The organism is Prosthecobacter fluviatilis (assembly GCF_055388355.1).
In genome coordinates this window covers 2,639,486-3,100,858 of sequence record NZ_AP043782.1, presented here as the reverse complement: position 1 = coordinate 3,100,858, position 461,373 = coordinate 2,639,486, and the positions used below count along the sequence as shown (strand labels likewise).

367 protein-coding genes, 1 tRNA gene, 1 other RNA gene and 1 pseudogene (2 of these 370 only partly in view) are annotated in these 461,373 nt (G+C 60.9%); 228 read left to right on the top strand and 142 right to left on the bottom strand.

Annotated elements, in window-relative coordinates; genetic code table 11:
- A protein-coding gene (locus ACZ5WW_RS11895; RefSeq protein ID WP_377170912.1) for a sugar phosphate isomerase/epimerase family protein crosses the window boundary here: on the top strand, window positions 1-596 show its 3' portion. 256 nt of this gene lie to the left of the window's left edge; the window shows 596 of its 852 coding nt (coding positions 257-852); its start codon lies beyond the left edge, outside the window; the stop codon is at window positions 594-596.
- Window positions 597-650: 54 nt separating this feature from the next.
- On the opposite strand, the gene ACZ5WW_RS11890 is transcribed toward ACZ5WW_RS11895, so the two are convergent.
- On the bottom strand, window positions 651-1,643 hold the full coding sequence (locus ACZ5WW_RS11890) for a GDSL-type esterase/lipase family protein (protein WP_377170914.1): 993 nt from the start codon (window positions 1,641-1,643) through the stop codon (window positions 651-653).
- The gene (locus ACZ5WW_RS11885; protein WP_377170916.1) at window positions 1,640-2,014 is read right to left on the bottom strand and encodes a hypothetical protein; all 375 of its coding nucleotides are present in this window, start codon (window positions 2,012-2,014) and stop codon (window positions 1,640-1,642) included. Before ACZ5WW_RS11885 ends, ACZ5WW_RS11890 begins: the two co-directional genes overlap by 4 nt.
- Window positions 2,015-2,175: 161 nt before the next feature.
- Between ACZ5WW_RS11885 and ACZ5WW_RS11880 the strand changes: the two genes are divergently transcribed.
- From ACZ5WW_RS11880 to ACZ5WW_RS11760, 25 genes are all read left to right on the top strand, one after another.
- Entirely contained in the window at window positions 2,176-4,668 is a 2,493-nt protein-coding gene (locus ACZ5WW_RS11880) for a PSD1 and planctomycete cytochrome C domain-containing protein (protein WP_377170918.1), read from the top strand.
- Window positions 4,665-6,089, top strand: coding sequence for a DUF1501 domain-containing protein (locus tag ACZ5WW_RS11875; RefSeq protein ID WP_377170920.1), 1,425 nt, complete (start codon window positions 4,665-4,667; stop codon window positions 6,087-6,089). Before ACZ5WW_RS11880 ends, ACZ5WW_RS11875 begins: the two co-directional genes overlap by 4 nt.
- Before the next feature lie 63 nt (window positions 6,090-6,152).
- Window positions 6,153-7,181: an L-threonine 3-dehydrogenase gene (gene tdh, locus ACZ5WW_RS11870; protein ID WP_377170922.1), complete on the top strand. Its 1,029-nt coding sequence runs from the start codon at window positions 6,153-6,155 to the stop codon at window positions 7,179-7,181.
- A 50-nt stretch (window positions 7,182-7,231) separates the two neighbouring features.
- Window positions 7,232-8,215: a LysR family transcriptional regulator gene (locus tag ACZ5WW_RS11865; protein ID WP_377170924.1), complete on the top strand. Its 984-nt coding sequence runs from the start codon at window positions 7,232-7,234 to the stop codon at window positions 8,213-8,215.
- A gap of 209 nt (window positions 8,216-8,424) precedes the next feature.
- Entirely contained in the window at window positions 8,425-9,615 is a 1,191-nt protein-coding gene (gene kbl, locus ACZ5WW_RS11860; RefSeq protein WP_377170926.1) for a glycine C-acetyltransferase, read from the top strand.
- Between the two features lie 12 nt (window positions 9,616-9,627).
- Window positions 9,628-13,245, top strand: coding sequence for a proline dehydrogenase family protein (locus tag ACZ5WW_RS11855; RefSeq protein ID WP_377170929.1), 3,618 nt, complete (start codon window positions 9,628-9,630; stop codon window positions 13,243-13,245).
- 8 nt (window positions 13,246-13,253) lie between these two features.
- Window positions 13,254-13,838 carry a MarC family protein gene (locus tag ACZ5WW_RS11850; RefSeq protein ID WP_377170932.1) on the top strand — a complete coding sequence of 195 codons (585 nt, stop codon included), beginning with the start codon at window positions 13,254-13,256 and terminating at the stop codon, window positions 13,836-13,838.
- A gap of 13 nt (window positions 13,839-13,851) precedes the next feature.
- On the top strand, window positions 13,852-14,871 hold the full coding sequence (locus ACZ5WW_RS11845) for an alkaline phosphatase family protein (RefSeq protein WP_377170935.1): 1,020 nt from the start codon (window positions 13,852-13,854) through the stop codon (window positions 14,869-14,871).
- Window positions 14,871-15,491 carry a trimeric intracellular cation channel family protein gene (locus ACZ5WW_RS11840; protein ID WP_377170937.1) on the top strand — a complete coding sequence of 207 codons (621 nt, stop codon included), beginning with the start codon at window positions 14,871-14,873 and terminating at the stop codon, window positions 15,489-15,491. The genes ACZ5WW_RS11845 and ACZ5WW_RS11840 overlap by 1 nt, the downstream gene beginning before the upstream one ends.
- 49 nt (window positions 15,492-15,540) lie before the next feature.
- Window positions 15,541-16,590 (top strand): NHL repeat-containing protein, encoded by a 1,050-nt coding sequence (locus tag ACZ5WW_RS11835; RefSeq protein ID WP_377170939.1) that lies wholly within the window; start codon window positions 15,541-15,543, stop codon window positions 16,588-16,590.
- Between the two features lie 35 nt (window positions 16,591-16,625).
- Window positions 16,626-18,308, top strand: a complete 1,683-nt coding sequence (locus tag ACZ5WW_RS11830; protein WP_377170941.1) for an SGNH/GDSL hydrolase family protein — start codon at window positions 16,626-16,628, stop codon at window positions 18,306-18,308.
- A gap of 95 nt (window positions 18,309-18,403) precedes the next feature.
- Window positions 18,404-18,991, top strand: coding sequence for an RNA polymerase sigma factor (locus tag ACZ5WW_RS11825; protein WP_377170944.1), 588 nt, complete (start codon window positions 18,404-18,406; stop codon window positions 18,989-18,991).
- Complete coding sequence (locus ACZ5WW_RS11820; RefSeq protein ID WP_377170946.1) at window positions 18,988-19,266, top strand: hypothetical protein; 279 nt, start codon at window positions 18,988-18,990, stop codon at window positions 19,264-19,266. The genes ACZ5WW_RS11825 and ACZ5WW_RS11820 overlap by 4 nt, the downstream gene beginning before the upstream one ends.
- On the top strand, window positions 19,263-19,631 hold the full coding sequence (locus tag ACZ5WW_RS11815) for a hypothetical protein (protein WP_377170948.1): 369 nt from the start codon (window positions 19,263-19,265) through the stop codon (window positions 19,629-19,631). Before ACZ5WW_RS11820 ends, ACZ5WW_RS11815 begins: the two co-directional genes overlap by 4 nt.
- Window positions 19,628-22,444 carry a DUF1549 domain-containing protein gene (locus ACZ5WW_RS11810; protein ID WP_377170950.1) on the top strand — a complete coding sequence of 939 codons (2,817 nt, stop codon included), beginning with the start codon at window positions 19,628-19,630 and terminating at the stop codon, window positions 22,442-22,444. The genes ACZ5WW_RS11815 and ACZ5WW_RS11810 overlap by 4 nt, the downstream gene beginning before the upstream one ends.
- Window positions 22,445-22,448: 4 nt before the next feature.
- Window positions 22,449-23,795: a DUF1501 domain-containing protein gene (locus ACZ5WW_RS11805; protein ID WP_377170952.1), complete on the top strand. Its 1,347-nt coding sequence runs from the start codon at window positions 22,449-22,451 to the stop codon at window positions 23,793-23,795.
- Window positions 23,796-23,837: 42 nt separating this feature from the next.
- Entirely contained in the window at window positions 23,838-24,488 is a 651-nt protein-coding gene (locus ACZ5WW_RS11800; RefSeq protein ID WP_377170955.1) for a GntR family transcriptional regulator, read from the top strand.
- Window positions 24,485-26,923 carry a DUF1553 domain-containing protein gene (locus tag ACZ5WW_RS11795; protein ID WP_377170958.1) on the top strand — a complete coding sequence of 813 codons (2,439 nt, stop codon included), beginning with the start codon at window positions 24,485-24,487 and terminating at the stop codon, window positions 26,921-26,923. The genes ACZ5WW_RS11800 and ACZ5WW_RS11795 overlap by 4 nt, the downstream gene beginning before the upstream one ends.
- Window positions 26,920-28,320 carry a DUF1501 domain-containing protein gene (locus ACZ5WW_RS11790; RefSeq protein ID WP_377170960.1) on the top strand — a complete coding sequence of 467 codons (1,401 nt, stop codon included), beginning with the start codon at window positions 26,920-26,922 and terminating at the stop codon, window positions 28,318-28,320. Before ACZ5WW_RS11795 ends, ACZ5WW_RS11790 begins: the two co-directional genes overlap by 4 nt.
- 23 nt (window positions 28,321-28,343) lie before the next feature.
- Entirely contained in the window at window positions 28,344-32,300 is a 3,957-nt protein-coding gene (locus tag ACZ5WW_RS11785) for a DUF1592 domain-containing protein (RefSeq protein ID WP_377170962.1), read from the top strand.
- Window positions 32,301-32,310: 10 nt separating this feature from the next.
- Window positions 32,311-33,642, top strand: coding sequence for a DUF1552 domain-containing protein (locus tag ACZ5WW_RS11780; protein WP_377170964.1), 1,332 nt, complete (start codon window positions 32,311-32,313; stop codon window positions 33,640-33,642).
- A gap of 42 nt (window positions 33,643-33,684) precedes the next feature.
- A complete protein-coding gene (locus ACZ5WW_RS11775) occupies window positions 33,685-35,496 on the top strand; it encodes a GMC oxidoreductase (protein ID WP_377170966.1) in 1,812 nt (603 codons plus the stop codon).
- A complete protein-coding gene (locus tag ACZ5WW_RS11770; protein WP_377170968.1) occupies window positions 35,496-36,140 on the top strand; it encodes a gluconate 2-dehydrogenase subunit 3 family protein in 645 nt (214 codons plus the stop codon). The genes ACZ5WW_RS11775 and ACZ5WW_RS11770 overlap by 1 nt, the downstream gene beginning before the upstream one ends.
- A gap of 73 nt (window positions 36,141-36,213) precedes the next feature.
- Window positions 36,214-38,079: an alpha/beta hydrolase domain-containing protein gene (locus ACZ5WW_RS11765; protein WP_377170971.1), complete on the top strand. Its 1,866-nt coding sequence runs from the start codon at window positions 36,214-36,216 to the stop codon at window positions 38,077-38,079.
- Window positions 38,080-38,099: 20 nt separating this feature from the next.
- Window positions 38,100-38,771, top strand: coding sequence for an SGNH/GDSL hydrolase family protein (locus tag ACZ5WW_RS11760; RefSeq protein WP_377170973.1), 672 nt, complete (start codon window positions 38,100-38,102; stop codon window positions 38,769-38,771).
- A gap of 5 nt (window positions 38,772-38,776) precedes the next feature.
- Here the strand turns inward: ACZ5WW_RS11760 and ACZ5WW_RS11755 are convergent, their stop codons facing one another.
- A complete protein-coding gene (locus tag ACZ5WW_RS11755) occupies window positions 38,777-39,970 on the bottom strand; it encodes a hypothetical protein (RefSeq protein WP_377170975.1) in 1,194 nt (397 codons plus the stop codon).
- Window positions 39,971-40,073: 103 nt separating this feature from the next.
- Here ACZ5WW_RS11755 and ACZ5WW_RS11750 point away from each other — a divergent pair, with 103 nt between their 5' ends.
- The 16 genes from ACZ5WW_RS11750 to ACZ5WW_RS11675 all read left to right on the top strand — a co-directional run bounded on the left by ACZ5WW_RS11750 (window position 40,074) and on the right by ACZ5WW_RS11675 (window position 63,514).
- Entirely contained in the window at window positions 40,074-43,223 is a 3,150-nt protein-coding gene (locus tag ACZ5WW_RS11750) for a PSD1 and planctomycete cytochrome C domain-containing protein (protein ID WP_377170977.1), read from the top strand.
- A 4-nt stretch (window positions 43,224-43,227) separates the two neighbouring features.
- Window positions 43,228-44,637: a DUF1501 domain-containing protein gene (locus ACZ5WW_RS11745; RefSeq protein WP_377170979.1), complete on the top strand. Its 1,410-nt coding sequence runs from the start codon at window positions 43,228-43,230 to the stop codon at window positions 44,635-44,637.
- A gap of 81 nt (window positions 44,638-44,718) precedes the next feature.
- Window positions 44,719-45,903, top strand: coding sequence for a sialidase family protein (locus tag ACZ5WW_RS11740; protein WP_377170981.1), 1,185 nt, complete (start codon window positions 44,719-44,721; stop codon window positions 45,901-45,903).
- A 16-nt stretch (window positions 45,904-45,919) separates the two neighbouring features.
- On the top strand, window positions 45,920-47,164 hold the full coding sequence (locus tag ACZ5WW_RS11735; protein ID WP_377170984.1) for a hypothetical protein: 1,245 nt from the start codon (window positions 45,920-45,922) through the stop codon (window positions 47,162-47,164).
- A gap of 37 nt (window positions 47,165-47,201) precedes the next feature.
- Complete coding sequence (locus tag ACZ5WW_RS11730; RefSeq protein WP_377170986.1) at window positions 47,202-48,209, top strand: Gfo/Idh/MocA family protein; 1,008 nt, start codon at window positions 47,202-47,204, stop codon at window positions 48,207-48,209.
- On the top strand, window positions 48,206-49,243 hold the full coding sequence (locus ACZ5WW_RS11725; protein ID WP_377170988.1) for an alkaline phosphatase D family protein: 1,038 nt from the start codon (window positions 48,206-48,208) through the stop codon (window positions 49,241-49,243). The genes ACZ5WW_RS11730 and ACZ5WW_RS11725 overlap by 4 nt, the downstream gene beginning before the upstream one ends.
- 3 nt (window positions 49,244-49,246) lie before the next feature.
- Complete coding sequence (locus ACZ5WW_RS11720) at window positions 49,247-51,361, top strand: PSD1 and planctomycete cytochrome C domain-containing protein (RefSeq protein ID WP_377170989.1); 2,115 nt, start codon at window positions 49,247-49,249, stop codon at window positions 51,359-51,361.
- 57 nt (window positions 51,362-51,418) lie between these two features.
- Complete coding sequence (locus tag ACZ5WW_RS11715; RefSeq protein WP_377170991.1) at window positions 51,419-52,756, top strand: DUF1501 domain-containing protein; 1,338 nt, start codon at window positions 51,419-51,421, stop codon at window positions 52,754-52,756.
- A gap of 4 nt (window positions 52,757-52,760) precedes the next feature.
- A complete protein-coding gene (locus ACZ5WW_RS11710) occupies window positions 52,761-54,242 on the top strand; it encodes a DUF1501 domain-containing protein (protein WP_377170993.1) in 1,482 nt (493 codons plus the stop codon).
- 42 nt (window positions 54,243-54,284) lie between these two features.
- Entirely contained in the window at window positions 54,285-56,102 is a 1,818-nt protein-coding gene (locus ACZ5WW_RS11705) for a DUF1549 and DUF1553 domain-containing protein (RefSeq protein ID WP_377170995.1), read from the top strand.
- A 13-nt stretch (window positions 56,103-56,115) separates the two neighbouring features.
- Window positions 56,116-57,501: a DUF1501 domain-containing protein gene (locus tag ACZ5WW_RS11700; RefSeq protein ID WP_377170997.1), complete on the top strand. Its 1,386-nt coding sequence runs from the start codon at window positions 56,116-56,118 to the stop codon at window positions 57,499-57,501.
- Between the two features lie 25 nt (window positions 57,502-57,526).
- Window positions 57,527-58,645 carry a lactonase family protein gene (locus ACZ5WW_RS11695; protein ID WP_377170999.1) on the top strand — a complete coding sequence of 373 codons (1,119 nt, stop codon included), beginning with the start codon at window positions 57,527-57,529 and terminating at the stop codon, window positions 58,643-58,645.
- Between the two features lie 56 nt (window positions 58,646-58,701).
- Window positions 58,702-60,138, top strand: a complete 1,437-nt coding sequence (locus tag ACZ5WW_RS11690; protein WP_377171001.1) for a Gfo/Idh/MocA family protein — start codon at window positions 58,702-58,704, stop codon at window positions 60,136-60,138.
- A gap of 17 nt (window positions 60,139-60,155) precedes the next feature.
- Window positions 60,156-61,067 (top strand): aminotransferase class IV, encoded by a 912-nt coding sequence (locus tag ACZ5WW_RS11685; protein ID WP_377171003.1) that lies wholly within the window; start codon window positions 60,156-60,158, stop codon window positions 61,065-61,067.
- A gap of 3 nt (window positions 61,068-61,070) precedes the next feature.
- On the top strand, window positions 61,071-62,057 hold the full coding sequence (locus ACZ5WW_RS11680; RefSeq protein ID WP_377171005.1) for a Kelch repeat-containing protein: 987 nt from the start codon (window positions 61,071-61,073) through the stop codon (window positions 62,055-62,057).
- 32 nt (window positions 62,058-62,089) lie between these two features.
- Window positions 62,090-63,514, top strand: a complete 1,425-nt coding sequence (locus ACZ5WW_RS11675; RefSeq protein WP_377171007.1) for a hypothetical protein — start codon at window positions 62,090-62,092, stop codon at window positions 63,512-63,514.
- A 7-nt stretch (window positions 63,515-63,521) separates the two neighbouring features.
- On the opposite strand, the gene ACZ5WW_RS11670 is transcribed toward ACZ5WW_RS11675, so the two are convergent.
- Window positions 63,522-63,887 carry a hypothetical protein gene (locus ACZ5WW_RS11670; protein WP_377171009.1) on the bottom strand — a complete coding sequence of 122 codons (366 nt, stop codon included), beginning with the start codon at window positions 63,885-63,887 and terminating at the stop codon, window positions 63,522-63,524.
- 93 nt (window positions 63,888-63,980) lie between these two features.
- On the opposite strand from ACZ5WW_RS11670, the gene ACZ5WW_RS11665 reads away from it, so the two are divergent.
- The gene (locus tag ACZ5WW_RS11665) at window positions 63,981-64,919 is read left to right on the top strand and encodes a glycoside hydrolase family protein (RefSeq protein WP_377171011.1); all 939 of its coding nucleotides are present in this window, start codon (window positions 63,981-63,983) and stop codon (window positions 64,917-64,919) included.
- A complete protein-coding gene (locus ACZ5WW_RS11660) occupies window positions 64,916-66,256 on the top strand; it encodes a neutral/alkaline non-lysosomal ceramidase N-terminal domain-containing protein (protein ID WP_377171014.1) in 1,341 nt (446 codons plus the stop codon). Before ACZ5WW_RS11665 ends, ACZ5WW_RS11660 begins: the two co-directional genes overlap by 4 nt.
- A 1-nt stretch (window position 66,257) precedes the next feature.
- On the opposite strand, the gene ACZ5WW_RS11655 is transcribed toward ACZ5WW_RS11660, so the two are convergent.
- From ACZ5WW_RS11655 to ACZ5WW_RS11645, 3 genes are all read right to left on the bottom strand, one after another.
- On the bottom strand, window positions 66,258-66,962 hold the full coding sequence (locus ACZ5WW_RS11655; protein ID WP_377171017.1) for a 3-keto-disaccharide hydrolase: 705 nt from the start codon (window positions 66,960-66,962) through the stop codon (window positions 66,258-66,260).
- The gene (locus tag ACZ5WW_RS11650) at window positions 66,959-68,404 is read right to left on the bottom strand and encodes an amidohydrolase family protein (protein ID WP_377171019.1); all 1,446 of its coding nucleotides are present in this window, start codon (window positions 68,402-68,404) and stop codon (window positions 66,959-66,961) included. The genes ACZ5WW_RS11655 and ACZ5WW_RS11650 overlap by 4 nt, the downstream gene beginning before the upstream one ends.
- 225 nt (window positions 68,405-68,629) lie before the next feature.
- Window positions 68,630-70,006, bottom strand: a complete 1,377-nt coding sequence (locus tag ACZ5WW_RS11645; RefSeq protein ID WP_377171021.1) for a DUF1501 domain-containing protein — start codon at window positions 70,004-70,006, stop codon at window positions 68,630-68,632.
- A gap of 165 nt (window positions 70,007-70,171) precedes the next feature.
- Here ACZ5WW_RS11645 and purM point away from each other — a divergent pair, with 165 nt between their 5' ends.
- The 7 genes from purM to ACZ5WW_RS11610 all read left to right on the top strand — a co-directional run bounded on the left by purM (window position 70,172) and on the right by ACZ5WW_RS11610 (window position 79,059).
- Window positions 70,172-71,173 carry a phosphoribosylformylglycinamidine cyclo-ligase gene (gene purM / locus ACZ5WW_RS11640; protein ID WP_377171023.1) on the top strand — a complete coding sequence of 334 codons (1,002 nt, stop codon included), beginning with the start codon at window positions 70,172-70,174 and terminating at the stop codon, window positions 71,171-71,173.
- 32 nt (window positions 71,174-71,205) lie between these two features.
- On the top strand, window positions 71,206-71,886 hold the full coding sequence (locus ACZ5WW_RS11635; RefSeq protein WP_377171025.1) for an SGNH/GDSL hydrolase family protein: 681 nt from the start codon (window positions 71,206-71,208) through the stop codon (window positions 71,884-71,886).
- A gap of 146 nt (window positions 71,887-72,032) precedes the next feature.
- On the top strand, window positions 72,033-73,298 hold the full coding sequence (locus tag ACZ5WW_RS11630) for a hypothetical protein (protein WP_377171028.1): 1,266 nt from the start codon (window positions 72,033-72,035) through the stop codon (window positions 73,296-73,298).
- Window positions 73,299-73,353: 55 nt separating this feature from the next.
- Entirely contained in the window at window positions 73,354-74,646 is a 1,293-nt protein-coding gene (lysA, locus tag ACZ5WW_RS11625; protein ID WP_377171030.1) for a diaminopimelate decarboxylase, read from the top strand.
- Between the two features lie 20 nt (window positions 74,647-74,666).
- Window positions 74,667-75,590, top strand: a complete 924-nt coding sequence (gene metF, locus ACZ5WW_RS11620) for a methylenetetrahydrofolate reductase [NAD(P)H] (protein WP_377171033.1) — start codon at window positions 74,667-74,669, stop codon at window positions 75,588-75,590.
- On the top strand, window positions 75,587-76,534 hold the full coding sequence (locus tag ACZ5WW_RS11615; RefSeq protein ID WP_377171035.1) for an ROK family protein: 948 nt from the start codon (window positions 75,587-75,589) through the stop codon (window positions 76,532-76,534). Before metF ends, ACZ5WW_RS11615 begins: the two co-directional genes overlap by 4 nt.
- A 221-nt stretch (window positions 76,535-76,755) precedes the next feature.
- The gene (locus ACZ5WW_RS11610; protein WP_377171037.1) at window positions 76,756-79,059 is read left to right on the top strand and encodes an alpha/beta hydrolase family protein; all 2,304 of its coding nucleotides are present in this window, start codon (window positions 76,756-76,758) and stop codon (window positions 79,057-79,059) included.
- A 54-nt stretch (window positions 79,060-79,113) separates the two neighbouring features.
- Here the strand turns inward: ACZ5WW_RS11610 and ACZ5WW_RS11605 are convergent, their stop codons facing one another.
- The 3 genes from ACZ5WW_RS11605 to ACZ5WW_RS11595 are packed head-to-tail and all read right to left on the bottom strand — an operon-like array spanning window position 79,114 to window position 82,705.
- On the bottom strand, window positions 79,114-79,698 hold the full coding sequence (locus ACZ5WW_RS11605) for a GNAT family N-acetyltransferase (RefSeq protein ID WP_377171039.1): 585 nt from the start codon (window positions 79,696-79,698) through the stop codon (window positions 79,114-79,116).
- A 2-nt stretch (window positions 79,699-79,700) separates the two neighbouring features.
- Window positions 79,701-80,126 carry a SufE family protein gene (locus tag ACZ5WW_RS11600; RefSeq protein ID WP_377171041.1) on the bottom strand — a complete coding sequence of 142 codons (426 nt, stop codon included), beginning with the start codon at window positions 80,124-80,126 and terminating at the stop codon, window positions 79,701-79,703.
- Window positions 80,123-82,705 carry a protein kinase domain-containing protein gene (locus ACZ5WW_RS11595; RefSeq protein ID WP_377171043.1) on the bottom strand — a complete coding sequence of 861 codons (2,583 nt, stop codon included), beginning with the start codon at window positions 82,703-82,705 and terminating at the stop codon, window positions 80,123-80,125. The genes ACZ5WW_RS11600 and ACZ5WW_RS11595 overlap by 4 nt, the downstream gene beginning before the upstream one ends.
- Before the next feature lie 267 nt (window positions 82,706-82,972).
- Between ACZ5WW_RS11595 and ACZ5WW_RS11590 the strand changes: the two genes are divergently transcribed.
- Window positions 82,973-83,317 (top strand): YkgJ family cysteine cluster protein, encoded by a 345-nt coding sequence (locus tag ACZ5WW_RS11590; RefSeq protein ID WP_464694247.1) that lies wholly within the window; start codon window positions 82,973-82,975, stop codon window positions 83,315-83,317.
- 2 nt (window positions 83,318-83,319) lie between these two features.
- On the opposite strand, the gene ACZ5WW_RS11585 is transcribed toward ACZ5WW_RS11590, so the two are convergent.
- Window positions 83,320-83,892, bottom strand: a complete 573-nt coding sequence (locus ACZ5WW_RS11585; protein WP_377171047.1) for a c-type cytochrome domain-containing protein — start codon at window positions 83,890-83,892, stop codon at window positions 83,320-83,322.
- Between the two features lie 85 nt (window positions 83,893-83,977).
- Between ACZ5WW_RS11585 and ACZ5WW_RS11580 the strand changes: the two genes are divergently transcribed.
- From ACZ5WW_RS11580 to ACZ5WW_RS11520, 13 genes are all read left to right on the top strand, one after another.
- A complete protein-coding gene (locus ACZ5WW_RS11580; RefSeq protein WP_377171049.1) occupies window positions 83,978-84,844 on the top strand; it encodes an RluA family pseudouridine synthase in 867 nt (288 codons plus the stop codon).
- A gap of 198 nt (window positions 84,845-85,042) precedes the next feature.
- On the top strand, window positions 85,043-88,927 hold the full coding sequence (locus ACZ5WW_RS11575) for a beta strand repeat-containing protein (RefSeq protein WP_377171051.1): 3,885 nt from the start codon (window positions 85,043-85,045) through the stop codon (window positions 88,925-88,927).
- A 185-nt stretch (window positions 88,928-89,112) separates the two neighbouring features.
- Complete coding sequence (gene rpsB, locus ACZ5WW_RS11570) at window positions 89,113-89,805, top strand: 30S ribosomal protein S2 (RefSeq protein ID WP_377171053.1); 693 nt, start codon at window positions 89,113-89,115, stop codon at window positions 89,803-89,805.
- Window positions 89,806-89,827: 22 nt separating this feature from the next.
- Window positions 89,828-90,424, top strand: a complete 597-nt coding sequence (gene tsf / locus ACZ5WW_RS11565; protein ID WP_377171055.1) for a translation elongation factor Ts — start codon at window positions 89,828-89,830, stop codon at window positions 90,422-90,424.
- Between the two features lie 372 nt (window positions 90,425-90,796).
- The gene (locus ACZ5WW_RS11560) at window positions 90,797-91,861 is read left to right on the top strand and encodes a 3-deoxy-7-phosphoheptulonate synthase (RefSeq protein ID WP_377171057.1); all 1,065 of its coding nucleotides are present in this window, start codon (window positions 90,797-90,799) and stop codon (window positions 91,859-91,861) included.
- Window positions 91,858-92,853, top strand: coding sequence for a bifunctional heptose 7-phosphate kinase/heptose 1-phosphate adenyltransferase (locus ACZ5WW_RS11555; RefSeq protein ID WP_377171059.1), 996 nt, complete (start codon window positions 91,858-91,860; stop codon window positions 92,851-92,853). The genes ACZ5WW_RS11560 and ACZ5WW_RS11555 overlap by 4 nt, the downstream gene beginning before the upstream one ends.
- Window positions 92,850-93,431 carry a D-sedoheptulose 7-phosphate isomerase gene (locus tag ACZ5WW_RS11550; protein WP_377171061.1) on the top strand — a complete coding sequence of 194 codons (582 nt, stop codon included), beginning with the start codon at window positions 92,850-92,852 and terminating at the stop codon, window positions 93,429-93,431. Before ACZ5WW_RS11555 ends, ACZ5WW_RS11550 begins: the two co-directional genes overlap by 4 nt.
- Before the next feature lie 21 nt (window positions 93,432-93,452).
- Window positions 93,453-94,754, top strand: a complete 1,302-nt coding sequence (locus ACZ5WW_RS11545) for a flippase (protein WP_377171063.1) — start codon at window positions 93,453-93,455, stop codon at window positions 94,752-94,754.
- Between the two features lie 6 nt (window positions 94,755-94,760).
- Window positions 94,761-96,311, top strand: coding sequence for a DUF3844 domain-containing protein (locus ACZ5WW_RS11540; RefSeq protein ID WP_377171066.1), 1,551 nt, complete (start codon window positions 94,761-94,763; stop codon window positions 96,309-96,311).
- Window positions 96,304-97,410, top strand: a complete 1,107-nt coding sequence (locus ACZ5WW_RS11535; protein ID WP_377171068.1) for a glycosyltransferase — start codon at window positions 96,304-96,306, stop codon at window positions 97,408-97,410. Before ACZ5WW_RS11540 ends, ACZ5WW_RS11535 begins: the two co-directional genes overlap by 8 nt.
- A complete protein-coding gene (locus ACZ5WW_RS11530; protein ID WP_377171072.1) occupies window positions 97,407-98,558 on the top strand; it encodes a glycosyltransferase in 1,152 nt (383 codons plus the stop codon). The genes ACZ5WW_RS11535 and ACZ5WW_RS11530 overlap by 4 nt, the downstream gene beginning before the upstream one ends.
- Entirely contained in the window at window positions 98,555-99,289 is a 735-nt protein-coding gene (locus ACZ5WW_RS11525; RefSeq protein ID WP_377171074.1) for a class I SAM-dependent DNA methyltransferase, read from the top strand. The genes ACZ5WW_RS11530 and ACZ5WW_RS11525 overlap by 4 nt, the downstream gene beginning before the upstream one ends.
- A gap of 4 nt (window positions 99,290-99,293) precedes the next feature.
- Window positions 99,294-100,103, top strand: coding sequence for an FkbM family methyltransferase (locus ACZ5WW_RS11520; protein ID WP_377171076.1), 810 nt, complete (start codon window positions 99,294-99,296; stop codon window positions 100,101-100,103).
- Here the strand turns inward: ACZ5WW_RS11520 and ACZ5WW_RS11515 are convergent.
- Window positions 100,089-101,099, bottom strand: a complete 1,011-nt coding sequence (locus ACZ5WW_RS11515) for a glycosyltransferase family 9 protein (protein ID WP_377171078.1) — start codon at window positions 101,097-101,099, stop codon at window positions 100,089-100,091. The two genes, ACZ5WW_RS11520 and ACZ5WW_RS11515, sit on opposite strands and share 15 nt — an antisense overlap.
- A 290-nt stretch (window positions 101,100-101,389) precedes the next feature.
- On the opposite strand from ACZ5WW_RS11515, the gene ACZ5WW_RS11510 reads away from it, so the two are divergent.
- Genes ACZ5WW_RS11510 through ACZ5WW_RS11480 form a run of 7 tightly spaced genes read left to right on the top strand, consistent with a single transcriptional unit; the run spans window position 101,390 to window position 109,975 of the window.
- Entirely contained in the window at window positions 101,390-102,364 is a 975-nt protein-coding gene (locus ACZ5WW_RS11510; protein ID WP_377171080.1) for an exosortase/archaeosortase family protein, read from the top strand.
- A complete protein-coding gene (locus ACZ5WW_RS11505) occupies window positions 102,361-103,074 on the top strand; it encodes an exosortase-associated EpsI family protein (RefSeq protein ID WP_377171082.1) in 714 nt (237 codons plus the stop codon). Before ACZ5WW_RS11510 ends, ACZ5WW_RS11505 begins: the two co-directional genes overlap by 4 nt.
- Complete coding sequence (larE, locus tag ACZ5WW_RS11500) at window positions 103,071-103,871, top strand: ATP-dependent sacrificial sulfur transferase LarE (protein ID WP_377171084.1); 801 nt, start codon at window positions 103,071-103,073, stop codon at window positions 103,869-103,871. Before ACZ5WW_RS11505 ends, larE begins: the two co-directional genes overlap by 4 nt.
- Window positions 103,868-104,626 carry a nickel pincer cofactor biosynthesis protein LarB gene (gene larB / locus ACZ5WW_RS11495; protein ID WP_377171086.1) on the top strand — a complete coding sequence of 253 codons (759 nt, stop codon included), beginning with the start codon at window positions 103,868-103,870 and terminating at the stop codon, window positions 104,624-104,626. The genes larE and larB overlap by 4 nt, the downstream gene beginning before the upstream one ends.
- A gap of 7 nt (window positions 104,627-104,633) precedes the next feature.
- A complete protein-coding gene (locus tag ACZ5WW_RS11490; RefSeq protein ID WP_377171088.1) occupies window positions 104,634-105,998 on the top strand; it encodes a phenylacetate--CoA ligase family protein in 1,365 nt (454 codons plus the stop codon).
- Window positions 105,999-106,013: 15 nt separating this feature from the next.
- Window positions 106,014-108,143, top strand: a complete 2,130-nt coding sequence (locus ACZ5WW_RS11485; protein ID WP_377171091.1) for a bi-domain-containing oxidoreductase — start codon at window positions 106,014-106,016, stop codon at window positions 108,141-108,143.
- Window positions 108,143-109,975 carry a heparinase II/III domain-containing protein gene (locus ACZ5WW_RS11480; RefSeq protein ID WP_377171093.1) on the top strand — a complete coding sequence of 611 codons (1,833 nt, stop codon included), beginning with the start codon at window positions 108,143-108,145 and terminating at the stop codon, window positions 109,973-109,975. Before ACZ5WW_RS11485 ends, ACZ5WW_RS11480 begins: the two co-directional genes overlap by 1 nt.
- A 66-nt stretch (window positions 109,976-110,041) precedes the next feature.
- Here the strand turns inward: ACZ5WW_RS11480 and ACZ5WW_RS11475 are convergent, their stop codons facing one another.
- The 5 genes from ACZ5WW_RS11475 to ACZ5WW_RS11455 form a co-directional block, all read right to left on the bottom strand.
- Entirely contained in the window at window positions 110,042-111,670 is a 1,629-nt protein-coding gene (locus ACZ5WW_RS11475) for a peptide ABC transporter substrate-binding protein (RefSeq protein WP_377171095.1), read from the bottom strand.
- A 111-nt stretch (window positions 111,671-111,781) separates the two neighbouring features.
- Complete coding sequence (locus ACZ5WW_RS11470; RefSeq protein WP_377171098.1) at window positions 111,782-112,117, bottom strand: hypothetical protein; 336 nt, start codon at window positions 112,115-112,117, stop codon at window positions 111,782-111,784.
- A gap of 79 nt (window positions 112,118-112,196) precedes the next feature.
- Complete coding sequence (locus tag ACZ5WW_RS11465) at window positions 112,197-113,033, bottom strand: ABC transporter permease (RefSeq protein ID WP_464694246.1); 837 nt, start codon at window positions 113,031-113,033, stop codon at window positions 112,197-112,199.
- 29 nt (window positions 113,034-113,062) lie between these two features.
- Window positions 113,063-113,983 (bottom strand): ABC transporter permease, encoded by a 921-nt coding sequence (locus ACZ5WW_RS11460; RefSeq protein WP_377171102.1) that lies wholly within the window; start codon window positions 113,981-113,983, stop codon window positions 113,063-113,065.
- Window positions 113,980-114,756 (bottom strand): creatininase family protein, encoded by a 777-nt coding sequence (locus ACZ5WW_RS11455; protein WP_377171104.1) that lies wholly within the window; start codon window positions 114,754-114,756, stop codon window positions 113,980-113,982. Before ACZ5WW_RS11455 ends, ACZ5WW_RS11460 begins: the two co-directional genes overlap by 4 nt.
- A gap of 80 nt (window positions 114,757-114,836) precedes the next feature.
- Between ACZ5WW_RS11455 and ACZ5WW_RS11450 the strand changes: the two genes are divergently transcribed.
- From ACZ5WW_RS11450 to ACZ5WW_RS11430, 5 genes are read left to right on the top strand one after another with little or no spacing between them, the layout of a single operon-like run.
- Window positions 114,837-116,165 carry a c-type cytochrome domain-containing protein gene (locus tag ACZ5WW_RS11450; RefSeq protein ID WP_377171107.1) on the top strand — a complete coding sequence of 443 codons (1,329 nt, stop codon included), beginning with the start codon at window positions 114,837-114,839 and terminating at the stop codon, window positions 116,163-116,165.
- A gap of 6 nt (window positions 116,166-116,171) precedes the next feature.
- Window positions 116,172-116,525, top strand: coding sequence for a hypothetical protein (locus tag ACZ5WW_RS11445; RefSeq protein ID WP_377171109.1), 354 nt, complete (start codon window positions 116,172-116,174; stop codon window positions 116,523-116,525).
- The gene (locus tag ACZ5WW_RS11440) at window positions 116,522-116,890 is read left to right on the top strand and encodes a CoA-binding protein (protein WP_377171111.1); all 369 of its coding nucleotides are present in this window, start codon (window positions 116,522-116,524) and stop codon (window positions 116,888-116,890) included. The genes ACZ5WW_RS11445 and ACZ5WW_RS11440 overlap by 4 nt, the downstream gene beginning before the upstream one ends.
- Before the next feature lie 39 nt (window positions 116,891-116,929).
- Entirely contained in the window at window positions 116,930-117,124 is a 195-nt protein-coding gene (locus tag ACZ5WW_RS11435; RefSeq protein WP_464694245.1) for a hypothetical protein, read from the top strand.
- Between the two features lie 54 nt (window positions 117,125-117,178).
- Window positions 117,179-118,450, top strand: coding sequence for a deoxyguanosinetriphosphate triphosphohydrolase family protein (locus ACZ5WW_RS11430; RefSeq protein ID WP_377171113.1), 1,272 nt, complete (start codon window positions 117,179-117,181; stop codon window positions 118,448-118,450).
- A gap of 58 nt (window positions 118,451-118,508) precedes the next feature.
- Here the strand turns inward: ACZ5WW_RS11430 and ACZ5WW_RS11425 are convergent, their stop codons facing one another.
- Complete coding sequence (locus ACZ5WW_RS11425) at window positions 118,509-119,741, bottom strand: LL-diaminopimelate aminotransferase (protein ID WP_377171115.1); 1,233 nt, start codon at window positions 119,739-119,741, stop codon at window positions 118,509-118,511.
- Window positions 119,742-119,925: 184 nt separating this feature from the next.
- On the opposite strand from ACZ5WW_RS11425, the gene ACZ5WW_RS11420 reads away from it, so the two are divergent.
- The gene (locus ACZ5WW_RS11420) at window positions 119,926-123,816 is read left to right on the top strand and encodes a PVC-type heme-binding CxxCH protein (protein WP_377171117.1); all 3,891 of its coding nucleotides are present in this window, start codon (window positions 119,926-119,928) and stop codon (window positions 123,814-123,816) included.
- 22 nt (window positions 123,817-123,838) lie between these two features.
- Here the strand turns inward: ACZ5WW_RS11420 and ACZ5WW_RS11415 are convergent, their stop codons facing one another.
- The 4 genes from ACZ5WW_RS11415 to ACZ5WW_RS11400 all read right to left on the bottom strand — a co-directional run bounded on the left by ACZ5WW_RS11415 (window position 123,839) and on the right by ACZ5WW_RS11400 (window position 135,450).
- Window positions 123,839-124,675 (bottom strand): SF-assemblin family protein, encoded by an 837-nt coding sequence (locus tag ACZ5WW_RS11415; protein ID WP_377171119.1) that lies wholly within the window; start codon window positions 124,673-124,675, stop codon window positions 123,839-123,841.
- An 87-nt stretch (window positions 124,676-124,762) separates the two neighbouring features.
- Entirely contained in the window at window positions 124,763-126,130 is a 1,368-nt protein-coding gene (locus ACZ5WW_RS11410) for a DUF1501 domain-containing protein (protein ID WP_377171122.1), read from the bottom strand.
- 1 nt (window position 126,131) lies between these two features.
- A complete protein-coding gene (locus ACZ5WW_RS11405; protein ID WP_377171124.1) occupies window positions 126,132-128,741 on the bottom strand; it encodes a DUF1549 and DUF1553 domain-containing protein in 2,610 nt (869 codons plus the stop codon).
- A gap of 208 nt (window positions 128,742-128,949) precedes the next feature.
- Complete coding sequence (locus ACZ5WW_RS11400) at window positions 128,950-135,450, bottom strand: autotransporter-associated beta strand repeat-containing protein (RefSeq protein WP_377171126.1); 6,501 nt, start codon at window positions 135,448-135,450, stop codon at window positions 128,950-128,952.
- A gap of 179 nt (window positions 135,451-135,629) precedes the next feature.
- Between ACZ5WW_RS11400 and ACZ5WW_RS11395 the strand changes: the two genes are divergently transcribed.
- The 4 genes from ACZ5WW_RS11395 to ACZ5WW_RS11380 are packed head-to-tail and all read left to right on the top strand — an operon-like array spanning window position 135,630 to window position 140,552.
- Complete coding sequence (locus tag ACZ5WW_RS11395; protein WP_377171129.1) at window positions 135,630-136,229, top strand: riboflavin synthase; 600 nt, start codon at window positions 135,630-135,632, stop codon at window positions 136,227-136,229.
- Between the two features lie 36 nt (window positions 136,230-136,265).
- Window positions 136,266-136,931, top strand: a complete 666-nt coding sequence (locus ACZ5WW_RS11390) for an ABC transporter ATP-binding protein (RefSeq protein ID WP_377171131.1) — start codon at window positions 136,266-136,268, stop codon at window positions 136,929-136,931.
- On the top strand, window positions 136,928-139,468 hold the full coding sequence (locus ACZ5WW_RS11385; protein WP_377171133.1) for an ABC transporter permease: 2,541 nt from the start codon (window positions 136,928-136,930) through the stop codon (window positions 139,466-139,468). Before ACZ5WW_RS11390 ends, ACZ5WW_RS11385 begins: the two co-directional genes overlap by 4 nt.
- Before the next feature lies 1 nt (window position 139,469).
- Window positions 139,470-140,552: a lipocalin-like domain-containing protein gene (locus ACZ5WW_RS11380; protein ID WP_377171136.1), complete on the top strand. Its 1,083-nt coding sequence runs from the start codon at window positions 139,470-139,472 to the stop codon at window positions 140,550-140,552.
- Between the two features lie 41 nt (window positions 140,553-140,593).
- Here the strand turns inward: ACZ5WW_RS11380 and ACZ5WW_RS11375 are convergent, their stop codons facing one another.
- From ACZ5WW_RS11375 to ACZ5WW_RS11360, 4 genes are all read right to left on the bottom strand, one after another.
- Window positions 140,594-140,911, bottom strand: a complete 318-nt coding sequence (locus ACZ5WW_RS11375; protein WP_377171138.1) for a Dabb family protein — start codon at window positions 140,909-140,911, stop codon at window positions 140,594-140,596.
- A gap of 30 nt (window positions 140,912-140,941) precedes the next feature.
- Entirely contained in the window at window positions 140,942-141,322 is a 381-nt protein-coding gene (locus ACZ5WW_RS11370; protein ID WP_377171140.1) for an NADH-quinone oxidoreductase subunit A, read from the bottom strand.
- A gap of 111 nt (window positions 141,323-141,433) precedes the next feature.
- On the bottom strand, window positions 141,434-141,787 hold the full coding sequence (locus ACZ5WW_RS11365; protein WP_377171142.1) for a hypothetical protein: 354 nt from the start codon (window positions 141,785-141,787) through the stop codon (window positions 141,434-141,436).
- A gap of 184 nt (window positions 141,788-141,971) precedes the next feature.
- The gene (locus tag ACZ5WW_RS11360) at window positions 141,972-143,285 is read right to left on the bottom strand and encodes an outer membrane protein assembly factor BamB family protein (RefSeq protein ID WP_377171144.1); all 1,314 of its coding nucleotides are present in this window, start codon (window positions 143,283-143,285) and stop codon (window positions 141,972-141,974) included.
- A 92-nt stretch (window positions 143,286-143,377) separates the two neighbouring features.
- On the opposite strand from ACZ5WW_RS11360, the gene ACZ5WW_RS11355 reads away from it, so the two are divergent.
- The 5 genes from ACZ5WW_RS11355 to ACZ5WW_RS11335 all read left to right on the top strand — a co-directional run bounded on the left by ACZ5WW_RS11355 (window position 143,378) and on the right by ACZ5WW_RS11335 (window position 147,115).
- A complete protein-coding gene (locus tag ACZ5WW_RS11355; RefSeq protein WP_377171147.1) occupies window positions 143,378-143,836 on the top strand; it encodes a hypothetical protein in 459 nt (152 codons plus the stop codon).
- Window positions 143,837-143,925: 89 nt separating this feature from the next.
- Window positions 143,926-144,831, top strand: a complete 906-nt coding sequence (locus ACZ5WW_RS11350) for a universal stress protein (protein WP_377171149.1) — start codon at window positions 143,926-143,928, stop codon at window positions 144,829-144,831.
- A 10-nt stretch (window positions 144,832-144,841) separates the two neighbouring features.
- Complete coding sequence (locus tag ACZ5WW_RS11345) at window positions 144,842-145,909, top strand: sensor histidine kinase (protein ID WP_377171151.1); 1,068 nt, start codon at window positions 144,842-144,844, stop codon at window positions 145,907-145,909.
- On the top strand, window positions 145,876-146,553 hold the full coding sequence (locus ACZ5WW_RS11340) for a response regulator (RefSeq protein WP_377171153.1): 678 nt from the start codon (window positions 145,876-145,878) through the stop codon (window positions 146,551-146,553). The genes ACZ5WW_RS11345 and ACZ5WW_RS11340 overlap by 34 nt, the downstream gene beginning before the upstream one ends.
- 196 nt (window positions 146,554-146,749) lie before the next feature.
- Window positions 146,750-147,115 (top strand): SWIB/MDM2 domain-containing protein, encoded by a 366-nt coding sequence (locus tag ACZ5WW_RS11335; RefSeq protein ID WP_377171155.1) that lies wholly within the window; start codon window positions 146,750-146,752, stop codon window positions 147,113-147,115.
- A 98-nt stretch (window positions 147,116-147,213) separates the two neighbouring features.
- On the opposite strand, the gene ACZ5WW_RS11330 is transcribed toward ACZ5WW_RS11335, so the two are convergent.
- Both ACZ5WW_RS11330 and ACZ5WW_RS11325 read right to left on the bottom strand, forming a co-directional pair.
- Window positions 147,214-147,510 (bottom strand): Dabb family protein, encoded by a 297-nt coding sequence (locus ACZ5WW_RS11330; protein ID WP_377171158.1) that lies wholly within the window; start codon window positions 147,508-147,510, stop codon window positions 147,214-147,216.
- Between the two features lie 18 nt (window positions 147,511-147,528).
- Window positions 147,529-149,454 carry a sulfatase gene (locus ACZ5WW_RS11325; protein WP_377171161.1) on the bottom strand — a complete coding sequence of 642 codons (1,926 nt, stop codon included), beginning with the start codon at window positions 149,452-149,454 and terminating at the stop codon, window positions 147,529-147,531.
- Between the two features lie 111 nt (window positions 149,455-149,565).
- Between ACZ5WW_RS11325 and ACZ5WW_RS11320 the strand changes: the two genes are divergently transcribed.
- Window positions 149,566-150,936 carry an NCS2 family permease gene (locus ACZ5WW_RS11320; RefSeq protein WP_377171163.1) on the top strand — a complete coding sequence of 457 codons (1,371 nt, stop codon included), beginning with the start codon at window positions 149,566-149,568 and terminating at the stop codon, window positions 150,934-150,936.
- A gap of 101 nt (window positions 150,937-151,037) precedes the next feature.
- Here the strand turns inward: ACZ5WW_RS11320 and ACZ5WW_RS11315 are convergent, their stop codons facing one another.
- Window positions 151,038-152,849: an ATP-binding cassette domain-containing protein gene (locus ACZ5WW_RS11315; RefSeq protein WP_377171165.1), complete on the bottom strand. Its 1,812-nt coding sequence runs from the start codon at window positions 152,847-152,849 to the stop codon at window positions 151,038-151,040.
- Window positions 152,850-152,924: 75 nt separating this feature from the next.
- Between ACZ5WW_RS11315 and ACZ5WW_RS11310 the strand changes: the two genes are divergently transcribed.
- Together ACZ5WW_RS11310 and hisI are read left to right on the top strand one after the other, a co-directional pair.
- Window positions 152,925-154,457, top strand: coding sequence for a translocation/assembly module TamB domain-containing protein (locus ACZ5WW_RS11310; RefSeq protein WP_377171167.1), 1,533 nt, complete (start codon window positions 152,925-152,927; stop codon window positions 154,455-154,457).
- 44 nt (window positions 154,458-154,501) lie between these two features.
- Window positions 154,502-154,918, top strand: a complete 417-nt coding sequence (gene hisI / locus ACZ5WW_RS11305) for a phosphoribosyl-AMP cyclohydrolase (protein ID WP_377171170.1) — start codon at window positions 154,502-154,504, stop codon at window positions 154,916-154,918.
- 1,452 nt (window positions 154,919-156,370) lie between these two features.
- On the opposite strand, the gene ACZ5WW_RS11300 is transcribed toward hisI, so the two are convergent.
- Both ACZ5WW_RS11300 and ACZ5WW_RS11295 read right to left on the bottom strand, forming a co-directional pair.
- Complete coding sequence (locus ACZ5WW_RS11300; protein WP_377171172.1) at window positions 156,371-157,171, bottom strand: hypothetical protein; 801 nt, start codon at window positions 157,169-157,171, stop codon at window positions 156,371-156,373.
- Between the two features lie 48 nt (window positions 157,172-157,219).
- Window positions 157,220-158,317 carry a hypothetical protein gene (locus ACZ5WW_RS11295; protein WP_377171174.1) on the bottom strand — a complete coding sequence of 366 codons (1,098 nt, stop codon included), beginning with the start codon at window positions 158,315-158,317 and terminating at the stop codon, window positions 157,220-157,222.
- A 137-nt stretch (window positions 158,318-158,454) separates the two neighbouring features.
- Here ACZ5WW_RS11295 and ffs point away from each other — a divergent pair.
- Window positions 158,455-158,549, top strand: an RNA gene (gene ffs / locus ACZ5WW_RS11290) — signal recognition particle sRNA small type.
- A gap of 25 nt (window positions 158,550-158,574) precedes the next feature.
- Here the strand turns inward: ffs and ACZ5WW_RS11285 are convergent.
- Together ACZ5WW_RS11285 and ACZ5WW_RS11280 are read right to left on the bottom strand one after the other, a co-directional pair.
- The gene (locus ACZ5WW_RS11285) at window positions 158,575-159,864 is read right to left on the bottom strand and encodes a hypothetical protein (RefSeq protein ID WP_377171176.1); all 1,290 of its coding nucleotides are present in this window, start codon (window positions 159,862-159,864) and stop codon (window positions 158,575-158,577) included.
- The gene (locus ACZ5WW_RS11280) at window positions 159,864-160,124 is read right to left on the bottom strand and encodes an acyl carrier protein (protein WP_377171178.1); all 261 of its coding nucleotides are present in this window, start codon (window positions 160,122-160,124) and stop codon (window positions 159,864-159,866) included. The genes ACZ5WW_RS11285 and ACZ5WW_RS11280 overlap by 1 nt, the downstream gene beginning before the upstream one ends.
- A 113-nt stretch (window positions 160,125-160,237) precedes the next feature.
- Between ACZ5WW_RS11280 and trpC the strand changes: the two genes are divergently transcribed.
- Window positions 160,238-161,032: an indole-3-glycerol phosphate synthase TrpC gene (gene trpC, locus ACZ5WW_RS11275; protein ID WP_377171180.1), complete on the top strand. Its 795-nt coding sequence runs from the start codon at window positions 160,238-160,240 to the stop codon at window positions 161,030-161,032.
- 141 nt (window positions 161,033-161,173) lie between these two features.
- Here the strand turns inward: trpC and ACZ5WW_RS11270 are convergent, their stop codons facing one another.
- A complete protein-coding gene (locus ACZ5WW_RS11270) occupies window positions 161,174-162,076 on the bottom strand; it encodes a LysR family transcriptional regulator (protein ID WP_377171182.1) in 903 nt (300 codons plus the stop codon).
- Window positions 162,077-162,196: 120 nt separating this feature from the next.
- On the opposite strand from ACZ5WW_RS11270, the gene ACZ5WW_RS11265 reads away from it, so the two are divergent.
- From ACZ5WW_RS11265 to ACZ5WW_RS11250, 4 genes are all read left to right on the top strand, one after another.
- Window positions 162,197-163,603 (top strand): DUF1501 domain-containing protein, encoded by a 1,407-nt coding sequence (locus tag ACZ5WW_RS11265; protein WP_377171184.1) that lies wholly within the window; start codon window positions 162,197-162,199, stop codon window positions 163,601-163,603.
- Between the two features lie 384 nt (window positions 163,604-163,987).
- Complete coding sequence (locus ACZ5WW_RS11260; protein WP_377171186.1) at window positions 163,988-166,327, top strand: outer membrane protein assembly factor BamB family protein; 2,340 nt, start codon at window positions 163,988-163,990, stop codon at window positions 166,325-166,327.
- A gap of 140 nt (window positions 166,328-166,467) precedes the next feature.
- On the top strand, window positions 166,468-167,880 hold the full coding sequence (locus tag ACZ5WW_RS11255) for a glycosyltransferase (protein ID WP_464694244.1): 1,413 nt from the start codon (window positions 166,468-166,470) through the stop codon (window positions 167,878-167,880).
- Window positions 167,881-167,899: 19 nt separating this feature from the next.
- On the top strand, window positions 167,900-168,715 hold the full coding sequence (locus tag ACZ5WW_RS11250) for an FkbM family methyltransferase (RefSeq protein WP_377171191.1): 816 nt from the start codon (window positions 167,900-167,902) through the stop codon (window positions 168,713-168,715).
- Window positions 168,716-168,719: 4 nt separating this feature from the next.
- Here ACZ5WW_RS11250 and ACZ5WW_RS11245 read toward each other — a convergent pair whose 3' ends face one another.
- Window positions 168,720-169,466 (bottom strand): methyltransferase domain-containing protein, encoded by a 747-nt coding sequence (locus ACZ5WW_RS11245; protein ID WP_377171193.1) that lies wholly within the window; start codon window positions 169,464-169,466, stop codon window positions 168,720-168,722.
- Window positions 169,467-169,690: 224 nt separating this feature from the next.
- On the opposite strand from ACZ5WW_RS11245, the gene ACZ5WW_RS11240 reads away from it, so the two are divergent.
- From ACZ5WW_RS11240 to ACZ5WW_RS11180, 13 genes are all read left to right on the top strand, one after another.
- Window positions 169,691-171,742, top strand: a complete 2,052-nt coding sequence (locus ACZ5WW_RS11240) for a tetratricopeptide repeat protein (protein WP_377171195.1) — start codon at window positions 169,691-169,693, stop codon at window positions 171,740-171,742.
- Window positions 171,743-171,842: 100 nt separating this feature from the next.
- On the top strand, window positions 171,843-172,547 hold the full coding sequence (locus ACZ5WW_RS11235; protein ID WP_377171197.1) for a pirin family protein: 705 nt from the start codon (window positions 171,843-171,845) through the stop codon (window positions 172,545-172,547).
- Between the two features lie 60 nt (window positions 172,548-172,607).
- Complete coding sequence (locus tag ACZ5WW_RS11230) at window positions 172,608-172,988, top strand: DoxX family membrane protein (protein ID WP_377171199.1); 381 nt, start codon at window positions 172,608-172,610, stop codon at window positions 172,986-172,988.
- Between the two features lie 109 nt (window positions 172,989-173,097).
- On the top strand, window positions 173,098-173,592 hold the full coding sequence (locus tag ACZ5WW_RS11225) for a VOC family protein (RefSeq protein ID WP_377171202.1): 495 nt from the start codon (window positions 173,098-173,100) through the stop codon (window positions 173,590-173,592).
- Window positions 173,589-174,482, top strand: a complete 894-nt coding sequence (locus ACZ5WW_RS11220) for a YceI family protein (protein ID WP_377171204.1) — start codon at window positions 173,589-173,591, stop codon at window positions 174,480-174,482. The genes ACZ5WW_RS11225 and ACZ5WW_RS11220 overlap by 4 nt, the downstream gene beginning before the upstream one ends.
- Window positions 174,483-174,779: 297 nt before the next feature.
- Entirely contained in the window at window positions 174,780-175,382 is a 603-nt protein-coding gene (locus ACZ5WW_RS11215; RefSeq protein WP_377171206.1) for a nitroreductase family protein, read from the top strand.
- 180 nt (window positions 175,383-175,562) lie between these two features.
- Window positions 175,563-175,991, top strand: a complete 429-nt coding sequence (gene rpiB / locus ACZ5WW_RS11210) for a ribose 5-phosphate isomerase B (protein WP_377171208.1) — start codon at window positions 175,563-175,565, stop codon at window positions 175,989-175,991.
- A 105-nt stretch (window positions 175,992-176,096) separates the two neighbouring features.
- Window positions 176,097-176,714 carry a hypothetical protein gene (locus tag ACZ5WW_RS11205; protein ID WP_377171210.1) on the top strand — a complete coding sequence of 206 codons (618 nt, stop codon included), beginning with the start codon at window positions 176,097-176,099 and terminating at the stop codon, window positions 176,712-176,714.
- Between the two features lie 16 nt (window positions 176,715-176,730).
- Complete coding sequence (locus tag ACZ5WW_RS11200; protein WP_377171213.1) at window positions 176,731-177,606, top strand: DMT family transporter; 876 nt, start codon at window positions 176,731-176,733, stop codon at window positions 177,604-177,606.
- Between the two features lie 345 nt (window positions 177,607-177,951).
- Window positions 177,952-178,509: a hypothetical protein gene (locus ACZ5WW_RS11195; RefSeq protein WP_377171215.1), complete on the top strand. Its 558-nt coding sequence runs from the start codon at window positions 177,952-177,954 to the stop codon at window positions 178,507-178,509.
- Window positions 178,510-178,819: 310 nt separating this feature from the next.
- Entirely contained in the window at window positions 178,820-179,755 is a 936-nt protein-coding gene (locus ACZ5WW_RS11190; protein ID WP_377172271.1) for an IS110 family RNA-guided transposase, read from the top strand.
- 193 nt (window positions 179,756-179,948) lie between these two features.
- Window positions 179,949-180,542, top strand: coding sequence for a glutathione-regulated potassium-efflux system oxidoreductase KefF (gene kefF, locus ACZ5WW_RS11185; RefSeq protein ID WP_377164148.1), 594 nt, complete (start codon window positions 179,949-179,951; stop codon window positions 180,540-180,542).
- Window positions 180,543-180,545: 3 nt separating this feature from the next.
- On the top strand, window positions 180,546-182,408 hold the full coding sequence (locus ACZ5WW_RS11180; RefSeq protein ID WP_377164150.1) for a monovalent cation:proton antiporter-2 (CPA2) family protein: 1,863 nt from the start codon (window positions 180,546-180,548) through the stop codon (window positions 182,406-182,408).
- Between the two features lie 548 nt (window positions 182,409-182,956).
- Here ACZ5WW_RS11180 and ACZ5WW_RS11175 read toward each other — a convergent pair.
- Both ACZ5WW_RS11175 and ACZ5WW_RS11170 read right to left on the bottom strand, forming a co-directional pair.
- A complete protein-coding gene (locus ACZ5WW_RS11175) occupies window positions 182,957-183,592 on the bottom strand; it encodes a 3-keto-disaccharide hydrolase (protein ID WP_377164152.1) in 636 nt (211 codons plus the stop codon).
- A gap of 68 nt (window positions 183,593-183,660) precedes the next feature.
- Window positions 183,661-187,239, bottom strand: a complete 3,579-nt coding sequence (locus tag ACZ5WW_RS11170; protein WP_377164154.1) for a hypothetical protein — start codon at window positions 187,237-187,239, stop codon at window positions 183,661-183,663.
- Window positions 187,240-187,327: 88 nt separating this feature from the next.
- On the opposite strand from ACZ5WW_RS11170, the gene ACZ5WW_RS11165 reads away from it, so the two are divergent.
- The 9 genes from ACZ5WW_RS11165 (at window position 187,328) to ACZ5WW_RS11125 (ending at window position 198,589) form a co-directional block, all read left to right on the top strand.
- Window positions 187,328-188,044 carry an SGNH/GDSL hydrolase family protein gene (locus ACZ5WW_RS11165; RefSeq protein WP_377164156.1) on the top strand — a complete coding sequence of 239 codons (717 nt, stop codon included), beginning with the start codon at window positions 187,328-187,330 and terminating at the stop codon, window positions 188,042-188,044.
- Window positions 188,045-188,046: 2 nt separating this feature from the next.
- The gene (locus ACZ5WW_RS11160) at window positions 188,047-188,862 is read left to right on the top strand and encodes an SGNH/GDSL hydrolase family protein (RefSeq protein ID WP_377164158.1); all 816 of its coding nucleotides are present in this window, start codon (window positions 188,047-188,049) and stop codon (window positions 188,860-188,862) included.
- Between the two features lie 13 nt (window positions 188,863-188,875).
- Window positions 188,876-189,727: a BPL-N domain-containing protein gene (locus tag ACZ5WW_RS11155; protein WP_377164160.1), complete on the top strand. Its 852-nt coding sequence runs from the start codon at window positions 188,876-188,878 to the stop codon at window positions 189,725-189,727.
- 189 nt (window positions 189,728-189,916) lie between these two features.
- Window positions 189,917-191,743, top strand: a complete 1,827-nt coding sequence (locus tag ACZ5WW_RS11150; RefSeq protein ID WP_377164162.1) for a phosphoenolpyruvate carboxykinase (GTP) — start codon at window positions 189,917-189,919, stop codon at window positions 191,741-191,743.
- Between the two features lie 443 nt (window positions 191,744-192,186).
- Entirely contained in the window at window positions 192,187-193,326 is a 1,140-nt protein-coding gene (locus tag ACZ5WW_RS11145) for an AAA family ATPase (RefSeq protein ID WP_377164164.1), read from the top strand.
- A gap of 458 nt (window positions 193,327-193,784) precedes the next feature.
- Complete coding sequence (locus ACZ5WW_RS11140) at window positions 193,785-195,056, top strand: hypothetical protein (protein ID WP_377164166.1); 1,272 nt, start codon at window positions 193,785-193,787, stop codon at window positions 195,054-195,056.
- 281 nt (window positions 195,057-195,337) lie between these two features.
- Window positions 195,338-196,288, top strand: a complete 951-nt coding sequence (locus tag ACZ5WW_RS11135) for an IS110 family RNA-guided transposase (protein WP_377164168.1) — start codon at window positions 195,338-195,340, stop codon at window positions 196,286-196,288.
- 457 nt (window positions 196,289-196,745) lie between these two features.
- The gene (locus tag ACZ5WW_RS11130; protein WP_377164170.1) at window positions 196,746-197,114 is read left to right on the top strand and encodes an SMI1/KNR4 family protein; all 369 of its coding nucleotides are present in this window, start codon (window positions 196,746-196,748) and stop codon (window positions 197,112-197,114) included.
- A 659-nt stretch (window positions 197,115-197,773) separates the two neighbouring features.
- Window positions 197,774-198,589: a hypothetical protein gene (locus tag ACZ5WW_RS11125; protein ID WP_377164172.1), complete on the top strand. Its 816-nt coding sequence runs from the start codon at window positions 197,774-197,776 to the stop codon at window positions 198,587-198,589.
- A 246-nt stretch (window positions 198,590-198,835) separates the two neighbouring features.
- Here the strand turns inward: ACZ5WW_RS11125 and ACZ5WW_RS11120 are convergent, their stop codons facing one another.
- Entirely contained in the window at window positions 198,836-200,089 is a 1,254-nt protein-coding gene (locus ACZ5WW_RS11120; RefSeq protein ID WP_377164174.1) for a hypothetical protein, read from the bottom strand.
- Between the two features lie 239 nt (window positions 200,090-200,328).
- On the opposite strand from ACZ5WW_RS11120, the gene ACZ5WW_RS11115 reads away from it, so the two are divergent.
- Window positions 200,329-202,665, top strand: a complete 2,337-nt coding sequence (locus ACZ5WW_RS11115; RefSeq protein ID WP_377164176.1) for a neutral/alkaline non-lysosomal ceramidase N-terminal domain-containing protein — start codon at window positions 200,329-200,331, stop codon at window positions 202,663-202,665.
- Between the two features lie 149 nt (window positions 202,666-202,814).
- Here the strand turns inward: ACZ5WW_RS11115 and ACZ5WW_RS11110 are convergent, their stop codons facing one another.
- Window positions 202,815-204,158, bottom strand: coding sequence for an NPCBM/NEW2 domain-containing protein (locus ACZ5WW_RS11110; protein WP_464694243.1), 1,344 nt, complete (start codon window positions 204,156-204,158; stop codon window positions 202,815-202,817).
- Between ACZ5WW_RS11110 and ACZ5WW_RS11105 the strand changes: the two genes are divergently transcribed.
- The 11 genes from ACZ5WW_RS11105 to ACZ5WW_RS11055 all read left to right on the top strand — a co-directional run bounded on the left by ACZ5WW_RS11105 (window position 204,159) and on the right by ACZ5WW_RS11055 (window position 221,572).
- On the top strand, window positions 204,159-206,363 hold the full coding sequence (locus ACZ5WW_RS11105) for a DUF1553 domain-containing protein (RefSeq protein ID WP_377164180.1): 2,205 nt from the start codon (window positions 204,159-204,161) through the stop codon (window positions 206,361-206,363). It abuts the gene before it with no gap.
- A gap of 3 nt (window positions 206,364-206,366) precedes the next feature.
- The gene (locus ACZ5WW_RS11100) at window positions 206,367-208,577 is read left to right on the top strand and encodes a PPC domain-containing protein (RefSeq protein ID WP_377164182.1); all 2,211 of its coding nucleotides are present in this window, start codon (window positions 206,367-206,369) and stop codon (window positions 208,575-208,577) included.
- Window positions 208,577-210,865 (top strand): c-type cytochrome domain-containing protein, encoded by a 2,289-nt coding sequence (locus tag ACZ5WW_RS11095; protein ID WP_377164184.1) that lies wholly within the window; start codon window positions 208,577-208,579, stop codon window positions 210,863-210,865. The genes ACZ5WW_RS11100 and ACZ5WW_RS11095 overlap by 1 nt, the downstream gene beginning before the upstream one ends.
- 50 nt (window positions 210,866-210,915) lie before the next feature.
- Window positions 210,916-212,340: a DUF1501 domain-containing protein gene (locus tag ACZ5WW_RS11090; protein ID WP_377164186.1), complete on the top strand. Its 1,425-nt coding sequence runs from the start codon at window positions 210,916-210,918 to the stop codon at window positions 212,338-212,340.
- A gap of 123 nt (window positions 212,341-212,463) precedes the next feature.
- The gene (locus tag ACZ5WW_RS11085) at window positions 212,464-213,822 is read left to right on the top strand and encodes a DUF1501 domain-containing protein (RefSeq protein ID WP_377164188.1); all 1,359 of its coding nucleotides are present in this window, start codon (window positions 212,464-212,466) and stop codon (window positions 213,820-213,822) included.
- Window positions 213,823-213,855: 33 nt separating this feature from the next.
- Window positions 213,856-215,229 (top strand): hypothetical protein, encoded by a 1,374-nt coding sequence (locus tag ACZ5WW_RS11080; protein ID WP_377164190.1) that lies wholly within the window; start codon window positions 213,856-213,858, stop codon window positions 215,227-215,229.
- 13 nt (window positions 215,230-215,242) lie between these two features.
- On the top strand, window positions 215,243-215,635 hold the full coding sequence (locus ACZ5WW_RS11075) for a RidA family protein (protein WP_377164192.1): 393 nt from the start codon (window positions 215,243-215,245) through the stop codon (window positions 215,633-215,635).
- Between the two features lie 7 nt (window positions 215,636-215,642).
- A complete protein-coding gene (locus tag ACZ5WW_RS11070) occupies window positions 215,643-216,488 on the top strand; it encodes a M15 family metallopeptidase (RefSeq protein ID WP_377164194.1) in 846 nt (281 codons plus the stop codon).
- Between the two features lie 4 nt (window positions 216,489-216,492).
- The gene (locus ACZ5WW_RS11065) at window positions 216,493-218,955 is read left to right on the top strand and encodes a PVC-type heme-binding CxxCH protein (RefSeq protein WP_377164196.1); all 2,463 of its coding nucleotides are present in this window, start codon (window positions 216,493-216,495) and stop codon (window positions 218,953-218,955) included.
- A gap of 3 nt (window positions 218,956-218,958) precedes the next feature.
- On the top strand, window positions 218,959-220,143 hold the full coding sequence (locus ACZ5WW_RS11060; protein WP_377164198.1) for an FG-GAP repeat domain-containing protein: 1,185 nt from the start codon (window positions 218,959-218,961) through the stop codon (window positions 220,141-220,143).
- A 16-nt stretch (window positions 220,144-220,159) separates the two neighbouring features.
- Window positions 220,160-221,572, top strand: coding sequence for a neutral/alkaline non-lysosomal ceramidase N-terminal domain-containing protein (locus ACZ5WW_RS11055; protein ID WP_377164200.1), 1,413 nt, complete (start codon window positions 220,160-220,162; stop codon window positions 221,570-221,572).
- Window positions 221,573-221,579: 7 nt separating this feature from the next.
- Here the strand turns inward: ACZ5WW_RS11055 and ACZ5WW_RS11050 are convergent, their stop codons facing one another.
- Both ACZ5WW_RS11050 and ACZ5WW_RS11045 read right to left on the bottom strand, forming a co-directional pair.
- Window positions 221,580-223,022 (bottom strand): sensor histidine kinase, encoded by a 1,443-nt coding sequence (locus ACZ5WW_RS11050; protein ID WP_377164202.1) that lies wholly within the window; start codon window positions 223,020-223,022, stop codon window positions 221,580-221,582.
- Window positions 223,023-223,028: 6 nt separating this feature from the next.
- The gene (locus ACZ5WW_RS11045; protein WP_377164204.1) at window positions 223,029-223,739 is read right to left on the bottom strand and encodes a response regulator transcription factor; all 711 of its coding nucleotides are present in this window, start codon (window positions 223,737-223,739) and stop codon (window positions 223,029-223,031) included.
- Window positions 223,740-224,114: 375 nt separating this feature from the next.
- Here ACZ5WW_RS11045 and ACZ5WW_RS11040 point away from each other — a divergent pair, with 375 nt between their 5' ends.
- The 10 genes and pseudogenes from ACZ5WW_RS11040 to ACZ5WW_RS10995 all read left to right on the top strand — a co-directional run bounded on the left by ACZ5WW_RS11040 (window position 224,115) and on the right by ACZ5WW_RS10995 (window position 237,488).
- The gene (locus ACZ5WW_RS11040; protein ID WP_377164206.1) at window positions 224,115-224,939 is read left to right on the top strand and encodes a lipopolysaccharide kinase InaA family protein; all 825 of its coding nucleotides are present in this window, start codon (window positions 224,115-224,117) and stop codon (window positions 224,937-224,939) included.
- A 32-nt stretch (window positions 224,940-224,971) separates the two neighbouring features.
- Window positions 224,972-225,937, top strand: coding sequence for a VWA domain-containing protein (locus ACZ5WW_RS11035; RefSeq protein WP_377164208.1), 966 nt, complete (start codon window positions 224,972-224,974; stop codon window positions 225,935-225,937).
- A 9-nt stretch (window positions 225,938-225,946) separates the two neighbouring features.
- On the top strand, window positions 225,947-227,320 hold the full coding sequence (locus ACZ5WW_RS11030; protein ID WP_377164210.1) for an adenylosuccinate synthetase: 1,374 nt from the start codon (window positions 225,947-225,949) through the stop codon (window positions 227,318-227,320).
- Window positions 227,321-227,389: 69 nt separating this feature from the next.
- Window positions 227,390-229,300, top strand: a pseudogene (locus ACZ5WW_RS11025) (YHYH protein); the annotation flags it as partial.
- Window positions 229,301-229,906: 606 nt separating this feature from the next.
- Window positions 229,907-230,611: a hypothetical protein gene (locus ACZ5WW_RS11020; protein WP_377165564.1), complete on the top strand. Its 705-nt coding sequence runs from the start codon at window positions 229,907-229,909 to the stop codon at window positions 230,609-230,611.
- An 18-nt stretch (window positions 230,612-230,629) separates the two neighbouring features.
- Complete coding sequence (locus tag ACZ5WW_RS11015) at window positions 230,630-232,141, top strand: sulfatase-like hydrolase/transferase (RefSeq protein WP_377164212.1); 1,512 nt, start codon at window positions 230,630-230,632, stop codon at window positions 232,139-232,141.
- A gap of 24 nt (window positions 232,142-232,165) precedes the next feature.
- Complete coding sequence (locus ACZ5WW_RS11010) at window positions 232,166-233,536, top strand: sulfatase-like hydrolase/transferase (RefSeq protein ID WP_377164214.1); 1,371 nt, start codon at window positions 232,166-232,168, stop codon at window positions 233,534-233,536.
- 139 nt (window positions 233,537-233,675) lie between these two features.
- Window positions 233,676-234,824 carry an alpha-hydroxy acid oxidase gene (locus tag ACZ5WW_RS11005; protein WP_377164216.1) on the top strand — a complete coding sequence of 383 codons (1,149 nt, stop codon included), beginning with the start codon at window positions 233,676-233,678 and terminating at the stop codon, window positions 234,822-234,824.
- A 70-nt stretch (window positions 234,825-234,894) separates the two neighbouring features.
- The gene (gene truD, locus ACZ5WW_RS11000; RefSeq protein ID WP_377164218.1) at window positions 234,895-235,950 is read left to right on the top strand and encodes a tRNA pseudouridine(13) synthase TruD; all 1,056 of its coding nucleotides are present in this window, start codon (window positions 234,895-234,897) and stop codon (window positions 235,948-235,950) included.
- Between the two features lie 77 nt (window positions 235,951-236,027).
- Window positions 236,028-237,488, top strand: a complete 1,461-nt coding sequence (locus ACZ5WW_RS10995; RefSeq protein ID WP_377164220.1) for a metallophosphoesterase family protein — start codon at window positions 236,028-236,030, stop codon at window positions 237,486-237,488.
- A 34-nt stretch (window positions 237,489-237,522) separates the two neighbouring features.
- Here ACZ5WW_RS10995 and ACZ5WW_RS10990 read toward each other — a convergent pair whose 3' ends face one another.
- Window positions 237,523-238,131 carry a carbohydrate-binding family 9-like protein gene (locus ACZ5WW_RS10990; RefSeq protein WP_377164222.1) on the bottom strand — a complete coding sequence of 203 codons (609 nt, stop codon included), beginning with the start codon at window positions 238,129-238,131 and terminating at the stop codon, window positions 237,523-237,525.
- A gap of 77 nt (window positions 238,132-238,208) precedes the next feature.
- On the opposite strand from ACZ5WW_RS10990, the gene ACZ5WW_RS10985 reads away from it, so the two are divergent.
- Window positions 238,209-240,146: a CehA/McbA family metallohydrolase gene (locus ACZ5WW_RS10985; RefSeq protein ID WP_377164224.1), complete on the top strand. Its 1,938-nt coding sequence runs from the start codon at window positions 238,209-238,211 to the stop codon at window positions 240,144-240,146.
- Window positions 240,147-240,187: 41 nt separating this feature from the next.
- Window positions 240,188-241,618 (top strand): FAD-dependent oxidoreductase, encoded by a 1,431-nt coding sequence (locus ACZ5WW_RS10980; RefSeq protein ID WP_377164226.1) that lies wholly within the window; start codon window positions 240,188-240,190, stop codon window positions 241,616-241,618.
- Here ACZ5WW_RS10980 and ACZ5WW_RS10975 read toward each other — a convergent pair whose 3' ends face one another.
- The 4 genes from ACZ5WW_RS10975 to ACZ5WW_RS10960 all read right to left on the bottom strand — a co-directional run bounded on the left by ACZ5WW_RS10975 (window position 241,619) and on the right by ACZ5WW_RS10960 (window position 245,959).
- On the bottom strand, window positions 241,619-241,927 hold the full coding sequence (locus ACZ5WW_RS10975; protein ID WP_377164228.1) for a ribonuclease III domain-containing protein: 309 nt from the start codon (window positions 241,925-241,927) through the stop codon (window positions 241,619-241,621).
- Window positions 241,928-241,972: 45 nt separating this feature from the next.
- Window positions 241,973-244,561, bottom strand: coding sequence for a M56 family metallopeptidase (locus tag ACZ5WW_RS10970; RefSeq protein ID WP_377164230.1), 2,589 nt, complete (start codon window positions 244,559-244,561; stop codon window positions 241,973-241,975).
- A gap of 6 nt (window positions 244,562-244,567) precedes the next feature.
- The gene (locus ACZ5WW_RS10965) at window positions 244,568-244,948 is read right to left on the bottom strand and encodes a BlaI/MecI/CopY family transcriptional regulator (protein WP_377164232.1); all 381 of its coding nucleotides are present in this window, start codon (window positions 244,946-244,948) and stop codon (window positions 244,568-244,570) included.
- Between the two features lie 84 nt (window positions 244,949-245,032).
- Window positions 245,033-245,959 carry a hypothetical protein gene (locus ACZ5WW_RS10960; RefSeq protein WP_377164234.1) on the bottom strand — a complete coding sequence of 309 codons (927 nt, stop codon included), beginning with the start codon at window positions 245,957-245,959 and terminating at the stop codon, window positions 245,033-245,035.
- 249 nt (window positions 245,960-246,208) lie between these two features.
- Here ACZ5WW_RS10960 and gap point away from each other — a divergent pair, with 249 nt between their 5' ends.
- The 3 genes from gap (at window position 246,209) to rarD (ending at window position 249,423) form a co-directional block, all read left to right on the top strand.
- Window positions 246,209-247,258 (top strand): type I glyceraldehyde-3-phosphate dehydrogenase, encoded by a 1,050-nt coding sequence (gap, locus tag ACZ5WW_RS10955; RefSeq protein ID WP_377164236.1) that lies wholly within the window; start codon window positions 246,209-246,211, stop codon window positions 247,256-247,258.
- 112 nt (window positions 247,259-247,370) lie between these two features.
- Window positions 247,371-248,543 carry an MDR family MFS transporter gene (locus tag ACZ5WW_RS10950; RefSeq protein WP_377164238.1) on the top strand — a complete coding sequence of 391 codons (1,173 nt, stop codon included), beginning with the start codon at window positions 247,371-247,373 and terminating at the stop codon, window positions 248,541-248,543.
- Window positions 248,533-249,423, top strand: a complete 891-nt coding sequence (gene rarD, locus ACZ5WW_RS10945; protein ID WP_377164240.1) for an EamA family transporter RarD — start codon at window positions 248,533-248,535, stop codon at window positions 249,421-249,423. Before ACZ5WW_RS10950 ends, rarD begins: the two co-directional genes overlap by 11 nt.
- 6 nt (window positions 249,424-249,429) lie before the next feature.
- Here rarD and ACZ5WW_RS10940 read toward each other — a convergent pair whose 3' ends face one another.
- On the bottom strand, window positions 249,430-250,353 hold the full coding sequence (locus ACZ5WW_RS10940; RefSeq protein WP_377164242.1) for a D-alanine--D-alanine ligase: 924 nt from the start codon (window positions 250,351-250,353) through the stop codon (window positions 249,430-249,432).
- A 93-nt stretch (window positions 250,354-250,446) separates the two neighbouring features.
- Here ACZ5WW_RS10940 and ACZ5WW_RS10935 point away from each other — a divergent pair, with 93 nt between their 5' ends.
- Entirely contained in the window at window positions 250,447-252,006 is a 1,560-nt protein-coding gene (locus ACZ5WW_RS10935; RefSeq protein WP_377164244.1) for an N-acyl-D-amino-acid deacylase family protein, read from the top strand.
- A 1-nt stretch (window position 252,007) separates the two neighbouring features.
- On the opposite strand, the gene ACZ5WW_RS10930 is transcribed toward ACZ5WW_RS10935, so the two are convergent.
- Window positions 252,008-253,960 (bottom strand): LTA synthase family protein, encoded by a 1,953-nt coding sequence (locus tag ACZ5WW_RS10930; protein ID WP_377164246.1) that lies wholly within the window; start codon window positions 253,958-253,960, stop codon window positions 252,008-252,010.
- Window positions 253,961-254,201: 241 nt separating this feature from the next.
- Here ACZ5WW_RS10930 and ACZ5WW_RS10925 point away from each other — a divergent pair, with 241 nt between their 5' ends.
- A complete protein-coding gene (locus ACZ5WW_RS10925; protein WP_377164248.1) occupies window positions 254,202-254,462 on the top strand; it encodes a hypothetical protein in 261 nt (86 codons plus the stop codon).
- A gap of 6 nt (window positions 254,463-254,468) precedes the next feature.
- On the opposite strand, the gene ACZ5WW_RS10920 is transcribed toward ACZ5WW_RS10925, so the two are convergent.
- The 4 genes from ACZ5WW_RS10920 to ACZ5WW_RS10905 all read right to left on the bottom strand — a co-directional run bounded on the left by ACZ5WW_RS10920 (window position 254,469) and on the right by ACZ5WW_RS10905 (window position 258,361).
- Window positions 254,469-255,485, bottom strand: a complete 1,017-nt coding sequence (locus tag ACZ5WW_RS10920; protein ID WP_377164250.1) for a glycosyltransferase family 9 protein — start codon at window positions 255,483-255,485, stop codon at window positions 254,469-254,471.
- Window positions 255,482-256,204: a metallophosphoesterase family protein gene (locus tag ACZ5WW_RS10915; RefSeq protein ID WP_377164252.1), complete on the bottom strand. Its 723-nt coding sequence runs from the start codon at window positions 256,202-256,204 to the stop codon at window positions 255,482-255,484. The genes ACZ5WW_RS10920 and ACZ5WW_RS10915 overlap by 4 nt, the downstream gene beginning before the upstream one ends.
- Window positions 256,205-256,519: 315 nt before the next feature.
- On the bottom strand, window positions 256,520-256,981 hold the full coding sequence (locus ACZ5WW_RS10910; protein ID WP_377164254.1) for a dihydrofolate reductase: 462 nt from the start codon (window positions 256,979-256,981) through the stop codon (window positions 256,520-256,522).
- Between the two features lie 21 nt (window positions 256,982-257,002).
- Window positions 257,003-258,361, bottom strand: a complete 1,359-nt coding sequence (locus ACZ5WW_RS10905; protein ID WP_377164257.1) for an MBL fold metallo-hydrolase — start codon at window positions 258,359-258,361, stop codon at window positions 257,003-257,005.
- Window positions 258,362-258,491: 130 nt separating this feature from the next.
- On the opposite strand from ACZ5WW_RS10905, the gene ACZ5WW_RS10900 reads away from it, so the two are divergent.
- Window positions 258,492-259,364, top strand: a complete 873-nt coding sequence (locus ACZ5WW_RS10900) for an SHD1 domain-containing protein (protein WP_377164259.1) — start codon at window positions 258,492-258,494, stop codon at window positions 259,362-259,364.
- Here ACZ5WW_RS10900 and ACZ5WW_RS10895 read toward each other — a convergent pair.
- The 6 genes from ACZ5WW_RS10895 to ACZ5WW_RS10870 all read right to left on the bottom strand — a co-directional run bounded on the left by ACZ5WW_RS10895 (window position 259,361) and on the right by ACZ5WW_RS10870 (window position 266,476).
- Window positions 259,361-260,578 carry a hypothetical protein gene (locus ACZ5WW_RS10895; RefSeq protein WP_377164261.1) on the bottom strand — a complete coding sequence of 406 codons (1,218 nt, stop codon included), beginning with the start codon at window positions 260,576-260,578 and terminating at the stop codon, window positions 259,361-259,363. The genes ACZ5WW_RS10900 and ACZ5WW_RS10895 overlap by 4 nt on opposite strands.
- Before the next feature lie 30 nt (window positions 260,579-260,608).
- Entirely contained in the window at window positions 260,609-263,137 is a 2,529-nt protein-coding gene (locus ACZ5WW_RS10890; RefSeq protein ID WP_377165566.1) for an ATP-dependent Clp protease ATP-binding subunit, read from the bottom strand.
- Window positions 263,130-264,254, bottom strand: a complete 1,125-nt coding sequence (locus ACZ5WW_RS10885) for a protein arginine kinase (RefSeq protein ID WP_377164263.1) — start codon at window positions 264,252-264,254, stop codon at window positions 263,130-263,132. The genes ACZ5WW_RS10890 and ACZ5WW_RS10885 overlap by 8 nt, the downstream gene beginning before the upstream one ends.
- Window positions 264,255-264,330: 76 nt before the next feature.
- Complete coding sequence (locus ACZ5WW_RS10880; RefSeq protein ID WP_377164265.1) at window positions 264,331-264,888, bottom strand: UvrB/UvrC motif-containing protein; 558 nt, start codon at window positions 264,886-264,888, stop codon at window positions 264,331-264,333.
- An 82-nt stretch (window positions 264,889-264,970) separates the two neighbouring features.
- Window positions 264,971-265,585: an HAD-IA family hydrolase gene (locus tag ACZ5WW_RS10875; RefSeq protein ID WP_377164267.1), complete on the bottom strand. Its 615-nt coding sequence runs from the start codon at window positions 265,583-265,585 to the stop codon at window positions 264,971-264,973.
- 36 nt (window positions 265,586-265,621) lie between these two features.
- A complete protein-coding gene (locus tag ACZ5WW_RS10870; protein ID WP_377164269.1) occupies window positions 265,622-266,476 on the bottom strand; it encodes a platelet-activating factor acetylhydrolase IB subunit in 855 nt (284 codons plus the stop codon).
- Between the two features lie 220 nt (window positions 266,477-266,696).
- Between ACZ5WW_RS10870 and fdhA the strand changes: the two genes are divergently transcribed.
- The gene (gene fdhA / locus ACZ5WW_RS10865) at window positions 266,697-267,893 is read left to right on the top strand and encodes a formaldehyde dehydrogenase, glutathione-independent (protein ID WP_377164271.1); all 1,197 of its coding nucleotides are present in this window, start codon (window positions 266,697-266,699) and stop codon (window positions 267,891-267,893) included.
- A gap of 284 nt (window positions 267,894-268,177) precedes the next feature.
- Here fdhA and ACZ5WW_RS10860 read toward each other — a convergent pair whose 3' ends face one another.
- On the bottom strand, window positions 268,178-268,810 hold the full coding sequence (locus tag ACZ5WW_RS10860; RefSeq protein WP_377164273.1) for a DUF2959 domain-containing protein: 633 nt from the start codon (window positions 268,808-268,810) through the stop codon (window positions 268,178-268,180).
- A 6-nt stretch (window positions 268,811-268,816) separates the two neighbouring features.
- Complete coding sequence (locus ACZ5WW_RS10855; RefSeq protein WP_377164275.1) at window positions 268,817-269,173, bottom strand: glutaredoxin family protein; 357 nt, start codon at window positions 269,171-269,173, stop codon at window positions 268,817-268,819.
- Between the two features lie 151 nt (window positions 269,174-269,324).
- Between ACZ5WW_RS10855 and ACZ5WW_RS10850 the strand changes: the two genes are divergently transcribed.
- Entirely contained in the window at window positions 269,325-270,170 is an 846-nt protein-coding gene (locus tag ACZ5WW_RS10850; RefSeq protein ID WP_377164277.1) for an SPFH domain-containing protein, read from the top strand.
- A 12-nt stretch (window positions 270,171-270,182) separates the two neighbouring features.
- Here the strand turns inward: ACZ5WW_RS10850 and ACZ5WW_RS10845 are convergent, their stop codons facing one another.
- The 4 genes from ACZ5WW_RS10845 to ACZ5WW_RS10830 all read right to left on the bottom strand — a co-directional run bounded on the left by ACZ5WW_RS10845 (window position 270,183) and on the right by ACZ5WW_RS10830 (window position 276,293).
- Window positions 270,183-272,507, bottom strand: coding sequence for a hybrid sensor histidine kinase/response regulator (locus ACZ5WW_RS10845; RefSeq protein ID WP_377164279.1), 2,325 nt, complete (start codon window positions 272,505-272,507; stop codon window positions 270,183-270,185).
- 116 nt (window positions 272,508-272,623) lie between these two features.
- Window positions 272,624-274,810, bottom strand: coding sequence for an alpha/beta hydrolase family protein (locus ACZ5WW_RS10840; protein WP_377164281.1), 2,187 nt, complete (start codon window positions 274,808-274,810; stop codon window positions 272,624-272,626).
- A gap of 33 nt (window positions 274,811-274,843) precedes the next feature.
- Entirely contained in the window at window positions 274,844-275,554 is a 711-nt protein-coding gene (locus tag ACZ5WW_RS10835; protein ID WP_377164283.1) for a carboxylesterase family protein, read from the bottom strand.
- Between the two features lie 43 nt (window positions 275,555-275,597).
- Complete coding sequence (locus ACZ5WW_RS10830) at window positions 275,598-276,293, bottom strand: zinc metallopeptidase (RefSeq protein WP_377164285.1); 696 nt, start codon at window positions 276,291-276,293, stop codon at window positions 275,598-275,600.
- Window positions 276,294-276,391: 98 nt separating this feature from the next.
- Here ACZ5WW_RS10830 and ACZ5WW_RS10825 point away from each other — a divergent pair, with 98 nt between their 5' ends.
- Both ACZ5WW_RS10825 and ACZ5WW_RS10820 read left to right on the top strand, forming a co-directional pair.
- The gene (locus tag ACZ5WW_RS10825; protein WP_377164287.1) at window positions 276,392-277,414 is read left to right on the top strand and encodes an NHL repeat-containing protein; all 1,023 of its coding nucleotides are present in this window, start codon (window positions 276,392-276,394) and stop codon (window positions 277,412-277,414) included.
- Window positions 277,415-277,511: 97 nt separating this feature from the next.
- Complete coding sequence (locus ACZ5WW_RS10820) at window positions 277,512-278,264, top strand: hypothetical protein (protein WP_377164289.1); 753 nt, start codon at window positions 277,512-277,514, stop codon at window positions 278,262-278,264.
- A gap of 5 nt (window positions 278,265-278,269) precedes the next feature.
- Here ACZ5WW_RS10820 and ACZ5WW_RS10815 read toward each other — a convergent pair whose 3' ends face one another.
- From ACZ5WW_RS10815 to ACZ5WW_RS10795, 5 genes are all read right to left on the bottom strand, one after another.
- Window positions 278,270-279,058, bottom strand: a complete 789-nt coding sequence (locus tag ACZ5WW_RS10815; protein WP_377164291.1) for a succinate dehydrogenase/fumarate reductase iron-sulfur subunit — start codon at window positions 279,056-279,058, stop codon at window positions 278,270-278,272.
- 18 nt (window positions 279,059-279,076) lie between these two features.
- On the bottom strand, window positions 279,077-280,993 hold the full coding sequence (locus ACZ5WW_RS10810; protein ID WP_377164293.1) for a fumarate reductase/succinate dehydrogenase flavoprotein subunit: 1,917 nt from the start codon (window positions 280,991-280,993) through the stop codon (window positions 279,077-279,079).
- An 18-nt stretch (window positions 280,994-281,011) separates the two neighbouring features.
- Complete coding sequence (locus ACZ5WW_RS10805; RefSeq protein WP_377164295.1) at window positions 281,012-281,731, bottom strand: succinate dehydrogenase cytochrome b subunit; 720 nt, start codon at window positions 281,729-281,731, stop codon at window positions 281,012-281,014.
- A gap of 228 nt (window positions 281,732-281,959) precedes the next feature.
- Window positions 281,960-282,316, bottom strand: coding sequence for a hypothetical protein (locus ACZ5WW_RS10800; RefSeq protein ID WP_377164297.1), 357 nt, complete (start codon window positions 282,314-282,316; stop codon window positions 281,960-281,962).
- An 82-nt stretch (window positions 282,317-282,398) separates the two neighbouring features.
- Entirely contained in the window at window positions 282,399-283,721 is a 1,323-nt protein-coding gene (locus ACZ5WW_RS10795; protein ID WP_377164299.1) for a muramidase family protein, read from the bottom strand.
- Window positions 283,722-283,824: 103 nt separating this feature from the next.
- Between ACZ5WW_RS10795 and ACZ5WW_RS10790 the strand changes: the two genes are divergently transcribed.
- From ACZ5WW_RS10790 to ACZ5WW_RS10780, 3 genes are all read left to right on the top strand, one after another.
- The gene (locus tag ACZ5WW_RS10790; RefSeq protein ID WP_377164301.1) at window positions 283,825-284,559 is read left to right on the top strand and encodes an N-acetylmuramoyl-L-alanine amidase; all 735 of its coding nucleotides are present in this window, start codon (window positions 283,825-283,827) and stop codon (window positions 284,557-284,559) included.
- A gap of 78 nt (window positions 284,560-284,637) precedes the next feature.
- Window positions 284,638-285,372: an amino acid ABC transporter permease gene (locus ACZ5WW_RS10785; protein WP_377164303.1), complete on the top strand. Its 735-nt coding sequence runs from the start codon at window positions 284,638-284,640 to the stop codon at window positions 285,370-285,372.
- Window positions 285,362-286,099: an amino acid ABC transporter ATP-binding protein gene (locus tag ACZ5WW_RS10780; RefSeq protein ID WP_377164305.1), complete on the top strand. Its 738-nt coding sequence runs from the start codon at window positions 285,362-285,364 to the stop codon at window positions 286,097-286,099. Before ACZ5WW_RS10785 ends, ACZ5WW_RS10780 begins: the two co-directional genes overlap by 11 nt.
- A 173-nt stretch (window positions 286,100-286,272) precedes the next feature.
- Here the strand turns inward: ACZ5WW_RS10780 and ACZ5WW_RS10775 are convergent, their stop codons facing one another.
- Window positions 286,273-288,231: a hypothetical protein gene (locus ACZ5WW_RS10775; protein ID WP_377164307.1), complete on the bottom strand. Its 1,959-nt coding sequence runs from the start codon at window positions 288,229-288,231 to the stop codon at window positions 286,273-286,275.
- A 12-nt stretch (window positions 288,232-288,243) separates the two neighbouring features.
- Complete coding sequence (locus ACZ5WW_RS10770; protein ID WP_377164310.1) at window positions 288,244-288,651, bottom strand: hypothetical protein; 408 nt, start codon at window positions 288,649-288,651, stop codon at window positions 288,244-288,246.
- Between the two features lie 192 nt (window positions 288,652-288,843).
- Between ACZ5WW_RS10770 and ACZ5WW_RS10765 the strand changes: the two genes are divergently transcribed.
- On the top strand, window positions 288,844-288,978 hold the full coding sequence (locus ACZ5WW_RS10765; protein ID WP_377164312.1) for a hypothetical protein: 135 nt from the start codon (window positions 288,844-288,846) through the stop codon (window positions 288,976-288,978).
- 11 nt (window positions 288,979-288,989) lie between these two features.
- Here ACZ5WW_RS10765 and ACZ5WW_RS10760 read toward each other — a convergent pair whose 3' ends face one another.
- Entirely contained in the window at window positions 288,990-289,280 is a 291-nt protein-coding gene (locus tag ACZ5WW_RS10760) for a hypothetical protein (protein WP_377164314.1), read from the bottom strand.
- Window positions 289,281-289,584: 304 nt separating this feature from the next.
- Between ACZ5WW_RS10760 and ACZ5WW_RS10755 the strand changes: the two genes are divergently transcribed.
- Window positions 289,585-290,091 (top strand): DUF6702 family protein, encoded by a 507-nt coding sequence (locus ACZ5WW_RS10755; RefSeq protein ID WP_377164316.1) that lies wholly within the window; start codon window positions 289,585-289,587, stop codon window positions 290,089-290,091.
- Window positions 290,092-290,110: 19 nt separating this feature from the next.
- On the opposite strand, the gene ACZ5WW_RS10750 is transcribed toward ACZ5WW_RS10755, so the two are convergent.
- The 4 genes from ACZ5WW_RS10750 to ACZ5WW_RS10735 all read right to left on the bottom strand — a co-directional run bounded on the left by ACZ5WW_RS10750 (window position 290,111) and on the right by ACZ5WW_RS10735 (window position 294,648).
- A complete protein-coding gene (locus ACZ5WW_RS10750) occupies window positions 290,111-290,797 on the bottom strand; it encodes a lipoprotein (protein WP_377164318.1) in 687 nt (228 codons plus the stop codon).
- Window positions 290,798-291,017: 220 nt separating this feature from the next.
- The gene (locus ACZ5WW_RS10745) at window positions 291,018-291,674 is read right to left on the bottom strand and encodes an ATP-dependent Clp protease proteolytic subunit (RefSeq protein WP_377164320.1); all 657 of its coding nucleotides are present in this window, start codon (window positions 291,672-291,674) and stop codon (window positions 291,018-291,020) included.
- 107 nt (window positions 291,675-291,781) lie between these two features.
- A complete protein-coding gene (gene sugE, locus ACZ5WW_RS10740) occupies window positions 291,782-292,108 on the bottom strand; it encodes a quaternary ammonium compound efflux SMR transporter SugE (protein ID WP_377164322.1) in 327 nt (108 codons plus the stop codon).
- Window positions 292,109-292,155: 47 nt separating this feature from the next.
- Window positions 292,156-294,648 carry a protein kinase domain-containing protein gene (locus ACZ5WW_RS10735; protein ID WP_377164324.1) on the bottom strand — a complete coding sequence of 831 codons (2,493 nt, stop codon included), beginning with the start codon at window positions 294,646-294,648 and terminating at the stop codon, window positions 292,156-292,158.
- A gap of 142 nt (window positions 294,649-294,790) precedes the next feature.
- Between ACZ5WW_RS10735 and ACZ5WW_RS10730 the strand changes: the two genes are divergently transcribed.
- From ACZ5WW_RS10730 to rpsF, 4 genes are read left to right on the top strand one after another with little or no spacing between them, the layout of a single operon-like run.
- Window positions 294,791-295,729, top strand: a complete 939-nt coding sequence (locus ACZ5WW_RS10730) for a ribose-phosphate diphosphokinase (protein ID WP_377164326.1) — start codon at window positions 294,791-294,793, stop codon at window positions 295,727-295,729.
- A gap of 60 nt (window positions 295,730-295,789) precedes the next feature.
- Window positions 295,790-296,452 carry a 50S ribosomal protein L25 gene (locus ACZ5WW_RS10725; RefSeq protein WP_377164328.1) on the top strand — a complete coding sequence of 221 codons (663 nt, stop codon included), beginning with the start codon at window positions 295,790-295,792 and terminating at the stop codon, window positions 296,450-296,452.
- 54 nt (window positions 296,453-296,506) lie between these two features.
- A complete protein-coding gene (pth, locus tag ACZ5WW_RS10720; RefSeq protein ID WP_377164330.1) occupies window positions 296,507-297,088 on the top strand; it encodes an aminoacyl-tRNA hydrolase in 582 nt (193 codons plus the stop codon).
- An 18-nt stretch (window positions 297,089-297,106) separates the two neighbouring features.
- Entirely contained in the window at window positions 297,107-297,397 is a 291-nt protein-coding gene (gene rpsF / locus ACZ5WW_RS10715; protein WP_377164332.1) for a 30S ribosomal protein S6, read from the top strand.
- Window positions 297,398-297,993: 596 nt separating this feature from the next.
- Here rpsF and ACZ5WW_RS10710 read toward each other — a convergent pair.
- The 12 genes from ACZ5WW_RS10710 to ACZ5WW_RS10655 all read right to left on the bottom strand — a co-directional run bounded on the left by ACZ5WW_RS10710 (window position 297,994) and on the right by ACZ5WW_RS10655 (window position 309,967).
- On the bottom strand, window positions 297,994-299,217 hold the full coding sequence (locus ACZ5WW_RS10710; RefSeq protein WP_377164334.1) for an aspartate kinase: 1,224 nt from the start codon (window positions 299,215-299,217) through the stop codon (window positions 297,994-297,996).
- Window positions 299,218-299,374: 157 nt separating this feature from the next.
- Window positions 299,375-299,959, bottom strand: coding sequence for a pseudouridine synthase (locus tag ACZ5WW_RS10705; protein WP_377164336.1), 585 nt, complete (start codon window positions 299,957-299,959; stop codon window positions 299,375-299,377).
- On the bottom strand, window positions 299,959-300,480 hold the full coding sequence (locus tag ACZ5WW_RS10700; RefSeq protein ID WP_464694242.1) for a hypothetical protein: 522 nt from the start codon (window positions 300,478-300,480) through the stop codon (window positions 299,959-299,961). The genes ACZ5WW_RS10705 and ACZ5WW_RS10700 overlap by 1 nt, the downstream gene beginning before the upstream one ends.
- Before the next feature lie 9 nt (window positions 300,481-300,489).
- A complete protein-coding gene (locus tag ACZ5WW_RS10695; protein WP_377164340.1) occupies window positions 300,490-301,149 on the bottom strand; it encodes a lysophospholipid acyltransferase family protein in 660 nt (219 codons plus the stop codon).
- 126 nt (window positions 301,150-301,275) lie between these two features.
- Window positions 301,276-301,719 carry a DUF3592 domain-containing protein gene (locus ACZ5WW_RS10690; protein ID WP_377164342.1) on the bottom strand — a complete coding sequence of 148 codons (444 nt, stop codon included), beginning with the start codon at window positions 301,717-301,719 and terminating at the stop codon, window positions 301,276-301,278.
- A gap of 78 nt (window positions 301,720-301,797) precedes the next feature.
- Window positions 301,798-303,465 carry an ATP-binding SpoIIE family protein phosphatase gene (locus ACZ5WW_RS10685; protein ID WP_377164344.1) on the bottom strand — a complete coding sequence of 556 codons (1,668 nt, stop codon included), beginning with the start codon at window positions 303,463-303,465 and terminating at the stop codon, window positions 301,798-301,800.
- A complete protein-coding gene (locus tag ACZ5WW_RS10680) occupies window positions 303,458-304,669 on the bottom strand; it encodes an MlaD family protein (RefSeq protein WP_377164346.1) in 1,212 nt (403 codons plus the stop codon). The genes ACZ5WW_RS10685 and ACZ5WW_RS10680 overlap by 8 nt, the downstream gene beginning before the upstream one ends.
- On the bottom strand, window positions 304,666-305,550 hold the full coding sequence (locus tag ACZ5WW_RS10675) for an ABC transporter ATP-binding protein (RefSeq protein ID WP_377164348.1): 885 nt from the start codon (window positions 305,548-305,550) through the stop codon (window positions 304,666-304,668). Before ACZ5WW_RS10675 ends, ACZ5WW_RS10680 begins: the two co-directional genes overlap by 4 nt.
- Window positions 305,550-306,296, bottom strand: coding sequence for an MlaE family ABC transporter permease (locus ACZ5WW_RS10670; protein WP_377164350.1), 747 nt, complete (start codon window positions 306,294-306,296; stop codon window positions 305,550-305,552). Before ACZ5WW_RS10670 ends, ACZ5WW_RS10675 begins: the two co-directional genes overlap by 1 nt.
- A gap of 16 nt (window positions 306,297-306,312) precedes the next feature.
- Window positions 306,313-306,663: an STAS domain-containing protein gene (locus tag ACZ5WW_RS10665; RefSeq protein ID WP_377164352.1), complete on the bottom strand. Its 351-nt coding sequence runs from the start codon at window positions 306,661-306,663 to the stop codon at window positions 306,313-306,315.
- Between the two features lie 15 nt (window positions 306,664-306,678).
- On the bottom strand, window positions 306,679-308,181 hold the full coding sequence (gene xylB / locus ACZ5WW_RS10660; RefSeq protein WP_377164354.1) for a xylulokinase: 1,503 nt from the start codon (window positions 308,179-308,181) through the stop codon (window positions 306,679-306,681).
- 118 nt (window positions 308,182-308,299) lie between these two features.
- The gene (locus ACZ5WW_RS10655) at window positions 308,300-309,967 is read right to left on the bottom strand and encodes an ABC1 kinase family protein (protein ID WP_377164356.1); all 1,668 of its coding nucleotides are present in this window, start codon (window positions 309,965-309,967) and stop codon (window positions 308,300-308,302) included.
- 92 nt (window positions 309,968-310,059) lie between these two features.
- On the opposite strand from ACZ5WW_RS10655, the gene ACZ5WW_RS10650 reads away from it, so the two are divergent.
- Window positions 310,060-310,641, top strand: coding sequence for an NADPH-dependent FMN reductase (locus ACZ5WW_RS10650; RefSeq protein WP_377164358.1), 582 nt, complete (start codon window positions 310,060-310,062; stop codon window positions 310,639-310,641).
- A 52-nt stretch (window positions 310,642-310,693) separates the two neighbouring features.
- Here the strand turns inward: ACZ5WW_RS10650 and ACZ5WW_RS10645 are convergent, their stop codons facing one another.
- Both ACZ5WW_RS10645 and ACZ5WW_RS10640 read right to left on the bottom strand, forming a co-directional pair.
- Window positions 310,694-312,235, bottom strand: a complete 1,542-nt coding sequence (locus tag ACZ5WW_RS10645) for an FHA domain-containing protein (protein WP_377164360.1) — start codon at window positions 312,233-312,235, stop codon at window positions 310,694-310,696.
- Window positions 312,236-312,334: 99 nt separating this feature from the next.
- Window positions 312,335-313,258: an FHA domain-containing protein gene (locus ACZ5WW_RS10640; protein ID WP_377164362.1), complete on the bottom strand. Its 924-nt coding sequence runs from the start codon at window positions 313,256-313,258 to the stop codon at window positions 312,335-312,337.
- 101 nt (window positions 313,259-313,359) lie between these two features.
- Here ACZ5WW_RS10640 and ACZ5WW_RS10635 point away from each other — a divergent pair, with 101 nt between their 5' ends.
- Together ACZ5WW_RS10635 and ACZ5WW_RS10630 are read left to right on the top strand one after the other, a co-directional pair.
- Entirely contained in the window at window positions 313,360-313,974 is a 615-nt protein-coding gene (locus ACZ5WW_RS10635; protein WP_377164364.1) for a DNA-3-methyladenine glycosylase family protein, read from the top strand.
- 60 nt (window positions 313,975-314,034) lie between these two features.
- Window positions 314,035-315,522 (top strand): DEAD/DEAH box helicase, encoded by a 1,488-nt coding sequence (locus ACZ5WW_RS10630; protein WP_377164366.1) that lies wholly within the window; start codon window positions 314,035-314,037, stop codon window positions 315,520-315,522.
- A gap of 14 nt (window positions 315,523-315,536) precedes the next feature.
- On the opposite strand, the gene ACZ5WW_RS10625 is transcribed toward ACZ5WW_RS10630, so the two are convergent.
- The gene (locus tag ACZ5WW_RS10625) at window positions 315,537-316,793 is read right to left on the bottom strand and encodes a hypothetical protein (protein ID WP_377164368.1); all 1,257 of its coding nucleotides are present in this window, start codon (window positions 316,791-316,793) and stop codon (window positions 315,537-315,539) included.
- A 202-nt stretch (window positions 316,794-316,995) separates the two neighbouring features.
- On the opposite strand from ACZ5WW_RS10625, the gene ACZ5WW_RS10620 reads away from it, so the two are divergent.
- From ACZ5WW_RS10620 to treY, 5 genes are all read left to right on the top strand, one after another.
- Complete coding sequence (locus ACZ5WW_RS10620) at window positions 316,996-318,267, top strand: MFS transporter (protein ID WP_377164370.1); 1,272 nt, start codon at window positions 316,996-316,998, stop codon at window positions 318,265-318,267.
- A gap of 99 nt (window positions 318,268-318,366) precedes the next feature.
- On the top strand, window positions 318,367-319,677 hold the full coding sequence (gene xylA / locus ACZ5WW_RS10615; RefSeq protein ID WP_377164372.1) for a xylose isomerase: 1,311 nt from the start codon (window positions 318,367-318,369) through the stop codon (window positions 319,675-319,677).
- A gap of 199 nt (window positions 319,678-319,876) precedes the next feature.
- The gene (gene treS / locus ACZ5WW_RS10610) at window positions 319,877-323,161 is read left to right on the top strand and encodes a maltose alpha-D-glucosyltransferase (protein ID WP_377164374.1); all 3,285 of its coding nucleotides are present in this window, start codon (window positions 319,877-319,879) and stop codon (window positions 323,159-323,161) included.
- Complete coding sequence (gene treZ, locus ACZ5WW_RS10605; RefSeq protein WP_377164376.1) at window positions 323,158-324,981, top strand: malto-oligosyltrehalose trehalohydrolase; 1,824 nt, start codon at window positions 323,158-323,160, stop codon at window positions 324,979-324,981. The genes treS and treZ overlap by 4 nt, the downstream gene beginning before the upstream one ends.
- The gene (gene treY, locus ACZ5WW_RS10600; RefSeq protein WP_377164378.1) at window positions 324,978-327,815 is read left to right on the top strand and encodes a malto-oligosyltrehalose synthase; all 2,838 of its coding nucleotides are present in this window, start codon (window positions 324,978-324,980) and stop codon (window positions 327,813-327,815) included. Before treZ ends, treY begins: the two co-directional genes overlap by 4 nt.
- Before the next feature lie 3 nt (window positions 327,816-327,818).
- On the opposite strand, the gene ACZ5WW_RS10595 is transcribed toward treY, so the two are convergent.
- Window positions 327,819-330,143: a M1 family metallopeptidase gene (locus tag ACZ5WW_RS10595; protein ID WP_377164380.1), complete on the bottom strand. Its 2,325-nt coding sequence runs from the start codon at window positions 330,141-330,143 to the stop codon at window positions 327,819-327,821.
- A gap of 121 nt (window positions 330,144-330,264) precedes the next feature.
- Between ACZ5WW_RS10595 and ACZ5WW_RS10590 the strand changes: the two genes are divergently transcribed.
- The 6 genes from ACZ5WW_RS10590 to ACZ5WW_RS10565 all read left to right on the top strand — a co-directional run bounded on the left by ACZ5WW_RS10590 (window position 330,265) and on the right by ACZ5WW_RS10565 (window position 335,946).
- Window positions 330,265-331,275, top strand: a complete 1,011-nt coding sequence (locus ACZ5WW_RS10590; protein ID WP_377164382.1) for a sugar phosphate isomerase/epimerase family protein — start codon at window positions 330,265-330,267, stop codon at window positions 331,273-331,275.
- The gene (locus tag ACZ5WW_RS10585; RefSeq protein WP_377164384.1) at window positions 331,272-332,024 is read left to right on the top strand and encodes a TSUP family transporter; all 753 of its coding nucleotides are present in this window, start codon (window positions 331,272-331,274) and stop codon (window positions 332,022-332,024) included. The genes ACZ5WW_RS10590 and ACZ5WW_RS10585 overlap by 4 nt, the downstream gene beginning before the upstream one ends.
- An 84-nt stretch (window positions 332,025-332,108) precedes the next feature.
- Window positions 332,109-333,278, top strand: coding sequence for a M29 family metallopeptidase (locus ACZ5WW_RS10580; protein ID WP_377164386.1), 1,170 nt, complete (start codon window positions 332,109-332,111; stop codon window positions 333,276-333,278).
- A 9-nt stretch (window positions 333,279-333,287) separates the two neighbouring features.
- Complete coding sequence (locus ACZ5WW_RS10575; RefSeq protein WP_377164388.1) at window positions 333,288-334,031, top strand: putative 4-mercaptohistidine N1-methyltransferase; 744 nt, start codon at window positions 333,288-333,290, stop codon at window positions 334,029-334,031.
- Between the two features lie 48 nt (window positions 334,032-334,079).
- On the top strand, window positions 334,080-335,264 hold the full coding sequence (locus ACZ5WW_RS10570; RefSeq protein ID WP_377164390.1) for an FG-GAP repeat domain-containing protein: 1,185 nt from the start codon (window positions 334,080-334,082) through the stop codon (window positions 335,262-335,264).
- Window positions 335,265-335,457: 193 nt separating this feature from the next.
- Complete coding sequence (locus ACZ5WW_RS10565) at window positions 335,458-335,946, top strand: L,D-transpeptidase family protein (protein ID WP_377164392.1); 489 nt, start codon at window positions 335,458-335,460, stop codon at window positions 335,944-335,946.
- Between the two features lie 59 nt (window positions 335,947-336,005).
- Here ACZ5WW_RS10565 and ACZ5WW_RS10560 read toward each other — a convergent pair whose 3' ends face one another.
- Together ACZ5WW_RS10560 and asnB are read right to left on the bottom strand one after the other, a co-directional pair.
- Window positions 336,006-337,199 carry a glycosyltransferase family 4 protein gene (locus ACZ5WW_RS10560; protein WP_464694241.1) on the bottom strand — a complete coding sequence of 398 codons (1,194 nt, stop codon included), beginning with the start codon at window positions 337,197-337,199 and terminating at the stop codon, window positions 336,006-336,008.
- Window positions 337,196-339,100, bottom strand: a complete 1,905-nt coding sequence (gene asnB / locus ACZ5WW_RS10555) for an asparagine synthase (glutamine-hydrolyzing) (protein WP_377164396.1) — start codon at window positions 339,098-339,100, stop codon at window positions 337,196-337,198. The genes ACZ5WW_RS10560 and asnB overlap by 4 nt, the downstream gene beginning before the upstream one ends.
- 132 nt (window positions 339,101-339,232) lie before the next feature.
- Between asnB and ACZ5WW_RS10550 the strand changes: the two genes are divergently transcribed.
- The 4 genes from ACZ5WW_RS10550 (at window position 339,233) to ACZ5WW_RS10535 (ending at window position 347,212) form a co-directional block, all read left to right on the top strand.
- Entirely contained in the window at window positions 339,233-340,567 is a 1,335-nt protein-coding gene (locus ACZ5WW_RS10550; RefSeq protein WP_377164398.1) for a hypothetical protein, read from the top strand.
- Window positions 340,568-340,819: 252 nt separating this feature from the next.
- The gene (gene carB, locus ACZ5WW_RS10545) at window positions 340,820-344,098 is read left to right on the top strand and encodes a carbamoyl-phosphate synthase large subunit (protein WP_377164400.1); all 3,279 of its coding nucleotides are present in this window, start codon (window positions 340,820-340,822) and stop codon (window positions 344,096-344,098) included.
- 94 nt (window positions 344,099-344,192) lie between these two features.
- Window positions 344,193-344,570 carry a hypothetical protein gene (locus ACZ5WW_RS10540; protein ID WP_377164402.1) on the top strand — a complete coding sequence of 126 codons (378 nt, stop codon included), beginning with the start codon at window positions 344,193-344,195 and terminating at the stop codon, window positions 344,568-344,570.
- Window positions 344,571-344,695: 125 nt separating this feature from the next.
- On the top strand, window positions 344,696-347,212 hold the full coding sequence (locus tag ACZ5WW_RS10535) for a DUF7133 domain-containing protein (RefSeq protein ID WP_377164404.1): 2,517 nt from the start codon (window positions 344,696-344,698) through the stop codon (window positions 347,210-347,212).
- A 108-nt stretch (window positions 347,213-347,320) separates the two neighbouring features.
- On the opposite strand, the gene ACZ5WW_RS10530 is transcribed toward ACZ5WW_RS10535, so the two are convergent.
- Window positions 347,321-348,199 carry a sugar phosphate isomerase/epimerase family protein gene (locus ACZ5WW_RS10530; protein WP_377164406.1) on the bottom strand — a complete coding sequence of 293 codons (879 nt, stop codon included), beginning with the start codon at window positions 348,197-348,199 and terminating at the stop codon, window positions 347,321-347,323.
- Window positions 348,200-348,539: 340 nt separating this feature from the next.
- On the opposite strand from ACZ5WW_RS10530, the gene ACZ5WW_RS10525 reads away from it, so the two are divergent.
- From ACZ5WW_RS10525 to sorB, 4 genes are all read left to right on the top strand, one after another.
- Complete coding sequence (locus ACZ5WW_RS10525) at window positions 348,540-351,815, top strand: beta strand repeat-containing protein (protein WP_377164408.1); 3,276 nt, start codon at window positions 348,540-348,542, stop codon at window positions 351,813-351,815.
- A gap of 63 nt (window positions 351,816-351,878) precedes the next feature.
- Window positions 351,879-352,973 carry an amidohydrolase family protein gene (locus ACZ5WW_RS10520; RefSeq protein ID WP_377164410.1) on the top strand — a complete coding sequence of 365 codons (1,095 nt, stop codon included), beginning with the start codon at window positions 351,879-351,881 and terminating at the stop codon, window positions 352,971-352,973.
- Window positions 352,974-353,067: 94 nt separating this feature from the next.
- Complete coding sequence (sorA, locus tag ACZ5WW_RS10515) at window positions 353,068-354,276, top strand: SorA family sulfite dehydrogenase catalytic subunit (protein WP_377164412.1); 1,209 nt, start codon at window positions 353,068-353,070, stop codon at window positions 354,274-354,276.
- A 24-nt stretch (window positions 354,277-354,300) separates the two neighbouring features.
- Entirely contained in the window at window positions 354,301-354,630 is a 330-nt protein-coding gene (sorB, locus tag ACZ5WW_RS10510; RefSeq protein ID WP_377164414.1) for a SorB family sulfite dehydrogenase c-type cytochrome subunit, read from the top strand.
- Between the two features lie 12 nt (window positions 354,631-354,642).
- Here sorB and ACZ5WW_RS10505 read toward each other — a convergent pair whose 3' ends face one another.
- Complete coding sequence (locus ACZ5WW_RS10505; protein WP_377164416.1) at window positions 354,643-355,431, bottom strand: 3-keto-disaccharide hydrolase; 789 nt, start codon at window positions 355,429-355,431, stop codon at window positions 354,643-354,645.
- A gap of 78 nt (window positions 355,432-355,509) precedes the next feature.
- Entirely contained in the window at window positions 355,510-356,832 is a 1,323-nt protein-coding gene (locus ACZ5WW_RS10500; RefSeq protein ID WP_377164418.1) for a hypothetical protein, read from the bottom strand.
- A 94-nt stretch (window positions 356,833-356,926) separates the two neighbouring features.
- On the opposite strand from ACZ5WW_RS10500, the gene tsaA reads away from it, so the two are divergent.
- The 4 genes from tsaA (at window position 356,927) to ACZ5WW_RS10480 (ending at window position 367,655) form a co-directional block, all read left to right on the top strand.
- Entirely contained in the window at window positions 356,927-357,601 is a 675-nt protein-coding gene (tsaA, locus tag ACZ5WW_RS10495; RefSeq protein ID WP_377164420.1) for a tRNA (N6-threonylcarbamoyladenosine(37)-N6)-methyltransferase TrmO, read from the top strand.
- A gap of 22 nt (window positions 357,602-357,623) precedes the next feature.
- Window positions 357,624-358,496 (top strand): phosphotransferase, encoded by an 873-nt coding sequence (locus ACZ5WW_RS10490; RefSeq protein WP_377164422.1) that lies wholly within the window; start codon window positions 357,624-357,626, stop codon window positions 358,494-358,496.
- A gap of 66 nt (window positions 358,497-358,562) precedes the next feature.
- A complete protein-coding gene (locus tag ACZ5WW_RS10485) occupies window positions 358,563-360,197 on the top strand; it encodes an RNA polymerase sigma factor (RefSeq protein WP_377164424.1) in 1,635 nt (544 codons plus the stop codon).
- Window positions 360,198-360,611: 414 nt separating this feature from the next.
- Window positions 360,612-367,655 carry an autotransporter-associated beta strand repeat-containing protein gene (locus ACZ5WW_RS10480; RefSeq protein ID WP_377164426.1) on the top strand — a complete coding sequence of 2,348 codons (7,044 nt, stop codon included), beginning with the start codon at window positions 360,612-360,614 and terminating at the stop codon, window positions 367,653-367,655.
- 13 nt (window positions 367,656-367,668) lie between these two features.
- Here ACZ5WW_RS10480 and ACZ5WW_RS10475 read toward each other — a convergent pair whose 3' ends face one another.
- Window positions 367,669-368,250 carry a hypothetical protein gene (locus tag ACZ5WW_RS10475; RefSeq protein WP_377164428.1) on the bottom strand — a complete coding sequence of 194 codons (582 nt, stop codon included), beginning with the start codon at window positions 368,248-368,250 and terminating at the stop codon, window positions 367,669-367,671.
- Between the two features lie 107 nt (window positions 368,251-368,357).
- On the opposite strand from ACZ5WW_RS10475, the gene ACZ5WW_RS10470 reads away from it, so the two are divergent.
- Window positions 368,358-369,044: a 3-keto-alpha-glucoside-1,2-lyase-like domain-containing protein gene (locus tag ACZ5WW_RS10470; RefSeq protein ID WP_377164430.1), complete on the top strand. Its 687-nt coding sequence runs from the start codon at window positions 368,358-368,360 to the stop codon at window positions 369,042-369,044.
- Window positions 369,045-369,111: 67 nt separating this feature from the next.
- On the opposite strand, the gene ACZ5WW_RS10465 is transcribed toward ACZ5WW_RS10470, so the two are convergent.
- Both ACZ5WW_RS10465 and ACZ5WW_RS10460 read right to left on the bottom strand, forming a co-directional pair.
- Window positions 369,112-369,984, bottom strand: coding sequence for a sugar phosphate isomerase/epimerase family protein (locus tag ACZ5WW_RS10465; protein ID WP_377164432.1), 873 nt, complete (start codon window positions 369,982-369,984; stop codon window positions 369,112-369,114).
- A gap of 58 nt (window positions 369,985-370,042) precedes the next feature.
- Entirely contained in the window at window positions 370,043-370,486 is a 444-nt protein-coding gene (locus ACZ5WW_RS10460; RefSeq protein WP_377164434.1) for a YiiD C-terminal domain-containing protein, read from the bottom strand.
- A 90-nt stretch (window positions 370,487-370,576) separates the two neighbouring features.
- On the opposite strand from ACZ5WW_RS10460, the gene ACZ5WW_RS10455 reads away from it, so the two are divergent.
- Complete coding sequence (locus ACZ5WW_RS10455; protein ID WP_377164436.1) at window positions 370,577-372,313, top strand: sialate O-acetylesterase family protein; 1,737 nt, start codon at window positions 370,577-370,579, stop codon at window positions 372,311-372,313.
- 9 nt (window positions 372,314-372,322) lie between these two features.
- Here the strand turns inward: ACZ5WW_RS10455 and ACZ5WW_RS10450 are convergent, their stop codons facing one another.
- A complete protein-coding gene (locus tag ACZ5WW_RS10450; protein WP_377164438.1) occupies window positions 372,323-373,000 on the bottom strand; it encodes a histidine phosphatase family protein in 678 nt (225 codons plus the stop codon).
- Between the two features lie 62 nt (window positions 373,001-373,062).
- On the opposite strand from ACZ5WW_RS10450, the gene ACZ5WW_RS10445 reads away from it, so the two are divergent.
- Window positions 373,063-374,007, top strand: coding sequence for a glycosyltransferase family 2 protein (locus tag ACZ5WW_RS10445; protein WP_377164440.1), 945 nt, complete (start codon window positions 373,063-373,065; stop codon window positions 374,005-374,007).
- 6 nt (window positions 374,008-374,013) lie between these two features.
- Window positions 374,014-374,544 carry a hypothetical protein gene (locus tag ACZ5WW_RS10440; protein ID WP_377164442.1) on the top strand — a complete coding sequence of 177 codons (531 nt, stop codon included), beginning with the start codon at window positions 374,014-374,016 and terminating at the stop codon, window positions 374,542-374,544.
- A 9-nt stretch (window positions 374,545-374,553) separates the two neighbouring features.
- On the opposite strand, the gene ACZ5WW_RS10435 is transcribed toward ACZ5WW_RS10440, so the two are convergent.
- The 7 genes from ACZ5WW_RS10435 to ACZ5WW_RS10405 all read right to left on the bottom strand — a co-directional run bounded on the left by ACZ5WW_RS10435 (window position 374,554) and on the right by ACZ5WW_RS10405 (window position 383,361).
- Window positions 374,554-376,167 carry a right-handed parallel beta-helix repeat-containing protein gene (locus ACZ5WW_RS10435; protein WP_377164444.1) on the bottom strand — a complete coding sequence of 538 codons (1,614 nt, stop codon included), beginning with the start codon at window positions 376,165-376,167 and terminating at the stop codon, window positions 374,554-374,556.
- A 63-nt stretch (window positions 376,168-376,230) separates the two neighbouring features.
- Window positions 376,231-377,169 (bottom strand): prolyl oligopeptidase family serine peptidase, encoded by a 939-nt coding sequence (locus ACZ5WW_RS10430; RefSeq protein ID WP_377164446.1) that lies wholly within the window; start codon window positions 377,167-377,169, stop codon window positions 376,231-376,233.
- A 111-nt stretch (window positions 377,170-377,280) separates the two neighbouring features.
- On the bottom strand, window positions 377,281-378,837 hold the full coding sequence (locus ACZ5WW_RS10425; RefSeq protein WP_377164448.1) for a sulfatase family protein: 1,557 nt from the start codon (window positions 378,835-378,837) through the stop codon (window positions 377,281-377,283).
- Between the two features lie 51 nt (window positions 378,838-378,888).
- Window positions 378,889-380,127, bottom strand: coding sequence for a serine hydrolase domain-containing protein (locus ACZ5WW_RS10420; protein ID WP_377164450.1), 1,239 nt, complete (start codon window positions 380,125-380,127; stop codon window positions 378,889-378,891).
- Window positions 380,128-380,267: 140 nt separating this feature from the next.
- Window positions 380,268-381,155 carry a sugar phosphate isomerase/epimerase family protein gene (locus ACZ5WW_RS10415; protein WP_377164453.1) on the bottom strand — a complete coding sequence of 296 codons (888 nt, stop codon included), beginning with the start codon at window positions 381,153-381,155 and terminating at the stop codon, window positions 380,268-380,270.
- A gap of 9 nt (window positions 381,156-381,164) precedes the next feature.
- Window positions 381,165-381,965, bottom strand: a complete 801-nt coding sequence (locus ACZ5WW_RS10410; protein ID WP_377164455.1) for an SDR family NAD(P)-dependent oxidoreductase — start codon at window positions 381,963-381,965, stop codon at window positions 381,165-381,167.
- Between the two features lie 7 nt (window positions 381,966-381,972).
- Entirely contained in the window at window positions 381,973-383,361 is a 1,389-nt protein-coding gene (locus ACZ5WW_RS10405) for an FAD-dependent oxidoreductase (protein WP_377164457.1), read from the bottom strand.
- A 111-nt stretch (window positions 383,362-383,472) separates the two neighbouring features.
- Between ACZ5WW_RS10405 and ACZ5WW_RS10400 the strand changes: the two genes are divergently transcribed.
- Window positions 383,473-384,090 carry a type II secretion system protein gene (locus ACZ5WW_RS10400; RefSeq protein ID WP_377164460.1) on the top strand — a complete coding sequence of 206 codons (618 nt, stop codon included), beginning with the start codon at window positions 383,473-383,475 and terminating at the stop codon, window positions 384,088-384,090.
- 18 nt (window positions 384,091-384,108) lie between these two features.
- On the opposite strand, the gene ACZ5WW_RS10395 is transcribed toward ACZ5WW_RS10400, so the two are convergent.
- Genes ACZ5WW_RS10395 through ACZ5WW_RS10375 form a run of 5 tightly spaced genes read right to left on the bottom strand, consistent with a single transcriptional unit; the run spans window position 384,109 to window position 388,486 of the window.
- A complete protein-coding gene (locus tag ACZ5WW_RS10395) occupies window positions 384,109-384,786 on the bottom strand; it encodes a hypothetical protein (RefSeq protein WP_377164462.1) in 678 nt (225 codons plus the stop codon).
- Between the two features lie 54 nt (window positions 384,787-384,840).
- Window positions 384,841-385,797: a hypothetical protein gene (locus ACZ5WW_RS10390; RefSeq protein WP_377164465.1), complete on the bottom strand. Its 957-nt coding sequence runs from the start codon at window positions 385,795-385,797 to the stop codon at window positions 384,841-384,843.
- A 19-nt stretch (window positions 385,798-385,816) separates the two neighbouring features.
- Window positions 385,817-386,842, bottom strand: a complete 1,026-nt coding sequence (locus ACZ5WW_RS10385; RefSeq protein WP_377164467.1) for a zinc-binding dehydrogenase — start codon at window positions 386,840-386,842, stop codon at window positions 385,817-385,819.
- 20 nt (window positions 386,843-386,862) lie between these two features.
- Window positions 386,863-387,561: an orotidine 5'-phosphate decarboxylase / HUMPS family protein gene (locus ACZ5WW_RS10380; protein WP_184339340.1), complete on the bottom strand. Its 699-nt coding sequence runs from the start codon at window positions 387,559-387,561 to the stop codon at window positions 386,863-386,865.
- A 55-nt stretch (window positions 387,562-387,616) separates the two neighbouring features.
- Window positions 387,617-388,486 (bottom strand): helix-turn-helix transcriptional regulator, encoded by an 870-nt coding sequence (locus tag ACZ5WW_RS10375; protein WP_377164469.1) that lies wholly within the window; start codon window positions 388,484-388,486, stop codon window positions 387,617-387,619.
- Between the two features lie 109 nt (window positions 388,487-388,595).
- Here ACZ5WW_RS10375 and ACZ5WW_RS10370 point away from each other — a divergent pair, with 109 nt between their 5' ends.
- Together ACZ5WW_RS10370 and ACZ5WW_RS10365 are read left to right on the top strand one after the other, a co-directional pair.
- Window positions 388,596-390,032 (top strand): FAD-dependent oxidoreductase, encoded by a 1,437-nt coding sequence (locus ACZ5WW_RS10370; RefSeq protein ID WP_377164471.1) that lies wholly within the window; start codon window positions 388,596-388,598, stop codon window positions 390,030-390,032.
- Between the two features lie 78 nt (window positions 390,033-390,110).
- Window positions 390,111-390,893: an AraC family transcriptional regulator gene (locus ACZ5WW_RS10365; RefSeq protein WP_246437989.1), complete on the top strand. Its 783-nt coding sequence runs from the start codon at window positions 390,111-390,113 to the stop codon at window positions 390,891-390,893.
- A gap of 3 nt (window positions 390,894-390,896) precedes the next feature.
- Here ACZ5WW_RS10365 and ACZ5WW_RS10360 read toward each other — a convergent pair whose 3' ends face one another.
- From ACZ5WW_RS10360 to ACZ5WW_RS10340, 5 genes are read right to left on the bottom strand one after another with little or no spacing between them, the layout of a single operon-like run.
- Window positions 390,897-392,024: a prenyltransferase/squalene oxidase repeat-containing protein gene (locus ACZ5WW_RS10360; protein WP_377164474.1), complete on the bottom strand. Its 1,128-nt coding sequence runs from the start codon at window positions 392,022-392,024 to the stop codon at window positions 390,897-390,899.
- Window positions 392,021-392,680 (bottom strand): GNAT family N-acetyltransferase, encoded by a 660-nt coding sequence (locus tag ACZ5WW_RS10355; protein WP_377164476.1) that lies wholly within the window; start codon window positions 392,678-392,680, stop codon window positions 392,021-392,023. Before ACZ5WW_RS10355 ends, ACZ5WW_RS10360 begins: the two co-directional genes overlap by 4 nt.
- A gap of 1 nt (window position 392,681) precedes the next feature.
- Complete coding sequence (locus ACZ5WW_RS10350) at window positions 392,682-393,146, bottom strand: OsmC family protein (RefSeq protein WP_377164478.1); 465 nt, start codon at window positions 393,144-393,146, stop codon at window positions 392,682-392,684.
- Window positions 393,146-393,757, bottom strand: coding sequence for an FMN-binding negative transcriptional regulator (locus ACZ5WW_RS10345; protein ID WP_377164480.1), 612 nt, complete (start codon window positions 393,755-393,757; stop codon window positions 393,146-393,148). The genes ACZ5WW_RS10350 and ACZ5WW_RS10345 overlap by 1 nt, the downstream gene beginning before the upstream one ends.
- A gap of 5 nt (window positions 393,758-393,762) precedes the next feature.
- Window positions 393,763-394,734 carry an alpha/beta hydrolase fold domain-containing protein gene (locus tag ACZ5WW_RS10340; RefSeq protein ID WP_377164482.1) on the bottom strand — a complete coding sequence of 324 codons (972 nt, stop codon included), beginning with the start codon at window positions 394,732-394,734 and terminating at the stop codon, window positions 393,763-393,765.
- 154 nt (window positions 394,735-394,888) lie between these two features.
- Here ACZ5WW_RS10340 and ACZ5WW_RS10335 point away from each other — a divergent pair, with 154 nt between their 5' ends.
- From ACZ5WW_RS10335 to ACZ5WW_RS10325, 3 genes are all read left to right on the top strand, one after another.
- A complete protein-coding gene (locus tag ACZ5WW_RS10335) occupies window positions 394,889-395,380 on the top strand; it encodes a hypothetical protein (protein WP_377164484.1) in 492 nt (163 codons plus the stop codon).
- 235 nt (window positions 395,381-395,615) lie between these two features.
- A complete protein-coding gene (locus tag ACZ5WW_RS10330) occupies window positions 395,616-395,849 on the top strand; it encodes a hypothetical protein (RefSeq protein WP_377164486.1) in 234 nt (77 codons plus the stop codon).
- Window positions 395,850-395,906: 57 nt separating this feature from the next.
- Entirely contained in the window at window positions 395,907-396,392 is a 486-nt protein-coding gene (locus tag ACZ5WW_RS10325) for a hypothetical protein (RefSeq protein WP_377164488.1), read from the top strand.
- A gap of 205 nt (window positions 396,393-396,597) precedes the next feature.
- Here the strand turns inward: ACZ5WW_RS10325 and ACZ5WW_RS10320 are convergent, their stop codons facing one another.
- On the bottom strand, window positions 396,598-397,440 hold the full coding sequence (locus ACZ5WW_RS10320; RefSeq protein ID WP_377164490.1) for a LysR substrate-binding domain-containing protein: 843 nt from the start codon (window positions 397,438-397,440) through the stop codon (window positions 396,598-396,600).
- Between the two features lie 104 nt (window positions 397,441-397,544).
- On the opposite strand from ACZ5WW_RS10320, the gene ACZ5WW_RS10315 reads away from it, so the two are divergent.
- The 3 genes from ACZ5WW_RS10315 to ACZ5WW_RS10305 are packed head-to-tail and all read left to right on the top strand — an operon-like array spanning window position 397,545 to window position 401,957.
- Window positions 397,545-398,906, top strand: coding sequence for a proton-conducting transporter transmembrane domain-containing protein (locus tag ACZ5WW_RS10315; protein WP_377164492.1), 1,362 nt, complete (start codon window positions 397,545-397,547; stop codon window positions 398,904-398,906).
- A gap of 25 nt (window positions 398,907-398,931) precedes the next feature.
- A complete protein-coding gene (locus tag ACZ5WW_RS10310) occupies window positions 398,932-401,115 on the top strand; it encodes a DUF2309 domain-containing protein (protein WP_377164494.1) in 2,184 nt (727 codons plus the stop codon).
- On the top strand, window positions 401,097-401,957 hold the full coding sequence (locus ACZ5WW_RS10305) for a DUF6671 family protein (RefSeq protein WP_377164496.1): 861 nt from the start codon (window positions 401,097-401,099) through the stop codon (window positions 401,955-401,957). The genes ACZ5WW_RS10310 and ACZ5WW_RS10305 overlap by 19 nt, the downstream gene beginning before the upstream one ends.
- A 206-nt stretch (window positions 401,958-402,163) precedes the next feature.
- Here the strand turns inward: ACZ5WW_RS10305 and ACZ5WW_RS10300 are convergent, their stop codons facing one another.
- From ACZ5WW_RS10300 to ACZ5WW_RS10275, 6 genes are all read right to left on the bottom strand, one after another.
- Window positions 402,164-402,685 carry a GNAT family N-acetyltransferase gene (locus tag ACZ5WW_RS10300; protein WP_377164498.1) on the bottom strand — a complete coding sequence of 174 codons (522 nt, stop codon included), beginning with the start codon at window positions 402,683-402,685 and terminating at the stop codon, window positions 402,164-402,166.
- Window positions 402,682-402,960 carry a pentapeptide repeat-containing protein gene (locus ACZ5WW_RS10295; protein ID WP_377164500.1) on the bottom strand — a complete coding sequence of 93 codons (279 nt, stop codon included), beginning with the start codon at window positions 402,958-402,960 and terminating at the stop codon, window positions 402,682-402,684. The genes ACZ5WW_RS10300 and ACZ5WW_RS10295 overlap by 4 nt, the downstream gene beginning before the upstream one ends.
- A gap of 59 nt (window positions 402,961-403,019) precedes the next feature.
- The gene (locus ACZ5WW_RS10290) at window positions 403,020-403,442 is read right to left on the bottom strand and encodes a PaaI family thioesterase (protein WP_377164502.1); all 423 of its coding nucleotides are present in this window, start codon (window positions 403,440-403,442) and stop codon (window positions 403,020-403,022) included.
- Window positions 403,443-403,461: 19 nt separating this feature from the next.
- Window positions 403,462-403,890, bottom strand: coding sequence for a GNAT family N-acetyltransferase (locus ACZ5WW_RS10285; RefSeq protein WP_377164504.1), 429 nt, complete (start codon window positions 403,888-403,890; stop codon window positions 403,462-403,464).
- 22 nt (window positions 403,891-403,912) lie between these two features.
- Window positions 403,913-405,181 carry a hypothetical protein gene (locus tag ACZ5WW_RS10280; protein ID WP_377164506.1) on the bottom strand — a complete coding sequence of 423 codons (1,269 nt, stop codon included), beginning with the start codon at window positions 405,179-405,181 and terminating at the stop codon, window positions 403,913-403,915.
- 111 nt (window positions 405,182-405,292) lie between these two features.
- Window positions 405,293-406,918: an FAD-dependent oxidoreductase gene (locus tag ACZ5WW_RS10275; RefSeq protein ID WP_377164508.1), complete on the bottom strand. Its 1,626-nt coding sequence runs from the start codon at window positions 406,916-406,918 to the stop codon at window positions 405,293-405,295.
- Between the two features lie 542 nt (window positions 406,919-407,460).
- Here ACZ5WW_RS10275 and ACZ5WW_RS10270 point away from each other — a divergent pair.
- Entirely contained in the window at window positions 407,461-408,417 is a 957-nt protein-coding gene (locus ACZ5WW_RS10270; RefSeq protein ID WP_377164510.1) for a sugar nucleotide-binding protein, read from the top strand.
- A 66-nt stretch (window positions 408,418-408,483) separates the two neighbouring features.
- On the opposite strand, the gene ACZ5WW_RS10265 is transcribed toward ACZ5WW_RS10270, so the two are convergent.
- On the bottom strand, window positions 408,484-411,123 hold the full coding sequence (locus tag ACZ5WW_RS10265; RefSeq protein WP_377164512.1) for a right-handed parallel beta-helix repeat-containing protein: 2,640 nt from the start codon (window positions 411,121-411,123) through the stop codon (window positions 408,484-408,486).
- A gap of 192 nt (window positions 411,124-411,315) precedes the next feature.
- Window positions 411,316-412,431, bottom strand: a complete 1,116-nt coding sequence (locus ACZ5WW_RS10260) for a helix-turn-helix domain-containing protein (RefSeq protein WP_377164514.1) — start codon at window positions 412,429-412,431, stop codon at window positions 411,316-411,318.
- Window positions 412,432-412,740: 309 nt separating this feature from the next.
- Here ACZ5WW_RS10260 and ACZ5WW_RS10255 point away from each other — a divergent pair, with 309 nt between their 5' ends.
- Window positions 412,741-414,504: a serine/threonine-protein kinase gene (locus ACZ5WW_RS10255; protein ID WP_377164516.1), complete on the top strand. Its 1,764-nt coding sequence runs from the start codon at window positions 412,741-412,743 to the stop codon at window positions 414,502-414,504.
- Window positions 414,505-414,575: 71 nt separating this feature from the next.
- A complete protein-coding gene (locus tag ACZ5WW_RS10250) occupies window positions 414,576-416,090 on the top strand; it encodes a serine/threonine-protein kinase (protein ID WP_377164518.1) in 1,515 nt (504 codons plus the stop codon).
- 156 nt (window positions 416,091-416,246) lie between these two features.
- Here the strand turns inward: ACZ5WW_RS10250 and ACZ5WW_RS10245 are convergent, their stop codons facing one another.
- From ACZ5WW_RS10245 to ACZ5WW_RS10235, 3 genes are all read right to left on the bottom strand, one after another.
- Entirely contained in the window at window positions 416,247-416,411 is a 165-nt protein-coding gene (locus tag ACZ5WW_RS10245) for a hypothetical protein (protein WP_377164520.1), read from the bottom strand.
- A 228-nt stretch (window positions 416,412-416,639) separates the two neighbouring features.
- Complete coding sequence (locus ACZ5WW_RS10240; protein ID WP_377164522.1) at window positions 416,640-417,008, bottom strand: hypothetical protein; 369 nt, start codon at window positions 417,006-417,008, stop codon at window positions 416,640-416,642.
- A gap of 237 nt (window positions 417,009-417,245) precedes the next feature.
- Window positions 417,246-418,403, bottom strand: coding sequence for a Gfo/Idh/MocA family protein (locus tag ACZ5WW_RS10235; RefSeq protein ID WP_377164524.1), 1,158 nt, complete (start codon window positions 418,401-418,403; stop codon window positions 417,246-417,248).
- Between the two features lie 81 nt (window positions 418,404-418,484).
- Here ACZ5WW_RS10235 and ACZ5WW_RS10230 point away from each other — a divergent pair, with 81 nt between their 5' ends.
- The gene (locus ACZ5WW_RS10230) at window positions 418,485-419,573 is read left to right on the top strand and encodes a Gfo/Idh/MocA family protein (protein WP_377164526.1); all 1,089 of its coding nucleotides are present in this window, start codon (window positions 418,485-418,487) and stop codon (window positions 419,571-419,573) included.
- Between the two features lie 32 nt (window positions 419,574-419,605).
- On the opposite strand, the gene ACZ5WW_RS10225 is transcribed toward ACZ5WW_RS10230, so the two are convergent.
- Window positions 419,606-420,481, bottom strand: a complete 876-nt coding sequence (locus ACZ5WW_RS10225) for a YicC/YloC family endoribonuclease (protein ID WP_377164528.1) — start codon at window positions 420,479-420,481, stop codon at window positions 419,606-419,608.
- Window positions 420,482-420,595: 114 nt separating this feature from the next.
- On the opposite strand from ACZ5WW_RS10225, the gene ACZ5WW_RS10220 reads away from it, so the two are divergent.
- From ACZ5WW_RS10220 to ACZ5WW_RS10210, 3 genes are all read left to right on the top strand, one after another.
- Window positions 420,596-421,507 carry a ParB/RepB/Spo0J family partition protein gene (locus tag ACZ5WW_RS10220; protein ID WP_377164530.1) on the top strand — a complete coding sequence of 304 codons (912 nt, stop codon included), beginning with the start codon at window positions 420,596-420,598 and terminating at the stop codon, window positions 421,505-421,507.
- Between the two features lie 78 nt (window positions 421,508-421,585).
- Window positions 421,586-422,017, top strand: coding sequence for a nuclear transport factor 2 family protein (locus ACZ5WW_RS10215; protein ID WP_377164532.1), 432 nt, complete (start codon window positions 421,586-421,588; stop codon window positions 422,015-422,017).
- A 13-nt stretch (window positions 422,018-422,030) separates the two neighbouring features.
- The gene (locus tag ACZ5WW_RS10210; RefSeq protein WP_377164534.1) at window positions 422,031-423,593 is read left to right on the top strand and encodes a fused MFS/spermidine synthase; all 1,563 of its coding nucleotides are present in this window, start codon (window positions 422,031-422,033) and stop codon (window positions 423,591-423,593) included.
- 127 nt (window positions 423,594-423,720) lie between these two features.
- On the opposite strand, the gene ACZ5WW_RS10205 is transcribed toward ACZ5WW_RS10210, so the two are convergent.
- Entirely contained in the window at window positions 423,721-425,145 is a 1,425-nt protein-coding gene (locus tag ACZ5WW_RS10205; RefSeq protein WP_377164536.1) for a S41 family peptidase, read from the bottom strand.
- A 110-nt stretch (window positions 425,146-425,255) separates the two neighbouring features.
- Between ACZ5WW_RS10205 and ACZ5WW_RS10200 the strand changes: the two genes are divergently transcribed.
- A complete protein-coding gene (locus ACZ5WW_RS10200; RefSeq protein ID WP_377164538.1) occupies window positions 425,256-426,242 on the top strand; it encodes a hypothetical protein in 987 nt (328 codons plus the stop codon).
- A gap of 63 nt (window positions 426,243-426,305) precedes the next feature.
- Here ACZ5WW_RS10200 and ACZ5WW_RS10195 read toward each other — a convergent pair whose 3' ends face one another.
- A complete protein-coding gene (locus ACZ5WW_RS10195) occupies window positions 426,306-430,031 on the bottom strand; it encodes a PVC-type heme-binding CxxCH protein (protein ID WP_377164540.1) in 3,726 nt (1,241 codons plus the stop codon).
- A 342-nt stretch (window positions 430,032-430,373) separates the two neighbouring features.
- On the opposite strand from ACZ5WW_RS10195, the gene araD reads away from it, so the two are divergent.
- Window positions 430,374-432,116, top strand: a complete 1,743-nt coding sequence (gene araD / locus ACZ5WW_RS10190; RefSeq protein ID WP_377164542.1) for an L-arabinonate dehydratase — start codon at window positions 430,374-430,376, stop codon at window positions 432,114-432,116.
- A 228-nt stretch (window positions 432,117-432,344) separates the two neighbouring features.
- Here the strand turns inward: araD and ACZ5WW_RS10185 are convergent, their stop codons facing one another.
- Window positions 432,345-433,352, bottom strand: coding sequence for a hypothetical protein (locus ACZ5WW_RS10185; RefSeq protein WP_377164544.1), 1,008 nt, complete (start codon window positions 433,350-433,352; stop codon window positions 432,345-432,347).
- Window positions 433,353-433,698: 346 nt separating this feature from the next.
- Between ACZ5WW_RS10185 and ACZ5WW_RS10180 the strand changes: the two genes are divergently transcribed.
- Window positions 433,699-433,775 (top strand) — tRNA-Pro (locus ACZ5WW_RS10180).
- Between the two features lie 37 nt (window positions 433,776-433,812).
- A complete protein-coding gene (locus tag ACZ5WW_RS10175) occupies window positions 433,813-435,147 on the top strand; it encodes a response regulator (RefSeq protein ID WP_377164546.1) in 1,335 nt (444 codons plus the stop codon).
- Window positions 435,148-435,149: 2 nt separating this feature from the next.
- On the opposite strand, the gene ACZ5WW_RS10170 is transcribed toward ACZ5WW_RS10175, so the two are convergent.
- The gene (locus tag ACZ5WW_RS10170; RefSeq protein ID WP_377164548.1) at window positions 435,150-437,231 is read right to left on the bottom strand and encodes a PAS domain-containing hybrid sensor histidine kinase/response regulator; all 2,082 of its coding nucleotides are present in this window, start codon (window positions 437,229-437,231) and stop codon (window positions 435,150-435,152) included.
- Between the two features lie 187 nt (window positions 437,232-437,418).
- Between ACZ5WW_RS10170 and ACZ5WW_RS10165 the strand changes: the two genes are divergently transcribed.
- From ACZ5WW_RS10165 to ACZ5WW_RS10155, 3 genes are read left to right on the top strand one after another with little or no spacing between them, the layout of a single operon-like run.
- A complete protein-coding gene (locus ACZ5WW_RS10165) occupies window positions 437,419-438,597 on the top strand; it encodes a Gfo/Idh/MocA family protein (protein ID WP_377164550.1) in 1,179 nt (392 codons plus the stop codon).
- Window positions 438,594-439,802, top strand: a complete 1,209-nt coding sequence (locus tag ACZ5WW_RS10160) for an N-acetylglucosamine-6-phosphate deacetylase (RefSeq protein ID WP_377164552.1) — start codon at window positions 438,594-438,596, stop codon at window positions 439,800-439,802. Before ACZ5WW_RS10165 ends, ACZ5WW_RS10160 begins: the two co-directional genes overlap by 4 nt.
- Entirely contained in the window at window positions 439,795-440,388 is a 594-nt protein-coding gene (locus tag ACZ5WW_RS10155) for a DUF1287 domain-containing protein (protein ID WP_377164554.1), read from the top strand. Before ACZ5WW_RS10160 ends, ACZ5WW_RS10155 begins: the two co-directional genes overlap by 8 nt.
- Here the strand turns inward: ACZ5WW_RS10155 and recJ are convergent.
- On the bottom strand, window positions 440,376-442,106 hold the full coding sequence (gene recJ, locus ACZ5WW_RS10150) for a single-stranded-DNA-specific exonuclease RecJ (RefSeq protein WP_377164556.1): 1,731 nt from the start codon (window positions 442,104-442,106) through the stop codon (window positions 440,376-440,378). The genes ACZ5WW_RS10155 and recJ overlap by 13 nt on opposite strands.
- A gap of 76 nt (window positions 442,107-442,182) precedes the next feature.
- On the opposite strand from recJ, the gene ACZ5WW_RS10145 reads away from it, so the two are divergent.
- Together ACZ5WW_RS10145 and ACZ5WW_RS10140 are read left to right on the top strand one after the other, a co-directional pair.
- The gene (locus ACZ5WW_RS10145; RefSeq protein ID WP_377164558.1) at window positions 442,183-442,701 is read left to right on the top strand and encodes a DUF3592 domain-containing protein; all 519 of its coding nucleotides are present in this window, start codon (window positions 442,183-442,185) and stop codon (window positions 442,699-442,701) included.
- 29 nt (window positions 442,702-442,730) lie between these two features.
- Complete coding sequence (locus ACZ5WW_RS10140; protein WP_377164560.1) at window positions 442,731-443,276, top strand: thioredoxin-like domain-containing protein; 546 nt, start codon at window positions 442,731-442,733, stop codon at window positions 443,274-443,276.
- 6 nt (window positions 443,277-443,282) lie between these two features.
- On the opposite strand, the gene ACZ5WW_RS10135 is transcribed toward ACZ5WW_RS10140, so the two are convergent.
- Complete coding sequence (locus ACZ5WW_RS10135; protein WP_377164562.1) at window positions 443,283-444,722, bottom strand: arylsulfatase; 1,440 nt, start codon at window positions 444,720-444,722, stop codon at window positions 443,283-443,285.
- A 67-nt stretch (window positions 444,723-444,789) separates the two neighbouring features.
- On the opposite strand from ACZ5WW_RS10135, the gene ACZ5WW_RS10130 reads away from it, so the two are divergent.
- From ACZ5WW_RS10130 to ACZ5WW_RS10115, 4 genes are read left to right on the top strand one after another with little or no spacing between them, the layout of a single operon-like run.
- A complete protein-coding gene (locus ACZ5WW_RS10130; protein ID WP_377164564.1) occupies window positions 444,790-445,314 on the top strand; it encodes a hypothetical protein in 525 nt (174 codons plus the stop codon).
- Window positions 445,311-445,898, top strand: coding sequence for a flavodoxin family protein (locus ACZ5WW_RS10125; RefSeq protein ID WP_377164566.1), 588 nt, complete (start codon window positions 445,311-445,313; stop codon window positions 445,896-445,898). The genes ACZ5WW_RS10130 and ACZ5WW_RS10125 overlap by 4 nt, the downstream gene beginning before the upstream one ends.
- Window positions 445,895-446,623, top strand: coding sequence for an AAA family ATPase (locus ACZ5WW_RS10120; protein ID WP_377164568.1), 729 nt, complete (start codon window positions 445,895-445,897; stop codon window positions 446,621-446,623). The genes ACZ5WW_RS10125 and ACZ5WW_RS10120 overlap by 4 nt, the downstream gene beginning before the upstream one ends.
- 5 nt (window positions 446,624-446,628) lie before the next feature.
- Window positions 446,629-447,048, top strand: coding sequence for a ribosomal maturation YjgA family protein (locus tag ACZ5WW_RS10115; protein ID WP_377164570.1), 420 nt, complete (start codon window positions 446,629-446,631; stop codon window positions 447,046-447,048).
- On the opposite strand, the gene clpB is transcribed toward ACZ5WW_RS10115, so the two are convergent.
- Together clpB and ACZ5WW_RS10105 are read right to left on the bottom strand one after the other, a co-directional pair.
- Entirely contained in the window at window positions 447,002-449,587 is a 2,586-nt protein-coding gene (gene clpB / locus ACZ5WW_RS10110; RefSeq protein ID WP_377164572.1) for an ATP-dependent chaperone ClpB, read from the bottom strand. The two genes, ACZ5WW_RS10115 and clpB, sit on opposite strands and share 47 nt — an antisense overlap.
- Before the next feature lie 439 nt (window positions 449,588-450,026).
- On the bottom strand, window positions 450,027-451,205 hold the full coding sequence (locus ACZ5WW_RS10105; protein WP_464694253.1) for an AI-2E family transporter: 1,179 nt from the start codon (window positions 451,203-451,205) through the stop codon (window positions 450,027-450,029).
- 62 nt (window positions 451,206-451,267) lie between these two features.
- Here ACZ5WW_RS10105 and ACZ5WW_RS10100 point away from each other — a divergent pair, with 62 nt between their 5' ends.
- Window positions 451,268-452,128 carry a M48 family metalloprotease gene (locus ACZ5WW_RS10100; RefSeq protein ID WP_377164576.1) on the top strand — a complete coding sequence of 287 codons (861 nt, stop codon included), beginning with the start codon at window positions 451,268-451,270 and terminating at the stop codon, window positions 452,126-452,128.
- 21 nt (window positions 452,129-452,149) lie between these two features.
- On the opposite strand, the gene ACZ5WW_RS10095 is transcribed toward ACZ5WW_RS10100, so the two are convergent.
- Window positions 452,150-453,607: a sulfatase family protein gene (locus ACZ5WW_RS10095; protein WP_377164578.1), complete on the bottom strand. Its 1,458-nt coding sequence runs from the start codon at window positions 453,605-453,607 to the stop codon at window positions 452,150-452,152.
- A 100-nt stretch (window positions 453,608-453,707) separates the two neighbouring features.
- Between ACZ5WW_RS10095 and ACZ5WW_RS10090 the strand changes: the two genes are divergently transcribed.
- The 3 genes from ACZ5WW_RS10090 to ACZ5WW_RS10080 all read left to right on the top strand — a co-directional run bounded on the left by ACZ5WW_RS10090 (window position 453,708) and on the right by ACZ5WW_RS10080 (window position 455,880).
- Complete coding sequence (locus ACZ5WW_RS10090; protein WP_377164580.1) at window positions 453,708-454,508, top strand: hypothetical protein; 801 nt, start codon at window positions 453,708-453,710, stop codon at window positions 454,506-454,508.
- A 20-nt stretch (window positions 454,509-454,528) separates the two neighbouring features.
- A complete protein-coding gene (locus ACZ5WW_RS10085) occupies window positions 454,529-455,257 on the top strand; it encodes an ABC transporter ATP-binding protein (RefSeq protein WP_377164582.1) in 729 nt (242 codons plus the stop codon).
- A 98-nt stretch (window positions 455,258-455,355) separates the two neighbouring features.
- The gene (locus ACZ5WW_RS10080; protein ID WP_377164584.1) at window positions 455,356-455,880 is read left to right on the top strand and encodes a glutathione peroxidase; all 525 of its coding nucleotides are present in this window, start codon (window positions 455,356-455,358) and stop codon (window positions 455,878-455,880) included.
- Between the two features lie 4 nt (window positions 455,881-455,884).
- On the opposite strand, the gene recO is transcribed toward ACZ5WW_RS10080, so the two are convergent.
- Window positions 455,885-456,430, bottom strand: a complete 546-nt coding sequence (gene recO, locus ACZ5WW_RS10075) for a DNA repair protein RecO (RefSeq protein WP_377164586.1) — start codon at window positions 456,428-456,430, stop codon at window positions 455,885-455,887.
- Window positions 456,431-456,481: 51 nt separating this feature from the next.
- On the opposite strand from recO, the gene prfB reads away from it, so the two are divergent.
- The 4 genes from prfB (at window position 456,482) to ACZ5WW_RS10055 (ending at window position 460,573) form a co-directional block, all read left to right on the top strand.
- Window positions 456,482-457,631 (top strand): peptide chain release factor 2 gene (gene prfB / locus ACZ5WW_RS10070; protein WP_377164588.1). Its coding sequence is split into 2 segments (ribosomal slippage): window positions 456,482-456,568 and window positions 456,570-457,631, totalling 1,149 coding nucleotides; the frame shifts between segments, so codons are not numbered across the junction.
- A 90-nt stretch (window positions 457,632-457,721) separates the two neighbouring features.
- Entirely contained in the window at window positions 457,722-458,588 is an 867-nt protein-coding gene (locus tag ACZ5WW_RS10065) for a helix-turn-helix domain-containing protein (protein WP_377164590.1), read from the top strand.
- 47 nt (window positions 458,589-458,635) lie between these two features.
- Complete coding sequence (locus ACZ5WW_RS10060) at window positions 458,636-459,433, top strand: Hsp33 family molecular chaperone HslO (RefSeq protein WP_377164592.1); 798 nt, start codon at window positions 458,636-458,638, stop codon at window positions 459,431-459,433.
- Between the two features lie 54 nt (window positions 459,434-459,487).
- Window positions 459,488-460,573, top strand: a complete 1,086-nt coding sequence (locus tag ACZ5WW_RS10055) for a glycosyltransferase family 4 protein (protein WP_377164594.1) — start codon at window positions 459,488-459,490, stop codon at window positions 460,571-460,573.
- Here the strand turns inward: ACZ5WW_RS10055 and ACZ5WW_RS10050 are convergent.
- Window positions 460,533-461,373 carry the final stretch of a tetratricopeptide repeat protein gene (locus ACZ5WW_RS10050; RefSeq protein ID WP_377164596.1) on the bottom strand. 10,778 nt of this gene lie beyond the right edge of the window, so only the last 841 of its 11,619 coding nucleotides appear in the window; its start codon lies beyond the right edge, outside the window; the stop codon is at window positions 460,533-460,535. The two genes, ACZ5WW_RS10055 and ACZ5WW_RS10050, sit on opposite strands and share 41 nt — an antisense overlap.

Sequence of the window (461,373 nt, the reverse complement as noted above, 5' to 3'; positions counted from 1 at the left end):
TGATGAAGCACCTCGAAGCCAAGGGGCTCACGGCCGTGGGGTATGGTGTGGTCAAGCTTGGCCAGGACGACGCCTCCAACCGCAAGATTTTCGAATTCTGCAAAAAGCTCGGGATTGGCGTCATCGTCACCGAGCCGGATGTGACGGCTCTCGACAAAATCGAGGCGCTGGTGAAGGAATTCGACATCAAGATGGCCATCCACAACCATCCGAAGCGCCCGCTGGACCGAGCCTACATGTTCTGGGACCCGAACTACGTGCTCGATCTCGTCAAAAACCGCGACCCTCGCATGGGCTCCTGTGCTGACGTGGGCCACTGGGTGCGCAGCGGGCTGAACCCTGTGGACTGCATCAAGATTCTCAAAGGGCGCATCTTTGACAGCCACATGAAGGACCTTACGGCCTTCGGTGACGTCAAGGCCCATGACCTGCCTTTCGGCACCGGCAAGAGCGACATCCCCGCCATCCTCGCCGAGTATGCCGCGCAGGGGTATCCAGGCCCGCTGCATTGCGAGTACGAGCACAACTGGGAGACCAGCGTGCCGGAGATCACCCAGTGCCTCGATTTCGTGCGCAACTGGAAGCCTGCGAAGTAAGGCAGACGATCTTTCTGAGAAGCAGGGGATTTTCAATTCCCTGCTTTTTTGTGCCTATTGAGTCTCGCCCATCAGGTGCTTGACGGTGGGCTCGATGGCTTCCGCCCAGATGCGATAGCCTTTTTCGTTGGGGTGAAGGAAGTCGGGCATGATGTCTTTGGTGATCAGGCCTTCAGGCGTGAGGAATTTGGGGCCGATGTCGAGGAAGGCGACGTTGTGAGTGCCGTGGAGTTTGGCGATGATGCCGTTGATTTCAGTGATCTTCTCGCGCTGTGGGTTGGGCTTTTCGCCACGTGGGAAGATGCCCAGCAGGAGGATTTTCGACTGAGGCAGGCGTTTGGAGAGCTCCTGGACAATGGCTTCGATGCCGACGGCGATGTCTGGCGCGGAGCAAGTGCCCGTGTTGTTGGTGCCGATCATGATGACGATCAGCTCGGGGGAGATGCCGTCCACTGCACCGTGCTGCAGCCGCCAGAGGACGTTCTCGGTCTTGTCCCAGCCGAAGCCAAGGTTGCCGGCGTTGCGGGGTGCGTAAAACTCACCCCAGGTCTGCTGGCCGCGCAGTGAATAGCCGTCGAATTGTTCGCCGCCGAAGAAGTGTGTGATGGAGTCGCCGATGAAGAGGATCTGAGGTTTGGCTTTTTTCACGGCAGCGCTGGTGAGGGCGTGGCGCTTTGCCCAGTCATACTGTGGCCAGCTGCGGTCCTGGGTCACAGGAACCACGGTGCTCGGCAGCGGTTTGTGACCGGCCAGCGGTTCAAAAACAGCCTGGGCGGGTTCGCTCATGGTTTTGCGGTCCAGGGCAAAGGTTCTGGTTTTCAGCGTGCCGCCTGAGGGGAGGTCGATGGGGGCGAGGTAGGGGTTGGACTTGGCAATGGGGTCCGCGCCGTCGAGCGTGTAGAGGATCGTGGTGCCTGGAGCGGTGCTTTTCAAAGTCACGGTGCCTGCGGCGTCCCGGCTGATTTCCGGCGCTGTCAGCTGAAGTGCGCTCTGGGCGCAGAGCAGAGTGCTGGAGAGCAGAAAGGAAAGAAGCAGGGATTTGGTCATGGCAGGGCCACGCTAACGAGAAGGCCGCGTGCTGTCCATGCGAGCGTGCGGATCCAGTTGGTGCGGATGACATGACGGACGAGGGCGGCATCCAACCCGCGCATGAGTCTGGTGTGGGCGGGGGCCTGAAGGATGGCGGTGGAGAGCCAGATGACTCCGACCAGGCCCGCGCTGAAGAGAAACGGCACCGTCCTTTTTCCTTCGTAGATCAGCCATGCGGCGGAGCTGGCTTCAAGAAACAGCAAGGGGCCGACAATGAGGCTGATCCTGAAGCAGTGGGCCTGGTGGTAGTCTTTGAAGTCTGCAGCCGCAACCCGCAGGAACTGAGGATAAACGAGGATCTGCACCACCCAGATGAGTCCTACGAGCATCCAGGTGACGGCGAGGTGGGTCGTGGCGATCCAATGAATCGGCCATTCTGCAACGGGGCGGGCGGCTTCGCATCTGACTTTGTGGAGCAGGCGATGAGAAGATGCTTGTGGATCCTAAAGAGTCTCCCGGGATGCGGCGTAATGTCTGGGTCTCCCATTTCATGCAAAAAGCCGTGTTTCAGCCGTTGAGCCACCTCGTTCCGCCACGAGGCTGGATGGTGGGTGCGTGTGTGGCTTCACTGGCTCTGACGGTTTCGGCGGTGGATTATGAGAAAGAGATCAAGCCCCTGCTGAAGGAGCGCTGCTACGCCTGCCACGGAGCCCTGAAGCAGAAGGCCGAGCTCCGGGTGGACACGGCGGCCGCCATGCGCAAGGGCGGCGACGGGGGAAACATCCTGACCAAGGAGCACTCGATGCTGCTGGAGCGTGTGACCACCAGCGACAAAGACGACCGCATGCCGCCCGAGGGTGAGGGGGCCATGCTCACGAAGGAGCAGGTGGCCAAACTGAGGGAGTGGATTGCTGCGGGGGCTCCGGGGCCTGCGCAGGAAAAGCCGGAGGAAGACCCGCGTGCGCATTGGGCCTACCAGCCGCCCCGTTCATCCGGGCGCTCGATGGATGCTCTGCTGGCTGCCCGCCTGGCGGCGAAAGGCCTGAAGCCGCAGCCTGAGGCTGCGCCGGAGCTCTGGCTGCGCCGCGTGTATCTGGACCTCATCGGACTGCCGCCCACGCCGGCGCAAATCCAAGCCTTTTTGCAGGACACCTCTGTCCCGGCGCGGCAGCGGGTGGTGGATCAACTGCTGAGCACGCCACAGTACGGCGAACGGTGGGCGCGCCACTTCATGGACATCTGGCGCTACTGCGACTGGTATGGCCTTGGCGCTCAGCTGCGCCACAGCCAGAAGCACCTGTGGCACTGGCGGGACTGGATCGTGGAAGCGCTCAATGCCGACAAGGGCTACGACCAGATGATTGTGCAGATGCTGGCAGCCGACGAACTGGCGCCGGAGGATCGCAGCAATCTGCGCGCCACTGGTTTCCTGGCGCGCAGCTATTACCTCTTTAACCGCACCACCTGGCTGGATGAAACGATCGAGCACACCTGCCGTGCCTTCCTCGGGCTGACGATGCAGTGCGTGAAGTGCCATGACCACAAGTATGACCCAGTGGAGCAGGCTGACTACTACCGCATGCGCGCCATCTTTGAGCCTCTGCACGTGCGTCTCGATCCTTGGGAAGGGGAGTCTGATCTGGAGAAGAACGGGCTGCCGCGTGTCTATGACCTGCACCTCGACCAGAAGACCTACCGCCATGTGCGGGGAGACGAGAAAAATGAGGACAAGTCGCGGCCTATGACCGCAGGTATCCCGCGCGTGCTGGAGTTTGCCTCCTATGAGCCCAAGGCTGTGAAACTGCCGCCATTTTCGTCGCGTCCGGTGCTGCTGCCATTTGTGCTGAAGGATCATCTTGCAGCAGCGGATCAGCAGCTGGCCCAGGCACAGAAGGCCGGTGATGCCGGGGCGGTGAAGCTGGCGGGGCTCCGCCTCGCCATGATTCAGGCGGTGTATGCCGCCGACCTGGCGAAAGGGGACAAGGCGATTGCGCAGGCTGCAGCGCTGGCCGAGGCACGGTATGCCGAAGCCAAGGCGGAGGATGACCTGGCCAAAGCAGAGGCTGCGGCCAAGGCCAAGGATGCTGACAAGAAGATCAAGGCCGCCAAGGAGGTGCTGGAGCAAGCCCGTGCGAAGGCTGCTGCACCGGGGGACGTGTATGCTTCGCTGCCGGTGAGCTTCAAAGCTCAGGAAGGGCCCGAGGAGAATGGGAATGCCAAAGTGCAAACCTATCCTGAGACCAGCACGGGGCGCAGGCTGGCGCTGGCGCGATGGATCGCCGACAAGCGCAACCCGCTCACGGCACGCGTGTTGGTGAACCACGTGTGGACGCGCCATTTTGGTATGCCGTTGGTTGCCGATGTGGGCGACTTTGGCCGCCGCGCCAACGCTCCGCTGCATCAGGATGTGCTGGACAGTCTGACGACTGGCTTCATGGAGAGCGGCTGGAGCATGAAGTGGCTGCACCGCACGATGGTGCTGTCGGAGTTGTACCGGCGCAGTTCCTCCAATGCGGGAGCTGATCCGCACACGATTTCAGCAGACCCTGACAATCTTTTCCTCTGGCGCATGAACCCGCGCCGCATGGAGAGCCAGCTCGTGCGTGACAGCCTGCTGCATCTTTCGGGACGGCTGGACCTTGCCCTAGGAGGCCCGAGCATTGATCCTGCCATGGCGGAGACCAGCCCGCGGCGCTCGCTGTATTTTATCCAGAACGCCGATGTGGAGCACCGTTTCCTGGCGGTCTTTGACAACAGCAATGTGCTGGAGTGCTACCGCCGCAATGAAAGCGTGGTGCCGCAGCAGGCGCTGGCGCTGACCAACAGCCAGCTGAGCCGTGAGTGTGCGAATGCGCTGGCTGGCTCGCTGGCCAAGCTGGATGCGCCCGCTTTTATAGATCAGTCATTCCTGGCCATCCTGGGCCGTCTGCCGGCGCCTGCCGAGAGGCAGGCCAGCCTCGAAGGCTTTCGCGCTTTGAATGAGGACCGCAGCCTGTTTCTGCAGGCGCTCATCAACCACAACGACTTCGTCACTCTGAGATGACACCGCACCTGCCACCCACGCCTTTTCTCCGCCGGGACATTCTTGGCGGGCTGGGCAGCATTGCTGTCGCGTCCATGCTCAGGGCGGAGGATGCCTGGCAGCCGCCCGACGGTCTGCCGATGATCCCCCAGCGTGCCAAGCGTGTGATCTGGCTCTTCATGCGCGGCGGGGTGAGCCACATGGAGAGCTTTGACCCGAAGCCCATGCTCACGAAGTATGCGGGCAAGTCGATCGGTGAGACGCCCTACAAGGACGTGCAGGACCCCGAGAAGCTCAAGAAGGTGCGAGTGGTGGTGGTGAATGACGCGAACGGCAAGCAGCGCAATGTCATCTATCCGCTGCAGACCGGCTACAAGCGCTACGGGCAGTGTGGCATCGAGATCAGCGACTGGTTTCCAAACATCGGCTCCTGCGCGGACGAGATCGCCTTCATCCGCAGCATGTGGACCACGGATGACAATCATGGGGCGCAGGTGCAGTTTCACAGCGGACGGCACATGCTGGAGCCGCGGGTGCCGACGCTCGGCGCCTGGGTGACCTACGGCCTCGGCTCGATGACGGACAACCTGCCGTCCTTCATCAACATGGGGCCGCGCTTTTTTGATGTGCGGGACGGGCACTACCTGGGGCCGGCCTATGATGCGGTGAATCTGAAGGTGGACCCGAAGAATCCGCTCACCTATGCAGCACCGGAGTTTCAGATCGGCAAGCCACAGCAGGTGGCACAATTTGACCTCATTCACCGGCTCAACATGCTCAGTGCAGAGCAGTACCCTGGTGACAAGACGCTGGCCGCGCGCATGAAGAGCTACCAGCTGGCCTTCAACATGCAGACGGCCGTTCCGGAGACGATGAACCTGGACGCTGAGAGCGCGGAAACCAAGAAACTGTATGGCATGGATGACAAGGTGGCGGAGCCTTTTGCCCGGCAGCTGATCGTGGCGCGCCGTCTGGCGGAGCGCGGAGTGCGCTTTATCCAGCTGCAGCACGGAGACGGAGCCGCCGGCGCATGGGACTCGCACTCCGGGCTGAAGAAGAACCACTCCAGCCTGGCGCAGCAGGTGGACAAGCCCATCTCCGGCCTGCTGAAGGATCTCAAACAGCGCGGGATGCTGGAGGACACGCTCGTCGTTTTTGCCACCGAATTTGGCCGCACGCCCGGCAGTCAGGGCAGCGATGGCCGTGATCATCATCCGTATGGCTTCAGCGTGTGGATGGCCGGCGGCGGCATCAAGGGCGGCACGATCCACGGCAGGACGGATGAGCTGGGCTTTCACGCTGTGGAGCACCCCCACTATGTGACGGACGTGCATGCCACCATCCTGCATCTGCTGGGCCTGGACCCACACCGCCTGGAAGTGCCTGGCCGTAAGCGGCTGGAGCGCGATTTTGGCAGGGTGATTCCCCAGATCCTGGCCTGAGGTCAAAAATAACGTTTGCCAACTTAATGGACAAGTGTCCAATATATCGAATAACCAACCACTATGAAAGCACTCGTCAAGGCACGGTCGGAACGCGGTCTCTGGCTCCAGGATGTCCCGGAGCCGCAGGTGGGCATCAATGATGTCCTCATCAAAGTGCACAAGACCGGGATCTGCGGCACGGACCTGCACATTTACAAATGGGACGCCTGGGCGCAGAAGACGATACCCGTGCCGATGGTGGTGGGGCATGAGTTTGTGGGAGAGGTCGTCTCCGTGGGCTCCAACGTGAACGACTTCCATCCGGGCGAGATCGTCAGCGCGGAGGGGCATGTGGTGTGCGGGCGCTGCCGCAACTGCCTCGCGGGCCGGCGTCATCTTTGCAAAGACACCGTGGGCATCGGCGTGAACCGCACCGGGGCCTTTGCCGAATACATCAGCGTGCCGATGACGAATGTCTGGCACCACCGCGAGGGGGTGGATGAGGATGTGGCGAGCATCTTTGATCCCTTTGGCAATGCCGTGCACACGGCGCTGGCGTTTGAATGCCTGGGTGAGGATGTGCTGATCACAGGGGCGGGGCCCATCGGCATCATGGCCATTCCGGTGGTGAAGCATGCCGGGGCGCGCCATGTCGTCATCACGGATGTGAACGAATACCGGCTGGATCTGGCGCGCCAGATGGGGGCGACCCGGGCGGTGAACGTGAAGAACGAATCCATCGAAGACGTGCAAATGCAGCTCGGGATGAAGGAGGGCTTTGACGTCGGGCTGGAGATGAGCGGAAACGCCGCCGCCTTTCGCAGCATGATCGACAACATGTGCCACGGCGGCAAGATTGCCATGCTGGGCATCCCGAGCGAGCAGATCGCCATCGACTGGAACAAGGTCATCTTCAACATGCTGACCATCAAAGGCATCTACGGCCGCCAGATGTATGAGACGTGGTATTACATGAGCGTGCTGCTGGAGAGCGGCGTGAACATCAAGCCCGTGATCACGCACCGGTACCACTACACGGAATATGAAAAAGGCTTTGCCGCCATGGAGTCCGGCAACTGCGGGAAGGTCGTGCTGGACTGGTCCGCTTAAATTTACGGCTCTTGCTATCGTCTTAAAATTCTCTTAGGAGAAGACTGACGATGAAAGCAAAATCCAGCGCCCCCCAAAGAATCGGCAGAACAGCCGAGTCTCCGGCGCGTCGTTATTTCAAGGAGGTGCGTTTCCGGCAGATCCGCTCTCTGGTGGAGCTTTCGCGGCAGGGCAGCTTTGCGGCGACTGCGGCGGCCATGGGGCTGGCTGTACCCTCCGTCTGGCAGCAGATCCGTGCGCTGGAGGATGAATACGGGGTGCAGTTTGTCGTTGCGGAAGGATCCAAGGTTTCACTCACCGATGATGGGCGTGCGCTGGTGGACCTGGCTGCGCCGCTGGTCGAGTCCTTTGATGGTCTGCGGGCGTTGTTTGAGGATCAGCGCAGCACTGCTGCGCGCACACTGACGGTCGTGGCACCGGCTGCGATGCTCACCGGCGCGCTCAGGCGGCCCATCATCCTGTATCGTCAGAATCATCCCAATGTGAAGCTGGTGCTGCTGGACCGGCCCTCCTACCTTGCCCGGCAGGTGATCGAGAGGGATGAGGCGGATCTCGCCATCATGGGCAAGGCAGCCGGAGACCAGGTGATGCCGCAGTTTCAATACCAGCCGCTGGCGCGCTATGCCTTTTATCTCATGTGTCCCGCGGATCATGCGCTGGCGCGTGTGCGCCAGCTGACGCTGGAGGGCATCGTCAGCCAGCCCTTGGTGCTGGCTCCGGTGGAGAGCAGCTCCCACCGGCAGATCCGCCAGGTGTTTGCCCGGGCCGGGCTGGCAGACCGCATGAACGTCACAGTGACAGCCACGAACCGCGCCCTGCTGATGAACTATGTCGCCATCGGTTTTGGCATCGCGATCGGAACGAGTGCGGCGAGTGTGAAGCCGCCGAAGCGTGGAGCGGGTGAGGTCGAAGTCGTGGTGCGGGAAGCCGCCGCGCTGTTTGGCCACGAGGAGGTCTTTCTGGTGCAGCGCAAGGGGCGCTTCGAGCCTGCGCATGTCCGGGCTTTTCGTGAACTGGTGGTCAAAGCTTTTTGAGACGCTGGGATCCGGCGGTGCGCGCCGCTTCCGATTGCGTTATGGGTAGGGGTTGCGCCTGGTGCAAAGCTCAAGGTGACCCGACGTCATGAATTGTGAGGTGTGATACGCCTGGCGGGTGGCGTTCTTATGAAGGCAGCGCCTGTCCGAGCAGGCGAAAAATGCTTGTTGCTAATATATGGGAAGTTAATCCATTATACCGTTCAATCATGAGCCCAACCTTCACGACTCACCTTGGAACACAGCTCGATGCCATCCGCGCTGCGGGCACCTACAAACGCGAGCGGGTGCTGTCCACGCCCCAAGGGACGCTGGTGCGTGCCAACGGAGGCGGCGCGGTGCTCAACCTCTGTGCCAATAATTACCTCGGCCTGGCACAACACCCCAAGGTGCGGCAGGCTGCGCATGAGGCGCTGGAGCACTGGGGCTACGGGCTGGCCAGCGTGCGCTTCATCTGCGGGACGCAGGGGGTGCACAAGGAGCTGGAGGGTGCTCTGTCCGACTTTCTTGGCATGGAGGACACGATTCTCTACGGCTCCTGCTTTGATGCGAACGGCGGGCTGTTTGAAACGATTCTGGGCCCGGAAGATGCGATCATCAGCGACGAGCTCAACCACGCCTCCATCATCGACGGCGTGCGTTTGTGCAAAGCGCAGCGCTACCGCTACAAAAATTGCGACATGGCTGACCTGGAGGCACAGCTGATCGCGGCGGATGAAAAAGGCGCGCGCTTCAAGCTCATCGCGACGGATGGAGTCTTCTCCATGGATGGATTTATCGCGCCGCTGAAGGCCATCTGTGATCTGGCGGACAAATACCAGGCGCTGGTGATGGTGGATGACTCGCACGCGGTCGGCTTCATGGGCCGGACAGGCCGTGGGACTCACGAGCACTGCGAGGTCATGGGCCGCATTGACATTCTCACGGGCACTCTTGGCAAAGCGCTGGGAGGTGCCAGTGGCGGCTACACCAGCGGAAAAAAAGAAATCATCGATCTGCTGCGGCAGCGCTCGAGGCCGTATCTTTTTTCCAACACGCTTTGTCCCAGCATCGCAGGCGCGTCCATCGCGGCGCTGAACCTGCTGAAGCAGTCCACCAGCCTGAGGGATCATCTGGAGGTGAACACCCGTTTCTTCCGCGAACAGATGGCAGCGGCAGGTTTTAACATCGTGCCTGGGGAACACCCCATCGTGCCGGTGATGCTGGGTGACGCAGCACTGGCGGCACGGTTTGCGGATGCGATGCTGGAGCGCGGTGTCTATGTGATCGGCTTCAGCTATCCAGTCGTCCCGCAGGGCAGGGCGCGCATCCGCACACAGATCAGTGCCGCGCACACGCGTGCCGATCTCGAAAAAGCGGTGCAGGCGTTTATCGCTGTCAAAGAGCTGCTGGGAGTCTAACCTGGCAGCGCCATGAAAGAAGAACTGATTTCACAGGCAGTCGAGCTGGCGCGCCGGCTGCAGCTTCGTGCTGCCGAGCTGCAGACACCGGCGGAGAGGCGGCAGCAGGCGGAGCTGGACCGGATGCTGCAAAACCCTGCGGACAAAGCCACGCTGGTGCAGCTCACAGATCAGGCATTTCGTCCCAGGTCGGCGGCGCGGGTGGCAGATCAGTTCACCCACATTCTGGATGTGCAGGGCGTGCCCCGCTTCTTCAGCCCGCTGGACCGCGCGATGCTGCGCGGCTTTCAGACCTTTGGAGGCTGGCTGCCGGGTGTCTCCGTGCCGATGGTCAAGGAGCATATGAGGCATGAGACGGCCAATGTCATCCTGCCTGCGGAGCCCGAGGTGCTGGCCGAGCACCTGCGCCAACGCACTGCACAAGGGGTGCGAATGAATGTGAACTTCCTCGGGGAGGCCATTCTCAGCGAGGCGGAGGCGGAGCGCAGGCTCAGCTTGTACCTGGAAGCCTTGCAGCACGCGGAGACGGAGGTGTTTTCGGTCAAAATATCCACGCTTTACTCGCAGATGTCTCCGATCTCGCGGGAGCATACGATCTCGATTCTCAGCGAGCGGCTTGAGCGGCTGTATCGCAGCGCCGCACGCGCCACTTTCACGCGACGTGACGGAACGCAGGTGCCGAAATTCATCTACCTGGACATGGAGGAGTACCGGGACCTGAGCCTGACGTGCGAGGTTTTTATGCGCGCGCTGGAGCGGCATGGGCTGGAGAAGGTGAGTGCGGGCATCGTGCTGCAGGCCTACATTCCTGACTCATTCATCTGGCAGCAGCGCGTGCATGAGTGGGCGCGGGGGCGTGTGGCCGGAGGCGGGGCGGGCATCACGATGCGCATCGTGAAAGGGGCGAACATGGAGATGGAGCGCTTTGAGGCCGCCGTCAAAGGCTGGCCGCAGTCACCCTATGAAACCAAGGCTGACACGGATGCGAACTACAAGCGCATGCTGCATGAAGGATTCCGTGCTGACAATCTGGCTGCGGTGAAGCTGGGTGTGGCCTCGCACAATCTTTTTGATGTGGCCTATGCGCTCACGCTGGCCCGGCAGAACGACGCGATGGAGCGTGTACAGTTTGAAATGCTCGAAGGCATGGCCAACCATCAGCGGCGTGCGCTGTTTGAGGAGGCTCCGCAGCTGCTGCTGTACGCGCCTGTGTGCCGCAGGGAGCACTTTCTCAGCGCGATAGGCTACCTCATCCGCCGTCTGGATGAAAACACCGGGCCTGAAAATTTTCTGCGCCATGCCTTCAATCTCGTGCCGGGCAGTGAGCACTGGCACCAGCTGGAGCGGGGCTTTCGCGAGGCCTTTGCACGTATCAGCACACTCAGTGCCGAGCCACGCCGAACGCAGGACCGCAGAAAAGAGATCCGGGCGGATCAAGCCTCTCCCGCAGCGGGTGCAAAGTCTGATTTTCGGGCTTTCACCAACGAACCTGACACCGACTGGGCGCTGCCGCACCATGCGCAGTGGGCGCAGGGCATTGTGGCGTCATGGGAACGGCGTCTTGTGGAGGTGCCGCTGGTGATTGATGGCGTGGAAATTTCCGCCGGGCGTGAGGTGCGCGAGTGCCGTGACCCGTCGCGTCCGGGAGCGGTGGCAGGGCGCCATGTGCAGGCCGACAGCCAGGACATTGTGCGTGCGGTGGAATGCGCGGCCAGGGATGAAGATGGGTGGCGCGCCTTGTCCTGCCACGAAAGACAGGCGGTGATGGCGCAGGTGGCCAGGGAAGTGCGCCGGGCGCGTGCTGACCTGATGGGGGCTGCGCTGGCAAACTGCGGCAAGACGCTGGCTGAAGCGGACCCCGAGGTGAGCGAGGCGGTGGATTTCATCGAGTTCTACTCACGGGCGGCACACGCCTTCCACGAGCTGCCGGATGTCGCTGCTTCTGGCAAAGGAGTGGTGGTCGTAGTGTCGCCATGGAATTTCCCCATAGCCATTCCCTGCGGTGGCATTGCCGCTGCGCTGGCGGCGGGGAATACGGTCGTTCTGAAGCCTGCCTCTGATGCCGTGCTGCCTGCGTGGGAGCTGTGCCAGTGCTTCTGGCGCGGCGGTGTATCCAGAAAGACGCTGCAGTTTGCCCCCTGCTCAGGTGGCAGGGAAGGGGCGCAACTGGTGCAGCATGCCAAGGTGGATGCAGTCATTCTGACTGGAGGAACGGAGACGGCGCTGAGCATGCTGCGCGCCAAGCCGGACCTGCCGCTGAGCGCTGAGACGGGTGGCAAAAACGCCACCATCGTCACGGCAATGTCTGACCGTGACCAGGCCATCAAGAATGTGCTGCACTCGGCCTTCAGCCATGCGGGACAGAAGTGCTCCGCCACCTCCCTGCTGCTGCTGGAGGCGGAGGTGTATGATGATGAGGGGTTCAAACGTGCGCTTGTGGAGGCTGCGGAGAGCATCACCGTCGGTTCTGCGTGGCAGCTTCAGACCAAGATGGGCCCGCTGATCCGGCCACCGTCAGGAGATCTCGAAAACGCCCTGCTTACGCTTGAAGAAGGGGAATCCTGGGCGCTGATGCCGTGCAAGCTGGAGGGCAACGAATGCCTCTGGTCACCTGGCATCAAATGGGGGGTGCGGCCGGGCAGCTACACCCATATGACCGAGTTCTTCGGGCCGGTGCTGGGAGTGATGAGATTTGAAAAACTGCATGAGGCCATCGCGATCGTCAATCAAACCGGGTATGGCCTGACCAGCGGTCTGGAAAGCCTGGATGACCGTGAGCAGGCCGAGTGGAAGGCTGGCATCCGTGCCGGGAATCTCTACATCAACCGCGGAACCACAGGTGCTGTCGTGCTACGGCAGCCCTTTGGAGGCATGGGCAGGAGTGCTTTCGGTCCTGGGCTCAAAGCTGGCGGGCCAAACTATGTGGCGCAGTTCATGAAGTTTGAGGTGGCTCTGAAACGTCCGGGTGATGAACCTCTGAGCAATCCAGCTTTGGAGCAGCTGAATGCGAAAATCGTGAATGATTCGTGTGGCGTGCCGCCAGAGCAGCATTGGCGCACCCTGCAGGCATTGCAGAGCCTTGATCAATGGTGGCGCACTGAGTTCTGCTGTGAGCACGATCATTTCCGTCTTGCAGGCCAGGATAATGTCCGACGTTATCTGCCGCTGCGTGCTGTCCATGTGCGTGTAAGCCGCGAGGACGGCTTTTTTGAAATCTTCACGCGTGTGGCGGCAGTGAGGGCGACGGGTGCGAGAGCGATTGTCAGCAGGCCTTGTGGACTGGACACCTATGAATTGGATCTTCTGGAGAAGCTGACGCTGGACTGGGCAGGTCTGATCGAATTTGCAGAAGAAGACGACGAAGCATTCGCGGGGTCCATCCGTGACGGTCATGTGTGCCGTGTCCGCTACGCCGCCGCAGATCGTGTGCCTGAAGCAGTCCGGCGTGCCGCTGCGGAGTCCTGCATTTACATTGCCGATGCACCGGTGCTTGCTGAGGGGCGCGTGGAACTGCTGTGGTATGTGCAGGAGCAGAGCGTGAGCTTTGATTATCACCGCTACGGCAATCTGGGATCTCGAACGGGGGAAGAACGTGCAACCTTGGTTGCACCCGTCACAAACAAGGGCTGAATGCCGCCATGGACACGCTTTCCGCCACGCTGCTGCTGATCACGATCATGGACCCGCTGGGGAATGTGGCCACGTTTGTGTCAGGGCTGCGTCCGGTGCCGCCAGAGCGGCGCCTGCGGGTGATTGCGCGGGAACTCATCATAGCGCTGGTGATTCTGATCCTGTTTCTCTTCCTCGGCCCCTGGGTGCTGGGGCTTCTGCATTTGAAGCAGGAGGCCCTGTTCATCAGCGGTGGCATTGTGCTCTTTCTCATCGCCCTGAAGATGATTTTTCCGCCATCGCGCCGTGAGAAGGAGGAAGTGATGACAGAGCCGTTCATCGTGCCGCTTGCCGTTCCGATGATCGCGGGGCCTTCCGTGCTTGCCACGCTGCTGGTGCTGGTGAGCACGCATCCTGAGCAGCTCTGGAGGTGGTTTGCCGCGCTGATGATCGCGTGGTGCGTCACGGCTGCGGTGCTGCTGTGCGCACCTGCCATTGCCCGAGTGCTCAAGGAGAAAGGATCGATGGCCGTGGAGCGTCTCATGGGCATGCTGCTCGTCATGGTGGCAGTGCAGATGCTGCTCAACGGCATCGAGCAATACACCAAGCACTGAGCTGCTACATCCTATGAAATCTGCCATTACCCTTGTTTTGATCTGCCTTGGCTGCGCCGGCCAGCTGTCCGCCTACGGGCCGGGAAAAGACAGCGACTTTGCCGGCAAACGGGTGCTGTTTATTGGCATCGACGGCTGCCGGGCGGATGCGGTGGCTGCTGCCATGGAGCGTGGACTTGCGCCGCAACTGAAGATGCTCTGCGAGAGCGAGCGCGGGGTGTTTACACGAAAGTTTTATGCGGGTGGTGAAATGGGCGCGGCTACTCATCAGCCCACTGTCAGCGGGCCGGGCTGGACCAGCCTGCTCACCGGAGTGTGGATGGACCGGCACGGAGTCAAAGACAACCGGTTCATCGGCGGGCGCTTCCAGACTTATGCCCATTTCATGAGGCGGATCAAAGAGGTGCAGCCGCAGGCTTTTTGCGCGTCGTTTGCAGACTGGCCGCCGATCCATGACTTCATCGCGGACGGATCGCGCAAAGGGGATGCGGAGTTTCTGGATGTGAAATTTACCCGGGCGCCAGATGCTTCGCGACACTTTGTGGACAATCCTGAAAAGGACATCGAGGTGCGGGATGCCGCGCTCAAAACATTAAGCGGCAGAGATCCGGACGTGATGTTTGTCTATTTTGGACAGGTGGATGAATTTGGACATGGGGCGACAGATTCGCGAGCCAGCTTTTCGCCCGACAGCGCGCTGTATCTGAACGCCATCAGCCACGTGGACTCGCACATCGGAGAACTGCTGCGGGCCATGCGGGCGAGGCCCAGGTTTGCCGAAGAGGACTGGCTGGTGCTCGTCACGACGGATCATGGCGGGCTCGGCAACAAGCATGGCGGCGACAGCGATGAAGAGCGACAGATCTGGCTTGCTGCCCATGGTGCAAGTCTGCCCAAAGAGAAAATGCTCACAGAACCAACGCCACAAACCGCACTCGTGCCGATGATCTACCAGCATCTCGGCATCCGGCCCTCTCCGGAGTGGAACCCGGAACCGCCTCCTGTGCAAAAACCTGAACAACCCGTGAAGTGATGCCTGCCTGGATCGAATATTTTGCCGTCGCCGTCTGCGCCATTTCCGGTGTGCTGGCTGCTGAGGGGAAGCGAATGGATCTCTTTGGCGTGATGGTGCTGGCGCTGGTGACGGCGGTGGGCGGCGGCACGATCCGTGACCTCTGCCTCGGCGCCCAGCCGGTGTTCTGGATCAAGCAGCCGATGCATGTATGGACGGCGCTCATCGCTGCAGTGGCTATGTTTGTCTTTGTCCGCTTTACACACGTGCCCCCGAGGTTGCTGCTGCTGGCAGATGCCTTTGGGCTGGCGCTCTTTGGCATCGCCGGCACGGAGAAGGCGCTGGCCTTTGGCGTTCCCGGGGTCGTGGCGGTGCTGCTGGGGGTGGTGACTGGCGTGGCAGGCGGCATTTTGCGAGATGTGCTGCGTTGCGAGGTGCCGTGGGTTTTCCAGGCGGAGGTGTATCTGTATGCAACGGCTGCGTTTGCCGGGGCGCTGGTGTTTGTGCTGCTGCGCCAGTGGTTCCCAGCCTCGGAGAGCGACCGCTACATTGGCATGGCGGTCATCCTGTCGCTGAGGCTTGCGGCCATACGCTGGAAGCTGCGGCTGCCGACCTTCAGGAGCCGGATATCAGAGCTGTAGCGCTTTCTTTCTCGAAAGGAGCCGAGGGATTGGGGTGTTACGTTGGGTCATGAACCGCCGCCGTTTTATCTCCACGACCACTGCCTCCGCTCTCGCGGCCCCTTTTGTGAAGGCGCAGAGCAAGACCTCGCTTAACGGAGCCATCATCGGGCATGGCGAGCATCGCTACCGTGTGGATCTGGAATGGTGCAAGGCGAACCGGGAGAAACATCCCGTGAAAAACTGCCATGAGATGGTCATGGATGCGCAGAAGAGGCTGATCATGATCACTGACGAGGCGAAGAACAACATCCTCATCTTCGATAAAGAGGGCAAGGTGCTCGATGCCTGGACTCTGAAACTGCGCGGAGGCCATGGGCTGAGCCTGGATGTGCGAGATGGCAAAGAATCCCTGCTGCTTTGTGATCCGGGCGGTGGCCGCGTCGTCAAAACGAGCCTGTCGGGCGAGGTCGTGTTGGAACTGCCGCATGCGAAGGACTGTGGTGCTTACGATGCCGTGACCAAATACGCTCCCACCGAGGCAGTGGCGGGACCGAATGGCGACATCTACGTTGCAGACGGCTACGGCTCCCAGTTCATCCTGCAGTTTGACGCTGCTGGGAAATTCATCCGTAAATTCGGCGGTAACAGCACCCAGGCGATGAATGCGGGGAAGTTCATGCAGGCGCATGGTGTGACCATCGACACCCGTGGACCCACGCCGCTGGTGCTCTGCACGGAGCGTATACGTAATGAATTTCACTGGTATCAGCTCGATGGCACCTATTCGCATTCCGTGTATCTTCCCGGGGCCTTCATGAGCCGCCCGGTTATTGCGGGAGATCTGCTGCTCTCAGGCGTGTGCTTTGGCATGAAGCCCAATGACTACCGCATGTGGCGTGAGCGGGGCTTCATCATCATCCTGGACAAGAACAACCGCGTCATTTCCGCACCGGGCGGGCAGCAGCCCAAGTATGAGGGAGACCAGGTGAGTCTGCTGCTGCAGGACCAGCCTGTTTTCCGGAATGTGCATGACGTCTGCGTGGATGATGCAGGCGATCTTTATGGCTGCCAGTGGAATGCGGACCAAGTCTATCCTTACAAGCTGCACAAGGTGTGATAAAAGACTGCTGAAATCACCGACTTGATCATTCCATGCGTTCCATCCTGCTTTCCCTGCTCCTCACTGCCACCGCTGCTTTTGCGGCGGAGCTCCCCAAAGAACAGCGCATCGTCTTTTTGGGCGACAGCATCACCCAGGGAGGGGGCTACATCGAGTTCATTGATGCGGCCTTGATCGCCCAGCATCCGGAGGTGACGAAGGACATCATCCCGCTGGGGCTCAGTAGTGAGACGGTGAGCGGTCTGAGTGAGGAGGGGCATGCCGGTGGCAAGTTTCCGCGTCCGGACCTGCACGAGCGTCTGGACCGTGCGCTGGAAAAGACCAAGCCAGAGCTCGTCTTTGCCTGCTATGGCATGAATGACGGCATCTACCTGCCGCTGGGCGCGGTGCGCACGAAGGCGTTTCAGGATGGGATGAAGAAGCTGCATGACAAAGTCACCGCCGCAGGCGCACGCATCGTGCATCTCACACCGCCGGTGTTTGACCCCGTGCCGATCAAGGCGCGCGTGGTGCCTGGCGACCAGGTGAAGCCGGGCCAGTTTTACCAGGGTTACAACGAGGTGCTCGACTTCTACTCCGACTGGCTGCTGGAGATGCGCCAGAAAGGCTGGGAGGTGCTGGACATTCACGGGCCTATGAATGCCGCCATTGCAGAAAAGCGGAAGACGGAGCCTGAGTTTACCTTTTCCAAAGACGGTGTGCATCCTGGCCCGGAGGGGCATCTGATCATGGCCCGTGCCGTGCTCGATGCCTGGGGGCTCAAAGTAAAACCAGATGGCACACCTGACCATCCCAACGGGGCCGCCATCCTCGCGCTCGTCAAAAAGAAGCATGCGATCCTGCGTCCGGCCTGGCTGAGCTATGTGGGGCACAAGCGCCCCGGCAATCCTCCGGGGCTGCCCATTGAGGAAGCCAAGGCGAAGGCTGCCGAGCTCGATGCTGAGGCGCGCAAGCTCGCCAACTCCAAGGAAATCGTGTTTCCGAATCAGACTGGCGAATGGAACGGCTATGCAAAGCACGAGCTTACCATCGCTGGCAAGCCGGTGACCGTCGTCGCACCGAAGACCGCCGCTCCGGGCAGGCCATGGGTCTGGCATGGGGAATTCTTCGGGCACAAGCCCGCGCCGGACATCGCCCTGCTCGGCAAAGGCTTCCATATCGTGTATATGAAGATCAATGACATGCTCGGCTGTCCAGATGCCGTAAAGCTGTGGAACCAGTGCTACGCCGAGCTGACCAGCAACTACGCTCTCAGCACCAAGCCCTCACTTGTCGGGCTCAGCCGCGGCGGCTTGTACTGCTACAACTGGGCGATCGCCAATCCTGACAAGGTTTCCTGCATCTACGCCGATGCGCCGGTTTGCGACTTCAAGAGCTGGCCCGGCGGCAAGGGCAAAGGCAAAGGCGATGCGAAAAACTGGGCGCTGGTGCCCAAGCTGTGGGGCTTCAAGGACGAAGCCGAGGCGCTCGCTTACAAGGGCAACCCCGTGGACAATCTTGAGCCGCTGGCAAAGAATCATGTGCCGCTTCTGCATGTCTTTGGAGACGCCGACGACGTAGTGCCGTGGGATGAAAACACCGGTTTGATCGAGACGCGCTACAAGGCACTCGGGGGCAGCATCACCCTCATTCGCAAACCCGGCGTGGGCCACCATCCCCACGGTCTGGACGACTCGACGCCGATCATCGAGTTCATCGAAAAAAATGCGAAGTAAGCCCGTTGGGACATATCTTTTCCGGAAGCTGTAACCGCTGCTCATCCTGCCCGTAGAAGCCGGGAAAGGATGTGTCATCGTGATCTCCAGCTTCCATGATTCTGACCGACAGCGAATCCCGCGCCTGCATGGCAGCATGGCTGCGATGCAGCGACGAGCGGGCGGCACGCTCTCTGATGGAGGCGTTCTATCCCTTTGTCGCCTCCCTGATCCGTCGCCACGTCGCAGATTCCGGATGCGTGGAGGATCTGGCGCAGCAGACCTTTGTGCGGTGTTTTGCCAAGGCCTCGCAGTGGGATGTATCCAAGTCTCTGGAGCCCTGGCTGGCACGAATCGCCATCAATCAGTGCCGCGACTATTACCGCGCACGCCGTGCAAGGCCGGAGCTGCGCTGGAGCGATCTCACCCAGGGGGAGCAGGATGCCCTGCAGGCCACGCTGACGGCTGCGGAGCCGAAACCGGAGGCGCTGAACGACGAATCACGCTCACTCATGCTGCGCCTGCTGGACACGCTGACTGCGGACGACCGCATGGTGCTCAGCCTTTTGCATCTCGAAGGCAAATCGACCGAAGAAATCGCCGCAATCAGCGGCTGGAGCCGCACGCTGGTGAAGGTGCGTGCCTTCCGCGCCCGCCGCAGGCTGCGCGCGGCTTTTGAACAACTCGAAGCATCACACACATGAACGAAACTGATCAACGACTCGAACAACTCGCCTCTCGAGCACGAAGCGCGCCGACTGTTGTGCCGGAGGAACTGCCCTATGGCTTTGTGACACGTGTGCTGGCCGCCTCGACCGAAATGCCAGACAGCTCTACCCTGTGGGCCCGTTTTTCGCTCGGAGCCCTGCCCGTGGCTGCCGTAGCGACGGCCGCCTGCCTTTGGTGGTCTGCCGGTGCCATGAGCGCCGACGCGCACGATCTTGCGCAGGTCTTCATCCAAACGCCGCTTTTCCCATGAAAAAATTCTACATCGTCATCTCACTTGTCGGGCTCTTCATTCTAGGCACCCTGTTCGGTGTTGGTCTTGCGCTGCCTTTCGCGAAGAAGCTCATTAGCGAAGATCACTTCGTGCAGCAGCGCATGAAGGAGGAGATCAAGCGTCTGAAGCTCACTCCCGAGCAGATCGAAAAGTCGAAGCCGATCTATGACCAGCTTCTGCTGGATCTCGCAAATATCAAAAACGATACGCTCACCGCCATCGCCCAGGCTTCGATTCGTCAGTCCACCGAGCTGGCCGGGCTGCTCACACCCGAGCAAATTGAGGAGTTCAAGAAGCTCGGTGACGAGCGCCGCGTGAGATTTGAAAAATTCATGAAGCCATGAAGACGCATTCATTCCTCCTGCTGATCGCCTTTCTCGCCTCGGCTGCGGCCCAGGATGTCGCGCTAAATCAGAAGCTTGAACAGGGATTCACCGCTTTTGACCAGGACCATGATGCCGCCCTGAACGCTGCTGAGTTCAAGGCGCTCGGGGAGTATTCGCCGAAACTCAAGGGCAAGCCGCAAGTGGTGGACTACTTGTTTCACATACTTGATGTGAATCAGGATGGCAGGCTCTCGCATGATGAATACATGAACATCGCCGCCATCAGCGGCGGCACGAAGCCTTCTGCCGAAAAGCCGGTGGTCGCCGAGACTCCGGGCAGCGCTGACCAGGTGGCATTCTTTGAGAAGAAGATCCGGCCGGTACTCGCGGAAAAGTGCTACAAATGCCATGCCGAAAATGAAGAGAAAATCAAAGGAGGCCTAGTGCTGGATACCCGGGATGGCATCCGACGCGGTGGAGACAGCGGCCCGGCTATTGTTCCAGGTGATCTCGTGAAGAGCCTTCTCATCGAATCTCTGCGCTACACCAACAAGGATCTGCAGATGCCTCCGGAAAAGAGCGGCGGCAGGTTGCCGGATTCTGTCATCGCTGACTTTGAGCAGTGGGTGCGCATGGGGGCGCCCGATCCCCGCGAAGGCAAAGCTGCCGTGGTCAAATCCGAGTGGGACACGGAGAAGGCCAGAAGCCACTGGGCCTTTCAGCCAGTGAAGCAGCCAGCGGTGCCGTCTGTGAAACACACAGCATGGCCAAAAACAGACGTAGACCGCTTCATCCTTGCCGGGCTGGAAGCGCGGGGGCTGAAGCCGGTTGGTGATGCTGCGCCAGCCGTGCTGCTGCGCCGGGTGTGCTTTGATCTTACCGGACTGCCACCCACACCTGAGCAGGTAGATTTTTTTGTGGCGAATCCTGATGTGAAGTCTTTTGAAAAGATCGTCGATAGCCTTCTCAAGTCACCTCGTTTTGGCGAGCGCTGGGGGCGGCATTGGCTGGATGTGGCACGCTATGCCGAGTCCTCTGGAAAAGATGTAAACTGCCTCTATCCGCATGCCTGGCGCTATCGTGACTATGTCATTGAAGCATTCAACAGCGACAAGCCCTTCGATGACTTTGTCCGTGAGCAGATCGCTGGTGACCTGCTCCAGGCCAGAGACAACCGCGACCGTGCGATGAAGCAGGTCGCCACCGGCTTTCTTGCCATAGGCACACACAGTCTGAATGAGCGCAGCCCCAAGCAGCTGGCGCTCGACACGGCTGACGAGCAAATCGATGCCGTTTCCCAGGCCGTGCTCGGCCTCACGGCGGCCTGTGCGCGCTGTCATGATCACAAGTTTGATCCCATCTCTCAGCGCGACTACTACGCGCTCGCTGGCATCTTCCTCAGCACGGAGACGCTGTATGGAACCGCGCCAAATTTCCAAAATATTCATGCCACACCGCTGATCGAGCTGCCAACGGACTGCGGCCTTCCACGCATGCCCCTCGTGCTTACGCCAGAGCGCCGTGCCGAACTGGAAAAGGAACTCACCAAAACGGCGCGTTACGGCGCGCTGCAGTTTTACACCACAGCGGCAAAAGCCCTCTTCACGGGCAAGGGGTTCAATGTGAACAATGACCCGCAAAAGCTGGTCATGTTTGTGGGCATCAATGCCAAGATCGGCGAGTGCAAGACCGAGCTGGCTTCCTATGACAGTGAGGGTCGGCAGAAGCGGTTGGCCATGGGCGTGCGCGATTATCCCGCCACGCCCGCCGCCGGGCCGCCTACGAAACCGAAGTCCGTGGAGGAGACTTTTCAGATGATCGCTGGACGTCCAGCACAGTATTGCTCGATCAATGACAGCCCGCTGTTTGCTCGTGGCGATGTGGAGAAGCCCGGTGCCAAAGTGCCACGTGGCTTTGTCAGTGTGCTTTCAGCGGCAGCAGCCGAGATTCCTGCCAGGGAAAGTGGTCGCCGTGAGCTTGCCGAATGGCTGGTGTCATCTGCCAATCCTCTGACCGCACGTGTGTTTGCCAATCGCGTCTGGCACTGGCTTTTTGGCAGAGGAATTGTTTCTACAGTGGACAACTTTGGCACCACCGGCCAGCCTCCCGCCAATCAAGCGCTGCTAGACCATCTGGCGCTTCGTTTGCAGGCCGGAGGCTGGTCCATGAAGTCCCTCATCAAGGAAATCGTCATGAGTCGCGCCTACCAGATCTCCTCGGCACATGAGGCTGAATCCTTCGAGGCGGACCCTGAAAATGCGCTGGTCTGGCACATGTCTCCACGTCGCCTGGACGCAGAGTGCATCCGTGATGCCATGCTGGCCGTCAGTGGTGGGTTGAAGACGGATGCACCGGTTGGCTCTGCTGTCGCGCAGTGTGGAGATGCGGCGATCGGTGGCTTTCCCATTAAAAGCCTTCGTGCTCCTTTGAGCGAGGAGCCTTTCCTGACCGCAGGCGGTGACATGCGCAGCGTCTATCTTCCGGTGCCACGCAATGCCGTCCCTGATGCGCTCAACGTTTTTGACTTTGCCGAACCCAGTGCTGTGAATGGCAGCCGGGATGCGACCACGGTGCCCTCGCAGGCCTTGTTTCTTCTAAACAATGACTTCGTGGGTGCGCAGGCCAGACGTCTTGCGGACAGGCTCCGCCCTCTGCCTGAAGACCAGCGAACCGCCATGGCGTTCAAGCTCTCTTTCGCCAGGCTGCCCACCGCTGCCGAGACTCGTGCAGTTCAGCGCTTCTTTGCTGATTTCCCGCGTCTGGAAAATGACGTGCTCACCTCCTTCTGCCGCGCCCTGCTCGGCAGCGCTGAATTCCGCTCCATCGACTAAACTCATGAACTCCCGTCGTCATTTTCTTCAGACCAGCGGAGTCGGCTTTGGCTGGCTGGCATTTCAGGCACTGGCTCAGGCTGAGGCCGGCAACCCTCTGGCGGTTAAGCAGCCGCACTTCAGCGCCAGGGCCAAGCGCGTCATCTTCCTGTGCATGCGAGGTGCGCCCTCCCACGTGGACACCTTTGACTACAAGCCCAAGCTTGCCGAAGCTTCCGGAAAGGATGGACGTGCTCCTGGCACCAAGCTTCATGGCTCACAGTGGAAGTTTTCACCTCAGGGAAAATGCGGGCTGCCGATCAGTGAGCTCTTCCCTCATCTTTCCAAGCATGCGGATGAGCTGTGCCTCATCAATTCCATGCACACGGAGCTGCCAGCGCATGCTCAGTCTTTTCTGAAGCTGCATACGGGCAATTCACAGTTTGTGCGTCCCTCACTCGGGGCCTGGGCGCTTTACGGCCTCGGCACCCTGAATGAAAACCTGCCGGGTTTTGTCACCATCGCGCCTCCCTCCTTGTTTGGAGGAGCGCAAAATTATGGCAGTGCCTTTCTGCCCGAGATCTATCAGGGCACCCGCGTCGGATCGGACGCGCGGCCCATTGCCAATGCGCAGGTACGCAATATTACGCCACCCGTCAGCAGTGTCGCTCAGCGGAAGGAGATCGAACTGATCCAGACACTGAACCGGGAAAAAATGAAGCGCGATCAGTTCAATCCCGAAATCGAAGGGGCGATCGAGTCCTTTGAGCTGGCTTTTAAAATGCAGAGTGAGATGCCAAAGGTCATGGATCTTTCCAAGGAAAACCGACAGACGCTGGAGGCCTACGGTATTGGCGATGGCCGGGCGACGGATGATTTTGGCCGAAAATGCCTCCTCGCCCGACGCATGGTCGAGGCTGGAGTGCGATTTGTGGAAGTCACACACAGCGACTGGGACCATCATTTCAAAATCTCGCAGGACCTGCCAAAGACCGCCGCCGCCGTGGATCAATCCATCGCCGCGCTGCTCGCGGATCTGCAAAGCCGGGGCCTGCTCAAGGACACGCTCGTGGTCTGGTCAGGAGAGTTTGGCCGCACACCCCATGGACAGGGCGTGGATGGGCGCGATCACAACAGCAAAGGCTTCACCGCCTGGATGGCCGGCGGCGGTGTGAAGGGCGGGCTGCGCTACGGCAGCACGGACGATCTTGGCTACGAAGCGGTGGAGGACAAGATGCATACCCATGACTTTCACGCCACCATTCTGCATCTGCTGGGCCTGGACCACGAGCGGCTCACTTATCGCTACGCTGGCCGCGACTTCCGGCTCAGCGATGTGAAAGGCAGTGTGGCAAAAAAAATCCTCGCCTGAGATAGACAGTGGTATTCGGCCCGTATTAAAACGGTATACCGAATGAAAACAGCCGCTGCTTCTCCCTCGCGCTCAGATTCCACAGCCTTGCTGCTGCGGGCTGAAATTCTCAATGGCAGCTCTGCGCCTGGTGCGCTGCTGGCAGAGTCTGCCGTGGCCCGGAGGCTGGGGGTCAGCCGTGTGCCGGTGCGGGAGGCGCTCTTCGCGCTCGAGCGTGAGGGGCTCGTCGAGTTCAGCCCCACGGGGCGTGCTTTTGTCAAAGACCTGACTCCGCAGGATTTTGAAGAGCTGTATGTGCTGCGCCTTGCTCTGGAGCCGCTGGCTTCACGTCTCGCGGCGCAGTCATTCAGGGCAGATGTGACTCTGCTGGAAAAAAATCTGTCCGCCACCCGCAGGGCCCGCTCTGTGCAGGATGTGACGCTGCTGGATCTGGACTTTCACCAGATCATTCTCGAAGCCTCCGGAAATGCGCGTCTGGTCAAGCTCTGGAACTCCCTGCGTGGCGAACTGGAACTCTGGCTCGGACGTTTGCACCGCACGCATCAAATGCAGACCAAGGAGACCCTCCAGCAGACGGTCGATGCGCATCAGTCCATCGTCGAAAGTTTCAAGACTCAAACGCCCTCCACCTGCGAGCGCCTGATGCGCGAGCACATCCTCGGCTGGCGTGAATGGCTGCCTCTTGCCCCATGAACCGCGTCTTCCAAAGCCTGGGCATCGGCATGCTCGCGGTAGCCTCGATGAAGGCGGAGGATAACCTTGCCTTTTTTGAGGCCAAGGTGCTGCCATTGCTTCAGAGCCGCTGCTACGAGTGCCACTCGCATGAAAAGAAGATCAAAGGCGGGCTAGCTCTGGACTCAAAGACTGGCTGGCAGGCTGGTGGAGACAATGGCGCGGTCATCGTGCCAGGAAATCCGAAGCAGAGTCATCTCATTGAGGCGGTGCACTACACCAATCCTGAAATGGAAATGCCGCCCAAGGGGAGGCTCGCAGCAGATGAGATTGCCATTTTCGAGCAGTGGGTGTCCATGGGAGCGCCGGACTCTCGCGTCAAAAAAACTGCCAGCTCTGCTCGCGTGATCGATTGGGAGGCCGGGAAAAATTTCTGGGCCTTTCAGCCGGTGCACGCTGAAAAGCCGCCTGGAGTAAGACATAAGGAATGGCCGCTTGTTCCAGTGGACCGATACATACTGGCCGCACTTGAGGCCAAAGACATGATGCCTTCGCAAGATGCGGATGCCTATACCTGGCTGCGTCGTGTGACGCTTGACCTTACCGGCCTGCCACCGGCGCCGGAAGAGGCGGCTCGTTTTGATGGGGCGGCTTCTGAGCGTGCAGCGGTGGTCGAGCGTCTTTTGCAGTCACGCGCCTTTGGCGAGCGCTGGGCCCGCCATTGGCTGGACCTCGTCGGCTACGCAGATCAGATAGGCACTTCAAACAACGTCTTTGCCGAGCACGCGTGGCGTTACCGGGATTACGTCATCGACGCCTTCAATTCCGACAAACCGTTCGACCTGTTCATCCGTGAGCAGATCGCCGGAGATCTGCTGCCTGCTAAAACACCCCAAGAGCGCGCGGCAAACATCACCGCCACGGGATTTCTGGTGCTGGGGGATGTTGAAATCGTCGCCGTGGACAAGCTCAAGATGGAGCACGATCTCGTGGACCAGCAGGTCAGCAAGATCGGCACTGCCTTCCTTGGCATGACGCTGGGCTGCGTGCGCTGCCACGATCACAAGTTTGATCCCATCTCACAGGCCGATTATTACGCCATCGCCGGCATGTTCCGCAGCACGGATGCGACTTACAAGACTGACAATGGCGTCTGGAGCAGCGTCAACAAAACCGAGCTGCCGGAAACAGCGGCGCAGAAGGCCAGGCGTGAAGTGCTGCTCGCTGCAAACGACACTCAAATCCGTGAGTGGGAAGCCGAGCGCGATCTCGCAAACAAAGAAAAGGCCGAGGTGGAAGAGCAGATCGCGAAAGTGACCAAAGACGCGAAGCCAGAACTCGAAAAGAAACGCGATGAAACTGCCGCGCGCATCAAGACGCTCAATGCCCGGATCGAGCACGCGAGGTTCTTCGCCCCTGTAGCGCCGAAAGCCTTTGCCGTGCACGACCGCGAAAAGCCTGCCGATATGCGCATCACCATCCGCGGCAATCCTTACGCACTGGGAGACTCAGTGAAGCGCGGAGCCTTGCGTGTCGCATCGTGGTCTGATTTCCCTGCGATCCCAGCAGGGCAAAGCGGCAGGCTTCAGCTCGCGGACTGGGTGGCTGACGCACGCAACCCGCTCACCGCCCGGGTCACAGTGAACCGCATTTGGCAGAAGCTCTTTGGCGAAGGTCTTGTGCGCAGCGTTGACTACTTCGGTGTCCGTGGAGAGACCCCCACGCATCCAGAGCTGCTGGATTACCTCGCGGCACGTTTCATGAAAAACGGCTGGTCGCAGAAGCAGCTCATCCGCGAGCTCGTCCTCAGCCGTGCCTACCGCATGAGCAGCGCCAACAATGCCACCGCTGCAGCCAAAGATCCTGACAACCGCCTGCTCTGGCGCATGAACCGCCAGCGACTGGATGCCGAGGCGATCCGCGACTCCATGCTCGCAATCAGCGGCGGTCTTGCATCTTCAGTGGGTGGTCCTGCACTGCCGCTGGAGTTTCCAGAAAACGTCACCAGCCTTAGCCCCAAAGCGGTCAATCCTCCGGCGTTTTCATTCAAGAAGATGCGCCCGGTGCATGACTACGAGCGCACCATTTATCTGCCTGTCATCCGAACGGCTGCCCAGCCGGGCTCTGCCAAGCTCAGGGATGTGTTTGATTTTACCCAGCCTGCGCAGATTGCCGGCAGGCGTGCAGAGACAGCCGTGCCCACTCAGGCTTTGTTCCTGCTCAACAGCGAGCTCGTCCGCACCCGCGCCATTGAGACAGCCCGGCGGCTGACCGCTGAAGAGTCAAACGTGGGAGGAAGGCTTGAAGCACTGTGGCTGCGCATCCTCAGCCGCCCCATCAGCAGTGCCGAGCGCGAAGATGCCCTGAAATTTCTCGAATCCATGCCAGCTGACAAGTCGTGGGTCGAACTGTGCCACGCGCTGCTCTCCTCCAACGAATTTCTGCTCCGCCTATGAATGCACCTTCCATTTCCCGCCGCTCATGGCTGCAGCGTTCTGCCGCTGGTTTCGGTGCTCTCGCGCTGCATGATCTGGTGCAGGCGGCTCAAAGTCCCCTCGCCGCCCGGGCACCGCAGTTTCCGGCCAAAGCCAAACGCGTGATCTTTCTGTTCATGTCCGGCGGGCCTTCGCAGCCCGACTTGTTTGACCCCAAGGACTACATCCGCCGCATGCATGGCCAGACCATCACCGCGCCCATCAATACCAAGGAGCTGCGTGTCGGCACGGACAAGTTCCTGGCGCTGGCCACTCAGGGAGAGGTGCGTCCGCGTGGGCAGTCCGGCATGATGATCTCCGACCTGCTGCCACATACCGCAAGCATCGCCGATGAGATCTGCCTGCTGCGCGCCGTGCATGCGGACAACAACCAGCACCAGCCTGCTGCCTTGCAGTTTCATACCGGGGTGACAGCGGATGTGCGTCCGTCGATTGGGGCCTGGATCAGCTACGGCCTCGGCATGGAAAATCAAAATCTGCCGAGCTTCATCAGCATCCACCCTGACAGCGACACCCGGCTTTATGGTTCGTCCTTTCTGCCTGCGGCCCATCAGGGCACCAAGGTGGTCATCCCCACCAGCGACAAGCAGTCGCCCATCGACTACCTGGCGGATGTCTCCGGTGATGTGAAGGCTCAGCGTGCGCGCATCGATTTCACCCAGCGCATGAACCGCCGACTGATGGGACAGACGGGCTCCGATGCCCGCATGGAGGGCATGATTGAAAGCATGGAGACCGCCTTCCGCATGCAGACTACAGCTCCTGAGCTGGTGGACATTTCGAATGAGTCCGAGGCCACCCGGAAACTCTACGGAGTCGGAGGCAAGGACACGGATAAAAACGCCCGAGCCTGCCTTCTCGCCCGCAAGCTGAGCGAGGCTGGCGTGCGTTTTGTGCAGGTCACCATGGGTGGCTGGGACCATCACGGCGACATCCGCAATGCACTCCCCAAAAGCTGCGCCGCCAGCGATCAGCCCTGCGCTGCACTGATCAAAGACCTCAAGTCCCGTGGCTTGCTTGATGACACGCTGGTGGTCTGGAGCGGTGAGTTTGGCCGCACGCCATGGAGTCAGGATCTTAGCGGCACCTCGCCGATCGAAAAGCATGGGCGTGAGCATCAGCCTGAAAGCTTCTGCTCCTGGATGGCAGGTGGCGGCATCAGACCCGGATTCACTTTCGGTGAGACAGATGATTTCGGCTTCCGCCCCGTCTCAGGAAAGGTGCACCTGCATGACCTGCACGCCACCATCCTGCATCAGCTAGGGCTTGACCATGAAAAGCTGACATGGCGTCACCTCGGCCGCGACTTCCGGCTCACGGATGTGCATGGAAACGTCGTGAAGGAGATTTTGTCATGAGGCCTTTGTTTTCAGTCCTGTCTTTGTCTTCATTCCTGGCCCTGCATGGCGCAGCGTATGGTGCGGATGATTTTCAGGCATCGATCCTCCCTTTGCTCAAAGAGCGCTGCAACTCCTGCCACTCCACCGAGAAGCAGAAGGGCGATCTGGACCTGGAGCGCTTCACCTCCGTGGCGGACATCAAGCGCGAGCCCATGATCTGGGAGGGGGTGCTGGACCAGATTCACCTGGGTGAGATGCCGCCAAAAAAAGAGCCGCAGCTCACTGATGAGCAGAAAAAGCGGCTCGTGCAGTGGGTGCAGTCCAGGCTGGACGAAGTGGCCCTGGCCAATGCTGGAGATCCCGGCCCTGTGGTGCTGCGTCGTCTCTCCAACATGGAGTACACCTACACGCTGCGTGATCTCACCGGAGTGGAGTCGCTCGACCCCGCCAGAGAGTTTCCCGTGGATGGCGCTGCGGGTGAGGGGTTCACCAATGCCGGTGCGGCGCTCGTGATGTCCCCCGCATTGCTCAGCAAGTACCTTGATGCAGCCAAGGAGGTCGCTTCTCATGCGGTGCTCACTCCTCAGGGCATGCACTTCTCCCAGTCCAACTCACCGCGTGACTGGGCGGACGAGGCTCTGGCCAAGATCCGCCAGATCTACCGCCGCTACAGCGAATCTGCGGGACAGTCAGAAGTGAAAGTGGCGGGTGCCAAGATCATCGCCAAAGACGAGGGGCGTCTGCCGCTGGGTAAATACCTCGCTGCATTGCAGGGGCAGGGGAGTGCCGATGGGCTGAGTCCGAAATACCTGGCACTGCTCAGACAAGCTCTCAGCAGTTCGCAGCCATCCATGCTGCTGGATCCGCTGCGCGCCAGGTTTCGTGCAGGAAAGCTCACTGTGGCAGATGTGGCCGCCTGGCAGCAGGCCTTGTGGCGCTTTGCCAGTGTGGGGCACATCGGCAAGGAAAACGGTCCCAAAGCCTGGCAGGAGCCCGTGGCTCCTTTGGTGGCCCGGCATGAAATCCGCATGAAGCTCACGGCTCCCAAGGATGGAGGAGATCGCACCCTCTATCTCACCACGACAGACGCAGGAGATGGCAGTGAGAACGATTCGGCCGTGTGGGAAAATGCGCGGCTGGTGGCCCCTGGCCGTGCTGATCTTCCGCTGCGCGACTTGCCAAAGCTCATGGAGCGTCTGAAGCAGCGGCGTGCACAACTGATTGCCGGTGTGCAACCCTGCCTGGCTGCGGTGCATGAGGCACAGATGAACCCCGAGCGCACGGATGTGGTCGTGCTGGCGCAGAAACATGGCGTGGATCCCGCGCTGCTGCTGGGGTGGCTGGACTATGTCGGCGTCGGATCGGCCAGTCAGGTGAAGCTGGAGCCGCTGCTCACCAAGAAGGTCCAGAGTGTTCCGAATTACAATTTCATCAAGGGATGGTCCGGCGAGCAGGCGCTCAGCGTGCTGGCAAACTCTTCTGACAAGACTCCGCGTATTCCGGGTTTGATGCAGGCGCACAGCGTCGCCACGCATCCCTCTCCCACACGCGCTTCGGTCATCGCTTGGCGCAGCCCGGTCAGCGGCTCGCTGCATATCCAGGGGGATGTGGCGGACGCAGACGTAGCATGCGGCAATGGCATCACCTGGTCCCTGGAGGTGCGCCGGGGCCACATGCGGGATGTGCTCGCCTCCGGAGTCAGCAAAGGATCGGAACGCATTTCCACAGGAGCCTTCGACAAGGTTCAGGTTATGAAAGGAGACGTGGTAGCCCTGGTGATCGGCCCCAAGGATGGAAACCACAGCTGCGATCTTACCACGGTGAATCTGACTCTCACGGATGGCCAGACGACCTGGGATCTGGCAAAGGATGTGTCTCCCAACATCCTGGCGGGCAATCCCCACGGTCCCTGGCATTTCCTCACCCAACCTGCGTCTCAGCAAGTGGACTCGGCGATTCCTGATGGCTCTCCTCTGGCCCGCTGGCGCAAGACCAAGGATGCGGCCGAGCGTGAGATGATCGCTGGGGAGGTTCGGGCATTGCTGGAAAGAGATCCCGTCACACTTCCTGCCGCTTCGCCCGAGCAGGCTCTGCGCCGCCAGCTCCTTTCAGCAACGGGGCCTCTTCTCATGGCTGTCTTGAAGGAGCCTGCTCCGGGCACTCCTGCGGCATCCAGCTATGAGGTGAAAGCTCCCTCGGTGGTCGAGATCAAAGTTCCCGCCGAATTGATTGAAGACTCGGAACTGGTGGCTACAGCCCGGCTGCTGAACCCCGAAGGCAGCCTGCAGATGCAGGTGCATGAAGTCAGGCCCGAATCGCTCAAAGGCCTCGCCGTTGACGAAGCGCAAACCGCGCAGTCCAAGGGCCTGTGGTCTGACAACAATCTGCACACGCATCACAGCGCACCGGTGATCGTGAGCGAGCAAAGCGCCGCCCGCAGCCGCTTCCAGGCCGCCTTTGATGAGTTTCGCAGTCTTTTCCCCATCGCGCTATGCTACACCCAGATCGTGCCGATTGATGAAGTCGTCACGCTCACGCTCTTTCACCGTGAGGATGATCATCTGAAACGCCTCATGCTCTCCGAGGCCGAAGGCGCCGAACTCGACCGCCTCTGGGATGAGCTGCGCTTCGTCAGTGAATGGCCGCTGAAGCAGGTGGATGTCTTTGAGCAGCTTTTCCAGTTTGCCACGCAGGACGCCAAGCCCAGCGCCTTTGAGCCGATGCGTGCGCCTATCATGAATGCGGCCGCTGCCTTCAAGCGTCAGCTTGTTGAGACAGAGCCGGCGCAGGTTGCCGCCGTGGTTGAGTTCGCGGAAAAAGCCTGGCGTCGGGCACTGAGCCGTGGGGAGCGTGAAGGGCTGCAGGACCTCTACCAAAAAATGCGCAGCCAGGAGCTGCCGCATGCTGTTGCCACACGCATGATGCTGGCACGTGTGCTTGTCGCCCCTGCATTTCTCTATCGCGGGGAGAAGGCCATGCCCGGCTCCAAAGCCGCGCCGGTCAGTACGCATGAGCTTGCCACACGGCTCAGCTACTTTCTTTGGTCATCCTGCCCGGATGCTGAGCTGAGCCAGCTTGCTGCTTCTGGAAAGCTGAATGATCCCGCGGTGCTCTCGGTGCAGGTGCAGCGCATGATGAAAGACGCCAAAATACGCCGCCTCGCCACGGAGTTCGGCTGCCAGTGGCTGCATGTGCGCGATGTCGGCACGTTGGACGAGAAAAGCGAACGGCACTTTCCCACCTTCGTCTCACTGCGCGAGGACATGCAGGAGGAGGTGACCCGCTTCTTCATCGACATCCTTCAAAACAACGGCAACGTCCTCTCACTGCTGGATGCCGATCATACCTTTGTGAATGCCAGCCTCGCGAAGCACTATGCGCTGGAGGTGCAGGGGGATGCCTGGCAGCGCATTGATGGACTGCAGGCCAAAGGACGCGGTGGCATCCTCGGCTTTGCCGCCACGCTTGCCAAGCAGGCAGGCGCCTCCCGCACCAGCGCCATCTTGCGCGGCACATGGCTGAGCGAGGTCATCCTCGGAGACAAGCTGCCCATCCCGCCGAAAGGCGTGCCCGTGCTTCCTGAGGAAACGCCGGCCAATCTCAGCGAGCGGCAGCTTATCGAGCGCCACAGCCGCGATGAAAACTGCTCCGGCTGCCATCGCCGCATCGACCCCTTTGGCTTTGCTCTCGAAGGCTTCGACGCCATCGGACGCGCGCGCAAAGCAGATACAAAGACCATCTTGCCAGATGGCACGGCTGTCGATGGTCTGAATGATCTGCGTGCCTACCTGATCGACAAGCGAGGTGATGACTTCGTGCGTCAGTTCTGTCGCAAGCTGCTCGGTTATGCCCTGGGCCGCAGCGTGCAGCTTTCAGACAAGCCTTTGATCGAGTCCATGGTCAAAAGCGACCGCCGCATGGTTTCTCTGATCGACCTCATCATCCACAGCCCGCAGTTCCTGGAAGTGCGGGGAAAAAACACCATCGCCCAGCACTGATCTGACTCCTATGCACACACATCATTTTTCACGTCGAGCCTTCCTGCGTGGAGCAGGCGTCTCCATGGCACTGCCATGGATGGAGTCTTTCAATGTCTGGGGAGACGAACCCAAGCGTGACAAGCCCGCCAGCGAGGCTCCGGTGCGCCTGTGTGTCACCTTTTCAGGCAATGGCTTCCACTCCCAGGAATGGTGGGCCAAAGGCGAGGGGAAGGGGATGGAGCTGGGCAAAGTCCTGCAGCCCCTGCACGAATTCCGCGAAAAACTTCTCTTTGTGCGCGGTCTCTACCATGAGGAGGCCCGGAAGGGAAACATCCACTCTTCGCAGACCGGCAACATGCTCTCCGGCGCACCGATTGCCTCCGGTGGTGAGATTCGCTCAGGCACCAGCTTTGACCAGGTGCTCGCGCAGACCTATGGCCGCAGCACCAAGGTGCCCAGCCTCGTGCTCGCGTGTGAGAAGTCGAACCCCTCGGTGCATAAAAACTACTCCATGCTCTACAGCTCGCACATCTCGTGGAGCTCTCCCACCACACCGACTCCGCTGGAGCTCTACCCCGCGCTGGCCTTTGACCGCCTGTTTAAAGATGAGGCATCCCCTGCCGACAAAAGCGTACTGGATGCGGTGCTCGCTGAGGCACGGGACCTCAAACGTGACATCAGCCTCAATGATCAACGCAAACTTGATGAATATCTCGATTCCGTGCGCGATGTGGAAAAGCGCATCGAAAACGCCGGCAAGCGAGGCGAGCTGCAGGGGTGGCGGCCCACGCTCGAAAAGCCGAACATCAAGCGCCCTGCCGACGGCATCCCGCAGGACATCGGCGAGCACATGAAGCTCATGATTGATCTCCTCGTGCTGGGTTTCCAGACCGACACCACGCGCATCACCACGCTCAAGCTCAACAATGACCACAGTGCCCTGCGCTTCCCCAATCTCCCCAGTGTGCAGCAGGCGGGACATGGCATCGACTACATGATCCACCATCTGCTCTCCCACAGCGATGGCGAAGACTGGCTGAAAGTGAACCAGTTTTTCATGGAGCAGCTCGCCTATCTTGCCCGCAAGCTTGACTCCATCCAGGAAGGTCCGCGCACGCTGCTGGACAACACCATGATCATGCACTGCTCCAGCATGATGGCCGGGGCCAGGCACGACAACGACCAGCTCCCGGTCATCGTCCTCGGGGGGGCGGGCGGCAGAATCAAGGGCGGACGAGCACTCGATTACAAGGACAAGCCTGAGCGCCAGCTGTGCCGTCTATTTATTTCGATGATGGATAAAATGGACCATCATCCGAAGACTTTTGGCGATGCAAAAATGATGCTGGAAGAGGTTTGAAAAACGCGCGTTTTTCATTCTCTCCTTCCCCGACCGCACGCCATGCCCATCATCACCGCCGACAAGCTCCAGGATTCGTATGACGTCGTCATCGTCGGCTCCGGGGCAGGGGGCGGACAGACGGCCTACACGCTGACGATGGAGGGCCTGAAGGTCCTCATTCTGGAGGCGGGACGTTCCTTTGATGTGCAGTCCGAGGTGGCGATGCTGCAGCTGCCCAGCCACGCCCCGCTGCGCGGCGAGAAGACGCCGGACAAACAGTACGGTTTCCACGACTGCTCAATCAACAGCGGCTGGGACATTCCCGGCGAGCCCTACACCAATGCGAACAAGGAGCCGGAAAACCAGTTCCGCTGGTGGCGTCAGCGCATGATGGGCGGGCGCACCAACCACTGGGGGCGCATCACGCTGCGCAACGGTCCGTATGACTTCAAACCACGCACACGCTTTGGCCTGGGCTTCGACTGGCCGATCAGCTACGACGACATTGCGCCCTATTATGACAAGGTGGAGATGCTGATCGGCGTGTTTGGCACGAACGAGGGGCTGGAAAATTCGCCTGATTCATCACCCGGCGTTTTGCAGCCTGCGCCGAAGCTGAGAGTGGGCGAGCTTTACGCGCAGAAGCATGGCAAGAAAGTCGGTGCGCATGTGACCTCGATTCATCGGGCCGTGCTGACGCAGCCGCAGGATGCCAGTACGCTCCCCGCCAAGCTCCATCCGGGAAATGCGAAGGCGCAGAGCATTCTGGCAGACTCCATGCGCAGCCGGTCTCCCTGCTTCTGGGCCACCGACTGCCATCGCGGCTGCTCGATCCGGGCGAACTACGATTCGCAGACGGTGCACCTGCGGCCAGCACTGGCCACGGGGAACCTGGACATCCTACCCCATGCGATGGCGCGTGAGGTCACGCTGGACAAACAGGGCAGGGCCACAGGCATCACCTTCATCAACAAAAAAGACGGTAGCGAAGGCCATGCCAAAGGCCGAGCCGTGGTGCTGGCCGCCAGTTCGCAGGAGTCGGTGCGGCTGCTGCTGAATTCCAAATCGAACGCGTTTCCCCAAGGTCTCGCGAATTCCAGCGGCAAGGTGGGCAAATACATCACGGATTCGGTGTCGAGCAGTCTCAGTGCGCACATTCCCGCCTTTGAAGGCATGCCCATTCACAATGAAGACGGTGCGGGCGGGCCGCATGCCTACGTGCCATGGACGCGGCATGCGCAGAATGCCAAAGGTGAGCTCGGCTTCCCTGGCGGTTATCATCTGGAGTTCACCAGCGGTCGGCAGATGCCATCGCTTACAACATTGAACGGCATCGAGAGCAGGCTGGGGCACGAAGGTGTGCTGTTTGGCGCAAAGTTCAAGGAGGAGGCCCGACGCTACTACGGCTGCCACCTCGGCTTTGGGGCCCAGGGCACCATGCTGCCGAATGAGGGCTCCTTCTGCGAACTCGATCCCGAACTGAAGGATCAGTGGGGCATTCCCGTGCTGCGCTTTCACTGGAAGTGGACGGACTTCGAGCTCAATCAGGCGCGCCATCAGCAGCAGCACATCCGCGATCTTCTCGAAGCCATGGGCGGCAAAGTGTCTGCGAAGTCCACGCCAGATGTGGCCAAGCTGCTGAAAAAAGGCGGCGAAGTGATCCATGAGGTCGGCGGTGCCATCATGGGGGCGGACCGCGAGACCTCAGTGACAAATCAGTGGAGCCAGACTTGGGATGTGAAGAATCTTTTCATGGCCGATGGCGCACCCTTTGCCAGCACGGCGGACAAAAACCCCACCCTCACCATCATGGCGCTGGCCTGGCGCATGGCCGACCACCTGATGGATGAAATGAAGAAAGGAAACATCTGATGAGTGCTCCCGAAGACCTCACACGCATGGACCGCCGCAAGGCGCTGCAATGGATGCTCAGCGCCACGGCGACCATGGCCGTGCGCGATCCCAGCCTCTTCGCGGCGGATGCCGCCCCCGTCAAAGCGCAGGGTTACGGTCCAGATCCGGTCATGGTGAAGGTGTACAAACCTGGGGACGTGTGGCCACTCACGCTGACCGAGCCCCAGCGCCGCACCACGCGTGCCCTGTGTGATGTCATCATCCCTGCGGATGAGGCCTCTCCCAGTGCCTCATCTCTGGGTGTGCCGGACTTCATCGATGAATGGATCAGTTCACCTTATCCCGCGCAGGCAGGAGATCGTCGCCTCATACTCGAAGGGCTTCAATGGATCGACCAGGAGGCGACGACCCGCTTTGGCAAAGCCTTTGCCGATCTCGCACTCGCGCAGCAGACCGCCATCTGCACCGATCTTGCAGCCGCCAAGCCACAGGCGGCGCACAAAAAGGCCGCAGGGTTCTTCAAGCGCTTTCGCGATCTCACGGCCGGCGGCTACTACACCACGCCCGAAGGCATGAAGGCCCTCGGCTACGTGGGCAACATGCCCTCCGGCTCTTTTGAAGGTCCGCCCATCGAGGCTCTGAGGCATGTCGGGCTCGCATGAGCTCTGCACGGCCCCCCACGATCGTGAGGTGAGGCTGTTTCCAAAAAGCAAAAACCGCTGCTGTATTTAAACGATGTCCCTGCTTCCCCGTCTCCTCCTTTCACTCCTGATCGTCTGCCACACACGTGCCGCCGTCGTGCGCGTGGAGGTGCTGGAGCGTTCGGACATGGCGAAGACGGGCTATGAGCAGATTGTGGGACGTCTGCATTACGAGATCGATCCGGCGCTGCCGGGCAATGCTGTCATCGCCGATGTGGCGCTGGCTCCGGTGAATGAGGCTGGCCGTGTCACTTTCACCGCTGACCTGCGGCTCATGAAGCCCAAGGATATGGCGCGCAGCAATGGTGCGGCGTGGGTGGAGATACCAAACCGTGGCGGCAAGGCTGCGCTGAGAGATTGGATCGTGAAGCATGGCTTCACCGTGCTCAATGTCGGGTGGGAGTTTGATGTGCCTGCGCAGCCAGGAAAAATGCGTCTTCAGGTGCCCTCGGCAAGAAACAAGGACGGCAGCCCGGTGCGTGGTGTGGTCAGTGCCATACTCATCCCGGAAAAGGCTGCAGATGAACAAACCCTCACCGATCTGGCAGACTACCCGCCCGTAAATGTGGACGGTCCTGAGAGCCGCCTGATCGTGCGCACGCGCATGGCGGATGCCGGTGGCAGAGAGGTGCCGCGAAAATCATGGAGCCTGAAGGAGGGCAGCCTGCGCCTGAAGGGTGGCTTTGAGCCGGGAAAGACGTATGAGATTTTCTACCTGGCCGAAGCACCGCCGCTCGCTGGGCTCGGCTACGCCGCCATCCGCGATGCCGTGGCCTGGCTGAAGCATGATCCGGGCTCGCTTGCGCCGGTGCGGCATGCCTATGCTTTTGGCGCTTCGCAGTGCGGGCGCTTTTTGCGCGATTTTGTTTATCTGGGGTTCAATACCGATGAGCAGGATCGTCAGGCTCTGGACGGTGTGATGGCCCACATCGCCGGTGCGGGCCGTCTGGTGCTGAACCAGCGCTGGTCCACGCCGCGTGCTCTGTCAGGCTTCTACACGGCATCCTATCCCTTTGCCGACACGGCTCAGGCAGACCCCGTCAGCGGACACGCGGAGGGAGTTTTGGAAAACACGCGAGTGAAGCATCCGCCCAAAATATTCTACACCAACACCGCTGCTGAATATTGGGGCGCGGGCCGTGTGGCGGCGCTCACGCACACGAGTCCGGATGGGGCCAAAGACATCGCCTTCCCGGACAATGTGCGCTCTTACTTCTTCGCAGGCACCCAGCACGGCCCGGCAACATTTCCCCCGACGGCCCAGGCGAAAGACGCGCCGCTTGCAAACCCGGTCAATGCCAGCGCCGTCGTCACAGCAATGCGGCTGGCCATGCATCGCTGGGTGACGGAGGGTGCGGCTCCTCCTCCCAGTGTGCATCCGAAAATTTCAGATGGCACACTCGTTCCCGTGGCAGGTGTGCGCTTTCCCAAAGTGCCTGGCCTGGGCGATCCACGGCTTCTGACAGCAGGCTGCCGTGTGCGCAATCCCCAGTGGGCGGATGGTGCCGGTGCAGGTGCGGAACTGCCGCTGCTGGTCCCGCAGGTGGATGCGGATGGCAATGACATTGCCGGTATCCGCATGCCCGATGTGGCCGTGCCTCTTGGAACCGCCACGGGCTGGGTCTTTCGATCTGCGTCAATGGGCTCGCCCCATGAGCCCGTGCTGCTGCGCGGTGCCTGGGCTCCTCTCGCTGCCACACACGAACAGCGTGAAGCCACGCACGATCCACGCCCCGCACTGACGGAACGCTATGCCTCCCGCGAGGCCTATCTGTCCCAGGTGAAAGACGTGCTGCAAAAGCTCATCCGGCAGCAGCTTCTCAGCGAGGATGATCTCGAGCCTCAGCTCAAGCAGTCAGCCATCCGCTGGGATTGGGTGATGCGCCAGCCTGCCAGATAGCCGCTTTTTTACTTACCTATATGACATACCATCGCCTACTCTTCGCTCTCGTCTTTGTCTGTGCCACCGTTCATGCCTCGGCGCAGGCCAGTTACCGCAAGGTGCTCTTTCTCGGCAACAGCATCACCAAGCATGGTCCGAAGAAGGACATCGACTGGTCGGGCAACTGGGGCATGGCGGCCACCTCCGAGGCAAACGACTACGTCCACCTCGTCACCAAGGCGCTGACGGAAAAAACCGGTGCCGCACCCGAGATCATGGTGAAAAACATCGCCGACTTTGAGCGTGCCTATGCCGGCTACGACGTGCCCGCCAAGCTCAAGGAAGCCATCGATTTTCATGCCGATCTCATCATTCTGGCAATCGGCGAAAATGTACCCGCTTTGAAGACAGCCGAAGACAAGGCAAAGCTACAGGCCAGCGTGACCACGCTGCTGAAAGCTCTAAAAGCAGACGGAAAGCCCACCATTCTTGTGCGCAGTTGTTTCTGGGCCAATCCCGCCAAGGACGAAGCGCTCCAGCAGGCCTGCACGGAAGTCGGCGGCATCTACGTCAACATCAGCAGCCTCGGCAAGGACGAGACAAACTACGGACGCTCAGAGCGCCCCTACAAACACGCCGGCGTCGCCAATCACCCCGGGGACAAAGGCATGGCCGCCATCGCAGCAGCTTTGGTCAAGGCAGTTCCTTGAGCAGCTCAGCGCATTGCTCTGAAATACTCCGCAGTGGCTTTTTGGAACGCCTCGTTTTCCGGCACCTTCCCCGTCCGCGTCACACACTCTCCTACAAACGCTCTCGCCCACTCGTAGTATCGCCGGTGCGTTTCATAAATGGGCTGCTTCACGCCTTTGTCGTTGATCATCCAGTAGCCACGGTGCTGTTCGTTGGGTTCCAGTTCATTGTTATAAAGTTCCCAGTAGAGGATAAAGGGGCAGCCCCACTCCAGCGCCGACAGGATGGTGATGCGCGAGAGGCGGTCCTGCTCCTGAGGTGAGTGGTGCGCTTTGCCGTGGTGAAGCACCGAGTAGCCATATTCACCGATGAACACCCGCCTGCCCGGAATCCCCGGCTTGGGCTTGAGCTGAGACTCAATGTAGCTCAGCACCTCTTTGATCTCCTCTGCCTTGGGTTCGTTCGTCACGTCGTAGGCCGAGTAGGAGACAAAATCTACGGGCACCTTTGGCAGCACCTGGTTGACCAAAGTCGGCCGGCTTTCACGCATGGAGATCGTGGGATGGTTCAGCTCCGTGTAGTGCCACACCTGCACGTTCTGGTGCGGTGTGTCGCGCTTGGCGTCATCCACGGCTCGCTGGCGGGTCGTCAGCCAGTCGATCATGCCCTGCACTTTCTCAGGCGTCATCTTCGCATCAGCTTCTTTGCCAATGCTGCCCCGCAGCAGGTTGTCCCCCTCCCAGTGCCCGAGATAAAAAGTCTTGCCTGTGCCGCTATAGGTCTTCAGCAGATGCACCACCAGTGCATGCAGTTCCTGATATTCCTTGTCTGCATCCGCTTTGGAAAGGCCCTGCTTCCACGACGTGCTGGCAAAGGGCTCCGCCCAGAGCTGGAAATTTGCAAAAGGCATGTCCAGCACCCGGCGGTGGGAGCGCTCATCGCGAGCCAGTTCCACCAGCGAATGCACACCCGGGTATTCCTTGGGCTTGGCCCGCAGGTCAAACTTCATGCAGCTCGCTCCCATGGCTCGAATGACTTCGGCAGACTCCACCAGCGGGTCCTGCTGGGTAAAGTGATATCTGCCCCCGATGGCCTGGGTGCCGAGGATGTAGTTAAAACGGTCGACTTCAGGCAGTTCAGCAGCCTGGATCAGAGGTGCTGTGCTGGTCACGATCAGCAGCAGTAGAGTGGCCAGGCATTTGCGAGGGCAGGGGTGCATCTGGGCCAGGAAAGCACGCTTTGCCTGTCGGAGCACTCAAACTGGCGGGTTTTTGCCAATTTTTGTGTCCAAAAGCGTACTACTCCCGCCTTTTGCTACTGACATGACACGGTCACGCCTACCAGCCTTCCTTTTCCTGCTCTCCTGCCACACTGCGGGCGGGGTGTTTGCCGCTGACGCCGATGCGGAACGCGCGGCCATGAAGTTCTTCGAAAACGAAGTGCGTCCCATCCTGGTGAAACGCTGCTTTGACTGCCACAGCAACACCAAGCAGAAGGGCGGCCTGCGCGTGGACAACATCGGCTACCTCAAGACAGGCGGTGACACCGGTCCGGCCCTTGTCCCCGGCCATCCGGAAAAATCCGCCATGATCGAGGCCATCCACTACAAGGATGAAGACTTCCAGATGCCGCCGAAAAACAATGGCGGCAAGATGCCCGATGCCGAAATCGCCACCTTGGAAAAATGGATCAAACTCGGCGCGCCCTGGCCTGATAATCCTGCGCAAAAAGTGGTCGTGACCGAGGGCGGCTTCACCGAGGAGCAGCGCAACTACTGGTTCTTCAAGCCGGTGGCCAAGGTCTCTCCGCCCAAAGTCGCTGGGAGTTGGGTGCGCAATGACATCGACCGCTTTATCGCCGCCAAGCAGGCCGAGCTCAAGCTCACTCCCGCTGCCGAGGCGGACCGCAATGAGCTGGTGCGCCGCGTTTATTTCGACCTCCACGGCCTGCCGCCCACGCGCGAGCAGATCGACAGATTCGTCAACGACAAGGATCCGCGCGCCTATGAAAAGCTGGTGGATGAGCTTCTCGCCAGCCCAAGCTACGGCGAGCGCTGGGCCCAGCACTGGCTGGACCTCGTCCGCTACGCCGAAAGCGACGGCTACAATGCCGATGAGTACCGCCCCTCCGTGTGGCCTTACCGCGACTATGTCATCAAATCCTTCAACGACGACAAGCCCTACGACCAGTTTGTGCGCGAGCAGCTTGCGGGCGATGAGATCGCACCGGATGATCCCAATGTGCTCATAGCCACCTGCTTCCTGCGCAATCCCGTGTACGAATGGAACCAGCGCGATGTGAAGGGCCAGTGGGACATCATTCTCACCGACATGACGGACACCACGGGCGAGCTCTTCCTCGGTCTAAGCATGGGCTGCGCGCACTGCCACAATCATAAGTTTGACCCCATCCTGCAAAAGGATTACTACCGCCTTCGCGCCTTCCTCGCACCCGTGCAGTGGCGCGACGATCTGAAGCTGGCCACCCCCGCCGAAAAGAAGGCCTTTGCTGATCAGCAGGCCAAATGGGAGACCGCCACCGCAGATATCCGCGCTAAAATGGACGCGATCACCGGCCCGATCGTTGAGCCCAGGGTGGAGCGTGCCCTCACTCGCTTCACGGAAGATCTCCAGGAAATGGTGCGCAAGCCCGATGCTGAGCGCGGAGCTTTGGAACGACAGCTCGCCGGCCTGTGCCAGCGCCAGATGCAGCGCGAGCGCAAGACCTTCGACCCCATGAAGAGCCTCAAGAGCGAGGAGAAGAAGGCCGAATACAAGGCGCTCGAGGAGGAGCTCAAGAAGTTTGACCACCTGAAGCCCAAGCCGCTCATGGATGCCTTTGTCGCTACCGATGCCGGGCCCGTCCCTCCCTCGGTCGCGCTCAAGACCCGCAAAGGCGAGCAGGAAATCGCCCCTGGTTTCCTCACTCTGCTTGAGCCCAAGGAGCCCGAGATCAAACCCATCGGCAACTCCACCGGACGCCGCACCGTCCTAGCCGACTGGATCACGCGTCCGGACAACCGCCTCTCCACCCGCGTCATCGTCAACCGCATCTGGCAGTACCACTTCGGCCGTGGCATCGTCGCCACCGCCAGTGATTTCGGAAAGCTCGGCGAGAAGCCCACTCATCCTGAGCTGCTCGACTTCCTGACCACCAAGTTCGTGGCCAATGGCTGGCACCTCAAGCCGCTGCACCGTGAGATCATGCTCTCCGCCACCTACCGGCAGACGGCGCGTCGCGAGCCCGTCGGCGACATCGCCAAGATCGACCCCTCCAACCATTACCTCTGGCGCTTCAATCCCCGCCGTCTCGATGCTGAGCAGGTGCGAGATGCACTCCTCGCAGCAAGCGGAGAGCTGGATCCCAAATCCGGCGGTCCTGCTGAAGATGGCAACGGCTCGCGCCGCTCCATCTACATCATGAAAAAGCGCAACAATCAGAATGAACTGCTGCGCGCTCTGGATGCCCCGGCCGGATTTGCCAGCACGGCTGAACGCCAGAGCACCACCACACCCACGCAGGCCCTGCAGCTCCTGAATGGCGACTGGCTGCTGGCCCGTGCCCGCAAGCTGGCCGGACGTGTGGAAAACATTGACGATGCCTGGCTGGCCGTGCTGGGCCGTCTGCCCACCAAGATGGAACGCACCAAAGCGGAGGCCTTCCTCAAAAGGCGTGCCGGAACTTCTAGCCAGCCCGTGGCACCTGCCGCAGAGGTTGTTGAAAACAACAGCGGCTTCAAAGAAAACAGCCCGCACGAGCGCCTGCTAGTTCAGAGCGGCACGGAGGAAGGCGACGAGTTCACCGTGGAAGCCATTGCAAGTCTCAACAGCATCGATGCGAATGCCTCCGTGCGCACCATCGCCTCCCGTTGGAATGGAGGGAAGGACAGCCTTGAGTCCTTTGGCTGGAGCCTTGGAGTCACGGGTGTGAAATCACGCTTCAAGCCGCGCAATGTCATCATGCAGGTCGTGGGCGAAGATGAAAATTCGAACATCGGCTATCAAGTAGTGCCGTCAGACATTCATATCGAACTGGGCCGCCGCTATCACATCGTCGCCCGCGTTTCCTGCACCGGTCATACCGTTGCCTTTACCGTGCGCGATCTCGACACACCCGGTGCTGCGCCTGAGTCCGTCGTGGTCCCCATGGACATCCGCGCTAAGCTCAGCGCCGGCACGGCTCAGCTCGTGGTCGGTGGTTTGAACAAACGCGCACCCACCCACCAGTGGGATGGGCAGATCGAGGCCCTGCGCGTGGCAGCCAGTGTGCTGGAAGACAAAGCCCTCAGCAGCGATCCTGAGAAATGGTCCGCAGGCCTCGTCACCTGGCGCTCCGCAGACCCTCTCACCTCACAGTTTGCCTGGTCCGGCTCCGACACCAAGACGGTCGAGGCAGATGATCCTTTCCGTCAGGCCATGAATGACCTCTGCCAGGTCCTTCTGAACACGAACGAGTTTTTCTACCTTCACTAACACCATGAGCTGCAACCGATTCGACATCCCACATACGCGTCGTGACTTTCTGCAAAGCGCAGGCTGTGGCTTTGGTGCCGTGGCCCTGGCGGGCCTCATGAGCGAACAGAGCTCCGCCGCTGCTGCCCTGCAGCTCCCGCAGCGTGTGGCCAAGGCCAAGAGCGTCATCTTCCTCTTCATGGAGGGTGGTCCCAGCCATCTGGACACCTTTGATTACAAGCCCCTGCTCAACAAGCTCGCGGGGCAGTCGCTCCCCGCCAGCTTCAAGCCGCCGATCACTGCGATGGGCGAGGCCAAGTCTCCGCTGCTCGAGTGCAAGCGCACCTGGAAGCAGTACGGCCAGGGCGGCCTCTGGATCTCGGACTGGTTTCAAAACGTGGCGCAGCATGCGGATGACCTTGCTGTGATTCACTCCTGCGCCTCTAGCGGCATCAATCATGCCGGCGGTGTGTGCTCCATGAACACCGGCTCCGTCTTTGGCGGGCGTCCCTCTCTTGGAGCCTGGGCCTCCTATGGTCTCGGTACCGAAAACAAAAACCTTCCCGGCTTTGTCGTCATCAAGGACAGTGAGGCCACCGTGGTGAACGGCGTGCGCAATTGGGGCACGGGCTTCATGCCTGCGGTGTACCAGGGTGTCGAATTCAACTCCGACGGCGTGCCGATCAAATACCTCGACAACCCCAAGGGAGTGGATCGCAAGCGCCAGCGGGACAAGCTCGATCTCCTCGGTGACCTCAACCGCGACTACGGCGCCTCCCGTGCCAGCAATACCGAGCTGGATGCGCGCATCCGTGGCTATGAGCTTGCCTACAAAATGCAGGCTGAGGCCCCGCAGGCGGTGGATCTCAGCAAAGAGAGCGAAGCCACCAAAAAACTCTACGGCATGGACAATGAGGCCACCGCCGTCTATGGCCGCAACTGCCTCCTCGCCCGACGCCTCGTGGAAAGCGGCGTGCGCTTCGTCCAGCTCTACAGCGGTGCTGGTAGCAAGTGGGACAGCCACAAGGGCATCGAGGTCAACCACTCCAGGCTCTGCAATGCCGTGGACAAGCCCATCGCCGGCCTGCTCGCCGACCTCAAGGCGCGTGGCCTGCTCGATGAGACGCTTGTCATCTGGGGCGGTGAATTCGGCCGTACTCCCATGAGCGAGCAGGGCGACGGACGCGACCACAACCCCACCGGCTTCACCATGTGGATGGCAGGCGGCGGGGTCAAAGGCGGCCAAACCTACGGTGCCACCGACGACCTCGGCCTCTATGCCGTGGAGGACCGCCTGCACGTGCACGACATCCATTCGACCATCCTGTACCTGTTGGGAATCGATCACACCCAACTCGTGTACACGCACAAAGGCCGCCCCGAACGCATCGATCAGAACGAAGGCCATCCTTTGACCAAGCTGCTTGGGGCGTGAGCCGGCCGTGCTGCTGGTGATGTGGCTGGACCATCGAGATTCCTTTGCAAAGCCTGCATGGAGTTGCCCGTTTGCCTTCCTATGCATCTTCGCGCCATCGGTCTTCTTATCCCTCTGCTGCTCACGTCCGCTTTTGCCCAGACCGGGCTGCAAAAGAAGGACGTCGTTCTTGCACCGCCGAAAAACCTCAAGACCAAGCTCGCTCCGGGCTATGCCATCCCTGTCGTCGATATCAGCGGAGACAAGGAACGTCAGGTCATCGTGGACCGGGAGAAAGGCCAGTACCTAGGCCACCCCACCACGCTCCTGCTTGAGGACAACAAGACGATGCTCATCGTCTATCCCAAAGGCCACGGGCGTGGCCCCATCGTTTACAAGCGCAGCACCGACACCGGTCTTACTTGGAGCGACCGTCTGCCCACGCCAGAATCATGGAAGACCTCCATGGAAGTGCCCACGCTGCATCGTGTGGTCGATGCCAGCGGCAAAAAGCGCATCATCATGTTCAGCGGCCTTCACCCCATCCGCATGGCCGTCACCGAAGACGATGGCGCCAGCTGGAGCGAACTCGCTCCCATCGGCAACTTCGGCGGCATTGTCACCATGGGCACGGTGATCGATCTGAAAACTCCCGGTCACTACCTCGCCTTCTTCCATGACGATGGCCGCTTCATTCGTGGTGCTCCCGCCAAGGCCTGGCGCTTCTGGGTTTACACCACGCTTTCCAAAGACGGCGGCCTCACTTGGAGCGCGCCAACGCCCATTGCCATGCTGCCAGACGCCAACCTCTGCGAGCCTGGCGCGTTGCGCTCTCCCGATGGCAAACAGATCGCTGTCCTGCTCCGTGAAAACTCTCGCAAGTACAACTCCTTCGTCATCTTCTCCAACGATGAAGGCCAGACCTGGACGGAGCCCAAGGAACTGCCCGCCGCTCTGACGGGGGATCGCCACGTCGCCAAATACACGCCCGATGGCCGCCTCTTCATCAGCTTCCGTGACACCACCCACGTCAGCCCCACCAAAGGCGACTGGGTTGGCTGGGTGGGCAAATACGAGGACATCGTCAATGGTGCGGAGGGCCAGTATCGCGTCCGTATCATGGACAATACCAAAGGCGCCGACTGCACCTATCCCGGCATCGAAGTTCTTCCAGACGGCACCATCGTCACCACCACCTACGGTCATTGGACCGAAGGCGAGGCTCCATACATCGTCAGTGTCCGCTTCAAGCTAGCAGAGCTCGATGCCAAAGCCGCGAAAAAATAAACATCCTTTTTTAATCATGACTTCTCCCGCCACCCGCCGTCATTTCCTTTCCACACTTGCCTTGGGCTCCCTGGCCGCACGTGGGCAGGAGGCTCCAAAGTATCCGCCAACACGCGTCATCACCCAAGGCCCCGGCTTCCACTGGTTCGGCTATTACGACAAGCTCCAGTTCTCCCCGGACAACCGCTTTGTGCTCAGCAACAAAGTCAGCTTCGAACATCGCTCCCCTACCGCCGATGATGAGATCGAAGTCGGCATGGTCGATCTCCAGGACAACGACAAATGGATTCCCCTCGGCAAGAGCCGCGCCTGGTGCTGGCAGCAGGGCTGCATGCTGCAGTGGATTCCGGGCAACGAATTCAAGGTCATCTGGAACGACCGCGAGAAGGATCAATTTGTGAGCCACATTCTCGATGTCAAAACCGGCGAAAAGCACACGCTGCCCAGTCCTATCTACTCGCTGGCTCCCAATGGCAAAGAGGCTGTGAGCTGTGACTTTGCCCGTGTGGCAGACTGCCGCCCCGGCTACGGCTACGCAGGCATCAAAGATCGATTCTTTGACCAGATGGCCCCCGCAGGCAGCGGCGTCACGCATGTGAATCTCGAAACCGGCGCACCCAAGCTGATCGTCTCTCACGAGACTCTTGCCAAGACTGGCACAGTGATGGAAAACCACCCTGACTCCAAGCACCATGCCTACCACCTTCTTGTGGGGCCGGATGGCAAACGCTTCATTATGCTTCACCGCTGGACTCAGCCCAAGGGGGGGCATCTGACACGCTTGATCACGGCAAACATGGATGGCAGCGATCTCCGCATCGTCATTCCGAATGGCTACGCCTCCCACTTCATCTGGCGGGATGCCACCCACATTCTCTCCCAGGCCAAGGACTGGCTCGGCAACAAGGACTGGGGCGACTTCCTCTTTGAAGATAAAGATAGCGGCATCGTCTCGGAGATCGGCCATGGCGTGCTCGACAGCGGAGGCCACCTCACTTACCTCCACAACAACGAGTGGATCCTGAACGACACCTATCCTAAAGGCGTTCGCCGCATCCAGACCCCGCACCTCTACCACATCGCCACAAACAAGCGCATCGACCTCGGTGAATTTCACTCTCCTCGCGAATACACCGGTGAATGGCGCGTGGACAATCACCCCCGCTCCAGTCGCGATGAGCGCTGGGTCTGCATCGACGCTCCGCAGGAGGGCAAAGGCCGCCAGCTTCACCTCATCGACATTCAGGGGCTTCTCACCTGATCAACCCCGGGCCTCCACGACGTAAGATTCACTCCCGATGAAACACGCTCTCTTTATCGCCATCGCATTCCTTGTCTGCACCGCAGACTCCGCATTTTCGCAAGACACACTCAAGCCTCTTCGGGCTGGCATCATCGGCCTCGATACCTCGCACGTGCCGGCGTTCACCAAGCTCTTCAACAACCCCAAGGCCGATGGCGATCTCGCTGGCATCAAGGTGGTGGCAGGCTATCCCGGCGGCACCGACATGCCCGCCAGCAAGGACCGCGTGGCCAAATTCACCGAGCAGGTGCGCGGCATGGGGGTGGAGATCGTGGACTCCATTCCAAAGCTGCTCGAAAAGGTGGACGTCGTGCTCATTGAGAGCGTCGATGGCCGCATCCATCTGAAGGAGGCGCGGGAGGTCTTTAAATCCGGCAAGCTCGTCTATATCGACAAGCCCCTCGCAGGCACTCTCCCGGAGACTATCGCACTCTTTGAGCTTGCGAAGAAACACAAGGTGAAGACCTGGTCGAGCTCATCGTCACGCTTTGGTGCGGATCTTCTCGCTCTGAAAGGGAACGAGGAAATTGGCGACATCCTGGGCGTCACCACATGGGGGCCATGCTCCTACCAAAGCGGCACGCCGGATCTTTTCTTCTACGCCATCCATGGAATCGAGTCGCTCTTCACTCTCATGGGCACCGGCTGTGAAACGGTTTCCCGAAGCAAAGGACCTGTCACCGATCAAGTCACCGGCATGTGGAAAGACGGCCGCATCGGCACCTACCGTGGCATCGTGCGTGGAAAGTCTGAATTCGGTGCCATAGTCTATGGCAGCAAGGGCGTGCGTCAGGGAGCCAAAACGATCAGCTACGAGGCACTGTGCCGCCAGATCGGCAAATTCTTCCGCACCGGCGAGCCTCCAGTGAGCGAGGCCGAGACGATCGAAATCTTCACCTTCATGGAGGCTGCGGATGAGAGCCTGCGCCAGGGCGGCAAACCCGTGGCACTGGCGGAGGTGCTGGCAAAGGCGAAGGAGGAGGCTGCGAAACTGGTGCCATGAATTCTTCCCACACTCCGCTCTCCGGCATCAACAGCCGCCGCCGCTTTCTGGCGGGTCTTCCCGCCATCGGATTGATCGCCGCCCACGCGGCCGATGAAGCCCCCTTGCAGGACATCGTCTTTGGCTCCTGTCTGGACACGCACGATCACCCCATGCTCGATCGCACGCTGACCCTGCCGCGCGATCTTTTCATCTTCATGGGAGACAATGTCTATGCCGACAAAGGCGGCATCCCCATGATGCAGGAAAAGTACACGCTGCTCAAAAACAGCCGCTTTTTCAAAGGCCTCAAAAACAAGCCCATCCTCGCCACCTGGGACGATCACGACTTTGGCGAAAACGACGGCGGTGGCAGCTATCCGCATAAAAAGGAGGCCCAGGTGGAGTTCTGGAACTGGTTGGATGAGCCCGCATCTTCGCCACGTCGTCAGCAGGAGGGAGTTTATCAGGCCCAGACTTTTGGCCCTGCCGGGAAACGTGTGCAGGTGGTCCTCCTAGACACGCGTTATTTCCGCAGTCCCCTCAAAAAGGTGCCGAAGGACAAGGCCATGCTCGGCGGTTCCTACGTGCCCACGGACGACACCTCCACGACCATGCTCGGTGCCGCACAGTGGAGCTGGCTCGCGCAGATCCTCCAGCAGCCCGCCGATCTCCGTATCATCGTGTCCAGCATCCAGTTTGCCCCGGAGGCCCATGGAGGCGAATGCTGGGCCAACATGCCTCACGAGCAGCAGCGGCTGCTGAAGCTCCTGCAGGGGCAGACCTCAGTCATCCTGAGCGGCGACCGCCACTGGTGCGAGTTCTCACATAACGGCGTTTATGACTTCACCTCCAGTTCCATGACGCAGAAGCACCCGCGCGGCTCTCCCACACCGAACAAGTTCCGCTGCGTCTCCAAGACTTATCATCTTCCCAATGTCGGCCAGCTTCACATCGACTGGTCCGCCGCCACGCTCACGGCAAAAATATTCGGCACCGAAGGTGACGCCAAAATAGAGCAGACGCTGGCTTTCAAAGATCTCAAAGTGACCTAGCGAATGCGCCTCGTCATTCCATTCGTGCTTGCAGCCTCCAGCAGCGTTCTCGCCGCGGAGGCGCGCGTGGAATTCAACCGCGACATCCGCCCCATCCTGGCCTCCAAATGCTACGCGTGCCACGGCCCCGATGAAGACAAGCGCGAAGCCGACCTCCGCTTGGACGTGCGGGCCGAGGCCGTGAAATCTGCCATCCGGCCCGGCAAGCCTGAGGCGAGCGAACTGTGGAAGCGCATCACCCACACTGATCCTTCGGACGTGATGCCGCCCCCCTCGTCGCCCAAGCAGCTCACCCAGGTGGAACGTGATCTCATCCGTCGCTGGATTGCCGCGGGCGCCGAATACCAGAACCACTGGGCGTTCGAGCCCATCAAGCGCCCGCAGGTTCCAGCCTCCAGCGGCACCAATCCCATCGACGCTTTCATCGAAGCCCGGCTAAGCGCGCACGGCCTCCAGCCTGCGCCCGCTGCCTCGCCCATCACGCTGCTGCACCGCGTTTATCTCGATCTCACCGGCCTGCCGCCAGCTCCCTCAGACCTCTCGGTTCTCACTCATTGGTCTGACAAAACCTACGAGCAGGTCGTGGACCGCCTTCTCGCATCTCCCGCCTTCGGAGAGCGCTGGGCCCGCCACTGGCTCGACATGGCCCGCTACGCTGACTCCAATGGATTTCTTGGCGACGGCCTTCGCCCCAGTGCCTACCTCTATCGCGACTGGGTCATTCGTGCCTTCAATGCCGATCTGCCATTCGATCAATTCACCATTGAGCAGCTCGCTGGTGATCTTCTGCCCAGCCCCACTCTGGACCAGCTCAGAGCCACCGGCTTTCATCGCAATGCTGCGCTGAATACCGAGGCAGGTGTGGACAAGGAAGAGGCGCGCTACCAAAACCTCGTCGATCGCGTCAATACCACCGGCCGCGTCTGGATGGGCCTCACCGTGGGCTGCGCCCAGTGCCACACCCACAAATACGACCCCATCACCATCCGCGACTACTACAGCTTCTACGCCTTCTTTGACAACACCGAGGACCGCGATGAGGCCGGGACCAAGGCGCAGACTCTCGCGGAAGTCACCAAAGACCGCCGCCAGACCTACGTCCACATGGCCGGAGACTACACACGCCGTGGGCCGGATGTCATTCCCGCCAGCCTTTCAGCGCTCCCTTCCATGAAAAAGCCGCTGCAGCCCGAGCCCACGCGTCTCGATCTTGCACGCTGGCTTGTCTCGCCGCAGCATCCGCTCACCAGTCGCGTGGCGGTCAATCACATCTGGAGCAAGCTCTTCGGCTTCGGCCTCGTCCGCACGCCCGATGACTTCGGCACTGCTGGCGAATCTCCTTCGCATCCAGAGCTCCTAGACTGGCTCGCCTCCGAGTTCATGCGCAAGGGCTGGAGCCGTAAGCAGCTCATCAAGCTCATCGTCATGAGCCACACCTACCGTCAGTCCTCCGCTCACCGCGAGGACATCGTTGAAATCGATCCTCTCAACTGCCTCCTCGCCCGCCAGAACCGCATCCGCCTCGATGCCGAAATCCTGCGCGACTCCGCCCTCGCTGTCAGCGGTTTGCTCAAGCCCACCTTGGGTGGCCCCAGCTTTCGCCCTCCGCTGCCGGAGGACGTCTTCGATGTCGGCCGTTCTTCCAACTGGAAAGCCAGCCCGGGAGACGAAATCTACCGCCGCAGCCTCTACATCATCACTCTGCGCAGTGTGCTCTATCCCACGCTCACCACCTTCGATTCGCCCGATGCTGCAGACGCCTGCGTGCGCCGCGAGCGCAGCAATACCCCACTGCAGGCCCTCACGATGATGAATGACGGCGTCTTTGTCGAGGCCGCACGCGCTCTCGCCCTGCGTGCCTTGTCCGAATCTCCACCAGATACCGCAGCTCGTCTGCGGCACCTCTTTAAGCTCGCGCTCAACCGCGCTCCCCGGCCTGAGGAGTTCCAGCGCCTCACCGACTTTCACACCGAGCAAAAAGCTGCGGTAAAAAAAGACGGTGCATCATCCCTGCAGATTCTTGGCGGCACAGCGCCATCAGATCCGGTGGAGGCGGCGACTCTCGTCGCGGTCGCGCGTGTGCTCATGAACCTCGATGAGTTCATCAATCGCGAATAGTCCCGATTCCTCGCATCGTCGTAGCAAAACCTTTCGCCCTGCCGCCGTATAGACCCCATGCTCACTCTCTTTTCCCGTCAGTCTTCCAGCCGCTGCTGCGATGGTCTTTCCCGTCGCTCCTTTCTCCGAGTCGGCGGGCTTGGGCTGGGTGGCCTGAGCCTGCCAGGACTCCTGCGCGCAGAGTCAGAGCTTGGGCGTGGAAAATCACAGAAGGCGCTCATCCTGGTGTATCTACCCGGCGGTCCGCCGCATCAGGACATGTACGATCTGAAAATGGACGCTCCATCGGAGGTGCGCGGTCCCTTCAAGCCCATCGCCACCAATGTTGGCGGCATCCAGATCAGCGAGCACCTGCCGCGCATGGCAAAGATGGCCGACAAGCTCACCTTCATTCGCAGTGTGGTGGGGGCCAAGGACCGACATGAAAGCTTTCAGTGCGTCACCGGCCGCCTCAGCAACAACGCGCCACCCGGCGGCTGGCCGGAGATCGGCAGCGTGGTTTCAAAGCTCAAAGGCGGCGCGCCCACCGTGCCCGGCTATGTGAATCTTTCGCAGCAGATGAAGCACACGCCCTACAATCAGGGGCGCCCGAGTTTCCTTGGCGTGGCTCACGCGCCCTTCATGCCGCTGGAGCGCGGAAAAGAAGACATGTCCCTCAATGGCGTCACGCTCGAGCGCCTGGATGATCGTCGCGGACTGCTCTCCGCCTTCGACAACTTCCGCCGCGAGACCGATGCCTCGGGCACCATGGCTGGCATCGATGTCTTCCGGCAGCAGGCCTACGGCATCCTCACCTCCTCCCAGCTTGTGGATGCACTCGATCTTTCCAAGGAGTCCCCCAAGGTCCGCGAACGCTACGGCAAAGGCACCGCCAAAATCCAGGGCGATGCCGCGCCGCGTCTCAATGAACAGTTCCTGCTCGCCCGCCGTCTCGTCGAGGCTGGTGTGCGCGTGGTCACTCTCAGCTACAGCTTCTGGGACTGGCACGGGCAGAACTTCAAATACGCCCAGGAAAATCTTCCCGACTTCGACCAGGCAATCAGCGCTCTCGTGCAGGATCTGCATGAGCGTGGCATGGACAAGGATGTGACCGTGCTCGCCTGGGGCGAGTTTGGGCGCACGCCGCGCGTCAATGACAAAGGCGGCCGCGACCACTGGCCCGCTGTTTCCTGTGCTCTCCTCGCCGGAGGCGGCATGCAGAATGGGCAGGTCATTGGTGCCACGGACCGGCTCGGCGCGGAGGCCTCGGATCGTCCCGTGCATTTCCAGGAGATCTTCGCCACGCTCTACAACAATCTCGGCATCAATCCTCACACTAGCACAGTGTCGGATTTCTCCGGTCGCCCACACTACCTCGTCGATAACGAGTTTCAGTCGATCAAAGAGCTGGCCTGACCCCATGTCCCCGCAGGAGCTCATCACCCAGACTCGTCGCGATTTTCTCGCCACCAGCTCCTGCGGCCTCGGCACCCTCGCCCTCGCTTCGTTGTTGAAGCAGGATGGCCTCCTCGCGGCTGAGGCCAGCGTCCCGGCCAATCCGCTGGCCACGCGCATGTCCCACTTCGCACCCAAGGCGGAGCGCTGCATCTTCATCTTTCTTGAGGGCGGTCCCTCACAGATGGATCTCTTCGATCCCAAGCCTCTGCTCAACAGATACGATGGTCAGCCGCTGCCCGACTCCATCGTGGGAAATGCCAAGTTTGCCTTCCTGCAAAAGGACACGGCCACCGTCATGGGCACCAGCCGTGTTTTCAAAAAGCACGGCCAGTGCGGCATGGAAATCAGCGATCTGCTTCCTCACATCGCCACCTGCGCGGACGACATCGCCCTGGTGCGCTCCATGCACACCAACCAGTTCAATCATCTCCCTGGCCAGCTCATGCTGAACTGCGGCGAGTCCCGCCTCGGCCGCCCCAGTGTCGGCTCGTGGGTCACCTATGGCCTTGGCAATCTCTCGCAGGACCTGCCTTCCTACGTCGTCATGGTCAGCAAAGGCCGCGGCCTTCCTGGCGGCAGCTCCACCTGGTCCAGTGGTTTCCTACCTTCTTCGTATTCTGGTGTGATGTTCCGTAATGGGGCCTCACCTGTTTTAAATTTGGACAACCCAGACGGCATCACGCCGCAGATGCAGTCCGCCAGCATCCGTGCGCTGAACGATCTCAACCGCCTTCAGCACAAGCACATTGGCGACCCCGAGATCGCCGCGCGCATCAGCAGCTACGAACTCGCCTTCCGCATGCAGAGCGCCGCGCCGGAGCTGGTCGATCTCAAAGGCGAATCCCAGGCCACGCTCGATGCCTATGGCGTGAACCGCATCGAGCCTCCCATCAAGAGCAACCTCGGCGGCATCGGCAACTTCCAGACCTTTTCACGCCATTGCCTCAATGCCCGCCGCATGGTGGAACGCGGCGTCCGCTTCGTAAACATCATCCACGCCTCCTGGGACCATCACAGCTCGCTCGATCCCCAGCTCGCGCATAATTGCCAAATGGTCGATCAGCCCATCGCCGCCCTTCTCAAAGACCTCAAGCAGCGCGGCCTGCTCGACTCCACCCTCGTCGTCTGGGGCAGCGAATTCGGCCGCACCGCCCTCGGCGAAAACCGCAAGGGCTTCAAGAAGGTCACCGGCCGCGATCACCATCCCTACGCCTTCAGCCTATGGATGGCCGGCGGCGGCATCAAAGGCGGTCAGGTCTATGGCGAGACAGACGACTTCGCCTGGCATGTCGCGCGCGATCCCGTCTCCATTCACGACTTCCACGCCACCATCCTCAACCTCTTTGGGCTCGATCACAACAAGCTCAGCTACCGCTTCCAGGGCCTCGACTTCCGCCTCACCGGTGTGAATCCCGCCAAAGTCGTGAAAGGTCTTCTGGCCTGATTTGAGACCGAAAAAACACCCGGATACCTGCGTAATAGACGGGTGCCTAACGCGTCCTCTCACATCCTCACTCTCTCGCTCCTGCTCTGCGTCACAGCGCAGGCGGCGGCTCCGGCTGTGATTGATTGGAACGCGGCACGCCAGCACTGGTCATTCGTTCCGCCCAAAGTGCAGCCACTGCCAGCGGTGAAAGACGCGTCCTGGCCGCGCGAGCGTGTGGATCACTTCATTCTCGCGCAGATGGAAAAGCGTTCTCTCACGCCGGCCGCTCCGGCAGATGCACGCACGCTGATCCGCCGTGTCACTCTGGACCTCACCGGCCTGCCGCCGACTCCTGAGGAGGTGGCTGCGTTTGTGGCGGACACCCGGCCAGATGCTTACGCACGGCTGGTGGATGGTCTGCTCGGGCGTCGCGCCTTTGGCGAGCGCATGGCAAGCCTGTGGCTCAATCTCGCCCGTTATGCCGAGGACCAGGCGCATCAGGTGGGCAACAACTCCACGCTCAACTATCCGAATGCCTGGCGCTACCGCGACTGGGTCGTTTCCGCGTTCAACTCCGGGCTGCCCTATGATGAGTTCATCAAAAAGCAGCTCGCTGTGGATTTGATCGAACCGCAGAACAAGTCCGATCTGCCCGCTCTCGGCTTTCTAGGGCTGGGGCACAAGCTCTATGCTCGCTCGCGGCTGGATGTGCAGGCGGAGGAGTGGGCTGAAAAGGTGGACGCCGTGTCACAGACCTTTCTCGGCCTCACCGTGGGCTGCGCACGCTGCCATGACCACAAGTTCGACCCCATCACCATGCGCGACTACTATGCGCTCGCCGGTGTCTTCGCCAGCGTGCAGATGGTGAACCTGCGCCCCGATGGCAAGGACGAGGACGGCAAAACAAATGCGGAAAAAATGGATGCTGGAACGCTCCACATCGTGCGGGATGAGTCTTCGCGTGATCTGCCGGTTTATGACCGTGGAGACATGGAGTCTCCCGGCCCCGTCAAGGTGCCTCGTGGTTATCTGCAGGTGCTCAGCAAGAGCGGGCCGGTGAATTTCAAGCAGGGCAGCGGTCGCGGTGAACTGGCGCAGCAGATCGCAAATGCCGCCAATCCGCTCACCGCACGCGTGATAGTGAACCGCTTGTGGGACATGCTCTTTGGAAAGCCGCTCGCACGCACCACCAGCAACTTTGGCTCCACGGGAGACAGGCCTACCCATCCGGAGCTGCTGGATGACCTTGCCCTCCGCTTCGTGCAAAACGGCTGGTCGGTCAAAAAGCTCCTGCGGGAGATTGTGCTCTCCGCCACCTATCGCCAGAGCAGCCTCGGCAGTGAGGCCAATGCGCAGCTCGATCAGGCGAATGAAAACGTCTGGCGCATGGAGCGCCGCCGTTTGAGCATCGAGCAGTATCGCGATGCCGTGCTCGCGGTCTCCGGCGATCTCGACCCCGCAGGCGGAGCCTCGATCGACCTGAGCGCTGCGGACCATCACAAGCGCACGCTTTACACGAAAGTCAGCCGTCGTGAGCTGAACAAGACTCTCATGCTCTTCGATTACCCGGACGCCAACGTGCACGCCGCACGCCGCTCCAGCAGCACCACACCCACGCAGAAGCTGTTTCTCATGAACAGCGACTTCATGATCGGGCAGGCAAAGCGGCTGGCCGCCCGCATTCTGCAAGGTGCGGCGGACGACAGCTCACGCATCCGCCGCATCTATGCCCTCCTCTTTGCCCGAGAACCTCTGGCCGAGGAAGCCGCCCTCGCGCAGGCCTTTGTGCGGGAAACCCCGTCAGACAGCGCGCTGACCGGCTGGGAGCAGCTGGCCCAGGCCCTGCTGGCCTCCAACGAAATGCTTTATGTGGACTGACGCCAGATCTCCGATGAACCGCCGCGAAGCCCTGCAGCGCCTGTCCGCCGGCTTCGGCGCGATCGGTCTCGCCGGCATGCTGGGGGCGCAGGCCAAGGCCGCAGTTCCGCAGCAGGTCACGCCCAAGGCAAAACGGGTGATCTTTCTGTTCATGAACGGTGCGCCCTCGCACATCGACACCTTTGATCCCAAGCCCGCGCTGAAAAAATACGAAGGCCAGCAGCCTTCTGGCAAGCTCTACAAGGCTCCCGTCACCAGCGGCTTCATGTCATCGCCGCTCCAGTTTCACCGCTGCGGTCAGAGCGGCATCGAGGTGAGCGAGAGTCTCCCCCGGCTTGGCAGCATCATCGATGACTGCTGCGTCATCCGCTCCATGCACACCGATGTGCCGAATCATGAACCCGCGCTGCTCATGATGAACACCGGCAACATCCAGCCCATCCGTCCATCACTCGGTTCGTGGGTATTGTACGGCCTGGGCAGTGAAAATGAAAACCTGCCGGGCTTCGTCGTGCTGCGGCCCACGCCGAACATCGTGGTGGGGCCGGCCCTTTGGAGCAATTCATTCCTGCCTGCCGAGTTTCAGGCCACCGGCGTCATCACGTCAGACATGAATGTGGACAAGCTTATTGCCAACGTGCGCAACCCTCTGCTCAGCGCCAAGCAGCAGCGCCGGCAGATCGATCTCATCCAGCACTTTAACCGGCTCCATGCCTCACGCCGTGACAATGACTCGGCGCTTGATGCGCAGATCAAATCCATGGAAACTGCCTATCGGATGCAAAGCGCCGCCAGCGATGCCTTCGACATCAGCCGTGAGCCTGCCAAAATGCGCGAGCTGTATGGTGACACCCCGTTTGGCCGCTCCTGCCTGCTCGCACGGCGGCTGGCAGAGTCCGGCGTGCGCTACATCAGTGTCTATTACACCAGCAGCAACAACCAGCCCTGGGACACTCACAGCGACCATTACAAGCGCCACCCCGAACTCTGCGCCGACAGTGACCGCGCCTCCGCCGCTCTCATCAGCGACCTGAAGCAGCGCGGCCTCCTGGATGACACCCTCGTGGTCTGGACCGGCGAGTTTGGCCGCACTCCTTACGCGCAGGAAAACCAGGACAAGAACAAGAAGACAGATCCGATGAAGCGCGGTCGGGATCATCACCACACCGCTTTCAGCACATTGCTGGCCGGTGGAGGCATCAAAGGTGGCCTTGCCTACGGAGCTTCGGACGAACTCGGCATGAACGCCGTCGAAAAAAAGGTTCACGTTCACGATCTGCATGCCACCATTCTGCATCAGCTCGGCCTTGACCATGAGCAGCTCACCTACCGTTACGCCGGTCGTGATTTCCGCCTGACAGACGTGTATGGCGATGTGGTCACAGACATTCTTGCCTGAGATTTTTTATTTTATGCGTCATCTCATGTCATTTCTTACGGGGGTGCTGTGCATGTGCTCCGGCGGTCTTCCCGGTGCGGAGCCTCTCGTTTTCATCTCCGCCTTTGCTTCGGGAGAAAAGGCAGGCATTCACTCGTTTCGCTTTGACTCAGCGACGGGCACCCTGCAGCCACTGCATCGCACGGCTGACATTCAGAATCCGTTCTTCCTCGCGGTCTCGCCCGATCAACGGTTCCTCTATGCGATCAATGCCGAGAGTTTTGGCGGTGCGGACGATGAGTTTGTGGCAGCCTATGCACTGGATGGCCGAGATGGCCGGTTGAAGCGTCTGAATCAGCATTCTGCACGAGGGACTGCTTCGTGCTACCTCGATGTCGATGCCACAGGCAAGACGGTGGCGGTGGCAAACTATGCGTCCGGAAGTGTGGCCTCGCTGCCGGTAAAGGAGGATGGTTCGCTAGGCGAGGCGGTTTCGTTTGTGCAGCACAGCGGCTCGGGTGCCGATCCCGTGCGCCAAAAGGGGCCGAATGCACACTGCATCGTGATCAGTCCAGACAATCGCTTCGCCCTGGCTGCCGATCTGGGCATTGACAAAATATTGATTTATCAGCTCGATGCGGCCGCGGCCAGACTCACGCCGAACGATGCCCAGCCCTTCGTGAAGATGAGGCCTGCATCCGGCCCGCGCCACATCACGTTTCATCCCAACGGCAGGCATGTGTATGTGATCAACGAGCTGGCAAACACGGTGACGTGTTTCGATTACGCCGCCGACTCCGGCATGCTCACAGAGCGCCAGACCCTCTCCACGCTTCCTGCCGGATTCACTGGCAAAAGCCATACGGCGGACTTGAAAATCACCCCCGATGGCAAGTTCCTCTACGGTACCAACAGAGGGCACGACAGCATCGCATCCTACCGCATCGCAGAGAATGGCATGCTGACACTCCTTTCTATCGATCCCAGCCTCGGCAAAGGGCCGCAGAATCTGCTGATCACCCCGGATGGTCGCTGGCTCCTCTGCGCCAACATGCCTGGAAATTCCGTGGTCGTGTTTAGGATTGATGCAGCAAATGGCAATCTCGCCGCGACAGGCGCTCCTGTCGCGATGCCCATGCCGTCTTGCATTCGCTGGGCAAAGTGAAGTTTTGTGCGTGCAGGTGCTCAGAGCAGCTCTGCGGCTCCGTATAACATCGCACTATGAACCATCTCACGCGCCGCCGCTTTTTTGAAGACTCACTCATGGCCGCGGCGGCTGTGAGTCTCCCCGCACCTCTTTTTTCTGCAGAGAGCAAAGCCGTCAGCGCGAATGAGAAAATCACCGCTGCCATCATTGGCTGCGGCATCCGCGGCAAGGCCCATGCCAAAGAGCTGGTGCGCATACCCGACTGCGATGTGGCCTATGTCTGCGATCCTGATCTGGACCGGGCGGACGAGGTGGGTGAGATCCTGGTGCAGGCCAAGCGGTCGATGCCGAAGAAGGTTCAGGATTTGCGAAAGGTGCTGGAAGACAAGGCGGTGGATGTCGTCTTCATCGCTTCGCCGAATCACTGGCACTCGCTCTCCGCCATATGGGCCATGCAGGCCGGCAAAGATGTGTATGTGGAGAAGCCCGTCAGCCACAATGTCGTCGAAGGACGTCGCATGGTGCAGGCCGCGCGCAAGCTGGGCCGCATCTGCCAGGGCGGTACGCAGAACCGCGCCCGTGGTTCTCTGGCTGAAGCCGTGAAGTACATGAGTGAAGGAAAACTTGGCGAGGTGAAACTCGCCAAGAGCATCATCTACGGCGGTCGTGGTTCCATCGGCGGTCCTGTCGAGTGCGCGATGCCGCCGCGTTGTGACTACAATCTCTGGGCCGGACCAGCACCGCTGGAGAAGCTCACACGACCCAAGTTTCACTACGACTGGCATTGGTTCTGGAACACCGGCAGCGGCGAGATCGGCAACAACAACGTCCACTCGCTCGACATCTGCCGTTGGGGCCTCGGTGTCACCGGTCTTGGCCGCAACGTGCTCAGTTATGGTGGCCGCCTCGGCTACACCGATGTGGCCGAGACGCCAAACTCGCAGGTGGGCATCTTCGATTTCGGCGACAAAACCATCATTTCTGAAACCCGTGGTCTGAAAAGCGCGCCCTTTCACCCTGCCATCAAGTCCATGTGGTTCTTCTACGGCAGTGAAGGCATCATTGCCGACACCAGCCTCTACGACCCCAAGGGCAATCTCGTCCGCGCCTTCGAAGGAAAGTCCGAGAACCATTTTGCCAATTTCCTTAACGCCGTGCGCAGTCGTCGGCAAGAAGACCTCAAAGCCGAGATCGAGGAAGGCCATCAAAGCAGCGCCCTCTGCCATATCGCCAACATTTCCTACCGCCTCGGCGCGCAGACCTCGGTCAACGACATCGCCAAGCATCTCGGCGACATCAAAGTTCACGACGACGTCCAGGAGACGCTGGAGCGCACGCGCCACTATCTCGTCGATGCCGGTGTCGAACTCGACAAGACGAAGCTCACGCTCGGCCAGCACCTCCGCGTGGACGGTGGCAAGGAGTCCTTCCTCGATAATGCCGCTGCAAACGCACTGCTCGGCCGTGAGTACCGCGCCCCCTTCCTTCTGCCCAAGGAATCCGAAATCTGAGCTTCCCTCTCCAGGCCATGACCGAACCTCTAGTCTATCTAAATACCGGGTTCGTTCCCGCCTCGCAGGCAAAGCTGAACATCTATGATCTGGGCATCGTCCTCGGTGCCACGCTCACGGAGATGACGCGGACCTTTCATCACCGGCCCTTTCGGGCCGAGGACCACGTCGCCCGTTTGTGCCGCTCCCTGAAGTATTCAGGCATCACGGTGCCGCTTTCTCCGCAGGAAATGCTCACCCTCACCAACGAGCTCGCGGAGGCAAACTGCCGTCTCATCGCTCCGCACGAAGACATCGGCATCGTTCACTTTATCACCCCGGGTGAAAACACTCTGTATGCAGGCAGTGCCGGCGCCGCAGGGCCGCTCACCCCCACCATCTGCATTCATTCCTTTCCGCTGCGCTTCAGCATGTGGCGGCATCTGTTCACGGACGGAGCCCATGTCGTCACGCCATCCATCCGGCACATTCCGCCACAGTGTCTCGAGCCCAAGATGAAAAACCGCAGCCGCCTGCATTGGTGGCTTGCCGACAAGCAGTCCCAGGCGGTTGACCCACGTGCCATCACCCTGCTTCTCGACCTTGATGGCAACGTCACTGAATGCGCGGGTTCCAATTTCGTCATCGTGAAAGGGCGCACAATCATCTCCCCGACCACCCGCAACATCCTCTGGGGCATCAGCCTGCAGACGCTGAAGGAGCTCGCGCCTCAGATCGGCATGGAGTTCATCGAAAAGGATTTCCAGCCTTACGACGTGGTCACTGCGGACGAGGCTTGGCTCACCACCACTCCCTATTGCATGGCTCCTTGCACTCGGATCAACGGCACGCTCATCGCCGATGGCATGCCCGGCCCATGGTTTAAAAAAATGATCGCCGCATGGAGCCAACGTGTCGGGCTCGACATCGAAGCGCAGATCATGACCTGATTTATGAAGCACCTCCTTCCACTGCTGGCCGGAATCATCAGCCTCAATGCCAGTGCTGCCGAGCCTGACTGGGTGCTTGAATCCACCGCTCCATGGCAGGCACGCGATTCCCAGGCCGAGTGGGTCTTCAAAGATCAGCTCTGGATCGGTGGCGGCTGGTTCCAGTCCTTCCAGGACCCGCCGCGCGATGTATGGTCATCTGCTGATGGCAAAGCTTGGAAGCTCATCTCCGCCAACGCCCCCTGGCTGCATAGCGACCTCGCCATGAGCCTCACCTTTCAGGATCGCCTCTGGATAATGGGCGGCTGGTACAAAGGCCGCCTCCCAGGTCATTCAGCCAGCAATCAGGTCTGGTCCTCCGCAGATGGCGCTGCTTGGAATCAAGTCACATCAGGTGCCAGATGGTCCCCGCGCCTCGCCTCCGGCCTCGTCGAGCATCGCGGCAGGATGTGGCTCCTTGGCGGCATTGAGGACTACTACTTTGGCAATGACGCCAGTTTAAAAAATGACGTCTGGTCATCCGCCGATGGCAAAGAGTGGAAACTCGAAACATCGCACGCCACATGGTCCCCACGCGCCTACCATCAGGCCGTTGTTCTGAATGGCAAAATCTACGTCTTAGGCGGCGGCAACTACGTCCCCGGCTACCATGCAAAGAATGATGTCTGGTCATCCGCCGACGGCGTGAACTGGACCTGCGAAACCGCATCCGCTCCGTGGGCCCCGCGTTTGTGGTTCAGCGCAGCAGTCTATCGCGGCCGCATCTGGGTTCTCGGCGGCTGGTCCAAAGAGAAAGACAACCACGGTGACGTCTGGCACAGCGCCGACGGCAAAAACTGGCAGCGCCTAGAAACCAAGACCTGCTGGAAGTCCCGGCACGAGCACTCGGCGCTCGTTTTTCAGGACAAACTCTGGCTCCTCGGCGGCCACGCCCGCCCGCTTTCCAATGAGGTCTGGTTTCTGAATCTCCCAGCCGATTGGAAGCCGTGACAAAATCTTCGCAGAACCTCTGTATTGTTCCCATGCGCACTCTCCTGCTCGCACTCTTTGCCGCCGCATCCCTCCAAGCCGCTGACACTCCCAAGGCATCCCTGATGGCCGGTGCCGCCACCAGCAACATCACGCCACCGCTTGGCAGCGAGGTCGTCGGTGGGTTCCTCCCTTACCCTTGCACACACATTCACGACGAGCTCCATGCCCGCTGTCTCGTGCTTGATGATGGCCAAACCATGCTCGCCCTCGTCATCTGCGATCTCCTCGGCATGCACCGCAGTCTCTGTGTCGCGGCGCGTGAACTGGTCGAAAAAGAAACCGGCATCCCTGCTGCCAATGTCCTCATTTCAGGCACACACACCCATTCGGCAGCCAATGCCATCGGTGGCCCGGTGCGCTTTTACACCTCCGACCTGGAACTCACGGATTACCAGAAATTCGTCGCTCGTCGCATTGCGGATGGCGTGCGCCGTGCCATCACGCTGCTCCGTCCTGCGGAGATCGCCTTCAGCACCGTTAGCATTCCGGAGCATGTCCATATCCGCCGCTGGTTCCTCCAGCCAGACAAGATGCCGCCCAATCCCTTCGGCAAGATCGACAAGGTCAAGATGAACCCCGGCGCTGGCAATCCGGCGCTCATCGAGCCCGCTGGCGAGCCCGATCCCATCGTCTCCTTCATCGCCCTGCGCGAGCCCGGCGGCCGCATGATCTCCGTCTATTCCGCCTACTCCCTCCACTACGTCGGCGGAGTCAAAGACGCAGACATCTCCGCAGACTACTACGGCATGTACTGCGAGGCCCTCAAGCGTCTGCAAGCTGGCGGCACCGAAGACCCGCCCTTCGTTGCCCTCATGGCTAATGGCACCAGCGGCGACGCCAACAACATCAACTTCCGCAATCCTCAGCCGCGCAAAAAGCCCTACGAGCAGATGCGTTATGTCGCCGAAGACATCGCCGCCAAGGTGAACGCAGCCCTTTCCAAGGTCACCTGGCAGAGCAGCGCTCCTCTTGCCGCCCGCTATCGCGAGCTCCCCATCTCCTGGCGCAAGATCGGTCCCGAACTCATCGCCTGGGCCAAGGACACCGAGGCCAAAACCCCACGCATTCAGGGCAAGGCCGACCTCCCACTCGCCTACGCAGGTCGCGTGCAGCGCCTCGCCCAGGCCAGCCCAGAGACCAAGGCTCCCGTGCAGATCTTCCGCATCGGAGACATCTGCATCGGCACCACGCCCACGGAAACCTTTGCCGAAACCGGCGTCGAGTTTCGCAAGCGCAGTCCCTTTGCCAAATCCTTCATGGTGGAGCTCGCCAACGGCTACTACGGTTACATGCCTACGCCGCGCCATTTCGAGCTCGGTGGCTACGAGACCTGGCCCGGCACCAACAACCTCGAGCCTCAGGCCTCCGTGAAAATGATGGATGCCCTGATGGAGATGGCCGCGGAGGTGAAGTGAACGCCCGCTACTTGCGCAGATCTTTCACCAAGCCGGGGCCGTAGAACTTGCTCACACTTGCCACCCCTCCTCCCTGGTAGATCCAATAGCGTCCGGATTGCGCATGGAGATAGACATCATATCCAAAGTAATCAGCGATACCTTTCGGGTAGGGCACGCGATACACCTCATATTCAGGCATTTCCTTTTTTGAAGGGAAGTCCATGGTCTTGTCCAGCGGTAGCTTGCTGACATCCAGATCATTGGGGCCGGATTTGTGATGAATCAAAATCAGGATCATCTCCTCGCTTGGCTTCTGTGTTTTGGCAAAGGACTGGCCGCCCAGGAGCACCAAAATAGCCAGGGTTGTCAGGAAGGTGAATGCCCGGTTCATATACTCTTATGCTTATTTCAGATACAAGAAGGGACAAGTGCAAACTTGCCCGGACAAGTCGGCAGACCAAGGTCGTATGTGCTACCCACTTGCATGAAATGCCGCTTCCTCCTGCTGTTTTCCATCCTCCTCCTGATGGCCGCTCCGCTGTCGGCTGCAGAGATGCGGGGGATGTGGATTTACAAGACGGATGAAATCGCTGCTTCTCCTGAAGCCAGCGATGCCCTTTTCGACTTCTGTGCTCAGCGCCACATCACTGATCTCTTCTGGCAGGTCCATTTCACCAAACTTGAAAACGGTGGCCGTGAACTGAAAAATGCGGCCCCCACGCGCGCCTTCATCCAGCACGCTCACGCTCGCTCGCTCCGCATCCACGCCCTCTTTGGCGATCCCTCTCACACTCTGCGCGCCAAGCACGGCATCGTGCTCGCCAGCGTGGACGGCATCCTCGCCTTCAATCGCGAAGAACCCCGGGACGCACACTTTGACGGTGTGCATCTCGACATCGAGCCTCACGGCCTCCTTCAGTGGAAGAAAGCCGATCCCGCACAGAAGTGCGATCTTCTGACTCAGTTTGTTGAGGTCAATCACAAAGCCGTTTCCCGGGCTCACACGGCGGAGCCCGGCTTGATCTACGGCGTGGACATCGTCTTCTGGCTCGACAAAACCACCCCCGAGGGAAAGCCCGCCTACCCGGTCAACTATCAAGGTGTCGCCAAAGACGCCGCCCAGCACCTGCTCGATTGTGTCGATCACGTCGCCATCATGAGCTACCGCGACACCGCCGAAGGAAAAAACGGCATCGTCTCCCTCGTCGCCAAAACCATCGCCTACGCGGATACCACCAAGGCCAAAGTCTTCGTCGGTGCCAAGATGGCAAACATCGGCCCCAAGATGGAAGGTTTCTACGGCAAGACCGAAACACAGATGATGTCAGCTCTGCGAGCTGTTGATGACACCTACACCTCGCACCCCGGCTACGCCGGTCTCGCTTTCTTCATGTTCGAAGCCTTCAAAATCATGACGCCATGAGATACGCCTTCATTCTCCTTCTCATTCTCCACGCCACCCTGGCCTCCGCCGCATGGCAGGCTGGCGCAGCGAAAGCCGACATCACGCCCACAGAACCTGTCCCTCTCGCTGGCTATGGTGGCAAGACACGCATGTCCCAGCGCGTGGAGCATCCCATATGGCTGAAGGCCCTCGCGCTTAAAGATGAGTCCGGAGCGACATCCGTCCTCGTCACCGCCGACCTCGTCGGCCTGAGCGACAAAATGGTCGCCATCATCGCCAAGGCAGCGCTCGAAAAACACGGCATTCCGCGTGAGCGCCTGGTCCTCAACGCCTCTCATAATCACTCCTGCCCCATCACCGAGGATGTGCTCTGGCTCTATTACGAGCTCACGCCGGAAGAAGCGACGGTGAAGGACCGCTACACCGCCCTGGTTTATGCGAAGTATGCAGAGGTCATCGGCGCCGCCATCGCCAAACTCGCACCCGCAGAGCTCGCCTTTGATCAGGGCCTTGCCGGTGTCGCCGTGAACCGCCGCCGCTCACGCGGTCCTGAGAGCCGCGCCTTAGGTGGGCAGGTCGATCAGGACGTGCCCGTCATCACCGTGAAATCTGGCAACGATCTCAAAGCCATCCTCTTCGGCTACTCCTGCCACACCACCGCTCTCGGCGGCCTCAGCATCAATGGCGACTACGCAGGCTTCGCTCAGCTTGAGCTGGAAAAATCCTTTCCGGGCTCCGTCGCCCTGTTTGTGCAAAACTGCGGCGGCGATGCCAATCCGCTCCCTCGCATTCGCGGCAGGGACATGGAGGCCACCGAACTTGCCCGCATGTATGGCAGCATTCTCGCCGAGGCCGTGCGTCAGGTGCTCACTGGCACGATGACTCCTCTCAGCGGTCCCATTCACGCTGCCATGGGCCGGACAGAGCTTCAACTCCAGCCCGGCATTCCGCTCGATGAACTCAAACAGCGCCTCCCCAATCTCACCGGCATGCCCAGGCGCGAGTTCGAGCACTTCATCCGCCAGTATGAAACCCTCGGCTCGCCACCGGGCCGCGTGCCATATCCCATCCAGGTCTGGCGCTTCGGCTCCGGTTTCCAGTTCATCGCCCTGACTGGCGAGACCGTGGTGGACTACTCCCTCAAGTTCAAAGCCACCTACGGCTGGAACACCACCTGGGTCTGTGGCTACAACAACGACCTCACCAGCTATGTCCCAAGCCACCGCGTCCTCAAAGAGGGCGGCTACGAAGGTATCACCGGCATGTTCGAATATGGCCACCGCGCTCCCTACACTGAAAACGTGGAGGATTTGATCACCACCAAGGTCGGGGAACTTATGCAGCAGAAGAAGTAGCCTACTTCACCACCGGTGCCGTCTGCTCCGGCGTCACCCTGCCTCCCGGCAGTTCCAGAATTCGGATGTTCCGAAAATGAATCTCCGCCCCTTCCGACTCCAGGCACAGGTATCCTTTGCGCACCGTTGACTGGCTGATGCCGTTCACAAACTTCCCGTTGATTGAGAGCTTCACCGTGCCGTCCACGCACACCACGTCATACGTGTTCCATTCGCCCTTGCCTTTGCAGCGCATCTCCCACGACATGCTGCGCTTTCCACGCGGATTGTCCGGCACGCCCTCCAGCCCGTTCGCGCCAAAGAGCTCGCCAGACACATAGCCCGGGTGGTTAGGCAGGCCATCTTTGCCCGGGTGCAGCTTCGGCCACTCCAGCTCCAGCATCTGCACCTCCATGCCCTTGGGCAGATTTCGGCCTGCAGGCACCGCGCCCTCGCTCCATACAAACACGCCGGAATTTCCACCCGCCTCCATGTGCATCCACTCGATGTGCAGGATGAAGTTCTCATACTGTTTTTCGCTGCGCATCACCCCAATGGGCAGCCCCTTGCACACCAGCATCCCGTCTGTGACGCTCCACGTTTCGGGGCTCGTGTTCACATCCACCCAGCCGGTGAGGTCTTTGCCGTTGAAAAGATTGCGCCATTGCGGTGCGTCTTCTGCGAGCAATGCGGTGCCAAGGATGAGGCTTAGAAAGATGGATTTCATGGGTTGATCCTTACAGCGCGCCCTGGACGGGCTTCTTTCACGAGTTTTCCATCAAGCACGACCGGCACGCCGTTCACGATGACATGCGGAATGCCGGCAGAAGCTGTCGTTGGCGACTCAAAGGTGGCGCGGTCGATCACCGTTGCCGGATCAAAAACGGTGATGTCCGCATCCGCTCCGAGAGCGATCCGGCCTTTGCCTTTCATCATCGGAACGTATCCTTCCAGTCGCTGCGCGGGCAGGATCGTCATCTTGGCGAGTGCTTCCATCAGCGGGAGCAGCTTCTTTTCGCGTGAGTAGTGCCCCAGCACGCGTGCGAAGGTCCCTGCGCCGCGCGGATGCCCTTTGCCATCGATGAAGGGAACTCCGTCACTCGCGATCATCACACCCGGATGTGCGATGGCCATCTCCACATTTTCATCCTTCATCATGTAGATGATCACCCAGCCGCCCTCATTGCGGTAACGTTCGAAACTCTCCTGCGTGAGCCGTTCACCTGTCGCTGCCCAGGCGAGATCACCGTAGTCGATCTTGAGATTGGCCTGCCATCCTGGATTGAACATCGCGGACTCCAGCACGGTGGAGGCAGCAGTGTAGGGGTACACCTCCGTGCTGATGTCCATGCCTGCAGCCTTGCTGGCGTCGATGAGTTTTAAAACTTCCCTCATGTCGCCGATGGCGCTGCTGCCGACATGCACGATGTGCAGCGCCGCGCCGGTCGTTTTTGCGGCGTTGATCGCTTCCTCGATTGCGGCGATGCCAAAGGCGCGCGTATGCACATACGCGGGCACTTTGCGCTCTGCTGCGATGCGGAACATGGCCGCAATCTCGCCCGGTGCGGCGGCAGGCGTGTAGTTGATGCCAAACCCAATGCCCAGCGCGCCCTCATCAAGTCCGCGCTTGATCGCATCTCCCATGAGCTTGAGCTCCGCATCCCTCGCCACCTTGTTCGCACCATCAGGCTCAGCGCCGAGTCCGGCGATCTTGGCACGGTTGACCGCCCAGTGCCCGATCTCCATCCCCGGATGAAATGCGGCAAAGCGGGCGGCGATGTGACCGACCGTGGCTCCGTAGTTCAGCGGCGCCGTGTCTTCCATCGCACGATACCATGCCGCCACCGGATACACTCCTGCTTCCAGGTCTAGGACCGTGGTGACGCCATCACAGGCTTTGATCTGCATGTCACCCGTGGTCTGTCCATGCGCATGAAGGTCGATGAAGCCGGGCGCGACCACGTGTCCTTTCACCTCCAGAATTTTTTTGCCGGGCAGTGGCGTGTCGGAGATCGCGGCGATCTTGCCCTCACGAATTCCAATATGACGAACCGCGTCAAGATTGGTCGCCGGATCCATCACGCGGCCGTTGTTAAGCACAAGGTCGAACTCTTCTGCAAAACACAGGCTGATTTGAAAACACACCGCGAAGAGCAAAAACAATTTCATGAGGGGAAAACGGGATGGCGCGAGAATTCCTTCGCCTTGGCGCCTCTGAAAAGGATGCGGGCTGTCATTCTTATGGTGAATGCCGTTTTGGCGCCTTCACGAGACCTCAGGCAACTGAACACGCTTTTAACAGGTGTGTTTAACAGTCCCCCGGGGCTGTGCACAATGTGAACGTAAATATGCTCAAGCGGGGTTCCTTCGATCAGAGCCTCCGCTGTCAGAGCATTAAAGCAGTTCGGTTATCACTCTGCCGCCTTCGGCAACGATCGGTCGCGGGCGGCCTTGAGGATCAATCCAGTTCGTATTTTGCTCGATACCCAGATGGTGAAACACCGTTGCGGCCAGGTCTCCGGGGGCGACACGGCGGGTTTCGATTTCTCCACCATGCTTGTCCGTGCTGCCGATCACCTGCCCATGGCGCAGCCCGCCTCCTGCCATCACCATCGACATCACACGCGGCCAGTGGTCGCGTCCTGCATTCTTGTTGATCACCGGACTGCGTCCAAATTCGCCCATCATGAGGATCAAGGTGCTGTCCAGCAGCCCGCGGTCTTCGAGATCCGTGACCATGGCGTGCAGCGTGCGATCCATGCTGGGCAGCAGCGGAGTGAGGCCTTTTTTGATTCCTCCCCACTTCACTTCATCGCCATGATGATCAAAGTAGCCCCAGGCGCCGCTGACGGTGACAAACGTTGACCCCGCCTCAATGAGCCTGCGGGCGAGCAGCGCTTTTTCCCCGAGGCTGTCGCGTCCGTATCTGTCTCGCATCGCAGCAGATTCTTCCTCCAGGTTCAGCGCACGCTGGGCACTTCCTTCCATCAGCACCTCATAAGCCTGCTGCGTGAAGTGGTCTGCCGATGCTACGGACTCATTTGCACCGATGCCGCGTTTCCACTGGTCCATTTGCTCGGCCAGAGCACGGCGGCTGCCGAGCCGTTCGATGCTGAGACCTTCCACCAGTTTGAGCCTTCCCGACAAATCTTTGCCGCTCACCGGGTTGAAGGCATTGCCCATGTGGCCAGCCCCCCAGATGTCGGCAGGCAGCGAATCCGCCAGCGCCACATATCCCGGAATGCCCGGCGCATTGGCTCCGCGAAACTTTGCGGCGATCGACCCCATGGACGGATAGCCCCCGCCGTCACGGCCGTCATTGGTGCGTCGTGCCAGGGGATTGCACGCCTGCATGGTGATCGGCGTGTGATCGCTCGCACTGCAGTCCACTGAACGAACCAGCGTCAGCCGGTCCATGATTTTTGCTGTCAGCGGCAGATGTTCGCACACATGAATGCCCGGAACTTTGGTCGGAATATGCCCAAACGGTCCACGAATTTCGCTCGGTGCGTCCGGTTTCGGGTCCCACATGTCGATGTGGCTCGGCCCGCCGGAGAGCCAGAAGAGCACCACATTGGTCTTTCGCGTCGCCTGTCCCGTGGCCGCGGCCAGGGCCTTCTGCTGGAAGAGCGCTGGCAGTGAAATGCCCGCCAGCCCCGCGAGTCCCGTCTGCAAAAAGCCACGCCGGGTCGAGCCGATGCGCAGCAAATCCCCCCCTGCCGGACTGAAAGCCTGTGAAATGCTCGTGGGTGTGGGAAGGCTGGTTTTCATGCGCGTAAAGGCAGCTGCCTGAATAACCTACGGTGCCAGATGGCCGGCCTTGCTTCGGCCGCCCAAATCGATCCCGCGGGGCAGGGGAGGGGGCCCCCCCCATCCGCCAAGTTTCCGTTTGAGCCGCCCCGGCTTTCGGGCTAGGCAACCGGCCACCATTTTCCCATGAGCAGCTCCTCCGCACATACCTACAAACAAGCCGGCGTCGACATTCACGAAGCAGCATCGCTGGTCGATGACATCGGCGTGCTCGTGAAGCGCACCCAGCAGAAGCGGAAGCTCGCAAATCCCTTTGGCCTCTTCGCCGCCGCTTACGACCTCAGCGGCTACAAGCACCCCATCATCCTCACCGGCTGCGACGGCGTCGGCACCAAGATCGAGCTTCTGCTCAAGCACGACCAGCTCGAAGCCGCCGGCAAGGACCTCGTCGCCATGAATGTGAACGACGTGCTCACCACTGGTGCTGACCCCATCATGTTCCTCGACTACGTGGGCATTCCCAAGATCCAGAAGACCCAGATCACCCGCATCATCGCCGGCATGACCGAATACCTAGAGGCATGCAATTGCATCCTCGCTGGCGGTGAGACCGCCGAGATGCCCGGCATGGTTCCTGAGGGCATGGTTGAGCTCAGCGGCTTTGCTATCGGTGCCTGTGAAAAGGAAGACCTGCTCGATCCCGGTACCATCGCTGCTGGTGATGTGCTCATCGGCTGGCCCAGCGCTGGCTTCCACGCCAACGGCTTCAGTCTCGTCCGCCGCATCATTGAGAAGGAAAAGCTTCAGTTCAGCGAAGACGAAATGCGCACGCTGCTCCTGCCCACACTGCTTTATCATGAGCAGCCAGCCGCTCTCAAAGCCGCAGGCATCCGCCCCAGGGCCATGGCCCACATCACCGGTGGTGGTCTGCCAGAAAACCTCGGCCGCATGTTCCTCAAGCGCGGCCTCGGTGCCAACCTCCGCATCCCCTTCTGGCAGAACGACGTCGTCCAGAAGGTCCTCCGCCACGCCGACCCAAAAGACGCCATCGACACCTTCAACATGGGCCTCGGCTGGGTCGCCATCGTCTCCCCGGCAGACGCCGACAAGGCTCTCGCCTGTGGACAGAACGCCAAAATCATCGGCGAGATGGACACCAGCGCCGAAGTCCGCGTCGAGATCGTCTGAAAGATTGGCTGATTTGAGCAGTGAAAGGAGGCATGCACCGCCTCCTTCCTGCTCTTTCCTTTCTTTTCATCGGCCTCCTCAGCACTCACGCTCAGCAGCCTGCCAAGCCCAAACCGGCCCCCAATCCATCCCTGGCACCCATCCAGGATGTTGCCGGTCTTCCTCGCGTACTCCTCATCGGAGATTCCATCTCCATGGGCTACACCCTGCCCGTGCGCAAGCTCCTGGAGGGCAAGGCCAACGTGCACCGCATCCCCACCAATGGCGGCCCCACCAAAAACGGCGTCGCCAACATTGCCAAATGGCTCGGCACCGGCAAATGGGACGTCATCCACTTCAACTGGGGCATCCATGACCTCAAATACATGCCCGACGGCAAGCGCCAGGTCGAGCCCGTCGCTTACGAGGCCAATCTCCGCAGTCTCGTCGCCACGCTGAAAAAGACGGGCGCAAAGCTCATCTGGGCCACCACCACCCCCATCCCCGAGGGCGAACTCAATCCGCCCCGTAAATTCGGCCAGGTCAAAGAGTACAACGAAATCGCCGCCAAGGTGATGGCTGAAAACGGCATCGCCATCGACGACCTGAACGCCTGGATCACTCCCCAGCTCGCCACCATGCAGAAAGCCCGCGACGTGCACTACACCGCCGCCGGCAGCGACTACCTGGCCAAGCAGGTCGCCGCAGAAATCACCAAGGCGCTCGCTAAATAAAGTGGATGCCATGATTGGCAGATGCTTGCTGCCATGCTCTCGTTTCAGCCGGGCCAGAGAACCAGCGGTTACAAAGCCCGCCTCCAATTGTGCCTGCCTCAAAGGTATTCGCGTGCATGATACAGGGCACCCAGCCCGCCTTCGCCATGAGTACCTCGTTCAAGCGCCGCCTGCTCGTCACCCTGTCTGTGTTGTTGTTGGGCGGTTCCCTCCTCCATGCGGTCCCTCCGCCCGCAGACCCCACCCCTGCCGTCAAGCTCAAGGAATCCGTGCTTCCTCCTGGCGTCAGCCTCTCCCAGGGCATCTCTGAAATCACGGGCGTGGCTATCAGCCCGCTCACCGGTGTCAGCGTCGTCGGGGCTTGGACTTATTATAAAACAGAGCCGCAACTGCGTCATCGCCTGCCCTGGTACTGCCACCCTGGCGTGTGGGGCACAGGGCTGGCGCTGCTGGCCATCTGCTTCTTGAAGGACTTTCTCGGCGCCGCTGCACCACCGCTCGTCAAAAAGCCGCTCGATTTCGCCGAGCTCTTCGAAAACAAGCTCAGCGCCCTCGTCGCCAGCGCAGGATTTGTGCCGCTCGTTGCCCTCGCCATGGCCCATTTCAATCAGGCTCAGCCCCAGGCTGTGAATGATCTTGCGGGCTCAGGCCTGGCCGTCATCCCTCTCGCGAGCTGGGTCGATCTTACCGTGCACACCCCCTGGATCACCATTCCCGTCTCCCTCGTGGCGTTTGCGGTGGTCTGGCTCAGCGCACATGCCATCAATGTGCTCATTGCCCTCTCCCCCTTTGGCATCGTCGATGCCGGGCTCAAGCTCATCAAGCTCGGCCTCATGGCCCTCGTGGCCGGGGCCACCTTCATTCACCCCTACGCCGGGGCCGCTGTGTCCCTGCTGCTGATCTTCATCGGCTTCCTCGTCGCAGGCTGGTCGTTCCGTCTCACCCTCTTCGGCACCCTGATGGGCGCCGATTTTCTGCTCAACAGGCGCGCTGCGGCTGCCGATCTTACCATTGGCGTTCGTGGTTTCCTCGCCCGCCGCACCGAGGGCGTGCCGGTGCGCACCGCAGGCAGGCTGAAACATGACGCCTCCAGCGGCCTGGTGTTCAGCTACCATCCCTGGCTGGTGCTCCCCGAGCGCCAGATCCCTCTCTCGGTGGCAGATGCCCCCAAGGTCATCTGCAAGGGGCTGCTCCATCCTTCGCTGGCCCATCGGGAGGACTCCTCCTCGGCTTCCACCCGCAGTGCTCTCATCCTTCTGCCGCGTTATCGGGGGCTGGAGGACATGATTGCCCGCCATTTTGGCTGCCAGCAGGTCGTGGACGGTGCGCTCCTTCGCGGCTTCAAGGCCATGCGCCAGTGGTTGGTGGGCATGCTCTCCCCCGGCAGAAAACTGGTGGAAATGCACCCATGATGAACCGCAGCAGGGTTGCGCAGGGCTGAATCCCGCCTATCTACGCGGCCCGCTTATGCACAGTTTCCGCTATCACCAAGGCCAGCTTTTTGCCGAAAACGTCCCGCTTCAATCCCTTGCCGAGAAGCATGGCACGCCGCTGTATGTTTACTCCAAGGCCACCATCACCGGCCATTTCACCCGCTTGGACGCCTCCCTGGCCAGGCTGAACCACCTCATCTGCTATGCGGTGAAGGCCAATTCCAACATCGCCGTGCTCAGCACCATCGCCAAGCTTGGCGGCGGCTTTGACATTGTCTCCGCAGGCGAGCTCTACCGCGTCATCAAGGCCGGTGGCGATCCCGCCAAGTGCACCTTCGCAGGTGTGGGCAAAACCCGTGACGAGATCGAATACGCTCTCAAGCAGGGCATCTACTGCTTCAACGCCGAATCCGAGGCCGAACTGCATTACATCAACCAGGTCGCCGGAGAGCTCGGTATGAAGGCCCCCGTGGCCGTCCGTGTGAACCCCAACGTGGACGCCAAGACCCACGCCAAGATCACCACCGGCAAGAGCGAGAACAAATTCGGCATCGACTTCGACCAGATCCTCGACGTTTACGCCCGTGCGGCCGCCAATTGCCCCAATCTGGTCATCAAGGGCCTGCAGATGCACATCGGCTCCCAGCTCACCAATGTGGACCCCTTCCTTGAGGCCGTGCAGAAGGTCATCCCTCTCGTGACGGAGGTGAAGAAGAAACACGGCATCGAATTCTTCAGCATCGGTGGCGGCATCGGCATCAACTACAAGCAGAGCCTCGACTCCGGCGACGCAGCCTGGTGGCAGGAAAACGCTGAAGTCCACCCTCTCACCGTTCAGGCCTACGCCGAAGCGGTGGTGCCTCATCTGGAGCCCCTCGGCCTGCGCATCCTCTGCGAGCCCGGCCGCTTCATGGTCGGCAATGCCGGCGTCATGCTCACCCGGGTGCTTTATGAAAAGCGCGGTGCCGCCAAGGTCTTCAAAATCGTCGATGCCGGCATGAACGACCTCATCCGCCCCACCCTGTATGAGGGCTGGCACCAGATCGTCCCGCTCAAGCAGCCCGCAGACGCCACCGTGGAAAAGGTCGATGTCGTCGGCCCCATCTGTGAATCTGGCGACTTCCTGGCCCAGAACCGCGAAATCCCGCTCGTCAAAGAGGGGGAATACCTCGCCGTGCTCAGCGCCGGAGCCTATGGCTTCACCATGGCCTCCAACTACAACACCCGCCCCATGCCTGCCGAAATCCTCGTGGATGGAGACAAGGCCACCGTGGTGCGCGAGCGCCAGACCCTCGAAGACGTCCTCAAAGGCGAGCACCTCGCCTGATCAAACTGCGAACTCCCGACATGCACATCGCCGACATCCTCCAATCCCAGCGCCCCACGCTCTCGTTTGAGTTCTTCCCACCGAAGACCGCCGAGGCCTTTGAGGCGCTGTATCAGACCATCGGCGAGTTGGAGGCCTTCAAGCCCTCCTTTGTCAGCGTGACCTACGGCGCAGGCGGTTCCACCCGCGAGCTCACGCACGATCTGGTGGTGCGCATCAAAACCACCACCAGCCTCGATGCCGTGCCGCACCTCACCTGCGTCTGCCACAGCGAGGCGGACATCGCCGCCATCCTGGAGCGCTACGCCCAGGCGGGGGTGAGCAACATCCTCGCCCTCGGTGGCGACCCGCCGAAGAATCTCGCCGGCTACGACCGCTCCAAAGATGCCTTCCAGCACGCCGCCGACCTCGTGGCCTTCATCAAGAAGTTCAACGACACCGGCGCTCATCCTGACAGGCGCGGCTTCGGCATCGGCGTTGCCGGTTTCCCGGAAGGTCATCCCAGCACGCCCAACCGCGTCCTGGAAATGGATTACCTCAAGGCCAAGGTCGATGCCGGCGCGGACTACATCTGCACCCAGCTCTTTTTCGACAACCACGACTTCTACGACTTCCGCGAGCGCTGCCACCTGGCCGGGATCAACATCCCGATCATTGCCGGCATCATGCCCATCACAAGCGCCTCCGGCATGCGCCGCATGGCAGAGCTGGCTGCCGGTGCCCGCTACCCGGCGAAGCTCCTCCGCGCCATCCAGCGTTGTGGTGGAGATGAGGCCGCCGTGCAGAAAGTCGGCATCCACTACGCGACCGAGCAGTGCCACGATCTTCTCGATCACGGCGTGGACGGCATCCATTTCTACACCCTCAACAAATCCCACGCCACGCGCGAGATCTACTCCAGTCTCGGCATCCGTGACTCCGCCGCTGTGCGGCCGCATTCATGAGCGAAGAAGCCCCCCTCATCGCCGCCATCGAGGCAGGCGGCACCAAGTTCGTCTGTGCCGTCGGTACCGGGCCCCATGATGTTCGTGATGTCACACGCATTGATACCACCACGCCTGAGGATACTCTCGCCGGCGTGACACGCTTTCTATCGACGGCTAAGTCCAAGCACGGCTCCATTGCTGCCATTGGCATCGGTTCCTTTGGTCCTATCGACCTCGACAAAAAAAGCGAGACCTACGGCTACATCACTTCCACCCCCAAGCCTGGCTGGCAGTTCACAAACATCGTCCCCAAGCTCCAGGACCGCTACCATGTGCCCATCGCCTGGGACACAGATGTGAACGCCGCCGTTCTTGGCGAATATCTGTGGGGTGCCGGGCAGGATACAGATCCGCTCATCTACATTACCGTTGGCACAGGTGTTGGAGGAGGAGTGCTCATCAATGGCCAGCTCCTCCATGGCATGCTGCACCCTGAGATTGGCCACATGCTGGTGCCGCCGCCGCAGAATTCCTCGGCCATTCAGCACGCCTGCCACTGCCCATTTCACAGCAGCTGTGTTGAAGGCTACGTCAGCGGCACCTCCCTCGCTTCACGCTGGGGTGTCAAGGCCGATGCTCTCCCGCCCGACCACCCCGCATGGGAGGAGGTGGCGGATGTCATGGCCCACGCGCTCATGAATCTCGCTCTCAGCATTTCCCCAAAGCGGATCATTCTTGGTGGCGGTGTCATGAGCCAGGAGCACATCCTGCCCCTTATCCGTGGCAGGCTGCACAAGCTCAACAACGGCTACCTCCGTGTTCCTGAGCTTGGCCGTAACATCGACGATTTCATTGTCGCTCCTGGGCTGGGTGCACGCTCCGGGCTCCTCGGTGCTCTGGCACTGGGCAAGTATGAGCTCGACAGGCATCTGGGCCAAAGCTCAGAGGCAGCTTTCCGCTAAAAGCGCCTTCATCATTTTGCAGACACGGGGGCCTCTTGGCATCTGTGCCTGATCACATCCCGCTGCAATTCGTAGCAGGGGGGCAGCAGCGAAGCATTGGGAGGCTGGCCTGGGCAGGCGTTCTCCCAATCTCCTGCCGGTTAAAAGCCGCTTTTGCAGGTGGGGGCTGACAAATTCCCATGGGCTTGCAAGACTGGAATGATGACCGTTGATTCATCACCATGAAAATCCCGACCATCTTTGCTTTCCTCCTCTTGGTGGGACGTGTCCTCGCACAGCAGACTGAAACACTGCCTGGCACGCAGCCGCTCCTCAAGGATGGCGACATCTCACAGCAGATGCATGCGGCGGCGTTGGAAGACATGGATCAGCTGATCACCAGCTCGCTGAAAACACGCGAACGTTACTGGCATAGGGATGTGTCTTCTCCGCAGGCTTATGCAGAGTCGGTCCGCGAGAACCGCGAGCGCTTCAGACACATCATTGGTCTCAGGGACAAGCGAGTGCCTGTGGCCTTGGAGCGCTATGGGGACGAGACCAACCTCGCGCTCGTGGGCAAGACGAAAGCCTACCGCATCTACCAGGTGCGCTGGCCCGTCCTGGAGCAGGTTTCAGGTGAAGGTCTGCTGCTGGAGCCCAAGGGGAAGCCTCGTGGCTACATCATCGCTCTTCCAGATGCTGATCAGACGCCGGAGCAGATCGCCGGTTTGTCTCCTGGCGTGGCGCCGGAGGCACAGATCGCCCGCCGCTTCGTCGAAAACGGGTTTGCCGTCATCGTTCCCGTTTTGATCAGCCGCAGCACTGCCGGTTCCGGCAATCCTGAGATCCTCATGACGAATATGCCGCATCGTGAATGGATCCACCGGCAGGCCTACATGATGGGTCGGCATATCATTGGTTATGAAGTTCAGAAGGTGCTGGCGCTGGTGGACTGGATCAACATTCACCGCCACGACCAGATCGGCGTCGCAGGCTATGGCGAAGGCGGGCTCATCGCCATGTATGCCGCCGCCGTGGACACCCGCATCGACGCCGCTCTCGTCAGCGGGTATTTCAAATCCCGTCAGCGCACGTGGCATGAACCCCTCTACCGCAATGTCTGGGGCCTCCTGGCTGAGTTTGGCGATGCGGAGATTGCCTCTCTCATTGCGCCGCGCGGCCTTGTCATTCAGTACGCGGATGAACCGGACGTTGCAGGCCCGCCAGAGCCCAAAGGAAAAAAAGGCCAGGCAGCACCCGGCAGACTCACCACGCCTGAATTTGACGAGGTCCAGGAGGAGTACTCACGCATCGACTCTTTGGTGCCGACGAGCCTTCAGCATCGGTCCCTCGTGCGTGGAGATGCAGCCGCCGCCAGCGCACTTTCCAAGCTGCTCAAAACCGAGGTGAGCATGGCGCTTTCCAAGGAACTCCCACAGAATTTGCGCCAGACCTACTTGCCTGCAGTTCGTCAGCTGGCTCAGCTCAAAGAACTCGAGGCTCATGTGCAGCGCCTGATCCGTGGCTCGGACAAAGTCAGGAATGATTTCTTCCTCTACAAGGCCATGCCTGAGCTCAGCAACGATGCCTGGACCTATGCGCAGTTTGCCGACAAAAAGCCGGACAAATTCATCGCTGCGGCAAAAGACTACCGCAAAACTTTCTGGGATGAAGTGATCGGCCGCATTGACTCACCGCTCCCCACGCCCAAACCCCGGTCACGCAAAATTTACGACAAGCCCAAATGGACCGGCTATGAAGTCGTGCTGGATGTCGGAGGCGAAGGTTTCGCCTGGGGGGTGCTCCTGCTGCCCAAAGACCTGCAGCCCGGAGAGAAGCGTCCCGTCGTCGTCTGCCAGCATGGACGTCACGGTGTGCCTTCAGATGTCATCGAGGGGGACAAGCTCGCCTACCACGACTTCGCCGCGCACCTGGCTGAGCGTGGTTTTATCGTTCTCGCTCCGCACAATCTGTACAAAGAGGAGGAGCAGTACCGCACCCTCTCACGCAAGGGCAACACCGTGAAAGCCTCCATGTTCTCCGTCATGCTCCGCCATCACGAGCAGTGGCTCAAATGGCTAGCCTCGCTGCCGCAGGTGGATGAGAAGCGCGTCGGTTTTTACGGTCTGAGCTACGGTGGCGAATCCGCCGTCCGCATCCCCCCGCTGCTCGATGGCTACTGCCTCTCCATCTGCTCCGGCGATTTCAATGACTGGACCCGCAAGGTGGCCACCACTGAGGACAAGCACAGCTTCATGTTCACCGACGAGTGGGAGATGCCCTACTTCAACATGGGCAGCACCTTCAGCTACGCCGAGCTGACCTACCTCATGTTTCCCCGCGCCTTCATGGTCGAGCGCGGGCACCACGACGGCGTCTCCATCGACCCCTGGGTCGCCTACGAGTACGCCAAAACCCGCTGGCTCTACGCCCAGTTCGGCATGGAAGACCGCACCGAGATCGAGTTCTTCAACGGCGGCCACACCATCAACGGCCAGGGCACCTTCGAGTTCCTCCACAAGCAGCTCAGCTGGCCCAAGCGCTAGCAGCAGTCCCGTAACCCGAGCATCCATGTTCGGGTTCCTGCAGACTCCTGCTGGTCACAGCTCCTTCGTCCAATACGTCAGCGTCTTCGGAGACTCCTCATCTTCCCCGATCTCCTTCCACACAAAGGTGGCCTGCAGTTCCGGGCGCTTTACATACCCCTGGCTCCGCCAGAAATCATCCAGTGGCCGATATCCCTGCGGGCGCAGCGGATGCGTCTCCAAGCGGTCCACCGCACAGAAGGTGCTGAGCTTCAGCCCCAGCTTCCTGGCATGAGCCTCACGCCGCACAAAGAACTCTTTGCCGATGCCTCTGCCCCGATACTCCGGCAGCAGGATCGATTCGCCGAAGTAGCAGATTGTGGAAATATCATAGCCCCCTTGCACAAACGGGGCTTTGAATTCCGGTCCCTCATCCGGCATCGGCAGGCACGTGGTGGCACCCACCACCTTGTCCTCATCAAAGACCAGCACCACAAGGCTGCCTTCGGATCTCACATACGTGCCCAGGTAATCACGCTCATTTTCCAGATTGCCCACGTAGAGATAGGGGTATTCATGGAAAACCGAGATGCGCAGGGCCCCCAGGGCGTCAATGTGGGAGGCCAGTTCGGCACCGTGGAAGTTTTGCAGACGAAGCATGGTCAGTTAGAAGCGGTGGAGGTGGAAAACTGCTCCGCCATGGCGCGGATTTTGAGCCGCATGTTGGCCAGGCCGTTGAGGCGGGTAGGGGAGAGCATCTTGGTAAAACTGCAGGCCTCCCACACACGCGGCTCTTCAGCCGCCGCTTCCGCAGGGGTCGCTCCGCTGTACAGGTCACACAGCAGCGAGGCCAGCCCTTTCACCATGGGAGACTCCGCATCGCAGGTGAAGCGTGTTTTTCCCTCAAGACACTCTCCATGCAGCCAGACGCGCGAGACACAGCCCGGCACTAGATTGGCCTCCGTTTTGTGGGCCGCATCCAGTTTCATCGCCGTGCCACGGGACACCACGGCATTCAGGCGCTCATGCGGGTCAGGGATGAAATTCAGGTCGTCGATCAGCGCCTGCTGTTTTTCTGCGAGGCTCATTTCAGCTTTGCCAGTCGGCCCTTGCTCCAGTTCAGCCCCGTCTGAATGGCTTCGTCATTGGCGATGGCGGCCGCCAGTTTCTCCCAGATGGCCACCGCATTGGCAAAGGCGGCCTTGGCTTCAGGCTTTTTGCCCGCGCTCTCGCTGGTGTGCCCCAGTGAACCATAAAGCTGAGCCAGCTGGCTGGCCCACATACGGCGCTCAGGGGTGAGCTTGTCGCTGGCAGGCTGCGCCTGAATGAGGGCTTCCAGAGATTCCACTGCCTGTTTTGCGATCGGAATGGCGGCTGAAGTCTTGCCGCTGTCGGCCAGCAGTTCCGCATATTCGCCGCGCAGCTTGGCCAGCAGGAACCCGTAGCGCACGTTGTCCTTGTCGTCTGCGATGATTTCGTTCACCAGCTCGATGGCGTCCTGCTTCTTCTTGCTGGCCTCTGCCGGGTTGCCCGCATCCCTTGCCAGCGAGGCTATGGCGCCATAGTTGCGGGCCAGAAGGTACTTCACCTCAGCCCACTCGGGCAGCAGGCGGTTGAGCTCCAGCAGGATCGGGACGGCCTGATTGTGTGCCTCTCTGGCATCAGAGCCGCTGAAATGACGTCCGATCAGCTCTGCCAGCTCGGTGTAGGCCTCCGCCAGCAGCAGCGCCTGGTCCTGGTTGCGTGGGCTGCTGCCCAGCACCAGCTCGCCCATGTCTTTCACAGAGTCGATCAGAGTGTTCAGAGCCTCCTCGACCTTGCCCGCATCACGCTGGCTGATGCCCTTGGCAAACTTGGCGCGTGCGAGGATGAATTTCTCGTCGTTGATCAGGTCGTGGCCGATGATCTTGGCATCTAGGATCGTGGGCACACGCGCCAGCGCCTGCTCAGAGTCGGCCACGTCACCGTTGCGCAGCGTTCGCAGGCCATATTCCAGCCAGGCACGGGCGCATTCGTTGCGGGCGAGGCGGTTCTTTGGATCTGCGGCGAGTCCTTTGTCGAGATTGACCGTGGCTTCCTTGAGCAGGGAGAGCGACTCGACATGCCGCCCCTCTCTTCCGCGAATGTCTGAAAGCAGCAGGCTGTAGCGGCCCAGCCACTGCTGGTAGAGCGCGATCTGCGCCCCTGCTCCATTTCCTTTGCTGATGAGTTCGGCCGCCTGGTCACGGGCCTTGGTGAGGAACACGACCGCCTGCGCCGTGTTTCTCAGCTTGAGGTGCAGCTGGCCGATGTTGCCATACGCGCGCAGCCGCTCCACGCCAAGCGCCGGAGATTGCTCCAGCAAGGGCAGCCCGCGCATGCAGTACGCCAGCGCATCCTTGAGCTGCTCCTTCTGAAAGCCTGCCTCCATTTCATTACCCGTCGGTGTCTGCAGCAGCTGTGTCAGAAACTGGTCCACGGCATTCTGCGAGTTTTGGAGGTTCTGATCCGCCACCGCCTTGGCGTTGTGCTCGTTGTCACGCTCGCTTGTCAGCTGGGCGATGCGGCTGTGAAGCGCATCACTTTCCATCTTGTGCACATCATTGATGCTGGAGATCAGCTGCTCCGCCTTCTGCAGGCTGCGCCGGGTCTGGAAAGCATAGACAAAGCAAAGCGCAAAAATGGCCAGCAGCGAGATGGCGGCGGTCTGCCAGGTGAGCACCTTTTTCGCCTGTTTCTGCCGCTCGCGCACGGTCTGCTCCCGCGATTCCTCCAGCAGATAGTCGCTTTCCAGCACTTCAAATTCGCGCACGATCTCGCGCATGTCCGCCCAGCGTGCGGCCGGATTGAGATCCAGCGCGCGTTCGATGATGCTGCGGCGGCGCTCCTCCCACTTGGACTGTGCCGTTTGAGGCCAGTAGATTTTCGGCTGCGCTTTGACTGCGGCCAGCAGGGCATTGCTGTCCACCTGCACCGCCAGTCCCGCCGCCGCCTGCTGGCGGGCGCGCTCGACCTCGCTTTCCCACATCTCCGCACCGCGTGGCAGTGCGCCGTTGAGCAGGCGGTAGGCGAGCACTCCAAAGCTGTACACATCCCAGGACGGCCCGTAGCCCGCAAAAACACCATCAGGATTTTCCGCCTGTTCCGGGCAGAGATGCACAAAGTGATCCGTCAGCTCAAGGTGATGAATGCCCCCCACCCAGCCTTGCGCGATGTCCGTGAGGCGGACAGAGGACTCTGCATCGTCCTCCAGCAGGATGTTCGACGGACGCAGGTTGCCATGCGGGATGCCATGCTTGTGCAGCCAGGCAAGTGCATCGGCCACCTCATAGATGTGCCTCCAGGCCTGCTCCGGCGGCAGGCCACTGCAGGCGGACTCCAGCGTCGGCGTCTGCCACAGGCGCCGGCCATGGCTGTCTTTCGTCATCACTCCCACCAGGGGCATGACGCAAAAGTAGGGCGTCCTGTCGAAACTGTAGTTTTCCACCGGCAGCACGCCGCGATGGTGAGGCATCTGCTGCAAAGCGCGGAAGGCGGTGGCCAGCGCCTTGCGGTTGATCGCCATCGAGCTGAACACCTTCACCGCGCAGGCTTTGCCGTTGGTGGACACCGCCCGGTACACGGCTCCGCACCTCCCGCTTCCGACCAGGTCCTGCAATTCATGTCCGGCGATTTCGGGCAGACTCATGCGTGCTTCAGATGTCTCTAGGGGAGAATGGTTGACCCAGGATGACGCGAAAATTGGACTGAAGCGACACCATGGGCACGTACGATGGTGGCGGAATGGGAAATCTCAAATCTCAAAATGACCCGTTGCAAAAATCACGTGCTACAAGGGCTGTAACAGCCATGCTGGGGCGCGAGCCGCATGAGACCCACAAAGCCTGACCATCGCCACGAAATCGAGGCCATTTACGCCGAACTCGAGCGTCGGCCACTGCCCCGACAGTGTGAAATGCGTACTGGCTGCTGCCACTTTCGGCTGGCTGGCCACACTCCAGTGCTGACGCTGGGAGAGGCCCTCTATGCAGCCCAGGGCGTTCGTGCCAGCGGGCGCAAGGCCTTGAAACCTCACCCGGACGGGGCGTGCCCTTTGCTGGGCCGTGATGGCCGCTGCACCATTTACAAGCACCGCCCTTTTGGCTGCCGGACCCACTTCTGCGCCGAAGCCGGCGGCATGTACCCACGCAAACACGTGGCAGATCTCATCCAGCGTCTCGAAGCTCTGGACGAGCGCCTTGGCGGCAGCGGTTCCCGCCCGCTTGAGGCTGCCGTCAGCGATGCGCTGGCGAAAATGTGACCTCAGGGGGCCGCACAATCGCGGGCCAGCTTCTGGCTCGCTTCGGACAGCCTTGACATAGCCACGGCGGCCTCTTTGCCGTTTGCGGGCAGTCTCAGCACCACGGTGTCTCCCTCCAGGCGTACAAAACCCGCCTTGATCGTTTTGCCTTCAGTGCTGGTCCAGCTCATGATCGGCGGCAGCGATTTTTTGACAGCCACCGGGGCCATTTTGGGGGCGTCCTTTTCAAAGCTGGCTCCCTCAGTGATCCACTCCGTGATCTTTTTGATCTCCGAGCTGGAGAGGTTCTCATTCGGCGGCATGTGATTCTTGCCGTCATTGACCAGCACTTCGAGGAAATGGCTCTCTGAAGGTTTCCCGGGCCGGATCTGCGCCACATCGTTGTCCTTGATGTCCAGTTTGAAAGTTTCCAGGTCATCAAACACAAACCCCCCCTTCTTTTTCCCAGTCTTCACACTGTGGCATTCATAGCAGTTCCGCTCCAGAATCGGCTGGATGTCCTTCTGAAAATCCGCCGCAAAGATGGATGAGGCGGCTAGGAATGGAAAGATCAGGGCAGGGCGGGGCAGGGGCATGGGGCGCGCGTTTTTTTGACTCACCAGAAACGTGCCATTCCGCTTTTCCTTAGCCAGCATCTTTTTTCCGTGGCATGTGGGCCTCATGTCAGATCAACGCACCGTCACAGCCGCCGCCGAACTCCTGCCGTTCCTTTTTGAGAACTGGCCCGAGACGAAGCGCACGCGCATCAAACAATGGCTGAAATACGGCAGCGTCCGGGTCAACGACCATGCCGTGACCCGCCATGACCACAAACTCACGCCCGGCGACAAGATCACCATCAAGGTGGAGCGCGCCCCGCGCGCCGGTGTCAAGCCCATGCCCGCCGGCCTCAGCATTGTCTATGAGGACGCGGCCATCATCGTCCTGAACAAAGGGGCTGGCTGGCTGACCGTGGCCACCGACTCCGGCAACGGCCGCACCGCCTATGCCGCCCTCACCGACCATGTGCGTGCCACCGATGCCCGTAACCGCGTCTGGATCGTCCATCGCCTCGACCGCGACACTTCCGGCCTCATCGTCTTTGCCAAAACCGAGCCCTTCAAGCGCATCCTTCAGCAGAACTGGCATCGTTTCGACAAAACCTACCTCGCCGTTGCTGAAGGCGTCATCAAGCGCGACTCCGGCACCCTCCGCTGCTACCTCAATGAGGAGTTTTCTCTCCGCGTCCGCAGCGTCCCGCCGGGCGAAGACACTCGCGAGGCCATCACCCACTTCAAGGTGCTCAAGCGCGCCGCCAGCACGACACTCGTCGAGCTCAAGCTCGAGACTGGCCGCCGTCATCAGATCCGGGTCCATCTCTCCGACATGGGCCACCCGATCGTTGGAGACAAGCCCTACGGCGCCACCACCGACCCTGCCAGACGCCTCGCACTTCACTCCAGCGAGCTGCACTTCATCCATCCCGCCACGGAGGAAAAAATGGACTTCGTCCTGCCGCTGCCGGACGTGCTGGCAAAGCTGGTGTAGCGCCTGCCGCCAGCAGCTTCTACGGGATTCATCCCATGCGGTGGTTGCTCCTGATTTTGGAGCGGCATTTGCTGTCTGAAATTCTGGCGTTGTGGCGTATGCTACCCGTCTCCCCCCACCTGAGCCAGGACACTTGTCTGGCGAAAAAAACTCGTCGATTTGAAAGCTGTTTTTTCCTCTGCCCTCCCGCCATCATCTATGCCTTCGGCCAGCTCATTGCTGCTGTCAGCGCTGCCGCTGCGGGGCCGTCACAAGCCTCTGAAGACGCTCATCGCATGGAGCATGATGCTCTGTACACATCTGGGGCTCCAGGCTGCCAACGACCTCTACTGGGACACCAACGGCACCGCCGACGGCTCGGGTGCCGCCACGGGAACCTGGGGCAGCAGTTTGTTTTGGAACACCGATCCCGCTGGCGTCAGCAACACCTTCCAGAGCAGCACCGACGGCAGCAATGATCTCCACTTTTCCGCAGGCACCAACGGTACCCTCGGAACGATCACCGTGAGCGGTGCCCAGCTCGCTCACGGCCTCTATTTTGAAGAAGGTGCGGTCACTCTTAGCGGTGGCACTTCCATCACGCTAAGCGATGGCGCCATCATCGACAACGTCACCGGCGTGATTCCCACGATCTCCACCGCGCTGGTCGCGACCGGCTCTGTCACTCTCACGGGCACGCGCATCTGGCTGAACAACCCCTCCTTCAGCGGTGGGGGCACCCTCAACGTCAATACTTCCAACGCCACTCTGCTGGAAAACAGCGGCGCCTTGAACGGGCTGTCCAGCATCAACATCAACAGCGGGGGCCTCGACATCCGGCAAAACCTCGGCGGATCCACCAATTACAACTATGCCGCAGGCACGACGCTGAACTTCGTCAACTCCAGCGGCCTCAACACCAACATCACCACCGCGGTCACTCCGTCCGTCACCTGGCTGGGAAACATCACCGTCGCCAGCTCCAAGGTGGCCACGCTCAGTGCCTTTGGCACCGGCAGCATCTTTTCCATCAGCGGAAATATTTCTGGCGCCGGCGGCGTGACGATCGGCGGTTCGGGCATCATGGTGTTTGCAGGCACAAACACCTACACGGGCACCACGACGGTCAGTGCGTCCACCCTGCAGATCACCAGTGGTTCGGCCATTGCAGACACGGCGCTCGTCTCCATGGGCACCGGATCATCCACCAACACTTTGGATGTTCAAAGCAGCGAAACGATTGGTGCCTTGAGTGGTGGCACTGCGGCGTTCAGCGTGGTGAATCTCGCTGCAGGACGGACTCTGACCCTCAGCTCAGGCACGCAGACCTACAGCGGCACCTTTGCCGGCAGCGGCAGGCTGACGGTGGCGGGTGCCGCTCAGACACTCGCCAGTGCCGTCAGCCTTGCGGACGTCAGCGTGACCAGCGGCATCCTGACGCTGTCTGCAGCCAATACCATCACCAACGGTCTCAGCCTCAGTGGCGGCACCGTGGTGCTGCTCAATGCGGGAGCTGCGGGCAGCGGCACCATTCAGGCCAGCGGCGGCACGATCCAGGTGGGGGTGGCCCGGGGCAGCTCGCTCACCCTTGCGAATGCGATCACTGTCTCCGCAGGCACCCGCACCTACCTTTCACCCCAGGCCAATGGCGGCGCCTCAGGCACCGCAACCATCAATTTTGGAGGCACGCTCACCATCAGCTCAGGCGGCATCCTAACTCTGGGCACGCCTGGTGGCAACGCTGCCTACGGCACCACCAATGGGGCGCTTGTCTTTGGCGAGGCCGTCTCCTCCGGCACCAAATTCCAGCTCAATGGCAGCAGCTTTACCGTCAGCGGTTTGAGCACCGGCACTGTCGCGCCTGGCTCCGCCACTGTGGAAAATGGCGCCTCCACCGCAGCCACCCTGACAGTCGCACTTGGTGCTGCAACATCCAACACTTACGCCGGCACCCTGCGCAATGGCGGTACCGGCACACTGGCCCTGATCGTCAATGGCGCTGCTGACTCGGTGCTTACCCTCTCTGGCGCCAGCACTTTCACTGGCAGCACCAGCGTCACCTCAGGCAGTCTGGTCTTGGCCAGCAGCCTTGCTTTGCAGGGCAGCACCGTCACCACGGGAGGCACGGGGCTTGTGTTCGCTTCATCCGTGGCCGGCCACAGCTTCACCCTCGGCGGTCTCAGCGGCACGGCAGACCTTGCGCTCACAGACAACGCCTCGGGTGCCGTGACACTCATCATTGGCGCCAACGGCACCTCACAAACCTATTCGGGAGTCCTGAGCGGCGCTGGAGCCCTCACCAAGGTGGGGGCGGGCACCCAGACCTTCAGCGCGGCTCAGACTTACACAGGAGCTACCACGGTCAATGGCGGCACCTTGAAGATCCTCTTTGGCAGCGGTGCACCCACCAGCAATATCATTGATCCTGGTTCAGCGCTCATTCTTGGCGGCGGCACGTTTTTGCAGCAGCAGAGCACCGTGGGACCCAACACCCAGACCCTGAATGGTGTGACCATTCGCGCGGGATCCTCCGTGGTGAACCAGGTCCGCGTGGGGGGCGGCACCATGCTGCTGACTCTGGGCTCGATCACGCGTGAAGCCGGCGGCACCGTCGCCTTCAGCGCCAACGGCAGCGGCACCTCCGGCCTCGCCTCCAATGGAACAAACACCGCATCCGGCATCATCGGTGGCTATGCCACGTACTTTAATTTCAATGGCGGTGCCACCCTCACCAACGCCACCGACTGGGCCACCTACAGCGGTGGCAAGATAGTCTCCCTCTCAGCCGGCTCCTACAGCAACACCGCTGCCACCACAGCCGCCACCAATCTCGACCTCACGGCCAGCGTCACGCTCAACTCCAATGCGGCTGTCGGCAGCATCCGCTTCAACAACGCCATCACCACCCCGACGCTCACGCTCAGCGGTACGCACACGGTCGACAGCGGCGGCATCCTGGTCACCTCCAATGTCGCCGGCAATGCCACACGCATCACCGGCGGCTCGCTCACTTCAGGCAACGGGCAGGACATCATCATCATTCAGAACAACACCAGCGCTGCCCTCACGGTGGACGCCACCCTGACCGGTGCGGTCGGGCTGACCAAAAGCGGCGGAGGCCAGCTGATCCTCGGCGGCACCAATGACTACACAGGCACCACCTATCTCAATGGCGGTGTCACAAGCATCAGCAGCAATGCCGGCCTCGGCTCAGTCACCACCGGCTCGGCAGTCAGTCTCAATGGCGGCACCCTCTCTGTCACGGCATCGGTCGCACTCGAAAACAACGGCGGTGCCCGGCGCAATGTGGTGCTCGGCAGCAACGGCGGCACCCTGGACGTTGCTGCTGGCCAGACGCTGACAGTTAGTGGTGCGCTCAGCGGTGACGGCGCGCTGAGCAAGACCGGGGCGGGGACGCTGGTGCTCAGCGGCAACAGCGCTCAAACCGGAACCACGACCGTCTCAGCTGGAAATCTCCAGGTCGGCTCCGGCGGCAGCGGTCAGACGGGAGTCGGCCAGATCTTCCTCAGCGGAGCCGATGCCGTGTTGTCTGGCACAGGCCAGGTCCTAGGCAGCACCACCGTCACACAGGGCACCGTGAGGCCCGGGGACAGTGGCGGTGCCTCCATAGGCACCCTCAATACCGGCGAACTCGTTTTTACCCCCGCCACAGCCACAACGGTCATTCAGCTTCAGATCACCGGCTCTGCCACCGCTTCCACCCTTGCCTCCGACAAAATCATCATCGGCGGCGGGCTCACCTTGAACGGCAGCAGCAACATCGTCGTCGATGGCAGCGGCTACACGCCCACGTTCGGGGACACCTTTGTGCTTCTCGACTGGAACACCGTGCTCGATACCGGTTCCACCTCTCTTTTCAGCATCGGCACCAACGGACGCACAGGGGCCAACATCGGCAACGAGGGTAACCTAGATCTCCCTGATATCAGCTCCTACAGCCTTGCCTGGGAGATTCGCGACTTCGGCGGTAGCGGTTCCCTCACCCTCGTCGTCGTCCCTGAACCCGCCCGCTCCTTGCTCCTGCTGTTTGCCCTACTGCCGCTCTGTCTGCGCCGCAGGAGAGCAGCTTCCGGCGGCATGTGACAGTTCCGCAGCAGAAAAACCGCTTGCCGTCTCAGGGGATGCCGGTAACATCGCGCCCCCTTTTGCCGGGCCACGTTGGTCAGGCCAAAGGGCTCAACCCTAAGCCCGTTCGACCGGATCAGCCCTTGTGGCTGAGCGTTTTGCAGCTCAAAGCGTGCGGAAGACAGGCGCCTTCTATCAAATACATGTCAACACAGATCCTCGCCGAACTCGTCGAAGCCGGAGTCCATTTCGGACATCAAACCAAGCGCTGGAACCCCAAGATGAAGAGCTTCATCATGGGCACCAAGAACCAGATCCACATCCTCAACATCGAGGAGACCGTGAAGCAGATCGACAAGGCTGCTGATTTCCTCGCCGACCTCGCCCGCCGCGGCAAAAAAATCCTCTTCGTCGGCTGCAAGCGCCAGGCTCAGGAAGCTGTGAAGCAGGCCTCCGAAGCCTGTGGCCAGTTCTACGTCAACCATCGCTGGCTGGGCGGCACGCTCACCAACATGGAGACGATCAAGAAGAGCATCGCCCGCCTCAACTACCTCGAAGACATCGAGAACAAGCCCGAATTCAAGCTCATGTCCAAGAAGGAGCTGGCCGGCCTCAACCGCGAGCGCATCAAGCTTGAGCGCAACCTGCGCGGCATCCGTCACATGGGCAAGATCCCTGACGCTGTCGTCATCGTTGACTCCGCCCGCGAGCACATCGCCGTCCATGAGTCCCGCCGTCTTGGCATCCCGATCGTCGCCCTCGTGGACACGAACGCCGACCCGAACATCATCGACTACCCCATCGCCGCCAACGACGACGCCATCCGCTCCATCCGCATCATCCTGCAGAAGCTGATCGACCCCGTCATCGTCGCCACTGCCGAAGCCAAGAAGTAATCTTCACCCCCAAAAACCAACCATGGCTGAAATCTCCGCTAAACTCGTCATGACCCTGCGTGAAAAGACCAACGCAGGCATGATGGAATGCAAAAAAGCCCTCACGGAAGCCGGTGGCGACCTCGAGAAGGCAGAAACCATCCTCCGCAAAAGCGGCACCATCAAGGCCGAGAAGAAGGCCGACCGCCAGACCAAGGAAGGCATCATCGCCTCCTACATCCACATGGCAGGCCGCATCGGCGTGCTCATCGAAGTGAACTGCGAGACCGACTTCGTCGCCCGCAACGAAAACTTCCAGGCCCTTGTGAAGGACATCTCCCTTCACATTGCCGCTGCCAACCCACGCTACCTCCAGCGCGAAGACGTTCCTGCGGACCTCATCGCCAAGGAGCGTGAAATCGGTGCTGAGCTCGTCAAAGGCAAGCCTGCCAACATTGTGGACAAGATCGTTGACGGCAAAATGGAAAAGTTCTTCGCCGACAACTGCCTCATGGAACAGGCCTTCATCAAGGATCCCGAACTCACCATCGCGAATCTGGTCAAAGGCAAGATCCATGAGCTGGGAGAGAACCTCGTCGTGCGCCGTTTCGTGCGCTACGCCGTGGGTGAAGACATCTGATCTGCTCCTCCAGTAGTTTCTTTAAAAGGCGGTCGGCAACGACCGCCTTTTTTTGTCTGCGCCTCAGACCTTGGTGCTCTCAAAGGGTGATTTATAAACACCTGCTAAATATTTAGCTTTGCCAAAACATCCCAGAGGTGTAAAATTTCCGTAATTGGCATATTTGCTATGAGTGGAAGTCCACAATTGGCGCTGCTTGCCTGCGTTCTGTGCGCACCCCAATGCCATCCACCTGCGGTGGTGCCTGAGTAATGGGCACCACGGGCGGCAGCTTGCCGCAAGTCTGCAATTTCACATCTTATCAGAACTTTTGGTTTCCTCTCCCGCCAGATTCCTCCATTCTGCGCGCCCGCTTTTGTCCCCCCTTTTGCCGTGAGCCAAACCCATCCCACTGACGACCTCCGCGTCGCTGAAATCCTCCCTCTCATCCAGCCTGCTCTGCTCATGCACGAGTTCCGCCTTGGAGAGCAGGAGTCCGCTTTTGTTGAAGGCTCGCGCAAACGTGCCGAAGCCATTCTGACTCTGAAGGATGACCGCCTGCTTGTCGTCGTCGGCCCTTGCTCCATTCACGACACCAAGTCCGCCCTCGAGTACGCCCAGCACATCATCCAGGCGCGTCAGAAATACGCCGCCGATCTGGAGATCGTCATGCGCGTCTATTTTGAAAAGCCGCGCACCACCGTCGGCTGGAAAGGCTTCATCAATGACCCGCACCTTGACGGCACCTTCGACATCAATGCCGGCCTGCGTGGCGCTCGCGACCTCCTCATCAAGCTCACCAAGCGCGGCGTCCCCGCCGGCACCGAGTTTCTCGACGTCATCACCCCGCAGTACATTGCCGACGTCGTCGCTTGGGGAGCCATTGGCGCCCGCACCACGGAAAGCCAGGTGCACCGCCAGCTCGCCTCCGGTCTCTCCATGCCCGTCGGGTTCAAGAACGGCACCGACGGCGGCATCCAGGTCGCGCTTGATGCCATTGAGGCCGCCAAAGGCCAGCACTGCTTCCTCTCTGTCACCAAGGATGGCGTCGCCGCCATCGTGAACACCAAGGGCAACAACGCCTGCCATGTCATCCTGCGCGGCGGCAAAGGCGGCACCAATTTCGATGCCGCCTCCATCAAGATCGTCGCTGACCAGCTCACCGCACGCGGACTCCCCGCCAGCGTCATGGTGGACTGCAGCCACGGCAACAGCCTCAAGGATTACCGCAAACAGCCCCTCGTCTCCGCTTCTCTGGCACAGCAGATCGCCTCGGGCAGCACCGCCATCACCGGCGTGATGATCGAGAGCCACCTCGTCGAAGGACGCCAGGACACCAAGCCCGGCCAGCCGCTCACCTATGGCCAGAGCATCACCGATGCCTGCGTCTCGTGGGAGACCACGGAGGCCATGCTCGAAGAACTTGCCGCCGCAGTTCGCACTCGCCGCAGCAAATGACCTTCACCCGCGATCATCTCCGGCGTCTCGCGCAGGGCCGCATCCTCGTGGTGGGAGATGTCATGCTCGACCACTTCATCTGGGGGCATGTCCGCCGCATTTCGCCAGAGGCGCCCGTTCCCATCGTGGAGGTGACTCGTGAGGAGTTTTATCCGGGCGGAGCCGCCAATGTCGCCCGTAACATCTCCCCGTTCTCGCCAAACACCCATCTCATGGGCCGCGTCGGCAATGACATGGCGGCGGACAAGCTCCGCGCCCTCCTGACCGAGGACAAGGTCGATCCCGCACCGCTGCTGGTGCATCCAACACTCCCCACCATCTCCAAGGCACGCGTCTCCGCACGCCAGCAGCAGATCGTGCGTGTCGACCGTGAAAAACTGCTGCCCCTCACCGAGGCCGAGCTTGTCGAAGTTGAGCAGCGTCTCCGCGATCTCGCGCCCCGGCTCGATGCAATCATCCTGGAAGATTATGGCAAAGGCTTCATGACCGAGCAGCTCATGCAGCTGGTCGCAAAGATCGCAGCCGAGCATAACCTCATCGTCACCGTCGATCCTTCACCACGCAATCCCTTGCCCTGGGCTGGTGTCTCACTGGTGAAGCCCAATCGTCTCGAAGCGTTTGCCGCAGCAGGTCTCGAGGATCACCTCTTGCCCGAAGCTCCGCTCGAAAACAAGGAACTCCTCGAGGTGGGGCGCATACTGCTCGCCAAATGGAACGTCGCCAGCATTCTCGTCACCCTCGGGGAGCAGGGCATGATGTTGTTTGAGCGCGGCCAGCCCCCTCACCACATCCCGACGCGCGCGCGTGAAGTCTTTGATGTCTCCGGTGCCGGGGACACCGCCATTGCTCTGCTTACGCTTGCTCTCGCCACCGGCCACAGCCTGCGAGAAGCCGCCGAAATTTCGAATCACGCCAGCGGCATCGTCGTTGGCAAGCTCGGCACCGCCACATTGACGCCAGACGAGCTGCTGGCAGCCTTCTCATCCCAATGAGCACCGATTTCACCTCTCTCTTCAAAACGCACCTCAGCGAGCATCAGGACGCCATCGCCAAATTGAGTGCGATGAGCGATCAGATCGCTCCGCTTGCTGCAGCCTGGCTCACAGCGCTCAAGGACGGCAAAAAAATCATCTTCTTCGGCAACGGTGGCAGCGCTGCCGATGCGCAGCATCTCGCCGCCGAGTTGGTTGTGCGTTACCGAATCAACCGTCCCGCCCTCGCTGGCATCGCGCTGACCACCGACACCTCCATCCTCACCGCGCACAGCAACGATTTTGGTTACGACACCGTCTTCGCCCGTCAGGTCGAAGCCCTCGCCCAGCCCGGCGATGTCGTCCTCGGTATCTCCACCTCGGGCACCAGCAAAAACGTCCTCCTGGGACTTCAGGCCGCCAACAGGCGAGGCTGTGTCACCATCGCATTCACTGGCGAAAAAGGCGCGGACTGCGCCGCTGAAGCCGCGCATTGTTTCAAAGCCCCCTCCGCGATCACCGCGCGCGTTCAGGAATGCCATCTGCTGATAGGTCATCTCCTCTGCGATTTGGTGGAGCAAAGCTACGCGGCGGCTTGAAGACCGCACCTCGCGTCCTATATGGCCGCTGGAAGTCACATCCTCAAAACGTTTTCGCTCGCGACCACGCTCCGGGCGGTGCGCCTTGGCCTGAGCTTCTTGCTCACCTGCGCCCTTGCGCGGTATCTTGGCGGCGCCGGTTTCGGCCAGATCGCTGTCGCCATGGCCGTTGTCTCGGTGCTTCAGAGTGTTGGAGAGCTCGGCTTCGCCCGCTACACCGTGCGTGAGCTCATGCGGCAGGGCGCAGATCAGCCTGCCGTTCTTGGCCTCACCATCACATCCCGTTTCATCGTGTCCGCCACTCTGTTTGCGGGTTTGATCGTCTGGGTCGCATGGCGGAGGCCGGAAGGCGCGCTTTTGCTTCTTGTCTACGGCATACAGCTGCTCACCAATCCCGCCACCGAAATCCTCGCATGGCTTGAGTCTCACGGCCGCGTCTCGCAGTCCGTCATCGCCCAGTTTGCAGGTTTCATTGTCAGCGCCGCCTGCATTGCGGCAGGCATCGGCTGCCGTGCTCCTTTGTGGTTCTTTGCACTGACCTATGCGCTGGAAGGCTGGGTCTTCCTTTCCCTATGCGCATTCGCGTTCCGGCGTAGCGGCGGCAGCATCCGCTGGGGGGGCTTTGGATTTTCTCGCGCCATCGCACTTGTCAGCCGGTCCTGGCCGGAGCTGGCCTCCCAGGCGGCGCTGATCCTGCTGTTCCGGCTCGATACCATGATGATCGAATGGCTGTGTGGTGCCCAGGAGGCCGGCATCTATGGTGCCGCAGTGCGTGTGTCTGAGATGGCCTACTTCATGCCCTCCATTCTGGCCACACTGTTCCTGCCCCGGTTGATGCGGGACCGCCAGGACTCGGCCGCATGTTTTGAGAAAAGCGTCGTCGATTACTTCTCCACCTCCGTCATGCTCGCCTTGGCCGTTGGTGCCGGTTTGCTGCTGCTCTCTCCATGGATGTCGCTGGCATTTGGTGCTGCATTCGGCCGCAGTGCTGAGATGCTTCGCGTGCATGCCTGGGCCTTCATCCCGTATGCCATTGGAATCGCCCGCACGCAGATCTTGACCGTGGAGGACAGGCTGGCTGCCAACCTTCCCTCCGTCATCGTGGCAGTTGCAGTGAACGCCTGCTTGAACATGCTCTGGATACCCGTGCATGGCGGTGTGGGGGCGGCATGGGCCACCCTGGTGTCTTACACGCTGGCCTGGGTGGTGTGGACATATCTTTCGCCATGGCTGCGTCTGAATGTCTCCGGCCTCCTGACACGTGCCTTCATGGGGCTGCCGCGGTTCACCCTGCTGCGCATGCGCTCGCTTCTTCACCCCTGATTTTTTATGCAAAGCAGGGCCATCATCATCTTTCTCGGCGGAGTCGGCGCCATTTATGTCATGCTGTCCGTGCTGCTCGGTGGTGGCAACACCATCGGCGCGCTGGCCCAGTTTCTCTCTGTGGGTTCGTTCATACTGGCGGTCATCCAGCCCCGCATGGCGCTTTACCTCATGGTCCTCTATGCCGGTTACAGCGATCTTCTCAAGCGCATGATGGTCTTCGACGGTCATGTCACCATGAACGACATCATGTGGGTGCGTGCTCTCTGTCCGCTGACTCTCGCCGGCATCTGCATCGGCACCCTGGTGAGATCGCTTCATGACGGCAGCCTGCATCACAGGCGCAGGCTGCTTTCCTTGCTCGTCTGCTTCCTCGGCTTCTTTGTGTCCGGGGTTTCTGCCCTGCGCAGCGGCAGCGGTTTCAATGCTGCCGCCACTCAGCTGGCAGACGGTGCGGCCTACATGTTTCTGCTGTTTGTCGTTCCCTGCATCTTTCGCACCCCGCAGCAGATCGTCGCCTTCATCAAATACTGCCTCATCGTCTTCATTCCTGTCGCCCTGTATGGCATCAAGCAGCAGATCTTCGGCCTGAGCGAATTCGAAATCGAATACCTCCAGTCCGGCCTCACCGTTCTTTCCAAGCATCTTGATGACGTCCGTCCCCGTCCGTTTTCCACATTGGTGGACAGCTCCCCTTTTGGCACCACTTGCGCTGTTTGCGCCTGTCTCGCGCTCATGGTGCGTCGCCACCATCGCGATACGGGCACCCGTGCCTGGGGAGGCATGAGCTTCGTTCTTTTCATCCTCTTTGTGGTCGCCTGCCTCGCCAGCATGGCGCGCATAGCCAACATCAACTGGCTGCTGCCCATCCTGCTGCTGCCGGTGCTGCGCAGCGCACGCGGCACCGCGGTGCTCTATGCCACAGTCGTCAGCATGTTCGTCACGGCCTGCATTTTTGCCCAGGAGCTGATCAACGCCGTCACCAGGCTCACGCTTTGGGCGCTCGAAAATTTTGGCGGCACCGCCATCGGTGTGCAGTTTTCACGCTTCTGGACTATCTGCGACCGCCTTGATGGCATGCATGACATTGCACACAATCCTCTCATGTGGACCATGTTTGGCTACGGTGCCAAAGGTGCCTCTGACCTGCACGACGCACACCTTGTCGCCAGCCATGATCTTATTTCCAACATGCTCCTTGAGATAGGCTGGCTGCCGCTTGGCATACTGCTCATCATTGCAGCCGTCGCTCTGCAATCATTTCATCGCAGCGTGCTCAGGTTGCGTGGCACACCTGTTTTCAGCATCTGCCTTTGGATGGCGGGTATACTGTTCGGACTCCTGGTCCACAATGTGTTTGCCGGCAATGTGACATCCACATTCCCGGTGAATTTCTTCTGCTGGTTCATCGCCGGGGCGCTGAATGCCTGCATCATCCATCAGGAGGGCTTGCGGGCGCAAAAACGGCCGTCGGTGCACCCGGCCCCACAGCTGAGCCCACCCCCGCTTGCACATGCTGGCACGGTGCCGTTTCATCGAAACCTCCCCTATGGCTGATTCCTCACCATTGGTTGTCCTGGCGCCTCATTCCCTGCTCGACTACACCGGCAGGCCCCGGCGCTTTTTGGATGCTGCCCCCATGCCTGCGCATGGCAAAGCCCTCGTCGGTGCATGGTTTCAGAATGATGAGCGGCTGGAATGTGAGTACCACCGCCGGCAGTGCGGCGCTCTGCGCCGTCTCGGAGCCGCGTTTCTTCTCATCTGGCGGAACCGCAGCGCCCTCCGCCGGGCGCGCATGATCTACTGCCTCAACGGCATGCATTACACAGTGCTGCTGTTGCTTTCTCGCTGGGGTCTGTTTTGCACCGAAGGGAAGACCGTTCGTCGTGTCGCCTATCACGACGCTGCCTTGGAGCGGCTCGCCTCTGGCCTGAAGACCGCCTCTCCAGCTTTTCAGATCGAGTGCATTACCTCGCACCAGTTTGCCGCCATCACTTCGAGGCTCGGTCGTGACCGCGTGCTCCTGCGGCCGTGGAAAATCGACACAGAATGGTTTCAGCCGGCGGAGGATGTGCCTAAGACCCGCATTTTGCTGCCGGGCAACATCAGCCGTGATGAGTCGATCGTTGCGCCGCTGCTGCATCGCGGATTTTCCATCACGCGCATTGCCCGCATTCCATCCCTCCAGGCACGTTTTGCCGACGAAATTGCCAACCCGCGTTTTGAGCTTGTCACCAATGCCTCGCATCGTGACTACCTGGGGCACTTGCATGCCGCTCCCGTGGTGCTTCTTCCCATCGTGCCCTGTGACAATCCTGCTGGCCTCACGGCTGCCATGGAGGCCATCTCGGCAGGCGTACCCGTGCTCGCCAACCACAGCATGGGCCTCACCGAGCTGTTTGCAGAGTGCCGCTATCCCGTTCCGATGCTGCGCAGTCTGGATCCGGATGCCTGGGCTCGCGCTTGTCATGAGATCGAGGAGCAGCGGGACTCGCCGGAATTCCTTGCGGCTCTGGAGAACTCGCGTCAGCTCCTGCTAAAGCACCACAGCATCCTGCCTGCAGGCGAAGACTGGACGCACATTTTTGCTGAGGCCTGCGCCGCTGGTCCTGTGGCCGGCGGGGTGGTCTATGGCACAGCTGCATCTCTCGCATGAAGCCTGGCCTTTTGCTCATAGGCCACACCTACGCGGCGCTGGAAAATCGCAAGAAGGTGCAGGCGCTCGCTGCGCATTTTGACCTCGTCTGTGTCACCTCCACCATCGAGCAGCATCTGGTGCTCGGACGTCCCTCGTCTGACTTTGACAACGAGTCCGACGCCCCCTCCCGCAGCTATCAGCTCATCCGTCTGCCTCGTTCAGGCCAGACCAGCACCACCTTTCACTATGCTGGCCTCGCAGCCGTCATGCGCTCCCGGCCTTTTGATGTGGTGCTGGTGGAAAATGAACCCTGGGCCCGCGTCTGCTTACAGGCGCGCTTTTGGAAGTCACTGCTGCAGCCCCGCGCTCTCTTCGGCGAGTTCACCTGGGAAAATATCGAGCGTCCCGGCTGGAAGGGCCTCATGCTAGCCCCCATCTATCGGGCCATGGCGTGCACGACAGATTTCATCGTCGCCGGAAATCAGGCTGCCTCACAGCTCGTGCAGAAGCATGGTGCTCCCGCAGATAGAGTGCTCGTTTCCCCGCAGCTAGGTGTTGATCTTGAAAATCACCAGCCCGCCTCTCTGGCTGAGCGCGCTGTCTTGCGCCAGTCATGCGGACTGCCGGCGGATGCTTTTATCATTGGCTACTGCGGCAGGCTCACAGAAGAAAAGGGGCTTCATGAGCTGCTTCAGGCCTGTGATGCCTTGGACAACGTCCATCTGGCCATCCTCGGCTCCGGCAGGCTTGAGTCCTGGCTCAGGGAGCAGCAGCAGACTCGGCCATGGCTCCACCTGCTGCCGCCGCGTCCTCATTTCGAAATTCCCGCATTTCTGCGTTGCCTGAATGTCTTCGTTCTTGCCAGCAAACCCGTGCACACCATGCAGCTTTGCTGGGAGGAGCAGTTCGGCCACGTCCTTATCGAGGCCATGGCCTGCGGTGTCGCCACACTCGGTTCCAGCAGCGGCGCCATCCCCGAGGTCATTGGTCACGCAGAGGCCGTCTTCCCTCATGGGGATGCCCGCAGCCTGGCTGCCCGCATCCAGGATGTGATCAACGGTTCGCCCATGGCTGAGAGCCAGCTCCATCGCACCCGCAGCCTCTACACCCATGAGGCCGTTGCGGGGCAGTGGGCGGCTTTCATCCTGCACCAGCTTGCCGCATGAGCAGTTACCGTGACATTCTCTACCGCAACTACTCCGCCTCCTTCGAAGGCCAGAAGGCGCTCGATGTCGGCATGCAGCACGAGCAGTACGAGGCGACATACCCCGCACTCCCTGCGGACCCCGGCTCAAGTATCGTCGATCTCGGTTGCGGCAAAGGTGAGTGGATAGCGTGGGTTGCGTCCAAAGGGTTCACCAGCCTCACCGGCGTCGATCTTTCGCCCTCAGATCTCGCCATCGCCAGGAGCCACGGTTCCGGCCATGTATGGGTCGAGGAAAATGTCATCTCCTTTCTCGAGTCACACACGGAGGCTTTTGATCTCCTCCATGCGAAGGACATCATCGAACACTTCACCAAGGATGAGTTCATTCGCTTTCTGACCGCCGCCAGAAATGCCCTCAAGCCCGGCGGCAGGCTGTGGATGCTCACCTTCAATGCCCAGAGCCCCTTGTCCTCCGTCACACGCTACGGAGACTTCACCCATGAAACCGGGCACACGCCCAGCAGTCTGACCCAGTGCCTCCGCGCCTGCGGCTTTGCTGCAGTGCTCGTCTCCGGCTTGCACTACTGCTCGCCCAGTCTCGGCGGCCGTTTGCGCGCCATGCTTGGCATGTTGGTCTATGGCTGCTGTCGCGTGCTCATCCAGCTTCGCCATGGCAAAGGCCCCCTGACTCCGGGCATCGACCGCATGACAGCCATGCCGGATCTCTTGGTCGAAGCCGTGAAATCCTGACATCGTGCTTCAAAGTCTCTCCAACGCTCTTTCAGGCCTGCGTGCCATCAGCCAGTTTGATCGGGTGCTTTTCACGCTTTCCCAGCGGCTGCTTGGGCGGCGGCTTGGCTGGGCGATCTACACCAAAGGACGGTTGCAGTTTCTGGTCGATCATCTTGCCGGAGATCAAAGCGGCACCCGTGACTGCATTGCAGGCCCGATGTATCGGGAGCTCTTCACGGAGATGCAGCTCCCGCGTCAGCTGCGGCTGCTGGACCTCGGCGCCAATGGCGGCGGCTTTCCGTTGCTTTGCCTCGATCTCGGCTTCGAACTCACCAGCCTCGCCTGTGTCGAGGTCAATCCGTTCACTCATTCCCGGCTCGTTCTGAACATCAGGCAAAACGTCGGCCTTCAGCCCAAGATTCTGAACGTCGCCGTTGGTGGTCAGCCGCGCGGGCTGGTGCTTTCATTCCCGGCTGGAGGCACCGGGTTTTCCATCTATGGCACGGCGGCGGGCACCGCAAACGAGCAGGCGCTCGTTGAAGTGCTGACGCTGGATGAAATCATGCGTCGCGGCTTCGGTGGCGGAGCGGTTGATCTCTGCAAGATGGACGTCGAGGGGGCCGAGTACGAGGCATTTCTTGACGGTGAGTCTGAAAGTTTGCGGCGCGTTCACTTCCTGGTCATCGAAATTCATGCGGCGGAGCCGTCAGAGCGGGCCGCACTTGCCAGCAGGCTCTCAGACCTCGGATTTGACCTCATCAGGACCTCCGCATTCTGCACGGACGTGCATCTCTTCGTCAATCGCCTGTGGGTTGACTCAGATCCCGGCTAGACGCGTCTCAATTCTCCGATGCACCTCGTCCACGCTCCAGCGATCCATGCAGGCCATTGGTCGTTGCTTGTTCTGGCACGCATTCACCGGGTGCGAGAACAGGTCGCACGGCTGGCAGGCCAGCTGGGGATCGCGAAGGATGTCGAAACTCGCCGTATGCCACGGCGGGTCCCAGTTCGGCGTCGATGGGCCGTTGAAGATCGTCCCAGGCACGCCAAGCGCCGAGGCGATGTTCATGGGCCCGGAGTTGTTGCCAATGAAATGCTTCGCCCCTGCCATGATACGCACCAGTTCATCCAGCGTTCCGGGCTTCACTTTTCTTACCGCAGGCTTCAGCCGGGCCTCCCCCGCCTCGCCTTGTTCAAACCAAGTCACCGCATGCCGGGAAGACAGGCGGTTCGCCAGTTCGACCCCACGCTCCAGCGGCCAGCGTTTGTAGGCTCGGCTCGCACCCGCATGGATCACCACAGAGCCATGTTCATCGCGGCCAAAGTTCTTCAAGTCTGGCTGAGGCATGGTTGCCGGCAGCTCAGGCAGCTCCAGCCGGTGCATCAGCGCCTGGGCAATCCGCCAGTTGTGAATGGCCACATGTTCCTCGCCCTCAGACGGCAGGCGCAGGTTCAGCAGAGCATTCAGCTTCACCCGGTCATTTTCAGGCCCCACACTCAGACTGGCGCCACTCATACGGCCAAGCAGGTGCGCCACACTCCCTTGGTCGCTGCCCAGCAGGCACGCGTCTGCTTTGAGGGAGCGCACCTCACGCCAGTAGCGCCACAGCCGCGCGGGATGTCGCCACGCCTGATTGAAATCCGTTGTCTCGTAGCTCATCACTGCCACACCAGGGCAGCAGACTTCATACAGCCTCGCTGCCGTAGGGCTCGTCAGCACGACAATGCGCCAATCCAGACTCGCCTTCGCCAGTGATTGGACCACAGGCAGATACACGACGTTGTCGCCGAGTTGGTTCACTTTGGAAATGAGCAGCGTCTTGACCATTGAATGTTTTGTCAGGCGTGCGCTGGAATCAGTTTCGACTTGAACTCATCCCCATGATTCAGCATGGCCGTCTTGAATGTGACCCATGGTTCATCATGAAATCTACAACGTGCCCAGCATCGCACTCCTGACTTTTGCCTTCAATGGAATTCAAAAGCACAGAGCGCGGCTAAAGAAATCGCTGATCCACGGAGCCGTGGCTGGTCGGACGTTTCTAGTCCCGCGAACGAGTTCAAATTTTAGAGCAACAGGCGGTTGAATTTTTAACGGCTCTCCTCCAGGCAGTCATCATGCGTCACTGGCTCACATCATCCTCGCTTGCGCTGGCTTTGCTGGCGGCCAGCGGCATGCTGATGATTGCCGTCCAGCCATACGCCGCTGGGTATGGTCCGTTTCGCCAATCAATCCTCGCGGAGCTGTTCATGCAGTGGAAAGATCCCACCTGGCAGCACGGTGCCTTGCTGCCTTTCATCGCAGGCTTTCTTGCTTTGAGGCGTCAGAAGGAGGTCGTTGAGCTTCCTGCAGGCAGCACTTTCTGGGGGCTGCCGCTCATTGTACTCTCTCTGTTTCTCTATTTTGCCGGATTCCGTGCCAACAGCTTTTACTGCGGGTATCTCGCCATCATGCTTCTGCTGGCAGGCGGTTCATTATGGCTGGAGGGCGCGGCTCGCAGCCGGGTTCGGCTTTTTTCATGGGTCATGCTGGGCTTTATGTGGCCTCTGCCCTTTCTTGAGGAGAGCGTTGGTTACCAGATGCGGCTTCTCATGGTGAAGACCACGGGCTTTGTGCTCAATGCCGTCGGCGTGGATGCCCTTGTCTCAGGCACTGCGTTGCAGTCCATGCCAGACATCAGCCTCGGCCGCAAGGCGGGGGATTTGTTCAGCGTGGGCATCGCAGCACCCTGCTCGGGCATGCGCTCGCTGTTTGCGTTGCTCGTCGTAGGCGCGCTCTTCAGCTATTTCCGTCAGCGTGTCCTTTGGCGCAGGCTGCTTCTGTTTGTCATGATCCTGCCCGTTGCCATCGTCGCAAACATGACGCGCATCCTGGTCCTCATCTTCTCTGCCATGATCTTTGGCCAGCAGTGGGCGATTGGGGATGCCGAGAAAGAGGTTTCAGCGTTTCACGAGTTCACCGGCATCGTTGTTTTTCTCGTGGCTTTGCTGCTGCTTCAGTTCGTGTCAGGTGTCTTGGATCGTCTTTGCGGTGGGGCTGACTCCAAGCGCACGCGCACTGTTTCACGGCAGGTGGTTGCTCCCGTGCCATGATCATCCGCGCCTCTATTCTTCTCATCCTCTGCGGAGTGACTCTGCTGCTATGTCATTTTTCGCCACAGACACAAGGCGGGGAGGCCGCCGGCGTGATCGAGGGGTTGCCCATGGTGGCGGGTGGCTTTGTCGGCGAGAGCGAAGAGCCCAGCGCAAGGGAGCGCGATCTGCTGCCTGCGGACACGATCATCAAAAAGCGGCGGTATCACACCCCGGGCAGAGCGGTCGAGGCTCGTGATGTCGCTTATGCCTCTCTAGTCATTGCTGGAAATGACACCCGCAGCATTCATCGCCCTGAAGTCTGCCTCGATGGCCAGGGCTGGACCATCACGAGTTCAACGGTCCGCCAGGTGAAGATGGTCTCAGGCGCAGCTCTGCGAGTCCGCGACCTTGCCATTCAGCGCGAGGAGCTTGCCCCGGACAGGTCAAAGCGGCTGCTGCGCGCTCACTACGTTTACTGGTTCGTGGGCAGCGACATCACCACGCCAAGCAATCTCGAGCGTCAGCTGCTCAGTCTCAAAGACAGCGTTCTTCGCAACGTGAACCACCGCTGGGCTTATCCTTCCGTCATGGCTTACGTCACGGACAATCTCACACCCCGGCAGAGTGGTGAACGTCCTCGTGACGACGAGGAGACTGTGAAGATGCTTCTCACTCTCATCCGCAGTCTGGCGCCGAAGTTCCAAAAAGACCTGATGACATCCTCATGATTGAAAAACTCAAATCTCGCCTTGTGGAGCTGGGACGCGTCGCCGTCGCCTACTCCGGCGGTGTGGACAGCACGCTCGTTCTCAAAGCTTCGCTGGATGCCCTCGGCTCGGAAAATGTTGTCGCTCTCCTCGCTGTCTCGCCCAGCCTTCCGCAAAGCGAAAAAGACGAGGCCCTAGCACTGGCCCGCCAGCTTGGCGCACCTCTTGAAATGCTGCCGACAGAGGAGGTGGCAGATCCTGCTTATCAGGCAAATGCCCCGAACCGCTGCTACTTTTGCAAGGACCATGTGTATCGCGCCCTGAGGCAGTTTGCTGAAAAAGGGGGCATTGAGCACGTGCTGGATGGCATGAACGCCGAAGACACGCTCGATGTCCGGCCTGGTCGCGCCGCTGCCCGCGAGCTGCGGATCCTCAGCCCCTTGCACGACCTGGGGTTCAGTAAGGCAGATGTGCGTGAAGCCGCCAGAGCGCTGGGATTGCCCAATTGGGACAAGCCCGCCGCGGCCTGCCTGGCCTCCCGCGTGCCCTATGGCACGCGTGTGACTCCCGGGCTCCTGTCGCAGATTGAGCGTGCCGAGGCTGCGCTCTTTGATCTTGGCTTCCGTGAATTGCGCGTACGCCATCATGGCGATGTCGCCCGGCTCGAAGTGCCCGAGGCAGATTTGCCACGTGCGCTGCATCAGCGCGAGGCTGTCGTCGCGGCTTTGCGTGCCACCGGTTATACCTATGTCACCCTGGATCTCGCCGCACTTCGCTCTGGCAGTATGAACGAAGTGCTCAAAGCCCGCTCCGCATGAACGAATCGCAACTCCGTGGCCTTCTCAATCAGGTCAGTGCAGGTGAGCTGCCTCCTGATCAGGCTCTTGAACGCCTCCGCACCCTGCCTTTTGCCGAGGCTGGGCACGTGCTGGCCGACACGCATCGCATGATCCGCCAGGGATTTCCAGAAGCCGTGTACGCTGAAGGAAAAACTCCCGCTCAGACCTTCGATGCCCTGAGCGCTCTCGTTGCAGCGCATGGCTGTGCTCTTGCCACCCGTGTGCGCCCTGAGATGGCTGCCTCTCTGCAGCAGCGTTTTCCCACCGGTGTTTATGATGGCGGCTCACGACTCTACCGTGTCGGCAAAATGAGCAGTTCGTTTCCTTCGGCGTCTGTTGCTGTGGTTTGCGCCGGGACCTCGGATCTGCCCGTTGCTGAGGAAGCTTCGCAGACCCTTGAATTCGCAGGTGTGCCTGTGAAGCGCATCACCGATGTCGGCGTCGCAGGTCTGCATCGGCTGCTGTCTCGGCTGGAAGAATTGCGCGCTGCGAGCATTGTCATAGCTGTCGCAGGCATGGAGGGCGCTCTGCCCAGCGTCCTCGGTGGTCTGGTTGCCGCTCCGGTGATCGCCGTTCCGACCAGCGTGGGCTATGGTGCCAATCTGCACGGTCTCTCCGCTCTCCTAGGCATGCTCAACTCCTGCGCCAGCGGTCTTGCCGTCGTCAACATTGACAACGGTTTCGGTGCCGCCCTAGCAGCTTTGCGGATGCTGAACATGCAGCCGAAGGCTTGATCACCCCATGTCTCTCGAAGACACGCTCTATCCGCTGCTCAAGCTCTATGAGTTGGCCCCCCAGCCGGTGAAGTCCCTGGCCGGGCGTGCCTATCGGGCTCTCCCGTCATCCCTGCGCTACGGTCCGGCTTACGCACGCTTTCAAAGCGAAGCGCATCAGTCGGAGGCATGGGATGAGGAAACGATCCGGCGCTATCAGTTCTCAGCTCTGCGCGACTCCCTGCTGGCCGCTGCAAAGGCGCCATTTTACGCAGAGCGCTTCGCAGCCTGCGGCGTGCATCCGGCGAAGTTCGAGTCGCTGGAGCAGTTTAAAGACTATCCGCTGCTGACCAAGCAGGACCTGATCTTGCACCGCGAGCAGATGCTCAATCCTGAATTCGATGCCAAGCAGCGTCTCTATATCAGCACCGGCGGTTCCAGCGGCGTGCCCGTGGGCTTTTATCTGCACAAAGGCGTGAGCCGTCCCAAGGAACAGGCTTATCTGGAGGCGCAATGGTCTCGGCGCGGGTATCGTGTCGGAGACCGCGTGGCAGTGATCCGTGGCGGCGTCACCTCCAGCAGGAGCGATGGCGGCATCAGCTATTATGACGCCACCCGAAACTGGCTCATCCTTTCGTCCTACCATCTCACGATGGAGCGCCTGCCTGAGTATGTTGCCGCACTTAATCGCTTCCGCCCGCACCACCTGCATGCCTATCCCAGCGCAGCCTTGATGCTCGCTCGCGGGCTGGAGCAAATAGGCTTGAAGCTCGACTTGAGCCTGACATCACTCCTTTGCGGTTCAGAAAAGCTCACAGCAGAGTCTCAGCACTATTTGGAGCAGTTTTTCGGTGCCAGGGTGTTCCACTGGTATGGCCATAGTGAGCGCGTGCTGCTCGCCGCTCAGGGCCGCACCTCAGATCATCTGCATTTCTGGCCCGCCTACGGCTACGTCGAATACGGTGAGCCGGATGCTGAAGGAAACCGCGAGATCATCGGCAGCTCTTTTCACAATCATGTCATGCCGCTAATCCGGTATCGCACAGGTGACTATGCTAGAATCAAGGACGGTGTGGTTTCTGAAATCGTGGGCCGTGATTACGAGTTTCTCGTCAGCGCCACGGGCCGTCGTATCTCGCTGACCGCCATCAACATGCACGACCGCATTTTTGAGGCTCTGCTCGCCGTCCAGTTCTTCCAGCAGCAGCCCGGAGTGGTGGAATGCCGCTTTCAAGCCGGGCCGCAGTGGCAGACCAGTCGTGAGCAGGCGATGCAGTCAGGCTTGCTGAAAAAGCTGGGCGATGACTTTACGCTCATTTTGCGGCAGGTCCCTGAAGTGGAGAAAACCAGCGCTGGCAAGCACAAGTGGCTGGTCAGCAGGCTGAAACAGTAGTTCGACTATTCATTGATGAAACAACTCGCCCAATATCAGGACGGTCGCCTTGAGCTGCAGGACGTTCCTGCACCCGTGCCGCCGCCGGGAGGAATCCTCGTTCAAACCCTATGCTCGGTCATCTCGCCCGGCACAGAGCGTATGAAGGTCGAGCAGGCTCGGATGTCCCTTTTGCAAAAGGCTAAGGCTCGGCCGGATCAGGTCAAAAAAGTCATCGACACAGCAAAGAACCTGGGCTGGAAAGCCGCCTTGCAGAAGGTGCGCAACCGCCTGGAGTCGCCTGCCCCATTAGGCTATTCGGCAGCAGGCATTGTCGTGGCCGTGGACGAGCTCAACACCCGTTTCCAGGTCGGCGATCGCGTGGCTTGCGGCGGCGCAGAGTGCGCCTTCCATGCGGAGATGATCGCTGTGCCAGATCTGCTGGCATCACGCATTCCTCAGGGGGTGCAAGAATGGCAGGCTGCATACACCACCATGGCGTCCATTTCCATGGAGGCGGTGCGTCAGAGTGGGGCTGGGCTTGGCGAGCGCGTTCTGGTGTTGGGGCAGGGGCTCGTGGGCCTTTTGGCGACGAGTCTGCTGAAGGCCTCCGGTGCGCGCGTCATGGGCGTAGATTTTGTCTCCAGTCGTTTGCAGGCCTCGCTTGCCATGGGGGCGGAATGCGTCGTTAACCCATCACAGTCCAGCCTCGCGGACGAAGTTCGCACATGGACAGGCGGCTATGGAGTCGATGCAGTGCTGCTCTGCGTCGGTGGCAAGGGGCCCGGTCCTGCAGACACCGCCATTTCATGCCTGCGTGATCGCGGCGTGATGGTGATCGTGGGCATTTACGATGCAGAGCTCTCGTGGAAAACCGCGTACATGAAGGACATACAGGTTCGCTACTCTCGCAGCTACGGCCCGGGTCGCTACGATCCGCAGTATGAATGGGGAGGGCAGGACTACCCGCTCGGCCATGTCCGCTGGACGGAAAATCGCAACTTTGAGGCCTGCCTGGAGTTGATGCGCACAGGGCGCCTTGATCTGAATCCCGTGACTACACGCAGAGTCGCTTTCGAAGATGTGCTCGGAGTTTACGACGAGCTCGGAAGTGAACTCGGAGTGTTGATCGAGTATGGCAAAACCTGTTCCTCAGAGCCCGACAGAAGCAGTGGCGAAGCCAGGGAGTTCCCAGTTCGGATCCAGGCTGAGCAGCCTCGCAAAATCCAGTCGCTCGACGTGGTCGGTGCCGGCAATTTCGTGCGCACCATGCTGCTGCCACATGCCAAAGGAAAAATATCCTTCGGCACCATTGTGAACGCTACGGGTCTCTCGGCCCGGCATGTGAAAGAAAAGTTCGGTTTTGAAAGCGCAGAGACAGATGCGTCAAAAATAATGGCTCGCGGATCTTCGGCGCTCATGATCGGCACGCGTCATCACCTCCATGCCCCTCTGGTGCTCCAGGCTCTCCAGGCAGGAAGGCACGTTTTTGTTGAGAAGCCTCTCTGCCTGAACGCTGACGAGCTTGCCCAGATCGACACGGCCATGCTTGCCTCCGAGGGTAGTGTCATGGTGGGTTTTAACCGGCGCTTTGCTCCGGCCACAGCGGCGGTGCTGGAATTGCTGAAGACTGTTTCAGGCCCCAAGACTTTGTCATTTCATGTGAATGCAGGCGTGCTCGCACCGGATCATTGGTATGCGAATGTCGCGGAAAGTGGCGGGCGCGTGCTCGGGGAGGCCTGCCATTTCTTTGATTTTGCCTGTCACTTGCTTGGCAGGCCCGTCAAGGTCATGGCTCAGACAGTCGGCCGCCCCACGGTGCCAGACTCCGTCACAGCACAGATCGTGTTCGCAGACGGTTCCTCCGCGCAGGTGATTTATTCCTCCGAAGGCGACCCCGCTTTCCCCAAGGAGACATTCCGCGTCTTCGCCAGCGGCCTGGTATGCGAGTGCGAAAACTTCATGAAGCTGTCAGTCTTCCAGCAGCGGAGAAAACGGGTGAAATCATTCGCCTCCAAAGGCCACGCAGAGGAAATGGCGGCATGGCTGGCCTTCCTGCATGGTGCCGGGTCGCATCCGCTCCCCTATGAGCAGGCACGTCAGAGCATGCAGCTCACGTTTGCTGTGCTGGAGTCTCTCCGCGAAGGGCGTAGCATCGCACTGTGATGAAACTGGGCTGGTACATGCAGCGGTTGCGTGCGATGAGCATGGCGGAAATCTGCCGCCGTGTCGCAGAGCGCCTGGGCCGGGCCTTTGAAGTCGCACACCTCAGGCGCATCTCCCGTCAGCCATGGGACGGCGCTTTCAATGACGTTCCAAAGCTGCCCGGGCGCGAGCATGTGCCTCCTGAGCTGGGTAAGCAGCTGGCTTCGGACGCAGCAAAGCTCATGCGCGGGGAATGGGATCTCTTTGGCTGGAAAAGCATCGAGACCGGGGCGCCGCCCTGCTGGCATCGGGATGCAACCCTGGGCGTCGTGGTTGATCCGGCCATTCCGGCACGCAAGATCGATCACCGCCGTCTGGAGCACGACGCCGACGCACGGGCCATCTGGGAGGTCAATCGCTGGAGCGAAATGACGCGCATGGCCATGCACAGTGCCCTGAATGGAGATGTCCATGCCATCCATGTTTCCCAGCTCTGGCTGGAAGACTGGTGCGACCGCAATCCGGCAGGGTACGGCATCAACTGGACGAGTCCTCTGGAGGCTGCCATCAGGTTGATCAACTTCTGCTGGTTCGACGCCCTGGTGCGTGGCTGCAATGATCCTGAGCTTGCCCGCAGGCAGGATGCGCTCACCGCCCGCATCGTTCCCGTGCATTCATGGTGGGTCTGGCATCGCAGATCCTTCGGCTCTTCCGCAAACAATCATCTCATCGGTGAACTCGCCTCACTCGTGCTGGCGCTGGCACGCTGGCCCTCGCTGGCAAGCATGATCTGCCCGCTTCAGCAGGTCGTGAAGCTCCTCGGTCATGAAATTCTGCAGCAGTTTGCCAGCGATGGCGGCAACAGGGAGCAGGCCTTGCATTACCACCTTTTTGCCTGGGAGATGTGCTGGCTTGCAGGGGCGGCCGCAGGTGGTTTCGAAAAAGAGGTGCAGCACCGCCTGCACCTGGCGGCGCAGTATTTCGTCGATGTTGGCGAAGCGCCGGAGTGCTGGGATTTTGGTGACTCCGATGATGCGCAGGTGCTGCCGCTGCCTTTGAGTCGCTCAAAGGCTGCAGCGGAGTTTCGCGGCTGGTTTCTCGGCAGGGCGGAAGGCTCCGTCCTTCGCTTCTGGCTCGGGGAGCCCCCCAAAGGAGTGAAAGCTTCCATTCATGGCAAATGGCTCGCTCATCTGGAAAGTGGCCAGGCAGTCTGGCGTGATGCATGTTGGACGGTCAGAGCAGATGCCTCCCCCCTGGGGCTGGGCAGCATGGCGGCGCATGGCCACCTCGATGCATTGCATGTCTCGCTGTGGTTTGAGCAGTGCGCCCTCATCGTGGACCCTGGCACAGGTGCTTACTACAGCAACCCAGCGTTGAGAGCCAGGCTGGCTTCATGGGAGGCGCATAATGGCCCTGTGCCCGTTGCTGGTCGGACCTGCCCCCGCCGCAGCGGGGCTTTTTTGTGGGCGGATCACCATGACAGGCCTTATCTCGAAGTCAGCGGAGACATTTGCCTGATGAGCCTCGCCTGTGCTGCACACGTTACCCGCCGTGCCGTGCATGCCTCGCAGGATCAGGTTCAGATTTGTGACGATGTCGGCTCTGCCTCGGCCCATGTGGTGACGTGGTGTCTGGCCCCGGGCTGGCGTATTGAGCGGCAGCATGGCCTCGGCTTTGTCTGCCATCATGCCGGATCAGCTTCTGTCTTCGTCACAGTGAGCGGAGACGCCATCGAGCACTGTGAGATCATCGAGTGCCAGGTCTCGCCTCACTTTCGTGAATTGGCGACATCCCAGGCCTTGAAGATCACCTTTCGGGGTGCCCTTGCCACGATCTGGCGCAAGCCCGGGTGATCCGTCGGAAAATGGCAGGCAAATGCAGGGCGTGGGAGTGAATCCCGCGCCTTTTTCATTTTCAGTTCACGGCCTCAGTTCCACCGCCTTGTAGCAGCGATGTTGCAGCAGTGACGGCCGCAGGCCCCTGACCTCGGGCCGCATCAGGTAGGAGTGCGTGTACCAATACACAGGCAGGATGGGGGCTTCGTTCAGCAGGAGGGTTTCGGCCTCCTTCAGCATCTGCAGCCGCTTCTGCACATCACCTTCCTGAAAGCTTTGATGAATGAGTTCGTCGTATCGCCTGCTTCCCCAGCCGGTGTTGTTGTTGCCGTCTCCCGTTTGCCAGATGGCCAGAAACGTGGAGGGATCGAGGTAGTCGCCGACCCAGCCAAAACGGGCGATTTGATAATCCAGTTTGCGCTGAGACTCAATGTACACCCCCCAGTCCTGGTTCAGCACGCCCGCAGGAATGTGAAGGTGCTCCTTCCACATCGCCTGCACGGCCTCGGCGAGTGAGCGATGAGACTCGCTGGTGTTGATCAGGATGTTGAAGGGTGGGAAACCCTTGCCGTCTGGAAATCCGGCTTCGGCCAGAAGCCTTCGCGCCTCGGCAGGATCAAAATGCATGACGCTGGGCGCCTGATAGTCCGGGTGGCACCCCGGCGGGGTCAGGCCCGTGGCAGGCTGCTGCCCGGCGCGAAGAATGTTGCGGGTGATGCTCTCCCGGTCGATCGACAGCGCCAGGGCTTTTCTGACCAGCGGATTGTCAAAAGGCTTCTTCGTCGTGTTGCAGCGGTACATGTACACGCTCAGCAGCGGATCGTTGTGGTAAAATGGGGACCTGCTTTCACGATATGTGGGAATCTTGGACAGCGGCATCGTCAGCGTGATATGCAGCTGCCCGTCATTAAAGGCGCGCTCTTCGGTGGTGTCGCTGGAGATTGGCAGAAAGACGATGCCATTGAGCTTCACCGTGGCTGCGTCCCAGTAGTGCGGATTCCGCTCCACCTCCAGCGCCTGGTTGACCTCCCAGCTTTTAAGCTTGAAGGGGCCGTTGCAGACCATGTTCGCGGGGCGTGTCCAGCGCGTGCTGCGCTCGGTCATTTTGCCAAATTTTTCGATCACATGCCTCGGCAGCGGAAACCAGGCGTAGTGTTTGATCATGCTCGGCAGGTAGGGCGCCGGCCCCTTCAGCGTGATCTGCAGCGTCAGCGGATCAGGTGCTTTCACTCCCACCTGGGAAAAGTCTTTGATCTTCCCGGTGTGGTATTCCTCGGCGTTGAGCATGGGGTAAAGCATGTTGGCATAGTCTGCACCCAGCTCTGCTGTCAGTATGCGCTGGTAGGAGTACACAAAGTCCGCAGCCGTGACAGGCGTGCCGTCGCTCCATTTGCCCTTGGGTTGCAGCCTGAAAGTCCAGACGGTGTAGTTCTCGGCACTCCATGAGGCGGCCGCACCTGGTGCATCCCCATCCGGATTTTCTGGAGCCGGTGAGATGAGCCCTTCAAACAGGGCGTGGAAGATCAAATGCTCAGGCTGTCCGCTCGCCAGGTGCGGATCCAGCGTCGCCGGCTCGCTGCCGTTGCCTGCCAGCAGTATGCCGGCGCGTGTCGCCGCCTCCACACGTGTCGGGCGGTGTGTTCGCACGTGATGAAACCATGCGATGCCGCCAAAGATCAAAATGAAAATGAGAGCACGAAAAATCCAGCGCATGCCCGGACATGACACGAGCCACGTCATTCATGCAACGGGGCATCAAAAAAACGGCCCCGCCAGTGCACTGGCGGGGCCGCATGGGCAGCCACGGGTCAGGTCTTCACGCTACTACCTGTGAAAACCGTGATGATGGTGGTGGCCGTAGCCATAGCCGTAGTTCGGCCGGCAGCCGTTGACGCCGAGTCCGACGCCAAAGTTGATGCTGGGCTGGACGATCACAGGACGTGGAGGCTGGCAGCCATACTGCACTCCCTGGGTCACCCATTGACCAATGGGGCGGCCATAGGCGTCGTACCCGACGACCTGATACACGGAAATGATCGGTGCGCCAAAGCTGGTGTAGCCAACAATGCGGGTCTCGCCCGGGCAGTCAGCCTTGGCATTGGAAGGCGCTGCAAAACCAAAAACTGCGGCGGCGGCGATGACTGAGAAGAGTGTTTTCATGTGTGTGTGGATTGGGTTTCCTCACACTCTGACGTGGCTGCTCCGCTTCTATTCAGTCCCCTTCAAAATATATTTTTTCTCACTGCTGTGACATCGACTTCGGGTCGAATGCATCGCGCAGTCCGTCGCCCAGCAGGTTCAGCGCCAGCAGCGTCACAGAGAAAAAGATCCCAGGGTACAGCAGCAGCCACGGGTAGCTCTCCATTGAAGTCGCACCTTCACGGATCAGCACGCCCCAGCTTGCATCCGGTGGTTGGATGCCCAGTCCCAGAAAGCTCAGCGCCGCCTCCAGCAGCATCACACCAGGCACAGTCAGGCTGGCGTAGATGATGACTGGCCCTGTCACATTCGGCAGCAGGTGCTGCCACACGATGTGCCAGAACCCGGCGCCACTCGCGCGCGCTGCCACGATGAATTCCAGATTCTTCAGCGCCAGCACCTGCCCCCGCACCACCCGCGCCATGGTCAGCCATTCCACTGCACCGATGGCCACAAAAATCAGCCAGAATTCACGCCCTACTATGGCCATGAGCAGGATGACGAAATTGATAAACGGAAACGCATACAGGATGTCCACAATGCGCATCATCGCAGCATCGGTGCGCCCGCCTGCCAGGCCGGAGATCATGCCGTACAACACACCGATGATGGCTGCCACTCCTGTGGCCAGCAGCCCCACCTCCAGAGACACGCGTCCACCGTGTAAAATGCGCGTGAGCATGTCACGCCCCAGGGGGTCCGTGCCCAGCCAGTGGGCCATGCTCGGGTTCGTGGCTTTCAGTTCCAGGTTCTGCAGTGACTGGTCGTAAGGCGAGATCTCCGGGCCCACGCCGCACATCAGCACGAGCACTGCCAGAAATCCCAGCGCCCATGCATTCAGGCGGTTGCGCATGAGGCGCCGCCATGCCGCTCTCATCGGTGATAGGCTCTGTTTCGTCCCGCTGCTCATGCCTGGAGTCGGATGCGTGGGTTCAGTGCCGCCTGCAGGATGTCCACCAGCAGATTGAAGCTCACGATGAGTGCTGCGTAAAAGGCCGAGATCGCGATCGCCAGCTCATCATCATGATTGAAGGATGCCGCGATGAAGAACTGACCGAGGCCCGGCAGTTGGAAAACCGTCTCAACGATGAACGACCCCGTCAGCAGTCCGGCGGCGGCGGGGCCCAGAAAGTTCAGCACTGGCAGGCTGGCGAGTTTGATCGCATGAAAAAAAACCACCGAGCTTTCACTCGCTCCTTTTGCCCGTGCCGTGCGGATGAACTCCTGTGCCAGCGTCTCCCGCAGGCTGCCGCGCATGAGTCGCGCGATGTAGGCGCTGTAGATGATGCCAAGCGTGAGCGCCGGCAGCACCCAGTCTGATGCGTCAAACCACCCCGAAGCATTGAACCAGCGCAGCTTCAGCCCGAAGAGCATCGCCACCAGCGGGCCCAGCACCATGCTTGGCGTGCAGATGCCCAGCGTGGCTGCAAGGGTGCTGCTGCGGTCCTCCCACGTGTTCGGTCTCAGCGCCGCGTACGCACCTAGCGGCACACCGATGCTCAGCGCGATCAGCAGCGCTCCGGCTCCCACCGTGGCAGAAACCGGAAAGCCGGATGCGATGATCTCATCCACGCCCCTTCCTTGAAAGGTTTTGGATTCCCGGAAGGTGAATGTCGCGTAATGCGTGTAGTATCTCCACAGTTGCACATAGACCGGCTTGTCCAGCCCGTAGTACTTGATCTTCGCCTGCAGCGCTTCCGGCGTGGATGCCCGTTCCGTTTGGAAAGGTCCCGTCGGTGAAAGCTTGAGCAGCGCAAACGTGATCGTGATCACCGCAAAGATCACGATGATGCCCTGCACGATGCGGCTGACGATGAAGCGGATCATTTCGGCTGCTCGTAAAGATCGCTGATGTCCGCGGCTGCGAGTTCGATCAGGTAGCTCGCGATCTTCGCGCCCAGCGCTTCAAAGTAGCGTTTGCCTTTCTCAGCCGTGCTGTGCTGCGGATCTCCCGAGCCCGTGTCATTCGTGGCCTTGGTCCACGCACGCTGTGCCCACGCCCATTTTTCATTGATGGCTTTCAGCTTCCACCGGTTGTCGGTGCCCGGCCCCCATTCGTCTTTCGGCAGCACCAGGTGCGGATGAAAGTGCAGCATCAGGCTCGTCTCGCGTTCATCGGCGTGGTCGCCCACAAGGTTGAAAATGTCATCTCCCTTCACCGCATTGAACCACGAGACGGTGGAAAGAAACATCTTCGGGTGCTTCGCCTGCAGCTCTCTCAGCATCTGGCGGAAGTCGTTGCCGCCATGCCCGTTCAGAATCACAAACTTCATCACCCCCACGCCTTCCAGGCTGCTGATCACATCTTCGAGCACCATCAGCTGCGTGCTGGGATTCATGTTGATGCAGAATGGGATGTCCAGCTGCCCGGTCTGCACGCCAAAGGGCATGTTCGGCAGGATGGCCACCTTAGCCCCCGCCTCCCAGGCGATGCGTCCCGCCTCCGCGGCGATGGCATCGTTTTGCAGTGAATCAGTCGCATACGGCAGGTGCCAGTTGTGCGCCTCCGTCGCCCCCCACGGCAGCACCGCCGCCTCATAGCGCGTGGCTTGGACGTTTTTCCAGTTCGTTTCGGCAATGATCCAGGGTCTAGAACTCATAGGCCGCATGTAAAAGAGGCAAATGGCTGATGCAACACGTCCGACAAACTCGGCCCGCAGCAGCCGTTTCTTACCACCCCATGCTTCGCACGCTGCTTTTTCTTTCCCTTACAGCCCCTGTCGTCGCTGCCGAGATCTCATTTTCCAGGCAGATTGCTCCCACTTTGATCGACCAGTGCGTCGAGTGCCACCGTTCAGGCAAGGCCAAAGGCGGCTACCGTCTCGACACTGTCGAGTGCATGCTCCTCCCAGGCGACAGCAAAGCCGCGCCTGTGGTGCCGGGCAGACCGGACGAAAGTGAGCTCTACCGGTTGGTCACCACCCATGACGTCGACGACCGCATGCCCAAAAAAGCCGAGGCCCTGCCTGAAAAAGACACGCGGCTGATGCGTGAATGGATCGCCAGCGGTGCAAAGCTGGATGTGGCTGACCCCAAGGCCAGTCTTCAGGCCATCCTGAATGAAAGTGTGAAGATCAGCGTGCCGGAAAAGTATCCCCGGCCGCTGCCAGTCACCGCGCTGGCCCTGGCTCCCTCCGGCAGCACGCTCGCCTGCAGCGGTTACTTTGAAGCGACCCTTTGGAATGTCGCGGCCGGAAAGCTCCAGGAGCGCGTCAGCGGCATGCCGGAGCGCATTTTGGCTCTTGCCTGGATCACGGAAGGTCAGCTCGCTGTTGCCGGTGGCACTCCCGGGCGTTCGGGAGAGGTCTGGCTGGTAAATCCCTCCCTCCCGCAGGAGCGCAGGCGGCTGGTCGGCACACGGGACTGCGTGCTGGCCATGGTGGCCAGTCCCGATGGCAGACTCCTGGCCTGTGGTGGGGCAGACAATCAGGTGCGCTGTTTTGAGCTGCCCTCCGGCAGGCTCATATGGCAGTCAGAGCCGCATGCAGACTGGATCATGGGCATGGCTTTCTCTCCGGACGGCCATCACATCGCCACCGCCAGCCGAGATCGCACCGTGAAACGCATCGGCGCTGCCACTGGCGAGGTCGAAGCCACCTTCACGGGCCATGATTGCGCCGTCCTCAGCGTGGCCTTCACTCCCGACAGCGCAGAAATCATCAGCGGTGATGCCGAGGGGGCCATCCTCCGCTGCGGTCGCACTGGCGATGCAAAAAGCGACGCCTCACTCAGACCCGCCGGCCGCACCGAAATGCTCGCGCTGGGCTTTCTCGACGCCGGGACACCTCTCGCCGCCACAGGGGGCGGAGCCGTGGTTTCAATCGACGCAAAAGCACGCAGGACGAAGGACCGGATCACGCTTTATGAAGACCGCGTCAATGTCCTGCTCCTGCTGCGCACGGATAAGGCCACACGCCTTGTCACCGGCTGCCACGATGGCAAAGTCCGCATCAACGAGATCGGAAAGTCAGAGCCGGTGTTGCAATTTGTGGCGTCGCCGGGATGGTAGCCCACCATGTTTGAATCACGCACAGACCCTCTTGCTTCGCGCTGGGTTTTTGTCCGGCGGGTGCTCAAATTTGCCACGATAGCGTCGGCCGTCTGCGGTGTCGCTCTCGGCATCGGCATTCTCGGCTATCACTGCATTGCCGGGTTCAGCTGGATCGACAGCCTCCTGAATGCCTCCATGATCCTGGGCGGCATGGGGCCCATGGGTGATCTGCCGTCAGACGCCGCAAAGGTCTTCGCCTCCTTCTACGCCCTCTTCAGCGGGCTGGTGTTCATTTCGGTCATGGGCATCGTGCTCGCACCGGCGGCACATCGGGCGCTGCATCTGTTTCACCTGGAGGAGGAAGATCAGAAAGCATGAAACCCGAACGAGTTGTTATCATCGGTGCCAGCAGCAACCCCGAACGCTACAGCCATCGCGCCCTGCTGCTGCTGCGAAAGCACGGTCATGAGGTCGTCCCGGTGCATCCTGCGCTCACGGAGATCGAGGGCGTTCCCGTCGTTGCAGATCTGGGCTTGGTCTCGGGCCCGGTGGATACCGTGACCATGTACGTCGGCCCGGCCATTTCTTCCGGCTTGCTGGACAAGCTGCTCGCCCTGAAGCCCGGCAGGGTCATTTTCAATCCTGGCGCGGAAAATGCACCACTGGCTGCGGCTTTGCAAAAAGCCGGAATCACCTGCGAGGAAGCCTGCACCTTGGTGCTGCTGAACACCGGGCAGTTTTGAACACAGCCCCATGCGTGGGTGTCTGTAGCTTTAACCCCCATGCTTGAGATCCAAAAATATCGAATTTATGAGCGCAGCCGCCTCCGGGCGAAGGGCGTGAGTGATGACGAGATAGAAAAAGCTCAGCACCTCCCTTTCAGGCCCGCCTTTGTGGACGGCAAACGTCGGCAGAGAGATTCGAACGATGAGGGGCTTGTCCCTCCTGAGCAGTTCGCCTTTCGTCGGAACCGCTGAAGCAGCGGCCTTGCCCGGTCGCCACGACCTGCTAGCGTCGTGCTCACCCACCGCATGCCCGCGAACCGCTTCTACACCTCCTTTGACTTCGAAACGCTCGACCCGCGTCCTGTGCATGTCGGCGAGTATCGCAGTCCCTTCCAGATCGACCGCGACCGCATCATCCACAGCAGCGCCTTCCGCCGCCTGCAAAACAAGACCCAGGTCTTTCTCTCCGGCGAATACGACTTCTACCGCACCCGCCTGACTCACAGCATCGAGGTCGCGCAGATCGGCCGCAGCATCTGCGGCTGGCTCACCCAGCAGAGCCAGTATCTGGATGACGAATGCTGCATCGACTCCGACCTCGTCGAGAGCGCCTGCCTCAGCCACGATCTCGGGCATCCGCCCTTCGGTCATGCAGGCGAGCGCACCCTGCATGTGCTGATGGCTCCCTACGGCGGCTTCGAGGGAAATGCCCAGACTCTGCGCATTCTGACGCAGACGCTCTTCAGCGAGGGCCGCAGTGGCATGAATCCCACCCGTGCACTGCTGGACGGCGTGCTGAAATACAAGACACTCCACACCGAGACCCCCCAGGCGAAAAACCACTACCTCTACGATGAGCAGGAGCGCTGGCTCGATTTCACCCTCGGCGGCCAGGCCTTTCCCGTGGAGCTCACGCCCGGCCGTGAGCGCAATGCCTTCCGCAGCATCGAATGCCAGATCATGGACTGGGCGGACGACACCGCCTACTCGCTCAATGACATCGCTGACGGCATCCACGCGGGGTTCATCAATGTGCAGCGCATGGAGCGCTGGGCAGGGGACCAGGAGCTTTCGGAGACGGATCAGGCAGATGTGGAGTTCCTCTGCAAAGCAGTCCGCGAAAACCGCGTTGAAGGCCGCCTCAACCGTCTCATTGGCGAATGCATCCGCGCCACCAAGCTCGTCCCCGCTGCCAATTTCCTCAGCCAGAGCACACGCCGGCACCAGTTCGCGCTGGAGATCGATCCCGTCATGCGCCGCCGCGCAGATCTCCACAAAAAGATCGCCCTCGAGCTCGTCTTCCTCAGCCCTCAGCTCCAGCAGCTTGATCACAAGGCCGACTTCATCCTCACCCGGCTCTTCGGCGTGCTGAAAGATCGCTACATTGACTCCATTCAGCCACGCGGCCTGCATCTCCTCCCCGCATCTATCGAAAAGGAAATCCACGCCGCCCCCGACGCCTCGGCCCGCGCCCGTCTCGTCTGCGACTGGATCGCCAACATGACCGACCACTTCGCCTTCCGCACCTACCGTCGTCTCTTCGACGCCGACTTCGGTTCCATCACGGATTTCGTATAAAAAAATGGAGCGAGCTTTTCAGCTCGCTCCACGCAGGAACAAAATCAGGAGTCTTGGACTACAGCTGCGCAATCCGTCGGCACACTTCCTCCACGTTCGCGCGGCTGTTGAACGCGCTGATGCGGAAGTAGCCCTCGCCCGCGCTGCCAAAGCCGCTGCCGGGGGTGATCACCACATTCGCCTCGTTCAGCATCTTGTCGAACATCTGCCAGCTCGTCAGACCGTTCGGGCAGCCCACCCACACATATGGGGCGTTCACGCCGCCATACACCTGCAGTCCGGCCTTCTTGCAGGCCTCCACCAGCAGCGCCGCATTGCCCATGTAGTGCTCGATCAGCGCCTTCACCTGCGCCTTGCCTTCGGCTGAGTAGATCGCCTCCGCACCGCGTTGGACGATGTAGCTCGTGCCGTTGAATTTCGTGCTGTGGCGGCGGCTCCACAGCGGATGGATCGCCTGCTTGCCCCCGGCCTTGGTCTTGCCCATGAGGCCCTTCGGAATGATCACCACCCCGCAGCGCACGCCGGTAAATCCGCCGTTCTTCGAGAAACTGCGGAACTCAATGGCGCAGTCGCGCGCGCCTTCGATCTCATAGATCGAGCGCGGCAGCTCCGGATCGCGGATGAAGGCCTCGTAGGCGGCGTCGTAGAGGATAGTCGTGCCATTCGCCAGAGCGTATTTCACCCAGGCTTCGAGCTGCGCACGCGTGGCCACTGCACCTGTCGGATTGTTCGGGTAGCACAGGTAGGCCAGGTCCACCGGCTCGCTCGGGATCTCCGGCACGAACCCATTCGCAGGCGTGCATTTCAGGTAGTGCAGGCCAGCGTAGGCGCCGTTTTCATCGGCATCGCCCGTGTTGCCCGCCATCACGTTGGTATCGACATACACAGGGTACACCGGGTCCGTGATCGCGATCTTGTTCCCGGCACCAAAGATGTCCAGGATGTTGCCGGTGTCGCACTTGCTGCCGTCGGAGATGAAAATCTCATCGGCCTCTACCTGGATGCCACGGGCCTTGAAGTCGTGCTCGGCGATCGCGTTGCGCAGAAAGTCATAGCCCTGCTCCGGGCCGTAGCCGCGGAAGGTCGCACGGTCGCCCATTTCGTCCACCGCCTTGTGCATCGCCGCGCGTACGGCCTCGGGCAGCGCTTCGGTCACATCGCCGATCCCGCAGCGGATCAGGCGCTTGGCGGCTTCAGGGTTGCCCTCTGTGAAGACCTTCACGCGACGGGCGATTTCAGGGAAGAGGTAACCGGCTTTGAGCTTGTTGTAGTTTTCGTTGATGTAGGCCATGGCGGGGAAAAGGGCGGGCAGTGTGGCGAGTCGTGGCAGGGATGCAAGAGCCTCGAAACCGTGACATGGCACTGAATAACCACCGCAATTCTTACATATGATAATTTGTATCAAAGATGAGATGCAAAATTGTGGAATCTCAAGCTACCATGAAGAAAAATGCATTCTCGCTAAGGCTTGGCTCATGGCTGCCTTCTTGATCAGCAACTGCGCTTTTCACGAGGTCGTCTGGCAGCACAAACAGATCAGCACGTCCTCCAAACCCTTCGGCTACGCCAGGGCCGTCAGCTACACCAAGCCCCAGCTCTGGAACAAGAAACACCTCACCTGGCAGCTCGATACCGACACTCCCGTTCCAGGGCGCCTCTCGGTGGAAGAGCTCAGGCGTGAAATTGACGAAAGCTTCAAAAGCTGGGAGGCCGCCGGGGTATTCACCTTCGCCCAGGCCCAGGATGGAGAGCGCGCAGACATCACCACCAGCTTTCGCACTCCTCCGGGCAGGTCTTGGAACGGTCAGCTCGGCTGCATGGGCCACGCCTCCTTCCCCTGGAGCTTGGACCGCGGTCGCATCTATCTCGACCCATCCAAGTGGTGGAGCACCCGCTCCGTCTCCCTGATCGCAGCCCCCATCACCAAATGGCTCCCTCATGAGATCGGCCACGTGCTCGGCCTCCAGCACTGCCCCGGTGAGGATCACACCATGAGCGAAAACGGCCCCTACCACCTGCCGGACGCAGCCAGCTTCTCGCAGTTGCGGCATCTTTACTCTCCCGAGACTCCGTCTGTACCTGGGTGCAGTGCGTCATGGACAGCTCCGGCGCTGCCGAATAAGCGCTCCTGCGCATCTCTGGCAGGCAAGAACGGCGTGCTTCGTGCCGTCCTCAACTGCATGCAACGTCCGATGATCATCTGGCTGGCTCTCACTCTCTGGGCTCCTCTCACCGTCAGGTCCGCTGATGCGCTGAAATTCCCCACCACCCCGCCCACCGCTCCGCAAAACGCCGCCAAGACCTTCCACGTCCTCGACGGCTTCCAGATGCAGCTCATCGCCGCCGAGCCCCTCGTCACCGATCCCGTCGCCATCACCTATGACGAGGACGGCCGCGCCTACGTGTGTGAGATGAACGACTACCCCTACACGGACAAGGAGCATCACAAGCACGCCCAGGAAAACCCCACCGATCAGGCCATCGGCAAAGTCCGCCTCCTCACCGACACCGATGGAGACGGCACCTTCGACAAAGCCACCATCTTCGCAGAGGGCCTCTCCTGGCCCACCGGCGCCGCCTGCTGGAAAGGCGGCATCTTCGTCACTGCCACCCCCGACGTCTGGTACCTCAAGGACACCAATGGCGACGGCGTTGCCGATGTCCGCCAGCGCGTCTTCACCGGCTTCAAAAAGCTCAACGTCCAGGCCGTGATGAACAACCCCATCTGGGGCCTCGACCACCGCATCTACATCGCCGGTGGCAGCAATGGCGGCGAAATCCAGCGCGTCCCCGGCAGCGAATCCGTCATGCCCATGCCTGCCGATTTCAAATCGCTCCCCATCAAGCGCAACGACTTCAGCTTCGATCCCTCCACTGGAGATGTCCGCCTCGAAAGCGGCGGCGCACGCTTCGGCAACACCTTCGACGACTGGGGCAACCGCTTCCTATGCAACATCCGCAATCCCTGCCAGCACGTCGTCCTGCCCTACCGCTACCTCGCCCGCAATCCCTATCTCGTCGTCCCCAGCGCCCTCAATGACTGCGCCGAGGCCGGCGATCAGCTCCCCGTCTATCGCACCAGCCCGCCCGAGCCCTGGCGCGAGTTCCGCGCCAAACGCTGGGTGCAGGAAGGCAGCACCCTGCCCAAGAGCGAACTCGTCGGCGCAGGCGTCGTCACCTCCTCCGCCGGCATCACCGTCTATCGTGGCGATGCCTACCCGCCCGAGTATCGCGACTTCGCATTTGTCGCCGACGTCGCCGGCAATCTCTTCTACCGCATGAAGCTCGTCCCAGACGGTGTCACCTTCAAAGCCGTGCAGGTGGACGGAAATAAAAACTTCTGCACCAGCGACGACCTCTGGTCTCGCCCCGTCAATTTCACCAACGCCCCCGACGGCTGCCTCACCGTCTGCGACATGTACCGCGAAGTCATCGAGCACCCCTGGAGCATCCCCGACGACATCCACACCGCCGTCGATCTCCTCCGCGGCCGCGACAAAGGCCGCCTCTACCGCCTCGCGCCTGCATCCTTCAAAACCCGCCCCACCCCCAAACTCAGCACCTTCACTACCCCCGACCTCGTCTTCCTCCTCGACCACCCCAACGCTTGGCACCGCGAAACCGCCCAGCGACTGCTTTTTGAGCGGCAGGACAAGGCGGCAGCAGAGCCGCTGAGGATTCTTGTGAGTGTGGGGAGTGCGCTAGGACGGCTCACAGCATTACGGTCGGTTCTGGCGATTGTATTGAAGCCAAAAGGGCAGCTAGCCGAAGACCGGCAGCAGAAGCTTAAGGGAACCTATCCTGATGCAAATGGTTGGGAGATAAAGCCGGATTGGCGGATTGATGAAGATCGTCGAAAACTCCTCCAAAACGCCCTTCACGACTCCGACGCAAGAGTCCGAGCGCAGAGCGTCGAAGCCTATGCCATCAGCGAAGGTTGGTCCGCAGTAGATGAGATCAAGGGCATGCGACACGATCTGTCCAAACTGGTGCGGTTAGAAACCGCGTTTGCTCTCGGTGGTTTAAAGCCCGGCTTGTGGTCAGGCCCGCCTCCAGTGATGGGTGTGACGGACATCGCTCTTTACGACGCAGGCGATCCATGGCTTGAAGCAGCTCTTCTAAGTTCCCGTGGGCATAACAGTGTAGAATTGTTTAATGGCCTGCTCGGGCATGGCTCGCTGCAGCCAGCTCAAATCCATCTGCTCGCTTCAGCAGGAGAGATGATTGCTCGCCAAGGGTGGAAAATGACGCCGTCGGACTGCTGCGAACAAGTTGCCTCTCACAAACTTCTCTCAGATGATCAAAAACGGCAGGTCATACTAGCGATTGCAGAAGGCATGATCGCATCAGGCAGAACAGCCACAGAACTGCTGGCAGGCCAGGAGCCAGAATACACCCAAAGCAGCCGGGAGTATGTAACCCGCTGGCAAGCAGAGTCGCACCAAGTTCTCGACCAGCCCTCATCAAGTGAGGCAGGCAAGATCAAGGCTCTGCGCATGCTGTCCTTGTTCGAGCCATTGCAAAAGCTGGAGCCGCTCATCCTGAAATGTCTGGTCCCCACCCAGCCCGCCGAACTCCAGCTTGCTGCGATTGAAGCACTTCGTTCTTCCCAAGACCCCGACGTCGCCGACATCCTCATCACCGCCTGGCCCAAGCTCACACCCACCCTCCGCGACAAAGCCGCCACCCTCCTCCTCTCACGCACCGACCGCATCGCCAAACTCCTTGACGCCATCGAAGCCAAAAAAATCCTCCCATCCCAGCTCAGCGTCGCCACCAAAGCCACGCTCGGCCGCCAGAAAACACCCGCACTCGCCGAACGCATCACCAAACTCCTCGGCGACGCCTCCTCATCAAACCGAAAAGCCGTCATCGACAAATACGCAGCCGCCATGTTCGGCAGTAGCGCGGGCAATCCTGCCCGCAGTGAAGCCTCCGCCACACCCAAAACACCGCTTCTCACCGGCTCCCCCACCAACGGCGCCAAAATCTACGAAAACCTCTGCATGGTCTGCCACCGCCATCTCGATCGCGGCAACGACGTCGGCCCCAATCTCGGCACCATCAAAGCCTGGACCGCCGAACAAATCCTCACCAACGTCCTCGACCCCAACCGCGAAGTCTCGCCCAACTTCGCGCTCTACATCGTCGAAACCAACGACGGCCGCACCCTCTCCGGCCTCATCACCAGCGAAACCGCCGGCAACCTCACTCTCAAACGCGCCGACGGCGGCACCGACACAGTCCTCCGCAGCGAGATCAAATCCCTCACCAGCCCCGGCATCTCCCTCATGCCCGAAGGCCTCGAAGCCGCCATCACACCCCAGCAGATGGCAGATCTCATATCCTACCTGAAGGCACCTTGACCAGCGGCAACGGCCCTTGGCCTCACGCCTGCTTCTTCTTTTTGAAAAGCATCGCAACTGCCGCCGCCACACCACCAATCACACCACCAATCACGCCAGAGCGGCCAAGGCTCGTAAAATCCAGCCCTCCAGCAGCCGGACCCGCCACGCGTGGATTGGCCGCCACCACTGCATCCCGCCACGCCGTCACTGCCTGTTGGGTCCAGAAGCGGTCGGCTTCCGAGTGAAAGTCAGCATTCGCATTCAGGTAGATCAGGCGTCCGTTCACTGGCACGATCATGCTGCTCACCACGACTTTGTCCTTGGTGGATTGAGTGCCGGTTTTGGCTGCGATGTTCAGCGCCATCGTGAATCCCAGACTGCTGGCAGAGTCTTCAAAGCAGCCAAGGATGGCCACATCGCTCAGGCTGAGTGCTGCATCGGCATCAGTTGCATTCTTCAGGGCCTTCTCCGCCTTGCCGCTGATTTTGGCGATCTCCTGCTGTATGGCTTCCTGCGATTTCTCAATCTCCGCTTTGGTCTGCTGCTTGAGGTCTCCAAACGTGCGCTCCCCGATTTCCTGGTTCTCCACTCTCCGCAGCACCTGGGCATTAAAACTGCGGTCCAGCTTGGTTCCATCATCCTTCGTCGGGTGAAATCGTGCCAGGTAACGGTTGGCAGCGTGCAGCATTTCCTCCACCATGCGGTCAGACTCGGGATTCAGTCCATCGATGCGCTGATATCCCACAGGGGCAGGCAGCTTGATGATCCTCCCTCCCACCAGAACCTCCTCCCGCGAAGCAGGATGGGCAGCTTCCTCAGCCTGCAGCGTCAGCACGCTGGAAAAGACAATGGCGGCAAGAGTAAGGTGAAGTCCCATGCATGCCAAGGATTCGCAGGAGCTCCGTTAAATCAACACGGGAAGCATTAAAACCACCTCTGATTTCCTTCGTTTGAACTTGGCGCTTCAGGCCAAAACTCTCCGCAGCACTTCCCCATGCACATCCGTCAGCCGGAAATCCCGCCCCGCATAGCGATACGTCAGTTCCTCATGGTTCACCCCCAGCAGATGCAAAATGGTCGCATGCAGGTCATGCACGCTCACGGGATTCTGCTCCGCCGCAAAGCCAAGCTCATCCGTGCTGCCATAAACGGTGCCGCCTTTCACACCACCACCCGCCATCCACACGCTGAATCCATAGTGATTGTGGTCCCGGCCCAGTTTCGACTTCCCGCCGCTCAGCTCCACCGTGGGCGTCCGGCCAAATTCACCACCCCAGATGATCAGCGTGTCTTCCAGCATCCCACGTTGCTTGAGGTCATGCAGCAGCGCCGCGATCGGCTGATCAATCTCTCCCGCAAGTCTGCGGTGATTCGTCTCGATGTTGTCATGGTTGTCCCACGGCTGCCCCGCGCCATGCCAGAGTTGCACCATCCGCACCCCGCGCTCCAGCAGCCGCCGGGCGATGAGAGTCTGCCGCCCATGCACCCCTTCGCCATACATCGCACGGATGTGCGCCGGCTCCTGCGTCACATCAAACGCATCCGCCGCCTCCATCTGCATGCGGAAAGCCAGCTCAAAGCTCTGGATGCGCGCCTCCAGCCGTGGATCACCACGATCCTGCCGGTGCGCCTCATTGATGCTCCGCATCAGCTCCAGTTGCCGCATCTGCACCCGCGTGTCCGCATGCGGGCTGCGGATGTTTTCGATCAAACGATCCACCTGCTGGTGCTTCGAGTCCACATACGTGCCTTGAAACGCCCCCGGCAAAAACGCCGACTGCCAGTTCTCAGCTCCCTTGATCGGCATGCCGCCCGGACACATCGCGATGAACCCCGGCAGGTTCTCATTCGCGCTGCCCAGCCCGTACGTCAGCCACGACCCCAGGCTCGGCCTCGGCTGCACCGAGTCGCCGCAGTTCATGAGCATCAGCGACGGCTCATGGTTCGGCACCTGCGCCTGCATGGACCGGATCACTGCGATGTCATCAATATGCGCCGCCGTCTTCGCGAACAATTCGCTCACCTCGATGCCGCTCTGCCCATAACGTTGAAACTTGAAAGGCGAAGGAAACGCCGCGCCCGTCTTCCTCTCCGTCAGCCGGTGGCTCGGCACTGCCTTGCCCTCATACCGCGCCAGCGCCGGTTTGTAATCAAACGTGTCCACATGCGACGGCCCGCCATTGAGAAAGAAATGAATCACCCGCTTCGCCTTCGGCGCAAAATGAGGTTTGCTCGTGTTGCTTGCGGCCGCATGCAGGTCTGCCAGTCCCAGCATGCCCATCCCCATGCCGGAACGGCGTAAAAAATCTCGGCGCGTGAGAGGTGTGTTCATATCAGTCCACAAACATAAATTCGTTCGCCAGCATCAGCACCTGCACCAGCTGCTCCCAGTTGTTGAGCTGCGAGCGAGGCTGCGCGGCAAAATCCTTTTCAGCATCCCAGGTTTGCGCAGGCGCATCATCACCACCCGCACCCACGTTGCCGCTCTGCTGAATCCGCATCGACCACAAAAACTGGTCGCTGTTCAGCACCTCGCCAATGTCCACCACAAAGTCGAGCGTCTCACCCGCTTTGAAAGCCAGCGTGTCAAAGTTCAGCTCTGCCTTGCCTTGATGCAGCCTCCCCGCATGCAGGCGGCCCTGCTCGCTGTGGCTGATGAAGGAGCGGATGCCATCACCCGGAGCCGGCTCATGCACCAGCGTGGACTTCACCGCATAAGTGCCATCCGCAGGCGCGGTCCATCGCCTCACCACCGCATGCTTCCGGTCGTTCCCCGGATGCCCTCCCGTCGCTGTGAGTTGCGCCCATCCCAGCTTCGCATTCGGCCATGCCTCATCGCCCTGCCACGCGCTGCCCGTGAAGTGCGGCAGCGGCTTGAATTCCTTCACCCTGCCGGTGCTCTCATCCCACTCTCCCACACCATACTGCCACGCCTTCGAGTGGTCCGCCTGCACGATGACCCGTGGCTCATCCTCCTGCACAAAGCGCAGCGCCTGCTCCATTTCATCCGCCCTCGGCGCTCGTTGAAAAAGATGCCCATAGATGCGCCTCACACGCCCCGCTGCATCAGCCCCTTTGACATCCGCACGCCCCAGCAGCGCCTTCGCCTGCTGCACCACAAACGGATGGTTCATCCCAAACAGCGCCTGCTGCGGCACAGTAGTCTCCGTGCGCTGCGGGATCGAAAGATCCGGATTGGCAAAGTCAAAGGTGCGCATCACCGCCGGCACATTTTCACGATCCACCAGCGTGTAGAGCGTCCGCCGTTGATTGTCCGCCGCAAACAAGGGCAGGGGAGCACCGCCCACCTCCAGGCTCAGCCGCCCTGCCGCCGTCAGCCACGCATCACGCGCCTCCTCAAAGCTGAGCCTGTGCGGGTTCATGCGCCACAGCAGCCGGTTGTCCGGATCAGGATGCGCCGGATCCACCGCCCCGCCGCCGCTGCTCTGCTGATACGTCTCCGACATCATGATCAGCCGGTGCATCGCCTTGATGCTCCACCCCGAGTCAATGAAACGCTGCGCCAGCCAGTCGAGCAGTTCGGGGTGGCTCGGCTCTGTGCCCTGCTTGCCAAAGTCGCTCGGCGTGCTCACCAGCCCGCGTCCAAAGTGGTGCTGCCAGATGCGGTTCACCATCACCCGCGCCGTCAGCGGATTGCGCGGGTCTATAATCGCCTTCGCAAGCTCCAGCCTCCCGCTCCCTTGAGTGAAAGGCTGCTGCTTGCCAAACAAACTCAAAAACTGCCTCGGCACCGCATCCCCCTTCGTCAGCGGATTCCCGCGCAGCAGCACACGCGGTGTGCTCGGCAGCGCGCGGTCCACCAGCACCGTGGCATGCTCCGGCGCAGTGCGGTTGTTGAGTAGATAACGATCCACCTCGCCCTGCGACTTCCACAGCTCGGTGATGACACCCGTGGGAAAATACATCTCATTGTTCGTGATGTGCTCGTCAGGCACATAAGCCGGTGAATCAGGCCTCTTGAGCACTTCATCCGTCAGCTCGACTCCAGGATGCGCCTCCACCCACGCCTTCCAGCGATGCACGATGAAAGGATTGAGGTCCTTCTCGTCAATGATTTGGTCAAAGCCCTGCTCGGGATATTTCTCCAGCTCCGTCAGCGCCTTCTGGTAGTCCTTCACTCGCGCCCGCGTGCGCGCCATCTGCTCCTCGCGCCGCTTCGTCATGAGATCCTGATTCTTCTTCACCAGTTCCGTCAGTTTCGCATCTTCCCCCTTGGCGCACGGCACCACCGCCTCCGCGCAGCTTTGAAACACCCCATACAGCGCATAGTAGTCCCGCGTGGGAATGGGATCAAACTTATGATCATGGCAGCGCGCGCACGCCACGGTCAGCCCCAGCGTGCCACGCGTCACCACATCAATCCGGTCATCAATGATGTCGTGCGATACACCTAGAAAGCGCCGCCCCAGCGTGAGAAATCCCATCGCCGCCAAATCCGCCGAGCCCGCTGGCGCCACCTGGTCCGCCGCCATCTGCAGCAGCAAGAAGCGGTCATACGGCATGTCATCGTTCAATGACCGTACCACCCAGTCTCGATACGCCGTGGCATGCACCCAGCGTTTTTCCTCACGGGCATAATCATACCCCTTCATGTCCGAATACCGCGCCACATCCAGCCAGTGCCGGGCCCACTGCTCCCCATACTGCGGCGATGCCAGCAGCCTGTCCACGTATTGCGAAAAATCCCCCTCATGCTCTCCCGCAGGCGGCAGCCCCGTCAGGTCAAAGCTGGCCCGGCGGATCAACGTACGCTCATCCGCCCGCGGCGAAGGCTTCAGTCCCTTCTCCACCAGCTTGCGCTTCACAAACTCATCAATGCTTCCCCCTGCCGTCGGCCGCAGCGGCTGAAACGACCAATGCTCCGCAGCGGACACACTGCCGGAGACCATCAGAACCACAAACTGTACAAAGACACGAAGCATGGAGCTCTTACTACGTCCTCAGACAGTGCAGTCCTTCCATTCGCTTCATTATGGAGCTTGCTAACCACAGGCCGAGGACAATAGAGCAACGCGCCAGGGCTTTGGAGTGCGGTCGCGCAGATGCAAGGCGCAAGCCTGCATCGGAGCTACCGCTTTCGCGGGGTGAAGAATGCACTTCCTACTTCCCCCGTCATCCGGCCTGCGAAATTCAATCCAGCACCCGCATAGGCCCACGTCTACGTCTCGAAACCAGCGCCACAAACCCCAGCAGCAGCAGCACCGACCGCCCCGGCTCGGGCACCACAACGATGATCCCGCTGGTGGTGAACTGGCTCACATCCCACACCAGTCCGCCGCTCAGCGTCGGCAGGTCGAACTGGCTGGCATCATCCCCAGAGCCATCACGATAGTTGGTCCCCACATCAAAACCGGTAAAGTCTGTGATCACCACACCGGTCCAGTCAACGAGGTTGTAAACTTGGCCAAGCGCGGCGCTGAAGCCGCTGCTGCGGACCACCAAAGTTCCGGAGACCGTCAGATTGTAGCCCGTGGTATCACCAGCAGTCTTGAAGGAAAGCAGGTCATGATTCCCGCTGCCCAGTCCCTGGGAGCGGCTGACATCGTTCACATACGTGATGTAGCCGACGCTGCCCACCGCGTTTCCTCCAAAGGTTGGATCCACGCTGCCGGTGTTGTTGGCCGTGCCAATATCCAGAATGACCTGCCCCGCCAGGCTCTGCGTTCCGCCACCTGTGACAGGCGTGAAATTGAGGGTGCCAAATGAACCCGCTGCCGTGCTGTCTCCCGCCTGCACCGTGGACCCGCTTGCCGCTGTAAAGTTTGGCCCCTGCACCACCCCCGTGCCATAGAGAGTGGCACCGCTCTGCACCGTCACGTCTCCCGTGCCGGTCCGGCCTGCGCCGTTGCTGCCCACCTGCAGCTGCCCGGCCTTCACGTTGGTCGCGCCTGTGTAGGTGTTGTTGCCGCTCAGCACCCATGTTCCCGGAGTGTCGATCTTGGTGATGCCCCCTGTGCCGGAAATCGTGCCGCTCAAGGTGCCGGTGCCAGCGCCGCGCACGTACAGCGTGTAGCTGCCGAGGTTAAAGTCTCCCGTCAGATTCACCTTGTCCCCTGTCGCAGAGGCAGTCGCAGTATTGCCGGCCGAGATGGTGGCATCTCCGCTGAGAATAAAGCGGTTCGCCTGGGTCGTGTTTCCGCTGAAGCCGAAGGAGGTCGGAGTGCCGGAGAATCCCGCCACCCACGTGTTTTGGTTTCCGCCCTGCAGGGTCACATCCCCGCTGCCCAGCGCTCCGCTGGCGCTGACAGTGAACAGGTCCCACGCCCCGTTCACGCCGGTGTCCGCAATCCACTGAGTCCCGCCGGAGTAGTCATTGGTCGCGTTCGTCAGGGTCAGGCCGCCAGCCCCCCCGGTGCCGTCAAAGATCAGCTTGCCAGTCCCCGTCACCTTGCCGTTGAGCGTGGTGCCATAGGTTCCCGCGCGGAAGCTCAGGCTCGCAGCGTCAATCCATATCCCCGGCGTCACACCCAGGGTCCCCAGATAGTTCGTCTCAAACACCGGCTGCGTGGCGCCGTTGGCCACAAATCGCAGCGTGCCCGCGTCTCCCAGCGCCTTGCTGTTCACTGAGACCGTGTTGTCCCAGTCAATCCGGTTCAGCGTGAGCGTCCCTCCGCCGAGGTTCAGGCTGGGAATCGTCGTCACGACAGTCCCCGTCAGGCTTCGGATCGTTTCATTGAAGCCTCCAAGATTCCAGATGCCGCCGTTCAGCACCACGATCGCATCATCCGCGATCTGATTGGCTGCGCCCAGCTTCAGGGTGCCGGCTGTATTCACCTGGATGTCATTCGTCCCGGCCACCCCATCCCCGGCGATGGCATTGCCACCGCTCACATTGCGCAGTTCCAGCGTGCCAGTGTTCACGGTCGTCAGCCCCGTGTAGGTGTTCGTCGCTGTCAGGCTCACGGTCCCCGCACCGCCGATTCTCAGACCACCGGCCCCGCTGATCACATTCGCCATCGTGAGTGTGAAGCCCGAATCCGCGCCGAGGGTTCCTCCATTGCTGCCCAGCATGATGCCCCGGTTCGTGTCGTTGATCGTCAGATTGGCTGCCGCCATCAGGCTGGCCCCGGTTCCGTTCAGAGTGAGCTGACCCGCCGTGAAGACGCTTGGCGCGGCTCCGAGGCTCGTCTCGTCGCTGATGCGCAGTGTGCCTCCGGTGATAAGAATCGTCCCAGTGAAGCTGTTCGCAGCCGTCAGAGTCGTCGTTCCCGTGCCCACCAGTGTCAGGCCACCGCCGCCCACGACCACGCTGTTAATCGTGACATTGCCCGAGCCATTCACCGCGATGCCATTGGCAGTCGTGAGAATCTGGGCCGCCACCGAACTCACCGTGTAATCCGTCCCTGTGCTGTTGCTGAACGTGACGGCATCCACGCTGATGTCAGATTGCAGGATCGGCGTCAGGCTTGAGGCTCCGTCGGCAAAGATCACACTGTCACCATTTTGAAAGACACTGTCTTTGCTGTTGGCCCAGTTGCCCGTGGTGCCGACGTCCCAGAACGTGGGGTGGGTGCTGTCACCGCCCACCCAGGTGTTGACCACATACCCCAGATCCACAGTGATCGCATCGATGCCGTTGTTGATGAAAGTGCCGCCTCCATGCGCACTGACGGTGCTGGTGCCCAGCGAAAACCGGTTCACATCGCCAATAAAACCGCCGCTCCCATAAGTGAGCACTTTGATCGTTCCAACACCGTTGCCGGTGATGTTGATCGTGAATCCGCCCACTCCCAGTGCGCTGACGTCCAGTTTCCCCGCTCCGGTGGCACCCAGCGCTGCTGCAGTCCCCGCATCAATGGTCAGGGTGTGTGTGCTGCCCTGGAAGATGATGTTTCCTGACGTGCTTCCTTCTCCGCCGAGTTCGGCCCCTGCCAGCACCGTGATGCTGGATAGATTGCTGCCACCCAGATCGAGCCGCCCCGCGCTGACGGTCGTGGTGCCGATGTACGTGTTGTTGCCTGCCAGCGTGAGGGTGCCGCTGCCCACCTTGATGACGTTGTTGTTGAATGCCCCCTGCAGCACACCGTAAAAAGTCGTGCTCTGGTTGTTGGCGCCCACGCTGAGATTGGAGACCGCGAGATCAAAGTTCGCACTGCCCTTCAGACCGCCAATGTTGTACGTGGTGCCTTCTCCCAGCGTGAGGTTGGCGCTTTGTGTGCCGGCGCTGCCGGTGTCCAGCGTGCTGTTCTGCAGCGCGTTGGCATTCGCCAGCACGATCATCCCGCCTTCGATGCGCGTGTCACCGCTGTAGGTGTTGACGCCGGTCAGGTTCAGTGTGCCCGCGCCCACTTTCACCAGGCCGCCCGTGCCGGTCAAAACACCGGTGAAAATGCTTGTCTCGTTGTTGGCCCCGACACTCAGCGTGTTCGCTCCCATGGCCATCGTATCATTGCCTGCCAGGCCGCCGATGTTGTACGTGTTCGCACCGCCAACCGTGAAAGTCACATTCCCTGCCGTCGCGGTGGTCAGTGTGCTGTTTTGCAAGGCGTTGACATTTCCCAGCGCCAGAGTGCCTGCATTCGCAAACGTTGCCCCGGAAAAGGTGTTCGCGGCGGTCAGTGCCAGCGTTCCGGCGCCAGATTGTGTCAGGCTTCCGGGGCCTGCGATGACATTGGCCACGGTTAAAGTGGTGGAGCTGTTGACCGAAAGGGTGCCGCCCGCTGCAGTGAGTGTGATGCCGCGCGTGCTGTCATCAATGCTGAAGTCGGCGGTGGTGTTCAGCGTGCCACCCGCAAGCGTCAGCTGGTCTGCGGCAAAGCTCGCCGGGCCATTCCCCAGATTCTGCTCGCTCGAAATCCGCAGCGTCCCGCCACCCACCACGGTCCGCCCGGTGTAGGTGTTCGTGCCGGCCAGAACAATGATGCCTGCACCCGACGTGGTGACACCCACAACGCCGCTCCCGTTGTCTTTGACGGTGGAATTCACCGTCAGCAGGTTCGTGGTGTGGTTGTTCGTCAGGTAAAGCGTGCCTGCTGTGTCAGTGGCACCACCGGCGGTGAGAATGCCGTCGTTCGCACTGGCACCGATCGTCAGCGCACCCGCGTTGCTTGCCACCATGATGCCGCCTGCCGCGCCGAGCCGCAAAACATCCGTGCTCCCCGGATCATACGTGGCAGTGCCAGCAGTCGCGGTTTGCAGCAGTGTGTTGATGTCCGTGGTTCCTGCCGCACCCGGCGTCATGCTGCCGCTCGCACCCGCATCAATGATGCGCACATTCGCTGCAGCATTGGAGCTGATCGTTCCGCCGAGCCTGTTTACATCCGTGTAGCTCGTCAGCGCCACAATATTGCCACCCGTTGCGTTCGTGCTGTTGGTTGCCCAGGCATTCCCCACCCGTGCCCAGCCTCCCAAAATGCCGTTCGTGTTGGTCGTGTTTGTTGTGATCCCGTTTGTCGCACTCTGAGTGCCCGTCGGCAGCGTGAAGTTCACCGTGGCTCCCGCATTCTGCGTGATGGCCCCGAGGTTCAGTACCGTCCCGTCAGACCCATTGGCCGGCAGGGTGACAGTCACACCCGAGGCTCCGGCATTGAGCGTGAGGCCGGAAAATGTCTGGGAGGTGGTGTAGCTGTTCGTTGTCGCAGTGATGGTCGCAGCAGAGCCTGCCACAGTCGGCGCGGCACTGATGATGAACACGGTCGCGCTCTGCACGCTGACCACATAGGCGCCTGCGGCAAAGTTGGCATTCGAAACGAGTTGCCCCGGTGCCAGTCCCGCCGTGGATGCGACGGTGATGATGTCGCTGTTGGCCGCCCAACTGGCACCCGTCAAAGTCGTGGCGGTGCCGCTGCTTCTGCCAGTGAGCTGAAAGATGCCTCCTCCCAGCGTCAATGGCGCTGCAGTCGGAAGATAGTTGCTCACCGTTCCCGCTCCGCTCTGGGAGGCGGTCGCGCGTCCAAAGTTCAGGTTCAGCGTGCCCCCGTTCACTGTGAAATTACCGGTGGTCGTGCTCACTCCGCTGAGCGTGAAGGTCCCTGTCCCGGTCTTCGTCACCGAAACAGCTCCCGTAAACTTGCCGTCGAAAGTCGTGCTGGCATTGTTCACCCCGGTGGTCAGCGTGGCGGCCGTCGCACTGGTGACCACGCGGTCATAGAGGCCGCTCACAGAGTAGGTGCTGGTGTTGATCGCACCTGCGCTCTGATCAAAACCATTCAGATTCAGGGTGGACGCCGCTGCGGCGTAGTTCACGCTGAAGTTGATGGTGGCGGTGGTGTTCAGCGCATTGGCGACGTTCGTCTGCAGTGTCCCGGCATACAGCTGATTGGTTCCATAGGTGCTGCCCACCACTCCGAGCACGATGGTCTTGCCCCCGTTGTCCATGTACAGGGTGCCACCGCCACCCAGCGACATGGGTTTGCCGGTGATGTTCATCGTCGTTGCCGCCTGCACCACGAAGGAGGTGCCGGAGTTCCCGGCGGTGGTGGAGATGCCACCAGTCACATTCAGTGTGCCAGAGCTCTGCCAGCGCACGCTGTTGCTCAGACGAATGGCTCCGGTCAGCGTGTTCGTGCCGATGTTTTCCAGCAAAGTGCCACCACTGAAAGCATTCGTCACATCGTCCAGCCAGATGGACTCCGCCGTCGTCACGCCTCCGGCCAGCGAAAGCCTGCCGCTCAGCCCCAGCCGCGTGCCGCCGCTCGCGGAGCCCAGTGTGCCCGTGCTCGTCAGCGAGACCTTGCCCCGTGAAATGCTCGTGATGCCCGTGTAAGTGTTCGCTCCAGACAGGGTCACGTTCCCCAGTCCGCCCTTCGTGACGCTTGAGATGCCGCTCGCTCCATCCTTGATGACACCGGAAATGATGATGTCGCGCGCCGCATTGCTGTCCCCGTTGGTGAGCACCAGTTCCCCGCTGGCCCCGATGCTGACCGTGCCGCTCAGCGTGAGCGCCCCCGTGCCGGCATTCAGGATGCCGTTGACGGTGAAATTTCCAGTGATGGTGCCTGCCGCCCCCGTGTAGCGCAGCGTGTTGAAAGAAACCCCGGCTCCCATCGCCCCCACCGCCGCCACGTCATAGTTCAGCGCCCCTGTCGTGTCGGTGACACTCGCTGCCGTGGCCGCTGCGGTACCGCTGGCGTAGCCGATGATGTTGCTGCTGCCATCTAGGGTGGCAAACCGCGCTGCGGTGCCTGTGCCAAAAGTGGCCCACGTGCCAATGAGCCCATAGGCGTCATTGCTCATGTTCGTCGCCTTCACGGTGCCAGCTCCCTGCACATTCAGCGTCGCTCCGGTCCCTCGGGTGAAAAGCCCGGTGTTCAGTGTCAGCGTGCGCCCGGCGGCGATGTTCCACAGCTGGCCCACCGCAGTCTTGATCGTCAGCCCCGACTGGATGGTGAGATCCTGCGTGGCCGCGCTCATGTCGATGCTGGTGCCCGCCAGACCGGAACTCAGGGTGAGTGTGTTCCCAGCGCCAATCGTGACCAAACCTCCAGGATCGGCGATTCGGATGCCCTGCCAGCTCACATCTCCTCCGAGCACCGAGGTGTTCGCCCCCGTGACGGTATTGGTCCACACCGCCGTGTTGCTGAGGTCCGGCACTCCGCCGCTCCAGCTCCCTGCGTTGTTCAGGTTCGTTGTGTTGTTCAGCTTGGTTCTGTCCGCCGCATGGGCAGGCAGGATCATGAGCAGCGTGCTCATAGCGCACGCGATAGCGAGGCCTGGGTGGGTATAGGAGGGCATTGGTTGGTCAAAGGTGGGGGTGAGCCTTTGAGGGCAGCCTTGTAGATGCCTCTTTTCGCCAGTTTTTACAGTGACAAGACATAAAGATTTGGCTAACTGGAAATCGACACAGCCAGCGTGCAGCATTAGGTCATCGTATGTTCACAGGCCTCGTTGAAACCACCGGCAAAGTCATCTCCTTGGAGCCTCGCGGCGAAAGCGCACGCCTCACCCTCCACGTCGGCGGCATGGCATCCGAATTGGTGGATGGCGAAAGCGTGGCTGTGAACGGCTGCTGCCTCACCGTCACCACCAAGGACGCCACGGCACAAACCGCCAGCTTCGATCTCCTCATGCAGACCCTCAAGGTCACCAGCCTCGGCGACCTTCAAACCGGTTCCCTCGTCAATCTGGAGCGTGCCATGTCCATCGGCGCACGCTTTGGCGGTCACTTCGTCCAAGGCCACGTGGATGCCACGGTGAAGGTGCTCGATTGGAGCGCCCACGGTCAGGACCACCGCCTGGAAGTCGAGCTCCCCCCGGAACACCGCGGCCTCATCATCCCCAAAGGCTCCATCTGCCTCGATGGCATCTCCCTGACCGCTGCGGAAGTCTCCGACACCAACGTCGTCTGCTGGATCATCCCCCACACCTTCCAGCTCACCAATCTGCACACCAAAAAGCCCGGTGACCGCCTCAATGTGGAGTTCGACATGCTCGGCAAATACGTCCGCGAGCTCATGCGCGCCATGAAGTGAGGCGTCCATGCCACCACGCAGGCCGTTACCTCTCCGATGCCGGTCCTCGAAGTCCAATCTCTCACCAAAAGCTACGCCGAACGCCCCATCCTGCGTGGCGTGTCATTCAGCCTTAATCAGGGCGAGCGCGTCGCGCTGCTCGGCCCCTCGGGCAGTGGCAAAACCACCGTGCTGAACTGCGTCGGCGGCGTGGATCACCCAGACAGTGGCACCGTCACCATCGCCAGCCACGTTCTCGGCAGCTTGAGTGCGGATGATCTCGCCCACCTGCGCCGCCGTCACATCGGCACCGTCTTCCAGTTTTATCACCTTCTGCCCACACTCAGTGCAGCAGAAAACATCGAGCTCCCCTTGCAGCTTCTCCGCGTCCCCACCCACGAGCGCGAAACACGCGTGCGCCAGCTCCTGGAACGCGTGGGCATTGCTCACCGCGCTGTCGCGTTGCCAGGCCAGTTGTCCGGCGGCGAAATGCAGCGCGTCGCCATTGCCCGTGCCGTGGTTCATCGCCCATCCCTGATCTTGGCCGATGAACCCACCGGCAGCCTCGACACCGCCACCGGCGCGCAGGTTCTCGATCTTCTGGCGGAAATCGTGCAGGAAACCCTGGCCGCCCTCCTCCTTGTCACCCACAGTCCGGACGCCGTGAAACATTGCCAGCGCGTGCTGCGCATGCAGGACGGCCAGATCGTCGAAGGCGCATGAGCACGGTGCTTCTCATCCTGCGGCGCTGCGCCTTGCGCCACTGGCGGCTCGCTTTCAGGCAGCAGCTCGCCCTCACGCTCATTCTGGCGCTTGGCTCCAGCGTCTATCTTGCCGTACGCCTCGCCAGCAATGCTGCTCTCTCAGGCTTCGAAACCTTCACCGATGGCGTCACCCGTCAGCCTGACTGGACGGTGCAGGCGCTCACCGGCTCCCTCCATGAATCCGATCTGCGCAGCATGCGTGAGACGCTCGGCCCACGCCCCGTAAGCCTTCTCTCCGTGGTGGAGGAGACAGTCACCCCCGCATCGGACAAAGGTAACGGCGAAATCGGTTCGCGTGCCACCTGGCGTCTCCTCGGCGTGGATTTCATCGCCCTGCTCAATCTTCGTGGCCAAGCCCCCGCAGGACTCGGAGATTCAAACATGCAGTCGATCCATGCAGGAGTTTACGTCAGTCCAAAACTCGGCGCCAAAGCAGGCGAAGAACTGCGCCTCATCGTCGATGACCGCGTCATCACTCTGCAGGTCGCCGGCGTGGTTCCCGAAGTGCCAGGCGTCCCGAGTCTCCCGGCTCATCTCCTCCTGATGGACCTGCCCGAAGCACAGTCTGTCTTGCAGCGCGGAGATCGCTTAGATCGGGTCGAAGTTCTTTCACAAGACAGCACCCTGTTCCCCAATTTGCGCGAAGAAACCGGCGCTCTGCTCAAGGCTCACTGGCAGGTGCGTGGCGGTTCGGACCGTCGCCAGCTCGCAGGCACCATGACTCAGGCTTTCCGTCTAAATTTGACCATCCTCTCGCTGCTCGCTCTGCTGGTCGGCGGCTATCTCATCTTCCAGGCACTGGACGGCGTCGTGCTCAGACGTCGCAATGAGATCGGCATCTTGAAATCACTCGGCGTCACAGACCGCGCCATCCAGATCGCCTTTCTGCTCGAGGCGGCTTTGCTCGGCCTCTGCGGCGGCGCTCTGGGCGTGCTCCTCGGCTGGCTTGGCGCTCAGGCTGCCGTGGGCGGTGTCACCAAGACCATGAACGCGCTCTATGGCGCCACCAGCGAGCAGCAGGCCTCGCTGAGCGTGTCGGAGGCTTTGCTCGCCCTTTCCATCTCCATCCTCGCAAGTCTCATCGCCGCATGGTGGCCCGCCCGCATGGCCGCATGTACCCCTCCGGCACACATGCTTGGAAACCATGCCATGCCCTTCGAAGGCGGCAGCCTATGGCGCACCGAATGGATCGGCTGGGCCATGCTGCTGGCAGCACTTCTCCTCGCACAACTCCCCGTGCTCCGCTTTGAAAACGGCACGCGCCTCCCGCTTGCTGGCTACTCTGCCGCTTTGCTCTGGCTCGTAGGTGCCGGACTTGCGGCGAGCACCATCTTGCGCTTCGTCGCGCGCAGGAAAGCCCTGTCCGCCGTCTGGCGCATCGCTCTCTCCCATCTCCGCCGCCCCACCGTGCGCCATCGCTTCGCCGTCGCAGCACTCGCGAGCGCCGTGGCCATGACCACCGGCATGGCCGTCATGGTCGCGAGCTTCGATCACACCATGCGCGGCTGGATTGATCGCACGATGAAGGCCGATATCTACGTCAGCAGTGCAGGGGCCCAGAGCGCATCCTCCACCCACGCCATCACACAAAAAAAAGTCGCAGAGCTGGGTAAGGAACCCGGAGTCGCAGAGCTGGCCTTCGTACAGGCAAAGACACTGCTCTGGCAGGGCGGCGAAGTGCTTGTCCTCGGCACTAATCCCGTCTTTGCGCACAAGCATGATCTCTACGCCTGGGTGCAGGCCCCGCAGCACCAGGAGTGGTGGAAGACCGACGAGTCCATCACCCCCGCCATCATCAGCGAAAGCTGGAGCGAACGCTTCTCCACGCATGTCGGCGATGTCATCGACCTCGCAGGTCACCAAGTGCGCGTCGTGGCAATGAATGCGGAATACGGCAACGAGCGCGGCTCCCTCACCTTGCCCTCGGAAGTCTTCCGTTCCTGGTTTGAAACCGACGAAGCCTGGCGCGTGGCCCTCATGCTCAAATCTGGCGTGGATGCCGAAAGCGTGCGCAGCCGCATCGAAGCCAAGCAGCCCGGACTCAGCGTCTTCACCAATACCCACCTCCGTCGCGAAGCCCTGCGCATTTTCCGCCAGACCTTCTCCGTGACTCATGCCCTGGAGGTCATCGGTGTCATCGTTGCCGTGGTCGGTCTTGGCCTCGCGCTGACGAGCCTCCTGCTCGAACGCCGCGCCGTGCTGGCCACGCTGCATTCTCTCGGCATGTCGCGCCGGGAGATCGCCAGGTCAGCCGCACTCGAAGGCCTCGGCGTCGCATGCGCAGGTGCCTTCACCGGCATCGCCGCAGGCCTCTGGCTCGGCTGGCTCCTCGTCTATCGCATCAATAAGCAATGCTTCGGCTGGACCCTGCAGTTCCACGCCGTCTGGTGGCATCTCGCCGTGCTCGGCGCTGCGGTGGTTGTCACCGGCATGCTGGTGGCCGCCATGGTCGGACGCTGGGCCGCTCTCCTGCCTGCAGAACACACCGAGGAATGACATGAAGTACACCCTCCTTTTCTTCCTCCTGCTCACGTCATGGCTGCATGCGCAGACCACCGCAGACGGCTTCGTACTCCCCCAGCCAGGCAAAGTCTTCGCCTTCCCTCGCGATCACGGCAGCCATCCTGAATTTCGCACCGAGTGGTGGTACGTCACCGGCCATCTCGACTCCAAAGACGGCCATCGCTTCGGCTTTCAGGTCACCTTCTTTCGTCAGGCCCGGCGCACGGACGGCCAGACTCTTCACCTGCATCTCGCCCACACGGCGTTGCTGGATGCCCGCACAGGCCGCTTCCTGCATGAGGAACGTCTGAACCGCGCAGGCTGGGATGCCGCCTCCTCCGAGACGACCCTCGCCGTGCGCAATGGCAACTGGTCTCTCAGACTCGATGAAGCAACTCAGCACCTCCACATCGCCGCGACAGTGAATGGAGAGGCCCTGCTCCAGTTCGAACTCGAAGCCGTCAAACCCCTCGTCATCTTTGGTAAAGACGGCGTCTCCCGCAAAGGCGCTTCCGCAACAGCCGCCAGCCACTACCTCACATGGCCACGCCTGAAGACCACCGGCACCGTCAAGCTCGGCACCACAGAGCATGCCGTGACCGGCGAGGCATGGATGGACCACGAGTTCAGCAGCAGCCAGTTGGAGGCAGGGCAGGTGGGTTGGGATTGGGCCGCTCTTCAGCTCAAGGACGGCCGCGAGATCATGGTCTATCGCATGCGCCGGAAAGACGGTTCCTCAGATCCAGCTTCGACACTCGCCGTGATTGATCTCAATGGGAAGGTCCGCCACCTCGCACGCGACGCCTTTTCCTGGGAAGTCCTCGGTACATGGAAAAGCCCCCGCAATGGCGCTCAGTATCCCACTCAGATCCGCCTCCGCTTTGAAGGCGAATCATTCGAACTCAAGCCTCTGGCCCCAGATCAGGAGCAGGACGGCGGCATCACTCGGCTGCCCTACTGGGAAGGTGCCTGCGATGTCCTTGACCCACACGGCCAGACCACAGGCCGTGCTTTCCTGGAGCTGGCAGGCTATGCAGGTGACCTCACTGGTCATCTGGCACCGCAAGCAGGGAAGTGATGCAGGCACTCCTGCCTGCACATCGAACTTTCCATGACACCCTACGAATACTTCACATCCTTGCGCGGCTCCATCTCAAACGCCGTGCTCTCCTGCTCGGAGATGTTCGGCTTCAGCACTTCCTCACGGAATTTGAAGTAGTGTGGGTCATCCTGGCAGATCGCCAGTTTGTCCATCGTCTCAACCTCCAGATACACAAACCACGGGTAAGGGTCAGACGGATTCACGCGCTTGCCCGTTTTGACCGTCAGCACCTCCGGTATGCGCAGCAGTGTCACCCGCGTCTGGGACATCATCTGCTCCAGTTTTTCCTCCGTCACCTGAGGCTTGAGCTGAAACAGGCTGAGGTACGCGATCATGAAAGCAGAAGGGTCCTTGGGGCGGGCAGACTAGGACTTCCAGTCCAGCACGCCCTTCTTCCAGGCGTAACCAAACGCCACCAGCAGGATGGACGCGAAGCCGGCGGCGACAGCAAGGATCGATGCACCTCCGCCTACGGCAGCGAGGTAGTCCTTGTAAATGATGGCCCAGGGATACAGAAAGACGACTTCGATGTCGAACAGCACGAAGAGCATCGCCACGATGTAAAACTTCACGCTGAAACGCGGCTGGCTGTCTCCCACGGGAAGCATCCCGCACTCGTAGGCGGAGTCTTTGATCGCGTTTCGCTTGGCCGATTTGCCGAGGAGCGCTGAGGCGATCAGGGTCACCGCGGCAAAACCACCGGCGATGACAATCTGGAGCAGGACTGGGATGTAATTCTCAAACATGGGGGTGAATGATGCCGAATGGTTAGCGAGAGGCGGCGCAGCGTCAAACCCTGAAACAAAAAGGGCCGCTCTGCTTATCGCAGGGCGGCCCAGAAGGGGGAGGGGGGCGGATTAGCTCCGGGCAGCTGCGGCAGCCGTGGTGCGGGCCACGACGGCGGCGCTGCGGGCTGCGATCGCCGCATTGTGGGCGGCACGCAGGCCGTCAAGGCCACGGTAAGTCTTGCCCACCTTGGCGCAAAGGCCGCGGCTCACGAGGTTCTGCAGCTTCTCATACGAGCGCAGGCGCAGCATCTCTTCACCACCGCTCACTGCATTTTTCAGCTTGAGATTGTCGTACACCAGCCCAAACAGTGTGTTGAACTCATAAGTCTCCGGTTTGGAGAGGACATTGACTAGCTCGTCAGTGACATGATCAGGGACTCGGCGGGAGAAGCGTGTCTTACGTGTCGGTGTGGTGGTAGGCATATGGACCTCTACCCTAGCACATCTTTGGTCTCTTTGCGACGCTTTTGTGAACGCAGGAGGATTTTTCTCCTACGCTGCATGCGCAGTGAAAGAAGCGCTCCCTTGCATGCGTTTTAGAGTGCTCGCTGTTACCGCCTGTATTTACATCGCATGGTCAGCCGACCTCGCCTGACCGCTCATCTTCTCACTTGGTGGCGATCTTGTAGAGGGCTCCGCTGCTGCGGATAAACAAGGCACCATCCGCAACTGCCGGAGAAGCCGTGATCGCCTCGCCAAGCTGGTTCTGGCCGGTGATCTCAAACTTTTCCGGCGAGGCGCGCACCAGAAAGCACTCCCCCCGGTCATTGCAAAACAGCAGTTTGTCTCCCAGCACCAGCGGGGCAGGGACGTGCTTGCCCGCCAGCCGGTCATCCCAGAGGTCCTTGCCAGACTTCACCTCCACCGCACTCACGATGCCCCCACGCGTGGTCTGGTAAAGGATGCCATTCACCAGCACCGAGGCAGCCTCGCTGGCATTCCGCTTCTCCCGATCCCACAGCACGTGACTCTCGGTGATGTCCCCGCTCATTTTGTCATCAATGCGGACGCAGACGGTGTGGGCCCTTTCAGCGCCGGTGTTCAGGATCAGCATGTCCTCAAAACGCAGCGGTGGAATGGCCGCGTTGAATCCACCGTGGCGGATCGTCCAGAGTTCCTTGCCCGTGGAAACCTCATAGCCAAAGGCCGCGCGCGAGCCGATGGAAACAAGCACCTCCTTGCCCCCCATCTCAAACACCCCCGGCGTATGGAAGGCCTTGCGCATGTCGCCATCCCGGGTCGGCTTGCCTTCTTTGTCCAGGTCGCCGTAGTCTGTCGTACGGGCGGTTTTCCAGACGCTCTTGCCCGTCTTCTTGTCCAGCGCCGTGACAAACTGCTGGTCAATGCCGTCAAACGTCAGGATGATCAGATTTCCGTAAATGATTGGCGATGAGCCCGGCCCGCGAAAGTGGCGCACATTGATGTCGCGGCGCTCCCACACTTTCTTGCCCGTCGCAGGATCAAGGCGCGCCGTGCCGTACGTGCCAAAGTGCACATACAGCGCATCCTCCTCCAGCACCGGTGACGGCGCCGCGTAATTGTTGACGGGATTGCCAAGATCTTCCGGAGCCGCGTTTTCAAACACCACCTCATGATGCACGATCTTCCCGCTGTGACGGTCAATGCCATACACAAACTGCTTCTTGCCGTCCGCAGTGGCGGAGGTGAACCAGATCATGTCCCCCCCGATCACCGGAGAGGAGTGGCCCTGGCCTTCCAGCGGCGTGCGCCACACAATGTTTTTCCCGGAGGCGCTGTCCCACTCCAGGGGAATGCGCGCCACATCGGCCGCCGGCACGATGCTGTCTTGCGTCGGGCCTCCCTTCCCAGGCCAGAAGACGGGCTTCGTGGCTGGCTCGGCGCTCGAAAGAACAGTCAGCAGGGAAATGGACAGGGCGGTGAGGGCGGTCGTGCGGATCATGGGCCTGAAGTTGACGGAGCTGGTTGGAAATTCTTTCGCCAAGGAAAAGAGCATGCATGGTTGGCGGCATCCAGCCGTATCCCTCGACGATCATGAAAAATGCCATCCTCACCTGCCTCGCTCTCAGCCTTTGCTTTCACTCGCTCCATGCCGAGGACAGCCTCAACGACCAGCTTCGGCGCGCTGCTGAAAAACTGAAAAACGAATTCTCCAAAGTGAAGGAGCAGGGGGAGGTCAAAGGCCGCGAGTGGTTCAAAAAAGCCAAGGACCATCTCACCACCAGCCGCGAAGAATATCTCAGCCAGGCCGGCACCGCACTCACCCGTTGGAAGGCCGACATCGATGTCCTCAAGGACCAGGGCGGCCGCGACTACTTCAAGACACGCGTCTCCGCGCTCGAGCAGCATCATGCCTTTGCTGTCAATGAGTTGCAGACTCTCACGGCCATCACCGACGAGGCCCAGTTCCGCGCACGCCAGAAGAGCTTCGACAAAACTCTCTGGACGCTCGAGGCCGCCGTCGAGCAGGCTCAGGAGGAGGCAGGGCTCTGAGCGCAAGCTCCGCCCAGTACGCCGCAATCACGGCGCGGCATTGCATTTTCCAAGAGGCTATGGTGAAATAACCTCAAATCACTCACGCCATGAAAAAGCTTCACCACGTCATCGCCGCCATCGACTTCACCCCTTCCTGTCGTATCGCGCTCCGGGAGGCCGTGCATCGTGCATCTCTGGACGGTGCCGCTATCACCGTCGTGCATGTCATGGATGAATTCCTCGTCCATGAGCTTAAAAACGCCCTCTCCGCAGATCAGGCCACCGTTCGTGCCGAATGGGTGGAGCGGCTCAAAAAGTTTGTGGACGACGCCGAAGTCGGCGCCGCAGTGAACGCTGAGGTGCGCATCGGCAATCCCTTCACCGAACTCGTCGAAGCCTGCCGCGCCCACAGTGCCGACCTGCTCGTCATGGGCGCCAAAGGCTCGCGCAATGAGCCTCACCGCATCGGCGTCATCACCGCCAAGTGTGTCCGCAAGGCCCCCGTGGATGTGCTCGTCGTCCGCGAAGATGCCCAGGGGCCCTTCAAGCAGATCGTCGCCTGTGTCGACTTTTCCGAAAACTCCGCCAAGGCGGTTCAGTGCGCCCTCCACATCGCTCAGCAGGACGGCGGCGCTCTCGACTGCCTTCATGTCTTTCAAAGCGCCCTCGCCATGTCGCTCGACTACGGCGGCTTTGCACCCTCCCTGCCCGCCACCTATGATCCTGAAGCGGTCACAAACTGGCGTAAGGACCTGGCCGTCTTCCTCGAGCCTCTCACCCGTCAGGCGGGTGAGGTAAAGGTTGCCCAGCACGTCACGGAGCGCGTCAACATCCGCGAGGCCATTCTCGATCATGTCAACGAGACTCATGCCACCCTCGTCGTCCTCGGCACCAATGGCAAAACCGGCCTGCGCGAGATGCTCATCGGCACGACGGCTGAAAAAATCGTCCAGCATGCCCCATGCTCGATTCTCGCCGTCAAGCCTGACGGCTTCGTGATCGCCCCTGATTGAACCTATGACCATGAAGGGATCAGCGCCTGAGCAGCCCAGCATCGCCGAGTTGCAGGCCGCGCTTCAGGCCAGCGAGCAGATCTCCAGCGCCATCGTTGAGACTGCCGTCAACGCCATCATCACGATCGGCGCCACCTGCATCATCGAGACAGCCAACACCGCCACGGAGCGTCTCTTCGGCTACCAGCGCTCCGAGCTCATCGGCCAGAACATCAGCATCCTCATGCCCCAGCCCTATCGTGACCGGCACGACGGCTACGTGAGGAGCTATTTGCACACCGGAGTGAAGCGCATCATCGGCATCGGTCGTGAGGTCCTAGGCCAGCGCAAGGACGGCTCCGTCTTCCCCATCGACCTCTCCGTCGGCGAGGCCGTGCTGCCCAGCGGGCGCCGCATTTTTACTGGCATCATCCGCGACCTCACCGAACGCAAGGCGCTTGAGGACAAGATCCTCCACATCAGCGAGGAGGAGCAGGCGCGCATCGGCCAGGACATTCACGATGACCTCTGCCAGCAGCTCGCCGCCATCGGCTGCCTCGCCAAGGTGGCGCAGAAAAACCTCTCCAAGGCCGGCAGCGCCGAGGCCGACAGCCTGGCCGAAATTGTCCAGCTCGTCAGCAAGGCCAACACACGTGCGCGCGAGACATCCCGCGGACTCATGCCTGTGGTCATCGACTCCGGCGGTCTCATGGCCGCCCTGGAGGAGCTCGCCTCCGGCACCGCCAGGGCTTTTGAGGTGGCTTGTGATTTTCGTTACGACAATCCTGTGCAGGTGAATGACAACAAGATCTCCGTGCAGCTCTTCCGCATCGCCCAGGAGGCTGTTTCCAATGCCGTCAAGCACGGCCAGGCCCGCCGGCTGGACATCCATCTCGCACGCCAGAGCGGCAGCATCGTCCTCACCATCCGCGACAACGGCATCGGCATTCCCCAGTCACCCGCCAAAGGAACTGGCATGGGGCTCTTGACCATGAGCCATCGCGCTCAAATGATGGGGGGCACTCTCAAAATCGAGCCCCGTCATGGCGGCGGCACCCAGGTCACATGCAGCGTACCCGCACCAGCGAAAAATCTGTGAAGCGCATCGTCCTCATCGACGATCATCCCATCATGCGCCACGGCCTCGCGCAGTTGATTCGTGCGGAGGACGGGCTTGATGTCATCGGTGAGGCGGGCAGTGCCCGCGAAGGCCTCGATGTCGTCGCCAAGCTCAGGCCGGATCTCGCCGTCGTTGACCTGACCCTTCCGGACAAAAACGGCCTCGAGCTCGTCAAGGACATCCGTGCCCTCCATCCCTCCACTCAGTGCATCGTCCTCTCCATGCACGATGAGACGCTCTACGGCGAGCGCTCCCTTCGCGCCGGCGCCCGTGGTTACGTCATGAAGGAGGAGGCCGCAGACCACCTCGTCGCGGCCATTCACAAAATCATCAGCGGCGGCCTCTATGTCAGCGAAGCTTTGAACGCCCGCATGCTTGAGCAGGTCACCGGCGCCACACGCTCCAAGGCCACGGGCATGGACGCCCTCACGGATCGCGAACTCGAAATCCTCGCGCTCATTGGCAAAGGGGTCGCCACCAAGATCATCGCCTCCCAGCTCAGCATCAGCGCCAGAACCGTTGAGGCCCATCGCGCCCACATCAAGGAAAAGCTCGGCATGAGCGACGGCGCCGCTCTCGTCCGCTATGCGGTTCAGTGGGTGGAAAGTCGGGCAAAGGTCTAGCCGTTTTCGCAGCACTTGCGCCGCTCAAATCGGGCGGCATGAACGGGTTCTCACAGGCCTCCGAGGCACGGCATTTGCTTGCGCTTCTGAGTGCCTGTACGCAGGGAAACAACCTCAAATATTGATGAAATTTGCGTTGACGCTCCGCCGGGCGCTCTCATAACCTCCTCACACGGCAACCGCCGCCAACAACACTATGGCCAAGAAAGCAACCAACGCAAAACCAGCAGCCAAGAAGGCTGCCAAAGCACCAGCAGCAAAGAAGGCTGCCAAAGCACCGGCAGCCAAGAAAGCTGCCAAAGCAAAACGGAAACCCAATCCTGCCCTCATGAAGCCGGTGCAGCCAGACGCGATCCTCGGAGCCGTCGTCGGTACCAAGCCTGCTCCTCGTGGTCAGATCACCAAAAAGCTCTGGGACTACATCAAGAAGAACGGTCTCCAGGACGCGAAGAACAAGCGCAACATCAATGCCGACGAGACATTGAAGGCGGTGTTCGGCGGCAAGAAGACGGTGACGATGTTTGAGATGACCAAGCTGGTCTCCAAGCACATCAGCGCCTGATTCATTCCTGCATTCCTCACGCCGCGCCCGGTGCACGCCAGGCGCGGCGCTTTTTTTGTCTGGCGATCTTTCGCAGCATCATCCGCCTTGGCCCGGCCTCACGGCTTGTGTGCCGTGTAGTCCAGCTCCATGAAATCCTCGACTTCAGGAATCCATCTCTCCTTCACAAACGCCGTGTGCTCGGGGTGGTCGCTGTAAAACGCATAGGCCGCGGCATCCGCAAACTCCATCGAAAGACCAAAGGTGAAGCTGTTCTTCACACTGGTCTGCCGCAGACACTCAAACTTCTGCACCCCCTCGATCTTCGCCAGCTCGCAGGCGGCCGTTAAAAAATCCCGCTCCGCGTTTGAGCCAGGAGCATGCTTGAGACGAAAGGCGACGGTGTGACGGATCATGGTGAAGAAAGGGTGTGTTCAAAAATCCCAGCGCTGCCCCTTGCCTTCGGCTGGCACGACTTCGATCGAGTCAATCTCGGCATCGGGCAGGTAGATACGCAGCGTCCCCAGCGGTCCCTTCTGTTTGATTTCAATCTTCACATCCTGCCACTCCCCGGCTTTCACTTCCAGTGCGTAGGAATGAACCACCCCGGCATCAGCCGGCGCATGGGGCAGGGAGTCGATCTTCCCCGCTCCGCCCTTCTCGCTCCTCACGCGTATTTTCACCGTCGCTGGTCCGTTGAGCCTGGCCATCCCATGCCCCAGAAAGCCGGTGCCGGGTTTTCCGGTGCCCTTCATCGTCAGAATGCCCGCGCTCACCGTGGCCTTGCACTGGCGCTCTTTCCAGTTGTCGAGAGGGTCGGTCTTTGCCGCAGGCGCCTTGCCCGTCGCAGGCTTGTAGGCAGGGTTCGCTCGCGGGTAGCTCGCGCCGGTGTCATTCAAAAATCCGTCAATCAGCGCATCCAGCTCCTTCACCTTGTCAGGCATCTCCATCGCAAGGTCATGCTCTTCACCCAGGTCTTCTCGCAGGTTGTAAAGCTCGTGCGTGCAGGGATTCCCAAACCATCTTAGCAGCTTGAAATCTCCGCGGCGCACCCACACACCACCGGCACGGTTCGCTCCCCCGTGCGGATGGTAGTTGAAGTAGGCCTCGCGCTTCAGCTCGCCTTCACCTTTCAAGACCTTCGCATAACTCACGCCATCAAAAGTCTGTCGCTCCGGCTTCTCAATCCCGAGGAGGTCGATCACCGTCGGGTAAATGTCGATCGGCCCTACAATGGCCTCGCTCAGGCTCCCAGGCTTGATCTTGCCCGCCCAGGCCCACATCATCGGCACACGAGTGCCGCCTTCATACAGCGTGCCTTTCCCATCGCGCAGCGGTGTGTTCATCGTCGGCGGTTGGTTTCCCGCCCACTTGCGCCAGTCAGCCAGAAACGCGCCCTTGTTCTTCTCCGCCGCCTCTGTTTTCCCGGTGCCCGGCACATTGCTGTGCGCATTGCCACCGTTGTCGGAAGTGAAAATGATGATCGTGTTGTCCGCGACTCCCTGCTTCTCCAGTTCCGCCAGGATGCGCCCAAAGCACTCGTCCACGCTCTTCAGCATCGACGCCATGATCGGATTTCCCTGCCGCCCGCTCGGATCTTTTTTCGCTGCAAAGTACTTCGTATATTCCACCTTGTGGCCCCATGGCCCATGCACGCCATAGCACCACAGGTTGAGGAAAAACGGGCCGCCCTTGCTTCCCTCAATGAACTTCACCGCCTCCGCTGCCTGCCGGTCCACAATATACTCCCCCTGCGGCCCGTCCGTGATCGTTCCCACTTTCGTCTTGCCGCCGGGCTTGCCCTCAGGCAGCACCCCATACGGTGAAAAATATTCCCCAGGAGGCCCCGGGTCTGGGTGGCAGTGAAACGCCACATCAAAGCCCTGCTGCTCCGGCCAGTACGGCTGCGTCAGGCCCAGGTGCCATTTGCCGATATGCGCCGTGCGATAGCCCGCCCCCTTCAAAGTCTCCGCCAGCGTGATCTGTGCAGGCTCCAGGTAGTTCTTGCTCTCCGGCAGCAGCATCGGTGCTGTCGCAGGTGCAGTTTTGGGCAGAAACACATGCCCCGCCTCCTGCGGTGGCTGGTGCCCGCTCGCTGTTGTGATGCCATGCCTTGCCGTGTACTGCCCGCTCAGGATGCTCCCTCGCGTCGGCGAGCACAGCGGCTGCGCATACGCATTCGTAAACCGCATCGCCCGCGTCGCGAACGTGTCGATGTTGGGCGTCTCATAATATTTTGAGCCATACACCCCGCTGTCCATCCAGCCCATGTCATCCACCAGAAAGAGCACCACATTGGGTTTCCCCCACAGGGCTGAAGGCAGAATGACGCAGAGTGAAAAAAGCAGCAGGGACTTCATGGACCGCTTTCAACGTTGGTCCCCGGTGGCGAATTGCTCACAAATTCAGGCCCGGCCGCTCTGCCGAATCAAATTGCAGGCCCTTCCTTCCGCGCTCCTCTCCATTCCGGCATGAATGCTTTCTTCAAGCTGCATCAGCATGGCTCGTCCGTCCGCACCGAGGTCCTCGGCGGCGTGACCACTTTCACCACCATGGCCTACATCATGGTGGTCAATCCGGCCATCCTCTCCTTCGCCGGCATCCCTGCGGGCCCCGGCACCGTGGCCACCATTTTGACGGCGGCGGTGGGCTGTCTGCTCATGGCCCTGATCGCCAACCGCCCCATCGCAGTCGCACCCTACATGGGGGAAAATGCCTTTATCGCCTTTGGTCTCGCTTCATTGGGCATTGGCTGGGAGCAGCGCCTCGGCGCGGTGTTTGTCAGTGGCGCGCTGTTTCTCGTCATCACCCTCCTCGGCATACGTGGCTGGCTGGCGAATTCCATTCCAGCAGGCCTCAAGCACAGCTTTGCCGTCGGCATCGGTCTGTTCCTCGCCTTCATCGGCCTGTATGAAACCGGCGTCATCACCAGCTTTGTCACCGGCATGCCTCCCCAGGCTTTGCAGGCAGACGCCCACGGCCTGCTCCTCGCCCCCGCACTCCCGGTCAAAATCGGCAACCTCCGGGATCCCCAGGTCCTCCTCGCTCTCGGCGGCTTCCTGCTCATGACCATGCTCATGATTCGCAAAGTACGCGGCGCGCTCCTCATCGGCATCGTCATCACGGCGCTTGTCGGTGGTCTCCTTGGCTTCGGCCATGCGCCTACAGCCATCGCTGCGCTGCCCTTCACCGGTGAGTACGATCTCAGCCGCATCGCCTTCAAACTGGACATCGCCGGCGTTCTCCAGCTCAGTTTCCTCCCCGTGCTGCTCACCCTCTTCCTGATGAGTTTTCTCGACACCCTCGGCACACTCACCGGCCTCGGGGCCGCAGCGAATCTGCTGGATGAAAAAGGCAATTTCCCCCAGGTTGAGAAGCCCATGCTCGTCGATGCGCTCACCTGCATGTTCAGCGGGCTTGTCGGTACTTCCACCAGCGGTGCCTACATCGAGTCCGCCACCGGCATCAGCTCAGGCGCACGCACCGGCCTCGCCTCGCTCGTCACGGCAGCCCTGTTTGCCCTCTCATTGTTTTTCATCCCCCTGATCGAGCCCCTGCAGCAGCTCCGCTTCGCTTACGGCCCGGCCTTGATCGCCGTCGGCGTGTTGATGACCGGCTCCGTGCGCCGCATCGATTTCGAGGATCTCACCGAGTGGGTCCCCGCCTTCGTCACCATCGTGATGATGCTCTTCACCTGCAACATCGCCAACGGTCTCACCGCCGGCCTCGTCGTACATCCAGTCCTAAAGTTCGCCTCAGGCCGCGCACGCGAACTCAACACCTGCACCCTCGTGCTCGCCCTGCTTTGCGCCGCTTATTATCTCTTCGGCCTGCCTCATTAGCGCATTCAAAGCGGCGGGGTGAGGGGGACGACGGGCACATTTCGCCAGTTCAAAAACCACCGTCAACAATCGTCAACCACGGTCAACGACCGTAAACTCCCTCACGAGTCCCACTGGCTCCGTTGCACGCCGATGAAGCACATGCCCAGCCCGACCAGCACATGCACAAACAGCACAAATCCGGCGATGGCCGGGCTGATCAGGTCGGTTGAGGTGACCTGCTTCACCGCGTCATAAAAGGCCGTGCTGCGCATGCTGCTCAGGCTCCCGCTCCAGCTCCAGAACGCCACCACCAGCGGCTGCACCCAGTTCTCCAGCCAGTTAGGCAGGGTCAGCACGGCGCCAGACAGCGGAAGCTGAAAGCCCACCAGGTAGATGCACAGGATCGTCGCCTTTTCCGGCGTCTTGCTCATCGCGGAGATGCCCAGGCACACGCTGGTCATCGCCGCAGACGCCAGGACCAGCAGCACCAGCTTCGTTGCCAGGTCTCCTGGCAGCCCTCCGGTCACCATGTCCACGAAGAACCCCATCCATAAGCTCTGTGCCAGCACGAACATGCCCAGGAAGATCACCTTGCTCCCGATGTACGCAAACGGGTGCAGTCCCCCCAGCTTCTCTCGCTCCAGGATCAGCCGCTCAGAGGCAATCTCCCGCGCCGCGTTGTTGCTCGCCATCAGCGTCACCAGCACCACCTGCAGCATGATCAGCCCGGAGACCAGCCCCCCCGCTTTCAGCTGCTCCTCCTGGTGCTGTTTCATCTGCTGATACTCCTGCTGGATGTTGTCATCCTGGTGCGTCGAGAGCGCGCGCAGCGGCTTGATCCCGTCCAGCGCAAAAATGACCACCAGCAGCGGAAACCCCAGCAGCATCGCCAGGTGCAGCCACACCTGCGCCTTGTCCCTTCGGAAGATCGTCCAGCGCCGCCTCAGCAGTTCGAAAAGCTGCGTCATCATCGACGGCGTTTCCACCGGCGGCAGATCATGGTGCTCATGAGTCTCCACAGGCTCGGGCTTTGCCACCGTCCGTTCTTCACGCACATAGGTCTTCGACGGCCCGCTGCTCTTTGCCGCCTCCTTTTCTGGCAGCGCCCGCTTCCCGTCAAAGCCATGTCGCTCGTAATAGGTCTTCTGATGCTTCTCCCACGACTCATGCCAGTCGCCGGCCTTCCGCTCCGTCAGCTTCAGGTAGACCTCCTCCGGGTGCTCGGCGGCAAAGTAGTGCATCATCGCCTTCGGCGGTCCATGGTACGTCAGCACTCCCTGGTACATCACCATCACGCTGTCATACGCATCCAGGCTCGCCAGGCTGTGCGTCACATTGACCACCACACGCTTCGGGTGCCCGCGCGAAAGCTCGCGCAGCAGGTTGGTGATCTCGTTTTCAGACTTCGGGTCCAGTCCGCTCGTCACCTCGTCACACAGCAGCAGGCAGGGGTCGGTCACCAGCTCCAGCGCCAGCCCCAGGCGTCGTTTCTGCCCTCCGGACAGCACCTTCACCTGGCGGTCTGAGAGGTGGGTCAGCCCGGTCACCTCCAGGATGTGGTCCAGCGCCGGTATGAAATCTTCCGTCTGCGACAGCTGCGTGCGCAGCACCATCGCGCTCGCGATGCTTTCTTCTACCGTCAGAAGATCGTACGCCACGCTAAACTGGGGCACATATCCCAGGTCTCCAGGGTGCAGGTCCTCTTCATCGCTCAGGTTTCTTCCGTCCCACAGCAGCTCCCCGGAGCTCTGCTGCAGGATGCCCGTGATCACCTTCAGCAGCGTCGTCTTGCCACAGCCGGACGGGCCCACGATCGCCACCAGGTGCGCAGGCGGCACGTTGAAGCTTACTTCCCGGAGAAGATGCAGCGTGCCGCTCTCCGAGTCCTGCGGAGCTTCGACTTCAAGACAAACGTTGAGTGCTTTGAGCATACAGGTTAAATAAGTGCCCGACACTAGGCCGGGGACTCATGCCCTGGCGACGAAAAAATTCAAACCGCCACCAAAATGCAACGCCGTACCCGACCGGGCAAACGTCCCTATTCCTCCTCGTTCAGGTGGCTCTGGTGGCTGGCGGCATTGTTCCTCGTCAGCGCTGTCGTTCTGGTGCTGCTGGCGCCCTCGCTCGTCACCGGCTACATCCGCACCTACTTGCAGAAGGATGATTTTCGCCTCAAGGCTCAGGACATGCTCGCAGCTCGCATGGACGGCAGCGCCCGCATCGCACCGCTCGTCTGGAATGACGACACCGTCACCGTGGCCGATCTCTCTCTCACCAGTCCTGCGTGGAATCTGGATGCCGGAGGCTTGCACGCCTCCCTCGACTTCGGTGCCATTCGGCATGGAAAATGGAGCATCCAGAATTCAGGAGCCGACGACCTCTCACTGCGCCACACCACGGCTCCCACCGCCGGCGCTCCACCCGCGGCCACCACCGCCGCCTTTGATGACAGCGACGACGGCATCCCTTCTTTCCTCCGCCGTTACATCCCCAGCCAGACCCTCATCAGCGGCTTCGAGGTTCACCGCTTCACCTTTGAGCAGGAAGGCTGGCGGATAGCCGAAGCACAGCTCAGCCTCGGCGCCTGGCGCAGCGGAGAGGTTTCCGCGTCGGCCAGGCTCAGCGGCGGCAGATTGCAGACCCCCATTCAGGCTCCGCAGCAGAAAGAGCCGCTCCAGTTTGATCTCACCAAGGCCACCCTTCGCGCCGGCGAAAGCCAGTTTCAGGTCAGCGATGCCACCCTGCGTTGGAAGCAGGCTTCCCAGGCTACCCTGCGCGGCTCCCTGAAATACCAGACCGGCGCATGGCAGCTCTTCACACACGTCAAGGCACTGCCGCTCGACGAGTTTCTCGACGAATGGTGGAAGCAGCGCCTCTCCGGCAGAGTCGAGGGCGATCTTGAAATGTCGGGCTCGCGCACCTCCCCCCTCACATGGAAGGCCGATGTCGCGCTCAAAGACGCCGCCCTCACCGGCTTGCCCATTCTCGACAAGCTCGTCACCTACACCAATGCCCATCGGTTCAAACGCCTCGTGCTCGACATCTGCAGCGCCTCCATCCGGCCCAAAGGTGACTTCCTCCACATTGACCACATCATCGTTCAGTCCAATGGACTCCTTCGCATCGAAGGCTCCCTCACCATTCGTGGCCGTGCACTCGAGGGCGATTTTCTGCTCGGTGTCACCCCCGAGACCCTGAGCGGCATTCCCGGCGCAGGCAACCGCGTCTTTGTTGACGCCAATCCCGCCGGCCCTCCCGGTCTTCAATGGGCCCGCGTCCACGTCGTAGGCACCCTCGACGCCCCGCAGGAAGATCTCAGCAGCCGTCTCATCGGCGCGGCCGGCATGTCTCTGCTTCTCGACACTCCCGGCGCTGTCGTCGGCAAGGGCGCTGAAACCTTGCTCAAGCCCGTGCTCGGTGAAGACGCCGCCAAATTGCCAGGCAAAATCATCAACGGAGCCGGGGGCGTCATCGAAAACGGCGTCAATGCCGGCACGGGCCTCCTCAAGAGCGTGCTCCCCGTCTTTCCTGGAAAATGACGTGGTTGCACCGCGGGGATGTGCCGCTAGCATAGGGCCGTCCCATGTCCGCATCACCTCCCATTTCTTTTGCCGCCCGTGACTCGAAGCATGCCATTGAAGAAGGCATGCTCTTTGCGCCGAAATTTGATGAGCACGGTCTTATGCCAGCGATGGCGGTGGACGCAGACACCGGCGCCCCGCTCATGCTCGCCTACATGAACGAGCAGTCTCTCAAAATGACCCTGGAGCTCGGCCAGGCGGTTTACTGGAGCCGCAGCCGCAACCAGCTCTGGCACAAAGGCGCCACCAGCGGTGAATTTCAGGAAATCATCGACATCCGCACAGACTGTGACCAGGACGCCCTGGTCCTTCGCGTAAAGCAGCATGGCGGCGGCTGCTGCCACACCAAGCGTCCCACCTGCTTCTATCGCGTCGTCAAAGCAGCAGACGGGGAAGCCCTGCTCGAGCCTGCTTCATAAGACTCCGGCCTCCTCAGTCCGAGGCAGTCCGCAGCCCACGCACTCCGGCAAGCCTCACCGGCGCTTGTCATGCCACGGCCTGTTGAAAACGGGTCCGTTTCAATCGCTCGCTGCATCGGGCGCAAGGCCGTGGTGCTTGGAGCATTTTAAATTGATTCATGCTCGGGGTATCATTGGGCGGCAAAGCAAATCCCCTCTCCCCGCCGCTCATGCCATGGCTTCAGGGTTGCCTTCGGGGAGCCGTGGCGAAGCGAAGACAGACGAAGTCAAAGGCCGGGTGAGGAGACACTTCGAGGCGACGTGAGCTTTGACCCCATGATCTGTTGAAAACAGGTCTGTGTGCTGGGCGCAGCAGAGATGTTTTCTTCAAACAGAAGCGAGGCTGGCACTCAGGCCGTAGGTCGGCCGTGTTTGGCGTCGAGCGCGTTTTTCCAACACCCACCGCCTTCTCCGCCAAACCGCCCGACCACGAGGACTCTCCTATGCCAAGCTCTTTGCAGCACGCTCACAGCCGGCTTCATGCTTCGCACGGCGTGCTTCGAAGTATCGCCACGACCCTCCTACGCCGTCATGCAACACTCTTCTCGCCAAGGTTGGCTTTAGACCAGTTCTTGAAGATAACAGGCAAGCGACTAACGCAGCCAATGGGGCCGATCCGCCGCCCGGGCAATGTGACAAGATTTTCGAGAGCTGGTCCAGCCTCCGGTCTCATTCTCAACGGCGCGTGGTATCAGCAGCCCCTCAAACCGGCCTTTTGACTCGTGTTTCACTCGTCCTTCGGGCTGCCTTACAGCAGTCCATCTGCGCTGCGGTTCCCCAAAGATAAAAGCATTTGTTGAAGAATGCATGGCGTGGGGAGGGGAACTCACCACCATGAATCGGCCATGGGATCATTTAGAATGCTTTGATCGACATTCATAACAGACCGGTTGTTAGCCGTCAGGTATTGCTCCAACTCCAGTCCACCATGGACAGTTAAAAACCACGGCTGCCGAACCGCCGTCGTCATTACCCTCTGGCTTCGAGCGCTTCCAGCGCATCGCCGCAGGCGACACACTTTGTCGGACCGTCTCTTGAAAAGAATGGCCGTTTGCTCCGGCGGGTGCAGCGGCCCCTATGGCAGGCAAGCCGCGCCTTCTTCCATTTGAAAACAACAGGCAATAGCTGCCACAGACAAATCAGGCCACTCCGTTGCAGGGCAGTCGGACAGAATATTTGGGCCCCAGCCTAGCGGCTCCCCGGAACCATGCCGCCGTACTTGGCATTGCCTTCCCAGGACCGTGGTCGATTCCAGGGCAGACTGCTGTACTGGCTCCCATCAGGTCCCACCACTTTCTTGCGTTTCGGCTCATCCGAAGCGCAGGAAGAAAGGGTGCATGCAGAAATAACGGTCAAAAGCAGAAGGCTGAGCAATCGTGTCTTCATGAGGGCTCTACCTATGCGCGTGAACAATCAGTTTTGCACCAGGTTTTCGAGGATCACGCGATCTCCTGGCATGATTACCTGGCCGTTGACCACAGCGTTCGGCACGATGGAAGCCATCGAATTCTTGCCCTCAACGGACATGATGCTGATTTTGCCCACGGTCTGAGCACCACGGGTGACGATCAGCTTGGTCTGCTCGGTCAGGCCCGCGCTCTTGCCGGCATCGATGATCACAAAACCCCAGTCGTAGTTCACAGCCACCACGCGTGAGCTCAGGCTGTTACGCTCGAAGTTTTTGCGGCGGTCTTCGATCTTATGCATCACCTCGTCCACACGCTTCTGGATGCCTGCCACCTTGTCTTCTTCGGCGGCCACTTCCTTCTTCTTGATCTCGGCCTGAGCTTCAAATTCCAGCTTCTCTTTCTTCAGCTTTTGGATGTCCTCGGCCATCGTTTCCGGTTTCATGCCCTGGGGCAGTCCCTTGAGGAGCTCAGCCTGCTCCTGCTTCTTCTTCTCTTTGACGACAAGTTCTTCCTGGTTGCGTGTGATCTCTTCCTGTGTCTGCGCCAGTTTGTTTCTCTGGGCCTTCAGCTTCTCCGCCTCGACATCCAGATCTCCCTGCACACGGGCGATTTCAGCCGCCAGCTTCGGCAGCTCACCCGTGCCTGGACGCAGCAGCTTGTCCTGGTTTTTCTTTTCGCCGATGATCTCCGCATTGACGCCTGCGATTTTAGTCCGCACATCGGCAAACTCCCGCCCGTTTTGATAGGCAAAGAAGCTGGCTACGAGGATCACCACTGCGCTAAGGATGAAAAGAACTTTGGTCATGGGAAAGGGAGTCTGGGAAAAAATCAGGAGACGAACGTCTGGCGGTGCTTACTTGGCGGGAGGGGCGGTGCCAAAAGGATCGGCAGTGCTGGGAGGCGTCGCGCCACCGGCTGGAGGCGTTGCAGGTGGGGCGGTCCCGAAGGGATCACCACCCATGGCAGGCGCAGCTGCTGGCGCTGGAGCGGCTGCTGGTGCACCAAACGGATCGCCGCCCATGGCAGGGGCAGCAGGCGCTGGAGCCGCTGCTGGCGCACCAAACGGATCTCCACCCATCGCAGGTGCTGTCGGGGCTGCTCCTCCGGCAGGTGCAGCGGCCGCAGGTGTCGTTGTTCCTTCCGCAGGTTTGGCGGCAGCCGCTGCCTTCTTGGCGCTCTGCTCGGCGGCGGCGACCACCAGGTCTCCCGCACGGATGTGTTCGCCTTCGGCCAGGCTGCCCTTGACCAGGTCTGCCACAGAGGAGTTTTGCTCCACATCGCGCACCTTCAGCTTGGCCACCACGTCTTTGCCACGTTTCACTTCAAGGTCTGCGTTCGCAAAAACACCGCCACCGTTGCCCTTGTTCAGAACCACAAAGCCCCAGTCGGTGTAGGAGTAGGCGACTTTGGCCGTGAAGTCATCGTCCACGATGCCGCTGCGGCCACGTGCTTCACGCTCTTCGGCTTCCTTGGCCGCATTCGTCAGCTTCGTGATTCTTTCCTGTGCCGCCGCCAGATGCTGGATCTGGTTGGCCAGCGCCGCTTCGGCCTCGGAGCGCTCCTTCTTGATGACTTCGATCTGGGCCAGCAGTGCGGTAATGTCTCCGGCGGCGTCGATTTCCTTCTGGTTTTGAGTCACCACCTTGGTCGTCTGCTCCAGATTGGTCTTCACCGCAGCCAGTTCCACCTCGGCCTGCTGCACCTTGGCGGCAAAATCTGCGACGGAGGTTTTGGTGGTTTCGAGCTCCTTGTTCGCCATGTCGCGCTGCGCTTCACGGCCTTTTTTCGCCTCATCGGCTTTGGCGATGTGAGCCCTGATTTCGGCCAGGTTATCCTTCGCAAAACCTTCGCGTTTGCGCTCCTCCACCAGCAATTTCTGGTTGGTCCAGGCGAAATAGCATGCGGTGCCGAGGCAGACGGCGGAGAGGGCAGAGAGGATTTTCCAGACCATACAAAAAGCGTAATTTGAGAATTTAAAGACTAATTTTTACCGGAACCGCTGGGTTTCGACAACACCAATTTTCAGCCATTTTGCCTTTAGTCTGCAATCTTGCTTGTGTGCAGTGAGCCCTGCGGCTAGATCAGCCTTGTCAGGGGCCGCGGATGTTCAGCTTGCGAACCCCGCCAGGTCCTGACGGAAGCAACGGCAGCCTGCCTGTCCATGTCGCGGTTCCCTGGCACTTTTATCTCCTTCATTGCACACGTTTTTCACGCAATGCCGGTCAAATCCGACCGTATCCGCTCCTCCAGAGCTTCTGCCTCAGCTTGGTCTAGGCAATCTCCCCTCCAGGCCACTGTCACGGTGATCCTTCCGGCATAGTCCGAGGCAAAAATCCCCAGCCCTGGCGGCGTGCACACACTGGGTATCGTGAAGACATTCTCCACCTCCGCCCCGCCAAGCTCAGAGCAGCCTTTCAGGAAGGTGCCGGTGTGGGAATGGAAAAGGCTGCAGATCTGTCCCCGGTTGGTCAGGCGCACCGCGCCGATGAATGCTCCCAGCGGCAGGTAGCTGGCCAGCGTCATGAGAGCCTCCGAGGCCTGCGGGGTGCCCAGCTTCATCGCTTCACGGTATTTCACTAAAAGATGTGCGACCGCCTCATCCAGGCTCCCTAGAGCACTGGCCTCAAGAAACAGCGGCAGCGACCCCATGTGATTCCCAAAGATCAGCTCCCGGCTCCTGCCTCGCAGTTGCGTCGGCAGTTGCAGGTGGATCTCCGGGCTGCTCCATCCGCGCCGTTCATGCAGCAGCCTCAGCGCACGCGCGGCGACGGCCGCATAAAAAGGCATCTGCATGAAGTCACCGCACAGTTCCCGCAGTCGTGTCAGGGCTCTGCTGGATTCTTCAGCGCTCAGCTCGATCAGCCGGTACTCAGGTCTCCCTCTTTGCGGCATCCCCTTGATCCACGCCGAGAGGCAGCCTGCCGTGGTCATCGCCTGCAGCCTGTCCATCAGCGGTTTGGCTCGCCGGTACAGCCGGCCAGGGGGCTCGCTCTGTGTAGGGGGCGGCGGTGGCGGTCCATGCGCGCAGCCTCCTGCCGCCAGTTTTTCCAGCAGCAGATTGACCCCCGTCCCATCGAGCAGCGCATGCCGCCACGTCAGCATCAAGCTGTGGCAGCCCTCTTCACCCCAGGGAAAAACTTCCATCCACAGGGGCGTGCTCAGTTCACCCTCGCTGCTTTTTCCCTGCAGCCGCTCTTGGATGATTTCCACCCCCGGGGGCTGCTCCTGCGCAGCATGCCAGACAATCGGGGGCGGCGGGATCGGCCCGCTCGTTTCCCACCCCCATCGCCAGCCACGCCATTGACGTTTCAGCCGCGCCCCCAGCATCGGGTGCTGGGCATGCACCTCCTCCCAGGCCTGTCTCAGAGCCCGTTCGTCAGGCCTGCCCTTCAGCCTCACCAGGGTCACTCCCCAGTGAGTCCCTTGCCCGCTCTGGCGCATGAAAGACTCCAGTCCGGCGAGGAAAAAATCGACCGTGGTGGCGGGCAGGATCGACATCACGCGGCCAGGCGGCGTTTTTCACCCAAAAAGCCCGCCAGCGCGCTCGCTGTGGCAAAACGCTCCCGCGTCATCTCCGCTGGGTTCACCGTCAGTCCAAACCTCTCCTCAATCTGCAGCAGCAGCTGCATCATGGCCATGGAGTCCAGCCCCATGGAAAAGAGATCCGTGTCTGGGGCCAGGGGTTCCTGGGGTTCAAGGATGTGTTCTGTGGTCAGCAGTTCGATCACAGCAGCGGGACTGATGGGCGCTTCAGGCATTCCTTGTAGAAAGAGCCTGCATCCTATAGGACGTCAAGAATCCCCTGCATGCCTATTTTGCTCTCAGTAGAGGGTTGCACAACGTCATCCCTCCGCCACCATGCGCACCCCCTATGAATAAGCTGGACGAAATCATCGCCCACAAGCACACCGAACTGCAACGCCTGCTGCCCCGCGCTGAAAAGCTCCGGGCCGCCGCCGCCTTGCGCAATGACGTCCGTTCCTTTTACGACGCCCTCCGTGCCGACCCCACCCGCCTCAGCATCATTGCCGAGGTCAAGCGCGCCTCACCCTCCGCAGGCACCATCGCAGCGGACTTCGATCCCCTCACTATTGCCCGCGGCTACGAAAAAGCCGGCGCCAGCGCCATCTCCGTCCTCACAGACGAAAAATACTTCCAGGGCCGACTCGAATACCTCTCGCTCATCCGCGAGCAGCTCGACATCCCCTGCCTCCGCAAGGACTTCATCATCCACGAGGCCCAGATCTTCGAAGCCGTCGTCGCTGGTGCCGACGCCATCCTCCTTATCGTCGCCGCTCTTGATCAGCCCACCCTCGAGCACCTCCTCGAAGTCGCCAGCACCTTCCAGCTCGATGCCCTCGTCGAAGTTCACAATCTCCCCGAACTCGAACGCGCCCTCGCCACAGACGCCCGCATCATCGGCGTGAACAACCGCAACTTGAAGTCCTTCACCGTCGACCTCGCCACCACCGAAGAGCTCGCCGAGGAAGTCCCCGACGACATCGTCCTCGTGGCCGAAAGCGGCATCAAAACCCCCGCCGATGCCACCCGCCTCGCCGCCGCCGGCGCCGACTCCCTCCTCATCGGCGAGACCCTCATGCGCAGCTCCAATATCCTCGCCGACCTCCCCCTCTTCCGCGCCCCCACAGCGGCGGCGCATGAATAGGAGGAATAATCGCGGCCATATAGTGGCTGCCCCCGCAACACTTCCGGCATAGGAAACGCCTCCTAGATGGAGGAGCCATCCAAGCCTGTAGCGAAGGGTTGAGCGAAGCGACACCCCTCGCTATACCCCTCCAATCACGCCCTACCCCTTCGCTATCTGCGCCGCCAGCTCCGCGATCAGGCTCGTCAGCGTTGTCAGCTCCTTGCTAGCCTCCTGCTTTGGCAGCACCAGCAGCAGTTCCGTCGTCGGCACCGGCGCCGCCAGCGGCACAAACACACATCCCCCATGCGGCATCTTGCTGGCATGCTCCGGGATCAGCGCCACCCCGCCCAGGGTCGTCACCGTCCCCAGCATCATCGAGAGCGAATCCACCTCGCTCACGATCTGCGGATCAAACCCCGCCTGCTGGCAAATCGACCTCAGAAACTCACGCCGTCCCGGAAAGGACGCATCAGACAGCGACACCCACCGCTCATCCTTCAGTGCCGCCAGCTTGATCACCTTCTTCTTCGCCAGCGCATGATCTTCCGAAACCAGCGCCGCCATCTTGTGCCGTGACAGCGTCCGCGTGTTGAAAAAAGCGCGGTCACTCTCCGAGATGTTCCCCAGGATCGCCGCATCCAGCTCATGGTTCCTCAGCCGGTCCAGCTGTGCTCGCGGTGGCAGCTCAAACAGGCTCACTTGCGCCTTCGGGTGCCGCTGGCGGAATTCCCTCACCGCAGGCACCACCAGGTCATCCAGAAACGGCGCCAGAAATCCCAGCCGCAGCGTCCGCCTTGCCTTGCCATACTGCTCCCGCAGTTGCTGCGCGCTCGTCTCCGCATCACACACGATCTGCCTCGCCTTCGGCAAAAAAAATCGGCCCGCCTCAGTCAGATAAATACGTTTCCGAATACGGTCAAACAACGCCACACCCAGCTCCGCCTCCAGCACGCCGATCTGCCGGCTCAGCGCAGGCTGCGTCACATGCAGTCGCTTGGCCGCGGCAGAAATGCTCAAATCCTCGGCGGCGGCGATGAAGTAACGAAGCTGGTGAAATTCCACCCCGGATCAGACCACAGACCCGCCCCATGCGCAAATCGTCCGCTCATCCGTAAGGCGGCCTTTTGGCGAACGTAGGTGGCTTGCGCGCATTTTATGGACTCACCGCTTTTTCGTCCCTCAATGGACCGCCGGGCCTTTCTCACGGCCTCGACGCTGGGCCTCGCATCGCTGCGTTGCGGCCCTGCACTAAAAGCTTCCACCGGCCCCGGAGTTCCCGCCGCCACCCTTGCAAAGCCTGCCAAATCCACCGTCCTCTTCTTCCTCTGCGGCGGCGCCTCCCACATCGACATGTGGGACATGAAGCCCGAAGCCCCCCTGGAGTTTCGCGGCGAGTTCAGGCCCATCCGCACCACCGGCTCAGACATCCGCCTCTGCGAGCACCTGCCCCTCCTCGCCAAACAAGCGCACAACTTCGCCCTCGTCCATGGCGTCACCGATGGCGGTCGCGCCACTGGCGACCACCACGCCGGCTACTATTACAATCTCACCGGCCACGCCCCCGATCTCACCTTCAAGCAGCAGGGCAACGACCGCCGCCCCTATCCCGAAGACTGGCCCTACATGGGCAGCGTCGTCGGCATGAAGCGCCCCCCGCACCCTTCACTCCCGCAGATCATTTCTCTGCCGCACAAGCCCAGCAAGCTGCCCTTCACCCGCCCCGGCCAGTTCGCAGGCCGCATCGGCATGGAGCACGATCCCTTCTATCTTACCGGCAGCTTTGACGAACCCCTGAACTTCAGCGCCCCCACCATCTCCATGTCCGGTGCCATGAGCGCCGCACGCATGCAGGACCGCCACGCCCTGCTCAACGCCATGAATCAGGCCCGCCGTGAGCTCGATCACGAAGCCGCAGTCCAAAACTACGTGAAGCAGCAGGAGCGTGCCTTTGACCTCCTCTCATCCAGCGGCACCTCAAACGCCTTCGACATCAAGTCAGAGCCCGACAAACTGCGCGAGCGCTACGGCCACACCATCAACGGCACCAGCCTCCTCATGGCACGCCGCCTTGTCGAAGCCGGCGTCCCCTTCGTCACCGTCTTCTGGAAGGAAGACGAAAGCATCGCCAAGCAATGCAAAAGCGCCGGCGGCTGGGACACCCACGGCGACAACTTCAACTGCCTTCGCAAGTACCTCCTCCCGCAGTTTGATCAGGCCTTCTCCGCCTTCATGGAGGACATGTCCTCCCGTGGCCTGCTCGATGAAACACTCGTCCTCGTCACCAGCGAAATGGGTCGCATGCCCAAAGTCGGCGACCGCCGCTCTGGTGGCACCCTCGGCGCAGGCCGCGATCACTGGACCTCCTGCATGAGCGTCCTCATGGCAGGGGCTGGTATCCGTGGCGGCCAGGTCGTTGGCGAAACCGACGCCCGCGCCGAGCTCCCCAAGGACCGCCCCATCTACCCCGAAGACATCACCAAGACCGTCTATTACGCCATGGGCATCCAGGACCTCGAAGCCAAGGACAAGCTCGGCCGCGCCTACAACCTCCTCGATGAAGGCAAGCCCCTCACCGAACTCTTCGGCTGATCCTTTTCATGATGCCTCGCATGAATGCCACTCGGTCAAGGCGGGCTGTCGTTAGTTCCATCCTGTCAGAACACCGGGGCAGGGGAGGGAGAAGGCGAAGACCTTCAGCAGCGATGCCAGCACTCCACGTTCTCCTGAGAGAACGCCCTTCCCTTTCGTCACTTAACTCCGCGCGGGCACCAGCCCCAAAGGGGCTGCGGAATACAGCCCAGGGTCAGCCGATCCTCAGCGAGGCGACCCTGGGTATGCCAGCAAGCATATTGGAAAGCAAACCCAGCGCCTTCTTCGCACACCGCGCGCACCAGCAGCGTCCTCAGTGTACCACCGCCGCAGGCTGTGCGCCCCGCCGACTCCAAGATCAACACCTTTGAACTAATGCCTCACATGCATCGCCTCATCCTCCTCGCCGCCCTGCTTCTCTCCATCACCCTCCACGCCGAAGACTGGCCCCAGTTCCGCGGCACCAACGGCACCGGCATCTCCGCCTCCCCAAATCTCCCCTCGGACTTCTCCGCCGAAAAAAACATCGCCTGGAAAGCCAAAATCGGCGACGGCATCGGCTCTCCCATCATCAAAAACGGCCGCGTCTTCACCACCGCCATGCTCGGAGACCAAAAGCTCGGCGTCTTCAGCTTTGACGCCGCCACCGGCAAACAACTCTGGCGTACCGATTTCGACACCGGCACCCTCCCGCGTATCACCCCGCCCAACAGCCACGCTTCCTCCACTCCCGCCACCGATGGCCAGCGTGTCTACGTCTATTTCAGCACCATTGGCCTCCTCGCCTTCGACTTCGCCACCGGCCAGGAAGTCTGGCGTCACTCCATGACTCGCCCCGCTTATCTCATGGACTGGGGCGCCGCCTCCTCTCCCATCGTTTACAAAGACACCGTCATCTTCTGCCAGGACGACGACCTCGCCCCCTTCGTCCTTGCCGTCGATTCAAAAACCGGCAAAGAAAAATGGAAGACCCCGCGCAAGGACATGCTCGCCGGCTACGCGCTCCCCGTCCTCTGCGAGGTCAATGGCCGCACCGACCTCGTCATCGCTGGCAGCGGAAAGCTCAAAGGCTACGACCCCGCCAGCGGCCAGGAGCTTTGGACCTGCAACACCCTCCTCCGCACCATCATGACCTCGCCTGTCGTGCATGACGGCGTCATCTACATCGCCGTTCAAAGCTACGGCGACTCCACCCGCACCCTGAAGCATGCCCTGCTCGAATGGCTCGACACCAACCAGGACAAAATCCTCTCCCGCGAAGAAACTCCCAAAGAGTTCCACGAACGCTTCGACACTTCCGACAAAAACAAAAACGGCCTCATTGATCCTGAGGAAATCGACACCGCCTTCCAATCCCCCGACAACATGGCCGCAGGCGGCAACATCATCCAGGCCATCAAAGGCGGCGGCAGTGGCGATGTCACCAAGACCCACGTCCTCTGGAACATCGACCCCAAGACTCCCTCAAACCTCTCCTCGCCCCTCTTCTTCAACGACCGCATCTACGTCGTCAAAAGCGGCGGCATGTCCAGTTGCTACGATGCGAAGAACGGCAAAACCCTCTGGGACCGCAGCCGTCTCGGCAACTTCGGCGACTACTTCGCCTCCCCCATCGCTGCCGCTGGCAAAGTCTACATCGCTGCCAAAAACGGCTTCATCGTCGAACTCGAAGACGCGCCCCAGCTCAAAGTCCTCGCCAAGCACGACATGGGAGAGGAAATCATCGCCACACCCGCCATCGCCGATGGCCGCCTCTTCGTCCGCACTCGCGAAAGCCTCCTCTGCGTCTCCGCCACCGCCTCCGCACCTGCTCTTGCAGTCGCAGGGCAGGGGACCACTCCGTCCGACACCATCGAACTCATCACCGCCCAGCCCCCGCATGGCTCGCGTGTCTGGAATGGCTACACCGGCAACGCCATGGGCCAGGAATCCTGGACTCAGGACGAGCTCGAACAGCTCCTCCAGCGTCTCCAAAAGTTAAAATACACCACCATCGCCATCCCCGCAAAAGTCGCCCCCTTCACCCCCATCCGCGTCGATGGTGACACCGGCGGCCGCAAAGCCTTCCACGGCGCCTCAGTCTTTCAAAATCCCGACGTCGCCGCCATCACCGCGCGCTTCCGCGAGCACGCCGGCAAGCTCGGTTTCGAAATCACCACCGCAGAGCCCGTGGCCGCATCCGTCCTGCCCAAAAACGACTTCGCCAGCGAAAAGGCCCTGAGCGATTTCGTCACGCCCATGTGTGGCGAAGGCGTCGCCGAGCGCATGTGGCTCGGCTTCCAGGCCATCGACAAAGCCGCTCAGCTCATCGCCAAAAACGACCCCGCTCTCGGCATCCCCGCGCCCGACATGCTCCTGCGCCATCTGCACTCCAAGAAAGCCCTCCCTGAATGGCTCACCGAGGCCAAAGCCTTCTACGCCACCGCCATGAACGAAATGTACCGCGCCAACACCCGCGCCCGCGAAGGCTCCCGCACCTTCACACTCTACAACGCCAAGCGCCTCGAATTCACCTTCCACTACATCAGCGCCATCGAGTCCCTCTACAAATCCCACGATGCTGCCACCCGCGCCGAGTCCCTCGAAGCCGCCATGGACAGCATCTACAACGCCCTTAACTCCTGGTCAGACGTCGCCCGCGACTCCAGCGATCGCGGCGCCATCGCCCTCCTCAACGAGTACGGCTACCGTCCGCTCGTGAAAGTCGTCAAAGCCCGCCAGTAATCGCTGGGCTGTAAAAGGCCGTCTTCAGCATCCGCCCATTCAAGGACGGATGAAAATCATGCACTTTTGAAAAGATGATGCCATGATGTCGGTCCATGACATCTCAGAAACCAGCCGAGGCTCTTTCGCCAGACCTTGCCATGCTTCCTCCCCGGGTGGCTGAGCGGCTGCAGTCCATGACTGCTTTCTACGATGACCCCGCCCTGCGGCAGGGATGGGCTGCGCAGACGTATCACGAAATGCTCGCCCGCTACTACAATCTGCAGATCCCGCCAGACGCCAGTGTTCTTGAGGTCGGCTGTGGCGACGGCAGGCTTCTCTCACTGCTGCATGGGCGCAGGCGTGTCGGCATAGACGTGTCAGAGCGCCAGATTCAAAAAGCACGGGCTCGCATGCCCGGTGGCGAGTTCCATGTGCAGGCGGGCGAGACATTGTCACTCGCTCAGCAGTTCGACTTCATCATCATCTCGGAGACCATCAATCATGCTGCGGATGTGCAGATGATCTTTGAGCGGCTCCATCACGTGAGTCATGAGCGCACACGGCTGATCATCAATTTTTTCAACAACCTCTGGCGTCCGCTCTCCGCCATGGCCGCCCTCACGCGAATGCGCACGCTTCAGCCTGAGACCAACTGGCTTTCGCATGAGGATGTGCGCAATCTGCTCGCACTCTCCGGCTGGGAGGAGGTCGGCTGTACCACCCGCATCCTCTGGCCGTTCCGCGCACTCGGGCTTGAGGTGTTGCTCAATCGCTGGCTGGCGCCGCTCCTTCGGCCCTTCTGCCTCGCCATTTTTTCCACCGCACGCCCTCAGCCCCCGGCCACGCTCAAACCGCAGACCGTCTCCGTCATCATTCCCGCACGCAATGAGGCCGGCAATATCGAGGCGGCTGTCGCCCGCATACCCACAATGGGCGCAGGCACCGAGATCATCTTCGTGGAAGGCCATTCCACCGATAGCACCTGGGAGGAAATTCAGCGCGTGGCCAAAGCATTCCCCAGCAGGCGCATCACCTGCCTTCAGCAGTCTGGCAAGGGGAAGGGGGACGCCGTCCGCGCAGGCTTTGCTGTAGCGACGGGAGACATCGTCATGATCCTGGACGCAGATCTGACCGTGCAGCCGGAGGAGCTTCCCAAATTCTACGCCGCCATCGCTTCAGGGAGAGCCGAGTTCGCCAACGGCGTCAGGCTCGTTTATCCCATGCAGCAGGAGGCCATGCGTTTTCTCAATCTCTGCGCCAACAAGGCTTTCGGCCTGATCTTTTCCTGGCTGCTCGGTCAGCCCGTCAAAGACACCCTCTGCGGTTCCAAGGCCATGCTTCGGCAAAACTACGAGCGTCTCGCCGCAGGCCGCGCCTACTTTGGCGAGTTCGATCCCTTCGGCGATTTCGATCTCCTCTTCGGTGCGGAAAAGCTGGGTTTGCGCATCATGGATGTCCCCATTCACTACGCTGACCGCACCTATGGCTCGACAAACATCCACCGCTGGTCGCACGGCTGGCTGCTGCTGCGCATGGTTTGGTTCGCAGCCAGAAAACTGAAGTTTGTCTGAACTTCCACCCTCGCTTTTTTTGCTCTCCACCGAATCCAAAATCAGGCTCGCGCGTCTTTTCTACCGTCTGCTGAAACTCTCGGGCTTTCAGGATCGGCAGACCGTCACGCGCTCAGGGGTGCGCTACCAGCTTGATCTGCGCGAGGGCATTGATTTGTCGATCTTTCTCTTCGGCGGATTTCAAAATCACGTCCTCTCGGTTTCGCCGGGAGCGGTTGACGCGGTCATTTTGGATGTGGGCGCAAACATCGGAGCCATCACGCTGCCCTTGGCACGGCGGCATCCCTCGGCGCAGATCCACAGCTTCGAGCCCACCTGCTACGCACTTGAAAAGCTCAGGCGTAATCTGGAGCTGAATCCCTCGCTCTCCTCAAGGGTGACCGTGAATCCCTGTTTTGTCGGCGCCACCTCCGGAACCCTGCTGGAGGCCAAGGCCTACTCAAGCTGGCGTTTGGATGACACCGCCGGTGCCGAGGTGCATGACGTCCACTTCGGTCTCAAAATGGAGGCCGTCGCAACGCGCACGAGTCTGGACGACTACGTGGAGGTACACCAGATTCCCAAGGTGCATCTCATCAAGATCGACACAGACGGGCACGAATACGAAGTCCTTGCTGGCGCGCAAAAGCTCCTCGCCGCCAGCCGCCCTCGGATCATTCTGGAAATGTGTCCGTACCTCCTCGAAGAAAACCGTCTCACGCTCAAAGATTATGCGGACGTGCTCGGAGCCGGCTATCGCATGACGGCGTTGCACACCGGCAGGCCCTTTGACGAAAAGGCTTTGGCGCGCGTGTCACGTCGTGGCGGCATCGACGTGCTTGCCTCGGCATGCTGAGCGCTCAGTCCGCGCTTTTTTCCAGCACGACGAGCAGACGCACTGCGAACAAAGACGGCAGGCGCGCAAGGAGCGAATCAAGCAGACGCACGCAGGGGTGCAGCACAGTGGGGCACATCTGCGGTTTGGAAAAGCCGCCCGAGAGAAAATACGCCAGCGATGCCAGCGGCACCACCTTGAGCACACGCCACCCCGCCAGCTCTTCGCGTTGCTCGCCTCGGACGAAAAGGCGGTGAGCGCGTGACTGCGCCGCAAAGTAGGGCGGATCGGCCACATTGAAATCAGGCGGCGCAAACCACTCGACGGGCTGGTGAAAAGCCACCGGCTCAGGGTGTCCCAAGGAGTACACCAGCCGTCCCAGCAGCCCCATGCCAGGCTCAAAAACAATCAGCCGCCCCTGCGGCGCCAGCACACGGCGGCACTCCGCCAGCGCCGTGCCTGGATGTTCGAGATGATGCCACACATCAAAGAGAATCAGATTCGTGACTTCACCGTCCGCAAAGCTCAGCCGGTACGCATTCTCCTGCCGGTCCAGCCACGGATTGGGAAACAGATCGGACGTGAGGCACTCAGGCACGGTTTGCTTGATGCTGCCAATCCCCGAACCCAGTTCGACCGTCAGTCCGCTGCTGCCACGGATGAGATGGGCTGCTATCAGCCGGTGAAAGTCCTGATACACCTGGCGCAGCAGTGGCTTCCGCTGCCACGCCTCTCGGTTGCGATGAATCTCAAGGTTGTGCTGTTCTTTCACGGGGGTTCTGCTCGGTCCGTCTTGTCGGCGGCGACAAACAAATTGCGGCGGTTTGTTTCATTGTATAATGGACGCCTCCAGTTTGTCCATCCATGGCGCATCGCGAATTACCCAGACGGGGAACATCACCCAAACGGGGTAAGGCTCCGGTGGCAGAAACCCTCCCGGCCGGCCATCCTGTCACAGCTCAACCCAGCTTTGTCAGGCCCCATGGGACGGTGGTCATGATCTGCGGGCTTCTCCTGCTCCTCGTGGGCCTGATTTATTGGCAGACTCGCGGATTCACCTTTCTGAACTTTGATGACGGCGTGTTTGTGTCCAACAACAAGCATGTGCTGCGCGGCCTGACTTGGGAAAATGTGAAGTGGTCCCTGACTGCGGGCATCGGCAAGGACGCCCAGGATGCCGACTACTGGCGGCCCCTGAGCCTCCTGTCTCACATGCTCGATGTGAGCTTGTTCGGCCTGAATGCCGGAGCGCATCATCTCATGAGCGTCGCCCTGCATGCGCTCACGGCCGTGGCTTTGTTTCTCGTGCTGCATGGCATGACTGCGGCGCTGTGGCGTTCGGCTTTCGTGGCGGCTCTCTTTGCCGTGCATCCCTTGCATGTCGAGTCCGTGGCCTGGGTGGCGGAGAGAAAAGATGTGCTCAGCGGCTTGTTCTTTGTCCTCGCGCTCGGCGCTTATCATCGTTTTGCTGCTCGTGCTTTCCGGTGGCCCGGCTACCTGCTCATGCTGCTTTTCGCCGCGCTGGCGATGATGAGCAAGCCCATGCTCGTGACACTCCCCTGCGTGCTCCTCCTGGTGGATCTATGGCCCCTGAACCGCCTCGGCACGGTGCCTTTGAAACGGCTTTTGCTGGAGAAAATCCCCCTCTTGGTCATGGCCGCCATTGTCGCCGTCATCACGCTCGGTGGCCACGGTTCCAGCCACGATGTCCTGTGGGCCAGATTGCCTTGGTACTATCGTGCTGGCAACGCCGTGCTGTCCTACGGCATTTACATCCGGCAGACTTTCTGGCCCGCAGGTCTGAGCTGCTTTTACCCCTATCCGGGCATCAATCTCCTCGATCCCAATGCCCGCACCAGCCTCGACCTCGGTCACATCTTTCTGTCAGGCGGCGCCTTGCTCTCCATCACGGCCATCGTTGTGTGGCAGCGCAAAAAATCATTCCTGCCTGTCGGCTGGCTTTGGTATGTGGGCATGCTCGTCCCTGTGATCGGTTTGTACACCCAGGCGGGTGATCAGGCTCATGCGGACCGCTACACCTATCTGGCCATGATTGGCCTGGGTCTGATGATCGCATGGCCCATCGCCCTCTGGGCCGGCACCAGCCCTGCACGCAGACTGCTCGCGGGTGGCTTGGCAGTCCTCTCTATTGTCACCCTCACAGTCACTGCCAGGAAGCAGGTCACACACTGGCGGGACAGCGTCAGCCTTTGGTCTCATGCCGTCGAATGCAACCCGGAGGACTACGCTTCCCTTTCCGGTTTGGGAAATTCCTTGGTCGATGCAGGTCGCATGGACGATGCCGTGTCCGTCTATCAGCGTGCCCTGAAAATCAGCCCGCTTATCACCCGGGCCAATCTGGTCGTGGGCATCCACATGGTTCAGACAGGGCGGCTGCAGGAGGCCCAGGTCTGTCTGCAGCGTGTCGTCATGGCAGAGCCTCAGACCGCCTCCGCCCACAGCGGCCTTGCTTATGTGTCGCTTTGCATGGGCGACTTCCCCCAGGCCGTCTCCCATTATCAGACAGCCGTCGGCATTCAGCCTGACACTGCCAATCTCTGCGGCCTCGGCAATGCCCTGCTTCAGTCAGGTGAAGCTTCCGAAGCGCTCGAAAGCTATCAGAAGGCGCTCGCTGCTGACCCGGCAAATCTGGATGCCATGGCCGGTCAGGGCATGGCATGTGCAAAGCTCGGCCAGGTGGATCTCGCAGCAGGCTGCTACCGGAAGGTCTTGCAAAAAAATCCGCAGCACCTCCTCGCCCTCAACAATCTCGCCTGGTTGCTTGCCACCAGCCGCCAGGACTCCGTGCGGGATGGTGCCAAAGCTTTGTCTCTGGCGGGATACGCCTTGCAGCTCCCGGGAGGCAGCAGGCCCCACCTCATGCATACCCTCGCCGCCGCCTATGCTGAAACCGGTCAGTATGACAAAGCCATCCAGATCGTTCAGCAGGTCACGGCCATCGCCCGCGATCAGGGAAATGCACCTCTCATGCAGCAGTGCTTGCAGGAGAGAATGGCTTATGAGTCCGGATCTCCCTGGCGCGAATAAGCCCCGCAAGGTCTGATCTCAGATCATTACCTTCAAGCATGAACTTGTGAAGCAAGTGGCATTGGAGGTTTGACGCCCTCGGCGCGAGTACAGCGTCGTTATGAAACTCAAACTTCGCCTCTCCAACGAACGCGGCCACGCCAACCACGGCTGGCTCGACACCTACCACACCTTCAGCTTTGCAGACTATTACGATCCGGCGCACATGGGCTTCCGCAGCCTTCGCGTCATCAATCAGGACGTCATCGCCGGCGGCGCAGGTTTCCCCACCCATCCGCACCGCGACATGGAAATCTTCAGCTACATCCTCTACGGCGCACTCGCGCACAAGGACAGCATGGGCAACGGCCGCACCCTCCTCCCCGGCCAGATCCAGCTCATGAGCGCCGGCAGCGGCGTCACCCACAGCGAGTTCAATCCCTCCCAGACTGAACCCGGCAGCCTCCTGCAAATCTGGATTCGTCCCCGCCAAAATGGCCTGAAACCCAGCTACACCGAATGGCACCCCAAGCCCGAGCATGAAACCGCCGAGAAGGTCCTCGTCATCTCCTCCGACGGTCGCGACGGCTCCGCCACCATCCATCAGGATGCCGACATCTACCGCGTGCGCCTTGAAGCCGGCAAATCCACCGCCCACGAAGTCACCGCCGGCCGTGGCGCCTGGCTCCAGCTCATCAAAGGCACCCTCACCGTCAACGGCACCACCACCCTCAATCCCGGAGACGCCGTCAGCACCGACGACACCGGAACCCTCACCCTCACCGCCACCCAACCCGTCGAAGCCCTCCTCTTCGACCTCGCATAATCCCCCTCTGAAAAACAACTGCAAACCATCGCAAACAACAGCCAACAACAGCAAACTCCCATGAAACACATCCCCACCATCGCCCGCCTCCTCCTCGGCCTCATCTTCGTCGTCTTCGGCTTCAACATGTGGTTCCACTACATCGATATCCCGCTTCCTAAAGAAGGCACTCCCGCCGCCAACTTCATGTTCTCCATCTTTGGCAGCGGTTATCTCGACGTCGTGAAGGTCCTCGAAGTCACCGGCGGTCTCCTGCTCCTCAGCGGCCGCTTCACCAACCTCGCCCTCACCCTCGTCGGCCCCGTGGTGGTAAACATCGCCCTCTACCACTTCTTCCTCGTCAAAGGCGGTTATGAAATGCCGGTCGTCCTCGGAGTCCTCTCCCTCGTCGCCCTCTCCGGTCGCAAAGACTACCTCAGCACCCTCTTCGCCGCCAAATAACCTATCCCCCGCGTGGGCCGGATTCACCCCCGAATCCGGCCCGCTTCTCTGGGATCTGGAAACAACGGCAAACCATCGCAAACAACGGCCAGCAACCGCAAACTTCCCCATGTCCCCGCCCATCCACCCTGACGTCCGCATCGGCCACGTCCATCTCAAAGTGTCAGACCTGGAGCGCTCCCTCGCCTTCTATTGCGAGGTGCTCGGCTTCCAGCTCACCCAGCGCTACGGCACCCAGGCCGCCTTCGTCTCCGCTGGCGGCTACCATCATCACATCGGTCTCAACACCTGGGAAAGCCGTGGCGGCAAAGCCCCGCCTCGCGGCAACACCGGCCTCTTCCACGTCGCCATTCTCTACCCCGACCGCGCCTCCTTGGCAGAGGCCCTGCGCCGCCTCATCCAAAACAAAATCCCCCTCGACGGTGCCTCCGACCACGGCGTCAGCGAAGCCCTCTACCTCCACGATCCCGACGGCAACGGCCTCGAACTCTACGTCGATCGCGCTCCCTCCCTCTGGCCCCGCAGCTCCAGCGGCGAACTCTCCATGACCACCGAACCTCTCGACCTCGACGCCCTGCTCGCCGAAGCTCCTCCACAATCATGAAAACCATCTCCCTCTCCGAACTCCAGGCGCAGAAGGGCGGCGCCACCCTCATCCACGTCCTCCCGGAGGAGCACTTCGACTGCGGCCACCTCCCCGGCGCCATCAACGCCTGCGTCTACGAAACCATCTTCGTTTCCAAAGTCACCGAACTCATCCCCGACAAATCCAGCGCGATCATCCTCTACGGCGCCGGCGGCGACTCCTTGGACGCCACCACCGCCGCCGAAAAGCTGACCAAAGCCGGCTACACCAACGTGTCCGCCTTCACCGGCGGCATCGCCGAGTGGCAGCGCAACAACCTGCCCCTCGAAGGCTCCCACGCCACCCCTGGCTCCGCCACACCCCACGGCCACTACAATCTCGACACCGAAACCAGCCTCGTCCGCTGGACCGGACGCAATCTCTTCAATCATCACCACGGCACCCTCAGGCTCTCCGGCGGCCACATCGAAGTGCAAAACGGCACCCTCCAGTCCGCCCGCTTCACTTTGGACATGAACAGCATCGCCTGCGACGATCTCGTCGACACCGCCTACAACGCCATGCTCATCCGCCATCTGCGCGATGACGACTTCTTCGCCGTGGATCGCTTTCCCACCGCCGAATTCATCTGCGAGAGCGCCACTCCTCTCCCATCCTGCACCCCCGGCACGCCAAACTACACCCTCCACGGCACCATCACCCTGCGCGGCGTCACCCAGCCCCTCAGCTTCCCCGCCGTCATTGCCGCCTCAGACGCAGACCACCTCACCGGCCAGGCACAGTTTGAGCTCGACCGCACCCAGTTCGGCAGCCACTACGGCTCCGGCAGGCTCTTCGCCTTCCTCGGCAAACACGTCGTCAACGACCACGTCCACCTCCACATCAAGCTCCACGCCAAACGCCCATGATCAAAGTACGACAGACACTCATTGTCTGTCGGTCAGCGCCCTCCCATCACCCTCGGCACCCGCACCCACTTTACCTCATGCCTAGCATATCCTCCGGCATGCGCTATCCACTCACAGACCAAAATCCCGTCCACCTTCATTCGCGCACACTCGTAACACCCGCGCTGGAGTTTTCCCGCTGCCCCAAAACAAACCGCATCCAATCGAATCCCCATTTCTCAAATCTCGCCTGATCCCTCCGGAAACAACCGTCAGCCATCATCACCAACAGTAAACCACCGTAATCCACCTCCCTCCATGAACACCCTCGAAGCCATCCAAACCCGCCGCGGCATCAAGCACTACGACCCCGCCCATCGCATGACCGAAGCTGAAATTCATCAGCTTCTCGAAGCCGCCATGCAGGCCCCCACCGCCTTCAACATCCAAAACTGGCGCTTCGTCACCGTGCTCGACCCTGAAGTGCGGAAGCAAATCCGCGCCTCCGCCTGGGATCAGGCCCAGGTCACCGACGCCTCCCTCCTCATCGTCATGTGTGCAGACAAGGACTCATGGAAGAAAGACCCCGCACGCTATTGGAAAAACGCACCCCAGCCCGTTCAGGACTTCCTCGTCCCCGCCATCGGCCAGTACTACTCCGGCCGCGATCAGGTCCAGCGCGACGAATGCATGCGCTCCTGCGGCCTCGCCGGCATGACCATCATGCTCGCCGCCAAAGCCATGGGCTACGACTCCTGCCCCATGGACGGCTTTGACTTCGACGCCGTCGCCAAAATCATCAATCTCCCCGAAGACCACGTCATCTCCTTCATGATCGCCGTCGGCAAAGGCACCCAGCCCGCCTGGCCCAAACCCGGCCAGCTCGCCTATGACGAAGTCGTCATCCGCGATCACTTCTAATGCATCATGCATGATTTGAGCCCGATTAATCTTGGGCGCGCATAGCAGTCTCCCTCTCCCCGCCCCTGACCTGCGATGCCAACGAATAGGCCTCTTCGGGGAGAGGGTCGGGGTGAGGGGACCTGCTCAGCGTGGATGAGCGCAGTTCCCTTCTCCTCAAATATCTGCTAAACCCTCATCATGAAAATCGCCATCGGCTCAGACCACGCCGGCTATCTCTACAAGCAGGCCATCCTCCAGCACCTGCAGGCCGCAGGCCATGAAGTCGAGGACTTCGGCACCCACTCCACCGACCCCGTCGACTATCCCAAATTCATCCGCCCCGTAGCCGAAGCCGTCGCTGCGGGTAAATTCGAGCGCGGCATCGTCCTCGGCGGCTCCGGCAATGGCGAGGCCATCACCGCCAACCGCGTCCGCGGCATCCGTTGCGGCCTCTGCTGGAATCTCGAATCCGCACGCCTTACCCGCCTCCACAATGACGCCAACGTCCTCTCCCTCGGCGAGCGCATGATGGATCTCCCCACGGCTCTGCAAATCGTGGACACCTTCCTCACCACCCCCTTCGAAGGCGGCCGCCACCTCGCGCGTATTCAGCAGCTCGATGAATGACATTTTTTCTGTGCTTGATTGCGGCCCGGTCGTGCAGTCTATGCAGTTCAAGCCGCGCCTGTGCAAAATGGGCCAAGGGATCAGCGGGAACAGGTTTCGAAAAATATGACGGCACCCTATGAGTGGAACGGAATGCCGCACATCTTGGATGTGCGCTGTCCGAATTGCACTGCGAAGGCGTATTTTGAATTCAGTGAAATCGTCCGGATTCGGGAGAAAAAAGATGTGCCGTTCTTTCAGCAGAGCGATCAGTTTGAATATCGTCTCATGAAGGACCACTGCGGGCATAAGTGGCATGCAGCCATTTTCCATGCAGGACTGCATGGACGCACGACTGACTCCATTCGGGAGTTGCCGGAGGGCTATGCCGCCGCAGACTGGGAGCACTCAGTTTATCTGCGAGGTAACAATGGCTTGGATATTGGAGCGATAGACTGTGGTTCCTGCCACTTTCGCGCTCAGCACACTTTGAAATGGCCGGCAGATGCCTATTATCAAATTGACTACAAAAATGAAACTTTGTGGGCGTTCCATGAAGAGTCTGCTCGTGTCTTGCGAGATTTCATTTCTGCAGCTCACCGTGATCGCGCTGGCTTCAGATGGCGAAATTTTTTAATGCACGTGCCAACTCTGTTTTTGCGACATCAGGCAAGAGCAACGGTGGTGAAGCGTCTCAATGGCATTTTGGACCCTCTGGGCAAGCGCACGCGTTTGAATCGTTGAATTCCAGCTTTTTCAAATGTCCCCCGCCTCTCCCTCTTCCCGCTGGACCGCCATCATCCCATGGCTCTTCGTCCTCCTCTGGAGCAGCGGCTTCATTGGCTCAAAGCTCGGCATCCCCTACGCCGAGCCCTTCACCTTCCTCACGCTGCGCTACTGCATCGTCCTCGCCATCCTCATCCCCATCGCCCTCCTCACCCGTGCACCTTGGCCGCAGGGCAGGGGGCAGCTCGCCCACGTCGCCTTCGCCGGCCTCATGATCCACGCCCTCTACCTCAGCGGCTGCGTCTGGTCCCTGCGCCTCGGCCTTCCCGCCGGCATCCTGAGTTTGATCGTCTCCCTCCAGCCCCTCTTCACCGCAGCCTTTGCCGGCGTCGTCTTGGGCGAGCGCGTCCTGCCGCGCCAGTGGTCCGGCCTCGCGCTCGGCTTCCTCGGCACCATCCTCGTTGTCGCACACAAGACCGGCAGCGGCCTCACCTTCGTCATGACAGTGCCCGCCATCGCCGCTCTCGTTGGCATCACCGTCGGCACCCTGTGGCAGAAGCGCCACTGCCCCGCCTTCGATCTCCGCACCAGTACCGTCGTTCAATACGCCGCCAGCCTGCTCATCACCGCCGCCCTCGCCTTCACCACCGAGACCATGCACATCCAGTGGGGCGGCCAGTTCATCTTCGCCTTGTGCTGGGTCGCCCTCGTTCTCTCCATCGGCGCCATCAGCCTCCTCAACTGGCTCATCCGCAGCGGCACCGCCGTCAACGTCGCCAGCCTCTTCTACACCGTCCCAGCCGTCACTGCCCTCATGGCCTGGGCCATCTTCGGCGAGACCCTCACCGGCCTCTCCCTCATCGGCATGATCATTGCTGTTCTCGGCGTCTGGCTCGCACGCGCTCGATAACCCATCAATGTGGCAGCTCAAAGCCCGTCCGCATCACGCTTCCGCTTCGTCTCGGCCGCCTCGTCCTCCTGCTCGTCCTCGATCCTTTCACTCCGCATTCCCATATCCGCCGAACTGCCTCACCAAAATCCCCATTCCTTGGCTCTCCATTCCCTTGCAAAAGAGCATCGCACCCAAACTCCCCTCTGCTCTCGAGAAAACCAAAAAGCGCCAGGCTCAAAACCTCATCTCTGCGGTCTTCTAATCTCTTGCGGTGTAAATCATCAGCTCCCTTGCATTCACGTCCCCTCTCCGTGTCACTTCCGTGAGTTGAATTCCGGCCATCCTGTCTTACTTCGCACCGTCATGAAACGCCTCCTCTGCTTCATCGTCGCCTCCTGCCTCGTCCCGGCCCTCCATGCCGACGATCCCAAAACCCCACCGCCCCCGGAACTCAAGGCCCTCGCGGAGACTCTGGTCAGTGCCATCAAGTCAAAAGACGATGCGGCTCTCGCCGCCTGCTGGCACTCGCCCGAAACTCTCGCCAAGCTCAAAGCAGCCGAAGCCCTCGCCGCCTCCGGCACCTCCCCCACCGAGATCAATGTGGACAAAGAGCGCGAGAAAGAACTGAAACGCGGCGAGAAAGACAGGCTCCGCAATCAGCAGCGCATCGACGAAATCCGCGCCCTCATCACCAAATACTTTGGCGACATCTCCGCCCTCAAATTCGTGGAGCTCGAAGTCGATCCCGACGACGATGCCGCCGACCCCGATGCCGCCTTTGACGAAGTGGACATCCATCTCCTCGCCGCAGACGGCACCAAGCTCCGCATCGAACTCGACGACGCCCTTCGCATCGACGGCGTCTGGAAATTCAAAGGCCGCATCGAGGATAAATTGTGCATCGAGCTCACCGACCCCTGAAAACGATTGCCGCAAAGTACGATGGGCACTCTTTGTATGATGGGGTTGTTCTGCAATCGTGATTGCGGCTAAGCTGGCCGCAGTCTGGATGCTGCGGCAGGCTGGCCCTTTACACCAACCTGCCGCAGAGCGTTCCGGGGAGCCTGCGGGCACTCAAGGCCCTTGGAGGCCGTCGGACAGCAAAGCACCCGGGACGCCAGAACAGACGGTAACTCGAACAGTTGAAAGAGCCTCCGCTTGACCTTGGTCCCGTGGAGAAGCTCGCATTGGCAAGGAAGAGTCCTCATAACCATCCATCCCATCCATCGTCATGAATGATGTCCATCCCCCGTCCGTTGTCTACGTCGGCGTTGATGTCAGCGCCAAGCATCTCGATCTCGCCGGACTATCCCGGCTCAAGCAGGTGCCTAACACTCCAGCAGGCCACCAGCGGCTGCTGCACAGCCTCCCTGCCAACGCCCACGTCATCGTAGAGGCCAGCGGTGCCTGCGAGCATGCGCTGTGGATCACTCTGCTCAAAGCCGCCGTGAAAGTCAGCCGTGTCAATCCCGCCAAGGTGCGCCACTACGCACGGGCCAATGGTCGCCTGGCCAAGACTGACGCATTGGATGCGCAGCTGCTGGTTCTCTTTGGCCAGGGGCTCTCACCGCAGCCTGACGTGCTGCCTTCGGAACAGATGCTGGAGCTGCAAAGCCTTGTCAGCCGCCGCGAACAGCTTGTCGCCGTGCATGCCACCCAGCAGGTCCAGCACCAGCAGCTGCAAAATGATGCGCTCAAAACTCAGGCCAGGCAGCTCATGGACTTCATGGAGCAGCAGATCAAGGCACTGGAAAAGAACATGGCCGTCCTGGTGAACTCAGCGGAACTGCGGGAGCGGTCTCAGCGCATGCAGCAGCTGCCCGGGGTCGGCACGGTCACCAGCGCCACCTTGCTGGCCTTGATGCCGGAACTCGGCCTGCACAGCGACGCTCGCATCTGCGCTCTGGCAGGCCTTGCACCGCATCCCTATGACAGCGGTCCGATGAAGGGCCAGCGCCACATCCAGGGTGGTCGCTGGAGAGTCAGGCGCGTGCTCTACATGACGGCCATCTGCTCCCTGAGCCACAACCCCATCCTCAAAGAACACTACAAACGTCTACGTCAACGCGGCAAACCTGCGAAGGTCGCCATCACAGCTCTCATGCGCAAAATCCTCTGCGTGCTCAACAAACTCCTCACCCAACCCAACTTCACACTTGCGTCGTAACACAGTTGCTGCCCGTCGATCAGCGCTCCCGCCAGCAGCTCAAGCTCACGCGTCATTCAAAACAGGTTTGGCCTCCCCCGCCTTCCCGCCCTCTTCTCCTCGGGCGCTCTCATCACGTGGCGATACCAGCCCTGTAAAGTGCCAAAATCAATTGCCGCGCCATTCTCAGCGGCCATGCTGCCGCACACACATCATGGCTTCGGTTCTCGTTCTCTACGCCCATCCTGCCCCTCACAAATCCCGCATCAATCGCAGGCTGGCAGCCGCTGCGCGTGAGGTGAAAGGCGTGACCTTTCGCGATCTCTACGAGCTCTATCCCGATTTCCTCATCGATGTCGAAGAAGAGCAAAAGCTGCTCAAAGAGCACGACGTCATCGTCCTCCAGCACCCCTTCTACTGGTACAGCGCCCCCTCTCTCGTGAAGGAATATCTCGATCTCGTCCTCACCTACGGCTGGGCCTACGGGGAAGGGGGCACCGCCCTTCAGGGCAAGATCATGCTGCAGGCCATCAGCGCCGGCGGTTCCGAAGAAGTCTACTGCTCGCAGGGGCGCAACCGCTTCACCATTCGCCAGCTTCTCGCGCCCTTTGATCAGACCGCCTTCCTCTGTGGCATGCGCTACCTGGCCCCGCACATCGTTTACAGCGCCAATAACCTGGCGGACGCCGCAGGCATCCAGCCCCTGGCACAGCGCTACGCACGCCTCCTCGCAGCCCTGCGGGATGAAACACTGCCGCTGGAGCTGGCGGCCTCGGCGGAAAAAATCAACGACCTCATTCCCGCATAGCTCATGCACGCCTCCCATTTTTTCATCTCCGCTTTCATCTACCTGGGTGCCGCCGTGCTCCTGGTGCCCATCGCGCATCGCCTCGGTCTCGGCAGCGTGCTTGGCTACCTCATCGGTGGCGCTTTGATCGGCCCCTTCGTTCTCGGTTGGGTCGGGGGGGCGCAGGGGGAGGAAGCCATGCACTTCGCAGAATTCGGCGTCGTCATCATGCTCTTCATGATCGGCCTTGAACTGGAGCCCGCGCGGCTTTGGCGCATGCGCGGTCCCATTTTCGGCCTCGGTGGCATGCAGGTGGTGTTCACCGCATTGGCTGTCATGGGCGTCGCGCTCGCCTGCGGCCTGGGGACAAAGCCTGCCATCGCCACCGGCATGATTCTGGCCCTCTCCTCCACCGCCATCGTCATTCAGACCCTGCAGGAAAAAGCCCTCATGCGCACCGATGGCGGCGCTGACTCCTTCGCCGTCCTCCTCTTCCAGGACATCTCCGTCATCCCCATGCTCGCCGTGTTTCCCTTGCTCGCCGCCAGCGTGGCCAAGGTGGAGCACCATGGCTGGTTGCAGGAGCTTCCCCACTGGGCCCAGCCTCTCATCACTCTGGGGGCCGTGGCGGTCATTGTCATCGGCGGCCGTTTCATCGTGCCTCGCGGCTTTAACATTTTGGCAAAGACCGGCCTGCGTGAGCTCCTCACCGCTGCAGCGCTCCTCCTCATCGTCGGTGTCGCCCTGCTCATGACCCAGGTCGGCCTCTCACCCGCGCTCGGTGCCTTTGTCGCGGGTGTCGTCCTCGCTGGCAGTCATTATCGCCATGAGCTGGAGAGCAACCTTGAGCCCTTCAAAGGACTCCTGCTCGGCCTGTTCTTTCTCGCCGTCGGGGCCTCGCTCGACTTCAGCGTCATCGCCGGAAAGCCTGTGCTTGTCGCCTCGCTGGTGGTTGCATTGATCGCTCTGAAAGCCGCGGTCATGTTTGTCATTGCCACCCTGCTCAAGATTCGCGGCAGCCACCGCTGGCTTCTCTCGCTCGCCCTCGCACAAGGCGGTGAGTTCGCCTTTGCGCTCCTCTCCATGGCCATCCAGCAGGAAATCCTAGATCCAGAAACTTCCAAGCTCCTCGTGGCCGTCGTCGCCCTCTCCATGGCCGTGGCGCCGCTCCTCTTCATCATTTACGAGCGCCTGATCGCCCCTCGCTACACCGCCGTCATCAAAGAGCAGCGCGCACCCGATCGCATTGACGAGCACGCCCCCGTCATCCTCGCTGGCTTCGGTCGCTTCGGCAATTTCGTCGGCCGCGTCATGATGTCCCAGGGCGTCAAAGTCACCGTGCTGGAAAGCGACCCCGATCATGTGGACATGCTGCGTAAATTCGGCTTCAAAGTCTTCTACGGCGACGCCACCCGCCTCGATCTCCTTCACGCCGCCGGCATTGAGCAGGCCTGCATGCTCATCATCGCCCTCGCAGACCAGGCCAAAGTCGCGCAGCTCATCGCAGATGTCCGCGAAAGATTCCCAAAGCTCCGCATCCTCGCTCGCGCCCACGATTACGATCACCGCGTTGAACTCATCAATCTCGGCCTGGCCGCCGAAGACACCGTTCACGAGCAGATGGGCAGCGCCCAGGAGCTCGCCGTCCGCGCCCTGCGTGCTCTGGGCCAGCCCGCCTACGCCACCGAGCGTGCTGCCCGCCGCTGGCGCCGTTACGATGACGAGACCTTCCACCTCCTCATACCCGTGCATGAAGACGAAGACGCCTACGCCAGCATCGTCCGTGAGCGCCGCGTCGAGCTCACCCAGTTGTTCGAAAGAGACATCGCCGAATTACCCACCGACAACGACCAAGCCTGGGAAATCGGCCGCGCCGAAGAAACCTAGACTGGCTCTCGAAAAGAATGTCCAATTGATCCGCTCCGCCGCCGGGCAATGTGACAGGATTTTCGAGAACCAGTCGAATCGCCCTTGAATAAGCCTGGTTAAAAGAGGCGCATTGTTAGCTTCGTTACAGCCATTCCAAGTCCGCTCCAGATGCTCAGATCGTAGGATGGGTGTGGCGACAGCCCGCCCGTCCACCAGCGCGCCGCAATCTCACCGTGCCTCCGAACAACCTTGGCTCTAAAGTGTGATGGATAATTTTGCGTCCGAAAAATTCAAGGCAGCCAAAAGCGGTTCTCCCTCTCCCCCCTGACAGACGAAGGCAGCAGATTTTTTCTTCGGGGAATCGCAGCGTAGCGGAGATAGACCGCCGTAGGCGGCCCGAAGGGCGAAAGCAGTGAGTCAAAGGGCTGGGGTGAGGGGGAGACATGCACTCTTCGCCAGCATGGAGCGCTCCTCCGCATTCACGCCACCCCAGCGCAAAGCAGCCCTCACATTCCATGTACGGTTCAGGTCTCGCCATCCAGTGACCAGCATCTAGTCATCCAGGCCTACTTCGCCGTCAGCTTGATGTTCCGGAACCACGTCTCATCCCCGTGCTCCGTCAGCATGATCTTGCCCTTGCCCGGCGCAAAACCTTCCTTGTTCTTAAACTTGCTCTTCGCGATCCGCTCCTTCCACTCCGGCGTCGTCGTGTCCGCCTCGCAGGCCAGCGCACCGTTCAGCCAGTGCTGGATCTTTCCGTCCTGCACCACGATCTTGCTCGTGTTCCACTCGCCCGCAGGCTTCAGTGCCTTGCCTTCCACCGGCTGCTTGATGTCATAAATCGAAGCCGTCGTGTGCGAGCCGCCCTTCAGCCCGTCTGGATGTCCGCTGTCGTCGATCATCTGGTACTCAATCCCCAGCCATTCCTTGCCCCCGATCTGGGTCACCCAGTACTTGATCCCGTTGTTCCCCTTCGCGTTCACTTTCCATTCCCACTCCAGCTCAAAGTTCGAGTACTCGTTTTTGGAGATCAGCGCACCGCCGCCCTTGCCGCTCAGATGGATCGTGTTGTCACCCTCGGTGGTCCAGCCCCCGGAAGGCGCCTCGCCCTTCGCATCCGTGAAATCGGCAAGCGTCAGGTACACCGGTTCGGCGGCGGTCGTGAATGTGGCAAGGGCTAGGAGGGCAAGCAGGGTGCGCATGGTCGTGGTTGGTAGGTGGTGCCGGCTATCAAAAGCGCGGCAGCTCTGGGATGCCAGCACGTTTTTGCTCAATCATTTTGGAGGGTCTTCCACGGCGGGTTCACCCGGATGATTTCATGCTCCGTCGTGAAAAGGATCACATAGCCACGGCTGTTGAAGGCCATCGGCAGCCCTTCACAGGGTTTTGGCAGTCGGTAGCGGTGGGTGATGAAGTTGGTCTTCTTGTCCACTCGGATCAGCACATCGGGGCGTTCCAGCCTCCACTCCCGTTTGCGTTTTGAGCGCCCCGGCGTGGCCCCCTCGGGTATGTCGTCGGGAGACCCCGGCTCCGTGCTCAGCAGGTGCAGTCCGTTGCGGTGCTCCATGTGAAACAGCATCCCGTCCTCATGCAGCGTGAAAAGCGTCCCTCCCGGCCCCCACCACGCCACTTCCATGCCGGGCTTGTTCGTGATCGGCGGTCGCGGCAGCTTCACCACGTGGCACTGCCCGTCAGGCTCCACCCACGCACACGCTGGCTCGGGGTTCTCCCGGTCCTGTGAAGACACCATCAGCACCGCTCCGTCATTCCACTCGCTGATCTCCCCTCGGTTGTAGCTTGGCAGCGGCAGCTCAATGCGGCGGCACCCAGCATACCGCTCTCCGCGCGCATCGAACGGCACAAACCTCAGTCCCAGTGTGCGGCTGTTGTTCCACGAAGGTTCGATCACCAGGCTGTGCTCCGGCGTGAAGCACATCGGCCATTCGTTGCCTTCCAGCAGCTCAGACTCCGCCCTCACCAGCGGCTTCCATGGGATCTGCGTCACGTTGAATCCCGCCAGCGCACCCTTGCCGGTGAGGATGCCCCGGTCGCAGGCAAATGTGACATGCCATGACCGCAGCGAAAAGCCCAGGTCGCCGACGTGCTCATCGTTCAGCTCCGGCAGCTCGGGCACATGGGAAAGAAAACTCCCCTCGGCTCTCTCACCCGCCGCTGCAGTTCGGTACGGCCGCAGTTGCAGCGCAGGCACTCGCTTTACCGCTGCATCACGGGTCACAAAGGCCATGAAGCGCGCAGGCTGTTCCCCCGCTCTTCCCGCCGCAGGAAACACCAGGTCTCCATCGCCCGCCCAGTCACCCGGGCGGAATCGCTGCGTCCGGTAGCGTGAGCTGCGGTTGGCAGGTGTGTGGGTCACCGAGAGCCTCCCAGCCTGCCAGCCATTGCTCGCCACCGGCACCGGGCCCAGCGGCCGCTGCTCCGCATCCAGCAGGATCATTCGCACCGTGCAGCCCTCGTTCGCAGGCCATGTCGTGAGCAGGTACTCGGCCCCTTCTTCGATGCGTACGGGCTCCGCGATCAGCTTTCCCCACCGCAGCACATCCTCCGCCTGCCAGCTCGCAGGCTGCGGCGTGGCGGCCTCTTTCCACACCGCCGCCGCATTCTCTGTTTCAGCCTCAGGCTCTCGCGCAGTGGCAAACACACTGGCATGCGTGGAGAAGGCACGCGGCTCGCCCGCATGGGTCATGCCGTCGGCCTGCGCGCGCAGCACGATCTTCAGGCAGCCCGACTGCGGCAGGTTTTTCAGTGCCTGCCCGCCACGTGCTGCAGCCCCCGGGATCGTGGCCAGGCTCCGCAGCCTCTGCGGGTCATCCCCCGCCAGCACCTCCAGGGAAAATTTCCCCTCCAGCCTCGCCAGCGCTGGCAGGCTGCGGCCCGCTCGCCACCACCGCGCATCTTCCAGCCGGTCCGCCGCTGTACGCCCGTCGCGGTCGCCCGTGGTCAGCACCATCGGCCGCTCGCTCGACGGGCCCAGCTCCGGCAGCACCAGCTGCCATTGCAGCGTGGCTCCTTCCTTGCCCTCTCCCCCCTGGCTCACCCATGCGTCCACCGCAGGCACGCGGTCGCCCTCTCCCTCGATCAGTTCTCGCAGCGCGCAGAGTTCCTTCGTCATCTGCGTGTACTGTGCCGTGACTCGGTGCTTGGGCAGGTTCTCCAGGCTGCTGACGAAACGTTTGAAGCCCTCCGCATCATCGCACAGCGCCAGCGCCTCCCCCACACGGCTCGCCGTGCCGGGTGGCGGCAGCGTGGTCGTGGTCATTTCCGCGTGGTGCTTTTCCCACAGCGCCAGCGCCATCACCGCAAAGTCACCGCCCCCCTCTCTTCCGGCTCGGGTTGCTGTCCGGGCCAGTGGCAGCAGGTGCTCCTTCTGTTCGGCAGACTGGTCCAGCGCAGCCCCCCAGGCCGCCGCCAGCGCCTGCGTGCGCACCGCGCTCTTTTGCCTCAGGATGATCTGCGCAAATCGCTCCCAGTGATCCAGGTCATTGATTCTCGGAGTGGCCGTTCCCACCGCATCCAGCACCCGCGTACAGCGCTCTTTTTCATCACCGCTCTCCAGTCGCTCCAGGCAGTTCAGCAGGCTTTCAAACGCAGCCCGCTCCGCCTGTCCGGCCTGCATCCGGGCGGCCAGCCGCAGCGCCAGCTCTTCCACCCACGGCACGGTGTCCGCTTGCGAATGTGTCCCCTCCGGCGCAAACGCCGCAAGCCTTAGCGCCACACGCGCCCGGCTTTCCTCGTCCAGCTTGGCCGCCAGCTCCAGTTGTTCCGCGTTCACGCCGCCTCTCAGCGCCTGCGCCAGCAGTGCATGCGTCACGAGGTTTTCATTCCATGGCTGCTCCCTCGCGGCCTCCAGGCACGCGTCCGCAAACGAGGGATCACCCTCCGCCGCAGCCTGCAAAACCTGCCATGCCTGCGTCGCTGGCTGGTGGGGGGGCGTCGTGCTTTCCCACATCCCCAGCAGTTCGTTCATCCCTCCCGGCATTTCCCCCTGCTTCATCGGCGCAAAGACCAGCAGCCTCGCCACCCGCTGGGCCAGCGCAGCCTGCCCTGCCGCCTGCAGGTCACGCATCACCACCAGGAAATTGGACGGATCCCCCAGCACCATCTGCGGCTGTGCCGCCTGCACCGCCTCCAGCAGAGTCTGGCTCAGCAGCGGCTCCTTCTTCATCGCATCATGTCGCAGCAGCGCCAGCACCAGACTGCACGCATCCGCGCGCGCGGCACCCTGCGGCGCATTCTCCACAGCGCTCGCCACCGCCTTCACCCATTCTGTGAGATGATCCGTCTTCACCGCATGCGCCAGCCAGTCCACACCACGGTAGCCGTTCAGTTGCTCCTGCCAGTTGGCCGTCGCCAGGTTCACCCGGCGCATCCCTTGCGCCGCCGCCTCTGCCGCCCATCCGGCAGCTTCCTTCTTTGAGGACGCCTCATACTGCTCCGCCCGGCCAAACCAGCCCTGCGGCAGATCCGGTGCCGCCTGCAGCAGCAGATCATCCGCCGCGCTGATTTCCTCCGCAGGACGCTCCAGCGTGCGCGCCAGATAGGCGCGGATCAGATGCTCAATCTGATGCCCCTTCGCCGTCTTCACATTCTCCTGCAGCCATTCATACAGCCCGCTCTGCTCGGAGGGGCTTCCCGCCAGCTCTCGCAGCGCATAGCCCGCTCCGTCCGGCTTCTCCGCCCGCGCCCGGAACGCCGGGTCCGCCAGCTTAGTCTGCCACGCTTGGGCAGGGCTTTGCGGCGGCGTGGCTGGTTGCCCTCTAAGCATCAATGTCAGCCACACACCCGCCAGCAGCAGGTGGCGGCATCGCAGCCTCCGGTAGGATTTCACCATGCCCGCGAGGCTAGCCAGAGGCCCCTCACAAGGTCAAGATTCTGTTTCCACGAAATGTGCACCCCTCGTCCGCGTTTCTAGTCCACCCATGAAGTCCTTCATCCTAGTTGCCCTGCTGGTATCCTCCGCCGTCGTCGCCGCAGACGCCCCCAAACAGGCGCCCAAGCGCGAACGCAAACCCCACCCCTCGCTCGCCAAAGTCGAAGACGTCGCCGGCCTCCCCCGCGTGCTCCTCATCGGCGACTCCATCTCCATGGGCTACACCCTCGACGTTCGCGAAATGCTCAAGGGCAAGGCCAACGTCCACCGCATCCCCACCAACGGCGGTCCCACCACCAACGGCCTCAAAAACATCAAGGCCTGGCTCGGCGACTCCAAATGGGACGTCATTCATTTCAACTGGGGCCTCCACGATCTCAAATACATCGCCGAAGATCCCTCCAAGCGCGCCGACCCCAAAGCCCCCGGCTCCCACCTCCAGGTCCCGCTCGCAGACTATGAAAAAAACCTCGCCGAACTCGTCAAAACCATGCAGGCCACCGGCGCAAAGCTCATCTGGTGCAACACCACCCCCGTCCCCGCCGGTTCCGATGGCCGCATCGAAGGCGATGAAAAGAAATACAACGAAGCCGCCGCCCGCGTCATGACCGCCGCAGGCATCCCCACCGACGACCTCTGCGCCCACGCCGCCGCCAAGCTCAAAGACGTTCAGCTCCCCGCCAACGTCCATTACTCGCCCGAAGGTTATCACTACCTCGCCGAAAAAGTCGCTTCCGTGATCGCTGAAACCCTGCCAAAGAAATGAGCATGCGACTCACCCTCCTCTTCCTCGCCTTCGCCACTCTCTCCCACGCCCAGGTCAAATCCCAGAACGAGCCCACCAACGCCGCCGAGGCCGCCGCCAAAAAAGCCGCCGAAGACAAGGCCGTCGATGAAAAATACCAGGCCCTCAAAGCCACCCTCCCGCCCGATCAGCAGGCCTGGGAAACCGTCCTCGAACAAAACCTCGGCAACGGCTTCTATCTCCCGCTGCACAAAAAAGACAAGATCGCCGGACGCTCAAACGCCTGGGACTTCGTGCAGGATGACCCCAAGCTCCCCCGCGTTCTCCTCATCGGCGACTCCATCTCCCGTGGCTACACTCTGGACGTGCGCAAGGCCATGGCCGGCAAGGCCAACGTGCATCGCGCTCCCGAAAACTGCGGCCCCACCGCCAATGGCGTGAAGAAAATCGACATCTGGCTCGGCGACGGCAAATGGGACGTCATCCACTTCAACTTCGGCATCCACGATCGCAAAACGCCCGCAGCAGACTACGAGCAGCGTCTCGAAACCCTCGTCGCCCGCATGCAGAAGACCGGCGCCAAGATCATCTTCGCCACCACCACACCCGTCCCGCCAGACACCAAGGACGGCCCCGAACTCGTCACCCAGATCGCCGAGAAAAACGAGATCGCCCTCCGCGTCATGAAAAAGCACGGCATCGCCATCGACGACCTCCACGCCTTCCTCGCTCCTCAGCTCGCTGGCATCGCCAATCCCCAGGACGTCCACTTCAACGCCAAAGGCTACGAGCTCATGGGCCAGCAGGTCGCGAAGTCAATTGAGGCAGCGCTGAAGTAAATCCCCTCCCGCCATGGCCACATTCCATCCGCTCCTGCCCTTGCTTCTGCTGGTCGGCGGGCTCTCTCCGGTCACGGCTCAGGACGTGAAGAAACCGGCCCCCGCCCCCTTTGTCATTCCATCGGATGTGAATGGGATGAAAACAATCATCCCTCCGCCGGCCAGCACACGCAAGATCACCGTCGGCATCTACCAGGGCCCCGGCTCCCCCCAGAGCTCGGTCGAAAACGTCACCAGCGTGCTCAGGCCCTATCCTCAGGCCACAGTCGTGGTTCTCGGCGCCCGGCAGGTGGCTTCACTGGATCTCAGTTCCTTTGACGTGCTGGTGTTTCCCGGCGGCTCCGGCTCCGGCCAGTCAAAAGGCATCGGCGCGGCAGGATTGAAAAACGTGCGCGACTTTGTGAAAAACGGCGGCGGTTACGTCGGCATCTGCGGCGGGGCCTATCTGGCCTGCTCAAATTTTAGCTGGGGCCTCGGCATTCTGAACGCAGGCACGGTTTCCAACAAATGGCGCCGTGGCCAGGCCATGCTCGATTGCGAGCCCACGCAGGCCGGGCGGGCATGGCTCGGCGATGTGTCCTCAGCCTTCAAAGTCCGTTACCACAACGGCCCCATTCTCAAGCCCGCGGCTCGCACAGACATTCCCCCCTATTCCGTACTGACTGTCTTCAAAACCGAAATCGCCGAATACGGCTCTCCCGTCGGCGTTCAGGTCGGCTCGCCAGCTCAGGTCACCGCCACCTACGGCAAAGGCCGCGTTTTCATCTCCAGCCCTCATCCGGAAAACACACCCGGTCTCCAGCACTTCATCCCGCGGGGGGTGTTTTGGTCGGCAGGGGATGCCATACCCCACGCTGCGGATTGATCGGCCGCCCGCCCCTCCCGGGCCTGCCACATTCTGCCTGCCTCGGCTTGGCATATAAAGAAGACATTTTGGGGCGCCTCCTCCTCCTCGGCTCAGCGACGCGTTGGCTTCGCCAAGATTGGCGGCATGAAGCACCGTGACACTTGGCATGCTTTCGGCATCTTGTCGCTGTCCACAAAACCCATTCCCATGAGCCCGATTCCCTCCTCCAAACCCCTCAGCAAAAACATTCATCTTCAGCGCTGGGTCGGAAAGATGGCCGCCCTCTGCAAACCCGACCGCATTTACTGGGTCGATGGCTCCAAGGCCGAATACGACCGCCTCTGCAATGAAATGGTCGATGCCGGAACCTTCACCCGCCTCAATCAGAAGAAGTGGCCCGGCTGCTTCTACGCCAAGTCAGACCCCAGCGATGTCGCCCGCGTCGAGGAGCGCACCTTCATCTGCAGCAATTCCAAAGACGGCGCCGGCCCCACCAACAACTGGATGAACCCCTTCGAAATGAAGGAAAAGCTCCGCAAGCTCTTCAATGGCTGCATGCGTGGCCGCACCATGTACGTCCTCGCCTACAGCATGGGCCCCATCGACTCCCCCATGTCGCAGATCGGCGTCCAGCTCACCGACTCCCCCTACGTCGTGGTCAACATGCGCATCATGGCCCGCATCGGCAAAAAGGTCTTCGAGAAAATCGACACCTCAAAGAAGCGCGTCGTCCCCTGCATGCACACCGTCGGCATGCCCCTCAAGAAAGGCCAGAAGGACGTCCCCTGGCCCTGCAACAAGGAGAAGTACATCGTCCACTTCCCCGAATCCCGTGAGATCTGGAGCTACGGCTCCGGCTACGGCGGCAATGCCCTCCTCGGCAAAAAATGCTTCGCCCTCCGCATCGCCTCCGCCATGGCCCGCGATGAAGGCTGGATGGCCGAGCACATGCTCATCCTCGGCGTCGAAGACCCCAAAGGCAAAAAGACCTACGTCGCCGCCGCCTTCCCCAGCGCCTGTGGCAAGACCAATTTCGCCATGCTCATCCCGCCCCAGCACTTCGCCGAAAAAGGCTGGAAAATCTGGACCGTGGGAGATGACATCGCTTGGATCAAACCCGGCGCAGACGGCCGTCTCCACGCCATCAATCCGGAGGCCGGCTTCTTCGGCGTCGCCCCCGGCACCAGCGACAAGACCAATCCCAACGCCATGGCCTCGCTGCGCAAGAACACCATCTTCACCAACGTCGCCCTCACCCCCGATGGCGGCGTCTGGTGGGAAGGCATGACCGATACCCCTCCAGCCCAGTGCACCGACTGGCAGGGCAATCTCTGGACCCCCGAGATCGCCAAGGAAAAAGGCACCAAGGCCGCCCATCCAAATTCACGCTTCACCGCACCCGCCTCACAGTGCCCCACCATTGACCCCGATTGGGAAAAGCCCGAGGGCGTCCCCATCAGCGCCATCATCTTCGGCGGCCGCCGCGCCACCACCATGCCCCTCGTCTATCAGGCCTTCAATTGGAGCGGCGGAGTTTACACCGGCGCCACCATGGGCAGTGAAATGACCGCCGCCGCCGCAGGCACCATCGGCAAAGTCCGCCGCGATCCCATGGCCATGCTCCCCTTCTGCGGCTACAACATGGGCGACTACTTCCGCCACTGGATCTCCATGCAGCGCACCCTCAGCGAGACCCCCCGCATCTTCCACGTGAACTGGTTCCGCAAAGACGCAGACGGCAAATTCCTCTGGCCCGGCTTCAGCGAAAACATGCGCGTCCTCAAATGGATCGTCGATCGCGCCAACGGCCACAGCAAATCCAAGGAAACCCCCATCGGCTGGGTCCCCCAGTACGCCGACATCGACTGGAAAGGCCTCGACTTCCCCAAGGAAAAATTCGAAGCCCTTCAGCACTTCGACCGCGACGCCTGGCGCACCGAGATCCTCTCCCACGAAGAACTCTTCATCGACCTCAAGACCCACCTCCCCAAAGAGCTCATCTACGAGCGCGAGCTCCTCATCTGCCGCATGTGACGCCCGCAGCACGAACGTCCCACGGCTCCGCCACCTCCCAACGCTCCAGCAACACGAGCCTGCCCTCAAGCAAGGCGTCTTGGGTATAGATCCAAAGCGCGTCACCAAGCAATCATTTCGCTCCGCGAAATGAGCCCATGACCCTGGCATGTTGAGTCATACCACGCACAGCTGAAAACGGGTCTTATGGATGTAAGCCAGCATCCCATGCGGCCAGCCAGCGCTCTGGCGGAGAGGGATCGTCCCGATCCCTTACGCTCCCGCATCGCCCTGCATTCTCGTGCCTTCGCAAAGCCGAGCCTCCCTCATCATCCAGCGCTCTCGCACATCCGCGAACACGCTGCAGGTGGGGGGATCCAGATGATCCCCCTCCGTCAGTCCTTCGATCACAATATCCAGCCCCGCTGGACATCCACGCCCACCCCCGCTTGGATGTCCCCCTCATGCTCCACTCCGTCCGCCTCTCCGGCTACCGCTCCCTGCGCGATCTCCGTCTCCGCCTCGGGCGTGTCACCGTCATCCGCGGAGCTAACGGCGTCGGCAAGACCAACGTCTATCGCGCCCTGAGCCTCCTCTCCGCCCTCGCCCGTGGCGGCTTCTCCGAAGCCGTCGCCGCAGAGGGCGGCATGCGCAGCCTCCTCTGGGCCGGCAATGCCGAGCACTCACGCCTCACCACCTTCTCCGCCGAAGTCCTCTCCGATACCTTCGCCTACGAATTCGAATGCGGCCTCATGCCCGTCAGCCGCTCCGCCTTCAAACTCGACCCCGACATCAAATCGGAATCCCTCCGTTACGGCAAAAAACTCCAGGCCAAACGCACCGCCTGCCAGGTCCGCCTCGCCGATGCCAAAGGCACCATGCACACCCTCACCGAGCCCATCGGTTCCTCGGAGTCCATGCTCGCCCTCGTTCGCGATCTCCAAAACTACCCCCTCCTGCTCGATGCCCGCCTCAGCCTCGCCCGCTGGCGCTTCTATCACTCCATGCGCACAGATCCGGATGCCCCCGCACGCCGCCCCGTGCGCGGCTGCTGGTCCCCCGTCCTTGCAGAGGACGCCTCCAATCTCCCCTCCGTCATCCAGACCATCAGCGAATCAAACGAATCCATGGTATTTCATGCTGCCTTGCAGCATGCCTTCCCCGGATCAGCCCTCCACGTCGAGTGCGGCGACTGGTTCCGCCTCGCCTGGCAGGCCCACGATCTCCCCCGCACCCTCGCCGGTCACGAACTCTCAGACGGCACCCTCCAGTTCATCTCCCTCGCCGCCGTCCTCTGCAGTCCCCGCCCACCACCCCTCCTCGTCCTCAACGAACCCGAAACCAGCCTCAACGAATCCGTCTTCCCCGCCCTCGCAGAGCTCGTCCTGCAAGCCTCAGCCCGTTCCCAGCTCATCATCATCTCCCACTCCCAGTCACTCTGTGCCGCCCTCGCTGAACGCTGCAAAATCCGCGTCCAAGAACTCACCATGCGCCACGGCGACACCCGCCTCCGCGGCCAGGAAAACGCAAAAGTTTGCTACGTCTTCGACGACGAGGATGACGAGCAGGAACACGCTGCTCCACCTGACCAATCAGCACAGTAAACCTGCTGCTGCTGTGCTGGCTAAATCCGTCGCTCATGCAAACCATGCAGAGCACTAAGTTAAGAGCATGAACCGCTGAATTCGTGCCCGAGGTAAAAAGAGCCCCCGGAGCGCGGACTTCCAGTCCGCAGCACTCCGCGAGCACCCACATTGCCGAGCATCTGGCAGCGAATCCCCTCTCCCCATCGATGATATGGCAATGGCCACTTTTTTCTTTGGGGAACCGTAGCGCAGCAGATAGACGAAGTCAAAGGTAGGGTGAGGGGCATTTCATGGCCTTGCTGTTAGGGGCGACCGCTCTATCTGCACTGGATTTTCGGCAACGTAAAAAGTTGAAAAGGGGCCGGAGGCCCGCCGCGTACCGGCTCCGCTTTCACACAACTCCACCATACGGCACAACGAAGAATGGGCACCAGCCTCCCGTAGTGTCCTTACACTCACCTCCATCACCACTCACCATGCACACCCGCCGCACATTCCTCACCACCACCGCCGCGCTCACCCTCCTCCTCCCAGCGCTTCTCCCTCTGCATGCTCAAGTTGAACCCACCCCCGCCATCACCGGCGAGACCGAGCACTTCCTCTACCGCATGCCCTCATCCGATGCCCCCTACATCGACACCCAGCGGGACAGCAAAGCCTTCGCCTTCAAAGGCACCCGCATCATGCTCTCGGAGGACAACGGCACCACCTGGCCCCACACCGCCGACTTCCCCGACGCCGAAAACATCACCTTCTCCGTCATCCTCAAAAACGGCAGCATCCTCTTCGCCACCCGCCAGCACCTCTTTCTCTCCACCGACAACCTCAAGACTCATCGCGAGATCATCGTCAAAAAGCCCGACGGCACCGACTACATCCCCCACACCCCCGTCAAGCCCGACCAGCCCGGCTGGTACTTCCACTCCCTCGATGGCGAGCACTGCTTCGAAGTCGGCGGCAAAGAAATGCTCGTCTGGGGCAATTACTGCAACGTCATCGGCGGCCCCGTCCCCGTAAACATCTACTACTCGACCGACAACGGCCACACCGTCAAGCTCGCCTACGCCTTCGGCCAGAATCCCAAGTTCCAGCAAAAAGACGCCCCGCCCACAGCCCCTCTTCTCGGCGACCCCACCAACACCCTCATCGCCCGCCACGTTCACAACGTCACCTACAACCCCGCCGAAAACGCCTTCTACGCCGTCACCGGAGACATCGACCGCGGCCACGGCAACGAATGCCACTGGCTCCGCGGCACCTACAACGCCACCTCCGACACCTGGGACTGGAAAGTCCTCATCTCCGTCAACTCAAACTCCCGCTTCAAATGCGGCGGCCTCAATTTCATCGGCGACAAACTCTACTGGATCGCCGACGCCAACGGCCCCGCCATCGCCAACCGCTACGACCGCGGCATCTTCGTCTGCGCCCCCTCGGAGATCACCGACACCTCCAAGCACACCCTCCTCTTCAATCCCATGTTCGAATCCGCCAACATGCTCGTGCAGGACGGCGTCTTCCTCGCCACCCACTGCGCCCCGGCCTCCACCTACAAGTGTGGTATCATCTGGTCCCCCGACATGGGCAAAACCTGGGCCCAGTACGACCTCAGCGAGTTCGGCCCCCGCAGCGGCTGCCGCATCAACAAAAAGAACACCGACGGCTGGTTCCGCATGGACCTCCGCAAAGGCTGGATCGAACGCGCCGAAGTCCTCTTCCTCAAACCCAAGCCCGCCGCCAAAAACTGAAGTACGACAGACACTCCTTGTATGAGTAGCGCCGTCCTGATTCCGGGCTGAGTTTGAACTCAAGCTTGGAACTCAGGCTGGCTGGTGACGGCCAGCCAGCCTGAGAGCGTGCGGGGCAGACCGGAGACACTCATGACCCTTCGAGGTCGTCAGACAGCCAGTCGCCCGCACGCCAGGACAAGCTCGAACTCGAACAGTTGACTGAGCCTGCCACGGGCTTTGGCCCGCAGCAGCAGCTCGCATCACAAGGAAGCAGTCGAACACTCAAACTCATCCCATCCATGAAGCCCCAATCTGCCTCCAGCGGAGGCGTTGTCTATATCGGCATCGATGTCTGTGCTCAATGGCTCGACATTCATGGCCTCCCTGCCAAAAAGAAAATCACCCGGCTGGCAAACACCGCTGCCGGCCATGCCAGGCTCATCGCCGCGCTGCCACCAGAGTGCCACATCCTGCTGGAAGCCACCGGCGGCTACGAACAAGCCCTGTGGCTGGCCCTGCTGCGTGCAGGCAGGGCCGTCAGCAAGCTCAACCCGGCACGCGTGCGCCACTTTGCCAAAGCCAGCATGAAGCTGGCGAAAACAGACGCCATCGATGCCGCCGTGCTCGCCGCCTTCGGCGCGGCGCTCAAGCCTGCGGCAGACACTCTGCCCGCCGACTGGGAGCTCGAGCTCTCCAGCCTGGTTGGTCGCCGTGAGCAGCTGGTCACAGCACGTGCCATGCAGAAGACACAGCTCAAGCAACTCACCCACAGGCAGCTCACAGCACAAGCCAAGGCCTTGATCAAAACCTTCAGCAGCCAGATCGCCACGCTCGACAAACTCATCAAAACACTGCTGGCGCAGGACGAGGCAAGCCAGAGAGCAGCACGTCTTCAACAGATGGACGGCATCGCTCAAGTGGCCGCCGCCACGCTGATGGCAGAACTGCCAGAACTCGGCAGCCTCGACGACTCACGCATCGCCTCCCTGGCCGGTCTGGCCCCTCACCCCTACGACAGCGGGCCGATGCGTGGCCAGCGCCACATCCAGGGCGGGCGTAGAAAAGTGCGCAACGTGCTCTACATGGCCTCGCTGCGCTGCATCTGCTGCAACACCATCCTCAAGGCCTTTTACCAGCGCCTGCTTATCAAGGGCAAGCCCTTCAAGGTCGCCATCACCGCGGTGATGCGCAAACTGCTCTGCGTTCTCAACCGCTTGATCGCAGATCCAAACTTTAAACTTGCCAGCTGACACAGTTGCTGTCTGTCGGCCAGCGCTCCCCAATTCCCCCAGACCATCGAAAATCCTCAACCTGACTAACCACCATTCATGTTGTCGCTCCTGAAGGGAGCAGAGAAATTAGCCGGTGGTGAAGCGAGGCTCGCCGAGCGAGAACCACCGGACCAGCCGATGATGATCTCTGTGTTCAAGTTAGCATGCCGGAGGTATGCGAGAAGCTTTCCGCCACCCAGCGTTCACGAGCAGTCCGCCTGCCAGCCTCCATGTTCACCACTCCTCCAAGCGCGGGATCGGTGTTCCAAGGCACGTTATCCGGCGAAAGGGGGCAAAATAACCAAGTCCTTGCGTGCGAATCGACACTTTTGCGTAACTTTGCGCAACATGACAACAACCCCGTCAATTATAATGGTGTTGGGGCAACCCCTGCGATTCTGTTGATGATTCCACTGTTAGGAGACCAAGACATCGTATGAGCGCGAGTGTTCTGAAACTTGAAAAGCGATTGGGGATTAGCTTGCCCGCAGACTATCGGAGCTTCCTTGTTGCTCATCGCGACAGATTGCTCGATCACGCTCGAGTTTTCCTTCCGCCTCGCTCCGGTGTCGTCGATTCTCTTCTGACCGCTGATGAGCTTCTGAAGAATGATGATCGGAAGCAGATTGGTATCCCGGAAAAGTCACTGATGTGCATCGGTGGGAATCTGTTGGGTGGTTATCTTTACACGAAGGTTTCTAGCGACGCCCTTGGGCAGATCCATTACATGGAGCGTTACGAGTTTCGGGAGCAGTTCCCATCGTTTTCAGCATTTCTCGATGACACACAACCAGAAGCCGCCTGACCATGCACTGCAGCGAACGACTCCGGCTGTCACGGCCCGTGCTTCCGCCGCCGCCATGCATGGACACCTCAAAAACATCCCTGTAGCGCAGCGACCCAAACTGGTGTCGCTGTTCCCGTGGGGTGCGTCTTACTTCCGTACGTGGCGTTCACTAAGATGGTTCTTGGCGCTGTTGCTTCCAGTTGCCTCGAGTGCGGTGTTGCTTTGGCATCACCGGCACGGCATTGGCATTTCCCTGGTCGTTGGCCTCGTCGGATCTTATTTCGCTGCTTGCCTGTTCGTCGAGCTTTGCTCCGGCATGGCATCATCGAATTGGGGTACACATTTTCGCCAGAGCGAGCCGAAGCGGTATTGGCTGCAGGTCGGCGTTGTGGGAGTTGAGTACTTTGGGTTTTCATGTGTAGGGTATTTTGTATGACCACGCCGTCTAACCATGCGCTGCAGCGAACCTGGTGGGCGCGTCGCGGTTGCAATCGTTGCGTCCAGTGCTCCGGGTCGCTAAGCTTGGGGGCGTTAGGCGTTTCTGCATCCGCCCTCGCACCTCCAAGATTGTGCCGATGCTGCGGGCTCGCTCGGAAACCGCCGTATCGCGTCGATATGACCGCCGCGAGTCGCGGGATCCGCTGATTCCATGCACCCAACTCAGAAAGCCTCATCCAATGAAACTCGTCAGAACTGCCACGTTTGCAGCCGGATTGTTGAGCATTTGTCTGGGGTCCCGCACCGGGCTCGGCGCCGATGCGGCGGCTCGGCTCACTCCCGGGGAAACCTTCTCCATTCCGTTCCATGAGATGCCGCCGACCTACTGGGCGGTGGCTACTTCGAATAAAGGACCGGCCCGATTGTCGATTTCGCTCCCCAAGAACTACACGCCGGGTGGCAAGTTCCCCCTCCTCGTCTTCCTGCATGGCGGCAGCGGCGGCAATGGGGGGCCCAAGGCGGCCATCGTGTCAGCGATGACCGCGGACCAGGACTTTGTCTGCGCCTCCATGCCCTTCTTCAAAAAAATCGCTCCGAAGGACCCCGGCGGCAATATCGTCATGCGGGATGAGGACGCCCAATACATGTGGCCCTTCTTCCGCGCCATGCTCGCCAAGCTATTCGAGGTCGTCCCGAACATCGACAAAAACCACATGATCATCGGCGGCTCCTCCAATGGTGCTCACGCCACCCAGGGCCTGATCGATGAATCAGACGGAGAAATCACCAAACAGTTCTCCGCCTTTTTCTTCATCGAAGGCGGCGGCCGCCTGAAGCATTACGAACTGCTGAAGGGGAAGCCGTATCTCATGGTCTCCAGCCAGACGGCCTCAAAGCCCCGGGCACAGCAGATCATCGACCAGGCCTCCGCTGCCGGTGCCTCGACCACGTTTATCTTTGAGGATGCCGGTGGCCATACCGTCCCGATGAAGGCGGCCCCCGCCATGCGTGCCTGGCTCATCGAACAGGCGACAAAGCCCACTTCACCGAAATGACTGCCCGGCCCAATGAACAAAGCGCCTGACCATGCGCTGCAGCGAACCGCTCCGAGCTCGCGGCCCTCGATGTAGACCACCGCCTTTCCACCCTTCGCCAGGCACCACGCACGCAGCGGTTATTGCATCAACAAAAGAACACCACGGTTGGTTCTGCATGGACCTCCACAAAGGCTGGGTCGAACGCGCCGAAGTCCTCTTCCTCAAATCCAAGCCCGCCGCAGGCCCCTGACCTCCGAGTGCTTATCACATAATTGAAAATACCTCGGTTACATCATCAAAAATGTCTTCCGGCGTTTCGTGGAACCCACGAATTCCTCCATCTTGAGAAACTTTGATTCCCACGCCCAAAGCAGACAAAGCGCGCGCCGCAGCAAGACGGCCTCCTCCAGTACTTCCTCCTTTTATTTTCAGGATTGCTCCGACAGCCAAAATCACGCCTTTGTGGTCTATGATCGTAGCGCCATCTATCGCTAATAATTCTTGGCGTAGTCGTCGGTCAAGGTTCTGAAACAGAACCCCATTGACCATCGAAGCGATAGCCCTTCCTTTAGGAGACGAAGCCGGAGAAAGATAGTCCGCGCGTGATGTGGCGATGTCTTTCCATTTTTTAGAATTAGCCGCCAAAACCACCCCAATGCATGCACCAGTCCTAGCGAAGGATGCATCCAGTGCACTTTCATATACTGCTTGTCTCACTATCTTATCTGAAGGTTTTCCCATTTGAGTGAGAATCGGGGAATGCTTAAGATAATGCCACTTTCCGCTTCGGCGTGCAAAGACAAGCTCTTTGGATCTGAAGATCAAAATGTCCCCGCTTCGATTTAGCGCGATCGCAATATTGCCATCATTAGCCCACTCGGCTATAGCCTGTAAGCGATTTGGAGAGAACGGCGGAGGGTGTGGAGGCTGCTTCAATTGTTCATGACCACAAATTTTGCCGTTAAAATCGCAAATCAACATTGTATCAAAACCGTTCGATAACACAGCGCTGAAATCGTGATCGCAAATATCACGAAAGTGTGTGCCTCCTGTGAATTCTTTGCGTGAAAACCCAATAGCGGCAGCGATAGGGCGGCCTTCATATTGTCGTCCTGCCCAAAGTGACATTTGATCAAGGACGGACAAAAACGCTTCTTCTTCCACCTTCACAGAACAGAGAGATTTCGCAATCACGCGTCTGGGAAACATGGAGGCAAGATCTGCTTGATACCAACTATTTAAGCCTCCCTGCATTTTACCCACTACTTGGACAAAAGCTTTCACAAGGTCAATCTCTGCCAACTTGCCGCCGCCAAGGTTGTCAAATGCTTGGCTGCGTTTCAAATGTAGACGAAATGAATCTTCAGATTGTGCTTTGAAAGCTATAGTGCATGGATCGACAAAGGCTACTTGCGCATCTTTGGTCGATGATTTCACGCTTTTTTGATCTATCGAAGCTCCGCTAAACCATGGAAGCAGATGGGTTTTTGCTAGTTGTCTTAGTTTGGATTCGTCCATAAAAATCATCTGCTCAATAAATCACGATCATTGATTTTAATCCTCGTGATCTAACGCAAATCAATCTCCTTAATGTTATCCTAGCAGCTATATTGGGCTTTGCCAAGTCGAGCAAAATTCTGATGGGCATGAATGGCATTCGGTCAATTTTCTGCCCCATTTTTTACTCCGCATTTTTCCAATCTCTGCGGTGTTAAATCAGTCCTCCCCCCGCGTAGTCCTCCCACACACGCCCGCCCATGCACCTCCGCCTCCTCTTCTCCCTCCTGCTCCTCTCACTCCCCACCCTCGCCGCAGACACCCTCCTCCCCGCCGGCGCCGCCTCCATCGACATCACCCCGGACTACCCGGTCCGCCTCAGCGGCTACGGCAACCGCCGCGCACCCAACACCGGCGTCTCCCAGCACATCTTCGCCAAAGCCCTCGCCATCGGCAGTGACACCGAAGGCCCCGCCATCCTCGTCACCGTCGACAACGTCGGTATCCCCGCCTCCATGCGCGCCGAAGTCCTGCGTCGTCTCACGCAGGACACCAAAGCCACCGACGCCCGCTTCGCCATCTGCTCCAGCCACACCCACTGCGCCCCCATGCTCATCGGCGTGCTCCCCAATCTCTTTGGCATGGACATTCCCGCCGAGCACCTCCCCGCCATCGAGCGCTACACCCGCGAACTCACCGACCACATCGAAAAAGCCGTCCGCGCCGCTCTCGCAAATAGAAAGCCCTCCTCCCTCGCCTGGGGCATCGGCAAAGTCGGCTTCGCCGCCAACCGCCGCCTTTTTCCATTAAAGCCCATCGATCACGACCTCCCCGTCCTGCGCGTCACCGGCACCGATGGCAAAGTTCGCGCCATCTTCACCAGCTACGCCTGCCACTGCACCACCATTGGCATCGACGAAATTCACGGCGACTGGGCCGGCGTCGCCCAGGAAGCCCTGCAGCGCGAATTCCCCGGAGCCATCGCCCTCACCGCCCTCGGTTGCGGTGCCGATCAAAACCCCAATCCCCGCCGCACCATGGAACTCGTCAAACAATACGGCGAAGACCTCGGTGCCGAAGCCAAACGCGTCGCCACCAGCGAACTCAAACCCCTCACTGGCCCGCTTGCCTGCCAATCAAAACAAATCGACCTCGCCTTCGACACCCTCCCTACCCGCGAAGAATGGCAAACCCTCGCCGACTCCAAAACGCCTGCCATTTCCTACCACGCCAAAAAGAACCTCGCCCGTCTCGATCGCGGCGAAAAACTCCCCACCCATCTCCCTTACCTCGTCCAGCGCTGGAGCTTCGGCAACGACATGGCCATGGTCTTCCTCCCAGGTGAAATCACCGTCGACTACTCCCTCCGCATCAAACGCGAATACGACCGCTCCCGCATGTGGGTGAACGGCTACTCCAACGACGTCCCCTGCTACGTCCCCTCCCGCCGCGTACTCGAAGAAGGCGGCTACGAAGGTGCCGGCGCCATGGTCTACTACGACCGTCCCACCAAGTTCGCCCCCGATGTCGAAGACCGCATCATGACCGCCGTGCAAACCGTGATGCCCAAAGAATTCCTCTCCTCAAAACCCCAGCCCATCGAATCACCCTCAGCCATCGCTTACCCCGATCACTCCAACCTCCTCACCGTCCGCGGCCGCCCCGTCCAAACCGCCGCCGACTGGGCCGAACGCGTCACCGACATCAAAAATAACATGCAGCGGGTCATGGGCCCCCTCCACGACACCTCCCGCTGGACACCTCTCGATGTAAAAATCATCTCCGAAGAAAAAACACCCAAGTACCTCCGCCGCAAAATCCACTACACCCCCGAACTCGGCGATACCGTCCCAGCATGGCTCCTCATCCCTAACGATGCCACCAAAGCCCTCGCCATGCTCTGCCTGCATCAAACCACCAAGATCGGCAAAGACGAACCCGCAGGCCTCGGCGGCAAGCCCTCCCTTCACTACGCCCACGAACTCGCCGAACGCGGCTACATCTGCCTCGTCCCCGACTACCCCTCCTTCGGCGAATACCCTTACGACTTCAAAACCCAGGGCGCTCACCGCGTCAGCGGCTCCATGAAAGCCATCTGGAACAACATCCGTGCCGTCGACCTCCTTCAAGCCCTCCCCCAGGTTAACAAAGACAAAATCGGAGTCATCGGCCACTCCCTCGGCGGCCACAACGCCCTCTTCACCGCCGTCTTCGACGACCGCATCAAAGCCGTCGTCACCAGCTGCGGCTTCACCCCCTTCCACGACTACTACGGCGGCAAAGTCGCCGGATGGACCAGTGATCGCTACATGCCCCGTATCCGCGATGTCTATGAAAACAACGCCGGCAAAATCCCCTTCGACTTCTACGAAATCCTCGCCGCCATCGCCCCCCGCGCCGTCTTCTCCAACTCCCCTCTTCACGACACCAACTTCGACATCACCGGCGTCCGCAAAGCCTTCACCAAAGCCACCGAAATCTACACCCTTCTCAAAGCCGAAAAAAACCTCACCCTCCTCACCCCCGACGCCCCCCACGACTTCCCCGACCCCCAACGCCACGCCGCCTATCAGTGGCTCGATCAAAAGCTCAAGTAATCCTCGCACATCACGTCACGCCGACAAAACACGCCAGCCCTTTTGGAGTGCGGTCGCGAAGATGCACGGCGCAAGCCTGCATCGCAGCTACCGCTTTCGTGAGCTATTGAGTATTCTTCAGCTCAGCCCTGCAAAAGCAACGTCCCACATCAATTCTTCACCAGCGTCGGCTCCGCCCAGATCGCATAATTGCTCTTCGCATCCAGCCCCCGTGAGGTCAGCGCAAGCTGAAGCTCCCTCACCCCCGCGACATCACATTCCAGCAACTTCGCCGGATCAGTCCCATTCAGAATCACCGTCGTCAGCACCTTGCCATCCCCGCTGACCGTGAATTCAACTCGCCCTTTCGCTCCAAGTTCCGGATGCAATCCCGCCAGCACCGTGAAGCGCGCATAAACATCTTTCGGCAGCAAAAACGTCAGCGGCTTCCCCATGCCCGCGCTGATCCCGTTTTTGAACTCCTGATTGCTGGATCCGACACAAAGTTTGAGCGGAATCTCCTTGGTTCCACCTTCCAAAATCACCCCGCTCCTCGGATGCCCCCAGTTCGGCGAGCTGAAAAACTGTTGTTGCGGATAGTAGCAACTCGCCGCCTCCAGAGGAAAGAAGCCGCCAATCTGCACCCGCTTAAGCAGTTCCTGCTCCTCAGCTGCAAACTTCTGCATCCCAAGGCACATCATGGTATAAACCGCATCCGCCACCACCTGCGCGTCCATCGTTGCGGCTCGCTTCTGATGCTTCACCACGTCTTCCTTGTCCTCCTTGTACAGCGCCTGCATGATCGGAACCGTGGTGCTGCGTGCATTGAGTATCTCATCATGCACCCGGTGCATGAGCCTCCATGCAGCTTCATTCACCGTGTTGCCAAGAAGTGCAGGTTTGTAGCCCTCGATGCTCACCTTGAAATCCCCGTTTTCAATCGGTCCGTGCATCAGCTGGCCTTTCATTGCCTCCGTGGGGGGCAGGAACTGCTGCAGCAGAGTAAACATGTTGTCTCCCGGCACCGTGTGCGAAGGGCTGCCATAATCTTCAATCTGGTGACATACCGTGCCGATGTAACGCGCTGCATCGCCAAGCTTCCCGCTGCGCAAAGATGCAACAGCCTGCTCCATGAAGTATCGCATCACCTCAAGGTACTCCGGCTGCTGAGTCGGCAGGTGCAGGATCTTCAAATACACCTCGTTCGGCACTGACTCCATCTGGGCATACTTGGCATTTTCCTTGTCCGAAAATACATGGTCCGGGATCATGCAGTACTTGTCGCCAAGCTGCTTCAATTCACCACCCAGCACCTCCTTTTGCCAAGCAGGCAGCACCTCTAGGGCCGCACGTGTGATGGCATGGTGAGGCTCTCCCCAGCCCAGGACAAGGGAGGGTGTGGAAAGCGCAAGAAAGGTGGAAAAGGCAAGATGTCTCATTGTGCTGGAAATTAGTACTAAAGTCACCCGGTGCGAAAAAGAGGGGACGTAAGCCGTAGGTTTAAAGTGATACAAATGAAAGCCTTTCTGAAAGCATGGATTTTAGTGCTGCTCGCCGGTTCGGGTCTGGCGGCGGAATCGTCGCGTCCGCTGAGCTTTGTGAACGACATCCAGCCCATCCTTACCAAGGCGGGCTGCAATGCCGGTGTGTGCCATGCCAAGGCAATCACAGGCCAGCGCGGCTTCCGTCTCAGTGTGCTTGGTTTTGAACCTGAGGAAGACTACGAGGCCATCGTGAAGCAGGGCAAAGGGCGGCGCGTGTTTCCGCCGGCCCCGGAAGAAAGCCTGCTCATCACCAAAGGTGCGGCCATCGTGCCGCACACTGGCGGCAAAAAACTGGAGCCAGGTTCCGAAGACTACAAGACCCTCGTGCGCTGGATCGCAGAGGGCATGAACTATGCGCAGAAAGACGAGGCAAAGCTTAGCAGCATCTCCGTGGAACCTGCGCGCATCACGATGAAGGTCAAAACCACGCAGCAGCTGAAGGTGACCGCACGCTACTCCGATGGCAGCAACCGCGATGTGACCCGGCTGGCGCTCTTCGAGGCCAATGACCGCGCCATGGCGGAGGCTGGAGAGCAGGGGCTGGTGAAGACACTGGACATTCCCGGCAATGTGGCGGTGATGGTTCGCTTCGGCGGCCGTGTTTCCGTCTGCAGCGTCTCGATTCCCCTGGGGGCTCCGGTTGAGTCGCTTCCGCCGGTTAAAAATTTCATCGACCAGCATGTGTTTGCCAATCTGAAGCAGATCGGCGTGCCGCCCTCGCCCATCTGTGATGACTCAACCTTCCTTCGCCGTGTCTCTCTCGACATCGGCGGCCGGCTGCCCACCTCGGAGGAGACAAAGGCTTTCCTCGCCAGTCGTGAGCCGGACAAGCGTGACCGCGCCATCGAGGCGCTGCTCAACAGCCCTGACTACGCGGACTACTTCGCCAACAAGTGGACTGCGCTGCTCAAAAACACACGTTCAGAAGCCGCGGACATCACCTCGAACTTCGCCTTCCATGCCTGGATGCGCGACAGTTTGCTGGCGAACACCAAGTACGATCAGATCGTGCGCCAGATCCTCGCTTCGACAGGCACGATTGTTTCGAATCCCCCCGTTGCATGGTACAAGCGCGTGAAGGAGCCAACGACTCAGCTGGAAGACGTTGCACAGCTTTTCCTTGGTGTGCGCATGCAGTGCGCGCAATGCCATCATCATCCCTTTGAGCGCTGGACGCAGGCGGAGTATTATCACCTCGCGGCGTTCTTCAGCCAGATCGGCCGCAAGCCGACCGCCATCGCGGGTGAAGACCTTATTTTTCACAAGCGCGGTGTCGCGCAGACGGAGCACCGCAAAACCCGTGTGATGCTGAAACCCGCCGGCCTGGGAGAGCCTGAGCTCAGCATCGCCCCCGATGATGATCCGCGTCTTGCGCTGGTGGACTGGATGAGCAAGAAGGACAATCCGTTCTTCGCCAAGTCGCTGGTGAACCGCTACTGGAAGCATTTCTTCAAGCGCGGCCTCGTCGAGCCCGAGGACGACCTGCGCGACACCAACCCGCCCACGAATCCCGATCTCTTCGACGCGCTGGCGAAAAGCTTCGTAGACAGCGGCTACGATCTGAAAGCTCTCGTGCGTACGATTGCGCAAAGCCACACCTACCAGCTCAGCTCCACGCCGAACCAGCACAATGCCATCGACCGGCAGGCCTTTTCTCATTACTACCCAAAACGCATGACGGCCGAGGTTATGCTCGACAGCATCGACATGGTCACCGGCTCCAAGACTGACTTTGCGGATCTGCCCGCCGGCACACGCGCCATTTCGCTGCCTGACAACAGCTACAACCGGGCCGCGCCCTTCCTAAAGGTCTTCGGCCGTCCTGAAGGCGCCAGTGTCTGCGAGTGTGAGCGTGTGCAATCCGCCAGCCTGGCCCAGAGCCTGCACCTCATGAATGCCTCGGATGTGAAGGCAAAGCTGACTGCGAGCGGCGGGCGTGCTGAATCTCTGAGCAAGGCCGAAATGCCCGAGCCCAAGCGCATTCGCGAGCTCTATCTGGCCGCTTTTTCCCGTGAACCCACTGCCGATGAAGTGCGGATCAGCGAAAATTATGTCGCCAGGCCGCGCAATGATGCGGCAGGCAAACCGCTCGATTCCCAGCGTGCGAAACGCAACGGCTATGAAGACCTGCTCTGGGCGCTGCTGAACACGAAGGAGTTTTTGTACAACCATTGATCTATGTCCGCGAAATCCACACTCACACTAGCCGTCTGCACACTGCTTGCCGCCTCGGCCTTCGCTCAGCAGGTTACGCTGCCGCTGCCTCGCCTGCTCACCGTCATGCCGATGGGCGGCCGGGCGGGAACGAACGTGGAGGTCACCATCACTGGTGAGAACACGGAGAATGTCAGCGCGCTGCTGTTTTCGACGCCGAAGATCACGGCGCAGCCGGTCGCGGGCGCTGAAAACAAGTTTACGGTCAGCATCGCGGCGGATGCACCGGTCGGGGTTTACGATGCCCGGGTGATGTCGCGGCTCGGTGTGTCTTCGGCACGTGCCTTTTCGGTGAACAAGCTGCCGGAGGTGACACGCACCAAGTCAAACAACACTGTGGAGACAGCGATGGTTCTGCCTGTGGGCACGATCTGCAATGCCACGATGACAAAGCGGTCGGTGGATTTTTATGCGTTCAAGGGGGTTAAGGGGAAGCGTGTGGCAGTGGACTGCGCGGCGGCGGGCATCGACTCGCGGCTGACGCCGGTGCTGATCCTGGCAGATGCCAAAGGCGGTGACCTGAAGGTCAACCGCACGGGTGGGGTGATCGATTTCACGCCACCTGCCGACGGGACCTACCTCATCAAGGTGAGCGATCTCACGTATCAAGGCGGTGAAAGGCTTTTCTACCGGCTCGCGCTTCAGGAAGTGCCGGGCACAGGACCTGCGCCCCGGCAGCCGCAAACACAGACTGTGAGCGCCATGTCATGGCCGCCAGCGGGTCTGGCTGCAAATGCCAAGGCGAATGAAACAGAGCCGAACAACAAGCCGGCTGAAGCGCAGAAAATCACTTTGCCGTGTGACATTGCCGGCTCGTTCTTCCCCGCTGCGGATGTGGATTCCTATGAATTCACGGCCAAAAAAGGCGAGGTCTGGTGGGTGGAGGTGGCCTCGGAACGGCTGGGCCTGAACACCGACCCCTTTGTGCTGGTGCAGCAGGTGAAGAAAGACGGAGGCAAAGAGACGCTGACCGATGTGGCGGAGCTGTATGACATCGCACCACCGATGAAGGTGACCAGCAATGGCTATTCGTACGACGGCCCACCTTATGACGCCGGCTCCCCCGATGTGAACGGCAAGTTTGAGGTCAAGGAAGACGGCACCTACCGGCTGCAGGTGCGCGATCTTTTTGGCGGAACGCGGAGCGATGCCAACAATGTCTATCGCCTCATTGTGCGCCAGGCCGCCCCTGATTTCTCCCTTGCCGCCTGGGCTGTGCACATGACGCTTCGCAACGGAGACCGCGCTGCGCTGTCCAAGCCGATGGCGCTGCGTGCAGGCGAGACGCGTGCTTTTGAGGTCGTGGTGCAACGCCGTGACGGCTTTGATGGTGAGATTGAAATCACCATGGAAAATCTGCCGCCCGGAGTGAGCGCGGCCGGGCTCAAGATCGCCAAAGGCAAGCCTTACGGTCACCTGATTCTGACCGCCGCAGGCGATGCCAAAAGCGGATTCTCCCTGGCGACCATCACCGGCAAAGCGATGGTGAACGGCACTGCTGTGACGCGCCCCGTGCGTCTGGCGAGCATGGAATGGCCGGTGAAGGATGCGAAGGGGGAGATTCCCTCGCCACGCCTGATGGCCGACATTCCCGTTTCTGTGAGCGATTCTGAGCAGGCACCTCTGACGATTGCCGCGGTGGAGAACAAGGTCTTTGAAGCCAAGGCTGGCGAGACGCTGAAAATTCCGCTTAAACTCACGTGGCGCAATGAGTTCAACGGCAGCTCGATCAAGGTAAAAGCCTACGGGGATGGGTTCAGCGCCATCAAGGAATTCGACATTCCGATCAAAGCAGCCACACACGAGGCTGTGATTGACCTGGCGGCGCTCAAGATCGCACCAGGAGACTACACGTTTGCCTTCCAGAGCCTGGGCATCTGCAAATACCGCTACAATCCCGCCGCCGTGCCGCTGGCCGAGGCCGAGCAAAAGAAAGCGGAGCAGCTCGCCACCGCAGCGGCTGCCGAGGCCAAAAAAATCGCCGCCACCGATGCGGAGGCTGCGAAAAAAGCGGCTGAAAAGCAAAAGCAGGCGGAAGCAGCCATGGCGGCAGCATCCAGCCGCATGAAAGCCGTCACCACGGCGGCCTCTCCCACAGACACCGTGGAGATTCTTATTTCAGAGCCAATCCGGGTTTCGGTGAAAAGCGCCGCAGCCACCACCGCCAGCAAGTGATGAAGCCACAATCCGTCTTTGCCTTTGTTTGCCTTTCGACGGCCGCCATGGCGGCCGACCTCGATTACTACCGCGACGTCTACCCTTTTCTGAAGGCGAACTGCATTTCTTGTCACAACAAGACAACGACAAAGGCAGACCTGAACATGGAGACGCCGGAACTGATGATCAAAGGGGGCGAAAGCGGACCGGCGATCATCCCGGGAAACGGTGCGGAGAGCTTGATCGTGACGGCGTCGCTGCATCAAAAAGACATGGAGATGCCACCGCCGAACAACAAATCCGGTGCGGTGAACCTCATCCCTGAACAGATTGCCACTCTGAAGCAGTGGATTGACCAGGGGGCCAAGGGGTCGGTGATGGTGGAGCGTGCGGTGGTACTCCAGGCCTTCTCAGCCAGCATCGATCCGATCTACAGCGTGGCGATGACCAAGGACGGGCGTTATGTGGCCTGCGGGCGCTCCAACCACATCTATGTCTATGACATGGCGACGCGGCAGTTTGTTGCGCAGATCAGCGACCCTGGCGAAAAGAATGGTGCAGCGCACCGCGCGCTGGTGCAGTCGCTGGCTTTCAGTCCGGACGGTACGCGGCTCGCGAGCGGCAGCTTCCGTGAGGTGAAGATCTGGAAGCTGGCGGAAGGCAAGCCGACGGCCGGAGCTGCGAATGCTTCTTCAGCGCCTGCGAGCGCCGATTTGCTCAAAAAGATCGCAACCACGGGCAAAGTGACCGTGCTGAGCAGCGCGATGTCAGCCGATGGCAAGCAGGTTGCCACAGGCTGTGATGACGGTTCGGTGCGTGTCTGGGACGCGGTGACGGCCAAGCCGGTCATTGAATTGAGAGGCAGCGTGGCAACGGCGAAAAAAATGGCGGAACTCGAGTGGACCATCGCGGCGCAGGCCCTGGAGCAGGCTTTTCAAAAGAGCGAGATCGCCCGCGTCGAAGCACAGGACAAGGCGCTGGATGTGCTGCTGGGCAAAGCCAAAGACGCGATCGTGGCGATGAACAAGGTGCTGCCGGAAAAACAGAAAGCAGTGCCGCCGACAACGGCAGCCAAGGAGACCGCGCAAAAGGCCGTCGATGAAGCTGCGGCAAAAGCCAAAGAGGTGGCGGCAGGCGGCAAGCCGGATGCGGCGCTGGAGAAGCAGCTCAAGGATGCACAGGACAAGCTGATCACCGCCAAAATGACGGAGGTTTCAGCGCTCGCGGCTGTTTCTGCAGCCGAAAGCAATGTGAAGGACGCCGAGGACGACATGAAGCGCATCACCGACTCGAAAGCGGCCAATGCGAAAGCTGCGGCTGCTGCGAATGCGGCCATCGCGACCGCCAAAGCGTTGCAGGAGAAGGCTGAGGCGGATCTGGCTGCGGCGAAGCTGGCCGCCAGCAAGGCCGGGGCCAAGCCCATGGCAGTTTCCTTCTCCGCAGACGGGGGGCGGGTGGCTTCGCTGTTCGATGATGGCAGGCTGCGCGTGTGGGGAACCGCCAGCGGCATGCCGATCGAAGAAAGCACAGGAGCTGCCGCCACGAAGACTACGATTGCCTCAGCGCCTGACGGCTCCTTTGTGGCGACCAAGGCCGTTTCCCAGACGGCGGGAAGCTCGCCGCGGTGGGTGCTGGAGCGCAAGATCGACCAAAAGGGGCTTTTTGCGGACCGGGTGAATGCTGTGCGTTTCAGCCCGGATGGCAAAACCCTTGCGACAGGGGGAGGGGAGCTTTCACGCAGCGGTGAAATCGTCTTCTTTGACGTGGCCACCGGAAAGGCCACGCAGACATGGAAGGAAAAGCATGCTGACACCGTGCTCTGCCTGGATTACTCCCCGGACGGCAAGCGACTTGCGACCGGCGGTGCAGACAAAATCGCGCGTGTCACAGACATAGCCACCAGCAAGCAGGTGAACCTCTTTGAAGGCCACACGCACCACGTCATGGGGGTCGCGTTCCGCAGTGACGGGCGTGTGCTTGCCACGGCAGGAGCGGACGGCACGGTGGTGACGTGGGACATGATCATCGGAGAGCGGAAGCGAAAGATCGAGGGCTGGACCAAGGAGGTGACGTCGTTGCAGTTCATCGGCGCGACGAATCAAATCGTCACGTCCGCCGGTGACAACCGCATCCGCATCGTGACAGATGACGGCACCGAAGTCCGCGCCATGGCCAACCTGCCGGACTACATGCAGGCTGCGGTCAGCGCACCCAATGGCAGCGCTGTCATCGGTGGCGGCGAAGACAGCGTCCTGCGAGTGTGGGACGGAACCGGGAAAGAGCTCATCGCGTTTGGGGCGAAGTAGCTCGCTCAACGGGATGGGAGACCGCTTTTCGTGAACCGTGAATTTTCCTCATGTCCACCCTCATGCAGCTCTCTACTCCCGTCCGCTGTGCAGGCCCCATGGCGCGCCGCAGCTTCATGCAGTTTGGCCTGTCTGGAATGGCGACACTGAGCTGGCCTGGGCTGCTGAAGCTGCGTGCGGAGAACGCCGCAAGGCCGAAAGGTGAGAGGAAGTCCATCATCATGGTCTGGCTGCCGGGCGGGCAGTCGCACATCGACACCTACGATCCAAAGCCGGAGGCCAGCAGCGAGTACCGTGGGCCGTTTAAGACGATCAGCACCAAGGTGCCGGGCACCATCTTCACGGAGCTGATGCCTTTGCAGGCGAAAATTGCGGACAAGTTCACGGTGCTGCGCTCGATGAATCAAACGGCGGGTGGGCATCCGGCGGGGACGCTGCAAATGCTCTCGGGAGATCCTGACACGCGTGACAAGCCGGCCCCGCGTCTGCCGGACTGGATGTCCGTGGCGCACTACCTGCGGTCGCAGGAACCGCAGCAGCTGCGGGAGATGCCGAACTACGTCAGCGTCAATCCGATCAATGCATCCTACTGCGGGCCGGCCTATCTGGGGGCATCGTATGCGCCGTTTGCGGTGAGCGAGGACCCGAACCGGCCGCGGTTTGAGGTGCCTAACATCTGCCTGCCGGATGAGGCGGAAACGCGCCGGCTCAGCGACCGAGTCGCGCTGCGGCGCAGTCTTGACAAGATGGAGCGTGCGTTTGACCGAGAGGGAGAGCTCCATGCGCTGGATCAGTTTGAGGCCCAGGCAATGTCCCTGCTGACGAGCGCCCAGACGCGAGATGCTTTTGATCTGAGCAAGGAAGATGCCCGGACGAGGGACCGCTACGGGCGCAACCGCTGGGGGCAGCAGCTGCTGCTGGCACGGCGACTGGTGGAGGCGGGGGTGGAGATCATCACCAGCAGCCTGCACGGGCCTCTATGCGGGCGCACGCAGGTGTGGGACGACCATGCGGTGGACCATCACATCTTTGAGGCGCTGAGATTCCGCATGGGAAACTATGACCAGGCGGTGTCTGCGCTGATCGAAGACATCTATGCACGGGGGCTGGACAAACGTGTGCTGGTGGTCGTCACGGGCGAGTTTGGCCGCACGCCGAAGATCACATTTGACCGCAGCACGGGGGCGGGAGATGCCAGCGGACCTGCGGGCACGCTGCAACCGGGCCGAGACCACTGGCCGCGGGCCTTTTCCAACATCTGGGCCGGTGGGGGCATCCAGACAGGGGCGGTGATCGGTGCCACGGACAAGCGGGGTGAGGATGTCACCGAGCGGCCGTGCAGTGCGGGGGATTTTCTTGCGACGATCTATCACCATCTGGGCATTGATGCCTCCAAGGTCACCATCAACGACTTTAACGGTCGTCCGACTCCCATTGTCGATCATGGCCGCCCGATCCCAGAACTGATCGCATGATTTCTGCCGTAGCATTGCACGATAAACACAAGCACCACCGAGCGTAGGTTTTTACACATGTCATCCATTATTCAGCCTCCTTCCCTTGTTCGTTGCGCCGGTCCATTGTCGCGGCGTGGATTCATGCAGTTTGGCCTGTCTGGAATGGCGACACTGAGCTGGCCGGGGCTGTTGAAGCTGCGTGCGGAGAACGCCGCGAAGCCGAAAGGTGAGAGGAAGTCCATCATCATGGTCTGGCTGCCGGGCGGGCAGTCGCACATCGACACCTACGATCCAAAGCCGGAGGCCAGCAGCGAGTACCGTGGGCCGTTCAAGACGATTAGCACCAAGGTGCCGGGCACGCATTTCACCGAAATGCTGCCGATGAACGCCAAGATCGCGGACAAGTTCACGATCGTGCGCTCCATGTACCAGTCTGCGGGCGGGCATCCGGCAGGGACGATGCAGATGTTTTCAGGCGACAGTGACACACGCGACAAGCCCAAGCCGCGCCTTCCTGACTGGATGTCTGTGGCGCATTACCTGAGAGCCAAGGAGGGTGGGCGCAGCAACCCGCTGCCAAACTACATCGGGGTGCCTGCGGCATCTCCTGAGTATTCGAGCCCCGCCTACCTTGGGGATGCCTATGCGCCATTCGCCGTGAGCGATGATCCCAACCGTCCGAACTTCCAGGTGCCGAACATCGGGCTGGCGGACGAAGCTGAAAACCGCCGCCTGAGTGACCGGATAGCGCTGCGCAAGAGCCTGGACAAGCTGGAGCGTGCGTTTGACCGTGAAGGGGAGCTGGGTGCGCTGGATGAATTTGAAGCGCAGGCGGCCACGCTGCTGACGAATCCGAAAACGCGTGACGCGTTTGATCTGAGCAAAGAGGATGCCGCCATCCGCGACCGCTACGGGCGCAACCGCTGGGGGCAGCAGCTGCTGCTGGCCAGGCGGCTGGTGGAGGCGGGGGTGGAGATCGTCACCAGCAGTCTCAGCGGCCCTCTGTGCGGGCGGGTGAACAACTGGGACGACCATGCGGTGAACCAGCACCAGTTTGAAGCGCTGCGTTTCCGCATGCCGACCTATGACCGGGCCGTGTCCGCGCTCATCGAGGACATTTATGCGAGGGGGCTGGACAAACGTGTGCTGGTGGTCGTCACGGGCGAGTTTGGCCGCACGCCGAAGATCAGCTTTGACCGCAGCACGGGGGCGGGAGATGCCAGCGGGCCCACGGGCACGCTGCAGCCAGGACGTGACCACTGGCCACGCGCCTTTACAAACGTCTGGGCCGGAGGCGGCATTCAGACGGGCGGGGTCATCGGCGCCAGCGACAAGCGGGGTGAGGACGTGGTCGAGCGCCCCTGCAATGCGAGCGACTTCCTGGCGACGATCTACCATCATCTGGGCATCGATTACTCCAAGGTGACGATCGATGACCTTAACGGGCGTCCGACGCATATTGTAGAAAACGGCAGGCCCATTGCGGAGCTGATCTCGTGATGACTCTGAGCGTCTGAGAGCGTACAGAGTGACATGTATTTCCGCCCGGCACTTCTTCTTGGCTTTTGCTGCATTCTTTCCAGTGCGAAAGCACAGGAGGCCGTGGACGGGCGGTTTGCCGTCATCTCCAATCTCAAGGCTGGTGCGGCCAAGGTGGACATCACGCCGCCGGATGCGGCGGCTACCAAGATCGTGGGGCATGTGCGCCAGGTGAGCGGTGTGCGTGATCCGCTGCGTGCCGGGGTTTTGATTCTGGACGATGGCGAAACGAAGGCCGCGATTGTGACCCTGGATACCATTGGCGCGTGGGATGACATGGTGAAGGATGCGCGTGCGCGGATCGAGGCAGAGGCTGGAGTCCCTGCTGCGAACATCCTTGTCTCGGCCTCCCACAACCACTCCGGGCCTGGATACATCGAAAACATGCGGTGGGCGGCTGATTTGATCAACAAGCTGGGGGCTGCGGCCAAGGAGGCTGCCGCCAGCATGAGGACGGTGAGCGTTGGCTATGCAGAAGACCGCATCAGCTTTGGCATCAACCGCCGCAAAACGTACGATGGCCGTGCGGTTGTGAGCCTGAATCCCGATGGTCCCAACGACCCGCGTGTGAAGGTGCTGCGGTTTGATGACGGCAGCACGCTGACGCCGCTGGCGGTCATCATGCATGCGGTGTGTCATCCGTGCTTTTTCACCTGGGGCGACAAGGGCTCCCAGCCGTACCCCAGGGGCTACCCCAAAATGAGCGCGGACTTTCCGGGTGAGGCGCAGACCTTTGTGGAGATGTGCTACGGGCAGAAGACCAGCGCGCTCTTCATGCAGGGCTGTGCCGGGGACATTCGGCCGAATCTTCCGGGGTATCCCTACCGCTGTGCAGACGAGGCGGACATCCAGTGGGCGGGGCGTGATCTCGGAGGCGCGGTGGCGCGTGCGGCGGCCTTTGGCGTGACACGTGAGCAGCTGCGCAAGCGCGAAACTTTTTACCCGATCCGCGTGGCCAGCGAGGTGGTGGAGCTTCCTGGAAAAGAGCAGCCCATCCGTGCCGAGCTGATGGCGATGAAGATCGGCCCCTTTCTTCTGCTCACCATGCCGGGAGAGCCGATGGTGGAGTATGGTTTCAAGCTGGAGCAGGCCATCGCGAACCGGGCCACGCCGATCGTCGTCGGCTATGCGAATGGAAACATCGGCTACATTGCCACGGCTGAGGCGCACAAGGTGGGAGGGTATGAGCCCAACCTTTCCAAGCTCCAACCGGAGGCGGAGGTGATTCTTCTCAAGAAGCTGGGCGCGCTGGCTGACCGTGTCGTCGGGGATGTGTTTGAGAGTTTTTCGAAGCACCCCAGGGACATGCAAAAGCGCGAAGCCGAGGAAAAGGCCCGCCTGCAGTCCGTGCCAGTGGCGAAACCCTGATCACTATATTTTCATGACTCATCCCCTCGTCTCGTATCCGCAACTGCCTGACACGCCCACATCACATCTGCCCTTCAGCCCCTGTGTGGTGGTGGGAGATCTGATCTTTGTTTCAGGCCAGGCATCTGTGGACCAATCGGGGAACATCATCAGCGACACGTTTGAAGGGGAGTTCCGCCGGAGCATTGAAAATGTGCGCAAGGTGCTGGAGGCCGCGGGCAGTGATCTGGCCCATGTGGTGCAGACGCGGAACTACGTGCGAGATGCCGAGGACGTGCCGCTGTACAACCAGCTCTACCGCGAATATTTCCCGCAGCCTTCGCCTGCGCGGACCACGATCACCAACTGCCTGCCGCCATCCCTGCGCTATGAGGTGGAAGCCGTTGCTGTGCGCAAACCCAACTGAAACGACCATGAGCAACGACGAAGCGGCACGCCGCGCCTACTGGGCGGAGCAAATGGAGAAGGGCTACGAGATCGTGCAGAAGCTCATCACCTTTCCAGTGAATGAATGTGGCGAGCGTTTTGCGTCGATCCCTGATGCGGCTGCTGATGCCAAGGTGGAGATGCTGTTTTCCACCAGCAAGATCGCGGGGGATCTGGACCGTGTCTATTTCCTGCGTGAGAGCCTGGTGCGCGATGTCATCACCATCGGGCGTGAGATGAACGAGCGTGGCTGGATTCTGAAGATCGAGGACGGCTTTCGTTCGCTGGACATGCAGCGGCAGCTGGTGCGCAAGCCATCGGTGTTTGACGCGGTGCTGAAGAAATGCATCTGGGAGCTCGGTGGGGAGATTCCGAGCACTGAGATGATGTTCCGGCGCGCCATCGTGCTGACGGCCAACATGCCCAAGATCGGTGCGCACATGTCGGGCTCGGCCATCGATATTTCGGTTTTCCGCCGGGACGACGGCACCGAGGTCTGGCGTGGCTACCCCTATCTTGAAATGAGCGAGTGTACGCCGATGCGCTCGCCCTTCGTCGCGCCCGAGCATGTGGCCACAAGGCTTGAGATTGCGGCGATGATGGAAAAGCACGGCTTCATCCATTTTCCGTTCGAGTTCTGGCACTTCGACAAAGACGACGCCGGCATGCACATCCTCACGGGCAACCCGGCACCCTGCCGGTTCGGACCGGTGAACTGGGATCCGCGTACCAACGAAGTGACGCCTGTGCCTGACCCGCTCGCTTTGCTCAATCCGCTCCCAGTTATTGAAAAAGAAATCGCAGCGGCCCTGGAGCGGGCTCGCAATGCCTAATCCCATGAAACCACTCCATTTCCTTTTTTTGCTGCCAGCCATGGCTGCGCTGGGCGCCACACCGACCAAAGCGCCGGTCGTTCCTGACCAGCTGCCGCCGCAGCTCGAAACGCTGCAGCCGGGAGTGAAGATCACACTCATCGCGGAGCATCCGGATCTGGTCACGCCGACGGGGATAGCGGTGGACAGAAACGGAAACATTTATTCCATCTCCTGCCACACGCATTTCCGCCCGGATGATTATGACGGTCCGGTGCACGACGAGGTGGTGGTCTTTGATGCGAATGGCAAAAACCGGCGGGTGTTTTACAACAAGACGGATGCGACCATGCATGTGGAGATCGGGCCGGATGGCTGGATCTACCTCTCTGAGCGCGACCGTGTGCTGCGTGTGAAGGACACCAACGGCGACGGGGTGGGGGATGTGGAGGAAAACGTGGCGACGCTGGACACTGTGTCCGACTACCCGCACAACGGGCTCAGCGGCATGTGCTGGCATCCGGATGGCGGTCTGGTCCTCTCTTTGGGGGAAAATTTTGGCAAGGACTGGACGCTCACCGGCAAGGATGGCAGCAAGGTCAGCGGACGTGGCGAAGGCGGCGTATTTCGCTGCACGGCGGACGGTTCCAAGCTGCGGCGCATTGCGCTCGGCTTCTGGAATCCCTTTGGCCTGCTGGTGCGCAAGGATGGTGAGATCTTCGCCGCAGAGAATGATCCCGGCAGCCGTCCGCCCTGCCGTCTGCTGAATGTGGTGGAAGGCGCGGACTATGGTTTCCAGTGGGTGTATGGCAGCGCGCCGGTTCATCCTTTTGTGGGCATGAATGGCGAGCTGCGCGGCACCATCGGCATGGTGCATCCGTGCGGTGAAGGACCATGCGACATCTTGGAGCTCGGTGGCGGCGTGCTGATTCCCTCCTGGAGTGATCACAGCGTCGACTATTACCCGCTCACACGCAAAGGTGCGGGCTATACCTCCCAGCGCATCCCGCTGCTCAAAGGCGGTGACTTCTTCCGCCCGACCTGCATGGCCGTGGGTCCGGATGGGGCGTATTATTTGAACGACTGGGTGTTCAGCTCCTATCCCATCCACAAACGGGGACGTCTTTGGAAAGTGGAGATCGATACTGCCAAGGCCTCGTGGATCAAAGCCAAGGCTGATCCGCTCAACGAGCAGGCACAGCTGGCGAATGATCTGCGCACCGGCAAAGCCAAGATGGATGCCAAGGCGCTGCTGGAGCTGGCGAAGGGCAAGGATGCGTATCTGGCCGATGCGGCATTGACGGCGCTGTCGCGCGAGAAATGGACGGTGGAGGCGATGAAGAAGCTGGAGCCAGCGGATCGTGTGTGGGTGCTGGTGGCCCTGCGCCGGGTGGATCTGAAGGAAGACCAGTGGGTGAAGGCTTTCATGAACGACGCTGATCCTGAAATGCGCTTTGAGTGCCTGCGCTGGATCGCGGATGCCGTGATGACTCAGTTTTCGCCGCAGGTGGAGGCAATGCTTTCGGATGCCAGTCTCGATTATCATCTCTTTGAGGCGGTCCTTGCAGCCTGGAACACGCTGCGCGGTGAACCGGGTGCTGGCGTGACGAATCCGGAGGTGCTCGTGGAACGCATCACCAACGCCAAGACACCGGCGCGACTCAAGGGATATGCGCTGCGCCTCGCCCCGGCGACGCACAAGGCCATCACGGTGCCGCTGCTGAAGGAGCTCTTTGCGGTGGGTGACCCAGTGCTGTCGCTGGAGGTCGTACGAACGCTGGCAGCCCGGAATGCGGATGATGCGCGTGCCGTGCTGGCGGAGATCGCGGCGGATGAGGGACAGAAAGAGGAGGTGCGGGCAGATGCCGTCGCCGGGCTCGCCAGTTCCATGAAGCCAGCTGAACAGGAGCTGCTGGCGAAGCTGGCCAACGGCAGCGAAGGGGCTTTGCGCCAAGAGGCACGTCGTGCGCTTCGCTATACCGACAAGGACAAGTGGTTCGCGATGAATGCGAACAGGCCTGCATTCAATGACACTGCCGCTTGGCTGAAGCTGCTGGATGCGCTGCCCGGCAAGGCAGATGCAGAAGCGGGCCGGCGTATTTTCTTCCACGCCAAGGTGGGACTCTGCGCCACATGCCACCGCCACAGCGGGCGTGGCAACGTGGTGGGGCCGGATCTGAGCCTGGTCTCGCAGCAGGGGGATCGTGCGGCCATTCTGAGCTCGATTCTTGAACCCAGTCGTGAAGTGGCGCCTCAGTATCACCCTTCGCAGGTCAAGCTGAAGGACGGCACCGAGTTTGTGGGCATCATGCTGCGCTCATCCAACACGGAGGTCTTTCGTGACATCACTGGTAAGGAGCGTGTCTTCCCCCAGACGGACATTGTGAAGCGCATCGAGATCGACTCATCGCTCATGCCCGCCGGGCTGGTGGTGTCGCTGACGGATGAGGAATTGCGAGATTTGCTGGCCTTCCTGACCGTTAGGTAGGGCATGCGCTCTGTCATAATCCTGATTGGTCTGTTTCATGCGGCTGTCTTGATGGCCGATGACACTGTGGTCTCTGCGCCCGGAGCTCCGTGGATTCGTCATACCATCGACAATACTTCCCGAGGCGCTGATGGTGTGAAGCTCGGAGATCTGAACAAGGATGGTCTGCCGGACATTGTCACAGGCTGGGAGGAGGGAGGTGTGGTGCGGGCCTATCTCAACCCGGGGCCGGTCCGGGCTCGCGGTTTGTGGCCGCATATCACCGTTGGGGAGGTGAAAAATGTGGAGGAAGCCATCTTTGCCGATCTGGATGGAGATGGTCGGCTGGAGGTCATCAGCGGAACGGAGGGGAAAACCTGTACGCTCTACTGGCACAGGCCGGCAGGCGGCTCATGGAGCACGCAGGCGTTCCCAGCCGCAAGGCAGGCTCAGATGTGGATGCAGGCGGCGGCACTTGATCTTGATGGACGAAGCGGACCAGACCTGTTGGTGGCATCGAAAAACAAAGAGGCCGCCATAAGCTGGCTGCAGTCGCCCGAGCAGGTGACTGACCTGGCAGCATGGTCGCTGCACAAAATGCGAGATGCTGGCTGGATCATGTCGCTTCTACCGCATGACATGGATGGAGATGGCGATGCGGATGTCGTATTCACTGACCGCAAAGGGGACCGCTCCGGTGTCTTCTGGCTGGAAAACCCTGGCGCCATGGCGAATCGAGCGCATGGGGCGTGGAAGGAGCATGCCATCGGCGGACTGGGAAAGCAGGTGATGTTTGCAGACCTTGGAGATGTGAACGGTGATGGTTTCGTGGATGTCGCAGTAGCGATGAAATCCGTGGAGATTTTACTCTGCCTGCGCTTTGGTGACGGATGGCAGGAGCGGGTGATAAAACTGGATGATGCCAATCTGGGCGATGCGAAGGCAGTCAAAATCGCCGACGTGAATGGTGACAAAACTCCTGACCTACTCTTCACGTGTGAAAATGCCAAGGGGGAGCGAGAAGGCATCGTGTGGCTGGAGCAGAGGCTGAACGGCCCGTGGAAGCAGCACACGCTCGGTGGGCCGGAAGGCCTGAAATATGATCTCATGCAGACGCTGGACCTCGATGGAGACGGGGATCTCGATGTGATCACCTGCGAAGAGCGCGACCAGCTCGGCGTCATTTGGTATGAAAACCCACACAAGTAAGACGTATTGGTGAGCCATGAAATCTGTCGTTTTTGCCCTGCTGCTCATTGCACCCGCCTTGTTTGCACAAAACAAAACGTTGCGTGCAGGGGCGGCGGCGGTGGACATTACGCCCACCGAGTTTCCCATGAACATGCCCGGGGGATTCAGCGCCAATCCTGCGACCAAGGCGCATGATCCGTTTCATGCGCGGGCGCTGGTGCTGGATGATGGCAAAACCACGCTGGCGATGGTGGTGGTGGATGTGCTGGGCGCAGGGCCGGATGTGCTGAATGAGGCCAAGGCCATCGCGGCGGCCAAGACAGGCATGGCGGTGGACAAGATGCTCATCAGCTCCACGCACACGCATAGCGGTCCTTCGGTGAATACGCGCAGCGAGCTGGCGGCCCGTTATTACAAACGCTTTGTCGAGGGCATTGCGGAGTCGATCATCAAGGCGCATGGTGCTTTGAGGCCTGCCTCTGTCGGTGCCGCAGCGCATCCGCTTCCGGATGAGGTTTTCAACCGGCGCTGGTATCTTAAACCTGGCAAGATGCCGCTCAATCCGTTTGGCCGCATGGACAAGGTGAAGATGAACCCGGGCACCGATCCGAACACGCTGGAACGCCCGGCAGGGCCGACGGATCCTGACATCACGATCATCTCAGTGCAGGATGCCAAAAGAAAGCCGCTGGCCGTGTATGCCAATTACTCGCTGCACTACGTGGGTGGTGCGCCGGCAGAAGAGATGTCAGCAGATTATTTTGGCGAGTTTGCCCGAGTCATGCCCTCACGTGTGCGTGGAGATGAAAACTTTGTCGCCATGATGTCCAACGGCACCTCGGGGGATATCAACAACATTCCGTTTGGCGTGACCCGCCCGCCGCGCGAGCCGTTCGAACAGATTCGCATCGTGGCGCAGAAGGCGGCGGACACGGCGTGGTTTGCCCAGCGGAAAATCGAAAAGCATCGCGGGGATGTGACGCTCGGCATGCTGCAGCGGGAGATCACGCTGAAGTATCGGCGCCCATCGGAGCAGGAAGTCGCGGAGGCGAAGGTGGTGCTGGCGGTGAAAGACAAGGAGGCGGTGGAAAAGCTGCCGCGTCTGGCGAAAAACTATGCCGGCAGTGTCGTCGCGGCGGCGGAGCGGAAAGAAGAAACGGTCACCGTGCAGCTGCAGGCCATCCGCATCGGGGATCTGATCGTGTGCGGCATTCCTTTCGAGACGTTTGTGGAGATCGGGCTCGATTTGAAAAAGCGCAGCCTGTTTCCGCAGACGATGGTGGTGGGACTGGCGAATGGCCGGCATGGTTATCTGCCAACGCCTGAGCAGCACAAGCTGGGCGGCTACGAGACGTGGCTGGGGACGAACCAGGTGCAGGAGGACACGAGTGTCATTCTCACCAACAACCTGCTGGAGATGATGGCGGAGCTGAAGAAGACCCCATGAGCGCAGCTCACTCCGCTGGAATGGAGATCGTGATTTCCAGACCGGTGGGCTCACGGAGCTGGGCGGTGACGGTGCCGCCGCAGGCGTGGATGCATCTTTGAGTGATGGCCAGGCCGAGGCCGCTGCCGCCAGTGGAGCGTCGGCGTGCGGCTTCAGGGCGGTAGAAGGGCTCAAACAGCCGGTGCAGGGTTTGGGGAGGAACGCCCGGGCCCTGATCTGAAACACGAATGACGATGTGCGCGCCCTCCCGCGCAGCGTTGACGCTGATCGGTCCGGCATCGGCGGCGTAGCGCACGGCATTGCGCAGCACGTTGCCGATGGCGCGGTCCAGTGCGTGGCGCAGGGAATGCAGGCGTAGGCCTTCGGGGATCGTGAGACGGACATCGGCTTCGGGTGCTTCCCGGGCGATGATGCTTTGAATCAGATCCTGGAGGTCGATCTCCTCGGCGTTTTCACGTTCGGGCAGAGTTTCGGCTTTGGAGAAAGCCAGCACCTCCTCCACCAGCCGGGCCATGTGCTGGAGCTCTGCGTCGAGCTTCTGCAAATATGCAGCCTGCTCAGGCGTGCCGCGCTGCTCCACCACACCCAGAGCCATCTGCATGCGTGCGATGGGGGAGCACAGCTCGTGCGCCACATCTGCCGTGATGCGCCGCTGCTGAGCCACGTATTCTCCGAGCTGTGCGGCCATTTTGTTGACCGAGGTGGAGAGCTCGCCCAGCTCGTCGCTGCGCGCAGAAGACACACGCTCTTTGAAGTCTCCTTCTGCGATGCGGCCCGCAGCGCGGTTGAGCCTGCCGATGAAGCCGGTGATGCCACGGACAAAGGGCATCCACACCAGCGCTGAAAGCAGCAGGGCCACAGCCGCCAGTCCCAGCCAGGGGCGCAGATCAAAGAACAAACCGCCGCCGTGGATGGTGCGGGACATCATGAGCAGTGTCAGCGGATGATTGTCGCTGGGCAGGGTGAGGTCGAGATGGATGCCTGCCCAGTAGCGTGCAGGCTCTCCAGCACGAAGCATGAAGCGGGGTTTCGGCGGTGCATCGGCGGGGCGTTTTCTGGGCGTGCCAGCCGGGGGCCTTCTAGGCGGCGGAGGCCGGTCATTAGGGCCGCGTTTGTCGATGAGCTTGGGCAGCACTTCCGACGGCACTTGAAGAGGCTGGCCCAGCATCTGCCTGCCACTGCTGTTGAAGAGAGCAAAGGTGACTCCGTATTGCTCGCCATGCTTGAGCAGCAGGTCCGGCCACTCCTGCTCAGGAAGCTGGGAGAGTTCATTGGTGATGGTGTCGCCAATCGCCGATACGCGCTCGCCCGCCTCGCCGGAGAGCATCCAGTCCAAGCTCATGCGAAACTGCATGCTAAGAAATCCGAAGAACAGCACGGCCAGAACCGCCAGGTTCACTCCGAACCAGAGCAGGATTTTCAGATATAGAGGCAGATGAACGCGTGGCATGCGGCTTTAGCGGTTCGGGGTCACCAACTGATAACCGAAGCCACGCACGGTCTTGATGAACTGAGGGTTCTTCGGGTCGTCCCCCAGTTTGCGGCGCAGGGTGGAGATGTGCATGTCGATGGCGCGGTCAAACACATCCCACTCACGATCCGCCACATCTTCGATGAGCTGCTCGCGAGTGCGCACGCGGCCGTGGGCTTTGGCGAGGGAGAGAAGAAGGCCAAACTCCGCAGGAGTGAGATCCAAGGGGGAGTCGCCGAGCACGACGGCGTGCGAGTCCGCATTGATGCGCAGCGGACCGACGACGATCTCCTTCATGGGGGCCTGAGGGGAGCTTTCAGCCACCCAGCCCGAGCGGCGCAGCACGGCGCGCAGACGGGCCAGCAGCTCACGGGAGGAAAAGGTTTTGGGCAGGTAGTCATCGGCGCCGAGTTCCAGGCCGACGATGCGGTCCACTTCCTCGCCGCGCCCGGTCAGCATCATGACGGGCACCTTCGACTTGGCGCGGATGCGTCGCAGCACCTCAAAGCCGTCGCAGCCGGGCATCATCACATCGAGGATGATCGCATTCCAAGGCTCGCTGGTGGCGCGTTCGGCTCCGCTGTCTCCCTCGTGCTCGCATTCGACCTCAAAGCCCATGGGCTTGAGATAATCCGCCACGAGCTGAGAGAGCTCGGTGTCGTCGTCGATTACGAGAATGCGGGTTGCCTGGGGCATGGGCAAGTATCATCAACAGCTCGTTACTGCGCCAGCTTCTTTACCATAAGCTGACAAAAGAACTCGGGGTTTGGAATGCTGTTTTGGAAATCAGTTGTTGCCGGGTATTGCGGACACGCCATGCTCGAAAGGCAAATCGATGAAGCGTGCGCCAATTCCATCCTACGTCAGATACGCGGACTTCCGTGTGATTTTATGCAGGGATGCCTGGTTCTGGAACTCTTTGGCCTGCCTCAAAGAAGGAGGTTGTTTCTCATGAACTGGGTGGCTCTGAACTGCCCGCAATGCTCCGCGCCCCTCCCACGTGTGGCCATCTGGAGAGCGGTCAAATGCACTTCCTGCGGTGCGCTGATCAACAGGACGGAATCGCTGGTGATGCGTGACTCTTTTCGCCAGGCACTGTTGCGGGCGCGCCAGGCCCAGGGGGCCGCAGGCGGCGATCTGCAATGCGCGGGTGAAAGCTATCATGTGATACAGAGCCTCGGAGGCAGTGAAACATCGCAGGTGTATCTCGCGCGCAGAATCAGCGGGCAGCCGTTTTTAGCGACCATCAAGCTTTCCGCAGCGAGCGCTGCCGCAGTCCGGTATGCACGTGAGGCTGAAGTACTGAAAGAACTGCAGTCTTTGCAGGAGGGGGCGGCGAGTGTGTATGCAGCGCAACGGCTGCCTGAAGTCATTGCCCAAGGTCCAGTGGTGGGGCACGACGGCAGGCAGGCTTTGGTGCTGCGTCATCCCATCGGCTACTGGGGAAGTCTTGCGGCATTGAGCGAGCGGTTTTCAAACGGCATCGATCCACGGCATGCGGTGTGGATCTGGCGGCGGATGCTGGATGTGCTTCATTTTGTTCATGCCCAGGGCTGGGCCCATGGAGACGTACGGCCTGAGCATGCCCTGGTGCATGCTCCGAACCACGGCGTGCTCATGATCGGCTGGGCATCGGCACAAAAGAACGCAAGCGCGCGGGCGCAGGCGGCGGATCTGCTGCGAAGCGCACGAGTGGTACGGGTACTGGTGTGCGGGGCCGCAGGCTCAGGCGGACTGCCTGCAGGCGTGCCTGCCGCTCTGGCCGATCTCCTGATGCGTGCCAGCGAAGACGAAACCTTTTGCCAGGAGAAGGGGGCGACTGGGTTGGATGGTCTGCTGCGAACCGCAGCGCAGGAAGCCTTTGGCCCGCCTTCTTTCCTGCCTCTGAATCTTTGATTTTCATTTCAAACAACCCAACATCAAACACCATGGGATACGGAAACTATTCATTCGCCGCCCACACCGCGCTGATTGCCGGACGTTCACACCAGGCACGTGCCGAGGTCTTCACACAGACGCAATGCCATGCCCTGATGAATCCCAAGGGGCTCAAGGTGCGCGAGTGCCGGGACAGCGCGGATCATCCCAATGCCCTAGGCATCATTTTTGCCCTGGATGTGACGGGCTCGATGGGAGACATCCCGCACCTGCTGGCCAAGCAGGAACTTCCGAACCTGATGAAACTGCTCAATGCCTGTGGCGAGAAAGATCCGCAGGTCATGTTTATGGCGGTGGGGGATGCGACTTCTGACCAGGCCTCGCTGCAGGTGGGGCAGTTTGAAAGCACGGCGGAGCTGATGGACCAGTGGCTGACCTGGAGCTACCTGGAGGGCGGCGGGGGTGGCAGCGGGCAGGAAAGCTATGAGCTGGCTTTTTACGTTGCGGCCCAGCACACGGACATGGACAACTGGGTGAAGCGAAAAAAGAAGGGGTATCTTTTCATGACGGGTGATGAGCTGCCCTACCCTGCAGTCTCCAGGCACCAGATCGAGGCGCTCATTGGCGAAAAGCTGGACGAGGATATTCCGATTGAAGAGGTGATCGCGGCTGCTGCTGAGAGCTATCATCTCTTTTTTCTGATTCCGGATGCAGGGCGTGCCAAGCGTTGCGGCGCTCGGTGGCGTCAGCTTCTCGGTGATCATGCCATCATCATGGAATCGCCGGCAGATGCCTGCTCGGTGGCGGCAGCGATTGTGGGACTGACGGAGGGGCGCATACCGAGCCTCGATGCGCTGGCGACGATTTTGTCCGACAATGGATTCAACCGCGAGCATGTGGGGTCAACACTCCGTGCCGTCCAGTCCTATGCCGCCCTGCTTAACCTTGTGCCTGCCTCCATCGCCAGTCCGGCTGCGGCGTCGGGAGATTCGTGGTGGAAGCGTTTGTTTGGATGACCTTACTTTGTGAGCGAGATACGCTATGCCTCCGTGCTGGGCCTTGGTTTTGGAGACTGTGGCAAGGGACATTTCATTGACGCACTGACGAGGCGCTGGCAGGCGCACACCGTCGTGCGTTTCAGCGGCGGCGCTCAGGCGGGGCACAATGTGGTGACCGCTGAAGAGGAGGTGAAGCCTGCAAGACATCATACTTTTTCGCAGTTTGGCGCGGGCACCTTTGTGCCGGGCACACGCACGGTGCTGCTGGACCCGATGGTGCTGCACCCGACAGCTCTGCTGGTGGAGGCGGAGGTTCTGGGGCGTGCGGGTGTGCATGATGCGCTTCTGCGTCTGACCATCGATGCACGCTGCCGCATCACGACTCCCTATCATCAGGCGGCGGGGCGGGCGCGTGAGCTCCTGCGCGGCACGGCAGCTCATGGCACCTGCGGCGTGGGGGTGGGTGAAACGGTGAGGCATGCCCTGCAGCATCCGGAGCTGGCCATGCATTACGCTGACTTCTCAGGCAGCAGCACGCAGCAGACCCGCATGCAGCTGGACAAGCTACAGGCCATTCGAGAGACGCTGCATGAGGAGCTGTCCGCGCTCTGCCCGCCTGAGGTGACTGGTGTGCTGGCGGATGAGATGCGCACGCTGCGAGACGAGTCTCTGGCCGGCAAATGGCTGACGATGGCAAAAATGCTGGCGCGCCATTGTCCTCCGGCATCGTTGGAGGAAGTCAGGGCTCCATTGAAGCAGCCCGGATGTGTTCTGTTTGAAGGGGCGCAAGGCGTGCTCCTCGATGAATGGCGTGGTTTTCATCCACATACGACCTGGAGTTCCATCACGACAGATGCGGTGGAAACAGCCGCTGCATGTCTGGAGCTTGGCGCGCCGATTGAGCATTATGGCGTGCTGAGAAGCTACCTCACCCGCCATGGCTCGGGTCCGCTCCCAACGCATGATGAAGCACTGAATGACCTGCTGCCGGAACCGCACAATCATTCCGAAGGCTGGCAGGGCGGCTTCAGGCGAGGGCATCCTGATGCGGTGCTCCTGCGTTATGCTTTGGATGTCATAGGCTCGCTGAATGGACTGCTGGTCAGTCATCTGGATGTGTTTCAGCGTGGGGTGAAGCTGAAGTGGTGCGGACACTACTCGACCTCAACAGCCCCATGCCTCAAGCGGCTGCCTGCTGGAGCATGGAAGGATTTAGCCCACCAGACGCGACTGACGAGGCTCCTGGAGGAAGCCCGGCCAAACTACGATTCCAGCGTCATCACTTCGTGCCAGGATTATCTTGAGCGGATCGCGAGTGTGACCGACCTGCCGGTTGTTTCATGCTCCTTTGGCAACAACTGCAGGGATGTCCGTGAGATGCAGATGGGCGCGTGGTCTTGACGCAATCCTGACAAATCTCCGGAGATTCCTTGAAGCCGTCCTGACGCGAGGAGGGTTAGAGTCCGCATCATGAAAACGCTTCCCGCTCTTCTGCTGCTCGCGACCAGTCTTTCCGCCCACACTTTGAGAGTGGGTGAATCTGCTGACAAAGAGGTGCTGCGGCAGCACATTTTGGAAGAGTGGATGCAGCAGCATGCAGTACCGAAGGAGGGGCAGATCAAAACGGTGCAGGTGGCTTCTATGTCAGGCCCCCTGAGCCTTGCGGCAGCCGCAGCGGCCAATGCGGCAAACGCTCCGCGTGCGGCCAAGGCCTTTATGACCTTTCCGAAGCTGGAGCTGAAATGGGACCAAGACTTTCTATATGTGGGGTCCAATGGCTGGCCGGAGCATAACATGATGGTGGGGATCACGGCCTGGCAGCAGCAGGTGCCGCTGCCGCAGGCTTATTTTGGAGACAATGCCTGGCGCATTCCGCTGAAGCCGGTTCCGGCGAAGACGCCCGCCGTGGTGGAAGGGCGCTTTTTGCGCGGTGCCATTGCGCTGGCGGTGAATGGCATCCCGATTTTCAATCCACAGAACAACCGTGGGGAGGTGTCATTTGAAATCGGCGAACTGGATCAATGGGGCGGGCATTGCGGACGTGCGGATGACTACCATTACCACATAGCGCCGCTGCATCTGCAGACGGTGGTGGGCAAGGGGATGCCGATCGCGTATGCGCTGGACGGGTATCCGATCTATGGCCTCACCGAGCCGGATGGATCGCCGGTGGGCAAGCTGGACGAATGCCATGGCCACGAGGATGCGAAAGTGGGCTACCATTACCACGCCTCCACAAAGAGGCCGTATCTGCAGAGCGCGTTTCATGGAGAAGTCGTTGAGGCGGAGGGGCAGGTGGATCCGCAGCCGCGTGCGCAGCCGGTGCGTCCGGATACGCCGCCGCTGCGCGGGGCGGAGATCACCGGATTTGAGAGCACCGGCTCCAACAGCTACAAACTGAGCTATCAGGTGGGCAGTGAGAAACGCTGGATTTCCTACAGCATCAACAGCGACGGCACCTACCCCTTTGAGTTCAACAACGGGCGTGAGGGTACGGTGAAGGAAGTGTATACCAGCCGTGGTGGTGGCAGAGGTGGCCCCGGAGGAGGTGGCAAGGGGCCTGGCGGAGGGGGCGGCAAAGGCAAGGGAATGACGCGTGAAAAAGGAGGTCGGGGGAAAGGCATGAAGCCTGATGAGAATCCGCCACCGGCGCCTGATGAGTCGCCGCGCCCACAGCCTGCCCAGACCGTCGGCAGCCTGATGGATGTGAATGGTGACGGGGTGGTGACGGCGCAGGAGTTTGCCGACAATGTGAAGCGTGAATTTGCCGCCAATCGCAGCGGCGGCACGCTGGCGGCCGCCATGGCCAAGGCACGGAGCGAATTCACCGCACTGGACCGGAATGGCGATGGCAGGCTGGATGTGGGCGAGCTGCTCACTGCAGCACCCACACCTGTTGTACAATCGTCGGAGAGACGTGGTGGCGCACCGTCTGCGAGCAAGGGTGGCGGCTTTGTTTTGACCAGCCCTGAGGTGGAAGATGGCGGCAGTCTGCCTGCGGATTACACCGGAGACGGCAGCGGAGCCACGCTGCCCTTGGCATGGAGCGGGGCTCCAGCGGGAACGAAGAGCTATGCGCTGATCATGGACCATCTGGCACCGGGCAATGAGATGAAAAGCTACTGGGTGATGTGGGACATCCCGGCCGGAACGACCAGCCTGCCCAAGAATGTGAAAGGCGTGGGCAAGCTGGGGGTGGGCTTCAAAGGCGAGGAGGGCTATGAGCCGCCGCATTCGCAAGGGCCGGGAGAAAAGACCTATGTGCTGCACGTGTATGCACTCTCTGCAGAGCCGAAGCCCACAGGCACAGGTCGTGGTGGAGTGACACGCGAAGACTTGCTGGCGGCGATGGATGGCAAGATTCTCGCCAAGGCCGACTTGAGTGTCGTTTACTCACGGGGTGGTGCCGCCGCAGGTGGCGGGCCCGGACGCAGTGGCATGCCTGCTGGCGCGACCACGACTCCTGGCGGCCCTGGTGGAATGGCTCCAGGTGGAGCCACCCAGCCCATGCCGGCGCAGGGCGGTGTTGGAGGGCAGCAGGGTGGCCAGCGCAAGCCATGGATGCAGATGCACGGTGCTGAGCTGGATGGCAATCAGGACGGCATCGTCACCGTATCCGAGATCCTTGCGGATATGAAGACCGCCACCTCAAAGTATGATGCGGACATGGATGGCGTCATCACTCCCGCTGAGATCGATGCGGCAGGAGACATCCGTGATGGGGCTGCATTTGCCGGCTTTATCTTCCGGCACGCCTACGAACTGGATGTGAACCAGGACAGCCGCCTCAGCGTCACTGAACTTTCGGATGCAGCCAAATACATTTTTGGCACGGCTGATGTGGACCACGATGGCAAGCTCACGGCCGAGGAGGTCCAAAATGCACCGAATGCGCCACTGCGTGCGGCCTCACCTGCCAGTGGAGATCAGCCCCCCGCGCCGCCTCCTGCCACAGCTCCTGGAGCAGAGGATCCAGCACCCAAGCCCATGCAGGCTGGCGCAGGTCAGGGCGGCCGGCGTTCGGGTGGTGCTCCCGCTGAATCTGGAAAAGGCGGCGGTGGCAAAAAGAAGAAAGGCGGCGGACCGCCCGGGCTCATCAAGCCGAGCATTGCCGACACGATGAAGCTCAACGTCTATGCGGACAACTGGTTCATGCTCTACGTGAACGGCCGTCTTGTGGCGGTGGATCCCATTCAGTTCACGCCGCACAATGTCGTCAGCGTGGATTTCCTGCCGGAGTATCCCATGACAATCGCGGTGCTGGCCAAGGACAACGCGGATCCCAAAACCGGGCTCGAATACGGCAGCAGCATCGGCGATGGCGGCTTCATTCTGAAGTTTGCGGACGGCACGGTGACGAACGCCACCTGGAAGGCCAAAAGCTTCTTTCACGGGCCGGTCAACGGCGACACGGCCAATCCGCAGGTCAAGCAAGAGCCTCTGCCTGCCAACTGGTGGGCCGTGGACTTTGACGACAGTTCATGGAAACAAGCGAAGGAGTACACTGTCGAAGAAGTGGATCCCAAGCAGCCCTACTTTGAGAACGATTTCGAAGGGGCGAAGTTCATCTGGACCGACGACCTCGCGCTGGACAACACGATCATCTTCCGAACCAAGGTGGAAAAGCCCGGCTGGCAGCCGCGCTGGAACACGAAGCCTGATCTCGATGTGAGTGGGGCGCCCTTGCGGTAACACCTGATTTTATCAGCCATGAAAAGCCTTCGTCTGATTTATTTCCTGGCGGCATGCCAGTGTATGGCTGCGGCGGAGAGCGCACAGCCCAACTTCCTTGTCATCATGGGAGAGGCGCAAGGGTGGGCGTCCATGTCCGTGCCGCAGGATGATCGAAATGCCGAAGGATCGACGAGCAGCTTCATCCGCACTCCGAATCTGGACAGCATTGCCCAGCACGGCATTCGCTTCTCTGATTTCTACGCCTCATCGCCACGATGCACTCCCACACGGGCGGCTCTGTTTACCGGGCGCAACCCGGCGCGGCTGCACATGACGTTTGTCGGTGAAACGAGGAAGGAGGGCGGGGTGAATCCGGGAGACAAGGTCATCGCCCCCGAGACGACGTCACAGGTTCCCGCTGGCATGGAAACCATCGGCACCCTTTTGAAAAAACAGGGCTATGCCACCGCCCACTTTGGCAAATGGCATGTGGGTCGTGAGAACCCGCAGCAGAGCGGCTTTGACGAAAACGACGGGCCGAACAGCAATGGCGGGCCTGACAACGTCGATGAACCGAATCCAAAACAGTGCTACGCGATCGCAAATCTGGGCATGGATTTCATGACGCGGCAGGTGAGGGCACGAAAGCCTTTCTACCTGCAAATTTCGCAATACCCGGGCAAGCAGCCTGAAAGCGCGACTCCAGAGATGATCGAGTCTGTGAAGCGCAGGCTGGGCAACCGTCTGGACATCGTGCGGATTGGTCAGGCGGCAGGCTGCGAAGAAATCGACAAGACGATCGGTCTCGTGCTGGCAAAGCTCAAGGAACTCGATGCGCTCAAAAACACCTACATCATCTATACTGCCGATCACGGTGCACAGGGGCGCAACGCGAACGGCGCTCTCACCAATGGCAAGGGCACGGTTTGGGAAGGGGGGCTGAGGGTGCCATTGCTGGTGGCCGGCCCAGGCGTCAAGGCGGGGGAGTTTTCCCATGTGCATGCCAGCACGGTGGATGTGCTGCCTACGATCATGGAACTGGCGGGTGCGCCACCGAGCATGCTGCCGAAAGATCTCGATGGTGTCAGCCTCGTGGGTGTGCTGAAAAAGGATCCGAACACGCCGCCAAGGCGACTCCACGATGAACTGGTGGTGCATTTCCCACATTATGACAAAGACGAGATCGGCCCCGCTTCCGCCATCCTCTACCAGAACTGGAAGATGATCCGTGTGTTTGAAACTGAAAGACGAATGCTATTTGATCTCTCCAAGGACATCGGGGAGCAGAAAGATCTCGCGCAGGCGGAGCCCCAAGTGGCAGCCGCTCTCGACAGCCGCATGACGGATTATCTGCGCGCTGTGAATGCCGGACTGCCGAAACCCAATCCTGACTACGTCGCAGGAGGAGAGAAGTCAGGCGACCGTAAAGGAGGCAAAGGCGGAAAGGGTGGGAAAGGGGGCAAGGGTGGAAAACCCATGCCGATGAAGAAGGAAAAGACGGAGCTCAAAGCCGGCTCAAATGAGCCAGGGGCCAAGGGGCCGGTATAAAACATCAGACCTTATTTTTGAACCATGAGAATCATTCCATTCATCATTGGCCTTCAGCTCCTGGCCGTCGCTGCCTTCGCCAAGGCTCCCAACATCCTTTTTATCCTCGCTGATGACCAGTCGTGGAGCGGGACCTCGGTGCGGATGATGCCCAATGAACCGGGCAGTGCGGGGCGGGAGTTTCACACTCCCAATCTGGAAAAACTCGCCGCGCAGGGCATGGTGTTCTCTCAGGCTTATGCGGCGCACTGCAAATGCGAGTGCTCGCGTGCCTCCATCCAGATGGGGCGCACGACCAGCACGCTCAATGCGACGGACAAAAACTCGCGCAACTGGAACGCACCCGTGAGCGATTCGCTGGTCAACACGCTGAAGAAGGCGGACGGCAGCTATCGCGCAGCCCACTTCGGCAAGTGGCAGTGGTTTCATACGCCAGAGTCCATGGGGTATGACGCCAGCGATGGCATCACCATGAACGAGGACGGAGACACGACCGATCCGGAAGATCCGAAGCAGTCCTTTGGCATCACGCGGCGCGCACGCACGTTCATGGAGAAGCAGGTGAAAGAGGGGCATCCGTTCTTCCTGCAGCTTTCCTACTATGCCGTGCATCAGACGCCCCAGGCGCTGGCCTCGACGCTGAAAAAATACGAAAGCATGCCGAATCCTGGAAAGGGAGGGAAGGGCGACCGTGCTGTGATGGCCGCCATGACCGAGGATCTCGACACCTGCGTGGGCGAGGTTTTGAAACAACTGGATGAGCTCCACATCGCGGAAAACACTCTCGTCATCTACACTTCGGACAACGGCGGTCGCACGAGCGTGCTCAATGGCGGGAAAGGAGATCTGGGAGAAGGGGGAATCCGCGAGCCGATGATCATCCGCTGCCCGGGAGTCAAAGGCGGTGTGAACTGTGCCACCCCTGTCATCAGCTACGATCTGATGGCGACTGTGCTGGATTTTGCCGCACCTGGATTTCCCCTGCCCAAAGGCGTGGAGGGTGGAAGCTGGAAGCCGCTGCTGCTGAGCGGTGGAAAAGAACCCGTGAGGCGGCCGATTGATCGCTTTGTGTGGCATCAGGTGGTGGAGGTGGAGCAACCGATGTCTGCGATCCGAAAAGGCGACTACAAGCTGCTCTATCTCTGGGACAGCAAGGAGGGGCTGCTTTTTGACCTGGTGCATGATCTGGGAGAGACGCGAGATCTGGCAAAGCAAACCCCCCAGATGGCGGAGAAACTGCAGGCCGAGCTCAAAGCACACCTGCGCGCGGGGCTGGGGGAGCAGGCTTTTGCGGCTTTGGAGCGCGGCGAGTTTCCCCAGGGAAGAGGGCCCAAACCGGGCAAGGGCATGGGAGCCGGAGGCAAAAAGAAGGGAGCAAAGAAGATGGAGCAATGATCTGAAGCAGGTGCGTTTTGGCACTGGCAGCGTGGGTGCAGGAAGATTGCAAATCCGGCGATTTACTGCGAATGAAGTGGGCGTGTGCGGGCGATGATAGATCTGCACTTTCGCCCTCACTCCCGCTTTCCAGAACACCATGCCTGAAGTCTTCAACTCCAACTACCCCTCCATCGAGCACCTGCGAGAGAAGGCACGCCGCAGGGTGCCGCGGTTTGCCTTTGAATACCTGGAGGGCGGCTGCTTTTCCAACATCAACCTTCAGCGCAACACGGATGAAATCCGGCAGGTGCAGCTGAGGCCGTGGTATCTGCGGGATTATCCGGGTTCGGACCTGAAGACGGAGCTTTTTGGCATCACGTATGACGCGCCCTTTGGAGTCTCGCCCATCGGGCTGCAGGGGCTGATCTGGCCCAAGGCCACCGAGATCATCGCCAAGGCGGCGCACCAGCACAACCTGCCGTTCACGCTGAGCACCGTGGCCACGGCCAGCATTGAAACGGTGGCTGAGCTTACGGAAGGGAAGGCGTGGTTTCAGTTGTACCATCCTGCTGAAAACTCACTGCGCGACAAGCTGCTGGACCGTGTGAAGGATGCCGGCTTTCCGGTGCTCGTCATTCTTGCCGACACGCCCACCTTTGCTTACCGCCCCAAGGAGATCCGCAACGGGCTCTCCATCCCGCCGCGTATGACGCTGCGCAATGTGATCCAGATGATGCTGCATCCCACCTGGTCCTTCAGCCAGCTGGCGGCCGGTGCGCCGGAGTTCAAGACCATGAAGCCCTATCTGCCGAAGGGGCTGAACATGAAACACCTCGGGCTTTTCATGAACAAGACCTTCTCCGGGCGGCTGAATCCCGCCAAGATCAGCGCCATCCGCGAGCGCTGGCAAGGCAAGCTGGTGGTGAAGGGCGTGGTGACCGAGGAGGATGCCGAGACGGCGCTGGGCCTGGGCGTGGACGGATTCATTGTGTCGAATCACGGTGGCCGGCAGCTGGATGCCGGACAGTCCACGATCAAACCGCTCACCGAGCTGGCGAAAAAATTTGGACATCGCACTACCATCATGCTGGACAGCGGTCTGCGCTCCGGCCCCGACGTGGCCTGTGCGCTGGCCAGCGGCGCCAAGTTTACCTTCATGGGGCGCTCCTTCATGTACGGGGTGGGAGCCCTGGGCAAAGACGGGGCAGACCACACCATGACGATGCTCAAGCGCCAGCTCAAGCAGGTGATGGAGCAGGTGGGCTGTGAACGAGTGGCCGATCTGCCAAAGCATCTCGTGGCGTGAGTGAGGCTGCCGCAAACATCCTGCATCTTGGATTGATTCCGTGCAGGATGTGGCGCAGACCTTGCGGCACATGATTTCAGATCCGAAGGCACTTCCCTATCTGCACGGCGGCCCTCTGGGCCGGGCACGGTTCAAGGTGCAGCCAGAGGATTTTGTGGTGGAGGAGATTCTGGGTTTTGAGCCCTCGGGCGTTGGCGAGCACTGCCTGGTGTGGGCGGAGAAGCGGAATCTGGACAGCAATGCCGCCGCGGCGCAGCTGGCAGACGCCGTGGGCATCCGGCGCAGGCTGGTGAGCCACTGCGGGCTGAAGGACCGCCATGCGGTCACACGGCAGTGGTTCAGCCTGCACATGCCCGGCCAGCCTTCGCCAGAGCCAGCAGTGCTGGAATCCGAGGGACTGAAGGTACTGCAAATCACACGCAACACTCGCAAGCTGCGCCGTGGCATTCACCAGGGCAACCGATTCACCATCCGCCTGCGTGAGCCGGAATTTGACGCGGATTCCGCCAGACGGCGGTGGAGTGACATTGCTGCAAAAGGAGTGCCGAATTTTTTTGGCGCGCAACGCTTCGGCAATGACGGGCAGAACCTGTCCAAGGCGCTGGCGATGTTTCGTGGCGAGTTCAATCCAGGAGATCGACTGCTGCGCGGACTCCTCATCTCATCCGCGCGCAGCTATCTTTTTAACACCGTGGTAGCGGGGCGCATGGCGGCAGGCACCTGGGACAAGCCGCTTGCTGGCGAGGTCTTTGGATTCTCAGACAATGGCACCATTCTGCTGCCGGAAAACCAGCGTGGCGATGAGGTGGCAAGGTTTGAAAAAGGGATCGTGGAACTCACTGCGCCCTTGTGGGGAGAAGGAGATCTTCAGAGCGTGGGCGAGGTGCGTGACTTTGAGCAGAGCGTGGCAGACCGGTTCCCCGAAATCACCGCTGGTCTGAAAGCCTGCGGTCTGCGGCAGGAGCGGCGGGTCATGCGCTTGCGCCCTTTGCAGCCTGTCATGGAGGTGGTGGCAGATGGCGATCTTTCCATGCGGTTTGATCTTCCCAAAGGAACGTATGCCACTGCCATTCTGCGCGAGCTGGCGGCTCTGGATGAAGCTGGGCATGCCGAGGTGGACTCGTAGTGCTTGCTGACACGGCGCTGACAATTCTCCGGTTGCGGCCTGATGGCTCTTTGACATTTCCGTTATCATTTCTGTGCATGAAGACCTCTACGTCACTGCCTCTGCTGGCCGCATTCATTGTCATGGCTGCGGCGCTGGCCATGGCCCAAAATGAAGGAAAGCAGCCCAAAGGGGAGCGCGGCAACAAAGGCAAAGGGGCTGGAGCTGGCGGACAGGTGGAGCCTGCGGTGGTGCCGCCGTATCTTTTCAATGTCTGGCTCTGCCGCCCTGAGGCGGAATCCGTGACCCTGAGCGTGCTGGCCTGGAAGGACATGGAGGCTTTTGTCTCCTACGGTGCCAGCCCGTCGATGCTGACGCAGCGCTCCGCAGTCGTGAAACTCACAGCGGGGGAGCCGCAGACGATTTTGCTGGGGTCTTTGAAAGCAGACAGCGCGTATATTTATCAGCTGACTTATCGCATCGGCGGCGGCGAGGCGGTGCGTGATGAGGTGCGCAGCTTTCATACGCAGCGTGCTCCGGCGTCTGCCTTTACCTTCACGATGCAGGCGGACTCACATCTCGACATGAGCACGGACGTTCGCGTGTACCAGCAGACACTGGCCAACATGCTGACCGACAAGCCGGATTTCATGATCGATCTCGGGGACACCACGATGGTGGACAAATTTGGCAGCTTTTACACACGGGCGGAATCACAGTATAAGGCGCAGCGTTTTTATCTGGGGCGCATTGCACACAGCGTGCCGGTGCTTCTTGCCTTGGGAAATCATGACGGTGAGCAGGGCTTTCGGCTGACGGGGCAGCCGGATTCGATGCCGCTGTGGTCCATCGCCATGCGGAAGAAGTATTTTCCCAACCCCGAGCCCGGCGGCATCTACACGGGGAATTCAAAGCCTGAGGAAAGCGCGGGCATGCTGCAGGACTACTATGCCTTTGAGTGGGGCAGCGCGTTGTTCGTCGTGCTGGATCCTTTTTGGTTTACGCGGGAGCGCAAAAGTGAGGACAACTGGGACATGACGCTGGGGGAGGAGCAATACCGGTGGCTGGCGAAGACGCTGGAAACGAGCAAGGCGCCGTTCAAGTTTGTCTTTCTGCATCATCTCGTGGGTGGACTGGGCAAGGATGTGCGCGGAGCCGTGACGCCCGCGCCTTACATGGAATGGGGCGGCAAAAATGCGGATGGCAGCGAGGGCTTCAAACAGCATCGCCCAGGCTGGGCGCTGCCCATCCATCAGCTCCTGGTCAAAAATGGTGTGAGCATTGTTTTTCACGGGCATGACCACCTCTTTGCCAAGGAGGAGCTGGACGGTGTCATCTACCAGGAGGTGCCTCAGCCCGGACACCCAAGCGGTGGCACGCGCAGCGCGGAGGAATATGGATACACGGGCACCATTCTGGGCAGCTCAGGACATGTGAGAGTGATGGTGGGCCCGGGTGAAGCGCAGGTGGACTATGTGAGATCCATCGTGCCCGGGGTGACACGCGACGAGGTGCCCAATGCCTCCGTCGCACACAGCTACAAGATCAAAAGAAAGTAGGTTGAGAGGACCGCCGGCGTTCAGGCGGGGCTCGTCACACCAGTTCGAGAATGCCAAACGAGGCAGGCACGTGAAAATCTGGTCGCTCTGTCTGCGGATTGACCCAGGGCATCCAGCCGGACTGCACGGAGCCGTCGGGTTTGTGGCGAAATTCTGCGCGGTAGAGTCCGGCATAAAATTCGCGGCTGTCGGCTTTGAGCACCTGGAGCGTTCGCAGCGTGTCCAAAGGGATGCTGCCCATGACGGTGTAGCGGTTTCCCATGATCTCGGCTGCGAGGCTCAATCCCGCGCATCGCCAGTCCCAGTTCATTTCACGGTAAAAGCTGGCCTCGTAGTCGAGCACATCTCCACGAGGGGACATTTCCAGGCAGAAGTAGGGCTTCAGGCTGAGATCGGGTGATAGAAAAATTTCGACGCGATCAGATCCAAGCACGCGCTCTTTAGCATCAGCACCATCGGGCAGCACGAGGTCGTCATCTTGGCAGTCAAAGCGGAAATGAAGATGGCTTTCGTCCCACAAGGCGCGGAATTCGGTGAACGGCGCCGTGCTCTCTTCCCAGGGAAAGGAAAAGGCGGTCAATGATTCGGCCACCGCCCAGTCGAGGGCGGTGGCAGAGGTGTGGCGGACACGGTAGCGTTTCATGCGGCAGCTTTGGCAAGCAAGCGCTGCATTTCAATGACGGCTGGAAAACTGTCTGCCGGCGGAGGCGTTGATAGTGGATGAAATGGATTTTAGCCTGCCTGCCCGCATTGACCCTGATGGCGGAAGACGTGATCGTGCTGCCTGGAAAGATGCATCTCGGAAAGCCGGGGCAGTTTGAATGGGAGGAGTTCAAGGACAGGGCTGTGGACGCCGAGCGGCTGGAGAAGCATTTTGAGGCCAGGGCAAATACCTCAGAGCAGACGCTGCGCATCTGGCAACGGGATGTGAAGCTTGGCTGGCCTGTCTTTTTGAATGGCAAAAAGCTGGGGGCCTTGGTGACGGCCGAAACAGCGATGGAGAGCCTTCTCGCGATCCCGCTGGGGACTTTGCGTGATGGGGACAATCTTCTGATGATCGAGGCACCTACAGCTCTGGATGACATCGAGGCGGGGCCCGTGATCATCGCGTCAAAGACGAGTGCTGAGCTGCTCAGTGGTGCCCAAGTGGAAGTCACCGTGATGGATGGAGATGCGGGAGGTGAGCTGCCCTGCAGGCTGACGGCGACGCGTGTGGATGGAACCTTGCAGCCGCTGAGAGCCGAGTCTGCCGCAGATATAGCCGTGCGTGTGGGTGTGGTTTACACAAGGAATGGGAAAGCCAGACTCTCTCTGCCGCCTGGGGATTACATTCTCCATGCTGGGCGCGGCTTTGAATGGGGTGTCAGTCGTGAGGTGCTAACTCTTCAGGAAGGAGAGAGCAAAAGGGTGGCGGTGAAGCTGCGGCGCGAGGTGGATACCAAAGGCTGGATCGCGGCAGACAGCCACATTCATACGCTGACTTATAGCGGGCATGGCGATGCCAAGATCGAAGAGCGCATGCTTACCATCGCGGGGGAGGGGATCGAACTGGCGATCTCCACGGATCACAATCATCACACAGACTATGCACCGCAGGCCGCCAGCATGAGGGTGGCGAAAAGCTTCACGCCGGTGATCGGCAATGAGGTCACCACCAAGCACGGGCATTTCAATGCCTTTCCCATCGAGCCAGGAGCCCGTGTGGTGAATCACCAGCAGGAAGACTGGGCAAAGCTGCTGCCGGATATCCGGGCCACTCCTGGCGTGAAGGTGATCACGCTGAATCATCCGCGGGACCTGCACAGCGGCTTTATCCCGTTTGGCGGCATCCAGTTCAATCCGAAGACGGGCAGGCACCGCCAGGCAGATGCACTGGCGGGCATCGATGCGATGGAGGTGATCACTTCTGCAGCGATGCAGTCTGACATTCACCTGCTTTACCGTGACTGGTTTGCGCTGCTCAATCGCGGGTACCGCATTGCGGCGGTGGGTTCGAGCGACAGCCATGATGCGAACCGTTTCATTCTCGGGCAGGGGCGCACCTATGTGGCCGCCAAGGATGCCGATCCGGCGAACCTTGATCTGGATGAAGTCTGGCGCAGCTACAAGGAAGGGCGGCTGCTGGTGAGCCTGGGACTGCTGGCGCAGCTCAGGGTGGATGACAAATTCATCGTCGGAGATCTGGCGACAGGACTGAAGGAAAAGATCAAGGTGGAAGCGTCCGTCTCTGGGCCTGCATGGACGCAGGCAGACCACATCGAACTCTTTGCGAACGGCATCCTGATTCGTGAGCAGAAGATTGAAGACAACCATCGTGCGGGTGAAAAAGCGCGCATTGTGTGGGAAATGCCCAAGCCCGCACATGATGTGCATTTGGTGGCCATCGCGACGGGGCCGGGTATCACCGAGCCGTTCTGGGAGATTCCCCGGCCGTATCAGCCGAGCAGCAAGAGCTTCATCCCTCGTGTGGTGGGTTCGACGAACCCGATCTGGCTGGATGCCGATGGCGATGGCCGCTTTGAGCCTGCGGTCGAGATCGCCCGGAGGCTGATCCGGGAAAATGGCGGAGATCGTGAGAAAATTCGGCTGGCATTGCAACGTTGTGACGAGGCCGTGGCGGTTCAGGCGGAATCTCTGATGGAAAAAAGTGGCCCATGATTTTGTCCAAAACTGCGGTAAATCTGACTTCACAATCCGCCATGAGCACATCCAGCCCTTCCTCCGATCTCAAGCGCCGTTCCTTTCTGCGCGCCGCCTTCTCTGGTGCCCTTGTCACGCCCGGGGTGATGAACGCAGCGGAGGTGGAAAAAGCCATTGCCACATCTGAGGGGCATTTTCATGAGCAGGCACGGGATCTGCCGCTGGTGGAGGATGCAGACGTGATCGTCTGCGGAGCCGGACCGGCAGGTATTGCGGCTGCCATCACGGCGGCGCGAGCCGGGGCACGTGTCCGCGTGTTTGAGTGGCGCGGCTGTCTCGGCGGCGTGTGGACGGCGGGCCTGCTGGGGTATCTGCTCGATTTTGACAAGCCGGGCTTCAACCAGGAGCTGCTGAAGCGGCTGGACGAGCGCGGCATGCGCCGTGGCACCAGCCACAAGAGCATCTGCTACGAGCCGGAAGGCATGAAGCTGCTGCTGGAGGAGATGTTTGTCGAGGCAGGCATCAAGTTCCAGCTTCATACCCATGTGTGTGCCGCCTACCGCGACGGAAAGCGACTCACGACGGTGGTCACGGAGTCCAAATCTGGCCGGCAGGCCTGGAAGGCGCCGGTCTTTATCGACACCACGGGAGACGGAGACCTCGGAGCCCTGGCGGGTTGCTCCTTTGAATACGGTGAGGCGGACGCCTGCCCCTGCCAGCCGATGTCTCTCAATGCTTTGCTTGTGTGCAAGGATGTCGCGGCTTTGGAGGCCTTCATTCACAAGTCCGACCCCAGCAAGGCTGATGGTGTAGCCAAAGACGCGTTTCTGGCGGAGATCAAGCGTGCGGGCCTCTTCCCCTCCTATGCCAAGCCCACCCTCTGGCAGGTGCGGGACAATCTGCTGCTGGTGATGATGAACCACCAGTATGCCGTGCCCTGCTTTGATGCCGCGAAGATCACCGAGGCCACTGTGCAGGCCCGTGCGGAGATGAACAAGATCGTGAATGCCCTGCGTAAGCTGGGCGGCCCGTGGGAGGCCCTGCAAATTGCCGCCACGGCGGAGCAGATCGGCGTTCGCGATGGCCGTCGCATTGCCGGGCGCTACACTGTAACGAAGGACGATGTGGCCACAGGTGCACGCTATGACGATGCCGTGGTGCGCCCGACCTTCAGCGTGGACATTCATGCCCTAAGTGCCGACATGAACAAGACGACCGCCTATCACAACGCGGGCATCAAAGTGAAGCCGTATGACATTCCGCTGAGGGCGCTGATCGCCAAGGATGTGGACGGCCTGATGATGGCCGGGCGCAACATCAGCGGCGATTTCATCGCGCATGCGAGCTATCGCGTGACTGGGAACTCGGTGGCGATGGGAGAGGCGGCCGGTGTCACCGCCGCGCTGGCAGCCACCACCAAGCGCCTGCCGCATGACGTGCCATGGAGCGAGGCCGAAGCCAAGCTCAAGGCGCTGGGACAGCGCGCCTAGCTACTTGCCGGTGCGTTTGCGCTTGGCCTCCTGCTTGAGAAACAGCGGCTCAAGGTTTTCGTGGATCCAGGCAAAGGCGGCCTCCAGCCCCTCGCGCTGGTAGATCACGCCGATGTCAGCCTCCACCGCGGTGGGGTTGCCTGTGCAGGAGAGGAATTGATTGCAGGTGAAGCGCATTTTCATCTCCGCATCCACCTTGCCATGCAGCTTCAGGATGAAGCTGCGGACGTAAAGCTCCAGGACGGCATCGCCGATCCAGGCGTTTTCGCGCAGGCGCTGGGTGAGGTCGAGTTCTGGGAGGGATGCCATGAGCGTGGCATCCAGAGCGAGCTTTGGCGCAAGTTCAACCGTGGATCACTCGGTATCACCGGGCTGTGCCGAACTTGTCAGCCCTTTGAAATAGGCGCTGACCCAGGAGTGCTGCAGGCGGGTGGCTTTCACATAGAAGGAGGAGTATTCTTTTCGGTATGTGACGCTCGGTGTGGAGGTGTCCTTCTTGGGCGTGGCATTGCTTCCATTCAGGATGGTGCTGATGTCCTTGAGAATGGTCTCGGCGCTCGCTTGCGTTTTGGGCTGGGAGTAAAATTTACCGATCAGATCGGCATCTTCGCTGGGACGGATGATCCAGCGTTCACGATCAAACACCAGTGTCAGGCCGTTCGCACCACAAAGGGTTTCCAAGACATCAAAGGGACTGGCATGGATGCTGAAGGTGACCAGCTTTTGGTTGATGGGATTGTCGTCAGGCGGAGAGATGAAATTCATGCCGGCGTCGGTGGCGAGATAGCGCAGCACATCCCCCAGCCGCGCTTTGGCGAATTCATACTTCTGCGGGCGGGCCTTGCGGAGCTTGTCGGCCTCAGCCTCTGCGGCAGATGGTGCAGCGGAGGAAGGGCTGGAAGCCTGGCTTTTGTCCTGCTTCGACTCCGGTATGAGGACGTAGGACCGGGCGTCATGAGTCAGCTTGTGATGTCCTAGCTCGGCGCAGTAGCGCAGGGCTTCGTCAACCGGCACGTCCTTGAGGGAGAGGGTGATGTTAGCCGAAGTGTCCCCGCCTGGTTGGAGGATGATGTTGACGCCTTTCCTCTCGGGGTCGAGCTCCCGGGATTGGTTGCGGATAAAGTCGAGGCATTCGTTGAGCGATGCCTCGCGCATCTCCAAGCTGGGAATAATGACTCTGGGAGATGGCATTTCTGCTGCAGGGACCTGACTTGAACTTGCAGCCCCAGTTTTGATCTCGGTTTCACTCACAACGACGGCATATGGCTGCACGCTCATTTTGAGGTTGGCCAGCTCGACGACATAGCGCAGGGCTTCGCTCAGCGGGATGTCTTTGAGATCCAGAGAAATGATCGCGGCAGACGGCGGGTCCCCGGCGCGGTAGAGGATGCTGACTCCACGTGCTTTGGGGTCGGTGGTCAGAGTGTCAAATTCACGCCCTTTGACGCGGAGGTATTCGAGCGCCTCCTGCACCGAGGCCTCTTTAAATTGAATGCTGGGTATGATGATCTTATCCAGCTTCGACTTGATGAAAGCATATGGGTTTGCGGCCTCTGTCTGAGTGCCCGCCTTCATGTAGTTTAAGTTCATGGCCTTGGATGCCGCGGCTTCGTCCTGGGTGCCGAAATAGATGCCACCAAAGGCTTCGCCATCCTTGTTGTAAAAGCTGAGATGTGGCAGTCCCGTCTGTGGGTGCGGGTGCACCAGGACAACGCTGCCTTTCCCCTTTTTGATCCGGGCTCTCTGCCGCGGATCGACCGGAGTGCGGTCGGAGTTTTTCACGGTGACGAAAAGGGAGATGTAGGCCTCGTCCTCACTGGCGAGCACATAATCGGCGGAAACGGTCAGCGATTCTGCCGTGGTCTGCACGGAGTGGATCTGAATGGAGTCTCCCTCGCGGAATGAGAGCTGGCCGATGGTGAAATCACGCACCGGCTCCGACTTTTGGGCGCGGGTCACTCCAAAAAATGTCATGAGGATGATGCATATGGCCAAGACCGCCCTCATGACCGGACGTGGGCGAGGGTGGCTGATGATGGACTGAATGCGGGAACGCAGCACCGCGCCACGCTGAAAGATACCGACAAAGCCCAGACTGAGGCCGCGTGGGCAGAAGGCGCTCTCCACCTTGAGGAGGGCATGGCCGTATTCGGCACGGTGGTCCTTGGTGGCATCGTGGAGGACCTGGGCGTCGCACGCAGCTTCGCGGTCGGCGCGGATTTTAAAGAAGGCGATCCAGAGCAGGGGATTGAACCAATGCAGAGCCATGAGAAAGCACATGAGGGCATTGAGCGTGAGGTCGCCGCGCTTGAGATGCATGAGCTCATGCTTGAGCACGAGGCGGGCTTCGGCGGGGGTGAACTCATGGTCAAAGCTGACTGGCAGCAGCAGCACGGGGTGCAGCAGGCCGGTGACCGCAGGACTGCTGACGCCAGGGGAGATCAGCACCTCGGGCATGCGGCGTAGGCATACCTCGCGGGCGATCTGCGCGAGCGTGGCCAGGATCTCGTCGCTGGCGGGATGACGGGCCCGCTGAAAGCGGCGCAGGGCAAGCATGAGGGAGACTCCGCCGGAAAGGAGAATGCCTGCGGCAATGACGAGCCAGCCCACGCGGACCAGGTGCTGCCAGTCCACAGGCGGCGGCAGAGGCTCAGGGGCGGAGAAAACCACCGGCATCTCATGCACGACATCGCTGACAGCCATTGTCGCGGCGACAGGCGTCTGGCGCGCATGCGCTTGAAACACCTGCTCAAGGCTCCAGCGGCTCTCCGGCAGCACCGGCATGAGCAGCACAACGAGGGTGGGCAGCCACAGCGCGTAGCGCATGCGGGCGCTGAGGTGGCGGTGCAGAGCCGCCTGGATGAGCAGCGTGGCAGCAGTGAGCAGCGACGCACGGAGGCTGGCGGCGAGGAGCCAGTCGAAAATGTGGGTGAGCGTGTTCATGGTGGGTCAAGAGTTGAGAGACTGGTCGAGCAGCTTTTTCAGCTCCTTCACTTCTTCGGCGGTGAGCTTGCTGTTCTGGGCGAAGTGCACGAGCAGGGGCTTGGCTGCGCCGCCAAAGATGCGCTGCATGAAGGACTCGCTCTCGGCGTGCACGCATGCCTCCCGCTTTACAGCGGGGAGGAAGGTGCGGGTGCCGCTGGCGTTTTCGGCGGTCTTGAGCGCGCCTTTTTCCACCAGCCGCGTGAGCAGCGTGCGGACGGTGTTTTCAGCCCAGTTGGTGGAGGCACGCAGGGCCTTGGTCACTTCAGAGGCGGTCTTTGGGGATGACTCCCAGAGAACCTCCATGATGGACCACTCAGATTCGGAAATGTCGGGTGCGTCTGGCATGATTTAATGGAATTAAATTCATTTCACTACATTTGTCGTGATATGACAACTACAAATGTAGTGATTGGCGGCTTTGGAGGGCTTTTACTTCAGGCCAACAGGGGAGAGGACATAGCTCCTGACGTCGTATGAAAGCTTATTGCCGGAAACTTCAGCGATGTAGCAAAGGGCTGTGCTGAGGGGAATCTGTGAGAGGCAAAGAGTGATGGACGCGCGCGGAGCACCGGGTTTGACCACAATGGAGAGCTCACTGCGATCAGGATTGAGCTCGCGCGATTTGACGCGAATAAAGTGGAGACTCTCTTCTAGGGTTGCCCCGTTGAGGTCCATGAGAGGCAGAATGGGCTGGGCGGAAGAAGTGGCGGGAAGGCTGGCACTTTCAGTTTCTGCGTCGGTGGCCACCACCGCAAAGGGATCGTAGCGCAGTCTGACGTTGGAGATTTCGGCGCAGTAGCGGAGAGCCTCATCCAGCGGAATGTCTTTCAAATCGATCGAGATCGGCGGGCGCTTGACGCCTTCGCGCAGATGCAGGACATAATTTAACGGAGGGGGAATTTTGTCACCCATATCGTAGCAGCCGCGGTTCACCCGCAGGTACTCCAATGCCTCCTCAAGGCTGGCGTCTTGAAACTGGACAGTCGGAAGAATTCGCTTCTCCATGTGGTTCTGGAGGCTGGTGGTCTTCTGATAAACAGGAACCCTCTGGTCATTCTGCTCTCGGATGGCCACAGCGTGCCGCTCAACGGTGTATTTGAGCCCGACCAGACCAGTGATGTGGCGCAAGGCTTCGGCCAGTGGCACGCCTCGCATGCTGAGGCCGGATGCGGCCGGCAGCTTGAGGCTGCCTCCGGCAACGATGACGATGTTGACTCCCTTGATTCCGGAGCCGGCGGAGGTGGTGTCAAATTCACGGCTTTTCATGCGCAGGACCTCGACGGCTTCCTCAAGGGCGACTTCTGACGTAGGATAGTCTGGGATGATGATCGTGTTCAGCTTCTCCTCCAGCGACATGACATGTGGCTTTGGCTGTGCTTCGAGCTCCGGGGCTGTCTTTTCACGCCAAAACCAGCCAGCTGCCACGGCGACGCACGCAAGCAAGGAAAGCACTGTGGCGGACCTGTTCATGGTGGCAGGATAGGGCTGGCGCTCGGCCTTTGGGAAGCTTATTCCGGCCCGAAACCTGCTGCCTCGGCGGTTGACACCCACCCCCCCCGGCAGTAATCCTGCTTCCCCTCAAAAATCAAAACTAACTCAAACAACATGGTCAAAATCGGCATCAATGGTTTCGGGCGCATCGGCCGCCTCGTGTTTCGCGCAATCTGTGACCAGGGTCTCCTGGGCAAGGAAATCGACGTCGTCGCCGTGAACGACCTCGTGCCTGCTGACAATCTGGCCTACCTCGTCAAGTATGACTCCACCCAGGGCAAGGCCCGTGAGGAAGTGTACTCCAAGAAGTCCAGCCCTGACGTGGCTGAAGACGACATCCTCGTGGTGGACGGCCACGAGATCAAATGCCTCGCCGTGCGTGAAGGCCCCTCCGCCCTGCCATGGAAGGCACTGGGCGTGGACATCGTGATCGAGTCCACCGGTCTCTTCACCGAGCGCAGCAAGGCTCAGGGCCACATCGACGCAGGCGCCAAGAAGGTCATCATCTCCGCCCCTGGCAAGGATGAAGACATCACCGTCGTCATGGGCGTGAACCATGAGAAGTATGACGCCTCCAAGCACCACGTGGTGTCCAACGCCAGCTGCACCACGAACTGCCTTGCGCCGATCGTGCACGTGCTGCTCAAGGAAGGTTTCGGCGTGGCCGAAGGCCTCATGACCACCATCCACTCCTACACCGCCACTCAGAAGACCGTGGACGGCCCGTCCAAGAAGGATTGGAAGGGTGGTCGCAGCGCCGCCATCAACATCATTCCTTCCGGCACCGGTGCCGCCAAGGCCGTGGGTCTCGCGATCCCGGAAGTGAAGGGCAAGCTGACCGGCATGTCCTTCCGCGTGCCGACGCCGACGGTTTCCGTGGTGGACCTGACCGTGAAGACGGAGAAGGAAACCAGCTACAAGGAAATCTCCGCCGCCATGAAGAAGGCCAGCGAAACCTACCTCAAGGGCATCCTGAACTGGACCGCCGACGAAGTGGTGAGCACCGACTTCATGCACGACCAGCACAGCTCCATCTTTGACGCCGGTTCCGGCATCGAGCTGAACAGCAAGTTCTTCAAGCTCGTGAGCTGGTACGACAACGAGTGGGGCTACTCCAACCGAGTCGTCGATCTCGTGAAATACATTGTGAGCAAAGGCCTGTAATCTAACCGAACACAGACACCCTTTAAAGCCTTCGACGGGCCGGCTCACCTGAGCCGGCCCGTTTTGCGTTCCTGCTCACCCTTCTTTTTTCCATGAACCTCTTTTTCCAACCATGTCCCTTCTTTCACAATTGCGCGTCCTGCCCAGACCCTTCTGGGTTCTGGTAGGCGCGACCTTCGTCAATCGGTTCGGTGTCTTCGTCGTGCCGTTTCTGGCGCTCTTCATCACGCGCAACGGCCACACCACCGCCCAGGCGGGCTATGCCGTGGCCTCGTATTCGGTGGGCGGCTTTGCGGCAGCCTGGATCGGCGGCTGGATGGCTGACCGCCTTGGGAGGAATGTCACCATGGCCGTCTCCGCGCTGGCGGGTGCGGTGTGCATGATCGCCATGTCCCAGGCGGTGGACTGGCGTACGCTGGCGCTGCTGGCTTTCATCACCGGTGCCATCAATGAGGCCGGGAGCCCTGCCAGCGCCGCGCTGGTGCAGGACCTGGTGCCGCCGGAGCACCGTGTCATCGCCTATGCGGTGCAGCGCTTTGCGGTGAATCTCGCGTGGTCCCTCGGGCCAGCCACAGCAGGCTTCCTGGCGGAATACTCCTTTTTCTGGCTCTTCGCTGTCGATGCTGCCACTTCGGCCTTCTTTGGCATCATCGCCTGGGTTTGCCTTCCCCGGGGCAGGCGCACGGCCCGCGAGCACGCAGGCTGGGGGCATGCGTGGCAGTCTATAAAAAGCAATCACGCTTTCCTGGCCCTGTTCGCAGCCTGCATCTGCACGGCATGGATCTTCCGGCAGACCAACACCACTTTCCCGCTGCACTTTGAGCGGAACGGGCTGCCGCTGCATGACTGCGGCCTCGTGCTGGCCCTGAACGGCGTCATGATCTGTCTGTTTGAGCTGCCACTGGCAGCCGGGCTGCGTAAATGGCCGGTCAGGCAGGTGCTGGCGCTTGGCTACATTTTGATGGGCATCAGTTTCCTCACCTTTCTCGTCAGCGGCTCGCTCACTGCCTTTGTTTTCATGATGGTGGTGTTTACTCTTGGCGAGATGTCCGCCTTCTCGCGACAGCAGGCCTACTCTGCCAGCCTTGCCCCTGAGGATATGCGTGGGCGTTATGTGGGCTTTCTCAGCCTTGCCTGGTGCGCAGGCAATACCGCCAGCTCCGCCCTGGGCATGGCGCTGTATGATCAGCACCCCGGACTGCTCTGGGGCATCAATGCCACGCTGGGCCTGGTGGCGGCGCTGCTTATTCTTTCCACCCGCAAACTTTCCCCGCATGAATCCTGAAAAGACATCCGCCAATGCCACACTGAGCGCCGTGCTGGCCTTTGGTCTGTGGGGAGTGCTGCCGGTGTACTGGAAGCAGCTCGGCCACTTGGGCAGCGATGTGGCGCTGGCCCAGCGCGTGGTGTGGACCATGGCCACCGTGTTGCCGCTGCTGATGCTGCGTGGCGAGTGGTCCGGCTTTCTGCGCTCTCTGCGGGATGTCCGGCTGGTCGGCGCTCATGCATGGTCCGCCTTTCTGCTGGCCATCAACTGGGGCGTCTTCGTCTGGGCAGCCCAGCACGGGCGCATCATCGACTGCAGCCTTGGCTACTTCATCAATCCGCTGCTGAATGTCCTCATCGGCAGCCGTCTGCTGGGGGAGCGCCTGACGGGACTGCAAAAGCTCAGCATCTTCTCCGCCGCGTGCGGTGTGCTGACGCAGCTCGTGCTGGTGGGCCACTTTCCATGGATCGGCCTGCTGCTGGCGGGCAGCTTTGCGCTCTACGGACTGGCGCGACGGCAGTCGCCTCTGGGATCACTGCCTGGTCTTGCGATGGAGACAGTGGTCGGCATTCCGGTGGCGGTGGTTTACCTGCTGTGGGCGCAGCAGAGCAGCCTGCCCATTTGGGGCACCGCGTCTGCGCATGACCTGCTGCTCATCATCGGCCTTGGCATCATCACCACCATTCCGCTGCTGGGCTTTGCGCATGGCGCGCGGCAACTGCCCTTTGCCCTGCTCGGGGTGTTGCAGTTTCTGGCCCCCACCGGTCAGTTTTTGGTGGGAGCTCTGATGTATCACGAACCGGTCGGCTCAGGAGCCCTCGTCTCCTTTGGCCTCATCTGGCTCGGGGTGTTGCTGTTTTGCGGAGATCTCTGGCTGCGAAAGCCCAGCAAGGCCTGAGGAGCCTCAGGGCCTTGCGGCAAGCGACAGCTCGATGATCTTTGCACACAGATCCGGGAACTCGATGCCCACAGCCTTGGCGGCTTTGGGCAGCAGGCTGCTGCTCGTCATTCCAGGAATGGTGTTCACCTCCAGCACAAAGGGGGCTTGATCGCTGTCCCGCAGCATCACGTCCACACGGCCATAGACTTCCGTGCCGCAGGAGCGGAAGGCTTTCAGCGCAGCGTCCTGCACAGCCTGGGTCACTTCGGGGCTCAGGGCGGCAGGGCAGTTGTAGTTCGTTTTACCGGTGCCACCCATCCATGGGTACTTGTTGTTGATGTCGTAGAAGCCCTCCACGGGTTCGATGTGGATGATGGGCAGCACCTGATCGCCAAGGACGCCCACGGTCAGCTCCTTGCCAGCCACGTAGTCTTCGATCAGCGTGTCATGGCCAAACTTTTTCGCGTCTTCCAGGGCGGCGTCCAGCTCAGCCTGGGTGTGGCAGATGTGCACGCCCACGCTGGAGCCTTCACGCGGCGGCTTCACTACCAGGGGCAGGCCGATGGCCAGTGGCTGGCTGCCGTCCAGCAGGTAGGTTTGCGAGCGCGGCGTGGGCACACCTGCGGCGATGAAGCGCTCCTTGCTCAGCAGCTTGTCAAAGGCGATGCGGCTGCTCGCCACGCCTGCGCCGGTGTAGCGGATGCCGCGCTGTTCCAGAATGGACTGAATCTGGCCGTCTTCGCCAAAGGTGCCGTGGATCAGGTTCATGGCGACGAAGGCATCCCCTGGTACTTCAAAGTCCGGCCCCGTCACATCCACCTCGACCACGATGGCCCCCTTGCTGCGCAGCGCTTCGGCCACGCTTTCAGCAGTTTTCAGGGAGACTTTGCGTTCAGAGCCGGGGCCGCCCATCAGCAGGGCGATTTTCTTGTTCGTGAGGTCGAGCATGGTGCGGCAGATATGGAATGCGGAGGCCGGATTGGCAAAAGGAATCCTGGCAATGTCCGTGCCATCAGCCACGTCTTTCTCCCTGCCACCACCATGATGCCCCGCCTCCTTTTTGCCTGCCTTCTCACCTCAGCTCTCAGCGCGGCGGAGTTCGATCTGCTCATCACCCATGCCCGGATCGCGGACGGCAGCGGTGGGCCGCTGATGGAGGGCTCGGTGGCAGTCAAAGACGGGCGCATCGCCGCCGTAGGCCAGCCCCAGGGCACGGCCACTGAGGTGATTGATGCTGGTGGCAAAGTCGTCGCCCCGGGTTTCATCGACGTGCACACCCATTCGGAAGACATCTGCCGCAATCCGGTGGCGGAGAACTTTCTCCGCATGGGTGTCACCACCATCATCTCCGGAAACTGCGGGCATTCCCGCACCGACGTGGCGAAGTTCTTCCAAGAGATCGGCGACTCGAAAGTCGCCCTCAACGTCGCCACTCTGATCGGCCACGGCTCCGTGCGCGAGCAGGCCATGGGCGGCAGCTTCATCCGCGCTCCGAATGACGAGCAGCTCGCAACGATGAAGGGGCTTGTCGATCAGGCCATGAAGGACGGTGCCGTGGGCATGAGCACCGGGCTCATCTATGTGCCGGGCTCCTTTGCCAAAACAGATGAACTCATCGCGATGGCCAAGGTCGCCGCCGCGCATGACGGCATTTACGTCAGCCACATGCGCTATGAGACGACACGCATCTTTCAGGCGCTGGAGGAGTTCATCCGCATCGCCCGGGAGGCCAGGGTGCGTGCCGAGGTTTCCCATATCAAGCTTTCCGGTCCCACCGCCTGGGGAAAGGCGGATGAAGTGCTCAGCGTGCTCAAAAAAGCCCGCGCTTCAGGTCTCAAGATCACGCAGGACCAGTACGCCTACACCGCCTCCAGCACCGGGCTGCGCCAGACGCTGCCGGACAGCGCTCTCGAAGGCGAGCATGCAGACTTTGTCGCACGCATTTCCGATCCGAAGAAAAAGGCCGAGATCATTGCCGGCATGGCCGAGATGCGCGCCCGGCAGGGCCGCAAGGACTACAGCTACGCGGTGATCGCCCGCTGCAAGGCCGACCCTTCGCTCAATGGCAAAACCATTCCTGAAGCTGCAAAGCTGCGGCGCGGTGCGGACACGCTCGAAGACCAGATCGAGCTCATTTTGGAGATCGAGGCCCAGGGCGGTGCCAGCGCCATCTTCCACGGCATGAATGAGGACGACTTGCAGACCTTCCTCAAGCACCCGCTGACCATGGTCGCCAGTGATGGCGGTCCGCGTCGCCTCGGCGAGGATGTGCCGCACCCGCGCAGCTATGGAAACAATGCAAGGGTGCTGGGGCGCTACGTGCGCGAGTTGAAGCTGCTCTCGCTACCCGAAGCCATCCGCCGCATGACCTCACTCCCGGCACAGACTTTCCACCTGAAAGATCGCGGCATGCTCAAAGCCGGAGCTCATGCAGACCTTGTGATTTTTGATCCGGCCAAAATTGGCGATCCCTCCACCTTCAGCGATCCGCATCATTACGCCGAAGGCTTCGATCATGTGATTGTCAACGGAGGTGTCGTAATCCGTGATGGCAAAATCACGGAGGTTCGCAGTGGTGGTCCGCTGCGGATGGGGCAGTAGCTCAAGGTTTGTCCGTTTCTGCCCCCAGGTGTCCGTTGCGAAACAGCCATGAGGCGGCTTGATAAAGCGAGATGGTGTCGCTCAGGCGCCTTTGCAGAGAGTCTGATTTATCCGGCGCGATGGTTCCCGCTTTCAGATCCACTTTCCCCAGAGTGAACTCCTGCTTGGGCTTGAGCATGGCAAAGTCTCCCTGCGTGATGTAGGCGATCTTTTGGTAGTTGGAGACAAAGATGCGCTCCTTGTCAGGAGTGTAGCCGGAGGAGAAAACATCCTGGCCAAAGGTGCGTGTGGTGTAGCTCCAGTTCATCATGCCAAAGAGTGTGGGCGCCACATCGATCTGGCTGCACAGCCGGTCATACGAGCGTGGCTGGATGAGCTGCGGATTCCAGATGATGCAGGGGATGTGGTACTTGGTCACGTCCAGCTCCATCTTTCCGGCGCTGCCGTGGCAGTGGTCCGCCACCACGACGAAGATCGTGTTGGCAAACCACGGTTTCGTTTTCGCCTTCTCCAGGAAGTCGCCGATGCACCAGTCCGTGTATTTGACGGCGGCCTCGCGTGAGCCCTGCGGCATGTCGATGCGGTTTGCCGGGAAGGTGAAGGGGCGGTGGTTCGACACCGTCATGACGTGCATGAAGAAGGGCTTGTTTGCCGCATGGTTCGTGTCCGCTTCCTGCATGGCCCAGCGGAAGAGATCTTCATCCGCCACGCCCCAGGCGTTTTGAAAGGTGATCTCGCTCTTCGGTTTGGTGCCGCGGTCGATCACGCGGTAGTTGTTGCGGGAAAAATAGGTGCGCATGTTGTCAAACATGGCATCGCCGCCATAGACGTAGCTCACATCATAGCCACGGCTGCGGCACACGGAGCCGGAGGTGAAGAGGTTGGTGTTCAGTGGCCGCCAGACGATGGACTGGCCCGGTGTGGGCGGCACGCTCAGCGTCAGCGCCTCCAGGCCGCGCACGGTACGTGTGCCGGTGGCGTACAGATTGGTGAAAAGGATGCCTTCATCTGCCAGCCGGTCCAGGTTTGGCGTCAGGTAGCTGCGCATTTTGAAGTTCACCTTGAAGTGGCTCATGAAGGCCGCGCTCAGGCTTTCGACCGAAATGAACACGATGTTGTGCCGCTTTTCAGGGCCTGCGTGCTTGATCATGCGTCGCAGATCGCGCGGGTCCGCACTGGCCGCCGGAGTGTCGGGCAGGATGAGAAGCTCCTTCGCACGCGCCAGCGCCTTGTCGATGTCCTGCCTGAGATAGAAGCGTTCGAATTCGATCTCGCTTTCCCAAAAGGCCGCACACCAGGCATAGGGGCCGTTTTTGGCCAGCTCACGATTGAAGTTGTTGCTGAAGCGCGGGAGCTGCGATTGCGAGAAGAAACTGGAAATGCCCACCACAAGCACAGCGATGCCCAGCGCCGGCACGATGCGCAGCCGCCACGCACTGTCTCCGGCGCATACCCAGCGCACGCCTCCGAGCTTCCACATCACCCACACCACTGCCGAGCCCGCCAGCGCCAGCCCGGCATAGATCAGCGGCATGGGGTAGGACTGCTGGATGTTGTCGATCACCTCCTGGGTAAACACCAGATAGTCCACCGCGATGAAGTTGAACCGCACCTGAAACTCATCCCAGAAGAACCCTTCCGCCACTCCGATGAAAATGAAGACCACGGCATACAGCAGCAGGAGGAATGACACGACCCATCGTGCCGCTTGGCTGCGCCACAGGGCTGCGGGCAGCAGTACCGTCAGCAGAAGCCACGGCACCACCGCATAGCAGGCTGCCAGCACATCATAGCACAGGCCATAGCCAAACGAACCCAGCAGCGAGGCATCCCAGGCGATGTCGTGCCGCCCCTGAATCATGAGCGCGACACGTGTACAAAACGCCACTGCCAGAAACAGCGCGATGATCAGCAGGGCGCCTCGGGCTAAAGACGAACGGGGGCTCAGTCGCATAATGGACACATGCTAAAAACTCGGATGAACGCTTTCGTAGGCTGGGTAAAGGCTGGGGAGCGTACGAAGTGGCAGGAGGTGATTCGCTTTCAAGGTTCAAAATGCCTAGCCAAGATGAGAAGTTTACTTCAGAACGGCATTGTGACCGCAGATGACGGCCTCATCCTGATGACGCTTTTTACAATCTGCTCCATGATCCCGCTGGAGAAGCACCATGGGTCTGAATAACATGCGGCCTCCTATGAAGCCCTCCCTCCTGCTCCTAGCCACTGTCGCTTTCAGTTTCAGCTGCACCCGTGCTGCGGACGGCATCCCGCCCTCCTATCCGCTCAAAAAGTGCGTCATTTCAAACGAACCCTTCGGGGGCGAGATGGGCAAGCCCGTCAAAGTCACGCATGAAGGCACGGATGTGTACCTGTGCTGCAAATCCTGCCTCAAGGACTTCAAGGCAGATCCCGCCAAGTACGTGAAAATGGTCAAGGACGCTGCTGCGAAGAAGTAGGCGGCCTTACAGCCGCCGGCTCACCCATTCGCCCATGCCTCGTGCATCGGCATCGGTTACGTTCGCATCGCGCTGGCATTCCTCGGGGCTGAACTCCGTTCGCGCGGCAATCCGCCCGGCCTTCCAGACATGCACCGCTGGCGGGTAGGGCCCGACTTTGCGTGGGTCGCTCCAGGTGTGGATGCCAAGCGTCTGCGGATTGACCGCCGCAGCGATGTGCATCGGCCCGCTGTCCACGCTGACGCAGAACCTGGCCTGTCGCATGATCCAGATCAGCTCGGGCAGGGAAGTGCGCTGGCTCCAGTCTTGGATATGCGCGCCGGTGGGCCGGGCTGGGTCAGAGGTCATGCCCACCAGCACCACCGGGTGGGGAGCCAGGGCATCGCAGAGCGACTGCAAAGCGGAATGGGAAAGCGACTTGCCCTCGCCGCGCGACCAGGGATGCACGGCGACGAAGCCTTGCGCTGCCTGCGTCCAGCCAGCGGGAGCCGAGCCTGGAGCAAGCTCAAAGGTGATGTCCTCAGCCTCGATCTTGATTCCCAGTGCGCGCGGCAGCTCCAGGTAGCGGTCCACGGCATGGGCTCCGGCGTCCACGGGCACGGTATGGTTGTAGAAGAAACGGGAGCCTTCACGCGCATCCGAAAGACCGACGACCGCTTTCGACCCACGCCAGCTGCTGACCAGGCCGCTGCGCAGCAGGCCCTGGAAATCGAGCACGATCTCCGGCTCCTCTCGCGGCAGCATCATCCAGGTGCGCCGCCAGTTCCAGAAACGCGCCAGGCCGGCCAGTCCGCGAAAGGTTTTGCGGGGGAAGGGGATCACTTCATCGAGCAAGGGGCTGCCTTGCAGAATGGGGGTCCACTCGGTGTTGGCCAGCCAGCGGATTTTTAGCCGGGGATGGGCGTCTCTCAGGGCCTTCACAGCCGGCAGGGTGTGCACGATGTCACCCAGAGAGCTGGGTTTGACGATGAGCGCGGAGCGGAAGTCGCGCAGGCTGGGAAGCTGGCGCGTGACCTCGCTCATTTGCCCAGGGCAAGGCGGTCTGCCAGCAGGGAGGGCAGACCAGCCGCGCGGATTTTTGCCTGGGCGGTTTCGATGTCGTACTCCAGCCGGCGGATCGAGATCGTCTGCGCCTGCACATCGTAGATCGCGTAGGCGGCTCTCCAGTCACCGTCGCGGGGCTGTCCCACGCTGCCAACGTTGACAAAGTACTTCACGCCACGCTGCAGCTGAACGTCGGTGCCTCGGGCGGCCCGCACAGCGTCGTCTTTTTCAAAGATGCGCGGGACGTGCGTATGGCCGTAGAAGCAGACCTGGGTAAACTGGTAGCTGAAGCTGGCCATCGCATCGAAGCGGTTGGTCACGTAGCCCCAGTTGCCGGGAGAATCGAGCGTGGCATGCACGATGGTGAAGTCACGCACCTGACGCACCAGCTTCAGCTCGCGCAGCCACTGGCGCTGGTCCTGGCTGAGCTGTTCACGGGTCCACAGCAGGGCATTCTGGGCCAGGGGGTTCAATTCTTCCAGGGAGCTCTCGCTGGCGGCACCCTCATCGTGGTTGCCGCGCACCACCGGGCAGCCCAAGTCTTGCACGGCCTGCAGGCACTCGACTGGATTGGCTGCGTAACCGACGATGTCGCCGAGGCAGACGTAATTGGCACAGCCCTGCTCCTGAGCGTCCCACAGAACGGTCTGCAGGGCTTCAAGATTGGCGTGTATGTCTCCGAATATGGCGAATTTCATCGTCTAAGGTTGGCGGCGATACCTGCACCTTCGGGACATGAGCAGGGAAATCAAGCATTTCAGCATCAGAAACCTGCTGTGGGGGGCAGGGCGGAGGTCCGTCAGGATTTCTGAAAAAGCAAACGGGGCGGATCACCCGATCCGCCCCGTCGCTTGATAGAGAGTCCAACAGCCAGAAGGAACCACTATTTGAAAATTTTGACCGGGCCATCTCAGACCCTTTGTCTGAGTGTATTCTTCCACATTCCCCAGACAATGCGTCAGAGGCACGTAAATGAGTTGTAAGCTGCTTGTAAATCGCAGCTCTCCCGCCTCCTAAACTCGTTCGTAGAAGCGAAATTCCAAGCCTTCTGACTGACCCACGATTTCTTTGAGGGAGAACAGGTGCTCAAAGGGCGGGAGCAGGACATCCCCCTCATAAGGCTCGGCAATCCAGGTGAGATAAAACCCGTCACACCGGGGCAGCAGTTCCTCAAAAACACGTGCCCCCCCAATCACAAAAACGGTTTCCGCTTCACCACACACCTGCGGAATCTCGTCGGCACTGCGAATGACCGTGACCCCCTCCCTTGGGGCCATGGTGCTGCTCAGGACGATGTTTTGGCGGCCCGGCAGAGGCCGGCCGATGGAGTCAAAAGTGGCGCGCCCCATCACGATGGGGTGGCCGAGAGTGGTGCGTTTGAAGAATTTCAGATCCTCGGGGAAGTGCCACGGCAGCTTGCCTTCGCGCCCAATGACGCGGTTGCTGGCCATGGCGACAATGGCGATGAGGCGCATAGGGCGGTGACGAAGGGCGGATTACCAGAGTTCGATCGGCTGATGCGGCTCAGGGCGTATGATCTCCGTGCCCGGAATGGTCTCGTTGAAGCGGCGGGTAAACCACATCTGGGCCGGTTCTTCACCGTGGACGAGCAGGAGCTTTTTCGGCTTCACCTTTTCGATGTATTCTGCGATCTGCTCGCGTGAGGCATGGGCGCTGAGGTCAAAGCTTTCGACACGCGCCCGCAGTTCCACAGCGGGAAGGTCCTTGGCCAGCTTGATCTTGGTGCCCGGGGTGGCGTTGCGGATCTTGTAGCCGGGGGACTCGGGGTCGGTGTAGCCGACGAAGCAGACGGTGTTCCGCGGATTGTCGAGGAACTTCTGGGCGAAGGTGTTGGAGACGGTGTGCTCCGTCATCATGCCGCTGGACAGGGCATAGAGAGTGCGCGGGCTGGAGATGATCTCCTGGCGCTTCCTGCCTTTGCGGGGGACGAGCATCTTCATGTCGTCCAGCAGGCGGAAGCCGGGATAGCTGCGGCGGCTGCGGGAGGCATAGTGATCGTAAAGCACCGTGATCTTCGTGCTCAGCCCGCCGATGTAGAGCGGCATTTCAGGAATGAGGCCCTCCTCGTGCAACTCGTGCAGCATCATCATGACCTCCTGGGTCTTGCCCAGGGCAAAAACGGGGATCATCACAGCTCCGCCTGCCTCATGGGTGTCGCGGATCACGCCAGCGAGGCGCTCTTTTTCGTTTTTGCGTGAAAAGCCCTCCGGGCGTGCGTAGTCGCCACGGGTGGTCTCGGTGATCATCACGTCAATGCCGCTGGTGGGGAAATCAGCGGCGCGGCAGATGGTCTGCGCCTCAAAATTCACATCGCCGGTGTAAAACAGCGTGTTGCTGCCTTCACGGATCAGGACGCCCGTGGAGCCGAGAATGTGGCCGGCGTCGAACATGGTGGCCTCCAGATTGGTGTCCGGAATCTCAAACGGGCGGTCGATGTCGCGGTAGATCCACTGGGCGCGGATCTCATCCAGCTCCCGGTGGGTGAAGAGGGGGTATTCCGTGATGCTTTCCTCCTCGCGCTGCTTCGTCATCACATTGACGGAGTTGTGCAGCATGGCGGATGAGAGCTCCCCGGTGATTTCCGTCATCAGCACCGGTGTGTTTGGCTGCTTGCGCTGCAGCACGGGCAGGGAGCCTATGTGGTCATGGTGCGCATGGGTGATGAGCACCGCATTGGCCGACTTGTGCGGCAGTGGGCCGAAATCCGGCATGGCACCGTAACCTGCCATTTTGGGGTGCATGCCGGAATCAAGCACGACGCGATGGTCCCCGGCTTCGAGGAGGTAGGAATTGGCGCCGATCTCACGTCGGCGGGTCAGGTTGCGAAAACGCATGCAGTATTTTTGGGGGGAGGCGGACACTAGGGGGCTGCCCGTGTTCCACAAGGCCTATTTGGTCATGTTCCGGCCGGTAGGCGCCTTCGATCTCGGTTGCCGTTCCGTGTTCTTGTTTCACCTTCCGCCCATGCGCACTCGATTGGACCGCCTGCTGAAACTTGTCCCTGTGATCAGTGTCTTGGGTGGAGGGGCGCTTCTGGCCGTGGAGCGTGTCTGGAAAGACTCCGGCGGCCAAAGCGAGGTCCGGGCTGAATTCGTCAAACTCTCAGGTGAAAACGTCTTCCTCCGGCGTGAAAACGGCATCGTCATCACCGTGCCGCTGTCCAGTTTGAGCAAGGTGGATCAGGAGTTCGTCGTCGGCACTCGTCCGCCTGGAGAGGCTGGTGCCTTGCTCGGAGCACAGGAGGAAATCGTGCTCCAGCTCCCCAAGCCCATGTTCGTCAGCAGCCCCGTCATAGACCTGGGACTTCCCAACATGGAGAAGTTTGACATCTCCAAGCGCATCAAAAGCTTCAAGGCTCTCAAGGGCACTGTGAATGTTGCGAAAGGCAAAAAGGTCACCTCCTCCGATCCGGCTCCCATCATAGGCGATCTCAATCTCATCACGGACGGAGATGCTGACGGTGCGGATGGCAGCTTCGTCGAACTCATGCCAGGGAAACAGTGGGTGCAGATTGATCTCGGAGCCACGCACACAATTCAGAAAATCGCCTTGTGGCATTATCACAAACTGTTAGCAGCCTATCTGGACGTGGTCATTCAGGTCTCCGATGATCCAGACTTCAGCAAGGGCGCCACCACACTGTGGAACTCCGATCATGACGACACTTCCGGTTTTGGAAAGGGCAAGGACCCAACGTATGTCGAAAGCAACTACGGTCGCATCATTGAAGGCAAGGCCGCCAAGGCCCGCTACGTCCGTCTCTGGAGCCATGGCAACACCAGCAACGAGATGAACCACTACTGCGAGGTGCAGGTCTTTGCCGTGCCGCCTCCTTAGGATGCCGGACTGATCCTGCGCCCGGCAAAGCGTGCGAACACTGCAGAGACGGCCAGCAGCGCTGCGGGAATGGTGGGCGGGCACCAGATCAAACTGGATTGAAAGGCGAGAAAGCAGGTGACCAACGCGGCGAAGATGCACAGCAGGCCGCGCGGGATGGCTTTTTTACGCGGCACGAACAGCACCAGCCACAGCCCCATCAGGCCAGCGGCACCCCAGATGATCCATTGCGCCCAGTCAGGGAGCAGTCGCAGGCGCGGCATGGCAAGTATTTCGGCCAGAGCCACGGCATGCAGGCGTGCCAGCCCGCCGGTTTGAGCGTCATCCGTGCCGATCACGATGAGCTTGCCGCCGGAGAGATGCTGTTTGTCCTGGGGTGAGAGCGCCTCGGCCAGTTCGGTCGTCATCAGGTTGAGCGCGTCCACCTCGGGCACAGCCCGGTCCATGCACACCCATTCAGCGTTGCGGGTGAGGTTGACAAAAACGCCGTCAGCCAGGTAGGCCCCGGACCCCGTTTCCAGCGCCAGCCGGTGCTTGGCATAAGGTGTCTTGGTGAAACGCGCCAGGGCCTGAGCCAGCACCGTTGGGAGCAGCCTGCCGCCTTCCTGGACAGCATAGGGCAGCAGCACCGTTTCCTTTTCCTGACGGGAGATGGCTATGCCCAGCTCCGCCTGCGCACGCATCAGTTCATCCGGTGCCGAGATCAAAGCCTTGAGCGGAGGGACGGACTGCATGTTTCCGTGCACTTTTTGGAACACCGGCAGTGAATTTTCCAAGCCTCCGAGAAAGGCTGGCGTGTCACGCGTGGTGGCGAGTTCGGCCTCCACGCCGAGCACCGTGCTCGGAATGGGCAGCAGTGCCTGAGCCGCCTCGGCCACAAATTCAGGGGGCGGGCGGCCCCAGAAAAGCGTTTCGGGCACGACCACCACGGCCGGATCATACGGCTGCAAGCCCTTCAGAATCATCCGCCAGTCCAGCGGGCGTGGCGGCCAGCCAGCGTATTCCGCCCTGTCGGCGGTGCGCATTTTCACAAAAACCACCGGGGACTCTTTCATCGCCTGGTCTTTGGCGAGCACAAAGCGTTCCCGGGTATTGGCCACGAGGAAGTCCAGAAACAGCTCGTCCACCCGCTGAAACCTTCCGGCCTGATGCTCACGATCCAGCCACCAGCCGAAGCTGCCGAGCAGGAGAATGAGAATCAGGGCACGAAGCATGGCAGGCAACGCCCGGCGGCTAGCGCCCGGTTAAGGTGTGGGCGTTTCAGCCGGGATGTCAGTGGTGGTGCTTTCGCGCTTTTCAGCGGCAAACTTGAGGCGGTTGGTCTCTTCATCGTGGGAGACTTTGACGATGTCGCCTTCGCGGATGTCACCACGCAGCAGGTGCTCGGCCAGCGGGTCCTCGATGTTTTTCTCCACCGCACGGCGCATCGGGCGCGCACCATACTGAGGATCAAAGCCCTCTTTCATGAGGAACTCACGGGCGCTGTCGTCCAGCGCGATGTGGATGTTCTTCTTCTTGAGGCGTGTGACCACCTTGCTGACTTCGAGATCCACAATCTTGTTGAGCTGCTCTTTCTCGAGCATGCGGAAGATGACGATGTCGTCCAGGCGGTTGAGGAACTCAGGCTTGAAGAACTTCTTCGCGGATTCGGTGATCTTGCCCTTGATGCTGGCATTGTCAGCCACGTCCTGCTGCATGGCGATGAAGCCCAGGCTGGTCTGACGCTTGATGGTTTCAGCGCCCACGTTCGACGTGAGGATGACGATGGTGTTCCGGAAGTCGATCTTGCGACCGAAATTGTCGGTGACCTGACCTTCTTCAAGGATCTGGAGCAGGAGGTGCATCACATCCGGATGCGCTTTTTCGACTTCGTCGAAAAGGATCACGGAGTAAGGGCGACGGCGAACGGCTTCGGAAAGCTGGCCGCCTTCTTCATAGCCGACGTACCCGGGAGGCGCACCGATCAGACGGCTGGCGGTGTGCTTCTCCATGTACTCGGACATGTCGATCTGGATCAGCGCCTCGGCGGTGCCAAACATGAACTCGGCCAGGTTCTTGGCCAGGAAGGTCTTGCCGACCCCGGTCGGGCCGAGGAAGAGGAAGGAGCCGATTGGGCGGCGCGGATCCTTGAGGTCTGCACGTGAACGGCGCAGCGCCTTGCTGATCGCGATGACAGCTTCGTCCTGGCCGATGACCTTGCCCTTGAGCTCGGTTTCCATCTTGAGGAGCTTCTCGGCTTCGGCCTGCTCCATGCGTTGCAGCGGGACGCCGGTCCATTTGGAGACGACGGACATGATGTCCTCTTCGGTCACGTCGACGATACGCTCCTGGTTGTTGGAGCGCCAGCTTTCCAGCACGTCGTCAAAACGCTTCTTGGCATTCTTTTCACGGTCACGCAGGTGAGCCGCCTTCTCGAAGTCCTGCTCCTTGATGGAGCCTTCCTTCTCGACGCGGATCTCCTCGATCTCGGCCTCGATCACCTTCAGCTCTGGCGGACGCGTCATGGCGGCGATGCGGGCCTTGGAGCCGGCTTCGTCCATGATGTCGATGGCCTTGTCCGGCAGGAAGCGGGAGGGCAGATAGCGGGAGCTGAGGTTCACGGCGGCCCTCAGGGCGTCTTCCGTGTACTTGGCCTTGTGGTGCATCTCGTATTTGCCGCGCAGGCCAAAGAGAATGCGGATGGCGTCCTCCACGGAAGGCTCCTCAACCTTCACGCTCTGGAAGCGACGCTCCAGGGCGGAGTCCTTTTCGATGTACTTGCGGTACTCGTTCAGCGTGGTGGCGCCGACACACTGCAGCTCGCCGCGGCTGAGGGCGGGCTTGATGATGTTGCTGGCGTCCATGGCGCCCTCAGCACCGCCGGCACCCACGATGGTGTGGAGCTCGTCAATGAAGAGAATGACGTTCTTGTGGCGGCGGATCTCGTCCATCACTGCCTTGATGCGCTCTTCAAACTGGCCGCGATACTTCGTGCCAGCGACCATGAGTGCGAGGTCGAGGGTGATGACTTTCTTGTCGCGCAGAATTTCCGGGACGTTGCCAGCGGCTATTTCCTGGGCCAGGCCTTCGACGATGGCGGTCTTGCCCACGCCGGCTTCGCCGATGAGCACCGGGTTGTTCTTGGTGCGGCGGCAGAGGATCTGAATGACACGGGCGATCTCTTCCGAGCGGCCGATGACCGGGTCCATCTCTCCCTTGATGGCGAGTTCGGTGAGGTCACGACCAAAGGCTTTGAGCGCCGGGGTCTTCTCGTTCTTTTTCTTGTCGCCCGAAGGGGTGTTGCCGGTGGGATTGACGGGTTCGCTTTCCTCTTCCTCCTCCTCGTTCTGGGAGGAGAAGTTGGGGTCGAGTTCCTTCAGGATCTCACTGCGGGCCTTGTCGAGGTTCACGTCGAGGTTGCGCAGCACCTGGGCGGCCACGCCTTCCCCTTCGCGCAGGAGGCCGAGAAGGATGTGCTCGGTGCCGACGTAGCTGTGGTTGAGCGCCTTGGCTTCCTTGGAGGCCAGGGCGAGCACCTTCTTGACCCTTGGAGTGTAGGGGATGTTGCCGACCATCTTGGTCTCCGGGCCGGAGCCGACCTGCTGCTCCACCTGCATGCGCACGGTTTCGAGGTCGAGGCCGAGCTTGGTCAGCACGTTGACTGCCACACCCTGGCCAAGTTTGATCAGGCCCAGCAGCAGATGCTCCGTGCCGACGTAGTTGTGGTTAAAGCGGTCGGCCTCCTTGCGGGCAAGGGCCAGAACCTGTTGAGCACGTGGAGTGAAATTATTCATCATTAGTGGGGGAGGCGTTGCCTCCGTTGTTAGATTGTGATGGTGGAAAACTACCCGGGCCGTCGATGGATTGCAACCGCGTGCGGGTTAAATCAGCACGCATGCTGTCACGCTCTTCAGGGGACAATTCACGCGCAGCATTGAGCTGAAGATGCGCAGGTTGAATTTCCAGCAGAAGCATGTCGATCAGGCTGCGGTCGCAGTTCCTGACAAGGTCGAGATCCGCGCCCAAGCGCAGCATGGAAAGCAGGTTCAGTGCCTCTTTGGAGGTCAGGATGTGCGCATACCTCAGAATGGCAAAGGCGCGCCCCACCTGGTCCTGCAGCATGGTCTGATGGTCTTCTTTGAGCTTGGCGCGCGCCGTCACTTCGGAACGGACGACGCCCTCGATGACTTTTTCGATCTGGGCGATGATTTCAGGCTCCGCCTCACCCAGTGTGTGCTGGTTGGAGATCTGGAACAGATTGCCGAGAGCCTCGGTGCCTTCACCATAGAGGCCGCGCACCGCCAGGCCGATCTTGCCGATCGCCTTGATCACCGGGTTGATCTGCTCCGTGAGCACCAGCGCGGGCAGGTGCAGCATGACGGAGGCGCGCATGCCGGTGCCCAGGTTCGTGGGGCAGGCGGTCAGGTAGCCGAGCTTGGGGTCAAAGGCGTAAGGCAGCAGGCCTTCGAGCTCCGTGTCCACCCGGTCCACCGCCTCAAAGGCACTGGCGAGGTTCAGCCCGGGCCGGATGCCCTGGATGCGAAAATGATCCTCCTCATTGATCATGATGGAGATGCTCTGCTTGCGGTCCACGACCACGGCGCACCCGGAGGAGCGCGCTGCGTGCTCACGGCTCACGAGGTGGCGCTCCACCAGCACCTGTTTGCGGATCTTGCTCAGATCGGTGTAGTCCTCGCTGTAGCCGTCCCTCATTTCGGGCAGCTCCTCCACCACCGGGCGTGCGCGCTCCAGCAGCTCGATGCGCTGGCGTTCCTGGCTGAAGCCAGGAAACGGGTAGCCACGGAGATTGCGGGCAAGACGCACACGCGATGTCATGACCACATCAGAGTGGGGCCCCGTGCCTTTCATCCAGTCGGCGGGGTTCTTGATCAATGTGGCAAAACGCATCATGAGATTATGAAGTTGGACGTCTGAAAAGGGATACGCGTTGAATCATGCGCGAGGATGATTCCACCTGCGGCATCCTTCATTTGGAGGCCTTGGGCTGGAGATTTTCGATCTCGGATTTCAGCCGCGCCGCGTCCTCGTAGCGTTCCTCTTTGACGGCGAGATCGAGTTCGGCGCGCAGCTTGGCGATGTCCGGCGTAGGCGCTTGGGCAGGCGCCACCGGAGCCGGTGGCGGTGGCTCCTTCACCGCAGCCGCCCGCTGCCGGGGCAGGATCTGCGGTGTGACGGCGCTGATGTGGCTCGGGCGCTTGCCCACGTGCCGGGTGCCTTTGTGCATGTTGCGCAGCAGTCCGTCCAGCCCCTCCCGGAAGGCCGCGTAGCATTCCGGGCAGCCCATACGGCCGATTTTTTTCAGCTGGGAGGCGGTGAAGCCGCAGGCTTCGCACACAATCTCCATCGTGTCGGACTCCGCCCTGTGGGAAGGGCTGAGAAATGCCTCCGCGAGCCCGAAGCCGGTCTCTTCGGTCACGCCTTTGGCCTTCGAGCAGGTTTCACACAGGTTCACCGTGGTCATCTGACCGTTGATGATCTGGGTGAGGAACACAGTGGCCTCATTCTCGCAAACGTCGCATTTCATGGAATTATTCGTGCATGCTTTTCATGCCACACAGGTGATACGAACGGCAGCACGTACTGGTTATGACAGGTAATTGCGCCCGTCAACCAATGCCCTGAGCCGCCAGCCATTCGTCCAGCTCGGCCTGCAGCTGGGAATGCTTCACAAAGCTGTAATGAAATGTGCGGAACCCCAGCCGTGCCGCCGTGGCGATGTTGGCCTCCAGATCGTCAATGTAAAACGTCCGTCCGGGGTCGAGGCCCAGCTGCGCGGCGGTCTTGAGAAAGATCTCCTCCCCCGGCTTCGCGCAGCGGGCGATGTGTGAATACACGCCGCCCTGAAAGAGCTGGAAGATCGGAAACTCCCGCAGGAAGTAGCTCTTGTGCAGTTCGTTGGTGTTGGAGAGCAGGTGCATCGGCAGTCTACCCGCCAGACTGCGGAGCGTCGCGTACATGGGCTCGTTCTGGGCGAAAATCTCGCACCAGATTGCAGCAAATTCATCGGGGCTGCCACGAAATCCCGTCAGCGCCATGCCCTCCTGCACAAACTCCCCGTCTTCCATGGCTCCCACCTCGTAGGGGCCCTTGATGTCGTCAAACAACGTCAGCACCGTCTCCGCCGGATGATCGCAACGTTCTGCGAGCCGGCGGGCGGCGATGCTGAAGTCAAAGTCGATGAGGACCTTGCCAATGTCTGAAAGGATGACGGGCTGGGGCATGCTCCTCCTTTGCATGCGGGGTTCTGGGATGCCAGATCATTTCATCAGTTCCGCCAGCTTTGGGCCGATGGCATCCGCCCAGATCTGATAGCCTGCAGGCGAGAGATGCAGGAAATCAGGCATGACCTCCTTGGTCAGGGCGCCGTCAGGCTGAGGAAACTGGCTGCCGATGTCCAGGAAGAAGACGTTTTTGCCATCGTCGAGCTTGGCGATGATGGCGTTGACCTGCTTGAGTTTTTCATTGGCGGCGCCGAGCTTGCCGGTGGGTTTGTCGCCACGCGGGAAGACGGCCAGCAGGAGGATCTTTGCCTGCGGCTGCTTGGCGCGGATGGTTTCGACAATCGCGGTCACGCCTTTGGCGATGCCTTCAGCGGGGTCAGCGCCGACATTGTTCGTGCCGATCATCAGCACCACGGCCTTGGGCTTGATGCCCTCCAGTTCGCCATTCTGGATGCGCCACAGCACATGCTGAGTGCGGTCCCCGCCGATGCCGAAGTTCGCAGGGGTGTATTGGCCGAAAGCCTTGGGCCAGACCTCCTTGCCACTGCCCGCCCAGCCGGCAGTGATCGAGTCGCCCAGGAACACGAGCTGGGCCTTGCCCTCCTTGGCGATGCTCACAAACTTTTCATGCGCAGCGATGAAGCCCGGGTTGATCTTGCCGTCCTTGCCATACTTCTCCGCAGGCACATCCGGCGGTTGAGGCGGCAGGACGACCGCTGGGGCGGCGCCTTCGAGGCCACGGCCGCTTTGAGTTCCAATGATGCCGCCGGAGGCAGCACCGCCGGCAGCGCCAATGACATCATTCTTCTGGGGGCCTGGAGCCGGGGTCTGTGCCTGGAGAGCGGCGGAGGCCAGCAGAAGAAGGGAGAATGCGAGTGATGTAATTTTCATGCATGCGCATTGTGGAGGTCTGCTCGCGGGCAGGCAATCCGAAAGAGCATGTCGTGCGATCCGTAAAGTTGACGCGGCGGTGTCAGCCTTCCCGGGCCCCTGCACCGCTGACTTCTGGCCGCAAGCATTTTTCCCTTCACCAGGATTGACGCCATCCGCCGGTTTTCAATAGCATGACCGGGAATCCCCCAAATTCAGCCAACCACAACCATACAATATTATGCCAAGCAATCATGGTGTCGCCTACATGGGTACCGGAAAGGTAGAGGTTCAGAGCATTGATTTCCCCAAACTGGAGCTGCGCGAACAGAAGCGCAAATGCCATCATGGGGTCATCCTTAAAGTCGTCAGCACAAACATCTGCGGCTCCGACCAGCACATGGTCCGTGGTCGCACCACCGCTCCCCAGGGGTTGATTCTCGGTCATGAGATCACCGGTGAGGTCATCGAGACCGGCCGTGATGTCGAGTTCATCAAAAAAGGCGACATCGTCAGCGTGCCCTTCAACATCGCCTGCGGCCGCTGCGCCAACTGCAAGGAAGGCAAGACCGGCATCTGTCTCAATGTGAATCCCGCCCGCCCGGGTGCGGCTTATGGCTATGTGGACATGGGGGGCTGGGTCGGCGGTCAGGCAGAGTACGTCATGGTACCCTACGCTGACTTCAACCTGCTGAAGTTCCCGGACCGTGATCAGGCCATGGCCAAGATCAAGGACCTCACCCTTCTCTCCGACATCTTCCCCACCGGCTATCACGGTGCCGTCTCTGCCGGCGTCGGCCCAGGCGCGACCGTCTATGTCGCAGGTGCCGGCCCTGTCGGCCTTGCCTGCGCAGCCTCCTGCCATCTCCTCGGTGCCGCCGTCGTCATCGTGGGTGATCTGAACAAGGAGCGTCTCGCCCAGGCCCGCCGCTTCGGCTGCGAAACCGTGGACGTTTCCAAGAGCGCCACCGTTCAGGAGCAGATCGAAAACATTCTCGGTGTGCCTGAAGTGGACTGCGCGATTGACTGCGTGGGCTTTGAGGCCCGCGGCTGCGGCCACAACCACAGCAAGGAAGTGCCAGCCCAGGTGCTCAACAGCGTCATGGAGATCACCAAGGCAGGCGGTGCCATCGGCATTCCCGGCCTCTACGTCACGGGAGATCCCGGCGCCGTGGACGAGGCTGCCAAGGTGGGCAGCCTTTCCATCCGCATCGGTCTCGGCTGGGCCAAGAGCCACACCTTCGTCACCGGCCAGTGCCCGGTCATGCGCTATCACCGCCGCCTCATGATGGCGATCTTGCACGACAAGATCAAAATCGCCAAGGCGACGAACGTGCAGGTCATTTCGCTAAAGGGTGCACCCAAGGGCTACACCGACTTCGACAAAGGCGCAGCCCGGAAGTACGTCATCGACCCCCACGGCATGATCAAAGCCTGATCGGTCAGAGAGTTATTCTGCGAAGCCCTCCCGCTGCAAAGCCGGAGGGCTTTTTCTTGCGTACGACAGACACTCTTGTCTGTCGCTCAGCGCCACCGCAGCCCGGCACGCGTCGAAGGTTCAACAAGCTCGCGAAGACCGGTCTTGTCTCGGCAATGAACTCATCACACAGGCACAACAGTCACGAAGATGAATGTTCAGAATCACCTCAGGCCTCTGTGCTTATCGTGCCTCTGCGGTTAAAACATAAGCACGATCCATCCCGCCTTTTAACTGCAATGGGATTACAACGTCTGAATAAACCGGTCCGCCTCGGCGATCGAGCGGTTCATCTGGTCCAGCAGCCTCTGGATGTCTCCCTGGATGTTGTCAGCCGTTCCGCGCAGCGAGCCGATGGCGGCAGCGTTCAGGTTATGCTTCAGGTAGAGCACCTGGTCATGAAACTGGCGCAGCACCGGATCCATCGTGGCTTCCGCCGCGTGGAGTGAGCGTGAGAGCGGCTCAAACCGGCTGCGTGTCTCCGCCAGTTTGCGGCGGCTGTCCGCAGCGAGAGAGGCGTTCCCATATTGGCGGATTTCCCCTTCCCATTCAAGGAAGAGGTCCCGTGCCACCGTGTCCACCTCGCGGATCTGACTGCGCACCCGGGCCGCCTGAGACTCACAGTCTTCGTATTCGCCTTTGAAGCGGTTGTAGGCAGACTCCAGGCTGCCGCCGTTGTAGTTGGTCAGCTTCTTGAGCTGGGTCAGAGCGTCCTGGAACTGCTCGCCAGCCTCTTTCTGCTCGCCACGGGCTTTTTTGACCGCGCTCTTGAGCAGGTCACGCTTCTCATAGCCCAGCTTTTCCCAGGCGGCATAGTACACGGTGTTGCAGGCTGCGAGAGCACAAGCCAGCCCGATGAGGAAAAGCCGGGAACGCATGTGGAATCAGCCCACGAATTTCAAGGTGCCAACCTGTCCTGCAGCCATCGCAGCGTGCTGGGCATCGGAGCAGGCCGAATTGGTCGGAGCATCAGCTGGTGCCTCATTCTTTTCCAGCAGGCCGTTTTCGGACATCCAGGCTTCCACTTCAGCGCCGCTGATGTCAGCGAGCATCGTGCCGTTGATCTCCACGCAGGGGGACAGCGGCTGGCCGCTCTTCTGCTCCATCTCCCAGCGGAAGGCCGGGTTTTTGATGATGTCCTTCTCTTCGTAGGCGAGCTCATACTTCCGGAAGATGGCACGGACGCCTTCGCTCCAGCCGCAGTAGGTTTTCAGGTAGGCAGTGATTTTGGGTGTTTGCATAGCGCGTTGAGTTACGCCCTCAGCCTAGCGGACGATGCAGCGAATGCAAACGGGCTGTCGAGCCGCCTGGGGGTGGAAAATCCCCTAAATATTATCAGTGACCACGCTGTGGTCAGGTGATTCAGTGGCACCCTCAACACTCATCCTGACCATGAAAGAACGCAACGCCTTCGCCATACCCGGCCTCCTTGTCATCTTTGCGGCCCTCGGCCTTGTGGCCTTCTACATCTACAGGTTTCCCGAGCACATCCCGCTGCTGATGCTTCCGGCGGCCATACTCGGGTTTCTGCTGCTGAAAGGATTTGTCATCGTCTCCCCCAATGAAGCGGTCGTGCTGACCTTTTTCGGCCAGTATAGCGGCAGCCTCGTGCAAAACGGATTCTGGTGGATCAACCCCTTTGCCAGCAGGCAGAAGATCTCCCTCAAGATCGCCAATTTTCAAAGCGAGCAGCTCAAGGTCAATGATGCGCATGGCAATCCCATTGAAATTGCGGCGGTGATTGTGTGGCGCGTGGTGGACTCCGCCAAAGCGACTTTTGCCGTCGAGAACTGCAACAGGTTCGTCCACCTGCAGGGGGAGACCGCGCTCCGGCATCTCTCCAACCTTTTCCCCTATGAGCCCCACGCTCCCGGAGAGATCGCTCTTCGCAGCCATCCGGCTGAAGTCGCAAATCAGTTGCGTGCCGAGCTGGCGGAGCGGACCAGCATTGCAGGCATCGAAGTTTTGGAGGCCCAGCTCAGCCACCTGGCCTACAGCCCTGAAATCGCACAGGCCATGCTGCGCCGTCAGCAGGCGCAGGCGGTTCTCGCGGCACGCCAGATCATTGTGGATGGCGCCATCGGCATGGTCGAGATGGCTCTGCGCAAGCTGGAAACGGACGGCATCGTCCAGCTCGACACCGCCTCCAAATCCACCATGGTGAACAATCTGCTCGTCACACTGGTCTCGGAAAACCACATCCAGCCCGTGCTTGCGACCACGCAGATGAAAGCCTGATGGACGGGCCACTCAAGGCGTCAGGGGCTTGGCCGGCGTCTTGTCCCGGGTGTCCGGCTCGTTGATCACGAGGTTGAGTGTCGTCACGACGCTCTGGGCGGAATAGGGCTTGGGCAGGAACTCCTGCACGCCCATCTCCGCCACCTTGGCAGGGCCGCCCAGATGGCTGACCCCGCTGGTGGCGATGATTTTGACATTCGGGTTGATGCGCTTGAGCCTCTGAATCGTGGCCGGACCGTCCATGACTGGCATCATCATGTCCGTCAGCACGACGGCTATCTCCGCGCTGTGCTGGGTGTAGAGCGCCACTGCCTCCGCGCCATTGGTGGCCACCAGCGTACGGTAGCCCAGCACTTCCAAAGTTCGCCGTATGGTTGTCCGGATGGACTCCTCATCATCCACGATCAGGATCAGTTCTCCCTTGCCCGTCGGCAGGGGCACTTCCTCTGCTTGGGCGGGCTTTTCGCTGCTGGCGGTGTTTGCCACGGCCGGCAGGCAGATGGTGAACACTGTTTGCCGGCCTGGCTCGCTGCTCACCGTGACGAATCCGCCGTGGCTTTTGGTGATGCTAAGTACCGTCGAAAGGCCCAGTCCCGTGCCTTTTCCTGTCTCCTTGGTGGTGAAGAAGGGATCAAAAATCTTGTCTAGTGATTCCGACGGAATGCCTAGCCCTGTGTCGCTCACGCTCAGCGTGACATAAAAGCCGGGCCTCGCGTCGATGTGTCCAGCCGCAGCAGCTTCATCCAGCATGATGAAGCCTGCGCGGATGGCCAGCTCCCCGCCTTCGGGCATGGCATCACGCGCGTTGACGCAGAGGTTGAGAAGGATTTGATGAAGCTGCGTGGGGTCGCCCAATAATGCAGGCAGGTCTTTTGGCAGGCTGCTGGTGCAGTGAATGTTTTTGGGAAAGGTGTCCTGCACGAAATGCTGGATGTCCTTGATCAGCGGCCCGGCGTGCAGCTCCTTGCGCTCGCCCTCCACGCCTCGTGCAAAGGTGAGAATCTGCCGGACCAGATCTGCGCCGCGTTTGGCGCTGCTTTCGATGCTCGCCAGGATGGAGAGGGTGCGCTCATTCGTGTGGATGAGCCTCAGCAGCTCGATCGACATGACGATGGGGGTCAGCACATTGTTCAGGTCATGAGCGATGCCGCCAGCCAGCGTCCCCACGCTTTCGATGCGCTGTGCGCGCAAAAACTGCTGCTCCAGCTTCTTTTTCTCCGTGATGTCGTTCACAATGCCCAGAAAGCCTGTGATTTCCCCGTGCTCGTCCTGCATTGCCGTCACGTTCAGGGAGACAGAGACACGGCTCCCGTCCTTCCTCACGTAGGTGCATTCACGCTCGCGCAGGATGCCGCGCCTGGCCTGCGCCACAAACACCTCAAATCCCGGCGGGATTGACAGGCCCGTTTCACGCGAGACCTCGGCGGCCAGGCGCTCCACATCAGACGCCTCATGGAACAGCTCCGGTGTCACGCTTCCAACCACTTCCTGCCTTGCATAACCGGTGAGTTTTTCAGCCCCGCAGTTGAAGGTCGCTATCAGTCCCTTCGTGTCGGTGCTGATGATGCCGCACGACGCGCTCTCCAGCACGCCGTTCTGCAGGTAGGTCAGCTCCTGCAGCTTCACGCTGGTGTCGATCAGGCGCTGCATGGTGGAAACCTGGCCGCGTGTCAGCAGCAGGGCGGTCAGCAGCGCAATGCCTCCGGTGACTGCGATCTGCGTCCAGCCCAGCAGCCGGATGTGCTCGTTGATGTCGGTGTTGACCACGATCATCTTTTGGACGGCCTGGTCCAGAGCGCCCGCCATGGCATCGCAGTCTTCGGTCAGCCTCTCACTGGCGTTCTTCAGCAAACTGCCTGCATTCTCCGTCTGCGGGTGCAGCTTGTTCATCACCTTGCCGATCTTCAAATAGCTCTCATGTGCCTCTTGCAGCTTTAGCAGGATGCTGGCCCGCTGGTTTCCTGTGGCGTGCTGCACCAGGCTGCCGGAGTTCAGGGCTTCCTCGCAGGTCTTCATGGCACCCCAGACGAGATCTGTCCGTCCCAGGTAGTCAGTCAGCTGTGGCATAGCGCTGCCCCCTGCCTGAAGAACAAGCCGGCTGAGGGTCTGACTATGCGTTCGCTGCTTCCCCAGCAGATTGACCGCACTGACCGTGGCAGCACGTTCTTTTTCCAGGGTGGTCCCTGTGATGTAAAAAATGGCAAAACTGGCCAGCAGCAGCAGTGCCGACCCGCCGAAGATGAGCCACAGGCGCCTGAAAAAATGCCTCAGATTGGGCATGTCCTGGCGTGCCGGCAGGGAGAATGCAGGCTTCTTCAAAAAATGGGTCACGCTCATCAGGGGGTAGCATAAGGGAAAGACCGGAGGTATCCCTTGGCATTTGATTCAAAAAAAGAATAAGCCTTTGCCGCTGAGGGCATAATGTCGGCTCAGCTCTCCTTAAATACGGGAAATCACTTCCACTCCAGCTTTTCCTTCAGGAATTCAAACGTGCCCACTCCATGGATGGTGTGCGGGCCGTCGAAATGCTCGATGGTGGTGCGCTCGCCAATCAGGAGCTTGTTGTAAAGGCGGCGGACCTTGGCGAACTCGTAGTTCACCCACTCGTCCACACCCACGCCATCGTTGTGTCCCCGCTCGACCATGAACGGCCGCGGCGCGATCAGGGCAGCCATCTCGGCGTAGTTGAAGGTGCGGCCCATGTTCCACTCCCAGATTTCATACTCATGGGTGTGGATGTAGCTCATCGGCATGTCCGTGCTCACGCACTTGCGCACCCATTCATTGAAGTCCCCGCTGCAGATGCTCAGGCAGTAGTCTGTCAGCACGGCCGGCGTGCGCATGGCGGATTTGCCTCCGTAGCTCAGGCCATAGAAGGCGATTTTTCCCGGCTGGGTGAAAGGCTGTGCCTTCAGCCATTCCAGGATGCGCTGGTGCTGGCCGTTGATGACGCTGTAAAGCGTGAGTCCGAGCGGGTTGAGCTTCCGCTGCAGCGTGCGGAAGGCGTCTTTGCCCCGATATGGGTTGTGCGGGGCAAAGGTGATGAAGCCCTGCTCCGCCAGCCGCAGGGTGAAGGCCTTGTAGGGCGCGTAGGCTTTCTGCGTCTCATCGGTGGTAATGGTGTCTTCAGGGATGCCCTCCAGGCCGTGCTGGCAGACCACAACGGGCCGCTTCTCGCCCGGCTTGAGGTCTTTGGGCAGGCAGAGCCAGCCCCAGGCAAAGACATCATCCCAGACATCCATGGTCACCTCGTAGATGGAAACTTTATCCGTTTCGCGCACGAAGCGGCTCTTGGCGTTCACCGGCAGGTTTGGGTCAGGGAGGCGGCCGATGACTTCGTTCCAGAAGCGCTCGCGCTCTGCGGCCGTGTGCTTTTCAAAGTCCGCCACAGACTTAAGCGGCAGTTTGTCCCAGAACTGCGCCTTGCGTTCCAGCTCCGTGCTCACCAGCAGGCGTTGGGTGAAGTTTTCCAGCTCCCTTACCAGGCGCTTCTGCCGGGTGGAGTCCACACGGGCGCGCTGCTCGTTCTTCTGCGGCATCACCGGCTCGATGGTTTTCACCAGCTGCTCCGCGATCTCCTTGGGCAGCAGGTGCGTGACCACTTCTTTGAGGCCATGCTCTTCGGTGGCCAGCATGAGCCAGTCTCCCGGTGCGAGCGCCTTGGCACGTGCCACTTCCGCCTGCACCGCGGCCAGGCCGGGCTTGGTGATCTTGCCCGGTGCGGCGATGTTTCGCTCTCCCTGCTTGGCCTCAGGAGGTCCCTGCACATTGGGGAAGCCAAGGTTCTGCACCACCATCGGACGTGGAGCGATGAGTGAGGCCACTTCGGCATCGCCAAAATCGCGCAGCAGTCCAAACACGTTGCGGTAGATTGGCTCCGCCCAGACACCTTCACGCGGCTCGAAGCAGCCCCAGACATAGACTGAGCTGATACGTTCGTCGATGGCGCCCGAGTACATGGCAAGAAGACCGCCTTCTCCCAACCCCGCCACCAGCAGCGGCAGCTTTGGCTGGGCACTGAAATAATCGACCAGGGACAGCATTTTCTGCACTTCATAGCCGATGATGTGGCGTCCGAGCTCATACGACTGGCGGTAGATCCACTCGCGGTGCGGAATGTTCGTCTTCACTCCGAACTTGCCGTTCGTGCTGAATTCGCTGCCCCGGCTGATGAGCGCCGGAATGACGATTTCACAGCCGCTGTAGGCCAGCATGGCGTCATTGGCCAGCTTCTCGGGATCCGTGTCCGCATCCGGGATGTAGATCACCCGTGCCACAGGCTTGTCCTTTGGCTGAATGAGGATGCCCTCTCCATGCACACCCTCAAACACCGGCCAGCGCACGCGCAGGATGCGCGCCGTTGCGGTCTCTGCCAGCAAGGCAGGAGCGGAGGTGTCTCCCACAAGCTCCAGCGCCGTGATGGGCAGCCGTGCGTCCACCATTCCCAACGCCGCCCGCAGCTTCTCGCGGGTCGGCTTGCGGCCCTCTTTGGACTTTTCGATCAGCCTCAGCGCTATTTTGTCGATCCCCGCCACCATGGTGGCGGAAAAATCAGCATTCGGCTCCAGCGGCTGGGTGCCGGGCAGCACTTGAGCCTGCAATGAGGAGGCAATGAGAAGCGGGAGGAGAGGTCGGATCATGGGAGATCAAACGCCCGCCGGGCCTTCTCCCTGTCATGGCTTCTTCTGCTCAAACAGCCAGTTCCAGAACTCCGGATTGGCATATGTTTGAGTCCATGAATCATGACCCACGCCGGGGTAGATGGTGAATTTGACCGGTGCGCCGATCTTTTTCAGAGCATCGAAAATCTTCTGGCTGTTCTCGATCGGAACGGCGCCGTCCTTGTCGCCATGGAAGATCCAGCAGGGCATGCTCTTGAGACGTTGCGCGGTTACCCAGCGCACGCCTGCGCCACCGCAGATGGGGGCGATGGCGGCGTAGGTTCCAGGATACTCAAAGGCCGTCTCCCAAGTGCCAAAGCCGCCCATGCTGATGCCCGTGAGATAGACACGCTTGGGATCGACGCGCAGCGTTTTGATCAGGTGTTCGGTGACCGCCTGGACGCCGTGCGGATTCCACAGGTTGTTGGATTCGCACTGCAGGCTGGCGATGATGGCGGGAAATTTCTGCCCGGCGGCGAGCAGCTTTGGCGGCCCGTGTTTTTTGATCAGTTCAAGATCGGTGCCCCGCTCTCCAGAGCCGTGGAGGAAGACCACCAGCGGCCATTTCTTGTCCTTGTCGGCTTCGTAGCGCTCGGGCTTGCTCAGGAGGTAGCGGTAATTGACCTTGATGACAAAATCACCGCTGAATGAAGCCGGTGTTTGTGTGTCTGCGAGAAGCGCGGACGAGATGGCAAGAATGAATAAGGCGGTGAGTTTGACCATGCTAGCAGAACGTCACCCCTGAGCCTTGCCTTGCTTCACAAGATCACTGCGGACGCATCTTTCCCGTGCCAGGCAGGGCGCTGAGGAAAAAATAGCGCGGCGAACTCAGCAGATCCCCAACCTCACGAATGGCCATGCAGAAAAGCAGTTCATCGAGCCGGCTGCTGGCCTGGGCATGGTTTTTGAGGTGCTCGTCCAGGAAACGGCGCAGACGCTTGTTGGCGTTGAACTCCAGAGGCACGCTGCCAAGGTTCAGCAGCAGAAGAAGAACGATGACTGCGGCGGTGACGAAAATGGCGTTCTTTGCTATGAGAATGCGGGCGATCATCAATCCCACAATGGCGAACACTGCGGCCATGGGAATGTAGCGGCTCATGCGGATGCAGCTCTGCCGCCACTTGAGCTCGCTCAACGACTCCCCGGTCTGCAGCGCATGCGCTGCCTCATGCAGTGCGATGGCCCAGGCGGACAAGGTGGTGCCCTGGGCCACATCCCGACGCAAAAACAGGCGGCGCCGGGTCGGCTCGAAGTAATCGGTCACGACAGCATTGTGTTCGACGATCTGCACGTCATCCACGCCTTCGGATTTCAGAAACATGAGCGCGATCTCGCTGCCGGTATGCGCTGTGGGGGCGTTGGCCCGGAAGCCTTTCAGCATCATCGACGCATGGCGCGCCTGCGCCCAGCGGGCGACGGCAAGGCCGAGGAAAAGAGCAGCGACAATGAGAATGAATACCATGGGAAGAAGCGGGGAACACCCTCGCAGCAATACGGGTGCTGGCAAACCATCCATGCGTTGATCTTGCACCGGGACGCCAGGCATGATTGCTTGCCCGCATGATCCGCTCCGCCATCCTGCCGCTGCTCAGCCTTTTCGCCGCCGGGTTTTCCCATGCTGAGGATGTTCTCGGGCAAGGGGATTTTCGTTATCGGGTTGTTCCCGGCTGGGGACGCGAGGCGCTGGCCCAGGTGAATGTGAAAAATGGTCATGCGGTCGCCATCGACTCGCAGGGGAGGCTGCTGTTCCTCACAGACGATGCCAGGAACAATGTGGTGATCCTCGATGCGAAGGCGGGCACGCTGATCAAGCACTGGACGGCCCGCATGCCGGGGGCGCATGGGATGAGTTTGGTGCGGGAAGGGGGGCGCGAGGTGCTTTTTATCACGGACACGCAGCTCCATGAGGTACGCAAACTGACGCCAGATGGCGAAGAACTGGCACATTTTGCGTGGCCGGAACAGGCGAAGCTGCATGCGAGCGCCAACGAATACCGGCCTTCGAAAACGATCCATTTTCCCGATGGTGCGTTCTGCGTCTTCGACGGCTATGGAAAGGACTACATTTTCCACTACAAGCCGGATGGGACGTTGCTGCGCTGGTGGGGTGGAAATTTGGGGGAAGGCGAGAACCAGCTAAAGCACTGGGGGCCGCATGGCGGGGCTCTGGATGTGTCGGATTCGGCAAAAATGCGGGTGATTGTCGCCATGAGCGACCAGCAGGAGATCAAACGGTTCACGGCCGAGGGGCGGTTCATCGACAAGATCCCGATGCCGGGTGGGAATCCGCGGGACATCATCTTTTGGGGAGACCACGTGATTGTGCCACATCTGGGGGATCAGTGGCCAAAGGACAGGAACTCGCCGGGTTTCATCTCGATTGTGGACCGGGAGTATCGGATTGTTTCCAACATCGGAGCCCCGGCGGCGGTTTATCAAGATGGGGTGCTGCAGCCGATGCAGAGCGATCACAAGACCTTCATCCACCCGCATGGGGTGGCGGTGGACACTGAGGGGAATCTTTACGTGGCCCAGTTTGCCTCTGCGGCGGCGCCTCTGCTGAAACTGGAGCGCATCAGGTGAATGAAACTTCCTTCGGGCAGAGGTGTTAATAGCTGCAATGAAAACTGAGACCAGCTATCAGGTTGCCAAGAGGATGCAGCGGAGGAAACTGCCCGTCATGCGTCCACTGGTCCTCCTATTTGCCCTCTGCACAGCAGTGCTTGCCCAGAGTGAGGGCAACAAGCCAACGCCGCCCCCGCCTCCTCCGCCCAAGCCCGGGGAGGGGCCGTCGTATCGTGATGGAGAACATCGCGGACCACCGGGGATGATGCATGGCCGGGGCGGACCTCAGCGTGGATTTGACGGTTTTGAAAAGCTTTCCGAGGACGAGAAGCAGAAGGTGCGTGCCGCTTTTGAAAAGGCTTGGCAGCGGCCTGAGGTGATCGAGGCGCGTGACAAGGCTCTGCGTGCGAACGAAGAGATGCGCAACACGCTGCACGCGGCGCTGAAGGACATTGATCCCGAGGCGGTGGCGATCCTGGAGAAGATCAAGCCGCAGTTCCCGATGGATCAACGCGGCCTGCCGGAGCTGCCGAAGCCGGACTCACCTGAGTTTGCCCGCATGGCGGTGATCCGTCTTGGCGCGGAGATGCTTTCGTTCTCCAGGCCTGAGCGCCGTGACGAGACAAGGCAATTCCATGAGCGCATCATGCAACTGCCACGTGTGAAAGAGGCGCTGGCCAAACTGGGCGAACTAGCGCCTGACCAGCGTATGGAAGCCTTTAAAAAGCTGCGTGAAATCTACCGCGAGGCAGCAGGGCAGGAATTCATCAAATTCCGCGACCGAGGAGGAGATCCGAAGGATGGATTTCGCCGTCCGCCACCGGAGCAGGACAAGCCTGCTCCGCCTCCTGGAGAGCCGAAACCTTAAGACGATCAGTCGCCGCCGCCGGCCACCTTGGGGGTGTTGCCGAAGGCTTCTTTGACGGAGGCGATGGCGTAGTCGCGGTTGAGCTTGGTGATCCAGCGGACGCTGATGCCTTTGGGGCAGGCGGCTTCGCACTCGTACTGGTTGGTGCAGTTGCCGAAGCCTTCCTTGTCCATCTGGCGGACCATGCCGAGGGTGCGGCGGTCTTTTTCGGGCTGGCCCTGAGGCAGGGAGTTAAGCTGTCCGGCCTTGGCGGAGACAAAGAGCATGGCGCTGGCGTTTTTACAGGCGGCCACGCAGGCACCGCAGCCGATGCATTCGGCTGCGTCCATGGCGGCGTCGGCGACTTCTTTGCCGATAGGCAGGGCGTTGGCGTCCTGAGGTGCGCCGGTGCGGACGGTGACGAAACCACCGGCCTGCTGGATGCGGTCGAAGGCGGTGCGGTCCACCATGAGGTCCTTGAGGACGGGGAAGGCGCGGGCGCGGAAGGGCTCGATCCAGATGGTGTCTCCGGTGCGGAATTTGCGCATGTGGAGCTGGCAGGTGGTGGTGGCTTTTTCAGGGCCGTGGGGGACGCCATTGATCTGCATGGAGCACATGCCGCAGATGCCTTCGCGGCAGTCGTGGTCGAAGGCGACGGGGTCTTCGCCTTTGGAGATGAGGCGCTCGTTGACGATGTCCATCATCTCCAGGAAAGAGGCATGATCGGGGATTTCCGGGGCTTCAATGTCCTGGAAGTGGCCTGGCTGCGAGCCATTCTGACGCCAGACTTTGAGGTGCAGATTGAGTAGAGACATGGGGACGGGAGAGGAACGTTATTTGTAGCTGCGGACGGCAAGGTGGACTTCTTCGAAGGCCAGCGGCTCCTTGTTGAGGGTGGGCTGGCTGAGGTTGCCGGTGTATTCCCAGGCGGCTGCGTAGCTGAAGTTTTCGTCGTCGCGCTTGGCTTCGCCGTCTTCGGTCTGGTATTCGGAGCGGAAGTGACCGCCGCAGCTTTCCTCACGGTGGCGGGCATCGAGGCAGAGGAGCTCGGCGAACTCCATGAAGTCGGCGACGCGTCCGGCTTTTTCGAGCTCGGGATTGGTGAAGTCGCCGCTGCCGGGGACCTTCACATTTTGCCAGAACTCTTCGCGCAGCTCAGGGATGCGCTTGAGGGCTTCGGTGAGGCCTTCGCGGGTGCGGGCCATGCCGCATTTGTCCCAGACGAGGAGGCCGAGCTCGCGGTGGAAGCTGTCCACGCTGCGCTTGCCGTTGATGTTGAGGAATTTCTTGGTCTGCGCGGTGCAGTTTTCGAGAGCCTTTTTGAACTCAGGGTGCTCAGTGGTGATGCTGCCGGGCTTCTGGTTCACGAGGTAGTTGGCGATGGTCGTCGGGATGACGAAGTAGCCGTCTGCGAGGCCCTGCATGAGGGCGGAGGCTCCGAGGCGGTTGGCACCGTGGTCGGAGAAGTTGGCCTCTCCGAGGACATGGAGACCGGGGAGGTTGCTCATCAGATTGTAGTCCACCCAGAGGCCGCCCATGGTGTAGTGGACGGCGGGGTAGATGCGCATGGGGCGCTTGTAGGCGCTCTCTCCGGTGATGCGCTCGTACATTTCGAAGAGGTTGCCATAGCGCTCGGCGATGGTCTTGGCTCCGAACTGGCCAATGGCTTCTGCGAAGTCGAGGTAAACACCGCGTCCGCCGGGGCCGACTCCGCGACCGTCGTCGCAGGCTTCCTTGGCGGCACGGGAGGAGATGTCACGAGGGGCGAGGTTGCCGAAGCTGGGGTATTTGCGCTCGAGGTAGTAGTCGCGGTCGGCCTCGGGGATCTGGTCGGGATTTTTACCGCAGTCTTCCTTCTTCTTGGGGACCCAGACACGGCCGTCGTTGCGGAGGGACTCGGACATGAGCGTGAGCTTGCTCTGGTAGTCGCCGCTAACGGGGATGCAGGTGGGGTGGATCTGGGTGTAGCAGGGGTTGGCGAAGAAGGCGCCTTTGCGGTGAGCACGCCAGGTGGCGGTCACGTTGCAACCCATCGCATTTGTGGAGAGGTAGAAGACGTTGCCGTAGCCGCCGGTGCAGAGGAGGACGGCGTCGCCGGCGTGGGCTTCGATTTTGCCTGTGACGAGGTTGCGGGTGATGATGCCCTTGGCGTGGCCGTCAACGGTCACGAGGTCGAGCATTTCCATTCGGGTGTACATCTGCACGCCACCTGCGGCGATTTCCTTGTTGAGCGCGGAGTAGGCGCCGAGGAGGAGCTGCTGGCCGGTCTGGCCGCGGGCGTAGAATGTACGGCTGACCTGGGCACCGCCGAAGGAGCGATTGGCCAGCATGCCGCCGTATTCACGGGCGAAGGGAACGCCCTGGGCGACGCATTGGTCAATGATGTTGACGCTGACTTCGGCGAGGCGATGGACATTGGCCTCACGGGCGCGGAAGTCGCCGCCTTTGACGGTGTCGTAGAAGAGACGGTGGACGCTGTCGCCGTCGTTCTGGTAGTTTTTAGCCGCATTGATGCCGCCCTGGGCTGCGATGGAGTGGGCGCGGCGGGCGCTGTCCTGGAAGCAGAAGCATTTCACCTTGTAGCCGAGCTCGGAGAGAGTGGCGGCTGCGGAGGAGCCTGCGAGGCCGCTGCCAACGACGAGGACGGTGAACTTGCGCTTGTTCTTCGGATTGATGAGCTTGGAGTCCTGCTTGTGCTTGGACCACTTCATGGCCATCGGGCCGGAGGGAATGTTTGAATTGAGAGGCATGGCGTGTCGCGGGAAGAATTAACGGCCGTAGTTGAAGAACAGGATCGCGATGGGGATGGAGCAGTTGCCCACTAGGATGAGGCCGGCGAAGGCGTAGCCGAGCTTTTTGAAGAGGGGCTCTGTTTTGTCTGTGGAGACGCCGAGGGTCTGGAAGAGGCTGCTGAAGCCGTGGCTGAGGTGGCTGGAGAGAAGCAGCATGGCGATGATGTAGAAGATGGAGGCCGGGGCCCAGGAGAAGCCGGCGATGACCATGCGGTAAACGTCGTGGACGGTCTCGCCGTGGAGGGTGGTCTTGTAGGTGCCGTAGTCGTTGCCGACGCGGACGGTGAAGTGAAGCAGGTGGTAAACGATGAAGGCCAGGATGGTGAGACCGCTCCAGATCATGGTGTGGGAGGCCTTGCTGCTGACCTGGGCCTTGTGCTGGCCGTAGGCGTCCTTGCGGGCGGCGCGGTTGGCTTTGGTGAGCTGGATGGTGGCCACGATGTGGATACCCACGGCGGCCAGCAGTCCGAGGCGGGCGATCCAGACGCCGCCACCGTGCAGGGCGGTCTGGAGCATGTGGCCGTATTCATTGATGGCGTCTTTGCCGACGAAGATCAGCAGGTTGCCGATCATGTGGCCGAAGATGAAGCCGATCAGCACGAGGCCGGTGAGGGCCACGAGGAACTTTTTGCCGATGGAGGAAGCGTAAAATCGAGAGAGGGAGTCAAAAACAGCGCTCATGTGGGAGGTTTTCATCTTGAACATACGTAGCGACAGCGCAAGCCGGGCGTTCAATTTTTCCTGCGGAAATGCTGCTGCGAAGCGGTCTCAATCGTCTTCAATTGTCGGCTTGATGCCTATGTAATTCCGGAGTCTGGGTCTGCTTGTGTAATTCTCGCCATTAGGGAGAAGGTGTGGGCGGGGGCGCGGCTCAGCAGTTCCACAGGTCTCGCATTTCAAGAGGCGGCACTCCAGGCAGCCTGCTCAGTCCAGAGGCCGGATGCGGAGCTGGCGCAGTGTGTAAAAAGCATCCTCAGCCCCAGCCATGCGCCGCGCTCCATTTTTCCGCCGTGGGCCGAAGAGCTCGCGCTGCGCCTCGAAGATGCTTTCCACAAACTCTTTGCTGCCCAGTACGAGGCCATCGGTGAAGTAGCGCACCCGCAGGCGCACCAGCTCGGTGGTGCTGAGTTTGCCTTTCGCAGCCAGCACGGCACGGGCGGTGTCTGCGCTGACAACGGAGCGCACGACGTGTTCGTTCCGGGCGTCTTTGATTTCGCGGCCGTCGGCATGCAGCAAGCAGCGATAGGCTTCGGCGGCAGCGGTGCTTTTCCAGCTGCCCACGGGTTTGCCCAGAGTCAATCAATAAAATGCCTGGCATTTAGTTGATTGATTTTCGCGCAAACCTTGTGCGGGTGTGGGACGGTCAGCGGCTGCCTACGGAGACGGCACCCATGGCGGGGACCATGATTTCGTCTCCGGTCTTGAGAGGGGTGCCGGGGGTGAGGCGGTTCATTTCGCGAATCTGGTCGGGCGTGGTGGTGAACTGGGTGGCGATGGATTCGATGGTGTCGGAGCTGTCTACGCGATAGGCGAGGATGCCGCGGTGTGAGTCGGTGGTGTCGGGGGCCTTGGGGGAGGCTGCGACGATTGGGGTGGGAGCTGGTGGTGGACCTGGGGGCGGGGTGGCTGCTGGAGCGAGCCCGGCGGCGGGTGGTGGTGGGGCTCCTGGGACGCCGTAGCCGGGAAGGGGGATGGTGTCGGAGGATTGCTGTGCGGGGACGGGAGTTTTGGAGGCGACGGTGATGGTGGTGGTGCGACCGGGGATTTTGAGGCGCTGACCGACGGCGATTTTGTTGACGTCCTTGATCTTGTTTGCGCTGGCAAGGCTGGCGATGGTCATTTTGTGCTTGAGGGCGATGCCTTTGAGGCTGTCGCCTTTCCTGACGGTGTAATACACGGGGGCACTGACCTTGACGGTGGACGTGGGGGCTGGGGTGATGCCACCGGGAGTTGGCGGGGTGTAGCTGGCGGGTGTGGTGGGGGAGTCGAGGCGGTGAGGCGAGGGAATGAGGAGGGCCTGGCCGACATGGACTTCTTCTTCGGTCATGCGGTTGAGCTGCTGGATTTCGCCGACGCTCACGCGGTGGGTGGTGGCGATGCGCCAGAGGGTGTCTCCGGGCCGGGCGATGTAGGTGGTGTGTGCGGCGAGGTCGGTGCCGCCATCGTAGCGGGTGCTGCTTTTGCCGCCTCCGCGCTTGATGCTGCTGACGTCGCGCTCGAGCTCGCCGATGCGGATGTTTTGCACGCGGTCACTTTCACGAATTTTGGTGACCTGGGTGGAGAGGTCGCCAGTGGGGCCATAGACTTTGGGCGGTGGCGGGGGGCCTGCGGCGGGCTTTTTGGCGGGGGCGGACCTGGTGCCGGATTTACCGCTGGTGGCTGACTTGCCGGATTTGGTTGTGGCAGGTTTGGGTGCAGTGCCGTAGCCGGGAGGCGGGTAGGTATAGCCAGCAGGGGGGGGATAGGTGTTGGGGTATTGAGGACGCGTGACCGGGGCCTGAATGGCGGCGGCGGACTGGCGGCTGGCTTTGGTGGAGGGCTGCTTGAGCGCACCACTGGCGGGGTAGCCGGGTGGGGGGGGCTGATTGAAGGTGTTGGTGACTGCCGTGAGCGGCAGTGTGAAAAGGACGCTCCAAGCGAGTACCAGAAATCTCAGCGCACGGGATGCAGGGCGAGGCGTCTTCATATGGTTATTGTAGAAAATCAGGTTGTTAATTCAAACAAATATTTTATATTCTTGAATAATTTTTTTGAAATTTTACCCGTTTTTCGTCCTGAGCTTGCAAACGGTGGCTGCTTTTTTGGCCCTCGGTGGCAGTGCCTACTCACTAGTCTGGCTGGAGCAACGGCAGGCGGCCGAGCCTCCGGCGAGCCTGAGGCTGTGGGGGGAGAGGGTGCCTTTGGTGGTGGTGGATGCCGGGCACGGCGGGCATGATGGCGGGGCAGTGGCGAACGGGGTGGTTGAAAAAAATTTGAGCTTGGACATCGCGAAGCGGCTGAAAAGGGAGCTGGAGGCTGCGGGGGTGCGTGTGGTGATGACTCGCAGCGGGGACAGGTTCCTGACGCTGGATGAGCGGGCGGCTCTGGCCGGGGTGCATGGGGCGGCTGCGTTTGTGAGCGTGCATCTTAACACGAGCGGGGAGGGGAGTGAGGCGGAGGGGATCGAGACGTATTTTTCTGAATCGAAGGGGCTGTCTGCACGACTGATGGCGGTTGCCGGGGGCGGGCAGGAGCGGGCGGAGGAGGGCGGGGCAGAATTTGCCGCTACTGTGCAGAGGCTGGTCTGTGAGACGACCCGGGCGGTCAGCCGTGGCACGAAGGCGCGTGATTATGCGGTGGTGGCGAGGGCTGCGTGCCCGGCGGTGCTGGTGGAGTGCGGCTTTATCACGAGTGAGCGCGAGTCTGTGCGGCTGAAGCAGGTAAGCTACCGTGACCAGATCGCGGACGGGATTGCGCGCGGCGTGGTGCTTTTTTTGCAGACGCAGGGGGGCGGGCCGGCGGTGGTGGCTGCGGTGGCGAAGTAAATTCAGCGGGACAAACGGCCGGTTTCTGGCGTAGATGATGAGGTCTTGCCTGCGTGCCCTGTCAGTGATGTCCCGAAGATGCGCCAAGCCCTGTACGGGCTGGGGCTGTTTGTGCTGGCTTCGGGGGTGTTTTACGGGGTTTTCTCTGCGGTGGAGTATCCGTGGAACTGGAGCGGGGTGTTGCGATACCGGCAGCAGTTTTGCCAGGGCTGGCTGAGCACGATGGGGCTGTCGCTGGTGGCGATGGTGGTGAGTGTGGTGCTGGGGTTTGTGCTGATGCTGGGCAGGCGTGCGCCGTGGCTGCCGGTGAGGATGGGGTGCAGCAGTGTGGTGGAGGTGGTGCGTGGGTCGCCACTGCTGGTGCAACTGCTGATCGGGCACTATATCATCGCGCAGGCGCTGAAGGTGGATCAGCCTCTCTTTACCGGGATTCTTTTGTTGGGATGCTTTGAGGGGGCGTATCTGGCGGAGATTTTCCGCGGTGCTGTGGAGAGCATCAGCGCTTCGCAGCTGGAGGCAGCGCGGGCGGTGGGCTTCAGCCGGGTGCAGACGTACCGGTTTGTGATCATTCCGCAGGCACTGAGGAGGGCGCTGCCGGGGACGACGGGACAGCTGGTGTCGCTGATCAAGGATTCTTCGCTGCTGTCGGTGATCGGGATCGAGGAGATGGTGCAGAAAGTGAAGATCATGAACGCGGCCAACTTTGCTCCGCTGGAGGGCTACCTGCCGCTGGCGCTGGCGTACCTGATTGTGACACTGCCGCTTTCGCACCTGGCGCGGCGTTTGGAAGGGAGGTTTGCGTATGAAACTTGAGTCACATGCTGTGACGAAGCGGTACGGGGCGCATGCAGCGCTGGACGGGGCCTCGTTTGAAACGGGGGAGGAGGCGCGAGTGGTCGCGCTGCTGGGGCCGTCCGGTGGCGGGAAGTCCACGCTGCTGAGGGTGCTGGGGAGTCTGCTGGTGCCGGATGACGGACATGTGAGCATCGATGCGCGTGTGCTGCCGCATGATGAGGAGGGCGCTCTGAATGAGCGGCGTGGAAACGGCTTTGTGTTTCAGGGGTACAATTTGTTTCCTCACCTCACAGCGCTGCAAAACATCACGCTGCCGCTGGTGGAGGTGCATGGGATGCCGGAGGCGCAGGCGAAGCAGCGTGCGCTGGAACTGCTGCACCGGCTGGGGCTGGCGGGGCATGAGGACAAGCGGCCGAGCCAGCTTTCAGGTGGACAGCAGCAGCGTGCGGCGATCGCGAGGGCGCTGGCTCCGAAGCCTAGGCTGCTGCTGCTGGATGAGCCGACTTCGGCGCTGGACCCGGTGATGACGGGGGAGGTGCTGGATGTGATCCGTGAACTGGCGGAGGCGGGGCAGAGCATCATCCTGGCGACGCATGAGATCAGCTTTGCGCGCAAGGTGGCGGACTGGGTGGTGTTTCTGGCGGCGGGCAAAGTGCAGGAGTCATCGAGTGCGGCGGATTTCTTCACGAGGCCGCAGACGGAGCTGGCGCGGCAGTATCTGGAAGGGTTGTCTAAGTACCGCTGAGCACGCCCGAGCAGGCTCGTGAATAACAGAAACACGATGGGTGGAGCGGGGTTTGTGTCACCGCTACGCGGTTCCACGGATTTCCCCACAAGCCTGAGCGGTGCTGTCCCGTGGGGCAATAACCACGGCCATTGCTGTGCCAGCGCCAGGCGCTTTCGGGAGACGAAAGCGCTCTAGTTGTTGAGCGCCGAGGCGGAGGTGGTCTCGGGCGTGGCCGGTGGAGAGTCGCCGTTTTTGACGACTTCAACGAGGCGCTTGATGCCATCGCGGGCCATCTCGCTGAGGGGATGCATGCTCTTGGCTTTCAGATACCAGGCGAGGGCGGAACCGACCTGCTGCTTTTCCTCCTGCTGGCGGGCGTTTTCGATGGCGGTGACGAATTCGCTGGCCTTGACGCCGAGATCTGCGCGCAGTTTGCTGAGCACGGGATCATCGGGGTAGAGGGAGGATTCCTTTTCGACTTTTTCCCAGGCTGCGGGGGGGCTGCTGGCGGCGAGTTCCTTGGCTCCGCCGAGGATGAGCTCGAGTTTGCCCATGTCCTTGAGGACTTTTTCGAGCTGCTGTTTGCGGGTGAGGTCGTCTGCGACGGCGGCGATGAAGGGGGCCTGGTTTTCGAAGATCTGGCGGTAGTTGCGCTGGCTGATGAGGCGGTCGAACTCCATGAGAGCCTGGGACTTCATGTCTGTGGACTGCATCATGTGCTCGCTGAGCTGGGTGACGCGGGGATTGGTGGGCCAGATCTCGGCGGCGGCCTTCATCTCCGCCTCAACGGTTTTGGCGTCCTTGTTTCCCATGGCTGCATTGGCGTTGTTCACGTGCAGATTGCTCATGGTCTTGGCGGTCTGGATCGCGGCGAGGGGCTTGGCGTATTCAAAGTCGTCGGAGGTAGCGCGCAGCTCCATGACGACGGTCTCGGCGCTGGAGTAGTCCTTCATTTCGAGGAAGGAGAGGAGCTTGTTTTTCTTGCGGACGAAGTCGAGGACCTTGGTCTTTTCGGACATGGGGAGGCGGCGGACACGGGGGAGGTACTCGCCGATGCCGTAGGCTTCGAGGAGGCGGTTGCTGGCGCTGTCCACATCGCGACGGGCGACGAGGTTTTCAAAGGAGACGAGGGATTCGTCAACGCTGCGGATGGCTTCGAGGGAGAGGCCGTCGATCATGCTGACGGTGGGAGGGACGCCGAAGCTGCTAGAGAGGATCTTTTGGACGTCGCTGTTCTTGTCGAGCTGGAGGATGCTTTCGCCGTCGCGGAAGAGATTGGGATAGAAGCGGCAGGCGATGACGGCGTGCTCAAAGCGGCGCTGCATGAACATCTGGATGATGAGGGCCTGAAACTGGATTTTGCTGGTGACTTCGGAGAGACCCATGGCGGTCTCGTTGAGCTTGGTGCGGGCTTCGATTTCGGCGATGCCTTTGATGTAGCCGGAGGTGCGGCCGACGGTGGCGCTGTTGGTCTGCTGATTCTGGGCGTTCTGCTGGTTGTTCTTGGTGGTGCCGCCGGTTTTGGCCAGCGGGGTGCTGTTGAGGCCCATTTCCGCATTCCATTCGAGCTGCTTGCGGCGCTCGAGCATGGCGGCGTTGGCGAGCTTGCGCTCGTTGACACGCTTCTGAGAGGTCCAAACATCCCAGACGGCGTTGGCGACGGCATTGCAGAGGCCGCCGTCGATTCTGGCGGCACCGGCTTCGGGAAGCAGGGCGAAGGCCTTCATGACTTCGGGGCCACGGAGCTGGACTTTGGTGACGGGATCGGGGGCCTGTTTGTGCGTAGGCGCCAGCAACTCCATGATCTGGGCCATGATGTCGCGGTAGGCCTGGTCTTCGGGGCCGTTGGCCTCGGGGGTGGTGAGGTAGGTCTCAAAGCGGGAGCGCATGAGACGGTTGTTGGTCACGTTCCAGATTTTGCCGTTGAAGGTGACGTTTTCCGAACCGGGGTCGGCCATGGGCATGTTGCCGAGGGCGGTCTGGGTGTCGGTCTGGCGGTCGGCAGCGCTGCCGGGCACCATGTTGTAGTTGTTGTTGGAGGTGGTGGTCGTGGGTGCCGGAGTGGCTCCGGTGCCGTTGCCGCCGGGCAGGACCTGGGCGCTGAGGGGGCAGAGAGCGGCAAGGGCGAAGGCAAGAGTAAGGCGCTTCATAACAATGTGGGGTTATGCTTTGACGAGTTCGAGCACTTTGAGAACACCGGTTTCCAAGACGAGCACCTTGAAAATATAACGCTGACGGCGCTGAATGTTGGCGCCTTTGTAATCTGGCGGGACCCAGACGGGAATGAAATTGTTGCCTGAGCTGTCGCTGACCTGAAGGCTGAAGAGGCGGCCTTCGGCGCTGCGCCAGTTGTCGAGCCGGTCATCGACGACCCCTTCGATCTTGTATTCGTTGCCGCTGAGTGCGGTGGCATTTTCCATGAACTCGCCGGGGCTGAGCTCGGTGATGCCTGTCATGGGATCGGTGGTGCGATTCATCAAAAAGAAACCACCGCCACCGACGAAGGCGAGAATGGCGATCAAGCCCAGCCAGTGGGTGGGGCGTACTCCGGATTGTGCGCGGCGTGACATGGGAGGATCGGGAAGTTTTGGGTGGAGGGATCGGTGAAAGACAGGTTAAAAATCGACGACAATCGCTGGCTGTCCAATCCAAGATGACGCAGGTTGTCATGCATGGGAGACTCCGGCAGAACCAATATCCGCACTTATCACGATTCGTTTCAGGGAATCGGATGCGGGACAGGGTGCGCGCTGCATCTGGTTTTGCTGGGTTTCATCGGCCTGGCGGCGCTGGTGTGGTGCATCAAGAACCGCGCCTGGGAGCTGAGCGTGACTGTGGAGATGCCTGCGGGAAAAAAAGCCCCGGAGGATGAGGGCGGTGGCAGGACAGAGCCGTGAGGGGGAGCGGCCTACTTGTGGTCTGAGTCTTCGATATCGAAAAACTTGCCCGCGACGCCCCATGCCAGATCGGTGCGGGGCAGGATGCCATCGCCTCCGATGTAGTAGCGGCTGAAGATGAAGTAATTGTCACGGGATACGCCGGTGCTGGTGCCTGCGGAGAAGATGGAGGCCACTTTGAGGCTGAGCGAGCCTGCGATGCCGTATTTGTTCTGCATGTGGGAGCGGAATTCGGTCTCGTTGGGGTTGGTGAGAACGAGAACGACGAGCAGCGAGATGAGCAGGAAGATGATGAGTCTCATGGCGTGTTCACAAAAAATGGGTGCTGCGGGTGCGAAGTTGCACGCGCCCACGGGATGCTGTGGCGGCTGGCCTGGGATGGCAGCTGCAGCCGCTGGCCCAAGCCCCGGTGTCTACCAAAATGCCGTGCCAGAGGCTGGAAGGCCTATGCTGACAGTGGGATCTGGGAGGGGTGGTGAAATACACGGAATTTACTGTAGCATAAGGGTTTCAGCAGGGTTCCGTCCACTTTTTTGAGCGGGCCATGCGGGGTGGATGGGGCCGCAAGGCTTGCCGGAGAGGGGTTGCGGGCTAGGATGCGCGGGCATGCGTTTTCTGCCGTTCATTGTGTACTTTGTGGCGACTGCCTGCCTGCATGCGCATGCCGTGCATACCTCGACGGCGGAGGCGGAGTATAATCCGCAGACGAAAAGGCTGGAGGTGAGCCTGACGGTTTTCATCAGCGATCTGGAGACGGCGCTGATCCGGCAGAGCGAGCGGGAGATGCGGATGGAGAAGGTGCCGCCGGCGGAGTTTGATGCGCAGGTACTGGCTTACCTGAAGAAGACGTTTGTGGTGATGGATGCGTTGGGGAAAGCGGCGGAAATGAGGTGGGTGGGACGGGAGATGGAGAAGGAGAGTGAGAAGAGCGGGGACCCGGCGGTGGTGCTATTTTTTGAGGTGGAGATGCCGGGGGGCGTGGAGGGGGCGTCGCTGAGGTGCGCGGTGTTTGGGGAATTGTTTCCAGATCAGGTGACGATGGTGCATTTGCAAAATGGAGGCCACAAAACTGAACTCCGGTTTTTGCCAAGTGAGGCAACAAAGGAACTCTAGGAGATGACATGCCTTGCTCTCACTTGTATCCCCACTGCACCCAAAGGATGGCATAAGTAAATCCCAAGCCGAAGCCTTTTTCAGCGAGGAAGGTGTCGTAGTCACGGCTGTCAACGAAGCCTTTGGAGAACCTCCGAAGAGAAGCCGACACTCCTGCAAGCTGTCCGATGGTTTTGAGTGGTAGTGCATGCCCTGTTGCTGGATGCATCAAGACATCGATCGATGCATCGATTGCATCTGCGCAACTGATCAGCCTGACCTGGATGTCGACTGGTAATGTGAATGATGAACCATCACCCGCCCCGCTGTCATCGCGTGCACGGATGTATGCAGGTAGAATGTCCACCAGATCAATCCACGCTTTAGCAAGTGCGTTGATGGCTGGTTGATATTGCGGATGCAGACCTGCATCACGAAATGCCACGGGCAAAGATGGGGTTTTGAGAGTGGCACCCGCACGAAGCCGTTCAGGGATGGTTATGCCATTCAGGTGTCCCACGAAACCGCTGAAATCCCTGTGGTGGTAGGCGGTGGTCGCAATGGATTGGAGGGTGGAGCCTTTTGCAACGATGATGGTCGGAGTTGGAGGGGAGGGGACGTCGGAGATCTCTACTTTTGGCAGCGGGGGCACGATGACCTTTGCAGGCGTCTTCCTGCCGCATCCTGACAGGACGAGGAGGAGTGCAAGAATGACACTGAAGCGCATGGTGATTGCGTGAGCGTTAGTCAGAGCGGGCTAAAACCCGAAGTTATCCGGCACCCGGATATTTAATAACGCGAATGGGCGCGAATATCCGCGAATTTACAGGAATGACGCTGGGTTGGAGCCTGGTTCGTGGCGATTCGCGAGCATTCGCGTTTGATGAATGATTTTTGGGCACAAAAAAGGGCGGGAGTGTGAGTCCCGCCCTCTTTGGGTGAATGGGTTATTTGGAGTCGGAAGGGATGTCCTTTTTGCCTTCGAGGACTTTGTCTACGAGGCCGTATTCGGCGGCCTGGGCGGCGGACATGTAGTTGTCGCGGTCGGCGTCGCGCTCGATCTGCTCAACGGACTTGCCGGTGTGGTGGGCGAGGATGCGGTTGAGGCGTTTTTTGAGGCCGAACATGTACTCGACGGTACGCTCGACATCGCTGGCGGTGCCGCGTGCGCCGCCGGAGACCTGGTGGATCATGATGTCGGAGTTTGGCAGGGCGTAGCGCTTGCCCTTGGTGCCTGCGGCGAGGAGGACGGCGCCCATGGAGGCGACGAGGCCGATGGAGTAGGTGCAGACGTCACAGGTGAGGAACTGCATGGTGTCATAGATGGCGAGGCCTGCGGTGACGCTGCCGCCGGGGCTGTTGACATAGATGTTGATGTCCTTCTTGGGGTCCTGCATCTGGAGGAAAAGGAGCTGGGCGATGATGATGGAGGCCATGGTGTCATTGACCTCGCCGCCGAGGAAGATGATGCGGTCCTTCAGCAGGCGTGAGTAGATGTCATAGGCGCGCTCGCCACGGCCTTCGGATTCGATGACGGTGGGGACCATGTAGCTGGACTGAGGGGCGATGACGGAGGGAAAATCGGAGTATTGGCTGGGGGTCATAAGAGGGAATGAAGAGGCGGGGGGGGTGGTTGTCAAAGGAGAGATGGAAGAGGCGGAGCGGGAAATGACGAATGAGCAAATCCGAATGACGAGTCCAGAATGCAGTATCAGGCGGGCGGGGTGGAGGCGAGCTTGAGGCCGACGACGCCGGAGATGATGAGCAGAATGCATACGAGGCGGGCGGCGGTGCGGGGTTCATCAAAGATGAAGATGCCGATGAGCGCGGTGCCGACGGCGCCGATGCCAGTCCAGATGGCGTAGGCGGTGCCGAGGGGAAGCGTGCGGAGGGCGAGGGAGAGAAAGAAGAAGCTGGCGATCATGAGCGCCGCAGTGATGAGGCTGGGGCCGAGGCGGGTCCAGCCGGCGGTTTGCTTGAGGCCGATGGCCCAGGCGACTTCTAGGAGGCCGGCGATGATGAGGTGAAACCAAGGCATGATAAAGACTAGACTACGCACCAAGGCTCAAGAGCAGAGCTCTTTTTTCAAAGCAGTTCGAGGGTGATGTCCTTGAAGGCGACGCTGCCTCTCATTGACTGCAGGCCGATGGTGCCCTCGAAGGTCTGGACGTAGTTTTTGCTTCCAGACGGGGTCCAGCCGGAGGGCAGAGACCACTGATTGACCTGAACTCCGTTGATCCACACGGTGACGAGGCCTGATTTACTGGTGATGCGCATGGCGCGCCACTGATTGAAGTAGCGCTCGGAGGATGATTTGATGGAGCCGAAGGTGTCGCGGCCGTCGATGCGGAGGTTTTGAGGCGCCCCGCTGCTCATTTCCACGGAGCCGAGGATCGAGCCGGTCTGGCCGGCGCTTTCGTCGATGTTCACCTCAAAGGCCGAGACCTTGCGGTTGATGATGGTGACGGGGTCAGGTATGTGGAGCCAGATGCCGGAATTGGAGCGGTCCTGGCATTTGACTTTGATTTCGAGGGTGAAGTCTTTCCAGTCGGGGGCGACGCCAGAGGCGCCGACATAGATGAGGTTTCCGGGCCGCGAATTGCTGCGGATCTCGCCGCTGATGACGGTGAAGGAGTCGGCGTCACCAATGATGCGCCAGCCGCTGAGGGATTCGCCGTCGAACAAAGAAAGCCTGCCTGCCAAGGGGGAGGTCTGCGGTGGGAGGGAGGCGCTGGAGGCTGCTTTTGCGGCACGCTGCCTGCGGCGGGCGACGACGTCTTCACGCTTGGTGCGGATGGCTGCGGCGTCTGCGCCACGGCCCTGGGAGATGACTTCCTTTTCCAAGGCGTTGAGGACCTCGATGTAGCGATCGTAGAGCGGGAGGGAGGAGGCATCCTTCTGCTGGGCGTATTTTTTTTCTGCGCTGCGATAGGCGTTGCGGAGACTGACCACGGACTTGTGCAGGCTGGCAGGGTCAATGGAGGGCATGAACTTATGCGTGGTGAAGCGCTGCTTTTCTTCACGCAAAGCCAGTGTTTCATCGAGCCGCCCGGCTTTGCTGGCGTCCAGCATGGCGCGATCGAGCGCGGTGGAATAACCTGAGCCTAAAGTGTTGAGCTGATCGGTGTAAGCGGCGTTGACGTCGCGCTCAAAAGCGGTCTGGAACTGGGACTCAAGCTGGGCCAGGCGCAGGACGATGGGCTCGTTGACAGAGGGCGCTGGGGTTGGAGGGGCGGGCCTGACGGTGACTGGTGGCGTGGCCGGGACCATGGCCGGTGGTGTGACCACGACAGGTGTGGGGGCGGGAGGTGCGGGCCTGACCTGAGGCGGTGTGACCGTGGGGGTAGTCTGCGGCGGTTTGGGCTTAGGCTGGGTGGACGGGGACGGGGTGATTTTAGGCGTGGGGACCGGTGGAGATGGCGGGGTGATTTCTGCTGTCTCGAAAGGATTGGGCGGGACTGAGGGGGAATGACGATTCACGACGAACCAGCCGCCGACGCCGAGCATGAGCAGGGCGGCGAGGACGTAGGGCATCGTGGATGCTGGCTTGGCTTTGGACGGAGGCGGTGGCTGATAAGGGTCCTGTCTGGACGGGGTGCGCTGCTGCGTGGAGCCGGGGTTGCGTGAGGAGGGGACCACGGTCCTGCCGTGAGTGTTTGGCTGCTGCCTGGGCAGCACGGCGCTGGATTCCTGACCGGAGATGGCGCGCGGGGTGGTCAAAATCACGTCCAGGGCCTGACGCAGCTCGTGGCTGCTCTGGTAGCGGTCCTCGCGGTCGTGCTCCAAAGCGCGGCGAACGATGGCGTCGAAGCGGGGGTCGATGCTCTGAAATTTCTGCGAGGGCATCTTGAACATGCCGCGAGGGATGTCTCCCGTGAGCATCTGATACAGCATGACGCCGACGGCGTAGATGTCTGCGCGGCCGTCCACGTCCGAGCCGAGCATGAGCGTTTCCGGAGCCACGTAGTCGGGGGTGCCCATGGCCATGCCGGTCTGGGTGAGGCCGGAGTTCTGATTTTTGTCCGAAAGTTTTGCAAGGCCGAAGTCTGCGACTTTGACGCGGCCTTCGACGTCGATGAGGACGTTGGAGGGCTTGATGTCGCGGTGGACGATGCCCTGCTTGTGGGCGTAGCCGAGGGCGTCGCACAAATGGGCGGTGATGGCGAGGGCGTGCTCCGGAGGGAGCTTTCCTTCGCGGGCGATCATGCGCTGGACGTCGGTGCCGTCGACGTACTCCATGACGAAGTAGAGCAGGCCGTCTGCCGTGCTGCCAAAGTCATAGACACTGACGATGGCGGGATGATTCATGCGGCCCATGAGGCGGGCCTCGTTTTTGAAGCGTTCGGCAAAAGCGAGATCCTGCCGATCCATGGCGGGAGGGAGCAGCTTGATGGCCACGGTGCGCTCAAGACTGAGCTGAGTGCCTTTATAGACGGCCCCCATGCCGCCCCTGCCGATGAGCATGTGGACCTGGTAATGGGGCAAAATTTTCTGCAGCTCCGCCGGAGAGGGCGGCTCCCAGCGCCAGCCGCCGCCGGTGGTCTTCGGCGGGGGAGGTGGCATGAAGGAATCACTCATGGCAGATCTAGGTAAGGGGTGGGTAATTTAGCAGCAGATTTACCGCCAGGGCTACGGAAATTTAACCCGAAGCACAAGCATTGAGAGACGGAATGATGCGATGGGTTGATTTCTGTGACAGGCTCGCCTAACTCCGCGCCCCATGAATGAAAGTCTGAAGATTTTAAGCGGCTCCGCGCATCCGACGCTGGCGAAGTCGATTGCCCAAAACCTGAACATCGAGCTTTGCGCCGCTGAGCTGACCACTTTCCCAGATGGAGAGACTTTCGTGCAGATCCACGAGAACATCCGCGGTGGTGATGTCTTCATCGTGCAGCCGACGTGCCCGCCGACGAATCAGAATCTGATGGAGCTGCTGATCATGGTGGATGCCGTGCGCCGTGCGAGCGCCAACCGCATCACGGCCGTGCTGCCGTTTTTCGGGTATGCCAGGCAGGACCGCAAAGACCGCCCGCGGGTGCCGATCACGGCAAAGCTGGTGGCGAACCTGCTGGTGGCCGCCGGGGTGAACCGGGTGCTGACGGTGGACCTGCACGCGGGGCAGATTCAGGGCTTTTTTGACATTCCGGTGGATCACCTCTACGCCGCGCCGGTGCTGATGAAGACGATCCGCGAGCGCGAGATCGGAGACCTGGTGGTGGTCTCTCCCGATGTGGGAGGCATCAAGATGACGCATGCCTTTGCCAAGGCGCTGGGTGCGCCGATGGCGATCGTGGCGAAAAACCGGGTGAGCGCCGAAGAGGTGGAGGCGCACAGCGTGATCGGAGACGTGGCCGGGAAAAATGTGCTGCTGGTGGACGACCTGACGGAAACCGCCGGTACGCTGACCGCAGCTTCAGAGCTTCTGCTGAAGCATGGGGCGAAGAAAATTTACGCCGGGGTCTCCCATGCAGTGCTGGGCGACAAGGGGCGGGAGCGCATCGCCAAATCGCCGATTGTGGAGCTGCTGGCCACGAACTCGACGCCGCAGGCGACGGGGGAAAAAGTCACCGCTTTGGACATCGCCCCCCTGCTGGCGCAGGCGATTGCCCGCATTCACGGGAACGAGTCTGTCACATCCCTGTTTGACACGCGGGGATAGGCGTGTATTCTCCGCGCCCTTTTTCCAAAACTTAATCTCCTCCCCTGAGGAACCCCGACCATGGCCAAAATTCTCGATCTCCAGGCAGAAGTCCGCACCCAGTCCGGTACCGGCGCCGTCAAACGCATGCGCAAAGCAGGCAACATTCCCGCCGCCCTCTATGGTCGCAAGGTGAAGCCTTCCAGCATTCAGGTGCATGGCAAAACCTTCTCGAAGCTTCTCGAAGGCAGCGCCTCGGACAACATTCTCGTCTCGCTGAAGATCGCCGGAGAAGAGCAGCTGGCGCTGGTGCAGGAAGTGCAGCACGACTACCTGCGCGGCGGCATCCTACACATTGACTTCCACGCTGTGGCCGCTGACGAAGAAATCCATGCCAACGTGCCTGTGACGATCGTTGGCGAGGCCAAGGGACAGAAGCAGGGCGGCATGGTGGAAGCCATCCACCACGAAATCGAAGTGCGCTGCCTGCCGAAGGATCTTCCTGAGAGCATTCAGATCGACGTCACCAGCCTTGAAGTCGGCAAAGGCATCCACGTGGGTGAAATCAACTTCCCTGCCGGTGTCACTCCCCGTCTGGGTGGTGATGTCGTCATCGTCATGTGCGAAGAGCCCAAGGTGGAAGCGGAGCCTGAGCCCGCTGCCGCAGCCCCTGCCGCTGGTGCGAAGCCAGCCGCCGGAGCCGCAGCCCCTGCCGCTGCTGCAAAGCCAGCCGCCAAGAAGTAATTTCCGCCCTTTTTCCACGATGTGGCTTCCGGTGCGGATACAAAGAGCAGCGGCGTGAACGCGCCGCGACTCATTGTAGGCCTCGGCAATCCCGGAGAAACCTACCGCGACACACGCCACAACATCGGATTTATGGTGCTGGACGAAATCGCACGACGCCTGGGAGCCGCTTTCCGCGAGGAAAAGCGCTGGGCTGGCATGGTGGCCAAGTTTGCAGGCGGGTATCTGCTCAAGCCGCTGACGTTTATGAACGACAGCGGCCGCTCCGTGCAATCTGTGGGCCACTTTTACAAAGCCACGCCCGAGCAAACGCTTGTGGTTTACGACGATGTCGATCTGCCACTGGGGCGTCTGCGCTTTCGCACGAACGGCTCTGCGGCCGGGCACAACGGAATCCGTTCTCTTATCTCCTCTCTGGGTACGCAGGAGTTTCCGCGCCTGAAAGTGGGAATCTCTCCGGCAGATGGCCGGCCAGCCGGTGACCGCATGGTGGGACACGTGCTGGGAAAATTCCGCCCCGAGGAGCAGGCTGAACTGCAGACGGTGATCCAGCGTGCTGCTGACGCCGTGCTTTCTGCGGTTGATCGCGGGCTGGAAACCGCCATGAATGTCTTCAACCGACAATCCGAATCTTAACCCCGAACCACACCACCTATGAACCGCAAATACGAGGCACTCATCGTGCTCGACACCAAAGGCAAAGAAGAAACCGTTGACTCCCTCGTCAGCACCATCAGCAAGGACATGGAAAAGTCCGGACTGAAGCTTGAGCAGATCGACAACATGGGCAAACGCAAGTTCCCCTTCAACCCACGCCACGTCGAAGGCGGGCACTTCATCAACATCCAGTTCAACGGCGAGCCTGCCGCCCTGGACAGCCTGCGCGCGAAGCTGAAGCTGAACGAGAACGTGTACCAGCAGTATTACCTGAAGCGCAGCGCGTAGTCTGACGCGCCGGTGTTTTTTCATCACCCCGGTTTCGCATGTGAGTGCGGGCCGGGGTTTTGTGTTTTTTTTGGATGATGGCTGGTGCTGGTTGTTCGCTTGATGGTGCGTGGCGAACCGTGGCTTGGTCGAGCCACCCGCAGCCTAGAGAACTGCGTGCGCATCCAGTCTTGCGGTAACGTGGCAGCGGTGTCTGCCAGGTGAGGATTGCAGCGGCTGATAAGGATTGATACCCTGAAGCGATGAAAACGGGTCTGAAGGTGGAGGCGCGAGCCGACGGAGGGGATCATCTTGATCCTCCCACCTGCAGCGTGTTCGCGGATGTGCTATGGCGCTGGATGAAGCGGGGGGCTGGGCTTTGTGGTGACGTGAGAATTCAGGGGCTATGCGGGAGCGTGAGGGATCGGGACGATTCCTCTCCGCCAGAGTGCTGGCTGGCCTCATGGGATGCTGGATTCCATCCATGAGACCCGTCTTCAGGTCTGCGTGGTATGAGTTCCTGCCTCATTGCATTGGGGGCAGAAAAAAGCGTCCCATCTTGGAGCAAGATGGGACGCTCGAATCGCAGGCAGGAGTGCCTGCATCACTTATGATTTTCAGGCGTCGAGGCCGAAGGCGGTGTGCACGACGCGGGCGGCGTTTTCGACTTCGGCTTCGTCCACGATGACGGCGGTCTTGATCTCGCTGGTGGAGATCATCTGGATGTTGATCTTGGCGTCTGCGAGGGCCTTGAACATCTTGGCGGCGACGCCACTGTGGCTGCGCATGCCGATGCCGACGACGCTGACCTTGGCGATGCTGCTCTGGGTGCGAAGCTTGGCCTTGTCTCCAAGGGTGGGCAGGACTGCATTGAGAACGGCCTCGGCCTTGGCGAGGTCTGCCCCGCTGAGGGTGAAGGAGATGTCGGTGATGCCATCAAAGCTGACGTTCTGGACGATCATGTCGATCGTGACATTGGCCGTGGCGATGGCGCCAAAGATGGCGGCGCTGATGCCTGGACGGTCTGCGACGTCGTCGATGGTGACTTTGGCCTGGTTGCGCTCGAGGCTGACGCCGCGGACGACGACGGACTCCATGCCGGGGGATTCTTCTTTCACGATGGTACCGGGGTTGTTGTTCATGCTGTTGCGCACTTCAAAGCGCACACCAAATTTGTTGGCAAACTCGACGCTGCGGCTCTGCATCACCTTGGAGCCGGAGGAGGCCATTTCGAGCATCTCTTCGTAGCTGATCTCGTTGATCTTCTGGGCGGTCTTCACCACGCGTGGGTCGCAGGTGTAGACGCCGTCCACGTCGGTGTAGATCTGGCAGAGGTCGGCCTTGATGGCGGCGGCCATGGCGATGGCGGTGAGGTCGCTGCCGCCACGGCCAAGGGTGGTGATTTCGCCGCTGGCGGTCTCGCCCTGGAAACCGGCGAGCATGACGATGTTGCCTTCGTCGAGCATCTTTTTCACGGCATCCGGGGTGATGTTGACGATGCGTGCCTTGGTGTGGACGCGGTCGGTGGAGATGCCTGCCTGGGCACCGGTGAGGGAGACGGCCTTGCCACCGAGGGCATTGATGGCCATGGCGGTGAGGGCGATGGTGGTCTGCTCTCCGGTGGCGAGGAGGACGTCCATCTCGCGCTCGATGGGTTCACGCTCGGGGGAGACTTCTTTGGCGAGCCTGATGAGATTGTCCGTAACACCGGACATGGCGGAGACAACGGCGACGACCTGATTGCCGGCGCGCTGGGTTTCCAGAATGCGTCGTGCGCAATTGCGGATTCGCTCGGGGGTGCCGACGGAGGTGCCGCCGTATTTCTGGACGATGAGGGCCATGCTAGGGTTGGGGAAAGGGCGCGGAAAATGGCATGGTGGCGCGGGTGTGCAAGGGGGGATTTGGGGCGGCGGAGGGGGGGACAGTGGTTGGCGGGTGTTTCCGGAGGATTGACGATTGTCGAACCATCGATTTTCGATTTCTGAACGCTCGGAGGGCTTAAGCCTGCTTTGAGGTGGGGAGGACTCGGTGCTGTTCTTCGGAGGTCAATCCGCGCCAATGGCCTGCGCTCAGGCCCAGATCCTGAAGGGTGAGGCTGCCGATGGAGACGCGGATGAGGCGGAGGGTGGGGTGGCCGACGGCGGCGGTCATGCGGCGGACCTGGCGGTTTTTGCCTTCGGTGAGGGTGAGCTCGAGCCAGGAGGTGGGGATGTTTTTGCGGACGCGGATGGGGGGAGTGCGCGGCGGGTGAGGGGGCTCGGTTTCGAGGCGGCGGGCTTTGCAGGGGAGGGAGTGGAAGTCTTTGAGGTCGATTCCGGAGCGGAGCTTTTTCAAAGCTTCTTCGGTGACGGTGCCGTCCACTTGGGCGTGGTAAGTGCGGGGGTGGGCGTGGCGGGGATTGAGGAGGCGGTCGTTCCAGCGGGCTTCATCGCTGAGGAGGAGGAGGCCTTCGGAGTCGCGGTCGAGGCGGCCGATGGCATAGACGTGCGGAGGGAAGCCGAACTCGGCGAGGGTGCGGTGGGAGGGATGCTCCTGGGTGAACTGGGAGAGGACGTCGAAGGGCTTGTAGAAGGCGATGAGCATTACTTTTGTTTTAACGCTTCCAACTGGCGCTCCAGTGCTTCACGGCGTTCCCGATATTTGGAATGAGTGGTGTTTTCCTTCAGGACACTGCGCAAGGAAGAAATGGAAATGATGATCCCGAATACGCCCATGCCGAGTGGGACAATGGTGAAAATGCCTGCACCTGCTTTGGAGAAGCCTGTGGCCATGAGAATGCAGACAACGGTGAAAAAGACTCCAAACATGGAGCCCATGATTTTTGAGGCTGGTCCCGAGGCGTCCTTTTTTGCGTCGAGCATGTGATCCATGCCCAGCTCGCGATCCAGTTTCTCAATTTCATTTTGCAGAGCGATGACCTCCAGGCTCTCGGCCATCTTGCCGGTATTTGCGGCGATCCTGGCGACTTCTTCGGTGAAGATGGAGTTGTCCGTGCGCTTCACCTCGAGGCTGCTGTGGCAGAACTGGCAGGTGACGAAGCGTGTGGTGTCGGAGACTTGCAGAGGGGCGCCACAGTGGTTGCAACGGACGGAGAGCGTGTCCATGCCGTGAGGCTAGCGGGAGCGCTGGAGATTTTCAAGGGTGGTTCCAAAACGCATGACATCTTCCAATGCGAGGCGCTTTTGCTCGAACTCCTCCTCGGTCATGCGGCGGGGGATGTGATGGGGCTTGTCGAAGACGAGGGTGACTTTGGAGAAGGGCAGGGGCAGGAGGAATTCATCCCAGGTCTTGAACTGGATGGCGTGGCTGTAGTGCATGTGCACTGGGATGATGGGCACGCCGGTGAGCTGGGCGAGCTTGACGATGCCTGGCTGTACACGGTGCAGTGGGCCGCGCGGGCCATCGGGAGTGATGCCGATCTCGTAGCCTTCGCGTGCCTTGGCCGCGAGGGCGATGAGGGCGCTCATGCCTTTCTCGGGCTTGGAACTGGAGCCGCGCTCGGCCTCGATGCCGAAGCTGGCGCAGACATCGGCGATGATCTGGCCGTCTCCGCTGGGGCTGGTGAGGATGGTGCCGGGGACGTTGGCGAACCACTCATGGTGCAGCCAGGGGATGAGGAACATGCGGTTGTGCCAGAAGGACCAGATCCAGCCTTTGCGCGTGGCGTCAAAAACTCCGGCGTCATCGCGCACTTCCCAGCGCAGGGTGGTGCCGATGCAGCGCATGATTCCTGCGATGATTTTGCCGGCTGACTTGATGCGGATTTTGGCCATGGGAGGGAAGTCACTGCATGGCGGTGTTCTGATCTGTGGTCAAGGTGCGGGATGTTTCTTCCGGGCATGAAAAAGGCGGGAGAAACCTCCCGCCGTGGCAGATGAGATGGGCCAATGCAGGCGCAGCTACTTCTTGAAGAAGAACATGCCAATCGAAGTACACAAGCCGATGGCGAAGGCCCCGATGCCTACACCGAACATGGCTGTCATGTCCGTGGAGCCGCCGACGACAATGGCGCTGTCCTGGATGGCAGAGGGAAGATAGCGTACTTTGACCGCAGGATCGGTGACCGCGGTGTCGCTGGCGTGAGCGGAGAAAAAGTTGGAGGTGACCTGGAAGGTCTGCTTCACCGGGGAGGCATTCTGCGGGGTGTAGGAGACATCAAACTTGTAGCTGCTGGAGCGCCGCCCTTTTTTCCACTCTCCTCCCTCGATAATGCCATCCACCGTGACGCCGTCCTTGTCGAGCGCGGCCAGGCGTTCCTTGTCCTTGTGGCCGTTGTAGGTGAGGATGGGACCTGCAATGATGGCAATGACTGCGAGCAGTTTGATTTTGGTCGGTGTTTCCATGTGATTTTGTGGAATTAGGCTGCCGTTTTATCCAAATCAAACGCAGGGGTCAATACGATTACCGCTATATGCAATTTCTTACAAATGCTTGACCAGCTCGATGACGGAGCGCCCTTCCTCACGGCGGAAATCCACGCGGTCGAAGATCTCGCTGATGACGTGAAGGCCAAGGCCGCCGATGCGGCATTCGATGGAGGGCGGTGCCACGAGCTTCTGAAAATCCTCATTGGTGATGCCTGCGCCGTAATGCTCAATGAGGATGCGAACAGCGCCAGCGGACGACTCCATGCGGCAGGCTGCCGTGCGTTCGGAGCTGGAGGAGCAGTAGGCATATTTGCAGATGTTGCTCATCACCTCGTCACAGCCGAGCACGAGGAGGCCGGTGAATTCGTCGTTGAGGCCATGGTAGGCGGACCAGGTCTCGATGAACTGGCGGACGAGGCGCAGGGTGTCGGGGTGGCAGGAGAGGGCGAGTTCATCCGGTGCGGGCGGGGAGTGGTCAGTGATGGCAAGAATGGTGGCGTCATCCTGGTAGCTGGAGCCTCTGGCGAAAGTGAGCCACTGACTGACGAGGTGTGGCAAAAAGCCCTCACCGCCGCCGGCTTCCTGCAGGGTGGCGGCGAAGGCCCTGTCCTCAAAGTATTCGCCTGCGCTGTTCTGGACTTCGAGAATGCCGTCGGTGTAGAGCATCCACTGACGGCCGGTGCTGAGAGGGAGCGAAGTCTCCGAGTAGCGTGCGGCGCAGGAGATGCCGAGGGGGGCATTGCCTGGAGTGGCGACTTCCCGCCAGGCTTTGCCATCGAACACCTGAGCGCCGGGCAGGCCTGCACAGCAGAGCCACACGCGGCGAGACTTTGGGCACACGAGCATGGCGTTGATGGCGATGAAGCGGCCCGCCTTCATGACGCCGCAGAGGCGCTTGTTCAAAGTCGCCATCCATTCGGCGAGGTTCATCGTGGCACACAGGTGGGCAGTGGAGGCGATGAGGGTGGTGCCGCGCGCCATGTCGAGTGCGGCGGGCAGGCCCTTGCCGCAGACGTCGCCGACGCCGAGAAGGATCTTGCCGTCATCAATCTGATGCCAGAAATAGAAGTCGCCGCCGACTTCGCTGGCGGGCTCGTAGAAAGTCTCGACTGCGACCTCTCCGAGGCGCACCTGGGGAGAGGGGAGAAATGAGTTTTGGATTTCCGAGGCGAGGGAGAGCTGCTGCCGGGTTTCAGCTTCCTGGATGGCTTTTTTCTGTGATTCGAGCCGCATCAAGGTCACGGCAATGAGGCTGCCGAAAGTCTCGAACATCTCGACGTCCTGAGGGGTAAAGGATGAGCCGTGATTGGGATTGATCGCCTGCATGACACCGAGGCAGCGGTCGCCATCGAGAAGGGGGATGGTGACCATGGCACGGGTGACGAGGTCTGACTGATCGGAGGCCGGTCTGAAGTGACGAGGGTCGCTGAGGGCGTCTTCGATGTTGACGGCTTTTTTGGTGGAAAAGACGTCTCCGGCGATGCCCTTGCCCTTGGGGACACGGACCTCCATGGCATTGATGGGGTCAAGGGTTGAGCGGATGAGGAGGTCTTCGCTGGGGCCGTCTGGGAGGAGGACAGAGCAGACTTCACAGTCCATGACCTCGCGGGAGCGCTGGAGGATATGATCGACGAGCTCGACGAGGTTCTGTGTGCTGCTGAGACGGCGTGCCACGTCGAGCAGGACGCTCTGGCGTGAGGCGATGGGCTGGGGGTTACTCATTGCGTTTGAAGAAGTTGAGAAGTCCTTTCTTCTTGTCTTCAGGGGAGGCGCTCTCTGGGGGCATGGGGCCGGAGGCGGCGGGTTTGGATTTTGAGTCGAGTTCTTTGATACGGACGGGGTAGGGGGTGTGGGTGCGGCGCATGTGCTCGATGATCTGCTCCTTGGTGGGGACTTCGTTTTCCTTGCTGCCAAAGATCAGGCGGCTGGGTTTTCCCGCGAGAGTGCCGGTGATGTACTCGCCCCAGACGACGAGGGCGTTCATTTCTTCGACGAGGGTGTTGATCTTGCGCATGGTGGTGTCGAGGTGCTTTTCGAGCCCCGGGCCGGAGGCGTCTTCACCGCCGCCGAGCATTTTGTGGAGATCGGTGGTGATGTCATCCAGGCGTGTTTTCAGGCCGGGCCTGCCGTCCGGTGTGCCAGCGATGGTCTGATGGAGCTCCTTGGAAAAGCTTTCGAGGTTGGCAAGGATGGTGTCTGCGCGGCTGGCGAGGCCTTTGTCTGCCGCGCCCTTGGGGCCTTTGACGAGTTCCTGGATGCCTGTGGCGGTTTCTTCGAGCTTGTCGGCCACGGCATGGATCTTCTGGCCGAAGCCGGGTGTTTTGCCGTCGCCCGCGAAGGTGGTTTTCAGCTGCTGGGTGAAGGCTTCGATGTTGGCCAGCGAGTCGGTGATTTTTTGAGAGGCGTCTCCCTGTCCAAGAGGGCCGGTGATTTTTTTGAGGTCGGCGGTGATGTCCCTGAGATTGGCAAAAATGGCGTCGCCGCCGGGCAGCATCATTTCCAGCATGCTGCCGAGGCTGGTGGAGGTGAGCTGGGCACCGTCTGCCAGCAGACCCTCTTCGTCGTCCTGGCGAATGAGGGCGATGTGCTTTTCACCGAGGATGGATTCGGCGCTGATGATGACTTTGAGCCTGGAGGGAATGGGGGCGGGTTTGAAGACTTCGATGTGAACGCGAACGGTGTTGCTCTGAAGAATGCGGTCTGCGGGGGGCAGGTGTTCGATGCGTTCAACGACGCCGATTTTGTCGCCTGCGAAGAGGACGGTGGTGTTGCGATGAATGCCGGTGACGTCGGCAAAATCGACGGAAAAATGGAGGCGGGGTTTGCGCCAGGGATCGCCCGAGACTGCGAAGACCAGCGCGCCGAGCAGGATCAGGGAGCACAGCATGACCAGGGTGGCCACGGCGGCATCTTGCTTGTTTTTCATGGCTTGGAGGAGTGGATGGCAGAACGTGAATACATGCCGGTATCATTGAGGCCCAGGAGGGCGTCGCGGTAGAGGACCTCGCCTGAGTCGTCGCCGCTGTGGCCCTGGGGATCTCCGTTGATGAACTGCTGAACGGCGGGGTGAGGATGTGCGCGAATTTCTGCGGGGGTGCCTGCGGCAAGGATCTTTCCCTGATGTGCGCCGGTGCCGAGCATGATGATGCGGGTGCCGATACGGAAGACGCTGTTCATGTCGTGGGTGACGACGACGACGGTGGCGCCGATTTTCTGAGTGAGCCGCTGGGTGAGCTCATCGACGACGGCGGTCATGACGGGGTCGAGTCCGGCAGTGGGCTCGTCGCTGAAGACAAGGGGCGGGTCCAAGGCGAGAGCGCGGGCGAGGGCGGCGCGCTTTTTCATGCCGCCGCTGATCTCGGAGGGTTTTTTGTGGCCGTGGCCGGTGAGACCGACCTGCTCGAGCTTCATTTTGACGACGGTGTCGATGAGGCCGGCGTCGAGCTGCGTGTGTTCATGCAGAGGCAGTGCGACGTTTTCTGCGACAGTGAGAGACTGAAGGAGAGCGCCGGACTGGAAGAGCATGCCGTAGCGGCCGCGGAGCTTGTGCATTGCGTCCGGGTGCATGGAGGTGATCTCCTGGCCGAAGATTTTGATGCTGCCGGAGGTGGGCTTTTCGGTGCCGATGAGGTGGCGCAGGAGGGTGCTCTTGCCGCAGCCGCTGCCGCCCATGATGATGAAGGTGTCCCCGGCGTAAACTTTGAAGCTGACGCCGTCGAGAACCTTTTGCCGACCGAAATAGCGCACGAGCGAATCGACCTCGATGATCGGTTCGCCGCCGGAGGGATCTGGAGGAACGGCGTGCATCAGAAAAAGAACAGCGCGGTGAGGAGGGCGTTGGCGATGAAAACGCTGAGCAGAGAGATGACGACAGAGCGCGTGGTGGCGAGGCCGACGCCCTCGGCCCCGCCGGAGACATTGAGGCCGATGCTGCTGGCGATGGTGACGATGAGGATGCCGAAGACGCCGCTTTTGAGCATGCTGATGCCTACATCGCGCAAAGCGATGTAATGCAGAGCATGATTCACGAAGTAGGCGGTGGACATGTGAAGGGAGAAGTGGCCGATGAGCCAGCCACCGGCGAGCCCGACGTAGATGCTGAAGACGGTGAGCAATGGGAGCATGATGACCATGGCGAGGAAACGCGGGACAATGAGCCAGGACATGGGAGAGATGGCCATGACCTCGAGAGCCTCGATCTCCTCCGAGACCTTCATGGTGCCAAGCTCTGCGGTGACTGCGGAGCCGCTGCGACCGATGACGATGACCGCGGTGACGAGGGGGGCGAGCTCGCGCACGAGGCTGGAGGACACGAGGCCGGGAACGAAAACCGTGGCGCCCATCTTGGCAAGCTGGGCTGCCGACTGCATGGCGAGCACCACGCCGATGGTCAGGGCGGTGAGCGCAGACATGGGGACGGCGTGCACGCCGATGCGCACGAGCTGGGCAAAGGTATGACCGATACGCCAGCCCCTGCCTCGAAACGGGGCGATGAACAGCCAGTAGAGCAGGCTTCCGCACAGTCCGAAGTATTGGCGGAACGCTTCGTTCATGGGCGGGGGAGAGGGACTAACGTTTGCTTGTCAGGTCAGCGGCGTCGAGAGCGGCCTCCACGGTGGGCAGGTGGGTGATGAAGTCGCCCAGGCGAACGATTTTGAAAGAGGCATCCACACGGCCCTGGATGCCGGTCAGTGCAAATTCCGTGCCTGCGCTGCTGGCGTGCTGAAAGTACTCCACCACAACCGCCCAGACGGGGGTGTTGACGAAGGTGACCTTGGCGAAGTCAATGATGAGCCGCCTGACGCCGGCCTTCATCTGCTCGCGCACGACTTTCTGGAATTCGGGGACGGTCGCCAGATCGGCCTCGCCCTCAAGTTCGATGACGACGGCGTTTGGGTGTGTGCGGACGGTTGGTTTCATGAAGAAGTCAGGCGTTTAGAGCCAGCCGGTTTGGTTGAGACGGCCGGTGAGCTCCATCTGGCGCTCAAGCTGTGCGGCATAGAGAGCGGCATTTTCGGGGTTGGGTTTGCAGCGTGTGGACTCATCCAGAGTGACGAGCCGCGCGCAGAGCTGCTCGTAGCTGATGCGTTCAGCGCCGCCCTGGTTGGAGTGGGCGTAGGCGGCCTGGATGGCTCCGCCGAGGGCGGCACCTTCGCTGGTGCTGAGGGTGACGACTTCGGCATTGAAGCAGTCTGCGGCGATCTGACGCCAGACGCTGCTTTTGCTGCCGCCGCCGGTGAGGCGGATTTCGGTCGGGTTCATGCCGAGATCGCGGAAGCGCTTGAGACCGTAGGCGAGGCCGAGGGTGGCGCCCTCAACGGCGGCACGGGCGATGTTTGCCGGGGCCATGTTGGTGGGACGGAGGCCATGGATGACGCCGGTGCCATTGGGGAGGTTGGGGGTGCGCTCGCCGTTGAGGTAAGGCAGGAACATGACGCCATCGGCACCGACGGGGGCGGTTTTGACGGCGGCCTCGAGCTGGCTCAGATCCCATTGGAACATCTCGCGCACCTGCTCGGTGACGACGGTGACGTTCATGGTGCAGACGAGCGGGAGCCATTGATCTGTGCTGTCGCAGAAGGCGGCGACTTCGCCCTGACCATCGACGACGGGAGAGCCGGCCACTCCGTAGAGGGTGCCGCTGGTGCCGAAGCTGGCGGTGACGACGCCGGGCTTGATGTTGCCTGTGCCGATGGCGCCCATCATGTTGTCGCCGCCGCCGGCGCTGATGATGACATCGGAGTTCAGGCCCCACTTGACGGCGAGGTCCTTGCGGATGGTGCCGTGGACGGATTTGGAAGAGCCGAGCGGAGGCAGCATGGCGCGCACGGAGGGATCGATGTAATCACAGATTTCATAGGCCCACTGGCGGGTGTTCACGTTGAGGATGCCCATGCCGGAGGCGTCTCCGTATTCCATGCGCTTCACGCCGCTGAGCCAGAAGTTGATGTAATCGTGGGGGAGCAGGATGGTCTTCGTCTTTGCGAAGTTCTCCGGTTCGTTTTGCTTGAGCCAGAGCAGCTTGGGGATGGTGTAACCGGGCAGCATGGCATTGCCGGCGAGGGCGATGACGCCGGGCTGGCCGCCGAACTGATGGGCGATCTCGGCGCACTGAGCCTGGGTGGAGGTGTCACACCAGAGCTTGGCGGGACGCACGGGCCTGTCGTCCGCCCCCAGTGGCACGAGTCCATGCTGCTGGCCGCTGACGCCGATGCCGGCGATCTTGGTCCTGTCCTTGCCGATCTGCTCCAGGCACTGCTGCACGGAGGCGTCCACCGCGTCGATCCATGACTGCGGGTCCTGCTCCAGATGGCCTGGGGGCAGGCCGTCAATCAATTCATAGGAGCTGTGGCCGGCGGCCACGATTTTGCCCGAGTCGAGGTCGAGGACGATGGCCTTGGTGCTTTGCGTGCCGCTGTCGATGCCGAGGAAATACATGGGTGGGGGAGCTAGGTTGGAGTCGGCGAAAGGTTTACGGTGGGGACGGAGGGCAGGTCAAGAGGGCAAGCTGTCAAGAATCGGTCATAATTCGTGAAGATTCAGACATGCATGAAATTCAGTCCTTGGATTGAATGTTCCCCGATTTCTTGATGGCGCGAAGGAGACGCCAGCCAAGGAAGAGAGACAGAGCATAACCGAGGGCGCCAAAGATGGAAATGCCGTAGAGCAGCGGCGCGGCCTGGCGGCTCCACAGTTCACTGGAGCCGAGGAAGATGGCTGCGGTGAGGATGCCGAGGACGAGGCGGTTGACGATGGGGTCGAGGTGGCGGTGGTCGATGTGAACGGTGAAGGAGCCGTCGCGGAAACGGGCGAGCAGGTCGGTGAGATCACGTGGGAGGGCGGTGAGGAGACGATTCCAGACGCGGAAGGAGCGGCGGGCGCGCTTGGCGATGCGGCCTGGGGAAAACCGGCGCAGCAGGAGGCGCGTGCAGTAGGGCTGCATGAGCTCGGCCAGGCTCACGTCCGGGCTGAAGCGCCGGGAGGTGCCTTCCAGCACAATGAGGGTCTTCAGCAGCATCGCGAGCGAGGGGGGGAGGACGATGTGATGGCTGCGGATGATTTCGACGAGATGACTCAAGGCCGCACCGACCTGGATGTCATTGAGAGGATGGCCGGTGTAGTCCTCCATGAACTCCTGGAGGTCTGCGCGCAGTTTGTCACGAGCGCAGTCCGGTGGTACGGAGCCCAGGCGGAGGACCTGCTCTGCGACGAGCTCGGAGTCGTTTTCCACGATGCCGAGCAGGAGGGCCTCGACCTCGTCGCGGAGGTCTTCGTCGATACGGCCGACCATGCCGCAGTCGATGACGCCGACGATGTTTCCTGGGAGGAGGATGAGGTTTCCGGGATGAGGGTCAGCGTGGTAGAAGCCGTCGCGGAAGACCATTTCGAGGTACATGTTGGCGCCGCGTTTGGCGAATTTGCCGAGATCCACGCCGGACTGCTGCAGGGCCTCGATGTCTGTGCCGACGATGCCATCCAGGCGCTGCATGGTGACGACCTGGTGGGAGCAGAGCTCGCCGAAGAGTTCGGGGATGCAGACGGTCGGGTCGTCGGCGAAATTGCGTGCAAACTCCTCCTGATTTTGCCGCTCGTAGGTGAGGTCGAGTTCGCGAAGCAGGGTGCGGCGGAACTGGCGCACAACAGCCAGCGGCTGGTAGGAGCGCAGGGCAGGGGAGTGCTTTTCCAGAAGCTCGGCGAGGGCCTGGACGATCTCCACATCCGTGGCGGCCTGTTCGGCGACGCCCGCGCGGCGCACTTTGACTACGACGCTATGGCCGGTGTGAAGGCGTGCGGCATGCACCTGGGCCACGGAGGCGGCGGCGAGAGGGGTGTCGTCAAAGGAGGCAAAGAGCTGCTCAATAGGCAGGCCGAGCTCAGCCTCAATCGTCGCGCGAGCGACGGCAGCGGTGTCTGCGGGCACATTGGCCTGGAGCTGGGAGAGCTCCTCGGTCAGGTCCGCGCCGAGGAGGTCTGCGCGGGTGCTGAGCATCTGGCCGAGCTTGATGAAGGTGGTGCCGAGCTCTGTGAGGGCCATGCGCACGCGGGCCGCCTGAGTCACGCCGGTGGTGAGAGACTGGCCGTCAGCGCTTTTGAGGCGGTCCTGAAGCCAGGAGTGTTTGAAGCCCCCGAACAGGTCCGCGAGCCCATATTTGCCGAGAACGGCGGCTATTTCCGCGATGCGTTTAGCGTAACGTTCGAGGCGGGCCAGGGCGTCAATCTTCATTATGGGGCCAACCTTCACAGAAAAGAGGTGCCTGACAACGCTGAAAGCTCACTCTTGGCTGGCGGTTTTGGCGTGTGCAGGTATCCATGGGAATGAGCACTCCCAAAGTCCTTGCGTTTGCAGGCAGCACCCGCGCAGCATCCTACAACAAGAAGCTGGTCCGCCACGCCGCCGAGGCGGCTCGTGCGGCCGGTGCCGAGGTCACGCTGCTGGATCTGCGAGACTACCCGCTGCCACTGTTTGACGGTGATCTGGAAGATGAGCAAGGGCTGCCTGAGAATGCGAAAAAATTGAAGGCGATCTTTCGTGAGCATGATGCGCTGCTGATTTCATCGCCTGAATACAACAGCTCAGTCACCGCCGTGCTCAAGAACACCCTGGACTGGGTGTCGCGAGCTGAGACGGATGAGGAGCCTGCTCTGGCGGCCTTTCGCGGAAAAGCGGCTGCCCTGATGAGCGCCTCTCCAGGGGCGCTCGGCGGGCTGAGGGGGCTGGTGCACCTGCGTGCGATTCTGGGCAACATCGGTGTCATCGTGCTGCCGGACCAGGTGGCCGTGCCCAAGGCGCATGAAGTCTTTGATGAGAGCGGCGCACTGAAGGATGAACGTGCGGCCAAGCAGGTGACGCACGTGGCGCAAGGCCTCGTGGGGTTTCTGAAAAAGCACCTGGGGTGATGTGTGACTGACGCGGAGCTGGCCCTGGTGAAGGTGTGAGCTGCTGGCCGGCTCAGGCGCGCGCGGCGGCTTTTTGGGTGCCAGGGCCCCGGGTGCGCTCTGACTTGATCGGGACCGGGGCAAGGCGGATCGTCTCGACGTGGACCACAACGGGGGGCGCAGCACCGGAAGCCTGCTGTGCCGCTGGGTCTGCAGGACCTGCGGCGAGAGGGCGCAGAGATGCGATCTTCGCCTCGAGTTCAGCGAGTTCGCGGCGTGCGGCTTCGACCTGGGAGGTGAGCACGGTGTTTTCTGGTTCGGCAGGAGTGGCCGCATCCTGGGCGGGCTGGCGTTTCGGGGCGGCGATTTGCGAGCTGCCTGCCTGTGCGTCGCGGTAGCGCTGCTCGACAGCCGCGAGACGCAGTCTGGCGTCTGAGAGCTGCTGCTTTGCGGTGGCGAGGTCCTGATTGAGCTGATCCAATTCGACGCGCTTGGTTCTGGCTTCTTCGTGACGGCTGGTTTCAGCTGCGAGCGCGGCGGTGCATGCCGCGAGCTCTGCGGAGCGAGAGGCCAGCTGTTTTTCGCCAGCGGCGAGTTCTTCCTGGAGGCGCTGCAGCGAGGCCTCGGCTGCGGCACAGCGCTGCTCCAGAGACATGAGGAGAGATTCAAGGTCTTTGACGGCAGCTTCCTCCCGCTGGTGCCTGGCAGTGAGCTCCGCAGTGGCGGTGCTGAGAGAGGTGTGCCTGGCCTCCTCTTCTGCGATGCGCTTTTCATGCTCGATGATCTGCTGGCGCAGAGAGTTCAGCAATGCCTCGTCCTGCTCGCATTCATCGCGCACCTGTTTGAGCCGGGCTGCGGCCTCCTCCTTTTGAGCGGCCAGGATTTCGATTTCCTGCTGGGCTGTAGCTGCTGCGGCGGTGAGGCGCTGGACCTCGGTGGACTTTTCGTAATGCTGGGTGTTGAGACGCTCGAGGGCCGCAGTTTTATCCTCGTGCTGGCGCGTCAGGGCGCTGATGGTTTCAAGCCACTCATGGTGTGCCGTTGTCGCCTGCTGCACAGCGGCTTTGACGGGGGCGAGCTTTGCCTCCTCCGCACGCAGGGACTCCACGCGTGCCAGATGCAGTTCGCGCTCTTTTTCGGCGCGCTGCTGCCAGTCGCGAAGCTCCTTTTCAGCGGCAGCGATCTCGGATTTGATCCGTGCTTTTTCGGACTCCAGTCTGGCGATGTCTTCGTGATGGGCCTTGTCTGAAGAGGCCGGTGCTGGCGGGAGGGGAGCTGGAGCCGTGGTGGAAGCCGGAGGAGCGGCGGCCAGGGGGCTGGCGGCGGGGAGCTCAAGATCGAGCGTGCCTACGAGGGGGCCAAAAGCGATGGTGTCTCCATGGAGAAGGGTGCAGCTGAGCTGGGGCTCGCCATTGACGAAGGTGCCTGCGGTGGACTTGAGATCAAAGACCTGGAGGCTGCCGTCGGCGTTTTGGACGATCTCGGCATGATGCAAAGAAATGCGCTCATCATCGACCATGATGTCGTTGTTCTCGTCACGTCCGATGGTGATGTGTTCCTTGAGGGGAACCACCACTTCTTGTCCGTCTTCGAGCACGAAAGTGATTTTGGCCATGGGGGGATTTAGCGTTGAAACTGGCGCAGCAAAGTCGATGAAACGTGTGTAATCAATCAGGCATTTGCATGTGCGGGCGAATGATGCAGAAACAGTGCCTCAATCGGCTGTTTTTTTGGAGATGCGATCAATGGCGGCTTCAAAGTTTTTGAGTTCGGCGTGAGCCAGGTCCGCCTGCTGGCGCAGCTCGCTGCGCTGACGCTCTGCCTCGATGATGTCGGCACGGAGTTCGGCGAGCCTGTGCTCAAGTTCGGCCAGCCGTTCGCGTCGTTTATCCTCCTCAGCCTGAGAGGTTTCGATGCTGCGCTGCAGGGCGGCGGTTTGCTCTTGGTGGCGGGTGGTCAGATCCTGGATGGACTTGATCCAGCCGTCATGTGTCATTTCTGCCTCGCGGATCGCCGTCTTGACGCCGGCCAGGTGCTCTTCACCAGAGCGGAGAGATTCCATGTGGGCAAGATGTTCGGCGCGCTCTGCTGCGGACTGCTGCTGCAGGCTGCTCAGTTCTTTCCGAATGGCGTCCACCTCGGATAGCAGGAGCGTTTTTTCTGCCTCCAGAAGGGCTGTGGCCTCCTGATGGTTCGCATGCCCGGGACCGGCGGAGTCCAGCCTGCCTCTTCTTCTGCGGTTGCGAGTGGCGAGCTTGCCGGCTTTGACCGGCAGATCGAGAGTCACGGCCTGCGTTTCGTCTCCTGATGGCCGGGGGGATGGAGTGTGGTGGGAGCCGTGGGTGTGAGGGGCTGCGAGATCGAAGACGGCGGTGAGCGGGCCAAATGCGAGCCTGTCTCCTGGGTGGATGGTGCGGCTGTGGACACGCTCGCCGTTGACAAAAGTGCCGGCGGTGGAGCTGGAATCAAACAGCTGGATGCTGCCGTCCGCATTGCTCACCAGTTCGGCGTGGTGTTTTGAGACACGTTCGTCATCGACGACGACGTCATTGTCCTCCGAGCGTCCGAGAGTCAGATGGTCCGAAATGGGGACGACGATTTCCTGGCAGTCTTCGAGAACAAAGGTGAGTTTTGCCATGGCTTCGCGTGTGACCGATACTGCGAGAGATACGAGTCAAACCCGAATCCGAGTACTGAATCAACCTTGCATTTGTTTCGATGTCGCAATGATGTCCGCTCATGCATTCTGAGGCTGAAGCCGAACTCTCCAAGCGCTGTCCTGTCATGCGAAGGCTGATCAAGGCCCATGGCCCCTGTCAGCTGGCTGCGCAGAAACGGCCGCCCTATGAGGCGCTGGTGAGTGCGGTGGCGCATCAGCAGCTGCATGCGAATGCGGCGGAGGCGATTTTGCGGCGCTTCAGGGCGCTGTTTCCGAAGTCACGGTTTCCCAAGCCGGAGCAGGTGCTGAATGCGAGGGATGAGGAGCTGCGCGGCTGCGGCTTTTCCACGGGCAAGATGCTCGCGATCCGGGACATCGCCGCCAAGACGCTCAGCGGGCAGATCCCCGGGCGGGCGGCGGCGCTGAGGCTCGGCGACGAGGAGCTGATCGAGAGGCTGGTGGCGGTGCGTGGTGTCGGGCGCTGGACGGTGGAGATGCTCTTGATTTTCACGCTGGGCAGGCCGGATGTGTTTCCGAGCGATGACTACGGGGTGAGGAATGGCTGGCGCGTGGTCAAGGGACTGGAGGAAATGCCGAAGCCGAAGGCATTTCGTGAGCTGGCCGAGCGCTGGCAGCCGCATCGTACGCTGGCGGCGTGGTACCTGTGGCGGGCGGCGGATGCGGCCAAGGGCTGAGGCAAGGGGGCGGAAACGGATGATTGCCAATGCCCCCATCGGGGACTAAGAGGGACGTGCATGTCTTTTAGCTCACTCGGTCTCGACTCCCACATCCTTACAGCCATTCAAGAAGCCGGTTACACGGAACCCACTCCCATCCAGGCGGCTGCGATTCCGACGGTCATCCAAGGAGGAGATGTGATCGGCATCGCCCAGACTGGCACAGGCAAGACTGCGGCGTTCACACTGCCGATCCTGACCCGGCTGGCTGCCAACCCGATTCCGCAGGGGCAGCGGCGGCGCACGCGTGTGCTGGTGCTGGCGCCAACCCGGGAACTGGTGGCGCAGATCGAGGAAAACGTGCTGGCGTATGCGAAGCATCTGCCGCTGAAGATTGCCAAGGTGTATGGTGGTGTGGGTGAAAAACCGCAGAAGGACGCGCTGCGTGCGGGGAGTGACATCGTGATCGCCTGCCCGGGACGGCTGCTGGACCTGATGGCGCAGCGCTGTGCGGACTTTTCCCAGCTGGAGCATCTTGTGCTCGATGAAGCGGACCGCATGCTGGACATGGGCTTCCTGCCAGACATCCGCCGGGTGATCAACCAGCTGCCGAAGAAGCGCCAGACGCTGATGTTTTCAGCCACGCTTTCGAAGGAGATCGAGAGCCTGACGCATGAGTTTCAGCATTCGCCGAAGATTGTGCAGATAGGCAAGCGCTCGAACCCGGCAGAGACGGTGACGCAGCTGGTGTATGAAGTGCAGAAGCACCTGAAGCTGAGCCTGCTCATGCACCTGCTGAAAGACGAAAAAATGCAGATGGTGCTGGTCTTCAGCCGCACGAAGCACGGGGCGGACAAGATCGCGAAAAAGCTGGAGCAGAGCGGGGTGCGCTGCGCCACGCTGCATGCCAACCGCTCGCAGAACCAGCGCCTGCGCGCTCTGGATGATTTCAAGACGGGCACGGTGCGCGTGCTGGTGGCCACGGACATCGCGGCGCGTGGCATCGACGTGGACGGCATCTCGCATGTGGTGAACTTTGACTTTCCGCACATCGTGGAGGACTACGTGCACCGCATCGGCCGCACGGGGCGTGCGCAGGCGATCGGCGACGCGATCAGCTTTGTTTCACAGGATGAGGCTGCGGATCTGCGCAAGCTGGAGAAATTCATCAACCGTGGACTCATCCGCAAGCGTGCGGAGGGGTTTGACTACAGTGCCGCAGCGCCTGCGCCTACCGGCGATGAAAGGCTGGAACGGCGTGAGCAGCAGAGGCAGTTTCAACAGCGCCGCCCGCAAGGACAGGGTGGGCAGCAGCGGCATGGGCAGGGTGGCGGTGGCGGACGCTCTGGTGGACAGGGTGGAAGCCGATCCGGTGGCCAGGGCAGCCAGAGCGAATGGCGTCCGAGCGGCCAGGGCGGGCGCGGCAGACCGCAGGGGGGCGGCGAGCGCCGTTCGTCTTCATCCGCAAATGCTTCGCCGCGGGGCCAGCATGGGCAGGCGTCTCAGCATGATGCGCAGGCCCCATCGACTGCGCGGAAGCTGTGGAACAAGCTGACAGGGAAGTAGGCGGTCGAGGGAGATCACCTCGCAAACCAGCTTTTGGCGAGAGGGTTCGTGGCGAAGAATTCGAGCAACTGGTGAGCGACTTTCTCGCGGCCGCTGTTGCTGGGGTGGGTGCCGTCCGGGCCGAAGTCTTCCTTGGTGTATTTGAGGTCGTCGAACTTGCGGCCTTTCTCGCCATCGGCCCAAAGATAGGGCCCCCAGAGGAGGAGAGGGGATTTGGCAAGGGCGAGGGATTCGTCCCCGCCAGACTGCTGCTGGATGAGGTGGCGGACGGCGAAGGCTCCCTCGTAGGCGTAGGGCTCGGGATTGAGGCCGGTGGTGGCGTAGCCTGCATAGATGCGGCTGCCGAGGTAGGCGATGCGGAGATTGGGGAAGCGCTCTTTGAGAAGGTGCAAGACTTTGACGGTGTCTGCCTCCAGCGTGGCGAGGTGCTCGGTTTTGGACCCTGAGGGGCCGGCATTGGCGAGCTTGACCCAGGCCGCCTGCACTTGCTGAGGGCTGATCCCGGCGCGTTGAAGGCGGTTCATGGCCTCAGGCCATGGGCGGCCTTCGGGCTGGGCCCAGGCGGCCATGGTCTGGCCTCCCTGCGCACAATCGACGATCGTAACTTTGTCGGATTTCCGGGAGTCCTGGTCTGCGATGGTTTTGAAGACGGAGAACTCCTGAGTGGCGTTTGACATGCTGATGGAGACGAGCGCGATCCTGCCGCTTTCGGAGGGCTTGCCCTCGGCATCGAGGGGCTTGATCTGGGCGAGTGCTTCTGTGGCGGATTTTTTGAGGGGTTCGGGTGGCTCGTTGCCGCCTTTGCCGTAGAGGCCGCCGTCTTCGCCTTCATACTTGTCCTCGGCGGTCATGTCGGTGAGGGGCGTTAATGAGTCGGGGGCTTGGCGCTGATTGGAGGGGCGGCCGCCGCCTCCGCGATTGCCGCCGCGACTGCGGACCTCCTTGGCGTGGTCGAGGTACTTCTGGTCTTCCGCGCTTAGTTTCTCGCCGTTCTGCTCGCGGCGGTGCAGGGCTTGGGCCCTCTGCCAGTCGATTCCATCCTGCCCTTGCGCGGATGGCTGGCTGCTGCCGCTTTTCTGCATCTGGGCCTGATGGGCCGCCTTGGCGCGTTCCAAAAAGGCGGCTTCTTCTGAGGTGAGCGTGCCGCCACTCTGGCGTTTTTCGAAAAGCTGGCGGGCTTTGTCGAAATCCACTGGGGCGTCTGCGGACTGGCTGCGAAGGGCGGTGACACCGAGCAGGGAGACCAGAGCAAGTAGGAGGGCAGTCTTCATGGTGAAAGTGGAACACCGCCGGGCCTGTTTGGATTCAGGGACGATGAAATTTTGCAAGAGAGGGAAGCGCATCAAAACTGCAGAGGAGGTGCAGATCATGTGAAAAACCTGTCATCGGTTACCCCGTAGTGATGCCGGAGGCAGTCATGTGCTTTTAGGCTTGTCCTGCGCTCCGCCAGCCTTCAGCCTGAGTGTCAAAGCCATGTCCGATCCCAACAGCACCCGCCGCGTCGTTATCGCCAGCTTCATTGGCACCACCATCGAGTGGTATGATTTTTTTCTTTATGGCACGGCGTCGGCGCTGGTGTTTAACAAGCTGTTCTTCCCGAATTTTGACGCGCTGGCCGGGACGATGGCGGCCTTTGCGACGTATGCGGTGGGCTTCTTTGCGCGGCCGGTGGGGGGCATTGTGTTCGGGCATTTTGGAGACAAGCTGGGGCGCAAATCCATGCTGGTGACGACACTGATGCTCATGGGGGTGGCCACGGTGCTGATCGGGCTGCTGCCGACGTATGCGCAGATCGGTGTGTGGGCGCCGGTGCTGCTGGTGCTGCTGCGCTTCATCCAGGGCTTTGGGGTCGGTGGGGAGTGGGGCGGGGCGGTGCTGATGGCGGTGGAGCATGGGGCCACTGGCAGGCGAGGCTATTATGCGAGCTGGGTGCAGGCGGGCGTGCCGGTGGGGCTGCTGCTGGCGAATGCGGTTTTCAAGCTGACCTCCTCGATGGAGCCGCAGGCTTTTCTTGAGTGGGGATGGCGTGTGCCATTTTTGCTGGGGGTGCTGCTGCTGGGGGTGGGCATGTTCATCCGGCTGAAGATCATCGAGAGTCCGGTTTTTACGCAGGCCAAGGCGGAGGATGCTGGACCAAAGGTGCCCATCCTGGCGGTGATCAAAGATCACCCGCGCAATGTGCTGGTGGCCATGGGGGCGCGGTTTGCGGAGAATGCTTTTTTCTACATTTTCACCGTGCTGGTGCTCAGCTATGGCTCGCAGCAGCTGGGGCTGAAGAATGAGGACCTGCTGAATGCGGTGCTCGCAGGCTCGGCCGTGCAGCTGGCCGCCATCCCGATGTTTGGTGCGCTGTCTGACCGCGTCGGCAGAAGGCCGGTGTACCTGGGCGGGGCCTTGTTTCTGCTGCTCTTTGCGTTTCCGTTTTTCTGGATGATCGAGACGCGGCAGATGGGGCTGGTCATTCTGGGGGTGGTCATCGGTCTCACGGGGCATGCGGCGATGTATGGTCCGCAGGCGGCGTTTTTTTCGGAGCTGTTTGGTACGCGGGTGAGGTACAGCGGGGCGTCGCTGGGGTATCAGCTCGCCTCGCCGCTGGCAGGGGGGCTGGCGCCGCTCATCGCCACCGCGCTGCTGGAGCAGTCGGGTGGCAAACCCTGGCCGGTGGCGGTGTATCTGATCGTGATGGCTGTGATCACCCTGGTGTCTGTGTGGCTGGCGGAGGAGACGAACCGGAAGGCGCTTTGAATGGAGGGGGCGTGTCCAATTTGGCCTAAAAACTGTCCGGCGGTGGGCTGACGAACCAGTTGCACAGCGCCCTGTTTCGTCTCCCTTGCCAGTCCTACCATGAACGACGCCTTCCCAGACATCCCTAAAATTCAGTACGAGGGACCCAAGAGCCGGAACCCGCTCTCCTTCAAGCATTACAATCCTGACGAAATCGTCGGCGGCAAAACGATGCGCTCGCAGATGCGTTTTGCGGTCGCCTACTGGCACGCCATGCGCAACTCGCTGTCCGATCCATTTGGCGGCGGCACCGCGCAGCGGCCCTGGGATGACGGCAGCAACTCCGTGGCCAACGCGCAGCGCCGTGTGTGGGCCTGCTTTGAGTTCATGGAAAAGCTGGGAGTGGACTACTACTGCTGGCATGACCGCGATGTGGCTCCTGAGCTCGACACGCTGGCCGAGAGCAACGCCGCCTTTGACGCGGTGGCTGATGAGCTGGAAAAAGCGCAGAAGCAGACGGGCAAGAAGCTGCTCTGGGGCACGGCCTGCCTCTTCTCCCATGCACGCTACTGCCAGGGTGCATCCACGAGCCCGAACGCCGGAGTGTTTGCCTATGCCGCCGCGCAGGTGAAAAAGGCCATGGATGTGACGCATCGACTCGGTGGTGAAGGCTACACCTTCTGGGGCGGCCGCGAAGGCTACGCCACGCTGTGGAACACCGACATGAAGCGTGAGGTGAACCACCTCGCGCGCCTGCTGCACATGGCGGTGGAGTACAAGAAGAAGATCGGTTTCAAAGGCCAGTTCTACATCGAGCCGAAGCCACGTGAGCCTTCGACCCATCAGTATGATTCGGATGCGGCGGCGTGCCTGAACTTCCTGCGCGAGCACAACCTGCTGGAGCACTTCAAGCTGAACCTTGAAACGAACCACGCCACGCTTGCCGGGCACTCCATGCGTCATGAGATGCAGGTGGCCATCGCCGCAAACGCGCTGGGTTCTATCGATGCAAACACCGGTGACACTCTCATCGGTTGGGACACCGACCAGTTCCCGACCAACATCTACCTCACCACCGAGATCATGCTGGAAGTGCTCAAGATGGGAGGTCTCACCACCGGTGGTCTGAACTTCGACGCCAAGTGCCGTCGCGAGTCTTTTGAGCCGGTGGATCTTTTCCACGCCCACATCGGCGGCATGGACGCCTTTGCACGTGGTCTGAAGATCGCGCACGCGATGATCGAAGACGGCCGTATCGACGCCTTCATCAAGCAGCGCTACAGCAGCTACGACAGCGGCATCGGTGCGAAGATCGAGAAGGGCGAAGTCGGCTTCGAAGAACTCGAAGCGCATGTGCTTGCCAACGGCGAGCCGCTCCTCGGCAGTGGTCGCCAGGAGATGATGGAAAACCTGGTGAACGACTACCTGTAAAGCAGCGGAGAGTTCTTTGGTTGGAGTCTTGAGGCGGCCGGAAACGGCCGCCTCATTTTTTTTGCGCTCAGGAGGCTGCTGCCAGCGGTTTAGAGTGTGGCAAATTTTTGGCTTAGCAGGGCATAAGGGACGGGGGCTAGGATGCGCCAGGGCGGGCATGGAGCCTTGCATCTTTCCGCCGAGTGCGGCACCTGTACCCATGAGCGATCCATTGTGGTTTAAAGATGCCATCATTTATCAGCTGCATGTGCGTGCATTCTGCGATGGGGACGGGGATGGAATCGGCGATTTCCGGGGGCTGATCTCAAAGCTGAATTATCTTGAACAACTCGGGGTGACGGCGCTGTGGCTGCTGCCGTTTTACCCTTCGCCACTGCGGGATGACGGCTACGACACGGCTGACTACCGGGCTGTCAATCCTGTCTATGGGACACTGGCGGATTTCCAGGAATTCCTGGATGAGGCGCACCGGCGCAACATGCGTGTGATCACAGAGCTGGTGCTCAACCACACCAGCGACCAGCATGCGTGGTTTCAGCGTGCACGCAGGGCCGGCCGGGGATCGAGGGAGCGTGAGTTCTATGTGTGGAGTGACACGCCGGAGCTTTACCGTGACGCACGAATCATCTTCAAGGACTTTGAGCATTCGAACTGGGCCTGGGACCCGGTGGCGAACGCGTACTACTGGCATCGCTTTTATGCGCACCAGCCGGATCTGAACTGGGACAATCCAGAGGTGGAGAAGGCCATGTTTGAAACCATCGACTTCTGGCTCGAAATGGGGGTGGACGGTCTGCGGCTGGATGCCGTGCCCTACCTGATCGAGCGGGATGGAACGAACTGTGAAAACCTGCCGGAGACGCATGCCATCCTGCGACGGCTGCGGGCGCACATCGACAGCAAGTTTCCCAACCGCATGCTGCTGGCAGAGGCCAACCAGTGGCCCGAGGAGGCTGCGGCCTATTTTGGCAAGGAGGGGGACGAGTGCTCGATGGCCTTTCACTTTCCGGTGATGCCGCGTCTTTTCATGGCGCTGCAGATGGAGGACCGCTTTCCGATCATCGACATTCTGGAACAGACGCCGGCGATCCCTGCGAACTCGCAGTGGGCGATGTTTCTGCGCAACCATGACGAGCTGACGCTGGAGATGGTCACGGATGAAGAGAGGGACTACATGTACCGTGTGTATGCGGCGGACCAGAGGGCGCGGATCAACCTGGGCATACGCCGCCGGCTGGCACCGCTGCTGCGCAACAGCCGGCGGAAGATCGAGCTGCTCAATGTGCTGCTGCTTTCACTGACGGGTACGCCCATCATCTACTACGGCGATGAGATCGGGATGGGGGACAACATCTACCTGGGGGACCGCAACGGGGTGCGCACGCCGATGCAGTGGAGCATGGACCGGAACGCGGGCTTTTCGAGGGCGAACGCGCAGCAGCTCTATTTCCCGGTGATCATTGATTCGGAATACCACTATGAGGCGGTGAACGTGGAGACGCAGGAGCGCAATCCATCCTCCCTGCTGTGGTGGACGCGCCGCACGGTGGCCATGCGCCAGAGATACAGGGCTTTTGGCCGTGGCAGCATGGTGTTCCTGCCGTCAAGCAATCCGCGAGTGCTTGCATTTGTGAAGGAGTTTGAGGAGGAGAAGATCCTGGTCGTGGCGAATTTGTCGCGCTTTGCCCAGACCGTGGAGCTGGACCTGGCGCAGTGGCAGGGGCTGAGGCCGATGGAGGTGTTCAGCCACAACCGTTTTCCTGTGATTGCCGCGACGCCCTATTTCATGACGATGGGGCCGCATGACTATCTCTGGCTGACGCTGGAGCCGAACGCCGAGCCGCAGCGCATCGGTGTGGCGTTCACGCCGCCGCAGGTGGGACAGCCCCCCACATGGACGAGTGTGATGGCAGCACTCCACAGCCATGCCTTCACCGAGCATGCGCTGCCGGAGTGCCTGCAGCACTGCCGCTGGTTTGGCGGCAAGGCACATGCCCTGCGCAGTGTGCAGGTGACAGAGATGGTCCCCCTGGGACAGGCCACGACGGGCGGTGATGCGGGAAGGCTGGCCTTTCTCCAGGTGAACTACTTTGAGGTGCCGCCTGAACTCTACCTGCTGCCGCTGCAACTGGCCGCCGCTGGCGAGGCCTCCGAAGCTGTGGTGGCGCGCTTTGCCTCAGAGGAGGGGGAAGGGGTGTTGTTTGATGCCCTGGACGACGAGAGTTTTCGTGCAGGATTGCTGGAGATCATTCTGGGGGAGAAGCGGCTGAAGGGGGGCGCAGGCGAACTGGCCGGCATTTGCGGCAGAGCGCTCAAGGAGCAGGCTGCGGACCTGGTGCTGCCGCTGCCATCGCGTGCGCTGCGGGCTGAGCAAAGCAACTCTGCGATCATCTATGACGGGCGTTACTTCCTGAAAATCTACCGCAAGCCGGAGGCCGGCCAGAATCCTGATGCCGAACTGCTGAGATTTCTCAGCGAGCGGCAAGGCTTTGCGAATGTACCCGGGTACTGCGGAGCGATCGAGTACCGGGTGCAGGGCGCGGAACCACGTGTGCTGGCGCTGCTGGTGGCGAATGTGCCAAACGAGGGCGACGCTTGGGAACACACTCTGGGGGCGCTGGGCCGCTACTACGAGCGCGTGCTGACGCATGAGCGCGTGCTGGCACAGCCACCGGGGAGCTGCGAGGTCGTGATGCCGGAGCTGATCGACGAAATTGTAGGCGGGGTGTATCCTGAACGCGTCCGGCAGCTGGGAGAGCGCACGGCGCAGATGCATCTGGCGCTGGCGGCAGACGCGGAGGATCCCAGCTTTGCGCCCGAGGAGTTCACCGGGCTCTACCAGCGGTCGCTTTACCAATCCATGCGCTCAGGCACCAGGCGCATGAGCCATCTGCTGCGTCACCAGCTGGCGGCTCTTCCAGATGTCTGCCGCGAGGAGGCGGAGGCGCTGCTGCGGCGGGAGGATGAAATCCTGGGCCGGCAGGCGCGCATTCTGGAGCACAAGATCAGCGCCGCGCGCATCCGCCATCATGGCGACTACCACCTGGGCCAGGTGCTGAACACGGGGCGGGATTTTTGCATCATCGACTTTGAGGGAGAGCCTGCGCGCCCGCTGAGCGAGCGCCGCATCAAGCGCTCGCCGCTGCGTGATGTCGCAGGCATGCTGCGTTCGTTTCATTATGCGGCGCACACTGCACTGGCGCAGCAGCATGGACTGCGTGCCGGGGAGACGGAGACGCTGGAAAAGTGGGCGGAAATCTGGGTCAGGCGTGTCAGTGACAACTTTCTGGAAGCCTACCTCGGTGCCGCGAAGGGAGCCGCCTTTCTGCCTGAGTCCGAGAAAACGCTGAAAATGCTGATCGATGCATATCTGCTGGAGAAGGCGGTCTACGAAATCTGCTACGAGCTCAACAACCGGCCTCAGTGGATTTACATTCCGGTCCGTGGCATTACGAGCATCTTAAACGGAGGCACCGAGGCATGAGCGGTGGCCTGTCCAGGCTGCGTCCGCAGGGCGCCGATCTGACCACCGGAGGCGTGCGCTACCGCATCTGGGCGCCGGAACGGCGGCAGGTGGAGGTGAGAATACTGCCTGGAGGCGGGGGCAAGGTGCGGACGATGATGCTGACAAAAGATGCAGAAGGCTACCACGCCGCAACGGATGCGGCCGGCATGGCAGGAGACAGATACCAGTACATGGTGGACGGTGACGGGCCGTTTCCAGACCCGGCCTCAAGGTTTCAGCCAGAGGGAGTGCACGGAGTTTCTGAGGTGACCGACCCGCATGCGTACGCATGGGGGGATGCGGGCTGGAGGCGTCCGCAGCTGAGAGATCTCGTCATCTATGAGCTGCACATCGGCACTTTCACGCCTGAGGGTTCTTTTGCCGCTGCGATCAAGAAGCTGCCTTATCTGTGCGAGCTGGGGATCAAGGCGCTGCAGATCATGCCTGTGGCGGATTTTCCCGGCACCCGAAACTGGGGCTATGACGGTGTGAGCCTCTTTGCGCCCGCGCGCTGCTATGGCAGGCCGGATGAGCTGAAGGCGCTGGTGGACGCCGCCCATGCGCTGGGGCTCGCAGTGGTGCTGGATGTGGTGTACAACCACCTTGGGGCGGACGGGAACTACCTCGGGGTGTACAGCCGCTTTTACTTCAATGACGATGTGCACACCCCCTGGGGAGCCGCGCTGAATTTCGACGGCCAGCGGCACGCGGTGGTGCGCGAGTACTTCCTTTCCAATGCGGAGTACTGGCTTGATGAGTTCCATTTCGACGGACTGAGGCTGGATGCGACGCATGCGATTCTTGACAAGTCATCGCCGCACCTGCTCGCGGAGATCGCACAGGCTGCGCATGCGCGTGGCGCGTTTGTGATTGCCGAAGACGAGCGCAATCTGGCGGCGGTGATCACGCCGGAGGGGCTTGGAATGGACGCGGTGTATGCCGACGATTTCTGCCACTCCATCCAGGTGGCTTTGGGGGACAGATCCTACCAAGATGATTTCACAGGAACCGCTGAGGAGATGGCGGACGAACTGCAGCAAGGCTGGCACTACCGAGGCCAGCTGAGCAGGCACCAGGGAAAGCCCCGTGGCAGCGAGGCGGGGCACCTGCCCCCGGAAAAATTTCTCCTCTGCATCAGCAATCACGACCAGGCGGGCAACCGTGCCTTTGGCGAGCGTCTGCATCAGCTGACAACGCCGGAAGCTTATCGTGCTGCGAGCGCCCTGCTGCTGCTGGTCCCGGCCACGCCGATGCTGTTCATGGGGCAGGAATGGGGGGCGAAGGCACCCTTCCTGTATTTCACCAACCATCATGACGAGCTCGGCCACCTCGTCACCGAGGGGAGACGTAGGGAGTTTGCACGATTTCCCGAGTTTCGTGATCCTGAAACGGCGCTGACGATCCCCGATCCTCAGAGCTTTGAGACTTTCACGCGTTCAAAGCTGGACTGGGATGAACGGCTGCGGTCTCCGCATCGCGAGCTGCTGGTCTTGTATCGTGAGTGCCTGCGACTGCGTGCGGGGGAGCCTGCGCTGAGGCCGGCAGGGCGGGAAGGCTGGGAGGTGACGAATGCCGGAGCGGTGATGCTGAGGTATTGCGGCCGAGACTGTGAATGGCTTGTCATGGCGCACCTCTCAAGTGCAGCAGCGGCGGTCGAGCTGCCAGAGGGGCGGTGGCGAATCCTTCTTTCAACCAACGAACCGCGCTTTGGCGGCTGCGAGAGCGTGAGCTTTGATCCTGCGGACGGCCGTGTGGAGCTGACCCGTCCTGAGCTGATCGTGATGCAAAAAATAAAATGATTCCTGACCGCCTACCCATTCCCTCCGCGACCTACCGCCTGCAGTTTAACAAGCACTTCACTTTCCGGCAGGCGCGGGATCTTGTGCCGTATTTGCGAGAGCTCGGCATCAGCCACGTGTATGCTTCGCCTTTTTTCCGAGCGGGTCCCGGGAGCCTGCATGGCTACGACATCGGGGACCACAATGAGCTGAATCCTGAGATCGGCACACGGGCTGAGTATGAGGAGTTTGTGGCGGAGCTGCATGCGCATGGGCTGGGGCAGATTGTCGATTTTGTGCCCAATCACATGGGGATCGGCTCGCCGGTGAATACGTGGTGGACGGACGTGCTGGAGAACGGCCCAAGCTCTGTGTTTGCCCCGCATTTTGACATCGACTGGCGGCCGCTGAAAAGCGACCTCAACAACCGCGTGCTGCTCCCGATTTTGGGAGACCAGTACGGGCGTGTGCTGGAGCGGGGCGAGTTCAAGCTGGAATTCGAGTCGGGGGCTTTTTTTCTGCGTTACTTTGAGACGCGGCTGCCGATCGCTCCGCGCACGTATGCGCTGATCCTTGTGCCAGCGCTGCTCAAACTGGCGGAGATGGGGGTGACTGAGGATTTTCAGGCGGAGTTTCAAAGCGTCATCACCGCGCTGGAGCACCTGCCGCCGCGCACCGAGACAGACCCGGAAAAAATCGCCGAACGTCTGCGTGAAAAGGAGATCATCAAAAGGCGGCTGCTGCGGCGGTGTGATGAATGCCCGCAGCTGGTCGAGGCCATCAACACCACGCTGCGTGAGATCGAAGGCAGGCCAGGGGATGCGCGCAGCTTTGATGCGTTTGACGAACTGCTCACTGCGCAGGCCTACCGGCTGAGCTTCTGGCGCGTGGCGGCTGAGGAGATCAACTACCGGCGCTTTTTCGACATCAACGAACTCGCCGCCATCCGTGTGGAGTTGCCGGAGGTTTTCGAAGCGACTCACCGTCTGCTGCTTGAGCTGATCGCCAGCGGTTCTCTGGATGGCGTGCGCATTGATCACGTGGACGGTCTGTGGAATCCCGCCGAATATCTGGCGCTGCTGCAGTCGCGTGCGTCCGGGCTGCTGCCTGGAAGGGATAAAAAGCTGCCGATGTACCTTGTGGTGGAAAAAATTCTGCTGGGCGATGAGCGCCTGCGCCCTGACTGGCCCGTGCATGGTACCACGGGGTATGAGTTTGCCAACCAGGTGATCCGGCTGCTGACAGATCCGGCTGCTGAAAAAGCGCTGACGGAGAGCTATGCCAAATTCACTGGAAGCCAGGCGAGCTTCACGGAGACCGCCTATCACAGGAAGCAGCTTGTGATGCGGCTCGCGCTTGCGAGCGAGATCAATGTGCTGGCTTTCATGCTGGACCGGCTGTCGGAGAAAAACCGCTGGTACCGAGACTTCACACTGAATGCGCTGACCACGGCTGTGCGGGAAGTCATCGCCTGTTTTCCTGTTTACCGCACCTATGTCACGCCAGATCAGGAGCCAAGCGCTGAGGATGCTCTTGCGGTGAGGCGTGCGGTGAGGCTGGCTGAGCGGCGCAATCCCGGCATCGAGCGTTCGATGTTTGATTTTCTTGGTGAGATTCTGCTGAAGAAATTTCCGGAGAACATCGATGAGCAGACCCGTGCCGAGCACATGCACTTTGTGATGAAGTTTCAGCAGTGCACGGGCCCGATCATGGCCAAGGGGGTGGAGGACACCAGCTTCTACATTTACAACAGGCTCGTCGCGCTCAATGAGGTCGGAGGGGAGCCGCACCATTTTGCGGTGTCCCAGGAGAAGTTTTTCAGCGAGTGCGCCGCACGTCTGCGCGAGCACCCGCACTGCATGCTGGCCACCTCCACGCATGACACCAAGCGCAGCGAAGATGTGCGGACGCGCATCGCCGCGCTTTCAGAGCTGGCCACGGAGTGGCGCAAGGCGCTGCGTCGGTGGCAGACGATCAACCGCCGGCACAAGCGCGAGATCGAGGGAGAGATGGCACCGGATGCGAACGAGGAATATCTCATTTACCAGACACTGCTGGGCACCTGGCCGCTGGGGCCCATGGACAGGGCGGCGAGGGCCGACTACCTCGGCCGCATCCAGCAGTACCTGATCAAAGCCATCAAAGAGGCCAAGGTCAACAGCAGCTGGGTGCAGCCGAACGAAGAGTGGGAGAACGCCGTGCGTGAGTTTGTGGCGAAGCTGCTCCGAGCCGGGGCCAACCGCTTTCTGGACAACTTCAAACTGCTGGCAGAGCGGGTGGCTCAGCTGGGGATGGTCAACTCCCTCGCGCAGACTGTGCTCAAGGCGACTGTGCCCGGCATGCCTGACACCTACCAGGGCACCGAGCTGTGGGACTTCAGCCTGGTGGATCCGGACAACCGACGGCTGGTCGATTATCAAGCACGGCGTGCTGCGCTCTCTTCTCTGGCAGAGGCTGCGCCTGCGGTGCTGCTGAAAGAGTGGCGAGATGGCCGTGTCAAACTGCACGTCACACAGCGGCTTTTGAATTTCCGGCGCAATCACGCCGCTCTCTTCATGCAGGGGAGTTTCAGCTCCCTGAACACCACCGGTGTCTTCAGGGATTCCTGCGTGGCGTTTATGCGCCGGGCTGAAGCCGTGGCGCTGGTCGTGATCGTCCCGCGACTGACCGCCCGCATCGGCTTCCCACCGGTGGGAGAGCTCTGGGGGGACACGGCATTGGAATGGCCGGAGGAGTTTGTTGGCAGGGAGGTGTGCGAGCTTTTCACCGGGGCAAGATTTGTCATCAGTGAAACAGCGCATGCTGTGGCCTCGCTGCTGCGTGAGCTGCCGGTGGCGGTTTACGTGCTGGACTGACGTTTATTTCTTTTCGTCTTCCTTCTCCGGCTTGGTCAGTTCGCGCATGGGGTTCACGGGCTTGTCGTCCTTGTAGAGCTGAAACTTGCTCTTCACAGGGCGGCGCGGCCAGTGGTTGTTTTCGATGTCGGTGTCCACGAGTTCCTGGCGGGGGTCGAAGGTGACAGATTTCAGCTCCTTTTTGGTGAAGAGGAGCTTGGCGGCTTTTTCAGTGTTGAAGCGCCAGATTTCAGCGGGGAGGCTGAGCTCCTCGCTGCTGCCATCGGTGTACTCCACTTTCAAGATGACCGGCGTGACGAGGCCGCCGACGTTGCTGAACTCGATGAGGTAGAAGTTGTGCTTGGTCTGCAGCAATGCGGGATCGATCTTTTCCTCCTTGAGCTCCTTGATGAGAGACTCGAATTTTTTCTTCTCGCTCGGCAGCACGGTGGCCTTGTCGTAGCTGTCGTAGAAGTCTTTGAGCTCAGGATAGCGGTCAATGCGCTTGGAGAGCGAGTAGTTGCGCTCGCGTGTGAGGGTTTTGGGCAGCTCATCCTCCTCCTTTTTCTTTTTTGGTTTTTCGATGGCGGGATCGCGTGAGTCGAGCTGGAGCCATTTCACTTCATCGATGGAGACATCCACGTGGTCGGTGCTGTAAAACCAGCCGCGCCAGAACCAGTCCAGGTCCACACCGCTGGCCTCCTCCATGGTGCGGAAGAAATCGGAAGGGGTGGGGCGCTTGAACATCCAGCGTTTGGCGTAGGTCTTGAAGGCGTGATCAAAAGCCTCGCGGCCGAGGATGTGCTCCCGCAGGATGTTGAGGGCCACGGTGGGCTGGCCGTAGGCATTGGGGCCGAGATCGGCGATGGATTCCGAATTCGTCATCACGGGCACGCGGTCCTTGAGGCGCATGTAGTCCACCATGCCGCGCTCGTTGCGGCGGTGCTTCCAGTCGTTTTCCCATTCCTCCTCCGTGAGGAACTCGACAAAAGAGTTCAGGCCTTCGTCCATCCAGGTCCACTGCCGCTCGTCGCTGTTCACGATCATGGGGAAGTAGTTGTGCCCGACCTCATGGATGACCACGCCGATGAGAGCATACTTGGTTTTTTCGGGATAGGTGCCGTCTTTTTCGGGGCGTGGGCCGTTGAAGCAGATCATGGGGTACTCCATGCCGCCGATGGGGCCGTTGACCGACCACGCGACTGGATAGGGGTACTCGAAGGTGTAGCGTGAATAGACCTGGATGGTGTGTGCGATGGCGTGCGTGGAATATTTGTCCCACAATGGCATGCCTTCCTTGGGGTAGAGGGACATCGCCATCACCGGCTTGCCTTTGACGCTGGCGCCTTCCACGGCCATGGCATCCCAGATGAATTTGCGTGAGGAGGCGAAGGCAAAATCGCGGACGTTGTCGGCCTGAAAGATCCAGGTCTTTTTTCCCTTGGGCTTGCTCTTTTCGGCGGCTTTGGCCTCGTCTGGCGTGACGATGAAGACGGGTTTGCGCTTTTCTTTTTCAGCCTGCAGGAGGCGGTCGCGCTGCGTCTTGGTCAGGACGGCCTCCGGATTCTGCAAGGTTCCGGTGGCGGCCACGATGTGGTCGTCCGGTGTGGTCAGGCTGACTTTGTAGTTGCCGAATTCGAGCGTGAACTCGCCGGTGCCGAGGAACTGCTTGTTGATCCAGCCTGCATAGTCGGTGTAGGCGGCCATGCGCGGGAACCACTGGGCGATGGTGTAGATGGTGTTGCCGTCCTCTTTGAAGAACTCGTAGCCGGTGCGCGCATTGATGCGTTCGCAGTCGTTGATGGGGTAGCTCCAGGCGATCTTGAAGACAAAGTCGGCTCCGGCGGCCAGCGGTTCGTTCAAGTCGATGCGCAGCATGGTTTTCACCACGGCATGCGGCAGCGCGCCGCCTTTGGCATCGGTGAGTTTGCTTATCTTCATTTCGCCGTCGTAGTCTTCATAGGCCAGCAGGCGGTCCAGTGCGGAGTAGGTGATCTTGGACGGGTCAATGCCGCGCTTGATATTTGGCACGGCGCGGGAGTCTGCGGAGTGAGACAGGAAATTTTGATCCAGCTGCACCCAGAGGTAAGTCAGCGGGTCCGGTGAGAGATTGTGGTAGGTGACAGTCGCCTCTCCTTTGATGGTGCGTTTCACATCGTCGAGCTCGACGTTGATGTCATAGTCGGCGCGGTTTTGCCAGTAGGCGGTGCCGGGTGCGCCAGAGGCATTGCGCTGCGGGGACGGTGTGGGGATGGAGGGGTCGAGCTGCTGAAACTTGCCGACTGGTGCGCCGGACTCGGCGGCGGAAAGGGTGAGTGCGGCGAAAAAGACAGGAAGGAGCAGTTTCATGAGAAGGGCGATTCTCCAAATCCAGGAGTCAAAGGCAAGCGCATCCTGCTCGTCTGATCTTGCGAGACGCGGTGAGTTTCTTCCTCTTGCCTTCGTTTGCTGGTTCTGATTGCATCAAACCATGAATCCACCTGCCGACATTCTTTCCCGCCGTGACGCCCTGAAAGCCACCATCGCCTCGGTGGGGCTGGGGGCGCTTGCCTTTGAGCCGGTGCGTGCAGCACCTGCGGCTGCGCCTGATGCGCGGCGGGGAGCGGTGAAGAAATACAACATGCTGAAGTCGATCAACCTTTGGGCCTTTCCGTATCCTGAGCGCATGACGCTGCGGGAGTGCATGCAACTGGCGAAGGATGCGGGATTCGACGGCATCGAGCTGAACTACGATCTCGACAATGATCTCTCTCCGAAGCACGGCACGGCGGACTACGTCAAAATTCGCAAGATGGCGGATGAGATCGGCATCCGGATCAGTGGGCTGTGCTCATTTCTTTTCTGGCCCTATCCGCTGACGAGCAATGACCCCGCCAAACGCGCGCAGGGGATGGAGCTGGCGGGAAAGATCGCGCAATGCGCGCACGACCTCGGTGTGGAAAACGTGCTCGTGGTGCCAGGCGCGGTGCACATCCCGTGGCGCACGGACCATGAGCCGGTGGCGAATGACGTGTGCGACCAGCGCGCCCGCGAAGCCGTGGGGCAGCTGGCGAAGCAGGCGGAGAAGCTGAAGGTTTGCCTGAACATTGAGAACATCTTTTTCAACGGCTACCTCATGACACCGATGGAGATGAACGCCTTTGTGGACAGCTTTGGCAGCGAGCATGTGCGCGTGCATTTTGACACCGGAAACATCAGCATGTTCCAGTTTCCCGAGCACTGGGCCAAGGTGCTGGGCAAGCGCACGAAGAACGTGCACCTGAAGGAGTTTACCAAGAAGGGCACCGACTTCAGCCTGGAGACCTTCCGCCCGCTTCTCGATGGCACCACCAACTGGCCTGCGGTGACGGATGCGCTGGCTGACACCGGCTATGAGGGCTTTCTCACCTTCGAATACTTCCATCCGTATGCCCATTATCCGGAGGCGCTGATCTACCAGACCTCGGATTCGCTGGACCGCATCCTGGGCCGCAAGTCATGAGCGGGGAGACGATCTGTCTTCTATTTGCCGCCGGGCTGAGCGGTGGATTCATCGATGCGATTGCGGGCGGTGGCGGGCTGATCTCGCTGCCTGCGTTGCTGTGGGCCGGGCTGCCGCCGCAGATGGCGCTGGGGACGAATAAGATGCAGGCTGTTTGGGGCACCCTGATGGCGGTGCGGAAGTATGCCAAGGCGGGTCTGGTGTCGTGGCCGCAGGTGCGGCTGACGGCGCTGATCACTTTTGTTTCCGCCATGGCCGGTGCGTGGGTGGTGACGCTGATCAGCAACGCTGTGCTGAAAATGATCGTGCCATGGATGCTGCTCGGCATTGCGTTGTATGTGCTGCTCAGCCCCGGGCTGGGAAAAACAGCTGCGCACGCACGATTAAAAATCGGTGCTTTTGCCTGCCTGGCGGGAGGCGTGCTGGGATTTTATGACGGTTTCTTTGGCCCCGGCACGGGAGCCTTCTGGGCGCTGGCCTGCATCTCACTGCTGGGCCTGGAACTGACACGTGCCACGGCCTTCACCAAGGTCGTGAATCTCACAAGCAACATGGCCTCGCTGGTCATCTTCGTTTTCTACGCGCGGGTTCATTATGAAATCGCGGCTGTGATGATTGCAGGACAGCTCATCGGCGGGCGGCTGGGGGCTGGAATGGCCATCCGGCATGGTGCGCCGTTCATACGGGTCATCTTCATCGCGGTGGTATTTGCGATGGTGGCCAAATTGTTATGGGACCAGATCTCATGAAGCCGGTGAGCAGTTCTGTGAATCCGCCTGAAAATGCAGGGCGTATTTGCCTGACACTCTCCCATGACTATGATCGCTGCTCCCATGACCACCGTCCAAACCACTGCCCAAGGGCGTCAGTTCCCCAAGTTTGATCTCGCGCGCCTGCTTGGTACCGTTTTCAAACCCACCTTTGGCCGCAAGATCTGCATCCTCATCGACCTGCCGGATCTCGCCGAAGCCAAAGATTACGCGTTCCTGAAAAATCCTGCGCGCCCCATTCAGAAGCGTGCGCATGACCACTTCTACCAGGGGCTGAAAAACGGCGTGGCCGAAGAACTGGCGCTGCAGGGCGGCGAGATGTTTGCCTACCAGCAGACGACCGGAAGCAACCTGGACCTGCCTGACCTTTGCGTAGACATGAGCGGCAAGGAGCTGAGCTTGGAGAAAGACATCTATCCCAGCTACGACATCATCCTCTGCATCTCAACCTTCTCTGCCACGGCTCCGCTGACAGCCTTTGCCAAGCAGTATGGCTTCCGCGGCGCGACTCTGCACGGGGTGAATGATGTCATCCTCAACTCCGGTCTTGCCGTCGATTATGAAGTCGTGAGCAAGGATGCCGAAAAGCTGCGCAAAGCGATGACGCGTGCGGACGCGGTGGAAATTGATTTCACGGTGGAAAACGGCCCCGACATGACGGTGCGCCTTGAGCTTGCTCAGCAGGAGGCACAGAAGAGCCACGGACTCTGCCAGGGAGATGCGCCGGACATTGCCAACCTGCCTGCTGGCGAGGTGTACTTTGTGCCGACGGGCGCCGAGGGTACTTTCCCGCTGAAGTACGAAGATGGCACACTGGGCAAGCTCACGGTCACCAAGGGCTGCATCATCAAGGCCGAGCTCATTGCCGGCAATCAGAGCACCATCGACGAGCACAACGCCAAGCTGGCGGATGATCCCATGACCGGTGTGCTTGGCGAGCTGGGTTTTGGCACGCAAGTGCTGCCGGTTTCCGGTGCCGACATTCAGGATGAAAAGGTGCTCGGCACCTGCCATCTGGCCACAGGGCGCGACGATCATCTGGGCGGACACATCACCCCCGCGCAGTTCAAGCGGCACCAGAATGCGACGCATGACGACATCCTCTTCGCGCCGCACAAGACGCCGAACTTTGACATCAAGCAGACGCGCATGTTCCGCGATGGCAAGGTCACCGTGCTGAACGAGCATTTCCAGCCTTCGAAATATCTGCTGGAAGCTCTGGCCGCCGAATAAGCCATCCTGATGAACATCTACGAAACGCGTCGGCTGCTCGACGAATATCTGCTCTTCCACTACGGCCAGCCCTCCGAGGTGTTGCCTTGGGAGAGCGGCCCGCGTGAGGCGCTGGGTTTCCCAGTTCGCACGGTCATGGAGCTGATCGACCTGCCGCGCACACCGTGCGAGGCTGTGGCTCTGGATCTCGGCTGCGCGGTCGGGAGGTCGAGCTTCGAGCTGGCGAATTTTGGTGTCAGCGTGCTGGGCATTGATTATTCGCAAAGCTTTGTGGATGCTGCTGCGACGCTGGCACGTGAAGGCCGCATGCCTTACGAGCGTGTGGACGAAGGCAGCGCCAGGACGGCGCTCGTGGCACGCGTGCCGGAAAATCTGCGGCGCGACCGTGTGCGCTTTGAACAAGGCGACGCCATGAACCTGCGCAGCGATCTTGGCGATTACGACATCGTGCATGCGGCCAATCTGCTCTGCCGGCTTACCGACCCGCTGAAGCTCATCGAGCGCCTGCCCCAGCTGGTGCGTCCGGGTGGGCAGCTCCTGCTGACCACGCCGTGCACCTGGCTGGAAGAATTCACGCCGCGCGGCAACTGGCCGCAGGGCTCGACGCGCGAGTGGCTGACGTCTTTGCTGGAGCCGCACTTCGACCTCAGCAAGACGGTGGACATGCCGTTTCTGATCCGCGAGCACGCGCGGAAGTATCAGTGGAGCGTGGCACTGGGGATGCGCTGGCGGCGGAAAGTCGAGGAGGTGTGAGTTTGTGAGATTGATTCCCTCCAGCGTTTACGTCTAGGCTGGGTGATCATGAACAAAACGTTGCTACTTGCCTTTCTCCTCGCCGCAGCCGCTCAGGCGCAGACTCCGAATTTCAAAGAGCAGCAGATCGACGATGCTGTGGGGGTCGGCTACGGTCTGGCTGTGGCGGATGTGAACGGTGACGGACGCACGGACATCCTGCTGGCGGACAGCAAGGTGATCGTCTGGTACGAAAACCCAACATGGAAGAAGCACATCATCGCCGAGCAACTGACGGAGAAAGACCATGTGTGCATCGCAGCGCGTGACATCAATGGCGACGGCAAGTGCGAGATCGCCGTGGGGGCGGAGTGGAATCCGGGAGACACCGTGGGAAGCGGAGCCGTGTTTTATCTGATCCCGCCAAAGGACCGCACTCAGAAATGGGAGCCGGTGCGGCTGACGCACGAGCCGACGACGCACCGCATGAAGTGGGTGCGCAACCGGGGCGGACGTTATGACCTCGTGGTGGTGCCGCTGCATGGCCGTGGCAATGACAAAAACGGAGAGGGAGAGGGGGTGCGTGTGCTGGCCTACCACATGCCGGAGGATCCGCGCAAGGAGTGGAACACCACGCTGGTGCAGGGGACGATGCACAAGACGCATAACCTCGACATCATTCCGGCGCCGGGCACGGAAGCGGAAAGCCTGCTGCTGGCCGGACGTGAAGGCGTGGTGCGGCTGGACCCGACCGACAACGGCTGGAAGGAGCACTGGATAACCAAGCACCCCAAAGACTCCACCGAACTGCTGGGCGCGGGTGAGGTGCGCTACGGTGCGTTTGCCGGCGGGCAGCCGTATGTGACGACGATTGAGCCGATGCACGGAGACAAGCTGGTGATTTACACCCCGAAGCCGGAAGGGCCCAAAAACGGTGAGTGGCAGCGCCATGTGCTCAGTGATCAGCTCGTCGATGGGCATGCCATCGCCACGCATGACCTGCTGGGCCTGAACAACCGCCAGATCGTGGTGGGCTGGCGTGCGCAGCAGAAGATTGGCAAGGTGGCGGTGAAGCTGTTCTGGACGACGAAAGAGGATGGCAACGGCTGGCAGGAAGCCTTCATCGACGATGGCGGCATGGCCTGTGAAGATGCCGTTTGTGCAGATCTGGATGGAGATCATGACTTGGAAATCATCGGAGCAGGTCGTCGCAGCAAGAATGTTAAGATTTACTGGAATCAGCGAAACCAGTGAAATTTAAACTGGCTGTAACTTCAGGCTGGCAGGTTGCACGGGCGCAGTACGTGCTCATAAAATTGTGCCTGCTATGAAAGCCACACGCCTTTTCATTTCCATCGCCAGTGCACTGCTGCTGTCGCAGTGCTCTTTGCCAGAGTTGCCCTTGTTCTCGTCGCGCACGGAAATGGTTCGGCGTCCCATGATGATCATGCCAGCGCTTGCCTCGCAGCCGGTGATGTATGTGTGGAATGGCAGCAGCAAGCCAGGCCCGCTGAGTGTGAACATCGACCTCAGCGAGCAGAAGGCGTATCTTTTCAAAGGCGGTGAAAATGTGGGGTGGACCTACGTCGCCACCGGGCGCAGCGGCTTCGCTTCTCCGACCGGAACCTTCCACATCATGGAAAAAATTGTGAACAAGCGCTCCAATCGCTATGGCATGATCGTGGACAGCAATGGCGATGTGGTGAACAGCAACGCCACTGCGGGCGTGTCAAGCATACCGCCAGGCTGCCATTTCGTGGGTGCGAAGATGCCCTACTGGATGCGTATTACCGGCTACGGAGTGGGCTTGCATGCGGGGGCGATTCCTCATCCTGGTTCCCCGGCGTCGCATGGCTGCATCCGCCTGCCGATGAACATGGCCGAGACGATCTTCCAGCATGCCCCGATGGGCGCACGGGTGACGATCATGCAGTAAGCTGGTTCCTGCGGGCTATGCCGCATGAGGGCGGCTTTCCGGCTGCACCGCATGGCGGTCTAGGCTGCGAGGGCTCCAGCCAAAATTTCCTCGAAGCGGTTCAGCCAGGCTCGAGGGCTGGTCTCTCGCAGCAGCCATTGCCGTCCCGCGCTGCCCATGACGAGGCGAGCTGTGGCAGGGGTGGCTTCCATGGCCAGCACATCATGGACGATGCCCTGGACATCACCCGGCTCATGCAGCAGTCCGGTGACATCGTGCCGGACGGTCTCACTCAGACCGCCGGACTTTGCGGCGAGCACGGGCTTGCTGTAATCATAGGCCTCATAGACGACGAGGCCCAGGGGTTCCCACCATGTGGAGGGCACGATCACGGCCCGGCAGCGCCGCAGCGCCTCGCGCTTGGTCTCCCCGCCGGTGTGGCCGAGCTGGCCGATGTAGGGGTTGGTGCGGATACGCTGCTGCACGGCATCGCTGAGCGGGCCCTCGCCTGCGATGTGCAGCGGAGGGGTCTTCTTGCCGAGCTGCGCACGCAGGGCATCCCAGGCATCGAGGAGCGGAACGACCCCCTTGTTGTCCACCAGACGACCCATGAAAAGGTAATAGCCCGCATCCTCCACGGCAGGGGGATGGGGCATGGCATCCCAGGCGTGGCGCAGGGTATGGACACGCGCCTCCGGCAGGGCTCCGGCGCTGACCAGTTTCTGCCGCATGAAATCCGAAATGGCGATCCATGCCTTCACGCTTTGCAGCCAGCCGCTGCGGTGCAGGGCCTTGAGCATGACTGCGAAGACGGCGCTTTTTACCACCGAGCCCTGCCATGCGCCTGCGAGGACTTCCTTCCAGTAGCTGCCGTAGATCGCGTCCTGCACCAGCCTGCCGTCTGCATGCAGTGTGCCGCCGACTGAAAACGGCCGGTAATTGTGCAGGTACTGCACCACGGGGAGGCGGCGCTGCAGAGCGGCATGGTACAGGGAAGGGGACCCAACGGGGAAGATGTTGTGAAACAAGGCGGCGCTGGCTCCGCTGGCATCCAGCGCGGCCTCGAAGCGTGCACGCGACTCTTTATTGTAAAAGAGCCGCTTCAGCTGACCTGCGGCTCCAGGCGCGTCCGCGTTTTTCCACTCGGCGCTGTCGAAGAAGCACCGGGACATATCGTGCCGGGCACTGAGATGCTGGAAGATGCGCTCCACACTCATCTCTTCTCCACCAGGGGAAAGGTAGCGGTTAAACACCTGCAAAACCCCCGTGGTCATCGGTGGTTCCTCGTTTCGTCGTAGTTTCGTCGCGCCCATTCCTCGAGCACGTATAGCATCCAAACGCGCTGACTCAACGGCCATGCGGCCGTGGACTCGAGGCTGCTGCTGAAGTATTTTTCACATATTTCCCTCTTCTGCGTCTCGTTTACCCAGCCGCGGTCTCGGCAGCGCCGGGAATCCAGCGTGTCGCGGATGCGCTCCTGCCATTTGGGCAGCCGCATCCACTTCATCAGTGGGAGGGTGAAAGTTTTCTTCTGGCGGTCATCGTAGATCTGCGGGGGCAGCAGGCTGCGGAAGGCCTCCCGCAGCACGCGTTTGCCCCCCAGTGCGTCCAGCTTGGCGTCCGGGGGCAGCCGTCCGGCGAGCGCGAAAACCTCCCTGTCCACAAGGGGGACGCGCAGTTCCAGCGAGTGAGCCATGCTCATCACGTCATTGTCCCGCAGCAGGGTGTTGGCCAGATAGGTCTCGGTTTCACGCAGGAGGAGCTCATGCAGCCACGGATCCTTTGACTGAGGCTCGAGCTCCGCAGGGGCAGGCATCTCGAAATCTCCCTGCAGCAGTCGTGCCACCTGACCTGGCGGCATGATGGTGCGGCCAAAGGACTGCCATTCGCGCACGTTGCGTCCTGCACCACCCAGGGCGTAAAAAAGCAGCTTCCAGGCCCTGTGGCCGCGCACGCCCTGCGGCAGCATGGAATCCAGGCCCCGGATGATGCCACCGGCCGCTAGCAGCGGTGACCGGGCAGCCACAGAGATGAGACGGTGGTAATTGTACCCGGCCCACCACTCGTCGGCCCCCAGCCCGCTGAGCGCCACCTTGACCTCGGCTGAGGCCAGCCGCGAGACCAGCCAGGTATTGAGCGCGTCTCCTGTCGGCTGATCCATCTGGTCCAGATAGCTGTCCAGGCGGGACTCCAGCGCTGCTGCCGTCAGCCGCTCGCGTACGAACTCACAGCCCAGATACTCAGCCGTGCGCCGTGCAGCGTCGGTTTCGTCCGGCACCCCGGCGTTTTCTTCATAGCCAATGGAGAATGCCTTGATGTGCCGCTGGCCGGCCTCGCGCATGCAGGCCACCAGAAGGCTGGAGTCCAGCCCGCCGCTCAGAAACACACCCACCGGCACATCAGAGACCAGATGGGCCTTCACGCTGGCCAGCACGCCGCTGCGCACCATGCGCCGCTGCTCTGCCACATCATGCACCCAGGCCTCGCGTCCGGGCCAGGCCGGCTGAAACCAGCGCCTGATTTCGATCCGGCCCGCCCGCCACAGGAGGAGGTGCCCCGGCGGCAGGCAGTGCATGTCTTCAAACATGGTTTCCGGGCTCTGCACCGCACCCCGCTGGAAGTATTGTGTCAGGGCCAGGCGGGAGATCTGCTCCCCGCCTCCCAGCCTCCGCACGGCGCGGAGCTCTGAGCCGTAAACCAGCTCACCGGTGCTGCTCAGGCAGTAATACAGGGGCTTGATGCCAAAGTGATCGCGTGCCAGCACCACGGAGCCGGTCTCTGCGTCCCGCCACGCGAGAGCAAACATGCCGCGCAGCTCGGCCAGCACCTTTTCGACCGGTGCACGCTCCAGCAGGGCTCCCAGCACCGCAGTGTCTCCCGAGGATGGCAGGTGCACATCTCCGAGCCCCTGGCGCAGTTCGCGGAAGTTATAGATCTCTCCGTTGAAGGTGAGGGTGAACCTCCCGCCCCCCAGGGACATGGGCTGACGGCCGTGGTCGCTGAGATCCAGGATCGAGAGCCGCTGAAAGCCCATCCACCAGCTTTCACCTTCAGCTTCAGAGCGGTCATCCGGGCCGCGATGCAGGATCATCTGAAGGGACTGCCTCCGCAGGGCGCGCTCTTCCTCACGCCACGGCGTGTCTGGCAGACGGAACCATCCGAGAAAGCCGCACATGAGATAACAAATTGAAAAAGAAGGGGGCAGCGGTGGGCGCTATCGCCCGTGGCCGGGTACCATGGCACCCTTTCCGTGCTTTCAAACAGGAAGCATTTGCGTGATCAACATCCGTCATTGTATAAATCAGGCATGAACTTCCGCCCTTCCCGGATCTTTCTGATGATGGCCTGCACGATTGTGCTTAGTGAGCAGGCAGATGCGGGGGAAGGTGTTTTACGGCCCTGGAAAGATGTGCAGGGCCGGATCATTCAGGCGGCCTTGGTCAGTGCTACTGCAGACAGCGTCATCCTGAAAATGGCGGATGGCAAAGAGCACCAGCTCGCGCTTTCCCGCCTGTGCGCCGAGGATCAGGCCTTTGTGAAGAGCCAGAGCGCAGCCACCGCGCCTGCCCCAACCACCGCCCAGGGGGCCACTCCTGCCGTCATGGCTCCCAGCTCGAGCCGGCTTCCCATCGAGAAACGCACCTGGCCTGAAAATGTGGTGGTCCCCACCAAATCCATTGAAATTCAGGTGGTTGAGGAAAATGTGGCGGCACGGAACTGCGTTTACCGCTCCGAGGGTTTTGAATTCACCTCCCAGGCCAAGCTCTCCGGTCTTGTGATGAAGGAGGTGGCGCGGACGTTTGAAGCCACCAAGACACTCGTCTCCTCCCTGCCCTGGGGCGTGGTATGCCAGCCACCGGAGGGTTTTGAGCGCTACAAGGCGGAGCTGTTTGAGACGCGGAAGGACTACATCGCCGCCGGCGGGCCTGAAAATTCAGGCGGCGTGTACATGAGCGGGGACAAGATCTTCCGCGTGCCGTTTCCAAGCATCGGCCTCAAGCTTCTGGGCAAGACTTACGCCAAGGATGAGAACTACGACGGCGGCACGCTGATCCATGAGATCACCCATCAGGTGATGGACGCCTATCTCACCTTCCTCCCCGTGTGGGTCATCGAAGGCACGGCGGAGTACACGGAAATGCTGCCCTACAATGCGGGCAAGTTTCGCGCCGACGCACACCAGAAGGGCCTGAAAGATCACATCCAGGAGATGCAAAAGCGCGACTACGCCATCGAGATCGGCAATCTGGAAGAGCACCTGACGATGAACCGCAGCACCTGGTCAGGCATTGCCAACACGACCAACCGGAAGATGGGGGAGCTTTACTTCCGCTCTGTGCTGGCGGTGTACTTTTTCTGCCATCTGGACGGCGACAAAAAAGGCACGCGTTTCATCAAATTCATGGACGCGGTCTATGGCGAAACCGAGGCTCTGCGCACCTTTTTCAAGGATCCGCGGGTCAAGCACTTCCCGGACGGCCGCTTCAGCTACCCCACCAGCTTTCCACCGCCAGACATGAAGCCCGAGACCGCTCCCTTCAAGCACCTCGATCTTCTCCTCGATGGACGGAGTTATTCACAAATCGCAAAGGAAATGACCGACGCCTACAAGAACATCGGAGTCAAAATATCGGTGAATTGAGCCAGAGGGTGCCAAACAGGCGCTTTTAGCCCGCTTCGGGGCCGCTATTTCGCGTCTTTTCCACCCCTGCGTTTGACGCACCGCATCGACTGTGCAAGATGCCGCGCTTTCCGGCCCCGCGTGGCGCAGCATTAGGATGCTGTGACCTCTCCTCCAGGCTCCGAAAGCGCCCAAATCATACGCTTTCACACCCCGCCAAATCTCCGACACTCGGAGTCCGCACCCGGATTTCGTCATTTTTTCTCCTCCCCCATGCCCAAAGACACCACCATCCATCGCATCCTCGTCATCGGTTCCGGCCCCATCGTCATCGGCCAGGGCTGTGAATTTGACTATTCCGGCGTCCAGGCCTGCAAGGCCCTGCGCGAGGAAGGCTACGAGGTGGTGCTGATCAATTCGAACCCCGCCACGATCATGACGGATCCGGAGTTCGCCTTCCGCACCTACATCGAGCCGATCACGCCCGAGATGGTGGAGAAGATCATCATCAAGGAAAAGCCGGATGTGCTGCTTCCCACGCTGGGTGGCCAGACCGCGCTGAACTGCGCCATGTCCCTGCACCGTGCAGGCACCTTGGAGAAACACGGCGTGCGCATGATCGGCGCGAAGCCGGACGCCATCGAAAAAGGGGAGGACCGCCTGCTCTTCAAGAACGCCATGCTGAAGATCGGCCTCGACCTGCCGCAGTCCGGTGTGGCCCATACGATTGAAGAGGCCCGTGCGATTGCCGAGCAGATCGGCACCATGCCGCTCATCATCCGCCCTGCTTACACGCTGGGTGGCACAGGCGGCGGCATCGCTTACAACAAGGAAGAATTTGAAACCATCACTGCCAGCGGTCTGGATCTCTCCCCTGTGACAGAAGTACTCATCGAGGAATCGCTTCTCGGCTGGAAGGAGTTCGAAATGGAGGTCATGCGCGACAAGGCGGACAACTGCGTGATCATCTGCTCCATCGAAAACTTGGACCCCATGGGCGTGCACACGGGTGACTCCATCACCGTGGCACCCATCCAGACGCTGACGGACCGCGAGTACCAGATCATGCGTGACTTCTCGTTTGCCTGCATCCGCGAGATCGGCGTGGAAACCGGGGGCTCAAACATCCAGTTCGCCATCCATCCGGACACGGGCCGCATGATCGTCATTGAGATGAATCCGCGCGTGAGCCGCAGCTCAGCGTTGGCCTCCAAGGCCACCGGCTTCCCCATCGCCAAGATCGCCGCCAAGCTGGCCGTGGGCTACACGCTGGACGAACTGAAAAACGACATCACCCGCGAGACGCCGGCTTCGTTTGAGCCGTCCATCGACTATGTCGTCACCAAGGTGCCGCGGTTCACGTTTGAGAAGTTCCCGGGTGCCAATGAGACTCTTACCACGCAGATGAAGTCTGTAGGCGAGGCCATGGCCATCGGCCGCACGTTCAAGGAGTCCCTGCAGAAGGCCCTGCGCAGTTTGGAGATCAAACGCTTCGGCCTCATCGGCGACGGTGCCGACAAGGAGGTGGATGACGAGACGCTGACCTCCAAGCTCACGGTGCCGAACGCGGAGCGCATCTTCTTCCTCGGCCAGGCTTTTGCGAAAGGCTGGAGCGTGGACAAGGTCTTTGAGCTGACGAAGATTGACCGCTGGTTCCTGAGACAGATTGAGGAGATTGTGAAGGAGAGCCTGGCCATTCCTAGCCAATCCGGCGAGGCGCTCATCAACGCCATTCCCGAGGCCGAGCGCACGGAGGAACGCAAGGCACAGGTGCTCAGCGCGGCGATGCGTAACTGGAAGCGCAAGGGCTTCTCTGACAAGCAGATTGCCAAGGCCTTTGGCGTGGAGGAAAGCTACATTCGCAGTGGCCGCAAAAAGTACGGCATTACCCCCACCTACCGCCTTGTGGACACCTGCGCGGCCGAGTTCGAGGCGTATACGCCCTACTACTACAGCACCTATGGCGTCGAGGACGAGGTGCGGGACAATGACAAGAAGAAGGTCATGATTCTGGGTGGTGGCCCGAACCGCATCGGGCAGGGCATCGAGTTCGACTACTGCTGCGTGCATGCCAGCTTCGCACTGCGTGAGCTGGGCTATGAGACGATCATGGTGAACTCGAATCCCGAGACCGTCTCCACCGACTACGACACCTCCGACAAGCTCTACTTCGAGCCTCTCACGCTGGAAGACGTGTTGAACATCTACGAGCGCGAAAACCGCAACGACCAGGTGCTCGGCGTCATCGTCCAGTTCGGTGGGCAGACACCGCTGAACCTTGCCAAAGGCCTGGAAGAAAACGGCGTGCGAATCATCGGCACCTCGCCGAAGAACATTGAGCTGGCGGAAGACCGCAAGATGTTCGCCAAGCTGCTCGACGATCTCGGATTGCACCAGGCCCCGAGCGGCACCGCCACCTCGCTGGAGGAGGCGCTGGCCATCACGGCGAAGATCGGTTACCCGAGCCTTGTGCGCCCGAGCTTCGTGCTCGGCGGCCGCGCCATGCAGATCGTTTATAGCGATGCCGAGCTGACCCACTACATGAAGAACGCCGTGGAAGCCACGCCGGACCGCCCCGTGCTGGTGGACCGCTTCCTCGAAGACGCCACGGAGGTGGATGTTGATTGCATCAGCGACGGCGAAACCACCGTCATCGGTGCCATCATGGAGCACATCGAAGAGGCCGGCATCCACTCCGGCGACAGCGCCTGCGTCATCCCTCCCTTCAGCCTCAGCGCGGCCATGCAGGACCGCATTCGTGATGCCGCGAAGAAGCTGGCCAAAGCCCTGGGCGTGCGCGGCCTGATGAACATGCAGCTCGCCGTGAAGGGCGATGATCTGTATGTCATCGAAGTGAATCCGCGTGCCTCACGCACCGCGCCGTTTGTCAGCAAGGCCATCGGCGTGCCGCTGCCGAAGCTGGCCGCCAAGATCATGGCAGGCAAGACGCTGAAGGAGCTTGGTTTCACTGAGGAGGTGACGCCGAAGCACCACAGCGTGAAGGAGGCCGTGTTCCCCTTCAGCAAGTTCCTGGGCGTGGACATCATCCTGGGTCCTGAAATGAAGAGCACCGGCGAAGTCATGGGCATCGACGACGACCTCGGCATGGCCTTTGCCAAGAGCCAGATGGCCGCCGGCGGCACCCTGCCGACGAAGGGCAATGTCTTCATCAGCGTCAAAGAGGCCGACCGCCCCAACGTGGTCCGCATCGCCAAAGGCTACGCCGATCTCGGCTTCACCATCTACGCCACCAGCGGCACCGGTGGTGTGATCAAAGAGGCTGGCATTGCAGTGAACATCCTTCCCAAACTGGCCAGCGGCCAGCGCCCGAATGTCATTGACCTGATGAAGAACAAGGACATGGCGCTGGTGATCAATACGCCGAGCGGCAAGAATCCGCGCGAGGATGAGATCAAGATCCGCACCGCCTCCATGCAGAATCGCATTCCGATCATGACGACGCTGCGTGGTGCTGATGCGGCGCTGCGGGCGATCAAGTCATTGCAGCAGAGCGAGGTGCAGGTGCGGGCGCTGCAGGAGTATCATCAGTAAGACGACGCGTTCTCAGAGACCTTCGAAAGCGCGGACGAAAGTCCGCGCTTTTTCGTTTCTGGCAGGCGTAGCCATCTTGCAGTATGAAACGCTCATGAACGACCATCCTCTGCCAACTCTGCGCAATCATCTCCTCGCTCTCCACAAGCTGCTCATGAATGCCGAACGTGCGGCCTATGAAGCAGAGGGAAATGAGATCCGGTCGCCGATGGAGTTTCTGAAGCTGCTCATGGAGCATGAGCGGTTTGCGTGGCTGAGGCAGCTTTCGCAGCTGGTGGTGATGATGGACGAGGCGATGGAGGAGAAGCCGCCGGTCACCAAGGAGCGCATGGATGCACTGGTGGCGGATGCCAAGCATCTTCTCCTGGGCTCTGAGGAGCCGGGGAGTTTTGCCGTGCGCTATGCCAAGATGAGAAAGCATGCGCCGGCAGTGGCGGCGGCGCATGCGGAGATCTGCAAGAGCTTGGGATAGGTCCGCGGAAGGCGGTGATCGAGGGGAGTGCCCGCGCTCCCTTAGAATGCTGCGATTGGCTTATGATGCTGAAGATCGCAGGGTGTATGGCCGTATGGCAATGGTAGCCTCGTTCGCAGTCACCCATGAATTTCACACGTGCCCCTCTCTCCCGGATCCTCGCTCTGCCTTTCTTGTTTTTTGTCTCATCGGTCTGCGCCCAAAATGGGGACGCAATGGCGAATGTGCCGCCCTCGCTGGTGCCGGCGGAGCTTGTTCCGCCTACGCGGGCTTTGTCTGCGGATGAGGAATTGAAAACCTTCCAGGTGGCACCGGGCTACCGGGTGGAACTGGCAGCCTGTGAGCCGCTGGTGGGGGATCCGATCTTTGCGCAGTTTGGTCCGGATGGGCGGCTCTGGGTGGTGGAGATGCTCGGGTACATGCCGGATATTCAGGGCAATCGTGAGGATGAGCCGGTGGGCCGGATCGTGATTCTCAAGGACACCGATGGCGACGGGCGCTTCGATCAAAGCAAGGTCTTCCTCGATCAGCTCATCATGCCCCGAACGGTCCTGCCGATTGGCGAAGGCGCGCTGGTGGGCGCGCCACCGATGCTGTGGTATTGCCCGGACAAGAATGGCGATGGCAAGGCGGATGAGAAGATCGAGGTGGCGAAGGATGCTGGCGCACAAACCATCCCTGGCCGCCCCGAACTGGCGAACCCGGAACATGGCGCGAACTCGCCGCTTTGGGCGCTGGACAACTGGATCTACTTTGCGGAATACGCGGCACGTTTTCGCTGGCGTGGCGCGGGCACTTTCGAACGCAGCCTCTCGTCCATGCGCGGTCAATATGGACTCAGTCAGGATGACTTTGGCCGTCTCTATTACAACTTCAACTCGGGCCACTTGCAGGGCGACATGTGGCCCTCCCATTACCGTCTGCGCAATCCGCACTATGAGAAGTCAGGAGGCCGCATCAACCCGCCGGTGAACCAGGCCGTGTGGCCCATCCGTGTGACCCCCGGCACGAACCGCGCCTACATTCCTGAGAACATGGCGGGTCACAAACTGAAGAACTTTACCGCAGCGTGCTCACCCTGGATTTACCGGGGCGATCTTTTCCCCGCAGATGCCCTGGGCAATGCCTTCGCCTGCGAGCCGGCCCTGCATCTGGTGAAGCGGGACATCATGACCCTTGAGAAAGGGAAGCTCGTGGCGCGTGAGGCCTACGAGAAGCGTGAGTTTCTCGCGTCCACGGATGAACGCTTCCGTCCTGTGAGCATGACCACGGGACCCGATGGAGCGCTTTACGTCATCGACTTCTACCGGGGCATCATCCAGCACCGCATCTCCCTCAGTCCCTATCTGGAAAAGTATATCCAGGAGCACGATCTGGTGAATCCACGCGGCCTGGGACGTATCTGGCGCATCGTTCCTGAAAATGCTAGGACACGTCCTGCAGCCAATCTGGCGAAGCTTGGCAATGCAGAGCTCGTCCCCATCCTCGCGCATGCCAATTCCTGGCACCGGGAAACCGCCCAGCGCCTGCTTGTTGAGCGTGCGGATGCAGGGGTTGTGTCCGCACTGGAAGCTCTCACGCGCGGCGATGTCGCGCTCGGCCGCATGCATGCCTTGTGGACGCTCGATGGCATGGGCAAGACCACCTGGCCGGTTATCGAGGCAGCGCTCGCTGACGTCGATGCCCGCGTGCGCAACAGTGCCGTGCGCATCGCTGAAGTGTTCCTGGCCGGGAAAGGGCGCGCCGCTGCGGTGACCAGTCTCATCGCCCTATCCGCCACCGAACCGGATTCGCAGGTGCAGACTCAGATCGCGCTGACGCTTGGCGAGTGCCAGGACCCGGCGGCCGATCTGGCCATGGCTGCGATGGCCAGCCGCGTGCCGGATCACCCTTATCTGACCGAAGCCATCCTCAGCGGGGTCAATGGCCGCGAGCTGGAGCTGCTGGAGCATTGCCTTGCCACTGGAAGCGGCAAGGCTCTGATCCCAAGCCTGGCGGGCTGTGTGGCCAGCGAACGCAATCCAGCCCGTGTCTCACGGTTGCTGGCACTCGCGGAAAAGGCCGGGGCCACGCCTCGCAAGACGCTGCTCGCCGGCTTCACCGCCAATGCGGCGGACTTCACACGCCGGAAAGTAAAGCTCGAAGCCAAGCCTGCTTTTCTCGACACTCCAGGCACCGAAAAAGTGGCGGACATGCTTTCTTGGCCGGGCAAGCCTGCGCCCGCAGGGTTCAAGCCGCCGCGCCCGCTAACGGCAGATGAGCAGAGCCGTTTTGAGATGGGCAAGGCGCTGTACTCCGGCATCTGTGCTGGCTGCCATCAGCCAAGTGGTTCAGGCCTCGATGGCATCGCCCCACCGCTGATTGATTCCGAATGGGTCAATGGCTCGCCCGAACGGCTCAGCCGCATTGTCCTCCACGGTGTGCGCGGCTACATCACGGTCAAAAAGAGGCGTTACCAGCTCGACATGCCTCCGCTGGGCGCTTTGGGCGATGAACCTCTGGCGGCCATTCTCACTTATCTCCGGCGTGAGTGGGAGCACGGTTCGGATCCCATCTCACCGGACTTTCTCAAAGCGGTCCGTGAAAAGGAAGCGCGACGCACCGATTCCTGGACGGAGCAGGAGTTGCTCAAGATTCCGTGACCGAGCGTCTCGCCGCCCTGCACCTTTCGGCGTTCTCCAAAACAACAGGCCTCGGAGCCGCATCAAGCGACTCCGAGGCCGTGACTTGCTGATAGGATCAAGGCTTGCTTACGCCAGCGCCTCTTTGCAATACTGCACGCACTTCTTCACCTCAGCGATGGCGTCAGAGCCTTCGGGGATCTTGTATTCCAGCTCGATCTCAGCAGGGAAGGTCCATTTCTCTTTTTTCATGAGCTGCAGCACTTCCTTGATCGGGGTCTGGCCCGTGCCCCAGGGGACATTGCCGCCGTCGGCGGTGCGGTCCTTGAGGTGCAGGTTGGTGATGCGGTCGTGGTACTTCTCCAGCACGGGGATGGGCGACTTGCCCTGAGTGCCGGCGACGTAGTGGCCGATGTCGAGGTTGAAACCGATGTACTGGCCGAGGTCCAGGATGGAGTCGAACTTGTCCATCTCCGGCAGGTTGTTGGTGTGGTTGTGAAAGCCGACCCAGATCTTGTGCTTGTCCGCAAACGGGGCGACGCGCGCGGCGAGGATGGCGTTGCGCTCCGTGGTCACGGCGGCGCAGCCGAGGGCCTTGGCCACGAGGAAGTTGAACTCGATCTCCTCGTCCGACTGACCGAAGCCCATCTTGTGGATGTGGATGTTCACGCCTGCGTCGTTGTACATTTTCCGCATCTCGGCGCACTTGGCGAGCTGCAGCTCACGCTCGGCATCGGTGATCTTGCCGCCTTTGAGGCCTGCGTAAAGCTGGGTCGGTCCGCCCATGAGCTCGGTCTCGCTGAGGCCGTCCTCGACCAGCGCCTTGAGCGTTTCCTCGGCGGTCTTCGCCATGCTGCGGTAGCTGTAGGTGATGCAGCCGATGCGCACGCCGTTGAAGACAGAGTTCGGCTTCTCAACGGCGGAAGCAAAACGAGGAAGCGTGAAGCCGGTGGCGGCGGCGACTGCGGTGCCGAGGAAGGAGCGGCGGGAAACGGGCTGTGATTTCATGGGAAGGTTGGATACAGGAGGGACTTGGAGTGTGGCAGAGCGGGGCTAGCCGGCTGCCAGGTAGAGCAATGCATCCTTGCTGCCCATGTGGAGATCAGCAAGAGCTTTGAATAAAGATAAGGCGACGACGTTGATGGTCATGTCTTTAATTTCAATGCGGTTTTTGATCTCGATGTGACAGATTTGCAGCAATCGAGGGGGGCATCATTGCATGGGCGGCATGAAGGCGTTGCAGAAGGTCGAGTTTGGGTCAACGTCCTGCCCCCCCCAAAAAAAAATCAGAATGTTTTGCCATCGTCAGGGCCCCCTTCAGGTCCTCGCAGCTCTTGCTTGTGCCCTCATGTTTGGAGCACCAGTTCCTCTTCGCGCCGCCACCCTGCTATGGGTGGGGGATGTGGATGCTGCCTGGAATACGAACACCGCAGGAAACACCAACTGGTCTGCGGATGCGCTGCCCGCCATCAGTGGCGACACGCTCACTTTCGGCAGTGCCGGAACGAGCGGTGCATCTTTGACCAATGACATCACAGGTTTGACGGTTTCCGGCCTGACGTTCAATGCGGGCGCGAGTGCGTTTACGCTGGCAGGCAACGCCCTCACCCTGAGCGGCAGCCTGACGAACAATTCATCCGCCCTGGAGACGCTGAGCATGGCGCTTTCCCTGGGAGCGACGAGTTCCATCAACGCCACCGGCGGTGCTCTCACGTTCAATTCGGCAATCAGCAGCGCTGCGAGTGATCTGAGCATCACGGGCTCGGGAGTGATCATCTTCAGCGGACTGAGCTTTTCCTCCACGGCCAACAAGATCACATCCACGGGGGCCGATGTACGCTTCGTGGGAGACAGCACTCTCTTTGCGGATGTGCTGATCAGCAGCGGCACCGTGAAACTGCAGTCTGGCACCCAGGTCTTCAACAATGGCCTGAAGGTGGACGGTGCCAGCAGCGTGCTCAATTTCACCGGGGCGACGGTGACGGTGAACGGCATCGGCGGCGGGAGTTCGGGCGAGCAGGACAGCCTGGAGATTCTCAATGGCGGCACGATCAATGTGAGCGCGGGCACCGTGGACCTGACGCCGAGCCGGTTCTGGATGCAGGGCGGCACACTCAACATCACGGGTGGCACGGTGAACATGAACAACACGCTCATCGCGCAATTGGGCAGCGTGACGGCGAGGATCAATGCTTCCGGGGGGACTTTGAGCGTGGGCGCCGCCAGCCGTTTTGCCAACAACGGAACGGCGATTCTGACCGTCAGCGACAGCGGTGCTGTCACCTGGGCGGTAGGCGGCTACGGACTGTCTGAGAACGGAACGGGCAGCATCATCATGAACGGTGGCACGCTGAACATGACCAGTTCGGGAACCACCTACCTGTTTCTCAATGGAGGCAACGGTGTGAACTTTAACACGGGGGTGACCAGCAGCATCACCTTCAATGCCGGGGTGTTCTCCACGCGTGGCTTTGCCATGAACACGGGGGCGAACTCGACCAACCGGCTGGCGGCGCTGAACTTCAACGGTGGCACGCTGAAGGCCACGGACAACAACAGCGGCACGAACTTCATCCCCTACTCCGTCAACCTCACGTCGAAAGTGCAGGCAGGTGGCGCGGTCATTGACACCAACGGCTTTAACATCACCATCGCCGACAATCTGGAGCACGACAGCGCGCTGGGTGCCACCGTGGATGGCGGCCTGACCAAGAATGGCACGGGAACCCTGACCCTCAGCGGTGCGAACAGCTACACCGGCACCACCGCGCTGAACGCAGGCACGCTGGTGATCGCGAACAACACGGGCGGCACCGTGACATACGGCGGTCTTGTCAGCGGACTGGGCGGCACCCTGACCCTCAGCGGCGCCAACACGTTGAACTTCACCGGCGGGATCTCCATGACCAATCTGGCCAGCACGCTCCTGGTGACAGGCGGTGATGTGAGGGTGAACAGCGACGGAACCTTCAATGCGGCGTCTGTGACGGTGAACAGCGGCGGGGTGCTGCGGTTTCAATCGGGCACGCAATCGTTTGTGAAGGGGCTGGTCGTGAGCGGCGCGGGAAGCATTTTGAGTTTTGAAGGCGCCTCGGCCACCCACAGCGGCACCGGAGATGGGAACGGAAACAACGGTCTTCAGCTTGATAACGGAGCCACCATGAATGTCTCTGCCGGCACCGTGGTCTTTGCCAACAGCAACCGCGCCTTCATCCAGACCAGTACCATCAATGTGACTGGTGGGGCGCTGACGATCAACAATGCCCTTTTTGCACAAGGCCCGGGCACGGTCTCCAGTGTGAATGTCTCCGCCGGAAGCCTCACGCTGGGCAGCAACACGCGGTTTGCCAACAATGGAACGGCGACGCTGACGGTGAGCGGAACGGGCGCGGTGACGTGGGCGAACGGTTCCTACGGCTTGTCTGAAAACGGCACGGCGAACGTGGTGATGAACGGCGGCACCCTGAACATGACGAGCTCCGGCTCCAGCTACTTTTTCCTCAACGGCGGCAATCAGTCTGCGGCGAACCTGTCCAGCTTTGTGAGCACCATCTCGCTGAATGCAGGCGTCCTTTCCACGCGTGGCTTTGCCATGAACACCTCAAGCGGTGCGACGAGTGCGGGCAGCAACCGCCTTGCGGTGCTGAACTTCAACGGTGGCACCCTGAAGGCTACGGATAACAACAGCGCGACCAATTTTATTCCCGACTCGGCCAACCTCACCTCGAAAGTGCAGGCCGGTGGCGCGGTCATCGACTCCAACGGCTTCAACGTCACCATTGCCGACAGTCTGGAGCACGACACCGCGCTCGGGGCCACGGCTGACGGAGGACTGACCAAGAACGGCACCGGCACGCTCACGCTGACTGCCGCCAACACCTACACAGGAAAAACCACCGTGGCAGCCGGCACCCTGGCGCTCAGCGGCTCTGGCAGTGTGGCCGCCAGCCCATGGCTCGAAGTCAGGAGCGGAGCCACGCTCAATGTCACCGCAGTCACAGGTGGCACCCAGACTCTGAGCAATCAGGTGCTCAGCGGCACCGGCAGCGTGACTGGCACGGTGGTCATGGGTGCGGGTTCGATCTTGAGGCCAGGGGCTTCCACAGATGGTTCGCTTGGTGCGATTGCCAGTGCGGGCGATGGTCTGGGCACGCTGACTTTCACCAATCTCACACTGGCCACTGGGGCAAACAGTGCCAGCCCGCGTGTGCTCCTCACCCTGAGCGGGACCGCCAGCCATGCCGCAGATCCCACCAATGCCGCGCAGGTGAGCGCTTTCAAAGACGCCGGCTCCGGCGGCCTGTATGATTCCATCAAAATAACAGGCGGTCTTGGGCTGAACGCGGGAAGCACGATCAAAGTGGAGCTGGCCTCCGGCTACCAGCCTGGCTGGGGCGATGTCTTCAACATCCTGGACTTTGCGGCGCTGAACACCAATGCCGACGGTGTGAGCGGAGCCTTCACGGTGGCAGATCTGGACCTGCCGACCAACCTGGGCAACGGGTGGTTTTTTGCCACCGATCAGTTCATCACCAACGGCATCATCTACGTCGTGCCCGAGCCGTCTAAAATTCTGCTGCTGGCCGGCGGGCTGCTGCTCGTGATAGGCCGGCGTAAACGCTGAGAAGGCGATGGAAACTTTGCACCTCGGCATTGATCCCACGGTGCAGCGGGCTAACGAGAGCGCATGACACTGACTCTCCCCCGCTGGTTTGACCTGCACACGCATTTTCGCCAAGGCCCTGCGATGGCTTCGTACGTCCGCTCTCATCTGGACATGGGCTGCGCTGGAGCACTAGCCATGCCAAACACCCAGCCACCGGTCTCCCGTGTGTCTGGCGCTGCGCAGGCAGATGGATGGTCCGTCGAGAGCTACTCGGCAGAGCTGCGCGCCGCAGGTGCCGCCAGCTTTGAGCAGCTCATCGTGCCTCTCTACCTCACACGCCAGACCACGGCGGCTATGATCGCGGAAGGCGCGGCCTCGGGGCTGCTGCGAGCCTGCAAATACTACCCGCCGCACGGGACCACGAATGCGGAGCATGGCATGCCGATGGACGACCTGATCGGCAGCGAGGTGCTGCGTGCGATGGAGCAGCACGGCATCGTGCTCTGCATCCATGGCGAGCAGCATGCGCTGAACGGGCCGGACTACATCGACGCGCAGCAAAATGCGGAGACGCGCTTTTACACCGAGCGCATGCCCCGCCTGCTGGAGGCGCATCCCAAGCTGCGGATCGTGTGCGAGCACATCACCACACGCACGGCGGCGGAGTTTGTGGCGGCGGCACCGGAGCATGTGGGGGCAACAATCACGCCGCAGCACCTGCTCTACACGCTGGGACATTTGATCCAGGGACTCAAATACCATCTCTACTGCCTGCCGATTGTGAAGTTTCAGGACGACCGTGCGGCGCTGCGCCAGGCCGTGACGAGAGCCGGGCAGGCCAAGTTCTTTGCCGGCACGGACAGCGCGCCGCATACCACCAAGGCCACCGCCTGCGGCTGTGCGGCGGGCTGCTTCACTGGCGGCTGCGCACCACAGCTCTATGCCATGGCGTTTGAAGAGGCGGGCGTGGATTTCACCACGGCGGTGGGCCAGGCGATGTTTGAGCATTTCCTCTGTCTCAACGGGCCTGCGTTTTACGGCTTCCCGGCATCGGCTCAAAAATTTCAGATGGAGAAAAAACCTTCCAAGATGGAGCTGCTGGAAACGCCCGCCGGCCCGGTGACACCGCTGCCAGTGGGACTGGGCTTGGAGCTGACCTGGAGCCTTGTTGCTTGATAGAATCCAAGGCGCGTGGAGCGTTGATTCATGGCACAGTGCTGCAGACGCGCATTCTTCAGTGCGGTGCCCCAACTGTCATCTGCCTACCACCATGATCCAGAACTCTCGTTCCTCCCGTCGCCAGTTTCTCTCCCAGGCCAGCGCGGCAGTGGCCGGACTGGGGTTGGGAAGCGCTGCTGACGTCGTCACGCTGCCATTTGCGAATGGCGAGCGTCGGATGGTGCGCTTCCCGCAGAAGCGGCCGCTCATCCTGCTGACCACACGCCCGCCGCAGCTCGAGACGCCGATGGAGGTCTTCAAGGAGGTGATCACGCCAAACGACGCCTTTTTCGTGCGCTACCATCTGGCCAATGTGCCCCGCAGCGTGGACGCAGCCGCCTTCCGTCTGGAGATCAAGGGGCTGGTGGACAAGCCGCTGCAGCTCTCCCTCAAGGAGCTGAAGACTCAGTTTGATCAGGTGGAGGTGGTGGCGGTGAACCAGTGCTCGGGCAACAGCCGTGGGTTTTTCCAGCCGCGCGTGGGTGGCGGCCAGCTGGGCAACGGGGCCATGGGCAATGCCCGCTGGCGCGGCGTGCGGCTGAAGGATGTCCTGGCGAAAGCCGGTGTGCAGGCCGGGGCAAAGCAGGTGGTGTGCAACGGGCTGGACACACCGACGCTGCCGCAGACACCAGACTTCATCAAGGCGCTGGAGATGGACCACGCGTTGGACGGAGAGATCCTCATCGCCCATGAGATGAACGGCGAGCCCCTGCCACTGCTCAATGGCTTTCCCCTTCGGCTCGTGGTGCCGGGCTACTACGGCACCTACTGGGTGAAGCACCTCAACGAGCTGAATGTGGTGAAGGACGTGTTTGACGGATTTTTCATGGCCACGGGCTACCGCATCGCCACCACGCCCGGGGGCTGTGTGGAGCCCGGCACCACACCCACGAGCACGGTCCCCATCACGCGCTTCAAAGTGCGCTCCTTCCTCACCAGCCATCTGGACGGTGCTCAGGTGCAGGCAGGTGGGGTCACGCAGCTCAGCGGCATCGCCTTTGACCACGGTGCAGGCATCACCGAAGTGGCTGTGTCCGACGACGGCGGCCGCACCTGGCAGTCGGCCGAACTGGGCAAAGATCTGGGCAGATATTCCTTCCGCCCGTGGTCCTTGGCCTGGAAACCGCAGAAGAAAGGCCCCTGCGAGCTGAAGGTGCGCGCCGTGAACCGCCTGGGCGAGTCGCAGGCCATGGAGCCGCTTTGGAATCCCCAGGGCTACATGCGCAATGTGGTGGAGACCACCCACGTGACCGTCGCCTGATCTTCACTTCATCCATTTCATTCCATGAAGAGTTTTTTTGCCATCCTGTTCGTCATCGCTGCCACAGGCTTCAGCCTCTCAGCCGCAGACAAGGCCGCTGCTGATGCGCCTGATTTTTCCAGCTTCGTGTGGCCGGCGGAAGACGGCAGCTACAAGCCCGGTGCGGGTGTGGAGCTGGCGCAGAGTCTCTGCATCACCTGCCACTCCACCGAGTATGTCTCCACCCAGCCGCCGCTGCCGCGGAAGTTCTGGGAAGCCACGGTCAAAAAGATGAAGGAAAAGTACGCCGCACCACTGCCCGAGGACAACACGGCGCTGATCGATTACCTGACCAGCGCCTACGGTGCGAAGTGATTTCGCGGCAGCCTACTTGGCCGCTTTCTTGGGCGGTCCTCCTTGAGGCACCACCTTGACGGCATCTGCTGGCACCGTGGCCTGGGCTGGCGTGACAAGGGGCAGATCGTCAGGAAGATGCTTCAGGAAGAAGTCCTTGTACTGGATCTTCATCGGCGGACCGCGATGCACCTGCACGGCGATGACGCCTTCGAGCGCACGGCCTTTTTCATCGAGGTCGGTCACATCCACGGTCTGCACACCGTCGATCCAGTGCTGGTGGTGGTTGCCCTCCACGAGCACGCGGTAGTCATGCCACTGTTCGGCGGGAAAGGTGTGGACGGGCAGCTTGCCCACGACCCAGGGCTGGGCCTGGGTGTCGATAATGACCTTCTCTCCCGTATGGGCAAGAATGCGGCGGCCACGCTCCTCGTAGAGCATGCCGTTGTAGTCGTCTTTGTCAGGCACCACATCGCACTGGTAGCCGGTGACGACCCATTCTCCGAGATCGGGGCGCTCCTGGCCGCGGTATTGCAGGCCGCTGTTGCCGCCTTTGGTGGCTTTCACCTTCACGCGCAGCTCGAAGTTTTTCACCTTGCCGTCCTTCCAGGTGATGAAGCGGTTGTAGTCGAGCTTGCCGTCGGTGATACCGGTCAGACAGCCGTCTTCGACCGACCACCAGGTGCTGCCGCCGCTCCAGCCGCTGAGGTCCTTGCCATTGAAGATGGCGGTGAAGCCTTCCGGCGGGGCAGGGGCCTTGTCTTGAGCGGCCAGGGGCATGGCGATGGCGAGAGGCAGGATGCAAAGAAGTGTGCGCAGCATGGCGTGTGGGCTGGGGAGTGAAGGGATGAGCCACTAAACGGAGAATGTGCTCCACTCTTCTGAAATCTTTGCCACCGCTCACTCCTGCGGGGCCATGAGCCGAATGCTGCGCACCTTCATCCACGCCCCTGCCTCGCCCTGGCCTACCGGATCAATGCGCAGGCGCACCATGGCCCCTTGGTAGGCGGGGCTGGAGGACAATGGAATGACATGGCGGTGAAACTCGCCATCGGCCACGAGTGAAAAAGCGACGGCCGTCTCTGGCGCGTAGCTTTTCGCGCCGTGCGGCTGCAGCATCACCACACCCTGTTTCTGGCGGGTATGGAAAGCGGCCTCAATGACCAGCACGGCAGCTTCTCCAGCCTGCCAGAATGTCAGCGGGCTGATGAGCTGCGGATCATCCTGCTCCAGCAGCACCTGCAGGTGATCCTTCACCGGCCAGCCGGTATCGCGTGCATTCTGGTAGTGCCAGCCTTGGCGGTTTGCGGAAAAAATCCACGCAGGGGCTCCTGGTGTGCGATGCGTGGCGGCGCGCTCGCGGATCTCCTGCACGGTGCCAAGCACGAGCTCGTAGCGGAACTCATAGCCGATGTTGTGGTCCAAAATTTCCTGTCCCTGTCCAGCCAGATAGCCGGTGTTGTTGCCATGCGTGTCATTCGGGCCGGGCTTGCCGGCAAAACCGCCGGTGAAATGCACGCGCCCAGGAGTGACGAGGCCGAGGCCGTAGTCCTTGTCATCCAGCAGGGCCGCCCAGCCTTCTGTGCCTGTCCAGAAAGTCCAGGGATGCTTGGTCTGAGACTTCGGCATGACGGAGAATGCTTCGCCGCTGAAAGGGGCTGCGCCGGTGTAGCTCACCACACGGGGAAAGGCGGCATTCGCATACACGGCGGGCAGCTCCTGCAATCGCGCCGGGTACTGCGTGGTGTCGCTGCGTTTGTTGGTGAGTCGCGCACGTGCTTTCACCACCGCGCCATCCAGCTCCAGCCAGGAGTCAAAGGTGCACTCACCGGGCACGTTGTTCAGCGGCCACTGCAGCGGCACGCAGCTCAGGTGGATGCGCTTCCCATCATTTTCGTGGGCGAGTATGCGGCTGGCGTTTTTAAAGTCGTCTCCCGTCTGTATCGGATTCCAGCCAATGTGCCGCCAGTGCTCGGCGGGCTTCTGTCCGTTCGCTTCAAAGGGCACCGGGCCGGAAAAAAAGGAAAGCTGCACCTGCCGCCCGAGGTCGTAGTTGTTGATCACATTCACGCCGTCCTTGGTGCTGGCCAGAAAGGTGATGGCTCCGCCGAGGTCGAGATCCACTCCGAGCTTGATGCGGTCATTCTCCAGCCAGCTCATTTTTTCCGCACGGGCGGAGGCTGTGAGGAGCAGCGTGGCAAGAAGCAGGCGTTTGGCGGGCATGGGCATGGTTAAGACAACATGAGGTGCCTGCCACTTTCAGCAATCGCTGAAGAAAATGGATGCGTGGTGAAAAGCGCGCGCTCATTTCAGACGCATGATTTCCCTCAATGTCATCGCTACGCTGCGTACGTGCTACACCGACAAGTTCGGGGTGCCGCGCCAGCCCGGGCTGGCACCCAGCGCATGGGGGATCATTGAGTTTGAGCCCGCCTACCGGCGTTCGGAGGCCGTACGTGGCATCGAGGAGTTCAGCCACCTGTGGCTCATCACGCAGTTTCACCTGGTGCAGGAGGAGCCGACATCACTGACCGTGCGCCCGCCCCGGCTGGGAGGGAATCAAAAGCGCGGTGTCTTTGCCACACGTTCTCCCTTTCGCCCCAACCGGCTGACTTTGAGCGTGGTGAAGCTTGACCGCGTGGAACTGGAAGGCGCCGCCGCCCCCCGCATTTTTGTCTCTGGCGTGGACTTGGTGGATGGCACCCCGATTCTCGACATCAAGCCCTACATTCGCTATGCCGACTCGATTCCTGAGGCACGCAGCGGCTTTGCAGATGTGGCACCGCAGCGGCTTCCGGTGCAGTGGGATTGCGAAAGCCGTGTGCCGGATGACGTACGCGTGATCATCGATGAATCGTTGGCCCTGCAACCCCAGCCTGCCTATCACGAGGATGATGCGCGGGAGTATGCCACAGAAATCGCCGGGTGGCGCGTGCGCTGGGCAGCGACCACTGCCGGAGCCTGCGTGAAATCGTGCGAATGGGTGGGTTGAGTGCTATCTCTGTCACCCCTTCATGACCGATACCGATCTTCCCATCCGCGCTGCCACCGAGACCGCCATCGCCCACGGCATCACGCCAGACCGCTGCGACATTCTGCAAAACAGCAGCACACTGGTGCTTCGCCTCACCGAGACGCTGGTGGCGCGTGTGGTGCAGGACACCAGTGGCCCGAGGCAGGGCACGGAGTGGTTTGCACGCGAAAATGCCATTGCCCGCCATCTCACGGAAAACGGTGCGCCTGTCATTCCCCTGCACTCGGACCTGCCACCCGGCCCGCACGAGCACCTGGGATATCCGATGAACTTCTGGCAATTCGTTACCCGTATCGACGCCGCGCCCGACCCGCGTGAAATCGGCCGCACCTTGCAGCAGTGCCATGACGTCATGAGCCGCTTTACCGAGCCGTTGCCGCATCTAGCCATCATCACCGAAAGCCTTGCGATTCTGGATGAGCGCGAGCTCTTTCCTCCAGACACACAGCAGATGCTGCGAAATCATCTGACTCAGTCCATCAAGGCGCTGAACCGCTATCCGCAGCAGCCTCTCCACGGAGACGCTCATATGGGCAATCTCATGAACACCACACGCGGCCTGCTGTGGACAGACTGGGAGGATACTTTTTCAGGCCCTGTGGAATGGGACGTGGCGTCTATTATCTGGAACGCACAAATACTCGAGGATGATCACGCTGCAGTGAAAAAGATCTGCGATGCCTATTGCGAAGCCGGCGGAGCCATCGACGAAGAGGCTTTGCATCACAGCCTCATCGCCCGTGCGGCAGTCATCACCGTCTGGTATCCGATTCTCTACCCAAATCCGAATGAGGACCGCCGGGAGAAACTGCAGCGGCGCATCGAGTGGCTGCAGCAGCGGGCCGTCATTTGACTGGAACGCTGAAAACCGCATACTTTTTTGTCACCAGCCGGACAGTGGCGACCACTGGTGGGTGTCATGAATACTGCAACCTTCATCCCAGCAACTACGAACGACGCCCACCTCGTGGAACTCAGTCTGCGGGGCGATACACAAGCCTTTGGCAGCCTGGTGGAGCGTCACCAGTCGCTCATCTGCGGCCTCGCGTACAGTGCCTGTGGAAATGTGCATGTGAGCGAGGACCTGGCGCAGGAGACCTTCATCACCGCCTGGCAGCAGCTTCGGAATCTGCGCGAGAAGGGCAACATCCGCGGCTGGCTTTGCGGCATCGCTAGGCATGTGATTAACAATTTTCTGCGGCGCCAGCAGCGCACGCCTACGGCGATGGCAGCGGAGCTAGACGAAATGATGCATCCCGCATCCCCCGAGCTCCCACCCGATGAAAGCGCGATTAGTGAGCAGGAGAGCGCGCTGCTCTGGCGCACGCTGCAGAGCCTGCCCGAAAACTACCGCGAGCCCATGGTGCTCTTCTATCGCCAGAATGATTCCGTGGCCGCTGTGGCGGAGTCCCTGGGACTCTCCGAAGATGCGGTGAAGCAGCGGCTGGCGCGCGGCCGGGCCATGCTGGCAGAGCAGGTGGAGCGCAGGCTGGGCAACGCGCTGCGCCAGACCATGCCCACAGCAGCGTTCACCTTTGGCGTGCTGGCAGCGCTGCCCCTGGGCACCACCTCTGCCTCCGCAGCCACGGCGGGCATGACTCTGGCCAAAGGCGGCGCGAGTGGGAAACCGCTGGTCATGGCCCTGCTGAACGGAGTGCTAAGCCCGCTGCTGGGCTTTGCGGCGGCAGGCGTGGGCTACAAGGTGAGCATGGACAGCGCCCGCTCTGTGGAAGAGCAGCGGATGATCAAAAAATTCTTCCGTGTGCTGCTGGCTGCCATCCTCTTTTTCTGTGCCTACACCACGATGCTGATGATTTACGGCCGGTGGCTGGCCCTCCAGCATCCTGCGGCGTATGTCACATTGCTGACGGGCATGATCGGTGGATGTATCCTGCTTTGTGCCGGAGGAGGGGCATGGGCGCTGCGGCAGAACCGGAAAGTCGTGTCCGCAGAATCCGCCGTGGAAGACGCAGGCATTCTCCCTGTGGGAAATTGGGGAGTGCCGCATCTCGAATATCGTAGCAGACTCACACTGCTGGGGCTGCCTCTCGTGCATATGCGGCTGGGGAGAAAGCACGGCGAGCCCATCCGTCCCGTAAAAGCGTGGTTTGCCATGGGGGATTTTGCCCTGGGTGTGATTGGGGCCTTCGGTGCCTGCACCATCGCTCCCATCAGTCTGGGTGCCTGTTCGTTGGGTTTGATCTCACTGGGCGGGCTGGCCGTCGGCGTGCTCTGCTGGGGTGGGCTTGGCCTGGGCGTGTGGGCCATTGGCGGCTGTGCACTTGGCTGGCAGGCCTATGGAGGCTGCGCCGTGGGCTGGGAGGCGGTGCAGGGGGGCATGGTGGCGGCGCGTCATCATGCGCTGGGGGCCGTGGCGGTGGCGCAGCATGTGAATGATGCTGTGGCCAGAGCCTTGATCAATCAGAGCGCGTTTTTCCAGTTCACCCGAAAGGCGATGCATTACGCGATCCTCCTCAACTTCGTCTGGTTCGTGCCGCTGGTGCTGCTCGTGCGCAAAGGACGGCAGCTGAGGCGTCAGGCGGCCACTCGGTGATGCATCATGCCCAATGAAGACGCCGCTGTGGGCGAAAATGCCAGACGGTGATCAGGCAAAGCTCATGCGGCAGTGTCTTTTTTCATAAATCATCGGGGGGATGAATCACTGTGCCCGTGTAGTGTTGGACGCCACTAAAAAGGACTCGATTGCGAGTCCGACGCGTGCCACTGAACCAGTGTCCATGACCGTGAATTTCACGATGACCTCGCACGGCTATCTGCCGTGCCTCAGGCCTCGTATTCCGGTCATCAGGTGCGGCGGAATCTGCGGATGCAGGCTGGGGTGAACGTTCGAGTTAGAACTCCGTCTCTGCTTCTGTTTTTTTCGCGCCAGCAGTGTCCCGCAAATCCCCGTCTGTTTCATTTGTCTGCCAGAATCATGTTTCGTTCTCATTCGTCACCATTGCCCCGTTTGTCGATTCACCGCACATGGCCTGGGGGGCTTTTTAGCCTTCTGGCGGCGGCTTTTTGGCTGGCATGGGCCGGCGGCTCCGCATCCGCACAGACCATTCTCTGGAATCAGCCTGCCGGTGGCGATTTCAACACGGCGGCAAACTGGGACGCAAATGCCGTCCCTGGAGCTGGCGACACGGCACTCTTCAACATTGGCATGAGCGGCAGCATCACCTTGTCCGCCAATGCTGCGCCAGGAAGCATCTCCTACGACACGAATGCCACTAGTTTCGCCCTGGGCACCCTGGCGGGAAATACTCTCACGACCGCCAACGGCGGCGCGATCTCGATCCTCTCCACGCTTACGGCAGCAAACCAGACCTTCACCATCAATGCACCGCTGATCCTGACGCCGGATTCAACGACCACACCGGGAGCGTTCACAATTCAAAATGATGGCACGAGCCCCAGCACGATTCTCGTCATTGCAGGCGGCATTTCCAGCAGCACGACGAGCGGCACAGAAACGCTGACGCTGGCGGGAGCAAACACGGGGGCCAATGTGATCAGCGGCGTCATTGGCAACGGCGGTGCGTCGAGCCTGACACTGACCAAAAGTGGCGCGGGCACCTGGATGCTCACAGCCGCAAACACCTATACGGGTGCAACGAACATTGCAGCAGGCACCTTGGCCCTAAGTGGTGGCAACAACCGGCTGCTGAGCACTGGCACGCTGAATTTTACAGGCAGCACTGGTACGCTGGACGTGGGCTCCACGAGCCAGACACTGGCCGGCCTGACGTTTCTGACATCAGGCGTCAACAGCAACGTGATCACTGGCGCCGGAGGCTCGCTGAACATCATAGGCGGAAACATTCAGATCGGTGGAGGCAACCTGCTGACAGCAACAGCACAGAACGTGGACATGAGCGGCCTGGGCACGTTCAGTTACACCCGGACCTCCGGCAGCTTCAATGTCGGTGGCACCTCGGACGCAGGCACCGCCATCACCGCTAGCGCGACTCTGACGATGGCGGCCGTGAACACCATCACAGCGGCGAGCTTCAACGTGGGCTTTTACAACACGGGTGCCAACGCACTCAACAGCGGTACCGTGCATCTGGGACAGACAAACACGATCAACGCCTCCACCATTCTCGTGGGCAATCAAAAAACCACGGCCCTGCTGGATTTCCAAAACCTGACCGCGCCGACGCTGAAAATTCGCGGGACTGGAGGCACGGATGCAGACCGCGCGTCCATCACCGTGGGGCCTGAAAACAGCGGACTGACGGCAACGGTGGCCACGGTTGACCTGACCAGCGGCGGCACGGTTTCGAGCACTTTGGACGCCATGGTCAGCACGCTGATGATCGGGCAGAATCTCCGCAACACCAATTCGGCCGGCATGTCCGCCACCGGCACGTTCATCATGGGCATGGGAACGCTGAACGCGATCTCCATCGTCGTGGGCCAGCAGGATTCGACTGTCGTGGTGACCACGGGAGGAGCGGCCACGGGCACGCTCAGCCTCAAGGGCGGCACCATCACCACCACCACGCTGACACTGGCCGACAAGAAAACCAACGCGGCGGGCATTTCTCAGGCGCTCACCAGCAACCTCAATCTCTACAGCGGTACGCTGAACGCCACGACCATTCAGCGCGGCGGCGCAGGAACGGGGGCGGGAGCCAGCAGTGCAACAATCAATTTCAACTGGGTGGACGGCACCATCGGCAACATTGCCGGGGCAGACATGACCGTGAGCGGCAACACCGCACTGAATGGCCTGACCGGCGGGCTCAACATCGTTCTCAACAACAGCGGCAACGTCTCTGGTACCCACACCTGGAGCGTGAGCGGCACTCAGACCGCCACGGTGCAAAATACGGTGACGCTCAGCGGTGCAGGCGGCCTGACCAAGATCGGGACCGGCATGCTGGTGCTGGCTGGCGCCAACTCATACGCTGGGGTTACCAAGATCAACGCAGGCACTCTGAAGTTTGGCCTCGAGACTTCGCTCTACGGTGGGAACACGGCCAGCTGGACAGACACGAATCTGTTGGTCGGTTCAGGTGCGACAGCGGCATTCAATGTTGGGGCTGCCGGTGAATTTACCGCGGTGGACATCGACAATCTGAAGGCCCTGGGGACAGCCACCTCCGGCTTCATGAAGGGCTCCTTCCTTGGTCTTGATACCACGAACTCCGGGGGCGTCTTCACCTATGGCTCCGTCATTGCGAACTCGAACGGCGGCAGCAATGTGCTGGGATTGGTGAAACTGGGTTCAGGAACACTTCAGCTCACCGCCGCAAACACTTACAACGGTGGAACCATCATCGCCGCAGGCACGCTTGCCCTGAGTGGCGGCAACAACCGGCTTCTCAGCACGAGCACGCTCAGCTTTACTGGCAGCAGTGGCACTCTGGACGTGGGCTCCACGAGCCAGACTTTCGCAGGACTCTCATTTCCCAGCGTAGGAACAGCCAGCCATGCCATCACCGGTTCCGGAGGCACCCTCACAGTGAACGGCGGCAGCATTCAAATTGGTGGCGGAAATGCCACGGTAAGCGGTTCTGAAACCCTGGACATGTCAGGTCTGGGCACCTTCAGCTACATCAACACCGCCGGAAATTTCTATGTGGGCGGACTGTCCGATAATAGTTCGAATGCAATCTCCGGGAACGGGGTGCTGACGCTGGCGGCAACAAACACCATCACGGCGGCGAATTTCAAGATCAACCCGTTCAGCACTGGCCTTGGCTCCGTGAACTCCGGGACCGTGCATCTAGGGCAGGCCAATACCATCAATGCCAGCACCATCCTCATCGGTGAGCAGAAGACCATCGCGCTGCTGGATTTCCAGAGCGGACTCGTCAGTCCGACGCTGAAGATCCGCGGCACGGGAGGTACTGACGCAGACCGCGCAGCGATCACTGTGGGGTTCAATGGCAGTGGCGTTCTGGATTCCGTCTCGACGGTGGATTTGACCACAGGAGTGACGGGCAGCAGCATCTTGGACGCCAAAATCACCACCCTGCTCATCGGCCAGGCCATTCGAAATGGCACTGCAGGAAAGGCGGTGACGGGAACTTTCCTGATGGGCCAGGGCACCATGGACGCCACCACAATCATTCTGGGGCAGCAGGCGGCTGTGAGCGCCGGCAATTCCTCCGGTCAGGCGACGGCCACCTTGAGCCTTAACGGCGGCACGATCATAGTGACGACCTTTACTCTGGCAGACAAAATCAGCACGGCTGTCGCACAAACGATCACCAGCAATTTCAACCTCTACAGCGGAACGTTGAATGCCACGACGATTCAGCGCGGTACCGCAGGCACCGGTGCCGGAGCTGACACCGCAACCATCAACTTCAACTGGGTGGACGGCACCATCGGCAACGTGGCTGGTGCGGACATGACAGTGAACGGCAACAGTGCGCTGAATGGACTGACAGGGGGGCTGAACATCGTCCTCAATAACACAGGCAACCTTTCGGGAACACATACGTGGAATGTGACCGCCACCCAGACAGGGACGGTGCAGACGGCGACGATTCAGAGCACCGTGATCCTCAGCGGCTCGGGCGGGCTGACCAAGACTGGCCTTGGCACACTGGTTTTCAACAGCGCCAACACCTACACAGGGCTGACAAATGTGACTGCAGGTGAGCTCGACCTCAATGCCACGGGCGGGCAGGCCATAGCGGGGAATCTCACGGTCAGCGGCGGCACGGCCAAGCTGCTTCAGTCAGCCCAGATCAATTCTGTCAAAAATTTGATCGTCAGCGGAGGAGCCTTTTCATTGCAGAGTTTCAACCAGACCCTTGCCGGTGTGCAGATCACGGGTGGCATCATCACTGGCAGCACCGGCGTCCTCACCAGCACAAGCGCTTATGATGTTCAGGCAGGTGTGGTAAACGCCATCCTGGCTGGCGGTGCCGGTCTTTCCAAGACCACAGCGGGCACGGCTTACCTCTCGGGTGCAAACATTTACTCCGGTGGCACCTCGGTCACAGGCGGCACCCTCGTGGGTGTGAGCACCTCGGCCCTCGGATCCAACAGCGGGCTGAGCATCAGCAGTGGCGCCACCTTTGCCTACCGTCCTACTGCAGCTGGTTCGCTAAACATCGGCTCGGGCGTGCTGACGCTTGCCGGAGGCAGCACCATCGGCACCGCACTGGGCGGCACTCAGAGCCAGTCGGTGATCAGCAGCACCGCCGCCGCCTCAGCGAGCGGACAGATTGGAGTGGCGCTCTATTTCATTCCCGCAGCCACACTGACGACGGGCGCCAACAATTTGATCACTGTAGCCAGCGGGCTGACATCGGGCGGTGCCACCTACACTCTGACGCAGCTCTACAACGCCACAAACTTCACCGTGAGCAACCTCGTGGCCACGGACACCACCCTGAGCATCAGCGTTGCCAGCGCCACGGCATTGACCACAGCCTACTGGAAGGGTGGGCTCAGCGCGGGCGGGAATGTGTGGGCGCTCTCTGATGGCACCGCCAGCAATTGGGTGACCAATTCCAACGGCACCGGCGCTACGCCACTGGTGCCGGGATCGGGGGGCGCCATCACCTTTTCGGCCACGGGAGCCACCAATCAGGGTTCCATGGTCCTCGGGGCAAGCATGTCGATCAAAAGCCTGGTGGTGAGTGACACCAATCTTCTGACGCTGAATGCGGATGGCAACACGCTTACCATTGCGAATTCTGCTGGCATCACCGTGAACAGCGGCGCCGGGGCCGTCACCCTCAACGCCCCGATAACTCTCGGGGCCTCCCAAACCTGGACCAACAACAGCTCCAGTACGCTGACCATTGGTGGCGCGGTCAGCCTTGCTGCATTCAATCTGACGAGCACCGGTGCCGGCAACACCGTCATCAGTGGTGCCATCAGCGGCACGGGCAGTGTGACAAAGAATGGTGCCGGCACCCTGACCTTGTCCGGTGCCAGCACGACCACCGGCACACTGACCATCAATGCCGGTGCGGTGAATCTCTCCGGCAGCTACACAGGGGCTGTGACTCTCGCGGGCACATCCATTTTCAATCTGCAGGCGGGAGCCGGGATTTATGGCACCAACACAGCATTCAGTGTGGGATCGGGTGTTGGCAGTGCAGGGGCTTTTTATCAGACAGGTGGAGACATCCTGTTTAACAACAACTTCAACCTTGGCATCAATGGAAACTCCACGTCTGGTTCATATGGGTTCTACAGCCTCAGCGGTGGCACCGTGACAGATACGGGAGGGGGAAATGTGCGCTTTCGCATGGGCGGCGGAGCTTCCTACTCGACGGGTGTCTTTTACCAGTCCGGAGGCGCGGTCAGCATCATCTTCGGCAACGGTCTGGAGGTCGGCGCCAATGCAAGCACCAATATTTCGAATGCCACTGGCGTGGGCTACCTCACCGGAGGCACATTCACTGCGTTATCCAACCGGATCGGCTACAACGGCGTCAGCAACAACGCCAATGGGATACGTGGAGAGCAGACAGTGGCGGGCACGGCCGTGGTCACCATCAATGGCACCACTTTCCTTGGCCTCGCAGCCAGCGACATCGGCATTCTTAACCTGAACGGCGGTGTGTATGCCACGAAGCAGATCACCAGGACCAACGGCACGGGGATCGTGAATTTCAACGGCGGCATTCTCAAGGCTGCGAGCTCCGCAAACAGCGGATCTTTTCTCACCGGCCTCACCAGCGCCAACGTCTTTGCTGGCGGCCTGACGGTTGATACGAACGGTCAGTCGATCACGATCGGCCAGTCGCTGCTGGCACCTGCTGGCAGCGGTGTCGCGACAGTTGCTGTCACCAATGGAGGCAGCGGCTACGTGGGCGCTCCCTACGTGGCCATCAGCGGCACCGGCTCAGGTGCCACGGCGGTGGCGAATATGGTCGATGACGGCACGGGGAAAGGCACCTTCAAAATCGCCAGCATCACCATCACGAGCCCCGGCACCGGCTACACAGGCACACCCACGGTCACACTGACAGGCGGGGGCGGCACAGGTGCGGTCCTGGATGCTGCGGTGCTGGCAGCGAATGTGTCAGGGGGGATCACGAAAACTGGCACCGGCACGCTCACCCTCAGCGGCACCAACAACTACACCGGTGCCACCGTCGTCAATTATGGCGGCACGCTCGCCGCGGGCAGCACCAGCGCTTTCGGTGTCAATTCTGCTGCGTATGTGGATGGCACCCTGCGACTTGCGGGCAGGGACAGCGCGCTTGGCTCGCTGGCGGGCTCCAGCACAGGCATCGTCGAAAATGCCAGCTCCACCTCGGCCACGCTGACTCTGGGTGGCGACAATTCTTCACAGAATTTCAGCGGCATCATCCGGGATGGCACAGGAACCGGAGTGCTCAATTTGGTCAAAGTCGGCACTGGCACTCAAATCTTGTCTGGAGACAGCACCTACACCGGAGCAACGACGGTGAGCCAGGGTACGCTCCAGGTGGGGGCATCCGGTCTGGGCTCCACCGCCGCCAGCAGCGCCGTCTCCGTGAATGGTGCCACGGCTGTGCTCGCGGGCAGCGGCACGGTGAATGGTGCTGTCACCGTGACTTCGGGCTTCATACTGCCCGGAGACGTCGGCGGAGCCGCCGTCGGCACGCTGAGTGTGGGCAGTCTGAATCTCACCAGCGGTGGCGCCGCAGCCTTTCAGATCCAGGGTGTCTCCCTCAATGACCGCATCATCATTCTCAATTCCGGCGGACTCACGCTGAATGGCAAGGTGAGTGTCACCACTTCGCTCACAGGCACGGCTTTCAGTGCGGCCTTTGCAGCTGGCAGCAAGTATGACCTGCTGGACTGGAGCGGAGTGGTCAACGGCACCTTTGATGTCGGCACGCTGGTGCGCAACGGCAGCCTGGACAACGGCCTGCAGTTTGATCTGCCCGACCTCAGCTCACTGGGGCTGTACTGGGATGTGAGCAGTTTCCTCACCGATGGCTCCATCCTCGTCGTGGTGCCGGAACCCAGCCGCGCCATGCTTCTGCTGATGGCCATGGGATGTGCGATCTTCCGCCGCCGCAGGCAGATGCACGGATGAGTGACAGCTCTGCTCAAGGAAGCCCCGGCACCTGCTTCGGATCATACTTGGCACCCTTCGACACCTGGATCAGCGTCATGCGCACCTTGGTGGGGAAAAACTTCTCGGGATCTGGCCGCTTGTGGGCGTGCAGGTTGTGATCGTCCTTCAGCACCAGGTGCATTTCCTTGATGCCCTGGTCCCAGAGGATGTCGTTGTTCTGCCAGAAGCTCGTCATGGAGATGTCCTTCTCATGCACGCCTGTGGTGGTGTAGGCACCTGTGCCGATGCAGCCGTAGCCGTGGTTCTGGCCCTTGTAGGGGATGTAGCACACGCTCCATGTCGTGGGCTGGTCACCCATAGGCTTTTCGAGCACTTCCAGGCGCACATGCACGGTGCCGTTGCGGTAGTCCACGGGCGCGGTCCAGTTTTTGGGACGCGCGGCATTCAGCATGTCTCCTTTCACGTAGTAGTGTGACTGGCTGGGCTTCGAATTGAGCGCACCCTGGTGGGTAAAGGTGAAGGTGGCATCAAACAAAACAAACTGATCGGCGTGGCCGGGGGCGGCGATGGACAAAAGCAAAAGGATGGAAACAACAAGAGTGCGTGCGTTCATGCCGTGAATCATGATGGAGGACGAAGCTCGGTCAATGCTGGAAGAAGCAGCTCGCTCAATTCATGAACCGGACGCAACAGCCGCATGCATCGCATCGTTTCGAAAGCATGCGCCTTTCCTTGCCCTTGCTGCTGTTTTGCTCCTCCGCCGTTGCCGGCGAATTGATCCACGAAGATTTTTCTGCCGCCGGTCTGCCCAAAGGCTGGACCACCGGAGGCCGCGCCAATTCATGGACGGTGCAGGACGGTGTGCTGCAAGGCAGCTGCGCCAAAGACGATGACCACGGTCCGGCGGTTTTTGCGCCTCTCTCCGGCCGTGATCTGGACCTGAGCTGCAAGGTGAAGCTGGATGAAAAAGGCAACTGCCTCATCCTCGTCGATGGCGAGTCCGCCTTTGGTGGCTCCGCGCATCTGCTGCGCGTTTCCATCTATGGCAATACGCTGGCCATTGCGCAGGACCGCGGCTCGCCGCAGTCACACATCGAGCACGGAAAGCTGCGTGCTGCACTGGCCAAGGAAGGCAAGAAAGTTCCGCCACCCACGCCTGAGCAGCTGGCTGATCCGGCCTACTACCGCACCGAGCGTCTGGCCAGCGCACCGCTGCAGGCCAAATCCGGGGAATGGATCAAGCTGGATGTAGCCCTCAGAGGCAACAATGTGACCGTGACGGTCAACGACTCGCAGAAGCTCGACGCAAAAGGAACGGTGTTTGATGTGGCAAAGTCACGTCTGGTGTACCTGGTGGGTCAGGGCAAAAAGCTCTGGGTCGATGAGGTGAAAGCCTCAAACCCGTAAAGCCAAAACAAAAGCGCCGAAGGATGCGTGATCCTTCGGCGCTGCGATGATTCTTTCTGAATCTGGATTACTTGGTAGCCGCAGTCGGCTTGAAGTTCTTCACAAACTCCAGGCACTTGGTCACATCAGGCTGGCTCGTCTCCCAGTCCTTTTCCCACTCGGCATCCAGCGGACCGTAAAAGCCCTGCTCGGCGAAGAGGTTCAGCACGGCTGGGATGTCAGACTGGCCGGTGCCCCAGATCATGTCCTTGGCCTCGCGGACACCGAAGGCTTCCAGATCCTTCACGTGGCTGTCAAAGATGCGGCCTTTGAGAATGCGGATGGCGTCCGTGGGCTTCACGCCGGAGCGCACCCAGTGGCCGATGTCGGCGCATGAGCCCATGCGGGGATCGCGGTCCTTCACCACGCTGAGCACATACTCGGGGTCCCAGTAGCGGTAGCTGCGGTCCAGCGGCTTTTTGGGGTGGTTGTGGATCGCCATCTTGATGTCGTATTCCTTCACCAGTTTTTCGATGAGGTCGAAGGCGTCTTCCGCAGGCTCGCTGACCACGATGCCCACGCCCATGTCCTTGCAGAAGTCAAAGATCTTGCGGCACTCAGCCTCATCGTTGGCCAGGCGCACCACGCCGTAGCCCACGGGGGTGAGTCCCAGTTCCTTGAGCTTGGCCTTCACCGGGGCACGCTGTTCTGCCGTGGTGTTGTGGTCAAACTTGGATTTCGGATCGGCTTTGTTCACCAGATGGCCGGGGAAAAACTCCACCGTCTTGCCGCCGCAGGCGGCGATCTTTTCCAGCGCCGTCATGAGCTCAAAAGACTTGAAGGTGTAGGCCTGGCAGCCGGCATAGAACTGGCCGACTTTGGCGCTTTCAGGAAGAGGCTCTGCGGCAAGGGCGAGTGAGGCCGTGCCGAGAACCAGGGAGAGAAATGTCGTGCGTATCATGGGAGCGAGTCAACGCTCCGCATGCAGCATTCTTGCATCTCTCAAATGCTGCGCTCACTCATCGCAGCGCCACAAAATCTCCCTCATAAAGCACGCAGATTTTGTCTTTGTGGATGACCTGAACCCGCAGCCTGAGATGGGCTTTGCCGGTGGTGTGAAAGGTGTCCTTGAAGGTGCTGAGCTCCGCCTCATCAGGCTTCAGGCACACGGCGCGTAGAGTTCCGCGCACAGGGTGCTTGTAGCGTATGCTGCTTTCGCGTACGACGATGTGCGCCTGCCGGTCCCCCAGCTGCAGCCAGAGCATGGCGTAGCCAGCCAGGGTGGTCAGCGCGCTGAGGCTGCCGCCAAAAGCGGTGCCAAGGTGGTTGTGGTTCGGTTCCAGCGGCGCGGTCACCACGAGCTGCGCACCGTCGTAGCTTTCCAGCTTTACTCCCATGGCCTGGGTGAGCGGGATCTGCTCATGGAGAAAGCGTTCGGTGTCACGCAGGAGGTCGTCGTTCATCAGGGAAGGACTTTCGGGATGCTCCGCAAATTCGCAACGATCTTCGCGATAGGCCGTGGCTTTCGCATCGTTACCAGCGGCCCACCTGCCATGAAAATGCTTCCGTGCTTCCTCGTCGCCACCTTCTGCCTCGGTCTGTCAGCCAGCCTGCAGGCCGAGCTTTCGCTGCCCCATTTTTTCAGCGACCACATGGTGCTGCAGCGCGAGCGTGCGGCCGCCGTCTGGGGCAAAGCGAGCCCGCAGGCCGAAGTCACACTCGAATTCAAAGGCAAGACCGCCTCTGCCAAAGCGGACGAAAAGGGGCGCTGGCGCACCAGCATCGAAACGGGTGCTGCCGATGCCAAAGGCGCGACACTCTCCGTGAAATCCGGCCCCGACAGCGTTGCGATCAATGACGTGCTCGTTGGCGAGGTCTGGCTGGCTTCCGGCCAGTCAAACATGGCCTTTACCATGAACCGCGCGCCAGCGAATGCTGACATCATCGCAAAAGCGGATTACCCGGGGCTGCGGATGTTCAATGCACCTCTGGTCACTGCTGCCGAGCCGCAGGAAGACATCGACGGGGCATGGACACAGAGCAGCCCGGAGACCGTACCTGGCTACTCGGCAGTGGCTTTTTTCTTTGCCCTCAAGCTGCATCAGGATCTGGGCGTGCCTGTAGGCGTGCTCAAGACCGCCTGGGGCGGCAAGCCGGTGGAAACCTTCACCAGCCGTGAAGCACTGAACACACTGCCTGGAACCAAGGAAATGGTGGACAAGCTGCTGGCAGAAGCCGCCAGCTATGACGCCGCCAAAGCGCAGGCTGCTTATGAGGCCAGTCTCAAGAAATGGCAGGAAACGATGGCCGCCGCCAAAGGCAGGCCAGCACAGGACCGCAAGCGTCTGCCCAAGCGCCCCGCCGCCCCCAAGCCGCCGCTGGAGACCGAGGGCAAGCCCGGCGTGCTCTTCAATGCCATGATCAATCCCTTTGCTGGCTACACCATCCGCGGCGCCATCTGGTATCAGGGAGAAGCCAACGCCAAGCCCGGTGCCGTGCCTTATGATCAGACACTGCCGCTGATGATCCGCGACTGGCGCCAGCGCTGGGCAGATGACTTCTCCTTCTACTTTGTGCAGCTGGCCAACTTCCATGCCCCCTCCACCGCGCCCGGCACGCCGGACCCATGGGCTCTCCTGCAGGATCGCATGCGGCACATCCTGACCTCCACTCCCAAGACCGGCATGGCCATCATCAATGAAGTGGGCGAGGCCAATGACATCCACCCCAAAGACAAAAAGACACCCGGCGAGCGTCTTGCCCGCTGGGCGCTGGCCAAGGACTACGGCCGCGACATCATCTACAGCGGCCCCTTGTTTAAGTCGAGCCAGGTGGAGGGGGGCGCTGTCCGCGTGACCTTTGACCAAGCCGGCTCCGGGCTGAAAGCGCGCGATGGCGCTGCCTTGAAGCGCTTTGAAATCGCCGGTGCAGACCACGCCTGGAAATGGGCGGATGCCAAAATCGACGGCAAAGACAGCGTCATCATCAGCAGCGTGGAAGTAAAGCAGCCGGTGGCCGTGCGCTACGCCTGGGCGGCCAACCCTGAAGGGGCCAATCTGGTGAATAGCGACGGCCTCCCCGCCTCCATCTTCCGCACCGATGATTGGAGCGATGTGGAGGTCGCTGCCCCAGCACCTGCGGTGGACGAGCGCCGTGCTCTCGCCACTGAAATCAAGACCCTGAATGCCAAGCTCCAGAGCATGGACCGCAAAAGCGCGGAAGCCTTGGAGCTGCGCAAAAAGGTGCAGGAGCTGCTCACCCAATACAAGGCCACCGCACCGAAAAAATAGCGGCGTGCCTTACTTGGCCCACCAGCTGGACAGGCAGGCCTTCGGCGTGTCCGGCTTGATCAGCGTGTCCTCAGAGTAGTGCGAGGTGTCGTTGAAAAGCATCAGACGTGCGCGCACCGGATCCTTGAAGTCCACCACATTCAGCGCTGCCGGGTTCTGATCCAGATTGTCGCGGTAGCGGCGGGGATCAAATCCGAGCAGCGAGCTCAGCAGCAGGCGGATCGTTGCCTTGTGGGAGACGACGATGATCGACTCCCCCTCATGCTGCCGCACGATCTCCATCAGCGCGGGCAGGGCACGTGCCGTGACGGCCAGACCGCTCTCACCGCCCTCTGGCGCAAAGGTGAAAGGATCTTCGTCCCAGGCGGCAGCCTCGCTGGGAAACTTCTGCTCCACCTCCGCGCGCGTCAGCTGCTCCCAGTGACCGTGTGAGATTTCCTTCAGGCCCTCTCGTGGATGCACCTCCAGCTCATGTGCCGCGGCGAGAATGCGTGCCGTTTCCATCGTGCGGTCCAGCGGAGAGGCATACACCGCTGCCACAGGCAGACCTTTGAGTCGCTGCGCCAGTCGCGAGGCCTGGCTGCGTCCTTCATCAGACAGCGGCACATTCGTGGCACCGGCAAAGCGGTCTTCAGCCGTCAGGATGGTGGCGCCGTGGCGGATCAGGTAAATGCGTGTGAGAGCCATGGCCTGCCTATAGCACAGGTCATTTGGCTCTTTCGAGCAGATTCTGATTCAAGATCTGGGGCTTGCTCGAACAGCCCGGATACATTGATGATTTAAAAGAGGCTTGGTGCATTGACCTCCGCGGCACGATCAGGTATCGAGGGCTGATGGTGAGCGAAAATCCCAAAGTCACAGTGGTCATGGCTACCTACAACTGGAGTTCGGTGCTGCCTTACTCCATCGGCAGTGTGCTGCGCCAGACCATGACGGACTTCGAGCTCTGGGTGGTGGGAGATGCCTGCACCGATGATTCAGAAGGCGTCGTGCGCGCCATTGAGGATCCTCGTGTGCATTGGTATAACCGGCCCGTCAATTTCGGGCAGCAAGGCGGACCAAACAACGACGGCATCGAGCGTTCGCGTGGGCAATACATCGCCTATCTGGGCCATGATGATCTCTGGCTGCCGCATCATCTGGAGTCACTCGTTTCTGCACTCGATGGAGGGGCGGACGTCGTCTGGGGGGCGGTTTCCTTGATCATGCCAGATCAAAAGAGGGCCTTGATGCCTGCTGGCCCCCAGAGCTATCGCCCCGGGATGTGGATCCCTCCTTCAGGCTTCATGCATCGCAAAAGCCTCGCACAGCAGGCTGGCGGGTGGAGGTCGTTTCGGGAAATATCCATGGATCCGGAGGCTGATTTCCTGTTCAGGATGCATCAAGCCGGGGGTAGGTTTTGCTTTGTGCACAGGCTGACGGTTTTGAAGCTTCCTGCGGCTGAAAGAAAAAATGTCTATCGCGAGAAACCCTGCCATGAGCAGGCCGCCTGGACCCGCAGGCTTCTGGACGGTGAAGATCTGGAAAGAGCCGAGTTGCTGGAGATGGCCATCAAACCTGCGCAGGCGGTGGAAACCCACATCCGTTTGTGGATGCGTGGCCTGATGGACACGCTTGGGAAAATGCTCAAAGGTTACAAACGGACGGTCTTTGACCGTCGTCGAAAATACAAAGGCCTCGAACCCAAATCCTGACTCCTCATGAATCCCGAACTTCCAGCCGTGCCCGACCGCCAGACCGTCACACCTCAGGGACAGTCGATTCAGTCGTTGATCGATGGCGTCAAAGTGCGCCTGGCGGTGACACATCCCGACGAGCGTGGCGATCTTTGCGAATTGTACAGCACCGCATGGGGATTCGATGACGAACCCATGGTTTACGCCTACTTCGCCAGCGTCCGCCCCGGTCAGACCAAAGGCTGGGTCAAACACCTGCTGCAGACGGACCGGCTCTTTTTTGCGCTCGGTTCATTCCGGGTGGTCCTCTACGATGACCGGCCGGATTCTCCGACTTATCAGAAACTGAACGTGCTGCACTTCAGCGACCGCAAGCGCGGCCTCGTGCGCATTCCTGCGGGCGTTTTTCATGCCGTGCAGAATGTGGGCACGGTGGACGCCTGCTTTGTCAACAATCCCACCCGGGCCTACAATCATGCCCAGCCTGACAAATACCGGCTGCCGCTGGATACACCGCTGATTCCGTTCGACTTCGCTCCGACGCTTGGCGGTTAGTCTGCCTCTTCACCTCCGCCCGTGGTTGAAGTCCACGGTCTTGCTCGCCGTCTTGGCACCCTGGTTGTGGTCGATCAGCGTGTTCTTGCAGCTCGGGTCCACCACGATGGTCGCTGCCTTGTTTCGGAAAGTGTTGCCAGTGAACTGCAGGTCGTGCCCGTTGGGGGCAAAGGTGACGGCCTCGTCAGGCGCGGAATCGCCGAGGATGAAAATATTGTCACGCACAATCACCGGGCCATAGCTGGCTCCCGGCTCATAGATTGTGAAGTAGAGCTCCGGAAACTCGCCCGGCTTGGCCGTGCGGTAGGCGATCCGTCCCCGCCGCATGTCAGGCTCATTTTTCGTGGTGTTGTTCACGAACACATTCCCCGTCATGATGAAATTCACCGGCTGGTTGATCCACGCACCGCGTCCGCCGTTACGGAAGGTGTTTCCCGTCATCGTCACATCCGTGCAGCTTTTCTCCACGCTGATCACGCGCGAGCCGTTGGTTCCATCCACAAGGTTGCCCGTGATGGTGGCGTTCTGGCAGTACTCCGCCAGAAAGAAGGCCCCCATGCGGCTGCCAAGGATGTGGTTGCTGGCAAAGATCACATTCCGGCTGCGCTGAATGTGCATCGTGTCTCCCAGGGCGCTGAGCTGGCAGCCGGTGACGCGCACGTCCTTCGCACCCACAATGTCAAACGCCCCCTTGCCCGGGCCGCTGCCCGTCGGGGCATAGGCCCCCAGGTAGGTGCCGCTGAGATTGAATGCCAGCACGCCGCTGCCATCGTTTTCGAAACGAATCGGCACACCCTTCGGCTGCTCGGCGATCTTGATGTGTTGAGGGGTGGATTCGACCACAAAGTACTGCCGACCACGAACGATGTTTTTCGGCAGGCGGTCACCCATGATGGTGAGCGCTTCTTTGGGATCATCCGTTTCACTCACGGCGAGCGGGCGTGTGCTGTTGTCAAACTTCACCAGATCCCCGCTGAATGTCGCCTCACGCATCAGGTCCGTACGGAAATACTTTCTGGCACGCTCCACCTCCCACGGCTCGTAGGCTTCCGGGAAGGTCATGATCTGCCACAGGTATCCGTAGTCCCACATGAACTTCCCGCTGCGCAGCAGCGTGCAGCTTTCCAGCGCCACACGCTCGGCATAGGCCTTCACCGCGCTCTCGCTGCTTTTACCCACCAGTCCATGCACGCCCAGCACGGCTCCAGCCATGCCGTTGGCCTTCACCTCACGAAAGAGAATGTCATGCGTGCCGCCCTCTCGGGTCGTGGTGATTTCAATGCCCTTCGTGTTCGCATTGGGCTCCCAGAGGTTTTCCTTCTGCGCCGGATCAAACACGTGGCCGATGAACTCTCCGCCATGCCAGGTGACATGCGCAATGTCCTGCCCCGCAAAGATCACCACACGCGCCTTGTCCGGCAGCGTCTCCGGCAGGATGAATCGCGCCCCATGGGCCAGGACGGTCATGTTCGACTCCAGCACCAGCGGCTTGGCACCATCGAGATGGTAATCACCTGCAGGGATCGCCACCACACCGCCTTTGGAAAGAAGCGCGGCGAGTTTGGCCGAGTCATCAGCAAAAGTGGCGGCGGTCAGCAGCAGGAGACAAAAAAGAGACTTCATGAGACAATCATAACGAAGCCCATGAAGCCATCTCCACCCTAAAATAAGGATTGTGCGGCTGCCCTACTTCTTCGCCTTCTGCACCGGCGTGCTTGGCAGTGAGGACACATCCAGCGTGAACGCCTTGGCAGGTTGTTTGCCCAGAAGTTGGAGATCAAACCACTCGGTCATGCGCTCCGTGTCCTGCGGCATTTCCTGCCAGCCGCCGTGCCCAGCACCCAGACGGATGACCAGTTCGCACACCACGCCCTCCTCATGGCAGCGTTTCAGAAAGCGCTGCGACTGCGTGATGGACACCTGCGGGTCAGCATCGCCATGCACGATGAAGATGGGCGGCAGTCCTTTGTGAACCCAATAGATCGGAGACAGCTCCTTGCCCAGCGTTGCGCGTCCTTCTTCGGTTGCCGCTTTGGGGCCAAAGGCTGCCGCGTAAGCCGCGAGCTTGCCAATGCCCACCGCATTGTCTCCGGGCTCGAACCAGTTCAGGTAATCGGTGGGCGGGTAGAAGCACGCCACGGCATTCACCGCGCTGCTTTCACGATCCACGGGATCAGCCGCCTTGGGATCTCCCGGACCGCCGCGCGTGGCCAGCATCAGGCTCAGGTGGCCGCCTGCGCTGCCGCCCGTGACTCCCAGCTTCTGCGGGTCCACGCCATACTCCACCGCATGCGCACGCACAAAGCGCACGGCGCGGTTCAGGTCCGCCACGATCTCCTCCACCTGAAACCTCGGCTGCGTGCCGTGTACCACCACAAACGTGGTGTAGCCAGCCTTCGGCCAGCCGCCGTCGCTGATGCCATTGTGGTTCGACTTCCACCCGCCGCTGATGATCTTGATGATGCCCGCGCCGTTGGGCTTGGCGGGCTTGAACACATCCATCGTCAGCGCCACGCCATCGTGCTTCGTGTAAATGACATCACGAATCCTCTCCGGCTCCTGGGCGTGGAGCGTGAGGGAGACGAGGGCTAGGCAGGGACACAGCAGGCTGGAAAGAAGTTTCATGGAGGGGACTGAGTTGTGCCCAGCTTCTTAAAATCCGCAATCGCCTTCACCACCTCATCTCGGAAATCAGGCTTCATGATGCAGGGGAATGAAAGACTCAGCCTCGCGGTTTCACTTTTTCTCCCGCAGCATCCAGCGGTTCTGGATCTGGTCTGCCTCCTGGCTGTTGATCAGCCAGTTCAGCAGTCGGGTGCGCAGATCAAATTCCACATCGCGCATCTCAGGCTTCCCGGCCAGGTTCCTGGTTTCAATAGGGTCGGCCTGGATGTCGTACAGCTCCGCATAGCCCTCCGGGTAGTAGCAGTATTTCCAGCGCTCCGTGCGCACCATCTTGGCATCAGGATGGCGGATGCCGCCCACGCCCTGGCCTTTTTCAAACGGCATCTCCGTTTTTCCTCCGGTGATGACCTCGGGAATGATGTTTTCGCAGAACACTTCCGCATGCGGTTCGTAATTCCTTCCCATGTCTGCAATCAGCGGCGCAAAGCTGCGCCCCTGCACCTCGCGCGGCTCCGGAATGCCGGTAAACTCCAGCAGCGTCGGCAGCAGATCCACGGTTTCGATGAGCTGGTGATACTGCGCACTTTTGATGTGCCCCGGCAGACTGAGCATCAGCGGCACACGCACCGAGGGATCAAAGAAGCAGTTCTTGTCCGTGATGGCGTGCTCAAAAAGCTGGTCGCCATGGTCGGAGCTGAAAACAATCAGCGTGTTCTCGGCCTCGCCGGAGGCTTCCAGCACATTCAGCAGCAGACCGATTTCATAGTCCACATGACTGATGGTGCCGTAGTAGCTGCGATAGGCCCACTCCAGCCGCTCACGGTCCAGCTTCGGCTCGCCATTGCGCAGCGCCAGCTTTTGCACCGGCAGGGGCATGTTTTTCACCGTCTCCAGGCTCACCGTTTCGGGAATCGGGATCTGCACGCCGTCATACATGGAGTCATAAGGAGCAGCGACTTCATAAGGCGAGTGCGGCTTCCAGAACGAAACATAGTAAAAGAACGGCCGCTCATCCTTCAGCAGCTCCTTCAGCACCGCTCGGGACCGTTCACCCGTCCAGGCGGTGTCCGTGTACTGCACCTCAAGGGTGGAGCGAAACGGGTTTTTCCCCGGCTCAATGTTTTTGGCGGTGGCACGGTAATACATTTTTCTGTTGGGCAGGGCCTCATGCAGCCACCTGACGTAATCAGACCACAGGTCCGTAATGGCAGAGCCATCATGCAGCTCGGCGTAGTCGAAGCCCGTGCGCAACGCCTCCTCCTTGTTGGGCGGGTAGTAGTGCAGCTTGCCCACGGCGGCGGTGCTGTAGCCCGCCTCCCTGAAGCGTGCCTGCATCAGGACTTCGCTTCGGTCCAGCGGCGTGTAGTTCACGCGGTTCTTGTGCGAGTGCGCATAGCGCCCCGTGAAAAAGCTGATGCGCGACGGCACGCACACGGGCGAAGAAACAAAGGCATGTGTGAAATTGGCCCCTCGCGATGCCAGCCGGTCCAGGTTAGGCGTCTTGATGATCTTGTTGCCATTTGCCCCGATGCAGTCCCAGCGGTGCTGGTCCGTCATGATGAAAAGAATGTTCGGGCGCGCCTTGCCAGCAGCCACGGTCTGAGCCTCCAGCCCTGAAGCTAAGAAAAGCACCAGGGCTGGAATGAGGATGTGTAAAAGCAGGTTCATGTTATTGGGCTGAAGTCTGCACCGGAACGACGGACTTTCGCTGGCTGCAGCTCATTTTCCAGCTTTGCCATACGCAGCCACCGCCGCCTTCATGAAGCCGCCATACATGATCTTTTGCTCCTCGCCGGTCATGTCAAAGCGCTCCACTAGGATCACCATGGCGATCTCGTTTTTCGGATCAATCCACATGGCTGTGCGGCGCGCCCCACGGTGACCAAAGCTTCCGACGCTCGGGCCCTCATCATCCTTGAGCTTGATGGAGAATCCAACGCCATAAGCCGAATCGGGGCTCACCGGGGTGTCTCCGGTCTGGATGGAGGACAACTGTTTGACCGCCTTCTCCGAAAGGTAGCGTTTGCCATCGAGCGCACCAGCATTCAGCAGCATGCGACAAAAGGTGCCTATATCCGTGGCGGTGGAGAAAAAGCCGCCTGCAGGCTCGCCATAATGTTTGGCATAGTTGAATGCGATGCCTGCTCCCATGTCCGCCGTGACAGCCCGCGGCACATGCACGCCTTCGCTCCATTTATCGATGATGCGCTGCTCCACATCCTTGTCCTGCTTGATCTCCTCCAGCCCCTTCTTGTCTGTCGTGAACCGTGCCGTATGCGCCAAGCGAGCAGCCTGCTCTTCATTCGGCCACAAGGTCGTGTCCTTCATGCCCAGCGGCTCAAACAGTCGCTTCTGCATGAACTCAGCATAGCTCATGCCGCTGACCACTTCGATAATCCGGCCACCCGTGTTGATCCCGCAGTTGTTGTACTCGTACTTGGTCCCGGGTTCCTGACGCAGCGGAAACCTCGCATACAGCGCCACATTGTCCTTCAGCGACTGCGTTTGTTTGAGGCCCTTCTCATTCGCCAGTACCATGCCGCTCGTATGGCACATCACCTCGCGCACGGTGATCGGGTGCTTCGGCATGTGCAGGATTCCGTCTGCATCCTTCACCTGCTGCCCCTTGAATTCAGGCAGGTATTTCTCCACCGGATCATCCAGGCTCACCTTGCCCTCATCCACCATCATCATCAGTGCTGCACCGGTGAGCGACTTGCTCATGGAAGCGATCCAAAACACCGCATCCTCCCGCATCGGCGTCTCACTGGCCAGGCTGGCATAGCCAGTGGCTTCGATCTCAAGCACCTTGTCCTTGCCAGCCACCAGAGTGACGACACCAGGGGCGATGTGCTTTTCAACCAGCGACTCCAGCACTGGCTTGATCGGGCTGGAGCTTGTCTCGCCATGCGAGAGTGAGGCGAGGACAAAAAGGCTGAGAAAGGTGAGAAGTTTCATGGTCTAATTTAAGGCGAGATAAAAGCGAAGACTGCGGCTGAGCTTTGTGGGACCGAGTTATAGAGACACAAGCAGGGAACAGCCTCCCAGAGGATGGGTGGGATTCATTTTCATCATCAAAACGGGTGTGCAGAAGCAGCCTACTGCGGCCAGTACTGGGCGATCTTCTTCTTCAGGAACTCCACGCTGCGCGCTAGCTGCTCCATGCCATCCACACCGTCTTCGATGCTGATCCAGCCATTGAAGCCCTTGCTCTTCAGTTCGGTGAAGATCGCGTCATAGTCGTTGAGACCTTTGCCGATTTCGCCGTGGCGCAGGCGCTTGGCGTAGCCCATGGCGCCGCCTTCCTCCTTGCGCAGGTCTTCGATGGTTCCTTCCGCCAGATAACGGTCGCTGGCATGCATCGTCACCACGCGGTGCGAGACACGCTTCAGCAGCTCCACCGGATCTTCTCCCGCCAGGTAGGTGTTGGACGGGTCGTAGTTCACGCCAAAATTTGGATGGTTCACCGCATCCACCAGCTTGCAGAAAACATCCATCTTCTGTGCAAATTCGGGATACTCCCAGAAATCGTCCTTGTAGTGGTTCTCAATGATCAGCGTGATGCCGCGCTCCTGCGCATAGGGCAGGCAGGCGTAGATGGAATCGGCCGCCAGTTTGACGCCTTCATCAATCGACAGCTCCGGGCGGCGCTGCCCGCTGAGCACCCGGCAGTACGAGCCGCCGAGCGTGTGAGTCATGTCGATCCAGCGTTTCTGCTTGGCGATCTCCTTTTCGCGGAAGGCTGCATCCGGGTGCGTGAAATCGGGGGAGCAGCACATCATCGGGATCACCCGGCCTGTATCTTCCACTTCCTTCCGGAAACGCGGCCAGTTTTTTTCATCGGCCATTTCCAGGAACCCGGCATACCATTCCAGGCCCTGTACATCGAGCTTGGAGGCGAGTTGGATCCATTCGGAGACGGTCATGGTTCCTTCTTTGCAGAGGGCCTGCATGAAGGCTTTGGGGAAGGCGGCGAGCTTGGGCATGGTGGGGTGTTATTTGGAAGGGATGGTCGAGGCGTCTTTCGGCGGATTGCGGCCGATGAAGGGATGCTGCTCCAGATCAAAGACCTGGCCGCTGATTGGGCCGCACTCGTCGGCCAGCAGCCACGCGGCGCACGCGGCGATCTCATCGGGCCAGAGGATGCGTCCGGCAGGAGCATAAACCTTGGGCAGGTCGGCGTACCAGTCTTCGCGCAGGCCGTGCTCGCGTTTGCGCTTGGCTTCGTTTTCGGTCAGCACCCAGCCGGGATTGATCTGGTTCACGCGCACGCCGTTTTCACGCATCAGCGTGTCGCCCAGATTGCGGGTCAGCGTCATGAGGGCGCCTTTGCTCACGCTGTAAGGCATCAGGTTGGGTTCGCCGCTGTAGGCGTTCACGCTGCCGATGTTGATGATGCTGCCATGCGTTGCGCTCAGATGCGGCAATGCAGCACGGATGATCAGATAGGGCACCACGCAGTTGATCTCCAGCATGCGGCGGAACCACGCGCCATCCGTGGTCTGGATGTTGCCCGTGCCCACCTGCGCGGCGTTGTTCACCACGGCATCCAGTTTACCAAAGGCCTTCACGGCGGCATCCACCAGCAGCTGCGGGGCCGCCTCGTCCGCCAAGTCCTTGATCACGAGTGTGGCATTTTCCGCACCGAGCTCCACGACGGTCTGCTCTCCCAGATCCTGCTCCAGACCGTGGATGATGACTTTGGCTCCTTCGGCGACGCAGCGTTTGGCGATGGCTTTGCCGATGCCGGTGACACTGCCGGTGACGATGATGACTTTGTTTTGAAGACGGGACATGTTGTTTTTAGGAATCAGTAAAAGGGCCGGCATTCTGCCGGGTGAGGGCCTCACGCACACGCTGACCATTCAGCGAGGCCACGGCGGTTTTCTCGGTCAAACTCATGGCGGCCGCACATCCTGCGGCCTCCCCCAGCGCCATGGCAGTTACGGTCACGCGGGTGGAGGCATGCGCACCACGTGTGGCGCTATGGCAGCGGCCTGCCACGAGCAGATTTTCAATCTTTTGCGGCACCAGCGAGCGGTAGGGGATGTCATAGGGCCCGGGCTGCACCTTCTCCGGATTGAAGTCGTTCGCGCTGCCCACCACAGTTTTGTTCGGGTGCAGATCCAGATACCAGCAGCCGGTGGCGATGGCGTCGTCAAACCGGCGGCCCTGCATGACTTCCTTCTCATTCAGCACATGCTGGCCGATCAGGCGGCGCGACTCGCGCACGCCGATCCACGGATACGCTTCGAGGAAATACGAGTCTGCAAAGGCGGGAATGTCCCGTTTCCACGCACGATGCATGGCCAGTGCATCAGCCCGGCCTTGCATTTCGGCACGGCTCAGGTCGGCGGCATCGGTTGGGTTGGCTGGCACGCGCACGCCGTGGATGTAGATCTCATCATTGGCATACATGAACATCACACCCGGGCCGTAGAAATGCGGCAGTTCACCCAGCTCCTGCGCCTTCACCAGTGCGGCGCGGCAAAGTTTGCCAATGTCCGGCACCTTCTGCACTTTGCCGATACGGAAATGCAAGGTCAGAGGCTGCACCTCGGCGCTCTGCTCAGTCGGCGCACCCGACCAGGCCGCCACATCAGCGTCGCCGGTGCAGTCGATCACCACCTTGGGCTTGATTCGCACCAGCCCATCCTTGTTGGCGATCACCACGGAGGTGATGCGGCCGTTGGAGGACTCGGCATCGCAGGCAAAGGAATTGAACAGCACAGTCAGCTTGTCGCCGCAGGCCTGCAGTTCGCGGTCCAGCAGCACCTTGAATTCAAAAGTGTTCGGAATCGTTGGGTTGTGCGGCTTGATCTCTTCTGCATCCGCCTTGCACACGCCCGTCTTGGCCAGCAGTTCCAAAGCGATGCCACGCACGACCACACGGTGCGTCTTGATGTCTGCAATGCCGTCAAAATAGGGCAGCCCCACGCTGGTGATGATGCCTCCCGCAAAGGGGGCCTTTTCCACCAGCAGCGTCTTCGCGCCATTGCGTGCCGCACTGAGCGCCGCCGCCGTGCCTGCGCAGCCTCCGCCGCACACCAGCACATCCGTCTCGATCTCCCGCATCGGCGCCTTGGTGTTCGCTTGCTGTGCAGACGCCATCGGTGCCACCGCCGCGACGGCAGATGCTTTCACGAAGGCACGTCGTGTGCTTTGGTCATTGCTGGTTGGGCTGGGGTTCATGACTCTGATCATTAACGGAATTTCATCAGTCAGTTCCACGACAAAGTCTGTGTGAAATGCGTCAGTGATTTTAAGCTTGGGCAAATCCCGGGCTTCGCATATCATTTTTCCATGAAAATCATCCGTAAAGGCCATGGTTTTACATTGATTGAGCTGCTCGTTGTCATCGGCCTCATTGTCCTTCTTGTGGCGCTGGTGGTCGGCAACTGGAATCCAGGTTCCTCCAAACGGCAGGTGACGCAAAGCACAAAGGAGATGATCGAGTCTGCTCTGGAGCGCTATCATGAGCACTACGGTGAATATCCAGAGCCTGCAAACTCCGAAGAGACAGCCGAGATCATGCCTGGAAAGGTGTATCGCATCGGTGCTGCCAAATGCCTCTATCAGGCGCTTCGGGGCGATGGTTCCGATGCCATCAAAGGTGTTCAATCTCCCGGCAATAATAATAACTCTCGTTCGGATGGCCAGGTCAGCACGGACGAAATCAAACATGCCATGATCCCGGACATGCCGGAGGGTATGTGGCGCAAAGTGGGTGACAGCTACATCCTTGTCGATGCCTTCGGGCGTCCCTTTCAATACGTCAAGGCCGACGCCGAAAAGAAAAACACCATCAATGCCACTTACGATCTATGGTCTTACGCTGAGGACATGAAAAACATCATGGCCATAAGCAAAGACACCGAGGCCAATGCAAGCCTCGGTGCCAAATGGATCAAAAACTGGTGAGCCTGAATCGGCCGCTGACTATTTCGCCACTCCCTTGATGCTGAAGTCGTCGTAAATCACGTCCACGCGGTTGGTGGTGAGGCTCACCACCGTTTTGTGATCATGCGCGACGCCCGGGGACTGGAAGGTGCTGACAACCTTGCCGTCAATGCTGGTTTCCACCACGTCGCCATGGGTGCGCACGGTCAGCGTGTGCCACTCCTTGAGAGACACCGTGGTGGGTGTCGACTTTGTCCACTTCTGCATGTTGGCCTTGTCCTCGGCGGTCAGCGTCGGCGGCACCGCCTTCTTGCGTGTGTAGATGTCGTTGCTGAAAGTGCCGGTCTTGGCATCGGCCACCACGACTGCCTTTGGATTCACTGAGATACTGCAAATGTGCCCCGCGTGGGAGCCTTTGTAGTCCTTGTCATCCAGCCAGATGTTGAAGCCCTTGGCCTGATCGCTGACCAGTTGGAACTTCACAGACACCTCCAGATCGGTCTCCGGAGCGATGCGGATCACATCCACCGCAGCATGATCCGACTCTGGTGCGGTGATGCCCACCAGCACGCCGCCCTTCACCACGCTGGAGCTCTTGTAGTGGCCCCAGGCCTTGCCGAAACCGTCGGTGGCGAAGTCGTCTGAGAAAATGACACGGGGATAATCAACGGCAAACGCGGCCGTGGAGAGCAGGGCGAGGCAAAGAAGCGATTTCATGGTTGGTGTGGAATGAGAGAGAAAAGTACGGCAGGCCGCCTCCCATCACACAAGCTATTTCACGAACTTCTTCACAAAGTCCAAAACTGAGCGCGTGAAGGTCCATTCACCGGTTTCAGGCAGGCACTTGGAAGGCGCACTCACCCAGCTTTCGATCACCATCTGGTCCGGCCTGCCATCCACGGCGGCATAGTCATAGCCCTGCTGCATGATGGAGGTGTACCACGTGCTGTCATCTGCCAGCCCACGCTTCAGCATGCCGGGGTAGCCGGAGGCCCAGTAGATCAGAGAAAAGGGCAGCTTCTTCTGGCGGCAGTAGAGTTCAAGCTGCCGTACCCCCTTCCAGGAGCCCTTTTGCTGCACGTTAAAGCGCAGCCAGTCCACATCCAGGCGGTAAAAGTCCAGTCCGCGCACCTTCTTTTCCGCCAGCTGCTGCTGCAGTCCTTCGATCCACTTCTTGTGCTCTTCGACGCTGGCAGACGGGTAGGCCTCGATGTCGCCAATCAGCACATCCGGGAAATGCTTTCGCACCAGCGCGATGTAGTTGGCGGTCTCCTTCATCGCATACTCATCGCTTTCGTGGATCTGCTCGCGGGCGCAGACCAGCGGCTCGTCCATGGCGATGGCGTAGAGATTCGCCCCCAGGCTTTGCAGACGCTCCCAGTTCTTGCGCTCGGCATTGAAGCACGCTTCGCCGGTCCTGCCCCAGGGCTTTACCGCTCCGACCTCCATCGCCAGCCGCAGCTTCCACTCCTTCATCATGCCGAACCACTTGCGCAGTTCGTCATCGCTGAAGTGGCGCTGCAGATTCAGGTCCGTGATGAACAGCACATCAATATGCGCTCTCGTTTCCTTCCATGCGTCCGGTTGCTCAAAAAGCTGCCGGAAGGCCAGGCACTTGTCCTGCCCCGGCGGACTGATCCACACCGAGGGCTCGGGAGTCTGTGCCTGAGCTGAGGCCATGCAGCCACAGACGGACAGCGCTGCCGCTGCCAGGAGTCGAAAGCTCATGAGATGAAAAGTGTGGGGATTACACCGGGCGCAGCACACTCTTCACGACCTCGCCCTTGTGCATCTTCTCAAAGGCCTCGTGCCATTCGGTCACGGGCCAGACGCCGCCGATGATGGGCTTCACGTCAAACTGGCCGCTGCTGAGCAGGGCGATGACGCGTTCCCAGATGGGCCAGTTGTGGCTGAAGCTGCCCTGGAGGGTGATGTTTTTCTGCACCAGCGGGTCGAGGTTGAAGCCCAAAGGCTGAGGGCCCCAGCCCACCTTGCTAATCCATCCGGCAGGGCGCACGATGTCGAGCGCGATTTTCAGGGTGATGCTCGCACCTGCGGCATCGATGACTCCATCGCAACCCAGGCCGTCGCGGGCGGTGGCCCAGGGCTTGGCATCGCCGATGATGACCTCGCAGCCGTACTGCTTGGCGATTTCCAGACGGTGTGCATCCTGCGGCAGGCCGACGATGGCCACCTGTGCACCGCAGAGGCGTGCCATGGCAGCGCAGAGAATGCCGATGGTGCCTGGTCCGAGAACGACCACGCGGTCGCCGGGTTCGATACGGGCGTTTTTCACCACGGCGCTGTAGGCCACGCAGCAGGGCTCGGTGAGGCAGGCCTGCTCAAAGGGAAGCTGGTCCGGCACATGGTGCAGGATGCGGCTCGGCACGCGCACATACTTCGTCATGGCGCCATTCACGCCGTAGCCAAAGCCCTTGCGGGTCGGGTCCAGATTGTAGAGCCCGCGCTTCGTCATCGGGTTGTTCGGGCTGATGATGGCGGCGGTTTCGGAGACGACGCGGTCGCCCACTTTCCAGCCTTCCACATCCTTGCCAATTTCGACGATGCGTCCGCCAAACTCATGGCCAAGCACGACGGGGTAGTTCACCGGCCAGGAGTGGTCGGCGGTCCACTGGTGGAGGTCGGAGCCGCAGACGCCCACATTGGCCACTTCGAGGAGCACGTCCTCGCTGCCGATGGTTGGCGTTTCGATTTCACGGACTTCGACGGAGCCTTTTTCAGGCGCGTAATTGACGACGGCGGCGGATTTCATGGGGTTGGAAAGAGGTGGAATTAGAAAGCAGGAACGTCCTGAGCATGCACGGCCTCGCAAATCATGCGCAGGGAGGCTTCAAGATTGCCATCCGCCGTTTTGAAAGCGTCGGCGTCGATGGTGAGCGGAGCGCCGAGCACCACCAGCGGAGCGCCATACTTCGGGCATTGGATGGCCTGCTCCAGGCTGAGGCCGCCCACGGCCTGCACGGGCACTTTGACGGCGTTCACCACCTCGCGCAGCTGGTCCAGCGGGCTGGGCATGCGCTTTCCAGCGGCGGCGATGCCGCGGCGCTCGTCGTAGCCGATGTGGTGAATCACATAATCGCAGCCCAGATCCTCCAGCCACTTGGCTCCGGCGACCATGTCTTCAGAGATCATGTTGTCTCCCATGACCTTGCAGCCAAAGTCCTTGCCGGCTTTGACCACGCATTTGACGGTTTCAGCATGCGCGCGGGCCATGACCACGACGTGGGTGGCACCAGCCTTGGCCATCATCTCGGCCTCCAGGTAACCGCCATCCATCGTCTTCAGGTCGGCCACGATCGGGGTGTTTGGGAAAGCCTTGCGCAGGGCGCGGACACCGTGCAGACCTTCGGCGAGGATCAGCGGCGTGCCGGCCTCCAGCCAGTCGACACCAGCACGCATGGCCAAGGCGGCGGTTTCGAGCGCTTCGTCGATGTTCGTCAGGTCGAGGGAGATTTGAACGATGGGTTTCATGGGCGGTTGTGAGTGCAGATTAATGCAGAACCGTGCATCTGCGTCACGACAAAGATTATTCGAAATGCGACAGGCGGTCTTGGCCGGGGGATCTGCCGAATTTGCGCCGGTAACAGCGGATGAAATAGTTGGCATCACGGAAGCCGCAGGCATGGGCGATCTCGGTGATGTTGAGCTGCGGGTCCTTCAGCAGGGGCCGGGAGCGTTCCAGCCGCGCCTGCAGCAGAAAATCGAGAAACGACTGACCACTAAACTCCCGGAACAGCCGGGACACGTGGTTGGGATGCAGATGGAGGAATCTGGCGACATCCTGCCTGCCGATGGGGTGATGGAGGTTCTCCTGTAAAAACCGGCAGGCCGCCAGCCAGGTGAAGCGCGCCTTTCCAGCAGCCGAGGCAGGCGGCTCGGGCAGCTCGGCCATCTCAGCGGCCATGATGAGCAGCAGCTCCACGAGGCGGCGCGCGGCCAGGTCCTCGGGTGGTGAGTGGCGGCGGTTTTGCAGGGCCTGGAGAAAGTGCCGCCCATCCTCATCCAGCGCCCGTGAGGCATGATGAGCCTGCAGAAACCGGTGCCCCGCAGGGCCTTTTTTGGCCAGCAGAAAACGCGTCATTTCCGGCGTGAAGACGAAACCGATGGCAAGATAGCGCGCCGATGCGTGGGGCTCCATCAGCGCCTGCGGCGCGGCCACGATGGCGTCCCCGCGCTGGAGCGTGATGATTTCCTGCTTCTGCTGCCGCAAGACGATGTAGCGCCCGGTGCCAGCGAGGCAGATGGAGAAGCGCGGGCTATCATGCACAGGCAGACCGCCGCGCAGGGCTGGAGTGCCGGACTCCAGGGCCAAGTGCACGCGCCGGGGCCAGCCGCGCCTGAGCAGGCGGCGGATCCATGTGGGCCATGGGCCGGCAGGGGCGTGGGCGTCGGGCATGTTTCGTTTGTGCTATCTTTGTTAACAACTTGGGCTGGGAAGCTGGGGGCGGAAGCCGCAGACTGCAACGCGTACTCGCCGCCCTGGAACCAACCATTCTTTCTCTGTCATGAAGCCCGCGCCTGCTGATTTTTCCCGCCGTCATTTTCTACGCGCTGCACTCGCAGGTCCGGCCGTGCTGCCTGCGGCCACATGGGTGTCTGCTGCTGAGGGACTAGTCGATGCCGGGGCATTTGATGAGCCCAGCCGGACTGTGCCGCTGATAAACGACGCGGATGTCATCGTCTGCGGTGCCGGGCCTGCGGGTGTGGCGGCGGCAGTTGCCGCGGCGCGGTCAGGCGCGCGGGTGCGTTTGTTTGAAACGAACGGCTGCCTGGGCGGCGTGTGGACGGCGGGCCTGCTGACCTGGATCTTTGATTTCGACAAGCCGGGCTTCACCCGGGAGATCCGGCGGCTGCTCGATGAGCGGGGGGCACGTCGGGGCACGGATGCGGGGCGCTTTGTCTATGAGCCGGATGAAATGAAGCTGCTGCTGGAGGATCTGTGCAGCGAAGCGGGTGTCAAATTCCGCCTGCACACGCGTCTGGTGGCAGCTTATCGCGAGGGAAGGCAGCTTACTACCGTCATCACCGAATCACGCTCGGGCCGGGAGGCGTGGCGGGCTCCGGTGTTTATCGACACCACGGGCGATGGCGTTCTCGGAGCCTTGGCGGGTTGCAGCTGGGATCTGGGGAAAATGGCGCAGGACGACAAGTCGGCAGAGTGCGCCTGCCAGCCTCTGACCATGAACGCGCTGGCGGTGGTGCGGGATGTGACGCAGATGGGGAAATACATCTCGTTTTATCAGGGCGACCTCAAATGGCACGTGGAGGCAACAGCCAACTTCAAAGCGGAAATCCAGCGCGCCGGTGTGGATCCCTCCTACGGCATGCCGACCATTTTCCATGTGCGCGACAACATCGTGCTGCTGATGCTGAACCATGAATACGGCATTCGCCCGGATGACGCCGACGCCATGACCACCGCCACGGTGCGTGCGCGCAGGGAGGTCTTCACCATCACCCGCGCGCTGCGAAAGCTGGGCGGGGTCTGGGACGGCCTGCAGGTGGTGGCCACGGCGGAGCAGATAGGCGTGCGGGATGGAAGGCGGATCCATGGCCGCTATGTGGTGACGAAGGAGGATCTGACCCAGGCCGCGCGGCACCCCGATGCCGTGGCGCGCGTGACCTTTGGCGTGGACATTCATGCGAAGAGCAAGGCGGACAATGACAAGCTGACCATTGAACGTGGAGGCGTGCAAAAATTCACGCCGTATGACATTCCGCTGCGTGCGCTGATCGCCAAGGATGTGGACGGCCTCATGATGGCAGGACGCTGCATCAGCGGTGATTTTGTGGCCCATGCGAGCTACCGCGTGACGGGCAATGCTGTGGCAATGGGGGAGGCTGCCGGTGTGACTGCGGCACTGGCCGCACTGAACAAGCGCCAGCCTCATGAAGTGGCCTGGGAGGACTGCCGCACGATGCTGGAAAAGATCGCACGCTGAGGCCGCAGGCCTGTTGCATGCGGGCTGCGTCACGCCATCCTGCTTTGCGTGACAACCCCAAGGCGATCCGACTCACCCTTGAGACCCCGCGAGCGTCCCAAGCGCTCTGCGGCGGAAATCGTGCGCTGGAGGAGGCAACGGGCCGCATGGATGGCCGCGCTGGAGCCAACACTGCTGTTTCAGCGTCTTTTTGACCACATCCCGGGCGTGTACTTCTTTGCCAAAAACAAGGCCGGGCATCTGATGTTTGCCAGCGAGGGGCTGATGCAGCGCTACCAGATGCCGGACGATTCCGAGATCATCGGGCGCACGGACTTTGACCTGAACCCGGACACCATGGCGCAGGCTTATGTGGATGACGACAAGCGCCTCCTGGCCGGCAAGGCGGAGGTGATCGAGCGGGTGGAGTTGTGGTGGGACTCGCAAGGCATCCCGGACTGGTTTCTGGTGACAAAGCTGCCGCTTTTTGACCGCAGGCGGAAAATTCAGGGCGTGATGGGAACGCTGAGGCGTCCGGATGAAGCCGAGCGCAGGCTGCCGGTATTCCAAACCGTGGCGCAGGCGGTGGAAATCATCCGCCATGACTACGCCAAGCCGCTGCTGATTGAAGATGTGGCCAAATCCTGCGGGCAGTCGCTGCGCCAGCTGCAGCGGCGGTTTCAGAGTGCGTTTGGCATCACGCCGCAGGAGTTTCTGATCAAGACACGGGTGCTGGCCGCGGTGCAGCTGCTGGAGCGGACGACGATGACGGCCAGCGAGATCGCGCAGCAGTGCGGGTTTGTAGATGCCAGCAGCTTCACCCAGCACTTCCGCAAACGCATGGGCGAGTCGCCAGCGGCGTATCGGCGTGCACGAAGATGAAACTCAGTGCAGCTCGTCGCACAATGCCAGCGCCTTGAGGGCCTGGGCGGTGGCTATGTAGGTGATGTAGTGGTAGTTGCCCCGGTAGAGCGAGTGCATCCACCAGCGGCCGGAGACACGCTGCTCCTGCTTGAGCCAGGCGATGGCGCGCTGGATGCGCTCATCGCTGGCGGGGATGTTGTTTTGACGCATCAGGACGACGGCAAAGGCAGTCATGTAGGCGTCGCTCTCCGGTTTGGCGGCGTCTGGAAGGTTGCTGACGAGCTTCACCACAGTGTCGCTCATCTTGAAATGCCAGTCGCTGAGCGCGGACATGTCGCGCAGTGACCAGCCGCCATCGGCGTGCTGTTTGGACGAAAGCAGGGCCAGGGCGGAATCTCGCTGCGCCTGCGGAACGACATCTGGCATGTAGTGTGCCAGTTGAAGACGCAGGATGCGGTCGTAGTCGTTCTTCGGCTCGGCAGTGCGCAGCCATGCCTTCATTTTCTCGATGCGGGCGAGCAGTTCCGCATCCTTCAGGCTGGATAGCCAGCCGGGCGCGGCGGTCACGGCACGGGCAGCCTGGAGGGTGAGCTCGAAGTCGGTGGTGATGTGGGGGATTTCGACCTCGCCATAGCTGACGAAGGAGCCATCGGCAGACTGGCGCATGAGCATCTCGTGCAAGGAGCGCTTGGTGTGTGCGGAGAGTTTGCCGGTGACATGCCTGTCCCATTCGGCGAGGCCGAGGGAGCGCCAGATGCTGGTCCAGGAGCCGCCGTAGTATTTGATGCCATCTTTTTCCGTTTCTTTCTGCGGCTTGACCTCAGCGGGCACGGTTTTGACAAAGTCTGCCAGCACTTCCTCCAGAGGCTGGCCGAGCTGTCGGGAGAGGGCGGGGCGCTCGCTGAGGTAGGGGCCGGTGGTGTGGCAGTTGACGCAGGTCTTTTCACGCACCCAGCAGATGGCCCCGTCATCGAGGTATTTGGCGGCGGCCTTGATGGTGTCGGGACCGAATGCCTTCACGCGGGGCTCGTCTGCTGTGGGAATGCTGACCTGGATGCCTTCGGTCTTGTATTGAAACTCGGGCTTGGGTTTTGGGTCAGCGGCGACAACCATGGAGGTGGCCAGCAGGAGGAAAAGGGCGTGCTTCATGCACGAGCCTGTACGCTGCGACTTTCTGCAATTAATCGTCCGAGGGGAATTGAATCGTCTTCATACAGCCAGCGGTGGAACGCGGTGGCAATCTGCGGCCATTCGTGGTCGAGCATGGCAAACCAGGCGGTGTCGCGGTTTTCGCCCTTGATGATCATGTGCTGGCGGAAGATTCCTTCAAAGGTGAAACCGAGGCGCAGGGCGGCGGCGCGGCTGGGGGCATTGCGTGCATCGCATTTCCATTCCATGCGGCGGTAGCCGAACTGCTCAAAGCAGTAACGCAGCAGCAGGTAGCAGGATTCGGTGTTGGTCTTGGTGCGCTGTGCTGCTGGTGAATACCAAATGTTTCCCAGCTCTGCCACGCCGTGCTCTGCGCGAATGCTCATGAGCGAGATGCTGCCCAGTGGCTGACGGGTGCCTGTGGCGCGCACGGTGAAGGCGATGACATTGGGCGTGGCCTGCCATTCACGGAGAAAGGCGGCGTGTTCTTCAGCGCAGGCAAAGGGGCCGCGGGGCAGGTAGCGCCAGAGCGTGGGTGTGGCTGCTGCGTCTGCATGCGATATGGTGTAGAGTTCTGCCAAGTCCGCAGCGACATCAAGCGGTGTGAGGGTGACAAAGCGGCCTTCGAAAATCTGGGGGGCGGGCTGAGGTTTCATGTCAGTTTTCTGGCTGAACAATGACGTCTGTTTTGATGGAATTGGCAATGAAGCACTGCTCATGGGCAAGATGATGCAGGTGCGAGACTTCAGTTGCAGAAGGCTGCTTTTCGCCGCCCCAGATGATTTTAGGGCGCAGGGTGATGCGGCTGATCCAGATCACGCCGCGCTCATTTTGCGTCATGATGCCTTCTGCTGCGTCATCGTAGCTTTCAGGGAGGAAACCGGCGTCGCAGGCGACGTGGAGGAACCAGAGCATGTGGCAGCTGGAGACGGAGGCGACGAACAACTCCTCGGGGTCGATACCCGCGGAATTGGACCATGGGGCGGGCACGATGTGCGGGGAAGGGGAGCCTGGCATGACAGCGCCGCCGTCGAAATGGAGCGCATGTTCGCGCGAATAACGGCGGCTGAGGAAATCGGGGCCCTGGTTTTTCCAGCGGATGGTGGCGGTGTGGGTGGACATCAGAGGCTATCCTTCATCATCTGGGCGGTTTCGCGATCGGTCTGATCGGTGCTTTTTTCGAGCATGGCGATGACAGACTGTGCATCTTTTGGTCGGTTTTGGCTGAGCTTGAACTTGCCTTCGAGGCGGGTGATTTCGATTTCGATGCCGACGATGCCTTTCATGAGGGCGTCGCGGAATTCGGGTGGGAGTTCGCCATTCCAGCGGTTGGGGCGGCCAGATTCGTAGAGTTCGACGAGGTCGTGCAGCATCTGGGCGAAGCGGTCATGCTGCGTGACGATGCGTGGAATGCCATAGGCATGCACGGCGGTGTAGTTCCAGGTGGGGACGGCGGGCTGGGTGGCATACCAGGCCGGGGAAATGTAGGCGTGGGGGCCGGTGAAGATGACGAGGACTTCGGAGTTGGTGAAATGCGACAACTGGGGGTTGGCGCGGGCCATGTGGGAGAGGAGAATTCCGTGCCCGCCTTGTGTCGGATTCAGCAAAAACGGCAGGTGTGTGGCCTGCGGGACGCCGCCCTCCTGTGAAACGAGGGTGGCGAAGCTGTGGCGCTGGATGAATGCGTGGAGCGTGCCGAGGTCGTCGATCTGGAAGTGGGCGGGGGTGTACATGGGGCCTACTTTTTCTTTTCTGGCAGCGCGGGGATGGCGGTGATGTCGATGGTGGCGTTTTCACCCCGGAGGGTGTTGCTGATAAAGATTTTTGCGCGGACCATGACGTCGGGATGGCTGACGGAGCCGTGGCCACCGTCGGTGATGGGGATGAGCAGGGAGGGGACGCCAGCTTGTTTCAGGGCGGCATGAATGGCTTCGGCGTGGAGGAAGGCGACGCGTTTGTCGGCGGTGCCGTGGAAGGTGATGAAGGGAGGATCGTCGTCGGTGACGTAGGTGACTGGAGAGGCGGCGACTGCTACCTCATGCTTTTCCTCATAGGTGCCGCCGAGGAGACCGGAGACGGCGTCGTCTTTGACGACGGGCTTATTGTCTTTGTCGAACATGAGGGCCTGGGTGAAGTCTTCGGGGCCACAGAGGTTGATGACACATTGGACGCGGCTGCTGAAGGTGGTGCTGGGGCCGAGGTCGCCTTCGAGTTCTTTGACATCGCCACTGGTGCCGATGAGGGAAGAGAGATGACCGCCGGCGGAACTGCCCATGACGGCGATCTTGTCAGGATCGAGATTGAACTCCTTGGCATGGGCGCGGATCCAGCGGATGGCAGCCTTGCAGTCGTAGATCTGGGCGGGCCAGTGGGCTTCCTTGGTGAGGCGGTAGCCGACGGCGACGGCGGCGTAGTCACCGGTGCGGGCGAACTGGATGGCAGCGGCGGCGTAACCGAGGCGGTCGCCGTTGACCCACCCGCCGCCGTGGATGAGGGCGACGACGGGGAGGGGCTTGTCGGTGTTGCGTTTTTTAGGGAGGTAGAGATCGACCTTCTGCTTGGGGTTGTCATTGGCGGCGTAAGGCTGGTCGAGGTGGAGTTCGACCTGATTTTTCTCTGCGGTGTTTTGGACGTTGTGCTTTTGGGCGGAGAGGTCCTGGGTCCATGCGGATGATGTCGCGAGGAGGACGAGCGGAAGAAGGTGTTTCATAGCGTGCAGAGTACGGGGTGGGTGCGTCAGAAGCAACTCCCATGAACCTGCCCCCCTTGGTACTCGACAAATCTGTGCCCCGTGATGTTGTTGACGTGCTCGACAGAATTGTTTCTCATCAAGAAGTTCGGCAACTCCTTCCATTCTTCGCCTTATGTTCACTCGAAACAGCTTGTTTTCGATCCTTGTCTTCCTCATTTGCAGTTGCTCCAAATCAAATACGACGTCGGTCCCGGCATCAGCAGACAAACCAGAAGTCACCACGCAGTCCAAGACTGAGCTCAAGGCCGCTCCGGTGCCTGCAGCCGCCAATGCTCCCATTACCGTTAGTTTCATTGCAATGGTGAAAGTGGAAGGAGCAAAGCTACCGAAAGTCGGAATCGTCAACCAGACCCAAAAAGGCATCAACGGGATTGAGTTCGAGTATCAGTGCTTCGATCAAGCAGGCAAAGACATTACAGGAGATCTTCACAAGTGGGGCATGACAGGCGCGGAACCACCGGCCGATCCCTTGCTCGCTCCCGAGGCCAAGGACGATGCAGTTGTTGGTTTGGATGATGCGTGGATTCCCGATGGAACAGTTCGCATCACGACAACCCCCATCTGGGTGAAGTTCGCGGACGGCACCGAATGGCACAAAGGCTGATCAGTTGACATCCCCGGTTCCATCCTAGCGCTGGCGCACCGAACGCTGAAACCCATTCACACTGGCCGAACAAAACAGATGCAAGCAGGGGGCTCGTATGGCACTCGTCATGTGATCGACGGTGGACTGTGACTCCAGCGGTGACCTTCGGGCTGCCTTCTGCAAGCTATGCCGCTCCAGCCCCACCCGCCGTCGCCTGAGCCGAACGTCAGGTCATCATGAAGCACGCCCCCCCATGAACGAAGACAACGACCAAGGGCATTCTCTTTCGTATTGGCGGCTTTCCTACCGCCAAAAATTCATCCGCACGCTTTGGACTTCTGTGTTCCTGCTTCTGCTCATTGTCATTGATCCTCCAGATGGCACAGTCTGGTCGCTGAGCATCTATGGGGTTCTCTTGCTCGCTGTCATTGTGCAGGCGGTTTATACTTTTTATCGCTGGCAGCGAGATGAACGCCACAAGGCCTAACCCGGCCAGCAGTCGCCGCTCAGCTTTTCTCCGTCCGCTCCACTCAACATGATCACCATGACCCACGAAGTCTATTGCACTGGGACCTGCCATTACCGGCGTCTTCCCGTATTGATCACGGGGATGGCGTTGTTCGCGTTCTGCTCGTTCTTTCTTGTCCGCCTTTTCCCGCAGTGGGTCGCCGTCTGGCATGATCCCAGGAAGCTCTTATTTGGCCTCTTACCCATGGGCTTCTTGAGTTTCTTCGCTTTTCTCGGCGCCATGCTGACTCGATACTATCTGACCGACTTTCGCGTGGAGTTGCGGATCGATTCACAGGGAGTGCATTATGGCCGTCGCTTCTATCCATGGGCAGAGATTGGTTCGCTGTCTGGCCGGGGGTATCGCGGGAGGCTACAACTGCTTCTGCACCGGAGAGGGCGTCTGGTAGTCGATCGCCACCTTCTGACTGACCTAGGACTGACGGAGGATGAGTATTCACATCTCATGGAGCGACTCGATGAGAACATAGGGGGCCTATATCCACACCTGAGAATCGGATGAGCCTGGAAGCGTGTCATGAACACGGGGTTGAGGGCCAGTGTTTAGTGTCCTGTCATGGACAGTTCCTTGCAACAATCAATCGCAGCCGTGCACACGAACGGGCCTGCGGCTGCCAAAGGCGGTAAGGGAGCGAGGTTGCCTTCAAGTTCTTTGACGTTGCAACTGGTGCCGATGAGGGAGGAGAGATGGCCGCCAGGGGATGATGTCAGTGCTTGAGGCGCTTGAGGACGAATTCCTCCAGTGTGTTGATGGCGGGATTGTCGGCGCGGTGTTTGAGGAGGGAGACGTGGGTGTCGGCGAGTTTTGGCAGGAGTGAGGCATCGACGGCCTGAAGCTCCGGGGGGATCATGGTGTGGGGCATGACGCTGATGCCCATGCCTGCTTTGACGGCGGCGACGGTGCCTGCGTAGCTGGGGCTGGAAAACACGAGACGCCAGGGGCGGCCGGCTTTTTCGAGGGCCTTGATGGCTGAAGCGCGATAGACGCAAGGATGCGGAGACAGGACGAGGGGGACGGGTTTTTTGCGGTTGATGAGAATGGGGTCTCCGACCCATTTGAGAGGCTCTGACCAGACATCGAGGCCGTTGGGGAAGTCTTCGGGCCGGTTCATTTTTACCAGCACGAGATCGAACTTCTTCTTTTTGAAGCGATCGAAGAGGTTGAGGGTGAGATCGCACTCGATGTTGAGAAGGATGCGGGGGTGGATGCGAGAGAAGTCGGCGAGCACCTCGGAGAGGTACACGCTGGCGAAGTTTTCCGGCAGGCCGAAGCGCACCTCGCCCTCGAGCTCGGGAGTGGTGAAGCGGTCGAGGGCCTCGCGATGGAGGGCGAAGATCTGCCGGGCGTAGCCGAGGAAGATTTCGCCCTCAGGTGTGAGGCCGAACTGCCTGCCTTTGACGAAGAGAGGCTTTCCGAGGAGGGAGACGAGCTTGGTCATCTGCTGGCTGATAGCCGACTGGGTTCTGCCGACGCGCTCGGCGGCCCGGGTGAAGCTGCCGGTTTCAGCGACGGCGATGAAGCATTGGAGGGTGATGGTGTCGAAGATCATTAGAATAGCTAATGTGATGTATAAGAATAATGATCTTTTCTTATATTATCAAGGCTAATATGTGTCCGGTGTAAGCCAAGAAAAACTAATACACACACATGAACATGACGCACGAACAAGCTGAAGCCCTGCTGTATCCGGACCCCCTGGCCGCCATCATGGTGGCGCTGGTGGTATTCATCGGTGTGTGTGTCGGCAGCTTTGCCGGCCGCTACCTGAAGGGGGACACGAGATACCGCGCCTTCTTCATCCAGCTAGGCCTGCTGGTGGCGACCCTGGCGGTGATGGTAAGCGCAAACCACCTGGTGGTGCTGCTGGCGGCCTGGATGGTGAGCAACCTGCTGCTGGTGCGGCTGATGGTGCATAAGACATGCTGGAGGGCGGCGCGGGCCTCGGGAGTGCTGGCGGCCAAGAACTATACGCTCGGCGCAGTATGCATGGCGGCCGCCTTTTGGCTGCTCTACCAGGCGAGCGGAGAAACGAGCATCCAGGCGCTGCTGCACAAGCCGAATGAGTCGAGTCTCATCATTCCTGCACTGGTGCTGCTGCTGGTGGCTGCGATGACGCAGTCGGCCATCTGGCCCTTTCACCGGTGGCTGACGAGTTCGCTGAACTCTCCGACGCCCGTCTCGGCGATCATGCACGCGGGGCTGGTGAACGGGGGCGGGTTTCTGCTGGCGAGGTTTGCGCCGCTCTACCTGAAGCACAGCGGGCTGCTGAGCGTGATCTTTGTGGCTGGAATCATCACCGCGCTGGCGGGGACGCTGTGGAAGCTGATGCAAAGCGATGTGAAGCGGATGCTGGCCTGCTCGACGATGGGGCAGATGGGGTTCATGCTGGCGCAGTGCGGGCTGGGGCTGTTCCCTGCTGCGGTGGCACACCTGGTGTGGCATGGGATGTTCAAAGCCTACCTCTTCCTGGCGAGCGGTGGCGCGGCGCAGGAGAAAAGGCTGGACCCCAACTACCCGCCGAAGTTGCTCAGCCTGATCTGCGCGCTGATCTGCGGTGTGGTGGGCAGCCTGGGATTTGGCTACGCGAGCGGCAAGTCCTGGAGCGCCGGAGACTCGACGCTGGTGCTGATGGTGGCGGCCTTTCTGGCGGCGAGCCAGTTTGCGCTGCCGATGGTGAGGCAGCAGCCGCTGAAGGGCCTGCCGCTGGCACTGGCGGCGGCGATCTGCGCCGGGCTGGCCTACGGAGGAAGTGTGCACCTGATTGTGGCGCAGATGGAAACGATGGAGCTGATGCAGCCGCAGCCGCTGAACGGGCTGCACATCGCCGGATGCGTGGTGCTGGCAGCGGCCTGGCTGACGATGCTGATGGTGCCACGAGGCAAGACGGACAGCCAAGTCCATGAATGGGCGATGAAATATTATGTCACAGCACTAAATGCCAGCCAGCCACACCCAAGCACCGTGACGACGCACCGCAACCACTACCAGTATCAACCAACGATCCAAGGAGCCTAAACCCCTGAACCCACTCAAAGCTGACATGAAAACTGCCACAAAACCACCCCACCCCGCCGAACTGACGAAAGAAGCGTTTGGCAAAATAGCGCCCTTCTGGCCGCTGAAAAACCTGATCGCGGTGAACCCGCTGCAAGGTCTGGAGGACAGGCCGATCGAAGAGGCGCTGAAAGCGGGAGCCGCGAGCTTTCAGCAAGCAGACCTGCCAGAGGAGATGCTGGCGGTGAACCGCGAGACGATCAAATGGCTGCAGGCCTTCTTTGACCAGGGGCAGGCGACGATTGCCATGCCGCTGCGGAGCCAGGGGCTGTATGCGGCCTGGAAACAGCTGGCGGTGCATGACAGCAAGCTGCATGGCCACAACAAGGACAAGCAGGCAAGGCTGAAGGCTCTGCCCGAGAGCGCGGAAGAGGCGGCGGCGGACTGCCTGAACAGGCTGGGCATCGAGGATGACGAACTGGCGACCTTTGCGACCCTGATGCTGACGACGCTGCCGGGCTGGGCGGCCTATGTGAAATACCGCACCGAATGGGCGGGGCTGGAGGCGGACCATGCGCACCCGGTGACACAGACGGACTATCTGGCGATGCGGCTGGTCATCACCAGCCTGCTGTGGCCGGAAGCCCAAGGACTGCTGCAATGGCATGCCAAAGCGCTGAAAAAGGCGGAGAAGGCAGAGAGCCCGCTGGTGAAGATGCAGGCGGCGGAGAAGGGATACCGCAAGCCGCTGCTGGACAAGCTGGCGGCGCAACCGATCAAGCCGGCGCATGCGCCCAAGGCGCAGATGGTGTTCTGCATCGACGTGCGCTCCGAGCCTTTCCGGAGGGCGCTGGAGTCCACCGGGGACTACCAGACGCTGGGGTTTGCCGGATTCTTCGGCGTGCCGGTGAAGATCACGGATGCGGTGACCGGTGACACCCATGCCTCGTGCCCGGTGCTGCTGACGCCGAAGCATGAGGTGGTGGAGTCTCCCTGCTGCTGCGGGCATGAAGAACTGCATGCGCAGCGCCAGGGCCATGAGAGACTGAGCGGATTCAAGCGGCTGTATCAGTCTGTGAAATACACCTTTACCACGCCCTTTGCGCTGGTGGAGGCGATGGGGATGGCGAGCGGCGTGTGGATGGGGCTGAGGAGCCTGGCACCGCAGGCGGCGACGAAGCTCAGGACGGCCGCGTCCGGGATGATCCGGAAGCCAGCGGAAGTGGAGCCCTCTCTGGACAGCATCTCAACGGCGGAGCAGTGCGCGTATGCGGAAGGGGCGCTGCGGACGATGGGGCTGACGCGCCACTTTGCGCCGGTGGTGGTCTTCTGCGGGCATGGGAGCACGACGCAGAACAACGCGTATGCCACGGCGCTGGACTGCGGCGCCTGCGGCGGGCGGCATGGGGCGAGCAACGCGCGGATCCTGGCGGGGATCATGAACCGCGCCGAGGTGCGGAGCCATCTGGCGAAGCAGGGGATCGAGATTCCGGAGGGGACGCGCTTTTATGCGGCCGAGCACAACACGACGACGGATGAAGTGACCCTCTTCTGCGACGCCAATGATGCTGCGATCCAGAAGCTGCGGGAGGATCTGGAAAAGGCGCGGCAGATCAACAGTGCTGAGAGGCTGAAGCAGATGAATGTGAAGAATGGCAACGCGCACCATGCCTGGCTGCGGGCGCAGGACTGGGCGCAGGTGCGGCCTGAATGGGGGCTGGCGAGAAACGCCGCCTTCATCGTGGCACCGCGTGACATCACCGCCGGGGTGAACCTGGAGGGGCGGTGCTTTCTGCACTCCTACGACTACACGCAGGACAGCGAGGGGCGGGCGCTGACGGTGATCCTGACGGCACCGATGGTGGTGGCCGAGTGGATCAACACGCAATACCTCTTCTCGACGCTGGACAACGTGGCATATGGCGGGGGCAGCAAGATCACCAAAAACATCACGGGGAAAATGGGGATCATGCAGGGGAACGCGAGCGACCTGATGACGGGGCTGCCGCTGCAGTCAGTGCACCTTAGCGACGAGGAGGCCTACCATGAGCCGCAAAGGCTGATGGCGGTGGTGTATGCGCCGCGCGCGATGCTGGACAGCATCATCCAGGCGCAGGCGGTGCTGCAGAAGCTGTTTGGCAACGGGTGGGTGCAGCTGGCCTGCATCGAGCCGGATGACCGCACAACCTACTATCTCAACCGGGACCTGACATGGAAACCCGCCCTTTGAAACTGTGCCGGGTGTATGAGGGGAGCTGCATCGTGCTGAGCACGAAGCATGCGAAGTCCGGTGCGCTCTCCGCGCCCTTCTGGAACACCCTAAAGGCGAGCATGATCGAATGTCCGGTGGACACCGATCTGCTGGGCAGCTTTCCGAGCACGGGCTCACGCGCGGGAAACGCGATCGAGTGTGCCCGGCGCAAGTGCCAGATGTCGTTGCGGCGACTGGGAGAGAAGGTGAAATTTGTGCTGGCGAGCGAGGGGAGCTTTGGGCCGCATCCATTTCTCGCAGGGAGAGCCAGCGATTTTGAGGTGCTGTATTTCATCGACCGGCAGCATGGGTTTCAACTGCATCTGTCTTGCCTGAGTGCGAAAACGAATTTTTCCATGAGGGCTGTGGGTTCGATGGAGGAACTGAGGGAGTTTGCGGCCAAGGCGCTGTTTCCGGCGCATGGTCTGATCCTGCGTCCGAATCGGAGCGTGGATTCAAACCTAGTGTTCAAGGGGGTGGATTCAGCGGGGGCGCTGGAGCCGGCGTTCAGGGAGTGTGTGAAACATTCCGCCGACCGGATGGCCTGGGTGGAGACGGACATGCGTGCGATTTTCAACCCCACGCGGATGGAGGTGATTGCGGAGCTGGGGTGCAAGCTGGCGGAGCGGCTGGCCGTGCTGTGCCCGAAATGCCGCACGCCTGGCTGGGGAAGAGTGCAGCTGCTGCCGGAAATGGACGGTGGTGAGTGTGCGGGTGGCGTGGAGGTGGGGAGCGCAGAAGTGCACGGATGTGCGAAGTGCGGCCATGAGGAGAGGATGGGCACCGGAGGCCTTGTGGAGGGGCGAGCGAGGATTTGGTGAGCGGACGGGGCGGCTGTGGCGGTGGTGCGATGAAGACGCTGCTGGAGGGCACGGAGCGTGAAGAAGGCACTGGTTTTGCTTTCCCCGATGTTTCGTGAGGGAACCCAGGGCTTGCTCGTGCCTCGCGGCGCCCTGGGCTGAGTCCGACGCCCCTTTGGGGCTAGAGCAGGGAGGTGCGTTTGAGACGCAAGAGAATCGACCTGTTTTCAATGGATCGCGGTATGAGCGTGCGAGGTATCACAATCCTTTCGGGCAGAGGGCGGCAGAGGAAGCTGTTTTGTGAAATACATTTTGGAGTGTCCGTGCGAGTCCCAGTCGGGGATGTGGCCGGCTTGTTCGAAGCCGTGGGCCAGATAAAACTGCGGGGCCTGATAGTCCATGGTGTCGACATAGGCGTGTTTGCAGCCGCGTTCGAGGGCGAGGCGTTCGGCTTCTGCTAGCAGGGCGGCGCTGATGCCTTTGGAGCGGTGTGCGGGATGCACGGACATGATGGAGATGCGCAGCCAGGAGAGCTGGGTTTCGGCGAAGAGGCCGCCGATGACGGAATCGCCGGAATGAGCGAGGATGATGAGGGGGCGGACAGCGTGTTCCGGTTGTTGAAGCTGCACCATGAAGGATGGATTCACCGCCCAATTGTGCTCACGCAGCCACTGGCGGACGAGGTCGCAGCCGGGGGATGAGGTGTCTGGTGCGGTGGTGAGGTGCCAGGCGGTGTGGGGAGCACTCATGACGACTGGTTTCGATAAACGTGCAGCAGATCGGAGACGAGGATGCCGTCGATACGCATGCCTTCGTAGCAGGCGTCTTCGATGCTCATGTGGGAGCAGTTGGCGTTGCGAATGATGGTGCCGGTGAGGTTGACGTCTTCGAGGTGTGAGGACGAAAGGTTGACGTTCACAAACCGGGCGGCTGAGAGATTGACGTCGTTGAAGATGGCGGAGCTGAGCCGGGTGTTGAGGAACTCGGCGTTGCTTAGGTCGGCGTTTTCAGTTTTGGGGGGCATGGCAGGTGAGGACGGTGAGTTGAGTGTTTTGAGGACGGTGGGGAAGAGATGACCGACGGTCATTGAATTTTAGTGATGAACCATTCGACAGTGGCGGAGAGGGTGTGGGTGCCGGACGCGTCGTGGAGTTCGACGTTGATGCTGATGGTGGCACGACCTTTCGCTGTGAGATCGGCGCGGAGCTGGCCGAGGGCTTCGGGCGGTGTGGTGACGGTGGAGGTGAGTGAGCCGCGGGCGGGTTTGCGGAATTTGGATTCAAGGCGGCGGACGACAGGGATGACGCCGGAGTCGGGACCGAAAGCGCGCAGAAGGAACTCGCCGCTGGTGGCTTCTGCCAGTGCGAGCTGAGCGCTGGCGTGGACGGTGCCGAGGTGGTTGAGGTATTGGGGGCCGGAGGGGAGGCGGAGGAACTGCGCAGGGGCGGCGGATGGTTCGAGGCCGAGGAAGCGATTGAAGGGGAGCTCGGTGACGCTGCTAGTCATAGAGGGAGGGGGCAGGAGCTTATTCCAATTGAAACGACACGAGGATGGCCGAGTGCTCTCTGCCGCCTGAGGACGCGTAGATGCGTCGGGCCGGGAGGTTGCTTTCATCGGTGAGAACCCAGGATTCACGGCAGCCTAAAGTGCGGCCGTGGGCGAGCAGGGTTTGCATGAGCTGTTTTCCGATCCCACAGCCTCGATAGGAAGAAGTGACGCCGACTTCATTGATCCAAAGTTCGGGCGGCTTGTCGGGATGTACGTAATGAACTGCTGAAGCCATGCCGATGACCTGGCCTTCAAGCAATGCGACAGCGAGATGATGCCGAGAGTCGGCTAAGAACTCTGCGAGCCAGCGCGGATGGATGGCATGGTCAAACACCTCGGCCGCCACGTTCTCCAAAACATCTGAGTCGGTTTGATCCAGCAGGCGAATGATCACCGATGCATTCATGACAGGGCAGAGATTTGCCTTATCACTTGAGTGTTTGCAAGCGCTCCCAGGCGGAGTCTGACCAGAAGAACTGGGAGTAGTAGAGTTTTGAGTAGTCGTAATGGGCGATGACGCGCTCGACATCAGCGGCTCGGGATTTGAGGATGGCGGAGTCGGGTGCGAGGGTGACGACCCAGGCGGCGGCGGTGGGCTCGCGGACGAACTCGGTTTCTTTGCTGCGACGTGGGGCGACCTTGAGGAACTTTTTCAACTGCAGGTGGGCGAGGTCCTGGGCCTCCTGTTCGGTCTGCTGGGGTTTCCAGTCGGCATTCATGACGCGCCAGTTCATCTCGAAGTGGGAGGTGTCGGCGTTGCCGAATTTCTCCGCCATGGGCAGGCTCTTGAAGGCGAGGTCGGCGCTGGCCTGCAGTCCCTGGGCATAAGCGGTTCGGATGGTGTCATCTTTCTCCATCTCCCACAGTGCACGCACGGCGCCAACACAGGTGCAGGAGGTCCAGGTGTGGTAGCGGGCGTATTCAAAGACCATGCCGTGCTGGCAGATCTCCAGGCGGGTGCGGTTTTCCTTGCCCCCGCGCTCGGCGAGAGAGGTGCGGTAGAGCCGATCCCATTTAGCGTCGCCGGTGACTTGATGGAGGGCTTTGCAGACGAAGAGGAGGCGGGGTGAGCTGTCGAAGCTGAAGCCGCCAAAGCCGCCGCGTTTGCCAAAGGGCTGTTCGGCGGGCATCTGCCATTTCATGGCGACAATGGCCTCGGCAGTCTCGACGAGGTGCTGGGCGATGCGTTGTTTTTCTTCTGCGGTGGCGAGGGCGGAGCTCCAGTAGCGCCAGAGGCCGAGGAACCAAGGGAGGGTCTGGTCATTGGAGCCCATGGGGTAGTGGGATCTGCCGTCCTCAGCGACGCCGCGACCGACGAAGCCTTTGACGTCGCTGATGGAGTTGAGAAGGAGGAGGCCCTGCATGAGCTTGCGGGCCTTGGTGGCGTCTTCCGTGGAGCGGGTGCGCTGCCAGCGGAGGAGGGCGGCGTCCATGTAGAGGCCATTGAACATGGCGCCGTTTTCGATGGGGGCCCACCAGCCGAGGGCGTTGGGTTTGCCGGCGCGGAGTTCTTCGGGGGTGGGGAGTGAGACGGAGCCGTCGAGGTCGGCGAAGTCGATCATGATGCCGAATTTGTCGATGAAGCGGCGCCAGATCTCGGTGTGGGCCTGTGCGGCGGCGGTGGCGACGTCTGCGGCGTGGGCTCTTGGGAGAAGGGCGGCGGCGAGAGAGGCGGTGAGGAAGGTGCGGCGGTGCATGTGACGCATGGTGGATAGGAGCAGGTTTTAACCACTAATCTCACACTAATGTCCGGAGGTGTGTGGTTTTGACGGTGGAATGATGGGGGCTGTGGGCGGGAGATGTGTCGTTTATTTTTGCGGGACGGAAAGGATCTGTGCGTCTTTGAGCAGGCGGGTGCGCAGGGCGGGGTAGCTGACTTGCTGGATGTCCTGGGAATGATCGAGGGCGAGGGAGGCGGCGGTGGCGGCGGACTGGGCGGCGATCATGAAGGTGAACTCGATGCGGTAGGCGCCGTAGGCGACGTAGCTGGAGGAGGGGCAGGTGGGGGTGAGGAGATTGGTGCACTCGGAGGTGTGGGGCACGAGTGCGCGATAGGGGATGCCGCAGGGGATCCAGTCGGCTTCCTTGGATTCATTGAAGACGGCGCCTTCATTCCACACGCGGCTGTCTTTGACGATGCGGCGGGCATGGTGGAGATCGGGCGGCCACCAGATGAGGCCGACGCTGTCGGTGACTGGTTCGGGGTCGGCTTTGCGGACGTGGGCTTCGGTGAGGACGAAGTCGCTCACCATGCGGCGGCCATTGCGGATGTAGAAGATGCGGGGCCAGCCGTCGTTGTCGGTGAATTCGTCTTTGCAGCGGCCCCATGCGGACCAGGTGGTGCGCTGAGCCTCGGGGACGGCGGGATCGTGGGCCATGAACCAGTAAACGCCCTGGATGTAGTCGCGGCTGGTGCGGAGCATGTGCTCGCGCTCGGCGTAGGTGGCGACGGGGTAGCGATGATTCCAGCCGGTGAAGTTGCCGGCGAGGGAGTGCCAGGAGCCGGGGTCGGTTTTGCCATTGGGGAGATTGGCGCCGGGTGGTGAGATGACACCGCCTGCGGCGATGTAGCGGCGCTGAAGTTCGTAGTGAGCGGGATCGTATGCGGCGGGCTTTTCGATGGGAATGCGGTTGGCGGGGTTTTTGGTGAGGCAGAGACGGAAGGCGTAGCCCTGGATGCTTTCGTCTGCGGTGCCGTGCTGACCGAGGGGCGAGTCCTGCACGCCGAAGATGAGGCCGCTGGCGGGTGAGCCGGGGGTGAGATAGGGATCGATGCGCTTATCCAACTGGCCGTGGTGGGTGTCGGTGCGGATGCCGTTTTTGGTTTCCTGGTACTTTGCATTGCCCTCGCGGCCGACGGTGAAGCTGATGCCTGCGAAGGCGAGGAGATCGCCCTCGTAGGTGGCGTCGATGAAGATGCGGGCGCGGACCTCGGTGCCGTTTTCAAAGTGGAGGGCGGTGATGCGGGGGCCGGTTTTGGTGACGCCGTCTTTTTCTTTGAGTCGGTGGCCGCGGAGGACGGTGATGCGGGGTGATTCGCGGACCCAGTCGTCGAAAACGGATTCGGCGACGTGGGGTTCGAAGCCCCAGAGGGATGAGTTTTTGAGACGCTGGCGGACCATCTCGTCGAACTTGGCCTCGCGGTGGTAGCGTGCGCTGATGCGGCGGTAGAACTCGAGGGTGAGACCGCCGACGGCAGGGCTGTTTTGGAACTCCTTGTGGTTGTCGATGTCGGTGCCGCCGAGGCCTTCGACGCTCATGCCGCCGAGGTGCTGGCCGGGCTCGACGAGGATGACGGAGCGGCCTTCTCTGGATGCCTGCACGGCGGCGATGACGCCTGCGCTGGTGCCACCGTAGATGCAGATGTCTGCCTCAGTGGCGGCGTGGAGAGGGAGTGCCAGAAGGGCGGCTAGGAAGAGTAGGCGGCGTGTCATGGGAGGACTATGAGAGGCGCGTGGGGAGTGATTTTGGACGGGGAGTGAGAACGGGGGCGGAAATTTGTGCCGCCGCTACGTGGCTCCGAGAGGGGATGGGGTTCGTCGGGGGCGGGCTGCTCTACGTGCAGAGAATGGGCGCCGGGTTCTGTGACGGGGGATGAAAGACCAACTCTCAAAAATCTTGTCACATTGTCCGAACGGCTGAGCGGCCCCATTGTCTGCGTGAGACGGTGTCTTCGACTTCATGGCGGGTGAGCGTGTCTATTTTTTGCCTGACATTAACGCCATGTGCTGAGGCTGCGTTGAGTGCAACGTGCATTCCGGCCTGTGATGCACATGCTAAGTGCCGACATGCTTGATTAATTCGTCGATCGGACTAACAAATTGCACCGGCCTGAAATGAACATCGTTTCAGCAAAAAGGAAGAGGCATTCTGCCATGATCATTTATCTCGGCTGGTTGAGAGAGACACAAACTACACCGGAGTGCAGCTCCTTCATGTTCACTCGTAACGTCACCCATCATAGATATTCACGCGAATGATCCTCCTTCTGGGCAGCAGCGGGTACCTTGGCCGGGCATTTCAGACCATCCTCGATCAGCGTGGAGAGAAGTACACCACTCTGCCCCGGAGCGAAGCGAACCATACAAGGTTTTCCTCTCTCACTGAATGGCTGCGTGTTCATCAGCCTGAATTTGTCATCAATGCCGCCGGCTACACAGGAAGGCCCAATGTGGACGCGTGTGAAAAAGCCCGAGGGGAAACCCTCGATGGGAATGTTCTCTGGCCCATTGCCCTGGCGCATGCATGCTCCTTGCTGGAGATACCCTTCGGGCACGTCTCTTCAGGCTGCCTGTATAACGGGGCGTACTTGAACGGCGCCCATGGGTGGAATGTGGAGACTGATCTCACCCAAGACGTGGTGGGAGAGATTATCAACAGGTCTCCAAACATGATTCGGGGGTTCAGCGAGGATGATGCCCCCAATTTCACCTTTCGACAATCGAAGTGCAGCTTTTACAGCGGATCCAAGGCTCTGGCGGAGGAGGCCATTGCAGATCTGGGGGAATGCTATTTGTGGCGGCCGCGTCTGCCCTTCGATCATTTCGATCATCCTAAAAACTACCTGTCCAAGCTGCTGAGGTACGAAAAATTATACTCCAATGTCAATTCGCTGTCGCACCGGATGGATTTTGCCAATGCCTGTCTTGATTGCTGGAAGCAAAGAGTTCCCTTTGGCATCTACCATGTCACGAACCCTGGGTATGTGACAACTTCGGAGGTGGTTGAGAGAATCCAAGAAATTCTCCGGCCTGACAAAGCGTTCGCCTTTTGGAAGAACGACCTGGAATTTTACACACATGCCGCCGATGCAGCGCGTTCGAACTGCATTCTGGAAACGAACAAACTGATCGAGGCGGGTGTGCAGATGCGGCCGGTGAAGGAGGCTCTAGAAGAAGCGTTGAGATTTTGGAAGCCTGAGCACTTGCACTGATGATGAAGTGCAGCATGAGGCGGAATCCGAGAAAAGATGGACCTCCCGCAGCCGATGCCGATGGCATTATTTCAGCTGCTCCAGCTTGAGGTTGTCGAGGAAGAAGGCTGTCTTGGTGGTGCCGAGGGAGCTGAAGAGGAGGTAGCCGGCGTTGGACCAGGCGGGTTTGCAGGCGAGGTCGGGGTAGGAGTGTTTGGTGCCATCCTGGCGGGTGAGCTCAAGTGACCATTTGCCTGCGGTGGTGGCGGCGGTGATGGAGACGTGGAACCATTCGCCTGCGGGGATTTTGATGAGCTGTACTTTGCCGTCGGTGCTGGCGGCGAGCTGGTCTTTCTGCCAGCGGAGGTAGGGGCCGTTGCCGAAGTCGAGGTTTTTGCCGCGCATCTCAAAGAACCAGTCGGCGCCGGGCTGGGCCATGACATCGAACTCAGCGTGGAAGGTGCCGGTGGTGTCCCAGGTGGTGGGGTAGATGTCGAGGACGGGATCGTAGCTGTGTTTGAGGTCGGGGGCGTCTTGCACTTTTACGCTTCGTTTGGAGCCGGGGGTGAAGGGGGAGGAAACTTCGTCGGTGACGCCGATGGATTCGCCTTTGTTTTCGTGGGTGTTTTTGGCGCTGCGAATGCCGAGAGTGCCGAGGGCGGCGTGCTCGAAGTCTTGATTGATTTTGTATGCGGGGGCGGGCCAGGGTTTGGCGTCGGTGTCCCAGGCGGGGTAGGTGTGGCCCTTGGCGGCGAGGGTGCGCCATGCGGGGTCGTCTTTTTTCACACCGGCGAGAGTGAGGTCCCAGGGCTTGAAGCCGATTTTTTCGGCGGGGGAGTTGGGCTTGAGGCGGAAGTCGCGTTTGGCGATGTCTTCGAAGAGGGGATCGGCAAAGAGGCTTTCTTTGTCGCGGCCCATCTTGCGCCATTCGTCCCAGGTGAAGTGGGTTTTGGTGAGGGTGGCGGGGATTTTGCCGTCGGTGGGCCAGTAGAGGTTTTTGCGGAAGACGAGGCTGTCTTTGGGATCGCCGCGCTCGGGTTTGTCGAAGAACTTCCAGTTCCATTCGCCGCCATCGAGGAGTGGCGAGGCGGGGTCCCAGACAACGATGTTGTTCATGTAGCGGAAGCGGAGGCGGGCTTCGTTGCGGGAGGCTTGAATTTGCGCGGTGTGGCCGAAGGCGAAGATGTTGTTCCGGACGGTGTTGAAGTAGCCGTAGTGCTGGTGGAAGCCTGCGTTCCAGGTGTCGTGGACGAGGTTGTTTTCCATGAGGGTGTCGGCGCTGCCTTCGTCATTGTAGAGGCCCCAGCCGCCGTAGCGGTGGCTGGCAACGTGGTGGACGTGATTGCCACGGACGATGGTGCCGGGGGAGGTGCCGAGGCCGTAGTAGCCGCCCATGTCGCTGAGGTAGGCCCAGCCGAGGTGGTGGATGTGATTGTTCTCCACTGTGGTCTCGCGGGAGGCGGTGTCGCCGTAGCCCCAATTCCACCCGGCGCTGACGCCGGTGTAGTAAAAGTCAGCGATGTCGCAGTGGGTGACGGAGCTGTGCTGGGTGTGAGTGAAGACGACGCCGCAGGCGCTGGGGTGGAGGCGGCCGCCGTGGTGGATGATGGAGTCGGTGACGGTGATGTGGTGATTGACGCGCTCGTCGGCGGGGCGGCCGGTTTCGCCGACATAGACGCCGCCGCCGCCGAGGTCGTGCAGGTGGCAGTGCTTGACGGTGGAGTCTGAGCAGCCGTTTTTAAACCAGAGGGCGTGCAGGCCGGTGTGGGAGACTTCGCAGTGGGTGAAGTGGATGTTGGTGGAGTCTTCGACCTCGATGCTGCCCTGGGTGGTGGTGGCGGCCTGGGTATCGTGCAGGCCTTCGGCGGGGTAGAGGTGATTGCTGTGCTGGAAGGAGATGCCTTCTAAGCTGACATTGTGTGCGCCTTTGATGGCGAGGAATTTGTCGGCGACGGGGGCGATGACTTCGGCCTTGGTCATGTCTTCGCCGGGGAGGGGGAGGTAGAGGACTTCGCCTTTGGCGCGATCGAGGAACCATTCGCCGGGGGCATCGAGGGCGGCGCGGAAGTTTTCGACCCACCAGCGCTGGTCGGGTTCGAACTCGACGAAGGGATAGCGGGAGCGGCCTTTGATGCGGACGGCGAGGACTTCGTCGTTGAGTTCTTTGATGCGGCACTGACCGACGGCCCAGGCGTGGGTGACGGTGAGGAGGACGTGGTCGCGCTCGGGCTGCGGGATGGATTTGAGGACGTCGTACTGCTCTTTGGCGATGGAGAAGGCGTGGAAGTTCATGTTCTCCTTGAGGTCTGGGAACACGCCTGCGCCGACGGCTTCGGTGATGTGGTAGTAGCCTTTGTTGGGCGAGCGGGCGAGGGTGGCGCGGCGGCCATTGATCCAGAGCTGTTCGAAGGTCCAGGCTTTGTCGGGGAGGGTGGCTTTCCAAAGGCCTCCATCGGTTTTTTGCCAGCCGGTGATGGGTTTGCCGGCGGTGAAGGTGGCGTCTTTGCCAGACCAGGTGACCTGGGAATCCTCAGCGCCGAGGGTGAGGGTTTCGGTAAGAGGGTAAGTGCCGGGGGCTACGACGATGTGTACGGGCTTGGGGGCGGCGCGTGCGGCATCGCGTGCTGCCTGCGGGGTGGAGATAGGACCCGAGGGGGAGAGCTGGATGTCTGCGGCGGATGAGAACGGGACCGCCAGGAGAAGGAGGGCGAGGGTGCGGGGGAGCATGTACCCTTATTCGCGCTGGGGGGCGGGAAGGGCAAGAGGGTAGCCATGCGGGTGACAGAATCCGAATGGCGAAAGCCAAATGAAGGGACGTGCGATTCAGCCGCAGGTGGACCGGATTGATTGACGATTGATGATCAATCGATTTTTGATTTTAGAGGTGTCGATCCTGAGGTGGAGTCGTGGGCTGAAGAGTTAGTGCAGCATCTGGCGGACAGTGGTGGCGACGGGGTAGAGCCAGGTGATCTCGTCGGGAGTGAGGGTGACGGGGGGATAGAGGGGATTGAGGCTGGAGAGGACGATGGAGTGGCCGTGGTCTGCGGTGCTGTAGATGCGGAAGAGGATGTCTCCGCCGAGGCTGTCGCTGAGGCGGGCGATGACGCGGTTGCCGGTGTGGGGGGCGGTGTTGGGGTAGAGGATGGCGAGCTCGCCATCGTGGTGCTGAGGGAGCATGGCGTCTCCGGCGAGGCGCATGGCGAAGGCGTCGGGATCTGTGACGCTGAAGGCGAAGTGCTCGGTGGCGGCGAAGGCGGCGAGGCTGGGGGAGGTGAGATCGCGTGCGGCGGGGATGGTGAGCACGGGGAGCGCGCTGATGCGTGGCATGGCGGACACGGGCGGCAGCGTGGCTGGAGCTGCGGGGGCTTCCTGCGCAGCGGGAGGCTGGGTGAGCGGTGGCGAGGCCGGGGCTGCGGCAGGAGTCTCGTGGAGGGTGGGCTGCGCTGTGGCGGCGGTGCCATGAAGGACTTCGGCCTCGAGCTTTTCAATGAGCTTGATGACGGGGAGGGAGGCGTGGGCGCCATTTTCGATCTTGGTGACGTACTGGCGGGAGACGCCGAGGCGCTGGGCGAGCTTGGGACGAGTGACGCCCATTTTTTCACGCAGGGCGGCGACGCGGAGGGCGAAGGCGTTTTTCCCGCGCTGGAGAGGTTTTTCTTCGGGCATGGAGGGAGCTGGGGCGTCTGGGAAGGGGGCAGAGAGGGTTTCTTCCGCAGGCTGCACGAGGCGGTCCAAAGCGGCGATGGCTTCCGGGGGGAGGCCTGACATGACCGGGGAGGGTGCGGCACTGGTGTCCGGCTGAGGCATGTGCATGGCGAGCTGTTTCAAGTTGGCGGCAGCTTCGAGTTTTTCGATCAGCTGAAATACAGGGCGGGAAGGGGCGAGACGGCCTTTTTCCATGACGCTGACGTAGCTGCGGCCGACGCCGAGCCAGCTGGCGAGCTCGGGCCTGGAGACGCGGAGCTTTTGACGAAGGGACTGGCAGCGTGCGGGGAAGCCGACGAGCTTTTCTTCGGAGACAGGTGAGTGGGGCATAGGTGAAGAGGGTGAGGTTTCAAGGGGTGACGTCGCATTTCGACTGGCATGCACCGGGGGGATTTGGCGCGACCTCCCTCCATGCATAATCTGCGCCAAGAACGTTTTTGGAGGCGGGGTGCATGACAAAAGTACCAAACAGGGGTACATTGAATCGTCGCTTTTTATGCCCTGTCTCTTTTCGTGCGAGGCAAACGGCCGTCAGCGGGGCGACAGCTTTTCAGTGTGCGGCTTGGAAAGGTAAAATGGTGCCGGTGATTTTACTCGCTGTCCGGGTGCGTATCGGTAAGAGTCCGCCGCTTTTTTTTCATGTCCCAGGAATCTCCAGCTCAGCACCAGCCGCCGTTTGAAGTCCCGACTGTCGAGGAGATGGACGCATTGCTGCCGCAGTATGCCTTTGAGAAACTGGCGGCCTTTGGTGGCATGGGGGCGGTGTACCGTGCGCGGCAGGTGAGCCTGGACCGGCCGGTGGCGATCAAAATTTTGCCGCCGGAGTTTGGGCGGCATGAGGACTTTGCCGACCGGTTCAAGTCGGAGGCGCGGGCGATGGCGAAGCTGAACCACACGCACATCGTGGGGGTGTATGACTTTGGCATCACCAAGGAAGGGCACCTGTACCTGGTGATGGAATGGGTGGAGGGGCAGACGCTGCACACGCTGATCCAAAACGGCAGCATTCCAGTGCGCAAGGCCGCCAGCCTGGCGATGCAGCTGTGCGACGCGCTGGCGTTTGCGCATCACCACAAAATTTTGCATCGCGACATCAAGCCGGGGAACATCATGATCAGCGAAGATGATCAGGTGAAGGTGGCGGACTTTGGGCTGGCGAGGCCGATCACGGGCGAGGTGGAAGAAAACCCCTACGGGACGCCGGACTATGCGGCTCCTGAAATTCTCGGCAAAGGTGCGGTGGACCAGCGTGCGGACATTTTTGCCGCAGGGGTGGTGCTGTATGAGATGCTGACGGGGCGAGTGCCGCAGCAGCCGCGACGCTCGGTGACGGAGTTTGCCCCGCTGTCTCCGAAATGGGATGAACTGATTGACCGGGCGACGCATGCCGACCCGGCGCGGCGTTTTCAAGACGTGGGTGAGTTGCGTGCGCACATCGCCATGCTGATCAACCAGGCTGCGCAGGCGGTGAAGGTGGTGGCAGTGGTGGAGGACGAGCCGAAAGCCAAGGCCGGACTCAAGCCGCCGCATTTGGTTTTGATCGGGGCGGCGGTGATCGTCGTCGGCATCGTGCTAGGGATGATGTTCAGAGGTGAGTCGCCGCAGAAGCCGGACATCGCGAGCGCTCCTCCCAAGGCTGAGGAGCCTGTGCCGAAGCCCGAGGAGAAGAGGGTGGTGGAACCGGAGAAGAAGGCTGAGCCGGTGGTGGTGGTGCCTGCGCCTGAACCTGAAATGAAACCTGAGCCGGCACCGCCTCCGGCTGAAAAGAAGGTCGTCGTGGCGCCGGTGCCTGCTCCGGCTGCAATGCCTGAGGCCAAGCCGGTGGAGACACCGAAGGCCATGCCACGCCAGGAAACCCCCGCCGAGGTGATTCAGCGTCTTGACGAAAAGGACGCGGAGCTGGCGGGAATGGTCATGGATTTCGCCGCCCAGTGGCTGGCCAACACGGAGCTGGACACCACGTCTGAAATGCAGGGGCTTGCTGAAAAATACATCCCGGCGCTGCAACGCAGCCTGAGCGGACTGATGCCGCAGCAGCGTGATTTTGTGCTGAGTGAGATCTCGCACATCGCGAACCATGAGCCACTGGACGAGCCAGACGCGCTGTGGCCGGAGGTGCTCAAGACGCTGCGCAAGGCCTACGATGCGCAGAGCGAGGCGATCCAGGGGCGTGCGAGCACGGCGGCGCAAAAAATGCGGGCGGAGCAATGCGAGCTTGTTTTGCAAAAGGCGCGTGAACGTGCTGCCGCAGGCAAGGAGGAAGCGGCGAAACGGGCGGAACTCGTGGCGGGGGAGCTGGCAAAGCTGAAGACGGCACCGTCCATGAAAGCGCTGAGAGAAAGCGTGGCTGGCGCAGCGAGGGCTGGTGCCGAACCGACGGCGGCCGCAGAGCCTGTGCGCTGAGCGTGCATTACAGGATACGCTGTTAAGATTTTTTCCTCGCGGCGGATGCTGTAGAAGGTTATGAATCAAGCATGTCCGAAGAAACCACCTCCAGCGAGCTGCCTTCATTTGATGTCCCGAGCCTGGAGGCGATGGACGCGTACCTGCCGCAGTTTAAGTTTGAAAAGCTGGCGGCATGCGGCGGCATGGGCGCGGTGTACCGGGCCTACCAGGAGAGCCTGGACCGCAGGGTGGCGGTGAAAATCCTGCCGCCGGAGTTTGGGGCGGAAAAAGAGTTTGCCGACCGGTTCAAGGTGGAGGCGAGAGCAATGGCGAAGCTGAACCACACGAACATTGTGGGGGTGTATGACTTTGGCATCACGAGCGGGGGGCACCTGTATCTGGTGATGGAATGGATCGAAGGACGCACGCTGCATGAACTGATTCATCATGGTAACCTCTCGCTGCGGAAGGCGACGAACCTGGCGATGCAGCTGTGCGAGGCGCTGGCCTTTGCGCATGAGCACCAGATCATTCATCGTGACATCAAGCCGGGGAACATCATGGTCAATGACAGCGACCATGTGAAAGTGGCGGACTTTGGACTGGCGCGGCCCGTGTCTGACGAAGCGGAGCAGGAGAATCCTTTTGGCACGCCGGACTATGCTGCGCCGGAGATCCGTGGTGGCAGCGTGGTGGACCATCGGGTGGACATTTACGCGGCGGGTGTGGTGCTCTACGAAATGCTGACCGGCACGATTCCGGGAGAGCCGCGGTGCTCGGTCACGGAGTTTGCCAAAATTTCGACGCGGTGGGATGCGATCGTCGGCAAAGCCATCGACCCCGATCCGGATAAGCGGTATCAGGATGCGGGAGAGCTGCGTGCGCACATCAATGTAGCGATGAAGCAGGCAGCGGAACCTGAGTCGGTTCCAGGTGATGTCATGGCCATCGATCTGGGCATCGGGGTGGGAACAGCCTCGCGAGCTGGCATGGGGGCAGGTTTGGGGGGAGGCCTGCGATTGGGAGGAGGCCCAAGCGCGGGTGTGCCTGCTGCACCTGCTTCGCCGGCACCTGCAGTGCGTGCACCGGGACCGGCTGTGCCGCGAGCGCCGGGTGTGCGTGCGCCCGGCATGCCGGCGGTGGTGGAGAAAAAGAAAGCTGCGCCGCCACAAAAGCCGGCTGGCCGACAGACGTCGCAGCAGCAACAGCTCATGATGGTCATCGGAGTGGTGGCTGTGGTGGTGGTTGGTTTTCTGGCATTGATCTTCTGGCCCTCTTCCAAGAGTGCGTCACGCAGTTCGGCCGAGAATGCGCAGGCAACGCCGGATGAAATTCATGAGGTGATGCAAAACCTGGAGCAGCATGATGCCGAGCTGGCGAGGCTGGTGAACTCGTTTGCCCACGACTGGGCAGCTACGGGAGCGGACAAGAGTCCGAACTCGCCCGTGGCTGAAAAACTGCGCAAGACGCACAATGCTGCGGTGCAGGCCAAGGCCAGGGAACGCATGGAGGCGGCACGGCGCGCGGAGATTGTGGCCTCGGAGATGGCGAAGCTGACGGGGGCGCCGTCGTTAAAGGCGCTCAAGCAGGCGGCAGAGAGGTAGGGGAAGGTTATCGAAGCAGGTTTTCCTTCTGGCGAATCATTGAGCGGATGCTTTCGAGGGAGTGGCTGACTCCGGCGAGGAGCAGGCAAGAGTGCCTGCAGCACTTATGAAAAAGCCGCCACCCGTTTCCGGGTGACGGCGTGGTTTTGACCGGGGTTATTCGCCTTTGCAGCAGTCTTTGCCGCAGACCTTGCCCTTGTCTTTGCAGCAGGCGGCGCAGTTGTCCTTGCAGCACTTTTCACAGGCCTTGCCGGCGGCGAGTGCGGTGCCGGAAAGGGCGGCGACGGAGGCTGCGGCGATGAGGGTGAGGATGGTTTTCATGGTATTGGATGTGTTTGTTTGTGTTTCTGAGATGCCCGCTTTGAAGATTCCGGCGTGCGGCGCAGGCATGCGCGTGCCGGGTGTGCCATCGAGTGGCGTGTTGAACTGGCGGTGAGGCCAGACGGCCGGGCAGGCTGTCTAGAGGGCGGCGAAGTCGAGTCCGCAAGAGCGTGAGCTGAGATCACGGCTGCCCGGAGCGTCTGGCTTCCAGACGCGGGGTGCGTGTCTTCAAATCAAGAGAGCGCAGTGCCGCGAATAGAGCGGCGTGGTGCGCAAGGGCGGCCCGTGGTCGTGACGGGGCGCATGAATGAAAAGAGCCGCTGAGGTGAGGCTGAGGGGCGGAAGGGCGTGCCAGACGGGCGCAGCCAGCAGCTTCAGGGCAGGGGCGGGGGCTTTGACGAAAGTGGCGGCGACATCGCGTGCGGTTTCGTGCCTGGCGCAGGGGCAGTTTGGCTCCTGGGAATGCTCGGATGCCGAGTGCTGCTTTTTGGCGCAGCAACTGGCGACTTCTTTCTGCTGCGGAGCCGCGACGCAGCACCAGCACATCGGGAGTCCGATGCAGAGGGTGAGGATCAGGGCTGTGAGGCGGGTGAGCATGTCGTGCTGTCAGATGCAGGAACGATCGATTTTATTCCAAGGTTGCAAGCAATTGGTGTGCCGGGGTTGCTGCGGAGTGTGCGGTGGATGTGCGCGAAGCGGGGGCTTGGGTGGGAAGGACAGGCCAGAGGCACTGTCTCTCCTGGACAGCCGGGACGGCTATCCTCCGAGGTGGGCGAAAAAAACGCCGCGCGGTTTCCCGGGCGGCGTTTTTTGGGTGAAGTGGTGACGGAGCTGTTAGCGGAAGCTCTTGGCGAAGTCGTCGGATGTGGCCTTGGCGACGACTTTGGTCTTTTGGAAGGTGGATTTTTCACCTTTCTCAATGAGGAGGTTTTCGTAGTCGGCTGAGGACATGGGGAGCTCGATGGTCTTGTCCTGCCAGGTGGAGAGGAGGATGGCGTTGGCGAGCTCGACGCTGCGGATGCCCTCTTCGGCGGGGGAGAGGAGTTTCTCGCCCTTGAGGATGGCGTTGGTGAAGTTTTGGAGGATCTCGATGTGCTGGCCGCCGGTCTGGTCCACATGGATGTCCATGTGCCAGCTTTCGGGCATGGCGAAGGCGGCCTCTGCCTCCATGCAGAACTTGCTCATCTGCTGGCGGTTGCGCTGGAAGTGGATGCGGGTGCCGTCGGTGACGGTGAGGCGGCCCTGCTCGGCGGAGATTTCGAGCTTGTTGATGCCGGGGGCTTCGCCGGTGCTGGTGACGAAGGTGGCGGTGGTGCCGTTGTCGTACTGCATGACGGCGGTGACGTCGTCCTCGACCTCGATCTCATGGAAGCGGCCGAACTGGCAGAAGCCGCGGACTTTTTGCGGCATGCCGAAGAGCCACTGGAAGAGGTCGAGATTGTGAGGGCACTGGTTCATGAGGACGCCGCCGCCCTCGCCCTTCCAAGTGCCGCGCCAGCCGCCGGTGGCGTAGTAGTAGTTGGTGCGGAACCAGTTGGTGACCTCCCAGTGGACGCGGCGGATGGCGCCGAGCTCGCCGCTGTCGATGAGGTCCTTGACCTTCTTGAAGCAGGCGTTGGTGCGCATGTTGAACATGGCGGCGAAGATCTTGCTCTTGTCGGTGTGGGCGGCGATGAGGCGCTCGCAGTCGGCCTTGTGCACGGAGATGGGCTTTTCCACGAGGACATTCAGACCGGCCTTGAGGGCCTCGATGCCGATGGTGGTGTGGCTGAAGTGGGGGGTGCAGATGAGGATGGCGTCGATGTGGCCACTGCGGATCATGGCATTGACATCGGTGAAGGCCTTTTCGCCTTCGACGAGGTTCGGCAGGGTGCCGACGCTCTCGCATAGCGCGGTGACGCGCAGGCCGGGGATTTTGCCCGCACGAATGTTTGCAAGGTGTGCCTTGCCCATGTTTCCAAGCCCAACGATGCCGAGTCTGACGGTTTCCATGGCGCGAGCGTAGCGGGGCAAGCGGAACGGTCAAGCGACTCAACAGTTGCGCTTTCGCGCCCCAGCCTGCATTTTACCTTTATGCGCCCGACCCGCCGCCTCCGAGAACTGCTGATCCTCGTCATGGGGTGTGTGGTGGCGGCGCTGCTCAGCCCCCACCTTATGGCAGACGATCTTCGCATTGGCATCATCGGGCTGGACACGTCTCATTCGGAGCAGTTCACTCTGCGCCTGAACGATCCTGCGAACCCGAACCACATACCTGGCGCGAGGGTGGTGGCGGCGTACCCTGGGGGCAGCCCTGACATCGAGGAGAGCAAGACGCGGATCGATGGCTTTACGGCGACGGTGAGGGACAAGTTTGGCGTGCGGATCGTGGGGAGTGTGGCGGAGGCGTGCAAGGATGTGGACGCGGTGCTGCTGCTGAGCCTGGAGGGGCGGCCAAGGCTGGAGCAGATGAAGCAGATCATTGCGGCGGGCAAACCGGTGTTTATGGACAAGCCGGTGGCGGCGTCGCTGAAGGATGTGGTGGAGATCTACAAGCTGGCGGCGGCGGCTCAGGTGCCGGTGTTCAGCGCCTCGGCGGTGCGGTGGTACCCGGGGGTGCTGGAGGTGGCGAATGCGGAGCCGACTCCGGCGCGCGGTGTGATCTCCTACGGGCCGGCGCATGTGCTGCCATTCCACCCGGACCTGTTTTTTTACGGCATCCACCCGACGGAGGCGCTCTTTACGGTGATGGGGCCCGGGTGCCTTTCGGTGGTGCGTACGACGACGCCGTCTGAGTCGGTCGTGACAGGGGTGTGGGCCGGCGGGCGCACGGGGACGCTGCAGGCGATCCATGAGGGGGCGATGAGCTACAAGCTGATCCGGTTTGGCGACAAGCAGATCACGGAGCAGAAGTCCGAGGGGGACTACACGCCGATGCTGCGTGAGATTGTGAAGTTTTTCCAGAGCAAGCAGCCGCCTGTGTCGCCGAAGCAGACGCTGGAGATTTATGCGTTTATGGCGGCGGCTGAGGAGAGCAAGAACCGCGACGGGGGCCGTGTGACGCTGAGAGAAGTGATGGTGAAAGCCGGGGCGCCGGAGGCGTGGCTGCCGGAGGACGGGAAGGTGAAGCACGAGGCGCCGAAGTCGGTGCCGAAGGGGCTGCCGAAGCCGGGCGGGTCGTGAGTGGGCTGGCAGGAGACCGCTGGTGAGCGGGTTTATTCGGCGTTTTGGACCTGCTCGCGGATTTTTTCGAGCTCGGTTTTGGCGGTGACGACGTGGTGGGCGATCTCGGCGTTGTTGCACTTGGAGCCCATGGTGTTGAATTCGCGGAAGAACTCCTGGAGGAGGAAGTCGAGGCTGCGGCCGGCGGGGGCAGCGCCTGCGAGGTAGGTGCGGAACTGCTGGATGTGGCTGGCGGCGCGGGTGAGCTCTTCGGAGATGTCGGTACGGTCGGCGAAGAGGGCGATCTCCTTGACGAGGCGCTCGTCATCCAGGGGGAGGGGGAGGCCGGCGTCTTCGAGGCGCTGGCGGAGGATTTTGCGCTGATGCTCGGGGACGGTGGCGGCTTTGGAGCGGATGGAGTCGAGGAGGGACTCGATCTGGGAGAGTCGGGTCTCGATGTCGCTGCGGAGGCTGGCGCCTTCGGTGGCGCGCATGGTGTTCAATTGCTTCAGGGCGGCGGCAAGGGCCTCCTGAACGGGGGGCCAGGCGTCTTCCGTGGCGATTTCTGTCTGGGCCTGGGTGATGACGCCGGGCAGGCGTGTGACATCTATGAGGGAGATGTCCGGGGGGACGTCCAGTTTCAGCGCCAGGGAGTGGAGGGCGTGGTAGTAGTGGGCGGCTAGCTCCTGATCGACGCGGACGGCCTCGGTGCCCGAGGTGCCGGTTTCGCGGCGGACGGCCACATTGACGCGACCGCGGGATACGGCGGCGGCGACCTCGGTGCGGACGGCGTTTTCGAGCTCTGAGAGCTCACGGGGGAGATTGACGGCGACTTCGAGCTGTTTGCGGTTCACGGAGCTGCATTCGACGCTCCACGTGACGCCGGAGCGCTGAGTTTCGCCGCGGCCAAATCCTGTCATGCTTTTCATAGCCATCAGATGGAACGTGATTTGACTTTGGTAAAGTCCCGGTACGGGGCGGGTGCAGATTCGCCACGATTCCAGTTTGCAAGGTCACGGCTCCGCCCTAGTCTCGCCCTCCCTATGGCAAAAGCGGCTCTCGGCAAAGGACTCGGCGCACTCATCTCGACATCTCCAGCGGTGTCAGGAGTGTCGCGACTGCCTGCACTTGCACAGCCAGCCCCTGGAGACGTGGTGAACCGCGTGACGCTGGACCAGATCGTGCCCAGCCCGCTGCAGCCGCGCAAGGAGTTCCAGCCGGAGATGCTGACGGAGCTGATGGAGTCGATCCGCGAGCATGGGATCATCCAGCCGCTGATCGTGCGGCGTGTGAACGGGAAGCTGGAGCTGATCGCGGGTGAGCGGCGTTTCCGTGCTTCACGGGAGCTGGGCCTGAAGGAAGTGCCGGTGATCGTGCGGGAGGCCAGCGACAAGGACGTGCTGGAGATGGCGCTGATCGAGAACCTGCAGCGTGAGGGGCTGAACCCGATCGAAGAGGCGCAGGCGTACTCGCGGCTGGCGAAGGATTTCCAGATGAGGCAGGAGGACATCGCGCAGCGTGTGGGCAAGAACCGCGCGACGGTGGCGAACACGATGCGACTGCTGGAACTGCCGGCCGGCATCCGTGACATGCTGGTGGGGGCGAAGATTTCGACGGGGCACGCGAAGGTGCTGCTGATGCTGAAACAGCATGAGGAGCAGGAGCGGCTGGCGCAGCAGATCGTGGCGAAGAGCCTGACGGTGCGTGCGACGGAGAAAGCGGTGGATGCGATCCTGCACCCGCCGCCGCCGCCGCAACCGAAGCCGACAGAGACGGACCTGATCCGTGCGATCCAGGCGGTGGAGCAGAAGCTGATCCAGCACCTGACGACCAACGTGAGCATCCACCACGGTGAGAAGAAAGGGCGTGTCGAGATCGACTACTACGGGGTGGAGGACCTGAACCGCATCCTGAGCGTGATCGGAGTGCCGGAAGAGACGTTTGTGGAGGAATAGCGGGCGGCTGCCCGTAATGACGAAACCGGAATGACGAATGACGAAACAGGCATGCGTTTGAAGCTGATGGCATTCGTCATGCGTCCCTTAGTCCTCATAGCCGCGGCTCTGGTGCTGCTGGGCTGCCAGCCCGAAACCCAGGCAGAAACCGCCGATGTGCGGGAGTTTCTCACGCATTATTTTTCGACCTGGTCGGCGAAGGACATGGACGGGTACGGCGCGTGCTTTCACGAGCAGGCGAGGATCGCGTTTGTGCATCAAGGCGTGCCGCAGAGCCAGGGGCTGACGGACTTTTTGCACGGGCAGAAGCTGAGCCACGCCACCACGACGGTGCCGATGACGGAGGTGCCGACGGACATGAAGATCCTGCGTGATGAGCGCACCGCGCAGGCGAGCGTGAGGTGGAAGCTGACGAAGGGGGGCGAGGTGACGCTGGGCACGGATTGCTTTACGCTGATCAAAACCCCCGCGGGGTGGAAAATCATGAGCCTCGTCTTTTACAACGACTGAACGCGAATCACGCATGTCCCAAAAACCTTCCAAATCCACCGCCCCCGAGGCAGAGAACGCAGCCGCGACACGGGGCACGCGCCTTTTTCTGGGGCTTTCATGCTTCCTGGCCGGAGCGGCGATGATGATCATCGAAATCTGCGCCTACCGCCTGCTGGCGCCGTTTTTTGGCAACAGTGTCTATACGTGGACGGCCTTGATCGGAGTCATCCTGATCGCGTTCAGCGCGGGGGGATATCTGGGCGGGCATCTGGCGGACCGGAAGATGGCGCTCGATCTTCTTGGGTGGCTGCTTTCCGGCTCTGCGGTGCTGACGTTTTTCATTCCGGCGCTGCACACGGTCTTTGCCGCCGGGCTGAGTGCGCAGGGGCTGATCGCGGGACCTGTGATCATTTCGCTGCTGCTGTTTGCGGTGCCGGGGATTTTGCTGGGGGCCGTCTCTCCGGCTGCGGTGAGGTTTTACAGCCTGACGCTGAAGGACACGCATGTGGGGGCGGCGGCGGGGACGATCAGCATGCTGGGCTCTCTGGGCAGTTTTGTGGGCACGTTCCTCTCCGGTTTTTTCCTGCTTTCCACCTTCGGTGTGAGGAGCATCTTTTTTGGCACGGCGGCGCTGCTGCTGGTGCTGGCGGTGGCGGCATTCTTGCTGGCCAAAAACACGTTGAGGCAGCAGGCACCGGTGATCCTGAGCGGCCTGTTTGCGTTTTTCATGAGCTGGATGACGGCGCCGAAGCCCAAGCCGGGGGTGATTTTTGAGCACGAGTCGTTTTACCACCACATCGAGGTGAGCGAGCGAACGGATGGCGATGTGACGCGGCGGGTGCTGCAGCTGGACTCGACCATGGAAGGCGGGATGGATGCGAAGACGGGCGACTTGATCCTGCCGTATCAGCAGTACTGGAAGCTGGCTCTGCTGCGCGAGCCGGCGAAGGTGGGTAGCGCGCTGTTCATCGGGGCGGGCGCGTTTGGCATGCCGGAGAATGTGTCGCGTGAGTTTCCTGAAGCGGCGGTGGATGTGGTGGAGATCGACCCGCAGGTGATCGAGGTGGGGCGCAAGTTTTTCAAACTGGACGAGCACCCGCGAGTGAAGGCGCATGCGGGTGATGCGCGGCGGTACCTGCTGCAAAGCGGCGGGAAAAAGTGGGATATGATCTTTGGGGATGCGTACAACGGCATCCGGCAGATCCCGCCGCACCTGGCGACGCAGGAGTTTTATCAGCAGATCGCGGATCATCTGGAGCCGAAGGGGGTTTTTATCATGAACATCATCGCGGCCATCACCGGGCCGAAGGCGGAACTGACATCCGGGATGCTGGCGACGGTGAGAAAAGTGTTTCCGCATGTGGAGGTTTTTGCGGTGGGGTATCGGCGGGATGAAACGCAGAATGTCATCCTGATGGCGTCACGTGAGGATTTGAAGCCGCTCATTCAGGACCGCTATGTGCAGCAGGGCTCATGGCAGGAGAGTCTGATCAAGACGCATGTGCCGAAGGGGACGGTGCCCCACGCCTCCTATGTGTTCACGGATGATCACAATCCTGTGGATGCGATCATTGCGCGGGGGCTGCTGGAGTAGCGGATGTTTCGCCAGAGGGCTCTGAGCTGGGGACGGTCACCGGTGTGTTTGCCGTGCGCCGATGGACGGGCGGGCTGACGCCACACCCATCCTACGGACGGAGTGCGCACGCTGATGGAAGCAGTGACTACTTTTCCAAGGGCTTCGCCGCAGGGGCGAGGGCTGGGGCGACGAAGGCGTCGAAGACGAGGACGCCTTTGAGGGAATCGACGGCGCGTTCGAGCTGCTTGTCGCCGAGACTGGCGAGCTCGAGGGCGGCGGCTTCGCCGGTGCCGTGGGATGCGCGCCATTTGGCGATGCGGAGCTCCTCCTCGGAGGTGAGGGCGGAGACGATGTTGGGCTCGACGCCGTTTTCGTGAATGGTGCGGTGGCTGGGGGTGTAGTACTTCGCGGTGGTGAGGCGCATGGCGGCACCGTTTTTCATGGGCAGGATGGTCTGGACGCTGCCTTTGCCGAAGCTGGTGGTGCCGACGATGATGGCGCGCTTGAGGTCCTGCAGGGCGCCGGCGGTGATCTCTGAGGCGCTGGCGCTGCCCTGATTGATGAGGACGGCGATGGGGTATTTGCGGGGCTCTTTGCCGCTGCGCGAGGGGGTGCGGAAGGGCGGGGGATTTTGCGAGGCGACGCGGCCCTCGGTGGTGACGACGACGGTGCCTTCGGGGAGGAATTCGCCGCAGACGGCGACGGCGCTGTCCACGAGGCCGCCGGGGTTGTTGCGCAGGTCGAGAACGAAGGCTTTCATGCCCTGCTTTTCGAGTTGATCGAGGGCTTTGCTGAGCTCGCGTGGGGTGGGCTGGTTGTACTGGGAGATGCGGGCGTAGCCGATCTTGTAGTCTCCGGCCATTTTGGGCGAGAGCAGCATGGGGTCGTGCACGGAGGTCTCGGCGAGGGTTTCGTGCTTCACCTTGAACTCGAGGAACTGCTTGGTGCCGGGGCGGCGGACGGTGAGGCGGACTTCATCGCCGGCCTTGCCTTTGAGAAGCTGCATGGCCTCGGCGATGCCGACGGAGTCGGTGAGGACGTCGTTGATGCGGACGATCTGGTCGCCGGAGAGAACGCCTGCGGCATTGGCGGGGCCGTCTTCGCGGACGGTGATGATGGTGAGGATGCCCTGGCGGAGGGCGATGGTGATGCCGATGCCCTCAGAGGTGTCGCTCTGCTCGCGCTGCATGTCTTCGAAGAGGGACTTGCCCATGTATTCGCAATGGGGGTCGAGCTTGTGGAGCATGCCTTCGAGGGCGCCTTCGACGAGCTCGGCGTAGGTGATCTTGGACTCGTCCACGTAGTTCTGACGCACCATCTCCATGGCGCGGGTGAGCATCTCGATCTGGATGTAGGCGTCCTCGGGCGGCGGCTTGACGGGCGGGGAGGCTGGGGTTTTGGAGTCTGGCTGGGGAGCGGGCTTGGGCTCGGCGGGTTTTGGGGCGGGCTTGGACGCTGGCGCTGGGGTGGCTGCGGGAGTCGCGGCGGGCGCAGGAGTAGGGGACGGAGGAGCGGCGTGGAGACTTACGCTGAGGGCCAGGAGGGAGAGGAGTGCGGGGGCGCGACGCATGGGGGCACAGTGAACGAATTCGCCGTATGCGACAGGGGAAAATTCATCTGGCTGGCGCTGGTCTGTCGGCAGTTGATCAAGGCTGATTCCGTCCCACTCTAGGCGTCTGCATGAATCCGGTTTCCCGACAATCCTCAGAGCCAGGATCCTCCGGCTCATTTTTGAGCGCGTTGATCGGCGACGGCACTCCGCTGATTTTGCTGACGGCGCTGGCCCTGGCAGCCTCGGGCGGCTTTGCCTTGTTTCTGTCCGTCACAGGAGCGTTTCTGCCGCACGACATTGCCTTTCTGCGCATGCAGCCGGAGGATCTGTGCCGCATCAATGAGTGTCGGATCGTGCATTTCATGATTCACGACCGCTTTTCCTTTGGCGGAGTCCTGATCGCGATCTCGGTGCTGTATGCATGGCTGGCCTTGTTTCCCTTGCGGCAAGGAGAGGCCTGGGCGTGGCGGCTGCTGGCGCTCAGTGGGGTAATCGGCTTTGGCAGCTTCCTGGCTTACATCGGCTACGGCTACCTGGACAGCTGGCATGGTACGGGCACGCTGCTGCTGCTGCCGATCTTTGTCGTGGGGATGGCTCTGACGCGGAGAAAGGTGACGTCATGGCCTGTATGGGGGAGCATGCTGAGCTCCACATGGCGGACGACGAGTTGGAAGAGCTCAGAGGGCATCGCCAGACTGTGCCTGCTGGGGACAGGCGTGGGGATGATCGGAGCGGGAGCGGTCATCTCCCTGGTGGGAGTGACGTGTGTGTTTGTGCCGGAGGACATTCGGTTCATCGGGCTGACGGCGGTGCAGCTTGATGCGATCAATCCGCGTCTCATTCCTTTGATCGCGCATGACCGGGCAGGATTCGGCGGAGGGCTGCTGACATCAGGGCTTTTGGTGCTGGGAATTGTATGGAAGGCCAGGCCGGTGCGTTCGATGTGGGAGGCTATGCTGGTGGCAGGGCTAGCAGGATTCGGCTGCGCCATCGGAGTCCATTACCCCATAGGATATGTGGACTGGTACCACCTGGCTCCGGGGTGGGGCGGGCTGGTGCTTTTCGTGACCGGCATGTGGCTGGCGCGGCCTTTTTTTATGAGAGAGGAAAGCTAGGCGAGTGGAATGCACGCGCAGGCTCGGAGGCTGCGCCAGCGGATGGCCATTCGAACACCTCCATTATTCCAGGGTGATGCCGCCCCAGTAGGCGAACTCCATGTTCCAGCCGTTGACGTGGGCTTCGAGGCGGACGGTGATTTCCTGGCCGGTGAATTTGGAGAGGTCGAGGTCGATGGTTTTCCAGCGGGGCTTTTCGTGATCCACAGTCAGCTCCTTGACGACTTTGCTATTGATCACGGCCTTGGCGGTCCAGTCGCCGCGATCATCGGCGGCGACGGTGGCGGTGAGCTTGGTTTTGCCGGGTTCGACTTTGAAGGTGCGCTCAAAGCTGGCGGGCGTTTTCTTGTCGGGGAAGGGGTGGATGAGGAGGACATTTTTGCGACCGTAGTACTCGCCGAGCTTCATGGGGGTGCGCTCGAAGTCGGGGGCGCTGACGGTCCATGCGGGGTTCCAGAGGCTGACGCTTTCCCAGTCGATGGCACGGGTGCCGCTGCCTTTGGGTTTGGAGGGGACGGTGTCTTCGACGCCTTTGATCAGGAGGTCTTTTTTCTCCTTGGTGAGGGGGCCTTCTTCGGGTGGGGCGAGGATGTACCAGATGAGGTCGCGGAAGGCGGTGTCGGGGAGATTGCCGAAGCCCATGGGCATGAGGCTTTGTTTTGTATTCGTGAGGGTGGCGACTTGATCGCGAGGGACGATCTGGGCGGCTCCGCCTGCGCCGAGGAGTTTGACATGGCTGGGGGTGTCCTCCACCACGCGTCCGGCGAGAGTCCGGCCGTCCTTGGTGCTGAGAGTGAAGTTTTCGTAGCCGTTGCCGATGATCTGATTGGGATCGATGACGTTGGCGAGGATGGCGTCGAGGTTGCTGCGCCCGCTGCCGATGAGGTCGGGGCCGACTTTCTGGCCGCCGCCGTGGAACTCGTGGCAGACCATGCAGGTGGCGGTGAAGAGGAGTTTGCCATTGGCGAGATCGGGCTCGCCGGTGAGGCAGGCTTGTTTCTTTTTCGCGATCAGGACTTTGACGTCGTCTGAGGAGTCCTGCCAGGCGCCGAGGACTTTGGAGGCGTGATTGCGGGTGGCGGTATCCTGGCTGGTAGCGAGGGCGCGGCGCACGGGTGCGGGGAAACCGGTGGCGCTGACTTTGCCTTCGCCGATGGCATCGAGCAGGGCATGCATCCATGGGGTGCGGCTGCAGAGGGCCTCAACGGCGGCGTTGTAGAGGAGGCCGCGGGCCTGGGGATCGGAGTGTGAGGTGGAGGCTTGCGCGACGGTCAGAAGCGGGGCGATGAAGTCATCGGTGCCGAAGTCTGCGGCGGCGCGGATGGCGGCGACGGAGAGAGCGGGGGAGGTGCTATCGGTGAGGAGGAGAAGCAGCGCCTTTTTGACGGTGTCCGACTTCACCTTGGCTATGGACTGGAGCAGGGCGACGCGGTCTTTTTCGGGCTTGGTGGTGTCGCGCAGGGCGGTGATGGTTTCCTGAAGCGCGGCTTCATCGCCCCAGAGGACGGCGAGGGTCTGGGCGTGATTGCGAACATCGTCGTTGGAGTGCGCGCGCCATTTGGCGAGGCTGGCTGAGATGTCCTTGGTGGGCTTGATGACGCCGCTTTCCTGGCCTTTGACGAGGCCGCTGAGAGCGTGGGCGAGGAGGATGTCGTGAGCGGCGATCTTGTCGCAAAAGTCGATGGCGAGGTCGAGGTTCTCGGCCTTGCGGGTGTCACAGAGGCGACGCATGGCTTTGTGAGAGAGGATGTGGGAGAGGGGCTGACACTCGGCAGCGACGCACAACTGCCCACCTGCGATTGTCTCCTCAGGATCATAATCGAGACCGCGTTCGAGGCACATCCAGATCTCAAACTGCAAGAGAGGGTCGAAGTCTTTGGCGCTGGACTTCATGAGATCGTTCATCATGTAAAAGGTGCGGACGAGAGGGCGGAAGAATTTGCCTTCGTGCGACAGAGGGCGGTTTGCCGTGAGTGCCTTGGACGAAGCCATGCGCATGCCGATTGCTGTGGCGTGGCGGACAGTGATGTCCTTGTCGGACTCGAGTTTTTCGATGCGCTCCAATTCCGGCCACATGAGGGCGGCGGCTTGTGTCTCGGCTTCGGAGGTCTTGAACATGTCGTCATCGGCCACGTCGGCGAGGTGCTGGCTGGTGACACGGAAGCGTTCGCCACTGAGGCGGGCAGCCCAGGCACGGACGGCTGCGTCGGCGTGGCTTGCGCCTTGATCAAGGAGTTTGCCTTCGAGCAGGTTTGCCTGATGCAGGGTCCAGAGTGAGTCGAGATATTGAGCAGGCGTGGCGGTGGATTGCGTGAGCTTTTCGAGGAGAGGCTGTGCGTTTTTATCTTGGTGTTCTGCCACAATCCTTCTCGCCATGCGGCGCATCCAGTTGTTGGGGTGTTCGAGGGTTTTGACGAGGTCGGGGGTGGAGAGGGTTTTGAGGTTGAGGGCGGTGTGTTCGCGAGTGGTGTTGGATTTTGAATCGGCGGTGACGACGCGCCAGATGCGGCCGCGTTCGCGGTCCACGCCTTCGGGGTTGGCCTTGGCGTTTTGGTAGCAGGGGTATTTGTCGCACCAGTCCATGATCCAGAGGAAGCCGTCGGGGCCGGTCTGGGTGCTGACGGGGCGGAACCAGCCGTTGTTGGCGCGGAGGAAGTCGCGGCGGGGTTCGCATTTGAAAGTGGCACCGAAGGGGGTGAGGACTTCTTCGTGGATGGCGTTGTCGTGGATGTTGCCGATGAAGGCGTGGCCGTGGGTGTCTGCGGGATAGCGGCCGCCCTGGTAGATCTGGATGCCGGCGTAGGCGGCGCGGAAGTGCTTGTGCTTCACGATGCTGGGGAGGAGCTCGTAGGCGTAGGGGTTCTCGGGGGCGCCGCCCTGGCGAGTGTAGATGCCGCCGGGGGCCATGTGGAAGAAGTGGTCGATGACGCAGGCGCTGACGAAGAAGTTGCCCGCAGCGTCGTAGTCGCAGCCCCAGGGATTGCTGGTGCCGTCGGCGAAGACTTCGAATTCCCAACTCGGGGCGGAGGTGTTTGCGGAGTTGTCTTTGCGGGCAGGAGTGCCCGCGCTACTGGGGCGGGCGCGGCCGATGCCGGCGTCGAATTTGAAGCCTTCGCTTTCGGGCTGGCCGGGGAGGCGGACTTTACTGTTGGTGAAGACGCCGTGGGTCATGTAGAGCCAGCCGTCGGGGCCCCAGGTGAAGCTGTTGACGAGTTCGTGGGTGTCTTCGCGGCCGAAGCCGGTGAGGACGACGCGCCAGGCGTCGGGTTTGTCGTCGTCGTCGTCATCGCGGAAGTGGATGAGGTGGGGCTGCTGGCCGACGTAGATGCCGTTGTCGCCGCAGATGATGGCGCTGGCGAGGTTGAGGCCTTCGACGAAGACGGTGCGCTTGTCGGCGGTGCCGTCGTTGTCGGTGTCTTCGAGGATGATGACGCGGTCGCGGGGGATTTTTTCGCCCAGCTTCGGCATGGGGTGGTATTGGTCGTCCTTGGCCACGCCACCGTAGGGGCGCTGGTCTTCGGGGAGGGGAGTGCCGAGGGGGTATTCGTAGGCTTCGACGATCCAGAGGCGGCCGCGGTGGTCCCAGGTCATGGCGACGGGATTTTGCACCATGGGCTCGTGGGCGAAGCAGCGGACCTCGTAGCCCTCGGGCACGGACATCTTGGCGCGGGCTTCCTCGGGCGTGGGGCAGACGGTGGTGGCGGCGGCGCGTTCGCCTTCGAGCTCTTTGCCGGCGGCGAGGAGGTGCGGAGCGACTAGAAGCAGCGGAAGGAAAAGGAGCGGGCGCATGGCTGGGGTTGGTTGTAACAGATGCTACGGAGAAAGGACAAGGGGGATGTCGGACGCGATTTGGGTGGAATCGGACGGAGGTAGGGGCCTGGGAATGACGAATGAGTAAATCCGAATGACGAAATAATGACGAATGACCAATGAGGAAGAAGGGGAGCAGGTGTTGGTCTTTGTGGTTAGGCGCTGAAAAGTGGAGTGGGCAGAAACGGTAGATTTTTAACCACAGAGCACACTGAATACACGGAAACCAGAGTGAGTGTGGGTGGTGGAAAATGAGGGGGACGATTTGACCGGGGGAAATCCGGCCTGTTAATGGGGGTGAATCTTGTTAATGCTTTTCCAATGGCCTCTGAAAACACCCCCACCCGCAAAACTCCTGAACAACTCCGATCCTGGCGCTGGTATGGCCGTGATGAACTCAGATCCTTTGGACATCGCTCACGTGCCAAGCAGGCGGGGTGGGGGAGTGAGGATATTGTGGGGAAGCCGGTGATCGGGATTTTGAACACGTGGAGTGATCTGAACTCCTGCCACATGCATTTGCGCCTGACGGCGGATGCGGTGAAGCGCGGGGTTTTGCAGGCGGGGGGGCATCCGATGGAGATCCCGATCATGTCCGCCGGGGAGATGCTGACGAAGCCGACGGCGATGTTTCATCGCAACTTTCTGGCGATGGAGACGGAGGAGATGCTGAGGGCGAATCCGATCGACGGGGCCGTTTTGCTGGGTGGCTGCGACAAGTCCACGCCGGGGCTGCTGATGGGTGCTTTCAGCATGGACATTCCTGTGATCTACATGCCCTGCGGGCCGATGATCAAGGGCAACTGGCGCGGCGACACGCTGGGCAGCGGCAGCGACGTGTGGAAATACTGGGACGAAAAGCGTGCGGGCAATCTGAGCTGGGAGCAGTGGTGCGAGATTGAGGACGGGATCGCCCGCAGCCCGGGGCATTGCATGACGATGGGGACGGCAAGCACCCTGACGGCGCTGGCTGAGACGCTGGGGCTTTGCATTCCGGGAGCTTCGTCCATTCCTGCGGTGGACAGTGCGCATACGCGTATCGCGGCGGCGGCTGGAAGGCAGATCGTGGAGAACGTGTGGCTGGACCGCAAGCCGTCGGGCATCGTGAGCGAGCGCTCGTTTGAAAATGCGATTGCGGTGGACATGGCGCTGGGTGGCAGCACGAATGCGATCGTGCATCTGGTGGCGATGGCTGGGCGTCTCGGCATCAAGCTGCCGCTGGAGAAGTTTGACGAGATCAGCCGGAAGATTCCGCTGCTGGCGAACATGCGGCCTGCGGGCAAGTATTTGATGGAGGAGTTCTTCCTGGCGGGCGGGCTGCGGGCGCTCTTGAATGGCATGCGCGAGCTGCTGCACACGGATGTGCCGACGATCACGGGCAAGACGCTGGGCGAGGACATCGAGGATGCGATCATCCATAATGAGGATGTGATCCGCACGCCTGCCAACGCATTGCAGCCAGACGGCGGCACGGCGATCCTGCGTGGCAATTTGTGCCCGGATGGGGCGGTGATCAAACATGCGGCGGCGACCAAGGAGCTGTGCACGCACACGGGGCCGGCGCTGGTGTATGACAGCTATGCGGAGATGAAAAAGCACATCGACGACATGGATCTGGATGTGACGAAAGACACGGTGCTCATTTTGCGCAATGCGGGGCCTGTGGGCGCGCCGGGGATGCCGGAGTGGGGACAACTCCCCATTCCAAAGAAGCTGATCATGCAGGGCATCCGCGACATGGTGCGACTGAGCGACTGCCGCATGAGCGGCACGAGCTACGGGGCGTGTGTGCTGCACATCGCGCCTGAGAGCGCGGTGGGCGGGCCGCTGGCGTTGGTGAAGACTGGCGACCTGATCGAGCTGGATGTGCCGAACCGTAAGCTGCACCTGCACGTGAGCGACGAGGAACTGGAAAAGCGCCGTGCCGACTGGAAGCCTGCGCCAGTGCGGTATCACCGTGGCTACGCGAAGCTGTATGTGGAGCATGTCACGCAGGCGGACCAGGGAGCGGACTTTGACTTCCTGCAACATGGGCCTGCAGTGCCGGAGCCGGACATTTTTTGAAGGCTGGCTTGAGGAACGATTTTGCGGAAGGGATTTGGGTGGCGGGCTGAGGACAGCCCGCCCTGCCGATGCCGGGCGGCTGAGAAACATGGGAGCTGCCATGCGCTGATGGACGGGCGGGATGTTGCCTCACCTGTCCTACGACAAGCATAAAAAAACCTCCCGGCTTGCGCCGGGAGGTTTGAAAACCTTGGAAGGTTGAAGTCGCTCAGGAGAGAGCGGCCTGAATTAGAAGCGGACGCTGAGGGTCACGCCGTAGTAGCACACGCTGTGGAAAGCGGTGGCTGGGCCTCCGGGAACGCCAGGGAAGGGAGCATAGCTGTTCGTAGCGGAACGGGCCATGTTCTTCATCGGTCCCATTGGCACGTTGAATGCCACGTAGGGGGTAAGGGTCGCACGGCTGTTGAGCTTGATTGGGAAATCAATGCCAACGTTAAGTGCGGTCCAGCCGCTGATGCCGCCCTGAGCAGCGCTCTGGCCGAAGATGCCGCCGCCACCGTAGAGGTTGCGGGAAGCCTGGGTCCAGCCAGCGTTGTAGTTCAGGCCATAGCCCAGACCAGCGTGAGGGACGATGCTGATGGCATCGGTCACGGTGATGGTGGACTTGGCGGTCAGGTCGAAGTACCAGCCACCGTTGAACAGGTCATAGTTCGCGCTGGAAGCCAGGTTGATGGGGCCCAGGTTGGTGTTGACGCCCAGAGTGAGCTGCTGGATGTCGTTCATGCCATAGCCGCCACCAGGACCGAAGGGGAGCTGGTTGAGGCCGCTGCCGTTGGCAAGGGAGCCCATGTTGTGGATGAAACTGTAGCCGAAGCTCACGCTGGCAGGACCGAAGTCATGCGAGATGGCTGCACCCAGCTGAAGGCGCTGGAAGGAGGAGGTGTTCTTGATGCCGACGGTCTGGAGGCCGTTGGGGGAGAAGTGGTCCTGGTCACCTGCGAGGGAGCCGTAGTTCACGTCCCAGAGAAGGGAGGTGCTGCCAGCGCCGTCTTCAGCTGCACCACCCACGAGGAGGAGAGCACCGTTGACGCCTGCACGGACCCAATGCTGACCGTAGTTGATGCCACGCCACACGTAGTTGGAGTCGTAGCCGATGGAGGCGGTGATGCCCAGATCATCGTCCACAGGAGCGGGCGCGATGGGATTTTTCGGGGCGGGAGCGGATGGTCCGGCCACGACGGGAGTGGCGGCCAGTGCCAAGAACCCCAGCGTTTTCAGCAATGCGTTCAATTTCATAGTCTGATTAGTTTGGTATTAGGTTGGTTGGTTTGAGGTCGGACACTCGCATGAATTGCCACAACACGGGTGTATTGAAGCAAAGTACGTGAGCCGTTCAGCCCGTATGATAGCGCGGCTGCCGTGGCTGCAAAGCCTTTTTGTATCATCTTGCTTTAGGCTGTCCGCCTGCCCGGCGACTGCAAATTCAAATTAAAGCCACTCAAAAATGCGAGCTGGCGCATGTGTGAGTGCAGGGGGCATCTTACAGCTTGCGTCGTGTGCTGGTGAGGCTACAAATCTGTTCCCGCCCATTGAATGGCAGCAATGCCTGCAGTGGGGCCGCAAGAGTCAGCAATGGCAAAGGCGGGCTGTGGCTCAGCCTGGTAGAGCGCTTCGTTCGGGACGAAGAGGTCGTGGGTTCGAATCCCGCCAGCCCGACCATTGTTACTGTGCATACGAAGTGATACCGAGGCAAGACATGGCGTCCCCAACACCACCCAAAAAAATCCTGCTCGCGGAAGATGTGCGCGCGCTTTCCATGCGGCTCTCGCATGCGCTCGAAACGCACGGGTATGCCGTCAGGGTGGCGGAGGATGGCGAAGAGTGCCTTGAGCTGATGGAGGAATTCAATCCCGACCTCCTGGTGCTGGACCTGATCATGCCGAAGATGAACGGGCTGGAGGTGCTGAGACATCTGCGGGCGCAGCAGTCAACGCAGCACCTGCCGGTGATCGTGTGCACGGCGAAGGATTACTCGACCGAACTGAAGCACATCCAGCAAACCGGGCCGGTGGATGTACTGATCAAGCCCTTTGATCCCGAACTGCTGCTGGAGAAGCTGAGGCAGTATTTTCATGACGCTGCAACGACGAAGGGGGTCACGCACCGTGAGCACCTGCAAGTGTCTGCGGAGCAGTATGCGCCAGTGCTGGACACCAAGCGTCCGCATGTGAAGCTGTGGGGTACGCGGGGGTCCATCCCTGTGTGCGGTGCACGCTATGCGCAGCATGGGGGCAACACGACCTGCTTTGAGTACAACACCGGGAAGGAGCGCATCATGTTTGACGCGGGTTCCGGCCTGAGGGAGGCGGGGCAGTCGTTTCTGGCCGGGGGCCCCTGCCACATCCACCTTTTCATCACGCACACGCACTGGGACCACATCCAGGGCTTTCCATTTTTCACGCCCATCTATGTGCCGGGCTTTGAAATCACGGTTTATGGCGAGCGCGGTTTTGGCAAGAACATCGAGTCGCTGCTCTGCGGGCAGATGGACCGCGATTATTTCCCGATCCAGCGGGAGGACCTGAGGGCCAAGATCAACTTTGTGTTTCTCGACGACACGCCGGTGAAGATCGGAGATGTGACGGTGACACGTGAGTTTACGCAGCACCCCGGGGCAACGGTGGGCTTTAAAGTGACGCATGATGGCTGGAGCGTGGCCTTTGTGCCGGACAATGAATTTCTCCAGGGCTACACGGGCTCTCCGGTCAAGCTGACACGTGATTCAGACCTCGTGGTGCCGTATGAGCCGATGCTGGCCTTTCTTGAAGGGGTGGATCTGCTGGTGCACGAGGCGCAGTACCTGCCTGCAGACTATCCCAAGCGCATCGGCTGGGGACACTCCAACCTGGCGACGGCCTGTGCGCTGACCAAGCTGGTGGGGGCGAAAAAATGGATCGTGGTGCATCACGATCCGGACCACGATGATGCGGCGCTGCATGCCAAGCTGAACCTCACGCGTCAGATCATGCGGGAGGTCGGGCATCCGATCCAGCTGGTGCACGGCTATGATGGGATGACGGAGTACCGTTGATCTCAGATGCCGGGCTCAAAGGCGCCGACGAGGGCTGCGCCAAGCAGGGCGCATTCACTTTTCAGCTGATCCAGCATGAGGTGGGCGCCCTTCAAGTCTCCGGCATGTGCGTACTCGCAGAGCTCGGAGGCGAGTTTCAAGGCCTTGCCTGCGGCATAGACGCCGAGCATGCCCTTGAGGGAATGAGCCGCCTCGTAGAGGGGCCTGGCTTTGCCTGCGGCGAGGGACTTCTCGGCCTTGCGGAGATACTTTTGCGCATCTTCGGAGAAGATGGCCACGAGCTTGCGCGTGAGCTTTTCGTCGCCGGTGGATTCACGGAACTCCTCCAGGTCGAAGGGGGGAGGCTCGGTGGGGGGGCGTGGAGGCTGGGGGGCGGTGGGTGGCTGCGCCGGCGCGGGGTGACTGGAACGCTGCGCGAACTGCTCCACGACCTGGAAGAGCTCGGCTGAGCGCAGGGGCTTGGCGATGTAGTCATCCATGCCTGCGGCGAGGCATTTTTCGCGGTCGCCTTTCATGGCGTTGGCGGTCATGGCGATGATGGGGACATGCCTGCCGGAAGCCTGCTCTGCCTGGCGGATCCTGGCGGTGGCTTCGTAGCCGGTGATGCCGGGCATGTGAACGTCCATCAAGACGGCGTCGAAGGTCTCCCGGGCGCAAAGGTCGATGGCCTCCCTGCCGTTGGAGGCCAGGGTGACGGTGTGGCCGCGCTTTTCCAGCATGCGCGCACCGACAAGCTGGCTGACGTGGCCGTCTTCGACAATGAGCACCTTCATCGTGGACTGCGCCGCGAGGACGGGTCTGATGCGTGGAGACCGGGGCCTGATGGAAATGCCGCTGGTGCGGCCAAAGGCGGCGGTGAAATGGAAAGTGCTGCCGGCACCGGGCTGGCTCTCGACCCAGATGCGGCCATGCATGAGGGCGACCAGATCATGGCATATGGCGAGGCCAAGGCCCGTGCCTCCATAGCGGCGGGAGGTGGAGGTCTCCGCCTGGGTGAAGGCCTCAAAGATGCTTTCGCGCATTTCGGGGGCGATGCCGATGCCGGTGTCGCTGATTTTGAAATGCAGCGTGACCATGTCCGCCGTTTCGGACTCCATGCTGACGTCGATGGTGACGCCGCCTTTGTGGGTGAATTTGATGGCGTTGCCGATGAGGTTGACCAGGATCTGCCGCAGCCTGCCGTCATCTCCGATCAGGCGCGTGGGGACCTCCGGGCTGATGTGATGAAGGAACACCAGCCGCTTTTGAAACGCGCGGATGCCCATGGCCTGGGTGATCTCGGTGACGACCTCGCCGAGGTCAAACTCGTGGGCGTCGAGCTCCATCTTGCCGGCTTCGATTTTGGAGAAGTCGAGGATGTCGTTGAGGAGCTCCAGCAGCGAGTCGGCGGAAAGCTTGAGCATTTCCAGGTATTCGCGCTGGGTTTCATTGAGCTCTGTGCCCAGGAGCAGCTCGCTCATGCCAATGACGCCGTTCATGGGCGTGCGGATCTCATGGCTCATGTTGGCGAGGAAGGCGCTCTTGGCGCTGTTGGCGGACTCGGCGTCACGCCGTGCCTTGCGCAGCTCCTCCTCGTCGTGCTTGCGTTCGGTCACGTCCGTGTGGGAGCCGGCCATGCGGTAGGGGGTGCCCTGTTCATCTCGCAGGGCGCGGCCGCGGGCGAGAATCCAGCGCCAGGAACCGTCTTTGTGGCGGAAGCGAAACTCGACAGCGTAGCGCGGAATGCGGCCGGCGAGGTAATCGTTCAGGGTGGCCATCACGCGGTCGTGATCATCCGGGTGAAGATGGCTCTCAAAAGTGGCGAAGACGTTTTCGAGCTCGTCGTCCTCGTAGCCGATCATGCTCTTCCAAGGCGGGGAAAAGAAGACTTTGCCGGTGCGAATGTCCCAGTCCCAGATGCCGTCATTGGTGCCGCGCACCGCCAGGGCAAAGCGCTCCTCGCTTTCCGCCAGCTCGCGAACAGCCTCCGCAGGCGCATTGGGCAGGCGCAGGCGGCAGGCATGGAGCATGCCTGCCAGTTCCCGAATACGCTGCTTCAACTCCGGCACGGAGTTGCCAGCGGCATGCTCATGAGTGTCTGACATGGGGGTTGTTGGCATCCTCAGGACAGTTGGAGGACGGATGCGTGGGGATGAATAGACATAAATTGGCACAAACAAACTCAAAAAGGTGTGTGTGGAATGGCAAAGTGTGGTGCGCCAACGGCTGCGGAATGCCGCAAAGCAGATGTAGTTGCGTGTTTGGGCCTGCTGCTGACGTTCATGATCCCGCATGAACCGCCGCCGACTTCTCGCCTCCCTGCCTGCCGTTTTCGTCACTTCCGGCCTGACCGCCGCCGAAGCCAAGCTCCGTGTGGGCGTCATCGGGCACACGGGGCGTGGCAGCTATGGGCACGGTCTTGACACCCTGTGGCTGAAGATTCCCAGTGTCGAAATCGCCGCCGTGGCGGATGCGGACGAAAAGGGGCTGAACGCCGAGCTGAAGAAGCTGGGGGTGGGCAAGGGGTATGCGGACTACAAGAAGATGCTTTCGGAGACCCGGCCGGAACTCGTGGCCATCGGGCCGAGGCACATCGACCAGCACCGTGACATGCTGATGGCGGCGATCCAGTCAGGGGCCAAGGGCATCTACATTGAGAAGCCGTTTTGCCGCAGCCTGGAGGAAGCGGACGAGGTGATTGCCGCAGCGGACAAGGCGGGAACGAAGATCGCCATCGCGCACCGCAACCGTTACCATCCGGTGCTGCCTGTGGTGGCAAAGCTGATTCAGGAGGGGGTGATCGGCCGGGTGCTGGAGATGCGCGGGCGGGGCAAGGAGGACACGCGGGGTGGCTCGCTGGATCTCTGGGTGCTGGGCTCGCACATCTTTAATCTGGCCACGTTTTTTGGCGGAGCGCCCCAGGCCTGCAGCGCCACGGTGCTGCAGGGCGGGAAGCCAGTGACCAAGGCGGATGTGAAGGATGGGGACGAAGGCATCGGCGCGCTGGCGGGGAATGAGGTGCATGCGAGGTTTGAGCTGGCGGGCGGCATGCCGCTCTTCTTTGACTCGGTGCAGAGCGCGGGGACGAAGGAGGCGGGATTTGGCCTGCAGATCATCGGCACGAAGGGGATCATTGATTTCCGCATCGACAAAGAGCCTGTGGCGCACCTGTGCGCGGGGAGTCCGTTTGACCCGGCAGCCAAGGAGCCGAGGAAGTGGGTGCCGATCACGACAGGAGGGATGAACCAGCCGGAGCCGATTGCGGATCTGGGGAAAAAGCTCTCCAGCCATGAGGTGGCGGGGCTGGACCTGATAGCGGCGATCCAGGAGAAGCGTGCGCCGCTTTGTGATGCTGCGCAGGGGCGGGAGACGATAGAGATGATCAGCGCCATCTTTGAGTCCCACCGCCTGAACGGGCAGCGGGTGGCCTTTCCGCTGAAGACACGCGTCAATCCGCTCACGCTCCTATGAGAACGCCGCCGGCTCCTGCACTGCTGATCCAAAATGGCACGCTGATCCTGCCTGACAGGCTGGTGGCCAGGGGGGCGGTGCTTTGCGAGGGCGGAAAGCTCAAGGCGGTGGGTGCGCGTGTCGCAGCGCCGAAGAATGCGGTGGTGGTGGATGCGAAGGGCGGATACATCAGCCCGGGGTTCATCGACATCCATGTGCATGGTGGTGCGGGGGCGGATTTCATGGACGGCACGGTGGGGGCGGTGCGTACCGCGCTGAAAGTGCATGCGCGGCATGGGACGACGACAATTTTTCCCACGACGACGACGGGTGCGCCGGTACAGATCATGGCCATGCTGATGGCGTGCCGTGAGGCGCGGCGAAGCTGGGTGCCTGTGCATGGCTCGCGCATCGGCGGGGTGCATCTGTACGGGCCGTATTTTGCGCCGGACAAGGTGGGCTGCCATTCACGTGAGGGGCGGCGGGCACCGGATGCGGAGGAATATGCGCGGTGGTTCAGCGATGATCTGGTGCGGATAGCGACGTGTGCGGCGGAACTGCCCGGGGCGGAGGGCTTTTACCGGATGGCGCGCAAGCAGCGCTGCCTGATCACCTGCGGGCATTCGAATGCGAACTGGGCTGAGATGGAGAGGGCCTTCAAGGCGGGGATGCGGCATGTGGACCACTTTTGGTGTGCGATGAGCTCGGTGGCCTCCCTGCGCACGCGCTTTGGCACGCCGATGCAGGCGAGCATGGAGCAGTATGTGCTGGCGAACGCGGAGATGAGCACGGAGGTGATCGCGGACGGCCTGCACCTGGCACCGGAGCTGCTGGACTTCGCCTTTCGCATGAAGGGCGCGCAGAGGCTGTGCCTGGTGACGGACTGCAACCGCGCGATGGGCATGCCGCCGGGGCGGTACCGATTTGGCCCGGATGATGATGGTGCGTTTTTTGAGAGCGACGGGCGGGTGGGTTTTGTGCCGGGGCAGGGGCTGGCGAGCTCGGTGATGGGGCTGGACCATATGGTGAGGCACATGAAGAAGAGCACCTCTGCCACGCTGCCCGATACGGTGCGGATGGCGAGCCTGACGCCGGCGGAGCGCACGGGGATGGCCAAAAAATGCGGCAGCCTGGAGAAGGGCAAACAGGCGGATGTGCTGGTGCTGAACCGGAGGCTGGAAGTTCAACGAACTTTCATCGCAGGTGTCGAAGTGCCGCATGAGTGACTTGTGCCTGCGTCCGCTGCTGTTTTTTGTGTGGGCAGCCGCCTCAGTGGCGCAGACGGCAGAGACGCCCTTTGCCGAGAGGCTGGTGCAGGCGGCGCTGGAGAGGGTGCGGCATACGGTGCGCTATGATCCCGCCTATGTGGTGCTGGATTATCCGAACGGCGATGTGCCTGCGGACACCGGGGTATGCACGGATGAGGTGATCCGCAGCTACCGGGCGCTGGGGATCGACCTGCAAAAGCTGGTGCACGAGGACATGAAGCGGGGGTTTGCGGCATACCCGAAAATCTGGGGGCTGCGCAGCACGGACAGGAACATCGACCACCGGCGGGTGCCGAATCTGCAGACATTTTTCAAACGGCGTGGGGCGGCGCTGCCGGTGACGCAGCGGGCGGAGGATTATCTGCCCGGAGATCTTATCACCTGCACGGTGCCGCAGAATCTGCCGCACATCGCCATTGTGGTACCTGCGCCGGATGGGAGTGACACGCCGTGGATCGTGCACAACATCGGGCGGGGGCCGAAGCATGAGAACCGGCTGTTTGAGTTTCCGATCACCGGGCACTACCGCTTTCACCCACGCTGAACGGATTCAGCGGTGCGCACGGCTTCAAGGGTGAGCTGCCACTGCTCGGTGCCACGGAACCAGCCACGCTGGATGCGCATGGCGACGTCCCAAGGGGGGGGGGGCAGTCTGCCGATGGGGGCATTGAACCAGCGCGCCTCCATGGAGGCGCCATCCTGGGTGAGGATGATGCGCAGATGCTTTTCCTTCATGGTGCGGCCTGGGAGCTTGGGGCGCACATTGCGGCAGAGAAAGAGAGGCTCGGGGTTTTTCTGGCCAAAGGGCTCGAGTAGCTTGTAGCTGTCAAAAAAGCTGAGCGAGAGATCGCGCAGCTTCACCTCGGCATCGAGCTCCAGCACGGCGGTCATGGCGTCCTTGCTGAGGGCCTCGCGTGCCGCCTCCTGAAAGGCGGAGCGGAAGGAGTCGATCTTTTCCTCATGGACGGAAATGCCTGCGGCCATGGCGTGGCCGCCGCCGCCGAGGAGGTGGTCGCGGCAGATGTCGATGGCCTCGACGAGGGAGAAGCCGGGGATGCTGCGGCCGCTGCCTTTGCCGATGCCGTTTTCGTCGATGGACACCAGGATGGTGGGACGATGGCAGAGGCGTGAGATGCGGGAGGCGACGATGCCGATGACACCGGGGTGCCATTTGCGCGAGGCCAGCACGATGGCGGAAACTTTGTCGATCTCGCCGATGTCTGCGAGCATGGCCTCGGCCTCGAGATGAACCTGCTGCTCGACGTTTTGACGGTCTTTGTTGTGGGCTTCGAGAAGCTCGGCGAGCGCGGAGCCTTCGTCTGAGTCGGTGGCAAGCAGGAGCTGAAGGGCCGTGGCGGCGGTGTCGAGGCGGCCTGCGGCATTGAGGCGGGGGCCGAGGCGGAAGCCGACGTGATGCGTCTGCACCAGGCCGTCCACGCCAGCGATCTGCTTGAGGGCCCTCAAGCCATGGCGTGGGGTCTGTGCCAGGGCCTCCAGGCCGCGGCGCACAAGCAGGCGGTTTTCATCGATGAGCGGCACGAGATCCGCCACGGTGCCGAGGGCGACGAGATCGAGCGTCTCCTTGAGGTCGTAGTTGGGGAGCATGCGCGCCTTGAGGAGGGCGTGGGAGACTTTGAAGACCAGCCCGGCGGTGCAGAAGTAGTGGTAGTCTTTGCCGAGCTTGGGATTGACCAGCGCGAGGCAGTCGGGGCGGCCCTTGGGCGAGAGTTCGTGGTGGTCGATGATGACGCAGTCCACGCCGTCGGCGCGTAGTTTGGCCACCTCATTGAGCGAGGTGGTGCCGCAGTCGAGTGCAATGAACAGGGCGGGCTTGCCAAACTGCTCGTAACATTTGGCGATGCCATCGAGGCTGAGGCCGTAGCCTTCCTCCATGCGGGTGGGCAGAAAAAGGTGTGTGTCGAGCCCGTAGGCTTTCAGGATCAGGTGCATCAGCGCCATCGAAGTGACGCCATCCACGTCGTAGTCGCCGTAGAGGACGACGCTTTGCCGCTCATCGACGGCACGCAGGATGCGCTCCACAGCCATTTTCATTTCCGGGAGCACGGTGGGATCTCCGAGGGAGGCGAGTTTTGGCACGAGGAAATCGCGCGCGAGCTCCACGCTGGTGAGCCCGCGCTGCACGAGAAGCTGCGCCATGAGCGGAGACAGGCCCATGTCTGCCGCCAGCTCTGCAGCGCCATCCACGGCGGGCTTCAGCAGCCAGCGTGGGGGACGTATCGAGATGGGTGAAGGTTCAGACATGAGGAAATTTGCGAGATGGATACATCTCTGTATGGAACATGCGTGAAGCGTAGTCAAAGCCTGCTTCCCCTAAGCCATGTCGCAGAATCAATTTGCATCTCACTCAGGCCGCCTGTGGCTGTGCATGATGGGCCTGTTCCTCATCGTGGCAGGATCGTTCTTTGCGTGGAGGATGTGGCTGTCGTATGAGAAGGCGCAGATCACGCGGCAGTGGTCGCAGGTTTCATGCCGCATTCTGTCATCGCGGGTGGTGAGCGAGCGGCCGACACCGCATTCCGACCCGGCGCACCGGGTGGAGGTGCGGTATGAGTACGAGGTGGGCGGGGTCAAACATCACAGCACCCGCATCCGCCAGGTGGAGGCGGCGCCGACGCTGCATTTTGATGACGCGGTGCAGAAGCAGCAGATGTACCCGGCGGGGTCGGCACAGACGTGCTGGGTGAATCCTGCCAAGCCGGACGAGGCGGTGCTGCAGCATGGGTCGCGTGCGGCGCTGTATTCCATCTGGTTTCCGCTGCTGTTTGTGGCGGGAGGATTTGGGATGGTGGGCGGGGCACTGCGGCAGCGGGCGGGGAAACAAATGTCTTGTGAATGAGGGCGGGGCTGGTTTCAATCTGCCTCACCATGAAAACCTCATTGCTCGTGCTGCTGATCGTCACGTTGTCATTCAACGCCATCTCCACCGGCCTGGCCGCGCCCCAGGAGGCCGCTGCAAAGCCCTCGATCTTCAAGGACATGCTCAAGGGCAAGCTCGTGGCACTCACCGGCAAGCGAGTGGGACGTTACGAAATGGCCGAGGAGCCGAAGTATTACGCCTTCTATTTTTCTGCACACTGGTGCCCGCCCTGCCGGGCTTTCACGCCGAAACTCGTCGAGTTTTACAATGCTCAGGAGACCAGGAAGAAGAATTTTGAAATCATCTTTGTCTCTGCCGACCACGATGAGCAGTCCATGGTGGAGTACATCAAGGGCGATGCCATGCCCTGGCCTGCCATTGCCTTCCGCAGTCTTGACCGCATCAAGGAGATCAAAAAATACTCCACTCAGGGCATCCCTCGGCTCGTCCTGACCGATCGCGAAGGAAAGGTGATTTCAGACAGCTACGAAGGGAGCACCTATGTGGGACCTGAAAAAGTCATGAACGAGATCCCTGGAAAAACGGCCCAGTGAGCGGCCTTACGGCGCGCGCCATGAGGACTGAATGAGTTTTTCCAGCTCGGCGACGATCTCGGGTTTCTCTGCGGCGAGGTTGTTTTCTTCGCCGATGTCGGTTTCGAGATTGTAGAGGAGTTTTTCGAGGGGTTTGGGCTTGCCTTTGGCTTTTGGGCTTTTGGGGGCGGCGCCGGTGTTGAGGTGGATGAGTTTCCAGGGCCATTTGAGCACGGCGATCTTGCCGCCCTGTTCATCGAAGGCCCAGTAGAGATGCGAGTGCTGCTGCTGGCCTGGTTTGCCGAGGAGAGTGGGGGCGAACGAGAGGCCGTCGAGCTGGGGATCGCTGCTGAGTTTGGTGAGGCTGATGTCCGCCAGGGTGGGGAGGATATCCTGAAAGCCGCAGACGTGTTCGCTGGTGGTGCCTGCTTTGATCTTGCCGGGCCACCAGGCGATGAAGGGCTCGCGGATGCCGCCGTCGGTCATGTCGCGCTTGATGCCCTTGAAGTCGCCGTTGCTGTTGAAGAAGTCGCTTTGATGGCCGCCTTCCTGATGAGGGCCGTTGTCGCTGGAGAACATCACCAGCGTGTTTTCGGCGAGGCCGAGATCTTTGAGGCGGGCGAGGATTTTGCCCACGTCATTGTCGAGGAAGCGCATGAACTGGGCGAAGCCTTTCTCGGCGTCGGGCCAGTCTTTGTCTTTGAATTCGCCGTAGCCGGGGGATTCCATGCCGTGGCCGAGAGGGGAGGTCTTGCCGGCTTCGTTGTTGGCGTGGGGGATGTTGAAGGCGTAGTAGAGGAAGAAAGGAGCTTTTTCTTTGGCGCGCTCGCCGAGGTAGCGCTGGACGTCGTCGGCGAGGAGCTGGGGGACCCAGGCCTTGCGGCCATCGAGAGGGGCGACTCCTGTGCCGACGAGATCGCTGTCGGAGTAGTCTTTGGCGTCCTTGGCGGAGCCGGGGATGACGGTGTTGGGAAGGTCCACGATCTTACCGTTTCGGACGAGAGCCTTGGTGTAGAAGTTATGCGCGTGGCTGGTGCCGACGTAGCCGAAGAATTCATCGAAGCCTTTGCGCTGCGGGTCGTCGAGGGGGATGGGTTTGCCGAGGCCGTATTTGCCGATGCAGGCGGTGTGGTAGCCGGCGGATTTGAGTACCTTGGGAAGAGTGAGGTCGCCATCGGGAATGGAGCCGACGCCGTTGCCACGCACGCGGCAGTGGCCGGTGTGCAGGCCGGTCATGAGCACGCAGCGCGAGGGGGCGCAGACGGTGCAGCCGGCGTACATGCGGGTGAACTTCATGCCCTCAGCGGCCATCTTGTCGAGATGAGGCGTGGTGAGTGTTTTTTGACCGAAGCAACCGGCGTCGCCGTAGCCCATGTCATCGGCGAGGATGAAGATGATGTTGGGCTTGTCTGCGGCTTGGGCGATGGCGCCGAGGAAGAGCAGGGTGAGGATGAGGAAGGGCTTCATGGATTTGCAGCAAACGTGGGAAGTGGAGGGTTGCTTCAGGAAAAGAGGGATCTAGCGTGAGAGCATCATGGGATTCATGCAAAGTCTTTGGCGGTTGCTGCCTCCGAAGGTGCGTCAGTTTTTTGAGGACGGGCCTGAGACAGTCATTTTGTCCGGTATCCCGCCCGGGGACCTGTTGCTTCGAATCCACGAATCATTCGGCGAGTCGTTTTCTTCGGGTGAGGGCTGGGCGCATGGCAGCGTCATAGGAAACACCATCCGTGTCCGCTGGAAATGCGCGAACATGCGTGATAATTTTGAGCCGCTGTTTCGCGGAAGGGTTGAAGCCGCCGAGGGAGGGAGCCGGATTGTCGGATGCATGTCACACAACCGCTTTGTCCAGGGATTCATGGCTTTCTGGTGTGGTGCCATCCTTTTGTTTTCTTTGCTGACGGTCTGGACGGTCATCATTCCTCTAGTTGGCTGGGGACTGCTATGGCTGGCCAATGGCCTTTTCAGTTTTGGCGATCATTTTTATCCTGGCCGTCGGGAGTGTATCATGGAACATCTGCGTGTGTGTGCAGCGCGCCCTTTTTCTGATCTTCCGCCATGAACCAGATCCTTGTCCTCTATGATTCCCGCAGCGGCAATGTGGCGAAGATGGCCGCGCTGGTGGCGGAAGGAGCGCTGCAAGTGCCGGAGACGGAGGTGAGGGTGCGGCATGTGGATGAGGCGACGGCGGAGGATGTGGTGTGGTGCGACGGGCTGGCGGTGGGGAGTCCGACGAACATGGGGATTTTGTCGTGGAAGATGAAGCGCTTCTGGGACGAGACGATGGCGGACAAGTGGCTGGAGGTGGATGGGAAGATCGCGTGTGCTTTTAGCAGCGCGGGAGGCTGGGGCGGGGGCATGGAGATGGCGTGTCAGTCGATTCTCACGGTGCTGATGAACTTTGGGTTCCTGGTCTTTGGCGTAACGGACTACTCGGGCCGGAAGATGACACTGCATTACGGGGCGGTGGCCTCGAAGGAACCGCGTGAGGAGGAGACGCAGGAGGCGTGTCGGATTCTGGGGCGTCGGCTGGCGGAGTGGACGGCGCTGTATGTGCATGGACGCAAGGACCAGCATCCGCTGACAAAGGGAGTGAAGCGGTTGTGTCCGGGTGATTTTGTGGAAGATAAAACGCAAGAGGCATGACACCGACATTGTGCATTCTTGGTGGCTGCAACGGGGCAGGCAAAACCACGCTTGCCCGTGAGCTGCTGCCGCGTCTTGGCATCATGCGCTTTCTTAATGCGGATGAGATTGCGCGGGGGCTTTCGCCGCTGGATCCGAGCCTCACGGCTTTCAAGGCGGGGAGGCTGCTGATTGAGGAAGCGCGAGGCTTGATTGCGGCGAAGGCGAGCTTTGCGATTGAGTCCACGCTGAGCGGCAAGACTTATGTGGCCATGATCCGGGAGGCGAAGGCGCAGGGCTATCGCTTCCTGTTGCATTACATCATGATCGGTTCCGGCGATCAGGCGGTTGGACGCGTGGCGCTGCGGGTGAAGCTGGGCGGGCATCATGTGCCTGAGGACGATGTGCGTCGGCGGTTTGAGAGGAGTCGCAGGCATTTCGTGCAGGATTATCTGCCGCTTGCCGATGAGTGGGTGCTGTGGGACAATGCCTCGCCTCCGCATCGTCAGATTGCGGACAGCAGCACTCACAACCTCGAACAACTCCAGACCATGCTTGCTTCCAACAAAGTCCAGGAAGTTCCGCCGATGAAAATGTCGGAGATGGTGCGCATCGGCCTCGAAGCTAGCCAGGTGGCCACGGAGAAAATGCTGGACTACTACAAGCGCATGGGCATCAAAGTGACGCCACAGATGACGCTGGCGCCGGAGAAGCCGAAGAGGGTGCGGAAGAAGAGCTCATCATAGAAGCTGTGCATCGTCATCGGCTTTTACAATCTGGGGCGCTCGCGCTGGTTTTGGGTGCTGGTCTGCTTTGGAGATCCTGTTATCTGCCACTCTCTTCTTTTCTATCGAAATACGGTGGTGATGCGTTGTGGGCGCTGTCTGTCTTTCTGGCGGTTGGTCTATGCTTTCGCCATGCGTCTACGTGGCGGATAACATTGATCTCCTTTGCCTTCTCATGGGGCATTGAGTTTTCGCAATTGTATCATGCGCCCTGGCTCGACCAGCTCCGCAGCAGCCTGCCAGGACGGCTTGTTCTTGGCTCGACCTTCAACGCCCCGGACTTGCTGGCATATTTGGTCGGAATCATTTTGGGTGCTGCTGCAGAGCGTGTCTGCTGCTTTAAGCTTTCACAAACTCCACCTTCCCCTTCTTCATCTCGGCGGTGATGTGGTCGCCTTCTTTGAAGCCGCCTTCGAGGACCGCCAGTGAGAGCGGGTCGAGGAGGTGCTTCTGGATGGCGCGTTTGAGTGGGCGGGCGCCGAAGACGGGGTCGAAGCCGGCGTCGGCGAGGTAGCGGGTGGTGTCGTCGGTGACGGTGAGGTGGATGTTCTGCTTGGCGAGGCGGTCAATGACGCGCTGGAGCTGGATCTTGACGATGCTGTCGAGCTGAGCGGCGTCGAGGCGGTCGAAGATGACGATTTCATCAATGCGGTTGAGGAACTCGGGGCGGAAAAACTGCTTCAAACTGTCGCGCACGAGGGCATCGCGCTGCTCAGGATTGCTGACGTCCTGGATGGCGTTGCTGCCGATGTTGCTGGTCATGATGAGGACCGTGTTTTTGAAATCGACCGTGCGGCCCTGGCCGTCGGTGATGCGGCCGTCGTCGAGGACCTGCAGGAGGACATTGAAGACATCGGGGTGGGCTTTTTCGACTTCGTCGAAGAGCACGACGCTGTAGGGGCGGCGGCGCACGGTTTCGCTGAGCTGGCCGCCTTCTTCATAGCCGACGTAGCCGGGAGGCGCGCCGATGAGGCGGCTGACGCTGTGCTTCTCCATGTATTCGCTCATGTCGATGCGGGTCATGGCGGTTTCGTCGTCGAAGAGGAATTCGGCGAGGGCTTTGCAGAGCTCGGTCTTGCCGACGCCGGTGGGGCCGAGGAAGAGGAAGCTGCCGATGGGGCGGTTTTCATCCTGGATGCCGGCACGGGCACGGCGCACGGCATTGCTGACGGCGGCGATGGCGTCCTTCTGGCCGATGACGCGCTGGCTGAGGCGTTCCTCCATTTTGACGAGCTTGGAGCGCTCGCCTTCCTGCAGGCGTGAGACGGGGATGCCGGTCCAGTTGGCGACGACGCGGGCGATGTCCTCCTCGGTGACTTCCTCGCGCAGCAGCGAATGAGCGGAGCGAGGCTGGGAGGCTTCGACGGGGGCGGCGCTGAGTTTCTTTTCGAGATCGGGGATGAGACCATACTGGATCTCACCGGCGCGGCCGAAGTCGCCACGGCGCTGGGCCTGTTCGAGTTCGGTGCGGAGGCGGTCGATCTCCTCCTTCACCTTGCGGCCTGCATCGACGGTTTCCTTTTCCTTGAGCCACTGGGCTTTGAGGGCGGCGGAGCTTTCTTTGAGATCGGCGATCTCCTTGTCGAGTTTTTCGAGACGGGCCTTGGAGGCGGCGTCTTTTTCTTTTTTCAGGGCCTGGCGTTCCATCTCTCCCTGCATGATCTGGCGCTCGATGACGTCGATCTCGGTGGGCATGGAGTCGAGCTCGATCTTGATGCGGCTGGCGGCTTCATCGACGAGGTCGATGGCCTTGTCCGGCAGGAAGCGGTCGGTGATGTAGCGATTGCTCAGCGTGGCGGCAGCGATGATGGCGCCATCTTGAATGCGCACGCCGTGATGGACCTCGTAGCGTTCCTTCAAACCGCGAAGGATGGCGATGGTGTCTTCGACACTGGGTTCTCCGACTTTGACGGGCTGGAAGCGGCGTTCGAGAGCGGGGTCTTTTTCGATGTATTTGCGGTATTCGTCGAGCGTGGTGGCACCGACGCAGCGGAGTTCGCCACGAGCAAGCTGGGGCTTGAGGAGATTGCCGGCGTCCATGGCGCCTTCGGCTTTGCCGGCGCCGACGATGGTGTGGAGCTCATCGATGAAGAGGATGATCTCGCCTTCGCTGGAGGTGACTTCTTTGAGGAAGGCCTTGAGGCGTTCCTCGAACTCGCCACGGAACTTGGCCCCGGCCATCATGCCGCCGAGGTCCATGCTGATGAGGCGCTTGCCTTTGAGGGAATCGGGCACGTCGCCAGCGACGATGCGGCGGGCGAGGCCTTCGGCGATGGCGGTCTTGCCCACGCCGGGCTCGCCGATGAGCACGGGGTTGTTTTTGGTGCGGCGGCTGAGGACTTGCATGACGCGGCGGATTTCCTCATCGCGGCCGATGACGGGGTCGATCTTGCCCTGCTTGGCGCGGGCGGTGAGGTCGGTGCCGTATTTTTCGAGGGTCTGGTATTTGCCTTCGGGATCCTGGTCCACGACGCGCTGGCTGCCGCGCACGGTGGTGAGGGCTTTGGAAACGGTGTCGTAGGTGAGGCCGGACTGCTTGAGGAGGTCGGAGAGCTCGGTCTTCGTCTTGAACAGCGCCAGGATGATGTGCTCGACGCTGAGGTATTCGTCCTTGAGCTTTTTCTGCTCGTCCTCGGCCTTCGTCATGAGCTCGCGCATCTCATTGGAAAGATGCAGACCGCTGGTGCCGCCGCTGACTTTGGGCTGGCGGGCGAGGAGGGCCTCGACGTTTGATTTCAGAGACTGGGCGGCGGCCGGATTGACGGCGGCTTTTTCGAAGAGGGGAACGGCGATGCCGCCCTCCTGCTCGAGCAGGGCGAGGAGGAGGTGGGAAGGCTTCAGTTCCTGATGGCCGTGGCGGGTGGCGACGGACTGAGAGGCATTGAAGGCTTCCTGGAGCTTAACGGTGAATTTTTCGGGAGACATGGTTGGTGGGAGAATGGTTGTTTCTCTGTCTTTCTTGCTGGAAGCATGCCACAGGGCTGGCATGGGCTGCTACGCCTGATTTGCCTGGGATGCAGCGCGATTTGATGTGGCTAAGCGAAGTGTTTAGTGTGCATGGCTGGCACAGCGGGAAGGACGATTTGGCACAGGTGTGAAGGGGCGTGAAGTGCGCGGGGAAGGGCTAGCGGAGCGGCGGGGAGCCGCTGCAGGAGAACGCGGAGTGGAAAGGGGGCGCTGGGTTTGCTCACCGGGGTGTTGGGGCTGATACCCAGGGCTGAGTTCAGCGGCCCTTCAGGCCGCGAGCCGGGCATATGGCAAGTGCTACCCTTGGAAAGCACGCATTGAAACATTCGGCGGAGGCTTGGGGACAAGCCTCCCTACCTTGGGCTGAGCATGAGAAGGCAGCTCGATTTGACCGGTGTTACTTCTCGCGTCCGGGGAATTCGGTGGTGGCACCGCTGCCGATGGTTTCGTCATCGGTGAGGTGGAGGTCGTAGCCTGCGACTTCGACTTCGCCGTGGCGGATTTTTTTCTTGGCCATGGCAACGGAGATCCACTGGAACTCGGCGTTGTTGTCGAGGAGGACCTTGAGAACCATGGTGAGGGGGACGGCGAGGAACATGCCGAGGGGGCCCCAGAGCCAGCCCCAGAAGATGACGGAGAGGATAACGACGAGCGGGGAGATGCCGAAGCGATTGCCGAGCATGGTGGGCTGCACAAAGTTATCGAGGAAGAAATTGATGCCGCCGTAGCCGATGCCGACAAAGACGGCGGTGCCGGGACCGTGCTGCACCAGGGCCTCCACAATGGCGGGCACGCAGGCGGCGGTGCTGCCCACGGCCGGAATGAAATTGAACAGGAATGCGAGCAGGGCCCAGAGAAGCGGGTAGTGGAGGTCAAAGAACCAGCACCAGAAGCCTGCGAGGAGGCCGGTGAGGGCGCTGATGAGGGTTTTGACGCCGAGGTATTTCTGGATGTCGTCCGCGCTGCGCATGAGGCCGCTGAGATCGGGGCCGCCGGAGAGGCTGACGGCATGCAGGCGGCTCTGGGTGCCATGGGCCTCCATGAGGATGAACATCATGACAATGATGACCATGATGAGGCTGGCGAGGAAGGTGGCCAGGGTGCCAAAGGTGGTGCTCAGCATGCCCATCATGTTTTGCCTTGCCGCCCAGCTGATGAGGTTGTTCCAGTCGAAAATGCCGCCCAGCGTGGTCTTGGCATCTGCAACGCCCCTGAGCTCAAGCCAGGCTCCAAGATCGTTCGAGTACTTTTCCAGGCCACGGAGATAGTTCGGCAGATCCCGCCAGAAGCTGATGAGCAAGCGTATGCCGACAGTGACCAGGCCTGCGAGCACGCTGAGGTTCATCAGCATCGTGATTCCCAGGGCCAGACCTGCGGGAACCCTGTGGCGCCGCAGCCAGCGCACCATGGGGTAGCTGAGGACGGCCAGGAAGAAGGCGTAAACGATGGGGACCAGGACATTGGCCGCGATCTTCATGCCGGTGAGGACAACGAACAGACACGCCAGTGTCACAACCGCCTGCGATCCTTTGCGCCCCCAATCGACGGTCTGATGATGCTCCTGAAACAACGACATCATCCGCAATGCCGCAAAATACCTGCTAGCTCAAGATTTTTCCATGAAGTATAAGGCATTCCATGATCTCCACGCTAAGCAGGCTCCTATCTCCGAACCGCCTTTCTGTTTTTGGCGATGATCGCCGAGGTGCGGGGATCAACCCGCGCATCATCCTGGGGCTGCTGATCATTGCCGGATCACTCATTTACAACTGGCTGGGCACCACGACCTATCAGAACGAGTTCACCGGGCGGAAGCAGACACTCGCAATGGCGACACCGCAGGAGGAGATCGCGCTGGGGCTGCAATCTGCGCCGCAGATGATCCGGGAGAGCGGCGGCCTCTCGCGCGATGGCAACGCGCGGGCGATGGTGGAGCGGGTGGGGGCGCGGCTGATCGCCTCCACAGCGGCGCGGCAGACACCCTACCAGTTCAAGTTTCATCTGCTGTCTGACACGCAGACGGTGAACGCCTTTGCCCTGCCGGGTGGCCAGATTTTCATCACGGAGGCGCTGTTTCGCCGCCTGAAGTCTGAAGACCAGCTGGCAGGTGTGCTGGGCCACGAGATGGGGCATGTGGTGGGGCGCCATTCCAATGAGCAGATGGCAAACTCGAAGCTCTGGAGCGGTCTGGCCCAAGGCCTGGGAGTGCTGCTTTCCGACGGGCACAACAACTCGGGCATGCAGATTGCCAACATGGTGGCGCAGTGGCGGGTGATGAAGTTCAGCCGCGATGATGAGTCGGAGTCTGACGCCCTCGGCGTGAAGTTCATGATGCAGGCGGGCTACAACCCGGAGGCGCTCATCGGCGTGATGGAAATTCTCGCGCAGGTCAGCGGGGGCGCGAACCGGTCGGATTTTATGAGTTCACATCCCAACCCGGCGAACCGCATGGAGCACATTCGTGATGCGATTGCGAAGGAACGGGCGACGCAGCGGTGAGGCGAGTGCGGGGACGTTGTTTTATGGGGCCATGCCGAGAGGACGGTTTTCGGTGCCTTTGATCTGCTGGAGGGCATCGCCCAGCTCTGTGCGGGCGGGTTCTGCGAGCTTTTGAAGGCGTGCGACGATTTCAGGGTGCTCTTTGGAGACATCGCGGGCCTCGCCGGGATCGTCGTTGAGGTTGAAGAGGGAGAGGTCGATGTTTTCCACGCGGTAGCCATGGCGTGAGGCGATGCCTGCGATGCCGCTCTGGGTGATGGACTTGGGCTTCATCTGGCCAAAGCGTGCCGGCTTGCCATCGCGGCCGGGTTCGCCGTCCACGGTGATGTAAGGATGGGGAAAGTGGAGCTTCCACGGGCCGCTGCGGACGGCCTGGAGCTCATCGCCGCCGTAAAAGATGAGCGCCTCGTGGGGGGATTTGGCATCGGGTTTTCCTTCGAGGAGAGGAAGGATGTCTTTGCCATCGATTTTGCGTTCGGAGAGTTTTCCGCCGATGAGTGTGGCGATGGTGGGGAGGAGGTCGATTTCCATCACCGGCTCGTCATTCACCTGTGCTGCGGGCACACGGCCGGGCCAGCGTACGATGAAGGGGCTGCGCACGCCGCCGTCGAAAGTGGTCAGCTTGCCTTCGCGCAGGGGCTTGGCGCTGCCAGCGTGGTTGCCGTAGCTGAGGAAGGGGCCGTTGTCGGAGAAGAGTATGACCAGGGTGTTTTGGTCGATGCCGCAGCGCTTGATCGTGTCGAGGATCTGGCCCACGGACCAGTCGATTTCCTGCACCACGTCGCCGTAGAGTCCTGCACGGGACTTACCGCGAAAGGCATCCGAGGCGAATATGGGCACGTGGGGCATCACATGGGGGACGTAGAGGAAGAAGGGCTGATCCTTGTGCCGCTCGATGAAGCTGGTCGCGCCTTCGGTGAAGCGTCGGGTGAACTGGCTCTGGTCGGGGTCGGTTTCGGAGACTTTGAGGCCGTCGTAAAAGGGCAGGGGCGGCATTTCCTTTGCCAGGGAGGGATGGTACTTGCTGTTGTCGTTGGAGTAGGGAATGCCGAGGAATTCATCGAAGCCGTTGTTGAGAGGATTGAAGAGCAGATCGGTGCCGAGGTGCCATTTGCCGAAGGCGGCGGTGGCATAGCCGCGTGCCTTGCACATTTCCGGCAGCAGCCATTCGTCAGGATGGATGCCCTCTTTGCTGGTGTGGTTCAAAGCTCCCTGCATGCCGACGCGGTTGGCGTAGCAGCCGGTCATGAGCGCGGCACGCGAGGCGCTGCACACGGCCTGGGCCACGTAGAAGCTGGTGAACTTCGTGCCTTCCGCCGCCATGCGGTCCATGTTTGGCGTTTTGATTTTGTCTGCGCCAAAGCAGCCGAGGTCGGCGTAGCCCAGATCATCGACGAGGATGAGCACGACATTCGGCGGACGTTGATCGGCGGCGGAAAGAGCGAGCGAGGCGAGGAGGAAGGCGAGCAGCAGGCGCATGGCCACACCGTGGCAAACTCAGGCGAAAGTGGCGAGTTTTTTCGCAGGCAAAAGCCGGTGGTGCTTGCCAGGACAGTTGTTTCCTGACTACTATCCGGCCATGATCTGGCGTATGGCGGCGGTGCTGGCGGTGGTTTTCTGGGCGGTGATGTCCGGACTGCTGGTGCGTGACATTTATTTTCCCGAGGCTTCGCGTTTTGCCGTGGTGCCGCCGCGCATGGTGATGGACCTGTTTCTGCGGCAGTCGGAAAGCTTTGGCTGCACCCTGCACCTCTACCACCAGCAGGAAAAAATCGGGCATGCGAACCTGCAGGTGAACCGCCGGATCAATCCCCACCATGAAACGGTTTATGACCTCATCGCCCATGGTGCGGTGGAGCAGGTGATGCCGGACGAGCAAATGCGCACCATCATGGCCACATGGAGCCTGGGCTGCACGCTGGCCGATGCCGAGCGCTGGCAAAACCTGGCGGTCAAGGCCAGCTTTCCCCAGAGGGATGCGAGCATGCGCCTTTCCTGGAGCGAGACGCAGCCCTCTCCCGAAGTGCAGGTGAAGCAGGGGGAGCGTGTGGTGATGAATTCACAGGATGTGCAGATGCTCATGGGCATGGGGGCTGGGCAGGAAAGCGCGCTGGCCCTGCTCTTGCTGATGGGGGGTGGCATGCCGAAAACGGGCACAACCCCAGCCGCCCCGGAAGCGATGAAACTGCAGGCCCGCGAAGGCATGATGATGCTCGCGGGCAGGCAGCGGAAGTGCTTTGTGCTGACGCTGCCGGTGCTGGGCATGCATGAGGTCAAAATGATCTTCACCGAGGCCGGTGAGCTTGCGCGCATCGACCTGCAAGACGACTACGTGCTGCTGGAGCCCACGATCCATGGACTGCAAGACGCCGCGCGTTGATCCGAACCCTTTTTTGAAGCATGATCGAGATCGAAGACCTCACGATGAACTATGGCGAGCTGCGGGCTCTGGACGGCCTGAACCTCACCATCAAGCCCGGCGAGCTGTTTGCCTTTCTGGGGCCGAACGGCGCTGGCAAGACCACGGCCATGAAGCTGCTCACGGGGCTGATGAAGCCGGACGCGGGGCGTGTGAGGCTGTGCGGCCATGACGTGCAGCTGGAGTCCCTGCAGGCCAAGTCCCTGCTGGGCTATGTGCCGGATGTGGCGGTGTTTTATGAAAAGCTCACTCCGATCGAGTTCATGGAATTCATTGCGGAGCTGTTTGAGATGTATCTGCCTCATGCGGAGGCGCAGACGGATGCGCTGTTCACCAAATTTGCCCTGCACGAGTACTCACGGCAGCGCATTGAGAACCTCAGCCACGGCACGCGGCAGCGCCTCGCCATCGCGAGTGCTCTGCTGCATGATCCGAAGGTGTTTGTGATCGATGAGCCGATGGTGGGGCTGGACCCCATCCATGCGCGCACGGTGAAGCGTGAGATCAAGGAGCGCAGCCAGGCGGGTACGACGGTGCTGATGAGCACGCACCTGCTGAACATCGCGGAGGAGCTGGCGGACCGCATCGGCATCATCCATCACGGCAGGCTGGTGGCGCTGGGGACGCTGGAAGAGCTGAGGAAGGAGCACGTGAAGCGGGGGAGCCGGCTGGAGGATATTTTCCTCAGCATGGTGGAGGAGCCGGGGTGAATGACGAATGAGTCAATCCGAATGACGAAATAATGACGAAGCCAGAAGTGTGAATGGTGAGGCGTTCTCTGTTTGTTGTTCGTAGATCCTACCTGAATATGAAATCGCTTCTTCTTTCCCTCCTCATGACTTCCATTGCTGTGGCTGCCGATACCAACGTCCAAGATATTAGGGTCAAGGACATCGATGGCAAGGACACGACGCTGAAGACTTATGCGGGGAAGGTGCTCCTGGTGGTCAATGTGGCTTCTGAGTGTGGCTACACGCCGCAGTATGCGGGGCTGGAGGCGCTCTATGAAAAGATGAAGGACAAGGGGCTGGTGGTGCTGGGCTTTCCCTGCAATGATTTCGGTGGACAGGAGCCCGGCGTGGAATCGGCCATCAAGGCGTTCTGCACAGAGAACTACAAGGTGACTTTTCCGATGTTCTCAAAAGTGGCGATCAAGGGGGATGCGAAGCACCCGCTGTATGCGGCGCTGCAGTCCGCCGTGGGCGGCGAGGTGGGCTGGAACTTTGAAAAGTTCCTCATCGGCAAGGATGGGAAGGTGCTGCAGCGGTTTACGTCAGATGTGGAGCCGGAGTCGCCTGAGCTGAAGGCGGCGATCGAGGCGGCGCTGAAATAGCTGCTTACTTTTTGGCCATCCAATCCGCGAGCTGGCGGCGCTGGACGGGGAGCTTGCGGTGGAAGCTGTCCTCGATGGCGGCGGCGGCCATGCCGGAGTCGCCCTCGGGAATGATGCCGAGGTGCTCGGCGAGGCGCTGCTCGAAGCGGGTGATCAGGGCGGGTACTGGGTCCTTGGCGGAGAGGTAGTCGAGGGCTTTGACGAGGAGGTCGTGGATTTCCGGGATGGGCGAGCCTGTTTCAGCGACGAGGCTGATGAGCTTCACCAGGTAGGTGGCGGCGAGCACGCGGCCGTAGCTCTCGCGCAGGCCGAGGCGGGGATTCGTCCAGCGGGCTTCGGAGAGGGTGTGGAGATCGCTGGATTTGCTGCGGACGAAGCCGAGCTCGGCGGAGACAAAGAGATCGAGAACGCCGGAGAAGGGAGATTTGGGGCGCAGCGAGCCTTTGGCGATGGTTTTGAAGAGGCCCACGTCCGGCGAGCACCAGTGCACGATGAGGCTGCTCTCCGCATAGCGTGTGCGCCCGATGAGGATGGCCTCGGTTTTTTCCATGATGACAAAAGGCGTTGAACTCGTGTGCCCAGCCGCTATCTACGCTGCATCATGGAAAAGACCAGCAAGACCATCCTCACCGATCTCCAGGCCCTCGACACCACCGCTCTCAAGGCAAAGCTGGGGGAGCTCCGGAGGTATCTTTGACGTACCGAAATTAAAAGACGAACTGGCCATGCTGGAGGACCGCCTGGCGGCCCCTGGCTTCTGGGATGACGCGAACGCGGCGCGCAAGACGATCGACCGCACGAATGTCATCAAAAAGAAAATCGGACCGCTCCAGGAACTGGAAGCGCGGGCCGGAGATTTTGACGGGCTCATCGAGCTGGCCAAGGAGGCCGGTGACATGGAGACCTGGCGTGAGGTGGAAAGCGAGCACAAGAAGCTCACAGAGGATGTGGGCACCTTTGAGCTCAGCCAGCTTCTGAAAGGCCCCTTTGACCGTGGCAATGCCTTCATCAACATCCACTCGGGCGCCGGTGGCACGGAGGCCTGTGACTGGGCGGACATGCTGATGCGCATGTACCAGCGCTGGTGTGTGCGTCGTGGCTACAAGGTGGAGCTGATCGATCACGAAGCCGGAGACGACGTGGGGACACGCTCCGCGACGCTGGAAGTGATTGGCGAAAATGCCTTTGGATTTTTGCAGGCCGAGCGCGGGGTGCATCGTCTGGTGCGCATTTCCCCCTTCGATGCCGCCAAGAAGCGCCACACGAGCTTTGCCTCAATCGACGTGACGCCGGACTCCGAAGAGGACATCGACATCGTCGTGCGAGATGAAGACCTGCGGGTGGACACCTATCGCGCCGGCGGCAAAGGCGGCCAGAACGTGAACAAGGTGGAAACCGCCGTGCGCCTCACGCACATTCCCAGCGGCGTCATTGTGGCCTGTCAGATCGAACGCAGCCAGCCGAAGAACCGCGCCAAAGCGATGGCGATGCTGAAGGCGAAGCTGTACCAGATCGAAGAAGACAAGCGCAAGGCCGAGATCGACCGCCAGTATGGCGAGAAGAGCGACATCGGCTGGGGCAGCCAGATCCGCAGCTATGTCTTCCAGCCCTACCAGATGGTCAAAGACCTGCGTACCGGGGTGAAGACCAGCAATATCTCTGACGTGATGGACGGTGATCTGGACGCGTTCATGGAAGCCATGCTGCGCGGGCAGAAAGCCGGCGAAGGAGACAAGGACGACGACGAATAAAGCCGTTTGCGGTTGTTGGCAGTGGTTTGCAGTTGTTAAGCAATCGCAAACCATTGCAAACCATCGCTAACAACTGCAAACTCCCGCCCCATGAAGCCTGTTTTTGAGAAAGTACCGAAGCGCCAGTGGGAGTCGTTTCACTGTGAGGTGGTGCGTGCGCTGGACTACGGGACGCGGTGGCACTTTCACCCGGAGTACCAGCTGACGCTGGCGATTGAGAGCCGGGGCCACCGGGTGGTGGGGGACAACATCGGGGCGCTGACAGACGGAGACATCGTGCTGATCGGCTCCAACCTGCCGCATGTGTGGCACCAGGACACGAGCGCGAAGTCGCGGCGGGTGAATGCGATCATCGTGCGTTTTGACGAGGACTTTCTGGGGCGCGACTTCATGGCGCTGCCGGAGATGGAGCCGGTGAAGAGGCTGCTGCAGCGCGCGGCGCGCGGCCTGGAGGTGCGCGGCCCCGCGCGTGCGGTGGTGACCGAGCACATGAAGCGCCTGGCAAACAGCGAGGGGCTGGGGCGGGTGATCGAGCTGCTGGCCATTCTCAACGCGCTGGCCCAGTCCGAGGACTTGAAGGCGCTGGCGAGCTCGAACTATGAGCCCAAGCTGGAGTCTGCGGACCAGGGGCGGATGGAGAGGGTGATCGACTTCATCCACACACACCTGACCGAGGAGATCGACCGCGAGCGCCTGGCAAAGCTGGCGCACCTGAGCCTGGGGGCTTTCAGCCGCTTCTTTCACTCGCGCACGGGCAAGACGGTGCCGCAGTATGTGAACGAGGTGCGGATCGGGCGTGCTTGCGGGATGCTGGCGGAGGATGTGTCAAACATCACGGACATTGCGATGGACTGCGGGTACCGCAATCTGGCGAACTTCAACCGGCGCTTTCGCGAGGTGATGGGGACGACGCCGAGCGCCTACCGGCAAAAATTCCGCGGCATGGCGGGGAAGTGACGCCTGCGCCACTTGCGCGGCCTTTCATCCGGTGAGATAAGCAGGGCATGAGTCAGATGCTAGAACCGGATCTTTCCGTGGTGGACCTCCGCTCCTACTTTGTGCGGAAGCGCAACGCGCTGCTGGTGCGTGGGCGGTTCAGTCCGCTCTACCTGGACTACTACCTGCACCTGATGCAGTACGGGATGCAGAATGCGGAGCCGCTGGACCTGATGCTGAAGGAGGCGCTGGCGGCGCTGGCGCTGCACCTATGCTCGCGCCCGCAGGATGAGAGCTGCGCCTGGACGATCCATGTGAAGGAGCCTCAGCGCGCGAATGTCTTTGTGACCGGCAGCACGCGCCCGGGGCGGGTGGCGGGCCGGGTTTTCACGGAAGATGTGCGCCAGGAGGGGGAGGCGATGTTCATCGCGCAGACGACGCGGCCGGACCAGCCGCCGCGGCAGAGCATGATCGAGTTTCACGGCAGCGACATGCTGAAGGCAGTGGAGGCGTTTTACACGACCAGCGAGCAGAGGCTCACGCGCTTTTTCCGGCTGGAGGACGAGGAGTTTGTGCAGATTTCAGCCGAGCCGGACTGCGATGAGGCGTGGCTTTCCGAACTCACGCTGGAGCAGGTGCTGGCGCTGGAAACGAACGAGCATCTGACCCTGCTGGAAACGCGCGGCTATGTGTTTGAGTGCGGCTGCTCGGTGGAGCGGCTCATGCCCATCATCATGCGCCTGCCGCAGGATGATCTGGACCACATTTTTGCCGACGGCGTGGCGCAGATCACCTGCCCGCGCTGCGGCGCGGTGTTTCGCACGCCGAAGGAGAGCTTTGAGCAGTGGCGGTCCCAGCAGTCGTAGGGCAAGCGTGCTGTTGCATTTTGAAGCCGCCAACGAGACGGTGGCGCCCCACGCATGAAACTTGCCCTCATCCGCCGCCAGTACTCCGCCACCGGAGGTGCGGAGCTGTATGTGCAGCGGCTGCTGGGGGCGCTGGCCGCCGCAGGCCATGAGACGCACCTGTTTGCGGAAAAGTGGCAGGGGCAGGCGGACGGCGTGCAGTTTCACAGCGTCGCTGTGGAGGGAGCACGCGCGGAGCGGCCGCTGCGTTTTGCGGAGGCGGTGAATGCCGCGCTGCAGCACGGGAGATTTGACTGCGTGTTCAGCCTGGAGCGGACGCTGAAGCAGGATGTCTACCGCGCAGGAGACGGCCTGCACCGTGTGTGGCTGCAGAGGCGGAGGCAGTTTGCACCCTGGTGGAAGCGCCCGCTGGTGGGACGTGGCGCGTTTCACCGCAACATGCTGGCGCTGGAGGCGCAGACGTTTGACCCGGCCAACACGAGGCACATCATTGTGAATTCTGAAATGGTGCGCGGAGAGATAGCGCAGCATTTCCCGGCCTTTCCGCAGGAGCGCGTGCACACGATCCGCAACGGGGTCAATGTGCAGCGGTTCAGAAGCGTGCCGAGATCGGTGGCGCGCACACGCTTTGGGCTTGGGGAGGATGATTTTGTGCTGGTGTTTGTCGGCTCCGGCTGGGAGCGCAAGGGGCTGCCCTGGCTGCTGAAGTTCATGGCCGCGCACAGCGGGGATCCGCGTCTGAAACTGCTCGTCGTCACGCGGGACCGCATGCGTGGAAAGATCCCGCCGAATGTGATCCTCACCGGGCCGCTGAGCGATGTGGAAGCCGCCTATGCCGCAGCGGATGTGCTCACGTTTCTGCCTATCTACGAACCCTGCTCCAATGTGGTGAGCGAGGCGCTGGCCAGCGGAATTCCGGTGGTCACGACGAGTTTCAACGGGGCCAGCGAGCTGATCGAGCCCGGCATCAACGGGCATGTGCTCAGTGATCCCGCTGACATGGCCGCGCTCGGCACGTGCATCCGCCACTGGCGGGAGAGAGGCAGCGCCGCGCCCGTGAAGACGCGGCTGCCACTGGACCTGGAGCAGAATGTGGGGCTTACTTTGCAGGTGCTGGAGCAGACTGTGAAAGCAGCCTGAGCAGGGCCGGCTGCCTTGAGCGTTCCAGGCTGCTGCTGGCCGCAGCATTGAACTGGGAGAGCGCGCGCCTGGCGGCTTCGAGGTCTCCAAGACGGATGTGCATTTCGACGCAGGCCAGCACGCAGCGGTTTGCGTAATAAGAGGAAGGGTTTTTGGCGCGGCTCCACTGCTCCCCGGCCAGCGCATAAAACTGTGCGGCGTGTTGGTGCATGCCGTGTCCGCGCATGAGGTGGGCATAGTCTTCGAGCTGCCCCGCTGCGAAACACGGGGAGACCTTCAGCACCGAGTCTGCGTTTTTGATGAGCTCCTCCTGGGAGAACACCTGGTGCTGAATGAGCTGCTGCCAGATGTTGCTGTTGAAGAATCTGATGCGCCACGTGGTGCGTGTGACGAGCTCCAGCCGCTGCTGGAATGACAGGCGGTTTTTTCCTGTGCCGGACATGGCCGCCATCAGCTCCATGAGGCCTGTGACGTTGCTGAGGGAGAATGTGCTGTCCGCAGTGCCGGCTGGAAGGGGCTCCTTTTTGAGCGTCGAATGCCATGCGCTGATGGCGGACTTCAGCACCGCGTGAGACAAATAGTCGTATTCGCCGGTGTTTGCAGGAGCACCTGCAAGGCTGGCGAACTGGAGCACCTTTTCCGGATCGCGTGCCAAGCCTGCCTGCCACAGCGGCGCGAGGCACTGAAGCAAGGTGCTGCGGTAGCTGCCGAGCGGGTAATCATTGGAGCGGCCATGGCGCTTGATGAAGCCGGGATCTGTGCGCAGGCGCTCGAGATGGGTGTCAGCCGCCTTCATGTCG

Bases quoted from the DNA above. Each gene is read 5' to 3' on its own strand.
- ACZ5WW_RS11430 (WP_377171113.1), top strand. From the start codon at position 117,179: ATGCCCGCGAACCGCTTCTACACCTCCTTTGACTTCGAAACGCTCGAC.
- larB (WP_377171086.1), top strand. From the start codon at position 103,868: ATGAACGAATCGCAACTCCGTGGCCTTCTCAATCAGGTCAGTGCAGGT.
- ACZ5WW_RS11125 (WP_377164172.1), top strand. From the start codon at position 197,774: ATGAAACTCGTCAGAACTGCCACGTTTGCAGCCGGATTGTTGAGCATT.
- ACZ5WW_RS10435 (WP_377164444.1), bottom strand. From the start codon at position 376,167: ATGAAGTCTCTTTTTTGTCTCCTGCTGCTGACCGCCGCCACTTTTGCT.
- ACZ5WW_RS10915 (WP_377164252.1), bottom strand. From the start codon at position 256,204: ATGAAATTCGCCATATTCGGAGACATACACGCCAATCTTGAAGCCCTG.
- ACZ5WW_RS10900 (WP_377164259.1), top strand. From the start codon at position 258,492: ATGCGCACTCGATTGGACCGCCTGCTGAAACTTGTCCCTGTGATCAGT.
- ACZ5WW_RS11205 (WP_377171210.1), top strand. From the start codon at position 176,097: ATGACGGCACCCTATGAGTGGAACGGAATGCCGCACATCTTGGATGTG.
- ACZ5WW_RS10405 (WP_377164457.1), bottom strand. From the start codon at position 383,361: ATGAACCCCAGCCCAACCAGCAATGACCAAAGCACACGACGTGCCTTC.
- ACZ5WW_RS11355 (WP_377171147.1), top strand. From the start codon at position 143,378: ATGAAAAATGCCATCCTCACCTGCCTCGCTCTCAGCCTTTGCTTTCAC.
- ACZ5WW_RS10245 (WP_377164520.1), bottom strand. From the start codon at position 416,411: ATGAAAACCATCCTCACCCTCATCGCCGCAGCCTCCGTCGCCGCCCTT.
- ACZ5WW_RS11475 (WP_377171095.1), bottom strand. From the start codon at position 111,670: ATGCGCTGGATTTTTCGTGCTCTCATTTTCATTTTGATCTTTGGCGGC.
- ACZ5WW_RS11075 (WP_377164192.1), top strand. From the start codon at position 215,243: ATGACTCATCCCCTCGTCTCGTATCCGCAACTGCCTGACACGCCCACA.
- ACZ5WW_RS11200 (WP_377171213.1), top strand. From the start codon at position 176,731: ATGTCCCCCGCCTCTCCCTCTTCCCGCTGGACCGCCATCATCCCATGG.
- ACZ5WW_RS10200 (WP_377164538.1), top strand. From the start codon at position 425,256: ATGAATCCGGTTTCCCGACAATCCTCAGAGCCAGGATCCTCCGGCTCA.
- ACZ5WW_RS10540 (WP_377164402.1), top strand. From the start codon at position 344,193: ATGAACGACCATCCTCTGCCAACTCTGCGCAATCATCTCCTCGCTCTC.
- ACZ5WW_RS11510 (WP_377171080.1), top strand. From the start codon at position 101,390: ATGCGTCACTGGCTCACATCATCCTCGCTTGCGCTGGCTTTGCTGGCG.
- ACZ5WW_RS10055 (WP_377164594.1), top strand. From the start codon at position 459,488: ATGAAACTTGCCCTCATCCGCCGCCAGTACTCCGCCACCGGAGGTGCG.
- ACZ5WW_RS11345 (WP_377171151.1), top strand. From the start codon at position 144,842: ATGAAGGGATCAGCGCCTGAGCAGCCCAGCATCGCCGAGTTGCAGGCC.
- ACZ5WW_RS10680 (WP_377164346.1), bottom strand. From the start codon at position 304,669: ATGAAAAACAAGCAAGATGCCGCCGTGGCCACCCTGGTCATGCTGTGC.
- ACZ5WW_RS11755 (WP_377170975.1), bottom strand. From the start codon at position 39,970: ATGCACCCCTGCCCTCGCAAATGCCTGGCCACTCTACTGCTGCTGATC.
- ACZ5WW_RS11395 (WP_377171129.1), top strand. From the start codon at position 135,630: ATGTTCACAGGCCTCGTTGAAACCACCGGCAAAGTCATCTCCTTGGAG.
- sugE (WP_377164322.1), bottom strand. From the start codon at position 292,108: ATGCCTTGGTTTCACCTCATCATCGCCGGCCTCCTAGAAGTCGCCTGG.
- ACZ5WW_RS10985 (WP_377164224.1), top strand. From the start codon at position 238,209: ATGAAATGGATTTTAGCCTGCCTGCCCGCATTGACCCTGATGGCGGAA.
- purM (WP_377171023.1), top strand. From the start codon at position 70,172: ATGAGCAGCTCCTCCGCACATACCTACAAACAAGCCGGCGTCGACATT.
- ACZ5WW_RS10570 (WP_377164390.1), top strand. From the start codon at position 334,080: ATGAACAAAACGTTGCTACTTGCCTTTCTCCTCGCCGCAGCCGCTCAG.
- rpsF (WP_377164332.1), top strand. From the start codon at position 297,107: ATGAACCGCAAATACGAGGCACTCATCGTGCTCGACACCAAAGGCAAA.
- ACZ5WW_RS11240 (WP_377171195.1), top strand. From the start codon at position 169,691: ATGATCTGCGGGCTTCTCCTGCTCCTCGTGGGCCTGATTTATTGGCAG.
- ACZ5WW_RS11320 (WP_377171163.1), top strand. From the start codon at position 149,566: ATGAATGCTTTCTTCAAGCTGCATCAGCATGGCTCGTCCGTCCGCACC.
- truD (WP_377164218.1), top strand. From the start codon at position 234,895: ATGATTTCAGATCCGAAGGCACTTCCCTATCTGCACGGCGGCCCTCTG.
- ACZ5WW_RS10420 (WP_377164450.1), bottom strand. From the start codon at position 380,127: ATGAAACTTCTCACCTTTCTCAGCCTTTTTGTCCTCGCCTCACTCTCG.
- treS (WP_377164374.1), top strand. From the start codon at position 319,877: ATGAGCGATCCATTGTGGTTTAAAGATGCCATCATTTATCAGCTGCAT.
- kbl (WP_377170926.1), top strand. From the start codon at position 8,425: ATGAGCCCAACCTTCACGACTCACCTTGGAACACAGCTCGATGCCATC.
- ACZ5WW_RS10345 (WP_377164480.1), bottom strand. From the start codon at position 393,757: ATGTACACCCCCGCCCACTTCCAGATCGACGACCTCGGCACGCTCCAC.
- ACZ5WW_RS10390 (WP_377164465.1), bottom strand. From the start codon at position 385,797: ATGAGCTTTCGACTCCTGGCAGCGGCAGCGCTGTCCGTCTGTGGCTGC.
- ACZ5WW_RS10160 (WP_377164552.1), top strand. From the start codon at position 438,594: ATGAGAACGCCGCCGGCTCCTGCACTGCTGATCCAAAATGGCACGCTG.
- ACZ5WW_RS11425 (WP_377171115.1), bottom strand. From the start codon at position 119,741: ATGGCCTACATCAACGAAAACTACAACAAGCTCAAAGCCGGTTACCTC.
- ACZ5WW_RS10275 (WP_377164508.1), bottom strand. From the start codon at position 406,918: ATGACACGCCGCCTACTCTTCCTAGCCGCCCTTCTGGCACTCCCTCTC.
- ACZ5WW_RS10360 (WP_377164474.1), bottom strand. From the start codon at position 392,024: ATGAAGCACGCCCTTTTCCTCCTGCTGGCCACCTCCATGGTTGTCGCC.
- ACZ5WW_RS11005 (WP_377164216.1), top strand. From the start codon at position 233,676: ATGCCTGAAGTCTTCAACTCCAACTACCCCTCCATCGAGCACCTGCGA.
- ACZ5WW_RS11635 (WP_377171025.1), top strand. From the start codon at position 71,206: ATGCACCGCCTCCTTCCTGCTCTTTCCTTTCTTTTCATCGGCCTCCTC.
- ACZ5WW_RS11515 (WP_377171078.1), bottom strand. From the start codon at position 101,099: ATGGTCAAGACGCTGCTCATTTCCAAAGTGAACCAACTCGGCGACAAC.
- ACZ5WW_RS11535 (WP_377171068.1), top strand. From the start codon at position 96,304: ATGGCTGATTCCTCACCATTGGTTGTCCTGGCGCCTCATTCCCTGCTC.
- ACZ5WW_RS11295 (WP_377171174.1), bottom strand. From the start codon at position 158,317: ATGGTCTGGAAAATCCTCTCTGCCCTCTCCGCCGTCTGCCTCGGCACC.
- ACZ5WW_RS10770 (WP_377164310.1), bottom strand. From the start codon at position 288,651: ATGTCACGCCGCGCACAATCCGGAGTACGCCCCACCCACTGGCTGGGC.
- araD (WP_377164542.1), top strand. From the start codon at position 430,374: ATGGCCTCTGAAAACACCCCCACCCGCAAAACTCCTGAACAACTCCGA.
- ACZ5WW_RS11525 (WP_377171074.1), top strand. From the start codon at position 98,555: ATGAGCAGTTACCGTGACATTCTCTACCGCAACTACTCCGCCTCCTTC.
- rpiB (WP_377171208.1), top strand. From the start codon at position 175,563: ATGAAAATCGCCATCGGCTCAGACCACGCCGGCTATCTCTACAAGCAG.
- ACZ5WW_RS11810 (WP_377170950.1), top strand. From the start codon at position 19,628: ATGAAGACGCATTCATTCCTCCTGCTGATCGCCTTTCTCGCCTCGGCT.
- ACZ5WW_RS10430 (WP_377164446.1), bottom strand. From the start codon at position 377,169: ATGAAACTTCTTTCCAGCCTGCTGTGTCCCTGCCTAGCCCTCGTCTCC.
- ACZ5WW_RS10640 (WP_377164362.1), bottom strand. From the start codon at position 313,258: ATGGCAAAACTCACCTTTGTTCTCGAAGACTGCCAGGAAATCGTCGTC.
- recJ (WP_377164556.1), bottom strand. From the start codon at position 442,106: ATGTCTGAACCTTCACCCATCTCGATACGTCCCCCACGCTGGCTGCTG.
- rarD (WP_377164240.1), top strand. From the start codon at position 248,533: ATGAATCCTGAAAAGACATCCGCCAATGCCACACTGAGCGCCGTGCTG.
- ACZ5WW_RS10685 (WP_377164344.1), bottom strand. From the start codon at position 303,465: ATGAGTAACCCCCAGCCCATCGCCTCACGCCAGAGCGTCCTGCTCGAC.
- ACZ5WW_RS11845 (WP_377170935.1), top strand. From the start codon at position 13,852: ATGAAATCTGCCATTACCCTTGTTTTGATCTGCCTTGGCTGCGCCGGC.
- ACZ5WW_RS10650 (WP_377164358.1), top strand. From the start codon at position 310,060: ATGAGCACTCCCAAAGTCCTTGCGTTTGCAGGCAGCACCCGCGCAGCA.
- ACZ5WW_RS11385 (WP_377171133.1), top strand. From the start codon at position 136,928: ATGAGCACGGTGCTTCTCATCCTGCGGCGCTGCGCCTTGCGCCACTGG.
- ACZ5WW_RS11235 (WP_377171197.1), top strand. From the start codon at position 171,843: ATGAAACTCAAACTTCGCCTCTCCAACGAACGCGGCCACGCCAACCAC.
- ACZ5WW_RS10645 (WP_377164360.1), bottom strand. From the start codon at position 312,235: ATGGCCAAAATCACTTTCGTGCTCGAAGACGGACAAGAAGTGGTGGTT.
- ACZ5WW_RS10225 (WP_377164528.1), bottom strand. From the start codon at position 420,481: ATGAAAAGCATGACAGGATTTGGCCGCGGCGAAACTCAGCGCTCCGGC.
- ACZ5WW_RS11680 (WP_377171005.1), top strand. From the start codon at position 61,071: ATGAAGCACCTCCTTCCACTGCTGGCCGGAATCATCAGCCTCAATGCC.
- ACZ5WW_RS10105 (WP_464694253.1), bottom strand. From the start codon at position 451,205: ATGTCGTTGTTTCAGGAGCATCATCAGACCGTCGATTGGGGGCGCAAA.
- ACZ5WW_RS11130 (WP_377164170.1), top strand. From the start codon at position 196,746: ATGAGCGCGAGTGTTCTGAAACTTGAAAAGCGATTGGGGATTAGCTTG.
- ACZ5WW_RS11285 (WP_377171176.1), bottom strand. From the start codon at position 159,864: ATGTCGATCCTGCCCGCCACCACGGTCGATTTTTTCCTCGCCGGACTG.
- ACZ5WW_RS11310 (WP_377171167.1), top strand. From the start codon at position 152,925: ATGCAACGCCGTACCCGACCGGGCAAACGTCCCTATTCCTCCTCGTTC.
- ACZ5WW_RS11220 (WP_377171204.1), top strand. From the start codon at position 173,589: ATGAAAACCATCTCCCTCTCCGAACTCCAGGCGCAGAAGGGCGGCGCC.
- ACZ5WW_RS10450 (WP_377164438.1), bottom strand. From the start codon at position 373,000: ATGGCTCTCACACGCATTTACCTGATCCGCCACGGCGCCACCATCCTG.
- clpB (WP_377164572.1), bottom strand. From the start codon at position 449,587: ATGTCTCCCGAAAAATTCACCGTTAAGCTCCAGGAAGCCTTCAATGCC.
- ACZ5WW_RS10065 (WP_377164590.1), top strand. From the start codon at position 457,722: ATGAAGCCTGTTTTTGAGAAAGTACCGAAGCGCCAGTGGGAGTCGTTT.
- ACZ5WW_RS11090 (WP_377164186.1), top strand. From the start codon at position 210,916: ATGTCCACCCTCATGCAGCTCTCTACTCCCGTCCGCTGTGCAGGCCCC.
- ACZ5WW_RS11530 (WP_377171072.1), top strand. From the start codon at position 97,407: ATGAAGCCTGGCCTTTTGCTCATAGGCCACACCTACGCGGCGCTGGAA.
- ACZ5WW_RS10195 (WP_377164540.1), bottom strand. From the start codon at position 430,031: ATGCGCCCGCTCCTTTTCCTTCCGCTGCTTCTAGTCGCTCCGCACCTC.
- ACZ5WW_RS11340 (WP_377171153.1), top strand. From the start codon at position 145,876: ATGCAGCGTACCCGCACCAGCGAAAAATCTGTGAAGCGCATCGTCCTC.
- ACZ5WW_RS11655 (WP_377171017.1), bottom strand. From the start codon at position 66,962: ATGAAATCCATCTTTCTAAGCCTCATCCTTGGCACCGCATTGCTCGCA.
- ACZ5WW_RS10205 (WP_377164536.1), bottom strand. From the start codon at position 425,145: ATGCGTCGCGCCCCCGCACTCCTCTCCCTCCTGGCCCTCAGCGTAAGT.
- ACZ5WW_RS10240 (WP_377164522.1), bottom strand. From the start codon at position 417,008: ATGCTCACCCGCCTCACAGCCCTGATCCTCACCCTCTGCATCGGACTC.
- ACZ5WW_RS11465 (WP_464694246.1), bottom strand. From the start codon at position 113,033: ATGAGAGCGGCATGGCGGCGCCTCATGCGCAACCGCCTGAATGCATGG.
- ACZ5WW_RS10950 (WP_377164238.1), top strand. From the start codon at position 247,371: ATGTCCCTTCTTTCACAATTGCGCGTCCTGCCCAGACCCTTCTGGGTT.
- fdhA (WP_377164271.1), top strand. From the start codon at position 266,697: ATGCCAAGCAATCATGGTGTCGCCTACATGGGTACCGGAAAGGTAGAG.
- ACZ5WW_RS10655 (WP_377164356.1), bottom strand. From the start codon at position 309,967: ATGAAGATTGACGCCCTGGCCCGCCTCGAACGTTACGCTAAACGCATC.
- ACZ5WW_RS11450 (WP_377171107.1), top strand. From the start codon at position 114,837: ATGCTTCGCACGCTGCTTTTTCTTTCCCTTACAGCCCCTGTCGTCGCT.
- ACZ5WW_RS11550 (WP_377171061.1), top strand. From the start codon at position 92,850: ATGAGCACCGATTTCACCTCTCTCTTCAAAACGCACCTCAGCGAGCAT.
- ACZ5WW_RS11840 (WP_377170937.1), top strand. From the start codon at position 14,871: ATGCCTGCCTGGATCGAATATTTTGCCGTCGCCGTCTGCGCCATTTCC.
- ACZ5WW_RS10520 (WP_377164410.1), top strand. From the start codon at position 351,879: ATGACACTGACTCTCCCCCGCTGGTTTGACCTGCACACGCATTTTCGC.
- ACZ5WW_RS11460 (WP_377171102.1), bottom strand. From the start codon at position 113,983: ATGATCCGCTTCATCGTCAGCCGCATCGTGCAGGGCATCATCGTGATC.
- ACZ5WW_RS10310 (WP_377164494.1), top strand. From the start codon at position 398,932: ATGAAAACTGCCACAAAACCACCCCACCCCGCCGAACTGACGAAAGAA.
- ACZ5WW_RS11485 (WP_377171091.1), top strand. From the start codon at position 106,014: ATGAAACAACTCGCCCAATATCAGGACGGTCGCCTTGAGCTGCAGGAC.
- ACZ5WW_RS10925 (WP_377164248.1), top strand. From the start codon at position 254,202: ATGAAGCCCTCCCTCCTGCTCCTAGCCACTGTCGCTTTCAGTTTCAGC.
- tsaA (WP_377164420.1), top strand. From the start codon at position 356,927: ATGATTTCCCTCAATGTCATCGCTACGCTGCGTACGTGCTACACCGAC.
- ACZ5WW_RS10805 (WP_377164295.1), bottom strand. From the start codon at position 281,731: ATGAAAACCTCCCACATGAGCGCTGTTTTTGACTCCCTCTCTCGATTT.
- ACZ5WW_RS10960 (WP_377164234.1), bottom strand. From the start codon at position 245,959: ATGTCGCTGGAGGAGAAGCTGAACACGATCATCATCCCAGACTATCCT.
- ACZ5WW_RS11065 (WP_377164196.1), top strand. From the start codon at position 216,493: ATGAAACCACTCCATTTCCTTTTTTTGCTGCCAGCCATGGCTGCGCTG.
- ACZ5WW_RS10840 (WP_377164281.1), bottom strand. From the start codon at position 274,810: ATGATCCGACCTCTCCTCCCGCTTCTCATTGCCTCCTCATTGCAGGCT.
- ACZ5WW_RS10410 (WP_377164455.1), bottom strand. From the start codon at position 381,965: ATGTCCCGTCTTCAAAACAAAGTCATCATCGTCACCGGCAGTGTCACC.
- ACZ5WW_RS10905 (WP_377164257.1), bottom strand. From the start codon at position 258,361: ATGCGTTTTCGCAACCTGACCCGCCGACGTGAGATCGGCGCCAATTCC.
- ACZ5WW_RS10565 (WP_377164392.1), top strand. From the start codon at position 335,458: ATGCCAGCGCTTGCCTCGCAGCCGGTGATGTATGTGTGGAATGGCAGC.
- ACZ5WW_RS11470 (WP_377171098.1), bottom strand. From the start codon at position 112,117: ATGAAAACACTCTTCTCAGTCATCGCCGCCGCCGCAGTTTTTGGTTTT.
- ACZ5WW_RS10995 (WP_377164220.1), top strand. From the start codon at position 236,028: ATGAAGACCTCTACGTCACTGCCTCTGCTGGCCGCATTCATTGTCATG.
- ACZ5WW_RS11605 (WP_377171039.1), bottom strand. From the start codon at position 79,698: ATGCTTCGTCTGCAAAACTTCCACGGTGCCGAACTGGCCTCCCACATT.
- ACZ5WW_RS10320 (WP_377164490.1), bottom strand. From the start codon at position 397,440: ATGATCTTCGACACCATCACCCTCCAATGCTTCATCGCCGTCGCTGAA.
- ACZ5WW_RS11115 (WP_377164176.1), top strand. From the start codon at position 200,329: ATGCACCTCCGCCTCCTCTTCTCCCTCCTGCTCCTCTCACTCCCCACC.
- ACZ5WW_RS10585 (WP_377164384.1), top strand. From the start codon at position 331,272: ATGAGCGGGGAGACGATCTGTCTTCTATTTGCCGCCGGGCTGAGCGGT.
- ACZ5WW_RS10730 (WP_377164326.1), top strand. From the start codon at position 294,791: ATGAATGAAAGTCTGAAGATTTTAAGCGGCTCCGCGCATCCGACGCTG.
- ACZ5WW_RS10535 (WP_377164404.1), top strand. From the start codon at position 344,696: ATGAATTTCACACGTGCCCCTCTCTCCCGGATCCTCGCTCTGCCTTTC.
- ACZ5WW_RS10760 (WP_377164314.1), bottom strand. From the start codon at position 289,280: ATGAGACTCATCATCTTCCTGCTCATCTCGCTGCTCGTCGTTCTCGTT.
- treY (WP_377164378.1), top strand. From the start codon at position 324,978: ATGATTCCTGACCGCCTACCCATTCCCTCCGCGACCTACCGCCTGCAG.
- ACZ5WW_RS10710 (WP_377164334.1), bottom strand. From the start codon at position 299,217: ATGGCCCTCATCGTCCAGAAATACGGCGGCACCTCCGTCGGCACCCCC.
- ACZ5WW_RS10780 (WP_377164305.1), top strand. From the start codon at position 285,362: ATGAAACTTGAGTCACATGCTGTGACGAAGCGGTACGGGGCGCATGCA.
- ACZ5WW_RS11880 (WP_377170918.1), top strand. From the start codon at position 2,176: ATGCAAAAAGCCGTGTTTCAGCCGTTGAGCCACCTCGTTCCGCCACGA.
- ACZ5WW_RS11710 (WP_377170993.1), top strand. From the start codon at position 52,761: ATGTCCCCGCAGGAGCTCATCACCCAGACTCGTCGCGATTTTCTCGCC.
- ACZ5WW_RS10670 (WP_377164350.1), bottom strand. From the start codon at position 306,296: ATGAACGAAGCGTTCCGCCAATACTTCGGACTGTGCGGAAGCCTGCTC.
- ACZ5WW_RS11740 (WP_377170981.1), top strand. From the start codon at position 44,719: ATGCATCTTCGCGCCATCGGTCTTCTTATCCCTCTGCTGCTCACGTCC.
- ACZ5WW_RS10830 (WP_377164285.1), bottom strand. From the start codon at position 276,293: ATGGTATTCATTCTCATTGTCGCTGCTCTTTTCCTCGGCCTTGCCGTC.
- ACZ5WW_RS11615 (WP_377171035.1), top strand. From the start codon at position 75,587: ATGAGCGAAGAAGCCCCCCTCATCGCCGCCATCGAGGCAGGCGGCACC.
- ACZ5WW_RS11760 (WP_377170973.1), top strand. From the start codon at position 38,100: ATGACATACCATCGCCTACTCTTCGCTCTCGTCTTTGTCTGTGCCACC.
- recO (WP_377164586.1), bottom strand. From the start codon at position 456,430: ATGGAAAAAACCGAGGCCATCCTCATCGGGCGCACACGCTATGCGGAG.
- ACZ5WW_RS11260 (WP_377171186.1), top strand. From the start codon at position 163,988: ATGCATCGCCTCATCCTCCTCGCCGCCCTGCTTCTCTCCATCACCCTC.
- ACZ5WW_RS11885 (WP_377170916.1), bottom strand. From the start codon at position 2,014: ATGCTCGTAGGACTCATCTGGGTGGTGCAGATCCTCGTTTATCCTCAG.
- ACZ5WW_RS10485 (WP_377164424.1), top strand. From the start codon at position 358,563: ATGAATACTGCAACCTTCATCCCAGCAACTACGAACGACGCCCACCTC.
- ACZ5WW_RS11360 (WP_377171144.1), bottom strand. From the start codon at position 143,285: ATGATCCGCACGACCGCCCTCACCGCCCTGTCCATTTCCCTGCTGACT.
- ACZ5WW_RS11085 (WP_377164188.1), top strand. From the start codon at position 212,464: ATGCAGTTTGGCCTGTCTGGAATGGCGACACTGAGCTGGCCGGGGCTG.
- ACZ5WW_RS10525 (WP_377164408.1), top strand. From the start codon at position 348,540: ATGTTTGGAGCACCAGTTCCTCTTCGCGCCGCCACCCTGCTATGGGTG.
- ACZ5WW_RS10175 (WP_377164546.1), top strand. From the start codon at position 433,813: ATGGCGTCCCCAACACCACCCAAAAAAATCCTGCTCGCGGAAGATGTG.
- ACZ5WW_RS10785 (WP_377164303.1), top strand. From the start codon at position 284,638: ATGCGCCAAGCCCTGTACGGGCTGGGGCTGTTTGTGCTGGCTTCGGGG.
- ACZ5WW_RS10155 (WP_377164554.1), top strand. From the start codon at position 439,795: ATGAGTGACTTGTGCCTGCGTCCGCTGCTGTTTTTTGTGTGGGCAGCC.
- ACZ5WW_RS10705 (WP_377164336.1), bottom strand. From the start codon at position 299,959: ATGCTCATCGCCTTCTACAAGCCCTTCGACGTCCTCTCCCAGTTCACC.
- ACZ5WW_RS10455 (WP_377164436.1), top strand. From the start codon at position 370,577: ATGAAAATGCTTCCGTGCTTCCTCGTCGCCACCTTCTGCCTCGGTCTG.
- ACZ5WW_RS10595 (WP_377164380.1), bottom strand. From the start codon at position 330,143: ATGAAACTGCTCCTTCCTGTCTTTTTCGCCGCACTCACCCTTTCCGCC.
- ACZ5WW_RS11335 (WP_377171155.1), top strand. From the start codon at position 146,750: ATGGCCAAGAAAGCAACCAACGCAAAACCAGCAGCCAAGAAGGCTGCC.
- ACZ5WW_RS10530 (WP_377164406.1), bottom strand. From the start codon at position 348,199: ATGAAATCACAGCCCGTTTCCCGCCGCTCCTTCCTCGGCACCGCAGTC.
- ACZ5WW_RS11725 (WP_377170988.1), top strand. From the start codon at position 48,206: ATGAATTCTTCCCACACTCCGCTCTCCGGCATCAACAGCCGCCGCCGC.
- metF (WP_377171033.1), top strand. From the start codon at position 74,667: ATGCACATCGCCGACATCCTCCAATCCCAGCGCCCCACGCTCTCGTTT.
- ACZ5WW_RS11300 (WP_377171172.1), bottom strand. From the start codon at position 157,171: ATGACCAAAGTTCTTTTCATCCTTAGCGCAGTGGTGATCCTCGTAGCC.
- ACZ5WW_RS10325 (WP_377164488.1), top strand. From the start codon at position 395,907: ATGACCCACGAAGTCTATTGCACTGGGACCTGCCATTACCGGCGTCTT.
- ACZ5WW_RS11055 (WP_377164200.1), top strand. From the start codon at position 220,160: ATGAAATCTGTCGTTTTTGCCCTGCTGCTCATTGCACCCGCCTTGTTT.
- ACZ5WW_RS11180 (WP_377164150.1), top strand. From the start codon at position 180,546: ATGCACGCCTCCCATTTTTTCATCTCCGCTTTCATCTACCTGGGTGCC.
- ACZ5WW_RS11580 (WP_377171049.1), top strand. From the start codon at position 83,978: ATGTCAGATCAACGCACCGTCACAGCCGCCGCCGAACTCCTGCCGTTC.
- ACZ5WW_RS10350 (WP_377164478.1), bottom strand. From the start codon at position 393,146: ATGTCCACCCACACCGCCACCATCCGCTGGAAAAACCAGGGCCCCGAT.
- ACZ5WW_RS11170 (WP_377164154.1), bottom strand. From the start codon at position 187,239: ATGGTGAAATCCTACCGGAGGCTGCGATGCCGCCACCTGCTGCTGGCG.
- ACZ5WW_RS11095 (WP_377164184.1), top strand. From the start codon at position 208,577: ATGAAGCCACAATCCGTCTTTGCCTTTGTTTGCCTTTCGACGGCCGCC.
- ACZ5WW_RS10170 (WP_377164548.1), bottom strand. From the start codon at position 437,231: ATGTCAGACACTCATGAGCATGCCGCTGGCAACTCCGTGCCGGAGTTG.
- ACZ5WW_RS11835 (WP_377170939.1), top strand. From the start codon at position 15,541: ATGAACCGCCGCCGTTTTATCTCCACGACCACTGCCTCCGCTCTCGCG.
- ACZ5WW_RS11610 (WP_377171037.1), top strand. From the start codon at position 76,756: ATGAAAATCCCGACCATCTTTGCTTTCCTCCTCTTGGTGGGACGTGTC.
- ACZ5WW_RS10990 (WP_377164222.1), bottom strand. From the start codon at position 238,131: ATGAAACGCTACCGTGTCCGCCACACCTCTGCCACCGCCCTCGACTGG.
- ACZ5WW_RS10285 (WP_377164504.1), bottom strand. From the start codon at position 403,890: ATGAATGCATCGGTGATCATTCGCCTGCTGGATCAAACCGACTCAGAT.
- ACZ5WW_RS10165 (WP_377164550.1), top strand. From the start codon at position 437,419: ATGAACCGCCGCCGACTTCTCGCCTCCCTGCCTGCCGTTTTCGTCACT.
- ACZ5WW_RS11080 (WP_377164190.1), top strand. From the start codon at position 213,856: ATGTATTTCCGCCCGGCACTTCTTCTTGGCTTTTGCTGCATTCTTTCC.
- ACZ5WW_RS10850 (WP_377164277.1), top strand. From the start codon at position 269,325: ATGAAAGAACGCAACGCCTTCGCCATACCCGGCCTCCTTGTCATCTTT.
- ACZ5WW_RS10475 (WP_377164428.1), bottom strand. From the start codon at position 368,250: ATGAACGCACGCACTCTTGTTGTTTCCATCCTTTTGCTTTTGTCCATC.
- ACZ5WW_RS10775 (WP_377164307.1), bottom strand. From the start codon at position 288,231: ATGAAGCGCCTTACTCTTGCCTTCGCCCTTGCCGCTCTCTGCCCCCTC.
- ACZ5WW_RS10845 (WP_377164279.1), bottom strand. From the start codon at position 272,507: ATGAGCGTGACCCATTTTTTGAAGAAGCCTGCATTCTCCCTGCCGGCA.
- ACZ5WW_RS10270 (WP_377164510.1), top strand. From the start codon at position 407,461: ATGATCCTCCTTCTGGGCAGCAGCGGGTACCTTGGCCGGGCATTTCAG.
- ACZ5WW_RS11695 (WP_377170999.1), top strand. From the start codon at position 57,527: ATGTCATTTCTTACGGGGGTGCTGTGCATGTGCTCCGGCGGTCTTCCC.
- ACZ5WW_RS10095 (WP_377164578.1), bottom strand. From the start codon at position 453,607: ATGCGCCTGCTGCTCGCCTTCCTCCTCGCCTCGCTCGCTCTTTCCGCC.
- ACZ5WW_RS10855 (WP_377164275.1), bottom strand. From the start codon at position 269,173: ATGCAAACACCCAAAATCACTGCCTACCTGAAAACCTACTGCGGCTGG.
- ACZ5WW_RS11035 (WP_377164208.1), top strand. From the start codon at position 224,972: ATGGGATACGGAAACTATTCATTCGCCGCCCACACCGCGCTGATTGCC.
- ACZ5WW_RS10280 (WP_377164506.1), bottom strand. From the start codon at position 405,181: ATGCACCGCCGCACCTTCCTCACCGCCTCTCTCGCCGCCGCCCTTCTC.
- ACZ5WW_RS10825 (WP_377164287.1), top strand. From the start codon at position 276,392: ATGATCCGCTCCGCCATCCTGCCGCTGCTCAGCCTTTTCGCCGCCGGG.
- ACZ5WW_RS10590 (WP_377164382.1), top strand. From the start codon at position 330,265: ATGAATCCACCTGCCGACATTCTTTCCCGCCGTGACGCCCTGAAAGCC.
- ACZ5WW_RS10375 (WP_377164469.1), bottom strand. From the start codon at position 388,486: ATGCCCGACGCCCACGCCCCTGCCGGCCCATGGCCCACATGGATCCGC.
- ACZ5WW_RS11315 (WP_377171165.1), bottom strand. From the start codon at position 152,849: ATGCTCAAAGCACTCAACGTTTGTCTTGAAGTCGAAGCTCCGCAGGAC.
- ACZ5WW_RS10665 (WP_377164352.1), bottom strand. From the start codon at position 306,663: ATGAAACCAACCGTCCGCACACACCCAAACGCCGTCGTCATCGAACTT.
- ACZ5WW_RS11720 (WP_377170989.1), top strand. From the start codon at position 49,247: ATGCGCCTCGTCATTCCATTCGTGCTTGCAGCCTCCAGCAGCGTTCTC.
- ACZ5WW_RS11440 (WP_377171111.1), top strand. From the start codon at position 116,522: ATGAAACCCGAACGAGTTGTTATCATCGGTGCCAGCAGCAACCCCGAA.
- ACZ5WW_RS10370 (WP_377164471.1), top strand. From the start codon at position 388,596: ATGAAGCCCGCGCCTGCTGATTTTTCCCGCCGTCATTTTCTACGCGCT.
- ACZ5WW_RS11715 (WP_377170991.1), top strand. From the start codon at position 51,419: ATGCTCACTCTCTTTTCCCGTCAGTCTTCCAGCCGCTGCTGCGATGGT.
- ACZ5WW_RS11070 (WP_377164194.1), top strand. From the start codon at position 215,643: ATGAGCAACGACGAAGCGGCACGCCGCGCCTACTGGGCGGAGCAAATG.
- ACZ5WW_RS10690 (WP_377164342.1), bottom strand. From the start codon at position 301,719: ATGGAAACACCGACCAAAATCAAACTGCTCGCAGTCATTGCCATCATT.
- ACZ5WW_RS11685 (WP_377171003.1), top strand. From the start codon at position 60,156: ATGACCGAACCTCTAGTCTATCTAAATACCGGGTTCGTTCCCGCCTCG.
- ACZ5WW_RS10500 (WP_377164418.1), bottom strand. From the start codon at position 356,832: ATGCCCGCCAAACGCCTGCTTCTTGCCACGCTGCTCCTCACAGCCTCC.
- ACZ5WW_RS11650 (WP_377171019.1), bottom strand. From the start codon at position 68,404: ATGAAATTGTTTTTGCTCTTCGCGGTGTGTTTTCAAATCAGCCTGTGT.
- ACZ5WW_RS10230 (WP_377164526.1), top strand. From the start codon at position 418,485: ATGCGCCCGACCCGCCGCCTCCGAGAACTGCTGATCCTCGTCATGGGG.
- ACZ5WW_RS10380 (WP_184339340.1), bottom strand. From the start codon at position 387,561: ATGAAACCCATCGTTCAAATCTCCCTCGACCTGACGAACATCGACGAA.
- ACZ5WW_RS11770 (WP_377170968.1), top strand. From the start codon at position 35,496: ATGAGTGCTCCCGAAGACCTCACACGCATGGACCGCCGCAAGGCGCTG.
- ACZ5WW_RS11255 (WP_464694244.1), top strand. From the start codon at position 166,468: ATGCTTCCTCCCCGGGTGGCTGAGCGGCTGCAGTCCATGACTGCTTTC.
- ACZ5WW_RS11505 (WP_377171082.1), top strand. From the start codon at position 102,361: ATGATCATCCGCGCCTCTATTCTTCTCATCCTCTGCGGAGTGACTCTG.
- ACZ5WW_RS10735 (WP_377164324.1), bottom strand. From the start codon at position 294,648: ATGAGTGATTCCTTCATGCCACCTCCCCCGCCGAAGACCACCGGCGGC.
- ACZ5WW_RS10575 (WP_377164388.1), top strand. From the start codon at position 333,288: ATGAACATCTACGAAACGCGTCGGCTGCTCGACGAATATCTGCTCTTC.
- ACZ5WW_RS11195 (WP_377171215.1), top strand. From the start codon at position 177,952: ATGAAACGCCTCCTCTGCTTCATCGTCGCCTCCTGCCTCGTCCCGGCC.
- ACZ5WW_RS10875 (WP_377164267.1), bottom strand. From the start codon at position 265,585: ATGCCCCAGCCCGTCATCCTTTCAGACATTGGCAAGGTCCTCATCGAC.
- ACZ5WW_RS11390 (WP_377171131.1), top strand. From the start codon at position 136,266: ATGCCGGTCCTCGAAGTCCAATCTCTCACCAAAAGCTACGCCGAACGC.
- ACZ5WW_RS11150 (WP_377164162.1), top strand. From the start codon at position 189,917: ATGAGCCCGATTCCCTCCTCCAAACCCCTCAGCAAAAACATTCATCTT.
- ACZ5WW_RS11890 (WP_377170914.1), bottom strand. From the start codon at position 1,643: ATGACCAAATCCCTGCTTCTTTCCTTTCTGCTCTCCAGCACTCTGCTC.
- ACZ5WW_RS11545 (WP_377171063.1), top strand. From the start codon at position 93,453: ATGGCCGCTGGAAGTCACATCCTCAAAACGTTTTCGCTCGCGACCACG.
- sorA (WP_377164412.1), top strand. From the start codon at position 353,068: ATGATCCAGAACTCTCGTTCCTCCCGTCGCCAGTTTCTCTCCCAGGCC.
- ACZ5WW_RS10120 (WP_377164568.1), top strand. From the start codon at position 445,895: ATGACACCGACATTGTGCATTCTTGGTGGCTGCAACGGGGCAGGCAAA.
- ACZ5WW_RS10355 (WP_377164476.1), bottom strand. From the start codon at position 392,680: ATGAAACCTCAGCCCGCCCCCCAGATTTTCGAAGGCCGCTTTGTCACC.
- ACZ5WW_RS10550 (WP_377164398.1), top strand. From the start codon at position 339,233: ATGAACTTCCGCCCTTCCCGGATCTTTCTGATGATGGCCTGCACGATT.
- ACZ5WW_RS10210 (WP_377164534.1), top strand. From the start codon at position 422,031: ATGTCCCAAAAACCTTCCAAATCCACCGCCCCCGAGGCAGAGAACGCA.
- ACZ5WW_RS10125 (WP_377164566.1), top strand. From the start codon at position 445,311: ATGAACCAGATCCTTGTCCTCTATGATTCCCGCAGCGGCAATGTGGCG.
- ACZ5WW_RS11455 (WP_377171104.1), bottom strand. From the start codon at position 114,756: ATGAGTTCTAGACCCTGGATCATTGCCGAAACGAACTGGAAAAACGTC.
- ACZ5WW_RS10080 (WP_377164584.1), top strand. From the start codon at position 455,356: ATGAAATCGCTTCTTCTTTCCCTCCTCATGACTTCCATTGCTGTGGCT.
- ACZ5WW_RS11645 (WP_377171021.1), bottom strand. From the start codon at position 70,006: ATGAAAACCAGCCTTCCCACACCCACGAGCATTTCACAGGCTTTCAGT.
- ACZ5WW_RS10980 (WP_377164226.1), top strand. From the start codon at position 240,188: ATGAGCACATCCAGCCCTTCCTCCGATCTCAAGCGCCGTTCCTTTCTG.
- ACZ5WW_RS10295 (WP_377164500.1), bottom strand. From the start codon at position 402,960: ATGCCCCCCAAAACTGAAAACGCCGACCTAAGCAACGCCGAGTTCCTC.
- ACZ5WW_RS11230 (WP_377171199.1), top strand. From the start codon at position 172,608: ATGAAACACATCCCCACCATCGCCCGCCTCCTCCTCGGCCTCATCTTC.
- ACZ5WW_RS10620 (WP_377164370.1), top strand. From the start codon at position 316,996: ATGTCCGATCCCAACAGCACCCGCCGCGTCGTTATCGCCAGCTTCATT.
- ACZ5WW_RS10700 (WP_464694242.1), bottom strand. From the start codon at position 300,480: ATGGACACGCTCTCCGTCCGTTGCAACCACTGTGGCGCCCCTCTGCAA.
- ACZ5WW_RS11575 (WP_377171051.1), top strand. From the start codon at position 85,043: ATGCCTTCGGCCAGCTCATTGCTGCTGTCAGCGCTGCCGCTGCGGGGC.
- ACZ5WW_RS10920 (WP_377164250.1), bottom strand. From the start codon at position 255,485: ATGAGCGAGGTCACGCGCCAGCTTCCCAGCCTGCGCGACTTCCGCTCC.
- ACZ5WW_RS11050 (WP_377164202.1), bottom strand. From the start codon at position 223,022: ATGCCACGCGTTCATCTGCCTCTATATCTGAAAATCCTGCTCTGGTTC.
- ACZ5WW_RS11135 (WP_377164168.1), top strand. From the start codon at position 195,338: ATGAAGCCCCAATCTGCCTCCAGCGGAGGCGTTGTCTATATCGGCATC.
- ACZ5WW_RS11435 (WP_464694245.1), top strand. From the start codon at position 116,930: ATGCTTGAGATCCAAAAATATCGAATTTATGAGCGCAGCCGCCTCCGG.
- ACZ5WW_RS10440 (WP_377164442.1), top strand. From the start codon at position 374,014: ATGAATCCCGAACTTCCAGCCGTGCCCGACCGCCAGACCGTCACACCT.
- ACZ5WW_RS10625 (WP_377164368.1), bottom strand. From the start codon at position 316,793: ATGAAGACTGCCCTCCTACTTGCTCTGGTCTCCCTGCTCGGTGTCACC.
- ACZ5WW_RS11060 (WP_377164198.1), top strand. From the start codon at position 218,959: ATGCGCTCTGTCATAATCCTGATTGGTCTGTTTCATGCGGCTGTCTTG.
- ACZ5WW_RS10745 (WP_377164320.1), bottom strand. From the start codon at position 291,674: ATGACCCCCAGCCAATACTCCGATTTTCCCTCCGTCATCGCCCCTCAG.
- ACZ5WW_RS11700 (WP_377170997.1), top strand. From the start codon at position 56,116: ATGAACCGCCGCGAAGCCCTGCAGCGCCTGTCCGCCGGCTTCGGCGCG.
- ACZ5WW_RS11825 (WP_377170944.1), top strand. From the start codon at position 18,404: ATGATTCTGACCGACAGCGAATCCCGCGCCTGCATGGCAGCATGGCTG.
- ACZ5WW_RS10895 (WP_377164261.1), bottom strand. From the start codon at position 260,578: ATGCTTCGTGCCCTGATTCTCATTCTCCTGCTCGGCAGCTTCGGCTGG.
- ACZ5WW_RS10145 (WP_377164558.1), top strand. From the start codon at position 442,183: ATGTCGCAGAATCAATTTGCATCTCACTCAGGCCGCCTGTGGCTGTGC.
- ACZ5WW_RS11480 (WP_377171093.1), top strand. From the start codon at position 108,143: ATGAAACTGGGCTGGTACATGCAGCGGTTGCGTGCGATGAGCATGGCG.
- ACZ5WW_RS10930 (WP_377164246.1), bottom strand. From the start codon at position 253,960: ATGCGACTGAGCCCCCGTTCGTCTTTAGCCCGAGGCGCCCTGCTGATC.
- ACZ5WW_RS11735 (WP_377170984.1), top strand. From the start codon at position 45,920: ATGACTTCTCCCGCCACCCGCCGTCATTTCCTTTCCACACTTGCCTTG.
- ACZ5WW_RS10580 (WP_377164386.1), top strand. From the start codon at position 332,109: ATGACCACCGTCCAAACCACTGCCCAAGGGCGTCAGTTCCCCAAGTTT.
- ACZ5WW_RS10215 (WP_377164532.1), top strand. From the start codon at position 421,586: ATGCGTCCCTTAGTCCTCATAGCCGCGGCTCTGGTGCTGCTGGGCTGC.
- ACZ5WW_RS11805 (WP_377170952.1), top strand. From the start codon at position 22,449: ATGAACTCCCGTCGTCATTTTCTTCAGACCAGCGGAGTCGGCTTTGGC.
- ACZ5WW_RS10415 (WP_377164453.1), bottom strand. From the start codon at position 381,155: ATGCCCAAGCTCGCCGCCTTCCCCAAAGCCTTCATGCAGGCCCTCTGC.
- ACZ5WW_RS11600 (WP_377171041.1), bottom strand. From the start codon at position 80,126: ATGAGCCTCGCAGAAAAACAGCAGGCGCTGATCGACGACCTGAATTTC.
- ACZ5WW_RS10940 (WP_377164242.1), bottom strand. From the start codon at position 250,353: ATGCTCGACCTCACGAACAAGAAAATCGCCCTGCTGATGGGCGGCCCC.
- ACZ5WW_RS11445 (WP_377171109.1), top strand. From the start codon at position 116,172: ATGTTTGAATCACGCACAGACCCTCTTGCTTCGCGCTGGGTTTTTGTC.
- ACZ5WW_RS10340 (WP_377164482.1), bottom strand. From the start codon at position 394,734: ATGAAACACCTTCTTCCGCTCGTCCTCCTCGCGACATCATCCGCATGG.
- trpC (WP_377171180.1), top strand. From the start codon at position 160,238: ATGAATAAGCTGGACGAAATCATCGCCCACAAGCACACCGAACTGCAA.
- ACZ5WW_RS11100 (WP_377164182.1), top strand. From the start codon at position 206,367: ATGTCCGCGAAATCCACACTCACACTAGCCGTCTGCACACTGCTTGCC.
- ACZ5WW_RS10315 (WP_377164492.1), top strand. From the start codon at position 397,545: ATGACGCACGAACAAGCTGAAGCCCTGCTGTATCCGGACCCCCTGGCC.
- ACZ5WW_RS10505 (WP_377164416.1), bottom strand. From the start codon at position 355,431: ATGCTGCGCACACTTCTTTGCATCCTGCCTCTCGCCATCGCCATGCCC.
- carB (WP_377164400.1), top strand. From the start codon at position 340,820: ATGCCCAAAGACACCACCATCCATCGCATCCTCGTCATCGGTTCCGGC.
- ACZ5WW_RS11020 (WP_377165564.1), top strand. From the start codon at position 229,907: ATGCAGGCTGGCGCAGGTCAGGGCGGCCGGCGTTCGGGTGGTGCTCCC.
- ACZ5WW_RS10470 (WP_377164430.1), top strand. From the start codon at position 368,358: ATGCGCCTTTCCTTGCCCTTGCTGCTGTTTTGCTCCTCCGCCGTTGCC.
- ACZ5WW_RS10870 (WP_377164269.1), bottom strand. From the start codon at position 266,476: ATGAAAATTACATCACTCGCATTCTCCCTTCTTCTGCTGGCCTCCGCC.
- ACZ5WW_RS10395 (WP_377164462.1), bottom strand. From the start codon at position 384,786: ATGAAATCGCTTCTTTGCCTCGCCCTGCTCTCCACGGCCGCGTTTGCC.
- ACZ5WW_RS10890 (WP_377165566.1), bottom strand. From the start codon at position 263,137: ATGAATAATTTCACTCCACGTGCTCAACAGGTTCTGGCCCTTGCCCGC.
- ACZ5WW_RS10290 (WP_377164502.1), bottom strand. From the start codon at position 403,442: ATGACTAGCAGCGTCACCGAGCTCCCCTTCAATCGCTTCCTCGGCCTC.
- ACZ5WW_RS10970 (WP_377164230.1), bottom strand. From the start codon at position 244,561: ATGAACACGCTCACCCACATTTTCGACTGGCTCCTCGCCGCCAGCCTC.
- ACZ5WW_RS11800 (WP_377170955.1), top strand. From the start codon at position 23,838: ATGAAAACAGCCGCTGCTTCTCCCTCGCGCTCAGATTCCACAGCCTTG.
- ACZ5WW_RS11160 (WP_377164158.1), top strand. From the start codon at position 188,047: ATGCGACTCACCCTCCTCTTCCTCGCCTTCGCCACTCTCTCCCACGCC.
- ACZ5WW_RS10400 (WP_377164460.1), top strand. From the start codon at position 383,473: ATGAAAATCATCCGTAAAGGCCATGGTTTTACATTGATTGAGCTGCTC.
- ACZ5WW_RS11585 (WP_377171047.1), bottom strand. From the start codon at position 83,892: ATGCCCCTGCCCCGCCCTGCCCTGATCTTTCCATTCCTAGCCGCCTCA.
- ACZ5WW_RS10460 (WP_377164434.1), bottom strand. From the start codon at position 370,486: ATGAACGACGACCTCCTGCGTGACACCGAACGCTTTCTCCATGAGCAG.
- asnB (WP_377164396.1), bottom strand. From the start codon at position 339,100: ATGTGCGGCTTTCTCGGATGGTTCCGTCTGCCAGACACGCCGTGGCGT.
- ACZ5WW_RS11415 (WP_377171119.1), bottom strand. From the start codon at position 124,675: ATGGGACTTCACCTTACTCTTGCCGCCATTGTCTTTTCCAGCGTGCTG.
- ACZ5WW_RS11040 (WP_377164206.1), top strand. From the start codon at position 224,115: ATGCGTGACTCTTTTCGCCAGGCACTGTTGCGGGCGCGCCAGGCCCAG.
- ACZ5WW_RS11155 (WP_377164160.1), top strand. From the start codon at position 188,876: ATGGCCACATTCCATCCGCTCCTGCCCTTGCTTCTGCTGGTCGGCGGG.
- ACZ5WW_RS11165 (WP_377164156.1), top strand. From the start codon at position 187,328: ATGAAGTCCTTCATCCTAGTTGCCCTGCTGGTATCCTCCGCCGTCGTC.
- xylA (WP_377164372.1), top strand. From the start codon at position 318,367: ATGAACGACGCCTTCCCAGACATCCCTAAAATTCAGTACGAGGGACCC.
- ACZ5WW_RS10300 (WP_377164498.1), bottom strand. From the start codon at position 402,685: ATGAGTGCTCCCCACACCGCCTGGCACCTCACCACCGCACCAGACACC.
- ACZ5WW_RS11855 (WP_377170929.1), top strand. From the start codon at position 9,628: ATGAAAGAAGAACTGATTTCACAGGCAGTCGAGCTGGCGCGCCGGCTG.
- ACZ5WW_RS11190 (WP_377172271.1), top strand. From the start codon at position 178,820: ATGAATGATGTCCATCCCCCGTCCGTTGTCTACGTCGGCGTTGATGTC.
- ACZ5WW_RS11010 (WP_377164214.1), top strand. From the start codon at position 232,166: ATGAGAATCATTCCATTCATCATTGGCCTTCAGCTCCTGGCCGTCGCT.
- tdh (WP_377170922.1), top strand. From the start codon at position 6,153: ATGAAAGCACTCGTCAAGGCACGGTCGGAACGCGGTCTCTGGCTCCAG.
- ACZ5WW_RS11490 (WP_377171088.1), top strand. From the start codon at position 104,634: ATGTCTCTCGAAGACACGCTCTATCCGCTGCTCAAGCTCTATGAGTTG.
- ACZ5WW_RS10385 (WP_377164467.1), bottom strand. From the start codon at position 386,842: ATGAAATCCGCCGCCGTCGTCAATTACGCGCCTGAAAAAGGCTCCGTC.
- ACZ5WW_RS11265 (WP_377171184.1), top strand. From the start codon at position 162,197: ATGGACCGCCGGGCCTTTCTCACGGCCTCGACGCTGGGCCTCGCATCG.
- ACZ5WW_RS10305 (WP_377164496.1), top strand. From the start codon at position 401,097: ATGGAAACCCGCCCTTTGAAACTGTGCCGGGTGTATGAGGGGAGCTGC.
- ACZ5WW_RS11730 (WP_377170986.1), top strand. From the start codon at position 47,202: ATGAAACACGCTCTCTTTATCGCCATCGCATTCCTTGTCTGCACCGCA.
- ACZ5WW_RS10090 (WP_377164580.1), top strand. From the start codon at position 453,708: ATGATCTGGCGTATGGCGGCGGTGCTGGCGGTGGTTTTCTGGGCGGTG.
- ACZ5WW_RS10635 (WP_377164364.1), top strand. From the start codon at position 313,360: ATGCATTCTGAGGCTGAAGCCGAACTCTCCAAGCGCTGTCCTGTCATG.
- larE (WP_377171084.1), top strand. From the start codon at position 103,071: ATGATTGAAAAACTCAAATCTCGCCTTGTGGAGCTGGGACGCGTCGCC.
- ACZ5WW_RS11850 (WP_377170932.1), top strand. From the start codon at position 13,254: ATGGACACGCTTTCCGCCACGCTGCTGCTGATCACGATCATGGACCCG.
- ACZ5WW_RS11145 (WP_377164164.1), top strand. From the start codon at position 192,187: ATGCTCCACTCCGTCCGCCTCTCCGGCTACCGCTCCCTGCGCGATCTC.
- ACZ5WW_RS10220 (WP_377164530.1), top strand. From the start codon at position 420,596: ATGGCAAAAGCGGCTCTCGGCAAAGGACTCGGCGCACTCATCTCGACA.
- ACZ5WW_RS10815 (WP_377164291.1), bottom strand. From the start codon at position 279,058: ATGTCTCTACTCAATCTGCACCTCAAAGTCTGGCGTCAGAATGGCTCG.
- ACZ5WW_RS11140 (WP_377164166.1), top strand. From the start codon at position 193,785: ATGCACACCCGCCGCACATTCCTCACCACCACCGCCGCGCTCACCCTC.
- ACZ5WW_RS10935 (WP_377164244.1), top strand. From the start codon at position 250,447: ATGATGCCCCGCCTCCTTTTTGCCTGCCTTCTCACCTCAGCTCTCAGC.
- ACZ5WW_RS11380 (WP_377171136.1), top strand. From the start codon at position 139,470: ATGAAGTACACCCTCCTTTTCTTCCTCCTGCTCACGTCATGGCTGCAT.
- ACZ5WW_RS10820 (WP_377164289.1), top strand. From the start codon at position 277,512: ATGCGTCCACTGGTCCTCCTATTTGCCCTCTGCACAGCAGTGCTTGCC.
- treZ (WP_377164376.1), top strand. From the start codon at position 323,158: ATGAGCGGTGGCCTGTCCAGGCTGCGTCCGCAGGGCGCCGATCTGACC.
- ACZ5WW_RS11590 (WP_464694247.1), top strand. From the start codon at position 82,973: ATGCGTACTGGCTGCTGCCACTTTCGGCTGGCTGGCCACACTCCAGTG.
- ACZ5WW_RS11690 (WP_377171001.1), top strand. From the start codon at position 58,702: ATGAACCATCTCACGCGCCGCCGCTTTTTTGAAGACTCACTCATGGCC.
- ACZ5WW_RS10695 (WP_377164340.1), bottom strand. From the start codon at position 301,149: ATGGCCAAAATCCGCATCAAGTCAGCCGGCAAAATCATCGCAGGAATC.
- ACZ5WW_RS11120 (WP_377164174.1), bottom strand. From the start codon at position 200,089: ATGGACGAATCCAAACTAAGACAACTAGCAAAAACCCATCTGCTTCCA.
- ACZ5WW_RS11405 (WP_377171124.1), bottom strand. From the start codon at position 128,741: ATGCTTCGTGTCTTTGTACAGTTTGTGGTTCTGATGGTCTCCGGCAGT.
- ACZ5WW_RS10795 (WP_377164299.1), bottom strand. From the start codon at position 283,721: ATGAAGACGCCTCGCCCTGCATCCCGTGCGCTGAGATTTCTGGTACTC.
- ACZ5WW_RS11670 (WP_377171009.1), bottom strand. From the start codon at position 63,887: ATGAACCGGGCATTCACCTTCCTGACAACCCTGGCTATTTTGGTGCTC.
- lysA (WP_377171030.1), top strand. From the start codon at position 73,354: ATGCACAGTTTCCGCTATCACCAAGGCCAGCTTTTTGCCGAAAACGTC.
- ACZ5WW_RS11350 (WP_377171149.1), top strand. From the start codon at position 143,926: ATGAAAAAGCTTCACCACGTCATCGCCGCCATCGACTTCACCCCTTCC.
- ACZ5WW_RS10135 (WP_377164562.1), bottom strand. From the start codon at position 444,722: ATGAAGCCCTTCCTCATCCTCACCCTGCTCTTCCTCGGCGCCATCGCC.
- ACZ5WW_RS10260 (WP_377164514.1), bottom strand. From the start codon at position 412,431: ATGCCCCACTCACCTGTCTCCGAAGAAAAGCTCGTCGGCTTCCCCGCA.
- ACZ5WW_RS11815 (WP_377170948.1), top strand. From the start codon at position 19,263: ATGAAAAAATTCTACATCGTCATCTCACTTGTCGGGCTCTTCATTCTA.
- ACZ5WW_RS10630 (WP_377164366.1), top strand. From the start codon at position 314,035: ATGTCTTTTAGCTCACTCGGTCTCGACTCCCACATCCTTACAGCCATT.
- kefF (WP_377164148.1), top strand. From the start codon at position 179,949: ATGGCTTCGGTTCTCGTTCTCTACGCCCATCCTGCCCCTCACAAATCC.
- ACZ5WW_RS10085 (WP_377164582.1), top strand. From the start codon at position 454,529: ATGATCGAGATCGAAGACCTCACGATGAACTATGGCGAGCTGCGGGCT.
- ACZ5WW_RS10335 (WP_377164484.1), top strand. From the start codon at position 394,889: ATGTTCACTCGAAACAGCTTGTTTTCGATCCTTGTCTTCCTCATTTGC.
- ACZ5WW_RS10835 (WP_377164283.1), bottom strand. From the start codon at position 275,554: ATGGTCAAACTCACCGCCTTATTCATTCTTGCCATCTCGTCCGCGCTT.
- ACZ5WW_RS11665 (WP_377171011.1), top strand. From the start codon at position 63,981: ATGAAATGCCGCTTCCTCCTGCTGTTTTCCATCCTCCTCCTGATGGCC.
- ACZ5WW_RS11790 (WP_377170960.1), top strand. From the start codon at position 26,920: ATGAATGCACCTTCCATTTCCCGCCGCTCATGGCTGCAGCGTTCTGCC.
- ACZ5WW_RS11660 (WP_377171014.1), top strand. From the start codon at position 64,916: ATGAGATACGCCTTCATTCTCCTTCTCATTCTCCACGCCACCCTGGCC.
- ACZ5WW_RS10255 (WP_377164516.1), top strand. From the start codon at position 412,741: ATGTCCCAGGAATCTCCAGCTCAGCACCAGCCGCCGTTTGAAGTCCCG.
- ACZ5WW_RS11215 (WP_377171206.1), top strand. From the start codon at position 174,780: ATGAACACCCTCGAAGCCATCCAAACCCGCCGCGGCATCAAGCACTAC.
- ACZ5WW_RS11375 (WP_377171138.1), bottom strand. From the start codon at position 140,911: ATGATCGCGTACCTCAGCCTGTTTCAGCTCAAGCCTCAGGTGACGGAG.
- ACZ5WW_RS11555 (WP_377171059.1), top strand. From the start codon at position 91,858: ATGACCTTCACCCGCGATCATCTCCGGCGTCTCGCGCAGGGCCGCATC.
- ACZ5WW_RS11410 (WP_377171122.1), bottom strand. From the start codon at position 126,130: ATGAACACACCTCTCACGCGCCGAGATTTTTTACGCCGTTCCGGCATG.
- ACZ5WW_RS11630 (WP_377171028.1), top strand. From the start codon at position 72,033: ATGAGTACCTCGTTCAAGCGCCGCCTGCTCGTCACCCTGTCTGTGTTG.
- ACZ5WW_RS11765 (WP_377170971.1), top strand. From the start codon at position 36,214: ATGTCCCTGCTTCCCCGTCTCCTCCTTTCACTCCTGATCGTCTGCCAC.
- ACZ5WW_RS10425 (WP_377164448.1), bottom strand. From the start codon at position 378,837: ATGAACCTGCTTTTACACATCCTCATTCCAGCCCTGGTGCTTTTCTTA.
- ACZ5WW_RS10725 (WP_377164328.1), top strand. From the start codon at position 295,790: ATGGCCAAAATTCTCGATCTCCAGGCAGAAGTCCGCACCCAGTCCGGT.
- gap (WP_377164236.1), top strand. From the start codon at position 246,209: ATGGTCAAAATCGGCATCAATGGTTTCGGGCGCATCGGCCGCCTCGTG.
- ACZ5WW_RS10860 (WP_377164273.1), bottom strand. From the start codon at position 268,810: ATGCGTTCCCGGCTTTTCCTCATCGGGCTGGCTTGTGCTCTCGCAGCC.
- ACZ5WW_RS11780 (WP_377170964.1), top strand. From the start codon at position 32,311: ATGCACACACATCATTTTTCACGTCGAGCCTTCCTGCGTGGAGCAGGC.
- tsf (WP_377171055.1), top strand. From the start codon at position 89,828: ATGGCTGAAATCTCCGCTAAACTCGTCATGACCCTGCGTGAAAAGACC.
- ACZ5WW_RS11540 (WP_377171066.1), top strand. From the start codon at position 94,761: ATGCAAAGCAGGGCCATCATCATCTTTCTCGGCGGAGTCGGCGCCATT.
- ACZ5WW_RS10490 (WP_377164422.1), top strand. From the start codon at position 357,624: ATGACCGATACCGATCTTCCCATCCGCGCTGCCACCGAGACCGCCATC.
- ACZ5WW_RS11875 (WP_377170920.1), top strand. From the start codon at position 4,665: ATGACACCGCACCTGCCACCCACGCCTTTTCTCCGCCGGGACATTCTT.
- ACZ5WW_RS11865 (WP_377170924.1), top strand. From the start codon at position 7,232: ATGAAAGCAAAATCCAGCGCCCCCCAAAGAATCGGCAGAACAGCCGAG.
- ACZ5WW_RS11370 (WP_377171140.1), bottom strand. From the start codon at position 141,322: ATGTTTGAGAATTACATCCCAGTCCTGCTCCAGATTGTCATCGCCGGT.
- ACZ5WW_RS10910 (WP_377164254.1), bottom strand. From the start codon at position 256,981: ATGCGCCTCATCGCCATTGTCGCCATGGCCAGCAACCGCGTCATTGGG.
- ACZ5WW_RS11325 (WP_377171161.1), bottom strand. From the start codon at position 149,454: ATGAAGTCCCTGCTGCTTTTTTCACTCTGCGTCATTCTGCCTTCAGCC.
- ACZ5WW_RS10250 (WP_377164518.1), top strand. From the start codon at position 414,576: ATGTCCGAAGAAACCACCTCCAGCGAGCTGCCTTCATTTGATGTCCCG.
- ACZ5WW_RS11595 (WP_377171043.1), bottom strand. From the start codon at position 82,705: ATGAGTCTGCCCGAAATCGCCGGACATGAATTGCAGGACCTGGTCGGA.
- ACZ5WW_RS11750 (WP_377170977.1), top strand. From the start codon at position 40,074: ATGACACGGTCACGCCTACCAGCCTTCCTTTTCCTGCTCTCCTGCCAC.
- rpsB (WP_377171053.1), top strand. From the start codon at position 89,113: ATGTCAACACAGATCCTCGCCGAACTCGTCGAAGCCGGAGTCCATTTC.
- ACZ5WW_RS10130 (WP_377164564.1), top strand. From the start codon at position 444,790: ATGGGATTCATGCAAAGTCTTTGGCGGTTGCTGCCTCCGAAGGTGCGT.
- ACZ5WW_RS11105 (WP_377164180.1), top strand. From the start codon at position 204,159: ATGAAAGCCTTTCTGAAAGCATGGATTTTAGTGCTGCTCGCCGGTTCG.
- ACZ5WW_RS11830 (WP_377170941.1), top strand. From the start codon at position 16,626: ATGCGTTCCATCCTGCTTTCCCTGCTCCTCACTGCCACCGCTGCTTTT.
- ACZ5WW_RS11330 (WP_377171158.1), bottom strand. From the start codon at position 147,510: ATGATCCGTCACACCGTCGCCTTTCGTCTCAAGCATGCTCCTGGCTCA.
- ACZ5WW_RS11175 (WP_377164152.1), bottom strand. From the start codon at position 183,592: ATGCGCACCCTGCTTGCCCTCCTAGCCCTTGCCACATTCACGACCGCC.
- ACZ5WW_RS11015 (WP_377164212.1), top strand. From the start codon at position 230,630: ATGAAAAGCCTTCGTCTGATTTATTTCCTGGCGGCATGCCAGTGTATG.
- ACZ5WW_RS10560 (WP_464694241.1), bottom strand. From the start codon at position 337,199: ATGACCACGGGGGTTTTGCAGGTGTTTAACCGCTACCTTTCCCCTGGT.
- ACZ5WW_RS10235 (WP_377164524.1), bottom strand. From the start codon at position 418,403: ATGGAAACCGTCAGACTCGGCATCGTTGGGCTTGGAAACATGGGCAAG.
- ACZ5WW_RS11820 (WP_377170946.1), top strand. From the start codon at position 18,988: ATGAACGAAACTGATCAACGACTCGAACAACTCGCCTCTCGAGCACGA.
- ACZ5WW_RS10810 (WP_377164293.1), bottom strand. From the start codon at position 280,993: ATGCCTCTCAATTCAAACATTCCCTCCGGCCCGATGGCCATGAAGTGG.
- sorB (WP_377164414.1), top strand. From the start codon at position 354,301: ATGAAGAGTTTTTTTGCCATCCTGTTCGTCATCGCTGCCACAGGCTTC.
- ACZ5WW_RS11400 (WP_377171126.1), bottom strand. From the start codon at position 135,450: ATGAGCACGCTGCTCATGATCCTGCCTGCCCATGCGGCGGACAGAACC.
- ACZ5WW_RS11420 (WP_377171117.1), top strand. From the start codon at position 119,926: ATGGCTGCCTTCTTGATCAGCAACTGCGCTTTTCACGAGGTCGTCTGG.
- ACZ5WW_RS10880 (WP_377164265.1), bottom strand. From the start codon at position 264,888: ATGAAATGCGACGTTTGCGAGAATGAGGCCACTGTGTTCCTCACCCAG.
- ACZ5WW_RS10675 (WP_377164348.1), bottom strand. From the start codon at position 305,550: ATGCACGCCGTTCCTCCAGATCCCTCCGGCGGCGAACCGATCATCGAG.
- ACZ5WW_RS10885 (WP_377164263.1), bottom strand. From the start codon at position 264,254: ATGATGCGTTTTGCCACATTGATCAAGAACCCCGCCGACTGGATGAAA.
- ACZ5WW_RS10060 (WP_377164592.1), top strand. From the start codon at position 458,636: ATGAGTCAGATGCTAGAACCGGATCTTTCCGTGGTGGACCTCCGCTCC.
- ACZ5WW_RS10755 (WP_377164316.1), top strand. From the start codon at position 289,585: ATGCGTTTTCTGCCGTTCATTGTGTACTTTGTGGCGACTGCCTGCCTG.
- xylB (WP_377164354.1), bottom strand. From the start codon at position 308,181: ATGTATTTCCTCGGCATCGACAGCGGCACGCAAAGCACCAAGGCCATC.
- ACZ5WW_RS10265 (WP_377164512.1), bottom strand. From the start codon at position 411,123: ATGCTCCCCCGCACCCTCGCCCTCCTTCTCCTGGCGGTCCCGTTCTCA.
- hisI (WP_377171170.1), top strand. From the start codon at position 154,502: ATGTCCGCATCACCTCCCATTTCTTTTGCCGCCCGTGACTCGAAGCAT.
- ACZ5WW_RS10100 (WP_377164576.1), top strand. From the start codon at position 451,268: ATGATCTCCACGCTAAGCAGGCTCCTATCTCCGAACCGCCTTTCTGTT.
- ACZ5WW_RS11280 (WP_377171178.1), bottom strand. From the start codon at position 160,124: ATGCCTGAAGCGCCCATCAGTCCCGCTGCTGTGATCGAACTGCTGACC.
- ACZ5WW_RS10975 (WP_377164228.1), bottom strand. From the start codon at position 241,927: ATGGCATCCCTCCCAGAACTCGACCTCACCCAGCGCCTGCGCGAAAAC.
- ACZ5WW_RS10465 (WP_377164432.1), bottom strand. From the start codon at position 369,984: ATGATACGCACGACATTTCTCTCCCTGGTTCTCGGCACGGCCTCACTC.
- ACZ5WW_RS11745 (WP_377170979.1), top strand. From the start codon at position 43,228: ATGAGCTGCAACCGATTCGACATCCCACATACGCGTCGTGACTTTCTG.
- ACZ5WW_RS11795 (WP_377170958.1), top strand. From the start codon at position 24,485: ATGAACCGCGTCTTCCAAAGCCTGGGCATCGGCATGCTCGCGGTAGCC.
- ACZ5WW_RS10185 (WP_377164544.1), bottom strand. From the start codon at position 433,352: ATGAAATTGAACGCATTGCTGAAAACGCTGGGGTTCTTGGCACTGGCC.
- ACZ5WW_RS10140 (WP_377164560.1), top strand. From the start codon at position 442,731: ATGAAAACCTCATTGCTCGTGCTGCTGATCGTCACGTTGTCATTCAAC.
- ACZ5WW_RS11225 (WP_377171202.1), top strand. From the start codon at position 173,098: ATGTCCCCGCCCATCCACCCTGACGTCCGCATCGGCCACGTCCATCTC.
- ACZ5WW_RS10330 (WP_377164486.1), top strand. From the start codon at position 395,616: ATGAACGAAGACAACGACCAAGGGCATTCTCTTTCGTATTGGCGGCTT.
- ACZ5WW_RS11675 (WP_377171007.1), top strand. From the start codon at position 62,090: ATGCGCACTCTCCTGCTCGCACTCTTTGCCGCCGCATCCCTCCAAGCC.
- ACZ5WW_RS11775 (WP_377170966.1), top strand. From the start codon at position 33,685: ATGCCCATCATCACCGCCGACAAGCTCCAGGATTCGTATGACGTCGTC.
- ACZ5WW_RS11045 (WP_377164204.1), bottom strand. From the start codon at position 223,739: ATGCCCCAGGCAACCCGCATTCTCGTAATCGACGACGACACCGAGCTC.
- ACZ5WW_RS10965 (WP_377164232.1), bottom strand. From the start codon at position 244,948: ATGCCAGACGCACCCGACATTTCCGAATCTGAGTGGTCCATCATGGAG.
- ACZ5WW_RS10750 (WP_377164318.1), bottom strand. From the start codon at position 290,797: ATGCGCTTCAGTGTCATTCTTGCACTCCTCCTCGTCCTGTCAGGATGC.
- ACZ5WW_RS11365 (WP_377171142.1), bottom strand. From the start codon at position 141,787: ATGCCTACCACCACACCGACACGTAAGACACGCTTCTCCCGCCGAGTC.